Below are 461,373 nucleotides of genomic sequence, written 5' to 3'. Positions count from 1 at the left end.
ACGCTCAGGGCATTTGTAGAGGCGGCGCAGGCTGCGGGCCATCTGGCGGTTGGTGTAGCGGGAGCCGGGCAGGTTGCAGGCCACCTTTTTGCCCTGCGCTTTCTTGCTGGCTTTGGGGCGCTTCTTCTCCAACAGGCGCAGCTTGCGGGTGAGGCTGTCAAGGTCGGCGCGGCTGGTGGCGGCGGTGGCGTGCGGGGCCACGTACACCACAAACCCGTGGAAAAACGGCTGGCACTCACTGGGGCTGTTGCAGCCCGTCTGCTCCACCAGCGTCCACGTCACCGACTCGTCCTGCAGCAGCCCCGGCACGGCGGCGGCCAGGTTTCGGATGCGGCTGAGGTTGAGTTGGCGCTGGTTGAAGGTGGGGTTGAGCCGGAAGGCCGTGTATACCAAATCAATGCGCACAATGTGGCGGTCCTGCAACCGCAAGGCCTTCAGCTCGGCCCCCGAAAATGTGGACGGTAGCTGCAGGGCCTGCAGATCGGGCAAGGGCTGGTAGCGGGCCGTGCGGTAGGCGTTCAGCTGGTCGTAGAAAGCGGTCAGCTCCGGATCGGGCGGGACCGTCTGGGCCGTGGCAATGCCGGAGAGCAAGAGAAACAGGAGGCCACAAAGGGAAGCCCGAAGAAGTACGGAACGCATAGAATAAAACAATAAACTCAATGGAGCGCAAAATACGGGTTTACCGGAAAGTGCCCCCCTCGCACTAGTCGCTATTCCCTGCGCTTCTATTCGTAGAGCAGCCTCACAATGCCACCACCAAATTCAGGGAACTGATCTGGGCTACATCCCGCCCTGGGTTATCAAAATTAAAGTTGCCAATGACTAGCATATCGGTGGACCTGGGCTGGGCACAGCTACTTATTCTCAACAGGCACCCGCCCACAAAAAAACGCCAGCTACTGCGAGAGTAGCTGGCGTTTTTGAGCTTGAGAAATGCTGCTGCGAGGCTATACGGCCACGGCCAGCTTTACGCCTACGGCGCTAGGACCTTTCTGGCCCATTTCCACCTCAAAGGTCACTTTGTCGTTTTCCTTGAGCGGAGCCGAAGTCTGCACTTGGTTGACGTGTACGAACACGCTTTCCCCGGTTATCTGGTCCTTGATAAAGCCGTAGCCCTTCGATTCGTTGAAGAACGTAACGGTGCCTTTGCGGATGGGGTCTTCCTGCTCCATGTCCTCCTGACGGATGGCACCGATGCGGATATCCTCCACCGCAATGTCTTTCTTCTTCTTCGGATCGGGCGGAGTAGAGGAGATGTTGCCATTCTCATCCACGTAGGCGAGCATCTCGTCGAGGCCCTGGCCTTTCTTGGCGTTGGCCTGGCGCTCTTCCTTCTTCTCTTCCTTGTCCTGGCGTTTTTTCAGCCGTTTCTTTTCGTTTTCCCTCTTGCCGAAGGTGGCTTGTGATCTACCCATGCGTAGTGTTAAGTCTTATGGTATCGGCCGCTTTGCCAAGCGAGGCCTCAAAGTGTAAAGCAATGTATCTATGCAGTACAATCCGGAACCTAGTAAAGTTCCTATATAAGGAGCTTTGCAGGTGCCGGCCCGGCAAGCGCCCCGCAATGACCCGTCGTTCCGGAAATGGAAAGACGGTGAGCCTGGCAGGAAACGCTTGAGAAGCCGGCTGGAAACATGAGCGCCGCTGCTGCCGCCGACGGAAAACGGGGGCTGCGGGTGCATGGTGTAGCTGCGAGGTAAAGTTACCCTTTAATTCCTGCAATTCAGCATAAACTCCCGGCAACCCGCCCAGGTTGGTGCGGACAGCGGTATTTACCGGCTGGCGCGGGCCATTTTGCCGACGAGCAGGTTATAAGGATCTTCCTGGGAGCAATACTCAGGAAGATCCTTTGTTGTCGTCTGCTGCCTAAAAGGCCCGTACTTGCCCGTATGCTTTCCGAACCAACCTACCTGGCCGCGCGCATGGTAGCGCCCATGATTGAAGCGCACTTTGCCCGACACCGCGCCGCCGCGTTGCCCGAACACGTTAGCCAACTTGCTCCTGCTCCGGTTGCCAGTCTGGTTGAAGTCGTTATTGATGCCGCCTTCTGGGCCAGTTTGCGCCGGGAGGAAGGCCATCCGCCCCGCATTTCGCTGGCCCTGCTGGAGCCCGCTCAGGCCGAGCAGCCAGTGGTATTCGGGCACCGCCGCCGCCTGATGCCCTACAACCTGCTGAAGCTGGCGCCGGCCGTGGAGCAGCCGGGTATTCATCTGGGGGTGTGGTTTGATGAGCAGGGGCTGTACGTATGGGGAACGGCCACTGGTATTCCGCCGCTGTGCTTTGTGCTGGAAGTGGTGGAGCCCGGCCTGCTGGTAGCCAAACACCGCCGGGCCGATGGGTTTGGCAAATTTGTAAACGTGGCCATTCTGCGCGGCGACCAACTGCAGCTGGTGGATGCCGAAAACCTGGCTGTGTCCGACTGCTCGGCGTTACAGGCGTTTCTGCCGGGCCGGGGGCTGCCCGCTGCCACCACCGGCGAAACCGACAACGTACTGGTGGAGCTGGCTGCTGCCATGCGGGCCCACGGCCGGGGCGGGCTGGTGCTGGTGGTGCCGCCCGATTCGGAGGCGTGGCAGGCGTCCATCGTGCAGCCCATGACGTACCCCGTGCAGCCCGCCTACACCGGCATTGCCGAGGTGCGGCAGCACGCCCAGGCCCGGTGGCAGTGGCAGGAGGAAATTCAGCGGGCCATTGGGCTGGTGGGCGGCTTTACGGCCGTGGATGGGGCCACCGTCATCAACCGCGACTATCACCTGCTGGCCTTCGGGGCCAAGGTGGCCCGGGCCGAAACCAGCGTGCCCGTAGACCGCATGGTGGTAACCGAACCGGTGGTGGACAGCACGGCCCGCTATTTACATCCGGCTCAGAACGGCGGCACGCGCCACCTGGCCGCCGCCCAATTCGTGCACGACCAGCGCGACTCCCTGGCCCTGGTAGCTTCCCAGGATGGCTTTTTCACCGTCTTCGCCTGGTCAGAAACCCTGCAGATGGTTCACGCCCACCGTATTGATGTGCTGTTGCTATGAGTGGTTGAATGGGTGGATTGTTGAATAGGTGGACGGTTGGATGGGACTGTCCACCTATTCAACCATTCACTCACCAACTGCTGCCGGCCCCGCCGCCGCCGGAGGAGCCGCCGCTGCTGCTGGAGCTGGAACTGCTGGACGACGACGAGCCGGAACTACTGGATGAGCTGCCGGAGGAGGTGGAAATACGGGCAATAGTGTACTTCTCCTTCTGCTCATGGTTGCAGAAATAGCAGCGGTGAATATGCCAGCCCCAACCCTCCGAAGACGTAGTGGCGGAGCGCATCACCCGGTCAGGCTGGGGCTGAAAGGTGTGGTGGTGGCACTCGGGGCAGGACAGTACGTCGGTGCTGAGATTCTGGTAGTTGAGCGTGAAGGTGTGCTGACACTGGAGGCACTGCCACACGTCATAGTCCACGGCTTTTACGTGTTCCTCGGCTACCTGATGCAGTTCCAGCTGCTCGTCATCGGCCTGTTCATCGAGGCGGCGCATGGCGGCGGCGCAGGTAGGGCAGGCGTACGGGGCTTCGCGCAGCTCGCGGAGCCGCTGGCGGTAGCGGGGCCAGTAGAAGGCCAGCCCCAGCGGAAACAGCCAGGCCGTGAAGCCCAGATTATGGTGGGCCTTAGCCAGAAAAACGTACTGCTTGTGCCGGGTTCTGGCGGCATATTTAGTGCGCAGCTGCCGATTGACGCGCCACAGATACGCATGGGCATATAGCAGCGGCAATCCGTAGCAGATCAGAATAACCACACCCGCCGCCACTGCGCCATCTGACAGGACGGCTGCTCCAAACACTACCACCGGCAACGCAATGGCCAAGCCCAATAACACCCGGTAGCGGCTGCCACTGGAGGTGGTGGTAAACCACAGGCCCAGATACAGCGGGATAGATAAGATGCCAAATCCGATAATGGCTCCCCAGTACCATGCCGATTCACCAGTGGCCGCTGGACCTTCGCTCAGACTCTGGCCTGTTTCCGGTGAAATGCCGGAATAGGTGTCGTCGAAGGCCTGGGCAGTGGAATCAGCCGGGAGGACGAAAGAGCCGCTGCTGAGCTGGCGGATGAGGGCGGCCACGCCCTGACGCACGGCTTCATCGTAACGCTCCTCGCGCAGCAGGGGCACCATGTACTGCTGCTGAATGCGGAAGCAGGTTACGTCGGGCAGGTCGGCTTCGAGGCCGTAGCCGGTTTCCATTTCTACCCGCCTTTGGTCGAGCACCAGCAGTAGGAGCAAGCCGTTGTTCTGGTCCTTGTCGCCAATTTTCCAGCGGTTGAATAGGGCCGTGACGGCGGTTTTAGGGACTTCCTCACCGATGCTGCGCACCGCTACCACGTCAATATGCGCCCGGCCGCTTTGGTCGAGAGCCTGCAGAGTAGCGTTCAGGTCCTGCTCGGTGGCGGGGGCCAGCAGGCTGTCGGGGTTGCTGACGTACGCTTCGCCGAGGGTCTTGGGGTCGGGAATGCGGGTGAGGTAATCGGCGGCGGGCGGGGCCTCGGGGGCGGAGCAAGCAGCAAGTAACAGAAGGCCGCAGGTCAGCCAGAGCAACAGGAGGCGGAGGGGCATAGGTGCAGGAAAGGGTTGGCTGCGACGAATGTAGCAGCTCCGCCGGGTTTTTAGTGGCTGCCGCCGCGGGGCCTATTCGCCCGCGTCCGTCCCGGACTCGGCCGCTTCGTCGGGAGCTGTCAGCTCGGGTACCTCCCGTACTTCTCCAGGCTGCATATCGGTCAGCCAGATGCTGCCCACACGCACCCGCACCAGCCGCAAGGTAGGGTAGCCCGCGGCGGCTGTCATTTTGCGTACCTGCCGGAACTTGCCCTCCGTCACGATGATGCTCACCCAGCTGGTGGGGCCGTGCCGCTCGTCGCGAATTTTCTGGCCCCGGGCCGGCAGGTTCGGGTCGGCGTCGAGGCGGCGCACCCGGGCCGGCAGCGTCTGGTACAGCACGCTGCGGTGCGCAATTTCGATGCCCTCCTGGAGCTGGATAATGGCCTCGTCGGTGGGCAGGCCGTCTACCTGGGCGTAGTACTCTTTCTCCACATCCTTGCGGCGGATTCGCTCACTTACCCGGCCGTCGGTGGTGAGCAGCAGCAGGCCTTCACTGTGCTCATCGAGGCGGCCCACGGCCATGGTTTCGGCCGGGAAATCGTGCAAATCACCCAGGAACTTCTTTTTGCGGGCCTCCCGGGCGTTGTTGCTCATGAACTGGCTGAGGTAGCCGTAGGGTTTGTACAGTAGAAAGTGGCGGTGCTCGGTCATAGGCGCGCAAAGGTACGGGTGCCGTGCGCTGGTAGCTGCAGTTCGGTACAACGCAATAGAACGGTCATGCTGAGCATGTGGCGTACCAAGCCAGGGACCGAAGCATCTCTGCCGCTGACTATCCTTATTGAACGATGTAGCGGGAGACGCGACACTTCGCGTCTCCCGCCAGAACGAATCGGCCGCCCCAACGTCAGTAACGGGGAGACGCGAAGTGTCGCGTCTCTACAATCGACTAACGAAGCAGTGGAGATGCTTCGGCAAGCTCAGCATGACTGTTCTGTGATACTGTACGCTTTAGCTCCGCTTGCTACCGTCCGGCGTTGAGGGCGTAGATGTTGCCCAGAACGCGGTAGAAGTGGCCGTGGGCGGCGGGTTCCAGCTGCTCGGCGAGGTAGCGCTGGCCTTCCCGGCGCAGGTTTTTGGGGAACTGCACGTTCCAGTCGGCGTGGTAGCCGGTGGTTTCCACCTTCACGCGCAGCTTGCCGCTTTCCTTCACGCAGCGCAACACTACGCCCTGAGCCGCGGCGGGGGCGGCTTCCAGCACGTCGCTCTGCACCACGGCCACGGCCTCGGTGGGGGCTTTGATGCTGCGGGCGGCCTGCACCACGCCCTGCTGGGCCTGGGCAATGGCGGCCTCGCTCACGTCGAGGCAGGCCAGGGAGCCATCGGTAGTGACGAGGTAAAGGCGCTCCTGGAAATACTGCATGGAGCAGGCCGAGCCGCAGCCGGTGGCCAGCTTCCAGAGGCGCTGCCCGCTCTCATCGAAGCAGTACACCGAGGAGCTGTTGTCGCCGGCAAACACGTGGCGGCCGCCGGGCGAGGTGGCGCAGGAAAACACGGCGCTGTCGGCCTGGAAGGTTTGCACCGGCTGGCCTTCGCGGGTGAATTTGTGGACTTTGCCCCGGGCCGTGCCGGCGTACACGTGGTCGGCATCGAGCCAGCCGAAGAGCACCTCGGCGGTGGGTTGCTGCCACACCCGCGTGCCCTGCTCCCAGCCGTAGTAGCAGCTCACGCCGGCACTGTCGCCGTAGAAGATGCGGCCGGCGGCGTCGCAGCGGGCCATCCAGGCCTGGCTGCCGGCGGTTTTCACGGCCCACTGTTCCTCGTCCTCGTAGTTGACGGTAGTGAGGTTGCCGCCCGCGTCGGACACGGCCAGCAGGCCGTTGCGGATGTCGAGCCAGTAGATGTCGATGGCGGGGTTGATTTCGTAGGCCAGGCGTGGGGTCTTGCCGGCCAGGTCGTACACGTTGCCGTCGTCGCAGCCCACGTACACCCACGAGCCATCCGATACGATGCACTTCACGCCTTCGCTGAGCTGGTACTGGAGCTGCACCTCGGCCTCGTGGCTGAGCTTGAACACGCGGCCTTCCTGGTTGCCAATCCAGCAGCCTTTTTCATCCACGAAAATCCCGAAGGCAATGGAACTGGTGCGGAAGCGCCACAGCACCGGGGCCGTATTCTTGGAGGTGGATGGCCGGCTTTCGATGACGCGGCGGGTGATGGTGCGCTTCTGGCGCACGCCCTTGGTGGCTTCCTCGTAGCCTTTACGCTTCTTCTCGGCTACTTTTTTGAGGGCGAGCTTGGTGGCGGCTTCCTCGGAGGCGCACACCTGGCTGGTGCTGGTGCCGGCCGTGCCGATGCGCCCGTAGCTGAGCGTGAGCAGGGTGCCATCCACCACGGCTTCGTAGAACTTGTGGGAGCTGCCGGAGGCTTCTTCTTCGGAGAATTCGAGGTAATACGTTTGCATTCAGCGGAAGGAAAGAAAGGAGAGAACAGGAGCGGAGCTGCCCGCCAGTAGCGGCCAGACCGTGCGAATATAGAAATCCGGCGGAATTTGTCGACCAGCCGTCGGGCCGGGCGCGGGCCGGCAACGTTGCCGGCAACGTTTGCGCAAATAAACTGCTCCGCGCGACGCTGGATAGGCGCTGTAAGTCAGTAGAATACAAGCCTGAACGCGCTTTTGCCGGTTCGTCGGCCCGTGGGCCGGCGCCGGTTTCTACCCAATTCCCACCTTTCCTGTATGCTACTACCTCTACCCCAGCGTTGGCCGGGGCATTCTGCGTTGCGGGCCCTGCTGGCGGCCGGCCTGCTTGTGGCGGCCGTACTACCGGCCCTGGCCCAGCTGCCCACGTTTCCGGGGGCCGAAGGGGCCGGCCGCTTCACCAGCGGTGGCCGGGGCACGCCTACCACGGCCACCACGGTGTTCGAAGTCACCAACCTCAACGACGACCTCAACCCCGGCAGCCTGCGCTACGCCCTCACCCAGCCCGCTACCTACCGCACGGTGGTGTTCCGGGTGTCGGGCACCATTCATCTGCTCACGCCTCTGAAGGTGCAGCAGCCCAACACCACCCTGGCGGGCCAGACGGCCCCCGGCGACGGAATCTGCCTGGCCGACCAGCCGTTTTCGGTGGCGGCTGACAACGTGGTGGTGCGCTTTCTGCGCTTCCGGCTGGGCGACAAGTTCCAGAACCTGGGCATGGTGAACGGCAGCGGCGACGGGGATGCCTTCAACGGCGTGGGCCGCCGCAAGCTGATGATTGACCACTGCTCCATGAGCTGGTCGGCGGATGAAGCCTGCTCCCTGTACGCCGGCGACAGTATCACGCTGCAGTGGAATCTCATCAGCGAGCCGCTGGACTACTCCTACCACTTCGAAACCGGGGATACCGACTTCGAGCGGCACGCCTACGGGGGCATCTGGGGCGGGCGGCATGCCTCGTTTCACCACAACCTGCTGGCCCACTGCCGGGGCCGGCTGCCGCGGTTTGATGGCAGCCGCAACCTCTCGCCCAACACGCCCGGCCAGGAAAACGCCGAGTTCGTGAACAACGTGCTTTATAACTGGGCCAGCTACACCACCAACGGGGGCGAGGGCGGCAACTATAACATCATCGGCAACTACTACAAGGCCGGGCCTTCCACGGCCACAGGCTCCTCGGTGGGCGTGCCCGTGCGCTACCAGATTATCAACCCCTACAAGAGCAGCAGCCTGCCCTACGGCCGCTACTTCCTGAGCGGGAATTACGTGGAGGGCTCGGCCAGCATTACGGCCCGCAACTGGCGTGGGGCCTCCATGAACGGCGGCGTCCAGGCCGATACCGCACAGGCGCAGGCGGCCGGACCGTTTGCCGGCCTGGTGACGGCCCAGCCCGCCCAGCAGGCCTACGAGGCGGTGCTGACCGGAGCCGGGGCCGTGCTACCCGTCCGCGACGCCCATGACCAGCGCATTGTGCAGGATGTGCGCAACCGCACCGGCAGCCTGATTGACGTGCAGGGCGGCTTCCCGCACGGCACGCCCTACGCCCAGACCACCGGGGCCTGGCCCGCGCTCAACTCCCAGCCCGCCCCGCCCGACGCCGACCACGACGGCATGCCCGACGCCTGGGAAACGGCCCGGGGTCTGAACCCCGCCAACCCCGCCGACCGCAACACCCGCACCGCCAGCGGCTACACCCAGCTCGAAAACTACCTCAACGGCCTCACCGGCGTGGTACTGGCCGCCCCGGCTGCTAAAACGTCCGGTACCGGTCTGCAGCTGTACCCCAATCCGGTGCAAACCGGGCCGTTGCGGGTGGCGCACCCGGCCGCCGGCCCCGGTGCCCGCCTGATAGTGTACAACGCGTTGGGCCAGCAGGTAGCCACCGCTCCGGTAGCGCCCAACGCCCGCGAAACTCGTCTGCCGCTGCCGCCGCTTGGGGCCGGGACCTACCTGCTGCGCTTCCTTGATGGCTCCCGGCAGCTGCTCACCCGCTTCGCGCAGGAGTAGCTGCTGCCCGCTTCCCGCTCTGCTTTCCACCAACCAAATTCCCCCATTCGTATGCCCAACACCTCTACCTATCGGTACTGGCTGGTCACCAGCTTGCTTTTGCTGCTGACCACGCTGTTCAGCGTCCGCGCCCAGACCACCACTTATAATGCCGTAGTGGCCCAGGATGGCAGCGGCAACTTTCGCACGGTGCAGGCCGCCATCAACGCCGCCCCGGATAACGGCACCACGCTCTACACCATCTTCATCAAGCAGGGCCGCTACCGCGAGAAAATTACGGTGCCCGCCACCAAGCCGTTTCTGCAGCTGGTGGGCGAAAGTGTGGCCAACACCGTGCTGACCTACAACGACGGGGCCAGCACGCCGCTGCCCGGGGGCGGCACCGTCGGCACCCAGAACTCGGCCAGCTTCACGGTGAATGCCAACGACTTCAGTGCCCTCAACCTCACGTTCGAGAATTCCTACGGCGACGGGACCCAGGCCGTGGCCGTGCTGGTGAATGCCGACCGCGCCGCCTTCCGCAACTGCCGCTTCCTGGGCAACCAGGATACGCTTTACACCAAGGGCAACGGCACGCCCCGCCACTACTTCCGCGACTGTTACGTGGATGGCAACGTGGATTTCATCTTCGGCAGCTCCATTGGCGTGTTTGACAACTGCGTGGTGTACGCCAAGTCGCGCACCACGGTGGGCAGCTCGTTTATTACGGCGGCCAACACTCCGGCGGGGCAGGCGGCGGGCTACGTGTTCCGCAAAACCCGCTTCCCGGCCAATACCGGGGCCACGCAGTACGCCCTGGGCCGGCCCTGGCAGAACTCCACCGGCAGCAGCCCGCTGGCCAACAACAAAACGGTGCTCATCAACAGCCGCCTCAGTGCCAGCATCCGGCCCGAGGGCTGGGTAACCTGGGACGCGGGTACCGATGTGAGCCTGATTACCTACGGCGAGTTCCGCAGCCGCTACTTCGGGGGCCAACTGGTGCCCGTGGCCCAGCGCGTGGCCTGGTCGAAGCAGCTAGCCGTGGCCGATACCGCCGCCTACCTCACCAGCACCCTGTTCGGTACCTGGAACCCGGCTGCCATTGCCGGCTTCGGCACCGCTACCGCCCAGCCCGCTATTGCCGTGGCCAATCTGAAAGTCGAGAAGGGAGCCACTACGTCCACCATCAGCTGGAATACCAGCTGGCCCCAGGCCCAGATTACCTACGAGCTGTTCCGCTCAGTGGACCGCGCCGCCGCCACTAAGGTGGGCGAGCTGACGGCCGCCACCGACACCACCGTGAATTTCCAGCTCACGGATGCCGTGCCGCCCTTGGGCAGTGCGTACTACTACTTTGTGCGAGCCGCCAAAACCGGCCAGACTGCGCACGTCACCGACTCGGTGCGGGTATCGAGCGTGCCTACGCTGACTGTTACAGGTAGCCTGGGCACATTTACGCAGTATGCGGGCGGGCCTTCGGCGGCGCAGTCGTACACGTTGGCGGGTGAGAACCTGACCGCGCCGGTAATCATCACGCCCCCGGCCGGCTACGAGGTATCGGCTAACGGCACTACCTGGAGCACCAGCGCCAGCCCCCTGAGCCTAGCTCCCACGGCGGGCGTGCTGGCCGCCACGCCGGTTAGCGTGCGGCTGAACGCGGCGGCGGTGGGCAGCTACGTGGGCAGCATCAGCCACGCCAGCACCGGCGCGGCGGCCGTTACGGCGGCTGTTACCGGCATCGCCACCAACCAGCAGCAGTTGGTATCGGTGGTGTTGCAGCAATGGCCTCTTACAACTTCTGCCGCCGATGACGCCGCCGTGCGCAGCGTGGCCGTTACGGCCAGCACGCCCACGCTCAAGCGTCTGTTCGTGTCCAACGGGACGACCGTGGCCACGGTGCCGGCGTATTCGGCGGCCTTCGGGCAGGCGCTGGGCGTCACCAGCAACGGCGACGGTTCCTGGGGCACGGCCTCGGGCGGACCGGGTGGTAACCTCAACCGCCGCTTCTACGAGCAGTTTACCGTGACGGCCGCCGCCGGCCAAGCCGTGCGCCTCGATTCGCTGCTGCTCACGGCGGGCTTCTACAACACCTCCAGCAACACCAAGCTGGCCGTGGTGTACTCGCGCAGCAACTTCACGGCCGACTCCGTGGACGTAACTGGCGGCACCGGGCCGGGCGGCGCGCTGGCAGCTTCCGCCAACGGCGCCTTCGCCACGCCCATTGCGCTGGCCAACCAGTTCAATGGCCTCACCAACCGCTACCACCTGGCCCTCAACGGCGGCACCGGCCTCAACCTCACGGCTGGCCAGACGCTCACGGTGCGCCTGTACTTCAGCTGCGGCAGCTCCAGCCCCGGCCGCTACTCGCTGCTCCAGAACGTAGCCGTGAAAGGCAACCGCACCACCACTACTGGCACGCTCGCGGCCCGGCAGCTCGTCCTGGCCGCCTTCCCGAATCCGACCACCGGCCAACTCACGCTCAGCCATCCGGCCGCTCCGGCCGGGGCCACGGTTTCCATTTTCGCCTTTGATGGCCGCCGGGTGGCCCGGTTCCTGAGTAAGCCCGGCACTACGGCTACGCTGCTGAACGTGGCCGGGCTGACGGCGGGCCACTACCTGGTGCGCTACGCCGCCGGCACCGAGCACGGTACTTCGGTTATCGTGAAGGAGTAACAGAAATCGGCAATAGCCAGTCAAAAAAACGGCCCCGCAACCTGTGTTGCGGGGCCGTTTTGGTAGTTCGGAATGGATGAGCCGTTAGCGGCTCACACGGGGTTTGCCCCGATAATGCACGTCGCTGGAGCCGGAGGTGTGGCTTTGCAGCTCGTCGGCCACAGCCACGTAGGCATCGGAAGCACCGCTGGCGTGGATGTCGGCGGCACGGCTTTGCAGGTCGTAGCCTTTATAGTCGCTGCTGCCGCTGAGGTGGATTTTCTGGCGGTCGGCGCGGCCGGTCAGGCGCAGGTCGCTGGCCCCGGAGGCCGAGGCGGAGAGGGTTTTTACGTCCAGGTTCAGCGTCACGTCGGAAGCGCCGCTGGCCTGAATGGTGAAGCTGTCGGCAGTGAAGGTCGTGGTACTTTTTACATCGGACGCCCCGCTGACCGTGACGGCCGTGAGCCGGGGGCAGGTGATGTACACGGTGACCTTCTTGTTGGACAGCATTGAAAGCAGGCCCTGCTCGCGGAACAGCACCAGGGTGTTGCCCTGCACCTCGGTTTTCACGCTGGCCAGTACATCGGAGTCGGCATCCACTTTCACCGTAGTGGCGCTGCCCTGGGTGAGCACCACATCAATGGCGCCGCTGGCTTTCACTTGCTCGAAGCCGCTCACGGAGCGGGTTTGCTGGGCGGCGGCGGTCAGGGTGATAGCGCCGCTGAGCAAAGCCGTGGCGGCGAGGGAGGCGAGTAAGAAGTTCGTTTTCATCTGAGCAGGATAAAGCGTGGAAGATGGACCAGGAATTGATACTGAGCCAGATGGTTACCCGGCCCGAACCGTTGCCCGGCGGGTCGGCTTTTTCTACTGGTGGTCGGCAACCCGTGTTCAGGCCCTGCCGTATCAGCCCCCACAGCATAGACTCGGCCCTATATGCCGGCGCTGTGTTTTTCACTTTTCGATAGTTCGCATGAATAAGTCCCTGCTTTTCCTCTCCGCCGCTGCCACGCTGGCAATGGCTTCCTGCAACCAGGACAAACCCGCTGTCGTGGACGCGGCCACTACTCCCTCAGCCGATACGGCCGTGGTAGTGAATGACGGTGCCATGACCACCGATACGGCTGCTTATCGCACCGAAGCCGACCGGCTGGCTTCCCGCATTGCCGATGACCTGAAGCTGACGGATACCGTGGTAGTAACGCAGGTGACCAACACCTACTACACCCGGGGCCGCCGCCTGAACGAGGTAAATACCCGCTACACCACCGATACCACCGGCCGCTACGCCGCCCTGCGCCAGGTGAACGATGAAACCGACCAGCAGGTGAAAACCTACGTATCGGAGCCACAATACAACACCTACGCCTCCAACCGGGGCAGCTACTACGAGGGCACGCCGTACACCACCACGGTAGTTACGACCCGCGAAACCACCGCGCCCGCCCGTCGTAGCGGCCCCAGCATTGTGAAGTACGACAAGAAGAAAAACGGTGAAACCAAAATCGTGTACTCCAACGGCAAAACCGTGAAAGTGGACAAGGACGGCGACACGAAGGTGGAGTACAGCAACGGCACCAAAGTAAAGCGCGACGCCGACGACGGACAGGTGAAAGTGAAAAACTAGCCTGCCGGCCATCCGCCCCGCATAAAAACGGCCCCCGTTCGGAATTTTCCGAACGGGGGCCGTTTGGCGTAAGATATAGGCAGACGTTACTCGCGGGTGAACAGGATATTGTTGGCGCCCTGGCGTAGCGTGAACGTGTGGGCCGCCGGGTCGAAATCCATGGTGAGGCCGGCGGCGGCGTACGTAAATTGTGTTTTGGAAACCGGCGTGAGCGGGAAGGCACTCTGGCCCGTGGCCTGTGCCAGAAGCGTGGTGCCCGAAGCCGTAACGGTAATTTTGAGCGGCATCTGGGTGCTGGCATACGTGCCAAAGTAGGTGCTCAGCTCAGCTTCGGTAAGCGTGGGCCCATTGAAGTTGGGTAACCGGTAGGGCTTGTTGAAGTAGATGGCCAGGGTGCCAAGCATTAGGTCGTTAACCGTGTAGCCGCTACTGATGCCGTTGCCGCAATACGCCACGGTCAGCTTATCGGCGGGGAAGTACGTGAGGGCTGAGCGGTACCCATCGATAACGCCGAAGTGGCCGTAGCCCTGTTTGTCGCTGAACGGAATAGGCATGAGGCCCGCGCCGTAGTTGTCCTGCATGTTCAGCATCTGCTGCAGGGTGGCCGGCTTCACCAGCTTGCCCGCAAACAGGCCCTCCACGAAGCGCGTCAGGTCGGCGGGGGTGGAGGTGATGGCACCCGCGCCGCCGGGTACGCTCATGTCGGTTTCCGGCTGGATGCTCCAGGTTTTGCCGTCCCAGCTGAACGAAGCCGCTTCGTGCTTCTGCGCGTCGAGGCGGCCGCCATAATAGGTTTCCTTCAGGGCCAGCTTACCCGTAATGCGCTTTTGAAGAGCCTGGGCGTAAGGCTGTTTCGTGAGCTTTTCCACCAGGTAGCCCAGCACCAGATAGTTGGAATTGTTGTAGTCATATTTCGCGCCCGGCTCAAAATCCACGGGCCGCGCCTGGATGATGGCCAGCAGCTCGGCCTGGGTTTTAGGCTGACTCATGAACTGCCCGTAAGCCGGGTCCCGCGTAAAATCGCCCAGGCCGCTACGGTGGTGCAGCAGCTGATCCACGGTGATTTTGCCGGCGTTGGGCAGCGTCGGAAACCACGTGATGATAGGTGCGTCCAGCTTCAGCTTGCCTTCTTCCACCAACTGCATGATCAGGGTAGCCGTGAACAGCTTAGTCACGCTGCCGATGCGGTAGCGGGTGGCGGTGGTAGCCGGTACGCCCGGCTGCTCCTGCCCGATGGCGCGGCGGTACACCACCTTGCCATTTTGGGTGAGTTGGAGGCTGCCGGCCAGCTTGTGGTTGGCATCCAGGGCTGTGAGCAGGCTGTCGAGCCGGGGCTGGTTGAAGGCCGTGGGGGCCGTTTGGGCCAGGGCAGTGCCGGCCCATAGCAGCGGCAGCACAAGCAGGGAAAGGGATTTGCGGAGCATACAGCGAGGGAATAAGGAGGAAAGAGAAAATAGCAGCAGAGGTTATTTCCGGAAATAGGCCAGCAGTTCACTACGGTAGGAGTTGCCGATGGGAATGAGCGTGTTATCCAGCAGCAGCACGTTATCGGGCTGCAGCATCCGGATGTGGGCCGCCGCCACGATAAACGAGCGGTGTACCCGCAGAAAAGCCGCGCCCAGCACTTCCACCATGTCCTTCATGGTCTGATGCAGCAGGTAGGTTTTGGTGGCCGTCGTGATTTTTACGTAGTCCTTGCAGCCCTCCACGTACACAATGTCGCGGTGTGGGACTTTCAGCAGGCCCTGGCGCTCCTTCACCAGCAGGTATTTCTCGGTGGTAGCATCGGCGGGCGGCACGGGCTGGGTGGCGGGCAGGCGGGCCACGGCTTTCATAAACCGCTCGTAGCTGAAGGGCTTGAGCAGATAATCCAGTACGTCCAGCTCGTAGCCCTCGTAGGCATACTCGCGGTAGGCGGTGGTCAGCACGGTTTTGGGCGGGTGCGTGAGGCTCTTGAGGAAGTTCAGGCCCGTCACCAGGGGCATCTCAATATCCAGAAACAGCAGGTCTACGGGGTGCTGGGCCAGGTGCTCGTAGGCTTCCATGGCGTTGCGGCACTTGCCCGTGAGCGTGAGGCCGGGCGTCTGGCCGATGAACTGGGTGAGCACCTGGTGAGCCAGCGGCTCATCATCCACAATCAGGCAACGAACGGGGGCAGATGTAGTGGTCATAGCAGTGAACAGTGCGTAAGAAATAAGGAGGCAGGTATTGACGGCTACACCCGCAGTGTCAGCTCGGCACGGTAGCGGCCGTTCTGTTCGGTGAGGTGGAGCTCATGGGCATTCGGGTAGTAGAGGTGGAGGCGCTGGCGGATATTCTGGAGGCCAATGCCGCCGCTGCGTTTGGGCGAGGCGGCCGGCACTTCGGGCAGCATGTCGTTTTCGATGAGGAAGTGCAGGCGGCCGGGCGTGGTTGTGAGCGTTGCCTCTACGGTAGCGTCATCGGAGAAATGGTGGCGGCCGTGCTTGAAACTGTTTTCTACCAGCGGCAGCAGCAGCAGCGGCGGCACCTGCATAGCAGCGGCCTCCGGGGCACCCACCGCCCGAAACTCCACCCGCGCCCCGGCATACTTGCGCTGCTCCAGCTCAAAGTAATTCTCCAGAAACGACACCTCCTCGGGCAATGCAATCCGGGCTTTGCCGCTGTCATACAGCACGTAACGCATCAGTTCCGAGAGCAGCAGAATAAAGCGCGGCGTTTCGGGCGAGCCGGTCAGGCTCAGGCCGTAAATGCTGTTGAGGGTGTTGAAAAGGAAATGTGGTTGCAGCTGGGCTTTCAGTTGCTCCATCTGCAGGGCCAAGTGGTCTTTTTCCAGGTGGCGGCGGCGGTATTCGTGCTCAAAGGCCACGCGCATAAAGGCTACGCAGCTGAAGGTCAATAAATCAGTAAACAGCAAGCTGATATACGGTTGAGTCCGGGTAAGCAATTGACCAGCTGCCGTCACGTAGCCCGCGTGGTAGTATTCCGCCAGCAGCGGCGGGCGCGCTACGTGCTGAAAGGCACCGTGGGCCAGCAGCATGTTCAGCTTGATGCCCCACCACAGGTACACCACCGAGCCTATACCCAGCAGTAAGTAGCGCCGCCGGCGCAGCAGGGCCGGCACCAGCCCCCGGTAGTAGGGAATGATGTAAAGAGTGGCCGCTACGGCAAACAGCATGAGCTGCGGATAAGGAAAGTTGGCGCGGTCAGTGGGCCGGTGGGCAACGGCCTCCATGAACCCATTGTACTTATACATGCCCACGTACAGCACCCACACCAGCCCCTCAAACACGAGCGGGAAGCGGCTGGGCCGGTCGGGGAGCAGGGTGGGGGAGGGCGTTTGCATGGGGCCAAGTTGGTGGTTTTTCCGGCCGCCTGCCGCATGTCTGACGCCGGTTTTCGACTAATGGGGGTGTTTTTTTCGACCAAAAAGCCGGGCCGTTTGCTTCGTCGCCTCGCGGCCTGCCCTGGTCTAATAAAGCTTCTTTTCGCCTGCCAGGGGCTATTCCTTTGTGTCGTTGCCAGTCGCTGAACGGCTGGCCTTTCTCTCCCGACACCTTATTCGCTACCTCGTTATGAAAACCTTCTTCCGCTCCCTGCTCGCCGCCACGCTGCTCACCGCTCCTGTTGCCGCCGCCTCGGCCCAGACGGCTCCAGTTGCGTCGGCCGCCGCTTCCGATACTGCCCGCATCATCCTCGATGCCTCGGTAGTGAATGCCGTGAATACCCAGAGCTACTTCCTGTTCCGCCAGGCAGTGCAGCCGCTCATCAAGCAAATGCGCGGCAAAAAAGTAGTGGCCCTGGGCGAAGGCACCCATGGCACGGCCGAATTTTACAAGCTGCGCTTCTGGCTCACGCGCGTTCTGATGGAGGATGAGGGGTTCAACCAAGTGGCGCTTGAAAACACCTATGCTGACTGCTACCGCCTCAACCAGGCCATGCACTCCGCCACCATCGACGACTTGAAGCCGCTGATGAAAAAGCACCTGCTCAGCATCTGGCAAAACCGCGAAACCGAGGAAATGCTGAACTGGATGCACACCTATAACACGTCCCACCTGCGGAAAGTGGAGCTGACCGGTATCGACGGCATGTTTGGCACCACGGCCGCCGAGGTGCTGCGCGAACAGCTGGCCACCGCCACGCCCGAGGTGAAGGCCCTCACCGAGCAGCTGGTGCAGCGCACCCAGTACCAGGACAAAGTATGGGTTGACCTCAACGACCGGAGCATCCCGTTCAAGCGGCCCGAGATGCTGGCCAACGGCTGGGCCGGCTACGAAGCCACCGAGCAGCTGGAAAAAGCCCTGACCAATGTGAAGCTGACGCAGCGGCAGCGCCCGGTAGTGGCCGGGGCGCTTAAAAATCTGCACCACTACTTCGATACCTTCTACCAGCCCAAGGTGAACAAGCAGGAGTCGTCGCGCGACAGCCTGATGGCCGAAATGACTCGGTTTCTGGTGCGGGATAAAGGCAGCAAAGTCATTGTTTGGGCGCACGATGCGCACGTATCGCGCCGCCTGGCCGTACCCGGCGACAACAACGGTGGCGGTACCGGGAAGTTTCTGGAGCGCATGTTCCCCGGCCAGTACTTTGTGCTGGGTACCACTACGGCCACGGGCACAGTAGCAGCCACCAAGCACCGCTTTATCTCCGCCGCTAGTCCTATGGCTGCTTACCCCCTCGAAGCGCCCGTGGCGGGCTCCTGGGAGGCCAGCCTACAGGCCCTCACGCCCCCAGTATTCTATCTGAATACCAGCCAGCTGCAGGCGCAGGACGTGCGCCGGGGGCACCGCTTGGTAGGCTACAGCCCCGAAAGTGGTAAGAATTCCTATTTCCCCTTCAAGCTCTCCGAAGCCTACGATGTCATGCTGTTTGTGCGCACCACTACGGCCGCTACGCCACTGTAATGCTATACTATTAAGGTGTTCCTATTCGTCTATCCTACATGTATCTAAAAAGCCTCCGGTGTGTTATACACCGGGGGCTTTTTGCCTTTCATGCCAGCCTGGAATTACGGACTGATGCCATAGCCCCGCAGCTCCGCCTCGATGCGGCGGTTCCAGCGGTCCTGGGCCGCCAGGTTGAGGCCTCCCTGCGTTTCCTGGTCGTATTGGTCCTGCAGGTGGTTCATTTCGGTGAAGGATTTCAGGTATTGCCAGCCCAGAATGCTCTGATAGTCCCGCACCGTGAGGCTATCGGGTGTGGCTTTGCGCCGAAACCGCTCCGCCACCAGCCGTACAATGTCGAAGTGCCGCTGCTCGTGGTTGAGGTTAGTGGGATTCTGCTGTCCGGGCGCGACCCATGAAGAGCTGCGCACCACGAATATCTGCAGGCGTACATCCAACACTACCACGCCGTTTACCACCTGCGGACGACCCTGGTAGGCAAACCCCGGAAACACGGCTGCCGCGTACCGGCCTTTCGGGCGCGGCTGGCCCGTGAAGTCATTCCAGGTGAGCGGCCGGGCCGGGTCGTAGAACAGCGTATCGGGCTCCGTCCGGCGGGTTTCGTACCGGAAAACAGGTTGCACAGCCGTAGCCAGCCGTACATCGTGCGGCAGGGCTTGCGTGAGCCACTGGTTGAAATAGGTGAAGCCGCTCAGCAATGCCTGCCGCAGCGTTGACTCCACTACTGCCCGGCTGGTGAGGGGCCGCAGGTACCGCGCCCCGCCCCGATACTCGGTCAGCGTAATCGTCTGGCCTTCCGGGTTACGCCAGTCAAACGCCAGCCGCACCGTAACCTGCCCGGCCGCCTGCCGGCTGACCCCCGGCGTTTCCTGCACCCGGCATTCCAGCACCCGCACCGTCACGGCGTAGCGGGCTGCCTGCCGGGGCAAACTACGCGCTACAAACTGCTGCAGGGCCGCTTCGGTGCCACCCTGCAGCTCCAGCGGCTGGGCCAGTGTGCCGGCCGTGGCAGTTGCGGGTAGGAGCCACGCCACCGCCGGCCGGCCCGGCCGCGCATCACGCAGGCTGGTTACGGTGAAAAGCACCGGGGAAAAGGCCAGCGCGCCCGGTTGCAGCACCAGCGGCTTCTCGGTAGGCGGCCCGGAAACCAGTCCGGCCTCAGCCAGCAGCAACCAGTGCTGATTCCAGTGAAAAAGAAGGGAAAGAAGAAGAGCAAGCATCTACCGGGTAGACACTTGCCGTAGGCTGCTTGTTCCCTTGTTTTAGGGTAGGAGGGTGAGAGGGTGTGGGGTAGGAGTCGTGATAACTCCTACCCCACACCCTCTCACCCTCCTACCCTAAATCTTACTTGCCCATGCGCTGGCGGCGGTACTCGGTGGGGCTCTGGCCGGTGAACTTGCGGAATGTTTTGTTGAAGTGCGAGAGGTTATTGAAGCCGCAGGCGTAACACACTTCGGTCACGGCCAGGTCATCATCCAGCAGCAGGCGGCAGGCCTGGCCCACGCGGTATTCCTGCAGGAAATCGGTGAGCGTGTGACGCGTCATCTTCTTGAAGTAGCGGCAGAACGCCGGTACCGAGAGGTAGGCCACGTCGGCTACTTCCTGTACCGAGAGGGTGGCGCGCTGGTAATTCTGCTCCACAAACTGGTACACCCGGCTCAGGCGCTGCTGTTCCTTGCCGCTCAGGCCCTGGCCGCCGGTGCCCGCGTGCAGGGGCTGAATATCGGTGGTAGGGGCCTGCGCCAGCTCCTGCAATACCTGCAGCAGCAGCAGCAGGCGCATAAACGGCGGGGCCGAAAGCAGCTGCCGCAACGCCGGTCCTACTGCGTTGCGGGTAGTGCCCCCGAAGGAAAGCCCCTCATGGGAGCGGGCCAGCAGCTGCCGGATGGCCGCCATTTCGGGCCGGTCCCAGAAGTCGGTGCCTAGAAAGTCGCCGCGCAGCTGCACCACAATTTCCTCGAAGGGTGTGCCCACCGGCTGGCCGTAGCTGAAGGTCAGATGGGGCAGGTCGGGGCCAATGAGCACCAGCTCACCTTCCTCGAAGCGGGAAATATGCTGGCCGATGTGCCGCCGGCCGTGGCCCTGCGGAATGTACACCAGCTCGTACTCAGGGTGATAGTGCCAGAGCAGTTCAGCTTTGCTGACTTCGGTGTAGTGCAGGAGCGTAAACGAGCTGTCAACAGTGGGATGAATGGGCTCAAATTGTAATTTCACGGCGCGGTAATGCCTCAGTGGCGTGAGTGGGAGCGTGAAGTTAATACATTTGGTCAATAAGGCACCAAAAATGGCGAACCGAGCGGTAGTATTCTGCGTATCGTATCCTGACCTTTGACATATTAAACGTGCTGCCCCAATGAAAATGCTCCCTACCTACCTGCTGGCCCTGACGTTGTTAGCCCTGCTGGTGGTTGGCTCACACTTCGCGCAGGCCCGCCCAACTGTGGCGGAGCCCGAATCGGTGACGCTGCGCAGCACCCGGCTGGCCCGCTACCTGGCCGCTTCGCTGGAGCTCTCCGGCAAGCAGCAAAAGGCTGTGGCGCGTAGCACCCGGCAGTACTTTCAGCAGCTGGCCACGTTGGGCGAAACCACGGAGCGCCCCGGCCTAGTAGCCTCGGCAACCGAAGGCCGCCTGCTGCCGAGCCCAGCGGCTCTGAAAGCCGCTACCATGTACGAACAAGAGCTGGCCCGCATCTTCACGCCGGGACAGTATAACGCATATAGCTGGCTTACCCGCCAGCCCGAAACCGGCCGCTAGGCCCGTTTTTCGGAACAGACATCCAGCGGCTTTGGGTGGGAATTTTAGCCGCTGGCCGTTTCCCGGGCGCTTTTGGTGCCTGGTAAACGCAAAAGAGGTTGAGGCTGTGGGAGCTTCAGCCTCTTTTTTTTGTTCCGGCACGTATGATAGGGCCCGTCTCCCGCCCATTTCCTCTATACTAGGGGTTCCAAGTTGTACTCTATGCGCCTTTTTCTGCTTGGTTGCCTGCTGCTGTTTGCCCTTGGGGCACAGGCTCAGCAACCCGACACGGCCCGTGCGGCCCGCCAGATTGACCTTTCCAACGTTGATGTAGCCCCGGCCGCCGTGGATATATCGGGCTGGTTGCTTCTGGATAAGGACATTCAGACGGAGCTGGAAGGCGCGGTGAACAACATCTACAACTTCAAGCACGATAAGGCCGAGCGGCAGTTCCGCAGCCTGCGCCGCCGCTACCCCAGCCACCCCATGCCCTACTTCCTGCTGGGCCTGACGACGTGGTGGAAAATCATGCCCAGCAACATCACCAACGAGCAGTACGACAAGGTGTTTCTGGCCTACATGGATACGGCCATTACCAAGGGCGAACGGCTCTATAAGGCTGATAATAAGAATTATGAAGCCTGCTTTTTTCTGTCGGCGGCCTATGGGTTTTCGGCCCGCCTGAATGCCGAGCGGCACAACTGGCGCAAGGCCACTTTCGCCAGCAAAAACGCGCTGGAGTATCTGGAGAAGAGCAAGGAAGCCAACGGCCTCAGTCCGGAATTCCTGTTCGGACAGGCCCTGATTAATTACTATTCGCCCTGGATTTCGGAAAACTACCCGCTGCTGAAACCGGTGCTACTGTTCTTTCCGCGTGGCAACAAGCAACTGGGGTTAAATCAGTTGCGGGGCGTATCGGCCAACGGTTTTTATACCGGGACGGAGGCGAAGGTGTTCCTAATGAAAATTCTGCAGAACCAGGAAAACAAGCCCACCGAAGCGCTGCCGCTGGCCCAGGCCATGGCCACTACCTACCCCGATAACGGCTATTTCCAGCGCTTCTATGCCCTCATGAGCTATCAGGTGGGCGACCTGCGCGAGTGTGAGCGGGTGAGCCGGGATATTCTGGATAAGATTAACCGGGGCCTGCCGGGCTACGAGGCCATCAGCGGCCGGTACGCCACATTCTTCCTGGGTAGCCTGATGCAGAACCAGTACAAGGACCTGGACAAGGCCCGCGAGTATTACCAGCGGTGCGTGGTATTTGCCGAAACTACCAACGATACCAAACAGGGTTTCTACCTCTACGCCCTGCTCAACATGGGGCGCATTGCCGACAAGCAGAAGCGGCCAGCCGATGCTGTGCGCTATTATAAGGAAGTGCAGGACAAGGCCGAGCGCAAATCGGAGGCCTACAATGAGGCCCGGGCGTACCTGAAAAAGCAGAAAAAATAGTCCCAAATCCGGAGGAGCCCAAAATTGGCAGGGGAAAACCCGGAGTTGGTAGTAGCAAAGGTTTGGTTTCGTCGGAAATACGCCGGTAAGGCGGTTTGCAGGTAATCGACGGCGGCTGATTACCTCGTATCTTAAGGTACAACTGCTGCCCTCTGATTTTCACACACCTCCGGCCATGGACCATTCTGCTACCCCTCGGCTTATTATCCGCTACAATTACCGCCTGAGCCTGCTGCGCCTGTGGCGGCGCGAAATGCGGGACGCGGTACACCTGCCTGCTGTGCTGGAGGTGATGCTGACGGCCGTGGCCCGCTATAAGGCCCGGCAGCTGGTGCTGAATCTGCAGAAGCTGCCGCCGTTCAGCCTGAAGATGCAGGAATGGCTGCAAACCAGTTGGTTGCCCCGGCTGCGCGTATCCGGTATCCGGCGGCTGGCGGTGCTGCTACCCGCCGATGTGTACAATATGATGGTGGTGGAAGGCCTGCTCTGGACCTCTACCCGCTACGCTTTGCCCTACGAGGTGCAGTACTTCACGGAAACCGCCGCCGCCCTCGACTGGCTTTGCGACGCCGAGGTACCCTCCTCGGAACGTGACTGGCTGCGGTGCGGGCGGGCGCCCCGCTTGCTGCGGGCGCGCCGCAAACGGCCGCTGCTGCGCCACAAAAACTCCGTTGCCTCCTGACAAAAGCGGCCCGCTACCATCAGTGCGGGCCGCTGTACGGGTAGGCCAGAGGGCTATTGCTGCTCGTTGAAGACGGTGTCAATTGCCAGCCCGGCCGCGAGGAGCAGGGCACTAGAAGCCGGCTGCTGCTCGGCCATGTCGTGGATGGAAATCAGGTAGTTATCGGCCGTGGTGAACAGCTCTCGGCCCAGGCCCGCCCATTTTTTGGTGACTACGCCCAGCTCCTGCCCTGAGGCACTGACGAAGGAAAAGTCCCAGCTTTTCCAGCTGCCTTTCACTTCGGCAATCTGCTCATTCTGCATATTGAACACGTAGAAACCACCATTGAAGGTGAAGAGCTTGCTTTTGAAATAGCCAATACGCTGCTCCTGAGCATCTACCACATACACGGTGGCGCGCAGAAACGTCCAGCCCCGCTCAATCCGGAACAACGGGGCCGACTCGGGCTGCTCCCGCACGGCAATGGTTACGGGCAGGTTCCGCTTCTTCACCAGTAGCCGCAGCCACACGGCCCAGGAGGGTGTCGCCTCGGTGGCGTACCCAATCTGCTCCTGGGTTTCGGGGTCGAGAATGTCGTACGTGTCTTTGAGTTTGAACACGCCCGCGTGTTCCCGAATAAAATACGTGCGCCGGTTAAGCATAAAGCAGCAAGGGAAAGGAGTGAAGAAGGGCGCAAGCTAGCTTTTTACCCGCAAGCGGCCGGCTTCATTATCGTCTTTTCTGCATATAGCTATGGCCGGCCATTGAGGGCCGTCTGGGGCTTGCGTCGGGCGGCTTCGCGCAGTAAGGTTTGGGTATGGGCCAGCAGCGTAATATCGCCCACTGAGCCGTGGGCGGGCACTACCACCCGGGCTTTGTGGTAGCGGGCGGCCAGCATGCGCAACGTGGCGGGCCACTGCCGCAGGTCGGTTTCAGTAGCGGGCATGAGGGCAGCGGTCTGCTGCGCGCGTACCAGCTCGCCCCCGAATAGCACCTTGCGGCGCGGCAGCCAGGCCACCACGTTATCGGGCGCGAAGCCGGCTCCCGGAAAAAACAGCTCCAGCCGCGTGCGTCCCGCCCGGATAACCGTGTAGGGCTTCAGGGCTGCCGTGGGACCCGCTGCCTGGGCATGGCGCAGCTGCCACCGCCGGCTGGTGAGCTGGCTGCTGTACACGCGGATGCGGTTTTCGCGCAACACGACCAGTCCGGCGGGTGAGGCCGCTTCGGCGTGTGTTACAATGGCCAGCCGCACCCGCTGGTGCAGACTATCGGCCACCCAGCGCAGAAGCTGCCGGGTCTGCTCGGGGTTCCAGGCCGTATCAATCAGCAGGATGCCTTGGGTGGTGCGCACCACGAGGCCGTTGGTGGCGGAAGTCGCACGGCCCGTCCGGTCGTACACGGTGGGTACAAATACATCGGGGGCCACGGGCCGCACGCGTAGCAGGGACGGCGGGGAAGAAGTGGCGGCACTGGTGAGCGGGGCCAGCAGGCTACCCACAATCAACGACAGGAAAATGGCCACGCGGGGCCGGAATGCGGCAAACGGTACTCGGAACATCGAAAAAGAAAAAGACAAGCTCCCCTAACGTCGGGCTTGTCTCAAAAAGTGCCCCGCTCAGCGCGGCGTCCGGTCCAGGATCTGCTGCACATGATGTTCCAGGTGCATGGCGTAATCCTCAATCAGCCAGCCCAGCGTAACGGAATAGCCGTTTTCAAACTCGCAGCGGTACGTGTGGGCGGTTGATGGTACTTGCCCGATCAGGCGAATCAGTTGGCGGTTGTACGTAGTCCAGAGGTTCAGCAGGTCGGGGGTGGGCGAGAGGTGGTAGCCACTGCACCGCACCCAGTCGTTCTGGTCGTAGGGAACGATAAGCAGTGGTTCGGGCCTAGTGAGGGCCAGCACGAAGCGCCGATGGTTGTTGGCGGCCGAATCGATGAGATGGCCCAGAATTTCCTTGCGCGACCATTTGCCTGGGGCCGGTGACACGCTCAGCTCCGAGGCCGAAAACGTGGGCAGCTCCTGGTTCAGCAGTTCCAGTAGCTCGTGCAAACGACGACAGATTTGTTGCATAGCAAATAGCGGAGAAGGGCAGCGGGTAGTCCGTTCGGCTGGTGCACCTGCGTTGCCGGGCCGAACAATTGCGCAAATATGCTGGTATGCAGTTGTAACTCTGTGAGAGTTCGTTGAATTTTATTCCTCTTTTCTGCTCTGGCTCCGGCCGCTGTTCCTATGGCTTCTCCTGATATTACCAGTGCCCCGGTTCCTGCCACTCAGGCAGATGTAACCCGGTTGTTCGCCCGTCAGCAGGCCCGCGCCGAAGCGCTACGCCGCGAAGCCGTGGATTCTCGCGCGGTGCGGCTGCGCAAGCTCAGCGCCTGGATTGCCGATAACCGCGCCGCCATACAGCAGGCGCTGTACGCCGATTTTCGCAAGCCCGCCGCCGAAACCGACGTCACCGAAATCTGGTCCTCCCAAACCGAGCTCAAGCACACGCTACGCCACCTGAAGGAGTGGGCGGCCCCGCGCAAAGTGGGTACGCCGCTGGCCCTGGTGGGTACGCGCGGCTGGGTGCAAACCGAGCCGAAAGGCGTCTGCCTGATCATTGCGCCCTGGAATTACCCGTTCTACCTGGCCATTGATCCGCTGATTTCGGCGCTGGCGGCCGGCAACTGCGCCATCATCAAGCCCTCAGAGATGACGCCCACCGTGGCCGCGCTGCTCAGCCGCATGTGCCGCGAAATCTTCGACCCCGCCGAGGTAACGGTGGTGGAGGGCGACAAGGACGTGGCCACCGAGCTGCTGGCGTTGCCCTTCGACCATATTTTCTTTACCGGCAGTCCGCAGGTGGGCAAAGTGGTAATGCGAGCCGCCGCCGAGCACCTCACCAGCGTGACGCTGGAGCTGGGCGGTAAAAGCCCCGTGGTGGTCGATGACACCGCCGACCTGCGCGACGCGGCCGAGAAAATCGTGTGGGGCAAGGGCATCAACGCCGGCCAGACCTGCGTGGCCCCCGATTACGTGCTGGTGCATGAGCGGGTGCGCGACGAGCTGGTGGAGGAAATCCGGCAGGTTATCGGCCGGTTCTACGCCCCCGACGGGCAGCCGGTAGCCGCGTCCGCCTCCTTCGCCCGCATCGTGAATGACCACCACTTCCAGCGCCTGGACGCCCTGCTGACCGATGCCCGCCAGCACGGCGCCACCGTGGCTGTGGGTGGTGCCACCGAGGCGGCCCAGCGCTTTCTGGAGCCTACTGTGCTGCTCAACGCACCTGCGGAAAGCCGGGTGATGCAGGAGGAAATCTTCGGGCCGCTGCTGCCCATTCGCACCTTCCGTAACCTCATGGAGGCCGCCGACGAGGTGAACTCCCGCCCCCGGCCGCTGGCCCTGTACGTGTTCAGCCAGAGCGCGGAAAACCAGCGCTACCTGCTCCAGAACATTCCGGCCGGCGGGGCCTGCGTCAACGAAACCATCCTGCACCTGGGCCACCCCGACCTGCCCTTCGGCGGCTTCGGCAACAGCGGCCTGGGCCGGGCCCACGGCCATGCGGGCTTCCTAGCCTTCAGCAACGAAAAATCGGTACTCAAGCAGCGTGTCGGCCGTACCGCCCTCAAACCCATCTACCCGCCCTACACGCCCCAGGTGAAGAAAATGGTAAACTGGCTGGTGAAGTGGCTGTGAGGTGAAATGGTGAGATGGTGAGTTTGACGTTCTGCTGGCTTTTACTGCGCAAGTAGCGCCGTCGGAACGTCAAACTCACCATCTCACCAGTTCACCATCTCGCCTTTTCGTATGCATGCCGAGTATGTCGGGGAAAATGCCGAACTTTTAGGGCCGGCTTTCCCACCGCCGGTTTCGTTCCTGATTCCCGCCCGGTTATGCAGTTCACCGAAGCCCAGCGCGTTACCCTGCGCGCCCTCGCCGATACGTTTGTACCCTCCCTCGCGCCCCCTGAACCGGCGGCCAACCCAGCCTACTGGGGCCGGTCCGGCTCCGAGGGTATCGACCTGGACAAGCTGGCCGAGGCCCTGGCGGCCCAGCCGGCCGGGGCGCAGCAGGAGTTCCGGCAGCTGCTTAAGCTCCTCGACTCGCCCGCGCTGGGTCTGACGTGGCTGGGGCCGTTGCGGCCGTTTGCGCGTCTGGAACCGGCGCAGCGCGAGAAACTGCTGCAAAGCTGGGCCGCCTCGGCGGTACCGCATCTGCGCAAAGGGTTTCAGGCTTTGCGCAAGCTGTGCATGTTTCTGTACTACGGCGGCTCGGTGGCGGGGCAGGAGCAGTTCGTGTGGGAGACCATCGGTTACGCGGGTCCGCAAGCCACCGACGAGCCGGTGACGACTGAAAAGCCGCTGCACGTGCTGCGCCCCACCCAGGATGTGCGCTACGACTGCGACGTGCTGGTGATTGGCAGCGGGGCGGGCGGCGGGGTGGTGGCCGGGGAGATGGCCGCCGCCGGCCACGAGGTGCTGGTGCTGGAAAAAGGCCCGTACTTCCACGGTTCCGACTTTTCGCAGCGGGAAGTGGACATGCTTGGGGCTTTGTACGATGCCCGGGGCACGCTCAGTACCCAGGATGGCGGCGTGGCCCTGCTGGCCGGCTCCTGCTTGGGCGGCGGTACCACCGTTAACTGGGCCGGCGCTTTCCGCACCCCCGATTACGTGCTGCGCGAGTGGGCCGAGGAGCACCAGGTGCCGCACTTCACCTCGGCGGCCTTCCGTGAAAGTCTGGACGCGGTGAGCCGGGTGCTGAACGTGAACATCGACTACGTGCGCCACAACGGCCAGAACCAGGCGCTGCTCGATGGCTCCCGGCGGCTGGGCCAGGAGGTAAAGCTGATTCCGCGCAACGAGCGGCACCACAACGAGTCGGATGAGCAGTTTCAGGGGCTGGGTTACAGCTGTTTCGGCGACCGGCACGGGGTGAAGCAGGGCACGCTCAACACCTACCTGCAAACGGCCTTCGACCACGGCGCGCGCCTGCTCTGCGATACGCGGGTGGAGCGCGTGACCATCGAGCACGGCCGGGCCACCGGGGCCGAAGCCGTGTATACCACGCCCGAGGGCCGCCAAGTGCGCGTGTTGGTGCGGGCACGCCGGGTGGTGGTGGCCGGCGGCTCAGTCCAGACGCCCGCCTTGCTGCTGCGCAGCGGCCTGCGCCACCCGCACCTAGGCCAGCACCTGCATCTGCACCCCACGGTGGTGGTGTCGGGCCTGTACCCGCAGCGCATGGATGCCTGGCACGGGCCGATGATGTCGGTGGTGAATGATGGGTTTACGATGCTCGACGGCACCAACTTCGGGGCCAAGATTGAAACCCCGCCCGCTCACCCTGGCCTGATGAGTATGGTGCTGCCCTGGCGCTCGGGCCGGCAGCACAAGGAGCTGATGGCGCAGGCGGCCCACCTGGGTTCCTTCATCGTGCTGACCCGCGACCGGGACGGCGGGCGCGTGACGGTGGACAAGCACGGCACACCCCTTATCGACTACACATTGAGCGAATTCGACCGCGCCCACCTGCTGGAAGGCGTGCGTGCGGCGGCTACCATTCACGCGGCGGCCGGGGCGCATACCGTGCTGCTGCCCCACGGCACCCTACCCATGCTGCGCGCCGAAAACGGTCGGATACTCAACCCGCAAATACTGGCTGGCCTGCCGCAACTGAGCTGGAAAGCCAACCAGTTCGGCCTCTACAGCGCCCACCAGATGAGTTCCTGCCGTATGGGCGGCAACGCGGCCACGCACCCCACCAGCCCCACCGGCGAGCTGTACGAGGTCAAAAACCTGTTCGTGGCCGATGCCTCGGCGTTTCCGGCGTGCAGCGGCGTGAATCCCATGCTCACCATTATGGCCCTGGCGCATCATACGGCCCAGCATCTGAAACACAGCGTGCCGGCCGGTGCCGGCCTGAGGACGACGGTAAACTAAGCTGGGCCGTGTACCCGTTGGCCGGGTTTTCGCGTAGGGGAGAGGCACACCCCTTTTCCTTTCCGTATGCCTACCTCCCGCTTACCCCTGGCCGTATTGCTGGCCGCCAGTCTGCTGGCCGGTTGCGCCCGTCGCAACAAGGCCGATATTCCCGTGGCTTCCACGCCCGTGGCGCCGGCCCCGGTGGTAGCACCCACTGCCGCCCGCGACCTGACCGACGTGCTGACTGAGGAACTGAACCTCACCACCGACCAGCGCGCCAAAGTCCGGGCCGTATTCACCAGCACCACCGAACAGGCCAACAGTGCCAAGCAACGCCTGGGCAGCAACCGGCCGGCTTTGTTGGCGGAGCTCAAGCGCATTAATGCGTCCTCGGAGCAGGAGTTGAAGGGAATTCTGACGCCGGCCCAGTATCAGCAGCTCAAAACCAAGCAGCGGCAGGTGCAGGCCCAGATGCAGGCCCGCAAAGCCGGCGGCGAAAAGTAGCGGCTGCGGCGCGCGGTCCATTCCCGATGTATCCGTCCTGATTTCTCGTTCTTCCTTCCTTATCTCCCCTCCATGCGTCACCAGGCCTACACGCTCCACTTCAACCCTAAACTTAGTCTCAATGAGGCTGGCAAACACGTCCGCGACGGGCTTTCTACGGTCTTGCGCACTGGCGATAATCTGTGGGTGAGCTGCGACGAGCGGACGTCCATTGAACGGCTGCGCCTCACCGGAGCCCACGAGTTCGGGGAGCATTGCCGCTACCAGCTGGCTGATCTGCTGGACCTCACCAACGAGGCCGAGGACGTGGAAATCGACATTGAAGGACTGGGGGAAGCTGATCACTACCTCTGGGTTATCGGCTCGCACAGCCTCAAGCGCAAGCAGCCCAAACCCGACGACGAGGACGTAGCCAAGCAGATTGCCAAGCTGGCCAAGGTAGCCGAGGAACCCAGCCGCTACCTGCTGGCCCGGGTGCCACTGCTGCTGAACCCCAAAACCGGCGACTACGAGCTGCACAAGGAAGCCCCGCATCCCATCCACGCGGGCCAGACGCTCCGGGCCGCCCAGCTCCGGGGCACCGATACCTCCAATGACCTGCTCGACCTGCTGGCCCAGGACCCGCACCTGAAGCTGTTTATGCAGATTCCGAGCAAGGACAACGGCTTTGACATCGAAGGGCTGGCCGTGGCACCCGATGGCCGGTTGTTCATCGGGCTGCGCGGGCCGGTGTTGCGCGGCTGGGCCGTGGTGCTGGAAATTTTGCCCCGTGAGGACAAGCACGGCCGCCTGCGCCTGGATGAAGTGCCCGGCGCCACCGAGAAATTCTACAAGAAACACTTCCTCGACCTGGGCGGCATGGGCGTGCGGGAGCTGCGCCAACAGGGTGCCGATTTGCTGGTGCTGGCCGGCCCCACCATGGACCTCGACGGCACCATTGCCGTGTACCGCTGGCCCGAGGCCCTGAGCTGCCCCCAGGATAGCCTCATCGGCCCCGATAAGCTCCAGCGGCTGTTCGATGTGCCCCACGGTAGCGGCCCTACCGCCGGCCAGGACAAAGCCGAAGGCATGGCCCTGCTCGATGAAACCCACGTCCTGCTGGTGTTCGACAGCCCGACAGACGGCCGCAAAACGGCCCCGCACCAGGTAACTGCCGATGCCGTACGGCTGCCGGTTCCGGCCGCTGCTTCGGGCCGGTAGGGCTACCTTACGGCCCAGTTTTCATCATTTGCCCGCTTCCACGCCATGGCCGCCCCCCTCGTAAAAACGCCCGAAACTCTGCACCGCGTCCGTTTTCAGGACTGCGACATGTTGGGCCACCTCAACAATGCCCGCTACCTCGACTACTTCCTGAACGCCCGCGAGGAGCACACCATTCAGCATTACGCTCTCAACTTGGGCGAGCTGGCCCGCGAGTCGCGGGCGGCTTGGGTGATTACCAAGCACCAGCTGGCCTACCTGCGGCCCGCCAACCATGCCGAGCAAGTCCGCATCCGCACCCAGCTCATCCATTTCGATAACTCTAACCTAGTGGTGGAAATGCTGATGCTGAGTGAGGATGGGTTGCGGCTGAAGGCTGTGCTGTGGTCGGAAATGGCCTTCGTGAAAGTGCCCGCCGGCACCCGCACCGAACATTCCGACGAACTCATGGATATGCTGGAAAACCTGGATGTGGAGGACGTCAGCTACGACGCCGATGGGTTTGATGAGCGGGTGCGCAGCCTGCGCAAAGCCCTCAAGCGCGACCGGCACGAGCAGGACTAGCAACGTGCTAGCCTAGCCGGAAAGCCAAAATCCTGCTTCAACCGTTCGGCACAATAGCCGTTAAAGCAAAGCCGGCCGCGCTCCGCGTAGCCGGCTTTTTAGCACCTGTTCCTTTCCAAACCAAACACCCGAACCCATGAGCATTTTTGGCAGCGACGCCCTGAAAGGCAAAAAAATAGCCATTGTAGCCACCGACGGCTTCGAACAATCGGAACTCGAAAAACCCAAGAAGTACCTGGAAGGCGAAGGGGCTGAAACTCACGTCATCTCCCTTAAAAGCGGCTCCATTAAGGGCTGGGACGAAAAAGACTGGGGCGACAAAGTGGACGTGGACAAAGTAATCGGCGACGTGAAAGTGGCCGACTATGATGCCCTGGTACTGCCCGGCGGCCAGATGAACCCCGATGTGTTGCGTACTGAGCCCGCCGTGGTCAGCTTCGTAAGCGAGTTTGTGCGCTCCGGCAAGCCCGTAGCCGCCATCTGCCACGGCCCCTGGATTCTGATTGAAGCCGACGTAGTGCGCGGTAAGCAAATCACCAGCTGGCCCAGCTTGAAAACCGACGTGAAAAACGCTGGCGGCCACTGGGTTGATGAAACGGTAGTGGTCAGTGGCAACCTCATTACCAGCCGCAACCCCCAGGATATTCCCAACTTCAATGAGAAGATCAAGGAAGCCCTGACAGGCAAAAAATAAGTCCTCGGCAGCCACTTGGTTGCCACTGGCAGAAACGCCCCACCGACCTTAGTTGTCGGTGGGGCGTTTTTTTTATGGGCGGCCCGGTTAGGTAGTAAGATAGAAGTATTGAGTAGTTGGGTTTTTTCAATTGTATGGTTATCAGGATTTTGAAAGTCCCACTGCCCAATACTTACATCTGATTACTTAAGGAGCCAGTGCCAGCAGCTGGGCCGCGTACTGGTGGTATACAGCGTAAAAGCCCAGATCAAAGAGCAGCAGAAACCCGCCCTGCAACAGCACCGAGCGGCCGTAGCCGGCCATCCGCTCGGGCCGCTCGGCGGTGGCGGCCCGGCCCTGCAACCATCGCCCAATGGCCAGGTAGCCCACATCGAGCCCGGCATTGAGAAGCAGCACATTTTCAAAATGCGTCTGGGCTGCCAGACTTTCCGGCAGCGTGAGACCCGCCACCTGCTGTGGGTGCGCCTGCAGCAGCCCCCACACGGCTATCAGCGTGTTCACCACGTTCCAAGCCACATTCATCAGGTGGAAGTGGTGCGTTGCGGTGCGCACATCGATGCGGGCTACGTGGTAGCCACTCACCACCAGATTCAGCAGGGCCCAAGCACCCAATACGGCCATACCATGCTCCGCCAATAGTTCGCGGGCCTGGTTGATGAGGTCGAGGGCAGGTGCAACAGGCATACGATAGAGTGAGCAAAGCACAAAAAAAGGAAGTCCCGCAGGACTTCCTTTCTCAAACCAAGTGGCGTAAGGTTAGTTGGAAATGCCCAACCCTACATACACCTGGAACATGCCGTTTTTGATGTTGTTGATGGACTGCGCCGCCGTGGTGGAGGGGTCCTTGATGATATCGGCGAAGCCGGCTGTGTAGCGGCCACCCACGCGAGCCGGGCCTACCCGGGCTTCCAGGCCGGCCGCCAGCCCGTAGTCGAGGCTATTGTAGCTGTAGCCGTGGATGTTGTTGTCATCGGCAATTTTCCGCTCCCGGTCGCCCTCTTTCACTTTCGTGAGCAAAGAAACCTGCGGACCTACGTGCAGGCTCACATTATCCAGGAAGTTGTAGACCAGCAACACCGGCACCTGCACGTAATCGAGGCGGGTAGTGTAGGTGCCCTGGGCCGGGTTTACCGTGTTGCTGCCCTTGAAACCCTGACGGCTATACAGCACTTCGGGCTGGAGCGAGAACTTATCATTGAAGCCAAACTGGGCGTACACCCCGGCGTGGAAGGTATTGTAAATGCCTTCGTTGCCGAAATTCTTCTTGTCGTCGCCCCGGAAGTTGGAGGCCGTAAAGCCGCCTTTTACACCGAAGCCGTTGTTACGGGAATCGGAGGTGCCGGGGGAGTAATCAGCGGAAGAGCGGACGCCGCTGGGGCCGTCGGTCTGGGCCATTGCCGTGGCGCTCAGGGCGCAACCGGCCAACAGGAGTGCAAGGTGTTTCATGGGAGTGGTAACGGTAAAATCGGGGAGGAAAAGCCGCCCGCGGAGTGCGTGGAGTGGCCAGTGTAAGCGGCTATACTTACCCGCGCTCAGAAGGTTACAGGGGGCTTTAGGGAAAAGCTGAAATTTTATACGTCGGGTAAAAGGATAATCAATCCCGGAAACTTACCTTTGGCGCTTTACGGCCGCCGCCAGACGGTTTTGTGCAGGGGTGTTAGCTCAGTTGGTTCAGAGCACTACCTCGACAAGGTAGGGGTCATCGGTTCGAGCCCGATACGCCCCACCAGCAAAACCACCCGAATCCGAAGATAACCGCCCGTGTTCCGGCGGTTATTTTTGTGTGTGGCCCACCCCACAAAAGCGGGCTGCGTAGGTTTAGCTCGTATGCTATCCATTGCCTGGGCTCCTTTGTATGCCCACCCACTGCCTGCTGCCCACCGGTTTCCCATGCTCAAGTACGAGCTGCTGCCCGAGCAGCTGCTGCGCGAAGGCGTGGTGCCGGAAAGTGCCTTCTTCCGCCCGGAAACTGCCTCGGATGCCGATATTCTGCGCGTTCATTGCCCAGACTACTACCACCGTTTGCAAACCGGCCAGCTCACCCGCCACGAGGAACGGACCACCGGTTTTCCGTGGAGCCCCGAGCTGATAGCCCGCGAAACGACTATCCTGGGCGGTACGCTGGAGTGCGCCCGCCGGGCCCTCACGGGCGGAGTGGCCCTGAATATTGCGGGCGGCACCCACCACGCCTTCCGCGACCGGGGCGAAGGGTTCTGTCTGCTCAACGACCAGGCCGCCGCCGCCGCCTACCTGCTGGCCCACCCCGAGCTGGGCGTGCGGCGGGTGCTCATCGTGGATCTGGACGTACACCAGGGCAACGGCACGGCCGCTATTTTCGAGCACGAGCCGCGCGTATTCACTTTCAGCATGCACGGGGCGCGCAACTATCCGCACCGCAAGGAGCAATCGGACCTTGACCTAGCCCTGCCCGACGGCACCGATGACGCGGCGTATCTGACGCTGCTGCGCAACACGCTGCCCCGCCTACTGGACGAGCACCAGCCCGACTTCGTGTTCTACCTGAGTGGAGTGGACGTACTGGCTACCGACAAGCTGGGCCACCTTAGCCTCAGCCGGGAGGGTTGCCGCCAGCGCGACGCCTACGTGTTGGGTCTTTGCCATCAGCACCGTTTGCCGGTGGTGGTGTGTATGGGCGGCGGCTATTCCCCGCGTATCGCCGACATCGTGGACGCCCACGCCAACACGTTCCGGATTGCGGCCGACTTATGGTGATTTAGTGAGGTGGTGATTTAGTGAGTTTGATGTTCTGCTTGCGCCATTAGGGAAAACTGAACATCAAACTCACCACTTCACCGTCACCAGCTGCCAGCGGAAGGCCCAGCGCCAGCGCAGCTTGTAGTTCCGGATACCGGCGTGGTGTAAAAGCTGCTGCCAGTCGGGGCGCGTGAAGGCTCGGGCTACCGAGAGGGGTGCATCGTGGCGCACGAGGCGGGAGCCGCCCAGCAGCCGCGTCAGCCACCGGATGCTGTAGTAAGCGAGCGGGTGGCGGTGCAAGTCGTTCACGATGACGGCCAGGCGGGCCTGCTGGTGCCACTGGGCCAGCAGGCCCGCCAGTTGCGCATCCGGAAAATGATGGCAAAACAGGCTGGCCGTCAGAATGTCGAATGACTGCCGCTGAAATTCTGGGGAGAAAATATCAACCTGCTGAAAGCTGATTTCGGGGTATTCCCGGCATTTTGTTCGGGCATAATCCAGCATGAACGCATTGGCATCAACGCCTACCAGCTCCACCGCCACCCCGTGCCGCCGGGCCCAGTGCGCAATCTGGCGCAGCGTGTCGCCGCCGCCGCTGCCTACGTCGGCGAGGCGGAGCGGGCGGCTGGCTGGGAACTGCGGCCGGAGACGTGCCAAGGCATTCAGCACCGGGGCATAGCCGCCCAGCCAGGTATTAATGGTTTCCAGCTCGTCCAGATTCTGTCGCAACTCTTCCGAAGCCAGCGTCAGGTCATCCATTAACTCCTCCTGCGTAGAACGGATGCGGAAGTCAGGCATGAGGAAAATGTGAGAAATGTGGTGGGAATGTGCAGAATGTGGGAAATATTGCGACGCTACCGTCCTCTATCTACCATCCTGAGCATGTCGCGCATCAAGTGAGGCGTGACATGCTCAGGATGACAGGGCCGCCACATTCACCACATCTTCCACATTCTGCACATTTTCTTCGTACGCCACCGTCAGCAGCATGGATTCCAGCGTGAGGCCGGGGCCGAAGGCGAAGCTGAGCACTGGTGCGCCCGCATCGGCCGGGGTGAGGGTCCGCAGCAGCTCCCGCAGCACAAACAACACCGTGGCCGACGACATATTGCCGTAGTCGCGCAGTACTTGGTAGGCGAAGCGGTTGTCGTAGGCAGTTAGCCCCAGGGCCTGTTCAATGGATTCCAGGATTTTCCGGCCCCCGGGATGAATGGCAAACGCGTGGATATCCGCCAGCTGAACCGGCAAATCGGCCAGCAGGCGTTGCGTAAGCTGCCCGATGCCCTGCTGAATCATGCGCGGCACGTAGGAGGAAAGCGTCATCTCAAACCCAAAGTCATTGATGTGCCAGGCCATATCGGCATGCCCATCGGGCTCCAGGTCGCAGTGGAAAGCCGTGAGGGCCAGGCTCGGGCCATTAGCTGCCGGCCGGCCTTGCACCAGCACAGCTGCCGAGCCATCCCCGAACAAGGCGTTGGAAATCAGGTGGTCGTCTTCGGGGCTTTTTTGGAAATGCAGGGTACACAGCTCGGTGCACACTACCAGTACCCGGGCTCCGGGAGTTGCCCGGCAGAACGCATCGGCCAGCTTCAGGCCATTGAGGGCAGCATAGCAACCCATGAAGTTCACGCAGGTGCGCTGTACATGACTTGGCAGCCCCAGGGCCGCTACCAGCTCAAGATCCAGGCCCGGGGCGTACATCCCGGTGCAACTGACGGTAATCAGGTGGGTGATGGAGCTTACCTCTATCTCGGGCAACTGCTCCAGACAGGCGCGTACGGCCTGCACCGACAACGGCAGCGCGTGTCGGCGGTACTCGGCCATGCGCTGCCCCACCGACGGAAATGGCTCCAGACCTGGGGTATTCGGGAAAAACTCAAACTCGCCGTTAGCCCGGGCGTAATCGGGCAGGACGGTGTGGCGATGCGCAATACCCGACACCCGGTATAAAGCGCGGAGCTTGCGGGTGCCACCTTCATCCAGTTCCAGGGCATTGGCCATGAAATCGGCAATCTGCAGCTGCGGAATACGGAGGGGCGGGTTGGCCGTGCCAATGGCACACAGGTAACTACTCATCAGCGCAGTTTACGTAAAAAAGGGAGGGGAGGGGTTACAGCTTTTCGGGGGTGTTCGGGGTGAAAATTCGGGCCTTCCGGCGCCGGTAGCTAAAACTCCGCACCATGCGTCTGCCGCATAAGGCGGCGCACAGCTGCCGGCCACAGGCGCAACCCGTTCACGGCCAGTTCACTCAGCAGCGGCTGCCCGAACAGTTGCTGCACCGCCCGCCCCACTTGCAAACGTCGCCCAAAGTGCTGGTGCCAATCGGTGGTGTAAGCTGCTTCCAAATCTGGGCGGGTTATGTTGCCCTGCAAATACTGATGGATGCGGCCGGCCGCCAGACTGGCCGCGTGTATAGCCATGGCCATGCCGTTGCCACATAGCGGCGTGATAAGGCCGGCGGCATCCCCACCCAGCAGCATATGCTGTTCCACGCAGGATTTGGGCGCAAAGGAAATTTCATTGATGACTTCCGGCTGCGGGTACAATACTTCGGCCGTGGTCAGGATGTGCTGCAGCCGGGGGTTGCGGGCCAGCACCGCCGTTTCCAGCTGCGGAATGCTGCCGTGAGCCTTCAGATTCTGGCGGGTGGTGAGGTAGCAAAAACAGTACTTGTCCTCCTCAATGGCCGAAATGCCCGCGTAGCCATCGGCAAAGTTGTGCAATGCAATGAGGTTGCGCGGCATATCGGGGTAACGCACATGGTACTTCACCCCGATGTAAGGCGACCTTCGGGTGAAAAACGGCCGTTTCAGCTGCCGGTCCAGGGAACTACGCTTACCGTAGGTGCCCAGCACCACGCGGGCTGGCAAGGTACGGCCGTCGGCCAGCACTACTTGGTGCCGGTTGGTAGCTGCCTCGAACTGCACATCGGTAGCGGTAGTTTGTTGCAACACCGTCACGCCCGCTTGCTGGGCCAGCTGGCACAGAAAGTCATCGAGCTGGTAGCGGCTTACGCCAAATCCGCCCAGATCAAGCGGCGCGTTGAGCAGCCGGCCGGCCGGGGAGCTCACCTGGAACTCCGTAATACGTGCCGGCTGCAGCGCGGCCGGATCGGCCCCTAGGCGGCGCAGGTAGGGCAGTACCTCGTTGGAAACATACTCGCCGCATACCCGATGGAACGGGTAGCGTTGCCGCTCCACCAGCGTAACAGCGTGGCCGCGCCGGCGCAAATCCAGGGCCGCGCACAATCCGCCCAACCCTCCGCCAATAATGACAACGTCCAACTTATTTTAACGGCTAAAAAGGTGAGTGAGAAGAGAAAGTAAGTTCTTTTATCGAAGTTCTGTTATATTCTGATGGTCAAGCCAAAAGCAATAGTATTTTTGCAAACCTAAATGTCTGTCCGACGTTACTGAATATTCCGCCCGGACACATTGCCCCAACTCAATTTATACTATGATGCAACGCTTACGCATTTTCTCTTTATTGGTATTGCTGGCGGCCGGGCTGCGTAGCAGCATGTCGCCGGCCGAGGCGCAGCCGATGGCTGTCCGGCCGGTTACCGCTCCTCGCCCCGCCGGGGAGGAAAAAGCCCTGCTGGTGTATCCCAATCCCAGTACGGGCATTGTGCATATCGCCATCAACGGGTTTGAGGGCCGCAAGCTGGAACTGCGGGTGCTGAACGTCATCGGGACGGTTATGTACCGCGAAACGCTGACGGAACTCAACGACCGGTACACCCGGACGCTGGATCTAAGCAAATTTGCCAACGGGCTCTATTACATCAAACTGGAATCAGATACCTCAAGTGAGATGCGCAAACTGGTTATTCGGTAACCAGTAGCCTTTGTACTTTCGATAAAAAGAGCCGCCCGTAAGCGGCTCTTTTTTTACGCCCCAACTAAGCCGTGCAGTAGCTTTATATAGCGTTTTGCATGGTATACCATAAGCTTGATGGTTTCCGGTAGAAATACGAAAAGTGCTTTTGCGAGTGGCAAAAGCACTTTTCGTACGTGGAGCAGAAAGAATATTAGCGGTTGTTGCGGGCGCGTACCGGAATCGGCTGGAGGGCCGATTTCAGGTTGCTTACCGTATCGAGAGCCAGCAGAGCAGTAGCCAGGGCAATTCCGAAGAAAATCAGCAGGGTCATACAAAAACAATTAAAAAGAGAAGCTGCCTCACAACGATACCATCCGTCAAGGTAGTATCTGCCGGGGCAGCTGTACTTCTCTATAACCGCATGAAGCCCGCCGAAGTTGCAGCATAATTATGTGCTTTTACATAAGTTCCCTACCACGTAGGCCGCATCGGCTGCTGCTCCGCCCATAAGTGCCGAGCGACGGTTGTGCAGCCACGGCAACCCCAGGAACGCCAGACCGGCTACCGGGCTGAGGCCTCGCTCGTGTAGTGGCTCACCGGCGGCGGAAAGTGCCCCGGGTACCTGCAGCCACTCATATGCCGGCCCGAAACCCGTGGCCCACACCACGGCCTCCAGTGGGGGCGTAGCTGCGCGCTTGCCCTGTAGACCTGCAGTCGGTGTTACAGCTAGTGCCCGGCCAATAAACTGCACGTTCGGAAACTGCTGCAGCCGGTGCAGGTCGCCGCTCACCACGGGCTCGGGTTGCCGGCGCATATAACGTCCCAGCCAGGTGTTGCGGCCTGCTTCCAGCATACCGGTAGCCAGCAGAAAAAGCCACATGGCCACGTTATTAGGGGCTGTCGGCGTTTTATCATCGAAAGCCACCAGCACTGGCCGGCCGGTAGCGGCAAGGTCGGCGGCAATCTGCAGGGCCGAGTTGCCGCTGCCGGTCACGGCTACCGGTCCGGTTCCGGGGAGCTGGGCCGGCCGTTGGTACTGGCTGCTGTGCAGTTGCACAACCGCTGCCGGCAGCTGCGTTGCAAAAGCCGGAACGCGGGGGGCCGTGTACGGCCCGGTGCAGACGATAACCCGACGGGCGGTGTACTGCCGACCCGTTGCCGTGCAAACCAGGTAGCCGCTGGGGGCGGGTTGTACCAGGGTTACGCACTGGCCGGTTTCAATGGGTAAGGCGAAGTGCTGCGCGTAGTGTTGCAGGTAGGTCGCCGCTTCGTTTTTGGTTGGATAACGGCTGGCCGACCCGGGCCAGGGCAGGCCCGGCAGGGCGCTGGCCCAGGTAGGCGAAAACAACCGCAGTGAATCGTAGCGCATGGCCCAGACGTGGCCCACGGCCGGGTGGGCCTCCAACACTACAAAGGAAGTACCGCGTTGCCGCAGGTAATAGGCCGCCGCCAACCCGGCCTGCCCGGCCCCGATGATGAGCGTATCAACGGTAAGCAGGGAGCTGGCAGAAGCAGGGAAGTTGGTAGCAAACATGATGCACTGGTACGCGCCGCCTCACAAATCAGGCTGGAAATTCTACCCGCAGCTGCCGGATTACTTCGTCCACAGTCAGGCGAACCTGCCGCACAAGCTGGCCGAGGCTGCTCCAATCAGCTGTTTCGGGGGCATAGGCGGCAGCTTCCAGGTCGCGCAGTACGGTGCGCAGCTGCTTTACCTGAAGGCCATCAATGGAGCTTTTCAAATGATGCGCGGCCGCCCCCAACGGGTCCAGCTGCTGGTTAGCCAGGTACTGCTCCAGCTCGGCAACCACAGGCGGAGTAGTGTCAATGAACAGTGTAGTAAGGCGGCGGATGAAGGTTTCGTCGTTATTCGTGAGCTGCCGCAGACCACTCAGGTCATACAGCGGCTCCTGGGTGGTAAGGGCGGGCATGGGTGGCGGGGGCGTAGGTAGTGGCGTGGTGGCCGCATCCAAGTGCAGCAGGTCATTAATCACCCGAAACAGGTTTTCTTCCCGGAATGGTTTGGAGAGATACGCATCCAAACCGGCCGCCCGATACCGCTCGGCTTCGCCCTGCATGGCGTGGGCCGTGAGAGCTACCACGGACGTAGCGGCCCGGGCCGCGTCGGGGTGTTCCCGCAGCAGCTGGGTGGTGGCCACGCCATCCATGCCGGGCATCTGAATATCCATCAAGACCACATCGTAGCGGTGCTGACGGAACAGGGCCAAGGCTTCTTGCCCGGACGACGCCGTATCTACCTCCATTCCCCAGCCTTTCAGCATTACCTGTACCAGCAACTGATTTACGGCGTTATCCTCGGTGAGCAGCACGCGACGGCCACTCAGCCCCCGGTAGTTGGGGGCCGGCCTAGTCGCTGCCAGGGTGGGAGGCTGCGCCGCAGTGAAGTGCAGCGCGAAGCGGAAGGTGCTGCCGTGGTGCAGGCGGCTTTCGGCCGTCAGCTCACCGCCCAGCAGCTCTACCAACCCCCGGGAAATACTTAGCCCCAAGCCCGAGCCTCCATACTCGCGGGCAGTGCTGGCCGAAGCTTGGGTGAAGGGCTCGAACAACTGCTGCAACTGCCCGGACGATATGCCAATGCCCGTATCCAGTACGGAAAAAAGAAACTGGGACGGCTCATGGGAGGTGCTGAGCTGCTTGCACACCAGTAACACCTGGCCCTTTTCAGTGAACTTAATGGCGTTGCTGAGCAGGTTGAGCAGAATCTGCCGCAGGCGGTACGGGTCGCCCAATACCCAGATGGGGCCGGGCTCCGGGGGAAGTTGCAGGCGCAGGCTGATGCCTTTTTCGGTAGCCCGGGGCATAAGGGCCTGACAGCTGGCCTTCAGCACTTCCTGCAGCTCAAACGGCACCGTTTCCAGCTTCACCCGCCCGGCGCCCAGTTGCGCCATGTCCAGAATATCGTTGATAACGACGAGTAGGTTTTCGGCCGAGTGACGGATGTGGTGCAGGTAGTGCCGCTGGTCGGTGGTCAGGTCCGTTTTCGAGAGCAACTCCGCCAGGCCCATGATGCCATTCATGGGCGTCCGGATTTCGTGGCTCATGTTGGTGAGGAAGGTCTGGCGGGCCTGGGCATTCTGTTCGGCTACCTCTTTGGCCTGCTGCAACGCCTGTTCCGTCTGCTTCAGCTCCGTAATATCATTATCCACGCCCAGTACCTGCACGGTACCATTGGCCAGCACAAAGGGGCGTTTCACCGTCCGGAACCACCGTAGCCGGCCCTGCGCATCAGCAAAGGTATCTTCCGTATCCAGCTCCTGCCGCGTACGTAGTACTTCCTCATCCTGCACCTGGTGGCGCTGCAGGTCCGGGAAGCTTTTGAGCAGATCAACGGCCGGGGTCTGGAGCAGGGCTTCGTTAGAGAGGCTGTAGAGCTGGGCCGTAGCCTGGTTGGCCAGAATGTAGTTGCCGCTGCTGTCCTTGAGGTAAATCAGGTTAGGCACGGTATCAATTACCTGCCGGAACAGGCGGTTCTGCTCGGCCAGGCGGCGGTTGGCCGAGCGGCGCTGCTCGTCGGCAATCTTCCAGCGGGTAATATCTTCCGCCGAGCCCACAATCTGCGTCACGTGGCCCTGCTCGTCGCGGGCAAAGGCCGTATTGCTGATGCGCAGCCAGCGGATGGAACCGTTGCGGTGATGCAGGAAATACTCCAGGTGCAGAATCTCACCATCCGGGCAGGTTGCTACTTCTGCAAAGTGCTGCCGTATTCGCTGGGCTTCGGATTCCGGCATAAGGCTGGGAATCATGCGGTTGCCCATAGCCTTCAGTTCTTCCTCTGTATAGCCTAAGGTGATTTCTACAAAGCGGTTACAGTAGATGTACGACTCGGTAAGAACGTCGTAGATGTAAATTAGATTGGGCGTGGTATTGGTGACACGCTCCACAAACAGCCGGCTCTGCCGGAGCTGCTCTTCCGTTTCCCGCCGTTCCGTTACATCAGCGGCCGACCCGACCAACTGCCACACAAACCCGTTAGGATGGCGGGTGAAGCAGGTACTTTTCAGGTTAAGCCACCGCCATGAGCCGTTGCGGTGCCGGAAGCGGTACTCCGAGCTCATCACTTCTCCGTCCTGCATCAGGTGGCGTCGGCGGCCCTTAGCCTGCGAAATCAATACATCATCGGGGTGAACCAGCAGCTCCCCCATAGCTGAGCCCATCGCCAGAATCTCCTCGGCAGTGTACCCCAGAATTACTTCTACCTGTTTGTTACAGTACTGAATGCTGTGGGTTGGCAGGTCGTAGATGAAAACGATATTGGGTACTGTATCATTGATGCGGGCCGTAAACAGCTGGTTGCGCAGCAAATCGGCCTCCGCCCGGCGGCGCTCGGTAATGGTAGTCAGGTACAGATTCACTTCCTGCTCTTCAGGCAGCGGTGCAATAGTCCAGAGGTAGAATTCCTCGCCCAGTGGGTGCTCTACCGCCCGGGGCTGCCCGGCTGCCAGGGTCTGGCTGATTTCCTGCTGCAGCCAGTTCCGGCAGGCAGCTTCCGTGGGTTGCGCCAGGGCCGCCAGCACAGGAGCCGCCGCCGGGTTGGAGTACAGGGCCTGGCCGAGCCGGCTGAAACGCATGATAGGCTGGGGGCTTTGCGCCGCCAGCTGGCTCAGCTCCTGCACCCGCCGTTGGGCCAGTTGCTGCTGGGTTACATCCTCATAGCTCCAGATATGGAGCACCGTTACGCCGTTCTGGATTACCGGCAGATAGTCCTGCTGCATAATACGGCCGTCGCGTAGCTTCACCAGCACGCCGCTGCTGCGCTCCTGGGCCACTACTAACTGCTGGTTATGCGCCAGAATGGCCTCCGCATCAACTAGCTGCCCACACTCACGCACGAGCTGGCCGGCGGGCCGGCCAGTATAATAAGCAGCCGCGTGCGGTAGGTGAAACAGGTCGCACATCCGCTGATTGATGAGCGTGATGAGGTGGTCCTGACTTTCCGCCAGAATAGCCGTGGTCATCGTCTGGAGCAGGGCGGCGGCCTGGGCCGCCGAAGCCTGGGAGCGGGCCCGCAGCTCCGTTAGTTGCTGATTGGCTTCGGTACAGGCCGTACGGGCGGTAAGCGCGGCGCGTTGGGCATGGCGTAGCTGCCTGCCCCAATGCCGATGACTGGTTGAACTCATAGCCTATGGAAAAGAACCTGAATCAACGAATCCGGACTTCGTTGTTCTGAACCATACGGTAAATAGTTGACTTCCCGATTTGCAGTTTGGCGGCTACCTGCAGAATATTTCCGTTGTGAGCATCCAGATAGCGCTGCACAATGGTGGACATCTGGGTGCGCAACGACTCATTGCCCACCACGGCAGTATCCGGCTGCGTGCCCTGCGGGTGGCGCAACGGCAGGTCTTGGGGCTGAATCTGGTCGTTTTCGGCCAGCACGGCGGCCAGCTCCACCACGGCTTTCAGCTCCCGCACGTTGCCGGGAAAGGCGTAGTGCAGTAGCTTCTGCCGGGCCGCGTCGGAGAGGGCACATGTCACCATGCTGTTCTGGGTGCAGAACTCCTGCAGAAATGCGTCGGCCAGCAGCAGCACGTCTTGGCCCCGCTCACGCAGGGGGGGCAGCAAAATGGGCAGCCCCAGCAGACGGTAGTACAAATCTTCCCGGAATCGGCCTTCTTTGACTTCCTGGCCCAGGTCGCGGTGCGTGGCAACCATCAGGCGGGCATCAAACGGAATACGGGTGTTGCCGCCCACGCGGGTCACCTCCCGTTCCTGCAGCACCCGCAGCAGTTTGGCCTGCAACGCCAGGTCCAGCTCCGAAATTTCGTCCAGAAACAGCGTGCCCTTGTGCGCTTCCTCAAAGCGGCCGATCCGGCGGCCCACAGCCCCCGTAAAAGAGCCTTTCTCATGGCCGAACAGCTCGCTCTCAATCAGCTCCCGCGGAATAGCCGCCACGTTTACGGCTACAAAGGCAGCCTCACGGCGCTCTGAGCGGAAATGAATGGCTTTAGCTACTAGTTCTTTGCCCGTGCCGGTTTCGCCGCTGATGGAAACCGTTATGTTAGTGCGGGCTGCTTTATCAATGAGGGTGTACAGCTGCTGAATCTGGATGCTGTTGCCCAGAATGGCGCGCTGGGGGTCGTATTTCTGCCCGATCTGCTCCTTTAACCGGGTGTTCTCCTGGCGCAGAGCCAGTTGCTTACGAATGTTGCCAACTGTATTCCAGAGGCGGTCAGCAGTTTCTTCATCTTTCACCAGATAGTCGAAAGCCCCCTGACGAAGCAGGCCGATAGCCGTGCGCACATCCTCCTGTCCCGAAATGACAATAACGGCTACCTCCGGCAGGCGCTCCTGAATCTGGAGGAGCACCTGGTCGCCTTTGCCGTCGGGCAGGGAGTAATCCAGGGTGATAATGTCGGGCTTCTCGTGCAGGTGCTGCAGGCAGGATTGGGCAGTAGTGAAGCGACGAATGGTATAATCGGGGTTCTGGGCAAGTTTATATTCCAGTAGTTCGCCATACCAAGCGTTATCTTCCACGATGAAGATGGTAATGGGTAATGCAATGCTCATAGCTCAGCAAAGAGAAAAGGAAAGGACGGGTATACACTACAACGGGCTACCAGTTGACGGTAAAACTGCCCGGTAGTTTTTGTTTTTGGGAAAGTGGGCGAATCTGCGAGTATAGGAGGGTTTTTTCTGGGATACTAACGTTTCTCTATTTAGGAATAATTGTTCCGAATTGAAACTATATATGACAATCTAATATTATTTAATTTATTGATAATCAAATAGTTAAAGTGAGAACTGAAAATTGGTAGCCTTCTTGCCAATTACTCTGCTGGCTGTCAGGTATTTGACGCCGCATCCTCCTCCAAATTTTCACTTGTATATGGTTCAGTTCTACACAACCGCCACCCGGCGCTGGATTTCCACCTTTTGCGCAAGCTTGTTTGCCCTGAGTCAGGCGTCCGGGCAGGGAACCACCCCACCTATTTATTCTAATTCCGGGAATGCAGGTGCTACTCCCATCATCGACTGCAACACGATTCTGAATATTACCACCTGCTTTGGGTCGGTAAGCAACCCTGGGTATGCCACCGATGCCGATTTCACGACGGCTGCTACCATGCATGTGCCGCTGAGTGTGCTGGTGACTAAAACCCTGAAGCTGCGCATGGATATGGATGGTTTGGTGCCAGCCGGGCACCGGGCCGGTATTATGGTAGAGCGTGATGGCGGCTTGTTGAATCTGCTGGGTGTTAATGCCGCTTCCCTCATCAGAATCCGCACGTACCTGAGCAGCAACGGTGGCAGTTCCCAGCTCCAGGAAACCAAAACTGTGGATGCGAATCTGGCGGCGGTGCTGTTGGGTTCCTCCACCGGGCCTACTCCGTTGGAATTCACAGCGGCCTTACCCTTCGATCAGATCGAAATTGAAGCGGCCTCGCTGGTTTCGTTGGGCTATAAGCTGAAGGTATATTACGCCTACGGTATCGGTTCCAACCAGATTACTACGGCCAAAGGCTACGTGTCGCGTTTTGCAACGCCTGCGGTTGCCAACTACAGCACTCAGGCAGTGGATAACGGAATTACCGTCTGCGTAAATTCCAACGTGAACAACCCGGTTAATGCTGTGGACACGGACCTGACCAATTACGCCACCATGGGGGCGCTGTTGGATCTGAGCTGCCCCACCACGCTGCAAACGCAGCTGGAAGGCACAGCCCCGGCCGGCTACTACGCCGGTTTCGTGCTGGGCAGCGGCGGCCTGCTCGATGCCAGCGTGTTGTCGGGTCTGCGCCTGACTACCTATTTGGGCAATACCGTGCAGGAAACCGGTACGGGTGCCGGCCTGCTGAGCCTGAGTGTGCTGCCTGGGGGCAAATACCATATCCGAATGGCGACAACCAAGCCGTTCGACCGTGTTGAAATCCGGCGCGTGAGCTTGCTGGGAGTCTTGGACAACCTGCGGGTGTACTACGGTTTCGGCCTGGAGCCCCGCGTATTCCGCGACCAGGCCGCGCGTATTTCCAGCTTTGCTGCTCCTACGAACCGCCATCAGGTAAATGGTAGCCTGCTGTGTGCCAACTGTGGTATCTCCAATCCGGAGCTCGCTGCCGATGAGGACCTCACGAACAATTACGCTTCATATAATGCCACGCTGGCCGTGGGAGGAAACACGCGGCTGAAACTACAGCTGAACGGCCCGGCCAAAGCCGGCAACCGCGCCGGGGTAGTACTGGGTCTGGGAACCGGCCTAGTTGACGCTCAACTACTGTCCCGCATTCAGGTGAGAACCTACACGGGGGTTGCAAATGGCACCGGTACCGATGGCTCGCAGCTGGTAGAAACCATTGCTGATCCGTCGTTAGTTACCTTGGAGTTGCTGGCAAACGGCAAGCAGGAGTTGTCGTTCCGGACTACGCGTGACTTTGATTGGGTGGAAGTAGTGCTGACCAACGGTATTGCTGCACTGGCCGATACGCGTATCTACTATGCCTTTGCCGAGGATACCCCTTCGGGCTTCCCTTCTTCCATTACACCACCGGTAACTTCTCCGGTGACTCTCACTGCATTTAGAGCAGTAAGCAGCGACGGTGCCATTGACGTAAGCTGGCAGACCAGCGCGGAAGCCAATAGCAGCCACTTCATTGTGGAGCGCTCTTTGTCGGCCAGCGGAAATTTCCAGGACCTGGGCCGGGTGAATGCTGCCGGTAACTCCACGACTACCCGCCAGTACCTGTTCCGCGACTATGATGGCATTTCGCTGAACGCCCCGAATCTGTACTACCGTCTGCGGCAGGTGGATCTGAACGGTCAGGAAACCTATTCGAACGTTATTTCAGTGTCGTTGCGGCCCCCAGTGGTTGTGTTCGAACTGTATCCGAACCCCGCTTCCAGCACGGAGCAGGTGCGCATGAAAGTGCCTGGCCAGGTTGGGGCTAAATACCAGGTTGCTGTCTACAATCAACTGGGCAAGGAAGTAAGCCGGCAAACGGTAAGTGGTGCCCGGGCTTCTATGTCGGCCGGTAGCCTTGCGCCTGGCTTGTACCAGGTAAATCTGTTAGACAAAGCCGGTCAGCGCATTGGTACGCAACGGCTGGTGGTCCAGCAATAACCGCTAAGCCCTTTATCTATACGTATCTACCCTACTATCACGTATTGTTTGTTGTACAAAAATCCCCGCTGTTGCAGGTCAGCGGGGATTTTTATGTTTAAGAGGTACGCAAAATCAGAGCAGATAAAATGGGTGCCTGGGCCTGTTATCTGGCCTGGATAGGAAGAGCAGAGCGCCCTGAAGCACGGGTGCAGGCTTCTGCACAGGCGTTGCGGCAAGCAAGGGCAAAGGAGCAGGTAGCGGACGTTAGAACCCAGCTATAGAATTATGGCATTTTCAGAAGAAGCTGGTGCAATACTTTCAGGAAACTCGCATTTTGTCAGGACTTTCCCACTTCGGAAAATGATAATCTTCCGGTAACGTACAGCCCGGATTGAAACCCCATTTTTGCGGCTGGAAAGCGGCCTGTTTCTGTATTCGCACCTTCTCTAACCAACCAAACACACCTTCTTCTACATGCAACGTACCATCATCCGTTTCCTCAGCCTGGCCCTGCTTACCAGCGTCGCCGTTTCCTGTTCCAAAGATGCTGTAGTGCCCACTGGCAGCCCCAGTGCTTCCTCGCAAAGTGCCGATGCTACTGCCACGCGCGACAGTAACCTTGCAATGGGCAACCCCAGCGGGGCTACTACCAGCACCAGCAATTACACCAACTACCTGATGAGCAAAACCCAGTTTGCCATGTCGTATCACCGCGACCGGGGCATTCCGAACTGGGTTAGCTGGCACCTGAGCAGCGCCTGGCTAGGCAGCACCGCCCGTCAGGATAATTTTGCCGCCGATGCCGCGTTGCCTTCGGGATGGTACCGTGCGGGTAGCAGCAGCTACAGCGGTTCCGGCTTCGACCGGGGCCACAACTGCCCTTCTGCCGACCGTACGGGCTCGGTAGCTGACAATTCAGCTACTTTTCTGATGACCAATATGATGCCTCAGGCGCCCAACAACAACCAGCGCACCTGGGCCAACCTGGAAAACTACTGCCGTACGCTCGTGAATGCGGGTAATGAGCTGTATGTTATCTGCGGCAGCTATGGCAAAGGAGGCACCGGTTCCAATGGATACGCCGCCACCATTGATGCCGGCCGCATTACGGTGCCGGCCCGCTGCTGGAAGGTAATTGTGGTGCTGCCCGTGGGTACCGGCGACGCGGCCCGGGTAACCACCAGCACCCGCGTTATTGCCATCGATACACCCAATGACAACTCCCTGAGCACTACCTGGGGTACGTACCGGACTACGGTAAATGCCATTGAGGCCGCTACGGGCTACGACCTCCTGTCAGCTGTATCATCAACCGTGCAGACTACGGTTGAAGCACGGGTTGATAACGGCCCAACCAGCTGATTAATCCTGTTATGGTCTTCAACGAGCCCGGCCGTAGGCGGCCGGGCTCGTTACGTTTCTGAGAGGGGATGCTGACCTCCGCAGGGCGGGTATTTCCTTTCGCCGATATAAATGCGTCGCTCATCTTTATTTTTCTGTTACTTAGTCTAATAGCGGTAGCCCTGCCCGATAAAACCCCGTAGTTTTGCAGTGAGTGAAGTGAGAAAGGAAGCTATGTGCTGAGGACCCAGAGAAGCCGCGCTGCAACGCGGCTTCTTGCGTTATTGCCCATTGGTAATAGTTTCATAATCGGCCCGTAACCCGGTGCTAATCTGGATTTAGGAATTTGGTATCGGAGAGGCGGCCCCTGTTGGGCCGGCCGCGGCTGATGTCTATGGATTTGCTATCTGATTCGCATTCGGTATTTGCTGGTGACTTCGGGCGCCGTTCCGCCGATTTGCTGCGGCCGTTGTGGCAGCGGCTGGCCCAGCTGCGGGAGTTGCAGCACCTATATGAACGGAATCGGCACCTGACGGGCCGGGAGTTCATCGGACAACTGCTGCACGACTTGCGCATTACGATAGACTACGACCCTGCTGAACTGCGCCGGATACCAGTTCAGGGTGCCTTCGTGGCCGTAGCTAATCATCCCTGTGGCATGCTGGATGGCCTGGTGCTGCTGTACGTGCTGGGAGAGGTTCGCCCCGATTTTGTGGCGGTAGCCAACGATGTGCTGGCCCCGCTGCTGGCTAACCTGCCCAACCAGCTGGCCCTCGTCAGTCCCGAAAAAAACCAGGCCCGCCGGAATGTGCCCGGAGTGCGCCGGTTGTTGCGCCACCTGCACAACGATGTGCCGCTGGGCCTGTTTCCGGCGGGAGAAGTAGCCCATCGGTCGGCCCCTTTCCGGCCCGCGCTGGATCCTGACTGGAATCCTACGGCCGGCCGCCTGCTGGAAGTGGCCCGGGTACCGGCCCTGCCGGTCTGGCTAAGCGGCCAGAACAGTGCTTCGTTCAACTTGCTAGGGCTGGTACACCCGCTGTTGCGAACGGCACGCCTGCCGGCTGAACTGCTCAATAAGCGTGGCCATACCGTGCGCGTCCGGATTGGAAAGCCCGTGGCCGCTGCCGAGCTGGGCCGCCTGCCGGCTGCTGACCGGCTGGCCTATCTGCGGGCCCGGGTATATGCGCTGGGCTCTCCGTGGGAAGTGGCGGCCAGCACCTTGTTCCCGGCCTTGCCACCTGCCGCTATAGTTCCTGAGCTGTCGGCGGAACTGCTGGAAGCCGATATTGACGGGCTCCGCCCCAGCCGCTGCCTGCTGCGGTGCCGCAACTGGGAGGTGTACGTGGCGAAAAAGGCCGAAATACCGCATGTGATGCAGGAAATTGGTCGGCTTCGGGAACTCACGTTTCGGCGCGAAGGAGAAGGGACCGGGCGGGCCTCCGACCTGGATCAGTATGATGAATACTACCGCCACCTGTTTCTGTATGATCGGGCCACCAGGCAGCTGGTGGGGGCGTACCGGGTGGGGCGGGGCCGCAGCATCCTGCGCGAATTCGGCAAGCGGGGCTTCTATCTGCACTCCTTGTTCCGCATCAGAAAAGAGCTGGCTCCACTGCTGCGCGAGTCGCTTGAGCTAGGGCGTTCCTTTATCCGGGCCGAGTACCAGAAGCAGCCGCAGCCGCTGGCCCTGCTCTGGAAAGGCATTGCCGAGTACATTGCCCGCCACCCCGAGTACCGTTACCTTATCGGCCCGGTAAGCATCAGCAACCGGTTTTCATCTGCTTCCAAAGCGGTGATGGTAGCCTACCTGCGGGCCCATTTCTCCGATGCGGCACTGGCACCCCTGGTAAGTCCTCGTAAGCAGTTTCGCTACCGTCCGCTTGATCACCCAACCCAAGCCAACGTACTCCAGGCGGGCCTCCACGACCTGCAGGATTTGCAGAAGCTGATTGCCGGGCTGGAGCCGGGCGGGAGCGGGGTGCCCGTGCTGCTGCGGCAATATCTGAAGCAGAATGCCCGTATTATCGGCTTCAACCTCGACCCCCGATTCAGCAACTGCCTCGATGGCTTTATGGTGCTGGACGCGCGCGAATTGCCGGCGCGTACCCATAACCTGCTAAGCCGCTACCCCGATGAACCGCTGCCGACGGCATAAAAAACGTCCCGACTGGCGCGCATATGCGGCCGGTCGGGACGAAAAGCAGGGGCTAGGCGGATGAATGCTAGTTTTCTCCGCCGGCTATACCAACGTTGCCCTCCGCTGGCTGGCTGTTCATGTAAGAGCGAAACGACATAGCGGCCTCGCTGGCCATGGAGTTGGCCTGGGCTGTAACCCGGCGGTCATTATGGCTTTTCTCGTTGTTCCGCTCCGCCTGCAGCTGCAGGCGGTACTCGTCAAAGGCTACCAACTGGTCGGGTTGCTTAGGATCAGGAGCCACCTGGAATGAGCCTACGGTGTAGTTGTAGCCATTGTCGTTGGCCTGGAATACGAAATCAAAACGCACGGTCACCGGCTGGTCTTTGCCTTTTGCATCAAGCTGCTTCAGGGTGCCGGTGCCCGTAATACGGATAGAGCCGGCGGATTCTACCGCTTTCAAACCTGATTTAGGCGCGTAAGAAAACTTGTTCTGTGCCCAGTCTAGTGCCCGATTGTAGAGGGCCAGCTTCCCGGAGCCTTCCGCCGGCACCCGCTCACTGTATTCCACCGGAGCGGGTGTATTCGTTTGAGCCATAGCAGTTGGCGCAAGTGCCAGAATCCCTCCTAACAACAAACCCAGTAGCACTTTTTTCATGATGTTATGTGGAAAAGAAGAAAAGCCAGCGGCAAAACGATTGAACAACAAAAGTAAGCGACTTAAGTAGGCTTGGATAAAAGGCAGGGCATTATGAATATGTTAAGATAAGTAAAAGCCAGAGTATCTGCAAAGAACAACAGTAAGTGACAGTAGTCGATGTTGCGAAATCATGAATTCTATCCCTTCTGTCCGGTCTGCGCTGGTTATATAATGTACGCTTGGTATAAAATGCTGGCTCGTTATTGTATTATTCTTATTTGACTAACTGTTATGGAATGGTTAAGCCCGGAAGTCAGCAAAAGCAAAAAGTAAAGATAAGCAGCAATTCAGTAACACGTCGGATATAACTTGATGATTAAAGGTATCTGAAATACAGACATATACCCGTTATGTTTTCTGCTTGTTCTATGGGGTTTTCTATAGGTGGGTAATATTTTGGTAACATTAAATTAAATCGAATTGTCTTGGTGAAGTAGATAGGAGTAGTACTTTTGCGACGTGCTTCACCTCAATCAATATACGCTGATGAAGCGCGGGACCTTTCACGAAAGCGTCCTGCGAGATGACCGGAAGGTCATTTTGCCCGTTGATTCTTTTGTTTTTATTGGTTTTGCGGCTTTTACCGCTTCGGTTTTCGAAGCGGTTTTTTTGTGCCCCACCGGCTCGGTTGGTGTAGCCGAAGTGCGCCTTCTTCCTCCCCATACGGGTACCCACCATGAACGACACCACCACCCTGGCCCAGCAGATGGTAGCCGCCGCTCAGGCCACCCCCCGCACCACGAACCTGAGCACGGACCTTAGATGGATAGCTGTAATCAGAGTACGGCCCGCCATGTTTCGCAGTGTTCGGAAGCATGTAAAATCGGAAGGCTTCTAACGGAAAGCGGACAGTCAACAGTGAAAAATGAAACTCTGAAAACCCGTTTTCCACCCAGCGGTGGCAACGGGGCGGGGTGGTCAAAGGAGCGGGGTGATAGAAATCAGGGGGGATTCTGACATATATGTCGGTCCGCGAATTGGCTACCCCGCGTTTCGGGTGTTTTGATAATTTGTCAGTTGGCTGCCTCGGCCCGGGCCGTAGGTAGGCAGCGCACTCATCTGATTTTTTGTTGGTGGCCAGCTTCGCTAGAAGGCTGGTCGCCGGCGAAATCACAGTTTTTTTAAGACCTATGCAACTCGGACAACTCACGCTGCGCAACCCCGTGTGCCTCGCGGCGGCCTCTTGGCAGCTGGATGGAACGGGCTACGAGCAGCTGGGCGCCATCTTCACCCGCACCGTCACGATGGAGCCGCAGCCCGGCCTGTACGAGGAGGGTATCTGGCAGGTGAACGAGCAGACCCTGCTCAACGCCACCCACATGCGCACTGAAAGCGCCGAAATTCTGGTGCAGGAGCACTTGCCCAACCTGCGCCGCTACGGCGTGCCGGTGTTCGTGAGCATCACGGCCCCCGGCATTCCCGGCTTCCGCAAAATTGCCCGCTTCCTGGCCCGCGAAACCGCCGGCCTGATTGCCGGCGTGGAAGTATACATTGCCCAGCCTGACGCCGGGAAAGGGGAGGAGCTGACCGCGCAGTTTGTGCGCGACGCCACTCAGGCCGTGCGCAATGAGCTGCCGCCCGAAGCGGCTGTGGTGGTGAAGCTGCCGCCCTGGCCCGAGCACATCCGGGGTTTGGCGCTGGGCGCGCAGGAAGGCGGAGCCGATGCCCTTGCGGCCACCAACCTGCTCAAAGCCTTGCACCTGCCCGAGGATGCTACCGCCGCGCCGATGGTCGGGGGGCTCTCGGGCGAAGCATTGCGGCCCGTGGCGCTGCGGTGCGTGTGGGAACTGGCCCATGATGAGCGGATTACGCTGCCCATCTTCGGGACGGGCGGCGTGTTTACGGCCAGCCACGTGTCGGACTACCTGCGCTGCGGGGCCTCGGCCGTGCAGATTGCCAGTGGTGAGTGGCTGGAGCCCGGCCTCTCGGCCCGCCTGGCCGCCGAGTGCGGTCATTTGGTTCCGGCCAGCCTGTAGTGCGAAGTTTTCATTCGCAAATCGTCTGCGCTGCTGGATTGAAATAGGTGATTTCTACCCTCGTTTAATGCCTCGCGAAGTGAAACTTCGCGCTACACCTTCCCACCCCATGCAAACCCTCCTGAACCGAGTACAAGCCGCCCACACGTTGCTCTGCGTGGGGCTCGACCCCGTGGGCGACGATGCCCAGGTAGCCCGCCGCCTGGCCGAGGTAATTGACCAGACCAGCGAATACGCCGCCGCCTTCAAACCCAACCTGGCCTTCTTCCTGAGCCGCGAAAACGGGGTGCAGCTGCTGCGCGAAACCGTGCAGCGCGTGCCGGACGGTATTCCGGTAATCCTGGACGGGAAGTTCGGCGACATTGCCAACACCGCCGACCACTACGCCCGCTTCGCCTACGACATCATCGGAGCCGACGGCGTGACGGTGAACCCCTACATGGGCGACGACGCCATTGTGCCCTTCGCCCGGCCCGGCAAGCTGGTGTTTGCGCTGGCCAAAACTTCCAACAAACCCACCCACTCTTTGCAGGATGTGGCCCTCACCCGCGGCGGCTCCCTGGCTGACTGCGCCGCCCGCGTGGCCCGGCAGCTCGATGAGCAGCACGGCGGCATCGGGCTGGTGGTAGGCGCTACCAACCCCGAAGCCGTGGCCCGCCTGCGCGCCCTCTGCCCCGACCAGTGGTTCCTGGTGCCCGGCGTAGGCGCCCAGGGCGGCGACCTAGCCGCCACGCTACGCGCCGGCCTGCGCCCCGATGGCACTGGCCTGCTCATCAACACCTCCCGCGCCCTCTGGCAGGCCACGGATACCGCCGCCGCCGCCCGGGAACTAGTGGAGCAGATGAACCAGCTGCGGCCGGTAGTGGTGTAAATCAATATGGCAGGTACTTTTAAGCTAGGTGATATTTTGGAAATGGATGGTTTGCCCTGCGTAGTCGTCGGACTAAGTGGTCAAACTCTTTATGAAATAGATGGAGAGTCGGTGTCGGTCCCAGAGGATCATATTGTCGTATGGTTTGGTGCCGATGGTGCCAAGAGGAGGTCCGAAGGAGGACCGGTGGTAATAGTAACTGATGTGTGGAATGTACCCGAGGACTACTTTGGGAAAGGACCACAACTACAAATAAGACATTGAAGCTGTATGCAAAGCTTCAGGAACGTCATGCTGAGTTTGTCGAAGCATCTCGCGTGCTGACGTTGCAACGGTAATCAGACATCAGCACGCGAGATGCTTCGACAAGCTCAGCATGACGTTCATCATTTCATCCGATAACAACTCACCTCCCTTGACTTCCCCCCACACCACCGAATTCACCCCCAAAACTCTGGAGCAGCAGCTGTTGCAGGAAGATGCGCTGCTGCGCGGGCACTTCCGGCTGTCCTCGGGCCTGCACTCTGATACTTACGTGCAGTGCGCCCGGTTTCTGCGCCGCCCCGATCTGGCCGCGCCGGCCGCGGCTGAGCTGGCCCGCCGGATTCAGGAGGCTGGTTTGCAGCCCGATGTGGTGGTAGGCCCGGCTATGGGCGGCGTGGTGATTGGCTACGAGCTGGCCCGACAGCTGGGCGTGCCCGGCATTTTCACGGAGCGCGACGAAACCGGCCAGATGACGCTGCGGCGCGGCTTTACCATCGAGCCCGGCCAGAAAATCATCATTGCCGAAGACGTGGTGACTACCGGCAAGAGCACCAACGAAGTAGCGCGGGTGCTGGAAGGGCTGGGGGCAAAAGTTTTGGCCGTGGCCAGTTTAATTGACCGCACCAGTGGGAAAGCTGACCTTTCTTTTCCGAACTTTGCCCTGCTGCCGGTCACGGCGGCTACCTACGCACCCGAAGAGTGCCCGCTGTGCCGGGCAAACATTCCGGTGGTGAAACCGGGCAGTCGGCCCGATAAAGCGTTTTCTTAAACCTACCGACGGCGGCAACCGGCTCCGCGGCAAGGCATTTTCGGCGTACCCCGGGCGGGTATGCTTCCTCACGATGGCAATTTCGCCAGGCGTGGGAAACCCGAAAAATAGACAAACCTCCCTCTTTTGGAATCTCCCCAAAGAACCATACAGCTGCTGCTTAAGCCCGGCCAACACGACGGCGAGGGCCAGCGCGTGGCCGAAGCGGCCCACCGCCACCTCGGCCTGCACACCGGCCGCGTGCAAAGCACCGCCCTCTACACGGTGCGCTACCCCCTCTCGGACCAGCAGCTGCGCGACTTCGCCACCCACTGCCTCCAGGACCCGGTGCTGCACGACGTGGCCTTCGACGAGTTCCGTCACGACGCACTGTATAAGAGCTGTATTCTCGTGGCCAAGCTGCCCGGCGTCACCGACGACGAAGGTATTTCGGCCCAGAATGCCCTCGGCGACTTCCTCAACGAGCCGCTCGACACCCATACCCAGCACATTTTCTCGAAACGGCTTTATTTCCTCGAAGAAGCCCTGCCCGAAAGTAGTCTGCGCCAATTGGCGCAGGAGCTGCTGGGCAACAAGATGATCAACCGTTTCGAAACCGGCCCCATCACCGATATCCGCGACTACACGCCGCGGCCCGGTGGCGGGGCCGAATCCGTTACGGACCTGGTGCCGCTGGTGGGCCTCACGGACGAGGAGCTGCTGAAGCTCTCCAAAGACAACCTCTACGCCCTGAACCTGGAGGAAATGCGCGCCGTGCGCGACCATTACACCAGCATCCGGGAAGAGCGCCAGGCCGCCGGCCTGCCCCAGGACCCGACGGATTGCGAGCTGGAAATCATTGCCCAGACGTGGTCGGAGCACTGCAAGCACAAGGAGTTTTCGGCCCTGATTAAGTATAAGGATGCCGATACCGGCGAGGAGTTCGAAGTCGATTCCCTGTTCAAAACATACATCAAGGACGCTACTTCGGAAGTGGACCGCCAGCTGCGGGCTAACGGCAACGACTGGCTGATTAAGGTGTTCAGCGACAACGCAGGGGCCGTGCGCATCAACCCCGAGTCGCTGTTCGTGTGGAAGGTGGAAACCCACAACTCGCCCTCAGCCATTGACCCCTACGGCGGGGCCATCACCGGTATTCTGGGCAACAACCGCGACCCGCTGGCTACCGGCATTGGGGGGGCGCGGCTGCTGTTCAATACCAACGTGCTGTGCTTCGGCAACCCCGAGTTTTCAGGAACGTTGCTGAGCAACCAGTTGCACCCGCGCCGCATTTTTGAGGGCGTGCGCAAGGGCATCGAGGACGGCGGCAACAAGTCGGGCGTGCCCACCGTGAACGGCAGCATCGTGTTTGATGACCGCTACGCCGGTAAGCCGCTGGTGTACTGCGGCACCGGCGCGGTAATGCCCATGCAGCTGGCTGGCCTCGACTCCTGGGAAAAGCACATCGACGCCCAGGACCGCATCATCATGGCCGGTGGCCGGGTGGGCAAAGACGGCATCCACGGTGCTACCTTCAGCAGCATTGAGCTGGACGAAACCTCGCCCGCCACGGCCGTACAGATTGGCTCGCCCATCACCCAGAAGCTGGCCATGGATTTCCTGATCCTGGCCACGCGGCGCGGCCTCATCAAGTGCAGTACCGACAACGGCGCGGGCGGCCTGTCTTCCAGCATCGGGGAGCTGGCTACGATTAGCGGTGGCGCGGTGGTGGAGCTGGAGAAGGTGCCGCTGAAATATCCTGGTCTGCGGCCCTGGGAAATCTTTGTTTCGGAGTCGCAGGAGCGGTTTTCGCTGGCTGTGGAGCCCGCCAAGCTGGATGAGCTGCTGGCGTTGGGCCAGGAAATGGAAGTGGAGCTGACCGACATCGGCTACTTCACTTCGGATGGCAGCCTCGACGTGCGCTTCGATGGTGAATCGGTAGCGCGCCTCGATATGGAATTCCTACACAACGGCGTACCGCGCAAAGTGCTGGAAGCGGAGTGGAGCAAGCCGCAAGCGCAGGAACCCGCGCTGGCTCCTGCCACCGACTACACCGACGCCCTTGCCCGCCTGCTGGGCAGCCTCAACATCTGCTCCCGCGAGTCGGTGATTCGGCAGTACGACCACGAGGTGAAGGGCCGCACCATCATCAAGCCCCTGATGGGCGCTACCGGCCAGGCCCCGCAGGATGCGGCGGTGGTGCGCTTCAATTTCGAGAGCTGGGAAGGCGTGGCCGTGAGCAACGGCATTCTGCCCCGCTTCGGTGATTTGGACGCCTACCACATGTCGGCCGGCGCGTTTGACGAGGCCGTGCGCCAGATTGTGGCCGTGGGCGGCAAGCTGCCCAACCTGAGCTACGGCGACGGCAACTTCTGGTCGGTGAACGACAACTTCTGCGTGCCCGATTCGGTGTACGACCCCGTGGGCAACCCCGACGGCAAGCACAAGCTGGCCAAGCTGGTGCGCATGTGCCAGGCCCTGCGCGACGCCACGGCGGCCTACTGCATTCCGCTCACCTCGGGCAAGGACTCAATGAAAAACGACTTCAAAGCCGACGGCGTGAAGATTTCGGTACCGCCCACGGTGCTGTACTCCATGACGGCCAAGCTGGACGACGTGCGCCGCACCATTACCTCCGACTTCAAGCAAGCCGATGACGTGGTGTACCTGCTGGGCGAAACCTACGACGAGCTGGGCGGCTCGGAGTTCTACCAGCTCTTCGGCGAACTGGGCGCCAATGTTCCCAAAGTGCGTTTCGAGCAGGCCAAAGCCTTGTATATCCTCATGGGCGAGGCCAACGAGCAAAGCCTGATTCAGAGCTGCCACGACCTGTCAGATGGCGGCTTGGCTGTAGCGCTGGCGGAAGCTACGTTCGGCCACGGCTTCGGGGCTGAGGTGGAACTGCCGGCAGGTCTGCCGGTGCATGTACAGCTGTTTTCGGAGTCGCACTCCCGGTTTGTGGCCACAGTGGCCCCCGAGGATGTGGTGGCCTTCGAGCAGCACTTTGGCGGCCGCGCCACGCGCCTCGGCCGCGTCACGCCCGACAGCCAGTTGATGGTGCGGCAGGCGGGTAAAACCGTTATTTCGGCCAGCACGGCGGCTTTGCGCCACGAGTGGACCAACGGTCCGGTTAACCGCATTATCGGCTTCGGCCACCACGAAGCCGCGCACTAAGTATGGAACAGACTCCCCAACTGCCGGACCAGCACACGCCCCCGCGCCCCCAGCACGACGACCCCGGCCACGAAATCGTGAACCGCGAGGGCCAGATTGTGCTGCCCGGCTTCAAGAGCGTTGACCCCGGCCACGAATCCAATGAACCGTTGAAAAAGGCGGAAGCGGCCCAACAACTAACAACTAACAACCAACAACCAGTAAAGGCGCTTATCCTGACTGGTTTCGGTATCAACTGCGAGGAAGAGTTTGCTGCCGCCTACCGGCTGGTCGGGGCCGAAGCCACCATCGTACACCTCAACCAAGTGCTGCACGGCCACGTGAGCATTCACGACTTTGACATCCTGAACTTTCCCGGCGGCTTCTCATTCGGCGACGACCTGGGCTCGGGCGTGGTACTGGCCAACAAGCTGCGCTACCGCCGCAACGCCGAGGGCCGCACGCTGCTCGATGACATCCGGGAGTTCGTGGCGCGCGGCAAGTACGTTCTGGGCATCTGCAACGGCTTCCAGGTGCTGGTAAAGCTGGGCCTGCTGCCCGACCTGAGCGGCACCGTCACGCCCGAAGTAACCCTGACGCATAATGCCTCAGGAAGGTACGAGGACCGCTGGGTGAAGCTTAAAGTCAACCCCACGGCCAATACGCCTTTCCTGAAAGGGCTTGATGCGCTGGAAGTGCCCGTGCGCCACGGCGAAGGCCGCCTCATCATCCAGGATGCCGCCACGCGGGCCGCCATCGAAGCTGGCGGCCTGAACTGCCTCAGCTACACCGATTTCGACGGCTCGCCCACCGACGTGTACCCCTTCAACCCCAACGGCGCCGACCTGAACTGCGCCGGCCTGACGGATACCACCGGCCGCGTGTTCGGCCTGATGCCCCACCCCGAGGCGTTCCTCTCCCTCTATAACCACCCGGACTGGGCCCGGCGCAAGCGGCAGAACCCAGCCATTTCGGAAGAAGGGGACGGGTTGTGGTTGTTCCGGAATATTGTGGAGCACGTGGCGTCGTTGCCTCACCCCCCGGCCCTCTCTCCAGGGGGAGAGGGGGAGCCTGACGTTGCGCAAGTGGGGAAAGATGAGCCCCAGGAAGTTGGGAGCCGGCCGCGACTGACGGCGGATAAGGCCCTGTGGTACGAACGCCTGAAACCGTTTAGCGGGCAGATGCGCCGTGAGCCTACTCCGGCGGAAGATGTTTTATGGCAGGCTTTGCGTAACCGACAGCTGGACGATGCTAAGTTTCGTCGGCAGCATGCCATCGGTAAATTCATTGTGGACTTCATCTGCACCCAGCACAATCTGATTGTGGAAGTGGATGGTGAGGTGCATGATGAAGCAGGACAAGCCGAGTATGACTCGGGCCGCACGTATGAGTTGGAAGGCGTAGGCTACCACGTACTCCGCTTCACCAACGGGCAGGTGCTCCACCAATTGCCTACCGTGCTCCAGAAAATAAGCGCTGCCCTGCTCCAACATTCCATAAAGAATTAAGCACGTCTGGCACCCCCTCTCCCCTTGGAGAGGGGGCCGGGGGGTGAGGCACTTCACCCGCACGACTTGACACCCTCTCATATGAATACCCTCAACCACTTCGATACCCCCCAGCTCGAACTCCTGCACCGTGGCAAAGTCCGCGACTCGTTCCGCGCCCCGTCGGGTGAGCGGCTGATTGTGGTTACGGACCGCCTGTCGGCCTTCGACTCGGTGCTGGAAACGCCCGTGGCCCACAAAGGCGCGGTGCTCAACAGACTGGCGGCTTTCTGGTTCGATAAAACCCGGCACATCATCCCCAACCACGTTATCAGCCTGCCCGACCCCAACGTGACGCTGGCCCGGGAGGCCGAGCCCATCCGGGTGGAAATGGTGGTGCGCCACTACCTCACCGGCTCCATGTGGCGCGGCTACCAGCAGGGGCAGCGCAGCTTCTCGGGCGTGACGGTGCCCGACGGCCTGACCAAGCACCAGCAGTTCCCCGAGCCCATCGTGACGCCCACTACCAAGGAGGAATCGGACCGGGAGATTACGCCCGAGAACCTGGTGGCCGAAGGCTGGGTGACGGCCGAGCTGTACGAGCAGATGCGGGTGAAGGCGCTGGAGCTGTTCAATTTTGCCTCCCAATGGATGGCCGAGCGGGGCATCATCCTGGTGGATACCAAGTATGAGTTCGGGCTTTATGAGGGGCAGCTGATGCTGATTGACGAAATCCACACGCCCGACTCGTCGCGCTTCTGGAGCGCCGACGACTACGCCCGCCACCCCGAGGCCGCTGAGCAGATGGACAAGGAGTACGTGCGCCAGTGGCTGATTGCCCACAAGCAGGACGGCCAGTACCCCCGCGCCCTCACCCCCGAAGTTTCGGCCGAAGCCACCCGCCGCTACCTCGATATCTACGAGCGCATCACGGGTGCCCCGTTGCCCATCGGTAACGACGACGTGCAGGCCCGCATCGTGGGTAATCTGGTGCGCGCCGGTATCATGAAAGACGCCGACGTTAAGGCTAAGACGTTGTAATCATGGAGAAGCTTCTGGCCGGATATGTTCTAAACGACGGGGAAATTTATTCTCTGGAACTAGGAGCGCAATACGGTTCAGCTAGTGGCTCTCCGCGTCGACAAGCTTCTGTTGCTCTACTGGTTCGCAAGAAAACAGTGGACGGAAAGCTTGAGACTTGTCTATTGCAAATCCATCTAACCGGAGTTCAGAAAATCGTTCTTAACGAAGAATTTGGCTCCTGCTATTATTCCGATGTCGTCTTCAAAAGAGTGGAAGGTCTATGGTATCTTTCATTAGACCCTTACGGAAACTCAGGCGAGCTTCATGAACAAGACAACTGGGTAATAGTGGCCGAAGCAGTAGCAATAGAAGAAGGAGTAATTCCGAATAGAGTTTAAGTACGAATGACCTTGAGCACCTCCAATAAAACTATAGTACTCCTCGGCGGCGGGGCCCGTGAACACGCCATGGCGTGGAAGCTGACCCGCGACGGTGCCACCGTGCACGTGCTGCCCGGTAACGCCGGCATTCCGAACAGTCACCCCAACATCAGCGCCACCGACTTCCCCACCATCCAAGCCTTCTGCCAGGAGTATGGCGTGAAGCTAATTGTGGTAGGCCCCGAGGCCCCGCTGGCGGCGGGCGTTACTGATTTCTTCCAGGGCTCCGATATCCGGGTGTTTGGGCCGGGCCGGGCGGGCGCTACACTGGAAAGCTCAAAGGTGTGGAGCAAAGACTTCATGCGCCGCCATGGCGTGGCTACGGCCCTGTCGTGGCAGTTTCGCAGCGATAAAATGGACGCCGCCCGCGCCAAAGCCGCCGAGCTGAATGGCGACGTGGTGGTGAAATTCGACGGGCTGGCGGCCGGCAAGGGCGTGTACGTGTGCTCCTCAGTAGCGGAAGCCCACGCTGCCCTCGACGACCTGGCCCGCCTGCACAGTGGCTGGTTCAGCTTCCTTCTCGAGGAAAAGCTCACCGGCCCCGAAATCAGCATCATCGGCATCACCGACGGCAACCGCATCCGGCTGCTCAGTCCCTCGCAGGACCACAAGCAGCTGCTGGCCGGCGACCAGGGCCCCAACACCGGTGGTATGGGCGCGTACTGCCCCGTCCCGTTCTGCGACGACAACGTGCTGGCCGCCATTCGCACCGACATTGTGGACCCCACGCTGCGCGGCCTACAAAACGAGCAGTTCGAGTTCAACGGCTTCCTGTACTTCGGCATCATGCTCACGCCCCAGGGCCCGAAGCTGCTGGAGTACAACACCCGCCTCGGCGACCCCGAAGCCGAAGTGCTGCTGCCCGCTTTGGAAAGCAGCCTGCTGGAACTGATCGAAGCCACTCTCGACGGCCAGCTCCAGCAAACCGTGGTGCGCCAGCGGCGCGGCTACTACGTGGGCGTAGTGCTGGCCTCGGGCGGCTACCCCGCCGCCAGCTTCCCCACCGGCTTCCCCATCACTGGCCTCGACCAGCTGCATCCCAGCATCCTGGCCTTCCACGGTGCCACCAAGCGCACCGAAACCGGCGAGCTGGTCACCAACGGCGGCCGGGTACTGGTACTGGTCGGCCACGGCGAGGAGCTGGAAGACGCCGTGGCGCACGTGTACCGTGAAGTAGAACGAGTTAACTTCCAGGATGCCTACATCCGCACTGACATCGGCCAGCGGCCGGAACCGACCCTTGCCGGCAACTGGTAACCATAGCATCCGGAAAGCGCGCCTGGCCATCTTGCTGTCGGGCCGGGGCTCCAATATGGTGGCCCTGGTAAACGCCGTGCAACATGGCGTGCTACAGGAACTGGGCGAAGTAGTCGTGGTCTTCAGTAACAAGCCCGACGCGCCCGGTCTGGAAACGGCCGCCGCTCTGGGTTGCCCCACGGCCAGCCTCAGCAGCCAGGGCCGCAAGCGGGCCGAGTTTGATGCCGACGTGGTGGAAGTGCTGCACCGCTACCAGCCCGATTATGTGGTGCTGGCCGGCTACATGCGCATTCTGTCGCCCACATTTATTCGCGCCTTTGCCGGCCGGATCCTCAACATTCACCCCGCCGACACCCACCAGCACCAGGGTCTGCACGCCTACGAGTGGGCCTTTGAAAACCGCCTGCCCGAAACCAAAATCACGGTGCATCTGGTAGATGAGGGCCTCGACACCGGACCTATTCTGGCCCAGCACGCTGTTGACTTACGCGGGGCCGACACCCTAGCCGAAGTAGAGCGCCGCGGCTTGGCCGTGGAGCACCGCGTGTACGCCGAAACGTTGGCTGAACTCATCAAAAAAGAACGTCATGCTGAGCCTGCCGAAGCATCTCGCGTGGCATCACCTGACTAGTAACCCAACGTCAGCACGCGAGATGCTTCGGTAAGCTCAGTGTGACGTTCTTGAATTTTACCCTGTAACCACCCGATTGCCATGTGCGGAATAGTAGGTTTTTACGGTCCTGATGACGTTGCGCACGATATCGTGTTCGGCCTCACCGCGCTCCAGCACCGCGGCCAGGACGCGGCCGGCATTGCCACCTTCGACGAGAACTTCCACCTCTGCAAGGGCAACGGCCTCATCTCCGATGTGTTCAAGCCCAAACAGCTCAAGAAGCTGAAGGGCAACATCGGCATTGGCCACGCGCGCTATACCACGCAGGGCTCCAGCGACGCCGAGCTGGCCCAGCCGTTCACCACCAGCTACCCGTTCGGCCTCTCGATGGTGCATAACGGCAACGTCATCAACTTCCGCTCGGCGGCCAAGCGTCTGCACGAGAAGTACCACGTGCTGCCCAAAACCAGCAACGACCTGGAGCTGATCATGTACACCTTCGCCTCGGAGCTGCGCCTGAAAAACCTCGATGCGCTGTCGGTAGTGGATATTTTTGATGCCGTGGAAACGACGCAGGAGCTAGTGAAGGGCGCCTACGCCACTATCACCATCATTGCCGGCCACGGCCTGCTGGCCTTTAACGACCCGCTGGGTATCCGGCCGCTGGTGCTGGGCCGCCGCGAAACGGAGCGCGGCCCCGTCTTCGCTTTCGCCTCGGAAAGCACCTGCTTCGATTATCTGGGGTTTGAGTTCGTGGAAAACGTGGGCCCCGGCCAGGCGGTGTTCATCGACAAGGATTTCAAAGTACACCACAAAAACCAGCAGGAGCAGCCCAAAAACTTCTGCGTGTTCGAGCACATCTACTTCGCCCGCGAAGACTCCACCATTCACGGCCGCCTGGTGGCCCGCGAGCGGGTACGCCTGGGCAAGCTGCTGGCCCGCAAGGTCATCGAGTCGGGGATTCAGCCGGATATGGTGATTGATGTGCCGTCGTCGGGCTACTTCTCGGCCTCCGGGCTGGCCGAAGCTATTGGCGTGCCCTACCGCCGGGCGCTGGTGAAAAACAACCACATGGGCCGCTCGTTCATCGTGAGCAGCCAGGCCGGCCGCGAGGACATCGTCAAGAAAAAGCTCAACCCCATCCGCGAGTTTGTGGAGGGCAAGAAGATTGCCGTGGTCGATGACAGCATCGTGCGCGGCACCACCTCGCGGCGCATCGTGCGCATTCTGCGCGAGGCCGGCGCGGCGGAGGTCTACTTCATCAGCAGCGCCCCGCCCATCATTGCGCCCTGCATCTACGGCATCGATATGGCCATGAGCACCGAGCTGATTGCGGCCAACTACACCGAGGAGGAAATCTGCCGCTACATTGAGGCCGACAAGGTGATTTACCAGTCGATAGAAGACCTGCAGGAGCTGTTTGCCGAGGACAAGGGCCACGGCGGCTCGTGCTTCGCCTGCTTCACCGGCAACTACCCTACCGGCGACGTGACCAAGTACCTGCGCCACATCCAGGAGGAACGCCAGAGCCACCGCTCCGACAAAGACAAAAAAGGCTCCGACGTCATTCCCTCCGTGAGTGCAAAGGCGCCCGAGCCGACCGAGCATTAGTAGCCTGCAGAATCGGTTGCACGATGTGGAGACGCAATATTTTGCGTCTCATCGTTGAACGACCGGCACCGCGCAGATCAAACAACATCAGCAACGATGAGACGCAAAGTATTGCGTCTCTACTTCCTCGCTTCATGAGCCAGACCTCCGCCGATACCAACCTCAAAGCCACCGCCGGCTACTCCATCGAAGAAGGCAACGCCGCCTCCAAAAACGCCTACCACTGGGCGCAGAAAACCTTCAGCACCCGCGCGGGCAAGCCCGGCGAGCCGGCTCAGGACCTGGCGGGCGGCTTCTCCAACGAAATCCGCTTCGGCGCCGAGCGGTTGGGTATCGGCTCCGACGGCATTGGGACCAAGATTGAGGTGGCCGAACGTCTGGACCGCTACGATACGCTGGGCTACGACCTGATTGCCATGGTGGCCGACGACCTCATTGTGGCCGGCTTCGTGCCCACCAATCTCTCCAACATCATCGACGTTAACACCCTCAACTACGAGGTGGTGGATGAGCTCATGCGCGGCCTGCACGACGCGGCCCAGTTCAGCCAGATTGCCGTAACGGGCGGCGAAATTGCCGAGTTGGGGAACCGTATCGGCGGCTACCCCGGCGCGAAAATGAACTTCAACTGGTGCTCTACCGCCGTGGGCGTGCTACACCCAAGTCTGGAGCGCCCCTTGAGCGGGGCCAACGTGCGCGCCGGTCAGGCCGTAGTGGCGCTTCGCTCGCCTTCGTTCCGCTCCAACGGCTACTCGCTGGCCCGCCGCGCCCTTACCAAAGCCTTCGGCGAGAAATGGCACGAACAGCCATACAACGAAGCTGCCGGCACGCAAGCGGCAGGTGAAGCAACAAGCAACCAACAACTGACAACTGAAAACGCCACCACCTGGGGTGAGGTCATGCTGGCACCTTCGCTTATCTTCTCGCCCGGTGTGGCGGCGGTGCTCGATGCGGGCCTGCCTTTGCACGCGGCGGCGCACATCACCGGCGGCGGCATTGCCGATAACTTCCGGCGCGTGCTCAAGAACGGCGTAGGGGCGGAGCTGGATAACCTGTTTGCGCCCCTGCCCGCCATGCAGCAGCTGGCCGAGCTGGCCGGCATCACGCCCCAGGAAGCCTACCTTTACTGGAACATGGGCAACGGCATGCTCCTCGTAACGGAGCCCGAGCAGGCCGAAGCCGTAGCCGAAACCCTGCGCGCCCACGGCTATCAGGCCCAGGTGGCCGGCCGCATCACTCCAGAAACCGACGTGGTGCTGCGCGTAGGTGCCGGCGAGTTGCGCTACGAGGCGTAGAGTTCACCCTAGAGCAAAAAAAGAACGTCATGCTGAGCTTGTCGAAGCATCTCTACCGCAGTGCTATCCTAATTGATTAGCTCCAGTAGAGATGCTTCGGCAAGCTCAGCATGACGTTCTAGAAGGGGAATATCCCGCCTACTACGCCGCTGCTGGCTCGATATCAAACCCGGCCTGGGCCACGGCTTTCATTACCTGCTCGGGAATAACGTTCGGGCCTTCCACGGTCAGGATTTTGGCGGGGTTTTCGGTGTCCACGCTCCACTTCTCCACCGTAGGCTCGGCGTCGAGGAAAGGTGTGACGGCGCGCAGGCAGTTGGCGCAGTTGATGCTGGTTTTGAACTGGAGAGTAGGCATGCAATAGGGAGTTTTTAACTGGTGTAGCGGCTGCGCAAGCGCATCCAGCAACCATGAATGAGCTGCCATAACAACGCAGCAGCAGTAAAAGTAGCTGCCACCCACGGTTGCGCAAGTACAGGCTGTGGCTGGTGAAGTATAGCATTTTGCCGTATTTCGCGGCGCAGGCTACACATTTCGGCATTATGGATAAGAAAGAATTCTGGCAACTAATAGAGGAAGCCAAAACGGCCGCCTACGGCGACCAGCAGCAACAGGAAGCCTCCCTCATCAGCCACTTGGCGCAACTGGAACCGGAGCAGATTATCGGGTTTGAATGCCGCCTGCGCGAATATCTGCTGGAGGCCGACCACTTCAACATCATAGCCGCCCAGAAAATCATCGACGGCTACGTTTCCGACGACCCCTACCTGTATTTCCGCTGCTGGCTGATCGGGCAGGGCGAAACCGTCTTCACCAACGCGCTGCAGAATGCCGACTCCCTGGCCAGCGTCATGGACGAAGGATACCAGGATTTCGAGGAGCTGCTGTACGTCGCCACCGAAGCCTTCAAGCAGCGCACTGGCAAAACCAACGAAGACGACACCTTCCCCCGAGGCGTCGCCAGTGCGCAGGGACTGAGCTATGACTCCGACTCCGAGACCAAAGGCGAGGACTGGACCGAAAACCAACTGCCCAAGCTGCTGCCTAAGCTGTGGAAGAAGTTTGGCATGGCGTAATATGTCAGCCGCTTATCAACTGGAAAAATGGATCTGGACCGAGGCTGATTTTGAGCAGATGAGCTGGCATGATGCGCGCATTTATGCCATGCAGTTTGGCGGAAATATCAGTCTGGACATCGACTATATTTTTCAATGGGTGCAAGCGGACAAAGATGACTTCTTCTCTTTCTGGGTAGCGCCCGCCACGCTGGTATTTCCTGAAGCCGCCCACGTTGCCTTGACTGTGGATTTTCGGCCGAATCAAGAACTGGAAATAGAAGACATTCGCCGTGAATCTTCTGCAGCTGGTGTTACAGAGTGGCACCTTGAAACTCATCAAGGTGATATAATAATTACGACCGAAAGCTTCCGGCAGGTTATCCGGCGTCCACCAACGCTTCAGGTTGGCCAGCAGATTCCTCCCGAACAACGTGGAGCTTGTAGTTTCGACCTAACGCCGGATATAGGCTTTACAGAATCGGAGGAAGTCAGGAAGCTGAAACAGGCTGATTTTGATCTGCGTCAAAAGGCAACGGATGTACGGCGCCTGCGCCGTCAATTGGATACTTTATTAGAGCAACGAAGCGCTGGTGTGCTGGCAGTAAAGCAGTATCTGCAGGAAAAGCGCAGGTTGGAAGAAAAGATCAAACAGCTACGGAACGAGCTGGATTCTACGGACTGGGATGGACTCTATAACAAGAAGAAGCCCCGGCTACTGCAGTAGCCGGGGCTTCTTCTTGTTACTTAGACTACGCCGGCCGCACCGGCCGCTTTTCCAGAATCAGCTTCGTGCGGAACGTGTTGAGCGACTCTTCCAGGCCCACGGGGTAGGTGTGGGGGTTGAGGAAGCGGCGGATGCTGGGGTCGAGGCTCAGCACTTCGCGGTGGGCGCGGGCGCGGCTTTCCGGCAGCGTGGGCAGCGTGTGGACAAGCTCGCCCCGGCGGAAGATAGGCTCCAGCAGCTCCCGATACGGGGCCTCGGGGCGCACGGCGCGGCGGCGGGTGGCATCCAGCGGATCCACGAGGGTCAGGGTTTCGGGCAGGGGCTCGGCCACGTTGTAGAGCATATCGGCGCGGGGCTGGCCTTTGTCGGTTTCGTAGCGGCGCACCTGCAGGATGCCGGGGATGCTGGTTTTGGCCAACTGCTCGGAGAGCTTGATGGTGAAGTCCCAGCCCGAATCGTCGGGTTTGCGCAAAGCGGCCAGCTTGTATACGCCCCCCAGCGCCGGCTGGTCGTAGGCCGTTACCAGCTGCGTGCCGATGCCCCAGGTGTCGATTTTGGCGCCCTGCTGCTTGAGGCTGGTGATGAGGTTTTCCTCCAGGTCGTTGCTGGCCACGATGCGCACGTTCTCAAACCCGGCCTCATTGAGCAGGGCGCGGGCCTCGCGGCTGAGGTAGGCCAGGTCACCGGAATCTAGCCGGATGCCGCCCAGCTCGTGGCCGTTGGCGCGCATCTCGCGGGCCACTTTGATGGCGTGGCGCACGCCTTCCAGCGTATCATAGGTGTCCACCAGAAATACCGAGTCGTCCGGAAACGCCTGGGCGTAGGCCGTGAAGGCCGTTTCCTCGTCCCCAAAGGCCATAACCCAGCTGTGGGCGTGGGTGCCCTTCACCGGAATGCCAAACCGCTGCCCGGCCAGCACGTTGCTGGTCGCATCGGCCCCACCCAGGTAAGCGGCGCGACTGGCGCCCAGCCCGCCATCGGGGCCCTGGGCCCGGCGCAACCCGAACTCCAGCACGGTATCGGAGCCGGCCGCCTCGCGGATACGGGACGCCTTGGTGGCAATCAGCGTCTGGAAGTTGACGAGCGTGAGCAACGCCGTTTCTACCAATTGCGCCTGCAGCAGCGGCCCCTGCACCCGAATCAGCGGCTCGTTGCCGAATACCACGGTGCCCTCGGCAATGGCGTCCACATCACAGGTGAACTTCAGCTCGCGCAGGTACTGCAGAAATTCCGCCGGGAACATGGCCGCTCCCTTGCTGCTTTTCAGGCTGCCCAGGTAGGCCAGATCATCCTCCGAAAACTGCAGGTTCTGCAGGTAATCGACGGCGTAGGCCAGGCCCGCCGCCACGGCGTAGCCGCCCTGGAACGGGGCCTTGCGGAAATACAGGTGAAACACGGCCTCCCGGTCCTGCAGGCCCTGCTGCCAGTAGCCGTAGGCCATGGTAACCTGGTAGAGGTCGGTGAGAAGGCTGAGGGAGGGCGCGTACAGGCCGGAAAGCGGGGCTGAGTTCATGCAAAGCAACGGTTGAGATGCCGTAGCTTACGCAGAATATTTTATTCAGACCATACTATGGTTCAATCTGCGTCTTCGCCCGGTGGCTCCCTGTTGCACCAGCTGGTTGTGCTGGCGGCCTGGAAACGCCTGACCATCGGGCTGTTGCCGGCCACATTGCTGGCCCTGTTCACGCCGGCCGGCTGGCCCCTGCTAATGCGCCTGCTGGCGGCCTGGGACGGGTTTGCGCTCTGCACGCTGCTGGTAACCTGGGGCATTATTCTGGTGGCTGATGTGGGCCACATCCGCCAAGTGGCCACCCGCGAAGATCCGGGCCGGGGGCTGTCGTTTGGGGTAGTGCTGCTGGCCGCGCTGGCGAGCCTGCTGGGGGTGGTGCTGCTGCTCTCCTCCGTTCGTGCAGCCCCCGATCCGTTGCTGCCGGCCCATGTAGCCATTGCCACAGTGGGCGTGCTCACGGCGTGGCTGCTGGTGCACACCCTGTTCACGCTGCGCTACGCCCACCTGTACTACGACAGCACCGGGGGGCGGGCGGAAGGCGGGCTGTTGTTCCCGGGTGATGAAAAGGAGCCCGATTACCTGGACTTCGCCTACTTCGCCTTCGTGATAGGCATGACGGCCCAGACGGCCGACGTGAGTATCTCGGACCGGGCCCTGCGGCGCTTGGCGCTGCTGCACGGGTTGCTCTCGTTCGGGTTTAACACGGCCGTGGTGGCCTTGGTCATTAATGGGTTGGCGGGGCTGCTATGAAGCCACCCGGTGGGGGACGGCAAGAGGATGCGAGTGCTGGCAATACCGCTCGGCGTCCAGCAGGGACGGCACCACGGGCGGGCACGAGGCCGTGGGCAGCTTGGCCAGCAGCTGATGGGCGGCCTCGCCGAGGTGACACAGCACCAGCGGCACCTGCCGCGCCCGCAGCCGGCGGTAGTAGCGCAGTAGCACCCGCAGCGAGGAAAGCGGCAGGTGGTGCAGGTGGCTGCAGTCGACCCAGATGCTGGGCTTGCCGCTCCGGCTGGCGAGGCGCAGGGCCGAGGAAAGCTGTGCCTCCGCCGTCGGAGCCTCGTCGTCGGCCAGAATTAGCAGGTAGCTGTTGGGCAGGATTTCACGATATACTTCCATTGGGTGGGAGATAAAAGAAATGAAACGGAGCTGCGTTACGCTGGTGGCCGCCGCCGCCGACACCCGAATATACGGCGCGGATGAAATTTAGATAACGCGTAAAATACTGATTTATAGATAAATGATTCTACGACCGGGCCTCCGGGCTGCAGGGCAGGGAAATGCAAACCAGGGTGCCCCGGCCGGGGGCGGAGTCAACCGTGAGGGTGCCCAGCAGCAGCTCTACGCGGTGCCGGATGCTGGTCAGGCCCAGGCCCCGGGGCGGCGCGGTGGTCGGCAAGGCAGCCTCGAACCCAATGCCGTTATCCTCGGCGGAAAGCTCCAGGGTGGTTGGCCGGTAGCGCACGAGCAGGGTAGCTTCGGAGGCGCGGGCGTGCTTGAGGATGTTGTTCAGCAATTCCTGCATAATGCGGTACGCGGCCATTTCCACGGCGGCCGGCAGCCGCTCCGGCAGGTGCTGCACGCGTAGCTGCACGCGCAGGTGGTGGTGCGGAACACGTTTGAACAGCTCTTCGAGGGCGGTTTTCAGGCCAAAGTCGGCCAGTACGCCGGGCGTCAGCTCAAAGGAAATGGTGCGGGTGGCCCGGATGGCCTCTTCCAGTAGGTTCCGGGTTTCGTGCACCTCCCCGGTGGGCGGCAGACTGAGCTTGGCCGCGTACAGTAGCTGGCCCACGCCGTTGTGCAGGCCCTCGGCAATGCGGCGGCGCTCCGTTTCCTGGGCTTCCAGCACGGCGGCCATAATTTCGTGCTGCCGCCGCTGCTGCTGCCGGCTGGCTTCGGCGGTCAGCTGGTTGCGCTGCGTCACGTCCCGGATAACAATCAGCACTCCGCACTCATTGCCTTCCGGCAGCGGCAGCAGGCTGGCCTCGCAGTCCTGATCGTGGCAGTGGAAGGGCACGTTGTAGTGGGGCGTGAGCTGGCCGGCCAGCATGCTGTGCAGGGCCGCGCCCTGCCGGGTATCGGGGCGGAAAACGGAAAACTCCGGGAGTGGCTGCCCCAGCATGGTGGCGGCCGGCAAGCCGGACAGCTGCTCCATTACGCGGTTCCAGGCCGTGATGTGGCCCTGCGGGTCGCAGGCGACAATGGCATCGGCACTGTGGTTGAGCAGGCGTTCCGTAAACTCCTTCTCGGTTCGCAGCCGCTCTTTACTCAGCTCCGACTCGGTAACGTTGATGGAGAACATTACGCCACACTGCTGGCTTTCATCGAAGAAGCCGAAGCAGTGCAGAAAGACCGGCTCCCCCTGCACCTGGCCGCGCGCCACAAAGCGCACCGTCTGGCCGGCCAGCACCTGCGTAATGTGCTCCTGCATACCAGGCATCAGGTACCCCGCCGGCTGGCCCACACCCTCATTATCGGTCACGTGCAGGTGGCGCAGTCCGGCACCCGTCAGTTCCAGCAGGCGGCCCTGCCGGTCGAAGCGGCCCAGAATGAGCGGCAGATTCTGCAGCATGCGTTCCAGCAGCTGGTTTTTCAGCGTCAGCTCGTGGCGGGTGCGGTGGCGGTCCGTCACGTCGCGCAGCAGGCCAGTAAGGCGCAGCGGCTGGTGCTGGCCATCAAGCTGCACCTGCCCCATGGCCAGCAGGTGGCGGGTGCCCTCGGTGGGGTGTAGCAGCCGGAACTCAACATCGAAGGGCTGCTGCTCGCGCACGGAGCGGTGGAACGCGGCCTGCAGTGGGGCCACGTCCGCGGGGTACACCAGGGGCTGCAGTTCTTCCCAGGAGCTGATGGCCTCCGTAATGCCCAGAATCTGCCGGGTCCGCTGGTCGCAGTACAGCTTGTGGGTGGGCAGGTGGCTGATCCAGACGCCCGAAGCGGTGGCCACCAGGGCCAGCTGCAGGCGGTTTTCGCTTTCGTGGCTGCTGCCGGGCCGGGGGCGCCGGCTGGCGGTATCTTCCCAGATGACGTGGTATAGCAGCTCGCCTTCCAGCCAGATGGCCGTAATCAGGAACTCCTCCCAGAACTCCTCGCCGCTGGGGCGTTTGCCCAGCCAGGAAAAGCGTGCCCAGCCCAGGCGGTGGGCCTGCTCCAGCATATCGGTCAGGCGGGCGGCGGCGGGGCGGCCATCGGGTTGGGTGGGGGCCGAAAAGGAGCCGATGGGCCGGCCCAGCAGCTCGTCGCGGTGGCGCAGTCCCAACAGGTGCAGGGCCATGGGGTTGCAGTCGGCATACAGGCCGTTGCGCACGATAACCACCGCTTTGCGGGGCTGCTCGAACAGCTGCTGATAGTAGGTGGCGCGGGTTTCGGCCTGCACCTGAGCCGCGCGGGCCAGGGCCAGCTCGGCCCGCAGGCGTACCAGTTCGGTAGCGGTGGTATCGGCGGTGGGGGCGGGGTCGGGCATTACGCAGGAGCTTACGGCGAAATATAACCCCGGGGCCGGTAATTGCGCAGCCTGCGGCCGGCTTCTTACGTACTAGGGGGCCAGGTGGAAGCCGCCGGCGGAGGCCTCCGGCCCGGCAGAAGCTTCCTATCTGGCTACTGCCATGATTCGTATCGTACTGACCGATGACCACGCCATTCTGCGCGACGGAATTCGGGCCCTGCTGGCGCGGGAGCCCGATATGCAGGTGGTGGGAGAGGCCGCTGACGGCCAGGCTCTGCTGGATGTGCTGGCCCACACCGCCGCCGATGTGGTGCTGATGGACATTAACATGCCCGGGCTGGATGGGTTTGCCACCATGCCCTTGCTGCGCGAAAAATTCCCCGGGGTGCGGGTGCTGGTGCTGTCCATGCTCGACCACGAAAACTACGTGTACCGCATGATGCAGGCCGGGGCGCTGGGCTACGTGCTCAAAAACGCCGACATCACCGAAATTACCCACGCCATCCGGACGGTGGCCGACGGCCGGCAGTTTCTGTGCACCGAAATCGGGCTGGCCCTGCTGCACCGGACCATCGGCCGGCCCACGCCTCCCGTACCGGACGGGCCGGCCCCTGCGGTGGCAACGCGGCTTGCCGGCGCGGCCGAGCTGTCGGGGCGGGAGCTGGAGGTGCTCCGGCTGATTGCCGAGGGCCTCACCAACCAGGAAATTGCCGATACGCTCTTTACCAGCAAGCGCACCATCGAAACCCACCGCCAGAACATCATCGAGAAAACCCAGGCCAAAAACACGGCCGCCCTCATCCGCTACGCCATGAGCCAGGGCCTGATTGCGTAGCGGACCTCATCGCTTACCATCTGGCTTAGCGGCCAGCGTATCCAATATCAGAATGACATTTCGGTCTTTGTTCGCCATATAGGCAATACGAACGTGCAGACCTGCTCTTATCGCGCCGCCGTGAGAGGATGCATTATTGTAACCGTAGTCCTTCACCTCAAAATTGGAGAAGGCAAACGGCACTCCAGCTACGGTAAAAGTCTCGTATTTGTGGCCGCCCTCTGGCATGGGGTTGAAGTCAGTTACGACACCTGTTACGGCTTGATACTGCTTCTGCTTGTAAACGCCTCTGGTGTGTACGTACTCCACGATTGAGCCAGGCAGAAGAATAAATATCCAAATACCTGCAAAGCACATTATGATGACGCTTAACATTCTGCTGGGAGGACGCGCATCCACGTCAGAAAACGGTGTCGTTTCCTCTTCTGTCGAATGCTTGACGGAGAGATGCCGCCAGATGATAAATAGAAGAGTCAAAGGAAGAAGCACAAATAGTACATGGGCCAAGACGGGGGCGTCGTCAGCAAAATCATAGACATTGTGCCAGTGTTGCATAGTAGTTCCGTTGCTGCAGATGTATAACAAGGCGCTTATCGGTCACTCCACCCCCGGTTACATCATCACTTGACGTGCGTTTTCCCCGCCAAATAACGGCATAGCTGCCTATCTTCCCCGCCCTTTCGCTACTCTAGCCTTATCCGCTTTGACTTACCCCGACTTTGAAGCCCGCTGGAAAAACTCCGGCGGCGCCGAGCGCGCCAACTACGGCCTGTTCCTGCAGGACCTCTGCGACCTGCTGGAAGTACCCCGCCCCGACCCTACCACCGACGACCCCACCCAGGACCAGTACGTGCTGGAACGGGCCGTGCAGTTCAACGACGGCCCAAAAAAGAGCACCGGCCGCATCGACCTCTACAAGCGCGGCTGCTTCGTGCTGGAAACCAAGCAGGGCACCGACACCGCCGACCAGCAGAAAAAGCAGGAACGCGCCGAGCTGGGCTTGGAGCCGAGCAAGCGGCGCAAGGGCCATGCCGTGCGCGGCTCCGCCAAGTGGGCCGAAATGATGCAGGCCGCCCGCCAGCAGGCCCTGGGCTACGTGCGCGCCCTCCCGCCCGACGAACCCCGCCCGCTGTTCGTGCTGGTGGCCGACGTGGGCTTTTGTATCGACGTATATAGCAACTTTGCCGGCGTTGGGGATTCGTTTGTGCCCTTCCCCGACCAGACCCGGTTCCGGTTGCCGCTGGCCGCGCTGGCCGATGACAAGACGCGGGCCATGCTCCGCCAGATCTTCCTCGACCCGAAAGAGCTGGACCCCAGCCGCCGCGCCGCCCGCGTGACGCGGGAGTTGGCCGCCCGCCTCGCCAAGCTCTCGGAGCAGCTGGAACGGGCCGGGCACGCGCCCGACGTGGTGGCCCAGTTCCTGATGCGCTGCCTGTTTACCATGTTTTCGGAAGATGTGGGCCTGATTCCGAAGGCCAGCTTTACCGGGATGCTGAGCCAGTACGGCACGCCCGAGCTGCTGGAGTTTCTGCCCGATGCCCTCACCAACCTCTGGCGCACCATGGACACCGGCGGCTTCTCGTCGGACCTGAAAGCCCGGCTGCGCCGCTTCAACGGCAAGCTGTTCCATGATGCCACCGCTTTGCCCCTGAACGCCGGCCAAGCGGAGCTGCTGCTGCAGTCGGCGAAGGCGGACTGGACGGAGGTGGAGCCGGCCATTTTCGGGACGCTGCTGGAACGCGCCCTCGACCCCCGGGAGCGGCACAGCCTGGGCGCCCACTACACCCCGCGCCGCTACGTGGAGCGGCTGGTGCTGCCTACCGTGCTGGAACCGCTGCGCCGGGAGTGGGCCGCCGCGCAGGCCGCCGCCGCCCGCCGCCTCGACGAAGGCCAGCCCCGCGACGCCCGCGCCGAGCTGGTGCGCTTCCTGACGCGCCTCACTAGCCTCAAAATCCTGGACCCCGCCTGCGGCTCCGGCAACTTCCTGTACGTGACGCTGGAACACCTCAAGCGGCTGGAAGGCGAAGTGCTGGCCGCCATCAACAGCTACGGCCAGACCGGCCTGCTGGAACTGGGCGGCGGCACCACCGTGAGCCCGCACCAGCTGCTGGGTTTGGAGCTGAACCCGCGCGCGGCGGCCATTGCCGACGTGGTGCTGCGCATCGGCTACCTGCAGTGGCACCTGCGCACCTACGGCCCCTCCGAGCTGCGCGAGCCGCTGCTGGATGAGTACCAGAACATCCGCCAGCAGGATGCGGCTTTGCAGCACGGCCCGCCCGTGCCCCGCCTCGATGCCCACGGCCAGCCCGTGACGCGCTGGGACGGCACCACCCGGCTGCACCCCGCCACCGGCCAGCCCGTGCCCGACGAAACCGCCCGCACGCCCGTCCTCGACTACCCCAACCCCCGCCCCGCCGAGTGGCCCCAGGCCGATTTCATTGTGGGCAACCCGCCGTTTGTGGGGCCGGCCCGGATGCGCGACGCCCTCGGCGACGGGTACACCGAAGCCCTGCGCAAAGCCTACAAAGGCAAGGTGCCCGATTCGGCCGACCTCGTAATGTACTGGTGGCACAACGCCGCCGCCGCCGTGCAGCGCGGGGCGTCGGAGCGGTTCGGCTTCATCACCACCAACAGCCTCAAGCAGACCTTCAACCGCCGGGTAATGCAGCCCTTTCTGGAAGGCGACCCGGCCCCGCTCACCCTCACCTTCGCCGTGCCCGACCACCCCTGGGTAGATGCCGGGGACGGAGCCGCCGTACGTATTGCCATGACCGTAGCCGAACGCACCCCGACTGTGCCGATAGCAGGTCAGTTGTTGATGTTGAAAACTGAATCTGCGGCGGAAGGCGACGATGCTGCTGACGTGACGTTTATTGAGCAGCAGGGCCAGATTCTTTCTGACTTGACAATAGGAGCCGCACTAGATTCTACCAATTCTCTAAGAGCAAATGACCAAATCGGAAACCGAGGCTTAGAGCCAGGCGGAGCTGGCTTTATTGTAACTCAGGAAGAGGCGCAAAGTATCGGTTTAGGTTCAATTGAAGGATTGCAACGCCATATTAAACCTTATAGGAATGGGCGCGACCTCACAGATAGGCCCAGAGGCGTTTACATCATTGATATGTTTGGGTTGAATGAAGCACAGGTTCTAACCTCCTTTCCGACAGTTTATCAATGGCTTTCAGAAAGGGTGAAACCTGAACGGGAGCAAAACCGTGACCCAAAGCTCAAAGCTCAGTGGTGGCTTCATAGAAGAAGCCGTGCAGATTTCAGGGCTGCAATTGAAGGATTGACGCGTTATGTTTCAACCCCAAGAGTTTCCAAACATAGCTTCTTTACCTTCTTTGACGGCGAAGTGCTGCCTGACGATAAGGTGGTTGTTTTCGCTTCCGATGATGCCTACCATCTTGGCGTATTGTCAAGCAGAACCCATGTGGTTTGGGCATTAGCCACAGGTGGCAGATTGGGTGCAGGTAACGACCCTGTATATGATAAAACACGTTGTTTCGACCCGTTCCCCTTCCCGGCGGCCACGGCGGAGCAGCAGGCGCGCATCCGGGAGCTGGCCGAACAGCTCGACGCCCACCGCAAGCGCCAGCAAGCCCAGCACCCCACCCTCACCCTCACCGACCTCTACAACGTGGTGGAAAAGCTGCGCGCCGGCCAGCCCCTCACCACGGCCAAAGAGCAAACCATCAACCAGCAGGGCCTCGCCTCCGTGGTCCTGAGCCTGCACCAGCAGCTCGATACGGCCGTAGCCGCCGCCTACGGCTGGCCCGCCGACCTTCCCGACGCCGAAATTCTCACACGTCTGGTGCGCCTTAACCACGAGCGCGCCCAAGAGGAACAGGCCGGCCACGTTCGGTACCTCCGCCCCGCCTACCAAGCCCCAGAGCTGCAGCAGTCGGCGCTGGCCCTACCCGCCGCCGCCGCCAAGGTGGCCGCTGCCGCGGAAGCCACCGGCCCCCAGCCCTGGCCCACGGAGCTGGCCCAGCAGATGCAGGCCGTGCGCGACGCCGTGCAGCAGGCCGGCCAGTCGGTAAGCGCCGCCCAAGTAGCCGCCCGCTTCAAGCGCACCAAGCCGGAGCGCGTTCAGCCCCTACTGGACACCCTCACCGCGCTAAGCCTGCTCCGCCAAACAGAGGAAGGGGCCTACGCGGCGTAGTTTTATTCGCCCATCTCATGAAAAGTAGGGACCTTTGATTAGGCGCGGCTGAGTAGTTACGATTGCCCGTACCATTTAACTTTCTCAACAACTTTCAACTCCAACTTCTGCTATGATTCAAACCTTTATCCGCTTTAGACTAGGCTGCGCTTTTTGCGCATTTGCCATTTTACTTCTAAGCAGTAGTAGTTGGGCTCAAACTGCTCCCGCTTGGTCAAGCACTCGTGCTATAGGGCATGGCTCTGTTTTTGGGGCGCATGTAGCAATTGATGCCTCTGGTAATACATATGAAGCAGGAACTTTTAACGCTACTACCTCCATCGGTGGAACTACGCTCAGAAGCGTAGGTGACACTGATGCGTACGTCGCAAAATATACTCCAGCAGGTGTGTTAGCTTGGGTACGCCAGATAGGCTCCACTGGCTCCGAGGGTATTGGGGACATCACAGTGGATGCAGCGGGTAACGCTTATATAACCGGTTATTTTGCCGCTTCTATTACGCTTGGTGATAATTTAACTTTAGTCGGTGGTAATGCTATCATACCTAAGATTATGGTGATAAGGTATTCACCACAGGGTACCCCTGAGTGGGTGCAGCAGAATAGAAGCACCCCACCTAACGACACTGCAATCGGTAGCGGTATTAGGGTCGATGCTTCCGGGATTTTATATCTGACTGGTAGCTTCGACAATCCACTTACAATAGAATCGACTACGATTACTGTTCCTAACGTCAAGGGGGCCTATTTGGCGCGCTTATCGGCAGCAACTGGTGCTTTACAGTCCTTAGCCCCTATTTACCAATATGGTCCTCTTACTGGTAATTCTGCTTCGTGGACTTCCCCAAAGTTGGCTATATCCTCCACTGGTGAAGCTTATATCCTGAACTCCTTTAACCAACCTGTTATTATCGGAACCACTACGCTTACCAGTCGCGGTAATGAGGACGTGCTAATAGCAAAATATAATGCGCAGGGTACCTTTGAATGGGCAAAGCAGTTCGGCGGTTCGGGTGATGATATAATCAGTCAGGGTATAGTCGATGCCACTGGTAGCTTGTACATAATAGCTGATTTCACTGGTCCAGCTACGCTTGAGAACACGACACTGCAAGGTGCCGGAAGTATGGATGGCAGTCTCATAAAGTACTCGCCTGATGGTACAGTGCAGTGGGCTCAAACTCTTGGCAGTTCTGGTGCGGATGCATGGTATGGCCTGAGCTTAGATGCAGTAGGTAACCCCTACATAACTGGTGATTTTAGTAATGGTGCTCGGCTTGGTGCTATTACTCTCACCAGCGCAGGCAAACAAGATATAGTAGTGGCATCTTACACCCCTCAAGGACAGGTGCGTTGGGTGCAGCAAGCTGGTGGCCCAGAAGTAGACTATGGCCTTCACGTTGGCCTCGACGCCCTCGGTAATACTTTTGTAGTTGGGCGATTCTCAAACTCCTGCTCTTTTGGCCCGCTATCACTAAGTAGTGCTATTAACCGAGAAGCTTTCATTGCCCGCTTAGGCACTACCGTGCTAGCGACTCAGCTTAGTAGTTCAACATCCACTCTAAGCTTATATCCGAATCCGGCAACTGACGCTGTAATGTTATCAGGTGTACCTGTCGGCAGCCACGTGCAACTATTTGATGCTTTGGGCCGGGAGGTGCGTACTGCACTTGTAATGTCTAATGCCACAGTATCGGTGCGAGGCCTCATTCCTGGCCTCTACACTCTAAGGGCCGTCACTGTTGAGGGGCGCTTGTACGTGGGCAAACTTATGATAGAACAATAGTTTATCGAAAAGCCAGCCCGAGACTAGATTAATGGTGGGGGTAACTGTAAGAACTGGCCCGCTGCTTACGTTCCATACCAATGTGTAATGGTTGATGCAGGTTGGGAGTATAGTCTTGTCACTACTTAGCTTTAAACGTAAGCCTTTTACTACTCATAGCTAATTCAGCTTGGTATGAGTAGAGGCGCTCCTTTTTTCAAAGGGTATACCGATTCGGTATACCCTTTGTCATTTTTAGTCCGTGGGCAGAAAGCAAATCTGCTTTCATACAGGTTATCCGGATATAGCAGGGAAACTATGCTTCGCCAGTTTCATGAAACCGGGAATACCCGTGTTTACGAAACGACGCTATTTACTGAACTGACAGTATAAATAAGCCAGAGCCTTAATCCGTAAATTTTACGGAGCATACACCTGGTGTCTTAGAGCCGCTAGGGGAGGGGTAGGGTAGTTCCTTCACCGTGGCCGCCGACCCACCGCAGAGTACCCCCGCCGCCGTGCGCGTGCAAAACTCAACCCCAAAAGTCCGGCCCCGGCCGTGGGCTATGGGCCCGCCGCCGCTGGCCGTATCTTGCTGTAAACAACAGGCGATAACAGGCGTAACCGTTTCGGATACCCCTTGCCAGCCCCAGCAGGTATGCAGTACGAGAAAGGAACCAGCGGCAACCCCTCCGGCCGCCCAAAAGGAAGCGCCAATAAGGCCACCGCCCACACCCGGGAGCTTATCGGCGCGGCCCTCGCCGGCCTCGACGCCGATACGTTACGGGGCCACCTGCTCACGCTAAACGGCAAGGACTTTATAGACGCCTATGTAAAGCTGGCCGAGTTTGTAGCCCCCAAGCTGCAACGCACCGCCCTGGCTGTTAATGATGAGCAGAAAGGCCGGGTGAAAGTGACGCTGCATATCGGCGGTACCCCGGAGCAGCGGGAAGCTAACGACCGCGCCGCCCGGCGGCTGCTTCGGAAGTAGCGGGCAATAAGGTGGGTACCTCCCACCTTTTCCTGTCCGGCTTTCTCAACTGTGAGCCAAAGGGGCTGCTCACTTAGGAAGTAGCAGGCTGTCCGGTTTGCTGGACACCCTCCGCAAAAGAGAAGGGCCGCCGTGTCGATTGACGCGGCGGCCCTTGCCCACCATGGGTAGGAGCTGGCAACTACTTACCCGGCGGGCAAAACAAAGATAATCCGCCGCCGCAAAAATGCGTCGGCCCTGGGTGGGCAATTGTCCTCCCAAATATTAAGTCGCCTCTGTTTGTCCCCCAAACCGTCCCCCGATAAAGCAAAAAGCGCGTTTCTGAGTCAGAAACGCGCTTTAAAGTGGCCGCGGCGGGAATCGAACCCACATCTAAAGTTTAGGAAACCCTCATTCTATCCGTTGAACTACGCAGCCGGCTGGTTACCCGGCCGCAAAGCTACGCCGAAAGCCCCGGCCGCCCAAACCAGGCAGTACGGGTAGGGCGCTTCCAGCCGTATCTTCGCGCACTGCTTCCACCGTTTTTCCTATTTTTTCCGGCTGTATGGGTGTTTTGGATGAATTACGGGCCCAGCGCCGCGCGGCCGGTACCGCGTCCGGCTCGGCCGCCGATGGCCAGCAGCCGGCCCTGCTGCTCATTCCCGACATCAGTGGCTTCACCCGCTTCATCGAGGAATCGGGCAACCCCCAGGCGCCGTTTCTGGTGGCGGATCTGCTGGAAATCCTCATCGAGGCCAACACGCTGGAGCTGGAAGTCAACGAAATTCAGGGCGACGCGGTGCTGTTTTATCGGCTGGGCCCGCCCCCCACGGCCGAGGAACTGGTGCGCCAGTGTCGCCGCATCTACCTTGACTTTCAGAACTACCTGCGCCTGGTGGAGCGCGACACCGGCTCGGCCCTGGCCGCCTCCCTGCAGGAGCTGGCCCTCACGCTCAAAATTGTGGTGCACTACGGCCGCGTGAGCGTGGCCCGCATCCGGGAGCACACCAAGCTCATGGGCCGCGACGTAATTGTGGTGCACCGGCTGCTCAAGAACAACATTGCCGGCTCCGAGTACATCCTGCTGTCGGAGGGGTACACCGCCACCCAGCCCCCGGCCGAGCTGGCCCGCACCTTTGCCTGGACGCGCCTGCTGCCCGGCTCCACCTACTACGAGCACCTCGGCGAAACACCCTACCACTACGCCCACCTCTCTCCCCTGCGCCTGCTCCTGCACGCTCCCGACGTGGACGACGACGTGCCCACCGGCCGGGGCTGCGTGCTGAAAGTGCGCCGCGCCCTGCGCGTGCCCGCGCCCTACGCGCTGCGGGTGCTCAGCAACTTCCGCCTGCGCCCGCGCTGGATGGAAGGCGCCACCGCCGTGCACTACGATGTAACCAAGGCCGGCCGCCTGGGCACCAGCTACAAAGTAGACGTGTTCAGCGGCCAGATCGACTTCCAGACGGTGCAGTGCCTGGAGGACGAGGACGGCCGCCTGACCTACGTGGAAAAGATTTCGCACTTCCGCCTGTTCCCCAACGCCCTGCTGTTCTGCTGCGTGGAAGCCGTGGATTTTGATAGCTGCCTGCTGACGCTGGAGCTGCGCTACGGCCACGTGGCCAGCAGCCACCGCCTCGTTCGCTTCGGCCAGCTGCGCCGCCTCTACCGCTTCCTGGGCCGCTCCCTGGCCCGGTTCGCGCAGCTGGTGGAGCGGTGAGGTGGTAGTTTGTTGGATACCGTCATTGCGAGGCGGAGCCGCAGCACCCGAAGGACAGCGCAGCTAATCCGTCCTTCACACGGTTCAAAACCCTGAAATAAGGAAAGCCCCTGACGTTCGTGCTGGCGTCAGGGGCTTTTGCGTAGGTCGAAGCTAGGAGCTAAGAAAAGGACGGATTAGCTGCGCCGTCCTTCGGGTGCTGCGCGCTGCTCTCAAGGACAGAACGGTTCAGCAATTCACCCCTTACATCTTATACAGCAGCGCAATGCCGAACGATAGGGCGGTCAGGATCAGGCCGACCATGAAGATGGTGTAGCTCAGGCGCAGCAGACGGTACTTTTTGGTCAGCACGTCGCCGAGGTAGTAGATGTCCGTCACCATGTTGGTGTACAGGGCGTCCTTTTGCTGCATCAGCTGGGTCATGCCGCTCTGGAAGTCGTCGAGGCTGAGCTTGCTGAAGTTACCGAAGAACAGCAGGTTCACGCGGCGGTTGGTGGCAATCTGGGGGCTGCGCTTGAGCCACTTGAAGCTCGTTACGTCGGGCTGGGCGCACAGAATGGCGGTGATAACCGAGGCCAGGGCCGTGGCCAGCAGAATACCCATTGGCACGGCAATAATGGGGTTGCGGATAACGCCTACGTTGCTCAGGGCCGCCGTTTTGCTGCCCAGCTTCGCCCCGAAGTAGGTAATGATGAGCGACATGAGCACCGCGTTCAGCGAAATCATCATGTTGGCCTTCTTGTCGGCCATGTCCGAAAGCTTCATGTGGTTGCTGTACATGGTCCGGAACATGGTTTCGATGCCGCGCTTGGGCTCGGCAAACGTACCTTCCTCTTCCTCCGTCTTTTTCTTTTTCTTCTTCTCGGTCTTCTTCAACAGCTTGCGCTGCTCCTTGATGTTGTCCTTCAGCTGGTCCTGGTATCGGTCTTTGGCGGCTTTGGTGTAGTACTTGCCGGCCAGCAGAAACGCCAGCTGATTTTCGGCCCACTCGGTATTGGAGTAGGTTTTGCCCAGGCTGGTTTCCCACTCGGCCCGCAGCAGCTCGGCGTTGGCGAAAAAATCGTCCCGGCCCATTCCGCTCATGTCGGCATCTACCAGCAGCTGCTCCAGCTCGGTTTCCCGGGTGGCGTCGCGGTGGGTGGCCTTGATGAGGGTTTGCACGAGGGCCGTGCGCTCGGGCGGATAGCCCTGTTTGGTGAGCCACTCGCCGGCCAGCTCGGCGCTGCGAAACTCGTGGCCGTCGTAGGTATCCAGGTAGCCCGCGTCATGAAACCAGGCGGCCAGCACCAATGCTTCCTGATCGGCCTCATCGAGGCCGGCCGCTTCGGCCAGCGCCCGGGCTTCCTTTACTACCGTGGTAGTATGTTTGGGCGAATGGTACACGAGCTGGGCCGGAAGCTTTTCTTCCAGCAGCGCCAGCACATAGGCCTTCGCACTTTTGACAATTTCGGCCTTGGCCGGTTTCTGAGTAAGAATAGGCTCCATCAGGGGAAGGGGAACTACGAAAATATCACAGCAGGGGCTGTTCGGCTTACAACGCGTTTTAGCAGTTGCCGGTTGTGAGGGGGAAGTTGCGGGCAACTCACTGCAAACCCAACCGTAGTCGGGCGAATTGCGTAGGGCAGCGCACCACCCGTACGATAGTCACGCGTACTTCAGTCGTTACCGGTAAGTTTACCGTATTTCCTGATCATTCGCCCCGTCGCCCCGGCGCGCCGCTGGGTTCTTGCTTTCGCGCTACTTCTTTCATTATATGAGCAGACATTTCCTGTCCAGTTGCCTGCTGCTGGCATTGGCCGGAGCGGCGGCCCCCGCTGCCCTGGCCCAACAGAAAACCCAGACGGCGCACCCCACGCGGCCCAACTACCGCGCAGGCGGCGTGAATTGGGAGTCGAAAACCCCGCCGGATAGCTCCCGCATCCGCTATAGCGTGTTCCTGATTGGCGACGTGGGCAAGCCTGCCACCGAAGCCGAAGGCGGCGAGCCGTCGCTGAACTACCTGCGCAAGCAGATTCTGGCGGCCGGCTCCAAAAGCACTACCATCTACCTCGGCGACAACATCTACGAGTACGGGATGCCCGAGGCCAAAGCCGCCGACCGCAAGGAATCGGAGCGGCGCATGGTGGACCAGCTCAAGATTCTGCGCGACTACCAGGGCGAGAAATACATGATTCCGGGCAACCACGACTGGAAACAGGGCCAGCGCGGCGCCGTGGATCAGGTGAACCGGGAGCAGTTCTTCGTGGAAAACTACCTGCAGAGCGACTCGGCCGCCTTTCCCTACACCGGCGACTTTTTTCTGCCCCGCGACGCCTGTCCCGGGCCGGTAGAAATTCGGTTGCAGGATGACGTGGTGCTGATTGCCATCAACTCGCAGTGGTTTCTGCAAACCTCCGGCGAGCGGCCCTACGGTGCCAACAGCGGCTGCGGCGTAGCCAACGAAACCGACTTCTTCACTCAGGTGGAGGACATCATTCAGCGCAACGCGGGCAAGAACATTATGGTGGTGGCCCACCACCCGCTGTTTTCCGACGGTATTCACGGCGGCTACTTCACCCTGGGCGACCATTTCTTCCCGCTCAGCATCGTGTACAAGTACGCCTTCGTGCCGCTGCCGGTCATTGGCTCCATCTACCCGTTTGCCCGCAAATACGGCGGGGTGAGCCAGGATATTGCTCACCCACTGTACCAAGCCTACAAGAAGGGGCTGCTGGAGATTTTCCAGAAGTACCCCAACGTGGTGTACGCCGCCGGCCACGAGCACAACCTGCAGTTCTTCAAGGAAGGCAACCTCAACCACATCGTCAGCGGCTCGGGCTGCAAAACCCAACACGTAAAGCCTGGCTCCGGCGGCGACGCTTTGTTCTCCGACAAGGAGAAGGGCTTCTCGCGGGTGAACTACTACGACAACGGGGAGGTCTGGACGGAGTTCTACGTGCCGGAAGGCGTGGGCGAAAACGGCCGTTTGGTGTTCCGTACGCCCATGTACGCCCAGCAGGCGGTGGTGGCCGAAGGCCCGAGCAATGCCGCCGGCCCCCGTCCCAACTTCCGCGACTCTACCGTGACGGTGGCCGTCAACCCCGGCTACGACGACCGGGGCAAGTTCCATAAGTTCCTGTTCGGGGAGCATTACCGTAAGGAGTGGGCCACGCCCGTGAAGTTCCCGGTGCTGGACATGGCTACCGAGAAAGGCGGCCTCACGCCCTACAAAATCGGGGGCGGCAAGCAGACGGCCTCGCTGAAAGTGCGCAACGAGGAAGGCCGCAACTTCACCATCCGCAGCCTCAACAAGGACCCCTCGGCGGTATTGCCCGAAGCTTTGCGCACCGGCGCGGCGGCCGATATTCTGCAGGACCAGATTTCGGCCCAGCACCCCTTCAACTCCATTGTCATTCCGCCCCTGGCCGATGCCGCCGGCATCCTGCACACCAACCCCGAGCTGCGTTACATTCCCCAGGACCCCTTGCTGGGCCAGTACCTGGAGCGGTTCGGCAATACGCCGGGCGCCATTGAGGAAGATGCCAAGGACGACCAGAGCAACGTGGAAAGCCTCGGCAACGCCAAAAACCTGGTGGGCACCGATAAGGTGTTCGAGCGCATCACCGACGACAACGACAACCGCGTCAACGAAAAAGCCTTTGCCCGCTCCCGCCTCTTCGATATGTGGATTGGCGACTGGGACCGGCACGAGGACCAGTGGCGCTGGGCCGAGAAAAAGGACAAGGACGGGGACCGGAAATTCACGGCCGTGCCCGAGGACCGCGACATTGCCTTCTTCAAGGGCGACGGACTGTTTCCGTACCTGGCCTCGCGCAAGTGGGCCATCCGCAACTTCCAGAACTTCGGCAAGGATTACGCCGACTGGAAGGGCCTGAACCTGACCGCCCTCAGCAACGACCGGGTGTACCTGGCTTCCGTGAGCAAGGAGGAGTGGGTAAAGCAGGCCGAGGAAATGAAGGCCGGCCTCACCGATGAGGTAATTGAGAAAGCCTTCAAGGAGCGGTGGCCCGAGCAGATTTATGCGCTGCACGGCCCCGAAATTATTGCCAAGCTGAAAAGCCGCCGCGAGCTGCTGCCCGAGGTAGCGGCCGACTACTACGAGGTGCTGAGCAAGGTAACGGAGGTGAAAGGCTCCAAGAAGCGCGAGAAATTTGTGGTGGAGCGCCTGCCCGGTGATAAGACGCACGTAACGGTGCAGAAAATCAACAAGGAGGGCGAGCTGACCAAAATGCTCTTCGACCGCACCTTCGACAACAAGGTGACCAAGGAGCTGCGCCTCTACGGCTTCGCCGACCGGGACCTGTACGAGGTGAAAGGCGACGTGAAAAACGGCCCGCTGGTGCGCATCATCGGCGGCCTGGATCGGGACTCCATCGTGGACCGCTCGAACGTGGCCGGTTTCCGCCACAAGCTGCACGTGTACGATGCCGACTCAGGCAACGTCATCGTGCCCGGTAAGGACACCCGCCTGCGCCTGGAGCCCGGCATCGACGTGAGCCGCTACGACGTGCATAACCGCACCGACCGCAAGGATTATACCCTCAACTACTTCGGCCCCACAGCCTATTTCGGGTATAATATTGATGACCGCCTGTTCGTGGGCGGCGGCGCGGTATACCGGACCTACGGTTTCCGCAAGGCACCTTACGCCACCGAGCAGAGCCTCGCGGCCAACTACTCGCCTTCCCAGAGTGCCTACAACGTGCGCTACCTGGGGCATTTTGTGGACGTGTTCGGCAAGACCGACCTGCGCCTCACGGCCCAGCTCTACGGCCCGCAGCTGCTCTACAACTTCTTCGGCCTCGGCAACGACACCCGGAATACACTGGCTGATGGAGACGGCCAGGCCCGCAACCGGGACATCAACGACACTTACCGCATCCGCTTCTCGCGCCTGACGGTGGCCCCCATGCTGGAGAAGGACGTGTTCAGCTTCCTCAAATTTGGTATCGGGCCGCAGTACGACCAGTTCCGGATTGACCGGGCGCAGATTGGCCGGGAGATTGAGCAGGGCCTCGACGCAGCCGGCAACGGCCAGGTCGGCACCGCCGCTGCCGGTATCCGGGCCTCCGACTTTGGCCTGAACCGCTACGTGGGTGGTAAAGCTTACCTGAACCTGGATGCGGCCAGCTCACCCAAGAACCCGCGCATCGGGCTGCGCTGGTACAACTCGGTGGAGTACAACCACCAGCTCAACGGCGAGAAACTCGATTACGCGCGTCTGGCCACGGAGTTCCGGGCCTACCTCTCGCCTAACTTCCCCTTCCAGCTCACCTGGGCCGGCCGCATCGGGGCCAACCGCAACCTCGGCGACTACCGCTTCTATCAGGCCAACACCTTGGGCGGTACCACCAACCTGCGCGGCTACCGCCGCACCCGCTACGCCGGCCGCTCGTCGGTGTACGGCAACGCGGAGGTGCGCATTCAACTGTTCTCCTTCAACGCCTACGTGGTGCCCGGCAAGTTCGGTATCCTGGGGCTGGCCGACGCCGCCCGCGTGTACACCTCCCGCGACACCGAAACCGGCCTCAAATCCCTGCACACCGCCGTGGGCGGCGGTGTCTGGGTGGATATCCTCAAGCAGGCCGTGGTGAATGCCACCTATTCGGTGGGCGAGGAAAACCTGGTCTTCGTGGGCTTCGACTTCCTGTTCTAGTGGTGAAATTGTGAAGTGGTGAAATGGTGAGTTTGTTGTTCGGCTTGCGCCATGTGCGCGGAATTGAACAACAACTCACCATTTCACCACTTCACAATTTCACCGTCCCCCCGCTTATCCTTTTTCGCGAAAAGACGTTAAGGCTAGCCTGACGTCTTTTCGGCGTTTTTCCGCTCTCCTCTCATCCTTCCGTATGCCCCTATTTTCGACGCTGATTGGGCGTGTTGCTCGCCCGCTTGCCGCTGCCGTGTGCGTGCTGGCCGCCGGTGCGGCCCAGGCCCAGGTAACGCCCGCCACGCCGCCCGTGTACCCGCCGCCCGCCCCGCCCGCTTCCGATACCACCGCCGCCGACCAGGTAGGCCGCGACCAGGAGTTTGCCACCCCCTCGGTGGTGGGCATGGGGCCCAGCAAAGGCCTGATCTTCCACTACGAGCGGATGCCGCGCTTCAACGTGGCCTCCGACGGGCAGGCCGTGGGTTTGCAGGATTACAAGTCGCAGGCCGAGAAAAACGCCCGGCTGGTGATTAAGGGCTACATCCCGTTCTGGAACAAGCCCCACCTGAAAATGCTGCTCGGCATCAACTACGAGCGGGAGGAGTTCAAATTCCGCCAGTATCCCACCGGCTACGAGCTCTACGACAACATCGAAGACAAGGGCCTCAAAACCCTGGGCGCCCAGCTGGCCATTATCCGGCCGGTGAATGCCGTGAACTGGTACATCTTCCGGCTGAAAGGGGAGCTGAGCGGCGACTATACCGCCCAGGGCGTAAACGTGAGCGACTACCTGCGGGTGTCCTCCGAGTTCCTGTACGGCTGGAAGCGCAGCCCCACCTTTTCCTGGGGCGTGGGCGTGCAGCTGGGCTACACCTTCGGGCGGCAGAGCATTTACCCGGCCGTGCTGTATAACCGCACCTTCAATAACCGCTGGGGCGTGGAGGCCATCTTCCCGGCCCGCGTAACGGCCCGCTACAATGCCTCGCCCAAGTCGCTGTTCTTTGCCGGCTACTCCGTGGATGGCTTCAACTACATCGTTAAGCTGCGGCAGCCTTTGCGCCGCGCCGACAACATTGCGCTGCGCACGTTGGAGCTGCGCGAAACCGAGGTGAAATTCCGGGGCCGCTGGGAGCGGGAAATCTATGATTTCCTCTGGTTCGGGCTGGAAGGCGGCTACCGCTACAACTACGCCTTCGATGCCTTCGACCGCACCAATAATGACCGCACTAAAATCATCGACTCCAAGCTGGCCGGGGCTCCCTACGCCTCGGTGGAGCTGTTCATTGTGCCGCCCCGCAAGTTCCTGAAGAAGACGCTGAACAAATAAGCGGCCCCAGGCACGCGGCGCTACTGCCAGAAAAGCCCGGCTCCCAGGTACAATCCTGAGAGCCGGGCTTTTTTGGCAGTAGTAGTGCTGGTAGCGTGCAGGCTCTGCTTAGCGCCTCAAGGTGGGAGTGGAGGCCACTACCGGGGCTGGGCATCGAGCCATATCAGGGCCTCGGCTTCGGTCAGGAACACGGCCGTGTGGTAGGGCTGCTCGGGGGCCAGGGCCCGGGCTACGGCCGGAGCCACAGCACCATCGGCGTGGGACTGCTGGAGGCGGGCCGGGGAGCTGAGGGCCGCCATGCACAGCCGGTGCGGGGCCAGGGTACGCACGGCCTCCGGGAAAAAATACCCACTCAGCCAGTGGGTAATATCCGCGTTAATCGGTCCGTCGCGGCGGCCATCCAGCAGCCAGCGGGCGCAGGCGTGTTCCCGGGCCTGAACCAGCAAGTGGCCGTACGATTCCTGAATTTCCGCCAGCGTCTGAGGCCGCAGCCACCGCAGAATAAGTGCGTGCAGATCAGGGCGGTACTGCGTAGAATACGCCTCGTTAGCGGTGGTTGGGAAGGGGAGCATAAGGAGCAAACGCGCGGCCTGGTATTTTGTTTGGCCGGGCCGGGGGGCACGGGACTTGCGCGGCTTGGCCTAATTCCACATCTTATCCTCCCGATCCGCTACTACCTGAAACGCATCTATTGCCGCGCGTTTCCTTTTACCCCTTTATCCCATTCCATCATGCCCAACCAGTTCTCGGTCGACATTCCGGCCCAAACCATCCAGGAGGTGCAGCAGCACCTCACCGCCATCAAAATAGCCCTGGCCCCCTACCTCGTCTCGCTCACGCCGGAGGAGCGAAAAACCATGCTCCGCATGGCCGACAAAACCGTGGCCTTCGTGCAGAAAACCGCCGATTACGCCACCAACACCCCCGCCTTCGTGCCCCCGTTCGTGGATTTCAGCGAGATGCAGCAGGATGTGGCCGCCCTCACCGCCCTTACGCCGTTGCACCAGCAGCTGGAGCAGCTGGCCCTGGACATGGACAGCACCATGATGACGGCCGGTTCCGAGGCCTACGGCCACTCGCTCACCATCTACAACAACATTAAGTTTCTGGCCAAGAACAAGCAGCCCGGCGCGCAGGCTGCCTTCGATGACCTGAGCCAGCGGTTTGCCGGCCAGGGCAGCCGGAAGGCCGAAGCGGCCAAAAAGTAGGCCGCGCCGGCTTTCTGGTTCCCTAAAAAGACGAACGAGTTCGGGTCCGACCCGAACTCGTTCGTCTTTTTGGCTTTCTGGTTGGCAAGAATAGCCTACTGGTTGGCCGGCGGCGGGAACGAGTTGCCCGAAACGACGAACGAGTTCGGGTCGGACCCGAACTCGTTCGTCGTTTTGGCTATCTGGTTAGCTGGCGGAGCCTACCAGTTGGCCGGGGTGGGCTACTGGGTGGGGGCTAGGCGGCGGGCTTGCGCGGGCGTTTGGGCTTGGCGGGCGGGGGCAGCAGGGGCGCTTGCAGCTGCCGGTACTGCTCGAAGAGGAACTCCAGGCGGCTTAGCTCGGTGGGGAAGGCGGCCGGGCGGTAGCACAGATCCACGGCCCTATCCAGGGTTTGGTGGGCCTTCACGAGGGCGGGGGGCATGGTGAGCGGGTCGTAGAGGGTGGCCAGGCTTTCCTCGGGGAACTGCGCCCGGGCCGCCAGCACCTGCTGCGCCGCTGCTTCCACCGCCGCCACCTGCTTCGCGCTGGGCGTGGCCGGGAAGGGGAAGTTGTTATAGACTAAATCCTTTGAGTAACGATAACGGCTTTCCAATCTTCCGCAGACCTGCCGCATCCAAGCCATGTGCATGTGTGAAGTCAGCACTCCAAACAGATAAGATGTAGCGTCTGGAATCGTAAATACCAGATTGCTGGGCACCACTTCATCCGTAAGAAACCCGATTGGAATGTAGCGGCGCGCCTCCGATGAAACGCTGGGTACAATCAGGTAAGCAGTGGGCAGTTTTCGGTCACGAAACAGGGTAGGAGTAGCGGCGAACTTCTGAGTAGAAGCCGCCACGCTTGCTGCCCGAAACTGGCGCACACCTTCTACGCGCTTCATTACTTCGGGCAGCTTCTTTAGCTCCGATGGTGACGCATCTACCAGCCACAAACACCACCGCTTCTCGTTGCGAATAAACTCCTGCGCGCCCATAAACTGCTTGATGAATGGGGCCGCGCCGGGTTCTTTCGCTAGTAATTCGTGCTTGTCCTCATCAGACAACAAGAGGTTCCCACCATCAAGCGGCATGTTTCCAAAGTTGATGCCGGGCACCGGGCTAATAGGCATCTGCCGCCGTCCTACCAGAATATCCGGCCCATCTACCAGATATGGGTTGATGTTTTTGACCTGCAACTCCTGCGGGGCACTTTTGGGCGTGGCGTAATCAAACAAGCGGCGGGTGGGTAGCGCCTGCGCCCCAAACCCCACAATCACGCAGAACACATTGGCATTGCCCCGCGCCTCATTGCTCCACTTGAACGTGCGATGCGCAAACTGAACGTGCATCTTGTAGTGATTGAGCATCTCGCCCCACAAGATACTTACCTGCTCACCCTGCGTGATGCTGTTGGTACTTACCAGCGCCACCCTAATAGCGGTGTTCTGCGCATATTGGGCAGCTTTGAGGTACCACGCGGCTACGTAATCGAGCACGCCTGCGCCTTGCAGCTTCGGCCCGGCCACGGCTAGCAGCTCTTTGCGCTGGCCTTCGGTCATGAGCTTGGAGCCGATGAATGGCGGGTTGCCGAGGATGTAGCTGAGCTGGTCTTTGGGGGCGACGGTTTCCCAGTCGGTGGTGAGGGCGTTGCCGTGCACGATGCGGGCGGTGCGGGTGAGGGGCAGGCGCAGGTAGAGGTTGCCGAAGGCTTCGGAGAGGCGCAGGTTGAGCTGGTGATCCATGAGCCACATGGCCACCTCGGCAATGCGGGCCGGGAATTCCTCCACCTCAATGCCGTAGGCCTGGTCTACCTGCACGCGGGCGTAGAGGGCTAGGTCCACGGTCTGGCCGGTGGCGCGGCGGTCGGCAAACAACCGCTCCAGAATTTCCTGCTCCAGCAGGCGCAGCTCCCGGTACGTGACCACCAGAAAGTTGCCGCAGCCGCAGCTGGGGTCCAGAAACCGCAGCTGCTCCAGGCGCAGGTGCAGGGCGTTGAGGCGGGGCCGGTTCTGGCCGGCCTGGGCCAGCTCCTGGCGCAGCTCATCCAGAAACAGCCCCTGAATGACTTTGAGAATGTTGGCCTCGGAGGTGTAGTGCGCCCCCAGGTTGCGCCGCTTCACCGGGTCCGTCACCGACTGAAACAACGACCCAAAGATGGCCGGCGAAATCCGCGACCAATCAAAGTAGGTGCAGCGCACCAGCTGTTCGCGCAGGGCCTCATCGAAGGCCGGAAACGGGAAGAACTCCGTGAACAGCGAGCCATTGACGTAGGGCAGCTGCTGCAAGTGGGCCGGCAGCTGGCGCTGGCGCTCGGCGTGGGGCTGGTCCAGCACGGAAAAGAACTGGGCCAGCTGGGCGCCCACGTCGGAGCCATCGGGGCGGGTGTGGGCCTCCAGGAACTCGCGGAAGGCGTCCTTCTCGAAGATGGCCGTATCCTCGGCGAAGAGGCAGAACAGGATGCGCACCAGCAACACTTCCAGCTTGTGGCCGTGGTAGCCGCCGCGCAGCAGCGCATCGTGCAGCTCGCCCATCAGCTCGGCCGCCCGAATGTTGGCGGGGTCCTCGGCCTGGTACTGGCGCTTCTGGTAGCCGGTCAGGAACGAGAACAAATGCAGGTGCTGGTGCAGCTCCTCCAGCCCGAAATCGAAGCTGGTGCCCTCGTCGAGGTCGTAGAGGCGGAAGCGGGCGAAGTCGGAGACGAGGATGTACTTGGGCAGCTCGTGGTCTTTGAGGCCGGGGAAGTAGTCTTTGGCCTGCTGCACGGCCTTGTCGAGGTCCTTGCCCCGGCTTTTGTGCTCTACCAGCAGGGTGCCCTTCCAGAGCAGATCAATAAAGCCCTGCTGGCCCGAGAGCTTCTTCACGGGCTCCTCGAAGGTGGCCACCCGGCGGCGGTTCACGCCGAACACGTTGAAAAAATCACCCCAGAAAGCCTTGGCTTCGGCGTGTTCCCGGGTTTCGCCCTGCCACTCCTGGGCAAAACGGATGGCGCGGTCTTTTACTTCGGATAAGGAAAGCGGCATAAAATACAGTAAGTGGGGGCGGAAGATAATCGTTCGGGACCATCCGCCCCGATCTGGTGGGCGGTAGTGTTCCGGTCCGGCGGGCGCAAGCCCGTCGGGCCGGTCGTCGTCCGGGCCATTCGCGCCGCGCGGCTCCGTTCGGGTGCCAACTGACGTCAACCGGCCCGACGGGTTGCGCCCGCCGGACCGGACCGTTTACTGGCCCGGCTTCCAGACCAGTTACCGGGTACAAAAATGCCCCGGCCGGGCAGGCAGGGGCAGAAAAGAACCAGAAAGCGGGGGCAGCTACCAGAGGCGGGTGTCGTGCACGCCGGCGGGCAGAGGCGGATGCTCGGAAAAGCCCAGCACGCACCAGCCGGCCTCAATACCGAAGGAGCCACCCGGCAGCAGGTAGCTTATCCACCGCTCGGTGGTGCGGCCGGTGAGCTGCTCACTCTCGGGCTCGTACTCGCAGAGCAGCACGGCGTCGCCCACCCGGAAGTCCCGGTCGTTCAGGCGCACATCGAAGGGCTTGGTACCGGCTTCGAAGGCCGCAAAGCAGCCGGGCCAGACTTTCAGCTCGTGGTAATCGGGGAGAGTAGGGGTATAAGGCAGGGCAAGCGTGCCGAAAGAGCTATGTTGCATGGAGTTGTAGTCAAGGAGGTGAAAAGAAGACAGCAGAGAAAATCATGCCGTATTATCCTGAATGTACGAGGATAAAGTTCATAACAGGCAATACAGGCGGATCGTTCGGCCGTTGCGGCATCCGGGGCAAAGGTACCGCACGCGTGTTAAGGCCCCGTTAGCCAGCCATGACCCCTGGTTTACCTTCCCGGGCTTAATGCAACGGGGAGGTGCTGCCGGTAATCATTTCATCATGATTTGATAACCCGCGCCCGGGCAGGCTTGCCGCTACTTTTGTAGCGGCAAGCCGGTATTTTCGGCTCCCGTCACTGCTGCCTATGAAACCTGCCAAAAAACTCCTGCTGGAAGAGCTTACTGCTACCCTCACGCCGCACATCGGGCTAGCCCCCGGCGCAAAACTGCCCAAGGGTATCAGCAAAACCGTGAAGCATCTCACCGACCAGATTCTGCGGCAGCGGGCCAAGCGGGCGCAGCGCGCCGGAGCACCCGCCAAGGCCGCCGGCCAGCTCTTCCCCGAGCAACTGGCCGGCCTGCTGGATGCCCACCTGTACGACTCGCCGGAGCAGGAGCGGGAAGAGCCGGTTACAAAAGCCAGCCGCAAAACGGCCGGGCAGCTGGCCGAAAAGGTGACTAAGCGCCGGAAGCTGCCGGCCCCGGCTGAGGCGGAAGTTCCTGCCGAAACCAAAGCCCGTCGCCCCCGGGCCGCGCGTACCGCCACCAAAAACCCGGCCTAACCCGGCCATGCGCGCCCGCTACATTCTGCTGGCTGGCAGCCTGCTGGCGGCCACCACCGCTTCGGCCCAGACGCGGCCCGATTCGGTGGTGTGTACAGGCCGGGTGCTGAATCCGGCATCAGTACCGCTGGCGGGGGCGTCGGTGCTGCTGAAGGGTACCGTTGTGGCCACCAGTACCAATGCCGATGGCGTGTTCCACCTCATGGTGCCGGCCGGGCCGCAGGTGCTGGTGGTTAGCTACCCCCGCCACCTCGCCGTGCAGTACCCCATTCCCTCTCCCGATTCCCTGGTAGTCATTACGCTGCACGCTACTCAGCCCCGCGTTACGCCTCCGCGCCCCCGCCGGCAGTAGCCGTTGCGCCGCCCGGCACCGTTGCCGGGCTGACATTTCCACGGCTTTGGGCAGCGTGGCGGGCCCGAACGACAACCGGTCCGACGGCTTGCAGCCGCCGGACCGGCGTGGTAAGAAGTAATACGGATTCTGGTTAGCCCTTAGGCGCCGCCGGCTTGCGGGGGCGGGCGGCTGGTTTTTTGTTCAGGCTTTTGAGGTACGCGTAGGTATCGAACTGGGAACGGACGCGGCCTTTTTCGGCGGCCTCCTCCTGCCCCAGGAAGTTGTTCTGCCAGTCGCGGGCCTTCACGTTGTCTTGGCGCTGCAGGTCCAGCAGGTGCCGGACTTCGGCGCGCAAATCGGGCTGCAGAATTGGGAAGGCCACCTCCACCCGACGGTCCAGGTTGCGGGCCATCCAGTCAGAAGAAGCCACGTACACTTTCTCGTCGCCGCCGTTGCCAAACACGTACACCCGGGCGTGTTCCAGGAACCGGTCGACCATGCCGCGCTGCGAGATGTTGCGGCTCTGCCCGTCCAGGTCCGGAATCAGGCAGGAGATACCCCGGATGAGCAATTCCACCCGCACGCCCGCTTCACTGGCCTCGTAGAGCTTGAGAATCATCCGGTCATCCTGCAGCGCATTCAGCTTCAGAATGATGTAGGCATCCTCCCCGCGTCGGGCCCGCTCAATCTCGGCGTCTATCAGTGCCACCAATTTTTCGCGCAGCTCAAACGGAGCTACCAGCAGGTGCTGGAACGCCCCGGTTTTGTCCTGCCGGTCGTGGAAGTAGCGGAATACCTCGGCTACTTCCCGCGTAATTTCCGGGTTGCTGGTAAACACGCCGTGGTCGGCGTACAGCTCACTGGTTTTCTCGTTGAAGTTACCCGTGCTCAGGTATGCGTACAGCCGGTTGTGGCCTTCCTCGGCCCGCGTGATGAGCAGCAGCTTGCTGTGGACCTTGAGGTCGGAAATCCCGAAGATGACGTTGGCCCCGGCCTTCTGGAGCTTCTCGGCCCAGAACATGTTGCTTTCCTCATCGAAGCGGGCTTTCAGCTCTACCACCACTGTCACCTGCTTGCCGTTTTTCACGGCTTTCAGCAGCGCTTTGGCCACTTCGCTCTTGCCGGCTACCCGGTAAAGCGTCATGCTGATGCCACTTACCTGCGGGTCTTTGGCGGCTTCGGTCAGCAGGCGCGTTACGTAGTCGAAGGACTGGTAGGGCGGGTGCAGCAGGTGGTCGCGCTGGGCAATGGCGGGCAGCATGGCTCCCGTGCGGGGCAGGGTAGGGTGGGGCAGCGGCGGCATGGGCTCGTACTGCAGGTGGGCCAGCCCAAAATCAGGAAAGCCGAAAAAGTCGCGGAAGTTGTGGTAGCGGCTGCCTTCCACCAGTTCATCTTTGCCAATGCCGGTTTTCTGCATGATGGCCCGCAATACCTCCTTCGGCATGGCGGGGTCATAGAGCAGGCGGGCCGGAAAGCCGGTTTCGCGCTTCTGCAGGCTGCTCTTGATTTTGGCCAGCAGGTTGTCCGATACTTCTTCCTGAATATCCAGCTCGGCGTCGCGGGAGAGTTTGATGGCGTGTACCTGTACTTTCTGGTACTTCGGAAACAGCTCCTGGGCACAGCAGCGAATCACGTCGTCGAGGAACATCACGTACCGCTCCTGGCCCACGTCGGGCAGGCGCACGAAGCGGCCGCCGTGGCGCTTGGCGGGCAGCTCCATCGTCACCACCCGCTCGCCGTCGTGCTTTTTACGGTTCTCGGGCTGCGTGAGCAGGAACGTGAGGTATACGCTCTGGTCGCGCAGAAACAGGTGATGCAGATTCTCATCCAGAATAATGGGCGAGAGCAAGTCCTGCACATTAGTCCGGAAATACTCCTGCACCCAGGCGCGCTGCTCGTCGCTCAGGTCATGCTCCGAAATCAGGTGGATATGCTCCGCGCGCAGCCCTGGCAGAATCTGGTTGCGGAATGTGTCGCCAAACTCCTGCTGCTGGCGGCCCACCTCCTGCAGCAGGTCGTGGAGCTGCTCGGCGGGGTCGTCGCCCAGCTTGGCGCGGGTTTTCTTCTTGAGCTTCACCAAGCGGCGCAGGGTGGCCACGCGCACCTTAAAGTACTCGTCCAAGTTGCTGCTGAAAATGGCCAGAAACTTAATGCGCTCCAGCAGCGGCACCTCGGGGTTCTGGGCTTCCTGGAGCACGCGGCGGTTAAAGGTCAGCCAGCTTAGCTCGCGGTTCAGCAGCCGGGGCTGCGCCTGTTTGGGTTCGGACATAGGTGAGGAGTTGCCGGTTGTTGGCTTTTAGTTGTGATTTATTGGCTGCGGGTTTTGAGTGTCAGAACTAAGCGCTAAAACCGGCAACTGACAACCAGCAACTAAAAGCTATCAACCAAAAACCAGCAATTGGCTATTGGTTTTTCGGTTTGTCGAAGAAGTAGTACTCCGCGTTGGCGCGGTCCACCCGGGCCCACTGGTCGGTGCTGAACTTGAGGCACACGATGGCTGCGGTAGGCATTTCGGGGATTTCGCTGGGGGAAAGCAGGTTGGCGAAATCGGTGAGGGTGTTGTTGTGGCCCACCAGCAGCACAGAGTCGGCCGTATCGGGTAGTTGGCGCACAACGGCCAGCAAATCGGGCACGGTAGCTTCGTAAATGGCCTCTACCACCTCAATTTTATCGGCCGGATATTCCAGCTCGTGGGCTACCAGCGCGGCCGTGCTCAGGGCGCGCACGGCGGGGGAGCTTACCAACAGATCCAGCTTCGTGTTGCGCTTAGTCAGGGCCTGGCCCATGAGGGGGGCATCATCGCGGCCCCGGTCGTTGAGGGGGCGCTGCTGGTCGCTCAAATCGTCAAAGCTCCAGCTCGATTTGGCGTGGCGCATCAGGTACAAGGTCTTCATACGGGTCGGGAGCAGAACAATGGGCAGGCTTCTTTACTGAGGCAGTACTAAAAGGTTTTGAGCAAGGTACAATTCGGGCGGCAGGTGACAATTACCGGGCCGGAGCGAGGCGGAAGCCGGGTCGTCGGCCCAATCCGGTTTGCCTGGATGCTCCCGCCGTCGCCGATCCAATTTGGCATCATGTATTTTGTTATTCAGATACTTAGGAGAATATCTGCTAAACTTGTGTGTCGTTTCGAGACGTGTTCTTCCCGTAATGACACGACTTCTGCTTGTTTACCTGTCCTTTCTCTGTTCCATTATTTCCATTTATGACCCTACATTTTCCCGTCTGGCTGCGCCGTAGTGCGCGTCCCTTCCTACTCCTGGCGGCCCTGGCGGCAATAGCGCCGGAGGCCCGCGCCGAGGGATCCAAAAACCTCACGCCCGGTACCGGTACCCGGGGCACGGCCACCGGCGCCAACAACTTCGTGGGCTACCTCCAGCACAACGACGGGGACGTAGCCAGTGCCACCTCCAACTCTCGATATTTTTTGAAGGAAGGCGCCCCCGCCGACCAACGCCTGTACGTACGGATGAACGGTGGCGAAACCCTGTACTTCGGGGTGCGCCGCATCCGCAGCAACGATGCCGCCGCCGTCAACAACGGCCGTCTGCGGTTGCAGGTGAAGTATCTGGATGGCAATAACGCGGAGCAGGTAGCCTCCACCCACTACCTGGAGCCCCAGACGACCAGCACCGAAGGAGCCGTGAACCTGGCCCCCAGCCAGCCCGGCTACATCGCCACGCCCGAGGAAGCGGCGGCCGGCCCTCGCTACCTGGCCGGTAATACCAGCCCGGCGGCCGGCTATAACCCGTTCGTGTACGCTCCGGTCGCCTCGGCCCCGGCCCGCGACTACTGGGTGGAGTTTATGGAGGTAGATGCGGCCGGCAGCGCCGTAGGCGTGGCCCAGAACAAATCCTGGTACGACCTGTGGGACTTCACGGTGCGCGACGCCACCAGCGAGAAGCCGGGCCGGCTGTACTCGCAGCACTGGTCGTTCACGGCCGCCGGCGGGACCAACGCGCTGTCCTCGTCGTTTGTGCTCTACCCGCTGATTCCGAACCTGAACTTCAACAACCAGAGCTTCTTCGTGAAGCGGGTCAGCTACGCCGGTATCCAGCCCTTCGGCGTGATTCTGGTGGCCAACAGCCAGGGCACCAACGTGGCGGGCAACTTCAAGGACAAGCGCAAAAGCCAGAACAGCAACGCCGGCTACCCCGAGTACAAGCTGTTCGTGAACAACCCCGACCCGGTCATTTACCCCACCTCACCCCGGCCCAACAACCCTACGGTAACCACCAGCTGCAGCGGTGGCGTCACCACCTTCACGCTGCGCGTAGATCAGGCCGGTTTTGGGGTAGTGTTCATTGATGGCGACCGGAACAACCTCTACGACCGCACCCAGGACCGGGTGCTGGAGAAACCCACCGTCATCGGGGATAATACGTTCGTGTGGGATGGTAAAACCGACGCCGGTACCACCATGAACCAGACCAATCTGAGCGTGACTTTTTCGAGCGGCGTGGGCCCGGTGAACTTCCCCATCTGGGACTGCGAGCAGGCTCCCGATACAGGTATTTCGGTGCAGGATGTGCGCCCCGGCAACGACGGCGCGGCCGACTACATCTTCTGGAACGACTCATTGCTGGGCCCCAGCTTCTCGAACCCCTACATCAACCCTATTGGGGGGAACACCACGGCTACCAGCCACCGCTGGGCCTCCAATGCCGGCAACGAGAAGCTGGTGAACTCCTACGCCGTGGGGCTGCTGGCCCGGGGCAACGCCATCCAGATTGTGTACGACCCTGTCAGTGCCTGCGCCACCACGCCGCCGGTAGTGCTGCAGCCGCTGCCGGTGCAGCTGGTGGCCTTTACGGCCCGAGCGCAGCGCAACGGCGTGGCTTTGCAGTGGCGCACGGCTTCTGAAACCCACAGTGCGTACTTTGAAGTGGAGCGTAGCGTGGATGGGCGGCAGTTCGCGCCGGTGGGCCGTGTGGCGGCCCAGGGCACCAGCACCACGCTGCAACAGTACGCCTTCATCGATGTCACGCCGCCCGCCGGTCCGCTCTACTACCGCCTGCACCAGCTTGATGTGGATGGTACCGGCCAGCACAGTAGCGTGGAAGTGGTAACCGGCTCCCCGGCCGAAGGCTTCACGCTCTATCCCAATCCTGCCACTGCCACGCTGCACGTCCAGCTCCGCAACGCGCTGACCGGCCCCGTTACCCTCCGCATCCTGGATGCTACCGGCCGCGTGGTGTGGCAGGAGCAGCGCACATTGCCGGCCTCGCAGCGGGTGCTGGACGTGTCGGTGACCAACCTGCCCACCGGCCGCAGCTATCTGCTGCAGGTGCAAACCGCCACCGGCTCGGTAGTGCAGCGCTTCGTGAAGTAGCCAGCGTATCTGCCAGACGCAAAAAGCCCCTTCTCCGATGTGGAGAAGGGGCTTTTTGCATTTAACGAAGCCGAAGCCGGTTCGTTATTCCTTAATGAAGCGCTGGTGCGTTACCTGCTGCCCATCGGCAATGCGCAGGGTGTACACGCCTTTGGCCAGGCCGCCCACGTTCAGCAGGTTGCCGTCAAAGCTTACCTGCTTCATCTGGGCACCGCGTACATCGTACACCGTCACCGTTACGGCTTTGTTGTCGATGGAAGCGGGTACCTCGATGTTGAGCACATCGGTAGCCGGGTTCGGGAAGATGCGGTAGCCCACCGATTCGGCCGTAGCACCCGACTGACGCGCCGTGCCGCCCGAAATAGTAATGCTGTAATCTTCGGTTTCGCCGTAGCTGTAGCTGTTGCAGCTGGTGGTGGCCGAGGCGTCGCTCATCACGATGCGCAGGCGGGTTTTGCCGCTCTTGGCCGTGGCGGGCACCGTGAAGGTGCTGGTGAGGGTGCTGGCCGAAGCGCTGCTGCGGCTGGCTACCAGTTCGCCCGAATCGGAGAAGTCACCGTCCTGGTTGTAGTCAACATATACTTTCCAGTACTCGGTGTACGCCGTAGAAGCATAGCCGGCCGAGTAGCTGATGGTCTGCGAAGACCCGGCCGTTACCGTGGTGCCCAGGGCCGTACCGTCGTAGTAGCCGGCGTTGGCCCCCGAGGTGCGGCTGATGGAGCCGAGCTGCACGAAGTCAACCCACTCATACGATACGTTGCCGCCTTTGCTCGCGCAATAGGTAGGAGTAGTAGGGGTACCGCCGCCGCCGGGAGCCGTGCCGCCGGTAGAAGTCAGCAAGCCAGCGCGGGCGCCACCCGTAGCGAACAGCGCATTCATGCGCGAGGACTGACCGTTGGAGAACATGTACATGCAGGCGTCGTCGGTGTAGTCCATGTAGTTCATGAACATGTCGCCGTTGGGGCCGTTGGAGCAGGTCACTTTCGGGAAGGAAGGGCAGCCGCCGTTGCTGGTCTGCTGGGTGGGCGTGTCGCTCACCAGGTCATTGCCGCAGCTGGCATCGCCCCAGATGTGGCGCAGGTTCAGCCAGTGGCCTACTTCGTGGGTAGCCGTGCGGCCCAGGTTGAACGGAGCTGCGGCCGAACCATTCCGGCCGAAGCCCGAGCTCAGGATAACCACGCCGTCGGTAGCGGCTGCGCCGCCGGGAAACTGAGCGTAACCCAGCACACCACCCGAGAGGTTGCAAACCCACAGGTTCAGGTACTTGGCCGAGTTCCAGGCGTCGAGGCCGCCGGTGCTCACCTTTTTCATGGCGTCATCGGTGCCCCAGCTGGTACGGGTCGTCGATTTGCGCTCGATGCCGGTGGTAGCGGCTCCGGTTGGGGTTTGCTTAGCCAGTACGAACTGAATGCCCACGTTGGCCGCCAGCCCAGCAAAGGCCGAGGGCGTCTTGCTCACGTCGGCGTTCAGCTTGTTGAAGTCCTCGTTCAGCACGGCAATCTGCGACTGAATCTGGGCATCCGACACGTTCTGGGCAGTAGTGTTATACAGTACGTGCACTACTACCGGGATAGTCACTACGGCCGAAGTACGTAGCGCAAGCGGATTGTCAACGAACGAGTTCGTCTGATTCTCAATAGCTGCCAGACGCTGGGCCATGGCCGGATCGGCCGCGAGCTGGGTCGCCAGATTTTCCATAGTGGAGCACTGGCGCGTCTGGGCCTCAGCCGAGAGAGAAGCTCCCAGACCCAAGAAGGCCAGAGCGAGCGAGTAAATGGTTTTCTTCATACGGAACGTGTAAATGGTTGTGGTGAGAAATGAGAACGAGTATTACGCAACTAGGTGTGGTGGTTGTGAGAAAGGGGAACAGGAGGGCAAATTATTGAAAATATTTAAATAAATCACGTTTATGTTGCTTGTAATTGCAAATTGAAGTGGTTTTTGCCTTGATTCTGCTAATTGTACATATCTGCAATAAATACAATGCCTGCCCGGAGCTACTTCCGGGCAGGCATTCAGTATCAGGCGTACGGGTACGAATCTATTCTTTGCGGAAACGCTGGTGCTGGGTGTTGATACCATCCGTCAGAACGAGGTGGTAGAAACCGGCCGGCAGGGCCGATACATCCAGCGTGCCTTCGGCAGAAGTGCGCGTCTGCTTCATTTCAAAACCGCTCAGATCATATACTTTCGCCTGCCAGTTGCTGGCGGGCGTGTTCAGCGCCGTACGAATGGAAAGCTGGTCGGTGGCGGGGTTCGGAAATACCTGTAGCTGCTCGGCCGGAGCGGAGGTAGCTACCAGTGGGGCGGTGCCGCCGTTGGAAGTGGCAAGGCCTACGCGGGCTCCACCGGAAGCAAACAGCGCGTTCATGCGCGTCGACTGGCCGCTGGAGAACATGTACATGCAGGCGTCGTCGGTGTAGTCCATGTAGTTCATGAACATGTCGCCGTTGGGGCCGTTGGAGCAGGTTACTTTCGGGAAGGAGGGGCAGCCGTAGTTGCTGGTCTGCTGGGTGGGCGTGTCGCTCACCAGGTCATTGCCGCAGCTGGCATCGCCCCAGATGTGGCGCAGGTTCAGATAGTGGCCTACTTCGTGGGTAGCCGTGCGGCCTTTGTTATACGGAGCCGCCGAGCCACCAGGCAGCGAGGAATACAGCACTACCACGCCGTCGGTGCTGGTTGAGCCGCCGGGAAACTGCGCGTAGCCTAACAGGCCCTGGCCCAGGTTGCACACCCAGATGTTGAGGTATTTGGTTGCGTCCCACGGTGCATCGCCGCCGCGCTTGGAATTCTTTACCGCGTCGTTAGAGCTCCAGGAAGTGGTTTTGGTGTATTTGTGGATGATGCCGTTGGTAGCAGTGCCGGTGGGCGTCCGCTTGGCCAGGGTGAACTGCACGTTCGTGTTGGCGGCCAGGCCGGCGAAAGCAGCCGGAATCAGGGACGCATCGGCGTTGGCTTTGGCGAAATCCTGATTGAGAACATCAATCTGCGCCTGCACCTGGGCATCCGACACATTCTGAACGGTGGTATTATAGAGCACGTGTACAACTACCGGAATGGTAACGGCGGCGGCAGTACGGCGCACGTCCGGATTGGCAGCGAAGCGGTTGGTTTGTGCCTCAACGGCGGCCATCCGCTGGGCCATCTGCGGGTCGGCGGCGAGCTGAGCGTTCAGTACTTCCATCGTAGCGCACTGGCGACCCACCGACTGAGTTGACTGCTGACCAAAGGCCAGGATGTTGGCACGTACGCTATGCTGAGCCAGTGCCGAAAACGACGTAAGACATGCCAGACCGAGCGAGAGAGAGTAAAAGGTTTTTTTCATGCGCGTGGTTGTGGGAATTAAGGTGTTTTGATTTAAATGTACATTTTTTTGATAAATCCGCAAAAGAATGGATGGATGGATACGGAATGTTTATCATATGGTTGGATTTAGAGGTAGAAACAAATAAAAAAAGCCCAGCGTACGGCCGGGCTTCTCTTCAGGGGAAGTAATCAGTGCAGGATAATCAGGTAGTTAGCTCTGCCACTCCCCATTATCGGGGCTAATGGGCTGCACCGAGGGGTACCGCTCGGCATGAATAGCTGCCACGCGCCGCGTGAGCATGGCGCGCAACTCATCTATGTTCTCTCGTTCCTGCGCCGAGATGAAAATAACCGGGTCGTGGAGTTTGGCCATGTAGGTGGCCTTGAGCTGTTCCAGCGTGGGGCGGGGCGTTTCCTCTTCTTCCTCGTTCATGCCTTCAAAACCGCCGTGGTGCTCTGCCGTCACCTCGGCGTTGTACAGGTCAATTTTGTTGAAGATGAGTAGCATCGGCTTGTCGGCCGCGTTGATGTCCTTGAGTGTGTCGTTCACCACCGCAATGTGCTCCTCAAAGGAAGGGTGCGAAATGTCCACCACGTGAAGCAGCAGGTCGGCCTCCCGGATTTCATCCAGCGTGCTTTTGAAGCTCTCGATGAGGCGGGTGGGCAGCTTGCGAATGAAACCTACGGTATCGGAGAGCAGGAAGGGCACGGTTTCAAGCACCACCTTGCGCACCGTGGAGTCGACGGTGGCGAAGAGCTTGTTTTCGGCAAACACATCGGCCCGGCTCAGCAGGTTCATAATGGTGCTTTTGCCCACATTGGTGTAGCCCACTAAGGCCACCCGCACCATACCCGTGCGCGACTTGCGCTGGGTCTGGCTCTGCTTGTCCAGCTCCTTGAGGCGCTCCTTCAGGAAGTCGATTCGCTCCCGCACTACGCGGCGGTCCGTTTCGATTTCGGTTTCCCCCGGGCCCCGCTGGCTGACGCCGCCGCCGCGCTGCTTGTCCAGGTGAGTCCAGAGGCCGGTGAGGCGGGGCAGCAGGTACTGGTACTGGGCAAGCTCCACCTGCGTGCGGGCCGTGGCCGACTTGGCCCGGCTGGCGAAAATATCGATAATGAGCAGGGAGCGGTCCACGATTTTCACCTGGAGCTCGGCCTCCAGGTTGCGGAGTTGGGACGGCGAAAGGTCGTCGTCGAAGATAACCATGCTGGCCCCGCTGTGGTCCACGTAGGCCTTGATTTCGGCCAGCTTGCCCTCGCCCACAAACGTGCGGATATCGGGTTTATCGAGGCGTTGCACGAAGCGTTTGGTGACGATGGCCCCGGCTGTTTCCGCCAGAAAGGCCAGCTCGTCGAGGTATTCCTGGGTACGGGCGTCGGCCTGGCGCTTGTCGGGCACGGCCACCAGAATGGCGGTTTCGGCTTCCGGCGCGGTTTCGTAGGTATCGTGTTTGGAGGCCTTAGCCAGAATACGGCCGGCCCGGCCCTTCACGTTGTCGGTGGCGCCGGGGTGGCGGGTGCTGTTCTCGCGGCGTTTAGATTCTTTGGCCATAATCGGAAGTTCAGAAAGGAAAACGAAAGCTCGCCAGGTGGCAGGCTCCCGTACGGTTCTACGGTAAAGGTAGGACTTGGGGTGTTTCGGCTTCGCCTCGTACTGACAGACTATTTCGCTTTGGTGGAGCGGGCAACAACGCCGGTTTTCGGCCGGTGTACTGCTGCGGTAACGGTTGGTGGGGCGTTACCGCAGCGTCAGGGAATATTCCACCACCTGCCGGATTTCTTCCTCGGTGAGCTTGTCCTGGAAAGCTGGCATCTTTTTGCTGATGCTGCCATTGGCCACCTGATACATGCGGCCGGCAGCGTTGAGGTTACTCTGGGTCAGGTCGCGGGCCCCGTTGAGGCCCAGCTTGCCATCAGAGCCATGACAAACGACGCAGTTTTGCGTATACAGAACCTTTCCTACCTCCAACACGGGCGGGGCGGTGGCCTCCGTCTGCACCGAGTTGAGCAGGGCTTGGTCGGTGGCGGAAATAGCGAGGGTATCCACAGGAGCCGCCGCATCGGGTGTGGCAGTAGCTTCGGCCTGGCCAGAGGCTGAAGGCGCCGTGGTTTCCGGCTGCCGGAGCTGGTTGGGGAGTACGTTAGGGAGCGTCAGGTAAAGGGTGGAGATGTAGAGTACCACGGCACCCAATAAGTTCCCGAAGGCCAGGTACCCACTTTCCCTGCGTAGCATCCAGACGCAAGCCAGCAGTAGCACCACCACGCCCACCAGCAAGGCCAGGAACCCCGGCCCAAGAGCAGTGGTAGTGGCCCACACACTGGCCCCGCTCAGCAGCGTAGTTCCTAGCAGCACGCTGTCGGCCCAGCGGGTGCGGGCGCGTAGTTGGCGCAGCGGCTCCTGGCGGCCTGTCAGCAGCAGCCAAACCTTATAGCCAAAGAACAGGAACGCCGCGCATACAAGCAGCACATGCAGGCTTAGCAGCAGAACGGGAGCAGACAAACGAGCGGAAGATTAAGGTGAAGCGGGAAGGCGCAAAAGTACGGCATGGCTGCCGCCCGCTCACCGAAAACCGCGCCGTTGCGTATAGGGCCGCCGGGAGGCCCGTATCTTTGCCCGCCCGCCCGGCTGGTTTTCCTCTTTTTATACTTCCCTGCTACCCCTTCCGCATGCGCGTTGCCATTGTCATCAATACCAGCTGGAACATCTGGAATTTTCGTCGGAGCCTAGTAAAGGCACTGCAAGCCGCCGGGCACGAGGTGCTGGCCATTGCCCCGCCCGACGCCTATTCCGAGCGGCTGGAAACCGAGCTGGGCTGCCGCTTCGTGCCCATCCCGATGGAAAACAAAGGCACCAATCCGGTAAAGGACGCCGCCCTCACCCGCCGCTTCTACCGCATCTACCGCCGCGAGCGGCCCGATGTGGTGCTGCATTACACCATCAAGCCCAATATTTATGGTACGCTGGCCGCGCGTCTGGCCGGTATTCCGAGCGTGAACAACGTGTCGGGGCTGGGTACGGTGTTCATCGTGAAGAACCTGGTGAGCAAGGTGGCCCTGGGGCTGTACCGCTTCGCGTTTCAGTTTCCGAAACGCGTGTTTTTCCAGAACGGTGATGACCGGCAGCTCTTCCTCGAAAACGGCCTAGTAGACCAGCGCATTACCGACCTGCTGCCCGGCTCCGGCGTCGATACCGACCGGTTCCGGCCCGATCCGGCTTATCAGCGGCAGGAGCCGTTCGTGTTTTTGATGATTGCCCGGGTGCTCTACGAGAAAGGAGTGGAGGAATACTTTGAGGCGGCCCGCCTGGTGCGGGAGGCCGCTCCCGGCACGCGGGTGCAACTGCTGGGCGGCATTGATGAAAGCGGGGGCGTGGGCGTGAAGCGCGCCCTGTTTGAGGAGTGGCTGCAGGCAGGCAACGTGGAGTACCTGGGGACTTCCGATAACGTGGCCGACCTGATCCGGCAGGCCGACTGCGTGGTGCTGCCGTCTTACCGCGAAGGCACGCCCAAAACCCTGCTCGAAGCCGCCGCCATGGGCAAACCCATTGTGACTACCGACGTGCCCGGCTGCCGCGAAACCGTGGTGGATGGCCTCAACGGTCTGCTCTGCGAAGTGCGCAATGCTCCGGACCTGGCCGCCAAAATGCTGCGGGTGCTGCGTTTGCCCGCCGCCGAGCTGGAGCAGATGGGCCGCGCCGGCCGCCAGCTGGCCGAAACCAAGTTCGATGAGCAACTGGTCCTCAATAAATACCTGGAGGTGGTGCGCGAAGTAACTGCCGGGCACTCCGGCCGCCGCTAAATCTGCCTAACTTGCCGCCTGATTCGCTGCCCAGTCCTCAATAGTTGCTACATGGAATTTAAATACTTCGATATCCCGGGAGTGGTAGAAATTCTGCCGCGTGTGTTTGGCGACGTCCGGGGAGCCTTCTTTGAGTCATTCAGCACCCAGAAAATGGAAGCGGCCGGCGTTATCGGCAACTGGGTGCAGGATAACCAGTCGCGCTCCGACCGGGGCGTGGTGCGGGGGCTGCACTTTCAGAAGCCGCCTTATACCCAGGCCAAGCTGGTGCGCGTAGCCGCCGGCCGTGCACTGGATGTCATTGTGGATATCCGCCGCGACTCGCCCACGTACGGCCGCCACATATCGGTGGTGCTGGACTCGGAGCGGTTCAATATGCTGTACGTGCCCGAGGGCTTTGCCCACGGCTTTACGGCGCTGGAAGACAACACGCTCTTCCTCTACAAATGCACCAACTACTACGCCCCGCAGGCGGAAGGTGGCCTGCTCTGGAACGACCCCGCCCTGGCCATCGACTGGGGAGTGCAAACGCCTACCATTTCTGCCAAAGACCAGATCCTGCCCACGCTGGCTGAGCTGGAAAGCCCGTTTTAAGGCAAATCAGCACCTAAAGAAGCCGCCGGGCTTCCGTCGTCCGAATGGGCGACGGAAGCCCGGCGGCTTTTCTTTTCAGGTGCTAGAGCAGTTCCAGCAACGTTTCCAGCCCCATGCCCCGGGAGCCTTTAATCAGAATCTGGCGGCCCTGAAGCGGCTGGCTTTGGAGCCAGGTTACGGCCTCTGGCTTGGTAAGAAAGTGCCGGGCCGCACTGTTGGCGGCGGCGGCCTGCTGCATTTCCTTGCCAATGACCACCACGGTACCCAGAGGCAGTTCGGCCAGCAGATGCCCCAGTGCCGCGTGCTCTTGCTTGCTTTCAGTGCCCAGCTCAAACATGTCGCCGAGGATGACCACTTTATCCTCGGGGCGGCCGGGGCGGGTGGCAAAGCTGTGCAGCGCGGCGGCCATGCTGCTGGGGTTGGCGTTATAGGCATCCAGCAGCACCTCGTTGCAGGCCGTGCGGACCAGCTGGGAGCGGTTGTTGACAGGCGCGTAGGCAGCCAGCGCTTCCCCAATATCGGTAGCTGCAACCTCAAAATATGCCCCCACGGCAGCGGCGGCGGCCAAGTTAGGAAAGTTGTAGCCGCCCGTAATCTGCGCTTCCACTGTATCCCCGTTGAACAGGCGCACTATAACCTGAGGCGCGTCACTGACGAGTTCCGCCGGGTACGTATCGGCCGGGGCCGGATAGGTAATCTGCTCCGATACGGTGGCCGCTAGGTCGGGCAGACGGGCATCCAGGGTGTTCACGAAGGCGGTGCCGCCTACCTGCTCCAGAAACCGGAACAGCTCCCCCTTGCCTTTTACAATGCCCTCTACGCCGCCAAAACCTTCCAGGTGAGCTTTCCCGATGTTGGTAATGAGGCCGTGGGTGGGCTCCGCCAGCCGGCACAACAGCTCGATTTCGCCCTGGTGGTTGGCCCCCATCTCCACAATGGCCAGCTCATGCTCGCCGGGCCGAATGCTGAGCAGGGTCAGCGGCACGCCAATGTGGTTGTTAAGGTTGCCCCGCGTGTACTGCACCTGGTAGCGGCGACTTAATACCGCGTGTACCAGCTCCTTGGTAGTGGTTTTGCCGTTAGAGCCCGTAATGGCTAATACCGGCATAATCAGCTGTCGGCGGTGGTGCTGGGCCAGTTCCTGCAGGGCCACCAGCGGGTCGGGAACATACGTGTAGCGTTCCGGGTTGGTATTGGCCAGAGCCTCATCATCTACCACGGCGTAGCGGGCCCCTTGAGCTAAGGCCTGCGCGGCAAAGTCGCGGCCCCGGAAAGTGGGGCCGTTCAGGGCGAAGAAAAGAGTGCCCTCCTGGGGTTGGCGCGAGTCGGTGCTGACGGCCGAAGATTCCCGGAAACGAGCGTAAAGCGCCGTGAGGTCTGCCATGCGGTTTTGTGCGTAACTTTAGAAGCGAGAGAAAATAACCAGTTGCTACCAACGCCGTTGTCGATGCGTCACTACATGATTCGGGGAGTACTGAGCGCCTTAGCCGGTGGGGTCTTTTTTTCGGCGCAGGCCCAGAGTGGAACCTCGTTCGGCTTTGAATTCAAGGCTCTGGCAAAAGTAGTACAAGGTACCGACACGCTGCGCAATGCCTGGGCCGGGGGGCTGAATTCGCCCCAGTTTTCCAACATCGACCTGAACGCTGACCAGCAGCCCGATTTGTTTGTGTTCGACAGAGCCGCCAACCGGGTATTTCCATTCCTGAGCGTAGCGGCCGGCACGGGCCGGGCCTGGCAGTTTGCCCCCGAGTACGCGGCCCTGTTTCCGCCGGATCTGACGGGCTGGGCATTGCTGCGGGACTACGACTGCGACGGGCGCCCCGACCTGTTCACGGCCGATGCTTCCGGCAGCAGCATCCGGGTATTTCGCCAGGTACCTGATGCTCAAGGCCGCCCCGGTTTTCAGCTGATTACCTCCCGGCTCACGTACTTCGATGCCAACCTGAACCTCAACATCAACATTGCCACCGGCGGCTACAACATGCCGGCCATTGAAGATGTGGACAACGACGGCCGACTGGATGTGCTGACGTTTGATTTCTCGGCCACTTCGCCTGCTATTTACTACTACCGCAATACCACCACGGCCGGCTGCGGCGGCCTCACGCTCCGGGAGGAATCCAATTACTGGGGTGGGCTTACGGCCTGTCTGTCGGGCTGCAATGGCTTTTCATTTGCGCCGGATTTCTGCCGGCCGCTCCCGCGCCCTACGCATACCGGCGGCTACAATATTGGCCTGTTTGACCTGGACGGCGACGGGGATAAGGAGCTGCTGACCGGGCGCGACAACTGCCCGGAGCTGACCGCCATTCGCAACGATGGGACGGCGGCGGTAGCCCGCTTCACCAGTGCCGGCCTGAACGCTAATCCACCATTCAGCACCACGGCCGCGCTGGTACCCAATTTCCCGGCTGCTTACCCCGTGGATGTAACGTTTGATGGCCGCCCGGACGTGGTAGTAGCTGCTAACCTCTACGATAACACTGATACCGTAGACCTGCGGCAGACGGCCCTGCTGTACCGCAGCACCGGTACGGGCGCAGTGCCCGCCCTGGTGCGGGAGCGGCCCGATTTCCTGCAGCACGATATGCTGGAAGTGAGCGAGCTGGCCGCGCCCACTTTCGGCGACCTGGACGGCGACGGACTGGTGGATATGCTGGTGGGCGGCGTGAGCCGTAACAACCCCGGCCGTTTTTACCGGGCCAGCCTGAGCTTCTACCGCAACGCGGGGACGCGTACGGCCCCCGTTTTCCAGCTCGTTACTTCCGATTATCTGGGCCTGACCAGCCGTAAGCTGGCCTTTATCAAGCCGGTATTGGTAGATCTAAACCAGGATGGCACTCTGGATCTGGTGTATTCGGCCCATGCAAAAGGCTCCGGTAATAACCCTATTGCATTCCTGCTGAATACGGCTGGGGCCGGGCGGGCGGCGGTGTTCAACCCCAGCGCCGTGAGCTACTTCGCCAACATGCCGCAGCAAGTGTTTGATATGCCCTGCTTCGCGGATGTGGATGGCGACGGCCGCCTGGATATGCTGCTGGGCACTAGCTCCAGCTCCGCAGTGTATCCGGGAGAGGCCCTGCGCTACTACCGCAATACCGGCGCGGCTAACCTAAGCCAGACGTTCACGCTTCAGGATAACGACTTCGGCCGCATTCGGACCAGCAACGGAGGCCGCCCCAGCTACCTCAGCCCTGTTGTAGCCGATTTCGACGGCGACGGCCGCCCGGATCTGCTTACGGCTGATACCAGCGGCGACATCCGCTTCTTCCCCGATTTCCGGGCGCAGACCGGAGCCTTCCTGGGCCGCACCGATTTGTTTTATAACCCGCTTACCGCTCAGTTTCAGCCCGGGCAGTGGGGGCGGGCCAACAAGTTCCGGTATGCCCCGGCCGCTGCCGATGTAAATGCTGATGGTGCCCCGGAGCTGTTTCTGGGCCTGGAGGGCGGCGGCATCACCAGCTTTATTCCGCGCAACCGCGTTGTTACGGCTACTCAGCCGGCTGCCGCTACGTTGCTGTTGCAGCTCTACCCTAATCCGGCCAGCAGTACGGTTACGGTGGAGGCGGCCCGGCCTATGCGCCTCACGCTGCTCGATCTGACGGGGCGCGTAATCCGACCGGCCACGGCGGCGGCCCGTATCCAGCAGTTGGATGTGACGCAGTTGCCCGCCGGAATTTACCTCGTACGCTGCCAGGCCCTGACCGGCGAAACCACCGTGCGGCGGCTGGAAGTTCGAGGCCACTAAAAACCCGCCCTGCTACCTGAGTAGCAGGGCGGGTTTTACTTTATGAGCCGGGCCGGAATTACTTCAGGACCAGACTGCGGAGTTCAAATTCGTCGCCATCATTGAGGGCAGGAAACCGTTCCCGGAAAGCCGTCAGCTCGGCCCGGCGCAGGGTGCGGGTAATGCTGGTTTCCTGATTGCCCACTTCCACCAGATACTCGCCCCGCATGTCCAGCAGAGCCGAGTCGCCGGTGTAGGCGAGGCTGTTGCCATCCATTCCCACGCAGTTCACGCCCATTGTATACGCCAGGTTCTCAATGGCCCGGGCACGCAGTAACGTCATCCAGGCAGTTCGGCGGATGGCGGGCCAGTTGGCCACGTATAGCAGCAGGTCGTAGGGGTTGTCGAGCGGGTTGCGGCTCCACACGGGAAAGCGCAGATCATAGCACACCAGCGGACAGATGCGCCAGCCGCGCCATTCCTCAATCAGCCGCTCCGCGCCGGGCGTGTACACATGGTGCTCGTTGGCCATGGTAAACAGGTGGCGCTTGTTGTAATGGCTCACCGAGCCATCGGGCCGGACCCAGAGCAGGCGGTTGTAGTAGCGGCCTTTCTCCTGCACAATAATGGTGCCCGTCACCACGGCGTCGCGGGCGTCGGCTACTAGGCGCATCCACTCCAAAGTGGGGCCATCCATCGGCTCGGCCAGCGCGGCAGCTTCCATACTGAAGCCGGTGGTAAACATTTCGGGGAGTACAATGAGGTCCGTGGCAATGGAAATCTCATCAATGTGGCGGCTCATCTCCCGATGATTGGCAGCAGGATCATGCCAATGCAGGGCGGCCTGCACGAAGGAAACAGTGAGGTCAGACACGGCAACAGGTATTTAGCGTACAGATCAGTCTTGAAGTTTACAAAAAAGATGCTACGCTACAAAGAAATATTTCTATTGTTGAATCCGGCCGCCGCCCGGCTGCCGCTGCCGTAGCCGCTCGGCAGCAGCGTGCAGGGTAGCGTCCTGTTTGGCAAAGCAAAACCGGATCAGACTCTGGTCGTGGCGGTTGTGGTAGAAGGCGGAAAGCGGCACCACGGCCACGCCGGTTTCGGTGGTAAGGCGGCGGGCAAAGTCCTCATCCGATACGCCGGGGGCCAGCGCGCTGAAATCGGCCACCTGAAAGTAGCCGCCCTGTACCGGCAGCAGCCGAAACCCGGCCGGTGCCAGCAACTCCCGGAACAGGTCGCGCTTTTGCTGATAGAAAGCGGGCAGCATATCGTAGAGCGTGGTGTCGGGCAGCACTTCGGCCAGGGCATACTGGGTGGGCGTGCTCACGCTGAACGTCACAAACTGGTGGACGCGGCGCAGCTCGGCCGAGAGCCGGGCCGGGGCGATGCAGTAGCCCACCTTCCAGCCGGTAGCATGGTAGGTTTTGCCGAACGATGACAGCACAAAGGCCCGTTCCCGCAGCTCCGGATGGCCCGTGACGCTGGCGTGAGCAGCCCCATCGAACACCATGTGCTCATATACTTCGTCGCTGAGCAGCAGGGTATCGGTGTTGCGCAGCAAGGCCGCCAGGGTATCAAGGTCGGCAGGAGTGAGAATGGCCCCGGTAGGGTTGTGGGGGGTATTAATCATTACCAAGCGCGTGCGCGGAGTAAGAGCCGCCACCACTTGGTCCCAATCGGGGCGGAAGTCGGGAAACTGGAGTGGCACGTACACCGGTATGCCGCCCTGGAGCCGCACGGCCGGCCCGTACAGGTCGTAGGCCGGCTCCAGAATCAGCACCTCATCCCCCGGGCGTACCACGGCGGCCAGCACGGCGTACAGGGCTTCCGTGGCGCCGCTGGTTACGGTGATGTCGGTGGCGGGGTCGGGCTGGTGGCCGTAGAGGCGGGCGGTTTTGGCCGCAATGGCCTCGCGCAGGCTGGGTAGGCCGGGCATGGGCGCGTACTGCTGATGGCCGGGCGTGAGCACCTGGCGGGCCAGCGCCTCCAGCAGCGGGCGGGGCGGGTCATAATCAGGGAAGCCCTGGGCCAAGTTGATGGCCCCGTTTTCCTGGGCCAGCTGGGTCATCACCGAAAAAATACTGGTACCCACATCGGGCAGTTTGGAGAGCAGGGCAGGTTGAGCCATAAAAAGCAGCGGAGTACATATAAAGAAGGCGCTGAAGATAGTCAGCGCCTTTTCGGAACAATAAGGCAGCAATGCAGCGCAGCCGGCAACCGCGTACAAATAACGAGCCCCTGCCGTCATTGTAGGCGGTAGGGGCTCGTTGGAGTAGGAGCAATTCAGCAGACCGCCTTGTGCGGCACGTTAGGCTCCGCGTTATCAGCGGAACTTCTGGTCGGCAACTACAGCGGGCTCTTCAGCAGCTGCGGAAACTTGTGGCGAAACTTCTCCACTTTGGGCGTCGAGACGTTCTGCACGTAGCCCTCGGCCGGGTGCAGGCGGTAGTAGCCCTGGTGGTAGCCCTCGGCCGGCCAGAACTTCTGAAACGGCACCACCTGCGTCACGATGGGGCTGCCGTATTGCTTGCTGGCATTCACCCGGGCAATGGCGTCGTCGATGATTTTCTTTTCGGCCGGAGTACGGTAGAAGGCTACTGAGCGGTACTGCCGGCCGGCGTCGGGGCCCTGGCGGTTGAGGGTGGTGGGGTCGTGGGCCGCCCGGAAAAATACGTCCACCAGCGTGGCGTAGCTGATCTGCTTGGGGTCGTAGTAGATTTCAATAGACTCGGCGTGGCTGGTCTGGCCGCTGCCCACTTCCTCATACGTGGGGTTGTTTTCCTTGCCGCCGCTGTAGCCCGATACTACGGCCTGCACGCCTTTCAGCTCCTCGAATATTTCCTCGGTGCACCAGAAACAGCCCCCGGCAAAAGTAGCCGTAGCCAGGCCAGCCATATTGGCGGGAGCCGGGCCTGTAGTGGAGCGCGTAAGCGGACCGGTTTTAGTCTGGGCCTCGGCCGGGCGGCGCTCCGAGCAGGAGGCCAGCAACAGAATCAGCAGGGCCGCGAGGCCATTTTTAAGCAGGGTCATCAGCGGGAGAAATAAGTGGGGTTCGAAACAGAAACAGCGTATCTACGCAACTGTTGCCGCCCCGGACGTGGGGCCGGGCCGCAGGCGTTTGCTTTCGGGTTGGCGGGGTGGTTTCTTCGGGGATGCTAACCTTGCTTTTCGGCGTGAAAGTTCCTGCGCGTACCCCGTGGCCGAGCCTGCGGCCGAACCTCTGGCCGGCCCTGGGCCTGACCCTGCTGCCCGGGCTGCTGTCGGCCCAAAACCTGTTGCCCATCGAAGCGCAGGTACCCGCCTCGGTGCGCTGGTACGAGGTGCGCACGCCCCACTTCCGGGTGCTGTACCCGGCCGGCTTCGAGGAGCGCGCCCGCCGCACTGCCCACCGCTTGGAGCAGGTACATGAGCCCGGCGGCGCGTCGCTGGGCCTGAGCGGGCGGCCGGTTTCGGTGGTGCTGCAAACCCGCACTACCATCGGCAACGGCTTCGTGTCGCTGCTGCCCCGTCGCTCCGAGTTCTACACCACCTTCCCCCAGGACCCGTTCCTGAGCGGCACCCTCGACTGGCTGGATGAGCTCACGGTGCACGAATACCGCCATGTGGTGCAGTTTGATAAAGCCCACCAGGGCCTGGGGCAGCTGGGCTACCTGCTGGGCGGCTACGGTGGCCTGGGCCTCACCACCCTGGGCGTGCCCGATTGGTTTGCCGAAGGCGACGCCGTGGGCACCGAAACGGCCCTCACCCGCAGCGGCCGGGGCCGCATCCCCAACTTCGACGCCTACTTCCGGGCCAACCTGCTGGCCGGGCGGCGCTACTCCTACGCCAAGGCCGTGGCCGGCTCCTTCCGCGACAACGTGCCCAACCATTACGTGCTGGGTTACTTCCTCACCACCCGCCTCAAGCGCACTGCCCCCGACGCAGGCATCTGGGGGACGGTGCTGAACCGCTACTACCGCTTCCCGGTGTACCCGCTGTCTTTCTCGGATAAGCTGCGCCGCACCACCGGCCTGCGCACCGACGACCTGTACGCCACCACCGTGCGGGAGCTGGACAGCCTCTGGCGCGCCGAGGCCGCCGCCCGCCCCCTCACCCCCGCCACCGAGTTGCCCGTGGCCGCCACCGAAAAGGTATTCACCGAGTACCAGTATCCGCAGTACACTACTGGCGGCGCGGTGCTGGCCCTGAAAAGCGGCCTGGGCCACACGCCCCGGCTGGTGGAGCTGCAGCCCGGCCGCCCCGAGCGGGAGCTGTGGGTGCTGGGCCTGCACCACAACGCCGAGCAGCTCTCGGCGGGCGGCATGCGGGTGGCCTGGCTGGAGTTCCGCTACGACCCGCGCTGGCAGCAGCAGGTGTACTCCGAGGTGCGGGTACTGGACCGCAGAAGCAGTCTGACCCACTTGCTCCGGCCCGGCCGCCGCACCCGCTACACCGCCGCTGTCCTCTCCCCCGATGGGCAGCATCTGTTGGCCGTTAGCACCGATTCCAGCTACCAGCACCGGCTGCACCTGCTGGATGCCAGCTCCGGCGCGGTGCTGCGCACGTTCGACAACCCTGATAATCAGCCCTACCTGCACCCGCGCTTCGGGGCCGAGGGGCGCACGGCGGCCGTGGTGCGGCTGGAAGCGGCCGGCAAGCGGCTGGAGCTGCTGGACCTGACCACCGGCCAGGCCCGGGTGCTGCTGCCCGCCGCCAACGACAACATCGCCCAGCCCCAGCCCTGGCAGGAGTACGTGCTGTTCAGCTCGCCCCGCTCGGGCCAGGAGGAAATCTACGCCGTGCACACCACCACCGGCGAGGTACGCCAGGTAACCAGTCGGCCCGTGGGCAGCTACCACCCCACCGTAAGCCCCGACGGGCAACGGCTGGCCTTCCACGAAATTCGGGCCCAGGGCAGCCGGGTGGTGGAAATGCCGCTGAATCCGACCGCCTGGCTTCCGGCCCCACCCGCCGCCCCGGCGCCTAACCGCTACGCCGATGAGCTGGCAGCCCGGGAGCCCGGCACCCGCACCATCGGCCCTGTGCTCCCCACCGATTCGGTGGCGGGTGCAGCGCTGGTGGCCCGCCGCTACCGCCGCCTGCCCCACGCGCCTAACCTGTACGGCTGGGGTCTGGTGCAAAGTCCCTCGGGCAACGGCCTCAACCTGGGCCTACGCGCCCAGGACGTGCTCAGCACCACCCAGGCCGTGGCGGGCGTGGGCTTTGATGGGGTGGAGCGTACCGGCCGCGTGTTTGCCGACGTGAGCTACCAAGGCCTATGGCCGGTGCTGGATGCGGGGGTGGAATACGGTGGCCGCCGGGCCATCGGGCCGGTGCCGGGCGGCGTGCGTGAGGATCAGTGGCAGTACACCCGCCTGAGCCTGGGCAGCCGTCTGCCGCTGGTATTTACTCAGTCGCGTATGCTCACCTCGCTCAGCGTGGGCGCGTATTATCAGCTGGAGAAAACCCAGGGCTACGATTTTACCCGGCGGTTTATCAACGAGGTGGGCAGCCGGCCGCTGCACGCGCTGCTGGGCAGCGTCAGCTTTGCCCGCACCCTGCGCCAGAGCTACCGCGACGTGGCGCCGCGCTGGGGCCAGAGCCTGAGCCTCACGGCCCGGGGCACGCCGTTCGGGGCGGGACTGGCGGCCCGGCAGCTGGCGGCCCAGGGTAGTCTGTTTCTGCCGGGGCTGGGCTGGCACCACGCCGTGCGCCTGCGGGCTGGCTATCAGCACCAGCAGCAGGACGAATATCGGTTCGGGGCGGCCATTTTCTACCCGCGTAACCTGCCCTATCTCAGCGGGAATCAGCTTACCTCCTTCAGCGGCGAGTACCGCCTGCCTTTGGCTGATGTACACTGGGAGCTGGGCCGGGTGCTCTACGTCCAGCGCCTCAAGGCCAACGTGTTTACCGACGGCGTGCGGGTGGTATCCGACAACTTCCGCAACACCTACTACTCCGCTGGCTTCGACGTCTCGGCCGTATTCAACCCGCTACGCCTGCGTACGCCGCTTGAAGTGGGCCTGCGCACCGTCTATGACTCCTATTATCAACGCTGGCAAGTCCAGCCCCTGGTGCTGAACGTAGGCTTCTGAAGCCGCAAGGGTGAAGCTGTGAAAGGTGAAATGGTGAAAGCGCAGCCACCTGGCAAATGACGCCCTGATGAACGGCCACAAATTCGGCTCACACCAAAACAGCCCCGGCGGCGCGACAAGTTGATGTCGCGCCGCCGGGGCTGTTGGTTGTTCGGGTTGTATGCTCGCAGGTTACTTCATCATTTCACAACTCCACCGCTTATTCGGCCTTAAACACCAACAACGGCTCGGCGTGCTGCGCGTCGTAGAGGGAGAGGCGGCGGTGGCTGATGACGTAGCGGGCTACCATCGGCAGCAGCGTGAGGTAGCGGTTTTCCGCGTCCTGGCCGGCGCAGGTGGCGTACGTGCTGGCCTGGGTGGAAAAGCTCAGCTGGGGTGAGCCGGCCCTAAGGGTGTACTTGCCGCCATACTGGTTGCAGAACGCGCGGCCGTTGTTGGTACTGCCCACCGAGTTCAGCAGCAGGTCAGGAACAGTACTGCTGGGCTGAGCTACGGGGGGCTGCCCCTCCAATTCCGTCAGAACCCAGCGCTGGTCGAGCAGGTACACGGGGGCCGGTACCGGCTCATCATCTTTGGCACAGCTGCCGAGGAGGAGGAGGGCCGGCAGCAACAGAAAGGAGCGCAAAGTAGACATCGGCAAAAAGAAATATAACAGTGTAATAAGACAGCGGGAAGAGCCCCCAAACGGCGCAATGGTTGCACCCGCGGGGCCGGTAACTGGGCCCAGATTACTATCCGGCGGGCCTTGCCGGCTGCCGTTGGCCGCCAGGCAGGAAACGGTGTCGTTATTTTCTCAAACTGAAACGAAAATAGAAATAGGGATTTGTATATTTCGCCTTAAATCAGGTTGATAGACCGCTCATATTTTGGTGCATACCTTTTCTCCGCAGGGCAATAAGAAGATGGTTGCCGTCGGTTGTTAGAAGTAAACTTGCCTCACCAGTTCTTGTGACCCACTCCTCAGTGAACGAACATCCCGCCTCCGTCCGGACCACCCTGTTTGAGCGGCCTTTTCTGACGCTGACGTATGATGAGGACAACCGCTGGCTGCACGCCCAGTGGCGCGGCCACCTCACGCTGGAGGCTGTCCGGGAGGGCTCGGAGGAGGTTTTGGCCCTGGTGCGCACCCACCGTTACCAGCGGCTCCTCAACGATAATACCCGCGTAACGGAGCTGGGCCTCAGCGAGGAGCAGCAGGCCGGCTACCAGATTATGCACCTGCTCTTTGAGGCGGGCCTGCACTACCTGGCCTGGATTTATGCGCCGGTGCCCCAGGGCCGCTCCTACGCCGAAAACTCAGTGGCCGTGGCTGGCTGGCCATTGATTCTGACGTTTGAGGAATACGAAACCGCCGCCGAGTGGCTCCGGCAGGCTCCCTGAAAATGGCTGAGCGAGTAAGCAGCGGGGTTGGCCGGTAGCTCTGCCACGTTGGCCGAAGGTGCCGGGCCGCGTGCCGGCGGCGTCCGTAAAATTGTTCGGGTTGGCTACTGGAGCTGGCCGGTTACGAATAATGCCCACGGGCCACTGATCCATGGCTGAACTACGGCTCCATACCGAACCTTGCGGTGAGCTGCTTTTATTACCCCACGTCCCGTGTCTGATGGTGCGCTGGAATGGCTTCGCCAACAGCCAGAACCTTCGTTTTCTGCTTAATAAAGGCCTGGAGTTGTACCAGCACTACGCCCCGCAGTATCCGGGGCTGGGCTGGGTAACGGACGCCCGCCGCTTCGGGGCCATGCTGCCCGCCGACCAACAATGGGCCGTTGCCGACTGGAACCACCGCGCCTGCGCGGCCGGGATTCGGCGGCTGGTATTCCTGACTCCCGAGAATATCTTTGGCCAGATTGCCATTCAGCAGTACGCTCAGAACACGGCCCATGCCACGGGGCTGCGCGTTAGCTGCGTTTCGTCGGTAGAGGCGGCGGTGCGGGAACTGGCTGGTTAAGTGCAGTTGTGTAGCCGGGTATTGCGGCGGGCGAATGTTTTTTAAGTAGCGTGTGTTGGCCTGGCATTGTCCTATTGCCTATCTTCTGCCATGCGAGTACTCCACCACCTCTGCCTGACATCCGGCTGCGCCCTGGGACTATTAGTTCCGACCAGCGCCCCGGCGGCCGGCTCCACTTCCGTTACCGTCGTTATTTCGTCGCTGGCCTCTACTACATCGTCGGTTAAACTCTATTTTTATAATGTGCGGGAGCGGTTTCTGACCAAAGGCGGCTACGCGTTTATGCGCGTGGTGAAGCCCGGCGGCCAGCATCAGGTAAGCCTGCCCGTAGACCTGCCGCCCGGCGACTGGGCCGTGGCCATTACCCAGGATGTGAACAATAACGACAAGCTGGATAAGAATATGATGGGTATTCCGACCGAGCCCTTCGCCTTCTCCAACAACGTGCGCCCCCGCTTTTCGCCCCCCGCCTTCGATGACTGCAAGTTCACGGTGGGCGGGCCCGCTAAGGTGGTCAGCATCGTCCTGACCAAGTAGCTTGCTTACTCCTTCCGAAACGGATGAGCCCCCCGCGCCAGTCGTTCGGTCATTTCCACCGCTCGGCGGGCGCGGGTTTCCGCCTGTTTTGCCGAGCTGATGTGCTGGGCCACTGCCCGCCGCATACTGCCCGAAAGATGCGCGAATTGTTCCGCTGCCTCGGGCCAGGCCTCGAAGGCTTCGGCCAGTTCCGATGGTAAATCCACGTGGTCGGGCTCGGGGTCGGGGGCCAGCTCCAGATAGACGCGCTGGCCCAACCGGATACCAATAGTGCGGCAGAGGTCCTTATTAATCATCAGGTAGCGGCCCCCACCGGGTAACGGCAGCAGGCCCAGGCGCACCGGGTGGCCATTGAGCGTGCCCATAATCCGGCGGGTGCTCTTGCCCAGGGCCAGCAGGGCCAGCGGCGGCACCACCACTATCTGAGTGGGCATAAAGCTGGGGCCGCCACGCTCCAGGGTAGTTTCGAAAGTAGCAGTCGGGAGCAAGGGAGTAGGATGAAATAGGTCTGTGAGCCTGCTTAACGGGAAGCCGGGACGGCTGGAAACCTTTTGGGGGTTCTTGGGCTTATACTCGCTTCAAATCGATTCGTATTCGCCATGAAAATAGAAATCTGGTCCGACATCCTCTGCCCCTTCTGCTACATCGGGAAGCGGCGCCTCGAAAAAGCCCTGGCCACCTTTGAGCACGCCGCCGAAGTGGACATCCAATGGCGCAGCTTCGAACTGGACCCCAATGCAAACCCTACGCCCGGTGAAAGCCAGTATGCCCTCCTGGCCCGGAAATACGGCAACACCGAAGCCTGGGCCCGCCAGATGAGTGCCAACATGGCCCAGTCGGCCGCCGAGGAAGGGCTGGCCTTCGACTTTGACCGGGTGGTACCGGCCAACTCCCTGCATGCCCACCGCCTGGTGCACCTGGCCGCCCAGCACGGCCGGCAGGACGCGGCCAAGGAGCGGCTGTTCAAAGCCTATCTGGAAGAAGGCCTTAACATCAACGACGAAGCTACCCTCACGCGCCTCGCTGCCGAGCTGCAGCTGCCTGCTGAGGAAGTGACCGAGCTGCTGACCTCCGATAAGTTTGCGCAGCAGGTCCGCTACGATGAATACCAGGCGCAGCAGCTCAACATCCGGGGCGTACCCTATTTCGTGTTCGACGATAAGTACGCCGTATCGGGGGCGCAGCCGACGGAGCTGTTCCAGGAGGTGCTGGCCAAAGTGTGGGATGAAGCCCGCCCCCAGCCGGTGCAGCTGGCCGGCTCCGATGGGGCCGCCTGCGGCCTTGATGGCAGTGCCTGCTAGCAGCACGGTACCGTTCGACTCATTAAGAAAAAGGCCACCTCAACAGAGGTGGCCTTTTTCATGTGGTGTACCCGAAAGCTACTCAGCCGCCGTGAAAAGCAGGAGTGGTTTAGTGGAGTTGGTGGCATCATAGAGGCGCAGCTCCCGGCCGCTGATTTCGTAGCGTACGGTTTTGGGTAAGGCTGCGAGGTAGTTGTCCTCAATGGTTTGTGCCGGGCAGGTAGTGCGCGTGGAACCCTGCTGGCTGATGGTCAGCTGGCCGGCAGTAGCCCCCTGCGTAAAGGTGCCGCTGAAGGAATTGCACGGGGCCAGGCCGGCAGTAGCGCGGCTACCAGCGTCGAACTGGATGTAGGAGCGGTAGGTGTCGGAGTAGCTTGACAGGCTGATGGGAACTGCCTCTACTTCGGTCAGCATCCAGCGGGTGGCGGATAGCTCGGTAGAAGCCGGTTTGGGAGTGTCCTGCTGGCAGCTGCTCACCAGACAGGTGCTCATAAGACTCACGCAAAGAGTAAGGATACGCATACTACACAGGGTAAAATGAACGGATACCAGCGGGAGTCCGGTGAGGGAGTGAAGGTTGCACGGGCAAGCCGCGGCCGGGCACGATGGAGGCCCGCCTGGCCTCGGCCGGCATAGCTGAACCATAACTAGTGCGCTGTCAGGGGAGTATAGTAGCGTAGCATCAGTGCTCATACTTTGTTACTTCGTCATGAAAACGACCCTCTCCATTTTCCTGCTTCTGTTGGTTGGCCTGCTGGCCGGTTGCTCTGCGCCGGTAGCAGTGCAGCAAAAACCCGGTACCGACTTCAGCCAGTACCGCACCTACGACTGGGCCACTACCGAGGTGAAGTCTGCCGATTCCCAGAACCCTATTTACCGGAGTGCCCTCAACGACCAGCAGATTCAGCAGTCCATCAGCAGTGAGCTGGCCAAGCGCGGCATCCGGCCGGCTACCGGCTCGGCCAAACCCGATTTCTACCTTACCTATCACCTCTACATTGAGGAAGCGGAGCGTACGGTAGCCAATCCGCCCGCCCCAGGCTATGCCTTCCCCTATTCCGTTTCGTACCGGGGCGGCTACCTGCCCATCAACTACGGCTACTGGTACACCACGCCCTACTACAACACTGGTTACCGCACTGAGACGTTCACCGAGGGTACCATGATTCTCGACTTCATTGATGCGCGCAGCAACAACCTGGTCTGGCGCGGCTCCGTGGCCGATGCCGTGAACAACCCGGCCCGGCTGGGCGAGGAGTTCGGGAAATCGGCCAAGGATATTCTGGACGAATTCCCGGTTGAGAAGCTGTAGAATCCTTCGGCAATCCGGCTCCGGCAGATGGCCCGGGGCCGGAAAAGGCCGGAGCCTCAAACCGCTTCAATAGCCTGAATGCGGGCTTCAAACTCCTCATTGGGCAGTGTGGAGCGATTTTTTACCCGGGTTTTGTAGGTATAAATGGTATTGATGGAATAGCCCAGCATGCGGCTGATCTGCTCGCTGTCCGCAATGCCCAGCCGGATGAGGGCGAAAATCCGCAGCTCGGTGGTCATGAGCTGGTCTTCGGGCGGCTGAATCCGGTCTTCCTCTTTGAACAGGGCGTTGAACTGGTCGATAAAGTGCGGGAACAGCCGTAGGAACACCGTGTCGAAGCCTTTGAACAGCTCGTTGCGCTCCTTTTTGATGTTGATGCCATCGGCCAGCTTTTGCACCGTGGCGTACTGCTTGTTGCCCAGCAGCGTATCGAGCGACTTTTTCAGGGCCTCGATCTTATCGATGTACTGCGAGTTGTTGTGGAAGTAGTACCCAATGTATTCCTCCTTGATCTTGTTGGCCTCGTTCAGCCCCATGTTCAGCTGGCGCAGGTCGCGGTTCCGTTCCCGCAGCTCCCGGTTGGTTACGTCGATGAGCTTGCCTGCTTTCTGCAGCTTGCGGAGCTGCTTGAGGATGATGAAGACAAACCCCGCCACGAAAAGGGCCAGCAGCGTGATGATGATGGAGTACGTTTTCAGCGACTTGCGCTGGCTCTCAATGATGTTGATTTTCTGCCCCTCAATGAGGGAGAAAACGTGGCTGATTTCAATCTGGCGCTGGCGGGCCTTGTAGAAAGCCGCTTCTTCCCGGGCCTCCTTGATGAAGGTGTAGGCGTTTTCCAGGTCGCCGCGCCGGTAGCAGTAGTCGGATAGCCGGAAGATGGCCACGGTTTCCTTGGTGGCCGTTTTTACATCGGCCGTGGCCGACACCAGCAGCAGCTCGAAGGCCTTGTCTTCCTGGCCCAGCAGCCCGTAGATGTAGGCCGTGGCACTGGCACTTACCGCCAGCTGATGCAGGGTGATGCGGGGCAGCCGGCGAATCTGGTTGTAGATAGCCACCCCACCCCGCAGATTACCGGTTTTAATGGCCCGAAACTCCTGAATGGACAGATAGTCGTAGGAGCCGGGGCGGGTGAAGCGCAGCGCGGTATCGGCGTAGGCCAGGGCTTTGGCGTAGTAGGCGGGCCGGTATACCTGGTCCTGGTTGTAGTCGCCCAGGTCGTTGTAGGCGCGGGCTTTCAGGAAGTAGAACTCCAGCTTATCGGCTTCCGTCAGGCCGTCGGGGCGGACGCTGTCGAGCGTTTCGAACGTTTCCTTGAACATGCCCGAGGAAAGCAGAATGAAGGCCAGCTTGAGCTTGGCCACCTCCGTTTTCCGGGGGCTGTTGAGCTGCTCGGCAATGCGGATAATCTTCTGCGAGTACACAAAAGCCGAATCGTACTTGAAGGCCTTGTACTCCTCGTAAATACGCAGACCCAGGTCGAACCTGGCGTCGTCGTCGCGCTTGTTGGACGCGAAAGCGGCCGTCAGGATGGCAATCCGGTGCCACCGCTGCGCATCGTATTGCTGCCTGCGCGCCAGAGTTTGGTTGAGCTCGGCCAGCAGCTTGCTGGCGGCATCCGCTTTGGCGAAGCAGGGCAACAAACAAACCAACAGGCCACAAAACAGGAGTACGCGCTTCACTAGGCAGGATTGCTAATCACCTGATACGGTGGCGGCCAAAAGTAGGAAATAGTTGGGGGAAGCCCCCTGGTTGAGCCTGCGCCGCCGGAGCCGCCGGAACAAGGGCGCCGGTGCCGGAGGGGCGAAAAAAAGCCGCTACCGGCCGTGCCGCCGCAGTTGCTCGTTGGCGGGGGACATTGTTGGAGGAGCGCATACCCGGCAGGTGCAGCGGGAAAGTGGGGTTGGCAGCGGGCGGAGTGGAACCCGCGCGGGGGCAGAAAGCTATGTATGGCGGTCTGGGGAGGGCCTGGAGTGGCCGCAAAAACGGCCGCCCCTGAGCAGGAACGGCCGTGGCAGGAACACCATGCTGACTACGGTTGGATAGGTAGCGGCAACCGGGCAGCGGTGGCCTAGCTGGGCGTGGGCACTGGCTGGGGGAGGGGGAAGGGGGCCGGCTTCTCGGGGCGGGCGGCGGTGTTGATGGTTTGGCGGGCCGACTGGTAGGCGGTGAAGAAGCGGGGCTCGGGGCGCTGGTAGCGCACGAGGTACTTATCGAGGCGGTTGCGGAGCAGGGCCACGGCGGCGCGCAGGTTGGTGGTGAGGGCCTGGGTGTGGGCTTTGCCGTCGGCGGAGGCGAGGCGGGGGGCGGTTTGCTCCTGCTGGAAGGCGGTGAGGGCGGCGGCCAAGTCGGTAAGCTCCTGCTGGGTAACGCCCTGGTCCTGGAGGGCGGTGAGGTGGGCGGTGGCCTGGGTGTGGATGTTTTTGCTGATGCGGGCCAGGTCGTTGTCGGGGGCGCGGCGGAGCTGGCGCTCGGTGTAGTCGGCGTCGGTGTGGAGGCGGATGTCCTGCTGCTCGTCGGCGTAGGCGAGCAGGGCGGCGGCTACTTCGGCGGCGCGCTGGGCCAGGTGGAGCTTGGTGGCCTTCTTCACGGCCCCGGCGCTGCGGGGGGCGGCGGCCCCCTGCTGGGTTTCGGCGGTGGGGTCCAGGTCCTGGACCAGAGCGGCCAGCTCGGCGCGGGCGGTGCTGAGGGCCTTGTTGGTGGCATAGACCCCGGCGTACTGGTCGAGGACGGCGAGGGTGGCCTGCATCATGGTGAGGCGGGCGCGTTGCTTATCGGTCATAATAGGGTAAGGGTTAAGTACCTGCGGAAGGTAGGCGGTGGCGGCAGCATCTGCTAAGCTGGGCGGTAACTTTTTTTTGCCGGGGTGGCAACGGGCGCTACCCTAGTGGCAATGGGCGCTGACCACGTGGCAAGGCCCTCGGACCTAGTGGCAACGCCTGCTGACCTAGTGGCAAAGTCCTCGGACCTGGTGGCAACGCCTGCTAACCTAGCGGCAACGCCTGCTGACCTAGTGACAAGAGCATCTGACCTGGTGACAACGCCTGCTGACCTAGTGGCAAGAGCATCTGACCCGGTGACAACGGTCAGTGGTGGTCTGACAAGCCGTGCTAACCAGGTGGCAAGACGTAGTAACGGGGGCGCAACGTCCTCAGCCCGCCGCTGCAGAGGCTGCAGCAGCGGCGGGAGTAATTGGATTAATTATTCAGTTCCGCTCCGATACCGGACGCCGCCAGGTAAGTAGGAACGGCAAGCACCCCAGGATCAACAGCCCAGAGCCGACAATACCTAAACACGTAGCCAGCGGCCACGCTTCAAATGGCCACTGCAGGTATGCCAACCCACTTTTGACGGCTTCGCTTTTATAGTAATGCGTCCAGGAAGTGACTATGGCGAACATGAACAACGCAATGGGAAGTAGCTTGCTTTCCCGCCTATGCCACACCACCAGTGCCGAAAAAACGCAACTGACCAGAATAGCCAGAAGCACTGCATATAAAGGGTCTAGAATCAATCCGGCTAGGTCCTCTGACTTCAATCCTCGAGGAGAGTCAATGACTGCTTGCATCCCTTCCTGCTCATACAATTCCAGTATTTCGGCATAGGGAATCAGTGCTAATTGTCGCGCACTAAGGATGAGCAAGGGTACGGATAGAAAATGCAGAAGAAGTAAACGCCAGTTGATGCGGCTGAGGCGGAAAGTCATACTCACGAGGCTGGTACCGTTACGGAAGGCGTCTGTTCGAGACGTGATTGTAGCTCCTGTATTCGGTCTGCTGCTTGAAGATTCGAGCCGGTATCTATGGCATTCTGTAGCTGCTTGTACGCAGCCTGGAGAAAGACTTTAGCCTGAATCGTGTTTCCTTCGGCCCACAACACAGCTGCTTGGGCAAAAAGCCCTTCCTGCGCCGTGAAAGGCTTTACCTGTTTGGCGCGGTTCAGCCAATGGCGCGCGTGCTCTACATTGTGGGTGCGCAGAGCTGCTATGTATGCTGCTTCGCAGCACAGGTACTGTTGCACCTCGGCTGAGGCAAGGTGCTTCCGATCCAGCGCCTCATTCAGGTGCCGCCGGGCGCTGTCCAAGTCTTGGCAGTCATCGAAGTAGATATAAGCCCAAGAATGAGCGTAGCAGTCCAGTACATTCTCGCCGGTGGCTTCGCTGCTATACGCTAGAAGGCCATGTACCCATTCAGTATTCCACAGGCGCGGTCGAGTACCCTGGTAAGAAGACCCCGAGAGTTTCAGCAGAAACAACTGCTGAAACATGGCCTTATCCCGTCGGAGCATATGTGACAGCATGAGGCTATCCTGAACATAGCCGGTAGTAGTTCCTACAGGCACGAACCCCAGTACTCCTTGCACGATGGATATCCAACCGAAGATAAAAAGGAACGTGGAGAACAGATACTCGGGTAAGCTATTCTCTGGGGTGCTGCCAAAAGACTCAGGCAAAGCTGTTATGAGTAGGAAGGCCAAACCACCACTGAGCAGGTTAGCTGTCGGACCAGCGGCTACTACCAGCATATATCGGCGGCGTAGGTGGTCGTAGTTGGTGGTATACACCCGGACCATACCGCCCACTTTAGCCACAAGCTTCTGCAAGCGAGCTTGCCAGCCGGCAGCCTTTCGTTCCAGATGTAAAGGCCCAACAGTAAAGGATACTACTGTAAAGCTTGCTGATAGTGCTCCTACTACATGGCCTAGCTCATGGATAATGACATCTAAGAAATTGGCAAACACGACTGTGAGTAGCCAAAGCAACAGCAAAACGGGCCAGGGCAAGTGCAAGGCCTCGGCTCGGGAGGAGATGTTGGTAAGCCAATCATCGCCTTTTATCCACAGCAACAGGCCCAGCAAAAAGGCCAAATTGAGTACTCCTTGCCTTCTCTTCTTTTGCTTCAATTGCTCAGGGGTGAGGGAAGCGTCTGGCGTATCGGGCTTAGAAAGATCCAGCATAGGTTCAACAGAAAGATATAGTGCCCAGGCATAGGTTAACTGGCAATAAAAATAGGCGCTGTTCCCGAAGAAACAGCGCCTATCCACACTAACCTCTTTTACACCTCATCGTTTCCTCACTCACCAACTCGCTCAGAATCCTCTTGGCGGCCTGGACGCGTTGAACGTCCTCGAAGGAGATGATGAGCTGTTCTTTGCGCTCCTTTGAGCAGGTTCTTCCGGCGCGGGAGCTTCTCGAAGCCGGTCTGGCCGGGGCCAGCCAGCGCCGGCGCACGCTAATGGGGAGGGGAAAGAGGGGGGAGGGTAGCCCCTGCGTACGCACATTCCGGGTGAACCCGCGTACTTTGTAGCAACTACTCCCGTGGACTATGCCCGACCCCGCCGCCGCTGCCGGTTTCCCCCGCCTCACCTACCTGCGCATCAAAAACTACCGCGCCCTGCGCGATGTGGAGCTGCGCGACCTGACGCCGCTGACGGTGCTCATCGGCCCCAACGGCAGCGGCAAATCCACGGTGCTGGATGCGCTGGCGTTTCTGGCCGAAGCGGTGAGCGGCAACCTGCAACAAGCCTGGGAAAAGCGCAACCGGTTTGCGGGGATGCGCACGCGCGGGCAGGACGGGCCGATTGAGTTTGAGGTGGGAATTGCTCTTGATTCCGGAGAAGTTCTGACTTATGTACTTCAAATAGATGAAGGAGATGGCCTAGTCTGGGTTACGGACGAAATGCTGCATGTTGGCGTACATGATCAAGGAGTTAAATTATTCTATCTCGATGAATCAGCCTTTTCAAGAACAGTTCTTGGAAAGTCAAACATTTATAGAAGCGAAAAACTCTCTGATATAGGTATCACCAAAACATCCGCTCTCGAATCTTTGGTCCCATTTCGGAGTCGCACAGGAGAATACTACCAAGTGGCACATCAACTTGGTTTAGAGCCATCTTTTGAAGTCATACTCTCAGAGGCTCTCACCTCCTACCGCTACATCCACCTCACCGACGACCACCTGAAGGGCTACTCCGATGCGGGGCCGCGGGAGAAGATGTCGGCGAATGGGGACAACCTGCCCAACGTGCTGTACTACCTGCACACCCGGCACCCGGAGGCGCTGGCCCGCATCAGCGAGCAGCTGCGGCGCTGGGTGCCGGGGCTGGCGGAGGTGGTGATGGAAAGCACCTCCGATGAGCGGCTGCTGCTGCGCTTCCGGGATGCGCCGTTTGAGAAGCCGCTGCCGGCGCAGTATATGTCGGATGGCACGATGCGGCTGGCGGCTTTGCTGACGCTGCTGTATGAGCCCAACGCCACCGGGCTGCTGGGGATTGAGGAGCCGGAAAACGAGCTGCACCCGCGTCTGCTGCCGCGTTTGGCCGAGGAGCTGAGCAAAGCCACCGAAACGCGGCAGCTGCTGGTGGCTACCCACTCGCCCTTCCTGCTGGATGCGCTGGAGCCGGAGCAGGTCTGGATTCTGCACCGGGGCGCGGATGGCTACACCCAGGCCACGCGCACGGCGGATATTCCGCAGGTGAAGGAGCTGGTGGAGGATGGCTCGCCGCTGGGCTACCTCTGGACCAGCAACTTCTTCCGCCTCGGCGACCCGCTGGCTCCCCGCACCTCAGCCGCGCAGTAACATGCACATTGAATTTCTGCTGGAAGAACCGTCGTCGGAGGCCGCGCTGAATATTCTGCTGCCCAAACTGTTGCCGGCTGGGGCTACCTTTCACTGCCACCCGCACCGGGGCAAAACCGATTTATTCCAGCGCCTGCCGGGCCGGTTGAAAAACTACGCCCGGCGGCTGGCACAGGAGCCGGAGCTGCGCGTCGTGATTCTGATGGACGCCGATACGGATTGCCGCCGGCGGAAAGCGGAACTGGAACAGGTAGTAGCCAAGGCGGGCCTGCTGACCAAAACCACGGCGACCGGGCAGCCTTTCCGCATTCTTACCCGGTTGGCGGTGCAGGAGCTGGAAGCCTGGTTCCTGGGTGACCGGGAGGCCATCCAGGCGGCGTATCCCCGCGTCCGGCCGCAGCATTTCGGGGGCTTACCCCACGACCCCGACACCATTGTGGACACCTGGGAAACGTTGTGGCGCGTGTTGCGGGAAGGCAAGTATTATCTGGCGGGTAAAGCCAAAATAGAGTGGGCCGAAACCATTGCCCCGCATCTGGAGCCGGACCGGAATCAGTCGGCCAGCTTTCAGTATTTCCGGCAGGGGTTGGCGCTCCTTTTAAACGATTGAGGCAAGGATTAGCTCTTGCCCTATACTTGCAGAGTAGATGTCTTACATTTCATTTGTCCCATGCGCAACGCTTATTCACGGCCTTTAGTGGCCCTATTGACTATTCTCCCTCTCGTGAGCTTCGGGCAGGAAACCAAAAAGGTGAACCTCAAATTTCAGAACCCGTGGTACCGGGAAGAGTACTCGGTATTGAAATCTGACCTCAAAACCAAGCAGGGCTTATACCGCAAATACGTGGGTGGAGCCCGCGAAAATCTTGTGGAGGAGGGCTATTTCACCAACGGCCAGAAGGACAGCTTATGGACCGAATACAGCCGATGGGAGCGGAATGCTCTGCGGGCCAAAGGGCGCTACCGGCAGGATCAGAAAGCAGGGATTTGGGAATACTACACGTATAAGCTTGAACTGGAGCAGCGCTATGATCATACCAGGCACCAGCTATTGTTTCAAAAGCCACGGGAGGCAGACTCGAAGCTCACATTTAAGCCAGTAGGCCCTGCGGCCACTTTCGAAACCGAGCCAGTGTATATAGGCGGCTTCACCAGTATGCTTACGTTTATTGGCGAGAATGTGAAGTACCCGGTGGCAGCTTTACGCAATCAAGTATCAGGGACGGTGCGCATAGCCTTTACCATTGCCCCCGACGGTACGGTTTCTAACTACCGCATTGCCCACTCGGTCGCTACCAGCCTAGACGAAGAATCTTTGCGTGTAGTAAAGTTTCTGCCCGTAACATGGATTCCGGCGCAGGCATCAGGTAAGCCAGTAGCCGCTGAATGCGAAGTGCCGGTTTCCTTTGATATGAGATAGATAACAGAAGAGCCTGCTCTATTCCATAGCAGGCTCTTCTGTTATCTATACTCTACACCCCCACCGTCTCCTCACTCACCAACTCGTTCAGAATCCGCTTGGCGGCCTGGACGCTTTTCACGTCCTCGAAGGAGATGATGAGCTGTTCTTTGCGCTCCTTCATGGAAGCGGAGCGCGGGTGGGTCTGCACGTAGCTGAGGATGTTGCCGAAGGTGGCGCCCTGGAAGTAGGGCTCGTTGTTGGTGGCCGGGATGAAGCCTTTGAGCAGGTTCTTCTTGAGCGTGAGCTTCTCGAACCCGGTCTGGCAGGCCAGCCAGCGCAGGCGCACGATGTCGGCGAGCTGCTCTACTTCCTCGGGCAGCGGCCCGAAGCGGTCCACGATGCCGGTGAGCAGCTTGCGCAGCTCCTCGGCGTTTTTGGCCCGGTCGAGCTTGCTGTATAGCTGCAGGCGCTCCGAGACGCTGCTCACGTAGCGGTCCGGAATGAGCACCTGCAGGTCGGTTTCGATGTTACACTCCTTGGGGCCGCTGGTGCCGGCGGCCTGCTGGAGGCGCTGGGTGGGGTCGCCGAGGAACAGGTCGCGGAACTCGGTTTCCTTGAGCTCCTGCACCGCCTCGTCGAGAATCTGGTGGTAGGTTTCGAAGCCCAGGTCGTTGATGAAGCCCGACTGCTCGCCGCCCAGCAGGTTGCCCGCGCCCCGGATGTCGAGGTCGCGCATGGCCACGTTGAAGCCCGCGCCCAGGTCCGAAAATTCTTCGAGGGTGCTCAGGCGCTTGCGGGCATCGGAGGGCAGGCCGGCCACCGGGGGCGTGAGCAGGTAGCAGTAGGCCTTTTTGTTGGAGCGGCCCACCCGGCCCCGCATCTGGTGCAGGTCGGAGAGGCCGTGCATGTGGGCGCGGTTGATGAGGATGGTGTTGGCGTTGGCAATGTCGAGGCCCGACTCGATGAGGGTGGTGGCCACCAGCACGTCGTAGTCGCCGTCCACAAACTTCATCATGCGCTTTTCCAGCAGGTCGCCGTCCATCTGGCCGTGCACGTAGGTCACGCGGGCATCGGGCACGAGGCGCAGAATCATGCTGGCCTGCTCCTCGATGTCCTTGACGCGGTTGTGCACGAAAAACACCTGCCCGCCCCGTTTCAACTCGCGGGAAATGGCGTCGCGGATCAGCAGCTCGTCGTAGACGTGCAGCTCGGTTTGCACCGGCTGGCGGTTGGGCGGGGGCGTGGCAATCACGCTCAGGTCGCGGGCGCCCATCAGCGAGAAGTGCAAAGTGCGCGGAATGGGCGTGGCCGACAGCGTGAGCGTGTCCACGTTCACCTTGATTTCCTTGAGCTTGTCCTTGGTTTTCACCCCGAACTTCTGCTCCTCGTCAATCACCAGGAGGCCCAGGTCCTTGAACTGCACGTCCTTGTTGGTGAGGCGGTGGGTGCCGATGAGGATGTCGGTTTTGCCCTCGGCCACCCGGCCCAGCGTCTCCTTGATTTGCTTGGTGCTCTTGAAGCGGTTGACGTACTCCACCGTGACGGGCAGGTTGCCGAGCCGCTCCCGGAACGTTTTGTAGTGCTGCATGGCCAAAATGGTGGTGGGCACCAGAATGGCCACCTGCTTGCCATCGGCCACCGACTTGAAGGCGGCCCGGATGGCAACTTCGGTCTTGCCGAAGCCCACGTCGCCGCACACGAGGCGGTCCATCGGGTGGGGCAGCTCCATGTCGCGCTTCACGTCCTCGGTGGCTTTGGCCTGGTCGGGGGTGTCCTCGTAGATGAACGACGATTCCAGCTCGGCCTGCATAAAGGAGTCGTGGGCGAAGGCGTGGCCGGGCGCGGTTTTGCGCTTGGCGTAGAGCCGGATCAGCTCGGCCGCAATGTCCTTGACCTTCTTCTTGACGGACTTCTTCTTGTTTTCCCACTCCGGCGAGCCCAGCTTGCTCATGGTGGGCGGCGTGCCCTCGGCCCCGCTGTACTTAGCAATCTTGTGCAGGGCGTGGATGCTGACGGTCAGCACGTCGTCGTCGCGGTACACCAGCCGGATGGCCTCCTGCAGCCGGTCGTTGATGTCGACCTGCGTGAGGCCGGCGAAGCGGGCAATGCCGTAGTCCTGATGCACCACGTAGTCGCCAGGAACAAGCGTCCTCAATTCCTTCAGGGTGAGGGCCTTTTTCTTGCTGAACTTCCGGGTTTCCTGGGCCCGGTAGAACCGCTCGAACAGTTGGTGGTCGGTGTAGACGATGAGCTTGAGCGTCTCGTCGATGAACCCCTCGCGCAGCCCCAGCAGCAGGTGCTGAAACTGCACGTTGTTGTCCAGCTCATCGAAGATGGTGCGCAGGCGGTCGGCCTGGCGCACCTGCTCGGCGGCAATGATGTTGGTGTAGCCCTTCTTCTGGTTGTCGTGCAGGTTCTTCACGATGCGGTTGAAGTCCTTGCCGAAGCTGGGCTGGGGCTTGGCGCTGAACTGGAACTCCTCGGCCCCGGTCTTGAAGTGGAACCGTTTGCCGAACTCCACCACCGCAAACCCTTCCAGCAGCTTGCGCAGCGTCTTGGCCGACTCAAACAACTCGGCCGGCTTGCTCACCACCTGCGTGCCGCCCGAAACCGCCAGCAGCTCCTGGAAGCCCGCCTCGGCCTTGTCGAAGTATTCGTCCACCACGTCCAGCGTCTGGCGCACGTCCTTGGCCCACACGGCGGTATTCTTCGGGATGAACTCCAGAAATGCCTCCCGCGTCTCCTGCAGCAGCTTGGTCTGCACGTTCGGGATGATGCTCACCTGCTGCCGCTTCTCCACCGACAGCTGCGTTTCGGGGTCAAACGTCCGAATCGTCTCCACCTCGTCCCCGAACAGCTCGATGCGGTACGGCAACTCGTTAGCGTACGAGAAGATGTCCACGATGCCGCCGCGCACGGCAAACTGACCGGCCTCGTACACAAAGTCGCTCCGCTCGAAGTCGTACTCCGCCAGCATCTCGCTCACGAAGTTCACGTCCAGCTTGTCGCCCACCTTGATGAGGAAGGTATTGGCCACCAGGCTTTTCTTGTTGATGACCTTCTCAAACAGGGCCTCGGGATAGGTGACGATGAGCACGCCGGCCGTTTCCTTGGCGGTGGGTTTGCTGACCTTGCGAGTTGCCTCACCCCCTAGCCCCCTCTCCGGGAGAGAGGGGGGACTAGTTTTAGTATTACTAGAATTCGTGTCTTTTTCTAGAGTTAGTCCCCCCTCTCTCCCGGAGAGGGGGCTAGGGGGTGAGGCACTCGTTGAGCGGTGATTACTCAACCGATTCAACACCTCGGCCCGCATCAGCACGTTGGCGTTTTCCGTCTCGTCGAAGCTGTAGGGCCGCTTGTAGGATGTGGGGAACAGGAGAGGCTCTTCCTCGGGTACCAGGTGCTGTAAATCGGCCAGGAAGTAGGCCGCCTCGTCCCGGTCGTGCAGAATGAACAGGTGGTGCTGGTCGGGGTACTCCTGGTGCAGTGAGGCGGCCAGCATGGCGTCCTGCGAGCCTACCAGGCCGCGCAGGTGCAGGCGCACCGGGGCTTCGGCCGTGGCGGCGGGCCGCAAGGAGTGGCGGGTGGCGGCGGGGTTCAGGCGCGCGCCAATCGTCATGCCGGTGGGGTCGAGGGCGTAGAGCTTCAGTAAATCGGTGACCTTCAAAACGAGTATCGGCTAGGAGAGGAGGCAAAGGTAGAAGCCCGGCCGAAGTCAACTCCGGTCGGGCAAAACTGAATCACAGATGGTGCAGAGGAAGCCGCAGATGCCGCAGATTCGTTCTGGCAAGAGGATGAAAAGGATGAAAGAAAACGGCAGAATGGGTAGTTGGCAGAACCAAATGGCATTACCAATCATCAGCCGTCATCTGCATCCAGCACGAATCTGCGTTATCCGCAGCTTCCTCTGCACCATCTGTGATTCAATACCACGGCCGCGCCCCGAAAGTTTCCGAACCAGTATGGGCTATTGGTTGTACCTTCCCAACCCCCACCCGCGCTAGTCTTTGTTTTTCCCGGCCTTTCGCCTACCTCATGACTACCCCCGCGACCAACCAGCCCGCCGACGAGTGGGATTCTATCCTGAATCACCTGCGCCAGATCCGGGAGCAGGTGCAGCAAAATGGCCCGTTACCCGAACAGGAGCGGGCCGAAGTGGAAGATGCGTTCCGGCAGGGCCTGGCCCACCTGGAAAACGAGGTGCAGGGCATCCGTACCACGCTCAGGGGCAGCTCCGGTAAGTGGTAACGGCGCAGGATCAATAAATTCGGCCGGGGCCGCGGGCCGAGTGGTATCTTTGCCACCCGTTTTATTTTGTATCCCGATTCTGCGTGCGCGGTTCTTCTCACCTGGCCATTGGCCTCATTACCGGTGTAGCCGTGGCCGCGCTGGTACCGGGCATCCCGTTTTCGCCGGCGGGCATTGCGCTGGCCGGCTTTTCCTCCCTCGCCCCCGACCTCGACCACCCCGGCTCCCGCCTGAGTAAGCGCTTGGGCTTCGCGCAGAATTACGTGCGCTGGGCCTTTGTAGTGGTAGCTGCTGGCCTGGCTCTGTACACGCATTTTATGCTTCCGCTGGGTCCCGACCGGCGCATGGGTTTCACGGCGGCGCTGGCGTTTGGTCTTATCGGGGCGGCTATGCAGGGGGATTCTACCCGCAAGCTGGCCCTACTCTTCACGGGGCTCTGTACGGTGGTGGCGGGCTTTTACACGGGATTTGTGTGGCTGAGCATGCTGGGCTGTTTTGTATCGGTGGCACCCTTCACTTCCCACCGCTCCTGGACGCATACCCTCTGGGCCGCCGGCCTCTGGACGTATATTGGGCACTTAGCCAACCAAAGCCTGGGCTGGCACGGCGTGGCCCTGTTTGCCGGCGGTGGTTACGTGTCGCACCTTTTGGCCGATACGCTCACTAAAGCCGGCATCAAGTGGTTTATGCCGATTACGGACCTGTGCCTGAAGATTCCGCTCATCCGGACGGGCTCTAAAAGCGGCAACTTTCTGGAAGTGGCCATCTGCGCGGGATATGCCCTGCTGGTTCTGGGATTGATTATCGGACGGATGAGATTTTAGAAACATTCTAAAATAAGTTGATAAACTGTAGCTTTGTCCTGCAATCCAACAGACGTTTTTTTGTCTATTGATCTGTGATTGTGCTAGGTTGGACTACCAATTAGCTATATCGGCCGAATTCCTGCCCCGGGTTTACGGCTGACTCGTACTTTCACTGCAGTACTGCGCGCTTCGTTCCACCAAATGTTGGACTTAAGAGTGAAGCAGCATTCTGTTGGCCGCCCGATGCGCTGACGCGAGAGGCAAGCGTTGGTTAGATTAATCTCATGGCATTTGTACTCTTTAAATTCGTATAAAACATATATATGATTTAATATTGTAAGGCGCTAACAGTTCAGGTTCCGTGCGGGAAAAGAAGGCACAGTGCTCATTTTGAGCCGTAAGCCAGCCGCATTCATTTTCCTTTCATCTTAGCGGGGGTTCTTGTCGGTAGCAAACCTCTCTCGGCCGTTCCTGTTTCCAGTCCTACTCACATGATTATGTGGTAAAATCACCCCGCCTATGGATTATTACAATACTGTAAGTTTGCCAACTTGTATATTTGACCGGGCCTACGTGTATACCAGCCCGCACCGAACCAAACTACCCGCTCTTACTCACACACACCTTTTTGCGCTCAAACCGTTTCTTGTATGAACCAGATGAATAGCCCCCTGATCAGGATCGGCGTCTTCTATGACGGCAATTATTTCCTGAAAATCAGTGATTACTACTACTTCCAGCATGACCGTAAGGCCCGTATTAGCCTGGAAGGTCTCCATGAATTTATCCGCCACCAGGTAGCTGAGGAAGAGGACGTAGATGTACGTCTGAGTCAGATTATTGACGCTCACTTCTTCCGCGGCCGTCTCTCGGCTACCGAAGCCCGCGATAAGGACCGTCTGTTTCATGACCGGCTGCTCGACGATATCCTGATGAACATGGGCATCAGCACCCACTACATGCCCCTGAAAACGCGCGATGGCCGTTTGCAGGAGAAGGGTATTGATGTGTGGCTGTCGCTGGAAGCTCTGGAACTGGCCATCCACAAGAGCTTCGACGTGGTAGTACTCATTGCCGGCGACTCCGACTACGCTCCACTCATTAAGAAGCTGAACACAGTAGGCACGCGCGTGATGCTGCTGAACTGGGACTTTAAATACACTGATTTCAAGGGCGAAAACCGCGTTACCCGCGCTTCGCAGCAGCTGCTGGATCAGGCTACCTATCCGGTACAGATGCACGAAATCATCGACCAGGGCCTAAGTACCGGTGATGAGCTGGTGGAAGCCATGTTCGTGAACACGCCTGAGCCGGCGGCTTACCCGACCGTGAAGCCGGTGCGGCCTACCGGCCCTACGGCTGCCGGCCCCGTTGGCACGGTAGGTATCAGCACCATCAAGAACCTGAAAAATGGGTTCGGATTTGTGGTAATGCCGCCCAACAACTTGTTCTTCAGCTACGCCGATATGGCGGAAGGCGACTTTAACGAGCTGCGCGAGGGCGACTGGGTGGAGTTCACCGTGGGCCGCAACCACCGCGACGAGGACTGCGCCCGCAACGTACGCAAAGTGGAAGCCCCGGAAATGGACGAAAACGATGAGTACGACCCCCAGGATGAGCACGAACACGAGTCGGCTGATTCGCCTGAACGCCTGTAACCCGCTTCTTTTCGGTTCGGTAGTTTGAAAAGCCGCCGGGCACCCATGTCACATGGGTGTCCGGCGGCTTTTTTATGCCCTGAGCCTAATTGGTATCTGGCGGAAACAGCAACTCGTGGAAGTCGCGCTTGGTGGCGGGGTAGCGGTTGAAGGTACCCAGGCCGCGCGCTACCACCAGATTGTCGCGGGTAGGGCAGGTAATCAGGGCGCTGCTGACCACCAGGGTTTTGCCGCTGTGCTCCACGATGCCGTGCGCTACCAAATGGTCGTGCAGCCGCACCGGGTGCAGGTAGTTGATTTTGAATTCCACGGTGGATACCAGCTCACCGGCCGTGAAAGCCAGTGAAAGTGCCGCCGCACCCAGGGTGGCATCCATCAGGCCGGCCAGTACGCCCCCGTGGCAGGTGCCGGGAGAGGAGAGGTGCTCGTCGCGGATGGTCATGGTATAGCGCACATTGCCGGGCTCCTGTACCAGCAGCTCCATTCCGTTTACCCGGCCGTAGGTATTGATTTGGTTGTAGATGGCGACGAGCGTCGCTACGTCGGGTAGTTGTTCCATGGGGAAAGGGTAAGAGAATCAGAAAAGGCTGGAAGAGTTGTCGTTTTCAGGCAGAGTTGCATAGTTAGTCTAGCTGCCGCTGCATCAGAAAATGCGGGATGCTACCGAACAACGTGTGCGATGGGGCAACCACCGCGTAACCCAGCCGCGCATAAAACGGAACGGCCATTTGCCGGGCATGCAGCACCAGTTCCGTAAAACCCTGCCGGCGGCCCATTTCCTCCAGATATTCCAGAATCTGCCGGCCTGCTCCCTGGCCCTGCCAAGCCGGGTGAACGGCCATGAAGCGCACCTGCCCCTGACCCGGCCCGGCTGGACTCAGGCGGCCTACGGCGGCGGCGTGGCCTTCCGGAGTTAGGAGCAGCGCGTGCGTGGTAGTAGCCGCGTCATCATCGTCGGCGCGCTCCGAGCCTTCGGGTTGGTGCCAGGGCTGGCGTAGCACCTCGTAACGCAGACGGTAGTAGGCGGTCCACTGGGCGGGAGAACGGGGAGCAATAACGGACATAGGGGCACGGGCAGCAGGCGGAAAGCCGAAGTAACGGACTATTTCGCTTGGTTGGGCGGCTGCATTTCCGCACCTCACTATCTTTGGCCGCCCGACTGGTTTCGGTTGGTTTCTCTTTTCTTTTTCCCCATCCTATGGCATCCTTCGATATCGTCAGCAAAGTTGATCCGCAAACCCTCGAAAACGCGGTGAATACGGCCAAAAAAGAGCTTCAGACCCGCTACGACCTGCGCGACACGAAAGGCGGTATCGAGCTGGACAAGAAAAATAACACCATTACGCTCACCTCCGAAAACTCGATGCGGGTGCAGGCGCTGGAAAATATCCTGCTCACGCGCATCGTAAAACAAGGTATCGACGGGACGGCCCTGGACTTCTCGGAGGAGGAGCAGCCCACCGGAGCCATGGTGAAAAAGGTAGTGAAAGTGCGCGCCGGGGTGGATAAGGAAGTTGGCCGCAAGGTTATCAAAGCCATCAAGGATGCCAAGGTGAAGGTGGAAGCCCAGATGCAGGACGACCAGATCCGCGTAACCGGCAAGAAGCTCGATGAGCTGCAGGCCGCCATTGCGGCCGTGCGGCAGGCCGCCATTGGGCAGCCGCTCCAGTTCGTGAACATGAAAAGCTAGCTGCATATGTGGGGAAATGGACAGATTATGACAGATGTGCTCCGGGACTACGGGTTCACTTTGTCGTTCTGCCTGTAATACATTGCACCCATTTTCCACATTCCTCTCATTCTCCCCATTTCTCACATTCTTGCCGAATGCACTTCGACTTTTCCGTTTTCTCCAACCCGCAAACCTGGGTAAGCCTGCTGACGCTTACGTTCATGGAAATTGTGTTGGGTATTGACAACATCATCTTCATTTCCATCATTGTCAACCGCCTGCCCCGGGAGTTGCAGAAGCGGGGCCGTAGCATTGGGTTGGTGCTGGCGCTGCTGTGCCGCATCGGGCTGCTGCTGAGCATCAGCTGGATTGTGGGGCTGAAGGCGGCCCTGTTCACGGTGAATCTGCCCTGGATGACGGAGCCTTTCGGGGTAACGGGCCGCGACCTTATTCTACTGGCCGGGGGCTTGTTCCTGATTGGCAAAAGCACCACCGAAATTCATACCAAGCTGCAGGGCGAGGAGGAGCACGAAGAAGGTGGCAAAGGCGGTGCCTCATTCGGCGGCATCATCTTCCAGATCATTCTCATCGACATCGTGTTCAGCTTCGACTCCATCCTGACGGCTGTGGGCTTGGTGGATAACGTGCTGATTATGATTCTGGCCGTGGTGCTGTCGATGGGCGTGATGCTGGCCTTCTCGGGCGTCGTAGCCGACTTCGTGAACAAGAACCCTACCATCAAGATGCTGGCCTTGTCCTTCCTGATTATGATTGGGGTAATGCTGGTGATGGAGGCTTTCCACAAGGAAATTGAGAAAGGCTACATCTACTTTGCCATGTTCTTCTCCCTGATTGTGGAAGTGCTGAATATGCGCTTGCGCAAGAAGGCAACACCCGTACACCTGCGCGACTCGCAGTACGACTAAACACCATATCATCGGAACAGAAAAGGGCCCGCAGCAGAAGCTGCGGGCCCTTTTCTGTTCTTGTATTCCTACGCCAGGCTCAACTCTGCCACGGTGGTAGCCTGGTCCTGCACGCGCCGGGTAGCCAGCTCCAGCAGCCGGCGGTTCAGCTCGGGGCGGTGTTGGTGGTACGTAGCCAGTTCCTCCGTAGTAAACAGCCCCGTGATAAGACCCACAACCGTGTAGCGCAGCTTGATATTGCGCGTAAGCAGCTCGGCGAGCAGACGCTGCTGGTCAGTTGCTGCCGCAGTAGCCAATGGCACACGGTGGTCCCGCACAAAGTCGGCTACAACGACCAGGAGCAGTTCGTTCTGCAGCTTGAGCACGGGCCGGAGCGTATGGTGCAGAAAATAGCCGGGCGTGCCCGGGGCATCAGCTACCGAAGTATCGGTGGCAATAACAGGCCGTAGGGCCAGCAGCATAGCATTGGGGCGGGAAACAGACATCAGCAACAGAAAGGGCGTATAGCAAAACAACCGCCCGGCGCAGGGCCGGGCGGTTGTTAACAATGGAACGGACGTAAAAGTCGGCGGCTTAGTGCTGAACCACTACTTTTTTGGTGATGATGCCTTCCGACGTGGTCAGACGCACCATGTACACGCCAGCGGCGAGCTTAGCGGTGTTCAGCGTTACGCCTTCCTGCTGCAGCCGGGCGGCCGAAGCCGTCTGCACGCTCACGCGCTGGCCCAGCAACGACACCATTTCCACCTGTACCGGGGCGGTGCTGCTCACCTGTGTGCGGACCAGTACCTGGCCGTTGGCGGGGTTGGGGTACACTTCCAGCAGTTTCTCGTTGAGCTGCTTGCTGCTGCTCAGGATGGCCGGCAGGTCGTAGGCGGCAACCTGGTCGGTGAGGACGCTGCTGCTGCCCTGTACGGCGCTGAAGCCCATGCCCCGACGGGCAAACACGCGCCAGATCAGACCGGAGTTAGCACCTTTGTTGTTGATGGAGTCGGCCTTCAGGATGGCATTGCGGCCATCGAGGAAACCGGGGTTGCAGGGCTGCAGCTTGCAGCCATCCAGCACGAGGCGCAGGGCCACGTTGTTGCCGCCGGTGTTGGCTTTCAGGTCGGCGTTGTAGCCGTATTTGTCAATCAGGGCCCAGTTCAAATCCCACAGCGTGGTAGCCCAGATGTAGCCGATGTTGTGGACCTGGTTGCGGGTAACACCAGCGGCGTCAACATACGTGTTGTAGATGCCGGTGCCTACCAACGCGTACGTGGCCGGGTTGAGCTTCATGTCGGTGCTGTAGCGGGTGGGGCGGATACCGCCGCCCGTAACGGGCTCGAAGGAAGCGTACGTGCCGATACCGCGGCCCGTGGTGCTCACGTCGCCGGGCTTGGTAGTCATCCAGAGGGCGAAGAAGTCGCTCCAGCCTTCTCCCATCTGCTCAGCACTGCCTAGGCAGCTGGAGTTACCGGGGCCGCCGGTGAGGCGGGTAGAAATGCCGTGGCCGTACTCATGGGCAACGATGCCGTTGTCGAAGTCACCGTCGCGCATGTAGTAGTTACCCGCAGCGGTGATGGAAACCGTCTGGCCAGCCTGCAAAGCTGCTTTGATCCGGTCACCGTCAACTTTTAGGATGGCAATTGAAGGAATCCGCACCCCTACCGTATCGGCGGAGCCGCCCATGGAAACGGGAACGGTACCACCCACGGCGTTGTCAATGACCACCACCATGCGGGCACCGGCCAGCTGGGCGTTTTTCACCTTGAGGCCAAAGTTGCAGGTGCCTCGTTCAACGAGGGCAATGTTGCCGCTTACGTCGGCCGCGTTGGCGTAGGTGGTGTTGCAGCCGAGGCTGGGCGTGGTGGTGCCGTCGTTCACCAGCACCAGATTGCCAGTGATAGGGCCTACGCGGTTGAGCTTACGGCCAATGGAACCTTCCGTAGCCACCAGTGAGCCAGCCAGCGTGCTGGGAGCCGTGATGTTAATAGCCAGCTCCGACTTGTCCCATAGGTACATCTGCATGCGGGGACGGGAGCCATCTACCGGGGTCGAGAAGTTGGCGTTGTTCAGGCTGACGGTAGTTGCCGTGGAGGCATCCTGGGCTTCGGCCCGCACGTCGTCGTTGCCGAGGCCGGTGCCGCCGTAGTTCTTTACCTGGAAGTTGCCGCTCACTTCGTCGAAGCCCTTATAGGCCATCACGTCGTGCATCATGTTGTTCCAGTAGAACAGGTTGACTATGGCCGCGTTCAGGTTAGAAACGGCCGGAGCGGTCAGGGCATCATTGAAGGGAAAGTCAAACTCCAGGTTTGCGCCGCCATCGGGGCTGAGGGTAGTGCCGGCCGTGTACACGTTCCGGTTCGAGCGGTCATCGTAGGCGTGCACGTTGTTACCGCGCGTGATGGTGTGCTCGGCACCGGCCACGCCATCCACATCGTGCCAGCCGAAGGGGGAGAAGGTCGCATCAGCGGGGTTGGCTACCAGCTGGCGAGTGCCGTGCGAGGGGCTTTCCACCGTGAGGGGCCACACGTTATACGTGTTGGCGGCCGTGGGCTTGCCAGCCGTGGTACCCGGAACAGACGCCGGCTGAGCTGCTGCGGAAGCCGCCTGAGCTATCGGACGGATGAGGGAGGAGACGCTGAAGCTCTCAGAAATAGTATAGTCGGTTTTGTCGAGCAGCTCACCGGTGGCGGCATCTACGCGGGCATTCCAGTAATGCTCACCGTTGAGAGGAGCCAGCGTAACGTCCCACACCAGGCGCAGGGAGCCATCGGCCAGCGGCAGGTACATCAGCTTTACCGGAATCTTATCCAGCGAAATTCCCCCGTCATTAAACTCCATGCCTTCCGTGGCCGAACCAGCCTTCCGGATATCCAGATTGCGCGGAGCGGGCATCCCCAGCGCTTTGGCGGCGGCGGCTACTGCCTGCCCTGCCGTGAGCGAAGGAGTAGCGTTCCGGGCCTGGGCCGTAGCGTTGGTCAGGAAGCTGCTGTGCAGGCCGGCTATTTTGCCCGCCTGGGTGAGGTGCACATCGGCTACGGCGCCGTATATTTCCACGCCCTGCACACGCTGGCGCAGGTACACATGGCTGATACCGTTACTCTTATCAGTATACTGGCTGGTTACGGCGGCATCGGCTATATCCACCGAAAGTAGTCCCAGGCTGGACTGGCGGGCTTTCAGGGCGCCGAGAGCCTGTTCAGAAGGTGCGTTTTGGGCGGCTGCCAGACCCGGTACGGCCAGCAGGGCCGCCACGGCTAAAGCACGGGCCATCGGAATAGTAAAGGTTGATTTCATTAACTTCGGGTAGAGGTGTGAAACGGAGGTGCTCTAAGTCAAAACGGGCCGCCTTGTGGGGCGGCCCGTTTCAAATTTACGCAACAAAGGCTGTATTCCTTGCGAAGTATGCGACTAAAAACGCGAAATAATTATCGACTTTCCAGAAGTGATAAGATTAGAGCGTTGTACCTGCACTCATCCGGCTAATAAACTCCCACAGCACCACCCCGGCCGCCACGCTCACGTTCAGGCTGTGCTTGGTGCCGAATTGCGGAATCTCCACGGCGGCGTCGCACAGGGCCAGCACTTCATCGTCCACCCCAAACACCTCGTTGCCCATGATGAGCGCATAAGGTTGGTTGGCTTGCACCTGAAACTTGGGCAATGGTACGCTCCCAGTGGTCTGCTCCACGGCAATGAGTTGGTAGCCGGCAGCCTTGAGCTGCTGCAGCGCCTCCAGCGTGGTAGGGGCGTATTCCCAGGCCACGGACTCGGTGGAACCCAGGGCCGTTTTGGTGATTTCGCGCTGGGGTGGGCGGCCCGTAATGCCGCACAGCCAGATTTTTTCCACCGCAAAGGCATCGGCCGTGCGGAAGGCCGCGCCCACGTTATGGAGGCTGCGCACGTTGTCGAGCACTAGGGTGAGGGGGAATTTTCGCGTATTTTTGAAGTCTGCCACCGTCAGCCGGTTCAGCTCTTCCATTGAGAGTTTGCGCATGCCGGCAAAGGTAGGAACGCCCGGCCGGGTGGCGGCTGTTAGGGCTGAGTCGCGTGGTCTCGTTGCCGAAAAGGAACGTCATGCTGAGCTTGCCGAAGCATCTCGCGTGCTGACGTTGAATTACCGTTGCAACGTCAGCACGCGAGATGCTTCGACTGCGCCTCCGGCTTCGCTCAGCATGACGTGCTGTTAGCCCCAACCGCTCCGCCCTCGCCCCCATATTTCTGAATCCCCGTTTTTCTGTGAGAACCAAAACCGCCGACTCTAATAAAAAGCCCATCCGCACGCACGGCACGCTGGGGCCCGCCCCCGTGGTGGACACGCCTCTGATGCGCCAGTATTACGAGCTCAAGCAGGCCCACCCCGGCGCCGTGCTGCTGTTCCGGGTGGGCGACTTCTATGAAACCTTCGGCGAGGATGCCGTCACGGCGTCGCGCATCCTCGATATCACGCTCACCAAGCGCGGGGCGGGCACGGCCTCCGAAACCCCGCTGGCCGGCTTCCCCCACCACTCCCTCGATACCTACCTGCCCAAGCTGGTGCGCGCCGGCCAGCGCGTAGCCATCTGCGACCAGCTCGAAGACCCCAAGCAGGCCAAGGGCCTCGTCAAGCGCGGCGTGACGGAGCTCGTCACGCCCGGCGTGAGCCTGCACGACAACGTGCTGGAGCGCCGCGCCAACAACTACCTCTGCGCCGTGCACTTCGGCAAGCACGAGGCCGGCGTGAGCTTTCTGGATATCAGCACCGGTGAGTTTCTGGTGGCCCAGGGCACTATTGATTACCTGGGCAAGCTGCTCCAGAACTTCCAGCCCGCCGAGGTGCTGTTCTGCAAGAAAAGCCGCCGCGAGTTCGAGGAGCACTTCGGGTCCGACTACTGCCACTTTGCGCTGGAAGAATGGGTGTTCGGCTTCGATTACGGCCACGATTTGCTCACCCGCCACTTCAACACCACCTCCCTCAAGGGTTTCGGCATTGATGGGCTGCGGGAGGGCATCACGGCGGCCGGCTGCGTGCTGCACTACCTGGCCGAAACCAAGCACACCGACGTGGGCCACATCGGCAGCATCGGGCGGCTGGAGGAGGACAAGTACGTGTGGCTCGACCGGTTTACGGTGCGCAACCTGGAGCTGGTGCAGGCCCAGCACCCCGGCGGCGTGCCCCTCATCGACATCCTCGACCAGACCGTGACGCCCATGGGCGCGCGCCTGCTGCGCAAGTGGGTGGTGCTGCCCCTGAAGGAGCCCGCCCAGATTCAGCGCCGCCTCGATACGGTGGAGGCCCTGCTCCAGACGCCCGAGCTGCTGGAAAACCTGCTGCAGCACCTGCGCCAGATCAACGACCTGGAGCGGCTGATTTCCAAGGTGGCCGTGCGCCGCATCAACCCGCGCGAGCTGCTGCAGCTGGCCCGCGCCCTGGAAGCCATCAGCCCGATCCGGGAGCAGCTGGCCGCCTCCGGCATCCGGGCGCTGCAGAAGCTCTCCGACCAGCTCAACCCCTGCACCGCCCTGCGCGAGGAAATCCGGCTGAAAATCCGGGAAGACGCACCCATCCTCACCAACCAGGGTGGCGTGCTCAACGACAAGGTAGATGCCGAGCTGGACGAGCTGCGGGCCATGGCCTTTACGGGCAAGGACTACCTGTTTCAGCTGCAGCAGCGCGCAATTCAGGAAACCGGAATTTCGTCCTTGAAAGTGGCCTACAACAAGGTATTTGGCTACTACCTCGAAGTCACGAACTCGCACAAGGACAAGGTGCCGACCACCTGGATCCGGAAGCAGACGCTGGTGAATGCCGAGCGCTACATCACGGAGGAGCTGAAAACCTACGAGGAGAAGATTCTGCACGCCGAGGAGCGGCTGTTCGTGATTGAGCAGCGCATCTACAACGAGCTGGTGCTCACGGCCGCCGAGTACGTGGCCCAGGTGCAGCAGAACGCCCGCGCCATCGGCGTGGCCGACTGCTTGGCCTCCTTCGCCGCCACCGCCCGCCAGCACCGCTACGTGAAGCCGGTGGTAGACGACAGCACGCTGCTCGACATCAAGGCCGGCCGCCACCCCGTGATTGAGCGCCAGTTGCCGCCCGGCGAGCAGTACATCCCCAATGACATCTGCCTCAACCAGGACGACCAGCAGATTGTGGTGATAACCGGCCCCAACATGGCCGGTAAATCGGCCCTACTGCGCCAGACGGCCTTGATTGTGCTGCTAGCCCAGATCGGCTCCTTCGTGCCCGCTGATGCCGCGCACGTCGGCGTCATCGACAAGATCTTCACCCGCGTAGGCGCTTCCGACAACCTGAGCAAGGGCGAAAGCACCTTCATGGTGGAGATGACCGAAACGGCCAGCATCCTCAACAACCTCTCCGACCGCAGCCTGGTGCTGATGGACGAAATCGGGCGCGGCACCAGCACCTACGACGGCATCAGCATTGCCTGGGCCATTGTGGAGCACCTGCACAACAACCCGCGGTTCACGGCCAAAACCCTGTTCGCCACCCACTACCACGAGCTCAACCAGCTCGCCGACGACTGCCCGCGGGTGCGTAACTACAACGTGGCCGTGAAGGAAGCCGACGGCCGCATCCTGTTCCTGCGCAAGCTGCGCGAAGGCGGCTCCGAGCACAGCTTCGGCATCCACGTGGCCCGCATGGCCGGCATGCCCGCCTCGGTGGTACTGCGTGCCAACGAAATCATGCACCATCTGGAGCAGGAGCGTGCTTCCACCGGTGTGGATGCCGACGCCGCCACTGAGTTCGATGACGTGCTGGATGGCCTGGAAAGCGAGCCGACCGGCGGCAAAGTGGTGCCTTTGAACGGGGCCGTGCCGGCTGCCAGCGCGCCCGAGTCAGCCCGCCGGGGCCCGAAAGCCCAGCCCGCCGCCGCCGTGCATAACGCCCCGCGCCCCAGCCTTCAGCTGAGCATGTTCGAGCCCGCCGACCCGGCCCTGGAGAAAGTCCGGGAGCTGCTGGAGCGCCTCGACGTGAATACGCTCACACCCATCGAAGCCCTGCTGAAGCTGAACGAGCTGAAGCTGGCCGTTGGCGGGAAATAGGTTTCTGCGGCGGCGCACTCGTTTTTTCGCCCCGCCTGCGCCGGTTTCTCTCTGTTTGCAGGGAAGCACATCGGAATCAGGCGGGGCGAAATGCGTCTAACAGCGCTCCGCATGCCTGTCACGGCTGGTTTTGAGTGAAATTTTTCTCCCTGAAAATCAGCCGACAAAGCCTTTTTCAGGTGCGAGTAGCCACTTTTTTTAGGGGGTGTGCTTGACTTCAGGGATTCTTCTTCTACCTTTGTCACATCAAAACGCCACTACGGCGCCAAGATCAAAAGCGAGAGTAGCTCAGTTGGTAGAGCGCGACCTTGCCAAGGTCGAGGTCGCGAGTTCGAACCTCGTCTCCCGCTCAAAAAGGATGTTTCTTCGGAAGCATCCTTTTTTTGTTTTATGCCGGTATGGCTGCCGCCTGAAAAGACTGGGTTCGTATCTTCAGTAGCTAAATGCTATCCGGATATGAAGTCCAGAGTTACTGATGAAGTATTTGCCGCAATTGTCACCGAGTGCCTGTCTGTGGTGCAGGTGCTGGGGCGGCTGGGACTGGTACCGGCTGGTGGTAATTACAAAACGGTGCATGAACGCATCAGGCGTTTGACTTTAAGTACGGAGCATTTCACGGGTAAAGCCTGGAATCAAGGGGAGCGGTACCGGAATTTTGGTCGGCAGTACAGCATGGAGGAAATACTGGTGCAGAATTCTCCGTATGCTTTCACCCATGGCTTGCGCGGACGTTTGTTGAAAGAAGGCTATAAAGTGCATCAGTGTGAGCAGTGTGGTTTAACGGAATGGCTGAATAAGCCTATTCCGTTGGAATTGCATCACCTCAATGGTGTCCACAATGACCATCGATTGGAAAATTTGCAGTTACTTTGTCCCAATTGTCACGCCCAGACAGGCAGCTATCGGGGCAAAAACCAAATAAGGCATTCAGCCAGAGTGGTGTAATGGTAGCCACGAGGGACTTAAAATCCCTTGTCTTCACGGACGTACGGGTTCGAGTCCCGTCTCTGGTACAATTAAAAGCCACCTCTACACATAGTAGAGGTGGCTTTTTAGTTTAATGATCTAGCGCACCTCTACGCCCCGCGTGTAAAATGTTCCGTTGGCCGTGGCCAGATAGAGTACGTACAGACCGGTAGGTAATGCGGAGCAGTCGAAAACGGCTTGGGATTGGGTGGCACTGGTGGCGAGTAGCGGCCGGGCCGCAACGGGACAGCCCATAGCATTGGTGAGCAGCGCTTTGCCGGTTACCAGCAGTCCGGCCTTATCCCAGGTAAGGCTGGTTACCAGCCGGCCGCGCACGGGGTTGGGGAATACTTCCACCGTAGGCTTGCCTCCACCATTGTTGCCCGATTGCGGAACCCGAATGCGGAGCCGCCCGACAAACCCATCGGTGCGGGTGGCGGTTTGCAGCGTGGTAGAGCCGAAAGAGGCCGTGCCACTCAGATTTCCAGTCACGTACAGCAGGCCGTTGGCATCCTGCGCCACGCTGGTACCGGTGCAACTGCCACTGGTGCCAATGACATCGGAGTAATACAGGTCGCCGTTGGGCTGGAAGCTGTGGAGCAGCAGTTGCGGCTCGTAGCTGGCATTCAGGCGGCGACCAACCAGCGTGCAGTAGCCATCGGCATCAGTTACCAGCTGGGTGCTGTATTCTGTGGTGCTGGTGCCGGTGGTTTTGGCCCATTGCACCGTGCCGACGGGGGAGTAGCGGGCCAGGAAGATATCTGGCTGCTCGGGGCCGGTACCGGCCAGCGGCTGGCCGCCTACGGAAGTAGTCCCGGAAAAGTCGCCCGCCACGTATATGTTGCCTTGTCGGTCAGTGTCTAGGGTACTGATGTGGACGTTATTGTTGGCATTCGGTGTGCCGGAGCCTCCGCCTTTCTTCAGCCACTGCAGGCTGCCCGAGGCTGCCACAAAACGGGCCAGATAGGAGTCGGCCCCAACAGTGGTAAGGGCGGTGCCATCGAGCGTCATATCGTTATTGAAGAAGCCGCCTACGTAGCAGTTACCGCGCTTATCCAGCGCAATGTCATTGCCGCTGGCTCCGAAGGAGGAAAAGTTGGTGGAGGATTTTGCCCACGCAACGGTGCCGGAGGTGGTATAGCGGGCCACAAACATAACGCGCCGGCTGCCCGTCGTCACGATATTATCAAACTGAATCTGGCCGTAGTCAGACTGGCCGGTAACGTAGCTGTTACCGGCCGCATCGGTAGCCAGGGCGTAGGCGTAGCAGCTGTATTGGCCGATGCCGAACCGCTTGGCCCATTGTACCTGGCCCCGGGCATTCACTTTCGCAATGAAGGCCGTTTGGAAACCTTCACTGAAGCTGGGTAGCGTCCGGCCGTTGCCGTAGGCCAGGTTACCGGTAAAATTGCCGACCAGATACACGTTGCCGGCTCCATCCAGGGCCACATCATTGCTATTGGCCGAGGGAGGGTAATACGCATTGCCCACGGCAGGGTCGCCCCCAAGCTGCACGGCCCACATGGCCCGCCCGCCCGGATTGTACTTTACCAGAAATATATCGGTCTGCCCCCGGCTGATGAGCGTGGTGCTGCCAAAGATGGCCCGGCCGGCAAAGGAACCCGTGACGTAGCTGTTGCCGGCTGCATCGGTCGTGATACTGCGGGCCGATACGGCGGCTCCGGAACTGGTGAGCTGATTCACCCATTGCCAGTTGGCTTGGGCGGAAGCGCTGTAGCTGCTGAGTAGCAGCAGGAATAGAAAAAGTGTTTTCATTGCTGGGAAGTAGGAATGGAAAGTGGGTAGAGCGGTAAAAGGCGTAATCATCCGGAAACCGGAACCGAGGCTCAATACTGGCAAGAGGGACGGGGCTGCTCAGGCAGCAGGTAGAATAGCCGGAAGGGCTAACAGCACAGGAATATCAGCAGCAGCAGTAAGCCGAAGATATGAAACCATTGTTGTTTATGTTATAAATAATAATAATTTTTTTATAAAAAATGCAAATCGACAGTATGGAACCGAGCTACTGTGGAGGTAGCATTGCCGCCGGGTATACAAGTAGGGTGGTAGGGTAGTGGCCTTGTTTCTCTACCTTGTAAGCGTATTAGACCTGTTTTGCTTCCGTATGACGCCTCCGCAGTTTGGGTCGGCTCCCGACTACCAGCAGAAAATCAAGCAAGTGTTTGCCGAAGTGGGCAAGGTGGTAGTGGGGCAGCACTACATGGTCAACCGACTTCTGATTGGGCTGTTTACCGGCGGCCATATTTTGCTGGAAGGCGTGCCGGGCCTGGCTAAAACACTTACGGTGAGTACCTTGTCGAAGGTGCTGCATCTGCACTTTCAGCGCGTGCAGTTCACCCCCGATCTGCTGCCGTCGGACCTAGTGGGCACCATGATTTACAATCAGGGGCAGTCGGTATTTGAAGTAAAGAAGGGCCCGATCTTCTCCAACCTGGTGCTGGCCGACGAAATCAACCGTTCCCCGGCCAAGGTGCAGAGCGCGCTGTTGGAGGCCATGCAGGAAAAGCAGGTGACCATCGGGGAAACTACGTATCCGCTGGATTTGCCGTTTCTGGTGCTGGCTACCCAGAACCCGGTGGAGCAGGAGGGTACTTACCCGCTGCCTGAGGCCCAGGTAGACCGCTTCATGATGAAAGTGTACGTGGACTACCTCAAGAAAGCCGACGAGCTGGAGGTGATGCGCCGCATGGCCAATATGAGCTACGTGGGTGAGGTAAACCCGGTGCTGACCAAAGAAGACATCTTCGGCATCCGGCACCAGATCAACCAGGTGCAGATTTCGGAAACGCTGGAGAAGTACATCATTGAGTTGGTATTTGCCACCCGCAAGCCCGCCGAGTACGATTTGCCCGAGTTTCAGCAGTACGTGCAGTTTGGGGTGAGCCCCCGGGCCAGCATTGCCCTGCACCGCGCCGCCAAGGCCGTGGCCTACCTCGACGAGCGGGACTACGTGCTGCCCGAAGACATCAAGGAAGTAGCCGCTGACGTGCTCAACCACCGCATCCTGCTCAATTACGAAGCTGAAGCCGACGGCATCCGCACGCAGGATATGATTGAGGCCATCCTGCGTAAAGTGCCCATCAGCTGAGTTATGAGGGCTGAATCAGGCGTGGTGCATTGGGCTCAGCAACCGATAGTCTGCTGCCTGAAAGACATCCTTTCGAACTGCCAGCAACAGCCATTCTCCATCTTACAACTCAATATTCATTCAAAAAAGTGAAGCAGTTGTTGTGCCGTGTGCTGGGACTTCGGCCGGAGATGCCGCTGAGCTTTTATGCGCTGGATGTGCTGTTTCGGCGGGTGCTGCGCCAGAACGCAGGGGTGCGGTGGGCGGTGCATCATACCAGCACCATCCGCAGCCCCGAGCGGCTCCGGGCTGGTCAGGGCTCTTTCCCCGGCGACTCCCCCGGCGTATACATCAACGCCGATAACGGCGTGCTGGTAGGTGACTTCACCAACCTGGGGCCGCAGGTCGGGCTGATATCGGCCAACCATGATGCCGTGAATAACACGGCGGCCGTAGCCGCGCCGCCACTACGCATCGGGAGTTTCTGCTGGCTGGGTATGGGGGCCGTGGTGCTGCCGGGCGTCCAGTTGGGCGATTTTACTGTTGTGGGGGCCGGGGCCGTGGTAACGCACAGCTTCCCACAAGGCTACTGCGTACTGGCCGGCAACCCTGCCCGAATTATTAAACCTCTTAATCCAGCCGATTGTGATGCGCAAGCCCGAAGTACCTACGCGCGGCACGCTGCTGGGAACTAGCGCGTACATCTTCCTGATTCGGTTTTTTCCGACGTTGGCCAGCGTGGCGGCTCTGATCTGGCTTTCCCGGTACATGCCTCCGGCCTGGTACGGCCGCTACCAAAGCTTCTGGGTGCAGTGGCAGGTACTGCACGTACTGGCCACTCTGGGACTGCCTACGCTGGTGCTTACCTATCCGGCGGCAACGGTAAACGGGTTGATACGCGGAGCAAGCCGGTGGCAGCTGAGTGGGCTGGCGGCCTGGGTGCTGCTGCTGAGCGGGGGCCTATGGGGCATGCAGTGGGTTCTGGGTTCCCCGTTTGCTGCCTGGCAGGCGGCCCTGTTTCTGGTATTGGGCGTGCCGGTAGCCGTGCTGGAGTCGTATGCGCTGCTGGGCCGACAGTTTCGGGACGTAGCGTTGGTCAGTATCGGATATGCCGGACTGTTCGGGCTGGCGCACGCGCTGTTGGTAGGCCAGGTGCTGAGCAGCGAGCATCTGATGAATGGTTTACTGCTGGGCAACGTGTTGCGGCTGGTGTTTCTGGCTCGGCTGGGGTATCGGCAATACCGGCAGCAACCTGCCGAGGTGGTAGCCTGGGCGGCGGTCCGGAGCCTGTGGGCGCACACGGCCCTCAATGAGGTAGTGCAGATTCTGTTCCGGTGGATAGATAAGCTACTGCTCAACTTTCTGCTGCCGACCGCGCTGTTTGCGCTCTACTTTAATGGCACTCTCGACGTGCCATTTCTGCCGCTACTGCTGGGGGCGGCGGGTAGTGCACTGCTGCTGCATTTCGGGGAGCCTGAGCTGTCTGATGCCGAGCGAATCCGGACGTTGCGCCGGGCCGCCGCAGTGCTGGGGCGTATTGTATTTCCCCTGTTCGTTTTCCTGCTGTTCTTTCGGGCCGAGCTGTTCGGCGTTGTGTTCCGGCACCGCTACGATGCGGCGGTACCGCTGTTTTTGCTGTCCTCGCTGGTTATTCCGTTGCGCGCTTACAACTTCACGGCGTTACTGCAACACAAAGGCCGGGGGCGCACCATCTCTACCGGGGCCGTGCTCGATTTGCTGCTGGCCCTGGCCCTCATGTATCCGCTGTACCGGTGGCTTGGGCTGGGCGGGGTAGCGTTGGCTTTCGTTATCAGCACGTATGGCCAGGCCGCTTACTATCTCTGGCATACTGCCCGGTTGCTGAACGTAGGTTGGCCGGAGTTACTCCCCTGGAAAACCTGGCTGGTTCAGCTGGCTGGCTTCGGACTTGCTGGTTTCCTGCTGCATTGGGTGCTGGCGCAGTATCTGTCGGAAACTGGTACGCTCTGGACCGGGGCCGGAGTGGTCGTCGGGCTATTGGCAGTGCAGCTGTGGCAGGTCCGGCGGCAGCAGATGTAGCCAGAAGAGTGTTAGGTTTCCGTCGGCTTGCCGGCAGTCAGTATACCTCATTAAACGCACAAAGCGTGCTGCTCCAATGGAGCAGCACGCTTTGCTGGTAGAAGGCCGAAGCCGAAACGACTACTTCGCCACCACGAAGCGTACCGACTGGCTGGTTTCGTTGGTAGTCACCTGCGCCATGTATACGCCGGCTTTCAGGGTGGTGGGCAGAGCTATTTGCTGCACCCCGGCGGCTAGTTTGCCGTCCGTCAGCACGGTGGCTACGGTGCGGCCGGTTACGTCCAGCACGCGCACCGAAGCAGTACCGCTGCGCTTCAGCTCAAAGTTCAGCAAAGCCTCACCGACCGAAGGGTTCGGCGAAACCGTCAGCTGCTGGAGCTGGTCGGAAGCAGGCTTGGCAGCCAGCGTGGTGCCGGGGCGGTTGTAGCAGGTGGTCTGGGGGTTGAAGTTAGTCCAGCCGGCTACCCAGTTCACCGTGCCAAAAGCGCCGCGGAACGTGCCGGTCTTGTCAAAGAAGCTGTCAGCCAGCTTGGCGTCGGTGAAAGCCGCGCCGGTGCGTAGGGGTGAGGTAGACGTAGGCAGAAAATCCTGAATCACGTCGGCATCAGGTGTGAAATTACCGGCGTTCAGGCCTAGGTCCGCTGCGGTAGAGTAGACGGTATTGCTGTTAGTGGCCGCATTCCAGAAGCCGGCTACATCGTACGTGGTAACCCCGGCCGCCTCGAAGTTGCGGGTGGTCATGTTGGCCAGCACGTTGTTCTTCAGTACCAGGCCGCCGTTGGTGGCGTTGGCCTGCGCCGCCGCGCCGTCCAGCGTGAGGCCGGTTGGCCAGCCGCTCAGTACCGTGTTAAAGATGGAAATGGAGGTGTTCCGGCGCAGGTGCATGGCGCGGGTAAAGTTGGCCGCCGCTCCAATAGGCGTGCGCAGCAGCGCCGTTACATTCGAGAAAATGGGGGCCGTCTGGGGCGTATTAGCGGAGCCGCCCGCGTCATTATCCGATTCAAACGCCGTAGAGCCCGATACGTCGGCCGTATTCTGCTCGCGCACAATCAGGCCGTACTGCACTTTGCCCTGGAAGCCGTTGTCAGTGTCGAAGTCGTCGTCGGTGGCGGCCACGGCCACCAGGTGCTTGGCATTCACGGTACCGCCAAACCACTCAAACGAGTCGTCGCCGGAGCCATATACCTGCACGTAATCAATCTGAGTGCCCGCGCCTACACCGGCCAGTGTCAGGCCGTTGATTTCGGAGTTCGGCTGAAAGGCAATACCAGGGAATTCGATACGCACGTATTTCAGGCTGCCTGAGTTGTCGTTGGCATCAGTACCGCCGTAGGTGGAGCCCACGCCGCCTTCCACTACCGGAGTGCCGGCCAGGTTCACGGGTGCCCGGCCGCAGATGATGATGCCGCCCCAGTCGCCGCGGGCACGGGAGCCGGCCGGCTCATTGGAGGTGAATACGATGGGCTGGCTGACCGTACCCTCGGCAATCAGGCGGGCACCCTGCTCCACAATTAAAGAGCCTTTGGTGGCCTTATCGCCCTTAATAATGGTACCGGCCGGAATAGTCAGCGTCGCACCGGCCTTCACGTACACAAAGCCCGAAAGCAGATACACGTTTGCGCTGGACCAGGTAGTGTTCTGGGTGATGTTGCCGGAAACCACCGTAGCCGTGGGGGCCGCCGGACAAACCGTTTGGGCCCGCGCCTGGGACACCGGGGCGGCGGTAGCTACTGCGCAAGCCAGCAATGCAGGAAGTAGAATCTTTTTCATGGTAGTGCGGGTGTACTGAAAGGAAGGATACAAGGGTGAGGCAAAGGTCCTAAAGCAAAACGCCCACCGGTACCGATGGGCGTTATGCTTTCGTTGCGCGTATGTTATCGTATTGTTTAGAAGTTGTAGGTCAGGCCCAGGGTGGAGTAGTTGCCGCGGCGGTACTCGCCAAATGCGCCTTGCTCGTTGCGCCCGATTTTGCCGTTGCGGTCAAAGTCGTAGAGCTGCCGCACCTTCTGGTTGAGTAGGTCCTGAATGCCGGCTTTCACCTGTAAGTGCTTGCCAATTCCCTTGGTTACGGCCAGATCAATTACGTTGCGAGGCATCTCAATCACGGAGTAGTTAAACTGCTTGTCGCCCACGAACTGGATGCGCTGGCCCACCACGTTGTACTGGGCCGATACCTGCCACTTGCGCTCATCATCCTGGTAAAACAGGCCGGCATTCACTACGTAAGGCGACTGGCCCTGTAACGCCCGGTCGGTGAGGGCAAAGTTATTGTTAGTGGCGTTGTCGGCCAGCTTCACCCGGCTCTTGATGAGCGAGGCATTCAGCACCAGCGAGAAGCGCTGCAATACCGGGTTCTGGGTCAGTTCCAGCAACGATTTGCGGGCTTCCAGCTCCACCCCTACGTCATAGGCGTGGTCGGCGTTCTGGTAGGTCAGGTACATCTGCTCCGTCGAAACCGACTGCGTAGTCTGCTCGATGGCGTCCTTAAAGTATTTGTAAAACACGCCCACCGACAGCATTTCGGAACGGGTTGGGTAGAATTCGTAGCGCAGGTCGGCGTTATAGATGGTAGCTGTCTTCAGGTTCTTGTTGCCCGTAATGATGGCGTTGCTGTTGTAGTCGAAATACGGATAGTTGGCTACTTCCCGGAACTCGGGGCGGTTAACCGTCACGCTGCTGCCCAGGCGCAGCAAGGAGCGCTGGTTGAAGTTGAACGTGGCGTTCAGGGAGGGCATTGGAATTACGCGCCGCTCCAGGTAGGCTGTGTCCTGCGGGTCGCCGTTCTGCAGGTACTTGCGGTTGTACTCCACGCGCACCCCACCCGACAGGCTAAGGCGGTCCGAAAGCGGTGCCACACCGCCCAGGTAGCCGGCTACCAACGTGTTTTCAGCTGAGTACCGATCCTTGGGCGAAGTGCCTTCATCCAGCACGAAACCGGTTCGGGGGTCGAGGTTCTCGGGAGCGAAAATCTGGTTGATGGGTAGCGTCAGCAGACGGTTGGCGCGGGCCTGGTCGCGGTAGAACGTGCTGGGGTTGCCAATTACGTAAGAGAAGTAGCGGTTCTGAAAGTCACGCTCCTTTTGCTCGGTATAGAAGCCGGCCCGCAGCTTAAAGGCGTTTTCCTTGGTCGTGTCGCGGCCGGCGAAGCGTCGTTCCCACTGGCCGCTGGCCATGTAGGTATTTTCCTTGAGGTTGGAGAAGAAGCGGCTGGCGTCGTAGGGGTTGCCATCCGGGGGCACTACCACCAGAAACGGACGGGGCGTTTCGCCGGGCAGGGCCGTAATACGCTGGCTGCGGTAGCGGCTGTAGTCGGGCTCGTCCTTGTACACGTAGTTATAGCCAGCGGCCCAGGTGACGTTGGTATGCTCCCCGGCCCCCAGATCGTGGGAGCCCTGCAACTGCCCCGAGTAAATGGTGCGGCTCTGGTAATGCAGCGCGTAATCGTCGCGGTCAAAGCCCTGGTCCAGCGTCTGGCCGGTACGGTGCGTCACCTCGTCGGTACCGTACTGGTTCAAAAAGTTGCGGAATTCCAGGCGGTTCCGGTCGTTGAGACGGGCCTGCCAGTTATGAATGATGCCCAGGCGGGTACCTGTCAATGAGCGTTCATCGTTGTAGGCATACTGTTGCACGGGCAGGTTGGTGGCCGGGTCCCGCTCAATCAGGTAGCGGTTGCGGGTGATGTTGTTCTGCTCGTGGGTGTTGGAATAGGAAACAGAGGTGACATTGCTCAGGTACACCTTCCCGATTTCAAACTTGCGGCTCAGACCCAGCGACACGCGCAAATCGGGCCGGGCCGTAATGCGCTGCGGCAGCCACTCGTTACGAAAGGTGGGTTGGTCAGCGGTGCTGACCTGCGCAGGCGTCCCTTCGGGTAGCTGGCGGGTGCCGCCGTCGTAGCCCAGCCAGTCGGAGCCGCGGCCGGGGCTTACCTGGTAGTTGTTCTGAAAGGTAGTACTGCTACGGGCCCAGCCCGAAACGCTCAGGCTGGTAGCATTTTCCAGCACCGAGTTCTTGGTGAATACCTTTACCACGCCGCCGCCCATTTCCCCGGGCAGTTCCGGCGAGCCGGATTTGAAGATCAGCACCCGGTCAATCACCGAGCTGGGCAGAATATCGAAGGAAAATGAGCGGGTATCCACCTCTGCCGAGGGTGTAAGCGCGTCGTTGAGCATCACGGTGTTATACCGCTCCGCCAAGCCTCGAATCACGATAAAGTTGTTGCTCTGCACCGTTACGCCCGGAATGCGCTTGACCACTTCGGCCGCGTCCCGATCCAGGGTTTTTACAATCTGGTCGTTGCTCATCCCGCTCACCACCACCTCGGCCTTCTTCAGGTCCTGAATCATGGCTACCTCCGTACCGGTCTGTTTCTGGCCGGTTACTACCACTTCGTTCAGGGCCTGGGCGTTTTCCTCCAGCGTGCCGTTCAGGGTCGTTTTCTGATCGGCCTGCACGCTGATGCCCGAGAAAGTGAGCGGCTTGTAGCCGATGGACTGGATGGTGATATTATAGGTGCCGGCGGCCAGCTTGAGGGCATAGGTGCCGTCGATTTCTACGGGAGCGGCTTGGGTGGTGCCAGTAACCAGTACCGTGGCTCCGATGGCGCCTTCGCCAGTTTTTTTATCCGTTACCTTTCCGATCAGCGTACCTTGCTGAGCCAGCAACAAATGGCTGATTGTCAGGAGAAAAAATAGTAGAAAAGAACGCCGCATACGAGGGTCTTGAAAAGGTTTCACAAAGCTAGACCGGCCCTGTTATGCTAATATTGCGGCCACGTTATGCTTGTGTTACCGCCCAGCTAAGCGGTTCATTTTCTGAGTGAAACCTGTACTTTTGCGCCCACTTTGCCCATTTCTGCCCATGCTCCAGTCCATGACCGGCTACGGTATCGCCACCCGCGAAACCGATTCCTACGCCGCTACCGTCGAAATCAAGTCCCTGAACTCCAAAACCCTCGATCTGACGCTGCGCCTGCCGCGCTTCCTGCAGGACCGGGAGCTGGAAATCCGCAATCTGGTTACCAAAAGCCTGCAACGCGGCAAGGTGAACCTGAACCTGGACTTTACGCGCCCGCGTGCAATGAGCGCGCAGGGTTCCGTAGTCAATCAGGCCGCCGTGACCATTGCCTGCCAAGAGTTGCTGCAGGTAAGCCTGGCCACCGGCCTGAGTATGGAGCAGGTAACGGCCGTAGCCCACGCCCTGCCCGGCGCGCTGCGCATCCCCTCCGATGCCACGGCCGCTACTGAGGAAGAGGAAGAAACACCCTGGGAAGAGCTGCTGCCCCTGTTGCAGCAGGCCCTGGACCGCGTCAACCAATTCCGCCGCGACGAAGGCCAGGCCCTGACCACCGAAATCCTGGGCTACGTGGACCGCATCCGCATTCTATTGGCCGAGGTGGAGCGCCACGATCCTACCCGCATCGAGCAGGTCCGGCAGCGGCTGGAAAGCCATTTGGCCGATATTTCCGGCAACGAACATTTCAACCCGATCCGCTTTGAGCAGGAGGTGTTGCACTACATCGAGAAGCTGGACATCGCCGAGGAAAAGGTGCGGTTAATCAATCATTTACACTACTTCACCGAAACGGCTGGTCTGCCTGAGCCCACCGGAAAGAAATTAGCGTTTATTTCGCAGGAAATTGGTCGGGAAATCAATACTATTGGTTCCAAAGCCAACGACTCTACCATCCAGCATCTGGTGGTCAGCATGAAGGAAGAACTCGAAAAAATCAAAGAACAGGTCAACAACATTCTCTAAGTGGCAACAGCTTGTGGCCCTTGAAGAAACCCGGATAATAGAACTTTACGAGTAACAAGCCGTATAGGCTATTCTCAATATACTATTGGGATTTTTCGGGGTTGCCTGTTTTGGTAGTCTTGAAGATCAAAATAGGAAAAGCATGCTTCAGATGGCTGAAACAGGTTTTTTGGTAATGTATCGCACGAAATTCAAGTCTGTTTTCAGATTAATTTTTTGTAAAATACTTGCAGCTTAAATTTTTCTACGTAAATTGTGTTATCCAAACAGAGCGGCTTTTTGCTTTGCTGGATTACAAACCGCTTTTGACCCTCATCTTTTTTCAGCCTACGACTATGAAAAAAGTCTTACTATCTGCCCAAGTTTTCTGCCTGATGCTGTTGCTGATGGCTGCCCGTCCTTTCGCCGAAGTAGAGCTGATCAAAAAGCGTGTACTGAGCGAGCGGGTAGAAATCCTCATCCCTAAAGGATTCGAGGTGATGAGCGAGCAACAAATGGACTTTAACTACGCGAAAGCCCAGAGCCGCCCCAGCGTTATTTACACCAACAGCAAGGAAGCCAGCATTGCCTTCTCGTACACCGATAACACGGCCGATCAGGACATGATCGACATGTATTCGGACAACTTCTACAAGATCTACGCAAAGCAGTTCAAGGAAGCGAAGTGGTTCAACCACGGCGTGAAAGAAGTGAACGGCCGCAAAGTAGGTTACATGGAACTCATGAAGCCGGAACTGGGCCACGAAGTGTACCAGCTGATTTTCTTCACGGATGTGGAAGGTAAATTGCTGATGTGCACCTTCACCTGCGCCGACCGTCAGAAGCCGGAGTGGGAGAACGTAGCCAAGCAGATCATGGGCTCGTTCAAAGCCAACAGCTAAGTTTCGGCATCAAGCCAAACAATTCTTATTCAAAAGCCCCAACCTGTCTGGTACAGGTTGGGGCTTTTTGTTCTATGGCTCTTTACAGCTTTCCATTGACACCAGTAAAGGCCATGCTTAAATCCGGTAACGCGGCTGTTGTTCGCAGCTATCTGGCACTACTGCCTTGCATATTCAAAAAGTCGCGCAGCAGACAGAACGTATTGGTAAATGCCGTCAGAGGTAATGTGGCAGCGCGGTCCTGGATGTCGTGGTAGGCAGCTATGCCACCCCGGGTATACAGGAAGAAGGCCGGCACGCCGCGCTCAGAAAAGTAGTAATGGTCGGAGTTGGCGCCTTTGCCCCGGGCGGCCAGGGAGGGTAGGTAGTGATTGGCCGTATTGAGGTTCTGTAGCTGCTGAAACTGACGCGCGAATACGCGGCCATTCACCACGGTGGCGCCCTCATTACCGGTTCCCAGCAGGTCAAGGTTCAGTAGAAAACGAATCCGGTCTAATGGTACTAGTGGGTGCTCCGTAAAGTATTTGGAACCCAGCAGGCCCGCTTCCTCCGCCCCGAAGCTGATGAAGACTACAGAATACGCAAGGCGATTTTCGGGGCGGGCATAATGTGCCGCCAGCTCCAGCAGCATAGCAGTGCCGCTGGCATTATCATTGGCTCCCGGAAAGTAGGTGTGTTTTCCTAACTGGCCTAGATGATCGTAATGAGCTGTCACCACCACGAAGGAGTCCGGCTGGGCCAGACCAGGCAAATAGCCGATGATATTCTGGGTTTGATAGGCCGGTTGCAGGCGCGCATCAAGCTGTAGCTGGACTGACTGAACATGCTGGGGCCAGACAGTAGCTAATACTTCCAGCCGCGGCTGCGGTAATTGCTGGCCCGCCAGCGTAGCGGTGAGTTTGGGAACAAGCGTAATGCGGGACGCTGCAGTAGCTAAGTGGCTTTGAACGGGCTCCGGTAGGGCTGAAAGCTTATGATTATCACGCTGGCGCAGCACCAGCACTGTTTGCCGGAGGTCAGTGGCCAGGAAGGTAGTCTGCGCAGCTGATTGAGAGAAAATCAACGTGTCGAGCTCGTATACGGAGCCGTGTAAATTGCCGGAGCCGGAAGCTGCCTCGGCAATGAAATCGAAGCCGGGACGTAGGGCTTTGCCATCAGCCTGTAACGCAGCGCGACCGGGAAAGGTGTTGATGGGAAGAGTAAACGGCTGGCAGAAATCGGGGCTTAGGGGCTGCAGACCCGATTGTCGGAAACGCCGCTGCAGATACTGCGCCGCTTTCTGTTCGCCCCCACTCACGTAACCCCGGCCGTGGAAGGCGGGCGAAGCCAGCGTTGCAATGGTCTGCCGGACCCGGGGCATATTCTGCGCCTGCAAGGAAGCCGGCATCAGCATACCCCAACCCAGGCCACCCACCGTCAGGGACAGAAGTAGGTGACGGCGTATCATTGCCAGAACCTACGGGTGGCCCACATCAGGCCCAGGCCAATCACCACGCCTAGGGCGTCACTCAGCATATCCGACCATTCGCCGTTGCGACCCAGGTTCATACGCATCTGCAGAACTTCGATGAGGGCACCCATGCCAACTGTGCCGAAGAACACGGTGCGGAAGGCCTGTGCCCGTAGCCTAGGAAACCACCGCTGCCGCCGCGCCGAGAAAACAGCCAGCACTGCCTGCATCCAGAATACAAAGGCATGCGCAGCAGTGTCGAAGGACAACAGTTGCCAGTGCGGAGTTTCGGGCATGGCGCGTGCCGGCGTGAGGGTGCTAACCAGCACAAACGCCGCCCACGCCAGCGGCAGGACCACAAGGGCCCGGCGGCGTGGCAGGGGCGGCGCAGGAGCTAACATGGCCAGCTATATAAACGGAAGCAGTAGAGGCTAGGCGCCTACCAGCTCACCATAAGCTTCGGAAGCCAGGAGGCCTTCGAGCTCAGCCGGGTTGCTGATCGACATTTTCACCATCCAGCCGTCACCGTAGGGGTCGGAGTTCACCAACTCGGGGCTGCCGTCAAGCTTCTCGTTGATTTCGAGTACGGTGCCGGTGATGGGGCTGAACAGGTCAGAAACTGTTTTTACGGCCTCAACTGTGCCGAATACATCGTTCTGAGCTACTTCTTTGTCGAGCGTGTCAATGTCCACATACACGATGTCGCCGAGTTCTTTCTGGGCGTGGTCGGTGATGCCGATGAAGGCAACGTCACCTTCCACACGAATCCATTCGTGCTCTTTCGTGTACTTCAGGCTGGCGGGCAAATTCATGGGAGCGTACTTGAGAGTGAGGTGAAAAAGGCTGGAACGCGGTGGCGTACCGGCTCAAAAGTACGAGTTGCAGGGCAGTTTACGAGCGCGCCCCCACATGAAGATTCGGGGAGTTGCGGCAGATGGCAGGAGGGGCGAAAAGCAGATGGGCCGGTTATGTCCCCTACGGAACATAACCGGCCCATCTGCGCTGTGCTGGCTAAGGCTACTGCGACAAGCTGTAGCGGAGCTGAATGCCGCCTTCGGTGGCCGTGTTGCGGAAGGCGTTTTCTACCCGGGGCTCCGTGATGTTCTGGGTGAAGAAGAACTGCAGGTTCAGACGCTGGTTGAGCACGTAGTCGACGGTGGGCCGCAGCTGAATCTGGCGGGTGCCGCTGGTGACGATGCTGGAGGCGCGGCCTTTGCTGCCGGTAGAGCCATTCAGTGGGTCCACCACGTCCAGAATAGCCCGCTGCACGGCGTAGTTGTCGCTGATGCTCATGTCGAGGCGGACGTTGATTTCGTTGCGCAGAATCCGCTGCTCACCGCCTACCCGGAAGGGCAGCTTGAGGCGGTTGGTCACGAAGCCCACGCCAATAACCATATCGGTGCGGTGCAGCTCGGTTACCTGGGCATTGGTGGTGTTCAGGCCGATGGTGCGGTCGATGCGGTATTCCAGACGGCCCGTCAATTTGCCGGTGGTCTGGAAATTCACGCCCAACAGCGGAGCCAGCCGCTCGGCAATGCTTACCTGCCCCAGAATGTAATACGGCACAAACTGATTGGCCGAGTTGAGCACTTCCGACAAGCCTTCCGGCTCGCGCTGGTAATTAGCCGAGGTGGTGTAGTTAGCAATGTTGTAGGCCGAGGAATACGCGTGGTTCAGGGTGAACGAGCGGAAGTAGCGCTGAATGAAGGGCAATTCCGCCAGCCCGTTGTACTGGATTGTCCAGTTGGGTACGGGCAGCAGGGAGAAGGGGTTGAACTTCTTGGACTTGTAGCTATCCGACGACTTGCCCCGGTACGCATCCAGGAAAGCCGGGAGCAACACATCCTGTGAGTTGAAACCGTAATTACCAGCCTGGTTCAGCCGGTCCTGCTGCAGCCGCTGCTGCACTGCCACCCGGTTATCCACGAAGCGCTGGAATGCTTCCGATTTTTCGCCCCCGCTGCTCAGGTCGCCAAACAGCGTCTGGATGGAGATGAAGGAGGTAGTGAAGGTTCCCGACCCTAGCGCATTGCTGGCTGTAGGAAGAGGGCCAATCGGCAGCAGAGTAGTCGTATCGACTGAGGTGCGGTAGAATACTTCCCGGTTGCGCACCAGGTTGCGGCGGGCATCCAGCTGAATATTAAAGTCGCGGAAGGGCTCCAGGGTGGTGCGCAACGTCAGGGCCTCGGTCAGCAGGGAACTGAGCGGCGTATTCAGGTACTGGCTTTCGGAAGTGTACCATCCGTTGGTGTAGGCGCGTCGGAACAGGCCATCCAGGTCTTCCTGCCGGCCCAGCAGGAAGGGTACGCCCGGCGCATCGAAACCATTGTCCAGCCCGAAGAAGCGGGTGCGGGGCAGATAGCCGGGCAGCAGGGTGCCGTTGGAGCGGGAGTAGGTAAAGTTGAGGGAGCGGGCCGTCATCAGGGAGCGAAGAACGGCTTTGAGGAACCGCAGCTCCGGGCCTTTGCTGGAATCAGCGGCGGCGGATTGGTCCTGAGCGTCCGTGGGCTGGCCTTTCCGGGCCAAAGCAGCGCGTGGGTCCAGCTTGGCGGCATCCTTCTCACGGGGGCGGGGCGCGGGTGGCGGAGCGTTGTTGATGATGTTGAGGAAGCGCACCTTGTTGTAGAGCTTCACTAGGTCAATCTTACCGTTAGCGCTCAACTCCCCGTTGTTCTGAATGGTGTTGCCTAGGTTCAACTCACGTGTTTGGGTACTGTCGGGGAAGGCCGGGTACACCGGGGCCGTAAGCGCCGTGGAGGCGGCCTGCCAGGTATAGTTGGCCGCGTAGCGGGCATCGGCCGAGAGCCAGTCCGTCAGCGGGAACTTGTCGAGGGGCAGGCGGTAGGTAAGGGCAACGGTCTGGTTGAAGTTGGTGGTCCGGCCGCCGTTGCGGAACAGGTTCTGCCGGATCTGGTCCCGGTTGCGCTGGGCTTCGTCGGAGCTGCCGATGGCCCGGCCCACGCCCTCATCCACAATGGCGCGGTTGTTTGCCGTGTAGTCCAGGGCCAGGCCCTTGGTGAGGTCCCAGCGCAGGTCGTAGATGCGGTTAAAGTAAAACGACTTCTGGAACACACCTGGAATACCATCCGTCACGGGCACTTGGCCGGGTTCCAGCGTGCGTTGCAGGAACCGCTCATTATAGCGACGGTCTAGGTCGGCGCGGAAGGAGAAGCGCGAGGGCAGGGGCGTGAAGTTGACTTCCTTGAGGAACGCCAGGTAAGGCGAGTCGAGGGCCTTGAGCTTGGCCAGCGGTGTGTAGTTCTTGGGCGTAGCCTGGTACACGTAGGCCAGGGCCCCGGTGTAGGTGCGCGTGTAGTCCCGGTCGGTGCGGATATCGGTGTGCAGCCGCTCCGTCAGGGAGTAGCTCACGGCGAAGTTCTCAATATCGTAGGGCTGCACCTTGCGCTCCACGTTGGTGCGCTCCTTGCGCACGTTCAGCAGCGAAATACTCCGCTGGCTGGTCTGGTCGATAACCTCCTTGCGGTAAGCGGCCTTCTCCTCCGAGGTTTTGAACTTCTCCAGCGACTGTTCCAGCTTGGTATCGGGGTCGAGGGGGTCGTACTTGGGCGAGCGGGTTTCGATGCCGGCCTGCACCAGTACCGGCACCCGCAGGCCCAGCTTCTCCGGGAAGAATTTCTCTACCGCCACAGTAGCATTCACGTCGCCCCGCGTGATGTTGTCGGTAGAGCGTTGCTGGGCTTTGTCCTGCAGCCCGCCAAAGCCGGTGCTGATGAAGCTGCCGGTGGCCGTGATGTTGGCCACATCGGCCAGCTTGGTGTTGAAGCGGGCGGTGGCGGCCCAGCCGCTTTCGTTATCGAAATCCAGTACCCGCAGCTCATTGGCCCACAGTGTTACCGAGCGGTTAATTCCGTCATCCTTGGGGTTCAGGATGCCAATCATGGCGCCCTGTACCGCCGACAGATCGGGGTTGCCGACTACCGTGATGGTAGAGCCGTCGGGCAGGGCAACCACGAAGGGCTTGGTGTAGTCGATGCCGGAAGAAGCCTGCTTGTTCCGGGCCGATTTGGCATCAATGAACGCCTGGAAAGGCAGGTCGATGCGGTTTTCCAGGGGCCATACCTCATCCACCAGCTTCTGGCCGGGCCGGGTCATCACCAGTGGCCGCGAGTACTCGTAGTAATTCTGAATGTAGTCGGTGCCCAGGCGCACAAAGCCGCGCACCTTGCCATCCATGTTGTTTTGCTCACTCTCGGCGTGCATAAACATCCGCAGGCGCTTGTAGCGGAGCATGTTTAGGCTGATGTTTTTGTAGGCCGCCTTGGCAAACCCATCCCGCAGGCCGTCTACCACCAGGCGCAGGCTCTGCTCGTTCTGCTGACGGTTGACGGTGCTGGAGCCGTATTCCCGGTCGCGGCGGATGTTAGGCGGCAATACGTACGGAATAGCATCGGCCGCCGTAGTCGAAATACCGTTTTCCTCAATGCTCACCGTCGAAATGCTGAACGCATCCGCGTCCGTATCGGGGTTGACGATGGTCTGGCCGGGCTCCGCCAGCTTGTTGAGGTAGCGGCGCCACTGGTTGGCCACAAACTGCGGCTGCACCATGCGCAGCACTACCGGCTGCTGCCAGCGGGTAAGGTACATGCGCAGAAACCGGATGGATTTAAAGCCGAAATCCTGGCCGGCCGGCACGCCCACGGCGCGGTCGGGCTGGCGCACCGGAATGCGGAACTGGTACCACGTCACGGGCTCACCGTTGGTATCGGTGTTGTTGTTCGTGATTTTATCCACGATGAAGTTCTGCCCAACTTCCAGCTGGCCCGGCCGCAGCTGCAGGCGGTACTCGTAGTACCGCTCCGTATCCGACAGCACATTGTCGCGGTTCAGGTCTTCCTTATCGGGGAAGGCGGTAGAGCTAAGCTGGCTGCCCTCGGGCGAGTTGCCCTCCATGCCGTTGAAGTCCTTGTAGCGGGCCAGTACTTTGGCGTTGGCCTGGTCGTAGCTGGCATCAAGGTGGTGGCGGAAGTTATCGGCGGCGGGGTCCGCAATACCCTGGTAAGCGGGTACTTTGGCCTGCTCGTCGCCGTCGTTCACGCCGTCCAGGCCAACGTCCTGGCGGGCGCGGGCGCCGGGCGAGGCACTGAACGCATCCGTCAGGAACGGCTGCCGGGACACGCGGCCCCAGATAGTTTCCACCGTTTCAACACCCAGGTTGGCGGGGTCGGCCGGAATACCGTTCTCGAACTCGTACTGATTGTTATCCGTCAGCACATCCTCCGATACCGAGCCCAGGTTGATGTACACGTCGCCGCCGGTGTTGTTGTTGCTGTCGTGGCCGTCGGAGTCCGTCACCTTGCCGTTGTCACCGGTCAGGAACGGGTCCATCATCCAGAACTCCAGGAACTCCACGTTGGCGTTGTCGAAGTCGGTATCGAAGGTGATTTCGCGGGAAATACCACCGTAGCGGGCCAGGTTGGCCGCCGGCGTGGTAGCCGAGAAGAACGTCGGCCGGGCCGGATTAAACTGCGGCGTGTAGTTGTACTGGCCGCGCTGGTCGGGGAAGTAGGCCAGGTCCAGCGTTGTTTCGAAGGAGTTGCCGGTGGTGCCCACGTCGCGGTTCGGGAACACCTCCGTGCGCTTGATGCCGCGCACGTAATGGTTCTTCAGGTCGCCGACGCCGATGTTGTTGGGCTTGCTCTGGCCGTTGGTGTAGTAGGTCTGGTCGATGGTGTACCAGGCCAGCTTGGCGCGGTTGTAGGCCACGGCCAGCCCCTGGGCCGAGCCAACCAGCGGCTGCGGCGTAGAAGCCAGCCGCCAGGTAGTAGCCGAGTTGACGCCGCCTAACGTGTAGGGCGTGCGGGCATTTTCGAAGTCATCGAGGTAGGAAACGCCGTTTTCGCCGCCACTGTCGCCGGAGCCCAGCTTGCTCTGACCCGGCAGTAGCTGGGCAAACTCGCCACTGAACGAAACCGTCGAAATTTCCTTGGTCGAGAGGAACGGCAGCGCATCCAGGTACTTGGTGAGGGCCCGCGACTCGCGCCGCACGTTCACGTCGAAGCCGTAGATGGTGTTGTTGCCCGGCTCGTCGCCTATGTTCACCCGGTTGATGCCGGGGGCCTGGTTTTCGCGCAGATGCAGAATTGTGGCCCCGAAGTTCATGTCGGGCGACACGCGGTAATCGAAACGAGCCCCGAGCAGCTTGCGCGGCTGTACCTGTACCAGGGCGTTTTTCTCGAACTCCACCCGCAGCTCATTCGCTGAGTTGAGGTAGCTCGGGTTCAGAATTTTAACCTTGGCCTGGTCGTAGAATACTTGGTAGTCGGTGCCCTCCTGCAGCAGGGTGCTGCCGGCAAACACCCGCACCGAGCCTTCGGCAATACCGATGCCGGGCAGGCTGATTTCGTCGGTGGAAGTAGCCTGGTAGCGGCCCCGCAGGTAGAACTTGTCCTTTTCCTGCCGTTGCTGGGCGTCGCTCTGCACCTGGTTGTACAGCTCGCGGTACACGTATTTGCGGGCCAGCTCCAACTCCGAGGCGGAAGCCGTGGTGTCAAACTGCGCCGCCAGGTAGCTGCCAAACGGCTGCACCTCCGGGAAAATAATGCGCCCCAGTTCGGTATCGATGGTGATGCCGGGGAAGAAATCGAAGTTGCCGTCGGGGTTCCGGTCGTTGTTGGGGTTTACGTTGTCGAGGTTGAGTACCTCAATCAGGGGCTTGTTGGCAATGCGCTGGCCTTCCTTCAGCGAAATCAAATCCACGCCCGTTATGTCATCCTTGTAGATGAGCTGAAGCTGGAAATTGTCGCGGTTGAGTTGGTTGGCATTCAGAGGATAGATGTTTTTCATCATCAAATCCCAGGTCGGCAGGTTGCGGGTGAGCAACTGCGGGTTCTGCGGGTTCTGCGTGGGGTCGGCCAGCCCCACGCCGGGGTTGGTCGCCTTCAGCATCTTCAGGAAGATGACTTCATCCTGCCCCACCTGCGTGTAGTTGCTCTGCACTTCCCCAACGGTGTAGGTTTTGCCGTTGTAGATGTACTGGTACGAAACGCCCAGCACCTGCTCAGGCAGCAGCTGGGTGTTCAGAGAAAGGTAGCCCAGCTGCGCGTTGTAGGTGTACTCGCGCGGGTCGAGCTTGCGGGCCCGGACATGCTCGAAATCCTTGTTCTTTTCTAGGCCCAGACCCGGGCCGGCCAGAACATTATCTGCCGTGAGGTTGCCCCGGTAGCCGGCACTGTTCTGAATCTGGCTGAGCAGCGTATTGGCGTTGTTCTCGGCCAAGGCGTTCGGGCCGGCCGGCTTCAGGAAGTCGTCGCGGTAGAGGCGGCGCGGTTCGGCCACGTCCATGAGCGTCACCACGTTGCGCAGGTTGTCGCTCTGGCGGTTGTCGTTGGTTACCCACACTTCCAAGTAGGTGATTTCCACCCCGCTCTGCACCGTGGGCAGGTTGCGCAGGCTGGCATCGTACCGGTCCCGGAAGGCTTGGCTTAGGAAGAAGTGCCGGTCCCGCTCGTACTGGCTGGCCTTGATTTCGAAAGCCCGGCTTTGGCCCCCGTTCTGAATGCGCACCTCGTCGGCCTGGCCGCGCAGGGTACTGGCCAGTGTGGTTACGCCCAGGCGGCCGAACTGGAACTGCGCCTTCACCCCAAACAGGTTCTGGCCGCCCGTAATCAGCGAGTTGTTTAGGGGCAGACTCACGTTGCCCAGCTCAATCTTGCGGATGATATCAGTTTCGTAGCCCGTGTAATCGAGCTTCATGTTGTTCTCGAAATCGAAGGCTGCGCGGGTGTCGTAGTTGAAGGTGAGCTTGAGCTTTTCGCCAATCTGGCCGCTCAGGTTCAGGTTCAGGTTCTGGTCGTACTGGAAGTCACCCACCCGTTGCTGACGCAGCGTGAGGGTCGGGTTTTCGTTTCGGTTGCCCCGGTAGCCCATGCGTAGCGTCACGGCGCCCTGGGGCCGGATGTCCACGTAGCTGCCCCCAAAAATCCGGTCGGCCATTGGCCCCAGATAGATTTTTGGAATCAGCCGCCGGTTGTCGGCCTGGTTCTGGTCGCCGGCCACGCCCCCGTTGGAGCGTTGGCGGAAATAGTCGCGTACGGCCTGCTGCTGCTGCCAGCGCGAATACTCCTCAAACGTCATCCGGCTGGGGTCCCGGAAATTGAATTCCGGGCCTATTTTTTCCTGGATGTCGAAATTTTGCAGGCTATCGTCGGCCTGAACGTCGAGTTGTACGTTAGAAGGCAACGGCAACACCAACGGGGAGCGTCGGCGCTGGGGCGAAAACGGCGTACCTATCCGGTCGGCCGGAGCCACGCGGGGCCGCGTACTAGGCCGGTAGCGGGTGGTATCGGTGCGGGGCGTATCGGGCGAAAACCCAGCGGCCGGTCGGGGCATGCGGGCTACTCCTGGTAACCAGTCCGACCAGAGCTGGCGCATGGCGAAAGGCGCGGCCATACCACCTAAAGGCTTCGCCTGCGACCACCAGGCCACCAACGACACAACTGCCACCATAGAGGCAGCCAGAGACTTCTTACCGGTATTCAAGCGTCAATAACCGTCGGGCGAAAGGAGAGGAATGCGTTTTTCGTGGCTCGTGTGTGGTCTTTGTTAAGCTGCAAGCTCCATAAGTAGTCAGCCTACTTCCGGTGGAAAGCAGCCAAAAACGGATAACGGGCGACGAAAAACGAAATAGGCCTAATGAGACTTAAGAGCGAATTTAATCAATTCCTCCACGCTCAGGTCGTTGCCGTGCTTGCGCTGGATCTGGTCGAGGGTTTTCTCGGCGGCAGTCCGAACGAAGCCCAGCGTTACCAAAGCCGCTAACGCTTCGGTGCGGCTGGTATTGTGTGCTTTAGCCAGCGGCACCGTATCAATGCCGGCTTTGGCCAGCAGCTCATCCTTACGGAGCTTGTCTTTCAGCTCCAGCACCACGCGCTGGGCCGTTTTAGGGCCTACTCCTTTAATACTCTGAATAGCGCGCACATCCTCGCTGACAATGGCGTGCCGAATCTCGCCAACCGACATCGACGAAACCATCACGATACCCGTGCCCGGCCCAATACCCGATACGGAGATGAGCTGCATGAACAGGGCTTTCTCATTCGGATCGAGAAAGCCGTATAGCGCCTGGCCGTCTTCCTTGATGTGCTGGTAGGTGTAAAGCTTGACCTTTTCGCCTTCGCCCGGCAGCTTGGAATAGGTAGCCAGGGAAATCCGGATTTCGTAGCCAATCCCATTCACGTCGAGAATGGCCTGGGTGGGGTCTTTATGGACTAGTTTGCCGTCAACGTAAGCAATCATGCGGGGTGGTTGTGATGGAGAGTATCGGTGCTACCGGAACACGCTGGTGGCGGTATTTGTGCCAGTTGCGCCAGAAGTTCTGACCGGGGTAGTCGGCGGGGTGAACCGAATAGGTAGTCGAGCAAGTTGGGGCGAATTTGGCCGGAATCAAAGCCGAGAAACCAAAGGCCATGAAAGCATAAAGCCTCGCTCCGGGGCAGAGCGAGGCTTTGGAAAGCAGGAAAGCAACAAGCGGTTAGAGTCCTTTGCCTTCAGGGTGCTGCGCATCCACCACCGCAATGGCGGCCATGTTCACAATTTCCCGTACCGAGGCTCCCAACTGCAGAATGTGCACCGGCTTACGCATGCCCATCAGCACCGGCCCGATTACTTCGGCACCGCCAATTTCCTGGAGCACTTTGTAGGCAATGTTGCCGCTGATTACGTTCGGGAAGATGAGCGTATTAGCGCCGCCTTTGTCAGCCAGCGGCGAGAAAGGATATTGCTCGCGCAGCAACTCGGGGTTGAGGGCCGTGTTAGCCTGCATTTCACCGTCCAGGATCAACTCGGGGTAGCGGGCTTTGGCCAGCTCGGTGGCGCGGCGGGCCTTGTCGGGCAGCTCACCGGGGTTGGAGCCGAAGTTGGAGTAGCTGATGACGGCCACGCGCGGCTCGGTGTCGAAAAACTTCACAGCCTGGGCCGAGAGGCCGATGATACCCACCATTTCCTCGGCCGTGGGGTCGATGTTTACGGTGGTATCGGCGAAGAAGAACGGGCCCTTCTTGTGCTGAATAATGTACATGGAAGCCACCCGCTTCACGCCTTCGGCCACGCCAATGACCTGCAGGGAGGGCACGATGCTCTTACCGTAGTCCTTGCTGAGGCCGGTGATGAAGGCGTCGGCCTCGCCGGTTTCCAGCATCATCGAGCCAAAGTAATTCCTCTCCCGTAGCAGGCGGCGGCCCTCGTAGAGCGTGATGCCCCGGCGCTGCCGCTTCTGGTAGAACAGCTCGGCATATTCCTCGCGTTTGGCTTCCTCGTGCAGAATATCGATGATCTGACAGCCTTCCAGGTCCAGGGAGTTTTCCTGGGCAATACGGGCAATCTTCTCGCGGTTACCCAGCAGAATCGGTTTGGCGATGCCCTCATCATGCAGAATTTGGGCGGCCTTGAGGATTTTGTAGGTGTCGCCCTCGGCAAATACCACGCGCTTGGGGTTGCTGCGAGCGGCCTGCGTGATACGGTTCATCAGCTTCTGGTTCACCCCCAGACGGGCCCGCAGCTCGTCTTCGTAAGCAAACCAGTTGTCGATGTGCACCCGGGCCACGCCGCTGTCAATAGCTGCTTTGGCCACTGCCGGACTCACGGCCGTAATCAGGCGCGGGTCAAGCGGTTTGGGAATGAGGTAGGTGCGGCCGAACGACAATGTATTGTCGCCGTAAGCCTTGTTCACCATCTCCGGTACGGGCTCCTTGGCTAAGTCCGACAGCGCCTTTACGGCGGCCAGCTTCATGGCCTCGTTGATTTCCGTGGCCCGTACATCCAGTGCCCCCCGGAAAATGTAGGGAAAGCCCAGCACGTTGTTTACCTGGTTGGGATGGTCGGAGCGGCCGGTGGCCATGATGATGTCCGGCCGGGTAGCCATAGCCACTTCGTAGGCAATTTCCGGGTCGGGGTTAGCCAGCGCAAACACGATGGGGTCAGCAGCCATCTTCAGCAGCAACTCAGCCGGCAGCACGTTGGCCGCCGAGAGGCCCAGGAATACATCAGCACCTTCCATGGCCTCCGCCAGGGTGCTGATGGAACGCTCGGTGGCGAAGAACAGCTGCATATCGGCCAGGTCGGTGCGCTGCGGCGTGATGAGGCCGTCCTTGTCGAATACCACCACGTTTTCGCGCTTCAGCCCCAGCTCCAGATACAGGCGCAGGCAGCTGATGGCAGCAGCGCCGGCCCCACTGACTACCAGCTTGATTTCGCCAATCTTCTTGCCCACGACTTCCAGCCCGTTGAGCAACGCCGCCGAGGAGATGATGGCCGTGCCGTGCTGATCGTCGTGCATCAACGGAATGTTCATCTGCTCGCGCAGGGCCGTTTCAATGCGAAAGCACTCGGGGGCTTTGATGTCCTCCAGGTTAATGCCCCCAAACGTCGGCTCCAGCGACTTGACGATGCGAATGAATTCATCGGGGTCGGTGGCGTCAATTTCAATATCGAAGCAGTCGATGCCGGCAAACTTCTTGAACAGGACGCCTTTGCCTTCCATCACCGGCTTGCTGGCATCAGGACCGATGTTGCCCAGACCCAGCACCGCCGTACCGTTGCTGATAACGCCCACCAAGTTGCCCTTGGCGGTGTATTTGTACACGTCATCCTTGTTAGCGGCAATGGCTTTGCAGGGCTCGGCCACGCCGGGCGAGTACGCCAGCGCGAGGTCGAGCTGCGTGCTCATGGGCTTGGTGGGAATCACCTCAATCTTACCGGCCGGACTCTGAGCGTGGTAATTGAGGGCGTCCTGTTTGTTGATTTTCAGCATATGAGGTAGCGGTGGGTAGACTTCCGAAGAAAGCACAAGGAAGCAAGATGGGGCAAAATCAACCCGCGTCAAAGGTACGTCCCGCCGCCCGGATAGAAAAAGCGCCCCAGAACCATACGGACCCGGGGCGCTTGTACTGGCAGATTAGCAGCTGGAGAAACAGGTGAAATTCAGCTCCGCACAATCAACTTCTGGCCGGGCTTCACCTCGTCCGACTGCAAGTGGTTCAGCTCGCGCAGCTTTTCTACGGTGAGGCCCTGGTAACGGCGGGAAATATTGTACAGCGTATCGCCCGGCTCCACCAGATGTACTTCCGGCAGCGGGGGCACTAGCAACGCCGGCCGTGCTTTTGGGGCGGCCGGCGCAGTAGCGGCTACTTCACGCGTAGCAGCTGTCAGGTCAGCAATGGTTTCGGTGGTGGCTTTCAGGTTGAGCTTCTGGCCCGGAACCAGCGTTTCGCCCTTCAAGCGGTTCCAGGCCTTGAGTTGCGCAATAGTCAGACCGTGGGTACGGGCCACTTTCTCCAGAAAATCACCCTGCCGGACCACATACGTAGCGGGTACGCTGTCATCGGCCTCTGCTACCGATGGAACCGACACTTGCTGTGCAACTGTACGAGTGCGAACCGGGCGCTGAACCGATGCGGCAGCAGTAACGGCACGCGGTGCATCGGCGCTATCTTCTGCTTCGGGAGCTGTCTTTGCTGCTGCCGGACGTACCGTAGCGGGTGCTATCCGCCGGTTCGGGGCTGCTGCCGCAAGCTCGGTACTGGCTGGCGGCGGGGTTGCGGGAGGTAAAGGCAGAAAGACGATCAGCTGACGGCGGGAGCCCAGGGACGAGCTCTTGCCCAGCTCATTCCAGCGGCGTACTTGGGCGGGGCTTACGTCATACCGTTCCGCCACAGAAGCCACCGTTTCGCCGCGCTTTACCGTGTGGCGCACCCGCCGGAAGCGAGGCGCTTCGCGGGTAGCCGGATGGGCCGCGCCTTCTGCCAGGCGGCGGGTTGGGAAAGGCTCCACGCCGGCTAGTAGCACTGAGCGGAGCGGAAGCGGAGCCGGCAATTCAGCAGGGGGGCGACAGTAATCGAACAGCGTTTCGCGGTCAACTACGGTCAGCATTGGCCGGGCTGCCGCCGGAAACTGAACGGTGTAAGAGCGGTAGCCTGTTGGCAGCCAGGGTTTGCGTAGCTCCGGGTTCATGCGTAGCAGAGCCAACGAATCGGAGTAGCCGCAGGCGCGGGCCAGCCGTTTGAAGTCGAAGGCACGGCCCCCGAGCTGGAGCGTATCCATTGGCTCGGCGTACTGGTAATTCAGTGCAGGATCGTGCAGCTGGTGCTCTTTGGCGTACTTCATGGCGTACATGATGGCCGTGAAAGTAGGTACGTAGTTGCGGGTTTCGGCTGGCAGATTGGGATGCACTTCCCAGTAGGTTTTCTTGCCGGTGCGCCGCACTACCTTCTGCATATTGCCCGCGCCCCAGTTATAGGCTGCCAGCACCATTTCCCAGTCGTGAAATACCCCGTAAAGGTAGCGCAAGTGCTTACAGGCGGCTTCCGTGGCCTTTTCGGGGTCCATGCGCTCATCCACCCAATCGTCGCGACGCAGGCGCAGGTCGTTGGCAGTAGGCCCCATGAACTGCCAGAGGCCCGTAGCACCCACCCGCGACTTAGCCGTGGGAATCAGGGCAGACTCCACTACGGCTAGGTACTTGAGGTCGGTGGGTAGGTTATACTTGGCGAGGTACTTCTCAAACAGCGGAAAGTACAGGTTTTCGCGCTCCAGTACGCGCTGCGTGTAGCCCCGCTGCCTTTCCGTAAACAGGCGCACGAAGGCCAGGACGTGGTTGTTGAAGACGTGCGGTACGTTGGTTTCCAGGCACCCGATTCGGTCACCAACCAAGTCGCGCAGTTCTGGAGGAGTCCGCAACCATACCAGCCGGGAAGAATCGATGGGAGCTACGACCAGTGAATCAGGCAACAACTCCAGGTTGACGTGCAGAGAGTCATCGGTAGCGCCAGGCTGGACCGTAGCCGGTAACTCGGGCCGCACCTGGCCTGCCATAGGACGGGCCAGGGCCGTGGCCAGCAAAACGGGAACAGCAGCACGCAGCAACAACTTCTTCATCAGCTTACATAAGAACCTGGGGCAGAGCAGCCAGAGATACAAAACGCTGAGCCTCAACCCAGCGTAGTTTCAAAAATAGTGCAGAATCCGGAAGAATCCAGGGCTGAGCCGATTAGATGGAACATCGGCTCAGCCAAAGGGAGGAGGCCAGGGTAACTACCGATGAGTTTACCCGGCCTCCTCCCTGCACTTGGTTGGAATATTACGTTGAGCGGCTAGGCCAATTCCGGCGTCAGCGTTGTGGTAATCGAGCCGGCAAATGCCAGCAGATGCTCCTCCCGGAACGCGCCACTCAGAATCTGCAATCCAATGGGGAGCCCCTGCGAATCGGTGCCGTTGGGCACCGAAATGGCGGGTACGCCGGCCAATGAAGCCTGCACTGTGAAAATATCGGCCAAGTACATAGCCAACGTGTCCTTATTCACGTCGCCGATACGGAAGGCCGTAGTAGGCGTGGTGGGTAGTACCAGGAAATCATATTCGCGCAGCAACTCGTCGGTTTTCTCCTTAATGAGGCGACGCACGCGCTGAGCTTTGGTATAGTACGCATCGTAGTAGCTGGCGCTCAACACAAACGTGCCCAGCAGAATCCGGCGCTGTACTTCCGGGCCGAAACCCTGCGCGCGCGTCTTCTTGTAAAGCGACTCCAGGTCAGTCGCATCAGGGGCGCGGTAGCCGAACTTCACCCCGTCGTAGCGGCTCAGGTTGGAGCTGGCTTCGGCGGTAGTCAGAATGTAGTACGTCGGCACAATGAAGTCGAGGTACGGGAAATCCACGGCCTCCACCACATGGCCTTGGCCACGCAGCTGCTCCAGCGCCTGTTCCGTGGCGGCCTTAATTTCAGGGTCCAGGCCCGGCCGCTCTAGGCAGTCCTTAATGTACCCCACACGGTAATGCGGGGCAGGCGTCAGTTGCTGGCTGTACACCGGAACTTCGCGCTGGCTCACGGTGCTGTCAAATGAGTCAGCCCCGGCCATTACTTCCAACAGCAAAGCCGCGTCTTCCACCGAGCGGGTCAGCGTCCCAATCTGGTCGAAGGACGAAGCGTAGGCAATGAGCCCATAGCGGGAAATGCGCGAATACGTAGGCTTGAACCCTACAATACCACAGAAAGCCGCTGGTTGCCGCACCGAGCCACCCGTATCGGAGCCGATAGATGCCAGACACATATCAGCCTGCACAGCTACTGCTGAGCCGCCTGACGAGCCACCAGGCACACGGTCAGTATCAATTTCGTTGCGGGCCGGGCCGAAGTAGGATGTCTCATTGGACGCTCCCATAGCAAATTCGTCGCAGTTCTGGCGCCCGATAACAATGGCATCCTCATCCAGTAAGCGCTGCACGGCCGTACCAGTAAACAACGATTTGAACCCGTCCAGGATGTGGCTGCTGCTTTGCAGGGCGTGGCCTTCGTATGCCAACACATCCTTGAGGCCGATTACCATACCGGCCAGCTTGCCAGCGGTACCGGCCGCCAGTTTGGCGTCTACGGCCTCGGCCTGGGCCCGGGCCTCCTCGGGCCAGACTTCCAGAAAGGCGTTCAGATGTTCTTTGCGGCGGATATTATCCAGATAATACTCCACGAGCTGACGGCAGGACGTAGTGCCTGCCGTCAGCTCGTGGCGAACTTCCGTGAGGGAGTTGAAGCGTCTCAAGACGAAAAGGGTTAGGTCAGTTGATCGAGGCGGGGGCGCTCTTCAGCAGCCGGTTTTACAGGAGGCGTAATGCCACCATCCATGGGCGGAGCTATCGGCGCGGTTACCGGAACATCGGTAACCGGAACGTCGGCCACCGGGGGCTGATAGGCAGGTTGCTGGTACGGCTGCTGGTTAAACTGCTGCTGGTACGGCTGCTGGGGCTGGCCGGTATTCTCAATTTCGCTGCGAATCTCGCGCGAGGCATCCTTAAACTCCCGGATGCCTTTGCCCAGGCCGCGTGCCAGCTCCGGAATCTTATTGGCTCCGAAGAATATCAGAATCACGACCATGATGAGCATTAGCTCACCACCACCCAAGTCACCCAGAAAGAGGAAAAAAGGAGTATTCATGGCTACAGAGCGTTACAGACGGGGAGCAGTCGGGTCATTCGGGTTCACGGGACGGTCCCGGAATTCCGGCTTCTCTTCCTTAGAAGCATCCTTGAATTCCCGGATGCCCTGGCCCATGCCCCGGAACAGTTCCGGAATGCGCTTGGCACCAAACAACAGGATAATAGCAAGACCGATAAGCAGAAGCTCGGTGCCTCCGAAGTTACCGATTCCTAGCAGGAGTGTGGCAAAGTTCATATGGGGAAGACCAACAGGTCAGGTTATTGGGGTGGCAAAGCTACGTATACGCAGCCTTGTACGCTTCAGGATTGATAAAGGTACCGCATAATTTCAAAATCAGTTCCTGTTGCGTAGTTCCGGCCGGCTGCGTCACGCAGTTTACGACTTGGTAGCCGGGGCGTGGCCACTGCGGCCCGCACTAGCCAGAAAAGGATTTCATTAAGCGGGTAATTGCCCGTATTCAACGTTTTGGCCAGCTGAGTGTGCGGGCTTATAAGCTATTTTGGGAAAATTTACTGCTTATATCTACTAGGTGCTACCACCTTCTTTGCTTGTACCCAATGGCCACCAAACAGTCTGCTCCCGTGCGAAAGACCAAAGCCTCATCAGCGCGTGCGGATGAGGCAAAACGCTTGGAAGTATTACATGCCTATCAAATTCTGGACACGCCACCCGAATCGGTGTTTGATGACCTGGTCCGGCTGGCGGCATTTATCTGCGATACGCCTATTTCGTTCGTTTCCCTTATCGATGAGCAACGGCAGTGGCTGAAGGCGAAGGTGGGCTTGCCGGGCATTTATAGTGCCCCCCGCGACCTGACCTTCTGCCAGTACACGATTCAGTCAAACGAATTATATGAGGTAGAGGATGCCTCCGTTGACCCGCTGTTCCGGGAGCACGCCATGGTGACGGGCGACCCTAAAATTCGCTTCTATGCCGGCTACCCGCTCATTACCGCCGAAGGGCAGGCTGTGGGTACCATCTGCGCTATTGATGTAGTCCCCCGCCAGCTAAGCGCGGCACAACGGGAAGCATTGCGCATTCTGGGCCGGGAAGTAGTAGCGCATCTGGAGTTGCGCCGGGCACGCATTCAGCTAGAAGAAGAAAAAACGAAGTTGGAAGGATTATTACGCATGGCCAATGACGCTGCCGAGTCGCTGTATTTGAACGGTGGCCAGAACGAAATTTTCATCAAGCAGGACCATAAACTGGTGCGGGTGAAAACAACGGATATCCGGTATGTGGAAGCCTTAGGCGACTACGTGAACATTTACTCGGGTCGGGAGCGGTACACGGTATACAGCACCATGAAAGAACTGGAGGCCAAGTTGCCGGCCCGGGAATTTGCCCGGGTACACCGCAAATACATTGTGCGCCTCGACCGAATTATTGCCATCGAAAGCGACGCGGTAATTGTGGAGGCCGGGCGTAGTGCCGAGCTGGCCACCAGCCTGCTTCCAGTGCCTATTGGCAACTCTTACAAGTCGGCCCTGCTGAGCCGGCTGAATCTCATCTAAAAGACCGTAAGAAAAGGCTGCATCTGAATTTTTGTGCTTCACCGAGGGAAAAAAGCTATTCGGCGAATTTGCCGGCCTAAATACTAGGCCCTCCCGTATATTTCGAATGGTTATCGGGGATTGACTCCACTGTTGGCACCTGCCTTAGGTAGTCTGCTGCTTTGGGGGAGGGATTCTGGTAGCTAAGTTTGTTTTCATAGCTCAGAAAGACACCGCGCACTGCGCGGTGTTTTTTTTATGCTCTGAAACCGTTCCATAAGAACGAACCTCCCGCCCTTACTTGCGGCCAAGCCAATTCTCGGGATTCAGGTTAGAGCTGTTGTGCCAAACCTGAAACTGCACCTCTGAAGTGCCCTCTGCATCCGTGGAAACCGTACCGATGGTCTGGCGCGCCTGCACGGTCTGGCCTTCGCTCACGCTTACGCTGCGCAACTTGGCATATACCGTGAAGTAGTCGCCGTGCTGCACCATCACGATGGTGTTCATACCGGGCACGCTGGCCACCGTGAGCACCTTGCCACTGAAAACGGCCCGTACCGGCTCGCCGGCACTCGTCTGAATATCCACGCCCCGGTTTTCTACCACCACATTCTTCAGTACTGGGTGGTTGTGCCGGCCGAAGCGTTGGCTAATGAAGCCTTTACCTACCGGCCAGGGCAAACTGCCTCGGTTCTCATTGAAGGAAGCCGCCAGTTCGGCCGTTTCAGGCGTCAGAGTTACCCGGTCTACTCGCTCGGCGGCGGCTTCCGCTGCTGCTTCGGCCGCGGCCGTGCCAGGCGTGCGCGAGGTAGCGGCCGGACTGCGGCCAGGAGCAGCGGCCGTAGTCCGCGCCGCTGCTGCGGCTGCTGCTCGGCGGGCGGCGGCGCGGGCTGCCCGCGCAATTTCCTCACGCACGCGTAGCGCAATCAGGTTATCGAGGCGGCCAATAGCCTGCTGCTTGGCTGCCAGTTCTTTACGCAAGCCTTCTTCCTGCTGGGTAAGCTTGGTAACTACCTGATCCTGCTGGGTTTTGAGGGTGAGCAGGGTTTTCTTCTCTGAAATCTGGTTGTTGAGCAAGCTGCCTTTTTCTTCCTGTTTTTCCTTCAGGCCGACCAGCTGCGTACTCAGGCGTTGCTGGGTGTGGGTAATCTGGGCAGCCTGGGCTTGGCGTACTTCCGTGTACTGGCGGATGTAGCGCAGGCGCAGCATGAACTGGTTGAAGGATGCGGAGGCAAACAGAAACATAAGCCGGTTGTAGCCGTTGGCCGTTTTGGAGCCGGCATAAATCAGGCGGGCGTACTCGGCTTTCAGCTGCTCCAGGTTCTGGCGCGTTTTCTGGACCTGGGTTTCGGTTTGCCGCACGTCGGTTTCGATGTAGCGCAACTCACTACTGATATCCTTAATGACGCTTTGCTGCACCGTCAGCTTCTCCTTAAGGGCGTTCAGCTGGCCTACGGAGGCTTGTTTCTGCTGCTGCGTCTGGGCCAGGATGCGGCTGGTTTCTTTGATGCGGCGCAACGTTGTCTGCCGCTCCCGTTCCAGCTGGGCCTTGGTTTTGCGCGTGCTGCCGCGCTGCGACCAAGCCGGTTCGGCGGCGGCCAGCAATAGCAGCAACCACAGCAGCCAGCTTTTACTTTTTGCGCGCATAGCCTTTCGGAACCGAGAAGGGGAATTGGAGCCGCTCTTTATCCACATCTACTGACCGGTAGGTGAGCGTAACCGTAGTTGCTGGCGCAGTACCCTCTTTCACCTGCACCTGGGTGTTATAGGCAAATTGTTGCGGGTTGCGCTCCAGCGCCCGGAAATCGGAGTAGTCCACCGTCAGCTGATTCTGGTTGGTTGGGGCCTGCACCTGCAGCTGTTGAATTCGGCCGCCTTCCAGGTTCACGAGCTGCTGCACCAACAGGCCGGCCTGTTCATAATTCACGCGCTGCGTGGGGCCTTCGGTTGTTACGGTAGGCTGGGTGGCGGCACTCAGCGGCGGCAAATAGTTGCCTAGCAGCAACGCCTGCAGCATATCGAAGTTCACGGGCACGTTCAGCCGCTGGCTCAGGTAGGCGAAGTCGCCGGCGTAGTATTCCCGATGCAACTTATCCAGCACCTGTACCGAGTCGCGGGTGATATAAATCCGCCCGCCCTCAATTCCGATAAGAGAAGCCGAAATCCAGATAACGCTGTCCTTGCGGATGCGCACGTTGATGTTGCCGCTCTGGTCGCCGAATTGGGCTTTGCCTTTCGCGGCTAGAAAGCGGAAATCCACGTTGGCGGCGCGCACGGCCTCGGGCATGGGCACGGAGGCGGCGGGCTTGCGACCGGGGAGCAGTTGGCGGGTACAGCTGCCCAGCAGCATTACGGCGCTCAGCAGCACCAGCACAAGGCGGTTACTCATATAGTTTTTTGTCTTTGATCTTGCGGTCAATGAGCGAGGATGCCCCACCCAACTTTTTGGCACGCTGCCATTCGGTCAAGGCTTTATCCGCTTCGCCCATCTGGAACAGCACGTCGCCGTAGTGTTCCACCACGGTGGCATCGGTGGTGGTTTTGAGAGCTTTTTCGAACTGCTGACGAGCCCCGGCGTAATCCTTCAGCCGGTACAGCACCCAGCCGTACGTGTCGAGGTAGGTGTCGTTATCCGGGTTCTGCTTTACCAGCTTGCCAGCCATTTCGCGGGCTTTGTCGAGCTTTTCGCCGCGCAAAGAAAGGTAATAGCTGTAGTTGTTGAGGGCCTGGGCATTGTTGGCATCAAACGTCAGGGCCGCTTCGTATGCCGCGTCGGACTTGGCAAAGTCCTTCAGCTCATGGTAGGTATCACCCAGTTGGGTATCAAACTGCGCCAGTAATTCCGGGTTGTCGGTGGCGAGTTTGCGGCCGTATTCCAGCGCCTTGATGGCCTTGGTCGGCTGCTTTTTGAGCTGGTAGCCCAAGCCATTATAAAACCACAGGGGGGCCTGGTTCGGAAACAGTTCCAAAGCCTGCCCGGTATGTGTCAGCAGTGAATCTACCTGATTCAACTCGGCATCAATGAGCACCACCTGCTGCCAGATCTGGTAGCGCGAGTTGTCGAGCCGAATGGCCTGCAGGTAGTTGGTGCGGGCCGCCGCGCGGTTGCCGGTCACCGTCTGAATGTCGCCGGCAATGGAAAAAGCCTTGGCTTCTTTCGGGTGCACGCGGGTGGTAATGGCGGCCAGGTCCTGCGCTGTTTGGTTAAGGGCGGGGTTGGGCAGCTGCTTGATGTAGTCGACCAGAATACGGACTTTGTTGTCAATATCCAGCGTGGTGCTCTCAAACGCCAGCTTCAGCTGCCGCTCCGATTCCGGGGCGTTGCTTTGCTGCCGGTACACGTCGGCCAGAATCATGCGGGCGCGCGGGTTATCGGGGTCCTGCTTGAGGGCTTTCTCCGCTACCCGGATGGCATCGGGCAGGCGGTTGTTGGTAGCGTAGAGCTGCGCCTGGGCCAGCACGTAGCGCACTTCATCGGGGTTGGCAGTTATCAGGGCTTCGCCTTCCTGCAGGGCCTTATCCAGGTTGTTCTGCTTGAGGTAAATCTGTTGTTTCTTGAACGACACCTCATCCAGCGGTCCGAACTTTTGCTCCGCCTGCTCAAATGCCGCCAGTGCTTCGTTCAGCTTGCCCTGGGCCATGTACAGATCAGCCAGGTTGAAGAGGTAGTAGTTGGAGTTCGGAACGGCCTTGATGAGGGTGGTGTACACCTGAGCCGCCTCGTCGTACTGCTTCTGCGAGGCGTAAATCTGAGCCAGCAGCAGATAGTAGTAGGCGTTCTGCGGGTCGAGCTTCACGGCTACCTGCCCGAAATTGGTAGCATCTTTGAGGTTGCCGCTCAGCAGGTTGGTTTCGGCAATCTTGTAGTTGACGGCCGCGTTGGTGGGGTTGAGGGCATAGGCCTTGAGCAACCGCTCCAGGGCTTTATTGTAGTCTTCCAGCAGCAGAAACCGCACGCCATCCACGAAATACGACTCGCTCAGCTCCCGGTCTTTTTCCGAAAGGTTGGGCCGCTGCCGGGCGGCGGCGTCCACGGCGGTGCGGCGGGCCAGCTCCTTACGCTCCTTACGGGTGAGCTTGCGCGGCTTGGCCGCCTTGACTGGTTTGGGCGTTTCCGTGGCGGGCTGGGCCGGTTGCTGGGCATACCCGGGCCCGGCCAGCAGCAGGCCCAGCAACAAAAGGAAAAACGCACGTAATCGACGCATTGAAAACAATAGCGCGGACCTTGCGGCCCGCGGATGGGAAACCAGGAAACCTAACCCCCAACACGCCGGAATCCGGTTAAGGTCCGCGCTACTGAAACGTCAGGCGACGCAAAAATATCACACGCGCAGCGTGTTGTAGTCGCCCACGCTCAAATCATTGGGTTGGCTGGTTACGGTGGCGTGGCTGCCGACCATCGAGTTGCTGATGTTGGCGTAGGCCACCGAGGCCGACTGCTGCACGATGGAGTTGGAAACGACGGAATGGCGTACGTTGGTATGGTCGCCCAAGGAAACGTGCGGCCCCACCACCGAATCGGTAATGATAACGCCTTCCCCGATGTACACCGGCGGAATGAGTACGGAATTCGTGACTTTGGCGGATTCGGCCACTAAGGTTTCGCCGCGCTCATGCAGGTACTCCAGGTAGCGTTGGTTGGTGAAGACGGTGGCATCCTTGTTGCCGCAGTCGAGCCACTCGGTTACGCGGCCGGGCACGAAGCTAGTGCCCTTGTTCTTCATGTTTTCGAGGGCATTGGTGAGCTGGTACTCTCCTTTGTCCTTAATGTCGTTATCGAGCAGGTACTGCAACTCGCTCCGCAGGTACTCGCCGTCTTTGAAGTAGTAGATGCCAATAATGGCCAGGTCCGACACAAACTCCTGGGGCTTCTCTACGAAGTCGGTAATCTGGCCCTGCTCGTTGAGCTTCACCACGCCGAAGGGCTTGGGGTCGTCCACGCGCTGCACCCAGATGGTGCCCTCGGCCGAGGAATCCAGGATGAAATCAGCTTTGAACAGAGTATCAGCAAAGGCCACGACAACCGGACCATCCAGGGCCGACTGCGCGCACAAAATGGCGTGGGCCGTACCCAGCGGCTCGTCCTGGTAGTGAATGGTGCCTTTGGCGCCCACCGACTCGGCAATGGCAATGAGGCTTTTCTCTACTTCACTGCCGAAACGCCCGATGATGAAGGCCACTTCCTCCACCGGCTCGCCGCATACTTTGGCAATATCCTCTACCAAGCGGCGTACAATGGGCTTACCAGCAATAGGAATAAGGGGCTTGGGAACGGTGAGCGTGTGGGGGCGCATGCGCTTACCCATGCCGGCCATCGGAACGATAATCTTCATGTGAGGAAGGAATTAGGAAGTAAGAGTTCGGAGTTAAAAAGTAAGAATTATGAATTGTGAATCAGCAAGTGAGCAGAACAACTGCCGAAAGCAGTGCCAAATTCACCATTCATACTTCAAACGGTGCCAGTGCTACCGTAGCCACCGGTGCCGCGCTGGGTGTCGGAGAGGGCTTCGACGGGCTGCCAGGCAACGGTTTCGTGGCGGGCTACCACCAGCTGCGCAATTCGCTCCCCATCCTGTACCACAAACTCCTGATCCGAGAGATTCACGAGTAGCACCTTCAACTCCCCCCGGTAATCGGCATCGATGGTGCCGGGGCTGTTGACGAGGCCGATACCGTGCTTGTAGGCCAGGCCGCTACGGGGCCGTACCTGCATTTCGTAACCGACTGGAATTTCCAGAAACAGGCCCGTGGGAATGAGGGCGCGTTGCAGAGGCTTCAACGTAACCGGCTCGGGGAGGTTGGCGCGTACGTCCATTCCGGCCGCGTGGGCCGTCTGGTATTCCGGCAGCGGATGCCGGGAGTGGTTGATGATGGGAATCAGCATGAGAGAAAGGGCCACAGGCAGTTGCCGCTGGCAAAGGTAAAAAGTTGCGCTTTCGGCAACAGATGAATTTGCGGTTTGACGAGGAAAAAATGGATGATTCCGCTGAGCAAACTGCCCTAAAAACGGCTCAAGCTAGCTGAATTTTGCGGTTTAACCCGCAAGTAGCGCAAATCAGATAGAGCGCAGACGGCGGCCTTCCACGGCGGCTACCAGGCCCACAAAGCCCAGCGTGAGTAGGGCATGGAAACCGTAACGAAGCCAGCCTTCGGCTACGGGCACCCACCAGCTTAGGGCTACGGTGCCCACGGCCACGGCCAGCCATAGCAGCAGCCGCACCACCGGGTAAGGAACCGGGTAGTGCCGTTCGCCCAGCCACCAGCACAGGGCCGCCATCATAAAGTAGCAGGCTAGGGTGGCAATTGCCGAGCCCATATAGCCCAGCACCGGAATCAGCAGGAAGTTGAGGGCCACGGTTAGTACTGCGCCGGCAAAGCCTAGGTAGGTGCCGTAATAAGTTTTGTCGGTGAGCTTAAACCACACCGAGAGGTTCCAGTACACGCCCAGAAACAGGTTGGCCAGCAGCAGCACCGGCACCACGCTCAAGCCCTGCAGATACTCGGGCCGCCGCAGAAATACCTGCGCCACCAGCTCCACATTCACGCTCACACTCACGAACAGCATAGCGCAGCACAGCGTGAACCACTTGAGGACCAAGGCGAATGTGCGGGGCGAATTTTTGTCGGTGCTCTGGGCGAAGAAGAACGGTTCGGCAGCGTACTTAAAGGCCTGAATCACGAGGCTCATCAGAATGCTGATTTTGTAACACGCGCCGTATACGCCCACCGCCGCCAGATTGCTCTGGCCGGGGTAGAACCCTTCGGGTAGCCAGCGGGGCAGCAGAATCCGGTCCAGCGTTTCGTTTACCATGCCGGCCAGGCCCATGAGCATGATGGGGTAGGCATATTTCAGCAGGGGCCGCAGCGGCTCTAGGCTCAGGCGGAAGCGGATGTCCAGCAGTTCCCGGCCCAGCAGCAGCAGCGTAAAGGCCGAGGCCGCCAGATTCGACAGGAACACGTAGCCCACGCCCACGGTGGGGTCGTACATCGTTTCTGCCAACGGCCGCAGCGCAGACAGGTATTTGCCGGCTAGTACATCGGGGCAGAGGACGATGAAAAACAGGTTCAGCCCTACATTCAACAGGATATTGGCCAACCGGATAGTGGCAAACTTGCGGGCTTTGTTTTCCAGCCGCAGCCGGGCAAACGGAATGGCGGCCAGCGCATCCAGCCCCAGAATGGCCGCAATCCAGACGGCATACCGCTCGTGGCCGGGGGGCAAACTCAGCAAACTCATCAGGGGCCGGGCCAGCAGCATCAGCCCCAAAGTAAGCAGCACGCTGGAGATGAGCAGCAGCGTCATTACCCGGTCGTACAGCTCTCTGCGGTCGGTATCGGGACGGTTGGCGAAGCGGAAAAAGGTAGTCTCCATGCCGTAGGTGAACAGCACGTTCAGAAACGACACGTAGGCGTACAGCCCCGTCACAATGCCGTACTCGGCCGCCGCAAACCGGCCCGTGTACACCGGTACCAGCAGCGTATTCAGCACCCGGCCCACAATGCTGCTCACGCCATAAATAGCCGTTTGTGAAGCCAGCCGTTTGGCAATACTCATGTAGAAAGAGGTAAAAAGTAAAAGAGAGTGAGCAAAGGCAGGCAGAAAAGAAAAAGCGCCCCTGGTCAGCCGCTCAAAGTCGGGCTGAATGGAACGCTTTGACTTTTTATCCTTTCCCTTTTACTTTCCCTGGAACGTAGCCGGGCGCTTTTCCAGGAAAGCGGTGGTGCCTTCCGTAAAGTCCTCGGAGGCAAAGCAGCGGGCGAAGGCGTCGGCCTCGGCCTGGTAGCCGTTCCGGTCTTTATCAAAGTAGGCGTCCACGGCATCCAGGCACAGGCCCACGGCAATGGGGGCTTTAGTGAGGATGCGCAGCAGCAACTGACGCGTAAAAGTGAGCAGCTCGGCCTGAGGCACAACATGGTTCACGAGACCCAGGCGCAACGCTTCGTCGGCCTTGATCATATCGGCAGTCAGCAGCAGCTCAATGGCTTTGCCTTTGCCGATGAGCTGGGTGAGGCGCTGGGTGCCGCCGTAGCCGGGTACCAGGCCCAGGTTCACCTCGGGCTGGCCGAAGCGGGCATTTTCGGCGGCAATGCGCATGTGGCAGGCCATAGCCAGCTCGCAACCCCCGCCCAGCGCGAAGCCATTCACGGCCGCTAGTATCGGCTTGGGGCTGCGCTCAATCAGCCGGAACGCCTCCTGGCCCTGCAAGGCAGCCCGCCGGCCCGATACGTCGTCCAGCTTCGTCAGCTCGGCAATATCGGCCCCGGCCACAAACGACTTCTCGCCGCTGCCCGTCAGGATCATGCCGCGTACGGTGGCATCGTCGAGGCCCAGTTGCACGGCGGCCCGGATTTCCTCAATCGTAGCCGCGTTTAGGGCGTTGAGCTTGTCGGGGCGGTTGACGGTGAGAACCAGAATGCCGGTTTCGGGCTCCGGCTGATAGAGTAGGTTGGTGAAGGACGTCATGGTTGGGAGAGGTGGCGTGGGCAAGTAATGGCGGCAAAGATAGAATGAATTGGCACCCGGGGCCGGCCCATGCGCTCCGGTGGATCCGGCCGCAATTTAACGGGCAACGGGGCCGGTTAAGCGAAAACCGGGAGTAGTCACCGGCCGGGAACCGCACTTTTGCTACGGTTAGCAAAACACTGGCACCAGATGCGGAAATTTCTATATTTACCCGTCTGTCTCTTACTGTCTCACTTCCAAATACTTCCAAAACATGGGCTTTGTCTCCGAATTCAAAGAGTTTATCTCCAAGGGCAACGTGCTCGATCTGGCAGTGGGTGTTATCATCGGCGGAGCCTTTGGTAAAATTGTGACGTCGCTCACGGATGATATCCTGATGCCGGTGCTCACGCTGCTGACCGGTGGCCTGGACTTCAAGGAATGGTATTTGGCCCTCGATGGTAATACGTATAACTCCTTAAAAGCTGCCCAGGATGCCAAAGCCGCCACCATTAATTACGGCTTATTCCTGAATGCCGTAATTACCTTCCTGCTGATGGCCTTTGCTATTTTCTGGATTGTGAAGCTGGCCAACCGCTTCAAAAAGCCCCAGGAAGTCGTCGTGACCGAGCCCGGTCCAACCAAAGATCAGGCGCTGCTTATGGAAATCCGCGACGCGCTGCGCAACCGCGCGTAGTTGCCGCCCGCGTAATTTTGGCCGGCTTTTGTTCAGCGCGCTGGATGGGAGCCGGCCTTGCTATGTAACTCTCTCTGCCCATGCTTTCTTCCCCTCTGTCCCGCCTCAGCGCGCTGCTGCTGGCCCTGCCGTTTACATCCGCTCAGGCCCAGACCGACGTGCCCAATCGCGCGCCGGCCCCGTTACCGGCCTACAAAATATCGGCTGAGGTAGATACCGTGCGCGGCTGGCGGCGCGGGGGCGCGGGCACGCTCAACTTCAGTCAGGTGAGCCTGCGCAACTGGGCACCCGGCGGCCAAAGCTCGTTGTCGTTGCTGGCCTCGGGCAACACGTTTTTGCACTACCGGGGCCCCGAGCATACGTTTGATCTGGCCGGCAACTTCGTATATGGCCTGCTTAAGGCGGGCAAAAGCCGCCTGCGCAAGAACGACGACCGGCTGGAGCTCAATGGCCGCTACGCCCGGCAGTTTACCACCACGCTTTCATACGCAGCCCAGGTGAACCTCAAAACCCAGCTCACGCCCACCAATTCCTTCGACAAGCCCGACTCGCTGCTGTCGAAGTTCTTTGCGCCGGCCTACATTCTGGCTTCGTTGGGCGTCGAATACCGACCCAACACCGATTTCTCGCTGCTGCTGTCTCCCGCAACCGGTAAGTTTACTGTGGTAGCCGATCAGGGCCTGGCCGACGCCGGTTCCTTCGGGGTGCGCGGAGCCCGGCTCGGGGCCGATGGTGTGCTGCTGCCGGGCACCGGGGAACGGCTGCGGGAGGAAATGGGGGCCTACCTCAATGCCCGCTACCGCCATGTACTCGGGCCCAACATCACCTACACCACCCGGCTGGAACTGTTCAGCAACTACTTTCACAACCCCCAGAATATTGATGTGAACTGGGAGAACCTGATTGATTTCAAAGTGAATAGATTCGTGAGTGCCAGCGTTACCACGTTACTGGTGTACGACGATGACATTCTGGTTCCGTTGGACCGCAATGAAGATGGAATTCCCGACGACCGGGGCCGTCGCATTCAGTTCAAGGAAACCCTGGGTATCGGGCTGACTTACAAGTTTTAGCCGGATTTGAACTACCTTTAACAGTCACTCGTTCACCCCACCAAACAGCCGCCGCGTTGGATAGTACGTAGGAGGGAGCGGCTCCCGGTTTTTGCCTTTTTTCCTGATATGAAGAAGTTGCTTTCTGCTTTGGTGGTTACCGCCGCTGGCCTGCTGCTGGCCCCTGTTGCCCACGCCCAGAACACGGCTACCGCCCGCGCCACCAGCCCCGTACAGACGGAGCGGGCCAACGCGGAAGGCCTGCGCAAAAACCGGAAAGCCTCAGCTACGGATATCACCCGCATGCAGCGCCGCATGAGCATGAACCCCGACGAGGTAAAGCGCGACCAGCAGATGGAAGTGCTGGAAGCGCGTTCCGGAATGGGTACGGCGAACACCAGTTTTGGTCGTTCGGCCGGTCCGGCCCGGCAGTTTGAAAAGGGCGCCGGTGGTTTCGCGGTCCGCAAGTTCAAGGATAATCGCATCGGCACGGCCCGACAGAAACGGGGCCAGACGCGGGCGGCTGGTTTTGTGGACCCCAAAGGCAAGCCATTGAGCCACAAGAAGAAAAAGCATTTCCTGTTCTTCTAAGCTCAGAAAAGTCTCGGATATTTAGGTATAGAAAAAGCCCCGGCGCAACGCCCCGGGGCTTTTTGTTTCCTCGGCGGTACCAGGGCCACCGTTCGCCCCCAGCGGAGCCGAAGAAAGAATAAAGAAGAACGTTAGTGACGAGGACGGGCCAGAGAGGGCCAACTGGTCTGAGGGGAGTGCAGATTAACGGCCGCTGCTTTGCGGAATGTGTCGGGCCGGAGAGCAATAGGAGCGACTGGTAGCGGCCGGAACGAATCTGCCACCATGCTTCGCCGCATAGGTCCAGCCTCCGGATACTCGTAGCGTGCAATAGTAGACTCGGGCAGATGCGTGCAGCTTACAAGTTCCGGCAGCAGCAGGCTTAGCAGGCAGATGCGGGTGTGCATAAGCAGAAAAGAAAAAGTGCGAAACAGTTACCTGGGTAGCCTGATTGTCGTCCGGATACAAGGCAGATGAGTATCTGTCCCCAGTTGTTTCCCTGTTTGTGTCCAGAATAGGCAACGAACTATCGGGCTTGGTTTCGGATACAATAAATTCCTGAACCGATTCAAAATTACGTTTCTCACCAACTACCGGCAATAACATAATGATGTGAATATAGTAAACAGATGATACTTAAATAAAACGGGCCCCGACCAGTGTTGGTCGGGGCCCGTGTAGAAGGTCCGGAAGGTTCTGACCGCTTACAGCGTCCGTTTCACTTCCTGCTCTTCGAAGCCTTCGATATTGTCGTTCTCCTGGAGGTCATCGAAGTTCTTAAGCGAAATACCGCACTCGTAGCCCTGGCGCACTTCCGACACGTCGTCTTTGTAACGCTTGAGGTCTTTGATTTCGCCCGAGTACACCACAATACCGTTGCGCACGAGCCGCACCTTGGTTTTGCGGGTGAAGGTGCCATCCGTCACCATGCAGCCACCAATGGCGCCCACTTTGGTGATGTTGAACACCTGACGAATCTCGGCGTTGGCTACTACCACTTCCTTCACCGTCGGGGCTAGCATGCCTTCCATGGCATCCTTCACCTCGTTGATGGCGTTGTAGATAATCGAGTAGAGGCGGATGTCGATCTGCTCCTGTTCGGCCAGCTTGCGGGCACTCTGCGAAGGCCGCACCTGGAAGCCGATGATGATGGCGTCGGAAGCCGAGGCCAGCAACACGTCGGTTTCCGAAATGGCACCCACGCCTTTGCTGAGGATGTTCACGGCTACTTCCGGCGTGCTCAGTTTCAGCAGGGAGTCGGCCAGTGCTTCCACCGAGCCATCCACGTCGCCTTTCACAATGACGTTGAGCTCCTTGAACGAGCCGATAGCCAGACGGCGACCAATTTCATCGAGGGTGATGTGCTTCTTGGTGCGCATGCTCTGCTCACGGGCCAGCTGCTGACGCTGCGTAGCCAGTTCACGAGCTTCGCGCTCCGTTTCCATCACCTGAATCTTGTCACCGGCCTGGGGAGCACCCGTCAGACCCAGTACCTGCACCGGAGTTGCCGGGCCGGCCTGTTTCATCTTTTTACCCCGATGGTCGGTCATGGCCTTCACGCGGCCGAAGTGCGGCCCCGCCAATACCATGTCGCCCACTTTCATAGTGCCGGTCTGTACCAGAATGGTAGTTACGTAACCGCGGCCTTTATCAAGCGAGGCTTCGATAACCGTACCTACCGCGTTGCGGTCGGGGTTGGCTTTCAGTTCCAGAATCTCGGCTTCCAGCAGAACTTTCTCCAGCAGGTCGTCGATACCAATACCGGTTTTGGCCGATACTTCCTGGCTCTGGTACTTACCACCCCATTCTTCTACCAGCACGTTCACAACCGACAGCTCCTCGCGCACCTTATCGGGGTTTGCACCGGGCTTGTCAATTTTGTTGAGCGCAATGATGATGGGCACCCCAGCCGCCTGGGCGTGGTTGATGGCTTCCTTCGTCTGCGGCATTACCGAGTCGTCGGCCGCTACCACAATGATGGCAATGTCCGTCACCTTGGCACCCCGGGCACGCATGGCGGTAAACGCTTCGTGACCCGGTGTATCGAGGAATGTTACGCGCTTGCCCGATTTGGTCATCACGTCGTAGGCCCCGATGTGCTGGGTGATACCGCCGGCTTCGCCTTTGGCTACGCTGGCGCTCCGGATGTAGTCAAGCAAAGAGGTCTTACCGTGGTCGACGTGACCCATGATGGTCACGATGGGAGCCCGTGGCTGCAGATCCTCTTCGTTGTCTTCGATTTCGATGGTCGTGTCCTCTTCCTCAGCGGACAGGAACTCCACATCGTAACCGAATTCGTCGGCAATAACCGTAATAGCTTCGGCGTCGAGGCGCTGGTTGATAGATACGAACATGCCCATGTTGAGGCACACCTTAATCACATCATTCACCGAAACATCCATGAACGACGCCAGGTCGTTGGCCGAAATGAACTCGGTTACTTTCAGCGTTTTGGCATCCAGCTCGTTCTGGGCGCGCAGGGCCTCGCGGTCCTCAGCGGCCATGTTGCGCTTGTCGCGACGATACTTGGCGCGGTTCTGCTGCTGGCCACCCCGGCCGCCGCTGAGCTTGGCCAGCGTGGCCTTGATCTGCTCCTGAATCTGCTTGTCGTTCTGTTCGGGCGTGAGGGCCGGAGCGGGCTGACGGTTGCCACCACCCTGCTGACCGGGGCGGTTCCCGCCGGGACCACCCGGACGGTTTCCGCCGGGACCACCGGGCCGGTTGTTACCCATCGGGCCGGTGCCGGTGGGGCGGTTGCCGCCACCCTGCTGACCGGGAGCACTCGTGCCACCGCCCTGCTGACCGGGACCCGACATGGGGATACGCTGACGCTTCTTCTTATCGGCACCAGCACCGCCACCACCAAGACCACTCTTGCGCACGTCGGAGGATGCTACGGGACGAGCCCCGCGACCTCCACTGCCCCGCCGCGACGAATCGAGGGGCAGTTCAATTTTACCGAGTACCGTGAGGCCTTTCAACTGATCGGCTTTGGCTACAATGGTGCCTTCTTCCGTCGTCTCCGTGGCTGCTGGGGCAGCAGCGTGCGGAGTTTCAGTCGGAACGGCTGCTTTCGGAGCCTCGGCTACCGGTGCAGCGGTTGGCTTAGGAGCTGCCGGAGCTTTGGGCGTTTCGGGAGCAGCCGCAACCGGCTCAGCAGGAGCCTTGGGAGCTTCCGGTGCTTTGGCTGGTTCAGGCGCTTTAGGGGCTTCCGCAACGGGTGCAGTAGGAGCCTTAGGTGCTTCTGCTGCTTTAACGGGCTCGGGCGCTTTAGGGGCTTCCGCAACCGGCGCTGACTTGGGAGCCTCGGCGGCTGGGGCAGGCTGAGGAGCGGCAGGGCGCACGGGGCGGCCTTTCGAGTCCAGTTCGATTTTACCCAGCACTTTCAGGCCCGGAACGCGGGCTGGCTCCTCAACCGGCGCGGGGGCCGTCGTAGGAGCAGAGACGGGTTTGGGAGCCTCGGCGGCCGGGGCCGGCTGAGGCGCGGGAGCTGCAACCGGCGCAACCGGTTTAGCCGCCGGGGCAGCGGGTGCCGGGGCGGGTTTGGGGGCGGCGGGTTCAGCCGCGCGGGCCTGGGCCGACTGCGCCGCAGCGGCTTCCAGCTCGCTCTGGCGCTTGGCCTGGCTCACTTTGGCAGCCTCCATCTTATCCTGCGCCGACGACGCAAAAGCCTTCTCCAGCAGGGAAACCTGCTCGGACGACAGCTTTGTCGTGGGTTTGTTTTCGATGGAATGCCCTTTTCCCGCCAGAAAATCCACGATTGTGGACAAGCCAACGTTCAGGTCTTTGGCCGCCTGATTCAGCCGTTTGGTTGCTGCTTCCGCCATTCTATGCTCGCGAACGATACTCTTATCTTGGTGCAAAGGTACTAACTTAAATCTTGCCGGGCGACGTTGAAATCAGGCCACCCGGCTCAATCTCAACGCCCTTGCCGTACCGGCCGCCGCGCACTCATTGCGCGGCGCCGGAATTTGGTGCTTCTTCTTCCTGCTCTTCGTCGGCGCTGTCCTCGAATTCCTGGCGGATGACACGGAAGAGTTCTTCCACGGTTTCCTCCTCCAACTCGGTGCGGCGCACGATGTCTTCTTTGCTCACTGCCAGTACGGAGCGGCCGGTGTCGAGGCCGATTTTCTTCAGCTCCTCCAGAATCCAGCCTTCAATTTCGTCCTGGAACTCGTCCAGGGCAATATCTTCCTCAAAGTCACCGGCGTCACGGAAGACGTCGATTTCCATGCCTACCAACCGCGAGGCCAGCTTGATGTTGGCACCACCCCGGCCAATGGCCAACGATACCTGATCGGGCTTCAAGAACACCGAAACCCGGCCGGTTTGTTCGTTGATTTTCATCGACGTGAGCTTGGCCGGCGATAAAGCCCGGGCGATGTACAGCTCCAGGTTATCGGTATAGTTGATGATGTCGATGTTCTCGTTTTCCAGTTCCCGCACCACGGCGTGAATCCGGGAGCCCTTCATGCCTACGCAGGCACCCACGGGGTCGATGCGCTCATCGAAGCTTTCTACGGCCACTTTGGCCCGCTCGCCGGGCTCACGCACGATGTTCTTGATGCTGATGAGGCCGTCAAAAATTTCGGGTACTTCCTGCTCCATCAGGCGCTCCAGGAAAGCGGGAGCAGCGCGGGAGAGGATAATTTTGGGCGTACCATTGAGCACATCCACGCGGTGAACCACGGCCCGGATGGTGTCGCCCTTGCGGTAGCGGTCCTTCGGGATCTGCTCGCCTTTGGGCAGTACCAGCTCGTTTTCGTCCTTATCAAGGATGAGGGCTTCGCGGCCCCATACCTGGTACACTTCGCCCACTACTACTTCACCTACCTGATCTTTGTAGGCTTGGTAGAGATTGTCGCGCTCTAAGTCTTTCACGCGCTGAATCAGCGTCTGGCGGGCCATAAGCACGGCGCGGCGGCCGAAATCTTCCAGCTTCACCTCCTCGGCTACCTGCTCACCAATTTCGAAGTCGGGCTCAATCTTCTGGGCTTCGGCCAGCGGAATCTTGTCGAAATCCCAGATGTCTTCCGAGTTATCGTCCACGATTTCGCGGTTACGCCAGATTTCCAGGTCGCCTTTGTCCACGTTCAGAATCACGTCGAAGTTGGAGTCATCGTCGTACTTCTTACGGATCATCGTGCGGAACACTTCCTCCAGAATGCTCATCATCGTGGGCCGGTCAATATTCTTGGATCGGGCGAATTCGGCAAACGATTCAATCAGGACGTTGCTGTTCATATAAACGCTGATTTAAACTGATTTTTTGGGTTTCACGGCTTTCCGCAGAGGCTTTTCGATGAGTTGTCAGTTTTTCACTAGCTGAGGCAGCCGGAACAGGAGAACAACGGATCTGGAAAATCAATGCAGACAGGTGATACTTATTTAAACGAAATGACCACTTTGGCTTCGTTGATATCGGTGAAGGGGACCAGCACGGGGGGCAGGATCTTCTTCTTGCTTTTTTCTTTAACTACCTCCGCCAGCTGAATACCGGTGGCTTCGGTGGCTTCCAGGGTGCCGGTTTTCTCGGTGCCATCCTGCAGCTTAAGAGCCAGGGTGCGGCCGATGTGGCGGGTGTACTGGCGCGGGTCGCGCAGGGGCAGGTCGGCCCCGGGTGACGTGACTTCCAGCGTGTAGCTCAGTTCCTCCCCATACTCCTCCTCGATGCGGCGGGCCAGCCGGCGGCTTACCTGCGCGCACTCGTCGATGCCCAAACCCTGCTCCCCGTCGAGTGTGACGGTGACTTTAGGGCGAATGGCATCCGACACGGCCAAATCCACGACAAACAGGTTGCCGTCGATGGGCAGGCTGCTCTCAAGGAATTCGGAAAGGCGGGCACGGTCAAGTTTCATAGGCGAGGCAACGGGTGGTAAAAGAAAGAGGGGACTATCCGTCCCCTCTGTTCGTGTTGTAGCTTGCTGGTGCAAATATACGAGAAGAAACCGCCGAAAGCAAGCCCAGGCCCTTAGCGCTGGATGGTAACCCAGCCTTTGCTGGCATGGCCATCGGGGGTACGTAGCAGGTAGTAATACACGCCATCGGGCAGGCCGGCTCCGTCCCAGTCGTTGCGGTAACGGGCGGCCTCAAATACCTTGTTGCCCCACCTGGAAAACACCTGCAACTGCCCCGGGCAGGCCGTGCGAACAATGAAGAACTGGTTCTTGTCGTCGTGATTGGGGGTGATGATGTTGGGTGGCAATTCAGGGGCAATTACTTCCACTACGGGCAGACTGGCTGTTTCAGCGCAGCGGCCGGCATTGAAGGACGTAATGACTCGCGGCTGGTAGGTGCCGGCCTGGGTGTACGTGTGCGTGATGGTACTGCCGGTAGCGGCGGGGGTACCATCACCAAACTCCCAACGGGAGGTTGTGGCACCGCCACTGAAGGTGAGTGTAAGCGGACTCAAGCGGTTTTCGGAGCAGCCAGCGGGCGCCCAGACGGGGGCAGTGGCCAGGGGAACGGCTACGCTCACACGCCGGGTGCCGGTATTCAGGCAGACGCCCGCAACGGTGTAGGTTAGCGTGAGGCTTCCGTTGAAACCGGCGGAAGGCGTGAAAATGCCATCGGAGGTGATACCGGAGCCACTCCAGGTTCCACCGGCCGGGGTGCCGCGCAGCCGGAACGGGCGGGTGGTGCCGGGGCAGAGCAGGGTATCGGGGCCGGCGTTTACGGTGATGGGGGCGCTGACGGTAACGGTGATGGTCCCGGTGTAGTCACAGAGGCCGCCGCCGGTACGGTACAGGAGCGTGTGCGTGCCAGCTCCGGCTAACGAAGGGCGGAATGTGAAGCCCGTATTGCCTGGTCCCTGCACGCCGGGGCCACCCCAATAAGCTACACTCGGTAGCGGTATGGGGGTTGTGTTGGTGGTGCAATAGGCCGGCAGCACGGGTGGGGTAAAGGTTGGTACTGGTAGCACATTGGCCTGCATCGTGCTGCTGCTGGTGCAGCCACCGGGCGCGGTAACGGTGTACGTGAGAGTCTGAATACCTAACAAGCTCACCGTTGGGGTGAAGGTAAAGCCCCCGGTCACCGACCCTGAAATACCGGAACCCGTCCAGATACCACCGGCGGGAATACCCGCAAGCACCTGCGGCCCGGCTCCGGCGCAGACGTTAAGGCCGGTTCCGGCAACGGCCTGGGTTACCGTGACGCTTCGGGTCGTTTGCAGCTGGCAGCCATTGGCATTGACGGTGTATACCAGCGTGTGCGTTCCAGGGCCGGCCAGTGAGGCAATGAACAGGTTGCCGCTAACGCCCGGTCCGGAAAAAGTGCCGCCCGCTGGCGTGGCGCTCAGCGTCACCGGGGCCGGGTTGGTCGGGCCCAGGCAAAAGCTGGTCTGGGCCGGCGCCGTAAACGCAATGGGGGGGGAGGGAACCACCGTGAGCCGAAGCGCCGAAACCCCGCCGCACGGGCCCACGCCGGTGACGGTGTAGGTAAGCGTTTGGGAGCCCAGCAACGCCTGGGTAGGCGTAAACACGAAGCCCGCCGCTACGGACCCCGACACGCCCGGCCCGGTCCAGATGCCACCGGCCGGACTGCCTTGCAATGGGACCGGTGCGGAGGCTACGCACACGGTCTGGTCGGTGCCGGCTACTACATCAACGGTTTCAAAATTAAACTTAAAAGCGGCGTTATTACAGTTGAGGCTGGCGTTGAAGGTGGAGTAGTAGCCTGCGCCAGGCGGAATGGGCCAGCTGCTGGAGCCGCCGCACCCCCCACACACGGCCTGGTACACCACCCCGCGCGGGTCGAAACGGGAAGTGCCGCCATCTACGTGGTCCTGGCTGGTGCCCCCGAAAAAGGTAGCGTAATCGAGGTTGCGGGCCCCGGCGGAGAGCTGTAGCAGGTAAAAGTCGCTGCCATCGGTGGTGCGCTGGGTGGCGGTAGTGGTGGTAGGCATGCCTAGCACGCTGCCGTTGCCATAGCCCACATTGTTGCCCCCACCCCAGCCGCTCACGTAAATCCGCTCACACTGGTCTACTAAGAAGGCCGTAGGCGAAAGGTCGATGGTGGCCCGGCCGCTGCCGAAGGTGGTCGCAAACTCGGTAGCAGTCAGGTCGGCGTTGAACTTGTGGATAAACTGGCGGCTGTTGGCCACGCCGTAGCGGTTGCCCACGGTCGGATAAGTGCCCATCGTCTGGCCCAGTAAGTACACGCCGCCGCTTTGGTCAAGCTGCACAAAATAGGCCTGATCATACGCCGACGTGCCCACCACCGTGGCCTTTTCCAGTACCGAGCCGGAACTGCTGATGCGGGCTACAAACCCATCGGCGTCGCCCCGCTGGGCGGGCTGCACGGTGCCGGGCGTTACCGGGAAGTTGGGGCTGGTAGTACCCCCGGCTACGTACAGCCGGCCGGCCGCATCAAGCTGCAAGGAGTACGCGGCATCGGGTTGATTGCCGCCCAGCTGGCTACTCCATAGTACTTGGTCGAGGCCGGGCGTAAGCTTGGAGACTACTGCGTTGAGGCCTGGCGTATAGGGTTGGAAGTTGTTGCGCGCCGGGAAATCCGAGGAAGAGGTATTCGAGGCCAGGTACACGTTGTTCTGCGCATCCACCAGAATATCCCCCCGAAACTGGTCGCCGTAGTTACGCAGCAGGTTGAAGCCGAAGCCGGTATTGGGCAGCACGCCTTCGTTGCCGGCCCCGCCCAAGTACGTGGACGCTACCAGCCGGGAGCCATCGGCACTAAGCCGGACCACCGCCAGGTCGGACCCATTGGGCATATTGGAGGGCGCGTAGCCGGAAAACGGGTTGATAGCGGAGCCGCCATTAAAGGTGCGGTCAAGCGCGCTGGCGGTGACAGGAAAGTTAGGGGAACCGGTAGCCGCCAGCACCAGCAGTTCGCCCAGACTATTGACCACCAGACTTTGCGGAAAATCGGCCCCACTCCCGCCCAGATAGGTGGCCCACACGCGGGCGGCCGGGCCGCGGGCGGTGGTGTTGTACTTGATGAGGGCAATATCGGTGGCCCCGGCGAACTGCGTGCTGTACGCACCCGGGCTGGCAGGATACCCCAGCGCAAAAACGATGCCGCCGGAGTAGAGGTTACCCTGCTGGTCGTAGGTAGCCGTGAAGCCCCAGTTATCGGCGGCCGAGCCGGTGAACGTGGAAAACACCACCGTCGGGTCGATAATCAGCGGCCGGTTTGAGTCGTATTTGCCCAGGCGGAAGCTGATTTCCTGGTTGTGCAGCACGTAAGCGCAGGCCACGGCCTGGCGCTGGCCGCTGGCATTCAGTTGCCACGCAGTAGGGGCCAGCTCCCGCAGCGTGCCGGCCGAAGTCAGGATTTCCAGGTGTCCTTCGGGGGTTAGGCGCAGCGCATCGGCTCCGTGGTAGCGCAGCCGGATGGCAGCCGGCCGCGCCTGGGGAGCCAGCTCAAAGTCGTATTCCAGGTGTTGCTGCTGGTTTTCATAAAACTGCACATCAACGCCGGGCCACACGCGGCGGTAGTGCAAGCGGCGGAAGCCGGCTACGTGCGTGGCCCACTGGGCCGGGTCGGAGCCGCGCAGGTAGTTGCGCACTTCCCCGGTAGCTTCTGTGGGCAGCACCACGGGCTGCGCGGCCTGTACGAACTCCACCCGTATGGCATGGGCGCGGAAGGTTTCAGGAACACTCCCTGTGCGGGGAACGGCCGTATGCGGGTGCGGGAAACCGGTAGTGAGGGCGTAGGTAAGGCCGCCGGGCTCCAGGAAAAGCCGTCCGCCCGGTACATCCGCGGCGTACAGGACGGGGGCCGGCCACTGGCCCTTATTCTCAATAAACTCCAGGTGCTGATTAGGAGCGGGGGCGCCGGCCCGGGCCAGCAGATTAGGCAGCCATAACAGGCAAACAAATAGATACAATTGCTTCATACACGCAGCAAGCCGGATAACGTTAAATAGCGGCAAAGCTACACGTTATCCGGCTTGAGTTTACCTGTTTTTCGGGCTATTGCGCGAGTGTTTATCGTTGCACCGTTACCCAGCCCTTCACGGTGCGGCCCTCGGCATCTTTGAGGTGATAGTAGTACAGGCCATCGGCCAGCGCATCCGCCCGCCAGTCGTTGCGGTAGTTATCGGTTTCGTACACCTTATTGCCCCAGCGTGTGAACACCCGCAGCGTAGCGGGCCGGCAGCTGAAGCGCGGAATGAAGGTTTCGTTTTTGTCGTCGTGGTTGGGTGTAATGATGTTGGGCACGAATACTTCGCCCACTATCACCGGCACAAAGCTGGTTTCCACGGTGCAGTTGGCGTAGCGGGCCGTGAGCTTCACGGAATACGTACCGGGGTTCTCAAACATATGCACCGGCTTTTCCTCGTTCGAGGTAGGGCTGCCGTCACCAAACTCCCACACGTAGGTGCCCCCCGTCAGCACGGGCTCAAAGGCGCAGTTGAAGGGAGCCAGGCCGGTATACTGCGGAAAGCTGGTGCACTCGGGCACACTAAGCGGGAAGTTGACGGCGGGGGAAGGGGCCAGCAGCACCTGCCGGGTATCGGTAACGGTGCAGCCGTTTTCCGTGACGGAGTAAGAAAGCGTGAAAATGCCGCCGCGCAGGTTGGTATTGGGCGGAGTGAACAGCCCGCCCGGCGTGACGCCGGAGCCGCTCCAGGTACCCCCGGCTGGAGAGGCTCCGGTAAGCTGCACGGGCTGCGTTTCATACGCGCAGAAGGTGAGGTCGGGGCCGGCCTCGGGCCGGGGAAGCGGATTCACTACCACGGTACGGGTGGCAGTGCCGCACCCGAGCGTATCGGAGTAGGAGTAGGTGAGGGTATAGGTGCCGGCCCCGGCCTGTTGCGGATTGAATACGTTGCCGGTCAGTCCTTTCGTGGTACTCCAGGTGCCGCCGGCGGGCGTGGCCTGCAGGGTTACGGGCGCGCCATTGGCGCACTGTAGCGGCACCGGACTGATGTTCACGGTCAGCTCCGGCGTCACAATTATGCGCAGGGGCCGGGTGCTCCGGCAGATACCGGTCGTTTGGACGGAATATTGGAGGATGTTACGCCCCACCAGGGCCGCAGTGGGCTGAAACTGGTAGGTGCCGTTGCTGAGCTGCGTAACGCCGGGGCCGGTCCAGGTGCCGCCGCTGGGCTGCCCACCCAGCACTACCGGGGCAGTGCCTACGCACACGTAGCGGGTAGGGCCCGGGTCGGCTACCACCAGGCCGAAGCTTATGGCGAAGGCGGCATTGTTGCAGTTAGTACTGGCGTTGGTGGTCGTATAATAATTGGCACCGGGTGGGCGCGGGAAACCCTGGGTACCGGTACAGCCGCCGCACACGGCTTGGTACACCACCCCTTTCTTGTCAAAGCGCGAAGTGCCGCCATCCACATGCTCGCCCCGCCCGCCGTTTTCCCCGAAGAACGTGGCGTACTCCAGTCCAGTCATGCCCGCCCGAAACTGAGCTAGGTAGAAGTCACTGCCGTCGGTATTCGACTGCACGGCATCAGAAGTGACCGGTAGGTTGCGGGTGGAGCCGCCGCCGAAACCGGCATTATTCACACCGCCCCAGCCGCACACGTACACCCGCTCACAATCATCGACCAGAAAAGCCGTGGGCGAAATATCGTATCCCGACAGAGCCGAGCCGAAAGTGGTGCTGTATTCAGTAGCACTAAGGGTTGCATTGAGCTTATGAATAAACTGGTGCGCTCCTCGGACACTATACCGGCCGGTGGTAACGGGGTAGGCGTTGGAACTGGTCTGGCCCAGCACGTACACGTCGCCGCCGGCGTCCAGCTGCAGAAAGAAGGCCAGGTCGGCGGCGGCGGTGCCCAGGTACGTAGCATAGCGCAGCGTGGTGCCGGCCGGATTCAGGCAGACCACAAAACCGTCCCGTCCGCCCGCCGGCTGAGGCTGCAACGCCGCCGCCACGGTAGGAAAATTGGGGCTGTCGGTGGTGCCGGCCACGTAGAGGTGCCGGTCGGGCGTGAGTTGAACGGAGAAGGCTGCGTCGGCCCCGTTTCCGCCCAGGTAAGTACTCCAGAGCAACTGATTGAGCAGCCGCGGCAACTTGCACACCACCGCATCGGAAGTGCCCTGGCGAGTGGCCTGCACGGGTTGCGCCGTTGGGAAGTTGCTGCTCTGCGTGACGGAAGCCAGGTACACGTTGTTGTCGCCATCGGTGAGAATATCCCCCCGAAATGGGTCGCCGTAGTTATTGACCAGGTTGAGGTTCAATCCGTCGTTGCTGGTGCCGCCCAGGTACGTGGACGCTACCAGCCGGGAGCCGTCGGCACTGAGGGTGGTCACAAACAGGTCGGAGCCGTTGCTGTAGCCCATTGGAGTCGTGAGCCCGCCGCCCAGCGGATTGACGCCGGAACCGCCCTGGAAGGTGCGTTGCGCGGCCCCGGCCGACACCGGAAAATTGCCCGAGCCGGTAGTGCCCAGAATCACCAGCTCCCCCAGGCCGTTTACCACCAGGCTGTGCGGCGCATCGGTATTGCTGCCGCCCAGGTAGGTGGCGTAGAGGCGTGCGGCGGGTCCTGAGGTGGTCATGCGGTACTTGATGATGGCCACGTCGCCGGCCCCGGCAAAGGAAGTCTGGAAAGCACCCGGTGAGGTGGGGTAGCCTACCCCGAAGGCCACGCCGCCCGAGTACATATTGCCCTGCGCGTCATAGGTGGCCGTGAAGCCCCAGTTATCGGCGGTAGAGCCGGTAAACGAAGAGAATAGCACGGTAGGGTCGATGGTAAGCGGCAGCTTGCTGTTATAGGCTCCCAGCACGAACTGCACCGTCTGGGCCCGCAGCTCAAACCGGCAGCTTACCATTTTCCGCTCGCCCGACGGCAGTATTTGCCAGGCTTTGGGCGCCTGCTCCGTCACGTTGCCCACGGAGGTCTGAATCAGTAGGTGGCCTTCGGGAGTAAGGCGCATGGCTTCGGGGCCGGTGTACCGCAGCCGGATATGGTCGGGACGGGCACCGGGGGCCAGCAGAAAGTCGTACTCCAGGTGCTGCTCCTGATTTTCGTACACCTGCACATCGATACCGGGGTACACTTTAGCGTACTGCACCTGTCGGAAGCCGCGTACCTCGCTGGCCCACTGCTGCGGGTTGCTGCCCTGGAAGTAGTTGCGGGTGCCGGCCGTAGGCTGCTGCGCCTGCATTGTGGCCTGCGCGTTGCCGCCTTCAAACGAAACCGTGTAGGCGTGGCCGCGCAACGGCGCGGCCGGTTCCGGCTGGCGCGGAGCCGCCGGGCTGGCTTCGTGCTGATGGGAATTGGCCGCTAAAGCTGCCGGATCCAGGAAGGAATACGTAAAGCCGCCGGGCGTAAGGTAGAGCCGGCCGCCGGGCAGCTCGGCCTGGTAGCGGACCGGCCGGGGCCACTGGCCTTTGTTCTCCACAAATTCCAGGCTTTTGTCTGGTTCCGGGGCCCTTGCCGGGCGCGGCGCGGCCTGCAGCAAAGCCGGGTATAAGAACAATAAAATCAGGGTAGAGAGTCGGGACATACACGCAATGAATAATGGAAAATAAAGGTACGCAACGCAGCGCGCAAAACTCAGGCCACTTACCGGGGCGGCGGGCTGCGGCGGAACGGCTACCTTTGCCAGCCTGATCAACTCTGCCTCTGAAAGGTTGCCTGTGCGTCGTTCGTTTGCCTTTAAAAGTACCGTGTTGGTGATGGGGTGGGTGCTGGCGGCTATTGCCTGTGCCCAGATTCCGGCCTACACCTTCTGGCCTGCTATTTTCGGGGCTCTCACGCTGCCGGTAGCCCTGGCCCTGAACCTGCTGCTGATAGGCTACTGGCTGCTGCGCCGCTGGCCGGTCGCCCTCCTGCCGCTGGCGCTGGCGGTGCTTACTTGGCCCCATTTTCAGCGCGGGCTGGCACTGCACCCGTTGCGGGTGGCACCGCAGGCTGCGGGCGGGGCGGGTGGTCCCATTGTAAAGGTGCTGTCGGCGAATGTGCGCATCTTCAACGTGTATCCGCAGCTGCGCAATGAGGGGCTGGCCTCATCGAAGGCAATGGTGCGCTGGCTGCAGGAAAACCCAGCCGATATTCTGTGCCTGCAGGAGTTTTACAACGAGCCCGCCGGGACCAAAACCCGCGACGGAGGCGTGTTCCGGACCATAGACAAAATCGGGCGCGACGCTGGGCGGGAGGCGTTCTTTTCCAAAACCCTTACCAACAGTGCCGGGGCCGAGTTTGGCATGGCTCTGTTCTCACGTTTCCCTATCGTTAATAAAGGCACCATTCACTTTGGCAAGCTGACGCAGAACCACGCCATGTGGGCCGACGTGCAGCTGCCCTCCCACGACACCATTCGGGTGTATAGCTTCCATCTGCAGAGCATGAGCATGGATGAGAAGGACATTGTGGATAGCTACTCCAGCAAAGCCGGCCTCAGGCAGAAAGGCGCGGGGTTGCTGCGCCGCTTTAAGCGCGGGGCCATTGCGCGGCACTGGCAGGTGGACACGCTGGTGCGCCGCTTCGAGCGGTGCCGTTACCCCATTCTGCTCTGCGCCGACCTCAACGATGTGCCCTACAGCTACAGCTACGACCAGCTGGCCGACCGTTTTCAGAATGCCTGGGCCACTGTGGGCAACGGCGTGGGCAGCACCTACAACGGCCGCCTGCCTTTCGTGCGCATCGATAACCAGTTTGCCGGTCCCCGCTTCGCCGTCAACGACTTCTGGGTCCACTACGAAATTCCCTACTCCGACCACTTCCCCACCACGGCCACGTACCAACTGCAGAAGGCGGCTATCAGACGTTAAAAACCTCAATTATATGCCGATTGGCTGAATCGACATACTGCCAGCTGAACTTTATAGACTGCACGCAAAATGGTTTGTACCGCTTATGCCGGGTTTAAAACTTTGTTGCCTGTTTTTTAGCAGTTCCTGTCGCCATTTTGCCCCCAGCGCGGTTATGCAAGGCCGATGCCGCGCTGGCTGCCGGCTCGGGTTATAAAATCTGTGCCCTCCACCCATTCTGCAAAAACTGCGGTTACTTTTGCACCCTATGCAGCACACACTCTCGCTCTACAATACCCTCACCCGCCGCAAAGCCGCCTTCGAGCCCCTCAATGCGCCCTTCGTGGGCGTGTACCTGTGCGGCCCCACGGTGTACAACGAGGCCCACGTAGGCAACGCCCGCGGACCAGTGGTGTTTGATGTGCTGACGCGCTACCTGCGCCACCTCGGCTACACGGTGCGCTACGTGCGCAATATCACCGATGTGGGCCACCTGGAAGGCGACGCCGACGAAGGCGAAGACAAAATCGGGAAGATTGCCCGGGCCCAACAGGTAGAGCCGATGCAAGTGGCCGAGGGCTACACCAACCTCTACCAGAACCATATGGAGGTGCTGGGCTGCCTGCCGCCCGATATTACGCCCCGGGCCAGCGGCCACATCATCGAGCAGATTCAGATGGTGGAGGAAATTATTGCAAATGGGTTTGCCTACGAGTCCAACGGCTCGGTGTATTTCGATGTGCCCGCCTACAACGCGGCCGGCCGGGGCTACGGCAAGCTTTCCAACCGCGTGGTGGAAGAACTGCTGGCCGGCTCCCGCGACAACCTGGCGGGGCAGGAGGAAAAGCGCAGCCCACTGGATTTCGCCCTCTGGAAACGAGCCGATGAGCGCCACCTCATGCGCTGGCCCTCGCCCTGGAGCGACGGATTTCCCGGCTGGCATCTGGAGTGCTCGGCTATGAGCCGCAAGTACCTCGGGGCCGAGTTCGATATTCACGGCGGCGGGCTGGACCTCATGTTCCCCCACCACGAGTGCGAAATTGCCCAGAGCCAGGCTTGCAACCACCCTACCAACGAGGCTCAGGTGTGGATGCACAACAACATGATTACGGTAAACGGAGCCAAGATGAGCAAGAGCCTCGGCAACTTCATCACCATCAGCCAGCTCTTCGACGGCAGCAACGCCACGCTGGCGCAGGCCTACTCGCCCATGACGGCCCGCTTCTTCCTGATGCAGGCCCACTACCGTAGCACCGTGGATATTACCGACGAAGGCTTACAGGCGGCCCGCAAAGGCTACCGCAAGCTCATGAACGGTCTGCGGCTGCTGGACAAGCTGCGTGACTTCAGCCTCTCGCCCGACGTTATCAAGGCCCGCACGGTAGCACCCGTAGCCGAAGGAAAAGCCCCTGATACTGCTGCCGCCGACGCGGAGCTGCAGAAGCTGGTGCAGGACTGCTACACCGGCCTCAACGACGACCTGAACACGGCCCGCGCCATTGCCAGCCTGTTCAATCTGTTGCGCAAGCTCAATGGTTTTGCCGCCAACCCGGCCACGCTGGCGACGGTGAGTGCTGCCGCCGTACAAACTGCCACCGATGCCTACCAGACGTTAGTGCAGGACGTGCTGGGCCTGGTAGATGAGCCCCGCGCCAGTGCCGAAGACCTGCTGCGCCTCACCCTGGAGTTCTATCAGGAAGCCAAATCCACCAAAGCCTACGATAAAGTAGACCAGATCCGGGCCGCGCTCAAAGAGCAGGGTATTGTGGTGAAGGACACCAAAGCCGGCGTCGACTGGGCGTATAGCGAGGAGTAAAAAGGTGCGTCTGAACGTTATGCAGCGGCGCTGCCGCAGCATCTCGCTCGTGCATAATCGTATATAATTGCCATTGCAACATTAGCACGCGTGATGCTCCGGCGCCGCCGCTGCACGACATTTTTTCTTCACTGGTATGAACCTCTTTCGCCTTGCCCCGGCTGCCCTGGCCAGTCTGCTACTGCTCACGGCGTGTCCCGCTAAAAAAGACACCGCCGAAACTACCGATGCCGCTACTGCCGCCGTACCCAAGGCTCCGGATTTCAATGCCGACTCGGCCTACTCGTTTACGGCCCGGCAGGTAGCTTTTGGGCCGCGGGTACCCAACACCCCGGCCCACGTCCAAACCGGCGACTGGATTATCCGCAAATTCAAGGAAGCCGGCCTGACGGTGAAGGAGCAGCCGTTTGAGGCTATGGCGTTTGATGGCAAAATGCTCAAGTCGCGCAACATCATTGCCCAGTACATGCCCCAGGCTCCGCGCCGGGTGGCCATTTTCGCCCACTGGGACACGCGCCCCTTCGCCGATAAGGATAAGGACAAGAAAAACGCGCCCCTCGACGGGGCCTGCGATGGGGCCAGCGGCGTGGCCGTGGCCCTGGAAATGGCCCGGGTGCTGGGCGCGCAACAGGATAGCCTGGCCCCCGGCGTCGGGGTCGATTTTATCCTGTTCGACTCGGAGGATTACGGCTACGACGGCAGCACGCAGGGCGAGAAGAAAAACCTGCTCGGCAGCCAGGAATCCTGGTGCCTAGGCTCCCAGTACTGGGCCAAAAACCTGCTGCCAGCCAACTACAAGCCCAATTATGGCATTCTGCTGGATATGGTAGGAGCCAAGGGCGGTAAGTTCAGCCGGGAAGAGCTGTCCCGCCAAAAGGCCCGCGACGTGGTGGACAAAGTGTGGAATACGGCGGCTGAGCTGGGATTCTCCGATAATTTCCTGTTTGCCGATGGCTACGGCATCACCGATGACCACGTGTTTACCAACCAGGCCGGTATCCGCACCATCGACATCATCGACTTCCTGCCCAACGGCGAGTTTCAGCCCTACCACCACACCACTCAGGACAACATGAGCATCATTGACCGGCGCACCCTTAAAGCGGTAGGCCAAACGTTGCTCACGGTGCTGTACAGCGAGTAGGATCGAATACGGTTTCGGTAAAAAAGCCTCCGCATCAGCTTGCGGAGGCTTTTTTGTGTCTGTTATGTGCTTGGTAAAATCGTTATTCCAGCAGCTTGTAATACACCACCGTAGCCGCCAGTTCCCCGCCGGGCACGCGGGCAAAAGCCGGAATGGCGCCGGCTGCGGTATACCCCAGGCGTTGGTAGAGTTGCTCCGAGCCGGCACCCTGCAGCGTATCCAGTACCACGGTGGAGCGGCCGTGCTGCCGGGCCAGTTCCTCCACCGCCAGCATGAGCTGGCGGCCGATGCCGCGCCGCTGGGCCCGGGAGTGAACCAGCAGCTTGGATATTTCGGCGCGGTGCAGGCCGTTGGGTTTGGTGGCCAGCACCAGCTGTACGGTGCCGGTCAGCTGCCCGGCTTCTTCCGCAACGAGGAGCAGCGTGGTTTCGGCCGCAACGGCTGCCTCCACGCCTTCCCAGAAGGCCTGCCCTTCGGCCGCGGCCAGCGGGGGCAGAAAGCCTACGGATGCCTCCGCATCCACCGCGTCGCGGAGCAGTTCAAGCAGAGCGCTTATGTGCTGCCGAAACTCCGGGGCAGCTACGCAACGAATGATGACGGACATATTACTTGCAGGTTGCAGGGTGTTAGCTATACGCCAGACGGGAGCCTTCGGCAGTTACGGTGAGGCGTGCCTCCCGCCCTACGATCAAGGCTTGGTTGTCGGCCTCATGGCCCACCGGAAAGCCGTGGGCCACCGGAAAGCCATAGCGCGTGGCGTAATGGTTGATGATTTCGCCCGGACTCTGGCCGTAGGGCACGGTATTGTCCTGAGGATTGGTAAAGTGGCCGACGAGCAGTCCGGCCAGTCCGGCCAGCTTGCCCGTACGGTCCAGGTGCACCAGCATCCGGTCAATGGCATACAGATATTCATCAATATCCTCCAGAAACAGGATGCGGCCGGCCGTGGGCACCTCCGACTGCGTGCCGGTGAGGGTTTGCAGAATGCTGAGGTTGCCGCCTACCAGCTCACCGGTGGCCGTGCCGAACTGATTGAGCGGGTGCGCCGGGGCCACGTAGCTGATTTCCTCCCCGAACAAAGCCCGGCGCAGGCTTTCCAACGAAGCGGAGCCGCCCTCCAGATGAAACAGCAGCGGCATCACGCCGTGGATGCTTTGGTGGCCACGCCGCAGCAGGTGGCAGTTGAGGGTGGTAATGTCGGAGAAGCCGGCAATCCATTTCGGCTCCTGAGCAAACCGGCTGAAGTCGATACCGTCGATGATGCGGGTGGTTCCGTAACCACCCCGGGCGCACAGAATAGCGCGGATTTCGGGGTTGTCAAGCTGCTGCTGGAAATCCTGGCGGCGCACTTCGTCGTCTCCCCCGAACTGGTGATGCGCCACGTTGGTACTGCTTCCCAACACCACGCGCAGGTTCCAGCTTTCGAGGGTGGCTACGGCCGCCGCCAATTCCTCGTGCGAGGCTTTGCGGGCAGGACACACAATGGCAACCTGGTCGCCGGGCTGGAGTGGAGGAGGAGTGGTAGGCATAAAACGTAGCAGCTGAGTCCGTAAACCTACTCAACCGCGCCGCGTATTGCTTCAGAATGCGACTATAAGTGTAGAAAAAGGAAATTGCTTTCTGAAATAATTATATTAAATAGTATCTAAGTCAAATTGTCCCGTCAGATGAAAAACTTCTCCTTGCCATCGTACTTCTCTGGCTGTGGAACCCGGGAACGGGAACCGCCCAAACCCGGATTGATACCACCGGCGGTCGTTATTACCGGCCCATCTTTGCCACGGTCACCCGTACGCAGGATGTAACGTACGGCGCGGCCCCCGACTTCCTGGGCAACAACCAGAATCTGCGGCTGGACGTGTACCAGCCCGTGGGTGATACGGTGCGCCGCCGGCCGCTGCTGGTGTTTGCGCACGGCGGCGGGTTTGTGTCGGGCAACAGGACTGATGCCGAAATAGTGGAGCTCTGTACCCGCTTTGCGCGCATGGGCTACGTTACAGCCAGCATTGATTACCGTCTGCTGTTTCTGCCCTTCGACACCGTGAATATTGGCCGGGCTGCTATTCGGGCCACGCAGGATATGCGCGCCGCCGTCCGCTTTTTCCGTCGGGACGCGGCTACCACCAAAGCCTACCGTATTCACCCCGGCTTTATTTACGCCGGCGGCTCTTCGGCAGGAGCATTCATGGCTCTGCAAACCGGGTATCTGGATAAGGAGTCGGAAGTGCCTGCTTACCTCGGACTGGCTGCTCTGGGCGGTCTGGAAGGTAGCAGCGGCAACCCCGGTTACGCCAGCAACGTGCAGGGCGTTATCAATTTGTGCGGGGCCCTGGGCCGTCCGTGGTGGATTGAGGCCGGAAATGTGCCATTCGTGAGCCTGCACGGTACCGCCGACGCGGTGGTGCCTTATGGTGCCGGCACCGTGGGAAGTGGCCTGCCTCCCCAGAAAGTGTACGGCAGCGCCGTGCTGAAAGTGCGGGCCACGGCGGTAGGAGTAGCCAATCCGTTATACACCTTCAAAGGGGCCGGCCATGTACCCTACAGCGGCAGTAGTGCTGCGGCTGCGGCGTATCTGGATACTACCACGCGCTTCGTGCGCGACTTTCTGCGGCCCTTGCTGCGGCAACCGGCTACCGTTACGGCGGTAAAAACCAGTGCTGCCACGGCCCCGCAGGTATTTCCGGTGCCCGCTACCGACGCCATCCGGGTGCAGTGGCCCGCCGCGCAGCTGTTTCGGCGTCAATCGGCGGAACTGCTGGATGCTACTGGCCGCATAGTACGCCGCCTCCGGTGGGAGCAGCCTGAACTGTTGGTGCCGCGCGAAAACCTGCCCGCTGGTACCTATCTGTTGCGCACCGAAGGGTTGGCTTCGCGTCGGGTGGTATTTGACTAAGGTCAGGCCCGAAGTTTCTGCCGCTGGGTAGCGACGCCGTATCTTTGGGCCGGCCTGATCTGGATGGGCTGTTACGGATGAAATATTACCTGCTGGTACTGCTGGCACTCTGTCTGCTTCCCCTGACTACCCGGGCCCAGAAAGCCCCCATCGACACCACCCGGGGCCGCTACTATCGGCCGGTTTTCCGGCAGGTGCAGGTACGCCACGATGTGGAATTTGCCCACGTCACCACCATACTCGGCTTGCCTCAGACGCTGTACATGGACGTGTATGAGCCCGTGGGCGACACGGTACGGCGCCGGCCGCTGGTGGTGCTGGCCCACGAGGGCGGCTTCCTCACCGGCACCCGCGACGATGCCGTGATGACCGCTCTCTGCACCCGGCTGGCCCGCCTCGGCTACGTCACGGCCACTATTGATTACCGGCTCTATTTCTTTCCGTTTGATACCGTAGGCATCGGGCGGGCAGCTATCCGGGCTACGCAGGACATGCGGGCAGCCGTACGTTTCTTCCGCCACGACGCGGCTACGGCTAGGCGGTTTCGGGTACATCCGCAGTACGTGTTTGTGGGCGGCTCCTCGGCCGGTGGGTTCATGGCCCTGCAAACCGGCTACCTCAACAAGCTTTCGGAAGTACCCGCTTATCTCGATATTGCCGCGCTGGGCGGTCTGGAAGGCAACGGCGGCAACGCGGGCTACAGTAGCCGCCCGCGTGGAGTGGTAAACCTGTGCGGCGCCCTGGCCCGGGCCAGCTGGCTGGAAGCCGGCGACCCGCCCCTTTGCAGCGTGCACGGCACCCGCGACGGACTGGTGCCCTACGCGAAAGGTACCATCGGGGCGCAGCTGCCGGCCCAGTTAGTGTACGGCAGCGGGGCATTGCGCTTGCGTGCTAACGCGGTGGGCGTGCCCAACGTACTGCGTAGGTTGCGCGGGGCCGGCCACGTTCCATACTCCTTCGAGCCCACGTATATTGACTCCGCTTTCTTCGCCGTGCGCGACTTCCTGCGGCCATTGCTCGGCCCTGGCGCGCCTGGGCCTCTACTGGCGGCGGCCCTTACCCCCCGCCGCGAAGCGCAGGTAACCGCCCTGCTGCTGCCGCGCCGCATCGGGCTGCAAGTGCCGCCCGCGCCGGTCCTGGTCTGGCAACCTAATCTGCTGAAAGCCGCCCCCGATTCGGTGCGGCAGCCGGCCCCGGTTGCTCCGGAGGCCACTGGTGCCGCCGCGCCGCCAAAATAGCGGGGAGTCTTTGCTTTGCGTATCGTTGGGGCTATTGAGCTGACATCGTTCGGCACCGCGCGAAGTAGGGGCTTCCCGCTACAAACTGGCTGACCCATGCAAAGCCCCTGACGTCGGAGCGACATCAAGGGCTTTTGCATAGGTTAGGGGCAAGAGTTGCGGGCAGGGTAGGTTAGCGGTGCGGCCCTTCGGTCACTAGGCCGAAACCTCGGCCACCAGCTCGTCGGTACTGACGGGGCGGAGGCGGCCGGTGCGTACGATGAACGCGCCGTATTTGCGCAGCGTGTCGCGGTGCCGAATGAGGTGGGCCAGGGCCACGTAGCCTACTACGTACTCGTCCTCATCGGCTTCCTCGGAAATTTCACTGAAATCGAGTAGGTCGATGATACGGTCCTCGTCGGTGCGCAGGTAGATTTCCACTTCCAGGTCGGAGGCGTACTCCGGTGCTTCGACAGCTTTAGGATACTGGTAGGCAAATCCCTGGCGCAAAGCGGCCAGGTCAGCCAGCACGGCCGAGCCGGTGGGGTGCCCGCCGGCTCCCCGGCCCCGCAGAAACTGCTCGCCGGCAAAATCGGCCTCAATCACCACGCCGTTGAATTCATGATCCACGGTGTACAGCGGCGACTCGGGGCCGACCAGCTGCGGGGTCACCAGCACCGTCACGCGGCCGTCGGGCAGTCGTTGGAGGCCAGCCACCACCTTGATTTTCTGGCCCTGACTGGCGGCAAAGGCAATATCCACTGCACTGATGCCCTCAATGCCCAGGTTCAGCACTTGCTCAGGATCGAGGAAAGCCCCGTAGGCGTGGGCCGCCAGTAGTACCGCTTTGGAGCGCGGGTCGAAAGCCCCCATATCCAGGCTGGGGTCGGTTTCGGCGAAGCCCAGCTGCTGGGCTTCCACCAGGGCCGGGGCGTAGTCGGAGCCCTCTTCACCCATGCGGGTCAGCACGTAGTTGGACGAGCCGTTGAGAATGCCGGTCAGGCGGCGCAGCGGCTCGGCTCCGAAGTAGGCATCGAGGGTACGAATAACCGGAATACTGCCGCACACGGCCGCTTCATATAATAAGGTGCCCTGGCCTTCGCGCTGAAGCTGTACCAGCGCGGGCAGATGGCGGGCCAGCATGGCCTTGTTGGCCGTGACCACCCGGCGGCCCCGGCGTAGCGCCTCGCTCACCAGCCGGAACGCAGTATCTGCGTCGTCAATTACTTCTACCAGCACATCCAGCGAGTCATCGGCCAGCAACGCATCGGCATCGAACTCAAACCGCTTAGCGGGCAGGCTGCGTGCTTTGCCCGGTGTCTTGACTACAATGCGGCCGACGGTGAAACCGGCTTCGGGGTGCTGCTGCAGGATATCGTACAGGCCCTGGCCCACGCAGCCGAAGCCGATCAGGCCCACGCGCCACGGCTGGGCCGCCGAAACGGAAACGGGAGATACAGGAGCAGCGTCAGTGTTAGTGGACATACGTCTGGACGTAGAATCGTTCGAGGAAGTGGGTGATTTGGGCGGTTTCAATCAGAAACCCATCGTGGCCGTACTGGGAGTCCATTTCGGCGTACATGGCCCCCCGGATGTAGCGGGCCAGCAGTTGCTGTTCGGAAGGTGGAAACAGCACATCAGAGGTAATGCCGAGCACCAGCGTGCGGGCCTGAATGCGGCCCAGGGCCGCCTGCACGCCGCCCCGGCCCCGCCCTACGTGGTGCGTATCCATCGCCCGGCTCAAGGCCACGTAGCTGTAAGCATCGAAGCGGGCCACCAACTTGTCGCCCTGATAACGCTGGTAGGAGCTGGCCAGGAAATCGTCGAGCTTTTCGTCGTCGGCGTCAGTCTGGGTCTGGCCGTAGGCACTGTGGCTACGGTAGCTGAGCAAAGCTACCGCCCGGGCCGCCCGGAGGCCGGCCGCCCCGCCGTCAGGCGTGGCTTCATGGTAAGTAGCATCGGCGAAAATGGCCAGCCGCTGGGCTTCGTTGAAAGCAATTCCCCACGCCGAGTGCCGGGTACTGGTGGCCAGCAGCACCAGATTATCAAATAGTTCCGGCCGCTGTACGGCCCATTCCACGGCCTGCTGTCCGCCCAGCGAACCGCCCAACAGCGTATGCACCCGGCCCAGGGCCAGATGTTCCCGCAGGGCCTCGTGGACCGCCACCATATCCCGAATGGTCACCAACGGGAAATGCTGAAAAGGCGCTTTACCCGTTGCCGGGTCAGGCGTAAGCGGGCCGGTGGTCCCGTAGCAGGAGCCCAACACATTGGCACATACAATAAACCAGTCCTGCGGATCGAAGTGGCAGCCGGCTCCTACCAGCCCGGGCCACCAGTCCAGCACGTCGGAGTTGGCGGTGAGGGCGTGGCACACCCACACCACATTGTCGCGCGTGGCGTTGAGGCGGCCGTAGGTGTGGTAGCTTACCTCCACATGCGGCAGCACGGCCCCGTTTTCCAGCCGTAAGGCTCGGGGCAGTCGAAACACATGGGCGTCTTCGGAAGGCATTTGGGGAAGTTCTGAGTGGTGGATTGTAAGAGGCGAATGATGGGCTATGCATCGGAAGACTGGCTCCTTCGGGCTGACTCCTCATGCTATTCCCTTCATTCAGCGCTCTAAAAAATAACTGGCCCGCAGGCGGAGCCGGATATTATCCGGCTCCGCCCCGGCCAGGTGCGGGCGTCGTAATTCCAAAGCCTCCTCTCTCACGAAAAGCTCCGGCGTACGCCCGCCGCTACCTGCTGGAAGGTGGTAGTCCGGCCGCTCTCTCACCTGCGGCCGGACGGTAACCCCTCTCAAGTTTTACACTTCCAGCGGGGTAGCGTGTTCAGTTTCGGGCTCGGGCAACAGAGTGCCTTCGGCCGTATCGGGGGTGGCGGCGTTGCGCACGGCGTCGAAGGCCTGCTGCAAGTCGGCCCGGATGTCGTCGAAATGCTCAATGCCTACTGACAGGCGCAGCAGCGTGGGCGTTACGCCGGCTGCCCGCTGCTCTTTGTCGGAAAGCTGCTGGTGGGTAGTGGCCGAGGGCTGGATGATGAGCGTTTTGGCGTCGCCCACGTTGGCCAGGTGGCTCACCAGCTTCAGGTTATCGATGAACTGGGTGGCGGTTTCCTTGCTGCCTTTGATGGCGAAGGTGAGCACGCCGCCGTAGCCGCGCTTCAGGTATTTCTGGGCCAGCGTATGGTAAGGGCTGCTTTTCAGGCCCGGATAATTTACCGCTTCCACCTGCGGATGCTGCTCCAGCCAGGTAGCCACGCGCAGGGCGTTTTCCACGGTGCGCTCCACCCGTAGGCTCAGCGTTTCGAGACCCTGCAGCAGCAAAAAGGAGTTGAACGGACTCTGCGACGGGCCGAAGTCGCGCAGGCCTTCCACCCGGGCCCGGATGATGAAGGCAATGTTGCCGAACGGGCCGTTTTTGCCGAATACGTCGTTGAACACCAGCCCGTGGTAGCCGTCGGATGGCTCCGTGAACTGCGGGAACTTGCCGTTGCCGAAGTCGTAGGTGCCGCCATCCACAATCACGCCGCCCACGCTGGTGCCGTGGCCGCCAATCCACTTCGTGGCCGATTCTACCACAATGTGCGCGCCGTGTTCCAGGGGGCGGAACAGGTAGCCGCCCGCCCCGAACGTGTTGTCCACCACCAACGGCAGATCATGCTTGCGGGCAATGGCGGCAATGGCCTCAAAGTCCGGAATGCTGAAGCTGGGGTTGCCGATGGTTTCCAGGTAAATAGCCTTGGTTTTCTCGTCAATCAGCTCCTCAAACGTAGTCGGCTGGTCACCGTCGGCGAAGCGCACCTCAATGCCCAACCGCTTGAAGGCCACCTTGAACTGGTTGTAGGTGCCGCCGTACAGGTGCTTGGTGCTCACGAAGTTGTCGCCGGACTGCAGGATATTATTGAGGGCAATGAACTGGGCCGCCTGCCCCGATGACACTGCCAACGCCGCCACGCCGCCTTCCAGGGCTGCTACGCGCTGCTCGAACACGTCGGTGGTGGGGTTCATCAGACGGGTGTAGATGTTGCCGAACTCCTTCAGAGCAAACAGGTTAGCCCCGTGCTCGGCGTTCTTGAACACGTAGCTGGTGGTCTGGTGAATGGGCACGGCGCGCGAACCAGTGACGGGGTCAGGCTGCTGGCCGGCGTGGAGTTGGAGGGTCTCGAAGTGGAAGTTCGGCGTGGACATGACGGGGCTGATTTAGAAGGCGTTGGGTATGGAAACAGGGAGCGTAAACCGCTGGAAAACTGTCCGTCTGGGCGGAGCAGGAGCCGCATCAGTTGCCTCGGAACCAGCAGGGTTGCCAAAAGGCCCGACGATGCGGGAGGGCGGCCGGGTGCCGTGGTAGGCACCACCGGTCAGCGCCGGAACCGGAGTAGGGGGAGGGGGGCTGCGTAGCCGGACTCTAGGCTAGCAACAGCAACAACACGCGCCGCAACAGCCGCGCATTCGGTGGGTGGCCGGAGCGGCAACCGAAGCAACATGGAAACCCCACGGCAAAGCGGCAGACCCGAAGGTGGCCGGAGCGGTGGGGGCAGACTGGGCGAAAGTGGGGGTGTTGTGCATGGTACTCCTGGGTTATATGCCCCGCCGCCGGATGGCTGGTCGGGTAGGAATTGGCACCTTTCGCGCGGTCGAAGGTTGCCAGTGGGTCAGGGAGCCTATTCTCTCGCCACTTCTGTATAAATCCTATGAAAACTTCCTCGTCGCTAACGAAGGAGTACCGAGTTGGTGTTGCAAAGGTAGCAGCGCATTTTTGACATATGCAATACCTTGTGAAAATATTTATTGATCTTTCGCTTTAGTGGAAACGGTATAATATGTAATTGCATTGAGCTGATGAACAGATGATTAAAGATGTGTCTGGCGTGCGGTTTCATTGATGCTACTCATGCAGGAATCGGCTTCGCGAACTGCCGGGAGTACGTTATCGGTGCGCTGGGTTACGCCGTATCGACTGCTTTCAGCCCTGCATAAGACCCAAAAAAAGCCGCCCTTTAGAGGCGGCTTTTTGTATATTAACAAGAAGTTGGGCAGACTTACAGCTTGGGCAGCGTGAGTACCTGGCCTATTTCGATTTTGTCGGGGTCAGCGCCGATGATGGCTTTGTTGGCTTCGTAGATCTGATTCCATTTAGTGCCGTCGCCGTAGTGGTTGCGGGCAATTTTGGAGAGGGAATCACCACTTACTACCGTGTAGGTATCACCAGCGGCGGCCGGCTTATCAGCATTGCCGAAGAAGTCGGTAGCCCCACCAGCGGCGGGTTTAACGGGTTCAACCGGTTTTTTTTCGCCTTCGTTGGAGAGGAAATCGAACAGTCCCATAAGAGTAGATGCGTTAAGAGGAAGGAGGGGAAAAGGCAGGACGAGGCCGCGAAGCCCAGCCGTCAGGCCCTCTTACGCCATGGTTGATAATAAGTTGTGTCCTGTTCAAACGCGGATATAGTGGAGCTTGCCGCGCCCGAACATCTTGGCCCAGGCTGCCGTAAGAGGCGCAGTATCGGCGCAAAAACAACGCCTTTCTTCCCTGCCACATCTTTCACCCTATTCCTCTTTTTCATGAAAAATCTGACCTCCCCTCTTCGCCTCATGGCCAGCCTCTTGGTGCTACTGGTGCTCTTCACGGCTGCCTCCTGCGGTAGCAAAGAAGGTAAAGTAGAAGGCGTAAATATGCTCTACGGTGCCACCAGCAAAGTGTGGAAAACCGATAAGGAGCTGGACGCCACCGGCGACAAAGTGAAGCAGACCGACGCCCAGGAAGATGAGCGCATCACGTTCTTCGCCAACGGCCAGTACAACATGACCTCGCCCGCCGGTGCCGTAAACGGTAAGTACGATTTCGACCAGGCCGGCAAGAAAATCACGATGACTCCCGACGGTGCTGCCCAGAGCAACAGCTTCGATGTGGTGACTCTCACCGACGATAAGCTGACGCTGAAAAGCGCTGCCGGTGCCGAGTTGCGTCTCGAGAAAGAGTAACCCCGCCGCTAGGTTTATCTAGCCGTCCGAAAAAACGCAGAAAAGCCCTTTTGCCTCGTGCGAAAGGGCTTTTCTGCGTTTATAGTAGATCGTGTCAGGACTGCCTTTCGGTACAGCCACCTGCACAACGGCAGGTAAGAAGTCGGTGACAGGACGTATCTGAAATGGCTTGTGTAGTTTGGCGGTAGAATTACTACTTCTGAATTACCTGATTTCTATGCGTGTGAATTTTAGGTTGCTGGCCGCTTGCTGCCTGCTTACCACTGCTACGGCTCCCGCCCTGGCCCAGACTACTACCACCACGACGGCTTCGGTAACTGCACAATTGCCCACCCACCCGATCCGCAGCATCAGCCCCGCCGACACCGACTTCGCGGATCTGGAGTTTCTGCGCCAGGAAATTGGCGGTGCGCGGGTGGTGATGCTGGGCGAGCCCACCCACGGCGTAGGCACGGCCACGGATGCCCGTATCCGGCTGCTGCGGTTTTTGAAGGAACGGATGGGTTTTACCACGGTGGCCTTCGAAAGTGGCTTTTACGCGCTGGACCGCGCCGAGCGGGAAATCCAGCGGGGCGCGCCGGTGCCGGCCGCCATTGCGGCCTCGGTATACCCGGTCTGGACCGAGACGCAGGAGTTTCAGGCGATGCTGCCGCTGCTGGGCAAAGGCGGCCTGCGCGTGGCGGGTTTCGACTCGCAGGTGAGCTGGAACGACGACGAGATGCTGGAGGAGTTGGAAGCTTTCCTCAAACCCGAAAAAGGTGCCGATGGCATTGCCTACGACTACCTCGACGAGTGCGTCAGCACAATGGGCGAGCATAATATCTTCCCGCCCTCGCACCAGATTCTGCTGTTTGATATGCAGCTTGGCAAAGCCCGCAAGCTGCTGACCAAAGTAGCGGCCGGCCCCGACGGCAAGCGGCGGGAGCGGGCCACCTTCTGGCTGCAGCAGGTGCGCAGCCTGCAGGCTCTGGCTCATGATTATACCACCAACGACCCGGCCGTGAAGGACTCCGCCGAGTTCAAGGCCAAAGACAGCAACGCCCGCGACGCCCAGATGGCCGACAACCTGCTGTGGTATCTGCGCCAGCACCCGCAGGAAAAGGTGGTCTGCTGGGGCGCCATCGGGCACCTGACCGGTAAGGTAAGCGGGCTGGAAAGCGAGGAGCTACGGGAGTTCAGGCCGATGGGCCAGACCGTGAAGGCGGCCCTGGGCTCCGACGCGGTGTACGTGCTCAGCACGCTGGCCGGCGGCGGCACCCACGGCTTCGGCTACTGGGGCAAGCACCAGCCGGTGCCGCCGCCCGCGCCCGGTTCTCTGGAGGCCGACCTGCTGGCCCGGGGCCAGGACTACAGTTTTATCAGCCTGAAGCACGCTGCGCCGGGCCGCCGCCTGACCACGTATGCTTTCGAGTTTCTGCCGATTTCTGGGCGCTGGAGCGAGGCCGTAGATGGGTTTCTATTTCTGAAAGCTATCGAGCCGCCGCATGCCGCTGCGAGTATAGCGGCGGCCCTACAGCCAGCAGCTATAGAAGCTGCCACCGGCTTGCCGCCGACCAAGCTGGGCCAGCGAAATCCGGCCACTGTACGGCCTGCAGCCACAACCGGGGGCGCGACCCTCACGCTCAGTGGCTTGGTGCTCGACCGCAAAACGGGTCAGCCGGTACCCTTCGCCACGGTGGCCGTGCCCGCCCGTAGCGCCGGCACCGTGACGGATGCCCAGGGCCGGTTCCGGCTGGAAGCGCGCCAGGGCGAGCTGGTGCAGGTGAGCAGCATCGGCTATGAACCGGCTACGCTGACCGCCGCTGGTGCCGCGCTGAGCGTGCGCCTCGCGCCAGCAGCTTTTGCCCTGGCTGATGTGCGCGTCAGTGCTCAGTCGCAGGACCCGAAGCGGATCATGAAAAAGGTGATTAAGGCCGCCGAAACCAACTATGATCGGCAGGACTATACCCAGCAGATGTACACGCACCGGCGCATTATGGGATATGATACCCTGCGCCATGAAACGGAATATGTCGGCCAGGAATGGACACCCGCCGGCTACCAGCACTGGGCAGGTGGCTTTCTGAGTCTGGAAAAACAACCAGTAGCACGCGTACAGGAAAAGCGGCTGATAACCGGGAAAGAGGACGGTCGTATCTACCTTGAGCCAGGCTACGGTTTTTCGGGCGGATTTGATCCGGTGCGCGTTTCTCCCCTGTTCAAGACGGCCACATTGGGTAAGTTTCTGCTGCGGTTGGACAGCATAGAGCAGCGCGGTGGGGAAACCTACTATGTATTGCGTTTCGCGGCTAAGCGGGCGAACCAGCGGGCTACCGGCCATGGATTCGTGAGCGGCTATTCGGGAAAAATATACGTGCGCCAGCAGGACTACGCGGTGATGCGCTACGAAAGCCTCTGGCAGCACGATACAGCCGAAGTAAACTCCATAGCACACAAATATTACGGCACTAGGAGTAGCATTCGTAACTACTTTCCTGCCGTATATCAGGACCACCGCACCACGCACGTTGTCACGTACCAGAAAGACACATCTGGCCGCTACTACGCGGCTACCAGTGTAGCGCAGTCGGTGGAAGTCGGGCACGTATTGGGCCGCAAGCCCTTCTACAACCAGAAAACCTGCGACGTATACTACACGCCGCCCACGGTGGTGCCAGCTACTGAAATCCCCGACGTTAAGGCCCAACCAGAGCTGCACGGCACCGGTATCTGGCAGCTCGCCAAAGTGCCCTACCGCCCCGAGTTCTGGCAAACCTACCAGCGCCCCGTGCCCGCCGAGCCGGCCCCGACATTGGAAGCGGGCAAGTAAACAGCAGACCGCAAATAGGTTGCCGTGCAGCAGTATAGTGCCGGGTGTCAGCAATCCATTCCACCAACTTCACTGCTCACAATGGCTTTCTCCCTCGGTAACGCGTTTCAAGTGGCCGCTACATCAGCCGAATTGGCTCACTTTCGGCAGGCGGCGTGGCGGCTGTACCAGCCGGCCGCGCCGGTGGCCCTTCAGGCGTTTGGGCAGGCGTGGCAGCTACGGCCGGGCCTCACGTTCACGCCGTTTGCCAACGCGGTGCGCTGCAACGCACATTGTGCTTTCTGCTCGGAAGAGCTGCAACGTGCCGCCGACCACCAGCTGACAGCCAAACGCCTCATCGACGATTATCCGGCGTACTTTGCCCGCCTCGCTCAGGTGCTGCGGCCCTTTCGAGGCTTTCCGCTGGGCCTGAGTCTGTCGGGGCTGGAAGCTACGGCCGAGCCGCGCTGGCTGCGCGACCTGCTGGCCTGCCTGCGCGGGCTGGAGCAGGAGGGGGTGGTATTCGACGAAAAGGTGCTTTACACCAACGGCAGCGGCCTGGCCACCAGTCCGGACCTGGGGCTGGCCTTGCATGATTTCGGGCTGACCCGACTAGAACTCTCCCGCTGCCACCCCGACGAAGCAGTGAACCAAGGCATCATGCGCTTCAACCGCAACCAGCCCATCCGGCACAACGCCGTGTACGAGGCCACCGTGCGCTGGCTGCACGGGCATTTGGCCATCAAGAACTCGTGTATTCTCACCCGGGTGGGCGTGGCTACGTTGCCCGATGTCGAGCAGTATCTGGCTTGGGCGGCTGGGCTGGGCGTGCGGCAGGTGGTGTTTCGGGAGCTGAGCCGGCTGGAGGGAAGCTACCTGCCCAACGTGTTTACCGACTGGATTGAAGCCCAGCGGGTGCCCATCGAGCCCCTGCTGGCGGCCGTGGTACCCTCGCTGGAAAACCCACGGGCCGGCTGGCACTATGCCGGCAGCACCTTCGGCTACTATTACTACAACGAGCATTACCGCTACCAGGGCCTCGACGTCATCTTTGAAACCTCCAGCTACCCCGCCCTGCAGGCCGCTACCGCCACGGAGGTCGTGCAAAAGCTGATCCTGCACTCTGACGGCACTCTTTCCGGCGACTGGGACCCGCAAAGTCGGGTGCTGAGCTGCCTGCCCGCTCCGCAGGGCGTGTAGCTGAGGCTGAGGAAAAAATACCGGGCCGCGGCAGCGCGGCAAATAACAACTGACCGCCAACTGATACCGGCCCACGGCGGCGCATCCAGCTTTTCCGCCTCACGAATGACGGCCTCTCACGAACGACTCTACCTGCGCACGTTGCACGAGCTGGTGGCCGCCGGTGTCGTGTTTGGGGTGCTGGGCACGTTTGCGCTACGCTGCCAAGTGCCTGCGCTGCCGCGCCGCCTGGTCGCCGACTGCGACATTCTGCTGCCTTTCGAGGTCGATAACCTGACCAAACTGGTGAGCTGCCTGCAAGCGGCAGGCTGGGGCGTGAGCGTCTGGGGCGAGCCGGTGGCTGTGCCGTTGCAGGCCGGGCAGTTGGCGGGCAAGTACTACCTGCGCGCCCAGCAAGCCGGGGCCGTGCTCGACTGCGCCTACGAAAATGAATTTCTCGGCTGGCCGGACTTCTGGGCGTGCTGCCATTGGCAGCAGGGGCTGCCGCTTCTTGGGCTGGAAGCCGTGCTGCTGCAAAAAGCGCAGGCCAACCGCCCCACCGACCAGCGGCTACTGCACTGGATATAGCAAGCTCAACGTTCAGCGGAATGAATGCCGGCTACGAATGCATCACCTGCTCAATCTTGCGCTTGCCGTAGATGCGGGCCACCCAGCGGGGGAGGAATACGGCGCCCAGCACTAGGTAGAGGTAATACGTGACGACGCGGTAGATGAGCACCATGAAGTTGGTCATGGTGGCCGTGCCGATGAACTTGCCGAAGAACGTGGGAAACGCGCCCTCGGCAATGCCTGCGCCGCCGGGCGTAATGGCAATCAGCAGAATGACTTTGTAGGTGAGGTTGCGGCCGAAAATCAGCCAGAACTCCGGCCAGCTCACGTCGATAAAGGCCGCAATCAGGCAGCCGATAACCAGGTAGCGGGCCGTCCAGACGAAGGCCGTGCTGAGGGCTGCCCGCAGCCAGTAGGCGCGGCCGTTGTTGCGCAACTCCCCCGAGGCCAGCACCAGCTCGTTGCCCATCTTATAGGCCTTGTTGCGCCAGCGGCGCAGGCCGCGCACCGTAAACAGCCGCACCAGCAGCCGCTTCACCGACTGCGGATTGATGAAAATGGCGTACAGCATCAGCAGCGCGTACACCGTCACGAACACGTAGCTCAAAATAAACCCGATGCGCAGCGTGGCCACCAGCCCGCCCTGCAGCGCCTCGTGCGGATACAGCGCATCACCCCCGATGAGCACCACCAGCGGCACGGCCAGCACATAGTACAGGTTGTCGAGCATGGCCGTGGCCATGATGTAGGCCACTGATTTGCCCAGCGGAATGCCCTCCTTGTGCAGCAGCACCGGCGCCACCGCCGTACCGCCCACCGCCGAGGGCAGCACGCACGAGGAGAATTCCCACAGCATAATCACATCAAGAGCAGCCCGCCAGCTCAGCACTTTCTGGGTGAGGTAGCGGATGCGGTACACGTAGCCGGCGTCGCGGGCCACCAGTACCACCAGCATCAGCAGCAGCCAGAGGGGTTTGGCGTTGGCCAGCGGAGCTAGGTCGCCGGGCTGGTAGCTGCGCCAGAACATGAAGCCCACCACGCTCAGGCCGATGAGTACCGGCAGCACAATCCGCGAGGGGCGGAGCTTGTCGAGCAGCTGCTGGTCTTCGGACTGGGTTTCGGTTAGCTGGGGCATCGGAAACGGAAAACGGGTGGTCGGGTAAAGGTACGGATTTGGGTAGGGGAGAGGTGGAGAGAGGCAAGGGTGCGGGGAAAGAAAGAACGTCATTCCGAGCGGAGCGAGGAATCTCGCGTGCTGATGTTGGATTACCACTGCAACGTCAGCAGGCGAGATTCCTCGCTCCGCTCGGAATGACGTGCCGGAGGGCCATCGACCCAGCTTCACTACGCCCACCTTCCCGCCGCATCAACCGCCCGAACGGAAAACCCGTAACTTTGTCTGCGGCACTACTAAGCGGTGAGCAGAAATCGATAACCTTCTGCTTCAACTATCTGTTGCCACGCTACTAATATCCCCTTCCTACCCCCGAAGCATGATTGTCGAACCTGGTGCCCTGCTGGCGGAAATCAATTCGCCCGACGACCTGAAAAAGCTCAGCCCCGACCAATTGGTGCAGGTGAGCCAGGAACTGCGGCAATTTATTGTAGATACCGTCTCGATTTACGGCGGCCACTTCGGTGCTTCGCTCGGGGTGGTGGAGCTGTCGGTGGCGCTGCATTACGTATTCAACACACCCTACGACCAGCTGGTGTGGGACGTCGGCCATCAGGCCTACGGCCACAAAATCCTCACCGGCCGCCGTGACCGGTTCCCCACGAACCGCCGCTACCACGGCATGTCGGGCTTCCCCAAGCGCAGCGAAAGTCCGTACGATGCCTTCGGGGTGGGCCACAGCAGCACCAGCATCGGGGCGGCGCTGGGCATGGCCGTGGCTTCCGACTATAAAAAGGAGTTCGACCGCCAGCACATTGCCGTGATTGGTGATGGCGCCATGACGGCCGGTATGGCTTTCGAGGCCCTCAACCACGCCGGCGTGGCCAACTCCAACCTGCTGGTTATCCTCAACGACAACTGCATGAGCATCGACCCCAACGTGGGCGCGCTCAAGGAGTACCTCACCGACATCACCACCTCCCGCACCTACAACAAGGTGCGCGACGAGTTGTGGAACGTGCTCGGCAAGCTCAGCAAGTTCGGCCCCAACCCCCAGCAGATTGCCCGCAAAGTGGAGGCGGCTATGAAAGCTACCCTGCTCAAGCAAAGCAACCTGTTTGAGGCCCTGAACTTCCGCTACTTCGGCCCCGTGGATGGCCACGATGTGCAGCATCTGACCACTATCCTCACCGACCTCAAGAGCATTCCGGGCCCCAAAATCCTGCACTGCGTGACGGTGAAGGGCAAAGGCTACGCCCTGGCCGAGAAGGACCAGACGCTGTGGCATGCCCCCGGCCTGTTCGATAAGGTGACGGGCGAAATCCACACCAAGACCTACGAGAAGCCCCAGCCGCCCAAGTACCAGGACGTGTTCGGGCACACCATTGTGGAGCTGGCCGAGCAGAACGACAAGATCATGGGCGTGACGCCGGCCATGCCTTCGGGCTGCTCGCTGAACATCATGATGAAGGCCATGCCCGACCGCGCATTCGACGTGGGCATTGCCGAGCAGCACGCCGTGACGTTCTCGGCCGGCCTCGCCACCCAGGGCTTGGTGCCGTTCTGCAACATCTACAGCTCCTTCATGCAGCGCGCCTACGACCAGGTGCTGCACGACGTGGCCCTGCAGAACCTGCACGTAGTGTTCTGCCTCGACCGCGCCGGTTTCGCCGGCGCCGACGGCCCCACCCACCACGGCTGCTACGACCTGGCCTACATGCGCTGCATCCCGAATATGGTGGTTTCGGCCCCCATGAATGAAGAGGAGTTGCGCAACCTGATGTACACGGCTACCCTGCCCGAAAACGCCGGCCCGTTCAGCATCCGCTACCCCCGCGGCGAAGGCGTGATGCCGGAGTGGCGCAAGCCCCTGAAAAAAATTACCGTGGGCACGGGCCGCGTGGTGCGCGAGGGCGAAGGAGTGGCGGTGCTCAGCATTGGCCACATCGGCAACTACGCCGTGAAAGCCACCCAGCAGCTCGCCGCTGAAGGCCTCAACCCCGGCCACTACGACATGCGCTTCTGCAAGCCGCTGGACGAGGAAATGCTGCACCACATCTGCCGCCAGTACAAAGCCCTGGTGACGGTGGAGGATGGCTGCCTGCCCGGCGGCTTCGGCACTGCCGTGCTGGAGTTTATGGCCGACCACGGCTACAGCCTGCCTCTCAAGCGTCTCGGCATCCCAGACCGTATCGTGGAGCACGGCACCCAGGATGAGTTGTACAAAGAGTGCGGCTTCGACGCCGCCGGCATTGCCGCCGCTTTGCGCGAGTTGAGCGGGAAGGCGGTAACTGCCAAGTCGGTGCTGGTGTAACTTGAACGAACTGAAATAGAAAAACCCCGCTGGATTCGTCCGGCGGGGCTTTTTTATATCGATAGAGTATTGCTGATAATCAACCGGGGCCGAATGGGAATGCCTTCAAACCTTTCTCGAAACGATGCGCTGAGCTTTAAAAAATCCGCTCCAGGATACGGTGTTTGCTGTGTTCGGCCAACGCAAGCATATGCAATGACGAGAGAACCTGGCGGAATAGCGCCCTTTTCAAAAAATGCTTTGATACTTGCTTCAAGCTGGCGCATACAGTCACTGGCCCGAGCATAGCGTTCATTGCCAGCAGATGTAGCATCGGTGTCAGTCATCTTAAACTCCACGAAGTACGCTTGGTCGCTAGCGAGAAGGGCACAATCGCAGCGGGCAGAGTCACCAGCTGCATACAGGCACTTATCTATTTTGACCAGATGAATTAAGCGGCTATTCTGATTTAATACCTGTAAATCAAATCTTGAGCGAACAGGAGGCAGGTAGTGGAAACAAGGCTCTTCACTGGGACTGGGTGGATCTTGTATAAAAAACTCAGCATCAGTTAGGGCACCCTGGCAGGCACTACCGCGCATTAGGTCGCGGAATGCTTCACGTACTCCGTTTATCATAATCTAGAATCCGCTATTGATATCGAGTAATTGATCAAATATGTCAGCTTGAATGCCAGAAACTGTGTCTAAGCCGTTTTGTGAAATCAATTTGGTTTCATTATCAACTAGAGAGCGTACGCCATTTTTGCCTTCTGGCCCATTGACGTAATAAGCCGCAAACTCGTCTGGGTCTATCCAGCTTTCCCGCGGTACAAGCTTCGCTACATCATCCGCCCGGTCAGGATGCTTTTCAGCTACTTGATAAGCGTAGAGTAGAAGGTTGAGGTGGGAGAGAATATAGGGGCTATGCGTGGTAATCGTTAGGTCGTTTTCGCCGGTTGTACATTTTTCAACAAGCCAGTTTAGTAGTCCTTGTTGCGCGGTAGGATAGAGGTTAAGTTCAGGTTCCTCTATAATGAAGCTCTGTGCTTGTTCTTTCTGTTGTGTTAGGTGTTCTATTAGTATCATAAGTGGAGTAACAGATTGAATTCCACTAGCAGCTTCAAATAAACGCAAACTAGTTTTTGTGTCTTGCAAACTTATGTAGTCTTTCTCTTTTCTCTGTATATATGTAATATTTAAAAAATCTATTTTCAATTTCTTTACTTCTTTACGAGCTATGTTTAATTCATTTAGATAATTTAAGAATAGTTTGGGTAGCCCAATATTGTTGATGAGAATACCGGCTAAGGAATACTCAATTGTGGAAGAAAAGATTCTTTCAGCAGGTATATACGTTGGTTTTAGTGGATCTGGTATATTATCAATTAAATCATTTAATTGTTTTAATAAATTGCCAGCGGCTTTATTGGATTTTATAGAGTTGGCATATTTTTCAGATATTCTTTGAAATTTTAATCTCTTCTCAGTATTTTTGAATAAAATATCTATTTTTGCTGTAGGTTTTGTATTTACTAATTTGTTATTTATATTTTTTGTTAACAAATTAATATCCGTAAAAAAGGACCCGTCATTATCGGTCCAGGTAAACTTAGAATCCTTTGAAAAAAATGTGTTGATAGAACTGCTCTTAAATAATTCTTCCCTTGTGCTTGGTGTTATAGAATAAAATTTGTCATTCCTAAAAATAGCCGCCAGCTTCGCCAGCGTGCTTTTTCCTCCACCCGTCGGCCCGATGAACACCGTCACTTTCTTGAAGTCCACGGTGGCGTCTTTGATGGGGCCGAAGTTTTTGACAATCAGTTGCTCGTTCATGGCTGTGCGGAATCTGGCCGCCGGAGCGGCGGGAAACAAAGGTAACTTTCTACGCTATCCGGCCGGCTGGCGGCCGGTGGTGCGGCTGAGGTAGTCGCAAAATGGCAACGAAAAAATAAAATGATGTACCTACATCATTTGTGAAAGAAGTATGTACATTTGTCCCGATGACGGCGGCCGGGTTCCGGGGCCGGACTCGTTTCGTGTTTCACTTCATCCTTCTAACCGCGTACCAATATGGCAACTACCAAGTGGGTTCTGGACCCGATGCACTCCGAAGTACAGTTCAAGATCAAGCACCTCGTGATTTCGACGGTTACCGGCGCGTTCAAGCAGTTTGAAGGCTCGGCCGAAACCGAAGGCGACGCCTTCGACAACGCCCAGGTACGCATGACCCTTGATGTGAACAGCATCGACACGAACCAGGAGCAGCGCGACCAGCACCTGAAGGCCGACGACTTCTTTGCCGTATCGGCTTACCCCAACATTACCTTCGAATCGACGGGCCTGACCAAATCCGGCTCCGACTATAAGCTCACCGGCAACCTCACCATCAAGGACGTAACCAAGCCCGTTACCCTCGATGTGGAGTACGGTGGCACCGCTACCGACTTTTACGGCAACACCAAAGCCGGCTTTGAAGTGAGTGGCAAAATCAACCGCAAAGACTTCGGCCTGACCTGGGAAGGCATCACCGAGGCCGGCTCCATCGTGGTAGGCGAAGACGTGAAGCTGATTGCCAGCGTGCAGTTCGCCAAGCAAGCCGAGTAACCTCCGTACCTCGCGCGCCGGGCCGCACACCTGGGGCCCGTTCAATCGGGCCGCCCGCCGCGCCGAGGACTTTGCAAAACGCCCGTTTCCTGAGCTGGAAACGGGCGTTTTGCGTGGTGGCTGGTTTCGGGCTCGGTTGGGCGCGCAGAAGGTGCTATTGGCTGAATTGGGCAAATGCGCGTACCTATGCGTATTCATCACCGAGCAACGCTTCCGTTCATGCCCACGGCTCACCCTACCTTTTTATTCCTCCACGGCTTTGCCGAGTCCCGCGAAGTGTGGACGGAGTTCACCCGCGAGTTTCCCGCTGAGTACCGGCTGCTGACGCTGAACCTGCCCGGTCACGGCACCAACGTGCAGGATATCCGCGACTATTCCATGGAGGCCCAGGCCCGGTACGTGGCCGAGCAGCTGCGCCAGAAAAACGTGGAGCGGGCCCTGTTGGTGTGCCATAGTATGGGTGGCTACGTGGCCCTGGCCTTCGCCGAGCGGTACCCCGAGATGGTGGCCGGCCTCGTGCTTTTCCACAGCACCGCCTTGCCCGATACCGAGGAGAAAAAGGCCAACCGCACCAAGAACATGGATTTCGTGCGCCGCCACGGCGTCGAGAAGTTTATGGAGTCGTTTATCCGGCCGCTGTTTGCGCCGGCCAACCGGGAAAGCATGCTGGAGCAGCGAGAATTCCTGGAGGAAATCGGCAAAACCACGCCCGAAGCCACCGTGCTGGGCGCGCTGGAAGCCATGAAAAACCGCCCCGACCGCACCAGAGTATTGCGCGAAGCCCGCTTCCCGGTGCTGTTCATTGCCGGCAAAGACGACGTAGCGGTGCCCACCGAAAGCCTGCTGCCTCAACTGGCCCTGCCCGCCCAAAGCCACGCCCTGCTCCTGAGCGACGTCGGGCACCTGGGCTACTTCGAGGAGCCCGAGCTGACGCGCCGCGCCGTGGTGGATTTTGCGGGAACGGTGTTTATATAGAGCGTGTGTACCTTAAAAAAGCAACGCCCCGTCGGTAACACCGACGGGGCGTTGCTTTTTTAACAATAGAATTACGCCGTCAGCAGGCCCATTTTCAGCATGGCCTCGGCAATCTGCACGGCGTTGGTAGCGGCGCCTTTGCGGAGGTTATCGGCCACCACCCACAGGTTGAGGGTGCGGGGCTGGGTTTCGTCGCGGCGGAGGCGGCCGACTAATACGGCGTCGCGGCCGTGGGCGTCCTTGGGCATGGGGTAGACGTTGTTTTTTACATCGTCTACCAGCTCCACGCCTTCTGTCCGGCGCAGGATGGCGCGCACTTCATCGAGGTCGAATTCCTCGGCAAACTCCACGTTTACGGCTTCGGAGTGGCCACCCATGACGGGGATGCGCACGGTGGTGGCCGTGACGCGAATCTGGTCGTCGCCGAAGATTTTCTTCGTCTCGTTCACCATTTTCATTTCCTCCTTGGTGTAGCCGTTGTCCTCGAATACATCAATGTGCGGCAGCACGTTCAGGTCGATGCGGTGGGGGTAGGCGGGGTTGGCAGGCGTCTGGCCGGCACGCTCTTCCAGCAGCTGGTCCACGGCCTGCTTGCCGGTGCCGGTTACGCTCTGGTAGGTGCTCACCACGATGCGCTGGGCCTTGTAGCGCTTGTGCAGCTCGTTGAGGGCCACCACCATCTGAATAGTGGAGCAATTGGGGTTAGCAATGATTTTATCGTTGGCGGTCAGCTCCTGAGCGTTGATTTCGGGTACCACCAGCTTCTTGCTGGGATCCATGCGCCAGGCCGAGGAGTTGTCGATTACCACGGTGCCTACCTCGGCGAAACGGGGAGCATCCTGCTTGCTGATGGAGCCGCCGGCCGAGAAGATGGCCACCGCCGGCCGCGCCGCAATGGCGTCGTCCATGCTCACCACTTTGTATTTCTTGCCCTGAAATTCGATTTCCTGGCCCACTGACCGGGCGGAGGCCACGGGCAGCAGTTCGGTGACCGGGAAGTTGCGCTCGGCCAATACTTTCAGCATCTCGGTGCCCACCAGACCGGTGGCACCCACTACGGCTACTTTCATGAAGCTACGGGTTTGAAGAAGGCGTAAATGTACGGTGGCGCGGGCATTGATTTCTGGGTATATTTCCCGCAGTAATAAACGGCGCAGCCTAAGCAAATACTGCTTCCGGCGGCTCCGATAACCGCTATTCAACGTGAAAAAACTACTGCTACCCTTCCTGGCGCTATTGTCTGCGCACACGGCTACTGCCCAGCTTACGGATACCTTTGCCGACGGCAACTTCACCCAGAATCCCGCCTGGACCGGCGACGTGGCCTCATTCCAGGTAAACGCGGCATTGCAGCTGCAAACCAACGGCCCCGCCACCACCGGCACCGAGCTGCAGCTGGTGACGTCCTGCGCCGCTACCACCGGTACCACCTGGGAATTCTGGGCCAACCTGAAACTGGCCACCAGTTCTGGCAACTTCGCCGATGTGTGGCTCATGGCCGACCAGCCCGACCTGAAAGCCAGTGGCACCAAAGGCTACTTCGTGCGCCTCGGTGGCACTCCCGATGAGGTGGCCCTGTTCCGCAAGGATGCCACCGGCAGCCCGGTGTACGTGGTGAATGGTCAGGATGCCACTCTTAGCTCCACGAACAACAACCTGGTGCGGGTGCGCGTGACGCGCAGCCCTGCCAACGTCTGGACGCTGGAGCGCGACCTGGCGGGCGGTACCATCTACGTGCGGGAGGGCACGGCTACCGATGCCACGCACCAGCGCAGCGCCTATTTCGGGGTGTACTGCACGTATTCCTCCACCAACAACCGGGCGTTTTACTTCGATGATTTCCGGGTAACGGACGCCACCGCGCCGCTGCTGGTGCAGGCCGCCGCCCCGGCCCCGCGCCAGCTCGATCTTTCCTTCAACGAGGCCGTGGCCACCGCGCAGTCGGCCGCCAGCTATCGGCTGAGTACCGGCAGCCCGGCCGTTACGGCCGCCGTGCGGGATGCGCAGGACCCAACTGTGGTGCATCTGACGCTGGCCGCCGATTTGCCGCTGGGCAGCCTCACCGTGGAGGCCCGCAACGTGGCCGATGCGTTTGGGAACGTGGCCGCCGGGCCGCTCACGGTTACTTTCCAGAACAACGGCTTTGCGGTGCCGCCGGGGCTGAATCAGTTACTCATTACCGAAATTATGGCCGACGAAACGCCGGTGGTGGGGCTGCCGGCTTCGGAGTTCGTGGAGATTCACAATCCATCGGCTACGACGGTGGTGGACCTGGGCGGCGTGCGCCTGCTGAAACCAGGCAATACCGGCAATCCAGCGGTGTTTCCGGTGGGGGCGGTGCTGCTGCCGGGCGAGTACGCGGTGGTGTGCGGCAGTACCCGCACGGCGCAGTTTGCGGCTTTCGGCAAAGTATTCGGCCTGACCAATTTTCCCAGCCTCAGCAATGCCGCCGACCAGCTGGTACTGCGCGGCCGGGATGGCCGCACGCTGTTTGAGGTCAGTTATGCCGATACCTGGTACCGTGACAACCGCAAGAAAGACGGTGGCTGGACGCTGGAAATACGGGATACCACCAACCCCTGCGCCGGGGCCGACAACTGGCGCGCCAGCGAAGATGCCAGCGGCGGCACGCCCGGCCGTGCCAACTCGGTGCGCGCTACTAACCCCGACCGCACGGCCCCGGTGCTACTCCGCGCCCTTGCCTTGAACCCCACCACCGTGCGGCTCTATTTTGGTGAAAAGCTGGATAGCGCGGCTGCGGCCACCGTAGTCCTGTACACGCTCACGCCCGCTGCTACCGTGCTGAGGGCCGCGCCCCTCGGCCCCGATTTCCGGCTCGTGGACCTCACGCTGGCCGCCCCACTAACCGCCAATCAGCCCCTGACTGCCACCGTGCAGCGTGCCCTTGACTGCGTGGGCAATGCCAGCGGCCCGGCCACCTCGGCTCCGCTGGCGCTGCCCGTACCGGTGGTGGCCGGCGACGTGGTTATCAACGAAATCCTGTTCAACCCGCGCACTGGGGGCGTGGATTTCGTGGAAATTGTGAACCGCTCCGGTAAGTTTCTGGATGTGCAGGGCTGGCAGCTGGGTAACCAGAAACCTGATAATTCGGTGGATGCCGAGCCCGTAAGCAGCGGCCCGGTGCTGCTGCTGCCCGGTGGCCTGCTGGCCCTCACCACCCGCCCCGACATTGTGCAGCAGCAGTATCCCACCAGTTCTGACGCCGCCCATCTGCTGCCACTCCCGGCCCTGCCCACCTTCCCCGATGATGCCGGAACCGTAGTGCTGTTCGACAGTCAGGGCCGCATTCTGGACCGTTTTGCCTATTCCGATGAGCAGCACCTGAAGCTGCTGGATAACGTGGAGGGCGTGTCGTTGGAGCGGATTCGGGCCGCCGGGCCGAGCGAGGCCGGTAACTTCCACTCGGCGGCGGGCAGCGTGGGCTACGCCACGCCCGGCCGTCCCAACTCCCAGCAGCAGCCCGATGTGGCCGGCACCGGCATCCTCACCCTGGAGCCGGAAATCTTCACCCCCGACGACGACGGCCAGCAGGATTTCACCAGCTTGGCTTACCGCCTCGATGCCCCGGGCTACGCCGGCTCCGTCACCATTTACGACGCCCAGGGTCGCCTCGCCCGCCGCCTGGTGCGCAACGAAACCCTGCCCACCCAAGGCACCTGGCAGTGGGACGGCCTCACCGACCGGGGCCAGAAAGCCAGCGTGGGCTACTACATTCTGCACATCGAGCTGTTCCGCCCCAGCGGCGGCCAGAAACAGGAGTACCGTAAGACGGTGGTAGTAGGGGCAAGGCAATAAGAAGCTGTCATTGCGAGCGAAGCAATCCTTTCCTTGCTCTAAGTTCTGAGAAGCAAAAGGTCCTTTTCGTTTATCGTGTAATCAGGGGCTTTGGAGTAGACCGGCGGTATGCTCCCTGAAAAGGAAGGAGTGCTTCGCTCTGCTCGCAATGACAAGTGCGTATCAGCTTTGGTTAAACCCACCCGTCGTTCTGGCGTCCAAGCTGCATGATGACGACGCAACAGCAACTGCAGCACTTGTACTGGCGGGCGGGTTTCGGGCCGCGGCCCGAGGACGTGGCGGCCGGCCTCCCGCCCCGCAAGGCGCTGCGGCAGCTACTCCAGGCTTCGGCCCGGGTGGAGCTGCTGGATAGCCCGCAAATGCGCTACACCGAGCCGCTGGCCCAGTTTCGGCCCGTAACGCCGGGCAATGGCACGCCCCAGAATAGCATGGTTACAACCCCCGACCAGACGATGGCCGCCGGCGGCACGCCCGCCCCGGTGGCCGCCGTGCCGGCGCGTTCCGCGCTGCCCAACGGCCGGACCCAGCCGCCCCTGCTGCGCCGTAAGGAAATGACGCCCCAGGAGCGTAAAATGCAGAATCAGAGCATCCGCGACGCATTTTATGCCATGAATACCGGCTGGCTGCAACGGATGGCTACTTCGCCGGCGCAACTGCGCGAGAAGCTGACGCTGTTCTGGCACGGGCACTTCGCCTGCCGCGTGCGCCGCCCCGATGCGGCTTTGCACCTGAACAATACCATCCGGCAGCTGGCCCTGGGCAAGTTTGGGGATTTGCTGCTGGCCGTGAGCAAGGAGCCGGCCATGCTCCAGTTCCTCAACAACCAACAAAACCGCAAGCAGCGCCCCAACGAGAACTTTGCCCGCGAGGTGATGGAGCTGTTTACGCTGGGCCGCGGCCACTACTCGGAAACCGACGTAAAAGAGGCCGCCCGCGCCTTTACCGGTTGGGGCTACGACAACCAGGGGGCCTTCGTGTTCCGCCAGAACCAGCACGACGACGGCCCCAAAACCTTTCTGGGCCGCACCGGCAACTTCGTGGGTGAGGACGTACTTAATATCATTCTGGAGCAGCCTGCTTGCGCTGAGTTCATCACCACCAAGCTCTACCGCTTCTTCGTGAACGACGTGCCCAACCCGGCGCACATCAAGCCGCTGGCGCAGTCGTTTTTCAAGAGCGGCTGCAACATCAGCACGCTGCTGGAGGAGTTGTTTTCGGCCGAGTGGTTTTACGCGCCGGCCAACGTGGGCACCCGCATCAAGTCGCCGGTGGAGCTGCTGGCGGGCATCAAGCGCACGTTGGGTTTGCAGCTGGTGGATGATAAGCCGCTCATCGTGTTTCAGAAGGCGCTGGGCCAGACGCTGTTCGAGCCGCCAAACGTGGCCGGCTGGCCCGGCGGCCGCAACTGGATTGACTCTTCCAGCCTGCTGTACCGGCTGCAATTGCCCTCGGTGCTGCTCAAAAACGCCGAGTTCAACGTGGCCCTCAAGCAGGACGAAAACGACATTGCCCCCAACCTCAGCAAGGCCGACCGCACCTTCCAGCAGCAGGTGAAAACCACCGTGCGCCTGGCCCCGGTACAGGCCCTGCTGGCCAAAACGCCGCCCGCCCAGCAGGCCGCCCAACTCGGTCAGTTCCTGCTGCAGGCCCCGCTCCGCCCCGATAACCTGGCTCTCATCCAGCAAGCCGCCGACAAAGCCCCCGCCGAAGGCCGCCTTCGCACCATGGTCACCAGCCTGCTCAGCCTGCCGGAGTACCAGTTGATGTAATTGAATCAGGACTTAGAAGTCAGGACCCAGAAGTTAGAGCTTAGAACCTAGATGGGTTTGGACAGCTTCTTGCCAAAATCTGGGCCTTGCTTTCTAAGTTCTGAGCTCTACTTTCTAAGCTCTACCTATGTCTTCCCGCCGCGACTTCCTGAAATCTTCCGTATTGGCCAGCAGCCTGCTGTTTGTGCCCAAGTTTCTGCACGCGCTGGATAGCCAGGGCCTGCGCGACCTGCGCGATGCGCGGGGCCGCCGGCTGGTGGTGGTGCAGCTGGGCGGCGGCAACGACGGCCTCAATACCGTTATTCCCTACGAAAACGACCTGTACTACAAGGCCCGCCCCACGCTCGGCATCCGGCCCCAGAGTGGCATCCTGACCCTCGACCAGGGCCTGGGCTTCAACCCGGCCATGACGCGCCTCAAGGGCCTCTACGACCAGGGCCAGCTGGCCGTGCTCAACTCCGTGGGCTACCCGAACCCGGACCGCTCGCACTTCCGCTCGATGGACATCTGGCAGAGCGGCTCGGCTTCGGATCAGTACCTGAGCACCGGCTGGCTCGGCCGTTACCTCGACTCCGACTGCCCCAGTTGCCAGGTGCCCTACAACGGCCTGGAGGTGGACGATACGCTGAGTCTGGCCATGAAGGGCGACCTGCGCAAAGGCCTGGCCCTGAAGAACCCGGAGAAGTTTCACCAGATAACCCAGAACCGTTTTATTGCCCAGGTGAGCGGCGAAAAGCCCCTGGGCGCCTTGTCGGAGCTGGATTACCTGTATAAGACGCTGGCCGAAACCGCCTCGTCCTCGGATTACCTGTACCAGACCAGCAAGGTGTACAAGTCGGCGGTGGCGTACCCGAATACCGAGTTCGGCCGCAACCTCAAAACCACCGCTGAGCTGATCAATTCCGGCGTGGGCTCCCGCGTGTTTTACGTGTCGCTCACCGGTTTCGACACCCACGTGCGGCAGCAGGAGCAGCAGGGTAAGCTGTTGGGCGACTTATCGGAGGGCTTGGGCTCGTTTGCCGAGGACCTGCAGAAAGCCGGCAACTTCGATGATACGCTGGTGATGGTGTTTTCGGAGTTTGGCCGCCGCGTGACCCAGAACGCCAGCAACGGCACCGACCACGGTACGGCCAACAACGTGTTGCTGCTGGGAGGCGGCCTCAAGCAGAAAGGAATCCTCAACGCCGCCCCCGACCTGCAGAACCTCCTCGACGGCGACCTGCGCCACCAGCTCGACTTCCGCAGCCTCTACGCCACCGTACTGCACGATTGGCTCGAAGCCGACGACACGGCTATCCTGGGTAGTCGGTTTGAGCGGCTGAAAGGGTTGGTGTAGGGCGTCCCGGTCCGGCGGCTGGAAGCCGTCGGGCCGGTTAAAGTAAGCTGATGTTGTTGCGTCATCGTGCGTGAGGCCCGAACGACAACCGGCCCGACGGCTTCCAGCCGCCGGACCGGAGCCACTACCGCCGCAGCACCAAACCGGCAAAGTACTCCCGGTCGGCGTTGCGGCTCAGGGCTAGGTGGCGGCCGAAATCGAGCTGTACGTTGCGGCTCACGTGAAAAACCGGCCCCAGATTCAGGGCCGACTGCCAACTGCTGGTGCGCACGTCGTGGCGGCTGGTACCTTCAATGAAGGCGGCCAGCCAGGGCGTGAAGCCGTAGTCGAAGGTGAGGGACGGGGCCAGATCAAGGAAGTGCCGCCCGGCGTCACGGTCGTAGCTCAGGGAGGTTTCCCACTGGGCGCTCAGGTGGGCATCCGGGCTGAAGCTGAACGTAACGGGCAGCAGCACGCCGTACTCGAAACCGCCCGCGCCCTGCTGGCCGCCCACCGGCAGGCGCGTGTACCCGATAACGCCCGCCGCCCATCGGCCCGCGCTGCACGAGTCGTTGCCGAGAAAATTGTGCTTCACCCGCAACGTAATATCCCCGAAACCCCGGCTGCGGGCGGCAGGCTCATCTTGGGTAGCCCACTGCTTTTCCACCACAAACGGGTCCACGAACACCTGCACGTCGGTGCGGTCGGTGAGGCCAGTTTTAAAGGCAAAGGCGTTCAGCCGCAACGCCCGGGTGCGCGGCAGCGAGCCACTTTTGCTGTTGATGAGCCGGGCCAGGTCAGTTTCCAGTTGCCAGTGGCCGGGGTCCACGGTGATGGGGCTTTCCGTCACGCCGGGCCGGTCGGCGCTGAGGGGGCGCAGCAGGCGGTTAGGGGCGCGGTGCAGCAGCGAGTACGGCTGCTCCGGCCGTTTGAGCGTGTCGGGGAAGGCTGTCAGGGTGGCGGCGGCGAGGAGGAAAGGTAGCATCATAGCACGGGAGGGGAGAAAAGCGGAAGCGTGCGGCTTGTACGCGGCCTCTCCAAAAACGGCTAGAACGGCACCACCACTTTCAGGCTGAAGTTGCGGCCCTGGTTGTAGATGCCCCGCCGCCCGTTGGGCGTGGCCGCGTAATACTCGAAGTATTTCAGGCGGTTGAGGTGCGACTGGTACACCGTGTTGAAGGCGTTATCGAGCTGCAGAAAAAGCTGGAGTACTTCGCGCTTATCGGCGCCGCCCAGCAGGCCCGTACCGGCTCCCAGGCCCAGCAGCGCGTAGCCGGCGGTGCGGGTTTCGGTGTCATCGAGAGCGTAAAAACGATTTTGCGGCGCGTTGTAGTCCAGCACCGCCCGAAGGTACGCGTTAGTGAACCGGCCCCGGGGCTGCTGCTGGGTCAGGCGCAGCTCGGTGCGGGTACGCAGCGGCGGAATCAGGGGCAGGTAGCGGGCCGCCGCGCCGTGGGTTTCCACCTGGTCGGCGGCGCGGTTCAGGCCCGTCACGTAGGCCAGACTGTTGCTGAGCGCCCAGGCCGGCGCGGCCTGTGGGTGTAGGTTTATCGTCAGCTCGCCCCCGTACAGCTGCGCCCGGCCCTGCTGGTACTGGTAGGTGGCGTTGCCCGGCACGATGACCACCGGCTGCCCGGCCGCATCGGTGAGGCGGGCCTGGTAGATGTAGTTGTTGATGTGGTTGTTGAACACGCTGGCGCTCAGCTCGGCATCGGGCAAGTAGGCGCTCAGGCCGATATCCTGCTGCAGGCTGAACTCCGGCCCGAAGCTGCGGTTGCCCAGGTACACGATGTGCGCGCCGGGGTCGAGGCCGTTGGAGCCGACTTCCGTGATGTTGGGCGCCCGGTAGCCCCGCGCCACGTTGGCCCGCAACACCAGCCGCTCGGAGAAGCTGTACGTGGCCCCCAGACTCGCCGAAAGCCCCCCATACCGCGTGCGGAACGCCGCAAACTGCGGGGCCCGCCCACCAGCGGCAGCGGCCGACAGCTGCCCGTCGAAGCCGGTGGCGGGGTTCGGGCCCACGTAAAAATCGGCCCAGCGCAGCAAACGGGTATCGTAGCGCAGGCCCCCGGAGAGGTCGAGCAGGCCGAAGGTTTTTTTGAGGTAGCCGAAGCCGCCCACGTCGGTCAGCTGGTAGTCGGGAATGGGAAAATCGGTGGCGTTCTGGTTCTGGTTGCGCTGGTGCATGCCGTTCAGCCCGACGGTGGCTTCCAGGCCGTGCCAGGCGGGGGCGGCGTAGCGCAGGTCGTAGTTGTAGGTGTTCAGGGCCACGGCCAGGCCGGCCTGGTTGGGCGCGGTGGGGTGGTTATACTCGCGGCGTACGTTCTGCTGCGCCCCCAGCAGTGCGTGCAATTCTCCTGTTCCCAGCCGCAGCCGGGTGCGGCTCAGCAGGCGGTAGTGCTGGATGCGCTGGTGCAGCGGGTTAATGCGGTAGGTGCTCAGGTCTACTGTTGGGACCAGCGGCCGGTTCTTGATGTCGTCCTGCTCGCTCTCGAACACCTGCCGGGTAAAGCGCCGGCTCAGGGAGTCGCGGCTGCCGTCCGGAATTTCCTGGAAGTTGTCGTAGAGCGTGGCCGTGAGGTGGGTGCTGCCCCAGGTTTTCTCCACGCCCGCCAGCCCGGTCAGGTTCAACTCCCGGAACGCGGTGCCGTACACCCGGCCTTCCAGGGCGTTGCGGTAGGCCTGCGCCAGCCGGTAAGAGCCCCGCGCCGCGTACTGCCAGCCGCGCTGGTTGTAGTGCAGACCCAATGAGGTGCCGATGAGGTTATTGTTGGTCTGGTACTCCGAAAGGGCCTCGCCGTGCAGCCGCCCGGCCGACCCATTGGGCAGCCTCGGCAGCATATTGATAACGCCGGCCACGGCATCGGAACCGTAAATCAGACTGGCCGGGCCTTTTACCACCTCAATCCGGTCAATGTCGTACTGGTCGATTTCGATACCGTGCTCGTCGCCCCACTGCTGGCCTTCCTGGCGCAGGCCATTGTAGAGCGTGAGCACCCGGTTGTAGCCCAGCCCCCGGATAAACGGCTTGCTGATGTTGGGGCCGGTGGTCACGGCACTCAGGCCCGGCACGCCCTTCACGGCCGCGTCGATGAGGTTGCCGTTGCTGTTCAGGTTCACTTCCCGCTTGCTCAGCACCGCCACCGGCACCGGACTTTTCCGTAGCTCCGTAGCCCGGCTCACGCCCGTCACCACCACCTCGGCTAAAGCCGCCGGCACCGCGCTCAGCCGCAGATTCACGGTAGTCGTCTGGCCTGCCACAACGGTCAGCGGGCGTTCCAGGGGCTGAAACCCAACGGCACTTACCACCAGCCGGTACGGCCCGGCTGGCAGGTTTGATAGCGCAAAGCGGCCCGCTTCATCGGCCGTTACACCCTGGCCGCTGCCTCTCAGACCCACGCTGGCAAACGGCACCGGCTGCCCGCCCGCCTGCACCGTGCCCTGAACTGCTCCGGTGGTTTGGGCTTGGCCGGATAGCGTCAGCAGGAGAAAGAAGAACAGAAGAAGTGCTTTCATTTTAGAAAGGTCAGTTGAATTTATTTAGATATGTCTAAATCTGCAGACCGGAAAAAAGCGCGGTATATCCGCGCCTTTTGTCATTCTGACGAAGGAGGAATCTGGGACAAGTCGTTGTGCCTCTTAATCCAGATTCCTCCTTCGTCGGAACGACAGTTGTTTTATAAACGCAGTGTTGCTTAGCCAAAGAACGTCTGGTAGAGGAGGTACAGGTTCAGCACGATGATGATGCCGGACACTGCCCAGGCCACCGCTTGCAGCCAGGGTTTGTTCACGAAAATGCCCATTTTGGCCTTGCTGCCGGTGAATACCACCAGCGGCACCACCGCAAAGCTGAGTTGCAACGACAGCACCACCTGGCTGAACACCAGCAGCTCGCCGGTGCCTTTCTCGCCGTACAATAGCGCCACGATGAAGGCCGGCACCACCGCAATACCGCGCGTGATGAGGCGGCGCAGCCAGGGTTTCAGCCGTAGGTTCAGGAAGCCTTCCATCACAATCTGGCCGGCCAGGGTGCCGGTGAGGGTCGAGTTCTGGCCCGAAGCCAGCAGGGCCACCGCAAACACCACTGAGGCCGCGCCCGCACCCAGCACCGGGGCCAGCAGCTTGTGCGCGTCGTGGATGTCGGCCACGTCCTGGAGGCCGTTTTTGTGGAAGGCGGCGGCGGCGGTAATCAGAATGGCCGCATTCACGAAGAAGGCCAGAAACAGGGCCATCGTGCTATCGATGGTGGCAAACTTGATGGCCATGCGCTTACCGGGCTCATCCTGGTCGAAGGCGCGGGTTTGCACGATGCTGGAGTGCAGGTACAGGTTGTGGGGCATCACGGTGGCGCCCAGAATGCCGATGGCAATGTAGAGCATGCGCGGCGTGGTCACCACTTCCGGCTGCGGCACCAGCCCGCCCAGAATGCCAAACCAATCGGGCTGCGACACAATGATTTCGTACAGGAAACAGCCGAAAATTACCACAATCAGGCCCGCCACAATGCTTTCCAGCACCCGGAAGCCCTTGTTCTGGAACATGAGTACCACCAGCACATCCAGAATGGTCAACACCACGCCCCAGGTCAGCGGCAGCCCGAACAGCAGGTTGAGCGCAATGGCCGAGCCGATGACTTCGGCCAGGTCACAGGCGGCAATGGCTACTTCGCAAAGCACCCACAGCACCCGCGCCACGGGCTTGCTGTAATGGTCGCGGCAGGCCTGGGCCAAGTCGCGGCCCGTCACGATGCCCAGCTTGGCGGCCAGGTGCTGCAGCAGCATGGCAAACAGGTTAGAAATTAGAATCACCGAGAGCAGCGTGTAGCCGAAGCGGGAGCCGCCCTCCAGGTCGGTGGCCCAGTTGCCGGGGTCCATGTAGCCCACGGCCACCATCAGGCCCGGCCCCCAAAAGGCCAGCAGCTTGCGCCAGAACGAGGCGTCGTGGGCCGGCACCCGCACCGAAGCGTACACTTCCTGCAACGACGGGGCCGTGCGGGCTTGCCGCCAGCCGGTTTCCGGCGGCGCAGTTTCGGGTGTGGGTGGTGGTAACACTGTGGGCATATGATCCGGTGAAGGTGTTGGCCTGGGAGCTGACGTATTGATAGTCACAAAGAAACGAAATTTTTAGGCTTGTCTAAATTTAAATTTAAGACAGTCTGCTTACTGCTTTTGCTCGGAAAAGTTACGTACACCCCCAAAAGCCCGATTTTTACCCGGAATTTTGCGCCCCCTTTCGCCGTTAGCTGCCCATGTTCTCGCTTCCCCTCAAGACCCGTTTCGCCCTGCTTTCCCTGGTGGTAAGCGTGCTGCTCATCGGCATCAAGTTCTACGCTTGGCTGCTGACCCGCTCCCAGGCCGTGCTGACGGATGCGTTGGAGTCTATTATTAACGTGGTGGCCAGCGCGTTTGCGCTCTACAGCATCTACCTGGCTAGCCTGCCCAAGGACGAAAACCACCCCTACGGGCACGGCAAAATCGAGTACCTGTCGGTGGGGTTTGAGGGCGGGTTGATTCTGATGGCGGGCGTGTACATCTTCTACTCGGCGCTACAATCGTTGCTGCACCCGCACGCCATTGCGCGGCCCGACTGGGGTATGGCGCTGCTGTTCATTACGGCTCTGGTGAACCTGGCTACCGGCTTCGCATTGATTCGTGCCGGCCGGGAGCATCATTCGCCCACGCTCATTGGCGATGGGCAGCACCTGTACCTGGATGCCGTGAGTACGCTGGTTTCGTGTGTGGCCTTGCTGCTGGTGGTGTTCACCGGCAATGTGCTCTACGACTCCTTGGCGGCGCTGGGGCTGGGCGTGTTCATCGTGGTGAACGGCTACCGTATGGTGCGCCGCTCGGTTTCGGGGCTGATGGATGAGGCCGACACGGCCACCGTGCAACACGTGGTGGCCGAGCTACAGGAGCACCGCGAACCGGCCTGGATTGACGTGCATAACCTGCGCGTGGTGCGCTACGGGGCCAATATGCACATCGACTGCCACGTGACCATGCCCTATTATTTCAGCCTGGAGCAAACCCACGACCAGGTCCACCGCATCGAGCAGCTGGTGGATCAGGAGTTCGACGTGCAAGTGGAAATGTTCGTGCACGCCGACCCCTGCAACTTTTCCGCCTGCTCCCACTGCCACATGCCCGATTGCCCCGTGCGCCAACACGCCTTCAGCCAGGAAATCCCCTGGACGCTGGTCAACGTGGTAAAAAACGAGCGGCACCAGTTGGTAGGGTAGGAGGGTATGGGGGTAAGAGGGCGTAAGGGAATACGATAGAACGTCATTCCGAGCCTGCGAGGAATCTCGTGTGCTGACGTTGAGGTGGTAATCAAATTGAAGCGGGAGAGATGCTTCAATAAGCGGACGCCGGATAAAGCGCGACACTCACTTGGGCAACGTCAGCACGCGAGATTCCTCGCAGGCTCGGAATGATGTCCTTCTTTTTTCAACTCCTACCCCTAAACACTCCTACACCCAAACCTTAATCAACCCTACTCCACCACAAACCGCTGCACGCTGTTCTGGCTGCGGATGGAGTACAGGCCGGGTTTCAGGCCTTCCAGTGGCACTTGTACCGTGCGCTGGCCGGCGCTGAAGCGGGCCGTGCGCACTATCCGGCCCAGAGCATCGTGCACCTCGGCGGGCGTGTTTTGGCTGACGGCGGTGGTCAGTTGGAGGGTGAGGGAGGTGCGGGCCGGGTTAGGCCACACGCTCAACTGGCCGGCCTGGCTCCGGGCGGTGCTAGTGAACAGCCGGTTTTCGAGCACCAGAATCTGGTCGTCGTTGGTGCCGGGAGTAGCGCGGCCGTCGCGGTTACTAGTGCCCACATATACTTTGCCCTGCGGCGACACGCAGATGGAGCGCAGCCGCCCGAAAGTAGTCAGCACCGTGGCTTCGGCGCCGGCCGTGGCACCGGCCGCGTCCAGCGGAATCTGGGTGATTCGGTTGCCGCGCAGAACGGCCGCCAACAGGCTGTTGCGCCAGCCCGGAATGGCGGGGTGGTCGTAGTAGGTGAGGCCGGCTACGCCCACGGTGGGAGCCCAGGTGAAAATCGGTTCCCGCACGTTGTTGGGCGCGCAGAATGCCTGTTCGGCCGCCAGATTGCAGAGGCCCTCCACGGTGGGCCAGCCGTAGTTGCGGTTCGGTTCGATGATGTTCACTTCGTCCTCCGCGTTTTCGCCGTGCTCCGAGCTGTAAATACGGCCGTTGCCGGCGCGCACCAGGCCCTGCGGGTTGCGGTGCCCAAAGCTATACACCGCGCTGCCCGCCACTGGGTTGTCGGCCGGAATGGTACCGTCGAGGTTCAGGCGCAGGATTTTGCCGTTAAGTGAGGCGCGGTCCTGGGCGGCAGGGCGGTTCTGGGCGTCGCCGGTGGTCATGAGCAGCGTGCGGTCGGGCAGAATGGTGAGGCGGGAACCGCTGTGGGTGCTCACCGCGTCAATATCGCCCAGCAGCACCAGCGGGCTGCCGAGTGCGCCGTTGGCATAGGTGAGGCGCACGAGCTTCACCCGGTATTGGCCGGCGGCGTTGTTGTAGTTGTACACCACGTACACGTAGGGCGAAGTCGTGAGCAGATCGGGATGCAGCGCCATACCCAGCAGACCGCCTTCCGAGGACGTGACTACATCGGTAAGCGTGACGAGTGGCGTTACCTGCCCGCCGGCCGGGTTCACACGACTGATCCGGCCGCCGCGCTCGGTCATCCAAATGAAGTTATCGGGTCCCCATACCAGTTCCCACGGCACTTGCAGGCCGGTAGTCAAGGCCGAAACCGTGACGGTGGTGCTGCCTACCGGAAACGTGGTGAGGACCGGCGCGGTCTGAGCTTGCACAAGAACGGGGGCCGCCAGAAAAAAAGCGCCGGCCAGCAAGGAGTGAAGGTGTTTCATAGTCAGGCGGTTGGTGAAGTGGAAGTGTCTAAAGTTAACGTAGCCCCGCCGATTTTGGATTAGAAACCATGCGGGTTTGCGGCGGCTTTTCGTTCTTGGTCGTCGCCACCCGCCTTCCCGCCCATGTTCACTGTCAGCACTGACCCCACCCGCCTCGATATTGCGCTGATCCACCGCTACCTGGCCCACGACTCCTACTGGGCCCTTAACATCCCGCTCGAAACCGTGCAGCGGGCCATTGCAAACTCCCTCAACTTCGGCCTTTACGCCCCCGATGGCCGCCAGGCCGGCTTTGCCCGCGTCGTGACGGATAAGGCTACCTTTGCCTGGCTCTGCGACGTATTTGTGCTGCCCGAGTTTCGGAGCCGGGGCCTGAGCAAACAGCTGATGCAGGAAGTCTGGGACCATCCGGAACTACAAGGGTTGCGCCGTCAGTTGCTGGCCACTTTGGATGCCCACGGCCTGTACCGGCAGTTCGGTTTTCAGGAGCTGGCCGCACCCGAGCGGTACCTGGAGGTGCGCCGCCCCAACCCTTACGGCGCGCCTACGGCCAACTAAGCCGTTATCCGGCCACAAATACCGGCCGTGGCTGCAACCTTTTGCCGGTTTGCGGCCTTACCAAATTAAGTCTGCCCAGCTGCTTGCGCCGGCTGTCCCGCCGTCAATTAGTTGAGTGTAATTGCCTGATCTGTTTTCCGCCCGATGGTTACGACTACTACCTTAGCTGCCCGCTGGCAGCGCCTCACTACGCCTTTAGTTTCCGATAAAGCGTTGCAGTCGGCCACCTACAAGCAGCTGGAAGCGGCCTACGGCGGCTCCGACCGCCACTATCACGCGCTGCCCCACATCCGGGCGCTGCTGGACGCGGTGGACCGCCACGGCGCGCTGGTGCAGGACCGCGAGGTGGTGGAGCTGGCCATCTGGTTTCACGATGTGGTGTATAGCCCCCGCCGCTCCGATAACGAAACCCGCAGCGCGGCCCAGGCCCTGGAGTTTTTGCAGCACACCAGCCTCTCGGCGGCGCGGCAGCAGCGCGTGGCCTTCCTCATCGAGCGCACCCAGGACCACACCCAGCCCCAGCCCGAAGACGCAGACCTACACTTCTTCCTCGACGCCGACCTGCAGATTCTGGGTGCTACCGAGTCGGATTACTGGCAGTACGCCCGGCAGGTGCGCCAGGAGTACCGCCTGATTCCGGATTTCCTCTACCGCCGGGGCCGCCGCCAGGTGCTCGAAAAGCTGCTCAACACCCCGCTACTCTACCACACCGCCGCCTTCCGTGACCGGCTCGACGCCCCCGCCCGCCGCAACCTCCAGGCCGAGCTGAAGGCGTGGGATAATGGGGGCGTGTGAGAGCTAAACCAGTAATTATATGACGCAGGCCGAAGCAAAGCAGTACTACAAGTTCTTCGGATACACGCTGGTGAAATGGACAGGCATCTACGCCTTCCTTTTCCGGGGCCGCCGTATGGATTGGGAGGCCTTACTGGTGCCCAGAAACCTGTTTGCATCTTTGGTAATGTTCCTGCTGATACCAGCCCTGGAAATGGTGCTGTTATATCCTGTTTTTAAGTGTGCTATCAGAAAACATGGAGAAGCACGGGTGCTGTTATTGATGGCCGCCTTCAGCGGTGAAGTATTGTTGGTTTGCGGGCTGACGGCAAACACTCCTTCCGTGTGGGCGCTCGGTCTGGCGGGGTATAGTGTAGGCTTGTATCTGCTTTTCTATCGTCGGGTGTTGTGCCCGCTGCACTAGCAGCACGTATGCAGAGGCTTACGGGAGTGTTAGTGAGAGGACGTTAAGGCAACATTTTTGCGGTAGCACAATGCATTACGCGCCGCGTTGTAAGTTGCAGGACTGCAACCACCCTGCCGCTATGCTCAAACCCGTACACCTATTGTTGCCCGTAGGCGCGTTCCTGCTGGCTTTTTCCGCTCCGGCCCAGCAGCTCGGCCCGCTTACCGTTGAGAAAATCATGCGCGACCCGGCCCAGTGGCTGGGCAGCTCGCCCGGCAACGTGCAGTGGGCCGAGGACGGCAAGACCATCTACTTCAACTGGAACCCCGAAAAAGCCCGCCGCGACTCGCTGTACCGCCTCGCGCCCCAGGGCGGCACCCCGCGCAAAGTAAGCCTGCGGGAGCAGCAGACACTGCCCGCCACCAGCGGCGAGTACGACCAGCGCTACACCCGCAAAGTGTACGAGAAGGACGGCGACATCTACCTGCTCGACCTCAAAACCCAGCGCGTGCGCCGCGTCACGAATACCGCCGAGCGGGAAACTGACCCCGGTTTTGCCCTGCAGGAACGCGCCCTGAGTTACTCGCGCGGCGGCAACCTGTTCACCTGGGACCCCGCCACCGGCGAAACCGTGCAGCGCACCGATTTCCGCCGTGGCCCGCGTCCGGCTTCGGCTGAACCCACCGACAAAGGCGAAAAGTACCTGAAAGCCCAGCAGCTGGCCTTGTTTGAGGTGCTGCGCGGCAAGGAGCAGGACGCCAAGGCCCGCCAGCGCCAGCAGAAAGCGTTAGCCCGGCTGCGGCCCAAGGCCATTTACCTGGGCCAGCAAACCGTGCGCAACCTGCGCCTCTCGCCCGATGGCCGCTACGTGACCTACACGCTCACCCAGGAGCCCGCCAGCGAGAAAACGGCCCTCGTGCCCAACTTCGTGACGGCCTCCGGTTTCACCGAGGACATCAACACCCGCACTAAGGTAGGCGCCGCCCAAACGGCCTACCAGTTGGGCCTCTATGACGTGGGTCGTGACACCACCTTCGTACTGGGCTACAAAGACCTGAAGGGCCTCGATGAGCAGCCCGCCTACCGCAAGGAATACCAGCTGCAGGCCAAGGCCCCCGTGCCGGCCGATACCAGCAAAGCCGCCAGAAAGGAGAAGCCAGCCACCGAGCTGCGCCGCGTGGTGCCCTACGGACCGTTCTGGTCCGATAACGGCCAGCAGGCCTTCCTCGTCATCCGCAGCGCCGACAACAAGGACCGGTGGATTGTGGCCCTCGACCCCGCCACCCAGCAAATCAAGCTCCTGGACCGCCAGCACGACGACGCCTGGATCAATGGCCCCGGCATCGGCTACGACGAGGGCAACGTGGGCTGGCTGCCCGATTCGCGCCGCATCTGGTTCCAGAGCGAGGAAAGCGGCTACTCCCACCTGTACACCGTGGATGTATCATCGGGCCAGAAGAAGGCCCTGACCAGCGGCAAGTTTGAGGTGCAGAAAGCGCAGCTGAGTCGGGACCGGAAAACCTGGTACCTCACGGCCAACAAAACCCACCCCGGCGAGCAACACTTCTACCGCATGCCCGCCGAGGGCGGCCCGCTCACCCAGATTACCACCCAGCCCGGCGGCTACGAGGTCAGTGTCTCTCCCGATGAAAAGACCCTGGCTGTGCGCTACAGCACCAGCAACCAGCCCTGGGAGCTGTACGTGATGGAAAACAAGCCCGGGGCCAAGATGCGCCGCCTCACCCACAGCACCACCCCGGAGTTCGAAAGCTACCCCTGGCGCGCTCCCGAGGTCATCAGCTACAAGGCTCAGGATGGGGCCGACGTATACGCCCGCCTCTACCGCCCGGCCATCGGGCAGCCTCAGGGGCCGGCCGTGATATTCGTGCACGGCGCCGGCTACTTGCAGAATGCACACAAGTGGTGGAGCACCTACTTCCGCGAGTACATGTTTCATAACCTGCTGGCCGATAAGGGCTACACGGTGCTTGATATCGACTACCGCGGCTCCAGCGGCTACGGTCGCGACGTGCGCACCGGCATCTACCGCTATATGGGCGGCAAGGACCTTCAGGATCAGGTAGACGGGGCCAAGCTGCTCACCGAAAAATACGACGTGAGCCCCCAGCGCATTGGCATTTACGGGGGCAGCTACGGCGGATTCATCACCCTGATGGCCATGTTCACGCAGCCGGAAACCTTCAAAGCCGGAGCTGCGCTGCGCTCCGTAACGGACTGGGCGCACTACAACCACGGCTACACCGACAACATCCTCAACGAGCCTTACAACGACAGCATGGCCTACGCCCGTTCCTCGCCCATCAACTATGCCAGCGGCCTGAAGGGCGCGCTGCTCATGTGCCACGGCATGGTGGATACCAACGTGCATTTCCAGGACATCGTGCGCCTTTCGCAGCGGCTTATTGAGCTGAAAAAGGAGAACTGGGAGTTGGCCGTGTACCCGGTGGAAGACCACGGCTTCGTGGAGCCCAGCTCCTGGACCGACGAGTACCGCCGCATCCTGAAGCTGTTCGAAACCAATCTGCGCAACGTGCCGCCCACCGGCCGCGCCGCCGGTAGCAGTGGCAACTAAGGCTGCGGGCGGAAACTGGCCAAGCTGGCTGCGCCGGATAGCGGCCTATACGCTGCTTATTCTGGTGGCTACGGGCTCGTTCTGGTTTTCGCCCGCCCCTCTCACCGAGGACGAGTACTGCGGCACCTACCTGCACCTTGGCCCGCACGCCGGCTTCACGGCCAACTGCGACGGGTTTGTATACATGGATAATGCCCGCCAGCCGGCCCGTTTGCTGGAGCCGCGGGCCGTGCGCCAGTCGCGGCCGTTGTTTATTCTGCTGGGTACGGCGGTGGGCTACCCGGTTACCTGGGCGGTGCAGGGGCTGCAAAGCAGCGGGTTATTGCCGGCCCAAGTGGTGCAGAAGCTACCCGCTAAATACCAGCCGTTGCTGGGATTCTACATCGGGTACGTGCTGCTGAACTACGCGGTGCTGCTGGCGGCGCTGCTGCTGTTCCGACACCTATACTACCGCCTCACGGCCGGGCAGGGGAGCCGCTTGGTGCTGGCGGTCCTGTTGATTTTCCTGGTGTCGAATCAGATTACCAAAGCTTTTTTCTGGACGGTACATCAGCAGATGTTCACCTTCCTGGTGCCGCTGCTGCTGCTCTACGTGGCGTTACAGCTGCGCGAATCGGGGCGGTGGCGGGCGCAGCTGCCGGGCTTGGCCGCGCTGGGTGGCTTGCTGGCACTGGTGTACGGGAGCTTCGTGCTGGGGCTGCCGGTGCTGCTGTACGGTGCCTGGCTGCAACGGGAGAAGCAGACAACGGTCGGGTTGCTGTTGCGGCTGATGCTACTGGTTGGGTTGTTTCTGCTGCCTACCCTGGGTTGGATTGCTCTTCTCAAGCTACGCGGCGTAACCTACTACAACCACGAGGCCGAAGCCTACGGGCAGCTGGTGTGGCTGCACGCCGTCTGGCAGCAACCCCTGCCCGATTTTCTGCAGCTGGCGGGTCGTAATCTGCTTCGGTTTCTGGCTACGCTGCCCGCCATTGGGCCGTTTGTGGCGGTAGCAGCCGGGCTGTTGCTGTGGCCCCGGCGGCCGGAACGGACTCGGTTCTCAAGCCGATGCATAGGCGCGCTGCTACTACTGCAAACCGGGTTTCTGGTGGCGCTGGGATACTATAAAGACCGCCTCACCTTCATGCTGGTGCCGTTGCTGCTGCTGCTCGTGGCAGGAGTACTGCTACGATTACCCGGCCGCTGGGTCGGTATCGGACTGCTGGCCGCAGCCCTGGGCTGGCATGCGTGGCAGGTGCTGCGCTACGGGCCTTTTTCCTGAATAGAATAGTTGCTAATTGATTGCGTAGCACGGGCTAAACGCCTAGGTTTGGGCAGTTGTATCCTTTTTCTGAATCTTCGATGACAAACCTGTACTATCAGCCATCCGGGCGTTTCACGGTAAGCGGAATTTTAGGCCTGCTGGGAGCCGGCGCAGTAGTTGCGGTGCCGCTGGCCTTGCTGTACGTGTATGCCGTGTGGTATATCCCGTTCATCTACATCAATTTCGCCGTTACGCTGGGCTTCGGCTTTGGCCTGGGGTGGGCGTTGAAGAAAATGGTGCGGGTGGGCAAGCTGCGTAACCCTAAGCTCGTAGGCTGGCTGAGTGTGGCCATTGGCGTATGGGCCTGGTACGTGCAGTGGTGCGTGTACATCGCCCTGCTGGCTGGCGCTGGCGAAACGGAAAGCATGGGCAGCCGGGCTTCCTTTACCCATACCACTTTTCAGGAAGACGTGTTTCTGGGCTCCCTGCTCAATCCGGCTGCTGTATTCAGCGTGCTGCCCAACTTGGCCGAAGATGGTACCTGGAGTATTTTCAGCGTTACCGTTAGTGGCGTGTTTCTCTACCTGATCTGGCTGGCCGAGTTCCTGGTGATTGTCGGGCTGGCCTGGATGCTGCCCCACACGGAGGCCGGCGTGCCTTTCTCAGAACTGGCCGACGAATGGGCCGAGAAAACTACTCTCCCCCAGCGGTCCATCCATTTCCTTGATACGGCCGCTACCAAAGCTGCCCTGGAAGCCGCCGACTGGAACCATCTGCAACCCTACCAGTCGGAGGAAGCCACGACGCTGGCACCGTTTGGTCGCCTGCACTTTTACCGCGCCCCCTCCGACCCCGAATGCTGCTACCTCTCCCTCGAAAACGTGACGATTGAGCTGGATAAAAACGGCAAGTCGTCCGAGAAAACTGCTGATGTAGTGGAGTACCTGCGCGTGCCGCCCCGCGTCTGTACAGAATTGCACACCCGGTTTGGGACTGAGGCGAAGGTACAGGCGTAACACTTTTCACTGCGTCACTAGCCGTATGGAAACTGCTCACTTGGCTTACCGTTGAGGTAACCTGAGTGGGCAGTTTACCTGAGTACTACTGAGAAGAAAAGTATGGTACTATAGCTGCTTCGTCAACGATAAGCCACTGTAGGCATAACCGTTCACGTTCACGCCCTGTACTGGCAATACGCTCAGCCCATTGGACTTTTTATGCAGCTGGGGAACCAGAATACCGGCCGTAGCGCCCACTGCGTAGCCCACAATGTTATCGGATAGAAAATGCTTGCCGGCCTTGATGCGAGTGTAGCCCTCAGCGGCCGGAACCAGTGCTGCCGCCGTCCAGACGAAGGGCTGCAGCTTGGAATCGGGGTGGAAGTCGTGGTACACCTTAGCCGCGAAGAAGGTGGCCGCTGCCGTATGTGCCGTGTGCCCGGCAAAAAATGAGTTAGTGGAAATCTTACTGTTCCGGTCGCCGCCGCCCTGCGTCCCGTACAGGAAGGGCCGGTAGCGGGTGATGTTGCCCACGCTCATGGTGAAGGTAGCGTCGGCGGCCAGCATCGTTTGCAGATACAGCCCCAGCACTTGCCCGTAGCGCCCGCGCACGTCAGCATCCAGGGCCAGCAGTGCCGGCATTACTACCAACGACGGATACACAATCAGGTCGCCGGCCGTCTGGGCCTTGTCACTGTAATAGCCCGCCGAGAACCGGTCGAACTTGGGAATGTCGTTTTTGTTGAGGGCGGCCAGTTGGGCATCGGTCAGCCCGTCTTTCTGCTGCACCAGCAATAGCCCCGTAATGCTAAGTGCCCCCAGGCCGGCCGTAACTGGGGCATCAACGGCGAAGCGGGTTTTGTAGGGCGAGCGGGCCTTTTGCGCCTGCCCGGGCAAGCTAGCGGCAAGGCAAAGTCCGAGGCTAAGGAGGAACGGTTTTTTCATGCGGGGTCTGGCAAAAGCAAAGGGTAGAGGATGCTGCCCTAAACGCAGCGTGCTGGTGCGGGTTGAACTCAGCTGCGAATTCCCCCGCTGGCAAGTGGGAATCAGCACGTAGTAACCGCCGGAAAACTTGTAGCTTTGCGGCCCTGCCCACGCTAGCTGTTGGGGCAGGGCAGGGGCTGCCGGCCCCTCGCGTACTCCTACATTTTCAAGCTGATGCCCTACCTGTTCACCTCCGAATCTGTTTCGGAAGGCCACCCTGATAAAGTAGCCGACCAGATTTCCGACGCCATCCTCGACGAATATCTGCGTCAGGACCCCACCGCCAAGGTGGCCTGCGAAACGTTGGTTACCACCGACTTCGCGCTGGTAGCCGGGGAAATCAAATCGACGGCGCACGTAGATGCCGAGCCCATCATCCGGGAGGTGATTCGCCGCATCGGTTACAACAAGCCGGAGTACCTGTTCAACGCCGATACCTGTGAGGTAATGAACCGCCTGCACGAGCAGTCGGCCGATATTAACCAAGGTGTAGAGCGCGCTACGGCTGAAGAGCAGGGAGCCGGCGACCAAGGCATGATGTTCGGGTACGCCACCAAGGAAACCGACAACTACATGCCCCTGGCCCTCGACCTCTCGCACCGTTTGCTACGCGAGCTGTCGGCCATCCGTAAGGCCGGTCAGGAAATGACCTATCTGCGTCCCGATGCCAAAAGCCAGGTAACCATCCGCTACGCCGACGACAACACGCCCGAGGCCATTGAAACCATCGTGGTCAGCACCCAGCACGACGACTTCGATGCCAATGAGGACGTGATGCTGGCCCAGATCAAGGAGGACATCATCAACATCCTGATTCCGCGCGTGAAGGCCCAGCTGGGTCCCGAGGTGCAGCAGCTGTTCACCGCCGATATCAAGCACCACATCAACCCCACCGGCAAGTTCGTTATCGGTGGCCCCCACGGCGACTCCGGCCTCACTGGTCGCAAAATCATCGTGGATACCTACGGCGGTAAGGGAGCCCACGGCGGCGGCGCTTTCTCCGGTAAGGACTCCTCCAAAGTTGACCGTTCGGCCGCCTATGCCGCTCGTCACATCGCCAAAAACCTAGTAGCCGCCGGCGTGGCCGACCAGGTGCTGGTGCAGGTGGCCTACGCCATTGGCGTGGCCCAGCCTGTGGGCGTGTTCGTGACCACTTACGGTACCACCAACGCCGTGGGCAGCACTGGCGAGAAGCTCACCGACGGCCAGATTGCCGAGAAGGTGCAGCGTCTCTTCGACCTGCGTCCTTATGCCATCGTGCAGCGTCTGGGCCTGCAGAACCCCATCTTCGCCGAGTCGGCCGCGTATGGTCACATGGGTCGCGAAGCCGGTACCAAGCAGGTGCAGGATGCCCAGGGCAATACCCGCACGGTGGAAACCTTCACCTGGGAAAAGCTCGACTACGTTGAGAAAATCAAAGCCGAATTCGGTCTGTAAACCGTAGTCACTGCCATAAGAAAGCCCCGCCTGATTTTTTCAGGCGGGGCTTTCTTATGGGTTATTACCAACTCAGTGGCTCACCAGCTTCTCTTTGTGCTTAGTAATTTGGCGCTTCAGGCTTTCAGCGGCTTCGTCGGCAGCAGCTTCGAAGGAGGCCGCATCTTCCTGGGCAAATAGCGTGGTGCCGGGGACGTGCACCTTAATTTCCACCGTTTTATTGTCGATACCGTCCTTGTTATTGAGGCGCATAATCACTTCGCCTTCAGTTACACGGTCGTAGAAGGTTTCGAGCTTGTCGAGACGCTTCTGGATGAAGTCGAGCAGTTTCTGGTCGGCATCAAAATGCACCGATTGCATCTGTACTTTCATCGGGTCGAGGGGTTAAGGGTAAAAGAAGAAACAAATCAGGCCTTTGGGTGGGCCTTTTCAAATACGGATTTCAACTTGTCAATACTCAGGTGCGTGTACACCTGCGTGGCCGCCAGGTTAGCGTGCCCAAGCAGCTCCTTAATGGCGTTCAGATCAGCTCCTTTGTTCAGCAGATGCGTGGCAAAGGAGTGGCGCAGCACGTGCGGGTGCTGCTGTCCCGTGGCGGTAGTTATCTGGCTCAGATAGTGCTTTACCGTGCGGTACACGAACTTTTCATAGAGCGGCTCTCCCTTATCCGTAACGAGGAGCACCCGCCGGGCGTTGCTTTCAGCGGCAATTTCCCGTTGCTGATGCGCTATATAGCGTTCCAGCACTACCAGCAGCGTGGGGTTGAGCGGCACCACCCGTTGCTTGTTGCCCTTGCCCGTCACCCGCACCGTCCGGCCCGGCAGACTCAGGTCGTCGTACCCGATACCAATCAGCTCCGAAAGCCGGATGCCGGTGCCGTAGAGTAACTCCAGAATCAACTGGTCACGCGCGCCGGCAAAGGTGTCAGGAAAGTCAAAGGAGTTGAGCAGGCCATTGAGCGAATCCTCCGGCACAAAGTCGGGCAGCTTCTTGGCTACTTTGGGCGAGGTGATGCGCAGCATCGGGTTCTTAGTGATGATACCTGTGCGCAGCAAGTAATTGTAGTAAGAACGTAAGCAGGCAATTTTGCGGTTTACGGTGCGCGGGTCGCGGTGCTGCTGCATCAGCTCCACCACCCAAGAGCGGATGAGCGTGTGGTCGGCCTGAGCGGGCTCGGTGAGTTCATACGTCGCTTTCAGATAAGCTGAAAACTGCCGCAGATCAGTCTGGTAAGAAACCACGGTGTGAGGGCTGTAGCGCCGTTCAAACCGCAGGTAATCAAAAAACAATTCCATACACGCAAGGTCCGGTAAACTGGCACCGAATACCCAATGTATGGAATTCAGAGGAAGAAAAAAACTGAGCTGTATGAACGCGAAAAAACCGGCTGATTCGCGCCAGAGGGGCAAATCAGCCGGTTTTTTCGTCCGTACTGGCTAGAAAGCGAGTAGGTTACGCCTCAACGGCGTCAGGGCCATACGTTGCCAGCTTGTAGATAGCTTTCTGCTTCTGCTTGCGGTTCGTAATGGAAGGCTTCTGGAAGAACGTGCGACGACGCAGCTCTTTCAGAACGCCCGTGCGCTCGAATTTCTTCTTGAAGCGCTTCAGCGCACGGTCAACCGACTCGTTTTCTTTGATTTGGACGATGATCATATCTTCAGTGAACTAGGAACCCCAATCTGGATGGGCCGCAAAGATAATCAGAGAATTTGCAGATTCAAAAATTTGATTCTACTGATTATCAAGCCAACCTCTTTTTGGCTACTCGCGGAAAGCAGCGGTAACGCCGCAAAATCTGCGGGAGCTGCGCGCCTTATTTGAGAATGGTGCGGGCAATAACGAGCTTCTGAATCTCGGAAGTGCCTTCCCCAATGGTGCACAGCTTGGCATCACGGTAGAATTTTTCGGCCGGATAATCCTTCGTGTAGCCGTAGCCCCCGAAGATTTGTACGCCCTCATTGGCCACCCGCACCGATACTTCCGAAGCGTACAGCTTGGCCATGGCCGACTCGCGGTTCACATTCAGGCCCCGGTCTTTCATATCGGCCGCGCGGTAAGTCAACAACGACGCTGCCTCAATTTCCGTGGCCATATCGGCCAGCTTAAAGCTGATGCCTTGGAAGTTGCTGATAGGCTGGTTGAACTGGTACCGTTCCTTGGAGTACTGCAAGGCCGCCTCGTACGCGCCCTGCGCAATGCCCAAGCTCAGAGCCGCAATGCTGATGCGGCCCCCGTCGAGCACCTTCAACGACTGCACAAAGCCGTCGCCAACCTTGCCAATTACGTTTTCCTTGGGAATGCGGCAATCCGTGAAAATCAACTCGGTGGTTTCCGAAGCGCGCATCCCCAGCTTGTTTTCCTTACGACCAGCTTCGAAGCCCGGCGTGCCGCGCTCCACAATGAAGGCCGTCATGCCGTGGGAGTCGCCCACTTCGCCGGTGCGGGCAATAACTACAGCTACGTTGCCGGTTTTGCCGTGGGTGATAAAGTTTTTGGCTCCATTGAGCACGTAATGGTCGCCGTCGAGCACGGCAACCGTGCGCATGTTGCCGGCGTCGGAACCGGTATTCGGCTCCGTCAGGCCCCAGGCCCCAATCCATTCGCCGGAGGCCAGCTTGGGTAGGTACTTGTGCTTCTGCTCCTCGGAGGCGTGCTGCAAAATGTGACCGGTGCAGAGCGAGTTGTGCGCGGCCATACTCAGGCCAATGCTGCCGTCAATCTTGGCCAACTCAGCAATGGCCGTCACATACTCTACGTACCCGAAGCCTGCGCCGCCGTATTCCTGGGGAACGAGTACGCCCATCAGGCCCAACTCGCCGAGTTTATGGAATACATCTTTGGGAAACTCCTGAGTTTCATCCCACTCCATCATGTGGGGTTTGATGTGCTGCGCACCGAAGTCGCGCACCATCTGAGCAATCATTGTCTGGTTTTCAGTGGCTACCAGTTCCATAACGGGTGGGGTGGGAAGGTGGGAAGTGAATATCAAGCAGGTGCATACTATACCTGTCGAGGTCAGATTTGGGTCCGCGAAAGTACGATTTTACGGCGGCACAAGCCAGTACAGGATTAGGGCTTACAGCCTGCCGATTTTGATAGGGCCGGCTAATTCGGTTTCTTTGATAGTTTTTAGGCAAAAACTGCTCATTAAAGAGGAGAATTTCGCCGTTGCTTCTGAATCTGACCCCGGTACAAGCCGGTTTGCATGCAAAAATTACTTCTTCACCGTTTTATGAGCCTGTGGCTGCTATGTGCGCCACTTGCTTTGTTCCTGGGCTCCTGCAGCGCGAGCCGGATTCAGCAGCAGAATATTCTGTTCCGGACCGATGGCGCGGGTCGCATTGATACGGCCAAGCTGCGTGACGTAGTGAACCGGGCTGAGCGCAATTACCTGATTCAGCCCAACGACTACCTGGAAGTTCATGTGTATACCAACAACGGAGAACGAATCCTGGACCCTAACGGGGAGTTATTGTTCGGAACGCCAAGCGGCATGACTGGTGGTGCCAGCGGAATTAACCGCCAGTCAACGGGCAGCACGGGCCGCAGCAGCGCCGTGGGTTCCGGGGCCCGTGGCGGTAGTGGACAAAGTTCAGAGTTCTTAGTGCAGCACGATGGCGTGGTGAAGCTGCCACTGGTTAACTACCAGCGCGTAGCTGGTCTGACGCTGTTGCAAGCAGATAGTCTGCTGCAGGTGAAATACACCGAGTTTTATAAGGATGTATTCGTGACGACGCGGGTATCCAACAACCGCATTATTGTGATGGGCGCTACGGCTGGTGGGGCCGGGCAGGTAATTCCAATGACCAACGACAATATGAACCTGCTGGAAGTGCTGGCTGCCGCGGGTGGTATTGATGGGGCTGCAGCTGGAACCAGTGGCCAGAGCCGGGTAGGCCGCGCCGACAACATCCGCTTGATTCGGGGCAGCCTGAAGAATCCGCAGGTTCAGATTATCGACCTCACAACTATTGATGGAATGCGTCGAGCGAATCTGCAGGTGGAACCTAATGATATCGTTTATGTTGAGCCCATCCGACGGCCTTTCTACGAGAACCTGCAGGAAATCACGCCGCTGTTCACGCTGATTGGTACACTGTCGGCCTTGGCCAGCACGGTGTTTATCATCTCCCAGATTAGGTAAGCTGCGTAGGTTACTTCATTGAATTTTTGACATTAACCAGCGCTACATGGCGGCGAAAGAAGACGCTGAATTAGAAGAACTCATCCGTAACGCAGGAGCCGAACCGGAGGAAGAGGAAGAAGGCGGCGGGCTCGATCTGACCACGCTCCTGATGGTAGCGCGCAAGAGCCTGCCGTGGATGCTGCTGCTGATTGCGCTGGGAGTCACTGCCTCGTGGTTGTTCCTGCGCTATACCCCCCCTTTGTACAAAGCTTCCTCCACCCTGAAAATCGATGAAAAGTCGGAAGCAGGGGTGTTGCTGGGCGACATTGGGCAGGCGGCTGAGCAGAAACAAACCCTTAATAAGCTGTCCGGCGAAATTGAACTCATCAAATCCGATATCATCTATCGGCGCCTGAAAGACTCATTAGCACTGGATGTAAACTACTATGTACAGGGTACAGTACTGGAGTCGGAACTGTACAACCTTTCGCCAGTACGCGTGGAATACAAGGCCGGGAAGGGTGCCATGTTCAACCAGAAAATAGGCTTTCAACTATTGGAAAACGACCGTTTCAGGTTGCAGTTACCTGGCGGCGCAGCGGAAACCGGTGAGTTGAGTTATGGTCAGCCGATAGAAGCAGCGGGTTTTACCCTACAGGTGTATAAGACCCCGCAACATGCCAGTGCTGATCCGGACGCCAATTATTCATTCGTTATCAACGACGATGGCACAGTGAATGGCTATCTGAACCAAAACCTGGCGGTGGAAATCGTAAATCCGGATGCCAGTACCATCAGTATTGCTTTCACCGACCACAACTCGGTAAAGGCTCGTGATATTGTAAACAAGATTGACTCAGTATATCTGGTAGAAAAGCTGTTGCGGAAGCAGGAAACAATGGCCCGCGCTACCAATTATATTGATAAGCAGATTGACATTAACGATAATAAGTTGGGCCAGGCAGAATCCAATATGCAGGATTTTGTGAAGCGTAGCCGGGTGTTTGATGTAAAGTCAGAAGCTAATTTAGTTACCAATCAGCTTACAGCGCAGGAACTGGAGCAGGAGCAGTTGCAGGAGCAGGCAGATATGTTGGCTGAGTTGGCGCGCCTGATAGAGCAGGAGAGGCTGACAGACCGTGAGGACGGCGACGTATTTCAAACCATTCCGGCGCTGTCTACAATAAAGGATGGTCAACTGACTCAGCGAATTATTGAACTGAGTGATTTGCAACTGGATCTGAGTCAGCTGCTGAAATCCTATCAGGAAACAACTACCGCAGTAAAGCTGCGACGTTCGGAAATTGCCAACGTCAAGTCAATTATTCGAGAGTTGTTGCGTAAAAACCAGCAGTTAGTTCGGCGCCAGTTAGCCAAAATGACGCAGAAAAAGACTGATTTAGAAGCCAAATTGGGTGGTTTGCCGGAGAAGCAAACGGAGCAGGCACGCCTTGCTCGGCCTTTGGGATTGTACGAAAAGTACAATATGCTGATGATGGATAAAAAGATTGAATATGGTATTTCGATGGCTGGCATAACGGCGGATTTCCAGATTCTATCCCCGGCGACTGTGCCGACAGTACCTGTTTCACCGGTTAAGCTGATGGTGTATGCCATCGGCCTGGCGGCCGGTATTGTGCTGGGCCTGGGCCTGATTGCGGTGCGGTATCTGATGCACAATACCGTGACCAACATCCGGGAACTGGAGCGCAACACCAGTGCCTCCGTGCTGGGCGTGATTCCGACCTACGACAAGGAAAAAATGGCGGTGTCGAAGCTGGTGGTGGACCGCAACCCCAAATCGGCCATTTCGGAGTCCATCCGCTCTATCCGCACAAATCTGGAGTTCATTTCCACTTCTAAAAAGAAGCGGTTGATTTCCATTACTTCTACTATCAGTGGGGAAGGAAAAACCTTTGTTACCGTAAACCTGGCCGGCATCATTGCGGCGTCAGATCAGCGGGTGGTTATTCTGGATCTGGATATGCGGAAGCCTAAGGTGAACCTGGCGTTCGACGCAGAAAACGTGAAAGGCGTAAGTACCATTCTGATTGAGAAGCATACTTGGCAGGAATGCATTCAGCACACCAGCATTCCAACGCTCGACTTCATCTCGGCCGGCCCCACGCCTCCCAACCCCTCTGAGCTTATCCTGAGTACCCGCTTTGATGAGCTGATTAAGAGTCTGCATGAGCAGTACGATGTAGTTATGATTGACACGCCACCGGTAGGTCTGGTGACGGATGGCATTCTGATTATGCGAAAAGCCGACGTGCCGATTTACATTGTGCGGGCCAACTATTCCAAAAAGTCGTTCCTGAAAAACATCAATAAGCTGATTCGGGCTAACGGCTTCACCAAGCTGACCACCATTCTGAACGACGCCCAGACCACCGGTGGGTATGGTTATGGCTACGGCTACGGCTATGGCTACGGCTATGGCCAGGGTTACTACGAAGACTCCGGAGCGGCACCCAAAGGCTTCCTGAGCCGGCTGCGTAAGCGGTTCTCCTAAGCGGCGGTAACGGTACGTATGTCCTTTCTGCAGAAATTGTTTGGTCGGGCTTCGGCTCCGGAAACGTCGTCGTTGGCGGTGCTGGGCGTGGATATGCACTCCCATTTGCTGCCCGGGCTGGATGATGGGGCCGAAACGCTGGAACAGTCGCTGGAGCTGCTGCGCGGGCTGCGGGAACTGGGCTACCACAAGCTGGTAATGACTCCCCATGTGATGGGCGACTTTTACCGCAATACGCCCGACGATATCCGGAGTGCGCTGGCCGTGCTACGGCAGGCCGCTGCCCAGGCCGGCCTCGGCGACGTGCAGCTGGAATGTGCCGCCGAATACTATCTGGATGAGAGCTTCGCGGCCCGTTTGGAGCGCAATGAGGAGCTATTAAGCTTCGGCGGGGCGCAACGGCTGGTGCTGGTAGAAACATCGTACATCAACGAACCTTTCAACCTCACCGAAACCGTATTCAAGCTGAAGGCGGCCGGTTACCAGCCCGTGCTGGCTCATCCGGAGCGGTATACTTACCTCTACGGCCGCTTCGAGGACCTGGTGAAAATCCGGGAGGAAGGTGTGCTGCTGCAGGTAAATCTGAACTCCCTGATTGGCTACTACTCGGCCGGGGCCAAGCGGGTAGCGGAAAAGCTGATTGACGCCGGTCTGGTTGATCTGCTGGGTACCGATGCCCACAACCTCAAACATCTGGAAAATATCCGGACGAAAGTGCTGGTGAGCAGCTACCTGCCCAAAGCCCTGGCGCTGCCGCTTCTGAATACTAGTCTGTAACGCCGGCCGCAAGCCGCAACTCCCTACCCGTATGATTTTTGTTACCGGCGGCAGCGGTTTGGTGGGGAGCTTTCTGCTGGCTGCGCTGGTAGCCCGGGGGCTGCCGGTCCGAGCGTTATATCGGCAGCAGATTCCCCAAATTCCGGCGGCCGAAGCAGTGGAGTGGGTGCAGGGTGATATCCGGGATGCGCTGGGCCTGCGGGACGCGCTGGAAGGGGTAACGCACGTATTCCACTGCGCCGGACTGGTTTCCTATGCGCCTCAGGATGAAGAGGAGTTGCTGCGGGTAAACGTGGAAGGCGTAGCCAATCTGGTGGATGCCTGCCTGGAACGGCCGGGGATTCGGCTGGGCTTTGTGTCCTCGGTAGCCGCCTTGGGGAGTGGGCCGGCTCCCACTGTAACGGAACTACCGGCTACCGGCCCGTTGCTGATAGATGAGCAGGCCAAATGGGACTTAGGGGCTGCCCACAATGCGTATGCTACCTCCAAATACCTGGGCGAGCTGGAAGTATGGCGCGGGGTTTCGGAAGGCCTGCAGGCCGTGATGGTCAATCCTTCCGTCATTCTGGGGCCGGCCGACTGGGACCGGAGCAGTACGCGCCTGTTTCGGTATGCGTACGATGAGCACTGGTTCTACACGCCAGGACGCATCAATGTGGTAGATGTGCGGGATGTGGTGGCAATGCTCATTCGGCTCACCCTGGATACCGGCCGCACCGGGGAGCGGTATGTGCTGAACGCGGGCAGCTTGCCGCTGCGGGAGTTTCTGGCGCAGGCGGCCACCTGTTTCGGCAAGCGCCCGCCCACCACGGCCGTGCCCGACTGGGCCGCCGAAACTATCTGGCGCCTAGAGCATGTTCGCTCTTTGCTGACGGGAGCCCGTCCGCTCATCACCAAGGACACCGCCCGCGCCGGCCGCCGCGCCACCGAGTATCAGGCCGACAAAATTCGGCGGGAGTTGGGCTGGGAGTTCCGACCTTTGCCGGAAACTATCCGGTGGTGTTGTCAGGAATTGGTGAAATAGTGAGCTGGAGAACTGGTGAGTTGGCTGTTTAGCCGGCGCAACTAGTACAGGCAGAGAGGTAAACTCACCAGTTCCCCGTCTCACTATTTCACCAACTCACCGCTTCCACGTCCGGTGTGGTTGTTGTATATTAAGGGCAGGGCCGCTTTCCAGGGGGAAATTGGTCTGCTCACTCACGGACCCTGCCGTTTTGGCGGATTCGTGCCGATTGTAGCCGCATGAGAATGAACGAGAATTTTGACGACCGGGACGAAGTGCTGGCAACCGTGCGCCGGTTTGAGGACATGGTAGCCCACAACGAGCCCGTGTTTTTTGATCTGGCCGATTTTGAAAATATCATCGACCATTATACGTCCAACACCCAGTACGATAAAGCCCTGCAAGCCTGCGAGGCGGCCATTGCCCAGTATCCCTTCAGCACGGAGCTGCTCATTGACCGCTCTCAGGTACTGGCCATGAAGGGCGAATACGCTGCCGCCAGCACCCAGATTGAGGACGTGGCTCACCTCGACCCCGACAACCCGGATGTGGCCGTGACGCGCGGCATCATTGCCACGCAGAAGGGCGAGTTTGCCGAGGCGGTGGCCTATTTCCAGCAGGCGGCCGAGCGCACCGAGGACCGGGATGATATCTTTTTCAACCTGGGGCTGGCCTACCAGAGCTGGCAGAAGTTCAAGAGTGCGGCCAAGTATTACAAGCAAAGCCTGCGCCTGAATCCCGACAACGATATTGCCGTGCAGGAGCTGCTGTACTGCTTGGAGGTGAGCGAACGACTGGAAAAAAATCTGGAGTTCTTCCGCCGCTTCACCGATGAGGACCCGTATTCGGCCGTGGCCTGGTACAACCTCGGGCAGGCCTATTTCCGCGCCAACCAGCTCGATGATGCCGTTAGTGCCTTCGACTACGCCCTGCTGATTGATAGCAAGCTCTACGAAGCGCACGGCTACCTGGCCAGCACCTACGTGAGCATGGAGCGGTACCGGGCCGCCATTGCGGAGTTCGAGCTGAGCCACCCGGAAGGTGAGCCTTCTGCCGAAGCCCTGTGCAACATTGGCGAGTGCCACGAGAAACTGGCCGAATGGGACTTGGCCCGCCGGTTCTACCAGCGCGCCATCGACCTGAATCCGGAGATGGATGAAGCGTGGTTCGGCATCGGTATCGTGATGAATGCGCAGGAGAAGTACTTTGAAGCCATTCACTTCTTCCGCAAGGCCGTGGGCCTGTACGCAGAAAGCGTGGAATACTGGCTTGCTTTGGCGGCGGCCGAGTTTCAGATTGGCAACGTGGTATCGGCCATTGAGGCCTACGAAAAGGCCTCTGAGGTCGGCCCCGAGAATAAAGACGTGTGGCTGAACTGGAGCATTCTGCTCTATGAGCAGGGAAATTTTGACGGCGCCATCGACCTGATGCGCAATGCCGTGGAAATTCAGCCTATGGAAGCCGAACTGCACTACCGCCTGTGCGCCTACCTGCTGGCGGCCGGCCGCTACCGCGAAGCCTACCAGTGCCTGGAAAACGCGCTGGTGCTGGATTTCGATAAGCACCGGCTGCTGTTCGATTACTTCCCGGAGCTGGAGTCGCAGAAGGCCTTGGCCCGCCTGATTGACCAGTATCGGAAGTGATAAGTAAAAGGTCAAAGATAAAAAGTCAGAGTGCCGGTGTGAGCTAGCCAAATGGTCCACACCGGCGCTTTGACTTTTTATCGGTCACCTTTGACTTCTTTCATGGCTTACAGAATTCGGGCGTACTTTTACGCCCGTTGTCATTTTTCGGGGGAGGAGGCTGGGCTTAAACCCAGTTCCTGAGTCCCCAAGTCCCCAAGAACCTACCTGATGAATTACACCCTCAATCAACTGCCCGAGCGCACGGAGAAACCACGGGAGCAAGGCTTTACCATGGTCATGGACAAAGGCCTGAGTGTCCGCGAAGTGGAGGACTTCCTGGAAGTCGGGGCGGCCTACACCGATATTGTGAAGCTGGGCTGGGCCACCTCGTACGTGAACCCAAACCTGAAGCGCAAGTTGGCCGTGTACAAAGAGGCGGGCATTCCGGTGTACTTCGGCGGAACGTTGTTTGAGGCCTTCATCATCCGCAACCAATTCGATGACTACCGCCGGCTGCTCGACCAGTTCGGGATGGAGTACGTGGAAGTATCGGACGGCTCCTTGGACCTGAACCACGATAAAAAGCTGGAATTCATCCGCACGTTGTCGCAGGATGTGAAGGTGCTCAGCGAAGTGGGCTCGAAGGACGCGGAGAAGATTATTCCGCCCTACAAGTGGATTTCGCAGATGAAAACCGAGCTGGAAGCCGGCGCCGTGAAGGTGATTGGCGAAGCCCGGGAGGCCGGCAACGTGGGCCTGTTCCGCAGCACCGGCGAGGTGCGCTCGGGCCTGGTGGAAGAAATTCTGACCCAGATTCCGTTCGAGAAAATCATCTGGGAAGCCCCGCAGAAGGCGCAGCAGGTGTGGTTTATTAAGCTGCTGGGCCCGAATGTAAACTTGGGCAATATTGCGCCCAACGAAATCATCAGCCTCGAAACTATCCGGCTGGGCCTGCGCGGCGACACGTTCCTGGACTTCCTGGACCTCGAGAACGTGGACGAGATGTTCAAGCCCGAGCCCAAAGCCGCCGGCCGTCCCGGTACCTCCATGCCGCGCGGGTAGTAATTCGCCACCGGAGTAATGTGCCGCTAACCTCAACGGCCGGAAAACAGTAGAAGAGAAGCCCGGGCCAGTGCATGGCTCGGGCTTCTTTTGTCTGATACCGTTTTCTACCCGATGAACCGAAATACTTTTGTGCCGGCTTTGGCCGGTCTGGCCCTGCTGGGGGCCTGTAGTGGCCCCAGCCAACAGGAAAAAGCCGAAGCCGCCGCTACCACGCCCGCCGATACGGTCGCTACAGCCGCTAACCCGGTGGCGCTGCCCGAACCCTACGCCACCAAATCAACCACCAAGCGCAGCAAGGTAATTGGCTGGCCCGCCGGCAAAATGCCGGCCGCGCCGGCCGGCTTTGTGGTTACCAAGTACGCCACCGATCTGGTGAGCCCGCGCAACACCTACGTGCTGCCCAACGGCGACGTGCTGGTGGCCGAGGCCAACACCGTACCCACCGATACCAAGGAAAAAGTAGTGGCACAACTGGAGCTGGACCCCTCCAAATCGATGCGGGCCAAGAGTGCCAACCGCATCACGCTGCTGCGCGACGCCGACAAGAACGGGACGCCCGAAACCCGCACCACGTTCCTGGCCGGTCTGAACCAGCCTTTCGGTATGCTGGTGCTCGATAACCATTTCTACGTAGCCAATACCGATGGCGTGTGGCGCTACGCCTACAAATCGGGGGAAACTAAAATTGAAGGGAAAGGCGAGAAAATCATGACGCTGCCGGCCGGGGGCTACAACAACCACTGGACCCGCAACCTGCTGGCCGGCCCCGATGGTAAGAAAATCTACGTATCGGTAGGTTCGGCCTCCAACGTGGCCGAGCACGGCATGAAAGAGGAAGAGCGCCGCGCCAACGTACTTGAAATTAACCCCGACGGCAGTGGGGAGCGGGTGTACGCCGCCGGCCTGCGCAACCCCGTGGGCCTCGACTGGGCTCCCGGTACCCAGATCCTGTGGTCGGCCGTGAACGAGCGGGACGAGCTGGGCGACGAGCTGGTACCGGATTACCTGACCAGCGTGCAGCCCGGTAAGTTTTACGGCTGGCCCTACGCCTATTTCGGCCAGAAAGAGGATCCGCGCCGCAAAGGCGAGCGGCCCGACCTGGTGAAGCAGACGGTGGTACCCGAGGTGGCCCTGGGGCCGCATACCGCCTCGCTGGGCCTGGCCTTCTACAAAGCCGAGAAGTTTCCAGCTAAGTACCGCAACGGGGCGTTTATTGGGCAGCACGGTTCCTGGAACCGCTCCGAGTTTTCGGGCTACAAAGTGGTGTTCGTACCCTTCCAGAACGGCAGGCCCAGCGGCCCAATGGAAGATTTTCTGACGGGGTTCATCGCCAATGCGGCGGATAAGGAAGTATACGGCCGCCCCGTGGGCATCACCGCGCTGCCCGACGGCTCTTTGCTGGTAGCCGACGACGCGGCCGACACGCTCTGGCGCGTAGCCGCCCGGTAGGTTTTCTCAGTCGATAAAAACAGGACGTCCCGGTCCGGCAGGCGCAGCCTGTTGGGCCGGTGGTCGTTTGGTCCGTTTGCGCCGCGTGAAGTCGTGTGGGCGTCAGCGTACTTAAACCGGTCCGACAGGCTGCGCCTGCTGGACCGGGACGTTCTACCTTTGTTCGTATGAACAAGCTGCTTGAACTGCTGCGCCACGGGCTGAGCTACGTGGTGCCGCTCACGCGCCGTCTGCCATCGGAGCACAGCGGCTGGCTGGAAGTCACGCTGCACCGGGGCCATAAGGAGTTGAATACGGCGGAGGCCAACTACAGCTACGGCTCTCTGGAGCGGGTGCTGCGCTATGGCTTGCTGTTCGCTCCTATCGGGGCGCAGGAGCCGGCCCTGGTGCTCGGGCTGGGTGGGGGCTCGGTAATCAAGCTGTTGCGGCAGGAGCGCGGCCTCACGGCGCCCATCACGGCCCTGGAGTTGGACGCGGCCGTTATTGAGGTAGCCGCCACGGAATTCGGGGTGCGGCCCGATGCGCAGCTGCGCATCATCTGCGCCGATGCACTGGCGTGGGTAGCGCAGGCCCCGGCGGCAGCTTTCGGGCTGGTGGTGGTGGACCTGTTTCTGGGGCTGGAATTGCCGGCGGGGCTGCACGAGGCCGGCTTCTGGCGGCACCTGCACCGCGTGCTGCGGCCCGGCGGTTACGTGGTGTTCAACCTGCTGATGACCACCGAGCTGTGGCCCGACGGCCAGGAGCTGCCGGAGTTTCTGGCCGGGCTGGGCTTCGAGGTGAAAGACCTGGAAGTGGAAACCTACAACCGCCTGCTGGTGCTGCGCAAACCCAGTGTGTAAGGCCGGCAAGCGGGCCGTTTGCCGGGCATGTGCTTTCTTTGCAGACTCAACCCCATCCTATGGAAATCCTGAAGCATCTGCTCGACTTTGTTCTCCACCTCGATAAGCACCTGGCCGAGATTATTCAGGACTACGGAACCTGGACCTATGCCATTCTTTTCCTGATCATCTTCGTGGAAACCGGAGTGGTGGTACTGCCATTCCTACCCGGCGACTCGCTGCTGTTTGCAGCCGGGGCGCTGGCTGCCAATCCAGCTAATGGCTTGAATGTGGGCATAGTAATAGTACTCTTGATTGTAGCAGCCGTATTGGGTGATACGCTCAATTACCACATTGGCGACTATCTGGGGCCGCGCGTTTTTCGGGAAAATTCACGTTGGCTGAAGCGGGAGCATCTGGAACGCACGCAGGGATTTTACCAGAAGCACGGTGCCAAAACGATTATCATCGCCCGTTTTATTCCCATCATTCGCACGTTTGCTCCCTTCGTGGCAGGTATTGGTACGATGAGCTACTCACGCTTCCTGTCCTATAACCTGATTGGGGCCGTGTTGTGGGTGGTGCTCCTGACGGGCGCTGGCTACCTGTTGGGTGGGCTCGAAATCATTCGGAACAATTTCGGTCTGCTTACGCTCCTGATCATCTTCGTGTCGGTGCTGCCAGCGGTATGGGAGTTTTTCAAGGCGCGCAAAGAGAGCAAGCAGCCGGTAGCGTAAGCGGAACGCGTTGGATTTTAAGAGGAAACCGCCCCGGCTGCTTTGGCCGGGGCGGTTTTTTTTGTTGCTTACCGTCCCTAAAGCTCTTCTGTATTATGCCCGAATTCGGATTGTTAGGCCGCTCCCTTAAGCACTCATTTTCCCAGACCTACTTCACCCAGAAATTCCACAACCTCGACCTATCGGATTATCAGTACGAGCTGTTTGAGCTGGCCACGATGGATGAGCTGCCGGCCCTGCTGGCTGGCCGGCCCGGGCTGCGCGGCCTCAACGTGACCATTCCGTACAAGGAGCAGGTGTGGCCCTACCTGAACGAAGTGGCCCCGTCGGCGGCGCGGGTGGGGGCCGTGAATGTGGTGGAGTTTCGCCCCGATGGCCGCCTGATCGGGCACAACACGGACTACATTGGCTTCCGCGACTCGTTGCGCGGCTTTGTGCCAGCCGCCGAGCTGCCGCAGCTGCGCGCTTTGGTGCTGGGCAGCGGCGGAGCCTCCAAGGCGGTGGAAGTGGCCCTCAAAGACCTGGGTATCGGCTACTGGGTGGTGTCGCGCAACCCGCTGGGCGCGGGCCTGACTTACGACGAACTGACGCCGCGCCTGCTGCAGGAGCACCGGCTCATCATCAATACCACGCCGCTGGGCACCTTCCCGGCCGTGGAGGAGTGCCCACCCATTCCCTACGAGGCCCTCACCAGCCAGCACTACCTCTACGACCTCATCTACAACCCACGCGAAACCGAGTTCATGCAGCGCGGCCAGGCCCGCGGCGCCCACACCAAGAACGGCTTCGAAATGCTCTGCCTCCAGGCCGAAGCCGCCTGGAAAATCTGGAATGGGTGAGGATGAAAGTTTAAATAAGAACGTCATTCCTCGCACGCTCGGAATGACGTTCTTTATTACCTCCTACGCTCAACAGGTCAACCCTATCCGCCTTGCTGGCCGCCGCCGCTGCCGCCTTTGGAATCGTCGTTGCGGATACTTTTGCGCTGGCGCTGGCCGCCTTCCAGCTTACCGAAGCGGTAGTTGAAGGAAAGGCGGGCGTTGCGCTGGTAGGAGTAAAAAATACCCTGGTTGACGAAGTCCGGCGTGGTGGTAGTGCTGCGGAACTCGCGGCCGGGGGCCAGGAAGTTGTTGGCGCCCAGCGTGAGGTCGGCCTTCTCCTTGAGTAGCGTTTTCTTCAGGCTCAGGCCGTAGTACACGCCGCCCGAGTAGCGCGTCTGCAGCTCCACGCCACCGGTCCAGAAGCCGCCGTAGCCCTGCGCCACGTAGGTTTTGCCCAGCTTCACGGAGGAGTTGAGGTTCATGTAGGCGGAGGCCCGGCGGCTGACGCGGTTGAGCTGGCGGCTGCGCAGATTGGTGTAGTCGCCGCTGATGTTGCTGCTCAGGTCCCAGCCCGTAACTGGTTTCCAAGAGCCGTACAGGTTCAGGCCGTAGTTGGTGTTGGTAGCCAGGTTGCCGTAGGTGGTTTCGTTGCGGGCACGTTCCTGGTTATAGATGCTCACGCGCTCAATGGAATTGCCCACGCGCCGCATAAACCCGGAGGCGTTCAGGGAGAATTTCTCCCCGAACGTACCGTACGTCAGCTCCAGCAGCTGGGCCAGCTCGGGGCGCAACTCGGGGTTGCCGAAGTTCACCGAGTTGGGCGTCACCTGGTTTACGTAGGGGTTCAGGTAGTAGATGTGGGGCCGCTGAATGCGCCGCGAATAGCTCAGACGCAGCGTTTCGCCGTCTTTGCGGAGGGTGCGGGTGGCGTTCAGGTTGGGCAATACATTCAGGTAGTTATTCTGAAAGCGGCCGGCCTCGTTCTGGAACTCGCCCGCAATGCCCGTGCGCTCCAGGCGCGTGCCCAGGCTGAACGCGTACTTCTTCAGCGAAAAATTATAGGTGCCGTAAGCCGCCAGTACGTTCTGGTCGTAATCGAACTGATTGGAGCGGAGCGCACTGCGCACAAAGCCGGACTGCTGGCCGGTCAGCAGGGTGTCCAGCACATAATCACTGCTGACTTGGCGACGGATGTGCTTGGCCCCGACTTCCAGCGTGTTTTTCTCCCCGAAAGGCTGGGTGTAATCTGTCTGGAAGGTGGTTTCGAGGTTGCGGGCCAGATTAAGGCTGGCTTCCTGGTATTCCAGCGGCCCCCGGCGCACCTCCGGGCTGCCGTATTGGTCGAGGCGGTACTGCTCGCGGTTACGGTTGTTGGTGTGTTGGGCCAGTACGCTCCACTCGCGGCGCGGCTGCTTGTCGCCGAAGGTGCGGGTGTAGCCCGCGTTCAGGTCGAAGCTGCGGTTCTGGTCCTGGCGGTTGATGTCGCGGGTGTAGAGTGTATCCAGCGCGGGCTGGCCCTGGTACTGGTTGAACAGCTCTTGGGGCGCATCATTGGCGTAAAGGTTGCCGTTGCCGCTGATGGTGAAGCTGTGTAGCGGTGAGGGGTCATACGTTAGCTCCACCTGGCCGTAGCCACCCTGGCCCTGGTTGCGCGAGGTGGTGCGCTCAGTCAGCCGGCCAGTGGTGCCGTCGGGCAGAAAGCTGGTACGCTCGGTGCTGCTCCTGAACGGGTACAGGTTTCGAAAGCCGCTGAGCTTGGTATTCACCCCGAATACGCCCCGCTTGGCGTTTAGGCTGCCGTTGAGACTCTGGTTACGGTTGCCGCCACTGGCTCCCACGCTGCCGCTGGTGCCCTGCAAGCTGCTTTTCTTGAGCACGATGTTGATAACCCCACCGGAACCCTCGGCATCATACTTCGCCGACGGCGACGTGATGACTTCAATGGCCTTTACCTGGTCGGCCGGAATCTGCTTCAACGCTTCCGCCAAGTTACCCGCCAGCAAAGCGGAAGGCTTGTTGTTGATGAGAATCCGCACGTTGCTGGTGCCCCGCAGCTGCACGTTGCCTTCCCCATCGAGGTTCACCAGCGGGGTTTTGCGCAGAATGTCGGCCACGGTGCCGCCAGTGTTGCTGGCGTCCTGGTCGGCGTTGTACACGAGGCGGTCGGGCTTGGTTTCCACCACTGGCCGCTCCCCGGTCACCGTCACGCCGCCCAGGTTCTGCGCCGAGGCCGTGAGGGCCAGAGTACCCAGCGCCTGAGGCTCAGCGGTGATAGTCACGTTTTCCAGGCGGCTGCCGTAGCCCACAAAGCTGATTTGCAGTCGAAACGCGCCGACGGGTAGGTCGCGCAGTTCAAACTTGCCGTCGGCGTCGCAGGTGCCGCCCAGTAGCGGTGTGGCACCGGTAGCGGGCAGCAGGGCCACGGTGGCATATTCCACGGGCTTCTGGGTGGCGGCATCTACCACGCGCCCACTGAGGCGGCCGGGGCCTTTGGCAGCCGGTACGGCCACCGCTGAGAGAGAAGTCTGGGCGTGCACAGTGGGGGAGGCCACGGTGGCCAGCAGGAGCAGGGGGAATAGCTGCTTCATAGAGAATGATACAAGAGAATAGCGAAGCCCGACAGCATCGGAGCGAAAAGAATCAGCAACGAAACGATGTAAACGTAGCGGGTATTTCAGGCGTAGAGCCAAGTAATTCAACCAACGTTGCGTGTACTCTCAACCAAATTGGTTTTTCCTTCACTTAACCATCGGGGCGGCAGGTTCCGCTCATGCGCAGAACGGCTTGTAGGGTCTTACTGCCGGGTTGGTTGAAGAGCGCGCCGAAAGTTGTTGAAAAGCTGCCCGACAAGGCGCGTCTATTTGGTACTTTGAGCTGCCGGCCGGTAGTTGCCGGTCGTTTTGTTCTGTATGCCCGCGCCTTTCTTCGTGCCGCGCCGCCCCCGGCCGGCTTTTCAGCTTCCTTCTTTTCTTAGGGGTCTGCCCTGGCCGCATATGGCCTGGGTAGGGCTGCTGTTGTATTTCGATGTGCAGGGGTGGCTGCTGCACCAGGGGGTGCTGGTGCCGCCGCTCAAGGACAACTTCTGGCCGCTGGCCATCACCACCGATATTCTCGATTCGGGCCTGTTTTATCTGAACTGGCTGCTGATGCCCCAGCTGTTTGCCCGGCGGCAGCTGGGCCTGTACCTGCTGGTATTGGTAGCCGGGCTGGCCGCCTTCTGTGGCCTGCGCATCGGGGTCAGCTACTATTTTGACGAGGTAAAAGTGCAGGGCGTATCGCAGCCGTTGGCGTACTATGTGCAGGTGCTGCAGTCCTATTACTTTCTGCTGGGCGGGCTGATTTTGCTGCTGAGCTTTTTCGTGCGGCTGGCTGGCGACTACCTGCAGGAGCGTGATAACCGGCAGGAGCTGGAAAAGCAACATCTGCGGACGGAGCTGGAGCTGCTCAAGACCCAGCTGCATCCGCACTTCCTATTCAACACGCTCAACAACATATACTCGCTCACGCTCAATGGCTCTCCGCAGGCTCCGGAAGCGGTACTGCGTCTGGCCGAACTGATGCGCTACCAGCTCTATGACAGCGCCGACGACTTGGTGCCGCTGGCCCGGGAAATCGGGCATCTGCAGAGCTTCCTGACCCTGCAACATCTACGCCTGCCCACCGATGACGCCGATGAGGCCATTCAATTTACGGTGCTACTGCCGCCCGGAGCCGAGCATGTGTGCCGCCTGCCGCCCATGCTGCTGCTGCCGCTGGTGGAAAACGCCTTCAAGCACGGCGACCTCACGGCCCGGCCCCACGTAGTGCGCCTCTCCCTGCGGCTCACCGAGGACGGGCAGCTACATTTTCTGGTGCGCAACCGGGTGGCGCCGGAAGCCGCCGACCCGGGCGGCGTGGGACTGGTCAACCTGCGTCGCCGTCTGGCCCTGTTGTACCCTGGCCGCCATACACTGGCCATTACCGCCAACGCTGAAGAATACGCCGCCCGGCTTTCTTTGCAGATAGCGGGCGGGTAAGGCTAGCGCCGGAGATGATGACCACCGAGATTCAGTTGCCAAGCCAGATTGTTACATCTGCGGATTGATAGGGTATCAGACTTCTTTGCGCGTAAGCTTTTCTGGCGGATCTGACGTAACCGTTGCAGCTATCTGACCACTGTATCTCTTTCCTTTTTTTCTTAAATCTCCTTGCCTGATGGAACCACCCGTTACGCGTCGTCCGCTAAGCTGCGTGGTGGTAGATGATGAGCCGCTGGCGCTGAAAGTGCTGGTCGATTACTGCGCGCAGGTGCCGTTTCTGGAGTTGCTGGGGCAGTTTCATGATGCCCTGACGGCCGTGGCGTTTCTGCAGGATACTCCCGTAGACGTGGTGTTTCTGGATATTCAGATGCCCCGGCTCACCGGCCTGCAGCTGGCGCAGCTGCTGCCGGCCCCGGGCCCCCGCATCATCTTCACCACCGCTCACCCCGATTACGCCGTGCAGAGCTACGAGCTGCCCGCCCTCGATTATCTGCTCAAACCCATTTCCTTCGAGCGGTTTGTGCAGGCGGCGCACCGCGCCCGGGCCGCGCTGCACCAGCCCGCTCCAGCTACTGCTCCCGCTGAAACGCCGGACCCGGCTGCTACTGCCGATGAAGCCCTATTTGTGCGCCACGATAACCGCCTGCGCCGGGTGTTGGTAGATGATATGTACTACGTGGAAGGCCAGAAGGAATACCTGATGTACTACACCGCCACCGGCAAAATCCTCACGCTACAGTCATTCCGCAAGCTGGAGGAAATGCTGCCCACCGGCCGCTTCGTGCGCATCCACAAATCCTACCTTATCAACCTGCGCCACCTGGAATTTGTGGAGCGCCACCGCGTGCAGGTGCACGGCGCCAGCCTGCCCATCGGGGAAACCTACCGGGAGGCGTTCCTGGAGTTGCTGCGCTACCACGGAAAACTGTAGCTGTTATTGCGAAGACGAAGGACGAAGCAATCCGTCCTTTGCTAAGCACTGATAAGCAGAAAGCCCCTGACGTTATCAACGTCAGGGGCTTTTAACTGAGTACGAAGTCGGGAGCAGGAAAAACGACGTATTACTGCTCGCTGCTTGCAATGACAGTTACTGCTGGCTCTGTCCGTCGCTGCCTTGCTTCACGTCGTCGTTCTGGATGCTGCGGCGGCGTTTGGGGGCCTGCTGGGTTACTTTCCCGAAGCGGTAGTTGAAGGCCAGGCGCACCCCGCGCAGGTAGATGTAGTTGTTGCTTTCCTGCCGGAACTGGTCGGTATCGAGGGTGGAGCGTAGGTTACGGGTGGCCGAGAGGAAGTTATCGGCGTTCAGGGTCAGGTCGGCTTTGTCCTTGAGCAGGTTTTTGCGCAGACCCAGCGAGTAGAACGTCCAGGCCGCCTGCTTGCCCTGCAGCTGCACGCGCGGCGAGTTCAACCCCCCGAAAAACTGCAGGCTCAGGCCCTTCTCAAATTTGTAGCTGGAGTTCAGGTTCAGATTGTACATCACCCCGCTGTTGGAATACGCGGCCGTGTTGATGGCTCCGTCCTCGAAGCTCAGGGCCGGGCTTTTCAGCGACACGTAGTACACGTTCAGGTTGCCGCTCACGTCCCACTTCGGCATGGGTTTTACCGAGGTAAACAGGCTCGTGCCAAACGTGGCATTGCGGCCGATGTTGCTGAATGTCTGCACGTTTACGCCGTTGCGGTCAATGTAGCGCACGGCCTCAATGGCATTGCCGGTGCGGCGGGCGTAGGCACTCAGGTTCAGCACTGAGCCTTTGATAAAGGTGGTGTAGTTGATTTCGTAGCTGTTGGTCAGCTCGGGCTCCAGTTCCGGATTACCAAAGCTCACGTTCAGCGAGTCGGAGGAGTTCCGGAAGGGGTTCAGGTAAAAAATCTGGGGCCGTTGAATGCGCTTTGAATAGGCTATGCGTAGTGTCTGGCCAGGTTTCTTGGGGTTCTGAGGCTGGTAGCTCAGACTCAGGTTCGGCAGTACGCTCAGGTAGTTCTGCTTCACGCTGGAGTTGTCGCTCTGCTGCTGCTGGAAGCTGCCGGTGATGCGCGTATTTTCCGCTCGGGCCCCCAGCTTGAAACTTACTTTTTTCGAGGCCGAGAAGCCGTAGGTGCCGTAGGCCGCCAGTACATCCTGGTTGTAGTCGAAGAGGTTGGAGCGGTTGGCGTTGAACACCGGGTCGATGTTACTGCCGGTGAGGGGGCTCGTGAATACATCGTAGTCGCTGCTCACGCGGCGCAGAATGGCCTTGGCGCCGGTTTCGAGCAACGCGGTTTCCGAGAACGGATGGGCATAATCGGTCTGGAGCGTGGTTTCGAGGTTGCGCGAGAGGTTGTCAGATTCTTCCCGGTAGTCCTTGGCGGCATTTTCGGTGGTGCGGCCCGCAAACTGGTCGAGGTAATAGGCCTGCACGTTGCGGTTGCGGGTGTGCTGGGCCAGCACGCTCCACTCGCGGCGCTTCTGCTCAAAGGTGCGGGTGTAGGAGCCGTTCACGTCGTAGCTCTGGGTGCGGAAGCGCCGGTCCGTGTCACGGGTAAACTCATCGGCCACGGGCAGCAGCAGGTTGTTAAACTGCCCGTAGTTGCCGCTGTTGCGGAACAGGTTGCCCTGCACGTTAAGCGTGAGGTTGTGGTACTGGGCCGGGTCGTAGTCCAGCCCCAGCCGCCCGAAGCCGCCGCCGCCCAGCGTGTTACCGTCGCCCTGCTGCTCCAGGGCCAGCCGCTCGTTGCCGCTGCCGTCTTTGAGGTAGCGCGTGAGGTCGTTGCGGTTGGGGCTGTAGAAGCCAAATCCGCTCAGGGAGCTGCTCAGGCCCACTTTACCTTTGCGGTAATTCAGGGAAGCGTTGCCGTTGGAGCTACGCGTACCAGCTGCCAGCCCCACCGAGCCATTTATGCCCTCCAGGTTATTCTTCTTGAGAATGATGTTGATGATACCGCCCGTGCCCTCGCCGTCGTACTTGGCCGAGGGCGTGGTAATCACCTCCACGCTCTTGATCTGGTCGGCGGGAATCTGCTTCATGGCATCGGCCACCGAGGAGGCCACCACGCCCGAGGGCTTGTTGTTGATGAGTACCCGCACGTTGCTGGTGCCGCGCAATTCCACGTTGCCTTCGGGGTCCACGTTCACCAGGGGCACTTTGCGCAGCACATCGGCCGCCGTGCCGCCGCTGTTGGTGATGTCCTTCTCGGCATTGTACACAATGCGGTCCGGCTTGGTCTCAATCACGTCCCGCTCGCCGGTTACCGTCACTTCCCCCAGTTTCTGGGCCGATGATTCCAGGCTCACGGCGGGCACGGTGGTCAGGCCCGCGCCAATGGTCACGTTGCGCGTCTGGGTGGCGTACCCGATAAAGCTGATTTGTAGCCGAAACTCGCCGGCGGCCAGCCCCTGTAGCTTAAAGCGGCCCCGCTCATCGCACACGCCGCCATCCAGCGGGGTGTTGCCGCTCAGAGGCAGCAGCGTGATAGTAGCAAACTCCACGGGCTTCTTGGTAGCCGCGTCGAGCACGGTGCCTTCGAGGCGGCCGGAGCCTTTGGCAGTATTCGACAGAATTGGTTTGGCCGTTGCGGCGGGCTGGGCCGGCATGCCAGCCGGCCGCTGCCCTGCTGCCGGAGCTCCGGCAGGCGGTGTGGTTTGAGCCAGAACCGGAGCTGTCAGCAAGCCAGTTAGCAGCAAAGGGAGGGTAGCGTGTTTCATCAGATATAACAGGAGAGGAGTTGCAAAGAGAGGAAAAGGGGAGCGGAGCGAAAAGCGAAGGTTGCCGAAAGGCTGAAAAGGATGCCTGAACCGTTGCAGAAGGCCGGTGAGCCGATACTTTAGTTGGTGACGTTGCGGCGGTACAGCACCAGGTAGCCCAGCAGCAGCGCGCCGGCAAACCAGCCCAGCGAATACCATTCGTGCTTTGCCAGCTCATGCGCGGTTTCCAGCACGCCGGCCTTAGTCATTTTCAGCGAAGCCGACGTGCCCAGCGGCGCGGCGTACGGAATCTTGTCTATATGCTCCCAGCTCAGCAGCGCAATAGTGGCCACCACCGCGCCCATGCCCACGCCCACCGGCACCACGAAGGAGCGCCACAGCAAACTTACAATGTACTGCACCGCCAACAGTCCCAAAGTGGCCACGTAGGTGCGGCCCAGCATCCAGAGCACCGGGGTAAGCGGCACCGCGTGCAGCTGAAAACCCAGCTTCGGCCGCACTGCGGCCAGCAGGAATCCGGCGCCCAGCAGCAGGGCCACGAACAGTAGCAGGGCCACGGCGTTCAGGGCCAGAATCAGCAGCAGCTTGGAGCCAAATACCGCGCCCCGGCCTACCGGCTGCGCATACAGGTGCTTCCAGGCGGTGGCCTTGGTTTCCACGTTCACCACCAGGCTCGTGAGCAGCACCACAAACAGCGGCAGCAGCAGCGTACCAGCCGTTTGCCAGGCTGCCATAATGAAGCGGGGCCACGGGCTGCCGCCGGCCTTCATGATAATGTCGCCCTTGAAAAAGAAGATCAGGAAGGCAATGAGTACGGGGAACAGGCCGCTGAGCAGCGTCAGGCGCAGGGCGGCGGTGCGGCGCAGCTTCAGCGCATCGGCCGAAAGGGTGCGGCGCAGTTGGGTGAGTGGCGCGGGCGCGGCGGGCAGCGTCAGGAAATCGGGCGTAAGGGCAGCTTCCATAGCACAGAATAAAAGGAGAATGGACGATAGAAAAGGAGGCAGCAGGGATGATTACACCAGCTCTTTCACTTCGGTGAGATGGAGGAAGGTGTCTTCCAGACTGGGCTGCTCCAGCCGCAGGCCGTAAAGTGGCTGTCCGGCCGCTATCAGGGCTGCCGCAACTTCAGCCGAATGCTCTTTGTTCAGCCAGGGCAGCCAGAGCGTACCGGCCGCAGGTACGGTTGCCCCTGCCAGCAGGCGCGGCAGCAGGTTGCGGCACCGGTCGGCATCTTCGGTTTCCAGCACCAGCCGGGCGCGGCCGGTTTGCAGCCGCTGCAAATCGGGCAGGCTGCCCTGAAACACCAGTCGCCCCTGCTGAATCACGCCGACGTGGGTAGCTACTTTCTCGATTTCATTGATGAGATGACTGCTGACCACGATGGTTTTACCGTGCTCTTGGCGCAGGCGCGTCAGTAGCTCGCGCATCTCAATGATGCCGCTCGGGTCGAGGCCGTTAGTGGGCTCATCCAGCAGCAGCAGGTCGGGGTCGGAGAGGAGGGCAATGGCCAGCCCCAGCCGCTGCCGCATGCCCAGAGAATACTCGCGGGCCGCGCGGTGGGCATTATCGGTCAGGCCGACCAGTGCCAGTACCTCGGCGGTACGGTGGGCTGGTACGCCCCACAGGCGGCGGGTGGCTTCCACGTTTTCCCGGCCGCTGAGATGGTCATAGAGCGACGGATTCTCGATGAGCGCGCCCACCCGGTTCAGCAACGCTACCCGGTGCCGGGCCATATCGTGCCCGAACAGGTGGATGGAGCCGGCCGCCGGCCGGAGCAGGCCCAGCAGCAGCCGCATGGTGGTGCTTTTGCCGGCCCCGTTCGGTCCCAGAAAGCCGTAAATACTGCCCGGCTCCACCCGCAGGTTTACTTCGTGCAGAATGGGGCGGGAGCCGAAGCGGAAATCGAGGCCCCGGGTTTCCAGGAGGGGGAGGGATGCTGAGTTCATAGCGCAGAAAGACAGTGAGGACGGCAGCAAACGTAGCAACCCACTTTCCGGCAGCCAGCCCAATTCAACCAACCCGTATGCCCCACCCCGAAACGACGGTTTTCTCCGCGCAAACCCGTTTTTCGGACACTGTATTCGCGTTCTGCGCGTTAACCCGGCCGGTCGGGGCGTTGGCGGTGCCCGCATCGGTGTTCATTGAAAAAAGTCCGGTTTTGGGCCGGCGGCGTACTATTTTCGAGGATGGAAGTTTTGTCCGAGCCCTTGGTTGCGCCCGTCGTGCAAGAGTCTGCCGTTACCTCCCGGCGTGGCTGGCGGGCTCGCCTGCGGCCGCTGCTGCGGCCCACCACGTGGTCGGCGGCGGCCGAGGTGACGCCGGTGCCACGCTGGGTGCATGTGCTGCTGGGGCTGTGGCTGCTGGGGCTGGACGCGCTGAAGGTGGGCAACGTCATTTCCCTGCTGCCCCGCTTTCCCGCCACCCTGTCCGAGTGGCAGCCGTTGCTACCGCTGCTGGGCCGGTTGCTGCTGGAAGATGCCTGCGCTGCCGCGTTGTTTTACCTCACTTGGGGCTGGCTGATTCCGCGCACCCTGGGCCGGGCGCGGGTGATGCAATACGTACTGCTGGCAGCGGTGCTGGTGCTGCCCTATGCTATGCTCATCGGCTGGGTAACCACCCAAACCTCCCGCAAGGGCGTGCAGATTTCGGCCTACCGCGTCACCACCCCCCGACCGGGCCAGAAGTCGGTTACCACGGTGGTGAGCGGCAGAAAAACCGGACCCGACGCGCCGGAACTGTGGATGCGCATCCTTAGCTCGGGTATTGTGGGCGTGTTCATCATCGGCAGCAGCTCGGCCCTGCGCGTTACCGGCGACTATGTTCGGGGCCAACGCAAACGCCGTGAGATGGAGCGGCAGCAATTGCTCACGGAGCTGGCCATGCTCAAAACCCAGATCAACCCGCACTTCCTGTTTAATACGCTCAATAACATCTACTCGCTTACCAGCCGAAAGTCCGATAAAGCCCCGGAAGCAGTGCTGCGGCTGGCGGAAATCATGCGCTACCTGCTCTACGAAAGCAGCACCGACACCGTGCCGCTGAGCCGGGAAGTAGCCCATTTGAGCAGCTTTCTGGATTTGCAGCGGCTGCGGCTGTCGGCTTCTGCGCAGGAGGCTATCCGGTTTGAGGTAGAAGGTACCTCACCCGATTGCGCCCACCCTATAGCCCCGCTGCTGCTGCTGCCGCTGGTAGAAAACGCCTTCAAGCACGGCGACCTCACGGCCCGGCCGGTAGCCGTGCATATTTCCCTGCTGCTGGCTTCCGATGGCCTGCTGCGCTTCTCAGTGCTCAATCATGTGGCTCCTGCCGATGCCGAGCGGGAGCTGCCTAAACAGCCCGGCGGCGTGGGCCTAGTCAATCTGCACCGCCGTCTGGAGTTGCTGTATCCCGGTCGGTATGCCCTCGATGTGCAAACGCCGCCCGGCCAGCACCTGGTCACGCTGGTCCTGCTGCAGTAGCGCAAGAGTCTATAAGTTAACTTGCTTCTCGCAACCCTGCCTCGTCAACTCACTATTTCACTACCTCACTATTTCACTGATGACCTGTGCTATCCTCGATGATGAACCCCTGGCTCTCGACCTGTTGGCTGACTATTGTGCCCAGGTGCCGGGGCTGGAGTTGAAAGGGCAGTTTGATGACGCGCTGGTGGGGCTGGCGTTCCTGCAGGATAACCCCGTTGACGTGGTATTTCTGGACATCCATATGCCCCGGCTCACTGGCCTCCAGTTGGCCCAATTGCTGCCGCAGCCCGGCCCGCGCATCATCTTCACTACCGCCTACGACCAGTACGCCGTACGCAGCTACGAGCTCAACGCCTCCGATTATCTGCTCAAGCCCATTGCTTTTGAGCGGTTCGTGCAGGCTGTGCAGAAGGTGCGCCAGCAGCTCCAGCCTGCTTCCACAACGGCGGCTCCGGTTTCTGTTGCCCCCGCAGATGTCACGCCCACGGCTCCGGATGCCATGTTCGTGAAAAACGACCACCGCCTCCAGCGCGTGGCTTTCGACGATATCCTGTACATCGAGGGGATGAAGGAATATCTGATGATTTATACCGCTACTGGCAAGGTGCTCACGCTACAGTCGTTCCGGCGGGTGGAGGAAGTGCTGCCGCCGGATCGGTTTGCCCGCATTCATAAGTCCTTTCTGGTAGCCCTGAGCCGCATTGAGCATGTAGAGCGCGGCAAAGTGCAGGTCGCCGGCCGTCTCCTGCCCATCGGTGACACTTACCGCGACTCATTCAACTCCCTCATCAAAGCATATAACCTGCTCTGAGATAAGTCAAGGAGAGTAAGGGTAAAAAGGCAAAGCACAGATAAACCCGCTATGGATTTGTCTGTGCTTTGCTCTTTTTACCCTTATTCTCTTTGACCTGCCGCTTACTTTGCCAGTTTCTTGGCAATTTCGGCTGTGTGGCGTCCTTGGAATATGGCTCCCTCCAACTCATTGGAGCTGGGCTGCCGTTCTCCCTGGCCGCCGGCCACGGTGCTGGCACCGTAAGGGGTGCCGCCCGTCACTTCATGGTGGCCCATCTGACCCTGCCAAGCGTAGGGCAGACCGACTAGCACAAAGCCGTGGTGCAGCAGCATGGTATGCACCGCCCGGATGGTGGTTTCCTGACCGCCATGTTGCGTGGCCGTGCTGACAAAAGCGCCGCCAACTTTGCCTACCAGCGCCCCCTGGCTCCACAGTCCACCGGTGCTGTCCCAGAAAGCTTGCATCTGGCCGCACATGTTGCCGTAGCGCGTGGGCACGCCTACCACAATGGCATCGTATTCCTTCAGTTCATCCACCGTTACCACCGGAACGTGGCCGAATGCCTTCTGCGCTTCCGTGGCTCCTATCTGGTCGAGCAACTCTTTGGGCAGGGTTTCGGGCACACGCTTCACAAATACTTCGTTGTCGGCTACCTGGCGGGCACCTTCGGCTACGGCTTCCGCCAGCTTGTAGGCATGGCCGTAAGTGGAGTAAAACAGCACAAGAGTTTTCATCGGAATGTGGGGTTAGGTAGGAAGATAGTTGACTCATGTATCTACATGCCGGAGGTAGTGTGGGTTGCGAAAGTCGGAATGTTATATTCCGAAGAAACTGTTGCTGAAAGGATTATCTTGCTGCTCATGAAAAACGCCCGGGCCTATGCAACCTCCGGCAACCCGGCGGCACTCTTATCGGCGTTGCCCTCCTTTATTCCTGCCGGGGCGCACATACCTCCGTTATTGACTTCGCAGCATATGCAGCATTCTTACTTGCGCGGAAGCCTCCTCCTGCCAGAGGAAACCGCTGGTGAGCGTCTTACAGCCGGACCCCGCCAGGGCCGGAATGCCCGATGAGCGCCCTTTCGGCTACGTTGGGTGGCGGTGGGCTGCGTAGCCTGCTGCCCAACGGCGCGGCTGCGCGCCCGGAGTCCTTATCCTCGTCGTTATCCGCTCCTGTGCGCACCCTCACCCCGCCTTCCCAGCTTTCCGACCTGGAGCTGATTGACGGTTGCCTTGCTGGTAGCCGCCTGATGCAGAAGTACCTCTACGAACGATTTGCCGGCCGCATGATGGCCGTGTGCCTGCGCTACGCCCAAACCACTTTCGAGGCGGAGGATGTGCTGCAGGAAGGGTTTCTGACGGTATTCAAGAACCTGAGCAGCTTCCGGCGGGAGTGCCCGCTGGAATTCTGGATTCGCCGTATCATGGTGAATGCCGCCCTGCGCCAGCACCGCCGCAACGCCCCACTGGTAGCCGTAAGCGACGGAGGCGAATACCCGGAGGACCTGATGGGCGAAGAGTTTACGCTCTCCAACTACAACTTCGAGGAGCTGCTGAACCTGATTCAGGAACTGGCCCCGCGCTACCGCATGGTGTTCAACCTGTTTGCCATTGAAGGCTACGGCCACAAAGAAATCGGCGACATGCTGGGCATCTCCGAAGGCACCAGCAAGTCGCAGTACTCCCGCGCCCGGGCCATTTTGAAAAGTAAAATCGAACGTCTCGACGCTCACCGCTCCCATGGCAGCTTCCGCTCCTAATACACCTGATTCTCCCACCCCGCGCCCTACCGGCGACCTGGAGCACCTGTTTCAGCAGAAATTTGCTGAAGCTGAGGTGACGCCGCGCGCCAGCCTCTGGGACCAGCTCGACCATGAGCTGGTGGTGCAGCAGCACGAACAGATAGTCCAGGAAAATACTACGTACCGCCGCCGCCTGGTAGTACACCGCTGGGTGGCTGCCGCGTGTCTGCTGCTGGCCCTGGGGTTCGGTAGCTGGGCTTTCCTGGGCAATAGTGGCCTGAACTATTCTCCGGAGCTGGCGGCTGCACTGCCCGGCTCCGGCACTTCGGCTGAAAATGGTGCCGGTTTCCGCCTGGGCGAGGATGCAGCCACTGGGGCAACGGTAGCTTCCGGGGCATCTTCGGGCGGTGCTGCGGCGGCCGGTAGCTTAGCTTCTGTTACCGAAAACGGCATGGGCAGCCAGCAAGCCTCGGAAGGTGCTACTGCACCGGCTGGCCAGCGTTCCGGCCTTGGGCAAATGCTGGCCGGGCTTTACGAATCGATAACCGGTGGGCGTAGCGGCTATGATGCCGGGCAACTATCTGACGAGGAGAGGGGCAGTCGGCAGTACGCTGCCGGAACCGCCAGCCTGTTTGCCAGTCATTCGCCCGCCGCAGAAAATGCCTTTTTCGCAGGCTTCAGCCTGATGGAGCCCCGGGCGGCCTACCTGCGCAACAACCTGGGGTTGCGTCGCCCTGATACGCTGAAGCCGGCTCTGTTGGCTGTACCGCAGGCCCCGGCCCAAATGCAGGAGCTGGCCGCCGTGGAGTCTGAGCAGAAAGAAACCCCCAAGCTATGGAAGCGCCTGCGCCTGGGCGGTAGCCTGGCTGCCGGTTCCTTCAGCCCTAATATCAACTTCTCGCATACAGACGGCCGCGTGAAGGCCGACCCCGTTACGACGGCTCTGCGCAGCTATTACCAGGATGAAGCCGAGAATGAATATCGCCGCAATCTGCGGGCCGGCCTCAGCCAACGCGTAGCCCTCACGGCCTCCTACGCCCTCAACAAGCACTGGACGCTGACCGGCGGGGCTGAAGTGGCGGAGCAGCGGGCTACCTCGGCTACTACCTATGGCTTTATTGACGGCAAGCAGCTAGGCCGGGAAGCCGCCGATATTTTCAGCCGGCCCGCTGCCTACAACGCCGCCCCGGCCCAGCCCCGCACTACCTCCTACCATTACCGCACGGCTGCCGTGCCGGTGGGGGTGCGCTACGGCTCTAACAAAGCTGGTCTGTCGCTCTATGCCAAAGTGGGCGCGGCAGTGAGTGTATTGCTGAGCAGCCGCTCGGAGTTGGAAGGCTCGCCGGAAGCTACCCGGACGTACAGCGCAAAATCAACCGACTCCCCGTACCGGCAGGTTCTGACTTCCCTGCGCGGGGGAGCGGGGGTGCGCTACCAGCCAGCAACGGCCAGCTGGAGCCTAGCCGTAGGCCCCGCAGCCGAAACGTACCTGACAACCCTCAACGCCAACCCCAGCCAGCGCGTGGTCAACCAAAGCCGGCCGTACAGCGTGGGCCTGGAAGCCAGTGTAGAGTTTGGAACTCCCAAACCTATGTCGGGTGTACAATAGTCGTGGCTCACTTGCCGCCAGTCTCATGAACCGCTTTTCTATTTGTCTGTTGTCGTGGCTCCTTCTGCTGGGGGGAGCTACTTCCTGCTCCAGCTACCTGGAAGATGCTGCCCCAACTTGCCCCGGCGGCTTTTCGGCTACGCTCACCGAGCAGCTCCGGCAGAAGCCCAAGCAAACGCCGGCCGCTGAAATAACCCAGTACACCTACCAGAACCGAACGGTGTACCTGGTTACCGGCGGCCCCGCTACCAACTACAGCTATCTGTTTGATACCTGTGGCAACGTAATCTGCGCGGCAGCCGGCGGCCCCGCCAACAACGGGGACGGCCGCTGCGCCGATTTTACCGCCACGGCCACTAACCCGGTTCTTATCTGGCGCGACCCCCGGTAGAGGTAGGAAACCTCACAGAAAAAGCCCGTCTCCAGTCACTGAAGGCGGGCTTTCGCATAACTGCTGAACCTGTTGCAATGGGCGTCTGCCTCGTTTTATTCGTGTACTATCCGTAGAACCGCTTGTTGGGCTCCTTGCTGCAAACGAAGTAGATACAATCCAGAAGGCAAAGCACCAGCCTGGGGTATCGTCAGGGTAGAGCCAGCAGATACATATAGTGTCTGCTGCCACAGCACGCGGCCGGTAGCATTCAGCAGGCTGATGATGGCCGGGCCACGCTGCCAAGGCCGAAGGTGTACCTGCACACCGGTGCTACCAAACGGCACTGGCCACGCGGTGAGTGGGGCTTCGGGGGCCGGGGCGGCAGCAACTGCCGACGGGGTGGCCGTTAGCACTTGGTTGCCCAGTGTGAGCATTAGGGGGACTGTGCCTAGCGGGCTCTGGCCAAGCTGGCCAACCTGGTTGTTGCCCCAGGCCCAGAGCGTACCGTCTGCACGGATGACCAGGGCATGGCTGCTGCCGGCCGCGTAGCTGACCCAGTTAGTTGGGGAGGAAAGTTGCACTGGTGCCGGCCGGTCAGTAGCGGTGCCATCCCCCAATTGGTGAATTCCATTGAGGCCCCAGGCCCAGCTTGTACCATCCTGGCGTACTGCCAGGGTGTACCCGCGGCCGGTCACCACGCTTCGCCAAGTAGTGCCCGGTGCAATTTGTACGGGTACGATAGAGTATTTCTGAGCACCAGTGCCCAGCAGGTCGAAGTAGACGCTGCCCCAGGCCCAGAGCGTGCCATCTTCCCGAATGGCCGTTGTATGTACTGTGCCAGCACTAACACTTTTCCACTTTGAGCCCGGTGCTACCTGCACGGGTCCATACTGGTATAGGTCAAGAACACCATTGCCCAAGAGGCCATGCTGGTTTTCGCCCCAGGTCCAGAGCGTACCATCTTCCCGAATGGCGGCCGTATGCTCATGGCCGGCACTCACACTTTTCCACTTGCTGCCCGGCATTACGGGAACCGGGGAGAACAGCGCCCAGGCGGCTCCTGGTAGAACATTGCCGCTAAAGGAATTGTAGCCCCAACCCCACAGGGAGCCGTCGCGCCGGATGGCCATCGTATATCTATAGCCGGTGCTTACACTTCGCCAGGTGGTGTCGGCACTGACGAGTGCGGGAACCACGCGGGGCTGATGGTTGAAGTCGATATAGGCCAGCCCCCAACCCCACAGGGTACCATCTTGGCGGATTGCGGCTATGTGGTCCCAGCCGCAGCCCATGGTTTTCCATTTGCTGCCCGGCGCTACCTGGGTGGGAGAGGAGTGGCCAATGGTTGTGCTGTTTCCAAGTTGCCCATTGTCGTTGCTCCCCCAGGTCCATAGGCTGCCATCGGACTGCAAGCCGGCTGAGAAAGAGTAGCCGGCGCTGACCTGTTGCCAGGTAGGCTGGACAATGGAGCGGGGAGCAAGCTGACTGGTCGTACTGCCGTTACCCAACTGCCCATGTGTGTTGCTCCCCCAGGTCCAGAGGCTACCATTCTGCTGGATACCGACCGAGGAAGCGTTAGTGGTCAGGGTTTGCCATCGGCCAGCCCCAGGTACCCGCGTGGGCTGTAGCAGCGGATCTGTGTTGCCCATGCCGAGCTGGCCGTTGGTGTTGTTACCCCAGGTCCAGAGGCTGCCATCCTGCTGTAGCGCCGCCGAGTGAGTAGGGCCGGCCGCCAAGGTTTGCCAGGTGGTGGCCGTGCCAATCTGAACGGGAATAAGGGAGTTGCCTGTAGAACCAGTGCCTAGCTGCCCGGCTGCGTTGCTGCCCCAGGTCCAGAGGCTGCCATCCTTGCTGATGCCAATAGTGTGTTGGTTGCCGGCTTTTACTTCTCTCCACGCATTTGGAGTTCCTTGCGGAGGGTAGAGCCGGCTGAGCGTAAGCCAGGGGGTAGTAGAGTTATTGCCGAACTGCCCTGAGGAATTCAGGCCACACCCGAACAAAGTGCCGTCTTGCGCTAGTGCCACCGTATAGCCTTGTCCTGAGGAAGCCTGCAGGATGCCATTGCCCAGATGAACAGGCACTAGTCGTCGAATTTTGTCGCCGGTACCCAGCTGGCTTTGGTCGTTATTCCCCCAGGCCCATAATCTGCCGCCTTCTTCAATGGCTACTACGTGACTGGCGCCAGCATTTACGCTCCACCACCTGCGCCCTTGGGCCAGCGAATCAATTTGCCGGGGCCGGTAGTGCTCCACAGTAGTTCCATCCCCAAGCTGTCCGAACTCATTGCCGCCCCAGCTCCACAATGTGCCGTCCTGGCGGATAGCTACGGTATAGCCAGGGCCCGCGCTGGCGCTAAGCCAGGATGTAAGCGTGCCGAGCTGTGTGGGCGCGGTTCGGGCAATGGTAGTGCCATTCCCAAGCTGTCCACGCTGGTTGTTGCCCCAGGTCCACAGTGTCCCGTCCTGTCGCACGGCTACTGTGTGGGTGCTGCTGGTGCTAACGCTGCGCCAGGTAGAATTAAGTACTTGGCCAGCAGTGCTGAGTGCAACGGGAAACAGCGTTGCACTACCTATCTGCCCGGCAGTATTGGTGCCCCAGCTCCAGAGTGAGCCATCTTGGCGCACGGCTAGCGTGTGGCGTCCAATGGCTACCGTGTACTGCCAACTGGAGCCCGGGTGTATCTGGTAGCTGTTTTCCCGAATGTAGCTGCTGTGGTTACCAAGCATGAAAGTAGTGCCGTTGCCAAGCTGCCCAGACGTATTGTCACCCCAGGTCCACAGTGCTCCACTTTCTTGCACGGCAGCTACATGGTACTCGCCCGCACTGGCCTGCAACCATTTGGTATTGGGTTGTATTTCGTAGGGGTTAGCATTTCCATAGTAGCCACTCGGCGAGGTGCTGCCCCAGTGCCAAAGGCTCCCGTTCTGCTGAATGCCGATGGATTGACTACCCCCGGCATCAATGCTTTTCCAGACGGTGCCGGGCTTTACCTGCACGGGTTCCGCCGAGCTAAGCATCGTATCGTTGCCTAGTTGGCGGCAGACGTTGCTGCCCCAGGCCCAGAGCGTGCCGCTCTGCTGCAATGCTAGGTAGTGTTGGTACCCGGCACTTACCGTTTGCCAGGTATTCAGCGTACCGAACCGCTGAGGGATAAGCTGGTTGTTGCCCCATATCCATAGGGTGCCATCTTGGCGCACGGCCACAGTGGTAGCGGCAGAGGTTGCTACACTCAGCCATTTCGTGCCCGGTGCTACCTCAACAGGCACTACTTTATCCGTTTTGGTGCCCGTGCCCAGTTGTCCGGTTCCATTACTTCCCCAGGTCCAGAGGGTACCATCCAGCCGAATGGCAGCGGAGTGATTAGCTCCTATGCTCACCGTTTTCCACTGGGTGCCAGTAAGAATTGGTACGGGCGCGGGCCGGTTGCTGGTGGTACCATCTCCAAGCTGCCCGTATCTGTTGTCGCCCCAGGCCCAGAGGCTGCCATTGGGATGGATGAACAGGGTGTGCGACTGGGCCGTGGCGGGCATACACCACGCGCTGCTCAACCACACCAATAATGCCAGCCAGAAGCCGGGTAAAAGTCGAATCATACAAATTGGTATCCTGTTAGTAAAAAGAGGGGGCAAGATACTGGGCGAAGCGGTGCCTCAGGACAGGCAGCGGAAAATACTATGAAAGAACTGCCCCATCAGGCAGGCTCTATCCGCAACGCCCCGAACCATCTGCCCCGGATTACAGTTATCATAGGCTACCCTTTTCAAGCCCTATCTTGCCGCTGCATGAAGTATCAACTGACCTCGGAATTCCAACCCACCGGCGACCAGCCGAAGGCCATCCGGCAACTGGTGGAGGGCGTGAACAACGGCGAGCCGGCCCAGGTGCTGCTCGGGGCTACCGGCACCGGCAAAACCTTCACCATGGCCAACGTCATTGCCGAAACCGGCAAGCCAGCCCTGGTGCTGTGCCATAACAAAACTCTGGCTGCGCAGCTTTACGGCGAGTTCAAGCAGTTCTTCCCCAACAACGCCGTCGAGTACTACATCAGCTACTACGACTACTACCAGCCTGAAGCCTACATTGCCAGCTCCGATGTATTCATCGAGAAGGATCTGGCCATTAACCAGGAGATTGAGAAGCTGCGGCTGCACACCACGTCCACGCTGCTCTCGGGCCGGCGCGACGTGATTGTTATTGCCTCGGTATCGTGCATCTACGGTATCGGCAACCCCGAGGAGTTCAGCAAAAACGTGATTTACATGGCCCCCGGGCTGCGGTATTCGCGCAATAATTTGCTCTACCAGTTCGTCCAGATTCTGTATTCGCGCACCGAAATGGAGTTCACGCGCGGCACATTCCGGGTGAAGGGCGACACCGTGGACGTATTTCCGGCTTACGCCGACTACGCCTACCGGCTGTTCTTCTTCGGTGACGAAATTGAGGCTATCCACCGCATCGACCCCCAAAGCGGCAAGAAGCTGGCCGACGAAAAATCGGTGACGCTGTACCCGGCCCAGCTGTTCGTGACCGGCAAGGACACGCTCAACCAGGCCATCAAGGAAATCCAGTTTGATTTGGTGCAGCAGCACGCCTACTTCGAGAAGGAGGGCCGCGACTCCGAGGCCAAGCGCATTATGGAGCGCACCGAGTTCGACCTGGAGATGATCCGGGAACTGGGCTACTGCTCGGGCATCGAGAACTACTCGCGCTACTTCGACGGCCGCCAGCCCGGCACCCGGCCCTTCTGCCTGCTCGACTACTTCCCCGACGACTACCTGCTGGTGGTGGACGAAAGCCACGCCACCATGCCCCAGATCCGGGCCATGTGGGGCGGCGACCGGAGCCGCAAAACGGCCCTCATCGAGTACGGCTTCCGTTTGCCCTCGGCCTTCGACAACCGCCCGCTCACGTTCAACGAATTCGAAAGCATGTACCGGCAGGCTGTGTTCGTGAGTGCCACGCCCGCTGACTACGAACTGACGCAGGCTAACGGCATCATCGTGGAGCAGATCATCCGGCCCACCGGCCTGCTTGATCCCGAAATCGACCTGCGGCCCAGCTCCAACCAGATTGACGATCTGCTGGACGAAGTGGACAACCGCGTAAAAATGGGCGACCGGGTGCTCGTCACTACGCTCACCAAGCGTATGGCCGAGGAGTTGCAGAAGTACATGGAACGCCTGGGTATCAAGTCCAGCTACGTGCACTCCGATGTGAAAACCCTGGACCGGGTGGAAATCCTGCGCCAGCTGCGCCTCGGCGAAATCGACGTGCTGATTGGCGTAAACCTGCTCCGCGAGGGCCTCGACCTGCCGGAAGTGAGCCTCGTGGCTATTCTCGATGCCGACAAGGAAGGCTTCCTGCGCGACCAGCGCAGCCTGATTCAGACGATGGGCCGCGCCGCCCGTAACGACCGGGGCAAGGTGATTATGTACGCCGACCGCATGACCGGCTCCATGCAGCGCGCCATCGACGAAACCAACCGCCGCCGCGCCACCCAGCTGGCTTACAACCAGGAACACGGTATCACGCCGCGCACCGTGCGCAAGAGCCACGCCGAAATTATGGGCCAGACCTCCCTTTCGGACTACCGCATCCAGGACAGCACGGTGTACGCCGGTCCTGATACCGATTCGGGCCTGGCCATTGCGGCCGAGCCAGTGGTATCGATGATGAACAAGGTGGACCTGGAAAAGCTAATCAAGCAAACCGAAAAGCAGATGGAAGCTGCCGCCAAGGACCTCGACTTCCTGACTGCCGCCAAGCTCCGCGACGAGCTGGCCGCTCTTAAGCAAATGCTCAAAACCAAGCGGGACTAAACCGTTTTGCTTGCTGCAAGGCCTGAAACCGTCCCTTTTCCGCGTCCAGCGGAAGCGGGGCGGTTTTTTTATGGTGCTGGTTTTGGGTACAGTAGTGAAATATCATCCTGAGCTTGCGCAGGACCGTGTCTTACCTGAACGAACCGTCTGGTCCGGCGAGAATCCTGGCAAGATGAGGTTCTGCGTAAGCTCATAATGAGATGCCCGCAGAAAAAGCAGCCTTTCTGAACCGCTTCGTTATTTTGCCGAAAAATTCTGGACACGTAAAAACCAGCCTGCCATGACGACGCCCACGCTTGCCGCTGATGTTACCGAGCTACTAACGCTGCTGACGACCGGTACGCTGGAGCCGGAAGAGCTGGAGGCAGCAACGGAAGCTGTGGTACTGGCTGTGCAGGACCCCGACGCCTACTTCGAGCAGTACCTGAACGAGGAGGAGCACGGCTGGCTGCGCGACTGTGGCGCCTCCATGACGGAAGTTGCCCTGACGGAAGCCATCCAGCAGGAGCTGTGCCGCTCCGATAAGGCCGATGAGCTGTACGAGCAGATAAGTGAGCAGTTCAGTGACCCGTTGCCCGCCGCCCCCGCGTCCTGCCGCTACCTGCATGAATACCTGCGCCTGCTGGACGATGCGCTGCAGCAGCGCGGCCCGCAGCCTGGGGGCTACGAGCTGCTGGAGTTCGGGGATTCTTACAGCGACGAGCTGCAGGTGCTGCTGGTTTTTCGGAAGGATACGGCCCGACTACTGGAGCTGGGCCAGCAGTTTGGCATCCATGTAGTTCGCCCGCTACTGAGCTAAAAAGCGCCCCCATGCTGCGCGGTGCGCCTGTTACGAATTGTACAGCAGATTTAGCGCAACTCCCGTAGCCACTCCGGTACCTCCAGCAGCGAGGTGGCCTCATGGAAAACCACTCCAGCCCGTTCGTGCTCGGCCACCCGTTCCATTACCCAGGTGGTGTGGTAGGGCACGTAGGCCGCGTGCCCGCCCAGCCGCGCCACCGGCAGCACATCCGACTTGAGCGAGTTGCCCACCATCACAAACTCGGCGGGGGCTACGCCGTAGCGCGCGAGCAGGCGCTGGTAGGTGGCTTCGTTTTTCTCGCTCACAATTTCTACGTGGTCGAACAGGTCGCCGAGGCCGGAGCGGGCCAGCTTGCTTTCCTGGTCGAACAGGTCGCCCTTGGTGAGCAGCATCAACGGCGCGCCCAGCTGCTTGGCCGCCGCCAGCACCTCGGGCACGTGCGGTAGCAGTTCGATGGGGTAATCCAGCAGCCGCTTGCCGCAGTTGAGGATATGCTGAATCTCAGTGCCCGTCACGCGTCCATCCGTTAGTTGAATGACGGTTTCAATCATGGACAGCATGAAGGATTTAGCCCCGTAACCAAACAAATCCATGTTCTGGTGCTGCACTTCGAAAAACCGCTGGCTCAGTTCATCCGGCGTACCGTAGTGGCTGAGCAGTTCGTACAACTGCGCCTCCGCTTGGTCGAAATGCGGCTGATTAGGCCATAGAGTATCGTCGGCATCGAAAGCAATGAGGCGGGGCGTGGGCATGGCGAAGGTGAAAGAGACGGGCAAAGTTACCGAACTTGCGGCCCATGAAACAGTTGATTGACCAAGCTTCCTGGAACCGGCGGGAGCATTTTTCGTTCTTCTCTGCCTTCGACGAACCGTTTTTTGGCGTAGTGGCCGAGGTAGATGCTGCTCCGGCCCTGGCCCGTGCCCGTGCTTTGGGACTCTCGTTTTTTCAGGTGTATCTGCACGCAACGCTTACGGCCGTAAACCAAGTGGAAAACCTGCGCTACCGGGTGGAAAACGGCCAGGTGTATTGCTACGACCAGATCCATATTTCGCCGACTTTAGGCCGGGCCGACCATACTTTCGGCTTCGGCTTTGTGCCGTATCACCCCGATTTGTGGACGTTTGGTGCAAGCCTAGCCGCCGAGGCCGAAGCCGTGCGCCAGAGCACCGGCCTGCGCCTCGGCCCCGAAACCGCCCGCCTTGATGTAATTCACTTCTCGGCTATGCCCTGGGTGCAGTTCACCGGCCTCACCCACGCCCGCAGCTTCTCGCACCCCGACAGCATCCCCAAAATTTCCGTGGGCCAGCTCCGGCCTGATGGTAACCGCCAGCTGATGCCCGTAGCCGTCAATGTGCATCATGGCCTGGCTGATGGATATCATGTCGGCCTGTTTCTGGAAGCTTTTCAGCAGGAGTTAAATGGCAGGCAGTAGCCCCCAACGTAGAGCCCAAAAACAAATCAGCCACCCAGACATGTGTCTAAGTGGCTGATTTGCAATGAGCGAGAAACGAGGTTCGAACTCGCGACCCTCAGCTTGGGAAGCTATGGGAAGGTTGTTCTCGCGTAAGGTTGAAAGCCGCTGATAGTGCTGTCAATCGGTTTTTTAGGAGGTTTTTTATATCATTTTATGTTGTGGCTACCGTGTTTTCTACTACGTTTGTGTAAACCGCCGTGTAAACCAGTGGGCGGTTTACGCAACCTATGGCACGTACCACCACCGACCATAAAGAAGGCAAGGCCACCGTTCGGGCTGTGTACTACACCAGCAAGGTACTGGCCGATGGTTCGCACCCATTCCTGCTGTGCATTACCAAAGACCGGAAGCGCAAGTATCTGGCGACAGGGGAGAAGCTGCACCCCCGCTACTGGAACGCCGAGAAAGGCGGCGACTACCGCAAGTCTATCCGCAAGAGTTACCCAGACCCCCAGCGCAACGACCTGATAAACTCGCTGGAACGCTGGGAGAAGAAGTACGAAACGGCCGCAGGTGATATTGCCTCCAATGACGAGCAGCACACCGCCGCCGACGTGGCCCGTAAAGCCGCTGAGGAACGCAAGGCAGCCCGCCGGGTAAAGCTGCTAGCCTACGTGGAAGAAATAGCCGCCGGGATGGTGAAGCGGGGCCAGATTGGCAATGCAGGTGTTTACCGCGACTTGGGAAACCAGTTGGCAAAGTTTATCGGAGCGGAAGCGGGAGCCCCCGAGCCGCCGTTAGGCCGTGGCCGGGAGCAGGAGCGGGCCGAGTGGGTACGGGCGCACGACATTCCGTTTGATCGGGTAAACGTGGCTTTCTGCAACGAGTGGGAGGCCACGCTACGCGCTACCGGAGCCGAGGAAATTACCCTGTCCCTACGCTTTCGTACCCTTCGCGCCGTGCTGAATAAGGCTATCGGCGAAGGAGTAGCCAAACGGGAGAAGTATCCCTTTGCCAGCAACGCCGAGGAACGCCACAAGTTTCAGGTCGGTAAGTTTGACACCACCACCAGCAAACGGGCTATCAGCCGGGCTGAGCTGGAACGCCTGAAAGCCCTGACCCCGGCCAACGAGCGGCAGCAATTGGCAAAGGAGGTATTCTTGTTCAGCTACTACGCCGGCGGTATCAACTTCGTGGATTTAGCTCAGCTCCGCTGGCGCGACTTGTCCCAGACTGAGGACGCGGGCCTACGCCTACACTATGTGCGGCAAAAGACCGGCGGCAAGTTCTCCTTACGTCTGCTGGCCCCCGCTGAGGCAATCATAGAGCGACACCGACCCTTCACCCATGCCGGGCCGGATGCGTACATTTTCCCCATCCTGAACGCCGACAAGCACCGCACCGCCTTGCAGGTAAAGAACCGGAGCCACAAGGTACTAGGGCAGGTAAATCAGGACTTGAAAACACTAGCCGCCGCCGCTGCTATTGATACGCCCCTGACCACGTATGTAGCCCGGCACACTATGGCGACCATACTAAAGCGGGCAGGAGTATCTACGGCCGTGATTAGTGAATCAATGGGGCATTCCAGCGAAGCGGTTACGGCCGTGTACCTTGACTCTTTCGCGTCCGACGTGGTAGATTCCGCTTTTGAAAACCTGCTATAACAGGAATTAAGAAAGGCACTATTATGAATAGACTACAGCGCGAATCATATGCGGAAGCTCATACGCAAATGATGATAGATAAATATCGAGCAGATGATTTTATACGAAGGGAAAAGGGGCGCAATATTGATTTGTGGTTCGGTAAGCGAAAGGCAGATGGAACACGCGAACAAGATGCGCCTATGCCTTATTGCAGGCAATATTACCTGTGCTACTTTGTAGCAAACGTGTTTATCAACCAGTTAGGCAAGGATGCGGTAGGGCTATTCCCGCCGTTAGTTGGTGATGTGATTCCTTTTCTAGAAAAGCAATTTCCCCAACTCGACGCAATTGATACAGAATACCTTGAAGAATTGCTGTTGCAAATACAGGAGTTAGGCATGTTTGATAGCAGTACGTTTTTATATGTAAGAGGCACAGGACAATGGGGCCGGGTGAATGTTAGCGACGTTTTGGCTCAAGGTGAAGGCTACGCTACAGGCAAATCTATCGCGTCCCCGTTTTCCTTGGGAGAGTCTTATATAGGGGGAGTGCAGCAGCAAGAAAGAGCGAACCTCGTACGCCGCTGGATTGCCAATAAAGGGAATGGACAACCAGCAACTAATGAGAAAACCCCGTCTTTAACGTACAAACAAGTAGCTCTATTGACCTTCTTTCTTGAAAAGAAAATAACTAAAAACAACGCCGCTGACGTCGCCAAGGGCTATGAATTGAACTCCGAAACTGGTGGTGTAGCAACGCTACTCAGATATTGGAACGCATGGAATTCAGACGATAAGATAAAGGTCACACACCCAAACAGAGTAGCGAGCAGGCTGGTAGCTGACATTGAAGCCATATTACCGAGTTTAAAAACAGAGGAGCAGAAGATAAAAGCGCAAAAAGCTATAGCATACATCAATAACAAATGCTCATCAGATTAGAAAACTAGTTTAAACCAGTTACGCCGCGTAGCACCGGCAACCTTTGACCCGTCACCAACAAAAACAGGCAACGAAGCCTGTTGTAAAACGGTGGCGGCTTATGCAGAACCCCTTTGCCACACTGGAAGATTGGTTGCGCCGGATTGAGGCTAACCAGAACGAGTTGCTACAACGCCTCAACGCTCCGGCCGCTGCCGGCCCCGAGGTAGGCGGCATTGAGCTGGCCTGTGAGGTGCTACGCCTGAGTAAGGCACGCTGCTATACACTTGTCTCGCAGCGGCAGATTCCGCACATGAAGCGGGGCGGCCGGTTGACATTTTCTCGTACAGAGTTGCTGGACTACCTGAAAGCTGGAAGCCGGAGAGGGGAGTAGGGCCGATGTACGACAACCTCAACGCCCGTTCCTCACTGCCTGATGAGGAGGCGGAAAAAGCCCTAGCCCGTTCCCCAGCCTTCGCGGGCCACGATGGGGAGCCCAACGCCAAAGGCTGGCTTACAACAGAGTACCGAGGGTTGCGGATTGGCTACAGGCGGGAAAACCGAAAGGTTCGAATCCGTGGTTCTCTGCATACTTTCCACCACGGCCATAACATGGGCCAGTTCTCGGCTGAGCAGGTACGGCAAGCCTGCACCGAACTAGCCGCCGCCGTAGGCCAGCCCGCCGAGGCCCTGCAAATAGTGAGTCTGGAAGCCGGGGTAAACCTGCCCTCTGCCGTTTCCCCGAGGCCGTTTCTGGAAAACCTAGCCAGTCACAAACGCTCCCCCTTCACTGCGACCAAGCCCCCGAGGGGAGCCACACGGCCGCTGGAATACGGAGCCTTTCACGGCGACTACTGGGTAAAGGCATATGACAAAGGCAAGTACAGCCAGATACAAGGTCGCCCGCTGCCTGCTACGGCCCCGCCGCACCTGTTACGCTTCGAGGTAGTGTACACCCGCGCCCGGCCGCTGCTGAGCCTGACAAAGCTACCCGTCCTGACTCTGGCTGACTTGGCCCGGCCCGAAGTGATGGACGCTATCAGGGAGAATATCCTTACCCATTGGAACGCCACCGAACACCACCACCTGATGCAAGACTCCGATTTCACCGGCCTGAGCCTCTCAGATGCGGCACTACTGGCACTCGCTGATAACACGTCCTTCTGGGAAGCGATGAAGAAGGAGCAGCCTGAAAGTACCTACAAGCGTAACCGGCGACGGGCAAAGGTCCTGCTAGAGCAACGGGCACCGGCCAATCCCTACAGCGATACGCTACACCAGGAACTGGCCGGTATGGCACCTAGCCCCGAGGCTCATATCTGACCCCTGTTTCCACGCATGTAATCATCTGGAATCCCTCACCCCTCGTCACCCCAGCTAAGCCCCTCCCACAGCAAGGAGAATGGGCCACCCGCAGCGAAGCGAGGACGTGGCAAAAGCACAGCGCAGCGTAACGGTCTGCTGACTCTGCTGACGTTGTGTAGTCCGCACCCGTAGCCCACGCGCTACCACACCCCAACCCCTGATTTATTGTCCACCCGCCGGAGCCCCAAAACGGGCACCCTGGCCCAACCATGCCTTTATGTTCGTACTCCCCAAAGTCCCTACCGCCTACTACGAGGGCCGCACCTTCTATCAAATAGGCGAGGCCCAAAGCTACTATGTCAGCCCATGCGGGGCGGTGTATTCAACTCTTTCTGACCGTTGTTTGACCATTGCGGACAATGGTATTGGGTATCGGCAAGTCTTTTTAAAGTTGGATAATGGCCTAGATAAATGGCGTAAGCTGCATCGACTGGTTGCACAACGTTTTATACCCAATCCGGAGGGCAAGCCCGACGTGAACCACAAAAACGGAGATAAGGCTCAGAATGACGTTGGCAATTTGGAATGGGTGACGAAAAAGGAGAATACCCGCCACGCCTACGCCACCGGCCTGATGAAAGCAAAGAAGGGCCGCGACCATCACCGCTACGGCAAGCAGCTCAGCGCAGAAACCAAAGCCAAGATGTCAGATCAGAAGCAGGGCGAGAACCACCCCAAGTTTATGGGCTGGTATGTAGTACCGGCCGGGACCTTCCCATCTGCACCAGCCGCCGCCCAGGCAATGAGCACTTACGCCAAGCAGATTATCCGCTGGTGCAAGAGCGGTAAGAAGCGGGCCGAGGGCTACGACTTCATTCCCGCCACCTCAGTGGGCCAGCAGTCAGCCCTAGCCGCCTGAGTATGGGAACCGCTCAGCTCTTGCCCTGCCCGTTCTGTGGTGGCCCGGCCGCCGAGGATAACAACCTGCACCCACTCACTTTCCCCAGAGTGCCCGCCGAGTACTTTATCATATGCACTAACGCTGGCCGCACCTGCCCCGCCGCCATTCTCTTTGTCGGCCCTTGCACCACGTTTGCGGAAGCCGCCCGCCGCTGGAATACTCGCGCTAAGCCGCCCGACTAGGAGGACAGCCCAAAAGTGTTGCGTCTAAAAATGGTGGCCCAAGATAGAGCCGCGAAAATTTCAGCGAACGATCCCCACACGGGCAATAGGAGATAACGCCCCAAATACCCCATCCCTAACCGCCACGCTCTGAGGCTTATGCCAATCACAACCACATGAAAACCAATCGACTTGACCTAGCTGCCGCCGTACTGATGGGTCCGGGCAGACTGAAAGAAGTAGCCGTAGAAATCGGCCTGACAGCCGGACAGGTGCGGGTGCTGGTAGGGGTTGTTTGCCTACTTAAGTCTTACTCCACCTGGATAGAGGTAACGGAGCTACGGGCCGCCCGCCTATTGGCCCCGACGCGCCTACGGGCAGCTACTAGTGCGCTGGAAGCGGCCGGTTACCTGAGACGCCGCCGTGGCAAACATAGGCAACACCTGTTGGCCCTCACCACAACGGGCCGGGAACTAGCTGATACGGCTATTCGCGCTATCCAACGCGCGGCCAAAGGCTTTCTGCTGGGTTAAGGCAAGCGGGCTACACAGTGGCATGTCACCACCAGTTACCACCCCCTGCCTGCTTCAACCCGAAACCGAATCTATAGACCGGGTACCCACGAAATGAGACCCCACCCCCTAAGCCCTACAGAATTACGTCAGCCTTGCTAGTCGTTGGTACCGGGCAGCGCAATCTTCAAGCGCCGCGCCTCATCGAACGCCAGCATCCGCACAAGGCTTGAAACGGTCACGCCGCGCGCTTTGGCTACGTCCTCCACCAACTTCTTCTCAGCAGCTTCTAGGGCGATATTCAACTGAGGCTTACGGCTCTTTCCGGTCGTATCTGGTGCTTTCATGCGTCGAAGATAAAGCAATGTACTATGCTGGCACTAGAAATGCGCAAGAAAAATACAGTATTGTCTGTTGCTTTCTAGAAAAATACTTGCTTATTTGATACGGCACAAACGCAAGGAGCCACCCCCGGCAAGGAGTGGCCCCGAGTGTAAACCGGGCCGGCAAGCCCAAGTCTTTCATCAACAAACCAAAGGTAATGGAAACCACCCCATCCCCCGCAGCAGTAACACAGCCCGGCACCTATACTGGCGAGCTACTGACCACACCAGCAACGTACAATGGTGCCCCCGCCGTGGGCCTGTTGACACCCGAAGAAGCAGCTAGCGGCTGCCGACTCTATGTCACCCGTAACAATGCCCACGCGCCTGCTATGCAGATGGGAGACTACCTAGTGGCCCGCCCGTTGGCCCCCGAGCAATGGGCTGAAATATCAGATGATTCCTACTGTGTGCTGCTGCGGCAATATCCGGCTGATGAGGAGGACGGCAGCGAAGCGTTTCAGGCCCACCACATAGCGCGAATCGTAGGCAACGGGTTCCGCTACGGCGGGCTGCTGCTGAGCTTCTACGACGACACCGACAGTGTACAGGAAGCGACTGAAACCGAAGCCGTCGACCTGTTGGAAGTATGGCACATCACCCGCTCATTTCGTCCTCTTTAGCCTACCTCCCATCTTTCAAACAAAGGGCTCCCTATGATTAGGGAGCCCTTTGTTTACACTGTATTTGCCCGCAGGGATCTATCGCTTGCTTAAGCCCGCAATGTAGCCGGTCCAGTAATCGTAGTCAGCCTGGCTTTGTGGGTTCTGCTGATAGATGTATGCCCCATCTATCTCTTCATCAATAGCAGTCAGAAACGCATAGTTATGTGGGTTTCCACCGTAATCGAACAGCAACGAGGCCCGCACAGATTGGCCGGCCTCAAAGCCTTCCTGGTAGTCTACAGAAGACATTGCTACCGAGGCGGTAGCCAACGGGAGAGCAGTAGCCACAGTGGTATTGGCAAGTAGCGCAACAGCCGCGAAGGCAAGGGAAAGCAATTTCGTTTTCATAGGACAGAAAGAACTAGGATGGATGTTTAAGCAATTATAGGGTGGATAAGGAGCGGCAGCAAGGCAGTTTAGGCAAGTATTGTGACATTGCATAATGCCCCATTAGCAGCCGTCTACCTCCCGCTAATGGGCATAGAGTAACAAAAAGCCCCGTCAGATTTGACAGGGCTTTTTGTTGCAGGGAAGAGAAATGAGCTAATTACTTCGACATCAACTCCACTGCATCCCAGAGGAAGTTGCCAGATTTGCGGCGAACCTCCACAGTATGCAGGCCCTCGGGAATGCTGATGCGCGGGCTCGGCGTAAGACCAGCGGTTTGTCCTGGCACATCGCCCACATCGGCTTTGTACACGCCATCTACATACACCTCTCCAATGCCAAAAGAGCCCGTATTGTAGCTGAACCAGCGAATGTCTCCACCGTAATACTGAAAGGTGCCCGAGAACACGTCGTTCTTGAAGCGGGCACTACCGCCGTGGTAAGAGCTGCCGGTATCCGTGTTGGGGTTGTTCGTGAAAGCAACAGCAGCATTGTCGTCTTCCACAAACTGCAAAATCCGTGGGTCGCCGGGAAGGGCGTAGCCGGGGGCCACAATCCCCGTGAAATCGCCAGGCGCACCGCCATCAATAATGCCCAGCAGCTTGTTGTAGAATTTGGTGCCAGCCGTCTGGTGGCCTGCCGTATTCATGTGTACCGTATCATGGTAGTCAGCCGTGGTAACAAGCTGCTGCCCCTCAATCAATTTCAGCCACGTATTTGCATCAGCAAAGTTCCGGATGCTTTGCCGCACTGTTTCTAGGGTGCTTTCAAAGCTGTCGGTGCGGGTGAACGGCGTTTGTACCCAAAGTTGAATTTCAGGACGGGTGCCCCGGAAGTCCAATAGAAGGGTTTGTAAATTAGCCCATGCCTGTGCGGCATTAAGGTTGCGTACGCCAACGTCATTGGTCCCAATTTCAATAACTAAGCTGTTAGTGCTGGTGCCGTTGAGTTGGTAGAGGAGTTTGTTTCGGAATGTCTCCCGCTCCTGCGTGGACATGGTGGACGTGTAATAGTCCGACAACGCCCGGCTGCCCGCCCCATGCAATGAAAGACGGGCTCCAGGGGCCAGCTTCTTCCGCGCAATCATCGTGTAGGCATTCACGGCGGGCTCCGTAGCGTGGTCGCCTACGCCGATGCTGTCTACCAGCACAAGGTATTTATTTGCGGGGGCCGTGGGGGCAATCTTATTGAATGTGCCCGTGGTCTTAATGCCTTGTACCCAAGTGCCCTTGTCACTGCCGCCCGTATAGGCTTGAGCGGAGTTTACCAGCGTAATCGTTTTCAGTCCCGATGGCATGGTGGGCACGGCAATGTAGTGCCCGGCCCCGGCCTGGGTAGGGAATACTTCTGCGTGTAGTGTGTCTCCAATAAACACGGCTACCCCACTCAGGTAATCAAAATTCGGGTACAGCGTGGAGTACAGCAGTATCGTCATGGTGGTGGCATCCGTCTCAAACTTGACGTTGGAGAGCGGGCTCAGGTACACGTACCCATCAGCCGTAATTGGCGCACCGGAGTCGGAGAAGTCTGCCGGGGCGAAGGAGTATGCCGTGCCGGTGCCGGTGGCGGCATTCACCGTAAACGTGCCGCCAGTGGCGGTTCCAGCGGAGTTGGTAACGGACAACGCACCGGTAGTAGAGCCAGCCGGGACCACAAACAGCAATTGCGAGCTAGACGCTGACACGGGAGCAATGGGTGCGCCCCCGTTCAGCTTTACCGTAGCAGTAGAGAGGTTGGTGCCCGTAACAGATACGGTAATGCCTGGTTCAGCCGAGCTGGGCGAGAAGCCAGTGATAGTGGGCGGCAGGATTTGAGCAACGGGGGTTGTCGTGGCTACAAGGCTCGGCGGCCCATAGCCTATGGAGTTCATGGCCGATACGCGAAAGTCGTACGCAGTCCCATTGACCAGGCCCGTCACACTAAGCGAAAGGCCGGCAGTAGTGCCAAATATCGTCCAGCCCAAGTCGGTGCCAGCTTTGTATTCTACTTTGTATTGCGTGATAGCGGCTCCGCCATCGGCGGGGGCTGCCCACTGAACGCCTGCCAGCGTGTTGCCGGGCGTGAGAATAGGCTGAGAAACGGCGGCTGGCACCGTAGCAGCGGCCTGTACTGTAAAGGTGCTGCCGGTTGCCACGCCACCCGACGTAAATACCTTCACAGAGCCGCTGGTCGCAATGGCGGGCACCGTGGCCGTAATGGAGGTAGCCGAATTGACCGTGAATGCGGCGGCTACCACATTGTTGAATACCACGGCATACGCCCCCGTGAAGTTGGTGCCCGTCAGCGTTACGGTAGTGCCCGTCGCCCCGCTGGTGGGCGTGAAGCTGGCAATCGTTGGGGCGGGTGGTGCAACCGTACCTTCCGATAGCACGGAAAGCAGTGTGGCGTTGGGCAGCGTCCAGCCATTGAACGCGCCCGAGTTCATCTCGTAGTCGCCGTTCTGCACCAGCTGCGAGAGGGCACCGCCCGGGGTGGCCCCGCCGAAGCTGCCCTTGTATTGCAGCCGGCCGTTCACTCCGCTCCCATTGGGAACGGAGTGGCCGACCAGTAAAATAGCGTTGCTCAGCCACGGCGCATTTGTCGCATTCAGGGTAGTGGTCGGCCCCGTCCAGCGGAAGCGAATGTACTTGGAGGTTACGGAGAAAGCCATTAGCAGGTGATGGAGGCGTCAGATTGAGGGAAGGAGCCATAGTAAGTGGTCCCGTTGGCGCGCACAAAGGCAATGCCGTCGCCTTTGTAATCGTCGTTGAGGGAGAGGTAGGAGGTGCTGCCATCCGACGTATCCACAAACTCCACGTTGAATGTTGATCCCGAGGCCCCGGTAGCAGTGCGGCCGTTGAATTTCAGCTGCTGCGAGGAGGCCGGGGCGAAGTAGGCACCATCCGTCTGCACGTTACTTGCGTCGAGTGTGGTGTTATACACGGGCGGAGCAGGTAACGTAATACCTGAACCAGTATTAAAAGTGACGGAGCCCGACCAAGTGCCGAACAATAAAATCCGGACTGTACTGGGAGGAGTTATCGTATCTGCCCCAGGAACTGTAAGCGTGATTTCGACGCTGGCCGCGCTGGTGGATGGGGGCGCACAAGCTGTTTCTCTCTGTTGGATGGCAGCCGCAAAATGGATGCCTTGATAATTTGTATTTTGGGTAGTTGACATTGAAGGATTGGAGGCCACGTTACCCCCATTAGTACCCTGCAAATTTACGTATACCCAATGGCATCTCACGAGATTAGCGGCTACGCACAACTTTCACATAAGCATATAATAATCAAATACTTGTAGTTATAAAAGAAGGATTATCAACTACTTCTTTGGCAGCTTTGCACCCGCTGGCAAACGGTTGCCAGATTAAGCACTCAGACGCAATGCCAGAGATGTACACAAAGCAAGAAGTAGACGACGCGATACTAGCCGCAGTTGGCCCCCTGAGGACAGAAATCAAGGAGCTGAAAGGCGAGGTCGGCACCGTCTGGATAGACCAGGAGGATGCACAGAAACTGACTGGCCGTAGTTACTCATGGTTCTACCAGAACCGTACGGCAGGTACCTTGCCCGTTGCCCAGATGCCGCGCACCCACGGCAGCCGCCGCGTGAAATACAGCCGGGCTGATTGCCTCAAATACGGCCGGCAGCATGGACACCTTCCCCCAGATGGTGTTTAACTATCTGTTGCTACTATCGCTGAACAGCAATCATAGTTCTAATCGCAAGAGCCCTGGGTAACTGCCCTATTGGCTTATCCTTACCCAAAAATTAAACGCCCTTCCGGCCATGTGGCCGGAAGGGCGTTCTTGCGCAGTTTTTCTACCCAAGTTCTTTCCGCTTCGTACTTATCATCATTCACCTACCGGAACTTGTTATGTGCGGCCGCTACACATTCACCGCCCCTCGCGATCTTGTGAAGGAGCGATTTGGGGTTTCTTTGCCCAACGACTTATTCGCCACCTACAATGCGGCACCCTCGCAGCTATTGCCTGTCATCACCAACACGACACCGGATACTGTACAACTCTTTCAGTGGGGCCTGCTGCCCGCTTGGGTGAAAGACCTCAAAACAGCTATCAAGCCCATCAATGCCCGTGCAGAAACACTAGCCGAGAAGCCGTCCTTTCGCCAGTTGCTACAGCGTCGGCGGTGCTTGGTGCTAGCCGATAGCTTCTACGAATGGCAGGCACCGAGTGCAGGTAGCAAAGGACCTAAAAAGCCGTATCGGATACTACTCCAAAATGAGGAGCCGTTTGCTTTTGCTGGCCTGTGGGACCAGTGGGTAAACCGCGATACTGGCGAAGTGCACCCTACCTTTACAATTATTACGACTGCCCCTAACAGCCTCATGCAGCCTATCCATGCTCGGATGCCTGTCATTCTCCCCACGCGTGAAGCGGAGCATATGTGGCTGAATGATACAGCCTCCGATCAGGATTATCAGGGCCTATTGCAGCCGTATGTAGCCGAACAAATGCAGGCGTATACCGTGAGCACAGAAGTAAACTCGCCGGGCAACAATTCGGCGGCGTGTGCTGCCCCCTTCATCTGGGGGTAAGCCACGCGAAGTAACGGCTGTTGATCTGCCAGGATACGACATATCTAAAAGCCCTTTTCACTGTATAGCGACGAGGGCTTTTAGATATGTAGGGAAGAGCAGAAGCAATCGGCCGAATGCTCGGCGGCTAATGGGCTACCAGCAGCTTTCGCGTCGTGATAAGGCCATCATACTGCACGCGCACCCAGTACACGCCCTCCTGTAGCTGTCTGATGGGTAAGACCTGCGTAATGCGGGCCAGCGCCCCCCCCCCTGATTTTCACGCCTGCTTATATATCCGCTTGGTGCTTATTTGAGAATGCGTACGGGCCGTACAGCAAGGATACTATCTTGAAAATAGATGGATGATAACATCAGTGCTTCACTTCGTCCAGGTGTTTTTGCGGCTTTACGACCTTGAGGAGCCGGCTGCACGCCTTCTGCGCTGAGTCCAGCTTTTAAGGCTTTATTCTTTTCCTTATCAAATCCCGTCGATGACTCTGATGTTTCTCCTATGCCGAATGATAAATCTCCCTCTGCCTTCGATTCAGCCTTCCCTCCTTTTATTCCAATCTCCTTGGACTTTGCCAGCCATCCAGGGGCATGCACTTCAAGAAGATAGGGACTTTCTATTGTAAGATATGTAAGGGAGTAGTTGAAGTAGCTCGCCCAAGGCTGTCCTGTATCTCCTAATAAAATACCGGGCGGATTTAACCATGTCATTGCCTCCTGTTTAGTCATGGCCCGATAAAAATATTCCTGACTATCCATATCTACCGCCGGCCTAGTTACATGATGAGGTTGCAGTATATATCCGTTAGGTGCTCCCGTACCTGGATGTAGGTATTCGTCCATATGGTATCTATCCACTATATCATCATCAGATTGCGATGCTCTATCCTGCTCTAGCGTTGCTACGCGGGCAGTGGCAGAATCTACCACGTCCTGTATCGAATCAAAATCGATGGTATCCTGACTCAGTATGTACCCTTTAATTACACTTCTTATCATGCCCGCATTACCAAATGGAGTGAGTGCCGCGCCCATTACCTCCCTGAGTTGTCCCATATTCGCAATGGTCTTGGGTGGGTCTTGTATGCGAACGATTCTTTGGGCAACAGCCTGCGTTGACAGCATTCCGTTGTTGCCTGTTGGAGCTTGCTGTTTATCCGCTGCCTTCTTTTCATAGAAGGATTGTGTCGCCTTCATGCCCATTACATCGGCTTCCTGTTCCAATCCCGCATCATCATTCACTCCGACGCCCTTCAACTGCCGGGTAGCGCGCACCCGTCCCTGCTTCTGCTGTACCACGTGCCAGGCCTCGTGCGGCAGGTGCTGCTCCTGCCCAGGGGCCACGTGAATGTCGGTGCCCTGGGCATAGGCATGGGCTTGCAGTTGAGCTGGCTGGGCAGAGTTATAATGCACCCGTACATCATCCAGTGAGTAGCCTGATAGGTTCTCTACCCCCATTTTCAACGCATCAGGTAGTCCAGTACGGTTACGGGCGGGCATGCTGGCGGGCACTGACTGGCTCTGCTGCTTGGGACTCGTATCAATGGCCGCCTGCTGTTGTCTTTGGGCAACCAGGTGCGGGCTGTTGTTGATGGCCGCTTGCAGAGGGGAATAGGCCATTGTACCGAACGCTCCCACGGTCTCGCCGGCCGATTGTTTCTCCGTTTGGGTAGAGGTGTATTGCATGTCACTATACATCTGTATATCAGCAAACAAGCTATGCAAAAAGCCCCGGCCTGCAACAGGTCGGGGCTTTTTAAATATTGACGGATACCTTATGGCTGCACCAGTAGACGCTGCACGCTTAGAGTGCCAGCCTGTCGAAGTCTCACTACATACACACCGGCCGGCAGGGAGTGGGTCGGCACTGAGAGCGTGTGCGGGCCCGCACTTTGCCACTGCGCCGAGCGAAGCACTGCCACTGTTCGACCAGCCAAGTCCAACACATCGGCTTCCACTGTTGAGGCAACGGGTAGATAGTAAGACAAGATAGCGGAGGTAGAGGCCGGGTTGGGGAACAGCTCCAGAGCTAATTCCGGCTGGGCCGCCTTGGTAGGCGTGGCGGTGGTCAGCGTATACCAGATGGGCGAGGTCACTATGCGGTCCCCGTCCTGCTGAACAATCACGGCGTAGTAGTAGGCAGTAGCGCCCACGGTCAACGCCGCGTCGCTGTAGCTCAAGGCCGTGGGGCCTGTAACGGTTGCTACCGCTTGCGCGGCTTGCCCACTGCCGGGCGTGCCCTTGAGCAGGGTGATGGAGCGAATGGCTTCCCCGTCCAGGTCGTTGACGGAAAGCGTCAGGGCCGGGGCAGTGCCGCCCGTGAAGATGCTGCCCATTGGCTGCCCGTTCAGGGAGAAGGTTACTTCCGCGTTCCAGTCGTCGGAGGCGTAGAAGCTGCGCTGCCGCAGGGCAGCGAGTAAATCCGCCTTGGTCAGGCTAGGGGCCACGACGACCAAGCGGCCATCGGTCGTGCGGTTGAAAGTCGTGTTGTGGTTGTCGTGGTCGTAGCTGATACCCACGTGGTAGCCCTTCGCCAGCAAGGTCGTATAGGTGCTCTCGTAGCTACTGGTCGAGGGATTACTGTAGGTGGTATTGGTCGAAGTGGCCGGGCCGGAGCGCAGTACCGTACCCACCACGGCCGAGTCGGCCCGGGCGTTGAAGGCGGCGGTGGTTAAGTTGTTGTAGTCCCCGCTGGAAGGGTGGGCCAGCGTAGCAAACGCGCCGGGCCGCTTATTGATCTGCCGGAACAGGGCCTGGTAGTCGCTGCGGGGTACGTACACGTCGTAGTTGCCCGTCTCCCAGCCCAGCAGCTCATTGACCCCGTACACCAGTACGTGGCCCCCGCCGCTTATTACGCCCCACTCCATGCCGTAGAGGGCTACGAACTGGCTGTTGGTGGCCTGGTCGGCCTGTTGCAGGCCCCGCGCGTAGTTAGGCAGGCTCATGCCGGCCTGAGAGTGGTTGTGATCCGAGATGCCCAGAAAGTCCGAGTGCAGGGAGGCATCGGCAAAGGTGAAGTCCTGCAAAGGCGTCGAGGCCCCCGAGGTGCCTGCGTCCTGGTTGCCGTCCGAGTAGGCCGAGTGCCCGTGCAGGTTGCCGAAGTAGAAGTTGCGCGTACCAGGTGGTGGGGTCGGGACGACCAGTTGAGCCGTGGCCGGGACCGCCAGTTGGTAGGCTGTGGCGCAGCCCGTGCCATTGTATTCGTACACGGCCGCGTAGACGGTTTGCCCGCTGGGCAGGCCCGAGACGGTGACGCTGTTACCCGTGCCGGCATACACCACGTACTCCCCGGCGGCCAGGATTGCCCCACCGCCGAAGGAAGTCGTGGCGGGGTAAGTCGTGCCATTGGCTGGCACACCGGTTGGCGCTTGTCCGGCGCGCAGCACGACCAGTCGGCCGCTCCCGTTGCCGGGTTGCCAGGTGAGCACGGCTCCGTTCGTGCCGCTCAGCGTGGCCGTGGCGCCGGTCGCGGCCACCGTGGGTGCGGGCTCCAACTGACAGGCGGGCGTGGTAAAGGTGAAGCTGGCCGGATTGCTTTGCAGATAGTTCGTGGTACAGCCGCTGCCCAGGGCCTCGTAAATCTGCACCGAGTAGGTGGTATTCGGGCGCAGGCCCTGCACGCCCATGCTCGTGCCCACGCCGGAAAAGACGCTGAACGCCCCCGTGCCCAGACTGGCTCCCGTGCCGAAAACGCCCCCGTCCGGATACAACGTGCCATCGACAGGCGCGGAGGTACTCGCGCCGGGCTGGCGTACCACGACCAAGTTACTGGTGCCGTTGCCCGGCTGCCAGGCCAGCGTGACGGAGGAACTGGTAAGCCCCGTGACGGGGAGGGCCGTGGGGCCTTGCGTGGGCTCCGGTCCCGTAACGCAGGGCGAGGAAGCATAGATATTATCAAATACGGCGTACTCGGTTTCCGTCGTGACGTGGTTCCATAGCCCGCCTAGGTACGGCAGGGACGTGCGGGTGTAAACGGAGTCCGAGCGGCTGCCCACCCGCACGAAGCTAGCGGTGGCCGGGTCCTCGAAGGTCATGTTGTTAGCGGCCTGTTCCAGCGTCCAGGTACTTTCCTCCGGCGAGTAGGTGACCCGTACCGTGAAATACGGCCCCGTCGTGGGCAAGGCTGGTACGGCCACGGCCGCTAGGGTCTTCAGCACGGTCGTGGCCGAAAGGCCGTTGGTGTAGCGCACTAGGCGCAAACTGTCGCTAGCTCCACTGTTGCCATAGACCACGGCGTAGCCGGAACCCGTCAGCAGGTCGGCGGAGCTGCCGGCCACCACGAAGCCTACGGCGTAGTTGTTGTTGAGAAAGCCCGAGGGGTTGGGCCGTGACTGTTGCATGTTCCACGACCAGCTCAACGAGCCCGGGTTGGTTTGCAGCGCCACGTTGTAGCGGCCGCTCATGTCGCGCACAGCAAAGTCCCGGCCCAGAAAGCGGCTGCTGAGTCGGAGCTGATTGCTGGCCACGGAGACGCTGCCGGGGGCAGCCGTTTCCGTTTCCGCCCACCCGTTGCCCACGCTTGGGTTGTCGGCCCGGTTGAAGTCATCGAGCAGCGTGGGCGTCTGGGCCAGGGCCACGGTGGAAGTGAGTAGCCCTCCCAGCACCAGCGGGCCGAGGCGGGAAAGAGTAGAAAAAGCCATACGCCAAGGGGGGATAGTGTTGGAGTAAAGATACGCCCGAGCTACCCTGCTTGCTAGTGTGCCAGATCACCAGTACATTATATCCCCGAACTCCTATGCCTCGCGTTTCCCTATGCTACTCGGTCATTTACAATTCCGCGCCCTTCCCTACGAACAGCAAGGCAGCTATATCATCGAACACGGCCGGTATCTGGCCCACCGCTGGCACGAGAACTACGGCGTCAACCTGTACTGGGTCGGCTCCTTCTTCTGTGAAATCTGGCTGGAACAGGACTGTTTGGAAATGGAGCAGTTTCGCTCGTTTACGAGCTTCGAGTGTCTGGACGCGTACCTACCCTTTCTGCACCTGCCCGAGTATTAAGCGCGCCCGATAGAGTGAAAGAACATGCAAGGGATAAATCTTTTACATCCCTGTTTTTCAACTCGGTGAATAGTTTGTGCGCTTGCTCCCACCGACCCATATTGCCGGCTCATTCTATCCTATCAGACAATGAAGAAATTACTAAGCGGCTTCGCGCTGCTGCTGGCCCTGACTTCGGCCGCTCCCATCTCTACCATCACGCCCACGGTAGTATCAGCCACTGTGGCAGAATCGGCCGTCTATGTGTGCATGAGCAAGGGTAGTGTGGCCTACCACATTTCAGACCGTTGCTCTGGGCTCAACCGCTGCACGCATACGGTCAAGGCTATGAGTGTGAGTGATGCCTAAGAGTTGGGCAAACGGGCCTGTCAGAAGTGCTATTAGATAGTGATTGTATGCCTTGTCGAACGGCTAAAAGTTGAGCGGCATCTATATGGGCTACACTATTCCCCATAATCTTTACTAAACAGCATTGTCACCATCTTCAGTAAATTGCCCCATATCTAGAAGTATTCTGTTTGGAAGATTATAATGTTGGCTCCTCTTTTCCAAAGCCGTGTTCGCGTCATTCAAGATGTTTTGCCCACAGCTCACGAGCCGCTGCTAGTGTTGACGGAAGAGTATGAGAGTTATTATCTGAAGTATCATAAGGCATCTTACAACGCTCATGAAATGCAAGCTGAGTGGTTGTGTGCGGCGCTTTTGCGAGAATGGGGCATTCCAACACCTGATGTCGCAGTACTCACCATAGGAGAGGCTGTAATATCAAATTTGCCAAGCAATGCCAAGCGGGCAGCGTCATATTTGAAAAAGCCTTGTTTTGGCTCAAAGGCAATTCTGGGAGCGCAAGACTCTGTCGAACTGTTGAATGGGCAGATTGAGTTGGAAAAACTTAGCAATGCAGAAGATTTGGTATGGCTTGCACTGTATGATGCTTGGATTGCCAATGATGACCGGAGGGCATCCCATCATAATACACTGCTTGCTCCTGATGATAGCGGAAAGAAGTATATTATATGGGCTATAGACCATGCATATGCCTTTAGTAGAATAGACCTTTGCTATTTGGACCCGCAGTATCTGTATTGTGATTTTAAGAAGAACTTAATTAGCGCAACCGCGACCAAAGCACACCTCAGAAGGTGGCGTCAACATCAACCTCTATGGATAGAGGAGGAGTTAAGATCAGGTTTCTATCTTCGCGTAGAAAATTGCCAGAAACGCTTCCTCGACATATGCGAGTGGCTGCCTCCTTCGTATAAATTAAGTGAGAGGTCGCAAACTGCTTTGTTCAACTTTTTGTTTTCTGAATCACGGCAGGAGCTATTACTGAGCCGGTTTTTTGAATGCTTACCATGAAAACAACTCCTTTCCATACACTGATTCGCATAGCGCCTAATCCGGCGTCGGGCGAAGCTGTAGTCGTAGGGATCGTTTTCTTTGATGGTATGCGTCACTGGCTACGGATATCTCAGCGCAAAGTGCGTTTGGCGGGTTTGTTAGCTCCGAATCTTAAAGGTGTGATTCGTGATGCTATTTCTAATGTAGAGAGAAGAGTGGCGCTCGATACCCAAGAACGTCAGTCTGCTTTTGCAGCTTCTGTAAAGCCTTCAGGTAATGACCTGTTAAAGCCCTCTGACTGGGATTATCTTAGTCGGTACTCTAACGGTATTATGAGAGTCAGTCCACGTAGTGCGGTGGCAATATTTGAAGATGAAAGCCCCGAAAACGTCTTTGAACAATTGTACATTCAATTAGTGGACGGAAACAACGTTCAAGAGAAGGTTGACAAAGCAATAAATACCCCTCTAGTACAAGAGACTGTCATACAACTGATGGAACGGGTAAAGCCAGTTGTACACACTAATTTGAAGATAACAGATCGTCAATTACCTGAGCTCTTCTTTGAGTTTAGAATGGAGTGCATTGGTCTGAATGGGTCATTCACTGCTGCTCATGCCTTACCCTTGGAGTCTTATGGTATGGATACACTTCAGCAGCACGTTTTTGAATATGATACTGTGGCGCGCAGCCTTCTACGTAAATTTAAGAGAGACCCTAGCAAAAGTGCATTTTACCTCTTATGCGACGAGCCCAACGAAGAGTCTGACCCTGATAAACACAAGTTTTGGCGTGCTGTAAAGGAAAACCCACTGCTTACAGTGATTCCATCTGATGAAGCAGATATGGTAGCGGAACGTATAGAGAAAACAGGAGCAAGAAGGTTTTTGAAACCTGAATCGCAGCAACAGCAGGCCGCGTAGGCAACCAGATTGATGTTACAAATAACGGAGCCCGTGTTACTGTGAAGTAATGCGGGCTTCGCTATTTATAGTGATATATGCGAGAGGAACGACCCTATAGTGTAAACCACTGTGTAAACCAAAACCAAATCAGCCACCCAGACTCGCGTCTAAGTGGCTGATTAACAGTGAGCGAGAAACGAGGTTCGAACTCGCGACCCTCAGCTTGGGAAGCTGATGCTCTACCAACTGAGCTACTCTCGCTTAATGTAGGTTGGTACGGCAAAAGTACGCGGCAGAAATCAATTTACAATCCGTTGCGTATCGGATAGCATGCTTAATTTGCCCGATCATCAGTACTGATAGGCTGCATAAGTGCGAGAAACCATGCTGGGGTACGGCGGTAGCTGGTTGAGTGTTTATTTTTTGTTTCAATGTTTGTTCTATGGCCTGGCCTTTGCCTCCCGCTACCCGCCGACTGGTAGGGTTACTGTTTCTGACTGCCGGCTTTATGCTGCTGATGGGCGTGGGCCTGCGGCTTTATGTCGTGTACGATACTTATCAGCGTCTGGGAACCGACGCGCTGGCCGCGCAGCAACTGGTATTGTACATGATCATGCTGGTAGCGGCCCTGATGATGCTGCGCTACGGCTGGCGTGAGCGACGCGGCAACGACACGGTAGACTAAGCCCGTTACCTTTGTGGCCCATTGCCCATCTGCGCTTCTTCTGCCATGACTACTCCGCTTCGCATCTTTGTTGCCAAACGCAACCCGGCCACTGCCACCCAGCTTGCTGAAATGGGCCGCCGCATGTTCCACGACACGTATGCTGCTCAGAACCGGCCCGAGGATATGGCAGCGTACGAAGAAGCTACTTTCAGTCCTGATAAGCAATTGGCTGAGCTGCAGGATCCTGATACCGTGTTTCTGCTGGCGCAGATGGTACAGGAAGTAGTAGGCTATGCCAAGCTCAAGCTCCATTCTACTCTGGGCCTCGACCCGGAGAAAACGCCCGAAGACCGGCTGGAGATTGAGCGGCTGTACGTGGCCGAGGACTGGATTGGCACGGGTCTGGGAGCCTCGCTTATGCGTCGGGCCATTGAGGAAGCGCGTGAGCAGGGCTGCCGGGCCATTGTGCTGGGAGTGTGGGAAAAGAACGAGCGCGCCCGGGAATTCTACCAGCGGTTTGGCTTCAGGCGCATTGGTGAGCATACTTTCACTATCGGCTCCGATGTGCAGAACGACCTGATTCTGCGCAAGGGCCTGTAAGGCCAGGGTTGATTACTGAGCCCGTGCCAAGGATTTGCCCTTTATTTTCTTTTAACTACCTGCCGCCCTTGGATACTCTTCGGTCTGTGTGCTTTGCAGTTTGCCACCCGATGGGAGTTGCGGCCCTGTTCCTGCTGGCTGGCTGCTCCGGCAATACGGGTTCAGAAGCGGCTGCCACGGTGCCACTGCCTACGGGCCACTACGAAGGGCCCATCAGCTACCAGGGTGCAGAGTTGCGGGTAGCATTGGAGCTGCGCGAAATCAGTCCGGGAAAGCTGCAGGCGGAAGTAAGTTTTCCTCAGCTGCCCGGACTTGAGTTTGAAGCCGCCCGCGCCAGTTATCAGGCCCCGCAACTGCGGCTGGAGCAGCTGGCGGCTCAGCAAGGAGGCATTACGGTGCAGGCAGTCCGGGAAGGAAACTTTCTGCGGGGGGTATTGCGCTGGGATAGTCTGCCGGCTGATTTTGTGTGGGTACGTCGGGGCGAAGCCGCCGCGCGGGGTTTTCGGGAGCAGGCCTTGGCCGTTCCCCGCACCGGCTTCCGCCGGTTGCGCCTGCTACTACCCGATGATACGCTGGCTCAGCACCCGGCCCTAGTGCTGCTCGCTACACCAGCAACTGCTGCCGCGGCTGGTAATCGGGCAGTGTATCTGGCCCGTCGGGGCTTCGTTACGGCGGTTGTGCCCGTAGCGGTAACGTCCGACTCCACAACTGCCCAGACTACAGCGGCCGTGCTGGCTACTGTGCGCCGGCAAGTAGGCGTTGATTCCAGCCGGGTCGGCTACTGGGGGCGCGGCCCGGCCACTGTGCTGGTGGCTGCTGCGGCCGGGCAGTTGCCGCGTCCCGGTTTTGTGGTGTTGGAAGGCGCCTCAGCCGCCACGCGGGCCGAAGCTCAGCCGTATCAAGTGCTGAGTCAGCAGCGCATTCCTACGCTGTGCCTGTATGCCAGCCTCGATACGACTGTGCAGGTGCAGGCCAGTGCGCGTCGGCTGCGTACGGCGCTGGGGTACCGCAAAGGCACGCAGGTACGCCTTATTCCACAAGCCTCTGCCGATTTTGTTCAACCCGGCCGCTTCCTTTCTGATGGCCAATGGCAATGGCCCCAACCGGCGGCTGGCTATTGGAATGGCCTTACCGAATGGCTTGGGCAGCGGTAAGCCGATTTTATAAAATCAGCAGACCCTTTTCGCGTAACAGCTGCCAGGCCGGGCTCAGCAGAAACTGCTCCCAGGTCTGCCCGGTGGTGGGGTAAGTGGCAGCCGCTTCTTTCAATAAGACTTTAGTATCGTACTCGGTGCTGAGACGGGTGAGTAATTCGTGCAGCCAAGAGCCAAGAACGGCCGGTACGCTTACCTCAAAATCCTCCGCCTGCTCGTAAAACGTGAGCACGGCCCGGCCCTTTTTACCGGGTTCCTGGCGCAGTTCGGGCGCGTTGCCCAGCCAGAACAGGCGGTTGTTGGGCCGGCTGGCATCGGGTTTGGCGGGTTCCTGCAACGCCTGGCTGATGAGGTGGCGCGGGACGGTGGTTTTGGGTACCCGGAAATCAAACCAGAAGCTCAGGGGCTCCTGCAGCGCTACGCTATGCAGGTAGTTGTACAGGGCTTTGGCCAGGCCCGGGCCAAACTTTTCATGATTGGTACCAGTGGGGTCATCGTGCCACAGGTCGTTCCAGGCGAAAGGGCCGGGCTCGGGGCCGGTGGGGACTACCTGGTACTTCGCCGGGTTCTTGCCCACCGGCGAGTGCGCCGTCATGGAAAACCGGTGCCAGTAGCCGCTCTGTACAATGCCGGCCTGAAACAGCTGCCGCACTATTTCCAGCGAGTCCACGGTTTCCTGGGCGGTTTCAGTGGGGAAACCGTACATCAGGTAGGCGTGGACCATGATGCCGGCCTGGGTGAAGCCATCCGTCACGCGGGCGACCTGGGCAATGGTTACGCCTTTCTCCATGAGGGCCAGCAGGCGGTCTGAAGCCACTTCCAGGCCGCCACTGACGGCAATGCAGCCCGAGGCTGCCAGCAGCCGGCACAGGTCGGGGGTGAAGGTTTTCTCGAAGCGGATGTTGCCCCACCACGTAATGCTCACCCGGCGCTTCAGCAGCTCCACGGCCAAATCGCGCAGGGCCAGGGGCGGGGCGGCCTCATCTACGAAGTGGAACCCCGTCTGGCCAGTCTGGGCAATGATCTGCTCGATTCGGTCCACCAGCAGGGCGGCCGGGGCGGTTTCGTAGCGCGAAATGTAGTCCAGCGTCACGTCGCAGAACGAGCAGCGTTTCCAGTAGCAGCCGTGGGCAATGGTGAGCTTGTTCCAGCGCCCGTCGCTCCAGAGCCGGTGCATGGGGTTCAGCACCTCAATCACCGATAAATACTCCGTCAGCGGCAGATCAGCATAGTCCGGCGTGCCGACCTCGGGGTGCGGAACATCGGGAGCCGGATGGTTGATATATTCCACCTCACCGGCCGCGTTGCGCAGGAAAGTGCGTTGGAGTTGGTGAGTAGGTATTGATTGGAGAGAAACGTCATGTTGAGCCTGTCGAAGCATCTCTACCGCTTCGTTGCCTTGGAATTGATTAGTCAGCGGTAGAGATGCTTCGGCAAGCTCAGCATGACGTTCTGTATGGCCGCTAATAGCTTCCAAAAGCCGCAGCCACGGGCCTTCGCCGTCGTCCAGGGTCAAGAAGTCGATGTACTCGAAGAAGCGGGGTTCCCGGATGGTGCGCAGCTCGGTATTGGGGTAGCCGCCGCCCATGCTGGTATAGGTGCCCGGGCGGGTCTGCTTCACGCGGGCCGCCAGTCGCAACGCCCCGTACAGATTGCCAGGAAACGGCACCGTGAAGCCCACAATATCGGGTTGGGCGCGTTCCAGCAGCGTATCCAGCAGCTCCAGCAGCATCCGGTCAAGCAGGTTGGGCTCAGTCTGCAGGGCGTCGTGGAGCGCGTCGAAAGTGGTGGCCGACATGCCCAGCTTCTCGGCGTAGCGCGAAAAGCCAAACTGCGGACCCACAGTCTCCTTGATCAGGTCGCCCAGGTCTTCGAGGTAGAGCGTGGCGAGGTGGCGGGCCTGGTCGGTGAGGCCCATCGTGCCGAAAGCCGCTTCCAGGTCGGCCACGTTATCAAAACGGCTGGCTTCGGGCAGAAACCGACTGTGGCAGATACGCGGGGCCAGCGTGTTGTCCTTGTTCTGCAGAAACCGGATAACCGGCTCTACGGTGCTCAGGTAGCTGTTTTTGAGGCGCAGCATCCGGCGCGCATTATCGCTCAGGGCAAAGCTGCCGGCTTCAATTTCGGCAAAAACCCGCTGCAACCCCGCCCGCGAAAACAGCTGCAACACCAGCTCCAGCCCCAGATCAGCCTGGGTTACCGCGTAGTCGCGCCCGCCCAGAAACCCCTTGAGGTAGGCCGTAGCCGGATACGGTGTATTTAGCTGCGTAAGCGGCGGCGTAATAAGCAGGATGCGGGGCTGGGCAGTAGACGGCACGGGACAACAACCGCCAACCGGCGGAAAAGGTGTCGGCAAAGGTACGGCCCGAGAGGTTGCCATATCTTCGTTGCTCTTCTATCTGCATCTGACTCGCGCCTGCATCACAACCTGATCTGTCTATGCCACTAACTTCTCCTACTATGCTTCCTGCAATTTCTGGTGACGATGCCATCCGTCTGCTTCAGGCTGGGAAACCGGTGCAGGGTTATCGGATTGTAGGAGTGCTGGCGTCCTATACAAACGGCCATCTTGACTATGCCGTCAGGATAGAAAACTGTTGGGTTGAGGAGTTACGGGGTGCTGCCGAAGAATACCAACGGCCCGTTCAACTGATAAACTCACATTTCGTACAGTGTGACTTCGCTTTTGCTCATTTCCCGCAGGGCCTGACGATAGTTGGCTGCACGTTTGAGAACTATCTGGAATTCCAGGCGGGTGGTCATAACCAACCCGGTTTTCCTGTACAACTGCAAAATAACATCTTCAAAGGCTTCGTCAATTTCTTTGATTGCTGGTACAAAGCCGAGGTGCTAGTTGAGGGCAACATATTTCATCAAGGCACTAACCTGTTAGGAGCTCCTCAAGGCTATTCCGTGCAATTCGATGCTCCGTCTACCATTCAACACAACGTTGGAAACCTGGAGCGCAATGATGAAGGAGGACGCTGAACTACTACCGGCCCATCTTCATCAGCGACGGGCTCAGCCGTAGATACACCTGCCCCGATACGGGCGTGGAGCCGTAGAGGGGTTTCAGGTCCTGATCGGGGCGGTACACGGTGGCCTGAGCGCCCAGCACGAGGTCGGTTTTGGCTACCTGGGCCACGCGGTAGTTGGCGCCCAGCGTGAGGGCGTGGATGGTGTAGTTGCGGTGAACTTCCTCATCGGCGGGGCCAAACAGCGGAATCCGCAGCTCTTCGTTGGATTTCTGCACGAACTCGTAGCGGCCGTACACGGCCGGTTTGCCCAGCTGCACGCTGGTTTCGGCCAGCACCGAGTGGGCGGCCGGGTCGGTGTGGCCGTTTTCTACGTGCTGGTTCATGCCCCACACCAAAGCCGAGGTAATGTAACGTCCCTCGCCCCACTGGCTGCTCTGGATGATGGAGGCCGTGGTGCGCTTCACGTCTTCCTCTGGATGCAGTTCCTCCGGCCGTTTGATGGTAGCGCGGCTCACTTGCAACGCCAGCGCGGCAGTGGGATTCCAACTCAGGCGGCCGGCCCAGGAGTCGGCCCGGGGCCGGTCGAAGCCGTAGCGGTGCTCATCCGGCTCCCGACCCGTGAAGTTGGAGCCTTCCAGCCGGAACTGCTTGTAGCGCAGTCCCAACGTAGCCACCCCGAAGGTGATGTGCGTAGCATCCTGCCAATGGTGACCCAGGGCCGCGTCGGGGTTAGGCATGGCTGAAATTCGGTGCATAAAAGCCACCGGCCCGATGGCCGGCTCGCCGGGGTAGCCTACGTAGGCCGTCAGGTCTACATCCGGCGAAAAGGCGTGCGTATAGCCGATACTCAGGGCCGAGAACAGGTCATGGGGGTGCTGGCGGTCCACCAGGGGCTGGCCTTGGTACGCTTCGCCGCTCTGGAACAGCAGCGGGTAGCCGTTGCCACCTTCCGTAAGCGGATCCAGCGAAATCATGGCTGTCAGGTTCAGCAGACCTTTCTGGCCGATGGGGCGCTGGGCCATCGTCATAAACCAGTTGGGCGCGTCGAAGGTGCTGCCGCCGCGCTGGCCACTACTGCGGCCCAGATTCTGGCGGGTGTAGCGCAGGTACACGGCCCCGTGGTTCATCACCATCCACTTGCCGTGGTGGCTCATCCACATGTACATGGGCGTGTTGTCGGGGTTCCAGGCGGTGCCCGAGCCGTTGCGGTTCATGGGCAGGCTACGAGAGTAGGCGTGGCTCATCGGCATATCGCCGTGGTCCATTCCGCCCATATCGTGGCCGGCGTGCTGGCCTCCGGGCATGGCGTGGCGGCTGGTATCGGCAGGGGCCGGGCTGCCGGGCATGACGTGGCCAGCATGCGGATTGGCCGGGGCCGCCCGTCGGGCAGTATCGGCGGTGGTGGAGTGCTGATGTTGGCCCAGAACCGGAAAGGTTAGCAACAGGCTCAGCACTAGGGTAGTAGAGAAAGCGGAACGCATAAGAAAACAGCTGAGGTACTTGTGCAAATAACTCTGCAATAGTACCCCGGTCTGGTCCCGAAGGTTGTACACAAGCCGGGCGCGTTGCGTGCGAGGTTTGGGCCGAAAAAGCCGAAGCAAGCAGGCCCTAACGCAAAACTCCTGACAGAACCCAAAAACCGGGACTATCAGGAGCTATGCATAAGTACTTGTTCTCGGCTTAGAAGCCTGCGGTTACGCCAGCTGATCCAGCGAGAGGCGGCGCGGCATCAGGTCGCGGCGGAATTCGCTGACCGAGCGGCCGGTTACCTGCCGGAACTGGTTGCTCAGGTGCTGGCCGGAACTGTAGCGCATGTGCTCGGCAATTTCACTAAGCGTCATGTCATTGTAGCTCAGCATCTCCTTCACGCGCTCAATTTTGAGGCGGATCAGGTATTTCTCGATGGTGAGGTTAGCCGTGCGGGAAAATACCTTGCTCAGGTGTGAGTAGGTGGCCGCAAACCGGTCGGTAAGGAAGGCCGAAGTAGTCAGGGGCATCCGCGCCGTGCGCAAGTGCTCCAGGTATTCCACCAAGGCGGTTTTGATTTGTTCTGTAAGCTGATCGGCCCGGCCCATAATTACGTCGAAGCCGGCTTCGCGCAGCATGGGTGCCAGGGAAGCGGGGTCGGCGGGAGTACTTTGGTCCAGTTGGGCCTGGCCCAGCTGCACGTCGGTGGGGCGGTATCCCGCTTGCTCAAGGAGGCTGCGCACGGCATCAATGCAGCGCGGGCAAACCATGTTCTTAATGTGGAGGAGCGTAGTTTTCACGGTTGTTGAGTTGGGTTCAGCCGCGTTGCGGTACGCGTGGGTTTACGAATGGTGGGCGGGGTAGGGTTGGCTTTGGCGCGACGGACCGGTTCCGGTGCCGGCTCGGCCCACATCTTCCCGAACCAGTTGGCCGCTGCCCAATTTACAAAGGGAACTACCCCGAGAAAAGTTACGGCCAGCAGCCAGAAAAATACGAAAAAAGCCCCGAAAACCCGACCGAAGAACTGATCCTGCACACCGTACAGATAGGTGATGAGGGCCAGGGCCAGAGAAAGGCTTATTCCGGCCAGAATTCCCACGCGCCGTAACAGTGGCCGGAAAGGAAATGGACGGGCGGAGGGTCGGTTCATAGCAGCAGATACGGGCCGGCAAAGATAAACGTCTCCCTCATACAAGTTCATGCTGCGTGGGGGACTACAGATCAGGGGAATAGGTGTGGCATGGAAGGACCGATAAAAACAGTAGTGAAATGGTTGTGGTAGAAGAACGGAAATCAGTATACGCAAAAACCAGTGGCGTGGCCAGCCGTACAGATCAAATAGTTGTTCTCATTGCTCTTCCCAATCCAGCCCTTATGAAACTCCCCGTCTTCCTTCGTCCGCTGGTTGCGGCTGCGCTGCTTACCAGCCTTGTCTCGGCCTGTAATACCGGCACCGAAACCGGTGCTACCAACGTAGAGCGCGGTGCCGAGAAAAGTCTCGATCCGGCTGCGTATCAAAATGCCACGCTGGCCGCCGACTCCGCTACCTCCGGCCTGAGCCGGGACACTACCGGCGGCCCCACCGGCCGTCAGCAATACGAGCAGGCCGGCGAAACCACCGACCGTAACCACGACGGTCTGGCCGACTAGCTTTCTTCAGCGCCTTGAAATGCAACGAGCCCGCAACCGTAGTTGCGGGCTCGTTGGTTGTACATCGGGGCGCATCAGCCTGGGGCCAATGGCAGAAGGGAGCTAAGTTGTTTTCGGAAAGGGGCAGTTACTGTCAGCGGGTATCGGGCTCGATTAATAGAATACGAAGCCGTTCGGGCCGATGCCCACCGTAAAGGAGTCGATGGCCACGCCGGTGCTGCGGTAGCGGATGACCTTATCAGCTGCCGTAAACGAGCCGATACCGCCGTAAATCGTTCCATCCTGCGGGTCAACCCCCAGACCGTAGAAGCTGCGCCGGATGAGGGGCGTGGTGGGCAGTGTTGCATCACCGATGCCCAGCGTGTACACGCCCCGACGGTACGAGTAGTAAAGCTGATTTTTGGCGCCGTTGATGGTGAGTTTGCTAGGAGAGCTGGTGTTGGAATCAACCTCGCGTTGCGTGGCTGTGAGCTGACCGGGCGTAATAACCGCCAGGCTGCCTTTGGTAGTGCGGGAGTAGTCCACGGAGTAGTCGGCGTTGTAAGCTACTTTGCCGCCGCTCAGCACCCACACTTTGCCGTCGCGGTCCAGGACTAGGCTGTTTGGCGAGTCACCTACGGTAATAGTGCCTTCCACGGCATCGGTGGCGGTGTTAATGACCGTTACGGTGTTGCCGCCGCTGTTGGTCACGTACAGCCGCGAGCCAGCTACCAGCAATTTTTCGGGCTGCACACCTACTTCAATAGATTTGCTGATGGTGTTCGTCTTCAGGTCCAGCACCGAAACCCGGCCGTTGCTGCCGCTGTACGATACGGTTTCGGTTACGTAGCCTTTGGCTGAAGAAGCAGCGGCAAAGTAGCGCGGCAGTTTCAGGCCGGTAATGGTGGCCTTGGAGCGGAATTTCGCCAAGGATACCACTTCCAGCTTATTGCTGTTGTTCACTACAATGTAACCCAGGCTATCCTGCACGGCCATGCTCTGGGCCACGTCGCCCAACGTCCGGCCGTTGGCGGAGTTGAACAAGGCTTTGCTGGTAACTGAGCTACTAGCTTTGCTGAACAAGCTGATATCGGCGTTGGAGCGCAGGAAGTTGCCTTCGTTCACTACGAACACCGTGCTGGTAACAATGGGCTGTTCGGTAGGCGCTGGCTCATTGTCGGGGTCACAGGCCAGCAGGCCGAGTGTGGCGGCACTGCCCAGGAGCAAACGGCTGGTGAGGCCCGTGAAGGCGGAAAATGGTTTCATGCGGATAAAAAAGGGTTAGGAAAAGAAGTTGTGAATCAGCGCCAGAGCACGCGCAGGCTCAAGCTGCCGTGGCGCAGCGGCATGGCGCGGTTCTGGTAGCTCTGGTAGTCGAGGTTGAGCAGGTTGTAGCCCTGGGCCAGTGCCAGCAGCTTCCAGCCGGGCCGCACGGCCAGTGTGCGGCCCACGGAAGCATTCAGGAGCGGGAAGGAAGGCAGGAACTCCGAGGCCGAGGCATCGGTGTAGCGGTAACCAGTGTAGGTGAAGGCCGTGCTCAGCTGCCAGCCGCGCCAACTGTGGTCGGTGCTGAGGACGGCCGTGTGCAAGGGTACGAAGGGCAACTGCCGGCCCACGGGGTCAGCATCATCAGTAGCTCCTTTGGTTTTGCGCGACTGAGTGAAGGCGTAGCTGCCGCGCACCGTGAGCCGGTACGCGCCGGGCTGCCACGTCAGCTGGCTGCTGGCTTCCAGACCCTGCGCCCGCACCTGCCGCAGGTTGCGCGGCGACCAATAGGAAGCTCCCGGCGTCCACTGCACCCAATTATCTACCAGTTGATGATAAGCCGTCAGCTCGGTTTGCAAGCGCAGGTGGGCCGGTGCAAGGTCGAGCACATGCACCGCGCCGCCCTCGTACCCGAAGCTTTCCTCCGGCAGCAAATTGGGGTTGCCGCCGGGCCGCCAGTACCGCTCGTTGAGAGTGGGGGCGCGGTAGCTGCGTGAGGCGTTGGCCTTCAGCCTGACGGTGTGGGCACCCGCCTGCCAGGCCAGCCACTCGGCCCCGGCAGTAGGGGTCAGGGGCGGTTTGCGGCCCGGCAGCAACGCCTGCCGCAGGTTCAGGGAGAGTTGCAGGCGCGGCCGTGGGTCGTAGCGAAACAGGGTAAAGCCGGAATACCGGTTTTCGGTGCGCGGCGCAGCGCCGTAGCCATCTACTTGCGCCTCAAAGTGCTGGGCCTCGCCTCCCAGCCGCACCGAGGCATTGGACGCAAACCGCCAGGTATGCTCGGCCTGGGCCTGACTGGTGCGCACCCGGGACTCGCTCAGGCCGCTCACGTCGTCGCGGTAGTTGAGGATATCCTCGAACCAGGCGGCCCGGGCGGCCCATTCGTGGCGGGTGCTCACGTAGCGGTAGCCGGCCGTGAGGCGGCGGCTCTGGTCCCGCTCCTGGGCGTTCGTATTGTTGGTGCCGATGCCGGGCTGAATCTGCCGGTCGGCGTCCGTCAGCCAGACCGCCGCCGAAACTTCGCTGTGCTGGCCCAATCGGAGGGTAACATCCTGAGTGAAGCTGGCCTGCTGCAACGCGGCATTTTCCTGCCGCACGCGCACCCGGCCCCGGGCTTCCTGGCTATAATACGTAAAGTCGTTGTCAGCCTGCCGGTACAGCAGGCTGGTGCGGACTGCTACTTTCTGGTTGCTGAACCCGGCTTCCAGCGTACCTGCCCGCAACCCAAAGCTGCCGTAGTCGGCCTGGGCCGCGCCGCGCCAGCCGCGCCCCCACGGCGTTTCGGTTGATAGCAGTACCGTGCCCCCAATAGCCCCATTGCCGTAGGTGCCGCCCGCCGGGCCGGGCTGGATATCGACCTGGGTAGCGCCGCTGACCGGCAGCAGCGAAAAATCGGCCTCGCCCAACGAGGGCAGGTTGATGTTGAAGCCCTGCCAGAGTACGGCCGTATGCCGGGCCGAGGTGCCGCGCAGCGTGATGGAGGCCAGTTGGCCCGGGCCGTAGTTCTTCAGGTAGATAGCCGTGCGGGCACTCAGCGCGTCGGTCAGGGTGCCAATGCGGTAGTTGGCCAGCGCCAGCGTATCGAGCGAGAGGCGGCGGCTGCCCACGGCAAACCGCTCGGACCGCAGGCCAGCCACCCGCACAGTGGGCAGGCGCAGCGTATCGGGAGGGGAAAGGCTCTGGGCCGCTCCGGCCTGGGTGCTCAGCACGGCAAAGCCCGCCAGCCACCACCGGGGCCGGGCGTTCCATACGTGGGGTAAGCGCATCTTGAGAACCAAATTTTCGCAATCGAAAAATTCAGTTCAAAACTTCATCGTTCAGTTGCACAAAGCACCTGAACCCCGAAGCCGAGGCCGAAAACAGACGGGTATTCTGCCCGACCGAAGCCGGGCTACTGGTTTCATTCTCCGCCTTTCCTCCGAAAGCGCTGAACATGGGGAAACGCAAAGGCAGGTCTCCTGGCTTGCTCCGGGCGCGTCGCCTTCCCATTTCGTGGGCTTCCTGTCAGGAAGCCGAAACAGTGGCCGGTGATGACGCGCCGACTCATGAAGCGTACAGTTGCGGGGACAGCTCCGGATTTGAACCGGATTCCCTTTTCAGCCTCGCCCCGCAATCGGGGTCCGGCCACCTTTACAATGGCAAAGATAGGCAATGGCTCGTATAGAACCGTAGCCGCCCGGCAAACTACCGGCTTTGCTCCGTCTGACTTCGTCTCCTGCCCCCTGCAGCATGCCTGTTTTACCACCCGATTTCTACCGCCGACCCAACCCCGTGCAGATTGCCCGCGACCTGCTGGGCAAGCACGTTTACTCTTGCCTCGATGGTCAGCTGACTGGAGGTCGAATTGTAGAAACGGAGGCGTATTCGCACGAGGGTGACGACTCCATGCAGCTACACCTGAAGCGGCGCGGCACCCACGGCCGCGCCTTGCACGAGCCCGGCGGCCGGGTCTACCTCTACCAGGTGTACAACCGCCACACGCTGTTCAATATCAGCACCAACGCCGCCGATAAACCCGATACGGTGCTCATCAGGGCCATCGAACCGCTGGTAGGCCTGGATATCATGGCGGCGCGGCGCGGCGGCATCCCGCCCGATTCGCCCCGCCTGACGGCTGGCCCCGGCCTGCTTACCCAAGCCCTGGGCATCACGCCCGCCCTCAGCGCTACCGATCTGCAGGGTGCCGTACTTTGGCTGGAAGACACGGGCGAAACCATTGCCGAACCTGACGTGCTTGCCAGTCCTCGCGTAGGTCTGGCCTACGCCGGCGAAACCGCCGCCACGCTGCCTTGGCGTTTCCGCCTCAAGGACAGCAAATGGACCAGCCCAGCGAAGTGATTTAGCGAGGTGGTGATCTAGTGAGTCTGACGTTCAATTTGCGCAAGTAGCGCCGATAGAACGCCAGACTCACTAAATCACCACCTCGCTAAATCACAGTTTGTCGCACACCAGGGCCATGAGCTTGCCTTCGAGGTTGGTAGTGGCGAAGATGTACAGCTCGCCACCCTCCCGGATGCCGGTGCGGTGGCGAAATTCGGCCACCGAATCGGGGAAGTTGCGGGTGGTAACGTGGGCGCGGACTTCCGGTCCCAAATGGGCCCTCAGCGCCGCCCCATCGTATTTCTCCACCGCCCGAATTCGGAAAGTCCTGCCGGGGAAATCGGGGCGCAACGTGTCGGAGGTATAGAGGTGGCTGTGTTGGTGCAGCTTCAGCAGTTCGAAGGCCGTGCCGATGCTCTTGAATGCCCCGGCCTTGAGCACGGCCACGTTGGGCTCGTAGAGGTACTGCTGGGGCTCGGCGTAGCGGGCAACGGCCCGGCCCTCGCGCGCCCGGTTCAGCCGGAACTCCTGCTGCTGGCCGGTTCGGAGCAGGTTCACGGTGTACCGCTCGGGGTCCACCGCCGGCTCGGGTCCCAACTCGTACAGCACCTCCTTGCACTCGTTATCCACCGCCACTACCCACAGCCGGCGTACCTGCCGAAGCTCCTGAATGGCCAACTCAATATCGAGCATGGGAGACGTTTTGAGTAGCACACTGCGACTTTTATGCAGCAGCAGCGGCAACAGGCGTAGTATGTCGGGCTCACAGTCCTGCAGGCGGAATATCTTTTTAGCGGCTGTGTCGCGTCGGGCCGGGTCGAGGTAGAGCCAGTCGAACGTGTCGGGGGTGCTGCGCAGAAACTGCACGGCGTCGCCGGTGTGGCACTGCACGTTCCGGATGTTGAGCTGGTTCAGGTTATAGCGGACCACCTCGGCCAGGGCCGCGTTGCGCTCCACGTAGTGAACCTCGGCCACGGCGGCGGCAAAATGCGCAACGTCAACCCCGAAGCCGCCCGTAAGGTCGGCTAGGCGCTGGCCTTGCACCAAAGTGGCCTTAAACGCCGCCGTGCGGGCCGAGGAAGCCTGCTCCACAGACAGCGTCGGCGGAAATACGAGGTCGGGGTTTTCCGCCCAGGCCGGAATCTTGGCGCGGGCCTTCTGGCGCGCCTGAATCTGGCGGATAAGCTCGGGGACAGGTAAGTGGGGGTGGCGGCGCGCTTGCAGCGCCAGGGTGGCAGGGTCGTCGTGCAGGTGCTCGGCAACGTATTGCCGGGCCGCCGTCGGCAGCGGGTATTCCATGTAGGTTTCCTACGAAAACAGGTCGGCCCCGAACGTAAATCCGAAGCCGGCCAGGGCGAAAGACGTCATCAAACGTAAGCAGGAATCCGACAATTGTCAGCTCCCTGGCAGCACGTTGCAGCCTGAGCAGGCTAAAAAGAACATTCCGGGCGAAGGCTCCGAAGTCGCCATCTTATTACAGATGGCTAACTCCCAAGTCCGCCCGGAATGACCCGAAAACAGGAAAGATGCTAGCGTAGGTTCCAGCGCAGGGCCAGCATCGGCTGCCCGGTACGGCTGGCGGCAACGCCCACCGCGCTGGGGCGCAACTGGTACAGCGCACCCGTGCGGGCGGCCGGCATCCCGGCGTTGTGCGCTTCTACCGCCCGCTGAAAATGCGAGTTTGTGTTGCGGGAGATGAAGATATTGCTCAGCAGGCTAACCGCTGCCACCCCGATGGCAACCTGCTGGGTATTATTAAAATATTGCTCTTTCTCATTGAGCGCCAGCACCTGCTGCCCGTACACGCCCACCGCACCTATAAAGGTGAGCCGCTCGGCCACGAACAGCCATTTCTGCCGCCGGTAGCTGTTCAGGTTATCCAAGGCTTCTTGGTTGCCGGCCAGGTATGGCCGCAGGCGCTGGCCGAAGAAGCCGGCGCTCTGGTATTCGCCCTCCGTGGTGCCCGCGCCGGTAGTGAAGTAAAAGTTCTTCTGGACGCCGTTCAACCCCCGCTCTTTATCTTCCGGAGCCAGCCGGATGACGGTAGTAGCCTGCTGAGCTTGGGCTGAAAGAGAGAGGCCAAGAACACAGCCTGCAACAGCAACTGAACGGCGTAAAATGCTGGAAGTGTGGTTCAAAAGTAGTTGGGGCATAAGGACAAATCTACTGCACAAATATTCAGCCTGCTAAGTGTTTGGACGAGAAAAAAGTGCAATTCATCGAGGAAAAGTTTTAGTGCTCATCCAACAAAACAGCAACTGCCTTCGTTGAGGCACTCAGTTCACCTACTTTCCTGCTTATGAAAACCCTGACTTCGCTTTTCCGTCCGGCTGTTTTGTTGGCCGCCCTGCCGGCTGTTCTGGCTTTCTCGGCTTGCTCCAACAACGACGACGACAATACCACGCCCACGCCCGATCAGGGTAAAGTGCTGATTTCGCACGCGGCCGCCTCCGCTAATATTCCGGTAAAGGCCTTGGTGAATGACACGGAAGTTGGTCAGCTTACCTACGGCCAGACAACCAGTGGGTACCTGAATGTAAACGCTGGTTCTCCTACCCTGAAAATTAATAACAGCGCAAACCAGACGGCTGCTACTCAGCAGGTGACTATTGCGAAAGACCAGAATTATTCGGTTTTCGCTTATGCGCCCACCGCCACCACGGTAGGGTTGGTGTCTTTCACGGATGATTTAACGGCTCCAGCCAGTGGGCAGGCCAAAGTGCGAATCGTACATCTGGCCCTGAATGCCCCCACTCCGGTAAAGCTCTCCCAAGTGACGGTGGCCGGGGCTACTGATGTACCAGGGGCCAGTGCCGCCTTCGGGGCCGCTTCGGGTTTCGTTTCCATTCCGGCAGCCTCTTATAACCTGCTTGTGACTACCGGCAGTGCCTCTACGCCAGTCGTTATAGTAGGTGATGGCACAGGAAACAGCTCCACAACGGCATCGAAAAACTACGAATCGGGTAAGATCTATACGGTAGTAGTGCGGGGCATCACGAGTAACCTGGATCCGGCTTTGCAGCCTAAAGCCGTTGTGATTCAGCACAATTAACTGCGCTAACTCATGTGGTACATAAGAAAGTCCGCCCGACAATATTGGGCGGGTTTTTTTGTGTGTAAAGTGTTGAAAGTCAGTATAGGATGAAAAAGCGTAACAAATTGAATATCTTTGCGGTTGAAACGCAACACGCATTCCAGCTACCAACACTATGGTTGATACCAAGACCACGGCCTACGTTCCGTACAAAGTAAAAGACATGAGCCTCGCTGAGTGGGGCCGCAAGGAAATCCGTCTGGCCGAGGCCGAGATGCCCGGTCTCATGTCGCTGCGGGCCGAATATGGCGACAGCAAGCCGCTGAAAGGCGCACGCATTGCCGGCTGCCTGCACATGACCATCCAGACTGCTGTGCTCATTGAGACGCTGCAGGCCCTAGGCGCTGATGTTACGTGGTCGTCGTGCAACATCTTCTCTACCCAGGACCACGCTGCCGCCGCTATTGCTGCTGCTGGCATCCCGGTATATGCCTGGAAGGGCCTGAATGAGGAGGAGTTCAACTGGTGCATCGAGCAGACGCTGTTCTTCGGTGAAGACCGCCAGCCTCTGAACATGATTCTCGACGACGGCGGCGACCTGACCAACATGGTACTGAATCAGTACCCTGAGCTGGCTGCCGGCATCAAAGGCATTTCGGAAGAAACCACTACAGGGGTGTTGCGCCTGCTGGAGCGCGTGAAAGCCGGGACCCTGCTCATGCCCGCTTTCAACATCAACGACTCGGTAACCAAGTCGAAATTCGATAACAAATACGGCTGCAAAGAGTCGGCCGTAGATGCTATCCGCCGCGCCACCGACACGATGATGGCCGGTAAAGTAGCGGTAGTAGCCGGCTACGGCGACGTAGGAAAAGGCACGGCTGCCTCGCTGGCTGGTGCCGGTGCCCGCGTTATCGTCACCGAAATCGACCCCATCTGCGCCCTGCAGGCGGCCATGGACGGCTTCGAGGTGAAGAAAATGGAAAACGCCATTCCGCGCGCCGACATCGTCATTACCACCACCGGCAACTGCGACATCATCCGCGAGGAGCATTTCCGTGCTCTGCGCGACAAAGCCATTGTCTGCAACATCGGTCACTTCGACGATGAAATCGACATGGCTTGGCTGAACAAAAACTACGGCCACACCAAGGACACGGTGAAGCCGCAGGTTGACATTTACACCATCGAAGGCAAAGAGGTGATTATCCTCGCCGAAGGCCGCCTCGTAAACCTGGGCTGCGCCACTGGCCACCCTTCGTTCGTGATGTCGAACTCGTTCACCAACCAAACGCTGGCCCAGCTGGAGTTGTGGCAGAACGCCGATCAGTACGAAAACCAAGTGTACACCCTGCCCAAGCACCTCGACGAGAAGGTTGCCCGTCTGCACCTCGCCAAAATCGGTGTGGAACTGGACGAGTTGACGCCTAAGCAGGCCGATTACATCAAGGTGCCCGTAGAAGGCCCGTTCAAATCGGACCTGTACCGCTACTAAGCGGCTACGCCATCTGACCTATAATAAAAACCCCGCCCGGCACTGCGCCGGGCGGGGTTTTTACGTTTCATATTCTGTTGAACTGAAGTGCTATTCCGCAAAAAACGGCTGCCCCACCAGCTGCTCCGACTGTTGCCAGAGCTGCTGCACGTTTGCCTCGGTATTGAATTCTGACTTCACCGGCTCAGGCTTTTTCTTGGCAAAGTAGCCGCCGCTGATGTCGGCCACTTCCGGCGAGGTGGCGAGGTAGATACTGGTTTGGGCACCGTCTTCGGAAGTGGTCATGAACGGTGCGGCTGCCTTGTAGAAGGCCCGCGTGAACCACGTGGAGTTGCTGCCGAAGTTGCTGGCTACTACGCCTGGGTGCAGGCTGTTGGTGGTGATGTTGGAAATGCTGCGCTGCCGTAGCTGCCGGGCCAATTCCTGGGTGAACAGGATATTGAACAGCTTGGAGTTGGCGTAGGCCCGCATAGGCGAGTAGCTGCGGGTAGCGTTTAGATCAGCTAAATCGGGCTTGGCGAACTTGTGGGCCATGGAAGCCACGTTGATGATGCGGGCCGCCGAACTCTGGCGCAGCTTCTCCAGCAGCAGGCTGGTGAGCAGAAACGGCCCCAGATGGTTGGTGGCTAGTGTCATTTCGTGGCCGTTGACGGAGGTTTCCCGCTCGGCTCCGAATACCAGTCCGGCGTTGTTTACCAACACATCCAGGCGGGCGTAACGCTGGTTGAACTCCTCGGCCGCCCGCCGCACCTGGCTCAGATCCGACAGGTCGCAGAGCAGCACATCGACACGGGTGCCGGGCTGGGCCAGTTTCTGCAGTTGCTGGCGGGTACGAGCGGCTTTGGTAGCGTTGCGGGCCAGTAGCACCACATGGTAGCCCTGCTGGACCAATTCGCGGGCGGTAACTTCACCGATGCCCGATGTGGCACCCGTGACAAGGGCAATAAGCTGCGGTACTTCGCTCATATGAAATGGGGCTGAATGGCTGAGCGGCTATACGTAGGGCGGGGAACGAAGTTGAAACCGTTAGTTCAATGCGCTACTGCCAGACGTAGCGTGGCTGTTGAGCTCTTTCCAGCTGATAGAATACGTATCAGATAGGCTCCCGCAGGCAGGTTGGCTACCGGGAAGGTAAGCTGGTTTGTGGCTGTCGGGTAAGATTGCACCAGCCGGCCTCGCTCGTCATATAACTGCACCTGGCGGGCGGCGGTATCCTGGAAAAGTACTGTGGCGGCAGTACCGGCCGGGTTTGGGTAGACGCTCATCGGTTGGGGAGCACGGAGGGCTAGGCCGAGAGTCACTGCTTGATCCCCCGGTGTGGCGGCCAGCCGGTAAGTGTCGAAGTGGGCAACTTCGTCGGTATAGAATGGCCGGAGTTGCTGCCGGTTGAAGCGCAGCCGCATACTGTCACCATCCGTAAGCAGGTGGGGCCAGCGGCCCTGCCAGGCCGCTTGGCTCAGGGCCAGCATCTGACGGTAGCCGGTGCCCAGACCCTGCACACACCCGCGCCGGATGCGCACGGCATGCACCCGGTACCGGGCGTCCTCTCGTTCCTCCACCAGATAATACAGCCCCCGAAACCGGAACGCCCGGGCCGTGAACCAGTCTTCCAGAACTGAGTCGCCGGCTACGGCGAAGTTGGTGAGGCCGGTGGCGGCATCGAAGTGCAGGCGTAGTGCCAGCGTATCCTGGGGGCCCAGCAGGAGCGGCGCCGGCCCTAATACGCGGGCCATATTCACGGCGCGGGGCAGCGGGAAGGCCTCGAACGTGGCCGTGGGCTCCTCGCAGCTGGTCAGCAGCGCGAGTAACAGCAGCAGAGGTAACAGACGCATAACGGTCTGACAGATAGAGGAACGAATATTGTCTATACCGTGGCCTGACCCCAGGTAACCCGCCCTGATGGCCGCCTCGGCAAAACCCCGATATTTGCCGCTACTATGCCCGCTGTTCCGCTGTCCGTCGTCATCATTACCTTCAACGAAGAGGCTAATATTGCCCGCTGCCTCGAAGCCGCCCGTGCCGTGGCCGACGAACTGCTGGTAGTGGACAGCTTCTCCACCGACCGCACCGTGGAAATATGCCGGGAACTGGGCGCGCGCGTGGTCCAGCACGCCTTTGCGGGCTACGTGGAGCAGAAGAACTACGCCACCAGCCAAGCCCGCCATGAGCACGTATTGCAACTGGATGCCGATGAAGTACTTACCGAGGACCTGCGCCACAGCATTCGGCACGCCAAAAACAACTGGCAGGGAGCTGGCTACACCCTGGCCCGGCTGACTAACTACTGCGGCAGCTGGGTGTGCCACGGCGGCTGGTATCCCGACCGCAAGCTGCGCCTCTACGACCGGCGTCTGGGCCGCTGGGAGGGCCTGTTGCTGCACGAGCGGTACGAGCTGGCGGCCGGGCAGCCTATACCGTTGCCGCTGGCCGGCGACGCGCTGCACTACTCCTACCATTCGGTTGAGCAGCACGTGCAGCAGCTCAACCGCTTCACCAGCATTGCCGCCGAGGAGCTGTGGCTGCGTGGTCGGCGCAACGTATCAGTGTTTCATCTGCTGATTAAGCCCTGGTGGAAATTCGTACACGGTTACATTTTTCGGCTTGGCTTTCTTGATGGGTTTGCCGGCCTGAGCATTGCCGTAATTTCCGCCTGGGGCGTATTCCTCAAGTTTGCCAAGCTCAAAACCAAAGCCTCCGCATGAGCCGCACGTTTCTCATCAGTCGCACCGATGCTATCGGCGACGTGGTGCTCACGCTGCCCGTAGCCGGCCGCCTGAAACAGCTGTTTCCAGGTTGCCGGGTGCTGCTGCTGGGCCGCACCTACACCAAGGCCGTAGCCGATGCCTGCCCCTGGATAGATGCGTTTCTTAACTTCGATGAGTTGCAGCAGTTGCCTGAGGCGGCCCAGGTAACGGCACTCCGGGCCACCCAGGCCGATACTATCCTGCACGTTTTTCCAAACCGGCACTTAGCCTGGCTGGCCCGCAAAGCCGGTATCCGCCACCGCATCGGTACCCGCAACCGATGGTTTCACTGGCTCACCTGCACGAAGCTGGTTTCGTTAAGCCGCCGCAATTCGTCTTTGCACGAGGCGCAGCTGAACCTGCAGTTGTTGCAAGGGCATGACACGCTTGGCGTCATGCCCTTGCCGGAAGTAGCCAGCCTTGTAAAGCTGGATCCGATAACTCCGCTTCGCCCTGAACTACGGGAGTTGTTGGCGGCCCGGTCGAATGCCCAACTTAACGTGATTCTACACCCGCGCAGCCGGGGCAGTGCCCGGGAGTGGGGCCTGGGACACTTTGGTACGCTGGCCCAACTGCTGCACCAGGCCGGCCACCGCGTATTCATTACCGGTACGGCTGCCGAAGGGGAGGAATTACGCGAATGGCTGCAGGAACATCAGCCTTTCCTCACTGCCGACCTGACCGGTCAACTGAATCTGCCTGAGTTCATTGCTTTCATTGCCGCCGCTGATGGGCTGATTGCCGGCAGTACCGGACCACTGCACTTGGCGGCGGCCCTAGGCCGGCACGCGCTGGGCCTGTATCCGCCCATTCGGCCCATGCACCCCGGCCGCTGGGCGCCGCTGGGCCCGCAGGCCGACTACGTGGTGTTCGATAAGCCCAATTGCCAGGACTGTCGGGCCCAGCTTGCATCCTGTACCTGCATTAAAGCCTTAGAACCCCTGCAGATAGTGGCCCGCGTGTTGCAGTGGCACTTGCTGCCGGCAACCAACAACTAAATGCTTGCCCACTGATGACAAGTAGGTTACAGGCGAAAAGGGAAGCAGCTACGTTCCTGATGGCGGCTGTTTAAGCCCCAAATGCAACCCGCCGCGCCGCCTGCTGCGTACTTGTATCGGTTTCCGCTAATACTACAGCCCTGGCTTCTAGTAAATTCCTGGCCCGAAGGCGTTGGCTACTCGTCGCTCTTTTGCCGTGCGCCGGCAGCCTGCGGATGAGCCTTACCAGTTTGTACTGCTCCGGTCGAAAAACCTTCTTTTCATCGGGCGGTATAAGCAGTACATTTGTCAAACAGCGGTATTTTTTCAATATTCAGCCGCAATTTTTAGCGTTCATGAGCGATTCTCCCGAACGGGTCCCCAAACTGAGCAAAGAGGAAAAAGACCGGCGCTTTCAGGCCGAACTGATGCCCGTGCTCGACCCTCTGTACAACTTTGCCTTCCGCCTCACCCTCGACGAAGATGATGCAAATGACTTGGTACAGGAAACTTATCTGAAAGCATATCGCTTCTTTGAGTACTTCGAACCGGGAACAAACGCCAAAGCGTGGCTGTTTCGCATCCTGAAAAATTCGTTCATCAACGATTTCCGCAAAAAGAGTAAACAACCTGCGAAGGTCGATTACAGCGAAATCGAAGGATACTACAACTCGGAAGATGTGGAGGCCGACAGCGACGCCGGCACCGCCTCCTCCGACATGCGGCAGCAGGCCGTGCGCGACCTGATCGGTGATGAGGTGGCCCGGGCCCTGAACTCGCTACCTGTGGATTTTCGCACGGTCATCATCCTCTGCGACCTGGAAGGGTTCACCTACGAGGAAATGGCAAAAGTGCTGGATATCCCTATCGGTACGGTGCGTTCCCGCTTGCACCGGGCACGGAACTTCCTCAAAGAAAAACTTGAAAAGTACGCCAAGTCAATGGGTTATGGCTCTAATGCTGATAACTCCGACGAAGACGACTACACTTCCTCTACCGATTCGGAATAAATCCCCTCATGCCAAGCCTGCGCTATGGAAACGACTTCTACTAAACAAACCAACCAGAGCGGTGCCCCTGTTACCAGCGACGCCGACTGTGAACGAGTGAATACAATTCTTGATCAAATCATTGTGGGCCAGGAACCCACGGCAGAGGATACGGAATACTTTATCCACAACGCCGAAGACTGCTCTCCCTGCTTCGACAGCATTGAGAAGCAGCAGATTTTCATCGACTTTCTGGGGCAGCACCTTGGCCGCCGAAAGGCACCAGTTACCCTTTCCAATTCAATTCTTGCGAAACTTCAGGTAGAAATGGCCTAATTTTGCCCGATGCAGGGTAAAATCATCGCCTTTTCGGCTCCTTCCGGTGCCGGCAAGACCACCATCGTACATAGGCTGCTGGAACGAATTCCGGAGCTAAGCTTCTCTATTTCAGCGTGTACGCGCGACAAACGCGGCCGCACCGAAGCCAACGGCAAGGACTACTACTTTATCTCCGTACAGGAGTTTCAGGAGAAGATCCGGCAAGATGACTTCGTGGAGTGGGAAGAAGTCTACGAAGGAGCCTTCTACGGTACGCTTAAATCGGAAGTGGAACGCATCTGGGACAACGGCCATCATGCTGTGCTGGATGTGGACGTGAAGGGCGGCCTCAGCATCAAGGAGTTTTACAAAGACCGTGCCTTGGCCGTATTTGTGAAGCCTCCGTCTCTGGAAGTGCTGGAACAACGTCTGCGCAACCGCGCCACCGACTCGGAGGCCAGCATTTCAGCTCGTATCTACAAGGCCAACTTTGAACTGACTTTTGAGGACCGGTTCGATGTGGTGATTGTGAACGACGACCTGGAGCGCGCCCTCGACGAAGCCGAAAAGCTGGTCCGTTCATTCATTACCGCTGAATCAGCCATTCTGTGAGCAGCCCTACTTCCGTCGCCCCCATGGGCCGGAAAGTGGGGCTGCTTTTTGGTTCGTTCAATCCCATTCATACCGGGCACCTCATTCTGGCCAACTTCATGGCCACCCACACCGACCTCGATGAGGTGTGGCTGATTGTGTCGCCGCAGAGCCCGTTCAAAGTAGGGCAGGAGCTATTGGGCGAAAACGAGCGGCTGGATTTGGTGCAGCGTGCCATTTCCGGCAACAACCGGCTGCGGGTACTGGATGTGGAGTTCACCATGCCCAAGCCTAGCTTCACCATCGATACGCTGGATGAGCTGCGTCGTCGGCATCCCGGTTACCGCTTTGTACTGCTGATGGGCGAGGATAACCTGCCGGGTCTGCCCCACTGGAAGGGAGCTGAACGCATCCTGACGGAAAACGAAATTTACGTGTACCCGCGGTCTGGGGTAGACGCGTCTGAAGTAAGCACACGGCCCGGCGTGCGGGTGGTAGAAGCGCCGTTACTAGACATTTCAGCCACTTTCGTGCGGGAATGTGTGCGAACTGGTAAGTCAATACGCTACCTAGTGCCGGAAGTTGTGGAACAGCAGATTCTGGCGGTCGGCTACTGGAAGGTCTAAGCTACCATTGGGAGCAGTAGAAGCAACAAGCAAAAGCCCCCGATGTCGGTACCGACATCGGGGGCTTTTGCTTGTGAAGGCCCATACGGTGCGAAAGCGCAAACGTAGCGGCGCTTTCGTAACAAGGCAAATCGTCAGGCTGGCACAGAAATCAGATAGTCATGATTTCCGATTCCTTCTTACCAAGGAACTCGTCTACTTTGCTGATATACGTGTCGGTGAACTTCTGCACTTTGGCTTCGGCATCCTTCACGGAGTCTTCCGAAGCCCCGTCTTTCTGGAGCTTGCGCAACGCCTCGTTCACGTCCTTGCGGATGGCCCGGATGCGCACTTTACCGCTTTCCGATTCATTTTTGGCCTGCTTTACTAAGTCGCGGCGGCGCTCCTCCGTCATGGGCGGAATGTTCAGGCGTACACCCTCGGCATCCGACTGGGGGTTGAGGCCCAGGTCGCTATTTTTGATGGCCTTGGCAATTTCGCTGATCATATTTTTCTCCCAGGGCTTGATGAACAGCGTGCGGGCATCGGGAGCCGCTACGTTGGCCACGTTGGCAATGGGCGTGGGGGTGCCGTAGTAATCTACCCGAATGGAATCGAGCATGGCGGGAGAGGCTTTGCCGGCCCGGATGCGGGCAAACTCCACTTGCGTGTGTTGCAGGGCCTTGCCCATCGACTCTTCGGCGTCGTCCAGGTAAAACTTGATTTCTTCGTCCACTTCTGAAAAGTTAAGTGTTGAAAGGTGAGTGTTGAGTAGGTAGTTAGTGAGCCAGCTCAGCGCGGAGCCGGCCGTTTGTGCCTGCTTTAGGCCTGTTCTTCTGAGCCTTCTCCTGCGGCGGGCTGTAAACTGCCGTGGTTAGCGTCAGCCGCAACGGTTTTGCTGCCGTGCATGCTCACCAGTGTGCCCACGCTTTCCCCGTCAAGCAGGCGCTGGAGGTTACCGCCTTTGTTCATGTCGAACACAATGATAGGCAGGTTATTCTCCTTGCACAGCGTGAAGGCGGTCATGTCCATCACGTTGAGGTTCTTTTCCATCACCTCATCAAAGGTGATTTCGGGGAAGCGCACCGCCGAAGGGTCTTTCTCGGGGTCGGCCGTGTAGATGCCATCCACGCGGGTACCCTTCAGTACCACGTCGGCCTCAATTTCAATGGCCCGCAGCGAGGCAGCCGAGTCGGTGGTAAAATACGGTGAGCCAATACCGGCCCCGAAAATGACCACGCGGCCTTTCTCTAGGTGGCGCATGGCGCGGCGGCGAATGTAGGGCTCACACACTCGCTGAATGGTAACGCCCGAGAGCAGACGGGTATTGACACCAAGCTTCTCCAGCGCGCTCTGCAGGGCCATGGAGTTGATAACGGTGGCCAGCATGCCCATGTAGTCGCCCTGTACCCGGTCGAGGCCGAAAGCTTCGGCCTGCACGCCCCGGAAGATGTTACCGCCCCCGATAACCACGGCCACCTGCGTGCCGGTTGCGGCAGCTGCCTTGATTTCCTCGGCGTACTGCATGAGCCGGGCGGCATCAATGCCGTACTGTTGCTGGCCCATCAGGGCCTCGCCGCTTAGTTTCAGCAGGATTCGGTTGTACTTCAAAACGAGAGATATTAAGCGTGGAACGCGAGTGTACGTGAGAAGGCCGTAAGCGGGTACCAGCGGGAGAGGCCGCGTGGTATCCGCTTACGGCCCGAAGCGAAACAGCGAAACGGCCCTAGCTGAACTGAATCAGCACCTGACCCTTCGTTACGTTGTCGCGCAGATTGACTTTTATGGCCGCCACGGTGCCTTCGCCGGGAGCCTTGAGAATGTTCTCCATCTTCATGGCCTCCAGCACCAGCAGCGCGTCGCCCTTCTGCACCGTCTGGCCGGGTGTCACCCGGATATCGACAATCAGGCCCGGCATGGGGGCTTTCAGCTCGTTTACTTTGCTGGCGGCGGCGTTGCTCATCCCCAGCTTGTCCAGTAGCAAATCGAACCGGTCTTTGGCCTGCAGCTCCAACCGTTGGCCGTTGAGCTTCAGCACCAGCGTTTTAGTGACATAGTCGGCTGAAACCAACTCAGCGGTGTAAGACCGATTTTCATACAGCAGGTGATACCGGCCGTTGCCCAGCGGCGTAAGGTCCCAGGCAAAGGGCTGGCCATTCACCATAATAGGCCCGTTGGGCTGATAGTCAACCTCCCAGATTTGCTGGGGGGCGGCGTCGGTACGTACCTGTAGCATGCGAAGAAGGCAGGGGTGGGGCGGAAAAGGGCTTAAAGATAGGCCAATTCTGAAATAAATTCGGAACTTGACCCTCCATTATACCAGTGTCTTTCCGCATGAAATACCCGGTCTTCGGTGCCCTTGCCCTGGCGCTGATGAGTCAGTTGATGGCTTCCGCTCAGACAATTAAGTCAAGCCGTCCGGCCTCGTCGGTAAGCCATCCTACGCGCAAAAAAGCACCCGAAACACCGGCCGCTCCGGTAGCGGCCCTGGTGGTTTCTCCTGTGCCTAACTGGCTGCCTTCCACGAATCCGCAGCAGCCTGCCGCTACCACGCTACACGACCTGACCGATACCAAGCTCGACGTTCGCTTCGATTGGGCCAAGCAGTGGTTGTTTGGGACGGCCACCCTCACGCTACGGCCCCACTTCTACCCGCAAAGCCAGCTGGTGCTGGATGCCAAAGGCTTCGACGTGAAAAGCGTGGAGTTGATGAATGGCTCCCGAAAGGGCAAGGACCTTAAATACAGTTACGATAAAAAGAAGCTCACTATCAGCCTTGACCGGCTCTACCAGCGCACTGAGCAGTACCAGTTGCGGATTCAGTACGTCGCCAAACCCAACGAGCTACCCAAAGGCGGTAGCGAGGCCATTACCGACGACAAGGGACTCTACTTTATCAACCCACTGGGTACCGATAAAACCAAGCCCCGTCAGGTCTGGACTCAGGGCGAGACGGAAGGTAGCTCCTGCTGGTTTCCGACTATTGACCGGCCCAACCAGCGCATGACGCAGGAAATCAGCCTGACGGTGGAAAGCGGCCAGAAAACCCTGTCCAACGGGTTGCTTACGGCCTCGCGCCGCAACCCTGATGGTACCCGTACCGATACGTGGAAGCTAAACCAGCCGCACGCTCCCTACCTGGCTATGCTGGCCGTTGGCGACTTTGCCGTGGTATCGGATACGTGGCGCGGTAAGCCCGTGGATTACTATGTGGACCCCGCATACCAATACACGGCTAAGCAGGTGTTCGGCAACACGCCGGCTATGCTGGAGTTCTTCTCCAAAAAGCTAGGCGTTGATTACCCGTGGGATAAGTACGCGCAGGTTGCTGTGCATGATTTCGTGTCGGGGGCTATGGAAAATACCACGGCTTCCACGTTTCAGCAGCAGCTAGTGCAGTTCACGCCCCGGGAGTTGCCCGATGTGTCGTATGCAGCTTCCGAGTCGGTTATTGCCCATGAGCTGTTTCACCAGTGGTTCGGCGACTACGTCACGACGGAATCCTGGAGCAATCTGCCGCTTAATGAGTCCTTTGCCGACTACTCGGAACTGCTCTGGGCCGAGCATAAGTACGGGGCCGACGCGGCTGCTTATGTGCAGCAGACCAAGCTGCGCAACTATCTGGAAGAAGCCCAGACGAAGCGCGAGCCACTTATCCGCTACCAGTATACCAACCGTGAGGATATGTTTGACCGACACTCTTACGACAAAGGAGGGCGGGTACTGCACATGCTGCACGAATACGTGGGGGATGACGCCTTCTTCACGGCTCTTAACCGCTACCTCACCGCCAATAAGTTTTCCAGCACCGAAATAGCCAAGCTGCGTCTCGCCTTTGAGGAAACCACGGGAGAAGACCTCATGTGGTTTTTCGACCAGTGGTTTATGCAGCGCGGCCATCCCGAACTGCGCGTCACGCATACCTATGAGAACAGCCAGGTAGTGCTACGGGTGCAGCAGGTGCAGGACACGCTCTACCAGCCCGTCTACCGGCTGCCCGTGACGGTAGCTACTTGGAATGGCAATCAGGCAACGGAACACCGTATCCTCATCACAAAAGCCGATCAGAAATTCCGGCTTCAGGTAAACCAGCGTCCTAATCTGGTAAAGTTCGATGATGATGGCACCTTGTTGGCGGATATCGATGAAACCCAGAGCCAGGAAGAACTGCTGTTTCAGTTGAATCACGCGCGCGGTTACCTGCAGAAGTATCAGGCCATCCAAGGGTTACGTAGTAAATCTGCTGATTTACTGGTCAGCTCTGCCTTTCGTAGTGCCCTGAATGATCCGTTCTGGGCCACCCGGGTAGCGGCCCTGGACGGCTTGCGACGGTACCGTGGAGCTGAAGGCAATGCTGTGCGAAAAGATTTACAACGCACAGCCCTCAACGAAAAGAATGGAACTGTACGCGCCACGGCCATTAGCGTATTGGCGTCATTTCCCAATGAGGATTTCAGTGAAGTATATAACACGGCCCTGAAGGACAGCTCCTACGTTGTCGTAGGGGCAGCCGTAGAGGCTTTAGCAAAAGCTCCCACGGCCAACACCCGCGCTCAAATAGCCGCACTCCAGAGCACAGCTAATCCGGCGCTACTAGTTGCACTGTCCAAATACTATGGTCTCAACGGTACGCTCGATGACTACCAGTGGTTTCTGCAGCGTAGTAAAGATGCCCCGGCCGAAGTCCTGTATGTCATGCTCGAAAACTTTGGTACCCTGATGCAGCGCATCCCACCAATTGAGCGGGAGAAAGGAATCCAACGGCTCGAAGCAATGGCCCGCACGCATCCGCAGATGTACGTTCGCTTGGGAGCGTACAAGGGCTTGCACGAATTAGTAGCGAGTATGCCTACCCTGAAACCCACGCTGCAGGATATCCGCAGCAAGGAAAAGGACGACAATCTGAAGTCGATGTACAGCCTGATTCAATAAAAATCAATTTTTTTTCAGTCAATCAGGAAGGAGTAACGGGTAATGCTTGTGCTAGGTAATCAATTAATTATCCTCCGCAGAAGACGAATTAGGCAGCAGTAGGCCACAAAAAACAAAAACCTTTTTTTGCTCAGGGCTTGACTTACGTCAGAAACCCTCTAATTTTGCAACTCCAATCGACACAGTAACCACTTCGGTCACGAAAGCGAAAGGAAAGTTTCTCGCAGGCGGCGAGAAGTGAAAAACAAACCGGGGGGGTTCCAGAGCGGCCAAATGGGACAGACTGTAACTCTGTTAGCGTAAGCTTTCGAAGGTTCGAATCCTTCTCCCCCCACGGTCAGGTTGTAAGCGGCGAGCTATAAGTGTATGGTTCGCCGCTTACTAACTTTCTCACACGCGGGAGTAGCTCAGCTGGTAGAGCGGCAGCCTTCCAAGCTGCAGGTCGCGGGTTCGAACCTCGTCTCCCGCTCATTGCCTGGAACAGGCAGGATGAAACGCATCAGTTTTGACACTGGTAATTGTTCTTGTCCAGTCGTATCTTTGCAAAAATTAAAACACCAGCCGTTTTAGCTCAGTGGTAGAGCACTTCCTTGGTAAGGAAGAGGTCATGGGTTCAAATCCCATAAATGGCTCAGAATTACGAGTACCAACGGAGTAGCGTGACTGCACCGTTTGGAACTGTCAGCAAGTAAAGCGACGTGCAGTCCCGACTAAGCGGAGCTGTGTTTCGCTTTCTTACTGTATAGGCTAGTCGCGTTTCCCTCTCATCACCTCAAAATTCCTCTTAATCTCTTTACAATGGCTAAAGAAAATTTTGACCGGTCCAAGCCGCACGTAAACATCGGCACGATTGGTCACGTGGACCACGGCAAGACTACCCTCACCGCCGCCATTACCATGGTTTTGGCTAACAAGGGTCTGGCTGCCAAGCGCGACTTCTCTTCGATCGACAATGCTCCCGAAGAGAAAGAGCGTGGTATCACGATCAACACTTCGCACGTAGAATACGCTACCGAAAATCGTCACTACGCTCACGTTGACTGCCCCGGTCACGCTGACTACGTGAAGAACATGGTAACGGGTGCTGCCCAGATGGACGGTGCTATCCTCGTGGTAGCTGCTACCGACGGCCCAATGCCCCAGACGCGTGAGCACATCCTGCTCGCTCGCCAGGTAGGTGTTCCTCAGTTGGTAGTGTTCATGAACAAAGTAGACATGGTGGATGACCCCGAGCTCCTCGAGCTGGTGGAAATGGAAATCCGTGAGCTGCTCTCGTTCTATGACTTCGATGGCGACAACATTCCGGTAATTCAGGGCTCGGCTCTGGGTGGCTTGAACGGCGACGCTGCTTGGGTTCCCAAGATCGAAGAACTGATGGCTGCTGTTGATAGCTACATTCCGATTCCTGCTCGTCTGACCGACCTGCCCTTCCTGATGCCCGTAGAGGATGTGTTCTCTATCACCGGTCGTGGAACGGTTGCTACCGGCCGTATCGAGCGTGGTATCATCAACTCGGGTGAGCAAGTAGAAATCCTCGGTATGGGTGCTGAGAACCTCAAGTCGACCGTAACGGGCGTTGAGATGTTCCGCAAAATCCTGGACCGTGGTGAAGCTGGCGACAACGTAGGTCTGCTGCTCCGCGGTATTGAAAAAGAAGCCATCCGTCGCGGTATGGTTATCTGCAAACCCGGTTCAGTTAAGCCCCACACCAAGTTCAAAGCTGAGGTGTATGTTCTGTCGAAAGAAGAAGGTGGCCGTCACACGCCGTTCTTCAACAACTACCGTCCTCAGTTCTATTTCCGCACCACCGACGTAACCGGCATCATCACGCTGGGCGAAGGCGTGGAAATGGTAATGCCTGGCGACAACGTAACTATCTCGGTTGAGCTGATCAACTCGGTAGCTATGGAGAAAGGCCTGCGTTTCGCTATCCGTGAGGGTGGTCGTACGGTAGGTGCTGGTCAGGTAACTGAAATCACCGAGTAGTTTTAACTACCTGCACGTGAAATAATACAGATCCGCTCTCGATTTTTTCGGGAGCGGATTTGTTTTGTTTAAAGAGTTCCATACATTTGCAGTCCCAATCCAGCACCTTGATGGGTAGGGGCGTACACACGGGCGTAGTTCAAGGGTAGAATAGAGGTCTCCAAAACCTTTGATGGGAGTTCGAATCTCTCCGCCCGTGCAACACAGAACTACGGCTGCTTCGGCAGCCGTAGTTTTAAAACACCAATCGGTGCCACTATCATGAGCAAGCTAACGAACTACTTCCGGGAAACTTCCGAAGAGATGCGCTACAAGGTGACGTGGCCTTCGCTGGAAGAATTGCAGAAAAGTGCTGGTCTCGTATTGATCGGGTCGTTGCTCTTCGCAGTAGTGGTTGGTTTGCTGGATGTGGTTTTCAAAGAAAGCCTGGAAGCATTTTATAACTCAGTCCGTTAATCGGTAGAACATACGACGACAATGGGCGAGTTGAAATGGTACGTGGTCCGTTCGGTTAGCGGACAAGAAAAGAAGGCCAAGACCTATCTGGAAACTGAAATCGGCCGTCATGGCCTCTCTGAATTGGTACCCCAGGTGCTGATTCCGGTAGAAAAGGTATTCGAGATGCGCAACGGCAAGAAGCGCGTGCGTGAGCGGAACCTATACCCCGGCTATATCATCATTCATGCTGACCTTACCCACGGCGAGGTAGACCACATCATCACCAGCACGCCTGGCGTAATTGGTTTCCTGAGCGATAAGGAGGGTAAGGCGGCTAACCAGAATACCAAGCCCGTTCCCCTGCACATTTCCGAAGTAAACCGCATTCTTGGGATTGTGGATGAAGTGGAAGAGCAGGCTGCTTCGCTGGAAACTCCTTTCGTAGTAGGCGAACTGGTGAAGATTGTGGACGGTGGCTTTGCCGGTATGTCGGGTAACGTATCTGAGGTTTTCGAGGAGCGTAAGCGTCTGAACGTCATCGTAAAAATATTCGGCCGTAGCCAGCCCATGGAGTTGAGCTACACGCAGGTTGAAAAGGAAGTTTGATTTAGCAATGAAACTAGCCGGTGCGAGAATGGCTTGCCATCTTCTCATCAGGTAGTTTCAGGTAGATAAAACGTCATCGGTTATCCGCTCCGGACCGGTGGTGCTTCCACTCAGGAGCAATCAAAAAACTGAGGATGCTGCGTGTTACGATGCCGCATCCGAAGCCTTACAAACCAAATGGCCAAGGAAATTAGAGGTTATCTGAAGCTTCAGATAAAGGGAGGCGCCGCGAACCCCGCGCCGCCGGTTGGACCTGCACTTGGTAGCAAAGGCCTTAACATCATGGAGTTCTGCAAGCAGTTCAATGCTCGCACCCAGGATAAGGCCGGCCAAGTTTGTCCTGTACTCATCACCATGTACACCGATAAGTCGTTCGACTTCGTGGTGAAAACGCCTCCGGTGCCGGTTCTGCTCATGGAAGCAGCCAAGCTCCAGAGCGGCTCGAAAGAGCCGAACCGTAACAAGGTTGGGTCGGTATCGTGGGACCAAGTACGCACCATCGCCGAGACGAAAATGCCCGACCTCAATGCCTTCAAGGTTGAGTCGGCAATGAAGCAGGTAGCTGGTACGGCTCGTAGCATGGGCATCACCGTGTCGGGTACTTCTCCTTTCGCTGAATAATTTAACGACGGAGTAGACATGGCAATTAGCAAAAAGCGCAAGGAAGCCCTTGCCAAACATGACCTGACCGAAGTTCGGAGCCTGGTTGAAGCTGCCAAAGTGGTAAAGGATATCACCTATACCAAGTTTGACGCCTCAGTTGACATCGACGTGCGTCTGGGCGTGGACCCCCGCAAAGCCGACCAGATGGTACGTGGCGTAGCTACGCTGCCCCACGGTACCGGCAAAACCGTTCGTGTTCTGGCTCTGGTTACCGCTGACAAAGAAGCCGAAGCTACTGCAGCTGGTGCCGATTTCGTTGGTCTGGACGACTACATCGCCAAAATCGAGAAAGGCTGGACTGATATCGACGTAATCATCACGATGCCGTCGGTAATGGCCAAGGTTGGCCGTCTGGGCCGCGTATTGGGTCCCCGTGGCCTGATGCCGAACCCAAAGTCGGGCACGGTAACGACGGACGTAGCCAAAGCGGTACAGGAAGTGAAAGCTGGTAAAATCGACTTCAAAGTTGACAAAACCGGTATCATTCACTGCTCGGTTGGTAAAGTGTCGTTCGATGACCAGAAGCTGGCTGAAAACGCCATTGAAGTAATTCAGACGCTGCTGCGTTTGAAGCCTTCTTCGGCTAAGGGCACGTACATCAAGAGCATCACGCTCTCGAGCACGATGTCGCCTGCTGTTCCGGTTGACACGTCGGTAACTTCCGCATAATTTAAATCAACACGACGATATGATCCGGGAAGACAAACAAGCCCTCGTCGACGAGTTGAGCGAGAAGTTTCAATCGCACAACGCGTTCTACATTGCCGATGCTTCGGGAATGTCGGTGGCGAAAATCAACGAATTCCGTCGCCTGTGCTTCAACCGCGGCATGGAGTTCAAAGTCTACAAGAACACGTTCATCCGTAAGGCTCTCGATACTCTCGGTGGCGATACCTCGGAGATGGATGCGGCACTGGTAGGCCAGTCGGGTATCCTGTTCTCGAAAGAGTCAGGCAACGCACCGGCCAAGCTGTTGCAGGACTTCTACAAGTCGCAGAACTACAGCAAAACGGCTGTAATTCGCCCTGCTTTCAAAGGTGCTTACGTTGACTCCGGCGTGTACGTGGGAGCCGATCTGTTGAGCACTCTCAGCACCCTGAAAGGTAAAAACGAGCTTATCGGTGACGTTATCGGTCTGCTCCAGTCGCCCGCCAAAAATGTTATCTCGGCTCTTACGAGCGGTGGCAACAAGCTGGCTGGTATCCTCAAAACGCTTGCCGAAAAAGAAGAGGTTGCAGGCTAACCGCTGCTCATCTTTTTCACCCTCAATTTCCTTCAACAACCCCCTTTTTAACAATCTACAGAAATGGCAGATTTGAAAGCATTCGCCGAGCAGCTCGTTAGCCTGACGGTAAAAGAAGTAAACGAACTGGCTACCATCCTGAAAGACGAGTATGGCATTGAGCCTGCTGCTGCTGCTCCGGTAATGATGGCTGGCGGTGGCGCTGCCGCTGCTGACGCTCCTGAGGAGAAGACCACGTTCGACGTGATCCTGAAGTCGGCTGGTTCGGCTAAACTGGCCGTTGTGAAACTGGTGAAAGACCTGACCGGTCTGGGCCTGAAAGAAGCCAAAGAACTGGTTGACGGTGCCCCTAAGGCCCTGAAAGAAGGTGTTTCTAAAGACGAGGCTGAAGGCCTGAAGAAGCAACTGGAAGAAGCTGGCGCTGAAGTAGAAGTTAAGTAATTTCTGCTGCCTGCTCTTAAAACCAGCAAATAAGGGAGAGGCCTGGCAACTAAGCCAGGTCTTTTCCTGTTTGTAGGCAACAAACTACCCGGAAGTTCGTTTGCACGCCGCTTTGCGGCTTTTTGTGCCTACGGACGCCAGAAGCGCAAGGTTCTGCTTTGCGCTTTCGTGCGCCCGCTGCTTCCGTACCATCTCTCAAGGTAGTGGCTTTGCCGCTACCCTGTTCTGGATTCTCCCAGTGTCCATTTCCTAACCCCACATACATTGGCTACACCGAAAGCACAGTCAGGTCTGCAAAAGCTGCAAGCTGCTGACGAGCGGATCAACTTCGCCAAGATTAAAAAGGTTATTGAGTATCCGGATTTCCTGGACGTGCAGGTTCGCTCGTTCATGGATTTCTTCCAGTTGGAAACGGCTGCCGAGAACCGTACCGATGAGGGCCTGTTCAAAGTATTCGCCGAGAACTTTCCGATTTCGGACTCGCGCGAAAACTTCGTGCTGACCTTCCTCGATTACCACGTTGACCCGCCTAAGTACTCGGTTGACGAGTGCATCGACCGCGGCCTCACGTACTCGGTTCCGCTGAAAGCCAAGTTGCGCCTGGTCTGCAATGACTCGGACAACGAAGATTTCGAAACGATTGAGCAGGAAGTGTTCCTCGGGAATATTCCCTACATGACCGAAAAGGGCTCGTTCGTTATCAACGGCGCTGAGCGCGTTATCGTATCGCAGCTGCACCGTTCGCCGGGCGTATTCTTCGCCCAGAGCAAGCACACGAACGGTACCAAGCTGTACTCGGCCCGGATCATCCCGTTCAAAGGCTCGTGGATTGAGTTTGCCACGGACGTGAACAACGTGATGTACGCGTACATCGACCGGAAGAAAAAGTTTCCGGTTACTACGCTGCTACGCGCCATCGGCTACGGCACCGACAAAGACATCCTCGACCTGTTCGGGCTGTCGGAGGAAGTGAAGGCCGATAAAAAGAACCTCAAGAAAGCCGTCGGCCGCAAGCTGGCCGCCCGGGTGCTGCGCACCTGGACGGAAGACTTCGTGGACGAGGACACCGGGGAAGTGGTTTCCATTGACCGGAACGAGGTACTGCTGGAGCGCGATTCTACCATCGAGGAGGAGGACATCGACACGATCCTGAACGCCGGGGCCAAGTCGGTGATTCTGCACCGCGAGAACGTAAACATTGCTGACTACGCAATCATTTACAACACGCTGCAGAAGGACAACTCCAACTCGGAGAAAGAAGCCGTGGAGCAAATCTATCGTCAGCTCCGGAACACGGAGGCTCCCGACGAAGAGACGGCCCGCGACATCATCCAAAAGCTATTCTTCTCGGACAAGCGCTACGACCTCGGGGACGTAGGCCGCTACCGTATTAATAAGAAACTGGGTATTGACACTGGTTGGGACGCCCGCGTACTGACCAATGAGGACATCGTTCTCATCGTGAAATACCTGATCGGTCTGATCAACTCGAAGGCCATTGTCGATGACATTGACCATTTGAGCAACCGTCGCGTGCGCACCGTAGGCGAGCAGCTTTACGCCCAGTTCGGCGTGGGCCTGGCCCGGATGGCGCGTACCATTAAGGAGCGCATGAACGTGCGTGACAACGAGGACTTCAAGCCGGTTGATCTGATCAACGCTCGGACGCTGTCGTCGGTTATCAACTCGTTCTTCGGCACCAACCAGTTGTCGCAGTTCATGGACCAGACCAACCCGCTGGCCGAGGTGACGCATAAGCGTCGCGTATCGGCACTGGGGCCGGGAGGTCTGTCGCGCGAGCGGGCTGGTTTCGAAGTACGTGACGTTCACTACACCCACTACGGCCGCCTCTGCACCATCGAAACGCCGGAAGGACCGAACATCGGTCTGATTTCGTCGCTGTGCGTGCACGCCCGGGTTAACTCGATGGGCTTCATTGAGACGCCTTACCGTACGGTAGAGAACGGCAAGGTGGATACCACCGAGCACGTGAAGTACCTGACCGCCGAGGAAGAAGATACTCACCACATCGCGCAGGCCAACGCCCGGATTGACGATGAAGGCAACTTCATCAACGATTTGGTAAAAGGCCGTTTCGAGGGTGACTTCCCGGTAGTTGGTCCGGACGAGTACAGCTACATGGACGTAGCCCCGAACCAGATTGTATCGGTGGCTGCTTCGCTGATTCCGTTCCTGGAGCACGATGATGCTAACCGGGCACTGATGGGCTCGAACATGCAGCGCCAGGCAGTTCCGCTCCTGAAAGCCGAGGCTCCGATTGTGGGCACCGGTCTGGAAGGCCGCGTAGCTACCGACTCGCGCACCTTGGTCGTAGCTGAAGGCAACGGCGTAATCGACTACGTGGACGCCAACCGCATCGTCGTGAAATACGACCTGACGGATGACGATATCCTCGTAAGCTTCGACGCTGAGAAGATTTCCTACGACCTGATCAAATTCCGTCGTACCAACCAGGATACCTGCATCAACCTGACGCCGCTCGTGAAGAATGGCGAGCGGGTGGTGAAGGGCCAAGTTCTGTGCGAAGGCTACGGCACCAACAAAGGTGAGCTGGCCCTGGGCCGGAACATGCAGGTGGCGTTCATGCCGTGGCAGGGCTACAACTTCGAGGATGCCATTGTCATCTCGGAGAAAGTAGTGCGTGACGACATCTTCACCTCAATTCACATCGAGGAGTTTGAGCTGGAAGTGCGCGAAACTAAGCGCGGCGAAGAAGAGCTGACCTCGGAAATTCCGAACGTGAGCGAAGAAGCCGTGCGTAACCTCGACGACAACGGTATCATCCGTCTGGGCGCCGAGGTGAAGGAAGGTGACATCCTGATCGGTAAGATTACGCCGAAGGGCGAAACCGACCCGACCCCGGAAGAGAAGCTGCTCCGCGCTATCTTCGGCGACAAAGCCGGCGACGTGAAGGATGCCTCCCTTAAGGCGCCACCGTCCCTACAGGGTGTTGTTATCGGCACCAAGCTGTTCTCGCGTCCGAAGAAAGACAAAAACCTGCGGGCCAAGTCGAAGAAGGAAGTGGAAGAGCTGAAGGACTCGTACGGCAAAGAGCTGCGCGGCATCAAGTCCATTATGGTTGAGAAGCTGATTCAGCTCCTGGAAGGCAAAACCTCCCAAGGTATCAAGCATAAGTTCGGCGACGAAATCCTGACCAAGGGCGTGAAATTCGGGAAGAAGAACATCACGGAAGCGTTGTTCCCCGAGAAGAACCCTTATAAGGATGAGAGCAACTACGCCGTGCCCGAGGAGGTGAACATCTTCAAGGATCTGGTGCTGGAAGGCTGGACCGCCGATGCCCGCGTGAACGGTATGGTGCTGCAGCTGGTGAAAAACTACGCCAAGCGCCGCAACACCATCACGGCCCGCTTCAAGCGTGACCGGTTTACGCTGGAGGTTGGCGACGAGCTGCCCGCCGGTATCGTACAACTGGCCAAAGTCTACATCGCCAAGAAGCGCAAGCTGAAGGTGGGTGACAAGATGGCTGGTCGTCACGGTAACAAAGGGGTAGTGGCCCGCATCGTGCGCGATGAGGACATGCCTTTCCTGCCCGACGGCACGCCAATGGACATCGTGCTCAACCCGCTGGGTGTACCGAGCCGGATGAACATCGGTCAGATTTACGAGACGGTACTGGGCTGGGCCGGCCTCAAGCTGGGCCGCACCTACGCTACCCCGATTTTCGACGGTGCTACCGAAGCGGAAGTATCAGCCGAGCTGACGGAAGCCGGGCTGCCGACCTTCGGCCGCGCATACCTGCACGACGGCCTCACCGGCCAGCGTTTCGACCAGCCGGTAACGGTGGGTGTTATCTACATGCTGAAACTGGGTCACCTGGTGGATGACAAGATGCACGCCCGTTCCATCGGGCCGTACTCGCTCATCACGCAGCAGCCGCTGGGTGGTAAAGCGCAGTTCGGTGGTCAGCGCTTCGGTGAGATGGAAGTGTGGGCACTGGAGGCCTTCGGTGCTTCCAACGTGCTGCAGGAAATCCTGACGGTGAAGTCGGATGACGTGGTAGGCCGTGCTAAAGCGTACGAAGCCATTGTAAAAGGCGACGTTCTGCCCAAGCCGAATATCCCCGAGTCGTTCAACGTACTCATCCATGAGCTACGTGGTCTAGCCCTGGAAATCACGCTTGACTAAGGGTTGAAAGTAGTGGCTGCTGATGCGTAAGTATCGGCAGCCACTTTTCAAGTCCTGCTTATCATAGAGTATCCACAGTTCGGGGAACCGATAACACCTGCTGCCGGCGTCGTTCCGAGATAAGGTCAGAACGACAGCACACACCGGGAGCGGATGGCTGCAAGTTGATTCAGTAAGCTGAATCACCCGAGTACCAGACCTGGCGAAGAACTACTGCGCGGCGTACCTATCCGACCCACAGAGCACTTTTCGCAGAGTCGAACTGTTACGTTCTTTCCGACCATTCTTAAGACTGGCGGAACCAACGGACAGAAAACAAGCCACCAGCTAACAACAGCTACCCTACATGGCGTTTGCAAAAAACAAGAAACTGGTACAGGACTTCTCGAAAGTCACCATTTCGCTGGCCTCGCCCGAATCCATTCTGGAGCGGTCGAACGGTGAGGTTGTGAAGCCCGAGACGATCAACTACCGGACGTACAAGCCCGAGATGGGCGGCCTGTTTTGCGAGCGGATTTTCGGTCCCGTAAAGGACTGGGAATGCCACTGCGGCAAATACAAGCGGATTCGCTACAAAGGCATCATCTGCGACCGTTGCGGCGTGGAGGTGACCGAGAAGAAAGTACGCCGGGAGCGGATGGGCCACATCGAACTGGTGGTGCCCGTTGCGCACATCTGGTACTTCAAGTCCCTGCCCAATAAAATCGGCTACCTGCTGGGCCTGCCCACCAAGAAGCTCGACCAGATTATCTATTACGAGCGGTACGTAGTTGTACAGCCCGGCGTATTGGGCGACGAAGGCGTGCAGCAGCTCGACTTCCTCACTGAAGACGAATACCTCGACATCATCGATAAGCTCCCTCGGGAGAACCAGATGCTGCCGAACGAGGACCCCAACAAGTTCATCGCCCGCATGGGTGCCGATGCCCTGCAACTCCTGTTGGAGCGCATCAACCTGGACGAGTTGAGCTACTCGCTGCGTGACTCTGCCGCCCACGAAACTTCGCAGCAGCGTAAGGCTGAAGCGTTGAAGCGTCTGCGCGTAGTGGAAGCGTTCCGCGACGCCTCGACCCGCGTGGAAAACAAGCCTGAGTGGATGGTAATCCGCATGGTGCCCGTTATTCCACCGGAGCTACGCCCACTCGTTCCGCTCGACGGTGGCCGTTTCGCCACCTCCGACCTGAACGACCTGTACCGTCGCGTAATCATCCGCAACAACCGCCTCAAACGCCTGATCGAAATCAAGGCTCCCGAGGTGATTCTGCGGAACGAGAAGCGCATGTTGCAGGAAGCCGTGGATTCGCTGTTCGACAACTCGCGTAAGGTGAATGCCGTGCGCGCCGAAGGCAACCGCGCCCTGAAGTCGCTGTCCGATATGCTGAAAGGCAAGCAGGGCCGCTTCCGTCAGAACCTGCTCGGTAAGCGTGTCGATTACTCGGGTCGTTCGGTAATTGTGGTAGGTCCTGAGCTGAAACTGCACGAGTGCGGTCTGCCCAAGAACATGGCCGCCGAGCTGTTCAAGCCGTTCATTATCCGCAAGCTCATCGAGCGCGGCATCGTGAAAACGGTGAAGTCGGCTAAGAAAATTGTGGACCGCAAGGACGCCGTCGTTTGGGATATCCTGGAGAACGTGCTGAAAGGCCATCCAGTATTGCTCAACCGGGCTCCTACGCTTCACCGTCTGGGTATCCAGGCGTTCCAGCCGCGCCTCATCGAGGGCAAGGCTATCCAGCTGCACCCGCTCGTTTGTACGGCCTTCAACGCTGACTTTGACGGTGACCAGATGGCTGTGCACGTTCCCCTGGGACCGGCCGCTATCTTGGAAGCCTCCATGCTCATGCTGGCGTCGCACAACATCCTGAACCCTGCCAACGGCGCGCCCATCGCGGTACCATCGCAGGACATGGTTCTGGGCTTGTACTACGTAACCAAAGGCAAGCGCACGACGCCCGAGGAGAAAATCGACGGCGAAGGCATGATGTTCTACTCCGATGAGGAAGTAGTTATTGCCATCAACGAAGGCATTCTGTCGAAGCACGCCTACATCAAGGTTCGGACCCTGGTGCGGGATGAAAACGACGACTTGGTGACCAAAATCATCGAGACGGTAGCTGGTCGTGTGCTGTTCAACCAGATGGTGCCGACGGAAGTGGGCTTCGTGGATGAGTTGCTGACCAAGAAAAAGCTCCAGCAGATCATTTCGATGGTGTTCAAGCGGACCGGTATGGCCCGCACCGCACAGTTCCTCGACGACATCAAGACGCTGGGCTTCCAGTCGGCTTACAAAGGTGGTCTGTCGATGGGTCTGGGCGATATCCAGATTCCGAAAGAAAAAGACGTTCTCGTAGCGCAGGCGCAAGCCGACGTGAAAGCCGTAACCCAGAACTACCAGATGGGTCTGATTACGGACAACGAGCGGTACAACCAGGTTATCGACATCTGGACGCGCATCAACAACCAAATCACTGAAACCCTCATGGGTCGCCTCGAAAAGGAGAACCAGGGCTTCAACTCGATTTACATGATGATGCACTCCGGTGCTCGTGGTTCGCGCGAGCAGATTCGTCAGCTCGGCGGTATGCGGGGTCTGATGGCCAAGCCGCAGAAGTCGCTCCAGGGTTCGGTAGGCGAGATTATCGAAAACCCGATTCTATCGAACTTCAAAGAAGGCCTCGATGTAATCGAGTATTTCATCTCGACTCACGGTGCTCGTAAAGGTCTTGCCGATACCGCTCTGAAAACGGCCGACGCCGGCTACCTGACCCGTCGTCTGGTAGACGTATCGCAGGACGTAATCGTGAACGAGGTAGACTGCGGTACCCTGCGGGGCATCGAAACCTTCGCGTTGAAAGACAACGAGGATATCGTAGAGCCGCTGTCGGAGCGTATCCTGGGCCGCGTAGCGGTGCACGATATCATCGATCCGCTGACGGACGAAGTGATTCTGCCGGCTGGTCTGGAAATCACCGAGGAAATCACGCGCCGCATCGACAACACCAGCATCGAATCGGTGGAAATCCGTTCGGTACTGACCTGCGAATCGAAGCGCGGTATCTGTGGCAAGTGCTACGGCCGTAACCTGTCGTCGGGCCGCATGGTCCAGAAGGGCGAGGCTGTGGGCGTAATTGCTGCCCAGTCCATCGGGGAACCCGGTACCCAGCTCACGCTGCGTACCTTCCACGTAGGTGGTACGGCATCCAACATTGCCGTAGAAGCCAGCCTGAAAGCCAAGTTCGCCGGTGTGGTGGAGTTCGAAGATATCCGGACCGTGGAAACCGCTGGCCCTGATGGCGAGCCGGTGAAAGTGGTAATGGGTCGCTCGGGCGAAATCCGCATCGTGGAGAAAGGCACCGGCAAAGTGTTCATCTCGAACCACGTGCCGTACGGCTCGTTCCTGCTGGTGGAAGAAGGCCAGGAGGTAGAGAAGGGCGCGGAGCTCAACAACTGGGACCCTTACAACGCCGTTATTCTGGCCGAGTTTGATGGTGTGGTTCAGTACGACGCCATTACGGAAGGCATCACCTACCGTGAGGAATCGGATGAGCAGACCGGTCACCGCGAGAAAGTAATTATCGAATCGAAGGCGAAGGATCAAAACCCCGCCATCATCGTGCGCCCCGGCAAAAAGGGCGACATGGAAGGTTCGAAAGGCTACTCCATCCCGGTAGGCTCCCACTTGAACGTGGAGAACGGCGAGAAAATCAAGGCTGGTCAGATTCTGGCCAAGATTCCGCGTGCCGTGGGCAAAACCCGCGACATTACCGGTGGTCTGCCCCGCGTTACGGAGCTCTTCGAAGCCCGTAACCCGTCGAACCCGGCCGTAGTAGCCGAAATCGATGGTGTGGTAACCTACGGTACGGTGAAGCGTGGTAACCGTGAAATCTTCGTGGAGTCGAAAGACGGCGTCAAGAAGAAGTACATGGTGCCGCTGTCCAAGCACATTCTGGTGCAGGACAACGACTTCATCCGCGCAGGTGCGCCGCTTTCTGATGGTGCCATCACGCCTTCGGACATCCTGAGCATTCAGGGCCCCGGTGCCGTGCAGGAGTACCTCGTGAACGAGATTCAGGAAGTATACCGCCTGCAGGGTGTGAAAATCAACGATAAGCACATCGAGGTGGTCGTTCGCCAGATGATGCAGAAAGTAGTGATTCTCGACGCCGGCGACACGACCTTCCTGGAGCATCAGGTAATCGACAAGATTATCTTCATGGAGGAAAACGATACCATCATCGACATGAAGGTGGTAACGAATGCCGGCGACTCGTCGAACCTGAAGCCCGGCCAGATTGTCACGGCTCGTCGCCTGCGCGACGAGAACAGCAGCCTGCGCCGCCGCGACCTGCAACTGGTGGAAGTACGCGACGCGCAACCGTCCGTATCCCGTCCTACTCTGCAGGGTATCACCCAGGCTTCGTTGGGTACCCAGTCGTTCATCTCGGCCGCTTCCTTCCAGGAGACGACCAAGGTGCTGTCGGAAGCTGCCATCCGTGGCAAGGCCGACGAACTGCTGGGCCTGAAGGAGAACGTAATCGTAGGTCACCTCATTCCGGCCGGTACCGGTCTGCGCGAGTACACGCGTCAGATTGTTGGCTCGAAAGAGGAACTGGAAGCCGCTCAGGCCGCCAAGACCGAGGAAGCCGCCGCTCCGGCCAAACGCCCCGCCCGCGCTTCGCGCCGCGAGTCCGTTTCGGAGTAAGCAGTTAAGCAACGTATAGAAAAAGCCGGCCGGAGCAATCTGGCCGGCTTTTTCTTTGCGGATACCCTTACCTTGTGGGCGAGGTTAACCTCTCGTTCCTTTCTGCGTTTCCTATTAACATGAGCCAACCAACCCAACCCGAAGCCGACGCGCCTCAACCGCAGGATCCGACTGCCATCAACATTGAACTGTCGGAAGAAATAGCCGAAGGTGAGTACGCCAACCTCGCTATGATTGCCCACAGTAACAGTGAATTCGTCATTGACTTTATCCGGCTGATGCCTGGTCTGTCCAAAGCCAAAGTGAAGTCGCGCATTATCCTCACGCCCGAGCACGCCAAGCGGCTGGTAGCAGCCCTCACGGAAAACATTGAGCGGTTCGAGCAGGCTAACGGCCCAATCAAGGCGCAACCCAACGATTCGCCGAGGTACCCGATGGGCTTCGGAGGTAAAATGGGAGAAGCCTAGGACCTCGGAATAATACAGCACCTGAAGCGGCTTTTATCGGGCAGATAGAAGCCGCTTCTGCGTTGAGTGCTATTCAACTGGTAGCTTTGCCACATGAATTATCTAATCTACCTGGCGTACGGGCTAGTCGATATCCGCAGCGAAGCTATCTACAGCATCCTGAGCTATGAGGCAGTGCGAAATCCGGATTCAGCCACGCGCATTCTGGTGTACACCGATGACGCTACGGCTTTTCAACAAATACTAGGGACACGCGCAGATATACTCTACCCGACAATAACGGCCGAGCAGTGGCAAGCATGGCGCGGCGCGGCCAACAAGGTGTATCTACTGAAAGTAGGTGTGCTGGAACATGCTGCGGCGAATTACCCAGGTAACCTATTGTTTTTAGATACGGATACCATCTGGCGGCAAGATCCGGCACCTTTATTCAAGCGCATTGAAAAGGGCCACTTCTTCATGCACCAGAACGAAGGCCGTTTGATTGTAGGTAATACGCTCAGTCGAAAAGTATATCGGCATCTGCAAGGGCAGGAGTGGGAGTCGGGTGGCCATACACTGCGCATAACCCCTGAAACAGAGCTATTCAATTCTGGCGTGCTGGCTTTCCGTAGCGACAAAGCATACCTGTTGCGGGAAGTAATGGCTTTAGCCGAACAGCTATATGCCGCCTACAACAAACACATGATGGAGCAACTGGCCTTCAGCCTGCGGCTGGCCGCCGAAGGACCCATTGCTGATGTGCCGGAGTATCTGTGGCACTATTGGAACCTGAAAGAAGCTCGCCCGGCCATTACGCGCGTTGTGAATATCTACGCCCAGCAGTCACTCGATGCCTTGCTATTGCACTTGCAGCAACTGGAATTGCCTTCACTCCACCAGCAGGAGCTTGCCTACCGAAACCTTCCCAGTTGGCAGCGTACTTGGCGTAAGCTAACGGGCCGCCGCTGGACGATGCCCGCATTGGCTCCCTAGCTCCAGTGAGCGGAATCCCGACTAAAAACGGAGTTGAAGCAGCATACGGCTACGCTAAAATTAACTAGTTCAACCCGTTTGCTATTTGCCGGCAACTTTTCTACCTTTGCAAGCCTAATTTTTGGGAGAGAACCCTCCTTGACAAAACCTACCGTAGATGCCTACCATCAACCAGTTAGTACGAAAAGGCCGCGAGAAGCTGACGACGAAGTCGAAGTCGCCCGCCCTTGACTCGTGCCCGCAACGCCGTGGCGTTTGCACCCGTGTATACACCACTACGCCTAAGAAGCCGAACTCGGCTATGCGTAAAGTAGCCCGTGTGCGCCTGACCAACGGCAAAGAAGTGAACGCCTACATCCCGGGTGAAGGCCACAACCTGCAGGAGCACAGCATCGTGCTGATTCGTGGTGGTCGTGTAAAAGACCTTCCCGGCGTACGTTACCACATCATCCGTGGTGCCCTTGATACTGCCGGTGTAAACGGCCGTACCCAGCGTCGCTCGAAATACGGTGCCAAGCGTCCGAAGCCCGGCCAAGCTGCTCCAGCTGGCAAAGGTGCTCCCGCTAAGAAGAAAAAGTAATTGAAACCGAGTGAGGTAGCGCGCAGTGCTGGATAGCACATGGTTCTTATCCCACTTGCCCGTTGCCCACACTCATTTCTATACCCATGAGAAAGTCAAAACCGAAGAAGCGCATCCTCCTGCCCGACCCCAAGTTCAAGGAGACGCTGGTTACCCGTTTCGTAAACTACATGATGTACGACGGGAAGAAAAACCTGGCCTACACCATTTTCTATGATGCCTGCGAGCTTGTTGAGCAGCGTACCAAAGAAAGCGGCGTTGAGATGTGGCGCAAAGCCCTCAACAACGTAATGCCGACCGTAGAAGTAAAAAGCCGCCGCGTAGGTGGTGCTACCTTCCAGGTGCCAACCGAAGTTCGCCCTGATCGTCGCATTGCCGTAGGTTCGAAGTGGTTGATCCAGTACGCTCGTCGTCGTGGTGAGAAAACCATGAAAGACAAGTTGGCCGGCGAAATCATTGCCGCTGCCAAAGGCGAAGGTGCTGCCGTGAAGAAAAAGGACGACACGCACCGGATGGCAGAAGCCAACAAGGCCTTCTCGCACTTCCGCTTCTAAAAAATGAGTGAAGGAAGGAATGAGTGACCGAGCGAAATGGTTAAGGCCATACGCTCAACAAGTCCTCATTCATTCACTCACCCATTCACTCATTCTCAAAGAGACATGGCTGTTAATAAAGATCTGCAATACCTCCGGAACATCGGGATTATGGCGCACATCGACGCCGGTAAGACCACCACGTCGGAGCGCATTCTCTACTACACCGGTAAGACCCACAAAATCGGGGAAGTGCACGAAGGTGCCGCCACGATGGACTGGATGGAGCAGGAGCAGGAGCGTGGTATCACCATCACGTCGGCTGCTACTACCACCTTCTGGAATTATCCGACCGACGCCCAGGGCGACCCGACTGCGGATACCAAGCAGTACAAAATCAACCTGATTGACACTCCCGGCCACGTTGACTTCACCGTAGAAGTTGAACGTTCGTTGCGTGTACTTGACGGTGCGGTGGCTTTGTTCTGCGCCGTGTCGGGCGTAGAGCCGCAGTCGGAGACCGTATGGCGTCAGGCTGACAAGTACAAGGTGCCCCGCATCTGCTTCGTCAACAAGATGGACCGTGCCGGTGCTGACTTCTTCAAAGCCGTTAACGAGATTAAGGACAAGCTGGGTGCTAACCCCGTGCCCCTGCAAATCCCGATTGGTGCTGAAGATACCTTCAAAGGTGTAGTTGACCTGCTGACTGGCAAAGCCATCGTATGGGATGACGCTACCCAAGGCAAATCGTACCACGAAATCCCGGTTCCCGAGGATCTGGTGGAAACCGTAGCCGAGTGGCGTCAGAAGCTCATCGAGAGCGTAGCCGAGTATGATGACCGTCTGTTGGAGAAATTCTTCGAAGACCCGGAAAGCATCACGAAAGAGGAAATGATGGTTGTTATCCGCCAGGCGGTTATCGACATGAAATTCTCGCCCGTAATGTGCGGCTCGGCCTTCAAGAATAAAGGTGTACAGTCGATGCTGGACGGCGTGATGGCCTACCTGCCGTCGCCGCTGGATATGCCCGCTATTATCGGTACCAACCCCGATACTGGCGAGGAAATCGAGCGTCACCCCGATAACTCGGAGCCCTTCACCGCTTTGGCGTTCAAGATTGCCACCGACCCCTTCGTAGGCCGTCTGTGCTTCTTCCGCTGCTATAGCGGCGTGCTGGATGCTGGTTCGTACGTGCATAACAACCGCACGAACAAGAAGGAGCGTATCTCGCGTCTGATGCAGATGCACTCCAACAAGCAGAACCCCATCGATAAAATCCAGGCTGGTGACATTGCTGCCGGCGTAGGTTTCAAAGACATCAAAACCGGCGACACGCTGACCGACGAAAAGTCGCGCATCGTACTGGAATCGATGTCGTTCCCTGAGCCCGTAATCGGCTACGCCATTGAGCCCAAAACTCAGGCTGACGTTGATAAAATGGGTATGGCTATTGCCAAGCTCGTAGAGGAAGACCCCACGCTAGTGGTACAGACTGACCCCGAGACGGGCCAGACCGTACTGAAAGGTATGGGCGAACTTCACCTTGAAATCATCATCGACCGTATGCGTCGGGAGTTCAAGGTAGAAATCAACCAGGGCGCTCCGATGGTAGCGTACAAGGAGATTCTGACGAAGTCGGTAGAGCACCGCGAAACCTACAAGAAGCAGACGGGTGGTCGTGGTAAATTCGGCGACATCGTATTCGAACTCGGTCCGAAACTGACCGATCCGGAGAAACCAGGTCTGGAGTTCGTGAACGATATCACCGGTGGTGTTATCCCCCGCGAATTCATCGCACCAGTTCAGAAAGGCTTCGAAGAAGCTATGAAGAACGGTCCGTTGGCTGGCTTCCCCATCGAAGGCATGCGTGTACGTCTGTACTACGGTTCCTACCACGATGTTGACTCGGACGCTCTGTCGTTCGAACTCGCTGCTCGTGGTGGTTTCCGTGAAGCCGGCAAACAAGCCGGTCCGAAACTGCTCGAGCCAATTATGGCGGTAGAAGTTGTTTCGCCCGATGAGTATACGGGTTCGGTAACCGGTGACCTGAACCGTCGCCGGGGCATCATGAAAGGCATGGACACCAAAGGCGGTGCCAACGTGATTAAGGCTGACGTTCCGCTGTCGGAGCTGTTCGGTTACGTAACCACGCTGCGTACCATCTCGTCGGGCCGGGCTTCGGCTTCGCTGACGTTCTCGCACTACGACCAGGTGCCCAATAACCTTGCTGAGGCTATCATCGCCAAGCAAAAGGGTAACGCCATTCGCTAATACCGCTTTCATTCAACAGACATGAACCAGAAGATTCGCATCAAACTCAAATCCTACGACCACAACCTGGTGGACAAATCGTCGGAGAAGATTGTGAAGGCGGTGAAGGCTACGGGCGCTATCGTAAGCGGCCCCATCCCATTGCCGACCGACAAGGAGAAGTTTACCGTACTTCGTTCCCCCCACGTGAACAAGAAGTCGCGTGAGCAATTCCAGCTCTGCACCTACAAGCGCCTCGTGGATATCTATTCTACTTCGTCGAAGACGGTAGATGCCCTGATGAAGCTGGAACTGCCCAGCGGCGTTGACGTTGAAATCAAAGTCTGAGGACTAGCTTTTTCAACTGTATAAGATGAACGCCCCACTGGCTCTGCGGAGTTGGTGGGGCGTTTTCTGTTTTTATTGATGCAACTTGGGCTTTAAGTAAAGGCTCGTTGTACCGTGGAGCTTTGCGGCAACGGGCACCGTCTGCTCTACCGTAGGGGCTCCTTACTTCTATTCATGGCGTCTTCTTTAGGAACCATCCTGACCATTTCCCGGCTGTTGGTCGCAGCTACATTTTTTTGCGTCTGCATTCTGATGGGGTTGTTTACCAGCAGCTTTTTCCGGGTGCTACCCAGCATTGGTATGATGGGTATGGCAGCTACGGGGCTTGTCTGCTTCCTGCTGCACGGCCGCCACTACCAGCGCACTTCCCAAAGCAACTACCTGCCTTTTCTGCTGATTTTCCTAGTCCACGCAAGCTCTGGACTACTCACCTCAGCCGCCAGAATAGGGGAGTATACCCGCGACGTAGTGCTTCAGTTGCCATTCCTCGTTCTGCCCTTGGCATTCTGGCTGCTACCGCCACTACCATCCCGTAACCTGCGGTTGCTGTGGCTTCTGCTAATTGGTACAACGGGGCTGGCGGCTTTGTTGAGTACCGGCAACTACCTGCTGCACTTCGACCAGATCAACGAGATGTATCTGCGTTCCAAGGTTATGCCCACAGAGCCCGATCATATTCGGTTTAGTCTGTTAGTTACACTTTCGGTATCTGTCGGCGTCTGCCTGCTGGCCCACCGGAGCGTAGTAGGAAAAGGTGCTAATATATTGTGGGGAGTAGTTATTTGTCTGGCCTTCTACCAGCATCTACTGGCCGTGCGCAGTGGCTTGGTCGCGCTGTACGTTATGGCTATTATAGCACTGCTATGGCTGATCTTCCGGACGCGGCAGTATCAGCAGGCGCTGCTGCTGGCGGCGGCTCTGGTCCTGGTTCCTGCCATAAGCTACTCGTTGTTCCCGACGTTGCAGAACAAGTCGGCCAATACTCGTGAGGATGTGGGCCAAGTAGAGAATACAGCTTCGGCTAACAATTACTCCTTGGTCGGTAGAGTGTACTCCTACAAAGTAGCACTGGAAGTTGTCAAAGACAACCCATGGTTTGGCGTAGGCCGCGCCGATATTGAACCGGAAATGGCAGTGCGGTATCAGCGCAGTTACCCGAATATTCGTCCGGAATTCTATATCCAGCCGCACAACCAGTTTCTGTTTTCGGCAGTAGCTTTCGGGCTTGTTGGCCTGCTACTGTTTATTGTCGGCTTTTACTATGCTGGTTTAAGCATATGGCCCAATTACGCACCGCTACTCTTGGCGCAGTACGTTATAGTTACCTTGTCCTTTCTGGTAGAATACACGCTGGAAACGCAAATAGGATTGGGATACGTCCTGTTTTTTATTCTCCTAGCTCTGGAGGGGCAGAAGCCGGTTCCTGCTCCGGAAGGGCAATGGCGACCAGTGTGAGCCATTAAAAAGCTACCAGCTTAAGCAGCCCATTGTCAAGTGGGCTGATAGTGGCGTATTTGACTGCCCGTGAGTGAGTACAGGACCACTGTTGCACCGCAACACGAAATACGAACGGGGCTAACTGCTTAACTCTTAAAATATTTCGGAACACAGTTAGATTATAACACAACAATTTCCTAGCTTTGCACTCCATTTCCGAAAACGCCACTTGGGCGTTTTCAAGTGTGTCTTTTTCTAAAACCCCAATCGAATGCCTGGCATCATCGGTAAAAAAATCGGTATGACAAGCCTCTTCACTCCGGACGGGAAGAACATTCCCTGCACGCTCATTGAGGCGGGTCCGTGCGTAGTGACGCAGGTTAAGACCATCGAAACGGACGGCTACACGGCCATCCAGCTCGGCTACGGCGAGAAAAAAGCGAAGAACACCACCAAAGCATTGGCTGGTCACTTCGCGAAAGCCGGAACCACCCCCAAGCGCAAACTCGTTGAGTTTCGCACTAACGAAGCTGGCAACTATGCCGCCGGCTCTACCATCGACGCTACCCTCTTCGAAGAAGGTGAATTCGTTGACGTAGTAGGTACCTCTAAAGGTAAAGGCTTCCAGGGCGTTGTAAAGCGCTACAACTTCGCTGGTGTTGGTGGCCAGACCCACGGTCAGCATAACCGCGGCCGTCACCCCGGTTCTATCGGTGCCTGCTCTTGGCCTTCGCGCGTATTCAAAGGAATGCGCATGGGTGGCCGCATGGGCAACGACCGTGTGAAAGTGCAGAACCTGAAGGTGATGCGCATTGTAGCCGACAAAAACCTCATCGTGGTTAGCGGCTCGATTCCCGGTGCCAAGAACTCTTTCGTGGTCCTGGAAAAATAAGCTAGTAAGATGGAACTGTCAGTAATCAACATCAAAGGTGAGGACACCGGCCGCAAGGTTACCCTGTCCGACGCCATCTTCGGCCTAGAGCCGAATGAGCACGTGATGTACCTCGACGTAAAGCAGTACTTGGCCAATCAGCGCCAGGGCACGCACAAGTCGAAGCAGCGCAACGAAGTACACGGCACTACCAAGAAGCTGAAGAAGCAGAAAGGTACTGGCGGAGCCCGCGCAGGTAGCATGAAGTCGGGTGTATTCGTAGGTGGTGGCCGGATTTTCGGTCCTCAGCCCCGCGACTATGGCTTCAAGCTCAACAAGAAAACCAAGCGTCTCGCTCGTCTGTCGGCCCTCTCGGTGCTGGCGAAAGACGGCAAGGTATCGGTAGTGGAAAATATTTCCCTCTCGACTCCCAAGACGAAAGAGTTTGCCGCCATTCTGGCTGGTCTGAAGCTGGACAATGGCCGCAAGACTCTGCTGGTAACCGGCTCGGTTGATAAGAACGTCGTTCTGTCGGCCCGTAACATTCAGCGCGTGAGCGTAGCTACCCCTGTAGCTCTGAACACCCACGACCTGCTGAACACTGATACCCTGCTGCTGTCAGAAGATGGGTTGAGCGCACTGGAACAACTCTATACCACTGCTGAGTAATGAGCATCCTGAAAAAACCCATCGTAACTGAAAAGGCTACGGGTCTGAACGAGAAAGGACAATACGCTTTCGAAGTGGCTATCGATGCCAACAAAGTTCAGATCAAGAAAGAGATTGAGCAGCTGTACGGCGTGACGGTTCTGGGCATCAGCACCATCCGCACCATCGGCAAAGTGAAATCGAAGTTCACGAAAGGCGGTGCCGTTTCCGGCCGTCGCCCACATGGCAAAAAAGCCATCGTGACCGTAAAAGAGGGCGATATCATCGACTTCTATAACGGCCTGTAAGCCTACTTTCCCGCCAAGAGATTTTTTCCTAAGCAAGAGTAATGGCACTCAAAAAACTAAGACCAACATCACCGGGTCAGCGCTTCCGCATCGCCCCGGCCTTCGACGAGATTACTGCGTCGACGCCGGAGAAGTCGCTGTTGGCACCCCTCAAAAACTCCGGTGGCCGTAACAATTCGGGCAAAATGTCCAACCGCTACATCGGCGGTGGTCATAAAGCCAAGTACCGTATCATCGACTTCAAGCGTGACAAAGCCGGCGTTCCGGCCACGGTGAAGACGATTGAGTACGATCCTAACCGCACTGCCCGTATTGCTTTGCTGCAATACGCTGATGGTGAGAAACGCTACATCATTGCTCCTGCCGGTGTTACCGTAGGTGCCAGTGTTGTATCGGGTTCGGGCGCTGCTCCGGAAGTTGGTAATGCCCTGCCCCTGCGCGAGATTCCGCTGGGTACCATTGTACACAATATCGAGCTGATGCCCGGTAATGGTGCTGCAATGGCCCGCTCGGCTGGTACTTACGCTCAGCTGGTAGCTCGCGAAGACAAGTACGCCACCCTGAAATTGCCCTCCGGCGAAATGCGCATGGTACTCGTTACCTGCATGGCTACGGTCGGTACTGTTTCCAATGGCGACCACATGAACGTTCGTCTGGGCAAAGCCGGCCGCAACCGCTGGTTGGGTCGTCGTCCGCGCGTTCGTGGTGTTGCTATGAACCCTGTCGATCACCCCATGGGTGGTGGTGAAGGTAAGTCGTCGGGTGGTCACCCACGCAGCCGTAACGGTATCTTCTCGAAAGGTCAGAAGACCCGGAACAAGAACAAGTACTCCGAGCAGCTCATCGTTAACCGCAAAGGCAAGAAGTAAGCAATGGCACGTTCACTAAAAAAAGGGCCGTACATTGACTTCCGGCTCGAGAAGAAAGTAACGGCAATGGATGAGTCCGGCAAAAAGTCGGTGGTGAAGACTTGGTCGCGCCGCTCGATGATTTCGCCCGATTTCGTTGGCCACACCTTCGCCGTTCACAACGGCAATAAGTTCATCCCGGTGTATGTAACGGAGAACATGGTAGGACATAAACTCGGTGAGTTTGCTCCGACCCGTAACTTCCGCGGCCATATCGCCAAGAAAGATAAAGGCAAGCGCTAATATGGAAGCAGTAGCTAAACTCCGGAACGTGCCTACCTCGCCGCGCAAGATGCGCTTGGTAGCCAACCTGGTACGCGGTCAGAAAGTGACTCGTGCTCTGGGCCTGCTGAAATTTGAGGCCAATTCGGGCGCTCCTAAAATCGAAAAACTGCTCCTGTCGGCTCTGGCCAACTGGCAGCAGAAAAATGAAGACGAGCGCATCGAAGACGCAAACCTCTACATCAAAGAGATTTTCGTGGACGAAGGTCGTATGCTGAAGCGTTTGCGCCCCGCACCCCAGGGCCGTGGTCACCGCATCCGCAAGCGTAGCAACCACGTGACGCTGATCATCGACTCGAAAGTAGAACCGCTCGGTAGCAAAGCTGCTGCCCAGCAGGCTGCTGAGACGAAAGGCACTGAGGCCACGGCCGAAGCCAAGCCTAAGACTCGTCGTAGCTCGGCTAAGAAATCCACTGAAACCAAGGCAGAAGCCACCGCATAAGCACTATGGGACAGAAAGTAAATCCGGTTGGCTTCCGTCTGGGCGTCATTAAAGGATGGGACTCGAACTGGTACGGCGGCAAGGACTTTGCCGACAAACTGGTGGAGGACGAGAAAATCCGCAAATACATCATGGCTCGTATCCCGAAAGGTGGCATTAGCCGCATCGTGATTGAGCGTACGCTGAAGCGCGTCACCATTACCATCAACACGGCTCGTCCGGGTGTGGTAATCGGTAAAGGCGGTGCTGAAGTGGATAAGATCAAAGACGAACTAAAGCAGATTACCGGCAAAGACGTTCAGATCAATATTTTCGAGATCAAGCGTCCGGAACTCGACGCCAAACTGGTAGGTGAGAGCATTGCTCAGCAGCTCCAGGCTCGTATCTCGTTCCGTCGCGCCATGAAAATGGCTATCCAGGCTGCTATCCGCGTTGGTGCCGAAGGCATCAAGATTCAGTGCGGTGGCCGTTTGGGCGGTGCTGAAATTGCTCGTTCCGAGCAATACAAAGAAGGCCGTACCCCCCTGCACACGCTGCGTGCTGACATCGATTATGCGTTGTCGGAAGCTCAGACTGTGTATGGCAAAATCGGTATCAAAGTGTGGGTAATGCGCGGTGAAGTGTTCGGCAAGCCCGACCTCTCGCCGAACCAGCAGCCTGCTGGTGGTCAGGGTGGCGACAGCCGCAACGACCGTGGCCCACGTGGCGACCGGAATGACCGTGGTGGTGACCGTGGCCCGCGTCGTGACCGTGGTGGCGAAGGCCGCGGCGGTGACAACCGTGGTGGTCAAGGTGCCGGCGGTGGTCAGGGTGCTGGTGGCCAGCGTCGTGGTGGTGGCCCAGGTGGTCAGAACCGCGGTGGCCAGGGCGGTGGCGCTCCCCGTCGCTAGCCCATTTCTTTCTCTCGAATTTTAATTCAAGATAACTCATGTTACAACCGAAAAGGACCAAGTATCGCAAGATGCAAAAGGGTCGCGTGCACGGTTTAGCGCATCGCGGCAGCTCCATTGACTTCGGTTCATTCGCCATCAAGTCACTGGAACAGGCTTGGATTACGGCTCGCCAGATTGAGGCTGCTCGTATCGCCATGACCCGCGCCATGAAACGTGAAGGTCAGGTGTGGATCCGTATCTTCCCCGACAAGCCGATTACGAAGAAGCCCGCTGAAGTGCGGATGGGTAAGGGTAAAGGTTCGCCCGAGTATTGGGTAGCCTGTGTGAAGCCTGGCACCATCATGTTCGAATCCGACGGGGTTACGCTGGAAGTAGCGCAGGAGTCGCTGCGTCTGGCTGCGCAAAAACTGCCGGTTCGGACCACTTTTGTTGTTCGTCGCGACTACGTAGAAAGCAAGTAAGATGAAGAACGCCGATATCCGTGCCCTCTCCATTGAGGACCTCAAAACCCAGATCAAAACCGAGCAGACCAGTGGTCAGACCATGCGCTTCGCGCACGCCATCTCACCCTTGGAAAACCCGATTCGTCTGAAGCAAGCCCGCAAAAATGTCGCCCGTCTGCTGACCGAGTTGAAGCGTCGCGAGAACGAGCAGGCTACTAACTCTGCTAACTAACGATGGCAATCAACGAAGAACAGCAGGCTGCTGCCGCCACTGAGCGGAACCTGCGCAAAGAAATCATTGGCCGCGTTTCCTCCGCCAAGATGGATAAGTCCATCACGGTGATTGTGGAAAGCAAGATGAAGCACCCCATCTACGGCAAATTCGTTACCAAGTCGACCAAATTCATGGCTCACGACGAGAACAACGAGTGTGGCGAAGGTGATACGGTTCGCATCATGGGTACGCGCCCACTGAGCAAGAACAAACGCTGGAGACTGGTAGAAATCGTAGAACGCGCCAAGTAAGATGATACAGCAAGAATCCCGTCTGACCGTCGCTGATAACAGCGGCGCCAAAGAAGTTCTTTGCATTCGTGTCCTCGGTGGCACGGGCAAGAAATACGCCAGCGTAGGCGACAAGATTGTAGTTGCAATCAAGTCGGCTATTCCCTCCGGCAATGCCAAAAAAGGCACTGTTTCAAAAGCAGTAGTGGTTCGCACGAAGAAAGAAGTACGCCGCAAAGACGGTTCGTACATTCGCTTCGACGATAATGCTGCCGTACTGCTCAACAATAACGACGAGCCCCGCGGTACCCGCATCTTCGGCCCAGTTGCCCGTGAACTGCGTGAAAAGCAATTCATGAAGATCGTTTCGCTGGCTCCTGAAGTTCTCTAAGCAATGGCAACGAAACTGAAAGCTGCACCCGCGAAGCTGCACGTAAAAACCGGTGACACCGTATTGGTGATTTCCGGTGATGAGAAAGGTAAAACCGGCACCATTAAGTCGGTTAACCGTTCGACGCAGCGTGTTATCGTGGAAGGCCTGAACCTGGCAACTAAGCACAACAAACCCAGTGCGAAGAACCCCCAGGGCGGCATCACCAAGATCGAGGCACCGATTCACGTGAGCAACGTGAAGCGCGTAGACTCGGCCAACGCCTAATCCGCTCTACGACCATGGCACGACTGAAAGAAAAATATCAGAAAGAAGTAGTACCAGCGCTCCAGGAGAAATTCCAGTTCAAGAGCATCATGCAGGTACCGCGCATCACCAAAATCTGCATTAACCGCGGTATTGGTGCTGCTGTAGCTGACAAGAAGCTGGTAGACAACGGGGTGGATGAGTTGACCATCATCACCGGCCAGAAAGCTGTTCCAACCATTGCCAAGCGTTCGGTTTCGAACTTCAAGCTGCGGGAAGGAATGCCAATCGGTGCTCGCGTAACCTTGCGTGGTGAGCAGATGTACGAATTCCTGGACCGTCTGCTGACCGTGGCTCTGCCCCGTGTTCGTGACTTCAAAGGCATCAACGACAAAGGCTTTGACGGCCGGGGTAACTATACCTTGGGCGTGAAAGAGCAAATCATCTTCCCGGAAATTTCGATTGACAAAATCAAATCGATTTCCGGTATGGATATTACCTTCGTAACGACGGCCGAAAATGATGAGCAAAGCTACGAGCTGCTCAAAGCTTTCGGAATGCCGTTCGCTAACGCCAAGAAACAGAACAATGGCTAAGGAATCAATGAAAGCACGGGAGCGGAAGCGTATCGCTACCGTAGCCCGTTACGCCGAGAAGCGCAAGGCTCTGAAAGAGGCTGGTGATTTCGAAGGTCTGGACAAACTGCCGCGTAACGCGTCGCCCGTGCGTCTGCACAACCGCGACAAAATCGACGGCCGTCCCCGTGGTTACATGCGCAAATTCGGCATTAGCCGCGTGCGTTTCCGCGAAATGGCTCTCGCCGGCAAAATCCCCGGTGTAACCAAGTCCAGCTGGTAAAACCACTGGTTGTTGCCTAGGCAGTTCCGCTGCGTAAAGCAATGCTATTTGGCAGGTTGCCGAAAGAAACCATCAGCCGAGCCCTCAGAAGCCGAGTTGAGTAGTCTTAATCGAAAATTTCGTCGCCTCTTTCCGTGGCGGCGAAATTTTCATATCTTTGCGGCTCCCTAAAAAACGGGCGCTTCATTTTTACAATCGAATGAACACAGATCCAATTGCCGACTACCTGACCCGGGTACGCAATGCCATCAAGGCAAACCACCGGGTAGTGGAAATCCCGGCCAGCAACATCAAAAAGGAGATTACGAAGGTGCTCTACAAGAAGGGCTACATTCAGAGCTACCGGTTTGATGATGCTGCTGTACAAGGCACGATTAAAATCGCCCTGAAGTACAATCCGGCTACCAAAAAGCCCGCCATTACCAAGCTGGAGCGCATCAGCTCGCCTGGTTTGCGCACGTATGCTCACGTGGAGAACCTGCCCCGCGTATTGAGCGGTCTGGGTATTGCAATTCTGTCGACGTCGAAGGGCGTAATGACGGAGAAAGAGGCGAAAGCCGAGAACGTGGGCGGCGAAGTGCTGTGCTACGTCTACTAATCTGAAAGGAAACAGAGACTATGTCACGCATTGGTAAACTGCCCATCAGCCTGCCCGATAACGTGCAGATTGAAGTGAGCAACGAAAACACGGTAACCGTGAAAGGCCCTAAAGGCACTTTGGTGGTTCCAGTTGACCGCGACATTACCGTAGCTACCGAAGACGGCCAGCTGGTAGTAACGCGCCCCACCGAGCAGAAGCGTCATAAAGCTATGCACGGCCTCTATCGTTCGTTGCTGAACAACGCTGTTAGCGGTGTGAGCAACGGATTGGAAGAGAAGTTGGAGCTGGTAGGTGTAGGTTACAAAGCCGCTATGGCTGGTACTACCTTGGAGCTTTCGCTGGGCTACTCGCACAACATCTTCCTGGCACTGCCGAAAGAGGTGACTGCTACGGCTGTAACGGAAAAGGGTAAAAACCCTATCGTTACCCTGACCAGCATTGATAAGCAGTTGCTGGGCCAAGTGGCCGCTAAAATTCGCTCGTTGCGCAAAGTTGAGCCCTACAAAGGCAAAGGCGTGCGCTTCGTGGGTGAGCAAATTCGTCGTAAGGCTGGTAAAACAGCTTCGAAATAACATCACACCATGGCTTTCGATAAAGCAACTAGAAGAAAACGGATCCAGCGCATCATCCGCACTAAGGTGGCTGGCACGTCCGAGCGTCCGCGTTTGTCGGTGTTCCGCAGCAATACGGGCATTTATGCTCAGATTATTGATGACACGACCGGTCACACGTTGGCGTCTGCTTCCTCGAAGCACGTTTCGGTGGAAGGGGGCAACGGAGTCGCCCTCGCCGCCGCAGTCGGCAAAGAACTTGCCGCCCGTGCTACTGGAAAAGGAATTTCGAAAGTGGTATTTGACCGTTCCGGTTACCTCTACCACGGCCGCGTAAAATCATTGGCAGAAGGAGCCCGCGAAGGCGGCCTCAATTTCTAAATCATCATGGCAGAATTTAACAACGGCCCTCGTGGTGGTAGCGGCGACAACCGTGGCGGTGGTAATGACCGTCGTGGTGGTGGCAATGACCGTCGCGGCAATGACCGGAAGGAAGAGTCGCGCACTGGCGACTCCGATCTGAAAGAAAAAGTAGTTGCTATCAACCGCGTAGCCAAAGTAGTAAAAGGCGGTCGTCGCTTTAGCTTCTCGGCCATCGTGGTAGTGGGTGACGGCAACGGCACCGTAGGTTACGGCCTAGGCAAAGCCAACGAAGTAACCGACGCCATTGCTAAAGGCATTGACGACGCGAAGAAAAACTTGGTTAAGGTTCCGCTGTACAAGCACACGGTACCCCACATCATGGAAGGCAAATACTCGGGCGGCTTCGTGCTGGTTCAGCCAGCTGCTGCTGGTACCGGTGTAATTGCTGGAGGTGCTATGCGTGCCGTTTTCGAAAGCGCTGGTATCAAAGATGTACTTGCCAAGTCAAAAGGTTCTTCGAACCCCCACAACGTGGTAAAAGCTACCTTCGATGCCCTGCTGAAAATGCGTGACCCCATGCAAATCGCACAGGCTCGCGGCATTACTCTCTCCCAAGTTTTTAACGGTTAAGAGCAGATGGCGCAGATCCAAATCAAACTCGTAAAAAGCGTTATTGACCGCCCCGAGCGTCAGAAGCGTACTGTGCAGGCCCTCGGCCTCGGCAAAATGGGTAGCACCAAAAGCGTAGAAAATACGCCTCAGGTTGCTGGCATGATCAACGCCGTAAAGCACCTGTTGGAAGTAACCGAACTCTAGGAATCTCCCGAAAATGAATCTCAGCAATCTCCAACCCGCCACTGGTGCTACGCGCAATGAAAAGCGTATTGGCCGTGGTACGGGTTCCGGCCGTGGCGGCACATCGACGCGCGGTCACAAAGGTGCCAAGTCCCGTTCGGGTTACTCCAAGAAATCGGGCTTTGAAGGTGGCCAGATGCCTCTGCAGCGTCGGGTACCTAAGTTTGGCTTCAAGAACATCAACCGTGTAGAGTACAAAGCCATCAATCTGGATGTGCTGGCTGCTCTGACCGAGAGCGGCACCACTTTGCTGGATGCTTCGTTCTTTGTAACGGCTGGTCTGGCTTCGAAGAACGCCAAAATCAAAGTACTGGGTCGTGGCGAAGTAACCAAGGCTCTGGAAGTGCATGCTCACGCCTTTTCGAAATCGGCCGTTGAAGCCATCGAAAAAGCAGGTGGCAAGGCTGTGACGCTGTAAGCTTACTTGGCAATGAACAAGTTCATCACCACGATTAAGAACATTTTTGCGATTGAAGATCTGCGTATGCGGATCTTCAATACGCTTTTTTTCATTGCCATTTACCGGCTGGGTTCTTACGTGGTGCTGCCTGGCGTCGATCCGACACGGCTAAAACAAGGAGGCGCCACTGGGGTATTGGGTATCTTGGATACTCTCCTCGGCGGGGCCTTCAGCCATGCTTCGATTTTTGCGCTGGGTATCATGCCTTACATCTCGGCGTCTATCGTGCTGCAACTGCTCACGATTGCCGTGCCTTACTTCCAGAAACTCCAGAAGGAAGGTGAGTCAGGACGTAAGAAGATCAACCAGTACACGCGTGTTCTGACCATCCCAATTGTTGCTCTGCAGTCAGTCGGCTTCATTGCAACGATTAACGCAGATGCAATTCTAAATCCGGGCGTCTTCTTCACTATATCTACTGCCATGATTGTAACAGCTGGTACGCTGTTCTGTATGTGGTTGGGTGAGAAGATTACGGACAAAGGTATTGGCAACGGTATTTCGATGATCATTATGATCGGCATTGTATCCCGTTTGCCCGGTGCCTTAATCGGGGAAGCCCAAGCCCGCACCATGCGTGGCTCACTAGTTTTCCTGATTGAACTGGTTGTGCTGTTCTTGGTAGTAATGGCGGTGATCATTCTTACGCAAGCCGTACGTCAGATTCCGGTACAGTATGCAAAGCAAATCGGTGGTGCAGCTTCGCTTAGCTCGCAACGCCAGTATATTCCAATGAAAGTGAATGCGGCCGGCGTTATGCCGATTATCTTCGCTCAGTCATTGATGTTTGTACCTGCTATTGCTGCTTCTGCTTGGAATAAGGATAGCGAAACTGCTGGTCTTATCGGTACGTGGTTTCAGCCCAATCACTGGGTGTACAACGTTGTGTTTGGCTTACTTATTATCATCTTCACGTATTTCTATACTGCTATCAGTGTCAACCCCAATCAGATTGCGGATGACCTTAAACGCAGTGGTGGTTTCATTCCCGGCGTAAAGCCTGGTCGTGATACTTCAGAGTACATTGATGAGGTGCTGACCCGAATTACGTTGCCTGGTGCGGTGGCATTGGCTGTTATTGCCATTCTTCCTTCATTGGCTACTGTGGCCGGCGTAACCCGCCCTTTCGCTCAATTCTTTGGTGGTACATCACTTATCATCATGGTAGGTGTGGTACTGGATACCATGAACCAAGTGAAAAGCTATTTGCTCATGCGTCATTATGATGGCATGATGAAAACTGGCAAGGAGCGTGGCCGCTCGCGCAATATTGCCCTCGCTTCGTAGATAAGATGATTGTTTACAAAACTGAGGAAGAAATTGAATTCATGCGGGCTAGTGCGAAAGTACTGGCGCAGGCCCACGGCGAAGTAGCAAAGCTGATTCGGGAAGGAATTACAACGCGAGAGCTGGATCAGCGTGCGGAAGAATTCATCCGGGATAATGGCGGTCAGCCTTCGTTCAAAGGCTATAATGGATTTGAGTATAGCCTTTGCATCTCACCAAATTCGGTGGTGGTGCACGGTTTTCCGGGCGACTATACGCTGAAAAGTGGTGACGTCGTATCGATAGACTGCGGGGTTCTACTCAATGGATACCACGCGGACAGTGCTTATACCTACCCAGTAGGAGAGGTGACTCCCGAGGTGACCAAGTTGCTGGAGGAAACCAAGAAGTCGCTGTATCTCGGTATTGAGCAGGCAGTGGCAGGTAACCGGATGGGCGATGTCAGCTTTGCTATTCAGAACCACGTTGAGAAACAAGGATACGGAGTAGTACGGGAGCTAGTCGGTCACGGCATTGGCAAAAAGTTGCACGAACGGCCTGATGTACCGAACTACGGTAAGCGTGGATCAGGCTTGAAACTGCAGACGGGGTTAACCCTAGCCATTGAACCCATGGTGAATCTGGGCACGAAGAGCGTGATTCAGGAAAAGGATGGCTGGACTATCCGGACCAAGGATCTGAAGCCTTCGGCGCACTTTGAGCACACGGTAGTTGTTCGTAAAGACAAGGCGGAAATACTCACCTCCTTCGAATACATAGAAAAAGCCTTACAGTAGCCTTATGGCCAAACAAACTTCCATTGAGCAGGACGGTGTTATCCTGGAAGCCTTATCCAACGCCATGTTCCGCGTGGAACTGGAGAACGGTCACCAGTTGATTGCCCATATCTCGGGCAAGATGCGGATGCACTACATCAAGATTCTGCCGGGAGATAAGGTAAAACTCGAAATGTCGCCCTACGATTTGTCGAAGGGACGCATTGTGTACCGTTACAAATAACCCGACGACATGAAAGTCAAAACCTCCGTAAAGAAGCGTAGCGTTGATTGCAAAATCATCCGCCGCAAGGGCAAGCTCTACGTTATCAACAAAAAGAACCCACGCTATAAGCAGCGTCAAGGGTAGTCAACTGGAAGTTGGGGACTTCGGGTCCTGAGGGCTTGGTTTTTGAAGGAAAACTGTCCTAACCGAAACTAGGTCCCCAAGACCCTAACTCGCCAAAAACCCAAACTCAACACATGGCTCGTATTGCAGGGGTAGATATCCCAGACAACAAGCGCGGTGAAATCGCGCTGACCTACATTTTCGGCATCGGTCGTGCTTCGGCCCAGCAAATCCTTACCAAAGCAGGCGTTGACCTGAACAAGAAGGTGAAAGACTGGACGGAAGCCGAAGCTGGCGAAATCCGCGGCGTAATTGCTGCTGAATACAAGACCGAAGGTGTTCTGCGCTCGGAAGTGCAGCTGAACATCAAGCGCCTGATGGACATTGGTTGCTACCGCGGCCTGCGTCACCGTAAAGGTCTGCCGGTTCGTGGTCAGCGTACCAAGAACAACTCGCGTACCCGCAAGGGCAAGCGGAAGACCGTTGCTGGCAAGAAAAAGGCTACTAAATAATCTGTAGCGGGAATCGAAGCCCAGTCTCTGTAGAAGGGGCGGGCTTCAACACCTTCCGCAGTTTTTTGCGATAACCAAATGGCACAAAAAAGAAAAGACAAAGCCAAGAAGCGCGTTGTCGTTGTTGAACCAGTAGGTCAGGTACACATCAAAGCCTCCTTCAACAACATCATCATCTCCATCACCAACAACAACGGCCAGGTAATTTCGTGGGCGTCGGCTGGTAAGATGGGATTCCGTGGCTCGAAGAAGAACACGCCCTACGCCGCTCAAATGGCTATGACGGATTGCGGTAAAGTTGCTCATGACCTGGGCATGCGCAAAGCCGAAGTATTCGTGAAGGGTCCGGGCGCTGGCCGTGAGTCGGCCATCCGTACGCTGGGTAACGTGGGTATTGAGGTAACGACCATTAAGGACGTGACGCCGCTGCCCCACAATGGCTGCCGTCCTCCCAAACGTCGTCGCGTTTAGTTACGTGACTCGAACTATCGGTCCAGAATACTGGTTAAAGCTGCCTTTGGGTGGCCATATCGGATTCTGAACTTACGCCGAACAGTTCACCCCCCTCAACACTCAACAACTCCGAAATGGCACGTTATACTGGTCCCAAAACCAAGATTGCCCGTCGCTTCAATGAGCCGATCTTCGGCCCGAGCAAGGCACTCACCAAGAAAGCATACCCCCCCGGCCAGCATGGTCGTGGTCGTCGTAAGAAGCAGAGCGAGTACGCTGTCCAGCTGATGGAAAAGCAGAAAGTGAAGTACATGTACGGCGTACTGGAAAAGCAGTTCGAAAACCTGTTCCACAAAGCGGCTGCGCTGCCCGGCATCACCGGTGACAACCTGCTGGCTTTGCTGGAGTCGCGTTTGGACAACACGGTTTACCGTTTGGGTATTGCCCCTACGCGTCGCGCCGCTCGTCAGCTCGTTCTGCACAAGCACATCACCGTAAACGGTGAGATTGTGAACATTGCTTCGTACAAACTCCGCGCTGGTGACGTTGTTGCCGTGCGTGAAAAGTCGAAGTCGCTGGAAGCCATCACTACGAGCCTGAGCGCCCGCAACGCGCGTGCTTTCTCGTGGCTGGAGTGGGACGGCAAAGACATGGTGGGCAAGTTCATTAGTGCCCCCTCGCGTGAGTTGATTCCGGAGAAAATCACGGAGCAGCTGATCGTCGAGCTGTACTCGAAGTAACTAGTGGAACGGCCCGGCAGTCCGGGCCGTTTCTCTGCTTCGACTTTTTTACATGGATTCAGGTATTGGGTATTGGGTATCGGGACATTTTGTCTAACTACCTGATACCTTTTACTCAATACTAACAAACCGCCCCACTTATGTCAATCTTAGCTTTTCAAATGCCGGAGAAGGTTGTGATGGAGAAATCCGACGACTTCTACGGAACGTTTGAATTCAAACCGCTGGAGAAAGGCTACGGCGTCACGATCGGCAACGCTCTGCGCCGCATCCTGCTGTCGTCGCTGGAGGGCTATGCCATCACGTCGGTTCGCACGAATAGCGTACTGCACGAGTTCATGACCATTGAAGGGGTGATTGAGGACATGTCCGAAATCATCCTGAACCTGAAACAGGTTCGCTTCAAGAAAGTGAGCGACGCCATCGAAGACAAAATCACGGTGCGCGTAAAAGGTCAGGACACGTTCTCGGCCGGTGACATCAACAAGTTCACCAACGGTTTCCAGGTATTGAACCCTGACTTGGTTATCTGCAACGTAGACCCCAACACCGAGTTGGAGTTCGAGTTTACGATTCAGAAAGGACGTGGCTACGTTCCCGCTGAGGAGAATAAGCCCGCTGACCAAGTTTTCGGTCAAATTGCCATTGATGCTATCTTCACGCCTATCAAGAACGTGAAGTACAGCATCGAAAACACTCGGGTAGAGCAAAAAACCGACTATGAGAAGCTCGTTATTGAGATTCACACGGACGGCTCGATTCACCCGGAGGACGCGCTGAAAGGTGCGGCCAACATCCTGATCCAACACTTCATGCTGTTCTCCGACAGCACCATGACTTTCGAAACGGTGAAAGCCGAAGAGGAAGAAACGGTGGACGAGGAGACGCTGCACATGCGCAAAGTTCTGAAGACGCCGCTGGCGGATATGGACCTGAGCGTGCGCGCCTACAACTGCCTCAAGGCTGCCGACATCAAAACCCTCGGCGACCTGGTGCAGCTTGATATGGCCGACATGATGAAGTTCCGCAACTTCGGTAAGAAGTCGTTGACGGAATTGGAAAACCTCGTAGAGGAAAAAGGTCTGACCTTCGGGATGGACTTGGGCAAATACAAGCTCGACGAAGAATAGGCTTCCCGTAAGCTGAAAGTGTGCTGACTGTGAGGCGTGTGTGTCAAACACATTTTCACAGCAGCACACTTTTTTTGTCCGGGTATTTCCTACCTTTGCACCCCATTCACACTTTTAACTTAGTGAGCCCCGAGGGGCAGCGGTTCTAATGTGAGAGTAACCCGTGCACACGGGCTATTTTCCGCCGTGGTCGTTGCCCGCAAGCTCACGCTTTTTCTTTTTTATGCGTCACGGTAAAACCATCAACCACCTCGGCCGGACGGCCTCGCACCGCAATGCCATGCTCTCGAACATGGCTTCGTCGCTGATTCAGCACAAGCGCATCACCACCACAGTTGCGAAAGCCAAGGCCCTGCGTAAGTTCGTAGAGCCTCTGCTCACCAAATCCAAGAGCGACACTACGCACTCGCGTCGTCTGGTTTTCTCGGTTCTTAACAACAAAGAAACCCTGAAGGAGCTGTTCGGTACGGTATCGGCTAAAATTGCTACCCGTCCCGGCGGTTACACCCGTATCATCAAGCTGAGCGCTACCCGTCTGGGTGACAACGCGGAGATGTGCATCATTGAGTTGGTTGACTTCAACGAAACCATGCTGGAAGCTACTACCGCTGCTGAAGCTAAGACGACTACTCGTCGTTCGCGCGGCAAGAAAAAGGCTACGGCTGAAGGCGAATCGTCGGCTGAAGTAGTAGCCGAGGAGAAGCCAGCTAAAAAAGCCAAGGCTGCTACCACGGAAGTTTCGGCTCCCGAGGATACTGCTACCGAAACGCTGAAAGACGGCGAAACCCGCGAGGAGAAAGCTGCTGAGTAGTTAGTTTAGTAAGCGCCACGCTTATGAATTGAAAAGGGATGTACCGCGAGGTACATCCCTTTTTTCATGTTTGACGGACCGGTATAGCCTGATGACTTGTTGCGCTACTGGCTTTTTGCGGTGCTGCTTTTGCAATAGAGGCCAGGATGCTGGGCAAAAACGACCAATTGAGTACCTTGCCCTCGCAACGCGGTACCTCAGCCCGGTGGGCGCAGGTGCAGCGGCGCACGGCGTTGTATTCCTTACTCAACCAACTTTTCTCTCATGAGCATCATCACCGAAATTCACGCTCGTCAAATTTTCGATTCGCGCGGTAACCCGACCATTGAGGTGGACGTGACCACCGAAAGCGGCACCGTGGGCCGCGCGGCCGTGCCTTCGGGTGCTAGCACCGGTAAGCACGAAGCCGTGGAACTGCGCGACGACGACCAGTCGAAGTACATGGGCAAAGGCGTGCTGAAGGCGGTGGAAAACGTAAACACCAAAATTGCCGAAGAGCTGGTGGGTTTCTCGGTGTTCGAACAGGGGCTACTCGACAAGATCATGCTGGAGCTGGACGGCACGCCCAATAAAGCCAACCTGGGTGCCAATGCCATTTTGGGTGCTTCGCTGGCTATTGCCCGTGCTGCAGCTGCCGAGGCCGGCATGCCGCTGTACCGCTACGTGGGCGGCGTAAACGCTACCACGCTGCCCGTGCCCATGATGAACATCCTCAACGGGGGCTCGCACGCCGATAACAGCATCGACTTCCAGGAATTTATGATTATGCCCGTGGGTGCTTCTTCGTTCTCGGAAGCGCTGCGCTGGGGTACGGAAATCTTCCACCACCTCAAAAACGTGCTTAAGAAGCAAGGCTTCAGCACGAACGTGGGCGACGAGGGTGGTTTTGCTCCGAATATCAAATCCAACGAAGACGCCATCAAGATTGTACTGCAGGCCATTGAAACGGCTGGCTACAAACCCGGCGACGACGTGATGATTGCCATGGATGCGGCTGCTTCTGAGTTCTACTCCGATGGTCATTACCACTTCAAGAAGAGCACCGGCGACAAGCTGACTTCGTCGGAAATGGTATCGTACTGGACCGACTGGACCAAGAAATATCCCATCATCAGCATTGAGGATGGCATGGACGAAGACGATTGGAGCGGCTGGAAGGCTCTCACCGACAGCATTGGATCAACTACCCAGTTGGTGGGCGATGACCTGTTCGTGACCAACGTGAACCGCTTGCAGCGCGGCATTGACGAGAAGATTGCCAATTCTATTCTCATCAAGGTAAACCAGATCGGTACGCTGTCGGAAACGATTGATGCTATCAACCTGGGCCGCCGCAATGGCTACAAGAGCATCATGAGCCACCGCTCGGGTGAGACGGAGGACAACACCATTGCCGACTTGGCCGTGGCCCTGAACACCGGCCAGATCAAAACGGGCTCGGCTTCGCGCTCCGACCGGATGGCCAAGTACAACCAACTGCTTCGCATTGAAGAGGAACTGGGCGAAGTGGCGTACTTCCCCGGCCGTAAAATGTAATTAGCGGCTTCTGCCGGATTTTCCGGAATACCCGGATTTCTGTTGAGCGGCACCGTTGCCTGTGGGCGGCGGTGCCGTTTTTTGTAGTGGAAGGTGCCCGAAACCAGATGAAGCCGGACTGGGGAAAATGCCGGATATTTGCTTAGGCCGGCCCTGAGAATCAGGGAGGGACCCTACAAGATGTACGCTTTACCTGTACTGTGATGAGTGCTTTGGAAATATTTGAACGGGTTCCGCGCTTTCTGCGCAGCTTCTACTTCCTGGCCGGAGTGGCGTTTATGGCTTGGATGTTCCTGTTTGATGCTAACGATTTTGTGAAGCAGTACGATATGTATGCCAAGTGGCAGGAGCTGCAAACCGACAAGCAATACTATCTGCGCGAAATTGACAAGGTAAAAAGTGACCGGGCCGAGCTGCTCAGCAGTCCGGAGCTGCTGGAGAAATTTGCCCGCGAGAAATACATTATGAAGCGGCCCGGCGAAGATGTGTTTCTGCTGGTGCCGGCAGAAAAGAAGTAGTCCTCTCCGAGCCATTTACTGACGCAGCGTATGATGAAAACACTACTTCTATTGGCTTTTTGGGCAGTCTTGAGCGGCCTTTCAGTATCCGCACAAGGCCAGAACCAACCCGATCTGGTAGTGGTGGGCCCGTTTGCTACTCCCGCTTCGGCGCTGGCCGGAGGGTCTGTCTACATGTCGGCCAATATAAAAAATCAGGGGACAAACGGCTCCCAGTTCAACTGCATCGGCTACTATTTGTCGGCTGATGCTACGTGGGATGCTACCGACACCTTTCTGGGGACAACGTGCCAGTCGCTGCTGTTTCCGGGGCAGTCGGGAACCTGCGCGGTTACGGCCCGCTTTCCGCTGGTGCCAGCCGGTTCTTACCAGTTGGTGTTGGTGGCCGATCCGTTGAATGCCGAGCGGGAGTCGGATGAGACGAACAATGTGGTAACCATTCCGCTCTCGATTACTACTGGCACCGTGGCATTGCCGGACCTGGAGTTGTGGCGGCCTTCGCTGTCGTTTGGGACGCTGCCGGCCGGTGGTAGCACAGGGGTTTTTTCCTTTATCTACAACCGGGGCCCTGTGGGCGCTGCCGCCCATGAAATCGGCTTTTATCTGTCGGTTGATACCGTGTTTTCAGCGGCCAGCGACGTGCTGCTGGGCACCATAACCAACGGCAGTATAGCCGGGGCAATCGGGGGAAGTACGGGTGTCGGAACTGTTTTCTCGGCCCCCGTGCTTACTGTGCCGGCCTCTACCGCTCCCGGCAACTATTATCTGGTAGTCATGATTGACCCCCGGAACATGCTTGTTGAGTCGAATGAGAACAACAACTCCCGGGCATTGGCTCTGCGGGTGACGGGGAGTATAACCGCCACTGGCCTGGCCGCTTCCGATGCCAGCCTTGAGGTACAGCCGAATCCTGTGGAGCGGGGAGCCCCTATACTGGTGAAACTGAGCAGCCCCAACGCTACCCAACCGCTGACCTCCATACTGACGGACGCTTTGGGAAGGCCGGTAGCCGGTACCTCGGTACTGGTGGGCACTACGTGGGCCCGGATTGAAACGACGCAGCTGCCCGCCGGATTATACCTGCTGCACGTAGCAGGAACAGGACAGCAGATGGTCCGGCGGATAGTAGTGCAGTAACCGAGCCTTTTGCGCCTGACTACGCCGCAACTCACCTTTCTTAACCGGCCCACCTCAGCCTTCGGAATATGAAACGCAGTTATTCGATTCGGGGCTTTTACATCAGTATACTGGCGGGGCTGCTGACGTGCGCAGTGCCCGCACAGGCGCAGCAGACCCGTTCTTCGCAGGTGCAGGTAGCGCGGCAGTTTCTGCTGGCACTGCTGGCGGGCAACTGGGATACGGCCTATGAGCACCTCAGTCCCGATGCCCAACGGCAACTGCCACTGGCGGCATTCCGAATGGCTACGTTGCCCATCATCGAGCAGGCCCGCACGTACGGGCCGGTTATTGATTTGTACAAACTGGGGTACCGGCTGCGGGAAGAAGAGCACGTTCAACCCTTCGTGGCTTTCAGCTACCGGGCCGATAGTCTGCGTCCTGGCCCTCACTTCCAGCTTGACGTGACGTTTCAGGATTCCACGGCCCGCCAGATTCAGGGGTTTGGATTAATCAGGCTGCGGCCGTAGCCGCTGGTTATCCGGGTAAGGAAATTTTGCCCATACTCACGGCCGGTACCCGTTGCCGCCCGGCCCCGATACTGACCGGCTGTCCGGCTACGGCCTCATTGGCCAGCACCGCAAACAGAATAGCCTCCTTGGCATCCGGCGCTATGCCCAACGCGGCGGTAGTAGCAAATGAACAGGCCGGTAGCTGCCGTTGCAGGGCCGCCATGAGAGCAGGATTATGAGCCCCGCCGCCGCTGACATATACCGCCAAAGCGGGTTGTGGGCCGAAAGCCAGCCGGGCCGCCCGCGCTACACCAAGGGCGCTGAATTCTACCAAGGTGGCCAGCAAATCCTCCAGGCGCAGGTTCATGGTACCCGTACGGTGCCGGGCCGCCTGCACGTAAGCCGGACTGAACAACTCAGGGCCAGTTGTTTTGGGCAGCGGTGCGTCAAAGAAGGAAGCGCGCAGCAAATCATCGAGCAAATCGTGGTGAACTTGTCCGGCGGCGGCTAAGCGCCCATCAGTATCATAGCTCAGGGTCGGATGGTGCGCCCGGATGGCCGCATCGAGCAGGGTGTTGCCGGGGCCAGTATCGGTGCTGAAAGCGTGGGTCGTATCAGCCCCAGTTTGTGGCAGGTACGTGAAGTTGGCAATACCGCCCAGGTTAAGCAGCAGCCGTTCCTCAGTAGCACTGCTCAACAGTAAGTAGTCGCCGTACGCAGCCAGGGGCGCCCCTTCGCCGCCGGCCGCTATGTGCTTCTGCCGAAAGTCGCTGAACGTAATAATACCGGTTGCCACGGCCAGATGGTCGGCGTCGCCGAGTTGCAGCGTGGCGTTCAAACCGGGGAAATCGGGCAGCTGGTGCTGGTGGGCAGGAGCATGATACACCGTTTGGCCATGGCTGGCTATCAGGTCGATTTCGGTGGGAGCTACCTGCCATTGCCGCAGGCAGGCGAGCACCATATCGGCGTGCAGCCGGCCCAGCCACGCATGCAGCAGCGTTACATACTCCAGACTAACCTGTTCCCGCGCAAATACCTGCCGCACGCGGTGGCGCACTTCCTCAGTATACGGCACCGTGGCAAACTGCTCCAGTTCCAGCCGCGTAGCAATGCCCTGCCCGTGCAGCCGACATAAGGCCACATCCAGTCCATCCAGAGAAGTACCCGACATCAGCCCGATGATGCGGCGGCTGGGTTGCTGGGCTATGTCGCAGAGGCGAGCAAGGTGTGGGTTCATAGGAACTTCTTATACTGTTTACTGCCGCTTATGGAACCTCATCTGGCCTGCAAACAGCATTTGTGCTCTTTAGTACTTCTCAGGCGGGAGCTGTAAAGCTGCAAACAGAAAATGAAAAGCCCCACCATCAGTACTGACAGTGGGGCTTGACCAATGGTTTGGGTGAGTCAAGTGGTACTATCAGCCAATCTTCTTGCCGGCCATGGCTTGGCTGATGCTGATGTTCATCACGCGCTCCGCAAAGGGGCGGGTGAGTTCTTCCAACTCGTCCACAGCTTTCAGGATAATGTCCTTCTCCTTGGTTTCGAGGGCGGCGCGCAGCGTGGTTACACCGGCCTGGGTCTGGGTGGTTTCTTCGGGGGTGAGATGCTGGCCGTTTTTGGCCACGAACCGCTCCACCTGATACAGCATCTGCTCAGCTACGGTGCGGGCCTCAATGACCATGCGGGCCGCCACATCCTCGCGGGCATGGGTGAGCGAGTCCATCAGCATCTGCTCCACCTGGTCGTCGGTGAGGCCGTACTGGGGCTTAATTTCCACGGCCTGCCGGGTGTTGGAACGCAGCTCAATGGCTTCCACCTGTAAAATGCCATCGGCGTTGAGCAGGAAGTTCACGTCCACTTTGGGCAGACCGGCGGGCATGGCCGGAATGCCGCGCAGGTCGAACTCGGCCAGCTTGCGGTTTTCCTGCACCAAATCCCGCTCGCCCTGGTACACCGAAATCTTCAGGTTCACCTGCCCATCCACGGAGGTAGTGTACTGGCGGCCGGCCTTGGTCGGAATTTTGGAGTTGCGCGGGATAATAGGGTCCATGAGCCCGCCCAGGGTTTCGATACCCAGCGTGAGGGGCGTTACGTCCAGCAGCAGCACGTCGCGCCGGTTGCCGGCCAGAATATCGGCCTGAATGGCGGCACCCAGGGCTACCACTTCGTCGGGATTGAGTGAGTTGTTGGCCGGCTGCCCGAAAAACTGCGACACGGCGTCGTACACCAGTGGCACGCGCGTCGAGCCGCCCACCAGCAGCACGGCATCGAGCTTATCGGGTGTCATGCCGGCATCAGTAAGGGCCTGCCGGCAGGAGGTGATGGTGCGGTCCACTAAGGGCTGCACCAGCGCGTTGAACTCGGTTTTGCTGAGCCGCACCACCACGTCGTCGCCGAGGTTGCCGGCGAAGTCGTCGTGCTGGCTCAGGTACCGCTTGGCCGACTCGGCCAGCAGCCGCAGTTCCTGCTGCAGCGGGCCGTTGTCCCGCAGACGGTCGGCGAGGTCGTAGGTGGCAGTCCAGTGGTCGGAAATGGCCCGGTCCAGGTCGTCGCCGCCCAGGTAGGTGTCGCCATTGGTGCTCAGTACCTCAAAAATACCTTGATGCAGGTGCAGCACGCTCACATCGAAGGTGCCGCCGCCCAAATCGTACACGGCCACGGTTTTTTCCTCGTCGGGGTGCAGGCCGATGCCGTAGGCCAGGGCCGCCGCCGTGGGCTCGTTCACGATGCGCAGCACCTCCAGGCCCGCCAGCCGGCCGGCGTCGCGGGTGGCCTGGCGCTGGGAGTCGTTGAAGTAGGCCGGAACGGTAATAACGGCCTTATTGACGGGCGTTTTGAGGGCGTGCTCGGCTCGGGCGCGCAACTCCTTCAGAATCTCGGCCGACAACTCAATGGGCGAGTAGAACCGGTCGCCCACCCGAATTTTGACCAGCCCTTCCGAGTTGTCGTCAATCACCTTGTAGCCTAGCTCCCGGGCGTGTTGGCCCAGGTCTTTGTAGCTTTTGCCCAGCAGCCGCTTCACCGAATAAATGGTGTTCTGCGGGTCAGTGAGTAGAAAATCCTTGGCCTCGGTTCCTACGATGGGAGTGTCGCCACCGGCCGGAAAATGCACTACCGAAGGTACGATGGTGCCCCGGCCCTGGTCGTTGATGGCCAGCGGCTGGCGGCCGTCGGGGTGGATGTAGGCCACCAGGGAGTTGGTCGTGCCCAAGTCAATGCCGACAATGATTTCTTCCTGTTGAATGCTCCCGGTAGAGAGGTTAATTGCGACTTTGGCCATATAGGAGGAAAGCGCGCCACGGCACGCTAAAGAAAAAAGCGAAAAAAGGGAGGAAGCGCTATAACCGGCCTGCACCCTGAATGGCACAAAAATACGCAACAAAAGCCCGGTAACCGGAGGCTTGCTTCGGTGGACCGACTCGCTCCCCGCATCTGCCCATAAACCCCTGAAAACGTGGTTTAATGCAAGCCAGCCGGAATAGTTCCGGGGCGGGTGAAAATAGGTGTATAAGATTCCGGCTATTTAAATCCATCGGCTCCGGCTGCGCCGTACTCTTCTCACTTATCCGCGCTATCCATCCGCTGCTTTTGCCTCTTGGCGAAAGCAGCAGCCTCAGCGGTCCGGTATTTACCTGCCCGGCCGTTTTGCACACCGTTTTCTTCCGGCTTTTCCCGGCTGCCGTTTTGGTGGCCGTTTGTGCAGCTGTCTGATTCCAGGCAGTATTTCTCACCCATTCCCAACCTATCCTTATTATGAAGAAAACGCTTACGCGTCCGATTCTCCACCTGTCTCTGGCCGCTACTGCGGTGGCCGGCCTGCTGGCCTGGAGTGGACAACACAGCCCCTTGGAAGCTTCCAGCCACCGCGAAGCCCCCCTCATTGCCGACGACCCGTTGGCCGACAACACCGACCTGTATGCGTTCCGCGACCCCAACAACGCGGAGATGATTAACATCATTGCCAACTACATTCCGTTGGAGCTGCCCCAGGGCGGCCCGAACTACAATACGTTCGGTGAAAATATACGCTACGAGATTCACGTTAAGAATAGTGGCGCCAACGCTAACCAGGACGATATTACCTACCGCTTTACGTTTCGGCGGGTAAATGAAGATGCTACCACGTTTTTCAACATCCGGCTGGGCAAGCAGAACCTGAAGGCTACCTATACGCTGGAAGTAAGCCGTAATGGCGGAGCCTTCGCGGCTATTGTGAACGGAGGGGTAGTGCCGCCGCCCAACATCGGGCCGCGCTCCATTCAGGGAGCCGCCGGTCTGGGTGCGCCGAGCTACGAAAGCCTGATGACGGGGGCCATCCAGACGGTAGGCAACGTCAAGGTGTTCTGCGGCCCGGTAGATGACCCGTTCTTTACTGATCTGGGCGGTATTTTCGACCTGGGCGGCATCCGGACGGCTGCGGCCCGCGACGGTCTGGCCAAGAAAAACACCCACACTATTGCGCTGCAAATCCCCATTTCGGAACTGCAGAAAGACGGTAAAACCGGCGCGCAGGCCGCCAATATTCTGGATTCGGACTACGTAATCGGAGTGTGGGCTTCCGCCAGCCGCCCCGCTATGCGTACCCTAAACACCGATGGTACCCAGACCCACAGCGGTAACTGGGTGCAGGTGTCGCGCATCGGCATGCCGCTCACCAACGAGGTTATCCAGCCCATTGGGGCCAAAGATGCCTGGAACGCGGCCACGCCATACACCGAAGCTGCTACCACCGAGGACTACATGTCGAACCCCGAGCTGGGCCTGTATATGGCCGAGGGAGCGGGCTACTTCGGCACGGCGGTACCCGGCCTGGGGCAGCTGCGGATTCAGCGCAACTCGCTGGGCGCATTTGATTTCGCCAACGGGAAAGACGGCGTTTCAGCGCTGTTGAACGCGCCGGCTGCTGATGTAGCCGGTACGGCCTTCGCCAAAATTGCTGCTGGTGGCTACGCCGAATACCTGCTGCGTCCTGCCAAGCCTCGCTCGGTGGATATTCTGCCGATTTTCCATACCGGGGTTCCCAACGTACGGCCGTACCAGCTGGCTACCGGCAAACCCGCCGGCAACCCGCTGGCCGCTGGCAAGCCCTTCATCAACAATTTCCTGCCCCTCATTGACAACCCGGCCGCCGCAGCCGGTGTGGGTGGCGACATGCTGCGCCTGAACATGGCCGTGCCTACCACGCCCCGTAATTCGGCTGATTTCAGCTCCGAGGGCCTGCTGTACGCCGCCGTGCTCGGCCTCACCGATGCCCGCTTCAATACCACCACCACACTGCAGGCTATTCCAAACATGGATGGCTTCCCCAATGGCCGTCGTCTGGAAGATGACGTGACCCGCATTGAGCTGCAAGCCGTGGGTGGCGTAGTACTGGCCGCCATTGGTCTGCCCTACGAAACCACTAACGGCCTGACTAACGTGCTGGCCTTCCGCACGGGCATCGAAGCCAACGATACCACGTTCCGCTCTACGTTCCCGTACGCCCAGACGCCCTGGAGCGGCACGAAGGCGCAGAGCACCATTACCTCGCAGCGCGGAGCCTACGGTCTGGGCCTGAAGCCTTCTATTGTAGCGGTAGCGCAGAACTACCCGAACCCCTTCGCTGAGAGCACCAACCTGCACTATGAAGTGGCCGAAAAGAGCATGCTGACGATGTACGTGAGCGACCTGACCGGCCGGCGGGTAGCTACCCTGATGAACAGCAAAAACCACAAGCCCGGCGCTTACGACCTGTCGTGGAAAGCGGGGCCTGAGCTGGCAGACGGCACGTACGTGCTGACTATTGCTTCCGGCCGCACGGTGTTGCAGTCCATTAAGCTGGTACACACCCGCTAAAGCCCGTAGAATACCGACCGGCCCGTTCGCCCATGGCGGGGCGGCCGGTTGCTACGGGTAGGTAGCCGAGCCCTGGGTGAGTTCGGCTATCTTTTCACCACCCCGAAGGGAACCAGTCGTCAGGCTGGTTCCCTTCCTTGGTGATTGGTTTGAGACTTTATGCGGCCGGCTGGTATTTTCCTGCCTGAGTTGCGTAGCAACTGTTCCTCTGAGAACCGCACCAACCACTGCGTATCACCATCGTCAACCAGTCTGGAACCTATGCGAAAATACCTTTACCCTATCTTGATTACAGTGTTTCTGGTGGCTGGGGCGCTTATTTTCCTGACCCAGAAGCCTGACCCCGTACCCACGCTCAAGGAACGCCGCGGCGACCTGGCCGCAGGGGGCGAGTGGCTCAATACCAAAGCGGCAATCAGCGGGCTCCTGGCCCGGCTGCGCTCCAAACCCGACGATAATCAGGCCCGCGTGTTGCTGGCCGAAGCCTATATGCAGGAAGCCCGCGTGACGGGCGACCATCCGTACTACGATACGGCTGCCATGAAACTGCTGGACGAAGCCCTGCGCCAGGAGCCCGAGAACTTCGAGGCTCTCTGCTGTAAAGCGTCGTTGAGCCTGACCCAGCACCATTTCTCGGAAGGACTGGCCGTGGCCGAAAAAGCCGTGGCCATCAATCCCAACAACGCCTTCGTGTACGGACTGCTCTGCGACGCCAACGTAGAGCTGGGCCGCTACCCCGAAGCTGTGCGCATGGCCGACAAAATGAACCAAGTGCGCCCCGATTTGCGCTCCTACTCCCGCGTATCGTACCTGCGCGAAATTCACGGGGATTTGCCAGGAGCCATTGAAGCCATGCAGATGGCCGTGCAGGCCGGCTACTCCGGCCTGGAGCAGACGGAATGGGCCCGCGTAACGCTGGGCCACCTCTTTGAAACCACCGGCGACCTGCCTCAGGCCGAACAGCAGTTTCAGTTGGCGCTGGCGGCGCGTCCGCACTACGCGTACGCGCTGGCGGGGCTGGGCCGGGTAGCGCAGGCCCGGCAACAGTACCCGGCTGCTATTGTACATCTGGAGGAGGCGCGCAACATCGTGAAGGATTACGCTTTTGCTGATGAGCTGGCCGACTTATATCAGCAGAATAACCAGCCTGCCGAGGCCCGCAAAATGGCGCAGGAAGCTATTGCCATGCTGGCCGATGCCGCCAACGAAGCCGATGAAAACGAAGAAATGGGCCACTACGCCGATCGGGAGCTGGCCTATGCCTACGTGAAAACCGGCGAGTTGGACAAGGCCCTGAAACACGCCAAAATCGAGTACGACCGGCGGCCTGATAACATTGACGTGTGCGAAACCATGGCCTGGGTGTACTACAAGCGCGGCGAGTATAAGGAAGCGGAGCAGTATATGAAAACCGCCCGCCGCACCAACTCCCGCAACCCCACGCTGTTGTGCCGGGCTGGCCTGATTGCCACTAAAAACGGCCGCACCGCCGAAGGACAGGCCCTGATCAAACAAGCCCTGACCACCAATCCTTACCTCACGTTCGACCTCGCCGACGAAGGCCGCAAGCTGCTGGCCTTGCGGTAATCTTTAAGTAGCTCAACTTCCCGCTTTTCTGATGCCTTCCGTGCGCTTCATCCGGTACGTACTGCCCGTTGCCTTGCTGCTACTGCCGGGGCTGGCCGTTGCGCATGTGCTGGATACGGATCTGAGTAAACTCTCCCGCACCGACGTATTCTTCACCTACCTCAAGCTCGGCTACACCCACATTCTGCCGTTGGGCATCGACCACGTATTGTTTGTGTTGAGTCTGTACCTGCTTGAGCCGCGCCTGAAGCCAGTGCTGTGGCAGGCTACAGCTTTCACGGTGGCTCATTCCATCACACTGGGGCTGGCTATGTACGGGGTGGTGTCGCCGCCGGCTAGTTTGGTGGAGCCGCTTATTGCGCTGTCCATTCTGTTCGTGGCCATCGAAAACATCGTGGTGGCGCGGCTGAACCCGTGGCGCATTGTGGTGGTGTTCGGGTTTGGGCTGCTGCACGGCTTAGGATTTGCGGGGGCGCTAACCGGCCTGGGGCTGCCGCAGAGTATGTTTCTGGAGTCGTTGGTGGCTTTCAACGTGGGCGTGGAACTGGGGCAGGTATCCGTGATTCTACTGGCCTGGCTGCTGATTGGCCGCTGGGCCGCCAACAAACCCTGGTACAAGCGCCGGGTGCTGATACCTGCTTCCGTCGCCATCGGCCTCATGGCCGCCTACTGGACAATTGAGCGGCTGAGTTGATAGAGAGGATTTGCTAGTCGTCAGGTTGGAATGACTCTTAGATTACGTTCTGACCACTAGTAATTAACAACCGGCAGCTATTAATCAACAACCGGCAGCTATTAATCAACAACTGACAACCACCAACTAAAAACCAATCCGATGCTCCGCCACTGTCTTATCCTGCTGCTGTTGCTGCCCTACCTGGTGGGGTTGGGCGCGGGCGTAGTGGGGCGGCCGGAGCCGGTGGGGCCAACGGCCGCGCACCCGTACGTGCACAGCACCGAGTGTCAGCACCGCAACTACCTGCGTCTCGACTGCTTCGATACCTGCAACGGCGACCAGCAGGCCGTGCAGGCGCAGCACAAGGCCGAAAAATCGGCTCAGCTACTGGCGGCCGGCAAAAGCATCGACCTGCATTGCCTGACCGAAACGCCGCGCATTTGCTGCGTGCGGATTACTCCCATCTTCGCCTACCAGCGCCCATCTGAGCCCGGGCTGCTGGTTGGCATTCCGGCCGGTATCGACCAGCCGCCCCGGCAAGGATAAGTGACTTAGCCGCCCGGAAAACGGGTGGCCTGCCGGCTTGGCGCTTTGTGCCCACCGGCTTCCTCTTATCTTCTGACCCGACGCGCTGCTGCATCCGGCTTCTGAGCCGTTGACTGGCGCGTCGTATTTCGGCTGTATGCGCCTTTACTTTTATGGGATTTTACCCGTCGGCCTGGGGCTGGCGGCTTCATTGTGCGCGGCTGATGCCCAGGCGCAAACCACGGCCACCCTGCGCGGTACTGTGGCCGATTCGGCTTCCGGCCGGCCGCTGAACGGGGTGAGCGTGCAGGTGCTCGGCCGCCCTGGGGGCACCGCCGCCGATGCGCTGGGCACCTTCCGGCTGGGCGGGCTACCGGCCGGCACCTACACCGTGCAGGCCAGTGGGCTGGGTTTCGCGCCCCGCACCCAAACACTGACGCTGGCGGCCGGCGCAACCGGCACCGTAACGCTGCGGCTGCCGGCCACCTCGCTCACGCTGGCCGAGGTAACGGTGGCCCAGCCCCGCGACCCGAACCAGAGTCTGGCCGCCATTTCCAACATCGATAAGCTGCTGCGGCCCGTGAATTCGGCTCAGGACCTGCTGCCGCTGGTGCCGGGCCTCGTCATTGCCCAGCACGCGGGCGGGGGCAAGGCCGAGCAGATTTTCATCCGGGGCTTCGATGTGGACCACGGCACCGATTTCAACGTGAGCATTGACGGGCTGCCGGTGAACATGGTCAGCCACGCCCACGGCCAGGGCTACGCCGATTTTCACTTCGTGATTCCCGAAACCGTGGACCAGCTGCGGGTGTACAAAGGCCCGTACACAGCTCGATTCGGGGATTTCGCTACGGCCGGAGCCGGCGAGTTTACCACCAAAACCCGCCTCGACCAAAGCCAGGTAAAAGTGGAACTGGGTCAGTTCGACACCCGCCGGGCCGTGGCCCTGGTGAACCTGCTGCCCCTGAACGGCCACCTGCTGGGCAAAGGCCCCGAAAACGCCTACGTCGCCGCCGAGTACAACTTCACCAACTCCTACTTCGACGCCAAACAGCACTTCAACCGGTTCAACGGACTGGCCAAATACACCGGCCAGCTCTCCGACCGCACCTCGCTGATGCTGCTGGCTTCGCGGTTCAGCTCCCGCTGGGACGCCTCGGGCCAGATTCCGGAGCGGGGCATTCGGGAGGGCGTGATTTCGCGCTTCGGCAGCATCGACCCCACTGAAGGCGGCTCCACCAGTCGCACCAATGCCTCGGCGGTGCTCACTACCGAGCTGCCCCACGAGGCCGTGCTGCGCCAGCAGGTGTACTACTCCCGCTACGATTTCAACCTGTATTCCAACTTCACCTTCTTCCTGAACAACCCGGTAGACGGCGACCAGATCCGGCAGACCGACGGCCGCAACATCTGGGGCTACACCGGCACCTACGAGCGGAATTTCCAGCTCGGCAGCCGCAGCCTGCGCACCACCGCCGGCCTGGGCACCCGCCTCGACGATATTGATCTGGCCCTGCGCAACTCGGTTCGGCGCACCGTCACGGATACCATCGTGACGGGCCGGGTGTACGAGCAGAACCTGAACGGCTACCTCGACGCCACGCTCAACCTCACCGACCGGCTCACGCTCAACGCCGCTTTGCGCGCCGATTACTTCCGCTTCCGGTTCCGCGAAGACCGGGCTGATTCGCTTTCGGGCCGGGCCGGGAAGGCGCGGGTAAGCCCCAAGCTGAACCTGTATTACGACGTGACGCCGGCTGTGCAGCTGTTCGTACGCTCGGGTTTCGGGTTCCACTCCAACGATGCCCGCGCCGTGGTAACCAACCCGGCCGGCAACGTGCTGCCCCGGGCCATCGGCTACGAGGCCGGCAGCACGTTCAAGCCCGTCCCCACGCTGGTCGTGAATACGGCCTTATGGGCCTTGCATTTGCAGGATGAGTTGGTGTATGTGGGCGACGAAGGCGTGGTGGAAAGTGCCGGCCGTACCCGCCGCTACGGCGTGGATGTGGCGGCCCGCTACCAGCTCACCCGCAGCCTGTTTGCCGATGTGGACCTGAATTTCAACCAGGGCCGTTTGGTGGGCGAGCCAAGCTCGGCCAACCGGATTCCGCTGGCCCCCACGTTTACCAGCGTGGGCGGCCTCACGCTGCGGCGGCCCGGCGGCTTCAGCGCCAGCCTGCGCTACCGCCACATCGATTCCCGCCCCGCCAACGAGGACAACTCGGTGCGGGCCAAGGGCTACTTCCTGTTCGATGCCGTGGCCACCTACACCAAGCGCCGTTTTCAGGTGGGCGCCACCGTGGAAAACCTGCTGAACGTGGAGTGGAACCAGGCCCAGTTTGATACCACTACCCGCCTGCGCAACGAGGCCGCGCCGGTATCGGAGCTGCATTTTACGCCCGGTACGCCGTTCTTCGCCAAGCTCAACGCCAGCGTGCTGTTTTAGCGTTCCGGTCCGTCGGGCCAATCCAAGGGCCCCGGTCCGGCGGCTGGAAGCCGTCGGGCCGGTTGTCGTAAGCTGATGTTGTTACGACGTTGTGCCACCGAACCAGGCACAACTGGCCGTGCGCTGATGCTGTTTCAAAGTCGTTCACAGTCAGCATAGGATAACCGGCCCGACGGTTGGAAAAAGCCGCCGGACTGGAACCGACCATCTTTTCTCCCTTTCTAACCTTCTTCCTCATGTCCATTTTCTCGAATTCTTCTCTTTCCGTTGGTCTGATTTCCTCGCCGCTGAACCTGTCAACCCTAGCGGTGCCGGTTGGGCCGCCGCCGGTACCGCTGCCCACCCGGCAGCGGCTGACGGAGCAGCAGGCGGCGGCGCGTTGCCGGAGTCACGCCCGTTCCGCGCCGTATTATTCCGGTAAGCGCTGGTAATGCAAAAGCCTCTTTTCGTGACAGAAAAGAGTCTTTTTACTTGTTTCGGGCGTGCGCCGTCAACGGGGGCAATTCCTGCGGCTTGGATGCAGGCTGCCGAATGCGGATTTTCGGGGCGTATTCATTCTGCTGCTATGGTGCCTGTTCTTCCTTTCTGTTCGTTTTTTCGCCGCTGGCAGTTCGCAGCAGGCCTGCTGCTGGCGGCGGTAGGGCTGGCCGGTTGCCAATCCTCGGCGGGCGAGGCAGTAGTGGCCCGCGTAGCCGTAGCCGCCGCCCCGACTCCCGATTCCGTCGCCGCGCCCGCCCTGCCCGATTCGCTGCGTCTGACGCCGCTGGAGCCGCTGGCCGCCGTGCCCGATTCGCTGCGCCAGGCCGTGCGGCAGTTGCGCGCCAGTCTGGGCCCCGAGGCAGAAATGCTGCGCCCGGAAGTGCTGGAGCGGGCCTGCGTGGGCTACCTCACGCTGCGCCAAGCCGGCAAAATCAGTCAGCCGGGTATTCTGGCTGTGGCCGACATGGATCTGCCTTCCTCCGAGCATCGGCTGTGGGTGCTGGATTTGGGCAAGGCCCAGGTGCTACACCGCAGCCACGTGGCGCACGGCCGGGGCTCGGGCCACCTGCGCGCCCGGCGCTTCTCCAACGTCATGAAATCGGCCTGCACTGCCCTAGGTTTCTACCGTACCCAGGATACCTACGGCGGCAAGCACGGCCTCTCGCGCCGCCTGCGTGGCCTCGACGCGGGCCAGAACGACAACGCCCTGCGCCGCTACGTGGTCCTCCACGCCGCCGACTACGTGAGCCAGCAGCACCTGCAGCGCCACGGCCAGTCCGGCAACAGCCGCGGCTGCCCCGCCCTGCCCCCGGATCAGTACCGCGCCATCATCCGCACGGTAGGGGAGGGCGGCTGCCTCTACCTCAGCGGCCCCGGCCTGGAATCGAAGTGGCTGAATGGTGCCGCCGCCGCCCGGCAGCTGGCGGCGCGGGGGTGGCGGTAGAGGAGAGAATGATTCAACAGCTGCATAACAGACGACCTTGATAAAATATGCGTGGTAAAATTCAAGTCGCAGTTGGATTAGTGCTGATGACAGGTTTTTTTGTTCTGTACATCTTCACGGGTAGGCAAAGAGTTGATCTGTTGAATAATGGAGTGTGCGTTAGCGGTATTGTCAAGAGGTCACACTACCTGAAAAGTACATGGCAAACGAAAGTGCAGTTTCTGTATAGGGGGCGTATGTATGAGAATGATGGGGTCACCTCGCAGGAATGTCAGATTGGAGATTCTGTCCAAGTGAAAATTCTGCCGAATGATCCAAAAGGACCAATGCTGATATCAGATAAGGGGGATGTTATCTGTAGGTAGGACATGATTGGCAATACACAAAAAAGCCCCGCCGGAACAGTCCGACGGGGCTTTTCTATTAAATAGAGTCAGCAGTTACTTCACTACCACCTTCCGGCTCAGGTTCAGCTCAGGTACGCTCAGCAGGTACACGCCGGCGGGCAGGCTCCGCGTTACGCGTAGGCGCTGCTCGGTGGAGCCGGGGTACAGGCGCACCGATTGCTCGTGTACCGGGCGGCCCAACAGGTCCGTCAGCCGCAGCGTGGCTGTCACATCTTTCGGCGACTGTACTACCACGTCGATGCGGTCAGCAGCGGTGGGGTTGGGGTACACGGCCAGGTCGGCACCTCTGACGGTGGCTTCCTTGGTGGCCGTGATGGTGGCTTCGCGCAAAGCGGTGGTGGTGAGGACGGCCGGGGCGGTGTAGGTGGCCTTGATGAAGGCACGCTGGGCCGGGTTGGTGGCCACGGCGTTTTTGGCGCGCAGCGTCAGCCAGCCGGTGGCCGTGGGCGTGTAGGTGCCCACCAGGTTGCCGGTACCGGTTTTGCTGCTCACGATGGTGCTCGTGCCGCTCACCAGCTCCACGGCCAAACTACGCGTAGCATCCGTGGGGAACAAAGTATAGGTGACGGCTTTGCCCGATTGCACGTAGATGCGGCCCGCCGTGCGGTAGGCCGTGGACGAGGCCGGCAGCTGCCCGCCCTGTTTCAAGGACGAGGCGTGCGAGTCACCCAGGTCATCGGCCAGCTCCCATTCCTGCGTAGTGGCCATGGCGGCGCGCACGTAGTTGGTGCCGATGCCCACCGGGGCCCACACCGAGTAGCCGCGCCGGCCGCCGGTGGCTGTGCCGTTGCAGGGCGGCGTGTTGATGCTCACGGTCTGGGAGCCGCTTACTGTGACGGTAGCGGTACCGTTGGCGCCGGAATAGTCCTTGAGCACGGTGCCGGGCGCGAAATCACACGAAACCGTGCTGTTCTGCCAGGTTGAGAAGTTGTCGTTGATGCCGATGAGGGCCTTGGTGCTCCGCTCGATTACGAGGTGGTCGGCAGCCTGCCAGCGCACTTTGTAAGCGCCATCTTTGAAGCGCAGGTTTTGGTGGCACCAGATCAGGTTCTCGATGTCGGAACGCTGGGGCAGGTCCACGGTGCTGGTGGGCTGGTGCGAGTAGCGCTTGCCCGTGTTGCCGATGTTGAACAGGTCCTCGAAGAAAATCTGGGGCGAGCCATCCACGGCCAGCGCGGCGGCATACGCAGCCGAGAGGCGCGGGTCGAACGGGTCGATGTGGGGGGCCAGCTCCGAGCCGGAGTTCCAGCCGGTGTAGTTACCAGTGGCACTCACCTGCGGCCGGAAGGTGTCGTGGTTGTTCACAAACGGCACCGTGCGGTGCACGAACTGCCCGTTGATCTGCACCACCCGCGTGCCCTGCTGGTAAGTTGGCAATGAGCCGATATCGAAGTTGCCGCCCCCGCTCACGATGCTGTACAGCGCATTGCGCAGCGAGAAGTCGAAGGTGCCGGCGCGGTTCTGCACGCCCGCTACCCAGCTGTCCATCTGGCCGCTGCCGCCTACCCATTCGCCCACGGCGTACATGGTAGCGCCGCCGTTGGCCCAGCCGGCGTTGCTTTGCATGTTGTAGAGGAAATCCTCCATGGCAAACTCCGGAAAGTGCTTCACGGCGTCCAGACGCACGCCATCAAAGCCTTCCTGCTTCTTGTACCACACCAGCCAGTTGCGCTGGTTGTTGCGCATGTAGTCGGCTCCCTGCGTCGGGTTGAACGTGGCGTTGGAGCTTTGGCCGTAGGAGCCGTTGTAGTAGCTGATGTCGGGCCCGAACAGAATCTGGTTCTGGTCGCCGGAGGTGGAGTTGTTGCCGGGGTTGGGGTTGAAGTTCTGCCAGTTCTTGGGGAATCGGCCGTTGCGTGCCAGGTAGTTGGCGGCCGTTTCGTCGGTGGCGGGCTTGCTGTAGCTCACGTACCGGAAGTTCTTGTATTTGCTGGTCGAGCCATCTTCCCAGGCAGCCGGATCCTGGCCGCCGCCGCCGGTCTGGGAGCCGGCCCCGTCGTTGTGGTTGAGCACGATATCCTGTACCACCTCAATGCCGTTGGCGTGCAGCACGGCCACGGCGCGCAGCAGCTCGTCCTTGTTACCCATGCGGGTAGCGGTGAAGCCTTTTTGGTACTTATCCCCCAGGTCGTAGTTATCGAAAGGCGAGTAGCCGTTGCCCTGGTTGCCGTTTTTGATGGTAGGCGGCAGCCATACGGCATCAATGCCCATGGCTTTCAGGCGCGGGGCCAGCAGGGCAATGTAGTTGGCCCAGCCGTTGGGGTAGTTGGTGTTCCAGTAGTCCCACCAGTAGCCTTGCAGGACTACTTTTTGGGCTTTGGCGGGCTGGCCGCCCAGAACTAAAAGGGCAGCCGAAGCCAGGGTGAGCTTGCGCCACCAGGAGTTTGTACCGTTGTACATGCGTGGGAATTGTGGGAATTGGTTGGAAAAAGCGGCGGCGAGGGAAGCGCCGGAAGGAGCGAGTTTGGGGTTTCTAAATTCAGGAAATAAATAGTAAAATACCGATGTTCTGTTGCTGGATAATGATACTCTTTTTGCCAATTCAATTCGGGTGGGGAATTAATATATCGGAATCTGCATTATGGCCTTTCCCGTTGTCGGCTACCGCGCCGGCATCCGGAATGCGTAAGTTCTCGTAGAACCCTGCGTGAACGGCCGCTTGCCCGAGGGGCCGTTGTAACCTGAAACCGAAACTGAACTGTGTCGATGGAAAATCAGAGTGTAGTGCGTCGTCAGCGTCTGAAGCGCCGGGCCCGCCGGATGGCGCGTCGGGTATTGCCGTTTGTGGCTTCCCTGTTCCTAGCTACGCCGCTGGCCGCGCCCATGCGCACTAAGGCCGCCCCAACGCCGGGGGCTGAGCTGCGCCTGCCGGCCGTCACGAAAACCACGCTGTTCAACCAGCATCTGCACGACATCTACCGCGACCTGCAGGTAGAACAGCAGGGCCTGCGTTTCGAGGTGTTCGAGAAAGCCATGACCGGTTACCTCAACCTCGAGAAGTCGGGTAAGCTGGGCGAAAAGCAATTGCTGACGGTAGTGGACTTCGGCCTGCCTTCCACCGAAAAGCGCCTGTGGGTGCTGGATCTGGAAGCCAAGCAGGTGAAGTTCCACACGCTGGTAGCCCACGGCCACAACTCCGGCGAGAACATGGCCACAAACTTCTCCAACGAGAATGAGTCGAACATGAGCAGCCTGGGCTTTTACGTGACCGAGGGCGAGTACATTGGCAAGCACGGCCGCAGCCTCAAGCTGCAGGGCCTCGATGAAGGCTACAACACCAACGCCCTGCTTCGTTCCGTAGTAATGCACGGGGCCGACTATGTGAGTGAAGATTTCATCCGTCAGAACGGCCGCCTGGGCCGTAGCCTGGGCTGCCCCGCGTTGCCCATGGACCAGAAGGATGCCATCATCGAAGCTGTTGGCGGCCAGACCTGCCTGTTCCTGAACGGCCCGGATGAATCCTACTCCTCGAAGTACCTGAACCAGGACGTGGCCATGAGCACCCTGCTGGACCGCGACAACCAGATGATCTAAATCACAGATGGGGCAGATGAAGCCGCAGATACCGCAGATTCGTTCTGCTGGTTGATGAAGGCTGATACAGCAGCAAGTTGATACAACGACAGCAACAAAAAGGGCACTCTTAAGCAGGAGTGCCCTTTTTGTTTTTATTAGCTGGCAGAACGAATCTGCGCTATCTATATCATCTGTGATTCAGAAAAGATCTGTGACATTCGCGGCTTCATCTGCACCATCTGTGATTTAGAGACGCACTCCAAACTTGCCGCCTACGGTTTCCAAATCTTTTAGCACCGGCTCCAGCAAAGAAATGCCGTCGATGAGCCGTTTGGAGGAGGTTTCGCGTTCCGGGTCGCCGGGGATGAGGACGGATTTGCCTTCCACGGCCTGCGCTTTCCGGAAGGTGGTAATCCAGTTGTCCATGTGGGCCTTGAACTCGTCGGCGGGGCGGAAGGCATCTACGCGCATGGCCCCGAAGAAGTGGCCCAAGCCCTGGCCCACGGGGTTTGCGGAAGGCTGCAGGAACGCCACGAAGGGCGGCACCCACGGCCCGTAGTTGGCTCCGCTCAGCACCGCCGAGAAAATATCGACCACCGCGCCCAGCCCGTAGCCTTTGTGCGAGCCGGTGGCCCCGCCCAGGGGCAGCAGTGCCCCGCCGTTTTTCACGGCGTTGGCGTCCGTCGAGCCGGTTCCGGTGGCGTCCTGCGCCCAGCCTTCGGGAATGGGCAGGTTTTTGCGCTGGGCAATTTCGAGCTTGCCGTTGGCGGCGGTGGTGGTGGCCATGTCCAGCACAAAATCGGGCTGCTCGCCGGCGGGCACGGCTACCGCAATGGGGTTGGTGCCCAGCAGCCGCTCCAGCGAGTATGTGGGCGCCACCAACGGCGAGGCATTGGTCATGGCAATGCCAATCATGTCGTGGGCCAGCGCCTGCATGGCGTGGTAACCGGCAATGCCGAAGTGGTTGGAGTTCTTCACCGATACCCAGCCAGTGCCCACCTGTCGGGCCTTTTCCAGGGCCACTCGCATGGCTTTCGGGCCGACCACCAGCCCCAGGCCCCCGTCGCCATCCACTACGGCGGTGCTGGGCGTTTCGTAGGTGACGCCCACGCGTGGCGTGGCGTTGATGCGGCCGGCTTCCCAGAGGCGCACGTAGCCAATCAGCCGGGCCACGCCGTGCGAATCCACCCCGCGCAAATCGGCCGACAGCAGGGTTTCGGTGGCGAGGGTGGCGTCCTCATCGGAGCAGCCCATTCCACTGAAAACGGCCTCAGTGAAGGTGAACAGCTGGTTGTAGGAGAAAATGGTAGAGGTCATGTTCGGGATGCAGCCCGCAGCCAGCGCCCCAGGGCTGGGGCTCTGGGCTACTGAGCGAAACAGAAAGACGGTGGATGGAAAGAAGGAAGAAGAGCGGATTCAGCCTCACTAGCCCAGGGCTTCAGCTCTGGGACGCATGGAGCGTCTGGAACGACTTGGGCTACGAATCCAGCATTTCGGCCAGCAGGCCTTCCTTGAGCGCGTAGGCCGAGGTGCGCAGGTGGGTGATGCCGGTCAGCGTGAGCACATAGTCGATGAGCACAGAGGCCACTACTAGCATATCGGCGCGCATGGGCAGGATGCCAGGCAGGGCGGCCCGCTCATCGTGGGGCAGCGTGAGCAGCTGCGCGTAGCTGCGCCGGAAGCTGTCCAAGGCCAGCTCGGTGCTGGGGGGCAGTTCGGCCTCGGTGCGCAACCGGCCCAGCTGCATATCGGCCAGACTATCAAACGAGCCCGACGCGCCCACCAGCCCCACCGGCTGGTGCTCCTGCACGGCGGCAGCCAGCGGGGCCAGCACCTGCTGCAGGTATGCCTGCTCAGCGGCCACGGCCTCGGGCAGGAAAACGCCGCTGGGGTCGGGGAAGAACTGGTCCAACAGCCGCTGGGCCCCAATTTCGAAGCTCTGCTTCCAGAAAATGGTCTGCTCGTTGGCAATGATGAACTCCACCGAGCCGCCGCCGATGTCGATAATCAGGTGCTTTTCCGGCCCAAGTGCCACCGCTCGGCGCACCCCGGCGCAGATCAGCTCAGCCTCCCGGTCGCCGGCAATGACTTCCACCTGAATTCCGGTCTGCTCGAAGATGTCCTTTACCAGTTCCCGGCCGTTGCTGGTCACGCGCATGGCGCTGGTAGCGGTGGCGCGCACGTCCGTCACCTGGTGCAGCTCCATTTCCTCCTTGAAGCCGGCCAGCGTGTGCAGTGCGCGGGCGTAGGGCTCCGGCGCAATCTGGCCCTTGCTGATGCCGCCCTCACCCAGCCGCACGCCCACTTTGGTGCGCAGCAGCGTGACGGGCTGGGCATGGCGCGGCTCGGGCAGCTCCACAATCAGCAAATGAAACGTGTTGGTGCCCATATCAATCAGGGCCAGGCGACGGTGGAGCGGATGATGCACGTTGGAAGAGGGTAGGAGGGTGAAGGGGTAGGAGGGTAAGAGGGTAAGCTTCTCGGAGGAAAGATATTCTCAACTGTTTAACTCCTGAACGCTTACCCTCTTACCCTCCTACCCTAATTGCCGAACCGGCAGAACGTGCCCAGCGGCAGCTTACGGTCGGCCCGGTCGTGCAGGTAAATTTCCCCGATTTCGCGGTTCTGGCGGGCCTGGGGGAATATTTCGTGCACCAGGTTCTCCAAAATCAGGGCCGAGAAGCCCAGGGAGTACAGGTTCACCAGAAAAAAGTGGTCTTCGGGGTCGAGCAGTTCTTTGCAGAGCTTGAGCATCTCGTTCAGCTCGTCTTCCAGCTGCCACTTCTCGCCGTTGGGGCCGCGGCCGTAGGCGGGCGGGTCGAGGATGAGGCCCTGGTACTTGCTGCCGCGCTTTACTTCGCGCTTCACGTACTTCATGGCATCTTCCACCAGCCAGCGCACTCCGTCCAGGTTGGAGGCTTCCATGTTGTCGCGGGCCCAGAAGTTTACCTGCTTCACCGAGTCCAGGTGCGTGACGTCGGCGCCGGCGGCGCGGGCGGCCAGGGTGGCGGCCCCGGTGTAGGCAAACAGGTTGAGCACGCGCGGGGTAGCGGCCCGGCGCTTGCGCGTCTGGTTATAGATGAACTGCCAGTTGGGGTCCTGTTCCGGGAACAGGCCCACGTGCTTGAACGACGACATGCCCAGTCGGAACCGCAGCTTCAGGCCGTCGGGCCGCTCGTAGCCGATAATCCACTGCTCGGGCGTGCCGGGCTTGATTTTCCACTGTCCGCGTTCCTGACTGCCTTTCTCGCGGGTGAAAATGGCGTTGGCGCGCTGCCACTCCGAAGCGGGCAGGTGCGGGTCCCAGATGGCCTGGGGCTCGGGCCGGGCCAGAATGTGCTGGCCGAAGCGCTCTAGCTTTTCAAAGTTACCGGCGTCTAGCAGCTCGTAATCGGCCCAGGGGCTGGTGGTCAGAAACGTGTACATGCCGTAAAGGTAATGAGGGGATGGGGGGAATTATGATAAGATGAATCGTGATGAGGGCATGGGATGAATTGTGATGGAGTAAAGAAAGAACGTCATTCCGAGATTCTTCGCAAGCTCGGAATGACGTTCTTATGTTATCACCTGCCACCTCATCACCCCCATCATTACCTTTGCACCCATGAGCACCACGCTGCACTTCCACAAATACCAGGGCACCGGCAACGACTTCGTGATGATGGACGACCGGGACCAGCTGTTCAATGAGCATAACTACCAGCTGGTACGTCACCTCTGTGACCGGCGCCGCGGCATCGGTGCCGATGGGCTGGTGCTGTTGCGCCCGCACGCGCAACTGGATTTCGAGATGGTGTACTTCAATGCCGATGGTTACCTGGGCTCGATGTGCGGCAACGGCGGGCGGTGTACGGTGGCGTTTGCCCGCCAGTTGGGTGTCATCGAAAACAGTACCCGGTTCATGGCGGCCGACGGTGCGCACGAGGCGCGCGTGGACGCCGACGGTACCGTACACCTGCGCATGCAGGATGTGTTGGGCCAGCAGGAAGTGGAGGAATACGGCATTTTCCTAGATACTGGCTCGCCCCATCTGGTGCGCTTCCAGCCCGCCAGCACTTTGGCCGAGTTGAACGTGTTTGCCGAGGGCCGCGCCATTCGCTACAACGAGCGGTTTCGTGAGAAAGGGACCAATGTAAACTTCGTGGAGGGCCCCGCCTCGCCCGAGCAACCCTGGCAAGTACGCACTTACGAGCGAGGCGTGGAGGATGAAACCCTGAGTTGCGGCACGGGAGTAACAGCCGTGGCCCTGGCCGCCTCCAAGCGCGGGGCCAGCAGCCCTGTGCATCTGCGCACCCCCGGCGGCGACCTACGCGTGGCCTTCGACGCAAAGCCTGACGGTTCCTTCACCAATATCTTCCTCAGCGGCCCCGCTACCCACGTTTTCAGCGGCACCATCACGCTGTAGCGTAGTCCCGCGCCGCGCCGTAGCGCGAAGCAAAGGCTTCATGCTACGGCGCGGCCGTCTTTTTTACTCCCTCTATGCCCGATGCCAACGAATTTCTGACCGTCAGCCACCTGAGTCTGGCCGAGCGCGGGGCTACGGCGCTGCAGGACGTGAGTTTCCGGCTGCCAGCCGGGCGGCGACTGGCGCTGGCGGGGGAGTCGGGGGCCGGCAAGAGTACGTTGCTGCAATGCGTGGCCGGTTTGGTGCAGCCCACGGGCGGCGAAATCCGGTTTGCGGGGCGGCGCGTGAAAGGCCCGCAGGAAGTGCTGGTGCCGGGTCACGAGGGTATCGTGTATCTATCGCAGAAGTCTGATCTGCCCCACTCGCTGCGGGTGGAGCAGGTGCTGCGCTACGCCAACAAACGCCCCGCCGCCGAAGCCGCCGCTGTGTACGAGGTCTGCCGCATCGCGCACCTGCTGCCCCGCCGCACCGACCAGCTTTCGGGCGGCGAGCAGCAGCGGGTGGCACTGGCGCGGCTGCTGCTCTCGGGGCCGCGCCTGCTGCTGCTGGATGAGCCCTTCTCCAACCTCGACCGGGTACACAAGCAGCAGTTGCAAACTATCCTGCGGGAAGTAAGCGAGCAGCTCAGTATCACCTGCCTGCTCGTTTCCCACGACCCCACTGATACGCTGCCCTGGGCTGAGGAAATGCTGGTGCTGCAGCAGGGCCGGCTGGTGCAGCAAGGGCCGCCCGAGCAGGTGTACCGTCAGCCCGTGAACGAATACACCGCCGCCCTGTTCGGCGACTACAACAGCCTCCACGGTCCCGACCTGCGCGCTTTGCTGGCCGCGCCGCGCCGCCGCCTGCCCGCGCCAGTGCTGCTGCTGCGCCCCGAAAGCCTTGTGCTGCATGCCGCCGGGGCCGTCGGCGTGCCGGTCCACGTCCGGGCCGTGCGGTTTCTGGGCAGCTACTACGAGGTGGAGGTGGAACTGCCCGCCGGCACCCGCCTCCGCGCCCGCATTACGGCCAACCCACCCGCCGTGGGCGAGGCCGTGGCCGTGGCCCCAGCCCCCGGTGCGGCCCTTGCTTTTGTGCAGGAATAGGGGGGAAGAGAAGAAGCAGTTGTGTGGAATAGTATCGTAAATAAGAATACGTGCATAATCTCTAATCCGCGTAGCTACTCACTACTCACTACTCACTACTCACTACTCACTACTCACTACTCACCGTCATGCTCCGCTCCGACCTGATTTTCCTGCGCCCCCTGGAAGCCGATGACCTGGAGTTCCTGTACGCGCTGGAAAACGACCCGGCGGTGTGGGGCGTGTCGGACACGCTGGCACCCGTGTCGCGGCACGTGCTGCGGCAGTATCTGGACAGCGCAGCGGCTGATTTTTTTGAGGTGCGGCAGTTGCGCCTGGTTATCGTTGCCGCTGCTACCGGTGTGGCTGTGGGTACACTGGATGTATTTGGGTTCGAGCCGCTGCACCAGCGGGCGGGCGTGGGCATCACCATTCTGGCCGCGCACCGGCAACAGGGCTACGCCCGCGCCGCACTGGCCCTGCTGTTGCCCTACGCCCAGCAGGTGCTGCGCCTGCACCAGCTACACTGCACTATTGCCGCCGATAATACGACCAGTTTGCAGCTGTTTGCAGCGGCCGGGTTCCGGGAAGTAGGGGTGCGCCAAGAGTGGCTGCGCACGGCCGAAGGCTGGCAGGATGCGGTAGAAATGCAGCGGCTGTTGGGGAAGTAACCGAAGTGGAACAAGGGACGGCCCGGCGCGTAAAAAACCGTCCGACGGAACCATACCTCGAGAGCAGGAGTTGGGCTAACAATCTTAGTGAGTAGAAGCCAATTATTTTAGCGGAGCTCCTCAATACCCTTTTTCAGCTGCTGGCGTATAGTTCAGGGCCGTTTGGTAGGTGGTTTTGTGGCGCTTCCAGACTGGCATCTGCACCTTTCAATTCTTCCCTCTATGCCGCTGCCCTCGCCAGTGGAGTCACCCGTGCGTGCCTCCGCCGACCCGCAACCTGAAGCCGTTGTCGCCCCTGTTTCCGTTGCCTATTCGTTGCCCGATATCATCTGTTTTGCCCACCTGCATTGGGATTTTGTGTGGCAGCGGCCTCAGCACCTGATGTCGCGCTTTGCGCAGCAGGGCCGGGTGTTCTACGTGGAAGACGCCTTTTTCCACGCCGATGATTTGGTGGAGCCCCACTTGGAAATTAAGGAGCGGCAGCATGGTCTGAAGGTGCTGGTAGTGCATCTGCCTAACCACCTGCGTGGCCCCGAGCAGGAAGCCGCCGCCGACCAGGCCCAGTTTGAGGTGTTGAGCCATTACTTCGCCGAGCAGGGCATCAGCAATTACCTGTTCTGGTACTACACGCCCATGGCCCTGGGCAAGTCGCGCTTCTTCAAGCCGGCCCTCACCGTGTACGACTGCATGGATGAGCTGGCGGCCTTCAAGTTTGCGCCGCCCACGCTGCGCGAGCGGGAGCAGGAACTGTTCGAGAAGGCCGATCTGGTCTTCACCGGTGGCCACACGCTCTACGAAGCCAAGCGCCAGCAGCACCCCGACGCCCACCCGTTTCCCAGCAGCATCGACAAGGCTCACTTTGGGCAGGCCCGGCAGGAAATGCCTGAGCCGCAGGATCAGGCCGGTATTGTGCATCCGCGCATCGGGTTTTTTGGGGTGATAGATGAGCGGCTGGACATTGAGCTGCTCCGCCAACTGGCCGACGCGCACTCCGAGTGGCAGTTCGTCATTATCGGACCGGTGGTGAAGATTGACCCCGCCACGCTGCCCCGCCAGCAGAACGTGCATTACCTGGGCGGCAAAGATTACCAGGAACTACCCGCTTACCTGAGGGGTTGGGACGTAGCCACGCTGCTCTTCGCCGACAACGAAAGCACCAAGTTTATTTCGCCCACCAAAACTCCGGAATACCTGGCGGCGGGCCGCCCCGTAGTCAGCACGCCCATCCGCGACGTGGTGCGACCCTACGGCGACCTGAACCTCGTGCAGATTGCCAGCACCGCCGATGAGTTTGGCCGCGCCATCGAAAAGGCCCTGACCCAGACCCAGGATGCCGACTGGCGCCAGCGCACCGACGGCTACCTCGCCACCATCAGCTGGGACCAGACCTGGGACCAGATGGTAGCCCTCATGACCCACAAGCTCACGCCCGTCGCCGCTCCAGTTGTCGGTCGATAAGCCTCGTTACCTCGCCCTGTTTATCTACGACCCGCCCCGCTTCCCCATTCTTTCATCTCCCCCAAACACCGCTAGCTATGTTCGATTATCTCATCGTAGGGGCCGGTTTCGCCGGTAGCGTGCTAGCCGAGCGGCTGGCTACGCGTTCCAACAAAAAAGTGCTCATCGTGGACAAGCGCAGCCACATTGCCGGCAATGCTTTCGACCACTACAACGAGGATGGTATTCTGGTCCACAAATACGGCCCGCATATCTTCCATACCAACTCCAAGGAAGTATTCGAGTACCTCTCCAACTTCACCGAATGGCGCCCGTACGAGCACCGCGTTCTAGCCTCCGTGGATGGCCAGCTGGTGCCCATGCCTATCAACCTGGATACTATCAACAAGCTTTACGGCCTCTCGCTGAACAGTTTTGAGGTGGAGCAGTTCTTTGAGTCGCAGGCTGAGGATGTGTCCGTAATCCGCACCTCCGAGGATGTGGTGGTGAGCAAAGTGGGCCGCCAGCTGTACGAGAAGTTCTTCAAAAACTACACCCGCAAGCAGTGGGGCCTCGACCCCTCGGAGCTGGACAAATCGGTGACGAGCCGCGTGCCTACCCGCACCAACCGCGACGACCGGTATTTCACCGATACCTACCAGGCCATGCCGTTGCACGGCTACACCCGCATGTTCGAGCGTCTGCTGGACCACCCCAACATTAAGGTGATGCTCAACACCGACTACCACGATATCATCGACTTCATTCCCTTTAAGGAAATGATTTTCACCGGTCCAGTAGATGAATATTTCGACTTCCGCTACGGCAAGCTGCCCTACCGCTCCCTCGAGTTCAAGCACGAAACCCTGAACGTAGAGCAGCACTTGGCCGCGCCGGTGGTGAACTTCCCCAACGACAACCTCTACACCCGCATCACCGAGTTTAAGGCCCTCACCGGCCAGAAACATCCCAAAACGGCGCTGGTGTACGAATACCCGAAAGCCGAGGGCGACCCATACTACCCCGTGCCCCGCCTGGAAAACGCCGAGCTGTACAACCAGTACAAGAAGCTGGCCGACGAGACGCCCAACGTGCACTTTGTGGGCCGCCTGGCTACCTACAAGTACTACAACATGGACCAGGTAGTGGCCCAGGCCCTTACGCTCTACAAAAAGCTCACGGAGAAGGAGGAAAGCCTCAAGCCCAAAAAGCCCATTATTGTCGGCTCCACGTCCATCATGGATAAGTTGGTGCCCCGCGACCCGGCCAAGGAGTAATTGAGCAGCGGAGTAGTTTTTCCACCGACATACAACTGGCAAAGGAATGGCGCAGCCATTCCTTTCGCGTGCATCCTGAGCCCGCTTCCTGATATGGAGCGGGCTCTTTTCTGTTGAGCTGGCAAAGTAGAAATATCTGTTGGGTAAAAATTTGTTATATAAGCTTTTAAGTTGGTTTGGTGTGTTGCTGAAAAGTCGGATGTTACCAGCTTGTAGTTGGGAGAGAGGTGGAAGAAAAGCGTGATTTGCTACCGTATTAAACCTCTAGATTCTTATGAAGAATTTCCGTGCCCTTTGCGCCATCGTAGCCCTGAGCGGCGTAGCAGGTGCCTGTCAGAAATCTGAAGAAGGCCTGACGCTGGTGGAAGGCCAAGTCATCGAAATGCTAACCAACAAGCCGGTGCCTTTCGCTCAGATAGAAGTGAACGGCCAGGGCGGTAGTGGCCTGCACTCGGGATATAAGCCCGTAGCCGGTCCACAGCTGGCCGATGCCAATGGCCGTTTTAGTTTCCAGTTCGATGCGGCGGCTGGCACGTCCTACGTGCTGAAAGCCTACTCCAAGGCCGGACATGGCTCGCACTGGGGCGAAGAACCGAATGTGGAAGAAGGCCGAAAAAACCGTAACCTGGTAATTCCGGTAGCTGCGCCAGCTTGGCTGAAAATCCGCGTGGAGCCGAAGACTGGCCCCGTTCCCGACCAGATTTCGGTGTGGGGTCCTTGGTATGATCAGGGATACATATCAACCCTTGACCTGCGCCCCAAGGACTACGGCACCGTAAGTTACCACGTCGTGGATTCTACGTTGCCCAGCACAACTACCGTGAATTGGGAAGTGAATTTCGGCGGCAAACTCACCCGTTACCACCAGCCCTTCACGCTGCAGCCCTTCGATACCACGGAAGTGGTAGTACGCTACTAACGGTTACCGCATAAAGCCCCACTGCTCACCTGACAAGAAAGCCGAAACGGCAAACCCCGCACACTCTTTGAGGTGCGGGGTTTGTCGTTTCGGGGGCCGGGGCGACGTATTTGCGGCAAAAGCCCCGGGACATTCCCGAAAAACGCCGTAAATTTGAGTTGCGCCCCGGCGTTTCAATTAAGGTAAACCAGCATGTTTGATTTTCTAGGGAAAACCGTCGCCAAAATTTTCGGCTCCAAATCGGACCGTGATTTGAAGGAGATTGTACCGTATGTGGCGCTTGTAAACGCCGAATATGCCAAACTGGCACAACTCAGCGACGATGAGCTGCGCGCCCGCACCGATGAAGTACGGGCTCGTATCAACGCTCACCTGAAAGCCATCGACGACCAGATTGCCAACCTGCACAATCGCGTGAACGAGGACGTTTCGCTCGATGCCGTGCAGAAAGAGGAGCTGTTCGAGCAGATTGACGTGCTGGAAAAGCAGCGCAACAAGGAGCTGGAAGTGGTGCTGCTGGAAGTGCTGCCCGTGGGCTTCGCCATCTGCAAGGAAACCGCCCGCCGCTACACCCAGAACGGCCAGCTGACGGTTACCGCCACCGACTACGACCGGGAGTACGCCAGCCGCAAGCCCAACGTGCGCATCGAGGGCGATAAAGCCATCTGGAGCAACAAGTGGCTAGCCGCCGGGGCCGAGGTCACCTGGGACATGATTCACTACGACGTGCAGATTATCGGCGGCGTGGTGCTGCACCAGGGCAAGATTTCGGAAATGGCCACGGGCGAGGGCAAAACCCTGGTTTCGACCCTGCCGGCTTTCCTGAACTCGCTGGCCAAGCGCGGCGTACATCTGGTAACGGTGAACGACTACCTGGCCAAGCGTGACTCGGAGTGGAATGCGCCGCTGTTCGAGTTCCACGGTATTACCGTGGACTGCATCGACAAACACCAGCCCAACACCGACGCCCGCCGCAAGGCCTACCTGTCGGACATTACGTACGGCACCAACAACGAATTCGGCTTCGACTACCTGCGCGACAACATGGCGCGCGACCCCGAGGAGCTGGTGCAGCGCAAGCACCACTACGCCATGGTCGACGAAGTGGACTCCGTGCTGATTGACGATGCCCGGACGCCGCTCATCATCTCGGGCCCCGTGCCGCGCGGTGATGTGCACGAGTTCTACCAGCTCAAGCCCCGCATTCAGAAGCTGGTGGAAGCCCAGAAAAAGCAGGTGCAGAACTACTTGGTGGAGGCCCGCAAGCTCATCAAGGAAGGCAAAGACGGTCCCAAGGAAGGGGAAGGCGGCCTGATGCTGTTCCGCGCCCACCGCGGCCTGCCCAAGAGCAAACCGCTCATCAAGTTTCTCTCGGAAACCGGCATGCGCGCCGTGCTCCAGAAAACCGAGAACTACTACCTCCAGGACAACCAGCGCCAGATGCCCAAGGCCGATGAGCCGCTGTTCTTCACCATCGACGAGAAAAATAACCAAATTGAGCTGACCGAGAAAGGCGTTGATCTGATTACCGGCGAGGGCGAAGACCACAGCTTCTTCATCATGCCCGATATCGGCTCGGAGCTGGCCAACATCGAGAAGAACGAGGCGCTGACCGGCGAGGAAAAGCTGCACACCAAGGAAAAGGTGATGGACGACTTCCAGGTGAAGTCGGAGCGCATCCACACCATCAACCAGCTGCTGAAAGCCTACACCCTGTTCGAGAAAGATGACCAGTACATCCTCACCGACGACGGCAAGGTGAAAATTGTGGATGAGCAGACCGGCCGCGTAATGGAAGGTCGGCGCTACTCCGATGGCCTGCACCAGGCCATTGAGGCCAAGGAAAACGTGCGCGTGGAAGACGCCACGCAGACCTACGCCACCGTGACGCTGCAGAACTACTTCCGCATGTACCACAAGCTGGGCGGCATGACGGGTACGGCCGAAACTGAGGCCGGCGAGTTCTGGGAAATCTATAAGCTCGACGTGGTGGTAATTCCCACCAACCGCGGCATTGCCCGCAAAGACGAGCACGACAAAGTCTACAAGACGGTACGCGAGAAGTATAACGCCGTAGCCGACGAAATTCAGACTTTGGTGCAGGCCGGCCGCCCCGTGCTGGTAGGTACTACCTCAGTGGAAATTTCGGAGCTGGTAAGCCGGATGCTCAAGTTCAAAGGCATTCCGCACCAGGTGCTCAACGCCAAGCAGAACCAGCGCGAAGCCGAAATTGTGGCCGCCGCCGGCTACCCCGGCACCGTGACCATTGCCACCAACATGGCCGGCCGTGGTACCGACATCAAGCTGAAGGAAACCTCCAAGGAATCGGGCGGCCTGGCCATCATCGGCACCGAGCGGCACGAGTCGCGCCGGGTTGACCGCCAGCTGCGGGGCCGCGCCGGCCGCCAGGGCGACCCGGGCTCTTCGCAGTTCTTCGTGAGCCTGGAAGATAACCTGATGCGCCTGTTCGGCTCCGACCGCATTGCCAAACTCATGGACCGCATGGGTCTGGAGGAAGGCGAGGTGATTCAACACTCCATGATTACGTCCTCGATTGAGCGCGCTCAGAAGAAGGTGGAGGAAAACAACTTCGGCATCCGCAAGCGCCTGCTGGAGTACGATGACGTGATGAACGCTCAGCGCGAAGTGGTGTACAAGCGTCGCCGTAACGCTTTGCACGGCGAGCGGCTGGAGCTGGACATCTGGAACATGATCTACGACGTTTGTGAGGACATCGTGGTGGGCCACAAAGGCAACAACGACTTCGAGGATTTCAAGCTGGCCATCATCCGCGTGTTCGGCTACGATACGCACCTGACGGCCCAGGATCTGGCCGGTATGGCCGCCGGGCCGCTCACCCAGAAGCTCTACGACGAGACGCTGGGCTACTACCAGAGCAAGAACGAGTTCATCGGCAGCAACGCCATGCCGCTCATCACCGACCTGCTTAGCCAGAACGCGCCCTACGAGAACATTGCCATTCCGTTCACCGACGGCCGTAAGCAGATTCAGGCCGTGGCCAACCTGCGCCGCTCCCAGGCCACGCAGGGCCAGGAAATCATCCGGGGCATGGAAAAGGTAGTCGTGCTGTCGGTTATCGACGAGGCCTGGACCAAGCACCTGCGCGCCATGGACGACCTGAAGCAGGTGGTGCAGAACGCCGTGTACGAGCAGAAAGACCCGCTGCTGGTGTATAAGTTCGAGTCGTTCGAACTGTTCAAGCAGATGATCAGCAAGGTGAATGAGGACACCATCCAGTTCCTGTTCCGCGCCGACGTGCCCATGCAGGCCAGCCAGGACGGCAGCTACGACGAGCCCGAGTACTTCACCGAGGATGAGCTGCCCGTAGCCCCGCCCCAGCCCCGCCTGAAAGCCGAGAAGGAGGTTTCCTCCGTGTCTCTGGGGGCCGGCCCCGAGGACCTGGAGCAGGACGGCGCCATGACGGACGTGCTGGAAAAGCAGCAGCCCGCCAAGTCGCAGAAAGTAGCCAACCGCAACGATAAGGTGAGCGTTCAGTACATGGACGGCCGCATCGTGCGCGACGTGAAATTCAAATCGGTGGAAGACGACCTGCTCAACGACCGGGCCGTGCTAATCGACTAAGACCACTGATTACACGGATTTTTCGTAGATTTTTCAGATTTTGTAGACTACCTGTCCAACCGCCCCGGCCGCAACGCCGGGGCGGTTTTTTGTAGCGCGCAGCTCCGCTTCGCGCACGAGCGAAGCGAGTTCCTACGCGTGTGAGCCATACGCCCGTTACTCGCTTCGCTCGTGCGCGAAGCAGAGCTGCGCGCTACTCGTACCTTTGTGCCTGTGAACCTCGCCTCCTACATCGACCATACCCTGCTGAAGCCGGACGCCACGCCGGAGCAGATTGCCCGCCTCTGCCAGGAAGCGGCTCAGTACCGCTTTGCCAGCGTGTGCGTGCCGCCCTGCTACGTGCGCCAGGCCACGGAAGAGCTACACGGTACCGGCGTACCGGTGTGCACCGTCATCGGGTTTCCGCTGGGGTATGCGCTGGCCAAAGTGAAGTTCTTTGAAGCTCATCAGGCCCTGACCGATGGCGCGACGGAGTTGGATATGGTTATTAACGTGGGTGCTTTGAAAGCGGGCCGGCTGGAGGAAGTAGAAGAGGAAATCGGGCAGCTGGCCGAGCTGTGCCACCTGCGTGGGGCTTTGCTCAAGGTTATCATTGAAACCGCGCTGCTGACGGAGGCCGAAATCGTGACGGTTTGCCGGCTGTGCGAGGAGGCCGGGGCCGACTTCGTGAAGACGTCCACTGGGTTTGCCAGCCGGGGCGCGTCGGTAGCTGATATTGCCCTGATGCGCCGGTCGTTGCCGGAGCACATTCGTATTAAGGCTTCGGGCGGTATCCGGGAGCGGGCGTTTGCGCTGGCTTTGGTACAGGCCGGGGCCGACCGGCTGGGCTCCTCCAACAGTCTGACTTTGCTGCAAGAATCTACCCATGAAACATCTGCTACGTAACGTGCTGCTGCTGTCTGCTCTGTTTTCGCTCGGTGCCTGCGCCTCATCGGGCCCGGCCACGCCGGCCGCTTCCACCGCTCCTGATACTACCCGTAAAGCGGCCGTGACGGTGCCGGCCGAGGATCTGAGCCGCTACCGGCCTGCGTTTTCGGCCCCGAAAACTCCCGTAGCGCCGGTTACCCCGGCCCGCGTGGTTCCGCCTACTAACCACGTCAACGCCCAGGTAGAGCAGCGCCTCCGCGACCAGGCCTACACCAACCAGAACGTGAAGTATGCCCAGGGCTACCGGATTCTGGCTTACGTGGGCCTGGAAAAGGAGCAGGCCATGGCTATTCGTCGGTCCGTTATCAGCCGCTACCCCGAGGAAACCGACTACCTGACCTTCAAGCAGCCCATCTTCCGCCTCTGGGTGGGCGACTACCTCACGCGCCTCGACGCCGAACAGGCCCTGCTGCGGATTCGGGCCCTGGCCCCCAAGGCCGAACTGGAATCGGCCCAGGTAGTTATCAACAAAGCTGCTTATTGAGTAGTAAGATGTGCATACTGAATAGTGAGTTGTTCATCAGTCGTTTGAGGACTAAAAAACTGCCAAACAGCTCACTACTCACTACGCGTATCTCACTACTAAGAGGGCAACTGTCGGTACGCGCAGTGTTGCGGGTATCTCGGCCTGATTGACTGCCAATTGACTGCCGGCAATTGCTAACCGGCCCAAACCGTTTGCCTTTCCGCATATGCTGCATCTGATACCGCGCATCAAAACCCTGGCCGCCGAGGCCGCCGCCGATACTGTAGCCCTGCGCCAGCACCTGCACGCCCACCCGGAGTTGTCGTTTCAGGAGCACAACACGGCCGCTTTCGTCACGGAGCAGCTGCAGAAGCTGGGTCTCACGCCCCAGTCCATTGCTGGCACCGGCGTGGTGGCCCTCGTTGAAGGCCGCAACCCCGACCGGCGCACCGTGGCCCTGCGTGCCGACATGGACGCGCTGCCCATTACGGAGCAGAATGAGGTGGCCTATAAATCCACGAACCCCGGTGTGATGCATGCCTGCGGCCATGACGTTCATACGTCCAGCCTGTTGGGCGTGGCCCGCATTCTGGTGGCCTTGAAGGACGAGTTTGAGGGCTCGGTGAAGCTCATGTTTCAGCCTGGCGAGGAGCTACTGCCCGGCGGCGCTTCGCTGATGATACAGGAAGGCGTACTCGAAAATCCCAAGCCCGCCAGTGTACTGGGCCAGCACGTATTCCCACGCCTGCCCGCCGGCAAGGTGGGCCTGCGCGCCGGCCGCTACATGGCCAGCACCGACGAGCTGTACCTGACGGTGCGTGGCAAGGGCGGCCACGGCGCCATGCCCGAGCAGAACATCGACCCCGTGCTGGTGGCCGCCCACATCATTGTGGCGGCTCAGCAGATTGTGAGTCGTCGCGCCAACCCCAAGCTGCCGTCGGTGCTGTCGTTCGGGAAGGTCATTGCCCAGGGTGCCACCAACGTCATTCCGAACGAGGTGTACCTGGAAGGTACTTTTCGGACGCTGAACGAGGAATGGCGCAACGAGGCCCACGAGCACCTGCGCCGCCTCTGCGAGGGGCTGGCCGAGAGCATGGGCGCTACCTGCGAGCTGGAAATCCGGCGCGGCTATCCGTACCTGGAAAACGAGCCCGCTCTCACGGCCCGCACCGAGCAGGCCGCCGTGGAGTACTTGGGCCGCGACAACGTGGTGGAGCTGGACCAATGGATGGCCGCCGAGGACTTCGCCTACTTCAGCCAGGCCGCCAGCGCCTGCTTCTACCGCCTGGGCACCGCCGCCGCCGATGGCAGCGGCCGGTTCACCTCCAGCGTCCACACGCCTACCTTCGACATCGACGCCCAAGCCCTGGAAACCGGACCCGGCCTGATGGCTTGGCTGGCGTTGCGGGAGTTGAGGGAGGACACCGCCGCATCCTAACTATACTCATGCTGCGGCTCCGGTGGAGCGTCCCAGCTACCGGTTTCCTTTTTTTACCTGCGTACTGTCAGGCTCATCATTCCGCTATGCGTTCCATCGTTCTTTCGTTATCCGCGCTACTGGTCGTTACGGCCTGCTTTTCTGCTCAGGCCCAGCGCCGCACAAAGGGCGCTAGTGTGTTGCAGCCCCAGGCGCAGGTAGAGTTGCCGCTCAGTGGCAACGACTACCTATTTGGGGCTGTAAACTTGCAGCATTTCGATACTGATCTGGAAGGAACGCCTCTCTTTTCCGGCCAAGGGCTGCGCCTGGGCTACGAGCACTTTTTTAATGAGCAATGGAGCTGGGGAGCCGTGATAAACGGTCAGCGCGTGCAGAGCAATTCCCTGTATGCCGCCAGCAGCTACACGCATGTTTTATTGCCGGAAGTATTCGGGCGGCACTGGAACACGTTCGGTAGCGTCAATTTCCGGCAGCGCTTGGCTGTGGGCTACAACTGGCCGCTGGACGTAACCAACGCCGGTCGGTTCCTGGCCAGCCTCCGCCTCGATGTGGACCGGGTGTTTCCGCTGGGTAGTACGGGCTTTGCGCTGCGGCCCCGGGTAGCCTTCGAGCCGGTGGCGTACCTGCGCTTTCAGCGGGATGAGTTTGAAGCCAAGGAGCCGTTTCTTGATTTTTCGGAGCTGCGCGGGGAAGTGGGCGTACGCCTCTCGTCCCGCTTCGATTTCACCCCGTGGTTTGCCTGGCAGAATGCTTACAATATTGCCCTGCCCCAATACAACGCCGATGGCACGGTGAAAATACCGGGCGGTAACGTCCGCTTCGTACAGCCAACCCTGGGTCTGGATTTGCGTCTGACGTTGGGTAAGTCGGCTGGTTCGGCTGAACGTCGGCAGCTGCCGACGCAGTACTAATGTCATATTGTCGTGAAGCGATGGTGTTGTTAAAATGCGTTTAGGGATGTTTAAGCTAGTTTTGAAAGGTGTGAAGTGAAAAAACAGCACGGTCAAGTCACTGTTTAATGTCAATATGGCATCATAAGTTGATTGGTACAGAGTTTATAGAAGAAGGGTGTCACCACATGGTTGGTGATGATTATTCAACGCTAACTTCTCTTACAACCATGGCAACTCTGCTGTATAACAACCGTCCCGCCCGCGCCTTTAACTCAGTTCTCAATGAAATGCTGCGCGACACGCTGCCGACTCTCAACGAGCCCGTGAAAACCTTCGTGCCCCAGGCCGATGTGCTGGAAGGCCCCGCCGGATTCGAGCTGCACCTGCTGCTGCCCGGCGTGGCGAAGGAAGACGTGAAAATTGACTTTCAGGACAGCCAGCTTACCATTAGCGGCGAGCGGAAAGCCCCGGAAGCCGCCGACGAGCAGGCCCCGAAATTCCGCCGCGTGGAGTCGGGCTACGGCAGCTTCTCCCGCAGTTTCCGCCTCCCCGATACGGTGGACGTCACGGCCATTGAGGCCGAATTAACCAACGGTATCCTGCGCCTGCAACTGCCCTTCGACAGCAAAAAAGTAACGAAGCATCAGATTGAGGTGCGCTAAACCACAAAAAAGGGCACCCCACTGGGTGCCCTTTTTTGTGGTTTGCTTGTTGCTTACAGCAGGCATTGGCAGCGGAGAACCGGAATAATCTACCAACCGGCCGTTTTCCTCCTTCAACGGCCATGCAACCGGACACCAATCACCCGGTATCTGGCGTTAGGAGAACGTGAAACAGCTGTTTCGAACTCGCCAAGGCCATTAAACCTATTTGTCCGTTCACGTTTCCGTTGTATTTTCAACTCGACATCTTTCCATTTCACCTTCTTCTTACCCATGCAAGCAAAACAAATGATGCTCGGCCTGTTCGGTTCCGCCATTCTCGGTGGTGGCGTGGCGGTAGGTGGGTACAAGCTGCTGGAGCCCGAGCGCGCCCTGTCGCCCCAGGCTATTGCCGCTGACCCCAACGTTCGGTACACCAGTGAGCTGCGCAGCAGTACCTACACCGTGCCCGAAGGCCTCAACTTTACGGCCGCCGCGGCATCCGTAACGCCGGCCGTGGTGCACGTTATGACGGAATACGCCCCCAAGGCCAGCCAGAACGACGCGGCCCGGATGGACCCGTTTCTGCGCCAGTTCTTTGGCGATGAGCTGGAGCAGTACCAGGGCCGGGGCCGGCAGCAGGGGCCGCAGCAGGGCTCGGGCTCGGGGGTTATCATTGCCGCCAACGGCTACATCGTGACCAACAACCACGTTGTCGAGAAGGCCGATAAGATTGAGGTAGTGATGGACGATAAGCGCAAGTACAAAGCCACCCTCGTTGGTACGGACCCCAATACCGACCTGGCCCTGCTGAAAGTGGAGGCCGATAACCTGCCCTTCATCCGCTACGGCAACTCCGACCAGGTGAAGGTAGGCGAGTGGGTACTGGCCGTGGGCAACCCCTTCAACCTGAACTCCACCGTAACGGCCGGTATCATCTCGGCCAAGGGTCGCAACATTAATATCCTACGCCGCGAGGACGGGATGGGCGTGGAGTCGTTCCTGCAGACGGATGCCGTGGTGAACCCCGGTAACTCGGGGGGCGCGCTGGTGAACCTGAACGGTGATTTGATCGGTATCAACTCGGCCATTGCCTCGCAAACCGGCTCGTTTGTGGGCTATTCGTTTGCCGTGCCTAGCTCCATTGTGAGCAAGGTGATTGACGATCTGCTCAAGTACAAAGTGGTGCAGCGGGCCTTGTTGGGCGTGCAGATCCGGGAAGTGGATGCCCAGCTGGCTTCCGAGAAGAAGCTCAAAACCCTGAACGGCGTGTACGTAATGGGCGCAGACAAAAGTAAATCCGCCGCTCAGGCCGGCATTGAGGAAGGCGACATCATCACCGAAATCAACGGGGTGAAGGTGAACACCTCCTCGCAGCTGCAGGAGCAGGTGGCCCGCTTCCGTCCCGGCGACAAAATAAAGGTAACCTACCTGCGCGACGAGAAGGAGCGCACGACCACCGCCACCCTGCGCAACTCCACCGGTACCACCGATATCATCCGCGAGGAAGTGGCTTCTGTGGTGAAGTACGAGGGTGCTTCGCTGGCTCCCGTGAGCAAGCAGGAGCAGAGCAAGCTGGATATTGAAGGCGGCGCGAAAATCACCGGCATCCGCAACTCCAACTTCCGCGAAACTGGTATTGCCGACGGCTTCATCATCACCCGCATTGATAAAAACAAGGTGACTAAGCCCCAGGACGTGCAACGCTACCTTGAAGCCGCCAAGGAAACCGAAGGCGCGCTGGTAGAAGGCGTGTACCCCGACGGCCGCAAGGCGTATTACCCCATCGGGCAGGCTCAGTAAGCAGCCCTGATCCAGTAAAAATAAAGGCCCCCGCTGTTAAGCGGAGGGCCTTTTTTGCTGCTTACCACTCGCCACTCGCCACTCACCACTCACGCAAGCAGCCAATCCATGGCCGGGCCTTCTTCGATGAAAAGGCGGAGCTCGTATTCCCGGTCCTCCGCCAGGCCGTATGCCAGGTATTGCTGCTGCGTTGGGTTATCCTGGTAGACTGCCAGCCGACCGGGTGAGCAATGCACCGCAATGCGCAGCGGTTGGGGAAGTAGTTGCGCGGCAGCCAGCGGGTAGAAAACGTGCGTGGTCCACTGGCCCAGTTCGGGGTTCAACTGGTCGCGGCGGCGTACATCGAGTAGCCAGCGGCTGAGGCCGTGCTGCCGGGCCAGGGCGAGTAGCTCGGCATAATCAGCCTGGAGCAGGGGAGTGGGGGCGTCATCGGCCCAGCGGGCCACCAGAATACCTAAATCGGGGCGGGGAGTGAGGGTGAGCAGAGAGCTGGGCATGCACCAAGGTAACGGATTGGCGCCGGGAAATTAGCCGCAGAGTATGGCTGGATAGGGCAAAAAGCGCGTCCTCCGAAACCGGATATTCTTGCTGTTTCGCCTGCAAAGCAGCTGTTGAGTTAGCGGACTGAGGGCCGATGGGGGCAGCCGTGAACAGTCGCGAGCCGCCAGTGTGCGGGCCGGCTGTTGGCCGAGGCAGGCTGGTGTTAGTTTTTATAGTTTGCTTTGTAGCCGGCGCGCCCGCCCCCGCGGTCTGCAAGCCACCAGACGCTACACTTCCCACCCAACTTCTACTTTTCCAGTTCCCATGAAACAAGCCCTCGAAGAAGCCGCCGCCACCGGCACCGACGTGCAGGACCACGACCATCACGGCATCAAGCAGGTATTGCACGACCTGGGCATACAGGCCCACAATGCTGCCTGGAGCACCGGCCTGACCTGGGGCGGCCAGCAGAACAGCAACACCCGCACCATCACCTCCACCGCCGACGGCCGTACCATTGGCACCGTGGCCCTGGCCACCGCCGACGACTACGAGCAGGTAGTACAGAAAGCGCAGGAAGCCTTCAAAACTTGGCGGCTAGTGCCGGCCCCCAAGCGCGGCGAAATTGTGCGCCAGATCGGCAACAAGCTCCGCGAGTACAAGGACTCGCTGGGTAAGCTGGTGAGCTACGAAATGGGCAAAATCCTGCAGGAAGGCCTCGGCGAAGTGCAGGAAATGATTGATATCTGCGACTTTGCGGTGGGCCTTTCGCGGCAGCTGCACGGCTTCACTATGCACTCGGAGCGGCCCGCGCACCGCATGTATGAGCAGTACCACCCGCTGGGCGTGGTCGGCATCATTTCGGCCTTCAACTTCCCGGTGGCCGTGTGGAGCTGGAACGCCATGCTGGCCGCCGTCTGCGGTGACACCTGCATCTGGAAGCCCTCCGAGAAAACGCCCCTCACGGCTGTGGCCGTGCAACACATCATCCGGGACGTGCTGCGCGAAAATGAGCTGCCCGAAGGCATCTTTAACCTGATCATCGGCGACGCGGAAATTGGGGCGAAAATGGCCGCTGATACGCGCGTGCCGCTGGTATCGGCCACGGGCAGCACCCGCATGGGCAAGAAGGTGGGCGAAGTGGTGGGCGCCCGTCTGGGCCGCGCTTTGCTGGAGCTGGGCGGCAACAACGCCATCATTCTCACCGAGCACGCCGATTTGGGCATTGCCATTCCGGGCATCGTGTTCGGGGCGGTGGGTACGGCCGGGCAGCGCTGCACCACCACGCGCCGCCTCATTATCCACGAGTCGATTTTTGAGGACGTGAAGGCTCGTCTGCTCAAAATCTACCCCAACCTGCCCATCGGCCACCCCTTGCAGGATGGTACGCTGGTTGGCCCGCTGATTGATAAGGATGCGGTGCAGAGCTTCACGAAAGCCCTGGAAGCCGTGCAGGCCGAAGGTGGTAAGCTGCTGATTGGCGGTGAACTACTGAGCGGCGCTGGCTACGAAACCGGTACCTACGTGAAGCCCGCCATTGTGGAAGCCCGTAACGAATACCACACGGTGCAGGAAGAAACCTTCGCACCCATCTTGTATCTGATCAAATACAGCGGCGGCGTGGAAAACGCCATCGACACGCAGAACGGCGTGCGCCAGGGTCTATCGTCGAGCATCTTCACGGTGAACATGCGCGAGGCCGAAGCCTTCCTCAGTCACGCCGGCTCCGACTGCGGCATTGCCAACGTGAACATCGGCACCAGCGGCGCTGAAATCGGGGGCGCATTTGGTGGCGAGAAGGAAACCGGCGGTGGCCGCGAGTCCGGCTCCGATGCCTGGCGCGTGTACATGCGCCGCCAGACCAATACCATCAACTACAGCACCCAGCTCCCGCTGGCCCAGGGTATCAAGTTCGACGTGTAACGCCGCCTTATGTTGAAATAAAACGGCCCGCTCGGTTTATCCGGGCGGGCCGTTTTTGTGCGCGGGCATTCACTCCATTTAGCCTCCAAACGCAATGTCACCGTGACCTTTTAGGTATAAGTTTGCCTGCGTGGGGCTGTAAATGACGTAGTACACGCGGTACGTTGTATTAGGTTTGAACTTGTCGGCAGGAAACTCGAAATGAAATAAAATATCAGAAACGCTGAAGGGGCCATATTCCAGCTCATTAGCCACCCGATAGTTTTTGTCGACAAAGACCAGCTTCAACATCGCCCCGCTTGGAATGCCGTAGAAACCAAAGTTTCCACCACCCTGGATAGTCGCCGGGTTGGGATAAAAATTACGCGGCTGCACCGTCACAGCCGGAGTAACGTTCAGATACAATGGCAGCTTAAATAGTCCAAGTTCCTGCTCATTCCAGGTTTCGTCGCGGGCCCAGTCGGTAGGGTCGGTGGGGCCGATGGATCGGTTGCTGGCATCGCGCTCCGTGATGCCTCTTTCCGGCCCAAAGTCGATAGCAGGTGACGTTTCCTTTTTGGAACACGCCGTGAGAGAGGCTAGAAGCCCTGCGCCGAACAGGATTTTTTTCATGGAATAAGTACAGACAAGTGAAACAGGTAACGCAACATACATTGCGTTGCGAGATATGGGTGTTGGCGGTATTCCCGGCAACCGATAGGAATAACGTTGGGACATAGCCGGAAGCAGACGAATAAAGCTATTGAACAATTCTGAATGAGCCACTGTCTTTTCCACGCAGTGCAACCCCACCCGGCGGCCCGCTGTCTTTCACTTGCTTACCTGAAGAGCACGAGCCGTTTTAGCCCGGAAAAGTTGGATATTTACGATTCACCCGTTTCCGAACATCCGCTTACTGAGCACCCTATGGAGGCATTTGCGTACACCGACATCAACGCCCCGCTGGTCGAGCGGTGCCGCCTAGGCGACCGGCGCGCCCAGGCCGAAATCTACAAGCGCTACTCCAAGGCCATGTTCAACGCCTCGTTGCGCATCACCGGCGACTATGCCGAGGCGGAGGACGTATTACAGGAGTCGTTTCTGAGCGCCTTCCGCGAGCTGCACAGCTACAAGGGCGACTCGTCGTTCGGCTCCTGGCTCAAGCGCATCGTCATCAACAAAAGCATCAACTGCCTGCGCAACCGGCGTCTGCAGCTGGTGCCCCTGGCCGAACAGCACGACGGGGCCGCCGCCGACTACGAGGATGACCACGGTGGTCTGAACTCGGAGGAACTGGGCTGGCGGGCCGATGTGGTGCGCCGCTGCGTGCAGGAGCTACCCGACGGCTACCGCGTGGTACTCACCCTCTACCTGCTGGAAGGCTACGACCACGCCGAAATTGCCGGTATTCTCAACATCACCGAATCCACTTCGAAGTCGCAGTACAGCCGGGCCAGGAAGAAGCTTCTGGAACTGGCCCGCCAGCACGGCCTGTAAGTCTGCCACCTGATTTTACCCTCTGACCTTAGGCGTTAAGTGCCGGCCCGGCCGCTTTTTCACTGGCCCACCCAACCACACCTGACCAGCTTGCCCCCGGCCCGCCGCCTCCCATTACCACCTGCCATGAACGAGAAGAAAACCGGACTGGAAGCCTTCGTGGAACACCACCGCGCTGACTTCGACGTGTTCGAGCCCCGGCCGAACCTCTGGGACGATATTGCTTCGGAGCTGGATACGGCTCCGGAAGAAGATACCACTGCTGCTCCGTTGCGGATAGTTCCCCTGTTTCCGGTGGCTGAAAACCTGCCCCTGACGCCGGCCGCTGCCGCCGATACGGCTGCCGTGCGCTCGGCCCGCCCCTATGGCGTGGCCGCCGCCGTAGCTACTCTGCTGATGCTGGGTACCTGGTTCTGGCAGCACCGCACCGAAGCCACCATCTGGACGCGCACCGGCCAGCCCGCTACGGCCCAGAGCAGTCCGGCCCCGGCCCTGTATCCCGGCCTGACGGCTACGGCCGCCACCGATGGCCCCGAGCAACGCTTGGCTAGTGCTGTGCAGCGCATGGAATCTTATTACGCCGCCCAGATTACGGAGCGGCAGCAAGAATTGCGCGAAGTAGACGCGGAAGCCACGGAAACCATGCCCCGCGCCGACTGGCAGCGGGAACTGCTTGATCTGGACTCCACCTATCAGCAACTGAAAACTGAGCTTTACCGCAACCCCGAGCCCGATGTGGTGCTGGAAGCCATGAACCGCAACATGCAGATCCGCTTGGATTTGCTGACGCAGCAGTTGCGCACCCGGGAGCGAATCCGGGATTATCACAGCCAACCTTACATGGTGGCCGATAGCCGCCGGATTCCGTAACTCATGCGCCCTACTTCATCGTTTTTTCGTCGGGCCGGACGGTTGGTATTCCTGGCTGGCTTGCTGAGTGTGGCCGGACAGACGGGCCATGCCCAGATGGCCACAGTCCGTTCGGAAGCAGCTACTGCCTATTTTCGGGAGCCGGAGGCATTACCGGCGCAATTCACTGAGCAGGGGACGCCCGATGCCCGGCAAGGTGCAGGCCAGGGCCCTGCCCAAGGACCACAGGAAGAAGCGCAGCCTACGCCGGCCGTTGAGAAAGTCCGGAAGCTCAGCCGCACGTTTCCCGCCAGTGCCACCAAGCTTTATACCCTGGATACGCGCTACGGCCGTGTGCAGGTGAACGTGTGGAACCGGCCCGAAATTCGGACCGACGTGGACATCATTACCCGCGCCGAAACTGAGGAAAAAGCCCAGCAGCTCCAAGAGATGATTCAGGTGCAACTGCAGGATAAGGACCCTGCCACCGGTGGTATTGTGGCCCGCTCGCGCTTCGGGGCCATGCCCCGGGAATGCTGGAGCCGCACCAAGCTCTATGAGGTGAATTACACAGTGTGGGTGCCCAAAAACACCCCGATGGCCGTGCACAACACCTTTGGCGAAATCAGTGTAACCGGCGACCTGACCGGGGCTACGGAGCTGGCCATTGAGTATGGCAGCCTACGCACGGCCCGGCTGGATGGCCCGCGCAATACCGTGCGGGTATGCAACGCGCAGTGCGCCGTGCCCTACGCTCGGCGGGCTACCATTGAGGCCTCGTACTCCAAGCTACGTCTGACGGAAGGCGGGATTGTAGAGCTGCGCAACAACAGCTCGGATATCGATATCAGTACGGTGCAGGACCTGACGGTACATAGCAAGTACGGCGACGTAGCGCTGGGCACGGTACGCAACCTGCGCGGCTCCTCCGGTTACTCCAAATTCAGTATCGATAAAATCAGTAATCAGCTGGATATGAAGTTGCAGTACTGCCCTAATTTTGAAGTGCGCAGTACGGGAAAAAATTTCCGGCAGATCAACGTTGACGGGGGCTATAGCACCATCCTGCTGAACTTCCCCGACGGGGCGGCTTTCGATTTTGATGTGAATACCGACCACGGTCGACTGCTGGTGGATAAGCGGCTGGTGAAAGTGGATTCGGAAGAAAGCAATGCTTCCTCCAGTGATACGCAGGGTAGTTTCGGGGCGGTTCAGACGCGTAATGCCGGCAACGTAAACATCAAAGTGCGCTACGGCAACGTGAGCTTTAACCGATAGGAACGGCTAAAACGGCAAAAGCAGAAGACCAAAAGTAAAAGCGCGGCTGCTCCGATAAAACGTGGCGCCGCGCTTACTTTTGGCCTTCTGCTTTTGACCTTCTCCATGCGTAATTCTCTGCTGATCGGGCTGCTGGGCCTGGGTATCTTCCCGGCTGCCGTTGCCCAAACTGCTCCTGCTGCTATGCCTGCTTCGTCTGCCGTTGCCTCTTCGCCGCTCCGTACGTACGCCCTGCGCCTGCGGCCCGGCCAGGATTTGCGGCAGGAGTTGCTGGCGTTTGTAACCCGGCACCAGTTGCGGGCGGCCTGCGTGCTGACGGGCGTAGGCAGCCTGACCACAGCCACGCTGCGGCTGGCCAACCAGGAAGGCCCTACGGTGTACCACGGGCATTTTGAAATCGTCTCATTGGTTGGTACCCTATCCGTGAACGGGAGCCATCTGCACCTCTCGGTAGCCGACTCCACGGGGCGCACCATCGGCGGGCATCTGCTCGATGGGAATCTGATTTATACCACCGCCGAATTGGTAATTGGGGAACTGCCGGAACTGGATTTCCGGCGCGAAACAGACGCCACGTTCGGCTATAAGGAGCTGGCCGTGTACCCGGCCGCGCCCGGCGTGGCAGCTCCCGCTCCTGCCCGGAAAGAACCCCGGCCGAAACCGAAAAAATAGGACGTTAGAAACGCTGGCGGGTCTTTTTCAAGCCACGCAAAACAGGTATACTTGTGGAACTATCAACGGGCTGCCGCAAGGGCGGCAGGGCCGATGAGGTGTTCTATACAGTTTAGTTTACGTTAATGCGAGTTTTTACGTACGGTACGCTCCTGAGCCTGTGGGCCGGAGTTGCCGCCACGGCGTACGGCCAACAGCAGCCGGCCACCGTTCCCACCGCCTCCCGGGCTTTGCAGGAGGGCATTGCCCTGCATGATAAAGGCGACTTTGCCGGGGCCATTCGGCAGTATCTGCTGGTCCCTTCCTCTGATTCCGGCTACGTAGGGATTCAGGGGGAGCTGGCCCTTTCCTATCTGCAGAACAAGCAGTACAAAGAGGCCGCCGAAGCCAGCCGCCGGGCCATTGCGCTGCACATGCACGATGCCCAACCGTACTACGTGCTGGCCGAAGCCGAAGAGAACCTGAAGCATGAGCCCGAAACCTTCCGGGCCTACGCCGACGGGCTGAAGCTCATGCCCTATAACCAGTTGCTGTGGTTCAACCAGGGGGTAAGCTACGATGCGCTGAAAAAGCGGCCGGCCGCGTTGGCCAGCTGGCAGCGGAGTCTGGAGCTGGCCCCTATGCACCCGGGCACGCACTACCAGCTGGCGTGGCTGGCACTGGAGCAGGGCCAGACGGCCCGGGCTCTTATCAGCCTGCTCACCTTTCTGGCCATTCAGCCCGATTCGGAGAATAGTCAGCAAGCCCTGATTCTGGCCGAGAATATTGCTGCTAACACGCAGGAAGTAGAGGAAAAGGAACGGGAGAAACCTTTTGTGCCCAACGACGCCTTCCAGGACCTGGATCTGCTGCTGACCTCCAAAGTGGCCCTGCGCAAAGACTACACCACCAAAGTGAAGTTCGATGCCAATATTGTGAAGCAGACGCAGCTGCTCATAGAGAAATTTCCGGCGGGCGGCTCTTCCGAAACCGACCTCTGGCTCCGGGCGTACGGCCCCCTGGTGGAAGCCCTGCGCCGCGACGATAACCTGACGGCCTTCACCTACCTGATTCTGTACTCCGCCGATGATAAGCGGGCCAGCCAGTGGGTGAAATCCAACAAGAGCAAAGTGGAGCGCATGAGCCAGGCAGTTGCCCAGGCGCTGCTGAGTCTGCGGGTGCAGCAGCCCGTATCTGGTCAGCCCGAAGGAACGCGCCGTGCTGCCTGGTTTCACGAGAACAAGCTGCAGGGTATCGGCGAAGGCACCACCAAAAACGGCGACCTGGAAAGCCTGCGCGGCCCCTGGCTCTTTCTGGATAAAGCCGGGGCTGTCAGCAAGGAGGGCTCCTTCACGGCGGATAGCAAACGCACCGGCCGCTGGCGCGAATACCACGACAACGGCCAGCTGGCCAAGGAACTGAACTACGATGCGCAGGGGCTGCTGGACGGCCGCTACGCAGAGTATCATGATAATGGCGCGCTGTCGGTGGAGGGTACTTACCAAGCCGGTAAACTTGTGGGTACGGCCAAGCTGTATCACTATTGCGGCGAAGTGCGGGAGGCCCGCAAGTACGAGAATGGCGACGCTACCGGCGAGGCCCTGTTCTATTACCCTACCGGCAAGCTGCAGCGCCGCGCCAACTACCGCGCCGATAAGCTGGAAGGAGCTTCCGCCAATTTCTACCCCGATGGCACTCCTGAAGCCACCTACACCTACGTGGCCGACAAGCGGCAGGGATCCTTCGAGGTTTTCTACCCAGGCAAGCAGCTGGAACGCCAGGGCGCGTACGAACAGGGCGAGCTGCACGGCGACTACAAAGACTATTTCCCGAACGGGCAGCTGGCCAGTGCCGGCCGCTACGACCACGGTAAGCAGGTCGGCCGCTGGCAGACGTTTTACGCCTCCGGGAAGCCCAGCGACGAGAAGACGTTTGACCCGGCTACCGGGGAGCTGCACGGGACACTAAAGGATTACGACAAGGATGGTCGGCTGCTTAGTGAGCTGGAGTACGTGCAGGGACGCGTAACCAAGCTCACGTACTTCGATGCGGCCGGCAAGCCAATAAGCCAGACGGCCATTGCCAAAAAGGGACGTACTGAAGTGAAAGGCGTGCGTCCCGACGGAGCTATCCGGTTCACGGGCGCTTACACCGATGGCCGCATGAGCGGGGAGTGGCGCTGGTTTCGGCGCAACGGCAGCCTGGCCACGGTGCGCAACTACCTCAATGGCAAGCAGCAGGGGGCAGAGGAATTCTACGCCAGCAACGGCCGCGTCAGTCAGCGCAACCAGTATCAGGATGACCAGCTGGATGGTTTCTCGCAAACCTACTACCAGCACGGCCAGCTGCAGCGGGCGGGCTACTACACCGCCGGGGAGCAGCAGGGGACCTGGAAGCAGTACTACCCCACCGGTCAGCTCAGTGAGGAGTATAACCTGCAAAGCGGCGCCCTGCATGGTCAGACGCGCAGCTACACGCCCGGCGGCAAGCTCACGCAGGAGCGGTGGCTGGAGTACGACCGGCCCCTCACCATTACTTCCTTTGACTCCGTCGGGGCAGTAGTAGACCGTCTGGTGGTGCAGCCCACCACCAAAGCCTTCACTATGCACTACCCCAATGGCAAGCCCCGCGTTGAAAGCGGCTGGCTCTGCTATGACTATCAGGGCAGTGAAAAATGGCTGTTTCCCAACGGCAAAACCGAAACTACCAGTGAAATGGATCGGGGCAACCGCCAGGGCGCTTACCGCTCCTACCATCCGTTCACGGGTAAGCTGGTGGAGGAAGGTACCTACCGCGACGGCAAGCGGGAAGGCGAGTGGAAGTACTACTACGCTTCGGGAGCCTTGCACAGCAAAGGCACGTACCAGCGCGGCGAGTCGGAAGGGGAATGGGTCAGCTACTTCGAGAACGGACAGCTGGAAAAGGTGTCTACCTACGCCGCCGACGACCTGAACGGGCCCCTGCGCACCTACAACATGCAGGGCGAGCTGCTGCTGGAAAAGCTGTACGCCGATGGGGAGCTGCTGGGCTTCCGCAGCCCCGGCCCCGATGGTAAAGCCACCGGCGACCTGAAACCCGCCGGTACCATCAACACCACTTTCACCAACGGCAAACCCGCCGCCACCGAAACGTACCAGAAAGGCAGTCTCAGCGGCTCCCGTACCTACTACTACAGCACCGGCCAAGTGTATCGGCGGGCCCAGAACTCGCCTGATGGGCAGCTGACGGGCACGCTCACCACCTATTATCCCAACGGCAAAGTGCAGGAGGAAGAGGCTTACGCGTTTGATGAACTGCACGGCCGCAGCCGCTACTACCGCCCCGATGGGACGCTGGAACGCGAAGAAACCTTCCGCTGCGGTGAAAAAGCCGGCCCTACGGTGTATTATGATGCGCAGGGCAAACCCTTACGAACCGATTTTTACTGGAACACCCATGTCTACGAAACGCGTTAATTCGGGGCAGTGGGCCCTGGGGCTGTGGTTACTGCTGGTGGGAATAAGCCAGCAGGCCCGCGCGCAGCAGCCGGTGCAGCAGTTCATGCAGCTCAAGCAGCAGTACCCCGCCGAAAAGGCCGTGTATCTCGATTACCGCCAGGAGCTGACGGTAGAGCTGAAGGGCGACTCGGTGCAGGTGCTGGCCCGCCACCATTACGATATGCTGCACTTGGCCGGGCAGTCGGACATGTATGCCCCGGACCAGGTGTACAGCTCCCACTTCAGTCGCCTCCAGAAAATTGAGGCCCGTACCTTGTTACCCGCCACCAACGACTACAAAGCGCTGAAGGTGACGGAATTCAAGGATAAGTTTGAAATCCGGCCGGGTATTTTCTTCGATGATGCCCGGGTCGTGAGCTTCTCCTACCCGGCCGTAGCGCCCGGCGTACGTACCGTGTGCGACTACACCGTGCGCCACCCCGATGCCCGCTTTCTAAACCCGTTTTACTTCGCCAGCTACGTGCCCGTGCAACACGCCGAGCTGGTCATAACGGCCCCGCGCACGGTGCGCCTCAATACCAAGCAGTTCAATATTCCGGCCGGCAAAGTCACGTACACCCGCCAGGAAAAAGGCAACAACGTCATCTACCGCTGGGTGGCCGATAACCTGTCCGCTGCCAAGCGCGAAACCGATGCGCCGGAAGCGAGCTACTACGTGCCGCACCTGGTGTTTTTCGTGGAAGAAGCCCAGATAAACGGCCAGACGCGGAAGCTGCTGGGTGGAGTATCGGAGCTCTACAGCCTGTACTCAGGCTTTGTGACTGGCCTCGATAAGCAGGAAAGCCCTGCCTTGCGCCGGGTAGTAGATTCGCTGACGGTAAGTGCCCGCACCGAGCCCGAGAAGGTGGCCCGCATTTACTACTGGGTGCAGGACCACGTCCGGTACATTGCTTTCGAAAACGGTCTGCGCGGCTTTATCCCGCACGATGCCGGCCGCGTGTACGCCAGCCGCTACGGCGACTGTAAGGACATGGCCAACCTGCTGCACGAAATGCTGCGTATGGCCGGCGTGAAATCGTACCGCACCTGGATTGGCACGCGGGACCTGCCCTACCATTACGCCGACCTGGCCACGCCCGGCGTCGATAACCACATGATTACCACGTATGAGCCCCGTCCCGGTGAGTACGTGTTTCTGGATGCTACCAGCAAATACACGCCCTACGGCATGCCTTCCTGGATGATTCAGGGCAAGGACGCGCTGCTGGCACTGGATGGCAAGAACTGCAAAGTGGTGAGCGTGCCCGTCATGGAGCGCCAGCGCAGCCGCACCGTTGATAGCTCGGTGGTGGTGCTTGATGGTACCACCGGGTTGCGCGGCACGGGCCGCCTGGCCCTCAATGGCTACGCCAAAGTGCGCCAGTCCTACGCCCTCGATGGCCTCAACCCCACCGATGAAGCCAAGCTGGTAAAAAGCCTGGTGGAGCGCGGCAATAATAAATTCTTCGTGGACAAGTACGCGGTCCACGACCTGGATACCCGCGACCAGCCCCTGGTAGTAGACTATGAGTACCGTTTGCAGGATTACGTGCAGCGTCTCGACGACGAAGTATACGTGAACCTCAACCTCGACCAGCGGTACGCCGCTGACCGCCTCGACCCCGCCAAGCGCACCCTGGCCCGCACCAACGACTACTTCCATACCACCCGCACCCGCACCGAGTTTGAGGTACCGGCCGGCTATGAGGTTACCTATCTGCCCGCCAACACCACCGGCCAGGACCAGATGCTGGGTTTTTCCATTCGCTATGAGCGCAAAGGCACTAAAATCATCCAGGAAAAGGAGGTATTCGTGAACTACCTGATGCTGGAGCCCGCGCAGTTCGGCCAGTGGAATACGGTGGTCGATAAGCTCAACACGGCCTACCGCGACGCCATTATTCTCAAGCGCAAAAAAGCGTAGCCTATATATTACCGGACACGGAGTTGTAGTTCCTGCGTCGCGCTGTTTCGTCCGGTTTTCCTTCTGACCGTATTCCTTTTTCTTCGTGATAACGCTGTTCAAACGCTACACCCCGCTGCTGCTGGCCGGGCTGCTCCTGTGGCTGCCCGCCGCTGTGCAGGCCCAAACTGCCCCGGCGGCCATTACCTACGCCGCCTACACTTGGGAGGCCAAACGCAAACCTCTTACCATTACCGCCACCGAGGCCAAGCAACCGGCCGTGGTACTGCGTGATTTTCGGGCGGAAGAATTTGCCGTGGATGCGCGCCGGGAGCTGAAGCTGTACTCCGTAGACCACCGCATTGTGCGCGTGAATACGTCCGATGGCATTGAGCGCTTCAACAAAATTTACCTGCCCGTGCAGGATGGCGGCCGCATCCTGTCGTTGAAAGCCCGCACGATTAGCCCCCGCGGGGAAATTGTGGACGTGGCGGAAGGCAACATGAAGGAGCTGAAAGACGAGGATGGCAGCCGGGGCTACAAGGTGTTTGCCGTGGAAGGCGTGGAGAAAGGCAGTGAGATTGAATACCTCTTCACCCGGGAGCGGGCTCCCAGCTACTTCGGCCGCATCTACCTGCAAAGCGAAGTCCTCACCCGCGAAATTCAGGTGGAGTTGATTACACCCGAAGCCCTCACGTTTGAAGTGCGCCGCTACCCCGGCGGCCTGCTGCGCGACACAGTGCTGAACGAGAAGCGCGTCAGCCGCATTGTGCTGCGCGATGTGCCGGCCCTGCGGGAAGAAGGTTTTGCCAATGCCCAGGCCCAGCGTCAGCGGCTGGAATATAAGTTTGCCTACAGCTCCGCCCGGGGCCGCACCCGGCTGTTCACCTGGGCCGATGCCAGCCAGTTCCTGTACAACCGCGTGTACAACTGGAATAAGGACGAGTTGAAAGCAGTGGACAAGCTGCTCAAGCAGATGAACCTGCCTGCCACGCAGCCGTTGCCGGCGCTGGAAAACTACCTCAAAACCAATTTCCGGCTGATCGAAGACGGCAGCGAGGCAAACCTTACGCGCGTGGTGGCCGACCGTTCTGCCTCCGAAACGGGGTTTGCCCGTTTGTTTGCCGCCCTCATGAACCGGCTCAATATTGCCCACGAGCTGGTGCTGACCAACGACCGGAGCGAAGCACCCTTCGACGATACCTTCGACACCTGGAACTACCTCGACCACCCGGTTTTCTACTTTCCGAGCACTAAGCAGTGGCTGGCTCCCGGCCGCCCCGACTACCGCCTGCCCCTGATTCCGGCTGAGTGGACGGCGAACAAGGGCCTGTTTGTGCGCCGCGTGCAGCTGGGCAGTACGGAAACGGCCGTGGGCAAAATCGGCGAAATCCCGACTCTCGCCGCCGACCAAAGCCCTAGCGACCTGAACATAGCCGTGCAGTTTGCGCCCAACCTCGATAAAAGCACCGTGACCATCCGGGAAACGCTGGGCGGCTACCATGCCCAGCAGATTCAGCCCTTTTTCGCGCAAATTCCCGAAGACAAGCGCCCCGAGGTCTTGCAGGGCGTCATCAAGAGCAACGTGCCCGATGCCGCTTTTCAGAAACTGGAAGCCACCAACGGCGAAACCGGCCTGAACCCGCTGGAAAAGCCTTTCCTGATAGATGCCACCGTCGAATCGGTGGCGCTGCTGGACCGGGCAGGGCCGAAGTATCTGTTCAAAGTAGGTACGTTGTTGGGGCCACAGTCGGAGCTGTACCAGGCCGAGGACCGGCAGTTCGATGTGGAAAATGACTTCAACCGCCGCTACAACCGCACCATCACCTTCGAGGTACCGGCCGGTTACCAGGTGCGCAATCTGCAGGATCTGAACTTCGATGTGCAGGCCGGCCCCACAGCCGCCGGCCCGGAGTACCTGTTCAAATCCAGCTACGAGCAGCAGGGCCAGAAAGTCACGGTTACCATCCGGGAGTACTACCGCCAGATTCGCTGGCCCAAAGCCGATTTTGAAGCTTTCCGGGGAGTGGTAAACGCCGCCGCCAACTTCAATAAAGTAGTACTGGTGCTGGAAAAGAAAGGGTAGCCACGTACCCTGAACGGAACAAGAGGCCCCATTCCTGGCGCAGGATGGGGCCTTTCCTGTTTTCGCAAAGCAGCTCAAGTCAGAAGGAAATACTCAGCATGCCGAGTATTTTTTGTTCATTGCAACCGCCCAACCCACGTTGCCATGACCAGTACATCCGATAACGCCCGCCTGGAGAAATTCCGCCGTGACATCAGCAATCCGCTCAAGCTGAAGCTGTTTATGCTCCGGCGGCTGCCCATGGCCTATCTGGCCGGGCTACGCGTGGCGGAGCTGACGGCGGAGCGGGCCACCGTGACGGTACCGTACAAGTACCTCACCCAGAACCCATTTCGCAGCATCTATTTTGCCTGCCTGAGCATGGCGGCCGAACTGGCCAGCGGCCTGCTGAGCATGATGCACGTGCAGGCCGGCCCACCGGTATCTATGCTGGTAGTAGGGCTGGAAGCTGATTTCTCGAAGAAAGCCGTGGGCCTTATCCGCTTCACCAGCACCGATGGAGCTGCCATCGGCCAGGCCATTGCCGAAAGCCGCGCCACCGGGGAAGGCCGCACCGTCGTGTGCACCAGCACCGGCCTGGATGCCGCTGGTGACGTAGTGGCCGTGTTCCGGATTACGTGGTCGTTCCGGGCGAAGAAGTAAGCGGCAATTGTAGAACGCCAGAAGAATGACCTGTTACTCTGGGAAAATCGGGAGTTGCACCCGACGCTTTTGTTTGACAGAAAAAATAGAGGCCATTCGTTATGGAATATGAGTGGGCCTGGCATCTGTCAGGAAGAACCTTCTTCCTACTCTGTATGAAATCTGCCCTTCTGATTGCCCTGCTCTTGTTTGTCCACTCATCCGTAGCACTGGCCTGCTCCTGCGTTAGTGGCAGCGGCTCCGAGAAACAACAGATTGCAACTGCTTACCAGCGTGATGCGCTGGTATTTGTGGGACGGGTGGTTGCCGTAGAAACCGTGGTAACCACCGATACCCTCCAGGTTTCAGATACAGGGCCGCTGGCGGAGCGCACCCAACTGGTGCGGCAGGAGTCGTTTCGCTACACGTTTGCCGTATCGCGCAAGTATAAAGGGCTGACTACCGAGGACACGGTGCGGGTGTCGTCGGCAATGCAGAGTGCCTCGTGTGGCCGGGAGTTTAGGGTAGGTTCGGCGTACCTGTTGTACGGTTTTCAGATCAGTGAGAAGGCCTCCCCGTACGGTAGTCCGGCTACGTCCATCACACCCTATTTTGCCACCAGCCTTTGCAACCGGGGGCAGGAGCTGAAGGACGTGAAACGAGCGGAGCTGAAACAGTTGAAAAAACTGGCCAAGGTGGGCTAACCGCCGCCTAGTTTTCCTCCCGCAGGCTTTCTTTGGTAATGACGTCCACCAGCCCGTCTTCACTGACTACAATGGCCAGGCAGGGGTAGGGCGAACTATCCACGTAGCGAATGGCGGAGTTGTAGCGGGCGCCGCGGGTGCTGGTGCCGTGGCCGGAAGCTTTACCGTCCAGAATGACCCCGATAGAGTAGCAGTAGCTTTCCGGGTCGAGGAGCACGGCGCCATCAATGGCGGTGACGAGGCGGGTGATAAGCGGGGTGAGCGGTACGGGCTCGATGAGCGTGCATTGCAGCTTGAGGCGGTCGGCTTCGGCCAGGGCTTCGGTGGTGATGACCAGCAGGGTGCCGTGCTTCTGGCGGCTGGCTTCCACCACCACATCCCAGAGCCGCTCAATTTTGGCGCTGTCGGTGAGCTGAAAAGTCTGCTTCAGGTCGCGGCGGAACCGGGCGCGGTTGAGGCGGGTGCGGGGCAGGCTGGGCAGCCCGTAGTGGGCGCGCATGAGCACCTGCCCGCCGTGCTGGAACTCCCAGGCATAGTGCGTCACGAAGCTGATGACGAACAGATCTTCCCGCGCAGCATCATACTGGCCCACTTGGCGGCCCAGGGCATACACGTTTTCGCCGTCGGCCAGCAGGCTCACGTCGTGGGTCGTCATTTCCAGCAGCTTGCGCACGGCCCGGTAATCGGTGAGCGGGGTGGGGCAGGTGAGGGCAAATACCTCCGCCAGATTGGGGTGGCCGCGCCGGGCCAGCAGCAGCTTGCCTACGCCCTCAGCACCCTCGTAGCGCAAAGAGGAAATGGTGTTGCAGGTGGCAAACAGTTTGGTGGCCGAGGGATTCATGCCTAGGTCCTGGGCGGGCGTATCCATAAACAGCTTGCCGGCGGAGCGGATGATTTCGTCGGTGTCACGGGGGCGCACCAGCAGGCCCGAGCCCGGCTCCGGCTCTGTGAGCGACTTAAAGCATTCCTCGTGAAACCGCAGCACCGCCGACATCAGCAGGGAGTGCGACAATAGGCGGCCATCGGTGTAGTAGCGGTTTTTCTGGAGGGTGGGGTAGGCCTGCACCACCTTGCGGTTGAGGCGCAGCACCGGCACCACAAAGTGCGCCTGAATAAGCACCGGCGCACCAGCGTAATATTGATACTTATTGCTGCCGGCAAGGTCTTCCAGCACTTCCTGCACGGCCTGGCGCAGGCCCAGGGCCACGCGCTTGCGCTGCACCATTTCCTCCGGCATGAGCTCCCCTTCCGGGGCATTCCAGGGGTGCAGATATTGGTAGTAGCGGCCCCGGGCGCGGGCTTCGAGGAAGGCCAGGGCTTCAAGGCCGCAGTCGGCGGGCTCCAGGCAAATGGGGGTAGGAGCCTCATCGAAGTTGCCCTGGTTGGTGTCGTCGGCGGGCAAGGCCAGCAGCAGCACGTACGGGTTCAGATCCTCATCCAACACCTCGAAAATGCCGTTGGCAATGGCCTGGGCCGCCTGCCGGAAACGCGTCTGGTAAGGCCAAATGGAAAAGCTGGCGGGCAACGGCAGCGGAGTGCCGAAGGCAACGGGAGGAGCGGCAAGGAGGGGCAGAGGCGACAACATAGCGGAGCAGCAAGCGGGTACAGCAACAGTGCGGACCCGGAAAAATCAGCCCATACTTCTCAGGCTGACGAAAAAGGCGGAATAATACTTTACGGTGACCCGGCGAAGTCACCTGCTATTTACAGCGTAAACAGAACCGGCAGCACCATCTTTTGCTTCATCGGCTGGCCCTGGTACGTGGCCGGCTGCCACTTGGGCGCGGCCTTGATTAGCCGGATGGCTTCCTCATCGAGGCCGGAGCCGAGGCGCTGCACGGGTTTGATATCGGTGAGGGTGCCATCTTTCTGAATGACAAATTCCATCAGCACCTTGCCCTGCACCTTACGCTGGAGGGCCAGGGTCGGGTACTTCTGGTTCTGCTGAATCCAGGCAAAAAACGTCTCGGTGCCGCCCACCGGCCGGGCCGGCTGGTCGGGCTTAACCACCTGGGTAGTCGGGCCTTCGGCAGAAGTGCCGGCGGGTGTGGCGGCGGCGGCGGTGCCGGTTTCCGCCGGAATTTCAAAACTGATGGGCACCGTGGTCCGCTGCCGTACTACGCCGCCCCGGTGCTGGGCCGGCGTCCAGCGCGGGCCACCTTTGATGAGCCGGATGGCCTCGGCATCCAGGGCCGGATTCACGGGCTGCGTAACTGCTACGTTGGAAATGGCCCCGGTTTTCTCCACCACGAACGTCACCGTCACGGTGCCCTGCGCGCCGGCTTGCAAAGCGGCGGTGGGGTACTGCTGCTTATCGGCCAGATACTGCGCGTAGGCTTCCACGCCACCCACCGGCACGGCCGGCTTTTCCACCGCGTCGTAGATTTCGGATGCGGCCGGGGCTTTGGGGTACTTAAGCTTCTGGGCCACGGCGGGAGCCAGTGCGGCCGTGCTCAGTAAGGCCGCCAGGGGCAGCAGACGAAAAGTATGTTTCATAACGGACGGGAGCAGAGAGGGGCGGACTGGCCGGTTGGCACAACAACCGCACCAGCCCCGGCCACAGTTTCCGGATGATACGAAAAGAACCGCTTTTCGGTAGATTTGACGCTATGCAACCTGACGTAACTTCCGCCGCCCACCACTCCGGCCGCGCCCCCGAGCCGGTGGGCCTGTATCCGCACGCCCGCCGCGTGGGCAACCTGCTGTTTCTCTCGGGCGTGGGGCCGCGCCAGAGGGGCCAGCAGCAGGTACCCGGTGTGGAGCTGGACGAGCAGGGCAGCATTGTGCGCTACGACTTCGAAAGCCAGTGCCACGCCGTGTTCCAGAACGTGCGCTACATTCTGGAAGACGCGGGCGCCCGTTGGGAGGATCTGGTGGACGTGACGGTGTTCCTGACCAACATGCAGGACGATTTCGCCACCTACAACCGCCTCTACGCCCAGTATTTCCAGACCAATCAGCCCTGCCGTACCACCGTCGAAATCAACCGCCTGCCCACGCCCATTGCCATTGAGCTGAAGTGCGTGGCGGCCCTGCAGGGGTAGCCGGTTATAAGTCAGTTATTAGGAATCAGCCAGAGCTATGCATATCTATACATCGGTGGGCCTGCTGCTGCTGGCGACGCTGGGCTGCGGCCTAACCGCGCAGGCGCAGGATACCGACCAGAATACTACCTGGGCCGACCTCCGGGCTGAGCAGGTAGCGCGGCTGCAGGCCTTAGCGGGCGCGTACGAAGGCCAGATTGGGGGCAAATACGCCATCCGGCTGCAGCTCAGCCCGGGCGAAGCCGATACGCTGCTGACGGGCACGTACTATTATGTATCCAAGGGGCAGCCATTGGAGATGAAGGGCTTTACCCGGCCCAGCGTTCCGACTCAGGCCCTGGAGCTGCGCGAAAATACCTCGGCCGCTGCGGAAGCTACCGGCTGGTTCACCATCAGCTTAGGCCAAGCCAATGAGCCGGAGGTGCAGGGCCAGTGGTTTAATGCCTCCGGTACCACGCTGCTGCCCGTGAAGCTCTGGCGCGTGGGCGGGGCCGCCCGCCCGCCGGGCCTGGTGGCGCACGTAACGCCCAAAACCCACTTGCAGGCGTTCCGGGTACCGGTGGTAACGGTGCCCGACGCGGGCGTGACCCGGCTGCTGGCCTACTGGTTTTCGCTGGAAAACCTGACCAACGACGACATAGCCAGCCTCCGGCAGCAACTGGCAGAGCACGGCGGCACGCAAAGCGCCGACTACTCCGTCAACTACAACGCCCGGGGGCTGCTGAGCCTCACCACCGAAATCGAAGGCCGGGGTGCCAGTGTGTGGTACGAGCGTAAAACCTACAACCTGGACCTGGTAACGGGTTTCTCCATCCGGCTGGCCGATGAGCTAAAGCCGGAACTGCTGCCGCAGTTTCTGGCCCTGGGGCAGCGGAAACTGGCGGTAAAAGCCAGGGAATGCGTGGTCGGGCAGGATGATTTTCTGTCAGCTGAGGACCAGGCCGGGGTGCTGGGCCAGGAGTTTTTCCTGGGCAGCACCGAGGAATACACTATTGGTGCAAATGGCCTCGTGTTCGACCACCCGGTTTCGTATGATGGCCTGTCAAATTTCGTGTGGAAAGTGTTGCAGGGCAGCTTCCCGTTGACGTTTACCCATGCGGAGCTCAAGCCTTTTCTTAAGCCCGACAGCCCATTGCGCCGGTTACTCTAATGCTTATTTTTGTGCGAATACTACTGAGTGCAGCGGCAGGACTGATCCTGCTGGGAAGCTGTGAGCCGAAGAATACTGCCAAAAACGCCCTGCCCTCAAAGGCTCCGGTAGCGGCAACCGACAGCAAACCGGCAACCACGGCCCTGGGCGACTACGAAGGCACGCTGGGCGGCAAATACCCCTTCCGGCTGGCCATTAACTTTCAGAATGATAAGGCTGAGCTGACGGGCATTTACTACTACCTAAGCCAGCAGAAACCCATTCGGCTGTGGGGCTTCCGGGCGCCGGACGGGGAAATCTGGCTGCGGGAAATGGACCCGGAGCACCCCGACACGGTAGCTGCCGGCTGGGGGCAACGCGGGAAAGCTATGCAGCCCTTCGCCTACTTCCGGCTGCGACCCGGCGGGCAGGGTGGTTTGATGGGCAGTTGGCAAGCCGCCAAGTCGGGCCGCCAGCTGCCGGCCCAGCTACGACCGTACCAGAACCGCACGCCGGTGCAAAAGGCGAACGTGAGCGAGCAAACGTACTTCGGCGAGTTTACCGCGCCGCAGTTCACGGTGCCGGATATGAAAGTGACCCAGGACTTGTACTGGCTGTCTGACATCGAAACCCTGTCGGAGCAAAGCCTGGAAGAGCTGGAGGAGGAGCATCGGAACCACGCGGCTGGCAGCTACCAGGGGTATGGCGGCATTGACTCCCGGGTAACCTATAACAACCGGGGCCTGCTAAGCGTGGCCCTGCGCGATGAGTACACGGCCGCCAATGTGAACAGCCGCTTCTGGTCGGTGGTAGTGGATTTGCGCACCGGCGAAACGCTGGAGACTGATGAAATTGACCCGGCCCGGAAAGCCGCCTTCCTAGCCGCCTGCAACGCGAAGCTGCAGCAGCAGATAACCGCCTACCTCGACCCCACTACCTCGGACAACGAAGAGCAGGATTCAGTGGATGTAGCGGGTCTGCAAAGCCAGCGCATTGGCCCCGATAATCCGCCGGATGACATGTTGATTGAGGACGGTAAAATCTCCTTTAACCATGACGTGCAGTACGATGATATGTCGAATTTCACGCGCAAAATCTACGCCCAGCAGTTTCGGGTGGAGTTCACCTTCGCGGAAATGGCCCGTTTTCTGAAACCTCGAAGCCCGTTGCGCCGCCTGCTGTAAGCGGCGCTCCGGTGCGCCCTGGTCTTTGGGAGGAAAGCACCGCCCAGGCCGTACCTTCGCCGCTTCACCTGTTTCTGCTGCCGTGCCCGTTTCCGCCGAATTCCGCAAGCTTGCCGTTGCTCCCGCCGAGCTGTTCCAGGAAAACCTGACCCACCACACCGAGCGGGAAACGTACTTTGCCGGCCGGCACCGGCTGGTGGCGCTGGTGCGGCTGCTGGTGTTTGCCGGGGCGGTTGCGGGCGTTTGGGTGCTGTTCAGCGCCGATGAAATCCTGGCGGGTTTTGGGGTGATTGGGGCCGCGTACCTGGCGTTTCTGGGGCTGGTGCAGTGGCACGGCAAGGTAGGGTACCAGCGCGAGCACCACCGCCTGCTGGCCCAGCTCAACCAGCAGGAGCTGGCCCGGCTGGAAGGCAAGCTCAGCGGCTTCGACCCCGGCCTGCGCTATCTGGATGCCCAGCACCCCTACGCCGCCGACCTCGACGTATTCGGGCCGCATTCGGTGTTTCAGTTGCTGAACCGCAGCACCTCCCGACTGGGGCAGGACTGGCTGGCCGGCTGGCTGCTGGCCCCGGCCGCGCCGGCGGCCGTGCGCGAGCGGCAGGTGGCCGCCGCCGAGCTGGCTCCCGATGTGGCCTGGCAGCAGGAGTGGCAGGCCCGCGCCCGGCACTATCCGCGCCAGGAGCAGGACCCCCGGGAGTTTGCCGGCTGGCTGCGTACCCCCGATTTCTTTGCCTCCCGAAGCTGGCTGCTGCCGTTGCTGGTGCTGCTGCCCGTGCTGGCGGTAGGGGCGGTGCTGGCGGCTCTGAATGGGTACAGCATGGCCATGGTGCTGCTGCTGCCCGCCGTGCTGCTGAACAGCCGCTTTGCCGCCATCCGGGCCGAGTATTACCAGCAGGCCACCGCCATGCGCGACGCTCTGCGCGCGGCCCACGACCAGCTGGCCCTGTTTGAAGCCGGCGAGTGGCAAAGCCCCGCGCTGCGCCGCCTGCACCGCACCCTGCACAATACCGGCGGCACGGCGGCGGCCCGTCTGCTGAAGCAGTTGGCGGCCGTGGCCGGCTGGTTTTCGGCCCGCCAGAACCCAGCCGTGGCGGGCGTGCTGAATACGTTGTTGCTATGGGATTTGTGGGGAATGTGGCAGCTGGAGCGCTGGAAGCGTCGGTTGCAGGGCGGCCTGGAGCCGCTGCTGGAAGCCGCTGCTGAGCTGGATGCCCTGGTGAGCCTAGCCGCGTTCCGGGCCGCCAACCCCGCCTTTGCCGAGCCCGACGTAACTGCCCCTGCCCTCACCTTGGAGGCTACGCAGTTGGGCCACCCGCTGCTGTTCGGGGGCGAAGGCGTGCGCAACGATTTTACTACTACCGGGTCCGGGCAGACGGTCGTGGTGACGGGCTCCAACATGGCCGGCAAAAGTACGTTTCTGCGCACGGTGGGCCTGAACCTGGTGCTGGCCCAGGCCGGGGCGGTGGTGCCGGCGGCGGCTTTGCGCTGCGGTCCGGCCCAGGTGTTCACGGCCATGCGGACCAACGATAATCTGGCCGAAAGCACCTCTTCCTTCTACGCCGAGCTGAAACGCCTGCGCCTGCTGCTGGACCTGACGGAAGATCAGAAAATTCAAAATTCAAAAGTAAAAGTTGATGGTGGAGTAGAACATTCATCTGCCTTCCCCGAAAACCCAGCAACGAACGACGAACAACCAAAAACCACCAACCAAAAACCAATAACCAATAACCAACTCCCGGTTTTCTACCTGCTCGATGAGATTCTGAAGGGTACCAACTCCGAGGACCGCCACCGGGGCGCGCGGGCTTTGGTGTACCAGCTGCGCCAGCGCCCTGCCAGCGGCCTCATCAGTACCCACGACCTGGAGCTGGCCGCCCTGGAAACCGACCTGCCGGCCCACGTACGCAACGTGAGCTTCAACAGCTACCTCAATCCCGACGGTACCCTGCGCTTCGATTATCACCTCACGCCCGGCATGTGCCGCTCCTTTAATGCCAGCCAGCTCATGCGCCTGATGGGCATTGTGGTGGACGTTGATGCCTGAGCCGGTGCGCCTACGGTTGAGCAACTTGCACCGGGGGAAATTACGTAAGCACATACAGAATTACCGGGTTTAATAGGAGGTTAATGTTAGCCCTCTACCTTGCCGGCTTATCCTGCTTCCCTCACGCTTACCCCTCGCTCTGTGTACATTCGCGAAAATCTCCGTTGGCATATTATCTGGAAACTGGGCTGGAAATCCGTGGCTGTCTTCACGGTGTACAGCGCCCTGATTTGCTTGGTTTACGGTCCGCTGAATTTTCACTCGGTGGCCATTCCGTGGCAGCCGGTGGCTACGCTGGGTACGGCCGTGGCCTTCTACATCGGCTTTAAGAACAACGGCTCCTACGACCGTTTCTGGGAGGGTCGCAAGTTGTGGGGCGGCATTGTGAACAGCAGCCGAATGGTGGCCGTGCAGGTGCTGGAGTTCATCACCTCAGTAGTGGATGCGCCCGGCGTGGAAGCTGCCGCTGCCTCAGCGGAGGAACTCTCGGTGCGGCACCGCCGCATGGTGTACCGCCAGATTGCCTGGTGCAATGCGCTGCGCATTCACCTGCGCCGCCAGCCCGAGCAGTGGGATGCGGCAGTAGCCCCCTTTCTGGACGAGGAGGAATCGGAAAAGCTGCGAGTCCTGGCCAACCCGCCCGCCCAGCTCATCCGCCAGCAGGCGGCTGCCCTGCGCGTGCTGCGCGAGGAGCGCGGCCTACTCAACGACTTCCAGCACGTGACGATGATGAACACGCTGGAAACCCTATACGACCTGCAGGGTGGCTGCGAGCGAATCAAAAACACACCTTTTCCGCGTCAGTACGCCTTTTTCAGCATGCTGTTCGTTTACCTGTTTACGGCCATCATGCCGCTGGGTCTGGTGACGGAATTTGCCAAAATGGGCCCCGACCACATCTGGCTGACGGTACCGTTTTCGGTGCTGGTATCCTGGGTGTTTGCTACCATCGAGAAAGTGGGGCACAGCAGCGAGAATCCGTTCGAAAACAACATGAACGACGTTTCGATGACGGCCATCTGCCGCTCCATCGAAATCGACCTGCGCCAGATGCTGGGCGAAACCGACGTGCCCCCGAAGCTGGACCCGGTGGAAGATATTCTGTACTAAAGCGGGTGTGTGCGGGCAACCGCTGAACGTCATGCTGAGCTTGCCGAAGCATCTCTACCTCAGACTACCTCAGTCATGAGAGTAAATCGGGAGAGATGCTTCGACAAGCTCAACATGATGGTCTGCTTTGCCTGATTCCCTCGTATAATCATACGAAAGCACCTTCCACAACGGCGCGGCACATCTTGCCGCGCCGTTCTGCGTTAGAATGCCGAAAATATTCGGCTAGTTAGAACTCCGGTTCTGCTGCTGTTGCCTGCCGTCTGTTGTGCCCCGCATGTCCGCTTTCGATACCCGACCCCTCCGCTACTTCTTCTCCAGCCAGGAATTTTCCGACGGCGTCCGCATCACGCTGTCTATTCTGCTGCCGGGGCTGCTGCTGGGCTGGCGCGGCGACCTGACCACGGGCCTGACCGTGTCGCTGGGGGCCGTGTGCGTGAGCCTGACCGATATTCCGGGGCCGCCGGCCCATAAGCGCAACGGCATGTTGGCCGCCACCGCCCTCACCGGCCTGATGGCGCTGATTACTGGCCTGATACTACCTTACGCGTGGTTGCTGGGGCTGATGGTGGTGGCGGTGAGCTTTGCCTTTACCATGCTGCTGGCCTACGGCAACCGAGCCGGGGCAGTAGGCACGGCGGGCTTGCTGATTATGATTCTGATGCTGGACCGGCCGCTGGCCCTGGCCGAGGTGCTGCCCCACGCCGGGCTGGTGGTGATGGGTGGCCTGTGGTACGCCGGCATTGCGGGCCTGCTCAACCAGATCCGGCCCTACCGCGTGGCCCAGCAGGCTCTTGGGGATGCCATCCGGTCGGTGGCGGATTTTCTGCGCCTCAAGGCCGAGTTCTACCGCACCGGCACCAACCTGGAGGCCGACTACCGCCGCCTGATGACCCAGCAGGTAACCGTGAGCGAGAAGCAGGACGCCGTGCGCGAAATCCTGTTCAAAACCCGCCAGCTCATCAAGGAATCCACCGGCACGGGGCGGCGGCTGGTGCTCACCTTCGTGGATCTGGTGGACCTCTACGAGCAGATTACCATTACCTACTACGACTACGCCGACCTGCACCGCCGCTTTGAGCCCACCGGCGTGCTCGATGCCATTGCAACCGAAATAGAGCAGCTGGCCGCCGAGCTGGAAAGCATTGGCTTCGCCATTCAGGCCAACCACGGCTATACCGCCCGCCGCGACCTGCTGGCCGGCCTGGACCGCCTCAAAAGCCAGGTAGACGCGCTGGAAGATTCCGCCCGGCCCGGCCACACGCTGATGCTCAAGAAGATTCTGGTGAACCTACGCAACCTCGTGCTGCGCCTGCAGGATATCTTGGCCTACTTCGATGCCAACGCGCCGGTGGCTTCAGGCCGGGAGCTGGAGTTTGGCCGGTTCGTGGCCCACCAGAGCTTCGACCTCAAGCAGCTGCGCGACCACCTGACGCTGCATTCGGGCATTTTTCGCCACTCCGTGCGGATGCTGGTGGCCTGCCTGATCGGGTTTCTGATTACCAAAGTGCTGCCCGGCCACCACAGCTACTGGGTGCTCATGACGATTACCTACATGCTCAAGCCGGCCTTCAGCCTCACCAAGCAGCGCAACGTGCAGCGGGTGCTGGGTACGCTGGCGGGCGGGGTGCTGGGGGCCGCCATCCTGTGGCTGATTCCCGACCGCACGGCGCTGATTGTACTGATGGTGGTGTTTATGGTGGTGTCGTACAGCTTCGTGCGCATCAACTACCTAGTTACCGTCACGTTCATGACGCCGTTCATTCTCATCCTGTTCAGCTTTCTGGGGCTGGGCTACGTGCAGGTGGTGGAGGAGCGGGTGTTCGATACCGTTCTGGGCTGCCTGATTGCGTTTTCGGCGGGCTACCTGCTGTTTCCGCGCTGGGAATCCGACCAACTGCAGGACTACCTGAAGGCCGTGCTGCGGGCCAATCTGCAGTACCTGCGCACCTTGCAGGAAGCCCTCATCGGCTCCCCGGTGGCGTTGGTTGATTATAAGCTGGCCCGCAAGGAGGTGTATGTGTCATCGGCCAACCTGGGCGCGGCGTTTCAACGGATGATGTCGGAGCCCCGGGGCAAGCAGCACCGGCCCACGGAGGTACACGAGTTTGTGGTGCTCAACCACATTCTGTCATCCAATGTGGCCTCTATTACCACCTCTTTGCTCAATGGCGAAACCCGACCTACTTTGGCGGCGGGCAGCCTCAAAAGCCTGCGTCACGCGCAGCAGTCATTGCACCGCAGCCTGCACCGCCTCGACCCGCAGGAACCCGAAAGCCTGCCCGCCGACCCTCTCCCCGCCACTGCCACCACCGCCCCCGACGTTCAGCTGGGCGAGCAACTGGAGTTCATTCAGAAAGTCAGCAGCGACATCAACAAAGTCACGGAAACCGTGTTGAAGTAGGAGGCTTTCGGGAGACGGGAAATATTGTATTTGAGGGAATGAGCCAACAATTCTGCCTGCCCTTAAGCTGAATTCGAACTACGTTGCCTGCCAACTGATTTATGCAGAAAAGAAAGGCTTAGTTATAACGTCGCTTGTATTGTTGATACAGTGTTACAGCGGAATCTGTGGGCATGGTAGCCAATAAGGTGGCGAATCTTTGCGGTTGCAGCAACCGAAGCGCCTGAAGGCACTGAAACCGGAGTTCCGGATCTTGGTCAGGGGAGTGTATGATGGCCTCTAAGACCGGAACAGCAGACTGTATCCCTGCCTGTCTGAGCGCGAATACCAGCTTGGTCCGTACACGGAAGGATTCAGCTGGATTCTGCACGTCTTGCAGTAACAAAGGGATTAAATATGCTGCGTGGAGCGGCTGATAGTCAAGCTTCTCGACCACTTGGTATTTCCAAATAGTATAGTACTCCACCGCAAAGTACTGTCGGAACCCGCGCTCGGTTAGCCACCATCCAGCGCCCAGGATTACCATGCCGCCCAGCAATACTCGTCTGCTTGGTGAAAGCCATACCAATCCTAGGCCCACGAAGCTGACTACGAGATACAACAAGAGGTGAGCATTCCGCACCGTGCATAAGGCCGGCGTAATGAGGGGTAGCAAGTCTGCGCGGTTGAGCACATACGTGCTGGGGGTATACTCGTGCCAAAAGATGGGGCCTAGTACTAGCCAAGACGCCAAAAGGCCACCGTGCGTGCGGAAAAATAGTGCAAGAGACCGTTTCATGATTGAAAGATAACCGAGCCTTTCTGGGCCATTCTTCCGCTGAGGGGTATTCATAAAGTTAGCCTGACCAGTTGCGTGCTAATAGCTGATAATATTACAAAGCCCCATGTCAATGCAGCACAATAGTCGATTCCTTAACGCAACCTATACAGTTATACAGCGCGCAGATTACCGTTCCAGCTTGAAGCCGGGTTCCCGGGCGGGTGGAGCGGGGCGGTTGGCTACGGCCCAGCCGGTGAGGTACATCCACTGCGTCATGCGCAGGAGTTTGGGGTAATTGATGCGGCTGGCTTCGTCCTTGGGCGTGTGGTAATCGGGGTGGAGCCAGGAGGTGTACATCACGGCCGGAATGCCCAAGCGGGCGTAGGGCAGGTGGTCGGAGCGGAAGTACCAGCCCTCGGGGTGGGTGGCCTTGTCCCACTCGGTATCCAGCTTGAACTTCGGGCCCTGCTGGTTGGCGGCCAGGGCCAGGTTCACGAGGTCGGAAGAGTTGCGGTGCGGGGCCACCGAGCCCAGCAAAGCGGCCGAGTCGGCGGCGTTGCGGCCCATCATTTCGGCGTTCAGCACTGCTACGATGCTTTGCTGGGGTACAGTGGGCTTGGCTGAGTAGTAGCGGGAGCCCAGCAGGCCCCGTTCCTCGGCCCCGTGAAACACGAACAGCGCCGAGCGGCGGGCGGGTTGCTGCTTGTAGGCCCGCATAATGGCCAGCAAAGCCGCGCAGCCTGTGGCGTTGTCGTCGGCCCCGTTCCAGATGGAGTCGCCCTGCACGGCCTCACGCACGCCGTCGTGGTCCTGGTGGGTGCTGAACAGCACGTACTCGTTTTTCAGTTGCGCATCGGTGCCGGGTACTTTGGCCACGATGTTTACGGAAGGGTATAGGTATGATTCGGTGCGCAAATCGGCCGTGAATTGCTGGCCAGCCTGCTGCACCCAGCTCAGGGCGCTGCTGGGCAGCAGCAGGGTAGGGGCGGTGGTTACGGCCGCCACGTTGGCGTCGCCGGGCAGGCCGTAGCGGCCCCGCTCGTAGGTGTGGCCCCAGTGCTCGTAAATGTTCTGGGCCCGGTCGTCGGCTACGAATACCACGGCCACTGCCCCGGCCTTCAGCAGTTCCGCCGATTTATCGCGCAGCACCTGGCTGAGGTAGCGCCGGAAGCTCATATCGGCCGGGGGCTGGCCCGAGAACAGCAGGGCCACGGCCTTGCCCTTGATGTCGGTTTTGGCCAGCTCGGCGGCCGTGCCGGTGCCTACGTACACCAGCGGGGCCTGCACGGTGTAGGTGGTGGGCGCAAACACCAGGGCATCGTGGTTGGGCCGTAGCGGGTGGGTACCGATGCTCAGGCGGCTGCTTTTGGTGAGGCGGGTGCGTTGCAGGTTGAAGAACTGGAAGAAGGTGCCGTCGTCGCCGGCGGGCTGCAGGCCCAGGGCGCGCATCTTCTCGGCCAGCCACATACTGGCCCGCAGCTCATCGAGGGTGCCACCCTCTCGGCCCCGGTACTTGTCGTCGGCCAAGGCAAACAGGTCAGCTTTGATATCAGCTTCCTTGATGGCGGCCAGCGCGTTGGCAGCTTGCGGGGCTTTGGCGGGCTTTTTCTGGGCGCTGGCCGCCAGGGGCATAGTGCAGGTGAAACCGGCCAGCAGCAGGAAAAAAGCAAACTTGTTCATGGAATATATAGTGTTGCGTTGGTGTCTTCACCCCAAGGCACGGGATGAATTAATACCTGATTTCGGGAAGCTACACGAAAAAGCCCCGCTCAGCAACGGCCGAGCGGGGCTTCTCTAAAATCAACTGCTTATTTCGTGGCTTCGGGCTTGAGCGTGCGGCCCAGCCAGTCGAAGAACACCCGGTTCCAGAGCACCGAGTTCTGGGGCTTGCCGATCCAGTGGCCTTCGTTAGGGAAGTATAGGAAGCGGCTCGGAATGCCTTGTAGCTGCGCCGTGCCGAAGGCCTCCATGCCCTGGCCCTCGGGCACCCGAAAATCCTTGCCGCCGTGAATCACCAGCAGGGGCGTATCCCAGTTTTTGGCGAACTGCTGGGGGTTGAAATCGGTGTAGCTCTTGTGCAGCGGCGTTTCCCAGGGCGCGGCCCCGATGTCGTGCTTGGCGAAGAACATTTCCTCGGTGCTGGGGTACCAGCTGGTGAGGTTGTAGAGGCCGCAGTGGGCAATAAACGTCTTGAAGCGGCCCTCGTGCTTGCCGGCCAGCAGGTACACCGAGTAGCCTCCATAGGAAGCGCCCACGCAGCCCAGCCGGGCCTTGTTCACGTAGGGCTCGGCACTCACGGCATCAATGGCCGAGAGGTAATCCTGGATGGGTTGGCCGCCCCAGTCGCCCGAGATGCTGTTGTTCCACTCGGTGCCGAAGCCGGGCAGGCCGCGGCGGTTGGGCGCTACCACAATGTAGCCTTGGGCCGCCAGCAGCTGGAAGTTCCAGCGGTAGGAGAAGCTCTGCGTAATGGGGCTCTGCGGGCCGCCCTGGCAGTAGAGCAGCGCCGGGTACTTCTTGGCGGGGTCGAAATCAGGCGGGTAGATGACGTACACCTGCATCTGCTTGCCGTCGGTGGTGCGTACCATGCGGGCTTCGGTTTTGCCGGTTTTCACGCCGGCCAGCTCCTGCGCGTTGATGGTGGTGAGGGCGGTTTCGCGGCCGGTTTTCAGGTCCACGCGCACCAGGTCGGCGGGGCTGGCCTGGGTGGTTTTGCTGACGATGGCCACGCCGGGGCCGGCCAGCTCGAAGCTGTTGTAGTTGAACGCGCCCTTGCTGAGTTGCTGCACCTTGCCGCCCTTGGCCGGTACGCTGAACAGCTGCTCGGTGCCTTCCAGCGGGCTCACGAAGTACAGCGTCTTGCTATCGGGGCTCCAACGCAGGTTGGCGGCGCTCTGCTCCGAGCCTTTGGTCACGTCCTCGCGCTTTTTGGTCTTGAAATCGTACACCACGATGCCGTTGCGGTCCGACTCAAAGCCGGGCGTGGCCATGCTCAGCCAGGCCACCTTCGAACCGTCGGGCGAAAACACCGGCTCGGTGTCGTAGCCACCCAGGCCTTCGCTCAGGTTCTGGGTCTGGGCGGTGCGCACGTCGTAGAGGTAGATGTCGGAGTTGGTGCTTTCGGCCTCGGCCTTGCCCGTGAGCTTGCGCGAGGTGTAAGCCAGCCGGTAGCCGTCGGGCGCGAAGTTGAGCTGCTCGGAGCCGCCCAGCGGCTGCAGCGGCGCGTCGAACTTCTCCCCGACCATCACGTCCTTGCCATAGCCGGTAGGCTTGCCATCGGCCCCCACGGGCTGGAAGAATACGTGCGAGGCTTTGTAGTCGTCCCACACGTTCCAGTGGCGGTAGTTCAGGTCGTCGATAATTTTGGCATCGGCCTTGGGTAGGTCGGGGTACCAGTCCTGCACCGATTTGCCGGTTTTCACGTCCTGGGTATACAGCACGAAGTTGGCTTTGGGGGCCAGCTTCAGGTTGCTCAGGCCTTCGTCGGGGAACTGGCTCAGCAGCTGCCTACCCGAGCCGTCGGGGCTTATCACGTAGAGCTGGTCGGCGCCGCTTTCCCCGCTCAGGAAGGTCAGCTTGCCATCGGGCCGCCAGTTCAGGGTGTTTTCCGATACGGCAGGCGTGTTGGTGAGCTGCCGGGCAGCACCGCCGGCCACGGGCACCAGCCAGATGTCGGACTGGCCTTTATTATCGGCCAGGTTGTAGCGCGTGACGGTGTAGGCCACGGTTTTCTTGTCCGGCGATACCTGCATTTCGCCCAGGCGGCCCAGTTTCCAGAGCAGCTCGGGGGTGTAGACGCTGCTGGTTTGGGCAGCGGCGGCCAGCGGCAGCAGCGCCAGCGCGGTGAGAAGGTTACGTTTCATAGGCTAAATTTAGGCGGTGTTGCAGAAAGCGCGGCACTATTCTCCTGGCTTCTCCTTTCCCGCCGGCCTGCTTATGCCCGATTTTCGTTTGCGCGTGTTCCAGTCGGTGGCCCGGCACCTGAGCTTCACCAAGGCGGCCCAGGAACTATTCATCACCCAGCCGGCCATTACCAAGCACATCCGGGAGCTGGAGCGCACCTACGGGCAGCGGCTGTTCGAGCGCCGCGGCAACCGCGTCAGCCTCACCGAAGCCGGGGGGCTGCTGCTCACCCACGCCGACGAAGTGGAGCAGCTGCATCAGAACCTTACCGAAAAGCTGCACGATTTACACGGCGAAGCTGCCGGCCGTCTGCGCCTGGGGGCCAGCACCACGCTCAGCCAGTACGTGCTGCCGGCGTTGCTGCCTGGGTTCCAGCAGCGGTACCCGCAGGTACAGCTCACCCTGCTCAACGGCAACTCCGAGCAGATTGCCGAGGCTATTCTGGCCGGGCAGCTGGATCTGGGCTTCGTGGAAGGCCGCGCCAAGAGCCGGGATTTGCACTACGAGCCTTTGCTGGATGATGAGCTGGTGGCCGTGCGCCGCGCCACGGCGGCCGGGCCGCCCGTGCAGCCGCTGGTTCTGGCCGAGGCTCTTGCCCACCCGCTGGTGCTGCGGGAGCGGGGTTCGGGTACGCTGGAAGTGCTGGAATTCGCGTTGCGGGAGCGGGGCATCAAGCTGGCCAGCCTGCAGGTCGTGTTCTATTTCGACAACACCGAAGCCATCAAAACCTACCTGGAAGCCGCGCCCGAGGCGCTGGGTTTCGTATCGGGGCGGGCCCTCACGCGGGAGCTGGCGGCGGGCCTGCTGGAGGAAGTGCCCATCGAAGGCCTGCAACTGCGGCGGCAGTTTGAAGGCTTGTGGGTACAGGGTCAGCCCCTGACCCGACCCGCCGAGCGGTTTCTGCGGTATGTGCAGGGTATTATAACTTCAGGTAATAGCGTATAACTATTCGGGATTATTGAGCGGGGAGCAGCGGCCGTACTTTTGCGCCGAAGCACCCACTTCCGATTCCCCTCCGTGAAAGCCACCCTCCCGCATCCCACCCCCACCGCCTCCCTCGGGCAAAGCCACCTCCCCACCGACGGCTCCCAGCGCCGCCTGCTTTTGTCCCGGCTGGGCTTCGGGCTGGTGCTGGTATTTTGTCTTACCCCCTGGGCCTCGCCGCCGGTAGCACTGGCATTGGGGTTAGGGCTGGCCCAAACCCTTGGCAACCCATTTCCGGCTTTCACCAAAAAGTACACGGCCAAACTGCTGCAATACTCCGTCATCGGGCTGGGCTTCGGCATGAATGCCCACTCGGCGGTGCAGGCCGGGCGGCAGGGCATTCTGTTCACTATCTGCTCCATTGTCGGTACGCTGGTGCTGGGCTACGCGGCTGGCCGCTGGCTGAAGCTGGGCCGCCACGTAACGCACCTCATTTCCTGCGGCACCGCGATTTGCGGGGGCTCGGCCATTGCGGCCGTGGGCCCGGTGCTGCGCGCCAAAGACGAAGAAATGTCGGTGGCACTGGCCACGGTGTTCGTGCTCAATGCCATTGCCCTGTTTGCGTTTCCGGCCATCGGGCACTCGCTCAACCTTAGCCAGCAGCAGTTCGGCCTTTGGTGCGCTATTGCCATCCACGATACGTCCTCGGTGGTAGGAGCCGCCGCCGCTTACGGCAAAGAGGCCCTGGAGGTAGCTACCACCATCAAGCTGGCCCGCGCCCTCTGGATTATTCCGGTGGCCCTGGGTACGGCCATGGTGTTCAAGCAGCAGGGTGTGAAAGTGAAGCTGCCCTGGTTTATTCTGGGCTTCGTCGGGGCTATGTTGCTCAATACTTACGTGCCCGCCACGCACGCAGTAGGGCCCTGGCTGGTGCAGGCCGCCCGGATGGGCCTCACGGTGACGCTGTTTTTTATCGGGGCCGGCTTGTCCTTGCAAGCTATTCGTTCGGTGGGACCGAAGCCGTTTGCGCTGGGCGTGTTGCTGTGGGTGGTGATTTCCTCGGCCTCCCTCTACGTTATCCTGCACACCTGAGAAGAGAAAGTCAGAGGGAGAAAGTCAACGCCCGGCTGTCATCCTGAGTGCAGCGAAGGACCTTTTACAGTAGAACGACGCCCGTACAACGGCTCGTGCTGACGTGATAAGGTTCTTCGCTGCACTCAGGATGACAGCCGGGCGTTGACTTCTGACTTTATCCCTGTGAGTTATCTGGCCTGCCGGTTGGGGTTGCTACGGCCTGCGTATCTTCGCCCCGTTAAACTGCCTCCGTCCTTTGTTATGCGTCAGCTCGCCATTATTCCGCATGCGGAAGCCAAAATCACCCTGTTCAGCTGGAACGGCAAGTACCTGATCAAGCTGGAAAAAGGCCCTTTCGAGCAAACGTATAAAGTAAGCGAGCTGGACCTGACCAGCGAAGCCGACGTACACCTGCTGCTCGACGACGAGTTTGTGCAGGCGGCCGTGCAGCGGTTCAAAGGCATGCAGCAGGATTTGCAGGCCGCTTTCGACCGGCACGGCATTTGAAGCGCGGCTATTAGTCGTATTTCTCTTTTCTTTCTCCCCCAATCTATGTTCCGACTTTCTGCCTTTCTATTTCTGCTGGCGGCTTTTGTGGCTCCGCTGGCCGCCAGTGCCCAGCTGTATGATGCACGCACCAGCACCGTGAACTTTGATAAGCGCGAGCGGGAAGCCTTCAAGGTGCAGATTGACGGCACCGCCCAGTGGACGCGCGACTTCTGGCAGAGCTGGCTCAAGGATACCTACAACATCAAGCTGAAGGGCGACGGAGTGTTTGGCGTGGGCAAAAAGGACATCTTGGCGGCCAAGCAGGTGCCCATGTCCAGCGTCACGGGCAAGCTCATCGACCTGTACTCCACCGTCACGGCGCCTTCCGATTCGGTGGCGGAGCTGTCGGTGTGGGCCGCCACCGGCCCCGAGTCGTTCCTCTCGGCCACGGGTACTCCCTCGGAGTTTAGTGCCCTGCGTAACATCGTGCAGAGCTTTGCCGCTGCCGCCCGCCTGAAAGCTTACCGGGAGCAGATTGCCGACGCCGAGAAGCAGCTGAACGCCGCCGAAAAGGAGAAGGAGAAGCTGGAGAAGGAGCGGGTGAGTCTGGCCAGTAATACCACCAACAACCTCGAGAAAATCGAGCAGCTCAAAAAGCAGAACATCGATAACAAGCTCAAATCGGCTGAGGATTCGGTGAAGCTCATTGACAACGCCCGCCTGATGGAAGTGCGTAAGCAGCAGCTGGAGCGTCGCCGCGCCCGCCTCACCAACCTCGACCGGAAATAACTGCTTTGGCGCCCTTGCGCCCGCCTCTCCCAACTCATGGAAAAAGACCCTTCTCCCCTCGATACCCTGCGCCAGCTTAAGGAATGGCTGGATGCGGGCACCATCACCCAGCAGGAATTTGATATGCTGAAGCAGAAGCTGGTTTTCAATGCTGCGCCCGGCGCGTCACCCGCGCCGCCCACCGATTTGCCGGTTTCCTTGGCCCCGCCCATCGGCGCGCTGCCACTCGATTACCCGGTTGCCTCAGAGCCTACCACAACCATTGCGCCCATTGAGGACCCGTTGCTGCCGCCCGTGACCACCGAGCCGGTTGGGGGCCCGCGCACGGCCGTGCCGCCCACGCCGCCCGTAGCCACGCCCGGCTTCTCGCATCCGCTGGAAGCCGGCCGGCCCGGAGCCTCGCCCAGCCAGGACGATGCTTTTGTAACGCCGGCCGTCCCTGATTCGGCGGAGTACGTGGAGGAAACCGCCTACGCGGCCCCGGCTAAAAGCCCGCTCAGTACCATCCTCATCATTGGCGGCATTATACTGTTGCTGAGTCTGGTGGCCTACCTGATGCTGGGCAACCGCGACTCCGAGCGCCTGTCCAGCACTAACCTCACCGCCGCCGATTCCCTGGCCACGCGTCCTGAAGAAGGCCCGCAGTCGGAGCAGATTGACCTGCCGCCCGCCGCCGCCCCCGAAACCATCCGCGTTGCTCCAGTTATACCCGTTACGCCTGCCCCCGCCCCCGATTCCGTAGCTGCACCCGTAACGGCTCCGGCCGAGGATGCGCCGGCCGCGCCGGCAGTAGCTGATGAAAGTGCTGCCCAGGCCCGAATTGAAGGGGTTTTGCAGAACTATTATTCCGATCTGCAGGCCGCCCCTTTTTCGGCCTCGGCGTATTTTGCTCCCAAAGTAGAGCGGTTCTATTTGCAGCAGAATACCACGCCGGCCGCTATTACCGCCGAGCTGGATAGGTCGCATTTTCCTGAATTTCTGGAGGCGCAGAGTACTATCGAGCCTGGCACGCTGAAGGTGAGCCCGCCCGTGGCCGATGGCTCCCGGGTAGTCACCTTCGTGGAGAAAAGCAGCGCGTTGCGGCAGTCATTGCAGAAGCACCAGCAGACCGCCGCCCAGGTGCGGGTACGCTTCGATAAGAACTTTAAAATCGTGTATCTGCGCCAGGAAAAACTACTTGAAAACAACTTCACTGACTAACTAGCCAGCTTTTTAGTGGCCTCAACGCACGCTGCCTGCAACCGGCAGTGTGCGTTGGCGTTTTTATAGCCCGCCGATTCTTGTTTTTCTGATGTCCCGCCGTTTCTTCTATCTGCTTATCCTGGGAGTTTTGCCGCTGAGTGCCTGCCTGAAAGTGCTCAAGCCAGCGCAGGACTTTGCTGTTACCCCGGTTCCCGAGGCGCCCGACTACCGTATGGAGGACAACTGGGCCGCTCTGCCTGACCGGCGCGACTCGGCCGATGTGGTGCCGCGCAATACGCTGCTGCGTGACAACCAGCGCAACGCCCCGGCCGATGTCTTCTTTATTCATCCTACCACCTATTATTGGCGCAAGCAGTGGAATGCCAGCCTGGCCAACGAGCGGCTTAACCGTTTCACCGATGAAAGTGTCATCCGGGGGCAGGCTTCGGCTTTCAACAATACGGCCCGGGTATATGCGCCGCGCTACCGACAGGCTACGTTATTTTCCTTCTTTGATGAGAAGGATGCCAGTGGCAAGGCGGCCCTGGATCTGGCCTACATGGACGTAAAAGCCGCTTTTCAGTACTACCTCGACAACTTCAACCACGGCCGCCCCATCATCATTGCCAGCCACAGCCAAGGCACCGTGCACGCCACCCAGCTGTTACAGGATTTCTTTGATACTAGTCCTGCGCTACGCCGACAGCTGGTAGCGGCCTACCTCATCGGCTTCAACGTAAAGGCCGACGACTTTCAGCACCTTCGTCCCTGCGAAGACTCCACCCAGACCGGGTGTTACGTTGCCTGGAACACGGTGGCCTGGGGCACTGCATCCAAACCCTTTGAAAAAGCGGTAGCCGTCAATCCGCTTACCTGGACGCGCGACACCATCACGGCTCCGGCCCGCCTCAACCTAGGCGGCGTCCCACACGAGTTCAACCGGCTGGACAAGCGCGTGGTAGATGCCAAAGTGGCTAACGGCCTCGTGTGGGTGCATCCGCCCCAACCCAAAGGCTACCCCCGCTTCCTGCTGCCCGGCCACCCGGAACTGCGCAACTCCTTCCACATTGCCGATTACGCCTTGTTCTACGGCAACATCCGCCAGAATGCCGCCGCCCGCGTGCGTGCCTACCGCATGCTGCTGAACGGGCAGTAAACGAATACTTTAGAGCTACATTCAGGTCGTACATCTTCTTCAACTATGAAATCAACGCTCATATTTCTGTTGGCAATGAGTTTTGCCGGGCAGGCATCGGCACAAAGCGGCCCTGTGCTATACCCCAAACTCAGCAAAATGCTGGATAGTCTGGCGTATGTAGACCAGTGGCCTATGCAGCAGATGTTCAAGCAACTGCCCGATAGTGCCGGGCGCAATCTGGAGGATGTAGAGAAAGAAAATTATGCTCGTCACCAGCCTGTGCTGGAAAAAATTGTGCGGCAGGTTGGCTACCCCGGCTTTCGTCAGGTAGGTGCAAAAAGCTCCGGCAACTTCTGGCTACTGGTGCAGCATGCCGATGCGCATCCCGACTTCCAGCGCCAGATACTCAAGCTAATGCTGCCTGAGGTAAAACGTAAAAATGCCAGCCCCGTCAATTACGCTTACCTTACCGACCGTGTAGCCATCAACGCAGGTCAACCTGAAGAATATGGTACTCAGGTAACGTATGAAGGGGCAGGCACACCAGCCGTTAAAGCGGTATCCAGGTCCCTGCGCGACCCCGCGCACGTTAACCAACGCCGCGCCGCCATCGGCATGGAGCCGTTGGAAAACTACCTGGATATGATGACGAAAATGCATATTGAAATGAATAAGCCGAAGCCGGTAGTGCAATAGTATTACCACACAAAAAAGCCCCGCCGGCAGCTGCCAGCGGGGCTTTTTTACGTCTGAAACTTCCAGGGAAGCTTAGCCTACGATGGCTACGCGCTTGAAGTCGGAGATGGTCAGACCTTTCTGCGTCTTGTCGAGCAGTTGGGCGATGGTCACCGAGTTGTCCTTCACGAACTCCTGGTTGAGCAGGGTATTCTCTTTGTAGAACTTGTTCAGCTTGCCTTGGGCAATTTTCTCCAGCATCGCCTCGGGCTTGCCTTCGGAACGAGCCTGCTCTTTGCCGATTTCGATTTCGCGCTCCACGGTAGCCGAGTCAACGCCGTCTTTGTCGAGGGCAACGGGCTTCATGGCTACGATTTGCATGGCTACGTCGCGGCCAACGGTTGTTACGTCGGCACCGCCTACGTTCTTCATGGCCACGAGTACACCCTTCTTGTTGTCGGAGTGAATGTAGGAAGCTACCTTCTCAGCCGTGATGTTCTCGTAGGCCGTTACGACCAGCTTCTCGCCGATTTTGCCCATCAGGTCGGTGATGTGCTCTTGCAGGGAGCGGCCGTCTTCCTGCGAAGCAGCCAGCAGATCTTCCTTGGTAGCGGCGTTGCTTTTTACAGCCGTGTCCAGCACGCGCTGGGCCAGATCCTTGAAATCGGGAACCTTGGAAACAGGCTCGGTTTCGCAGGCCAGCGACACCAGCTTGCCGTTGGTGCCATCCTCGCTGACGGCGGCCAGTACCACGCCTTCCGACGTTTCGTTGTCCGAACGCTTGTCGGCAATTTTCTGACCCTGCTTGCGGAGCAGGTCACGGGCTGCTTCGAAGTCGCCATCGGCTTCCACCAGGGCTTTCTTGCAATCCATCATGCCCGCACCCGTCATGGTGCGCAGTTTGTTTACGTCTGCGGCGGTAATTGCTGCCATTTCTTTGGGAGTTAGTAGCGAAAAGCTAGTAGTTAGAATGAAATGAGAGGAGGGAAGCAGTACAGAAAGAAGCTAGGAGCTAAAAGTCAGAACTGAATGGGCGAGTGGCCGACATCACAGATTCTAACTCCTAGCTCCTAGCTTCCAGCTGCTTCAAGACTATTCGTCAGCGTTCTGCTTCTCCTGAATGCCTTCTTCTTCGGCTTGCTTCTTGTCGGCGTCTTCTTTGTCGACTTTGCGCTCCGACAGACCATCTTCCATGGCCTTACCAATCACGCTCACGATGAGCTGGATCGACTTGGACGCATCGTCGTTGGCGGGAATCGGGAATTGTACCAGCTCGGGGTTCGAGTTGGTGTCGCACATGGCGAATACCGGAATACCCAGCTTTTGGGCTTCTTTCACGGCAATGTGCTCACGCTTCACGTCGATTACGAACAGGGCAGCGGGCAGGCGGCTCAGGTCGGCAATGCCGCCCAGTACGCGCTCCAGCTTCTCCCGCTCGCGCGACATCATCAGTTTCTCGCGCTTGGCGAGGGCGGCGTAAGCCGTGTTTTCCTTCACCATCTTGTCGATGGTGCTCATTTTCTTCAGCGACTTGCGTACGGTAGCGAAGTTGGTGAGCATGCCACCCAACCAGCGGTCCGTTACGAAAGGCATTTTCAGGCGCTTGGCTTCTTCCGTTACGATTTCCTGCGCTTGCTTCTTGGTAGCCACGAACAGCACCTTGCGGCCGCTCTTGGCGATGTTGCGGATAGCCGCAGCAGCGTGGTCGAGCGAAACGAGGGTTTTGTTCAGGTCAATGATATGGATGCCGTTCTTCTCCATGAAGATGTACGGCGCCATTTTAGGATCCCACTTGCGCGTGAGGTGACCAAAGTGGGCACCGGCATCAAGCAGTTCTTTATACGTGGTGGTCTGAGCCATGATAGAGTTCCTCTGGAAGATTAGCGTTTCGAGAACTGGAACGAACGACGAGCTTTGCGCTTACCGAATTTCTTACGTTCCACCATGCGCGGGTCACGGGTCAGGAAGCCTTCTTTCTTCAGGGCGGGACGAACTTCTTCGTTGTCGCCGACGAGGGCTTTCGAGATGGCCAGACGGATGGCCTCAGCCTGAGCCGAGATGCCACCACCGCGCACGTTTACCTTAATGTCGTACTGGCCGACTTGCTCGACCGTCGCCAAAGGCTGGTTCACGATGTTTTCCAGGAGCTCATTGCTGAAGTAAGCCTTGATGTCCCGGCCGTTGATAGTGATATTCCCTTGCCCGGCCTGCATATAGATGCGGGCCACCGAGGTTTTTCTTCTACCAGAGGTATTGGAGATTTCCATTAAGTGAAGAAGTTAAAGAGAGGCCGAATTCGGCTTAGAGATTCGTGAAAGAAACAGCCTTGGGCTGCTGAGCTTCGTGCGGGTGTGCAACGCCGGCATACACATACAGGTTGCGGAACTGCTCCGCGCCCAGCTTGTTGCCTTGCAGCATGCCCCGTACGGCGTGCTCAATCACGCGCGTCGAGTCCTTGGCTTTCTTGTCGCGCAGGTTAATGCGCTTCTGTCCGCCGGGGTAGCCCGAGTGGGTGATGTAGATTTTGTCGGTCATCTTTTTGCCAGTCACGCGGAGGTTGTCGGCGTTGATGACGATGACGTTGTCGCCACAATCCGAGTTGGGCGTAAAGGAGGGCTTGTGCTTGCCACGCAACATGTTGGCAATTTGGCTGGCCAGACGACCCAGGGTAGCGTCGGCGGCGTCAACCACAACCCAGCCCTTGTTGGCGTTGGCTTTGTTGACGGATACCGTCTTGAAGCTCAGATGATCCATTGGGGAGGAGGATAAGCGTTTGAAAATGAAGAAGAAGCCGAACACAGTTCGGGGAAAACGGACACAAAGTTACCGTCTTTCCGCCAAAAAGCAAGCCGGGGGCTAATTATTGTGTGTTAAAGGGTTGCGTACAGGTACTGCGGGCTCATGTCGTATTTTCGCCGCCGATATGCTGCCTTCCTTATCTAATCTTCCGGCCTCAGCGCCACTATCAGCCGACCGGCGTGCATACGGTTTGCTGGCAGTCTTACTGGTTGTTTCAATCAGCATGGTATTCGTCACACAGAATACCTATGATTCCAGTGACAGTATTATGCACTATCTGTTTGCGCACTATGCCTTCCAGCATCCGATCAACTTTCTGGAGTCTTGGTCCAAGCCGCTGGTAGTTCAACTGATGGCCGGGCCGGCGCAGTTGGGCTTGCGGGGGGTAATGGTGCTACAATGCCTGATGGTAGCTTGCGCGGCCGGACTGGCATACGATGCCGCCCGCCAGTTGCGGATGCCTTGGCCCTGGCTGGCTATTGTTTCCTGTTACGCTTCGGCCGACTATTTCCGCATTCAGTTCTCCGGCCTGACCGAGCCTACCTTTAGTGTGGTGCTGATGGCCGCCGTAGCACTGGCGTTGCGGGGGCGGGTGGCGTGGGGTGCGGCCGTTTTGTCGTTTCTGCCCTTTGCCCGTTCCGAAGGATTCTTGCTGATTGTGGTGTATGGTTTTTATCTGTTGGTTATGCGCCAGTGGCGGATACTACCGTGGCTGGGTTTGGGGTTCCTGATATATGGAGTAGCCGGTTTGTTTGTCTATCAGGATTTCTTGTGGGTATTCACCCGCAATGCGTATCCGGTGCATAATACTAGCTATGCTTTTGCAACGGGTCATGTAAGGCACTTTATTCTGGGGGTAGCCGACACCATCGGCTGGGTACAGTACGGCCTGTTTTGGCTTGGGGGAGCCGGCATGATTTGGACGTGGTTACAACCCAGTGTGAGGCTCCGCAAATCACTTTTCACTACCGAATTACTGCTGGTATACGGCTGCATTAGTGTGTTTCTGGTAGCTCACACCGTATTCTGGATGTTGGGTATTTTCGGCTCGTTGGGGCTGATACGGGTGATTTGTAGCATAGTACCCCTGTTGAGCTTGGTTGTATTGCGGGGCGTGTGGCTTGTAAGTATGGCAGGGCGTACTTCCGGCACCCAAACGATAATTCGGGTGGTGCTGATGGTAGCCGTCATCGGGTTCCTATTCTCAGGTTCGCGTATTGCCTTCCGATGGCAGCGGGATTTCGGGCGGGCCTCCGACCAAGTACTATTAGACTCTGCTGGCCGTTGGGCTGCCCGTAAGTATAATAGTGCTCAAATAGTATACTGGCATCCGTATGTAGCTATGGCCACGCAGCTGGATCCGTTTGGTCCGCGCCACCGGCCAGCCTCTGTGCTGCAGGATACAGAATGGCCATTGCCTGCAGGCAGCCTGGTGTTCTGGGATGAATGGTACGCCGTTGTCGAGGGAGGTACGCCATTCGAAAAGCTGCATGCTGACGCATCTCTGCGGTTACGGTGGCTAGGAGTTATGGCCCGTAACCGCCAAAAAAATAACAATGACTCTGTGCGGGTTGCCGTATTTGAAAAAATGTAGGCCACAATAACAAGGGCGGCGCTACATAGCGTCGCCCTTGTTATTGTGTTATCTAAATAGATTACTGGTACTGCTGCAAATTCTCCACCAGCACCCGGAAATCCTTGGGGTAGGGGGCTTCAATGGTTACCGACTCGCCATCCATTTTGGCGAAGGTCAGCTGGCGGGCGTGCAAAGCAAACCGCTTGATGAAGGGCTGTTCTTCCTCGCCCTGCTTCACATTGAACTTCTTCTTGAGCGAGGACAGAAAGAAGTCGTCGCCGCCGTACATACCGTCGCCCACGATGGGGGCCTGCAGGTAGGCCAGGTGCAAGCGGATCTGGTGCATGCGGCCGGTAATGGGCTGGCACTCCAATAGGGTATGGCGGGTATAGGCCTCCAGCGTGCGTACCAGCGTTACGGCGGGTTTGCCCTTATAGGCCAGGCGGGCCTTACCCTTGGTGGTGGTTTCAATGCTGCGGTCCACGCGCAGGCCGTCGTAGTGGTGCACGCCCCACGCCACGGCGTGGTATACCTTTTTCACCTGCCGATCCTCGAACTGCATGGCCAGATGGCGGTAGGCGGCCGGGTTTTTGGCCAGGGCCAGCGCGCCGCTGGTTTCCTTATCAAGGCGGTGGCAGGCCTGGATGTCGTCGTATTTCTCGCGGGCCAAGCGCAGGATGTTGGGCGCTCCGCCAAACCGCTCATCGAGCGTGGCCAGGAACGGGGGCTTGTTGATGATGACGAAATCGTCGTCTTCAAACAGAATCAGGTCGTTGAAATTGGGCAGCTTCATATAGAACTGCAAAGGTACGGGGCTATGGTGAAGTCGAGGAGAAAAAGTGAAAAGCCAAAACTTCGGACTTACCGTTCGGGCTTTGATTTCCCCCCCCCTCCTTGACTTCGATTCAAATCGTTTCCTCGGGGGCTCGGCGGGGGCGGGGGAGCTTGAATTCCAGGGTAGTTCCCTGGCCTACCTCGCTGCGCACCCGGATGGTGGAGCGGTGCGCTTCCACGATGTGCTTGCTGATGGCGAGCCCCAGACCCGAGCCGCCCGCGTCGCGCGACTCCCGGGTACGGCTTTTGTCAATGCGGTAGAAACGCTCAAAAATGCGGTTCTGATGCTGTTTCGGGATGCCTTCGCCGTCGTCCTGCACGCTGATACGGATGCCTTTGCCGATTTCCTGCAGACTTACCCGGACGTGGCCGTTTTCACGTCCGTACTTGATGGCGTTATCAATGAGGTTGATGAGTACCTGCCGGATGCGGTTACGGTCGGCCAGTACGCGGAGCGTGCTGGCGGGAATGGTGGTAGGTGTGGTCAGTTCCAGCGTAACGCCCCGACGGGCCGCTTTCAACTCCAGCTGCTCGAAGATATCCAGCACCAGCTGGCCAAGGTCGAAGCTCTGGCGGCGCATGCGTACGACACCTTTTTCCAATTGAGAAATCGTGACGAGGTCCTGCACCAGGGCATCCAGCGCATCAAGGCTGGTGGCGGCTTTCTGGAGGAACTTCTTGCGTGTGAACTCGTCTACGTCATCATCATCCAGAATCGTATGCACGAACCCCTGAGCGGCAAAAATGGGTGTTTTCAGCTCGTGCGATACATCGGCCAGAAACTCGCGGCGCAGATCCTGCAGGCGCTTGAGTTCATCAATTTCCTGCTGCTTGCGCTGGGCCATGTCCAGAATCTCGTCGCGCATGCGCTTGAGCGGCTCGGGTCGGAACAGAAACTTGTTCGACATGCGCCGAAATTCCTTGCGCTTGATATGTTCCAGCCCCTCGTAAAGGTTGTTGATTTCCCGAAAAATGAGGGCCTCAAACATTAGGTATAGCAGCAGAAAGCAGGCTGCTACAGTAATGCCAGCCGCCAGGACACCCTGCTCAAACGGCAGGGTAGGGGCCAGCCACGCCAGCGTCGTCAGTACCGCCGCCACCAGCAACGACAGGATAATGGCAATGGTGCGGGAGGAAACAGAGAAGCGCATAAGGAAATGGTGAAGTGGTGAGCTGGTAAATGGGTGAGTTGCTGTTCTGCGGGCACCACTTGTGCGGACAGGACAGCAACTCACCCATTCACCAGCTCATCACTTCACTTAGTTGTCGGTATTGAACTTGTAGCCGACGCCCTTGATAGTCTGGATGTGGTGGTCGCCTACCTTTTCGCGCACTTTGCGGATATGCACGTCCACAGTGCGGGCCAGCACAAATACGTCGTTGCCCCAGATGTTCTGCAGCAGCTCGTCGCGGCCGAATACTTTGTGCGGCGAGGCAGCCAGGAAAGCCAGCAACTCAAACTCCTTCTTGGGTAGCGAAATTTTGCGGCCCTCCTGGTACACGGCAAAGCCGGTACGGTCAATCTTGAGGCCGTTTATTTCAATGGTTTCTGATACCTGCTGCGGGTCTTTGTCGCGGCGCACGAAGGCGGCCAGACGGCTGAGCAAAGCGCGGGGCTTGATGGGCTTGGCTATGAAGTCGTCGGCCCCAGCGTCGAAAGCGGCTACTTCCGAGAATTCCTCGGCTCGGGCCGTCAGGAAGATGATATACGTGTCCTTAAACTTCGGCTGCTCGCGCAGTTGGCGGCAGGCGGCAATGCCGTCGAGGTGGGGCATCATCACGTCGAGCAGGATGATGTCGGGGGCAAACTGGGGGGCAATTTCGAGGGCTTTGCGGCCGTCGGGGGCACTGGCTACCTCGTAGCCTTCCTTGCGTAGGTTATACTCCAGCAGCTCCACGATGTCGGGGTCGTCGTCCACTACCAGAATCTTGTAGGCGTTGGGGTTGGCGGTTGGTTGCACGGAGCGAGGAGGTTTAGGGTAAAAGAGAATGCGCGAGGACAAAAGTACCGCCGGCCGACGCGCGCGGCGTGTTACGTTTTCGTTACCCGCTGCCAGTAGCCGGAACCGGCCCTGGACAGGCTCCTTTCGGGGGGCGGGGTTCGGAATAGGCCACACAAAATCAGCTACGGCCGGGGGGGCTTTCACCGGGATCTGCACTGCCACACGGCTGGGCTGAAGAACCATGCGGCGGCGGGTGGCGAGTGTAGTCGGCATCAGACAAGGAACGGGGGTATACCGGGATGGAAAAAAGAAAAGCGGCCCCCAACGGGAGCCGCTTCACACAGAATCATTTTTGCGCCACCAGATTTAACCGGTTTCGTAGCCCTTTGTACTTGTAGAGGTCCACTTTCACGGCCCCTACAAACATTTCGGCCTGAATTAGAACCGGAACCTTGTTCCGGTCGTCGGAGAGGTACACCGACACGGCGTTTTCTCCTTTAAAAATCTTGTTGCTGGGCATCTTGGGCACCAGCCGGATGACGCGAATAGTGCCGGCCTTGGTTTCTACCACTTCGCGGCCCTTGTACACCACATCCATGTTGAATACGTCCTCGTCGAAGAACCCCTGCACCTTAATTACTTCGCCTACTTTGCGCTGGTCGTAATTCAGGGTCCGCAGGAAATAAAAGCCGCTGACGATGTCCTGCACGTTGTTGGGGATTTTGAACGTCCCCTTTTTCACGTTGTTCTTGTCGCGCTTGTGGCTTTCCACTTCCGCCACGTCCCGGAGGTGGTCGAACTCCACGGTTTCGTGCTTGCGGTAGTTATTCTCCTCAATATTGCGGAAAAACCGCTGCGGCAGAATGCTAGTGGTATCGATGTAAGAGCGCCAGGTATCTCGGATGCGCAGGAAAAAATCGAAGGAGCCGGTGGTGCGGCCCGTCACGGTGGCCTTGTAGCAGGGCCGCTCGTTTACCCGATGCACGGCGTCATCGACCTCAATAGTGGCCTCCGCCGCGTTAATGAGGCCGTAATGCACCTTGTATTGCAGGGTTTCGCCCCGCTCGAAGCTATGGTTGGTAACGGTGCGGGTGGCCTCGGAGGCCGGGCCAAACGCCGTGAGTGCGGCAGCCAGCGGCAGGGTCAGCGCAGAAAACAGAAGCCAGCGGCGGTTCATGGACAAGCGGCGAAATAGAGTGTAGCCGGGACCTTCTCAAATGCGGTGCCAGCAAAGATACTCGGATTCTGACAGGGCCAAAAAGCAGCGTTTAAATGAGCCGGTATCCACCCCTGAATCGACTTTCCGCCAGATGGTAGCCGGCCGGCGTTGGTGGCGCGCAGGAACCGGGAAACCGCATAAAAAAAGCGCCGCCGGATAACCGGTGGCGCTTTTTTTATGCTCGTTGGTGCCGAATGGCTTACAGGTCGTCGGTGTCGTCGGCCTCGTCCTCGTCGGTGGTGCGGTCCTCGGGAATGGCGGCCAGTGCCTCCTCGGGGGCTCCCTTCACCTTGGCCCGGATCTGGGCTTCGATTTTATCGGCCAGCTCGGGATTGTCGAGCAGGACGGTTTTCACGCCTTCGCGGCCCTGGCCCAGGCGGTTGCCTTCGTAGCTGAACCAGGAGCCCGATTTGGCAATAATGCCCATATCCACGCCCAGGTCCAGAATCTCGCCCACTTTGGAAATACCTTCGCCGTACAGGATGTCAAATTCAATGACTTTGAAGGGCGGGGCTACCTTGTTCTTCACCACTTTCACCTTGGTGCGGTTGCCGGTGAT

General features: G+C 59.5%; 382 protein-coding genes, 9 tRNA genes, 1 pseudogene and 2 riboswitches (2 of these 394 running past the window's edge). Of the genes and pseudogenes, 244 read left to right on the top strand and 148 right to left on the bottom strand.

The window, feature by feature from the left end; genetic code table 11:
* Together EI293_RS03915 and EI293_RS03910 are read right to left on the bottom strand one after the other, a co-directional pair.
* Positions 1-639 carry the 5' end (the start) of a hypothetical protein gene (locus EI293_RS03915; RefSeq protein WP_125435830.1) on the bottom strand. Its footprint begins 1,038 nt before the window's first position, so the window shows 639 of its 1,677 coding nt (coding positions 1-639); its start codon is at positions 637-639; the stop codon falls past the left edge of the window.
* 308 nt (positions 640-947) lie between these two features.
* A complete protein-coding gene (locus tag EI293_RS03910; RefSeq protein WP_125435829.1) occupies positions 948-1,415 on the bottom strand; it encodes a cold-shock protein in 468 nt (155 codons plus the stop codon).
* A 471-nt stretch (positions 1,416-1,886) separates the two neighbouring features.
* Here EI293_RS03910 and EI293_RS03905 point away from each other — a divergent pair, with 471 nt between their 5' ends.
* Complete coding sequence (locus EI293_RS03905; protein ID WP_125435828.1) at positions 1,887-3,023, top strand: putative sensor domain DACNV-containing protein; 1,137 nt, start codon at positions 1,887-1,889, stop codon at positions 3,021-3,023.
* A gap of 70 nt (positions 3,024-3,093) precedes the next feature.
* Here EI293_RS03905 and EI293_RS03900 read toward each other — a convergent pair whose 3' ends face one another.
* From EI293_RS03900 to EI293_RS03890, 3 genes are all read right to left on the bottom strand, one after another.
* The gene (locus EI293_RS03900) at positions 3,094-4,590 is read right to left on the bottom strand and encodes a TPM domain-containing protein (RefSeq protein ID WP_125435827.1); all 1,497 of its coding nucleotides are present in this window, start codon (positions 4,588-4,590) and stop codon (positions 3,094-3,096) included.
* A 72-nt stretch (positions 4,591-4,662) separates the two neighbouring features.
* A complete protein-coding gene (locus EI293_RS03895; RefSeq protein WP_125435826.1) occupies positions 4,663-5,283 on the bottom strand; it encodes a pseudouridine synthase in 621 nt (206 codons plus the stop codon).
* A 310-nt stretch (positions 5,284-5,593) separates the two neighbouring features.
* Complete coding sequence (locus tag EI293_RS03890; protein ID WP_125435825.1) at positions 5,594-7,033, bottom strand: WGR domain-containing protein; 1,440 nt, start codon at positions 7,031-7,033, stop codon at positions 5,594-5,596.
* A 273-nt stretch (positions 7,034-7,306) separates the two neighbouring features.
* Between EI293_RS03890 and EI293_RS03885 the strand changes: the two genes are divergently transcribed.
* Positions 7,307-9,055 (top strand): T9SS type A sorting domain-containing protein, encoded by a 1,749-nt coding sequence (locus tag EI293_RS03885; protein WP_125435824.1) that lies wholly within the window; start codon positions 7,307-7,309, stop codon positions 9,053-9,055.
* A gap of 51 nt (positions 9,056-9,106) precedes the next feature.
* On the top strand, positions 9,107-11,707 hold the full coding sequence (locus tag EI293_RS03880) for a pectinesterase family protein (protein ID WP_125435823.1): 2,601 nt from the start codon (positions 9,107-9,109) through the stop codon (positions 11,705-11,707).
* 84 nt (positions 11,708-11,791) lie between these two features.
* Here the strand turns inward: EI293_RS03880 and EI293_RS03875 are convergent, their stop codons facing one another.
* A complete protein-coding gene (locus EI293_RS03875; RefSeq protein WP_125435822.1) occupies positions 11,792-12,457 on the bottom strand; it encodes a head GIN domain-containing protein in 666 nt (221 codons plus the stop codon).
* Positions 12,458-12,656: 199 nt separating this feature from the next.
* Here EI293_RS03875 and EI293_RS03870 point away from each other — a divergent pair, with 199 nt between their 5' ends.
* Complete coding sequence (locus EI293_RS03870) at positions 12,657-13,310, top strand: T-complex 10 C-terminal domain-containing protein (protein WP_125435821.1); 654 nt, start codon at positions 12,657-12,659, stop codon at positions 13,308-13,310.
* A gap of 86 nt (positions 13,311-13,396) precedes the next feature.
* Here the strand turns inward: EI293_RS03870 and EI293_RS03865 are convergent, their stop codons facing one another.
* The 3 genes from EI293_RS03865 to EI293_RS03855 are packed head-to-tail and all read right to left on the bottom strand — an operon-like array spanning position 13,397 to position 16,635.
* Positions 13,397-14,734: a serine hydrolase domain-containing protein gene (locus EI293_RS03865; RefSeq protein ID WP_125435820.1), complete on the bottom strand. Its 1,338-nt coding sequence runs from the start codon at positions 14,732-14,734 to the stop codon at positions 13,397-13,399.
* Between the two features lie 42 nt (positions 14,735-14,776).
* Positions 14,777-15,481: a LytR/AlgR family response regulator transcription factor gene (locus tag EI293_RS03860; RefSeq protein WP_044003492.1), complete on the bottom strand. Its 705-nt coding sequence runs from the start codon at positions 15,479-15,481 to the stop codon at positions 14,777-14,779.
* Between the two features lie 44 nt (positions 15,482-15,525).
* Complete coding sequence (locus tag EI293_RS03855; RefSeq protein WP_125435819.1) at positions 15,526-16,635, bottom strand: sensor histidine kinase; 1,110 nt, start codon at positions 16,633-16,635, stop codon at positions 15,526-15,528.
* 229 nt (positions 16,636-16,864) lie between these two features.
* Between EI293_RS03855 and EI293_RS03850 the strand changes: the two genes are divergently transcribed.
* Entirely contained in the window at positions 16,865-18,196 is a 1,332-nt protein-coding gene (locus tag EI293_RS03850; RefSeq protein ID WP_125435818.1) for an erythromycin esterase family protein, read from the top strand.
* 104 nt (positions 18,197-18,300) lie between these two features.
* On the opposite strand, the gene EI293_RS03845 is transcribed toward EI293_RS03850, so the two are convergent.
* Both EI293_RS03845 and EI293_RS03840 read right to left on the bottom strand, forming a co-directional pair.
* A complete protein-coding gene (locus EI293_RS03845; RefSeq protein ID WP_125435817.1) occupies positions 18,301-19,416 on the bottom strand; it encodes a hypothetical protein in 1,116 nt (371 codons plus the stop codon).
* A 124-nt stretch (positions 19,417-19,540) separates the two neighbouring features.
* On the bottom strand, positions 19,541-20,410 hold the full coding sequence (locus EI293_RS03840) for an AraC family transcriptional regulator (RefSeq protein WP_125435816.1): 870 nt from the start codon (positions 20,408-20,410) through the stop codon (positions 19,541-19,543).
* 145 nt (positions 20,411-20,555) lie between these two features.
* Between EI293_RS03840 and EI293_RS03835 the strand changes: the two genes are divergently transcribed.
* The 3 genes from EI293_RS03835 (at position 20,556) to EI293_RS03825 (ending at position 23,067) form a co-directional block, all read left to right on the top strand.
* Positions 20,556-20,951: a hypothetical protein gene (locus EI293_RS03835; protein ID WP_125435815.1), complete on the top strand. Its 396-nt coding sequence runs from the start codon at positions 20,556-20,558 to the stop codon at positions 20,949-20,951.
* A gap of 201 nt (positions 20,952-21,152) precedes the next feature.
* On the top strand, positions 21,153-22,385 hold the full coding sequence (locus tag EI293_RS03830; RefSeq protein WP_125435814.1) for a tetratricopeptide repeat protein: 1,233 nt from the start codon (positions 21,153-21,155) through the stop codon (positions 22,383-22,385).
* Between the two features lie 175 nt (positions 22,386-22,560).
* On the top strand, positions 22,561-23,067 hold the full coding sequence (locus tag EI293_RS03825) for a hypothetical protein (RefSeq protein ID WP_125435813.1): 507 nt from the start codon (positions 22,561-22,563) through the stop codon (positions 23,065-23,067).
* A 53-nt stretch (positions 23,068-23,120) separates the two neighbouring features.
* Here the strand turns inward: EI293_RS03825 and EI293_RS03820 are convergent, their stop codons facing one another.
* The 3 genes from EI293_RS03820 to EI293_RS03810 all read right to left on the bottom strand — a co-directional run bounded on the left by EI293_RS03820 (position 23,121) and on the right by EI293_RS03810 (position 25,117).
* Positions 23,121-23,708, bottom strand: coding sequence for a phospholipid scramblase-related protein (locus EI293_RS03820; protein WP_125435812.1), 588 nt, complete (start codon positions 23,706-23,708; stop codon positions 23,121-23,123).
* A gap of 89 nt (positions 23,709-23,797) precedes the next feature.
* Complete coding sequence (locus EI293_RS03815) at positions 23,798-24,604, bottom strand: MBL fold metallo-hydrolase (RefSeq protein WP_125435811.1); 807 nt, start codon at positions 24,602-24,604, stop codon at positions 23,798-23,800.
* 57 nt (positions 24,605-24,661) lie between these two features.
* Positions 24,662-25,117: a DinB family protein gene (locus EI293_RS03810; protein ID WP_125435810.1), complete on the bottom strand. Its 456-nt coding sequence runs from the start codon at positions 25,115-25,117 to the stop codon at positions 24,662-24,664.
* Between the two features lie 159 nt (positions 25,118-25,276).
* Here EI293_RS03810 and EI293_RS03805 point away from each other — a divergent pair, with 159 nt between their 5' ends.
* From EI293_RS03805 to EI293_RS03780, 6 genes are all read left to right on the top strand, one after another.
* Positions 25,277-26,725 (top strand): aldehyde dehydrogenase family protein, encoded by a 1,449-nt coding sequence (locus tag EI293_RS03805; RefSeq protein WP_125435809.1) that lies wholly within the window; start codon positions 25,277-25,279, stop codon positions 26,723-26,725.
* A 197-nt stretch (positions 26,726-26,922) separates the two neighbouring features.
* Positions 26,923-28,965 (top strand): FAD-dependent oxidoreductase, encoded by a 2,043-nt coding sequence (locus tag EI293_RS03800; protein WP_125435808.1) that lies wholly within the window; start codon positions 26,923-26,925, stop codon positions 28,963-28,965.
* 66 nt (positions 28,966-29,031) lie between these two features.
* A complete protein-coding gene (locus tag EI293_RS03795) occupies positions 29,032-29,451 on the top strand; it encodes a hypothetical protein (RefSeq protein WP_125435807.1) in 420 nt (139 codons plus the stop codon).
* 72 nt (positions 29,452-29,523) lie between these two features.
* Complete coding sequence (locus EI293_RS03790; protein ID WP_125435806.1) at positions 29,524-30,651, top strand: DUF3616 domain-containing protein; 1,128 nt, start codon at positions 29,524-29,526, stop codon at positions 30,649-30,651.
* A 45-nt stretch (positions 30,652-30,696) separates the two neighbouring features.
* Complete coding sequence (locus EI293_RS03785) at positions 30,697-31,215, top strand: acyl-CoA thioesterase (protein WP_125435805.1); 519 nt, start codon at positions 30,697-30,699, stop codon at positions 31,213-31,215.
* Between the two features lie 136 nt (positions 31,216-31,351).
* Positions 31,352-31,909 (top strand): type 1 glutamine amidotransferase domain-containing protein, encoded by a 558-nt coding sequence (locus EI293_RS03780; RefSeq protein WP_125435804.1) that lies wholly within the window; start codon positions 31,352-31,354, stop codon positions 31,907-31,909.
* A gap of 186 nt (positions 31,910-32,095) precedes the next feature.
* Here EI293_RS03780 and EI293_RS03775 read toward each other — a convergent pair whose 3' ends face one another.
* Together EI293_RS03775 and EI293_RS03770 are read right to left on the bottom strand one after the other, a co-directional pair.
* Entirely contained in the window at positions 32,096-32,593 is a 498-nt protein-coding gene (locus tag EI293_RS03775; protein WP_125435803.1) for a DUF6992 family protein, read from the bottom strand.
* 72 nt (positions 32,594-32,665) lie between these two features.
* On the bottom strand, positions 32,666-33,355 hold the full coding sequence (locus EI293_RS03770; protein WP_125435802.1) for a porin family protein: 690 nt from the start codon (positions 33,353-33,355) through the stop codon (positions 32,666-32,668).
* Between the two features lie 205 nt (positions 33,356-33,560).
* On the opposite strand from EI293_RS03770, the gene EI293_RS03765 reads away from it, so the two are divergent.
* Both EI293_RS03765 and EI293_RS03760 read left to right on the top strand, forming a co-directional pair.
* A tRNA-Val gene (locus tag EI293_RS03765) sits at positions 33,561-33,638 on the top strand.
* 98 nt (positions 33,639-33,736) lie between these two features.
* Complete coding sequence (locus EI293_RS03760; RefSeq protein WP_125435801.1) at positions 33,737-34,642, top strand: histone deacetylase family protein; 906 nt, start codon at positions 33,737-33,739, stop codon at positions 34,640-34,642.
* Positions 34,643-34,711: 69 nt separating this feature from the next.
* Here EI293_RS03760 and EI293_RS03755 read toward each other — a convergent pair whose 3' ends face one another.
* From EI293_RS03755 to EI293_RS03745, 3 genes are all read right to left on the bottom strand, one after another.
* The gene (locus EI293_RS03755) at positions 34,712-35,422 is read right to left on the bottom strand and encodes a methyltransferase domain-containing protein (protein WP_125435800.1); all 711 of its coding nucleotides are present in this window, start codon (positions 35,420-35,422) and stop codon (positions 34,712-34,714) included.
* Between the two features lie 114 nt (positions 35,423-35,536).
* On the bottom strand, positions 35,537-36,700 hold the full coding sequence (locus EI293_RS03750; RefSeq protein ID WP_125435799.1) for a type III polyketide synthase: 1,164 nt from the start codon (positions 36,698-36,700) through the stop codon (positions 35,537-35,539).
* A gap of 89 nt (positions 36,701-36,789) precedes the next feature.
* Positions 36,790-37,908 carry an NAD(P)/FAD-dependent oxidoreductase gene (locus EI293_RS03745; protein ID WP_125435798.1) on the bottom strand — a complete coding sequence of 373 codons (1,119 nt, stop codon included), beginning with the start codon at positions 37,906-37,908 and terminating at the stop codon, positions 36,790-36,792.
* 172 nt (positions 37,909-38,080) lie between these two features.
* Here EI293_RS03745 and EI293_RS03740 point away from each other — a divergent pair, with 172 nt between their 5' ends.
* A complete protein-coding gene (locus EI293_RS03740) occupies positions 38,081-38,461 on the top strand; it encodes a T9SS type A sorting domain-containing protein (RefSeq protein ID WP_081768518.1) in 381 nt (126 codons plus the stop codon).
* A gap of 430 nt (positions 38,462-38,891) precedes the next feature.
* Here EI293_RS03740 and EI293_RS03735 read toward each other — a convergent pair whose 3' ends face one another.
* Genes EI293_RS03735 through EI293_RS03725 form a run of 3 tightly spaced genes read right to left on the bottom strand, consistent with a single transcriptional unit; the run spans position 38,892 to position 44,971 of the window.
* On the bottom strand, positions 38,892-39,977 hold the full coding sequence (locus tag EI293_RS03735) for a flavin-containing monooxygenase (protein WP_125435797.1): 1,086 nt from the start codon (positions 39,975-39,977) through the stop codon (positions 38,892-38,894).
* A 28-nt stretch (positions 39,978-40,005) separates the two neighbouring features.
* Positions 40,006-43,581, bottom strand: coding sequence for a PAS domain S-box protein (locus EI293_RS03730; RefSeq protein ID WP_125435796.1), 3,576 nt, complete (start codon positions 43,579-43,581; stop codon positions 40,006-40,008).
* A gap of 22 nt (positions 43,582-43,603) precedes the next feature.
* A complete protein-coding gene (locus EI293_RS03725; RefSeq protein ID WP_125435795.1) occupies positions 43,604-44,971 on the bottom strand; it encodes a sigma-54-dependent transcriptional regulator in 1,368 nt (455 codons plus the stop codon).
* A 319-nt stretch (positions 44,972-45,290) separates the two neighbouring features.
* On the opposite strand from EI293_RS03725, the gene EI293_RS03720 reads away from it, so the two are divergent.
* From EI293_RS03720 to EI293_RS03710, 3 genes are all read left to right on the top strand, one after another.
* The gene (locus EI293_RS03720) at positions 45,291-47,519 is read left to right on the top strand and encodes a T9SS type A sorting domain-containing protein (protein ID WP_125435794.1); all 2,229 of its coding nucleotides are present in this window, start codon (positions 45,291-45,293) and stop codon (positions 47,517-47,519) included.
* 456 nt (positions 47,520-47,975) lie between these two features.
* On the top strand, positions 47,976-48,863 hold the full coding sequence (locus EI293_RS03715; protein WP_125435793.1) for a DNA/RNA non-specific endonuclease: 888 nt from the start codon (positions 47,976-47,978) through the stop codon (positions 48,861-48,863).
* 373 nt (positions 48,864-49,236) lie between these two features.
* Positions 49,237-50,997: a lysophospholipid acyltransferase family protein gene (locus EI293_RS03710; protein ID WP_170170228.1), complete on the top strand. Its 1,761-nt coding sequence runs from the start codon at positions 49,237-49,239 to the stop codon at positions 50,995-50,997.
* A gap of 67 nt (positions 50,998-51,064) precedes the next feature.
* Here EI293_RS03710 and EI293_RS03705 read toward each other — a convergent pair whose 3' ends face one another.
* On the bottom strand, positions 51,065-51,634 hold the full coding sequence (locus tag EI293_RS03705; RefSeq protein WP_125435791.1) for a DUF4468 domain-containing protein: 570 nt from the start codon (positions 51,632-51,634) through the stop codon (positions 51,065-51,067).
* A gap of 718 nt (positions 51,635-52,352) precedes the next feature.
* Here EI293_RS03705 and EI293_RS22025 point away from each other — a divergent pair.
* The 12 genes from EI293_RS22025 (at position 52,353) to EI293_RS03650 (ending at position 66,414) form a co-directional block, all read left to right on the top strand.
* Positions 52,353-52,514 (top strand): hypothetical protein, encoded by a 162-nt coding sequence (locus EI293_RS22025; RefSeq protein ID WP_170170227.1) that lies wholly within the window; start codon positions 52,353-52,355, stop codon positions 52,512-52,514.
* A 292-nt stretch (positions 52,515-52,806) separates the two neighbouring features.
* A complete protein-coding gene (locus EI293_RS03700) occupies positions 52,807-53,652 on the top strand; it encodes a dihydroorotate dehydrogenase (RefSeq protein ID WP_125435790.1) in 846 nt (281 codons plus the stop codon).
* Positions 53,653-53,761: 109 nt separating this feature from the next.
* The gene (gene pyrF / locus EI293_RS03695; protein WP_170170226.1) at positions 53,762-54,523 is read left to right on the top strand and encodes an orotidine-5'-phosphate decarboxylase; all 762 of its coding nucleotides are present in this window, start codon (positions 53,762-53,764) and stop codon (positions 54,521-54,523) included.
* Positions 54,524-54,938: 415 nt separating this feature from the next.
* The gene (gene pyrE, locus EI293_RS03690) at positions 54,939-55,556 is read left to right on the top strand and encodes an orotate phosphoribosyltransferase (protein WP_246010518.1); all 618 of its coding nucleotides are present in this window, start codon (positions 54,939-54,941) and stop codon (positions 55,554-55,556) included.
* Between the two features lie 126 nt (positions 55,557-55,682).
* Positions 55,683-58,709 carry a phosphoribosylformylglycinamidine synthase subunit PurL gene (locus EI293_RS03685; RefSeq protein ID WP_125435787.1) on the top strand — a complete coding sequence of 1,009 codons (3,027 nt, stop codon included), beginning with the start codon at positions 55,683-55,685 and terminating at the stop codon, positions 58,707-58,709.
* Positions 58,710-58,711: 2 nt separating this feature from the next.
* Positions 58,712-60,196, top strand: a complete 1,485-nt coding sequence (locus tag EI293_RS03680) for a phosphoribosylformylglycinamidine synthase subunit PurQ (protein WP_125435785.1) — start codon at positions 58,712-58,714, stop codon at positions 60,194-60,196.
* Positions 60,197-60,277: 81 nt separating this feature from the next.
* Positions 60,278-61,216 carry a phosphoribosylaminoimidazolesuccinocarboxamide synthase gene (locus EI293_RS03675; RefSeq protein WP_125435783.1) on the top strand — a complete coding sequence of 313 codons (939 nt, stop codon included), beginning with the start codon at positions 60,278-60,280 and terminating at the stop codon, positions 61,214-61,216.
* Positions 61,217-61,218: 2 nt separating this feature from the next.
* A complete protein-coding gene (locus tag EI293_RS03670; RefSeq protein WP_125435781.1) occupies positions 61,219-61,596 on the top strand; it encodes a hypothetical protein in 378 nt (125 codons plus the stop codon).
* Positions 61,597-61,602: 6 nt separating this feature from the next.
* Positions 61,603-62,895, top strand: a complete 1,293-nt coding sequence (gene purD / locus EI293_RS03665; protein ID WP_125435779.1) for a phosphoribosylamine--glycine ligase — start codon at positions 61,603-61,605, stop codon at positions 62,893-62,895.
* On the top strand, positions 62,834-63,526 hold the full coding sequence (purN, locus tag EI293_RS03660; protein WP_125435777.1) for a phosphoribosylglycinamide formyltransferase: 693 nt from the start codon (positions 62,834-62,836) through the stop codon (positions 63,524-63,526). The genes purD and purN overlap by 62 nt, the downstream gene beginning before the upstream one ends.
* A gap of 81 nt (positions 63,527-63,607) precedes the next feature.
* Entirely contained in the window at positions 63,608-65,119 is a 1,512-nt protein-coding gene (purF, locus tag EI293_RS03655) for an amidophosphoribosyltransferase (protein WP_125435775.1), read from the top strand.
* A 134-nt stretch (positions 65,120-65,253) separates the two neighbouring features.
* Positions 65,254-66,414 (top strand): AIR synthase-related protein, encoded by a 1,161-nt coding sequence (locus EI293_RS03650; RefSeq protein ID WP_170170225.1) that lies wholly within the window; start codon positions 65,254-65,256, stop codon positions 66,412-66,414.
* A gap of 141 nt (positions 66,415-66,555) precedes the next feature.
* Here EI293_RS03650 and EI293_RS03645 read toward each other — a convergent pair whose 3' ends face one another.
* Positions 66,556-66,771 (bottom strand): heavy-metal-associated domain-containing protein, encoded by a 216-nt coding sequence (locus tag EI293_RS03645; RefSeq protein WP_125435771.1) that lies wholly within the window; start codon positions 66,769-66,771, stop codon positions 66,556-66,558.
* Positions 66,772-66,956: 185 nt separating this feature from the next.
* Here EI293_RS03645 and EI293_RS03640 point away from each other — a divergent pair, with 185 nt between their 5' ends.
* Both EI293_RS03640 and EI293_RS03635 read left to right on the top strand, forming a co-directional pair.
* Positions 66,957-67,490 (top strand): DUF4240 domain-containing protein, encoded by a 534-nt coding sequence (locus tag EI293_RS03640; RefSeq protein WP_125435769.1) that lies wholly within the window; start codon positions 66,957-66,959, stop codon positions 67,488-67,490.
* 1 nt (position 67,491) lies between these two features.
* Complete coding sequence (locus EI293_RS03635) at positions 67,492-68,196, top strand: hypothetical protein (RefSeq protein ID WP_125435767.1); 705 nt, start codon at positions 67,492-67,494, stop codon at positions 68,194-68,196.
* Positions 68,197-68,221: 25 nt separating this feature from the next.
* On the opposite strand, the gene EI293_RS03630 is transcribed toward EI293_RS03635, so the two are convergent.
* Positions 68,222-69,709: a nicotinate phosphoribosyltransferase gene (locus EI293_RS03630; RefSeq protein ID WP_125435765.1), complete on the bottom strand. Its 1,488-nt coding sequence runs from the start codon at positions 69,707-69,709 to the stop codon at positions 68,222-68,224.
* 57 nt (positions 69,710-69,766) lie between these two features.
* On the opposite strand from EI293_RS03630, the gene EI293_RS03625 reads away from it, so the two are divergent.
* Positions 69,767-70,456, top strand: coding sequence for a DUF1345 domain-containing protein (locus EI293_RS03625; RefSeq protein ID WP_125435763.1), 690 nt, complete (start codon positions 69,767-69,769; stop codon positions 70,454-70,456).
* Here EI293_RS03625 and EI293_RS03620 read toward each other — a convergent pair.
* Together EI293_RS03620 and EI293_RS03615 are read right to left on the bottom strand one after the other, a co-directional pair.
* Positions 70,451-70,825, bottom strand: a complete 375-nt coding sequence (locus tag EI293_RS03620) for an STAS domain-containing protein (protein ID WP_125435761.1) — start codon at positions 70,823-70,825, stop codon at positions 70,451-70,453. The genes EI293_RS03625 and EI293_RS03620 overlap by 6 nt on opposite strands.
* Before the next feature lie 127 nt (positions 70,826-70,952).
* Entirely contained in the window at positions 70,953-73,166 is a 2,214-nt protein-coding gene (locus EI293_RS03615) for a PAS domain-containing sensor histidine kinase (protein WP_125435759.1), read from the bottom strand.
* Between the two features lie 142 nt (positions 73,167-73,308).
* On the opposite strand from EI293_RS03615, the gene EI293_RS03610 reads away from it, so the two are divergent.
* Entirely contained in the window at positions 73,309-73,983 is a 675-nt protein-coding gene (locus tag EI293_RS03610; protein WP_125435757.1) for a response regulator, read from the top strand.
* A 6-nt stretch (positions 73,984-73,989) separates the two neighbouring features.
* Here the strand turns inward: EI293_RS03610 and EI293_RS03605 are convergent, their stop codons facing one another.
* Entirely contained in the window at positions 73,990-74,538 is a 549-nt protein-coding gene (locus EI293_RS03605; protein WP_125435755.1) for a hypothetical protein, read from the bottom strand.
* Positions 74,539-74,686: 148 nt separating this feature from the next.
* Here EI293_RS03605 and EI293_RS03600 point away from each other — a divergent pair, with 148 nt between their 5' ends.
* The 3 genes from EI293_RS03600 to EI293_RS03590 all read left to right on the top strand — a co-directional run bounded on the left by EI293_RS03600 (position 74,687) and on the right by EI293_RS03590 (position 80,904).
* Positions 74,687-78,148, top strand: a complete 3,462-nt coding sequence (locus EI293_RS03600) for a class I SAM-dependent DNA methyltransferase (RefSeq protein WP_125435753.1) — start codon at positions 74,687-74,689, stop codon at positions 78,146-78,148.
* Between the two features lie 112 nt (positions 78,149-78,260).
* A complete protein-coding gene (locus EI293_RS03595) occupies positions 78,261-79,934 on the top strand; it encodes a T9SS type A sorting domain-containing protein (protein WP_125435751.1) in 1,674 nt (557 codons plus the stop codon).
* 637 nt (positions 79,935-80,571) lie between these two features.
* Positions 80,572-80,904, top strand: coding sequence for a DUF5681 domain-containing protein (locus tag EI293_RS03590; protein ID WP_125435749.1), 333 nt, complete (start codon positions 80,572-80,574; stop codon positions 80,902-80,904).
* A gap of 345 nt (positions 80,905-81,249) precedes the next feature.
* Here the strand turns inward: EI293_RS03590 and EI293_RS03585 are convergent.
* A tRNA-Arg gene (locus EI293_RS03585) sits at positions 81,250-81,321 on the bottom strand.
* Between the two features lie 127 nt (positions 81,322-81,448).
* On the opposite strand from EI293_RS03585, the gene EI293_RS03580 reads away from it, so the two are divergent.
* Positions 81,449-82,600: a DUF2652 domain-containing protein gene (locus EI293_RS03580; protein ID WP_125435747.1), complete on the top strand. Its 1,152-nt coding sequence runs from the start codon at positions 81,449-81,451 to the stop codon at positions 82,598-82,600.
* Between the two features lie 243 nt (positions 82,601-82,843).
* Here EI293_RS03580 and EI293_RS03575 read toward each other — a convergent pair whose 3' ends face one another.
* Complete coding sequence (locus EI293_RS03575) at positions 82,844-84,085, bottom strand: Pycsar system effector family protein (RefSeq protein WP_125435745.1); 1,242 nt, start codon at positions 84,083-84,085, stop codon at positions 82,844-82,846.
* Between the two features lie 268 nt (positions 84,086-84,353).
* Between EI293_RS03575 and EI293_RS03570 the strand changes: the two genes are divergently transcribed.
* Positions 84,354-88,256 (top strand): BamA/TamA family outer membrane protein, encoded by a 3,903-nt coding sequence (locus EI293_RS03570; protein ID WP_246010517.1) that lies wholly within the window; start codon positions 84,354-84,356, stop codon positions 88,254-88,256.
* A 193-nt stretch (positions 88,257-88,449) separates the two neighbouring features.
* Positions 88,450-89,577: a DUF6268 family outer membrane beta-barrel protein gene (locus tag EI293_RS03565; RefSeq protein WP_125435743.1), complete on the top strand. Its 1,128-nt coding sequence runs from the start codon at positions 88,450-88,452 to the stop codon at positions 89,575-89,577.
* A gap of 137 nt (positions 89,578-89,714) precedes the next feature.
* Here EI293_RS03565 and EI293_RS03560 read toward each other — a convergent pair whose 3' ends face one another.
* Complete coding sequence (locus EI293_RS03560) at positions 89,715-90,149, bottom strand: hypothetical protein (RefSeq protein ID WP_125435741.1); 435 nt, start codon at positions 90,147-90,149, stop codon at positions 89,715-89,717.
* A gap of 159 nt (positions 90,150-90,308) precedes the next feature.
* On the opposite strand from EI293_RS03560, the gene EI293_RS03555 reads away from it, so the two are divergent.
* Complete coding sequence (locus EI293_RS03555; protein ID WP_125435739.1) at positions 90,309-90,785, top strand: hypothetical protein; 477 nt, start codon at positions 90,309-90,311, stop codon at positions 90,783-90,785.
* Positions 90,786-91,020: 235 nt separating this feature from the next.
* On the opposite strand, the gene EI293_RS22325 is transcribed toward EI293_RS03555, so the two are convergent.
* Positions 91,021-93,783 (bottom strand): class I SAM-dependent DNA methyltransferase, encoded by a 2,763-nt coding sequence (locus EI293_RS22325; protein WP_125435737.1) that lies wholly within the window; start codon positions 93,781-93,783, stop codon positions 91,021-91,023.
* Positions 93,784-94,068: 285 nt separating this feature from the next.
* Positions 94,069-94,407 (bottom strand): ASCH/PUA domain-containing protein, encoded by a 339-nt coding sequence (locus EI293_RS03545; protein ID WP_125435735.1) that lies wholly within the window; start codon positions 94,405-94,407, stop codon positions 94,069-94,071.
* Positions 94,408-94,724: 317 nt separating this feature from the next.
* Between EI293_RS03545 and EI293_RS03540 the strand changes: the two genes are divergently transcribed.
* The gene (locus tag EI293_RS03540) at positions 94,725-95,141 is read left to right on the top strand and encodes a hypothetical protein (RefSeq protein WP_125435733.1); all 417 of its coding nucleotides are present in this window, start codon (positions 94,725-94,727) and stop codon (positions 95,139-95,141) included.
* A 7-nt stretch (positions 95,142-95,148) separates the two neighbouring features.
* Positions 95,149-95,493 carry a carboxypeptidase regulatory-like domain-containing protein gene (locus tag EI293_RS03535; RefSeq protein ID WP_125435731.1) on the top strand — a complete coding sequence of 115 codons (345 nt, stop codon included), beginning with the start codon at positions 95,149-95,151 and terminating at the stop codon, positions 95,491-95,493.
* Positions 95,494-95,626: 133 nt separating this feature from the next.
* Here EI293_RS03535 and ppk1 read toward each other — a convergent pair whose 3' ends face one another.
* Both ppk1 and EI293_RS03525 read right to left on the bottom strand, forming a co-directional pair.
* Positions 95,627-97,744 (bottom strand): polyphosphate kinase 1, encoded by a 2,118-nt coding sequence (gene ppk1 / locus EI293_RS03530; RefSeq protein WP_125435729.1) that lies wholly within the window; start codon positions 97,742-97,744, stop codon positions 95,627-95,629.
* A 133-nt stretch (positions 97,745-97,877) separates the two neighbouring features.
* Entirely contained in the window at positions 97,878-98,369 is a 492-nt protein-coding gene (locus EI293_RS03525) for a SixA phosphatase family protein (protein WP_125435727.1), read from the bottom strand.
* 311 nt (positions 98,370-98,680) lie between these two features.
* On the opposite strand from EI293_RS03525, the gene EI293_RS03520 reads away from it, so the two are divergent.
* Entirely contained in the window at positions 98,681-100,807 is a 2,127-nt protein-coding gene (locus EI293_RS03520; RefSeq protein ID WP_125435725.1) for a T9SS type A sorting domain-containing protein, read from the top strand.
* Positions 100,808-100,891: 84 nt separating this feature from the next.
* On the opposite strand, the gene EI293_RS22015 is transcribed toward EI293_RS03520, so the two are convergent.
* The 4 genes from EI293_RS22015 to EI293_RS03500 form a co-directional block, all read right to left on the bottom strand.
* Complete coding sequence (locus tag EI293_RS22015; RefSeq protein ID WP_170170224.1) at positions 100,892-102,595, bottom strand: GEVED domain-containing protein; 1,704 nt, start codon at positions 102,593-102,595, stop codon at positions 100,892-100,894.
* A 253-nt stretch (positions 102,596-102,848) separates the two neighbouring features.
* Positions 102,849-104,132, bottom strand: a complete 1,284-nt coding sequence (locus tag EI293_RS03510) for a M43 family zinc metalloprotease (protein ID WP_170170223.1) — start codon at positions 104,130-104,132, stop codon at positions 102,849-102,851.
* A 192-nt stretch (positions 104,133-104,324) separates the two neighbouring features.
* Entirely contained in the window at positions 104,325-105,665 is a 1,341-nt protein-coding gene (gene hflX, locus EI293_RS03505) for a GTPase HflX (RefSeq protein ID WP_125435723.1), read from the bottom strand.
* Between the two features lie 186 nt (positions 105,666-105,851).
* Positions 105,852-106,613, bottom strand: coding sequence for a c-type cytochrome (locus EI293_RS03500; protein WP_125435721.1), 762 nt, complete (start codon positions 106,611-106,613; stop codon positions 105,852-105,854).
* 167 nt (positions 106,614-106,780) lie between these two features.
* Here EI293_RS03500 and EI293_RS03495 point away from each other — a divergent pair, with 167 nt between their 5' ends.
* Positions 106,781-107,911 (top strand): glycosyltransferase family 4 protein, encoded by a 1,131-nt coding sequence (locus EI293_RS03495; protein ID WP_125435719.1) that lies wholly within the window; start codon positions 106,781-106,783, stop codon positions 107,909-107,911.
* A gap of 51 nt (positions 107,912-107,962) precedes the next feature.
* Positions 107,963-108,505 (top strand): dTDP-4-dehydrorhamnose 3,5-epimerase, encoded by a 543-nt coding sequence (gene rfbC / locus EI293_RS03490; RefSeq protein ID WP_125435717.1) that lies wholly within the window; start codon positions 107,963-107,965, stop codon positions 108,503-108,505.
* 82 nt (positions 108,506-108,587) lie between these two features.
* On the opposite strand, the gene EI293_RS03485 is transcribed toward rfbC, so the two are convergent.
* Positions 108,588-109,889, bottom strand: coding sequence for a UDP-N-acetylmuramoyl-tripeptide--D-alanyl-D-alanine ligase (locus EI293_RS03485; RefSeq protein ID WP_125435714.1), 1,302 nt, complete (start codon positions 109,887-109,889; stop codon positions 108,588-108,590).
* 63 nt (positions 109,890-109,952) lie between these two features.
* Here EI293_RS03485 and EI293_RS03480 point away from each other — a divergent pair, with 63 nt between their 5' ends.
* Positions 109,953-112,253, top strand: coding sequence for an FG-GAP-like repeat-containing protein (locus EI293_RS03480; protein WP_125435712.1), 2,301 nt, complete (start codon positions 109,953-109,955; stop codon positions 112,251-112,253).
* A 58-nt stretch (positions 112,254-112,311) separates the two neighbouring features.
* Here the strand turns inward: EI293_RS03480 and EI293_RS03475 are convergent, their stop codons facing one another.
* From EI293_RS03475 to msrA, 3 genes are all read right to left on the bottom strand, one after another.
* Complete coding sequence (locus EI293_RS03475) at positions 112,312-113,106, bottom strand: amidohydrolase (protein ID WP_125435710.1); 795 nt, start codon at positions 113,104-113,106, stop codon at positions 112,312-112,314.
* Between the two features lie 72 nt (positions 113,107-113,178).
* Positions 113,179-114,363: a methionine aminotransferase gene (locus EI293_RS03470; protein WP_125435708.1), complete on the bottom strand. Its 1,185-nt coding sequence runs from the start codon at positions 114,361-114,363 to the stop codon at positions 113,179-113,181.
* 218 nt (positions 114,364-114,581) lie between these two features.
* On the bottom strand, positions 114,582-115,265 hold the full coding sequence (msrA, locus tag EI293_RS03465; RefSeq protein ID WP_125435706.1) for a peptide-methionine (S)-S-oxide reductase MsrA: 684 nt from the start codon (positions 115,263-115,265) through the stop codon (positions 114,582-114,584).
* A 122-nt stretch (positions 115,266-115,387) separates the two neighbouring features.
* On the opposite strand from msrA, the gene EI293_RS03460 reads away from it, so the two are divergent.
* Positions 115,388-118,309, top strand: a complete 2,922-nt coding sequence (locus tag EI293_RS03460; RefSeq protein ID WP_125435704.1) for a BamA/TamA family outer membrane protein — start codon at positions 115,388-115,390, stop codon at positions 118,307-118,309.
* Positions 118,310-118,508: 199 nt separating this feature from the next.
* On the opposite strand, the gene EI293_RS03455 is transcribed toward EI293_RS03460, so the two are convergent.
* Entirely contained in the window at positions 118,509-118,943 is a 435-nt protein-coding gene (locus tag EI293_RS03455; RefSeq protein WP_125435702.1) for an META domain-containing protein, read from the bottom strand.
* Between the two features lie 314 nt (positions 118,944-119,257).
* Here EI293_RS03455 and EI293_RS03450 point away from each other — a divergent pair, with 314 nt between their 5' ends.
* The 3 genes from EI293_RS03450 to EI293_RS03440 all read left to right on the top strand — a co-directional run bounded on the left by EI293_RS03450 (position 119,258) and on the right by EI293_RS03440 (position 120,791).
* A complete protein-coding gene (locus EI293_RS03450; protein WP_125435700.1) occupies positions 119,258-119,689 on the top strand; it encodes a hypothetical protein in 432 nt (143 codons plus the stop codon).
* A 220-nt stretch (positions 119,690-119,909) separates the two neighbouring features.
* Entirely contained in the window at positions 119,910-120,254 is a 345-nt protein-coding gene (locus EI293_RS03445) for a hypothetical protein (RefSeq protein ID WP_125435698.1), read from the top strand.
* 90 nt (positions 120,255-120,344) lie between these two features.
* Complete coding sequence (locus tag EI293_RS03440; protein ID WP_125435696.1) at positions 120,345-120,791, top strand: DUF2141 domain-containing protein; 447 nt, start codon at positions 120,345-120,347, stop codon at positions 120,789-120,791.
* A 5-nt stretch (positions 120,792-120,796) separates the two neighbouring features.
* On the opposite strand, the gene EI293_RS03435 is transcribed toward EI293_RS03440, so the two are convergent.
* A complete protein-coding gene (locus EI293_RS03435; RefSeq protein WP_125435694.1) occupies positions 120,797-121,279 on the bottom strand; it encodes a YdeI/OmpD-associated family protein in 483 nt (160 codons plus the stop codon).
* Positions 121,280-121,390: 111 nt separating this feature from the next.
* Between EI293_RS03435 and EI293_RS03430 the strand changes: the two genes are divergently transcribed.
* Positions 121,391-122,092: a DsbA family oxidoreductase gene (locus EI293_RS03430; protein ID WP_125435692.1), complete on the top strand. Its 702-nt coding sequence runs from the start codon at positions 121,391-121,393 to the stop codon at positions 122,090-122,092.
* 78 nt (positions 122,093-122,170) lie between these two features.
* On the opposite strand, the gene EI293_RS03425 is transcribed toward EI293_RS03430, so the two are convergent.
* Positions 122,171-122,614, bottom strand: a complete 444-nt coding sequence (locus tag EI293_RS03425; RefSeq protein WP_170170222.1) for an META domain-containing protein — start codon at positions 122,612-122,614, stop codon at positions 122,171-122,173.
* Positions 122,615-122,801: 187 nt separating this feature from the next.
* Between EI293_RS03425 and EI293_RS03420 the strand changes: the two genes are divergently transcribed.
* Positions 122,802-123,404 (top strand): DUF4136 domain-containing protein, encoded by a 603-nt coding sequence (locus tag EI293_RS03420; RefSeq protein WP_125435688.1) that lies wholly within the window; start codon positions 122,802-122,804, stop codon positions 123,402-123,404.
* A 56-nt stretch (positions 123,405-123,460) separates the two neighbouring features.
* On the opposite strand, the gene EI293_RS03415 is transcribed toward EI293_RS03420, so the two are convergent.
* The 4 genes from EI293_RS03415 to EI293_RS03400 all read right to left on the bottom strand — a co-directional run bounded on the left by EI293_RS03415 (position 123,461) and on the right by EI293_RS03400 (position 128,360).
* The gene (locus EI293_RS03415; protein ID WP_125435686.1) at positions 123,461-125,047 is read right to left on the bottom strand and encodes a DUF6377 domain-containing protein; all 1,587 of its coding nucleotides are present in this window, start codon (positions 125,045-125,047) and stop codon (positions 123,461-123,463) included.
* Positions 125,048-125,475: 428 nt separating this feature from the next.
* Positions 125,476-126,186: a hypothetical protein gene (locus EI293_RS03410; protein WP_125435684.1), complete on the bottom strand. Its 711-nt coding sequence runs from the start codon at positions 126,184-126,186 to the stop codon at positions 125,476-125,478.
* Positions 126,187-126,609: 423 nt separating this feature from the next.
* Positions 126,610-127,110 carry a hypothetical protein gene (locus EI293_RS03405; RefSeq protein ID WP_125435682.1) on the bottom strand — a complete coding sequence of 167 codons (501 nt, stop codon included), beginning with the start codon at positions 127,108-127,110 and terminating at the stop codon, positions 126,610-126,612.
* Positions 127,111-127,112: 2 nt separating this feature from the next.
* A complete protein-coding gene (locus tag EI293_RS03400; RefSeq protein WP_125435680.1) occupies positions 127,113-128,360 on the bottom strand; it encodes a M50 family metallopeptidase in 1,248 nt (415 codons plus the stop codon).
* 368 nt (positions 128,361-128,728) lie between these two features.
* On the opposite strand from EI293_RS03400, the gene EI293_RS03395 reads away from it, so the two are divergent.
* From EI293_RS03395 to EI293_RS03385, 3 genes are read left to right on the top strand one after another with little or no spacing between them, the layout of a single operon-like run.
* Entirely contained in the window at positions 128,729-129,985 is a 1,257-nt protein-coding gene (locus tag EI293_RS03395) for an AAA family ATPase (RefSeq protein ID WP_125435678.1), read from the top strand.
* Between the two features lies 1 nt (position 129,986).
* Complete coding sequence (locus tag EI293_RS03390) at positions 129,987-130,595, top strand: DUF4276 family protein (protein ID WP_125435676.1); 609 nt, start codon at positions 129,987-129,989, stop codon at positions 130,593-130,595.
* 60 nt (positions 130,596-130,655) lie between these two features.
* The gene (locus EI293_RS03385) at positions 130,656-131,405 is read left to right on the top strand and encodes an energy transducer TonB (protein ID WP_125435674.1); all 750 of its coding nucleotides are present in this window, start codon (positions 130,656-130,658) and stop codon (positions 131,403-131,405) included.
* A 52-nt stretch (positions 131,406-131,457) separates the two neighbouring features.
* On the opposite strand, the gene mfd is transcribed toward EI293_RS03385, so the two are convergent.
* Positions 131,458-134,886: a transcription-repair coupling factor gene (gene mfd, locus EI293_RS03380; protein ID WP_449404887.1), complete on the bottom strand. Its 3,429-nt coding sequence runs from the start codon at positions 134,884-134,886 to the stop codon at positions 131,458-131,460.
* A 533-nt stretch (positions 134,887-135,419) separates the two neighbouring features.
* Here mfd and EI293_RS03375 point away from each other — a divergent pair.
* The 3 genes from EI293_RS03375 (at position 135,420) to EI293_RS03365 (ending at position 138,096) form a co-directional block, all read left to right on the top strand.
* Positions 135,420-135,632: a hypothetical protein gene (locus tag EI293_RS03375; RefSeq protein WP_125435670.1), complete on the top strand. Its 213-nt coding sequence runs from the start codon at positions 135,420-135,422 to the stop codon at positions 135,630-135,632.
* 83 nt (positions 135,633-135,715) lie between these two features.
* Positions 135,716-136,456: a metal-dependent hydrolase gene (locus tag EI293_RS03370; RefSeq protein ID WP_170170221.1), complete on the top strand. Its 741-nt coding sequence runs from the start codon at positions 135,716-135,718 to the stop codon at positions 136,454-136,456.
* A 641-nt stretch (positions 136,457-137,097) separates the two neighbouring features.
* A complete protein-coding gene (locus EI293_RS03365) occupies positions 137,098-138,096 on the top strand; it encodes an NYN domain-containing protein (RefSeq protein ID WP_317127198.1) in 999 nt (332 codons plus the stop codon).
* Positions 138,097-138,181: 85 nt separating this feature from the next.
* Here EI293_RS03365 and EI293_RS03360 read toward each other — a convergent pair whose 3' ends face one another.
* The gene (locus EI293_RS03360; RefSeq protein ID WP_125435664.1) at positions 138,182-138,655 is read right to left on the bottom strand and encodes a PaaI family thioesterase; all 474 of its coding nucleotides are present in this window, start codon (positions 138,653-138,655) and stop codon (positions 138,182-138,184) included.
* A gap of 64 nt (positions 138,656-138,719) precedes the next feature.
* A complete protein-coding gene (locus EI293_RS03355; RefSeq protein ID WP_125435662.1) occupies positions 138,720-139,160 on the bottom strand; it encodes a GNAT family N-acetyltransferase in 441 nt (146 codons plus the stop codon).
* Between the two features lie 134 nt (positions 139,161-139,294).
* Here EI293_RS03355 and EI293_RS03350 point away from each other — a divergent pair, with 134 nt between their 5' ends.
* Positions 139,295-139,786 (top strand): YajQ family cyclic di-GMP-binding protein, encoded by a 492-nt coding sequence (locus EI293_RS03350; protein WP_044003396.1) that lies wholly within the window; start codon positions 139,295-139,297, stop codon positions 139,784-139,786.
* Between the two features lie 137 nt (positions 139,787-139,923).
* Positions 139,924-140,694 carry a TerC family protein gene (locus EI293_RS03345; RefSeq protein WP_044003395.1) on the top strand — a complete coding sequence of 257 codons (771 nt, stop codon included), beginning with the start codon at positions 139,924-139,926 and terminating at the stop codon, positions 140,692-140,694.
* Positions 140,695-140,762: 68 nt separating this feature from the next.
* Here the strand turns inward: EI293_RS03345 and EI293_RS03340 are convergent, their stop codons facing one another.
* From EI293_RS03340 to EI293_RS03330, 3 genes are all read right to left on the bottom strand, one after another.
* On the bottom strand, positions 140,763-141,179 hold the full coding sequence (locus EI293_RS03340) for a hypothetical protein (protein WP_125435660.1): 417 nt from the start codon (positions 141,177-141,179) through the stop codon (positions 140,763-140,765).
* Positions 141,180-141,267: 88 nt separating this feature from the next.
* On the bottom strand, positions 141,268-143,976 hold the full coding sequence (locus EI293_RS03335; RefSeq protein ID WP_125435658.1) for a T9SS-dependent M36 family metallopeptidase: 2,709 nt from the start codon (positions 143,974-143,976) through the stop codon (positions 141,268-141,270).
* A gap of 157 nt (positions 143,977-144,133) precedes the next feature.
* Positions 144,134-144,676, bottom strand: coding sequence for an RNA methyltransferase (locus tag EI293_RS03330; RefSeq protein WP_125435656.1), 543 nt, complete (start codon positions 144,674-144,676; stop codon positions 144,134-144,136).
* 329 nt (positions 144,677-145,005) lie between these two features.
* Between EI293_RS03330 and mutS the strand changes: the two genes are divergently transcribed.
* The 4 genes from mutS to EI293_RS03310 all read left to right on the top strand — a co-directional run bounded on the left by mutS (position 145,006) and on the right by EI293_RS03310 (position 148,739).
* Entirely contained in the window at positions 145,006-147,726 is a 2,721-nt protein-coding gene (mutS, locus tag EI293_RS03325; protein WP_125436249.1) for a DNA mismatch repair protein MutS, read from the top strand.
* 277 nt (positions 147,727-148,003) lie between these two features.
* Positions 148,004-148,076 (top strand) — tRNA-Gly (locus EI293_RS03320).
* 40 nt (positions 148,077-148,116) lie between these two features.
* The gene (locus tag EI293_RS03315; RefSeq protein WP_125435654.1) at positions 148,117-148,671 is read left to right on the top strand and encodes an HNH endonuclease; all 555 of its coding nucleotides are present in this window, start codon (positions 148,117-148,119) and stop codon (positions 148,669-148,671) included.
* Positions 148,657-148,739, top strand: a tRNA-Leu gene (locus tag EI293_RS03310). The genes EI293_RS03315 and EI293_RS03310 overlap by 15 nt, the downstream gene beginning before the upstream one ends.
* Positions 148,740-148,791: 52 nt before the next feature.
* Here EI293_RS03310 and EI293_RS03305 read toward each other — a convergent pair.
* Positions 148,792-150,468: an SBBP repeat-containing protein gene (locus EI293_RS03305; RefSeq protein WP_170170220.1), complete on the bottom strand. Its 1,677-nt coding sequence runs from the start codon at positions 150,466-150,468 to the stop codon at positions 148,792-148,794.
* Positions 150,469-150,817: 349 nt separating this feature from the next.
* Between EI293_RS03305 and EI293_RS03300 the strand changes: the two genes are divergently transcribed.
* The 3 genes from EI293_RS03300 (at position 150,818) to EI293_RS03290 (ending at position 153,838) form a co-directional block, all read left to right on the top strand.
* Positions 150,818-151,801 (top strand): AAA family ATPase, encoded by a 984-nt coding sequence (locus EI293_RS03300; RefSeq protein WP_125435650.1) that lies wholly within the window; start codon positions 150,818-150,820, stop codon positions 151,799-151,801.
* 149 nt (positions 151,802-151,950) lie between these two features.
* A complete protein-coding gene (locus EI293_RS03295; protein ID WP_246010516.1) occupies positions 151,951-152,475 on the top strand; it encodes an acyltransferase in 525 nt (174 codons plus the stop codon).
* Complete coding sequence (locus tag EI293_RS03290; protein WP_125435648.1) at positions 152,429-153,838, top strand: lipopolysaccharide biosynthesis protein; 1,410 nt, start codon at positions 152,429-152,431, stop codon at positions 153,836-153,838. Before EI293_RS03295 ends, EI293_RS03290 begins: the two co-directional genes overlap by 47 nt.
* A 120-nt stretch (positions 153,839-153,958) precedes the next feature.
* Here the strand turns inward: EI293_RS03290 and EI293_RS03285 are convergent, their stop codons facing one another.
* Entirely contained in the window at positions 153,959-155,608 is a 1,650-nt protein-coding gene (locus EI293_RS03285; protein ID WP_125435646.1) for a T9SS type A sorting domain-containing protein, read from the bottom strand.
* A gap of 116 nt (positions 155,609-155,724) precedes the next feature.
* Positions 155,725-158,550 carry a TonB-dependent receptor gene (locus tag EI293_RS03280; RefSeq protein ID WP_125435644.1) on the bottom strand — a complete coding sequence of 942 codons (2,826 nt, stop codon included), beginning with the start codon at positions 158,548-158,550 and terminating at the stop codon, positions 155,725-155,727.
* Between the two features lie 148 nt (positions 158,551-158,698).
* Here EI293_RS03280 and EI293_RS03275 point away from each other — a divergent pair, with 148 nt between their 5' ends.
* The gene (locus EI293_RS03275) at positions 158,699-159,595 is read left to right on the top strand and encodes a YicC/YloC family endoribonuclease (protein ID WP_125435642.1); all 897 of its coding nucleotides are present in this window, start codon (positions 158,699-158,701) and stop codon (positions 159,593-159,595) included.
* Between the two features lie 335 nt (positions 159,596-159,930).
* Positions 159,931-160,476 (top strand): hypothetical protein, encoded by a 546-nt coding sequence (locus tag EI293_RS03270; protein WP_052346646.1) that lies wholly within the window; start codon positions 159,931-159,933, stop codon positions 160,474-160,476.
* Positions 160,477-160,624: 148 nt separating this feature from the next.
* On the opposite strand, the gene EI293_RS03265 is transcribed toward EI293_RS03270, so the two are convergent.
* From EI293_RS03265 to EI293_RS03220, 10 genes are all read right to left on the bottom strand, one after another.
* Entirely contained in the window at positions 160,625-161,923 is a 1,299-nt protein-coding gene (locus EI293_RS03265) for a M28 family metallopeptidase (RefSeq protein WP_125435640.1), read from the bottom strand.
* Positions 161,920-162,327, bottom strand: a complete 408-nt coding sequence (locus tag EI293_RS03260; RefSeq protein ID WP_125435637.1) for a VanZ family protein — start codon at positions 162,325-162,327, stop codon at positions 161,920-161,922. Before EI293_RS03260 ends, EI293_RS03265 begins: the two co-directional genes overlap by 4 nt.
* A 30-nt stretch (positions 162,328-162,357) precedes the next feature.
* On the bottom strand, positions 162,358-162,738 hold the full coding sequence (gene gcvH / locus EI293_RS03255; protein ID WP_044003382.1) for a glycine cleavage system protein GcvH: 381 nt from the start codon (positions 162,736-162,738) through the stop codon (positions 162,358-162,360).
* Positions 162,739-162,943: 205 nt separating this feature from the next.
* Positions 162,944-170,392, bottom strand: a complete 7,449-nt coding sequence (gene sov / locus EI293_RS03250) for a T9SS outer membrane translocon Sov/SprA (protein WP_246010515.1) — start codon at positions 170,390-170,392, stop codon at positions 162,944-162,946.
* Between the two features lie 183 nt (positions 170,393-170,575).
* Positions 170,576-171,181 (bottom strand): Holliday junction branch migration protein RuvA, encoded by a 606-nt coding sequence (gene ruvA, locus EI293_RS03245; RefSeq protein ID WP_125435635.1) that lies wholly within the window; start codon positions 171,179-171,181, stop codon positions 170,576-170,578.
* Positions 171,182-171,416: 235 nt separating this feature from the next.
* Complete coding sequence (locus EI293_RS03240) at positions 171,417-173,693, bottom strand: NADP-dependent malic enzyme (protein WP_211339464.1); 2,277 nt, start codon at positions 173,691-173,693, stop codon at positions 171,417-171,419.
* Between the two features lie 170 nt (positions 173,694-173,863).
* Positions 173,864-175,816 carry a LysM peptidoglycan-binding domain-containing protein gene (locus EI293_RS03235; RefSeq protein WP_125435633.1) on the bottom strand — a complete coding sequence of 651 codons (1,953 nt, stop codon included), beginning with the start codon at positions 175,814-175,816 and terminating at the stop codon, positions 173,864-173,866.
* A 215-nt stretch (positions 175,817-176,031) separates the two neighbouring features.
* Positions 176,032-177,471 carry an Asp-tRNA(Asn)/Glu-tRNA(Gln) amidotransferase subunit GatA gene (gatA, locus tag EI293_RS03230; RefSeq protein WP_125435631.1) on the bottom strand — a complete coding sequence of 480 codons (1,440 nt, stop codon included), beginning with the start codon at positions 177,469-177,471 and terminating at the stop codon, positions 176,032-176,034.
* An 11-nt stretch (positions 177,472-177,482) separates the two neighbouring features.
* The gene (locus EI293_RS22550; protein ID WP_125435629.1) at positions 177,483-177,863 is read right to left on the bottom strand and encodes a Sec-independent protein translocase subunit TatA/TatB; all 381 of its coding nucleotides are present in this window, start codon (positions 177,861-177,863) and stop codon (positions 177,483-177,485) included.
* Positions 177,864-177,875: 12 nt separating this feature from the next.
* Complete coding sequence (locus tag EI293_RS03220; protein WP_125435627.1) at positions 177,876-178,100, bottom strand: Sec-independent protein translocase subunit TatA/TatB; 225 nt, start codon at positions 178,098-178,100, stop codon at positions 177,876-177,878.
* 395 nt (positions 178,101-178,495) lie between these two features.
* On the opposite strand from EI293_RS03220, the gene EI293_RS03215 reads away from it, so the two are divergent.
* Positions 178,496-179,380 carry a GAF domain-containing DNA-binding protein gene (locus EI293_RS03215; RefSeq protein WP_170170219.1) on the top strand — a complete coding sequence of 295 codons (885 nt, stop codon included), beginning with the start codon at positions 178,496-178,498 and terminating at the stop codon, positions 179,378-179,380.
* Positions 179,381-179,656: 276 nt separating this feature from the next.
* Here EI293_RS03215 and EI293_RS03210 read toward each other — a convergent pair whose 3' ends face one another.
* The 7 genes from EI293_RS03210 to EI293_RS03180 form a co-directional block, all read right to left on the bottom strand.
* A complete protein-coding gene (locus EI293_RS03210; RefSeq protein ID WP_125435623.1) occupies positions 179,657-181,006 on the bottom strand; it encodes a murein hydrolase activator EnvC family protein in 1,350 nt (449 codons plus the stop codon).
* Positions 180,990-181,748, bottom strand: a complete 759-nt coding sequence (locus EI293_RS03205; protein WP_125435621.1) for a DUF4292 domain-containing protein — start codon at positions 181,746-181,748, stop codon at positions 180,990-180,992. Before EI293_RS03205 ends, EI293_RS03210 begins: the two co-directional genes overlap by 17 nt.
* On the bottom strand, positions 181,741-183,564 hold the full coding sequence (locus tag EI293_RS03200) for a tetratricopeptide repeat protein (protein WP_125435619.1): 1,824 nt from the start codon (positions 183,562-183,564) through the stop codon (positions 181,741-181,743). The genes EI293_RS03205 and EI293_RS03200 overlap by 8 nt, the downstream gene beginning before the upstream one ends.
* Positions 183,565-183,681: 117 nt before the next feature.
* Positions 183,682-184,692: a sugar phosphate nucleotidyltransferase gene (locus EI293_RS03195; RefSeq protein WP_125435617.1), complete on the bottom strand. Its 1,011-nt coding sequence runs from the start codon at positions 184,690-184,692 to the stop codon at positions 183,682-183,684.
* Positions 184,693-184,808: 116 nt separating this feature from the next.
* Positions 184,809-185,243, bottom strand: coding sequence for a dUTP diphosphatase (dut, locus tag EI293_RS03190; protein WP_125435615.1), 435 nt, complete (start codon positions 185,241-185,243; stop codon positions 184,809-184,811).
* A 171-nt stretch (positions 185,244-185,414) separates the two neighbouring features.
* On the bottom strand, positions 185,415-186,914 hold the full coding sequence (locus EI293_RS03185; RefSeq protein WP_125435613.1) for an oligosaccharide flippase family protein: 1,500 nt from the start codon (positions 186,912-186,914) through the stop codon (positions 185,415-185,417).
* 120 nt (positions 186,915-187,034) lie between these two features.
* Positions 187,035-187,823, bottom strand: a complete 789-nt coding sequence (locus EI293_RS03180; RefSeq protein WP_125435611.1) for an enoyl-CoA hydratase-related protein — start codon at positions 187,821-187,823, stop codon at positions 187,035-187,037.
* Between the two features lie 253 nt (positions 187,824-188,076).
* Here EI293_RS03180 and mscL point away from each other — a divergent pair, with 253 nt between their 5' ends.
* The 3 genes from mscL to EI293_RS03165 all read left to right on the top strand — a co-directional run bounded on the left by mscL (position 188,077) and on the right by EI293_RS03165 (position 190,142).
* Positions 188,077-188,499, top strand: coding sequence for a large conductance mechanosensitive channel protein MscL (mscL, locus tag EI293_RS03175; protein WP_125435609.1), 423 nt, complete (start codon positions 188,077-188,079; stop codon positions 188,497-188,499).
* 80 nt (positions 188,500-188,579) lie between these two features.
* Complete coding sequence (locus EI293_RS03170; RefSeq protein ID WP_125435607.1) at positions 188,580-189,572, top strand: DUF3078 domain-containing protein; 993 nt, start codon at positions 188,580-188,582, stop codon at positions 189,570-189,572.
* A gap of 108 nt (positions 189,573-189,680) precedes the next feature.
* Positions 189,681-190,142: a hypothetical protein gene (locus tag EI293_RS03165; RefSeq protein WP_125435605.1), complete on the top strand. Its 462-nt coding sequence runs from the start codon at positions 189,681-189,683 to the stop codon at positions 190,140-190,142.
* Between the two features lie 683 nt (positions 190,143-190,825).
* On the opposite strand, the gene infB is transcribed toward EI293_RS03165, so the two are convergent.
* The 5 genes from infB to EI293_RS03140 all read right to left on the bottom strand — a co-directional run bounded on the left by infB (position 190,826) and on the right by EI293_RS03140 (position 203,554).
* Positions 190,826-193,948 carry a translation initiation factor IF-2 gene (infB, locus tag EI293_RS03160; RefSeq protein WP_125435603.1) on the bottom strand — a complete coding sequence of 1,041 codons (3,123 nt, stop codon included), beginning with the start codon at positions 193,946-193,948 and terminating at the stop codon, positions 190,826-190,828.
* Positions 193,949-194,072: 124 nt separating this feature from the next.
* The gene (nusA, locus tag EI293_RS03155) at positions 194,073-195,365 is read right to left on the bottom strand and encodes a transcription termination factor NusA (protein ID WP_125435601.1); all 1,293 of its coding nucleotides are present in this window, start codon (positions 195,363-195,365) and stop codon (positions 194,073-194,075) included.
* A 140-nt stretch (positions 195,366-195,505) separates the two neighbouring features.
* Positions 195,506-195,979 carry a ribosome maturation factor RimP gene (locus tag EI293_RS03150; RefSeq protein ID WP_125435599.1) on the bottom strand — a complete coding sequence of 158 codons (474 nt, stop codon included), beginning with the start codon at positions 195,977-195,979 and terminating at the stop codon, positions 195,506-195,508.
* A 113-nt stretch (positions 195,980-196,092) separates the two neighbouring features.
* Positions 196,093-199,980 carry a DUF7948 domain-containing protein gene (locus tag EI293_RS03145; protein WP_125435597.1) on the bottom strand — a complete coding sequence of 1,296 codons (3,888 nt, stop codon included), beginning with the start codon at positions 199,978-199,980 and terminating at the stop codon, positions 196,093-196,095.
* 91 nt (positions 199,981-200,071) lie between these two features.
* Positions 200,072-203,554 (bottom strand): DUF7948 domain-containing protein, encoded by a 3,483-nt coding sequence (locus tag EI293_RS03140; RefSeq protein WP_125435595.1) that lies wholly within the window; start codon positions 203,552-203,554, stop codon positions 200,072-200,074.
* 133 nt (positions 203,555-203,687) lie between these two features.
* On the opposite strand from EI293_RS03140, the gene EI293_RS03135 reads away from it, so the two are divergent.
* From EI293_RS03135 to EI293_RS03125, 3 genes are all read left to right on the top strand, one after another.
* Entirely contained in the window at positions 203,688-204,821 is a 1,134-nt protein-coding gene (locus EI293_RS03135; RefSeq protein ID WP_125435593.1) for an endonuclease/exonuclease/phosphatase family protein, read from the top strand.
* A 247-nt stretch (positions 204,822-205,068) separates the two neighbouring features.
* Positions 205,069-206,616, top strand: coding sequence for a cysteine--tRNA ligase (gene cysS / locus EI293_RS03130; protein WP_125435591.1), 1,548 nt, complete (start codon positions 205,069-205,071; stop codon positions 206,614-206,616).
* A 136-nt stretch (positions 206,617-206,752) separates the two neighbouring features.
* Positions 206,753-207,760, top strand: a complete 1,008-nt coding sequence (locus EI293_RS03125; protein WP_125435589.1) for a M28 family peptidase — start codon at positions 206,753-206,755, stop codon at positions 207,758-207,760.
* A gap of 82 nt (positions 207,761-207,842) precedes the next feature.
* Here EI293_RS03125 and EI293_RS03120 read toward each other — a convergent pair whose 3' ends face one another.
* Together EI293_RS03120 and EI293_RS03115 are read right to left on the bottom strand one after the other, a co-directional pair.
* Entirely contained in the window at positions 207,843-208,364 is a 522-nt protein-coding gene (locus EI293_RS03120) for a GNAT family N-acetyltransferase (protein WP_125435586.1), read from the bottom strand.
* Between the two features lie 22 nt (positions 208,365-208,386).
* Entirely contained in the window at positions 208,387-209,289 is a 903-nt protein-coding gene (locus tag EI293_RS03115; RefSeq protein WP_125435583.1) for a S66 peptidase family protein, read from the bottom strand.
* A gap of 125 nt (positions 209,290-209,414) precedes the next feature.
* Between EI293_RS03115 and EI293_RS03110 the strand changes: the two genes are divergently transcribed.
* Both EI293_RS03110 and EI293_RS03105 read left to right on the top strand, forming a co-directional pair.
* Positions 209,415-210,653 carry an alpha/beta hydrolase gene (locus tag EI293_RS03110; RefSeq protein ID WP_125435581.1) on the top strand — a complete coding sequence of 413 codons (1,239 nt, stop codon included), beginning with the start codon at positions 209,415-209,417 and terminating at the stop codon, positions 210,651-210,653.
* Between the two features lie 77 nt (positions 210,654-210,730).
* Positions 210,731-211,891: an alpha/beta hydrolase gene (locus EI293_RS03105; RefSeq protein WP_125435579.1), complete on the top strand. Its 1,161-nt coding sequence runs from the start codon at positions 210,731-210,733 to the stop codon at positions 211,889-211,891.
* 195 nt (positions 211,892-212,086) lie between these two features.
* On the opposite strand, the gene EI293_RS03100 is transcribed toward EI293_RS03105, so the two are convergent.
* The 4 genes from EI293_RS03100 to EI293_RS03085 form a co-directional block, all read right to left on the bottom strand.
* Entirely contained in the window at positions 212,087-213,355 is a 1,269-nt protein-coding gene (locus tag EI293_RS03100; RefSeq protein WP_125435577.1) for a homoserine dehydrogenase, read from the bottom strand.
* The gene (metX, locus tag EI293_RS03095; RefSeq protein WP_125435575.1) at positions 213,345-214,382 is read right to left on the bottom strand and encodes a homoserine O-acetyltransferase MetX; all 1,038 of its coding nucleotides are present in this window, start codon (positions 214,380-214,382) and stop codon (positions 213,345-213,347) included. The genes EI293_RS03100 and metX overlap by 11 nt, the downstream gene beginning before the upstream one ends.
* A 294-nt stretch (positions 214,383-214,676) precedes the next feature.
* Positions 214,677-216,059, bottom strand: a complete 1,383-nt coding sequence (locus tag EI293_RS03090) for an O-acetylhomoserine aminocarboxypropyltransferase/cysteine synthase family protein (protein WP_125435573.1) — start codon at positions 216,057-216,059, stop codon at positions 214,677-214,679.
* A gap of 387 nt (positions 216,060-216,446) precedes the next feature.
* Positions 216,447-216,560: riboswitch (SAM riboswitch) on the bottom strand.
* 350 nt (positions 216,561-216,910) lie between these two features.
* Complete coding sequence (locus EI293_RS03085) at positions 216,911-217,195, bottom strand: LysM peptidoglycan-binding domain-containing protein (RefSeq protein WP_125435571.1); 285 nt, start codon at positions 217,193-217,195, stop codon at positions 216,911-216,913.
* A 234-nt stretch (positions 217,196-217,429) separates the two neighbouring features.
* Between EI293_RS03085 and EI293_RS03080 the strand changes: the two genes are divergently transcribed.
* The 4 genes from EI293_RS03080 to EI293_RS03065 all read left to right on the top strand — a co-directional run bounded on the left by EI293_RS03080 (position 217,430) and on the right by EI293_RS03065 (position 222,404).
* The gene (locus EI293_RS03080; protein WP_125435569.1) at positions 217,430-217,849 is read left to right on the top strand and encodes a lipocalin family protein; all 420 of its coding nucleotides are present in this window, start codon (positions 217,430-217,432) and stop codon (positions 217,847-217,849) included.
* Positions 217,850-218,066: 217 nt separating this feature from the next.
* Positions 218,067-220,658: an erythromycin esterase family protein gene (locus EI293_RS03075; RefSeq protein WP_125435567.1), complete on the top strand. Its 2,592-nt coding sequence runs from the start codon at positions 218,067-218,069 to the stop codon at positions 220,656-220,658.
* An 81-nt stretch (positions 220,659-220,739) separates the two neighbouring features.
* Positions 220,740-221,837 carry a radical SAM protein gene (locus tag EI293_RS03070; protein WP_125435565.1) on the top strand — a complete coding sequence of 366 codons (1,098 nt, stop codon included), beginning with the start codon at positions 220,740-220,742 and terminating at the stop codon, positions 221,835-221,837.
* A 105-nt stretch (positions 221,838-221,942) separates the two neighbouring features.
* On the top strand, positions 221,943-222,404 hold the full coding sequence (locus EI293_RS03065) for a hypothetical protein (protein ID WP_125435563.1): 462 nt from the start codon (positions 221,943-221,945) through the stop codon (positions 222,402-222,404).
* 31 nt (positions 222,405-222,435) lie between these two features.
* On the opposite strand, the gene EI293_RS03060 is transcribed toward EI293_RS03065, so the two are convergent.
* Positions 222,436-223,521: a lysylphosphatidylglycerol synthase transmembrane domain-containing protein gene (locus tag EI293_RS03060; RefSeq protein ID WP_125435561.1), complete on the bottom strand. Its 1,086-nt coding sequence runs from the start codon at positions 223,519-223,521 to the stop codon at positions 222,436-222,438.
* A gap of 358 nt (positions 223,522-223,879) precedes the next feature.
* On the opposite strand from EI293_RS03060, the gene dxs reads away from it, so the two are divergent.
* Complete coding sequence (gene dxs, locus EI293_RS03055; protein WP_125435559.1) at positions 223,880-225,814, top strand: 1-deoxy-D-xylulose-5-phosphate synthase; 1,935 nt, start codon at positions 223,880-223,882, stop codon at positions 225,812-225,814.
* A gap of 53 nt (positions 225,815-225,867) precedes the next feature.
* Here the strand turns inward: dxs and EI293_RS22010 are convergent, their stop codons facing one another.
* Both EI293_RS22010 and EI293_RS03045 read right to left on the bottom strand, forming a co-directional pair.
* Positions 225,868-226,431, bottom strand: a complete 564-nt coding sequence (locus EI293_RS22010; RefSeq protein WP_170170217.1) for a hypothetical protein — start codon at positions 226,429-226,431, stop codon at positions 225,868-225,870.
* 3 nt (positions 226,432-226,434) lie between these two features.
* Positions 226,435-227,628 (bottom strand): AAA family ATPase, encoded by a 1,194-nt coding sequence (locus EI293_RS03045; protein WP_125435555.1) that lies wholly within the window; start codon positions 227,626-227,628, stop codon positions 226,435-226,437.
* Positions 227,629-227,865: 237 nt separating this feature from the next.
* Here EI293_RS03045 and EI293_RS03040 point away from each other — a divergent pair, with 237 nt between their 5' ends.
* Together EI293_RS03040 and EI293_RS03035 are read left to right on the top strand one after the other, a co-directional pair.
* Positions 227,866-228,399 (top strand): YceI family protein, encoded by a 534-nt coding sequence (locus tag EI293_RS03040; RefSeq protein ID WP_125435553.1) that lies wholly within the window; start codon positions 227,866-227,868, stop codon positions 228,397-228,399.
* Between the two features lie 219 nt (positions 228,400-228,618).
* Entirely contained in the window at positions 228,619-229,374 is a 756-nt protein-coding gene (locus tag EI293_RS03035) for an alpha/beta fold hydrolase (protein WP_125435551.1), read from the top strand.
* A gap of 71 nt (positions 229,375-229,445) precedes the next feature.
* On the opposite strand, the gene EI293_RS03030 is transcribed toward EI293_RS03035, so the two are convergent.
* On the bottom strand, positions 229,446-230,444 hold the full coding sequence (locus tag EI293_RS03030) for an aspartate-semialdehyde dehydrogenase (protein WP_125435549.1): 999 nt from the start codon (positions 230,442-230,444) through the stop codon (positions 229,446-229,448).
* 133 nt (positions 230,445-230,577) lie between these two features.
* Here EI293_RS03030 and EI293_RS03025 point away from each other — a divergent pair, with 133 nt between their 5' ends.
* The 3 genes from EI293_RS03025 to EI293_RS03015 all read left to right on the top strand — a co-directional run bounded on the left by EI293_RS03025 (position 230,578) and on the right by EI293_RS03015 (position 236,295).
* Positions 230,578-233,190, top strand: a complete 2,613-nt coding sequence (locus EI293_RS03025; RefSeq protein ID WP_125435547.1) for a lamin tail domain-containing protein — start codon at positions 230,578-230,580, stop codon at positions 233,188-233,190.
* A 206-nt stretch (positions 233,191-233,396) separates the two neighbouring features.
* Positions 233,397-234,959 carry a DUF1800 domain-containing protein gene (locus tag EI293_RS03020; protein ID WP_246010514.1) on the top strand — a complete coding sequence of 521 codons (1,563 nt, stop codon included), beginning with the start codon at positions 233,397-233,399 and terminating at the stop codon, positions 234,957-234,959.
* Positions 234,960-235,086: 127 nt separating this feature from the next.
* Positions 235,087-236,295: a DUF1501 domain-containing protein gene (locus EI293_RS03015; RefSeq protein ID WP_125435545.1), complete on the top strand. Its 1,209-nt coding sequence runs from the start codon at positions 235,087-235,089 to the stop codon at positions 236,293-236,295.
* Positions 236,296-236,419: 124 nt separating this feature from the next.
* On the opposite strand, the gene EI293_RS03010 is transcribed toward EI293_RS03015, so the two are convergent.
* The 3 genes from EI293_RS03010 to EI293_RS03000 all read right to left on the bottom strand — a co-directional run bounded on the left by EI293_RS03010 (position 236,420) and on the right by EI293_RS03000 (position 241,334).
* Positions 236,420-237,262, bottom strand: coding sequence for a transporter (locus EI293_RS03010; RefSeq protein ID WP_125435543.1), 843 nt, complete (start codon positions 237,260-237,262; stop codon positions 236,420-236,422).
* Positions 237,263-237,321: 59 nt separating this feature from the next.
* Positions 237,322-239,790 carry a TonB-dependent receptor gene (locus EI293_RS03005; protein WP_125435541.1) on the bottom strand — a complete coding sequence of 823 codons (2,469 nt, stop codon included), beginning with the start codon at positions 239,788-239,790 and terminating at the stop codon, positions 237,322-237,324.
* A 179-nt stretch (positions 239,791-239,969) separates the two neighbouring features.
* Complete coding sequence (locus tag EI293_RS03000; protein WP_125435539.1) at positions 239,970-241,334, bottom strand: Nramp family divalent metal transporter; 1,365 nt, start codon at positions 241,332-241,334, stop codon at positions 239,970-239,972.
* A 188-nt stretch (positions 241,335-241,522) separates the two neighbouring features.
* Here EI293_RS03000 and EI293_RS02995 point away from each other — a divergent pair, with 188 nt between their 5' ends.
* The gene (locus EI293_RS02995) at positions 241,523-242,512 is read left to right on the top strand and encodes a cation diffusion facilitator family transporter (protein ID WP_125435537.1); all 990 of its coding nucleotides are present in this window, start codon (positions 241,523-241,525) and stop codon (positions 242,510-242,512) included.
* 254 nt (positions 242,513-242,766) lie between these two features.
* Here EI293_RS02995 and EI293_RS02990 read toward each other — a convergent pair whose 3' ends face one another.
* On the bottom strand, positions 242,767-244,164 hold the full coding sequence (locus EI293_RS02990) for a PQQ-dependent sugar dehydrogenase (RefSeq protein WP_125435535.1): 1,398 nt from the start codon (positions 244,162-244,164) through the stop codon (positions 242,767-242,769).
* 123 nt (positions 244,165-244,287) lie between these two features.
* Between EI293_RS02990 and EI293_RS02985 the strand changes: the two genes are divergently transcribed.
* The 6 genes from EI293_RS02985 to EI293_RS02960 all read left to right on the top strand — a co-directional run bounded on the left by EI293_RS02985 (position 244,288) and on the right by EI293_RS02960 (position 250,754).
* Positions 244,288-244,722 (top strand): GNAT family N-acetyltransferase, encoded by a 435-nt coding sequence (locus tag EI293_RS02985; protein WP_125435533.1) that lies wholly within the window; start codon positions 244,288-244,290, stop codon positions 244,720-244,722.
* A gap of 144 nt (positions 244,723-244,866) precedes the next feature.
* Positions 244,867-245,517 (top strand): HD domain-containing protein, encoded by a 651-nt coding sequence (locus EI293_RS02980; protein WP_125435531.1) that lies wholly within the window; start codon positions 244,867-244,869, stop codon positions 245,515-245,517.
* Positions 245,518-245,536: 19 nt separating this feature from the next.
* Complete coding sequence (locus EI293_RS02975) at positions 245,537-245,920, top strand: hypothetical protein (RefSeq protein WP_125435529.1); 384 nt, start codon at positions 245,537-245,539, stop codon at positions 245,918-245,920.
* A gap of 121 nt (positions 245,921-246,041) precedes the next feature.
* A complete protein-coding gene (locus EI293_RS02970; protein WP_125435527.1) occupies positions 246,042-248,495 on the top strand; it encodes a S9 family peptidase in 2,454 nt (817 codons plus the stop codon).
* Complete coding sequence (locus tag EI293_RS02965) at positions 248,485-249,756, top strand: hypothetical protein (RefSeq protein ID WP_125435525.1); 1,272 nt, start codon at positions 248,485-248,487, stop codon at positions 249,754-249,756. Before EI293_RS02970 ends, EI293_RS02965 begins: the two co-directional genes overlap by 11 nt.
* A gap of 80 nt (positions 249,757-249,836) precedes the next feature.
* On the top strand, positions 249,837-250,754 hold the full coding sequence (locus EI293_RS02960) for a hypothetical protein (RefSeq protein ID WP_125435523.1): 918 nt from the start codon (positions 249,837-249,839) through the stop codon (positions 250,752-250,754).
* 108 nt (positions 250,755-250,862) lie between these two features.
* On the opposite strand, the gene EI293_RS02955 is transcribed toward EI293_RS02960, so the two are convergent.
* Positions 250,863-251,681 carry a phosphatase PAP2 family protein gene (locus tag EI293_RS02955; protein ID WP_125435521.1) on the bottom strand — a complete coding sequence of 273 codons (819 nt, stop codon included), beginning with the start codon at positions 251,679-251,681 and terminating at the stop codon, positions 250,863-250,865.
* 213 nt (positions 251,682-251,894) lie between these two features.
* Here EI293_RS02955 and metK point away from each other — a divergent pair, with 213 nt between their 5' ends.
* Positions 251,895-253,157 (top strand): methionine adenosyltransferase, encoded by a 1,263-nt coding sequence (gene metK, locus EI293_RS02950; protein ID WP_125435519.1) that lies wholly within the window; start codon positions 251,895-251,897, stop codon positions 253,155-253,157.
* A gap of 72 nt (positions 253,158-253,229) precedes the next feature.
* Here metK and hpf read toward each other — a convergent pair whose 3' ends face one another.
* The 4 genes from hpf to EI293_RS02930 form a co-directional block, all read right to left on the bottom strand.
* Positions 253,230-253,529: a ribosome hibernation-promoting factor, HPF/YfiA family gene (hpf, locus tag EI293_RS02945; RefSeq protein WP_125435517.1), complete on the bottom strand. Its 300-nt coding sequence runs from the start codon at positions 253,527-253,529 to the stop codon at positions 253,230-253,232.
* 35 nt (positions 253,530-253,564) lie between these two features.
* Positions 253,565-254,452: a tyrosine-type recombinase/integrase gene (locus tag EI293_RS02940; RefSeq protein ID WP_125435515.1), complete on the bottom strand. Its 888-nt coding sequence runs from the start codon at positions 254,450-254,452 to the stop codon at positions 253,565-253,567.
* Between the two features lie 157 nt (positions 254,453-254,609).
* A complete protein-coding gene (rpsU, locus tag EI293_RS02935; protein WP_044003323.1) occupies positions 254,610-254,810 on the bottom strand; it encodes a 30S ribosomal protein S21 in 201 nt (66 codons plus the stop codon).
* A 160-nt stretch (positions 254,811-254,970) separates the two neighbouring features.
* Entirely contained in the window at positions 254,971-256,110 is a 1,140-nt protein-coding gene (locus tag EI293_RS02930; protein ID WP_044003322.1) for an acyl-CoA dehydrogenase, read from the bottom strand.
* 279 nt (positions 256,111-256,389) lie between these two features.
* Here EI293_RS02930 and EI293_RS02925 point away from each other — a divergent pair, with 279 nt between their 5' ends.
* From EI293_RS02925 to EI293_RS02880, 10 genes are all read left to right on the top strand, one after another.
* Entirely contained in the window at positions 256,390-257,301 is a 912-nt protein-coding gene (locus EI293_RS02925) for a polysaccharide biosynthesis/export family protein (RefSeq protein ID WP_170170216.1), read from the top strand.
* A 46-nt stretch (positions 257,302-257,347) separates the two neighbouring features.
* A complete protein-coding gene (locus tag EI293_RS02920; RefSeq protein WP_125435511.1) occupies positions 257,348-259,798 on the top strand; it encodes a polysaccharide biosynthesis tyrosine autokinase in 2,451 nt (816 codons plus the stop codon).
* 18 nt (positions 259,799-259,816) lie between these two features.
* Complete coding sequence (locus EI293_RS02915) at positions 259,817-260,575, top strand: tyrosine-protein phosphatase (RefSeq protein WP_125435509.1); 759 nt, start codon at positions 259,817-259,819, stop codon at positions 260,573-260,575.
* Between the two features lie 31 nt (positions 260,576-260,606).
* The gene (locus EI293_RS02910) at positions 260,607-261,599 is read left to right on the top strand and encodes an NAD-dependent epimerase/dehydratase family protein (protein WP_125435507.1); all 993 of its coding nucleotides are present in this window, start codon (positions 260,607-260,609) and stop codon (positions 261,597-261,599) included.
* Positions 261,600-261,823: 224 nt separating this feature from the next.
* The gene (locus tag EI293_RS02905) at positions 261,824-263,221 is read left to right on the top strand and encodes a tetratricopeptide repeat protein (RefSeq protein ID WP_125435505.1); all 1,398 of its coding nucleotides are present in this window, start codon (positions 261,824-261,826) and stop codon (positions 263,219-263,221) included.
* Between the two features lie 210 nt (positions 263,222-263,431).
* Positions 263,432-264,265, top strand: a complete 834-nt coding sequence (locus EI293_RS02900) for a phosphosulfolactate synthase (protein ID WP_125435503.1) — start codon at positions 263,432-263,434, stop codon at positions 264,263-264,265.
* A gap of 114 nt (positions 264,266-264,379) precedes the next feature.
* A complete protein-coding gene (locus tag EI293_RS02895) occupies positions 264,380-265,717 on the top strand; it encodes a PQQ-dependent sugar dehydrogenase (protein WP_125435501.1) in 1,338 nt (445 codons plus the stop codon).
* Positions 265,718-265,884: 167 nt separating this feature from the next.
* On the top strand, positions 265,885-266,556 hold the full coding sequence (locus EI293_RS02890; RefSeq protein WP_125435499.1) for a spermidine synthase: 672 nt from the start codon (positions 265,885-265,887) through the stop codon (positions 266,554-266,556).
* 59 nt (positions 266,557-266,615) lie between these two features.
* Entirely contained in the window at positions 266,616-267,272 is a 657-nt protein-coding gene (locus tag EI293_RS02885; RefSeq protein ID WP_125435497.1) for a DedA family protein, read from the top strand.
* 95 nt (positions 267,273-267,367) lie between these two features.
* Complete coding sequence (locus tag EI293_RS02880; RefSeq protein WP_125435495.1) at positions 267,368-268,111, top strand: shikimate dehydrogenase family protein; 744 nt, start codon at positions 267,368-267,370, stop codon at positions 268,109-268,111.
* An 83-nt stretch (positions 268,112-268,194) separates the two neighbouring features.
* Here EI293_RS02880 and EI293_RS02875 read toward each other — a convergent pair whose 3' ends face one another.
* A complete protein-coding gene (locus EI293_RS02875; protein WP_125435493.1) occupies positions 268,195-270,681 on the bottom strand; it encodes a TonB-dependent receptor domain-containing protein in 2,487 nt (828 codons plus the stop codon).
* A 405-nt stretch (positions 270,682-271,086) separates the two neighbouring features.
* On the opposite strand from EI293_RS02875, the gene EI293_RS02870 reads away from it, so the two are divergent.
* Together EI293_RS02870 and EI293_RS02865 are read left to right on the top strand one after the other, a co-directional pair.
* Positions 271,087-272,109, top strand: a complete 1,023-nt coding sequence (locus tag EI293_RS02870) for a sensor histidine kinase (RefSeq protein WP_170170215.1) — start codon at positions 271,087-271,089, stop codon at positions 272,107-272,109.
* Between the two features lie 178 nt (positions 272,110-272,287).
* Positions 272,288-273,043, top strand: coding sequence for a LytR/AlgR family response regulator transcription factor (locus tag EI293_RS02865; protein ID WP_125435489.1), 756 nt, complete (start codon positions 272,288-272,290; stop codon positions 273,041-273,043).
* Between the two features lie 156 nt (positions 273,044-273,199).
* Here EI293_RS02865 and EI293_RS02860 read toward each other — a convergent pair whose 3' ends face one another.
* The 3 genes from EI293_RS02860 to EI293_RS02850 all read right to left on the bottom strand — a co-directional run bounded on the left by EI293_RS02860 (position 273,200) and on the right by EI293_RS02850 (position 277,740).
* Entirely contained in the window at positions 273,200-275,794 is a 2,595-nt protein-coding gene (locus tag EI293_RS02860) for a TonB-dependent receptor domain-containing protein (RefSeq protein ID WP_170170214.1), read from the bottom strand.
* A 119-nt stretch (positions 275,795-275,913) separates the two neighbouring features.
* Complete coding sequence (locus tag EI293_RS02855; protein ID WP_125435486.1) at positions 275,914-276,756, bottom strand: ABC transporter permease; 843 nt, start codon at positions 276,754-276,756, stop codon at positions 275,914-275,916.
* Positions 276,757-276,807: 51 nt separating this feature from the next.
* The gene (locus EI293_RS02850) at positions 276,808-277,740 is read right to left on the bottom strand and encodes an ABC transporter ATP-binding protein (RefSeq protein ID WP_125435484.1); all 933 of its coding nucleotides are present in this window, start codon (positions 277,738-277,740) and stop codon (positions 276,808-276,810) included.
* Between the two features lie 240 nt (positions 277,741-277,980).
* On the opposite strand from EI293_RS02850, the gene EI293_RS02845 reads away from it, so the two are divergent.
* Together EI293_RS02845 and EI293_RS02840 are read left to right on the top strand one after the other, a co-directional pair.
* Positions 277,981-279,252: a sensor histidine kinase gene (locus EI293_RS02845; protein ID WP_125435482.1), complete on the top strand. Its 1,272-nt coding sequence runs from the start codon at positions 277,981-277,983 to the stop codon at positions 279,250-279,252.
* Between the two features lie 79 nt (positions 279,253-279,331).
* On the top strand, positions 279,332-280,066 hold the full coding sequence (locus EI293_RS02840; RefSeq protein WP_125435480.1) for a LytR/AlgR family response regulator transcription factor: 735 nt from the start codon (positions 279,332-279,334) through the stop codon (positions 280,064-280,066).
* 104 nt (positions 280,067-280,170) lie between these two features.
* Here the strand turns inward: EI293_RS02840 and wrbA are convergent, their stop codons facing one another.
* Positions 280,171-280,782, bottom strand: coding sequence for an NAD(P)H:quinone oxidoreductase (gene wrbA / locus EI293_RS02835; protein WP_125435478.1), 612 nt, complete (start codon positions 280,780-280,782; stop codon positions 280,171-280,173).
* Between the two features lie 335 nt (positions 280,783-281,117).
* Here wrbA and EI293_RS02830 point away from each other — a divergent pair, with 335 nt between their 5' ends.
* Genes EI293_RS02830 through EI293_RS02820 form a run of 3 tightly spaced genes read left to right on the top strand, consistent with a single transcriptional unit; the run spans position 281,118 to position 283,789 of the window.
* Positions 281,118-281,807, top strand: coding sequence for an RNA polymerase sigma factor (locus EI293_RS02830; protein ID WP_125435476.1), 690 nt, complete (start codon positions 281,118-281,120; stop codon positions 281,805-281,807).
* The gene (locus EI293_RS02825) at positions 281,788-283,398 is read left to right on the top strand and encodes an outer membrane beta-barrel protein (RefSeq protein WP_125435474.1); all 1,611 of its coding nucleotides are present in this window, start codon (positions 281,788-281,790) and stop codon (positions 283,396-283,398) included. The genes EI293_RS02830 and EI293_RS02825 overlap by 20 nt, the downstream gene beginning before the upstream one ends.
* 49 nt (positions 283,399-283,447) lie before the next feature.
* The gene (locus tag EI293_RS02820) at positions 283,448-283,789 is read left to right on the top strand and encodes a DUF6970 domain-containing protein (RefSeq protein ID WP_125435472.1); all 342 of its coding nucleotides are present in this window, start codon (positions 283,448-283,450) and stop codon (positions 283,787-283,789) included.
* A gap of 95 nt (positions 283,790-283,884) precedes the next feature.
* Here the strand turns inward: EI293_RS02820 and EI293_RS02815 are convergent, their stop codons facing one another.
* Positions 283,885-287,364 (bottom strand): RCC1 domain-containing protein, encoded by a 3,480-nt coding sequence (locus EI293_RS02815; RefSeq protein ID WP_125435470.1) that lies wholly within the window; start codon positions 287,362-287,364, stop codon positions 283,885-283,887.
* Positions 287,365-287,553: 189 nt separating this feature from the next.
* Between EI293_RS02815 and uvrB the strand changes: the two genes are divergently transcribed.
* Both uvrB and EI293_RS02805 read left to right on the top strand, forming a co-directional pair.
* Entirely contained in the window at positions 287,554-289,590 is a 2,037-nt protein-coding gene (uvrB, locus tag EI293_RS02810) for an excinuclease ABC subunit UvrB (protein ID WP_125435468.1), read from the top strand.
* A gap of 280 nt (positions 289,591-289,870) precedes the next feature.
* On the top strand, positions 289,871-290,389 hold the full coding sequence (locus EI293_RS02805; RefSeq protein WP_125435466.1) for a DUF6630 family protein: 519 nt from the start codon (positions 289,871-289,873) through the stop codon (positions 290,387-290,389).
* Positions 290,390-290,439: 50 nt separating this feature from the next.
* Here the strand turns inward: EI293_RS02805 and EI293_RS02800 are convergent, their stop codons facing one another.
* Positions 290,440-291,168 carry an HAD family hydrolase gene (locus EI293_RS02800; protein ID WP_246010513.1) on the bottom strand — a complete coding sequence of 243 codons (729 nt, stop codon included), beginning with the start codon at positions 291,166-291,168 and terminating at the stop codon, positions 290,440-290,442.
* Positions 291,169-291,188: 20 nt separating this feature from the next.
* Between EI293_RS02800 and EI293_RS02795 the strand changes: the two genes are divergently transcribed.
* The 7 genes from EI293_RS02795 (at position 291,189) to EI293_RS02765 (ending at position 297,335) form a co-directional block, all read left to right on the top strand.
* Positions 291,189-291,824 carry a chloramphenicol acetyltransferase gene (locus EI293_RS02795; protein ID WP_125435464.1) on the top strand — a complete coding sequence of 212 codons (636 nt, stop codon included), beginning with the start codon at positions 291,189-291,191 and terminating at the stop codon, positions 291,822-291,824.
* 269 nt (positions 291,825-292,093) lie between these two features.
* Positions 292,094-293,473, top strand: a complete 1,380-nt coding sequence (locus tag EI293_RS02790; RefSeq protein ID WP_125435462.1) for a site-specific integrase — start codon at positions 292,094-292,096, stop codon at positions 293,471-293,473.
* Between the two features lie 23 nt (positions 293,474-293,496).
* Positions 293,497-294,396, top strand: coding sequence for a hypothetical protein (locus EI293_RS02785; protein WP_125435460.1), 900 nt, complete (start codon positions 293,497-293,499; stop codon positions 294,394-294,396).
* A 100-nt stretch (positions 294,397-294,496) separates the two neighbouring features.
* Positions 294,497-294,769, top strand: a complete 273-nt coding sequence (locus tag EI293_RS02780; protein WP_125435458.1) for a helix-turn-helix domain-containing protein — start codon at positions 294,497-294,499, stop codon at positions 294,767-294,769.
* 218 nt (positions 294,770-294,987) lie between these two features.
* On the top strand, positions 294,988-295,698 hold the full coding sequence (locus EI293_RS02775; protein WP_125435456.1) for a hypothetical protein: 711 nt from the start codon (positions 294,988-294,990) through the stop codon (positions 295,696-295,698).
* Between the two features lie 259 nt (positions 295,699-295,957).
* On the top strand, positions 295,958-296,599 hold the full coding sequence (locus tag EI293_RS02770; protein WP_125435454.1) for an NUMOD3 domain-containing DNA-binding protein: 642 nt from the start codon (positions 295,958-295,960) through the stop codon (positions 296,597-296,599).
* A 379-nt stretch (positions 296,600-296,978) separates the two neighbouring features.
* On the top strand, positions 296,979-297,335 hold the full coding sequence (locus EI293_RS02765) for a MarR family winged helix-turn-helix transcriptional regulator (RefSeq protein WP_125435452.1): 357 nt from the start codon (positions 296,979-296,981) through the stop codon (positions 297,333-297,335).
* A gap of 137 nt (positions 297,336-297,472) precedes the next feature.
* On the opposite strand, the gene EI293_RS02760 is transcribed toward EI293_RS02765, so the two are convergent.
* Positions 297,473-297,661 carry a hypothetical protein gene (locus EI293_RS02760; RefSeq protein ID WP_125435450.1) on the bottom strand — a complete coding sequence of 63 codons (189 nt, stop codon included), beginning with the start codon at positions 297,659-297,661 and terminating at the stop codon, positions 297,473-297,475.
* A gap of 194 nt (positions 297,662-297,855) precedes the next feature.
* Here EI293_RS02760 and EI293_RS02755 point away from each other — a divergent pair, with 194 nt between their 5' ends.
* Entirely contained in the window at positions 297,856-298,320 is a 465-nt protein-coding gene (locus tag EI293_RS02755; protein ID WP_125435448.1) for a hypothetical protein, read from the top strand.
* 78 nt (positions 298,321-298,398) lie between these two features.
* Here EI293_RS02755 and EI293_RS02750 read toward each other — a convergent pair whose 3' ends face one another.
* From EI293_RS02750 to EI293_RS02740, 3 genes are all read right to left on the bottom strand, one after another.
* On the bottom strand, positions 298,399-298,710 hold the full coding sequence (locus EI293_RS02750) for a hypothetical protein (RefSeq protein ID WP_125435446.1): 312 nt from the start codon (positions 298,708-298,710) through the stop codon (positions 298,399-298,401).
* A gap of 199 nt (positions 298,711-298,909) precedes the next feature.
* Positions 298,910-301,399, bottom strand: a complete 2,490-nt coding sequence (locus EI293_RS02745) for an IPT/TIG domain-containing protein (RefSeq protein ID WP_125435444.1) — start codon at positions 301,397-301,399, stop codon at positions 298,910-298,912.
* Positions 301,399-301,671, bottom strand: a complete 273-nt coding sequence (locus EI293_RS02740) for a hypothetical protein (protein WP_125435442.1) — start codon at positions 301,669-301,671, stop codon at positions 301,399-301,401. Before EI293_RS02740 ends, EI293_RS02745 begins: the two co-directional genes overlap by 1 nt.
* 940 nt (positions 301,672-302,611) lie before the next feature.
* Here EI293_RS02740 and EI293_RS02735 point away from each other — a divergent pair.
* On the top strand, positions 302,612-303,295 hold the full coding sequence (locus EI293_RS02735) for an SOS response-associated peptidase (RefSeq protein WP_125435440.1): 684 nt from the start codon (positions 302,612-302,614) through the stop codon (positions 303,293-303,295).
* 288 nt (positions 303,296-303,583) lie between these two features.
* On the opposite strand, the gene EI293_RS22215 is transcribed toward EI293_RS02735, so the two are convergent.
* Both EI293_RS22215 and EI293_RS02725 read right to left on the bottom strand, forming a co-directional pair.
* Positions 303,584-304,972, bottom strand: coding sequence for an eCIS core domain-containing protein (locus EI293_RS22215; protein WP_211339462.1), 1,389 nt, complete (start codon positions 304,970-304,972; stop codon positions 303,584-303,586).
* 89 nt (positions 304,973-305,061) lie between these two features.
* A complete protein-coding gene (locus EI293_RS02725; RefSeq protein WP_125435438.1) occupies positions 305,062-307,926 on the bottom strand; it encodes a CehA/McbA family metallohydrolase in 2,865 nt (954 codons plus the stop codon).
* 112 nt (positions 307,927-308,038) lie between these two features.
* On the opposite strand from EI293_RS02725, the gene EI293_RS02720 reads away from it, so the two are divergent.
* The 4 genes from EI293_RS02720 to EI293_RS02705 all read left to right on the top strand — a co-directional run bounded on the left by EI293_RS02720 (position 308,039) and on the right by EI293_RS02705 (position 310,551).
* Positions 308,039-308,287, top strand: a complete 249-nt coding sequence (locus EI293_RS02720; RefSeq protein WP_125435436.1) for a hypothetical protein — start codon at positions 308,039-308,041, stop codon at positions 308,285-308,287.
* Positions 308,288-308,416: 129 nt separating this feature from the next.
* Positions 308,417-308,635, top strand: a complete 219-nt coding sequence (locus EI293_RS02715; protein ID WP_125435434.1) for a hypothetical protein — start codon at positions 308,417-308,419, stop codon at positions 308,633-308,635.
* Positions 308,636-308,818: 183 nt separating this feature from the next.
* Positions 308,819-309,646, top strand: a complete 828-nt coding sequence (locus tag EI293_RS02710; protein WP_125435432.1) for a HipA family kinase — start codon at positions 308,819-308,821, stop codon at positions 309,644-309,646.
* Positions 309,643-310,551, top strand: a complete 909-nt coding sequence (locus EI293_RS02705; RefSeq protein WP_125435430.1) for a hypothetical protein — start codon at positions 309,643-309,645, stop codon at positions 310,549-310,551. The genes EI293_RS02710 and EI293_RS02705 overlap by 4 nt, the downstream gene beginning before the upstream one ends.
* Before the next feature lie 170 nt (positions 310,552-310,721).
* On the opposite strand, the gene EI293_RS02700 is transcribed toward EI293_RS02705, so the two are convergent.
* Positions 310,722-310,794: transfer RNA gene (locus EI293_RS02700), tRNA-Gly, on the bottom strand.
* Between the two features lie 181 nt (positions 310,795-310,975).
* Here EI293_RS02700 and EI293_RS02695 point away from each other — a divergent pair.
* From EI293_RS02695 to EI293_RS02685, 3 genes are all read left to right on the top strand, one after another.
* Positions 310,976-311,218: a hypothetical protein gene (locus EI293_RS02695; protein ID WP_125435428.1), complete on the top strand. Its 243-nt coding sequence runs from the start codon at positions 310,976-310,978 to the stop codon at positions 311,216-311,218.
* 45 nt (positions 311,219-311,263) lie between these two features.
* A complete protein-coding gene (locus EI293_RS02690; protein WP_125435426.1) occupies positions 311,264-311,800 on the top strand; it encodes a GNAT family N-acetyltransferase in 537 nt (178 codons plus the stop codon).
* Positions 311,801-311,886: 86 nt separating this feature from the next.
* Entirely contained in the window at positions 311,887-312,954 is a 1,068-nt protein-coding gene (locus EI293_RS02685) for an alpha/beta hydrolase family protein (protein WP_125435424.1), read from the top strand.
* A 7-nt stretch (positions 312,955-312,961) separates the two neighbouring features.
* Here the strand turns inward: EI293_RS02685 and EI293_RS02680 are convergent, their stop codons facing one another.
* Positions 312,962-315,271, bottom strand: a complete 2,310-nt coding sequence (locus EI293_RS02680; protein WP_246010512.1) for a B12-binding domain-containing radical SAM protein — start codon at positions 315,269-315,271, stop codon at positions 312,962-312,964.
* 143 nt (positions 315,272-315,414) lie between these two features.
* On the opposite strand from EI293_RS02680, the gene EI293_RS02675 reads away from it, so the two are divergent.
* Positions 315,415-315,942 (top strand): hypothetical protein, encoded by a 528-nt coding sequence (locus tag EI293_RS02675; protein WP_125435420.1) that lies wholly within the window; start codon positions 315,415-315,417, stop codon positions 315,940-315,942.
* Positions 315,943-315,946: 4 nt separating this feature from the next.
* Here EI293_RS02675 and EI293_RS02670 read toward each other — a convergent pair whose 3' ends face one another.
* The 3 genes from EI293_RS02670 to EI293_RS02660 all read right to left on the bottom strand — a co-directional run bounded on the left by EI293_RS02670 (position 315,947) and on the right by EI293_RS02660 (position 318,549).
* Complete coding sequence (locus tag EI293_RS02670) at positions 315,947-317,413, bottom strand: hypothetical protein (RefSeq protein WP_125435418.1); 1,467 nt, start codon at positions 317,411-317,413, stop codon at positions 315,947-315,949.
* 213 nt (positions 317,414-317,626) lie between these two features.
* Positions 317,627-318,199 carry a helix-turn-helix domain-containing protein gene (locus EI293_RS02665; RefSeq protein ID WP_125435416.1) on the bottom strand — a complete coding sequence of 191 codons (573 nt, stop codon included), beginning with the start codon at positions 318,197-318,199 and terminating at the stop codon, positions 317,627-317,629.
* Entirely contained in the window at positions 318,196-318,549 is a 354-nt protein-coding gene (locus EI293_RS02660; RefSeq protein ID WP_125435414.1) for a hypothetical protein, read from the bottom strand. Before EI293_RS02660 ends, EI293_RS02665 begins: the two co-directional genes overlap by 4 nt.
* Before the next feature lie 224 nt (positions 318,550-318,773).
* Between EI293_RS02660 and EI293_RS02655 the strand changes: the two genes are divergently transcribed.
* Entirely contained in the window at positions 318,774-319,049 is a 276-nt protein-coding gene (locus EI293_RS02655; protein ID WP_125435412.1) for a hypothetical protein, read from the top strand.
* A gap of 153 nt (positions 319,050-319,202) precedes the next feature.
* On the opposite strand, the gene EI293_RS02650 is transcribed toward EI293_RS02655, so the two are convergent.
* Positions 319,203-320,294 (bottom strand): DUF5074 domain-containing protein, encoded by a 1,092-nt coding sequence (locus EI293_RS02650; RefSeq protein ID WP_125435410.1) that lies wholly within the window; start codon positions 320,292-320,294, stop codon positions 319,203-319,205.
* 35 nt (positions 320,295-320,329) lie between these two features.
* On the bottom strand, positions 320,330-322,276 hold the full coding sequence (locus EI293_RS02645; protein WP_125435408.1) for a TonB-dependent receptor: 1,947 nt from the start codon (positions 322,274-322,276) through the stop codon (positions 320,330-320,332).
* Positions 322,277-322,441: 165 nt separating this feature from the next.
* Positions 322,442-322,657: riboswitch (cobalamin riboswitch) on the bottom strand.
* An 82-nt stretch (positions 322,658-322,739) separates the two neighbouring features.
* Between EI293_RS02645 and EI293_RS02640 the strand changes: the two genes are divergently transcribed.
* The gene (locus EI293_RS02640; RefSeq protein ID WP_125435406.1) at positions 322,740-323,348 is read left to right on the top strand and encodes a DNA-3-methyladenine glycosylase; all 609 of its coding nucleotides are present in this window, start codon (positions 322,740-322,742) and stop codon (positions 323,346-323,348) included.
* Between the two features lie 93 nt (positions 323,349-323,441).
* Here EI293_RS02640 and EI293_RS02635 read toward each other — a convergent pair whose 3' ends face one another.
* Both EI293_RS02635 and EI293_RS02630 read right to left on the bottom strand, forming a co-directional pair.
* Complete coding sequence (locus tag EI293_RS02635) at positions 323,442-324,629, bottom strand: THUMP-like domain-containing protein (RefSeq protein WP_125435404.1); 1,188 nt, start codon at positions 324,627-324,629, stop codon at positions 323,442-323,444.
* A 230-nt stretch (positions 324,630-324,859) separates the two neighbouring features.
* A complete protein-coding gene (locus EI293_RS02630) occupies positions 324,860-325,483 on the bottom strand; it encodes a hypothetical protein (RefSeq protein ID WP_125435402.1) in 624 nt (207 codons plus the stop codon).
* 146 nt (positions 325,484-325,629) lie between these two features.
* Here EI293_RS02630 and EI293_RS02625 point away from each other — a divergent pair, with 146 nt between their 5' ends.
* Entirely contained in the window at positions 325,630-326,382 is a 753-nt protein-coding gene (locus tag EI293_RS02625) for a DUF4397 domain-containing protein (protein WP_125435400.1), read from the top strand.
* A 157-nt stretch (positions 326,383-326,539) separates the two neighbouring features.
* Complete coding sequence (gene ahcY / locus EI293_RS02620) at positions 326,540-327,859, top strand: adenosylhomocysteinase (RefSeq protein WP_125435398.1); 1,320 nt, start codon at positions 326,540-326,542, stop codon at positions 327,857-327,859.
* Between the two features lie 90 nt (positions 327,860-327,949).
* Here ahcY and EI293_RS02615 read toward each other — a convergent pair whose 3' ends face one another.
* Complete coding sequence (locus tag EI293_RS02615) at positions 327,950-328,825, bottom strand: SDR family oxidoreductase (protein WP_125435396.1); 876 nt, start codon at positions 328,823-328,825, stop codon at positions 327,950-327,952.
* A gap of 65 nt (positions 328,826-328,890) precedes the next feature.
* Positions 328,891-329,691 (bottom strand): T9SS type A sorting domain-containing protein, encoded by an 801-nt coding sequence (locus EI293_RS02610; protein ID WP_125435394.1) that lies wholly within the window; start codon positions 329,689-329,691, stop codon positions 328,891-328,893.
* Between the two features lie 105 nt (positions 329,692-329,796).
* Between EI293_RS02610 and EI293_RS02605 the strand changes: the two genes are divergently transcribed.
* The 6 genes from EI293_RS02605 to nadD all read left to right on the top strand — a co-directional run bounded on the left by EI293_RS02605 (position 329,797) and on the right by nadD (position 334,104).
* Positions 329,797-330,561, top strand: coding sequence for a glycosyltransferase family 2 protein (locus tag EI293_RS02605; RefSeq protein ID WP_125435392.1), 765 nt, complete (start codon positions 329,797-329,799; stop codon positions 330,559-330,561).
* On the top strand, positions 330,558-331,601 hold the full coding sequence (locus tag EI293_RS02600) for a glycosyltransferase family 9 protein (RefSeq protein ID WP_125435390.1): 1,044 nt from the start codon (positions 330,558-330,560) through the stop codon (positions 331,599-331,601). Before EI293_RS02605 ends, EI293_RS02600 begins: the two co-directional genes overlap by 4 nt.
* Before the next feature lie 335 nt (positions 331,602-331,936).
* Complete coding sequence (locus EI293_RS02595) at positions 331,937-332,590, top strand: sigma-70 family RNA polymerase sigma factor (RefSeq protein WP_125435388.1); 654 nt, start codon at positions 331,937-331,939, stop codon at positions 332,588-332,590.
* 24 nt (positions 332,591-332,614) lie between these two features.
* Entirely contained in the window at positions 332,615-332,905 is a 291-nt protein-coding gene (locus tag EI293_RS02590; protein ID WP_125435386.1) for a hypothetical protein, read from the top strand.
* A gap of 9 nt (positions 332,906-332,914) precedes the next feature.
* Complete coding sequence (gmk, locus tag EI293_RS02585; RefSeq protein WP_044003274.1) at positions 332,915-333,499, top strand: guanylate kinase; 585 nt, start codon at positions 332,915-332,917, stop codon at positions 333,497-333,499.
* A gap of 23 nt (positions 333,500-333,522) precedes the next feature.
* Entirely contained in the window at positions 333,523-334,104 is a 582-nt protein-coding gene (gene nadD, locus EI293_RS02580) for a nicotinate (nicotinamide) nucleotide adenylyltransferase (protein WP_125436243.1), read from the top strand.
* 151 nt (positions 334,105-334,255) lie between these two features.
* Here the strand turns inward: nadD and frr are convergent, their stop codons facing one another.
* The 3 genes from frr to EI293_RS02565 form a co-directional block, all read right to left on the bottom strand.
* Positions 334,256-334,819, bottom strand: a complete 564-nt coding sequence (frr, locus tag EI293_RS02575; protein WP_125435384.1) for a ribosome recycling factor — start codon at positions 334,817-334,819, stop codon at positions 334,256-334,258.
* 86 nt (positions 334,820-334,905) lie between these two features.
* Positions 334,906-335,694, bottom strand: coding sequence for a UMP kinase (gene pyrH / locus EI293_RS02570; protein WP_246010511.1), 789 nt, complete (start codon positions 335,692-335,694; stop codon positions 334,906-334,908).
* 115 nt (positions 335,695-335,809) lie between these two features.
* Positions 335,810-336,319, bottom strand: a complete 510-nt coding sequence (locus EI293_RS02565; RefSeq protein ID WP_125435382.1) for a biotin/lipoyl-containing protein — start codon at positions 336,317-336,319, stop codon at positions 335,810-335,812.
* Between the two features lie 98 nt (positions 336,320-336,417).
* Here EI293_RS02565 and EI293_RS02560 point away from each other — a divergent pair, with 98 nt between their 5' ends.
* The 54 genes and pseudogenes from EI293_RS02560 to EI293_RS02295 all read left to right on the top strand — a co-directional run bounded on the left by EI293_RS02560 (position 336,418) and on the right by EI293_RS02295 (position 379,209).
* Positions 336,418-339,015, top strand: a complete 2,598-nt coding sequence (locus EI293_RS02560; protein WP_125435379.1) for a M1 family metallopeptidase — start codon at positions 336,418-336,420, stop codon at positions 339,013-339,015.
* 251 nt (positions 339,016-339,266) lie between these two features.
* Positions 339,267-339,349 (top strand) — tRNA-Tyr (locus tag EI293_RS02555).
* Between the two features lie 62 nt (positions 339,350-339,411).
* Positions 339,412-339,484, top strand: a tRNA-Gly gene (locus EI293_RS02550).
* A gap of 91 nt (positions 339,485-339,575) precedes the next feature.
* Positions 339,576-339,647: transfer RNA gene (locus EI293_RS02545), tRNA-Thr, on the top strand.
* A 166-nt stretch (positions 339,648-339,813) separates the two neighbouring features.
* Positions 339,814-341,001, top strand: a complete 1,188-nt coding sequence (gene tuf, locus EI293_RS02540) for an elongation factor Tu (RefSeq protein ID WP_125435376.1) — start codon at positions 339,814-339,816, stop codon at positions 340,999-341,001.
* A 128-nt stretch (positions 341,002-341,129) separates the two neighbouring features.
* Positions 341,130-341,200: transfer RNA gene (locus EI293_RS02535), tRNA-Trp, on the top strand.
* Positions 341,201-341,262: 62 nt separating this feature from the next.
* Positions 341,263-341,457, top strand: a complete 195-nt coding sequence (secE, locus tag EI293_RS02530) for a preprotein translocase subunit SecE (RefSeq protein ID WP_125435374.1) — start codon at positions 341,263-341,265, stop codon at positions 341,455-341,457.
* Between the two features lie 21 nt (positions 341,458-341,478).
* The gene (gene nusG / locus EI293_RS02525) at positions 341,479-342,045 is read left to right on the top strand and encodes a transcription termination/antitermination protein NusG (RefSeq protein ID WP_125435372.1); all 567 of its coding nucleotides are present in this window, start codon (positions 341,479-341,481) and stop codon (positions 342,043-342,045) included.
* Positions 342,046-342,222: 177 nt separating this feature from the next.
* Complete coding sequence (rplK, locus tag EI293_RS02520) at positions 342,223-342,666, top strand: 50S ribosomal protein L11 (RefSeq protein WP_044003266.1); 444 nt, start codon at positions 342,223-342,225, stop codon at positions 342,664-342,666.
* 18 nt (positions 342,667-342,684) lie between these two features.
* Positions 342,685-343,377 (top strand): 50S ribosomal protein L1, encoded by a 693-nt coding sequence (gene rplA / locus EI293_RS02515; protein WP_044003265.1) that lies wholly within the window; start codon positions 342,685-342,687, stop codon positions 343,375-343,377.
* A gap of 19 nt (positions 343,378-343,396) precedes the next feature.
* Entirely contained in the window at positions 343,397-343,951 is a 555-nt protein-coding gene (gene rplJ, locus EI293_RS02510; protein WP_125435370.1) for a 50S ribosomal protein L10, read from the top strand.
* A 63-nt stretch (positions 343,952-344,014) separates the two neighbouring features.
* Positions 344,015-344,392 carry a 50S ribosomal protein L7/L12 gene (gene rplL / locus EI293_RS02505; protein WP_125435367.1) on the top strand — a complete coding sequence of 126 codons (378 nt, stop codon included), beginning with the start codon at positions 344,015-344,017 and terminating at the stop codon, positions 344,390-344,392.
* 291 nt (positions 344,393-344,683) lie between these two features.
* Complete coding sequence (gene rpoB, locus EI293_RS02500; protein WP_211339487.1) at positions 344,684-348,559, top strand: DNA-directed RNA polymerase subunit beta; 3,876 nt, start codon at positions 344,684-344,686, stop codon at positions 348,557-348,559.
* A gap of 346 nt (positions 348,560-348,905) precedes the next feature.
* Positions 348,906-353,258, top strand: coding sequence for a DNA-directed RNA polymerase subunit beta' (gene rpoC, locus EI293_RS02495; protein WP_125435364.1), 4,353 nt, complete (start codon positions 348,906-348,908; stop codon positions 353,256-353,258).
* Between the two features lie 119 nt (positions 353,259-353,377).
* The gene (locus EI293_RS02490) at positions 353,378-353,725 is read left to right on the top strand and encodes a DUF3467 domain-containing protein (protein WP_125435362.1); all 348 of its coding nucleotides are present in this window, start codon (positions 353,378-353,380) and stop codon (positions 353,723-353,725) included.
* A 93-nt stretch (positions 353,726-353,818) separates the two neighbouring features.
* Positions 353,819-354,700 (top strand): putative nucleotide-diphospho-sugar transferase, encoded by an 882-nt coding sequence (locus EI293_RS02485; protein ID WP_125435360.1) that lies wholly within the window; start codon positions 353,819-353,821, stop codon positions 354,698-354,700.
* Positions 354,701-354,857: 157 nt separating this feature from the next.
* Positions 354,858-355,280: a 30S ribosomal protein S12 gene (gene rpsL, locus EI293_RS02480; RefSeq protein ID WP_044003259.1), complete on the top strand. Its 423-nt coding sequence runs from the start codon at positions 354,858-354,860 to the stop codon at positions 355,278-355,280.
* A gap of 86 nt (positions 355,281-355,366) precedes the next feature.
* Entirely contained in the window at positions 355,367-355,834 is a 468-nt protein-coding gene (gene rpsG / locus EI293_RS02475; protein WP_044003258.1) for a 30S ribosomal protein S7, read from the top strand.
* Positions 355,835-355,939: 105 nt separating this feature from the next.
* Positions 355,940-358,084, top strand: coding sequence for an elongation factor G (fusA, locus tag EI293_RS02470; RefSeq protein ID WP_125435358.1), 2,145 nt, complete (start codon positions 355,940-355,942; stop codon positions 358,082-358,084).
* Positions 358,085-358,105: 21 nt separating this feature from the next.
* Complete coding sequence (gene rpsJ / locus EI293_RS02465; RefSeq protein ID WP_022822123.1) at positions 358,106-358,411, top strand: 30S ribosomal protein S10; 306 nt, start codon at positions 358,106-358,108, stop codon at positions 358,409-358,411.
* A gap of 174 nt (positions 358,412-358,585) precedes the next feature.
* Positions 358,586-359,866, top strand: coding sequence for an O-antigen ligase family protein (locus EI293_RS02460; RefSeq protein WP_125435356.1), 1,281 nt, complete (start codon positions 358,586-358,588; stop codon positions 359,864-359,866).
* A gap of 253 nt (positions 359,867-360,119) precedes the next feature.
* A complete protein-coding gene (rplC, locus tag EI293_RS02455) occupies positions 360,120-360,740 on the top strand; it encodes a 50S ribosomal protein L3 (RefSeq protein ID WP_125435354.1) in 621 nt (206 codons plus the stop codon).
* Positions 360,741-360,749: 9 nt separating this feature from the next.
* Complete coding sequence (rplD, locus tag EI293_RS02450; RefSeq protein ID WP_125435352.1) at positions 360,750-361,388, top strand: 50S ribosomal protein L4; 639 nt, start codon at positions 360,750-360,752, stop codon at positions 361,386-361,388.
* Positions 361,388-361,675: a 50S ribosomal protein L23 gene (gene rplW, locus EI293_RS02445; protein WP_125435350.1), complete on the top strand. Its 288-nt coding sequence runs from the start codon at positions 361,388-361,390 to the stop codon at positions 361,673-361,675. The genes rplD and rplW overlap by 1 nt, the downstream gene beginning before the upstream one ends.
* A 41-nt stretch (positions 361,676-361,716) precedes the next feature.
* The gene (gene rplB, locus EI293_RS02440) at positions 361,717-362,544 is read left to right on the top strand and encodes a 50S ribosomal protein L2 (RefSeq protein WP_044003252.1); all 828 of its coding nucleotides are present in this window, start codon (positions 361,717-361,719) and stop codon (positions 362,542-362,544) included.
* Between the two features lie 3 nt (positions 362,545-362,547).
* Positions 362,548-362,826, top strand: a complete 279-nt coding sequence (gene rpsS, locus EI293_RS02435; protein ID WP_044003251.1) for a 30S ribosomal protein S19 — start codon at positions 362,548-362,550, stop codon at positions 362,824-362,826.
* A 1-nt stretch (position 362,827) separates the two neighbouring features.
* A complete protein-coding gene (gene rplV / locus EI293_RS02430; protein ID WP_125435348.1) occupies positions 362,828-363,307 on the top strand; it encodes a 50S ribosomal protein L22 in 480 nt (159 codons plus the stop codon).
* A 5-nt stretch (positions 363,308-363,312) separates the two neighbouring features.
* The gene (gene rpsC / locus EI293_RS02425; protein WP_044003248.1) at positions 363,313-364,197 is read left to right on the top strand and encodes a 30S ribosomal protein S3; all 885 of its coding nucleotides are present in this window, start codon (positions 363,313-363,315) and stop codon (positions 364,195-364,197) included.
* Between the two features lie 38 nt (positions 364,198-364,235).
* Positions 364,236-364,661, top strand: coding sequence for a 50S ribosomal protein L16 (gene rplP / locus EI293_RS02420; RefSeq protein ID WP_044003247.1), 426 nt, complete (start codon positions 364,236-364,238; stop codon positions 364,659-364,661).
* A 1-nt stretch (position 364,662) separates the two neighbouring features.
* Entirely contained in the window at positions 364,663-364,875 is a 213-nt protein-coding gene (gene rpmC, locus EI293_RS02415) for a 50S ribosomal protein L29 (protein ID WP_044003246.1), read from the top strand.
* 2 nt (positions 364,876-364,877) lie between these two features.
* Positions 364,878-365,168, top strand: coding sequence for a 30S ribosomal protein S17 (gene rpsQ / locus EI293_RS02410; protein ID WP_052346614.1), 291 nt, complete (start codon positions 364,878-364,880; stop codon positions 365,166-365,168).
* Position 365,169: 1 nt separating this feature from the next.
* Positions 365,170-365,538 carry a 50S ribosomal protein L14 gene (gene rplN, locus EI293_RS02405; RefSeq protein ID WP_044003245.1) on the top strand — a complete coding sequence of 123 codons (369 nt, stop codon included), beginning with the start codon at positions 365,170-365,172 and terminating at the stop codon, positions 365,536-365,538.
* A gap of 3 nt (positions 365,539-365,541) precedes the next feature.
* Positions 365,542-365,790 (top strand): annotated as a pseudogene (rplX, locus tag EI293_RS02400) (50S ribosomal protein L24); the annotation flags it as partial.
* A gap of 29 nt (positions 365,791-365,819) precedes the next feature.
* Entirely contained in the window at positions 365,820-366,380 is a 561-nt protein-coding gene (rplE, locus tag EI293_RS02395; RefSeq protein ID WP_044003243.1) for a 50S ribosomal protein L5, read from the top strand.
* The gene (gene rpsN, locus EI293_RS02390) at positions 366,373-366,642 is read left to right on the top strand and encodes a 30S ribosomal protein S14 (protein ID WP_044003242.1); all 270 of its coding nucleotides are present in this window, start codon (positions 366,373-366,375) and stop codon (positions 366,640-366,642) included. The genes rplE and rpsN overlap by 8 nt, the downstream gene beginning before the upstream one ends.
* A 199-nt stretch (positions 366,643-366,841) precedes the next feature.
* On the top strand, positions 366,842-367,240 hold the full coding sequence (rpsH, locus tag EI293_RS02385) for a 30S ribosomal protein S8 (protein WP_044003241.1): 399 nt from the start codon (positions 366,842-366,844) through the stop codon (positions 367,238-367,240).
* A 20-nt stretch (positions 367,241-367,260) separates the two neighbouring features.
* The gene (gene rplF, locus EI293_RS02380; RefSeq protein ID WP_044003240.1) at positions 367,261-367,815 is read left to right on the top strand and encodes a 50S ribosomal protein L6; all 555 of its coding nucleotides are present in this window, start codon (positions 367,261-367,263) and stop codon (positions 367,813-367,815) included.
* A gap of 9 nt (positions 367,816-367,824) precedes the next feature.
* Complete coding sequence (rplR, locus tag EI293_RS02375; RefSeq protein ID WP_044003239.1) at positions 367,825-368,175, top strand: 50S ribosomal protein L18; 351 nt, start codon at positions 367,825-367,827, stop codon at positions 368,173-368,175.
* 6 nt (positions 368,176-368,181) lie between these two features.
* Positions 368,182-368,787, top strand: a complete 606-nt coding sequence (gene rpsE / locus EI293_RS02370) for a 30S ribosomal protein S5 (RefSeq protein ID WP_044003238.1) — start codon at positions 368,182-368,184, stop codon at positions 368,785-368,787.
* A gap of 6 nt (positions 368,788-368,793) precedes the next feature.
* Positions 368,794-368,973, top strand: a complete 180-nt coding sequence (gene rpmD, locus EI293_RS02365; RefSeq protein ID WP_044003237.1) for a 50S ribosomal protein L30 — start codon at positions 368,794-368,796, stop codon at positions 368,971-368,973.
* A 13-nt stretch (positions 368,974-368,986) separates the two neighbouring features.
* Positions 368,987-369,430, top strand: a complete 444-nt coding sequence (gene rplO / locus EI293_RS02360) for a 50S ribosomal protein L15 (RefSeq protein WP_125435346.1) — start codon at positions 368,987-368,989, stop codon at positions 369,428-369,430.
* 12 nt (positions 369,431-369,442) lie between these two features.
* Positions 369,443-370,759 (top strand): preprotein translocase subunit SecY, encoded by a 1,317-nt coding sequence (secY, locus tag EI293_RS02355; RefSeq protein ID WP_044003235.1) that lies wholly within the window; start codon positions 369,443-369,445, stop codon positions 370,757-370,759.
* A 5-nt stretch (positions 370,760-370,764) separates the two neighbouring features.
* Entirely contained in the window at positions 370,765-371,535 is a 771-nt protein-coding gene (gene map, locus EI293_RS02350; RefSeq protein ID WP_125435344.1) for a type I methionyl aminopeptidase, read from the top strand.
* A 4-nt stretch (positions 371,536-371,539) separates the two neighbouring features.
* Entirely contained in the window at positions 371,540-371,758 is a 219-nt protein-coding gene (infA, locus tag EI293_RS02345) for a translation initiation factor IF-1 (RefSeq protein WP_022822146.1), read from the top strand.
* Between the two features lie 9 nt (positions 371,759-371,767).
* A complete protein-coding gene (gene rpmJ, locus EI293_RS02340; protein ID WP_044003233.1) occupies positions 371,768-371,884 on the top strand; it encodes a 50S ribosomal protein L36 in 117 nt (38 codons plus the stop codon).
* A gap of 113 nt (positions 371,885-371,997) precedes the next feature.
* Positions 371,998-372,375 (top strand): 30S ribosomal protein S13, encoded by a 378-nt coding sequence (rpsM, locus tag EI293_RS02335; protein WP_044003232.1) that lies wholly within the window; start codon positions 371,998-372,000, stop codon positions 372,373-372,375.
* A gap of 78 nt (positions 372,376-372,453) precedes the next feature.
* On the top strand, positions 372,454-372,846 hold the full coding sequence (rpsK, locus tag EI293_RS02330; RefSeq protein WP_044003231.1) for a 30S ribosomal protein S11: 393 nt from the start codon (positions 372,454-372,456) through the stop codon (positions 372,844-372,846).
* Between the two features lie 116 nt (positions 372,847-372,962).
* Complete coding sequence (gene rpsD / locus EI293_RS02325; protein ID WP_044003230.1) at positions 372,963-373,568, top strand: 30S ribosomal protein S4; 606 nt, start codon at positions 372,963-372,965, stop codon at positions 373,566-373,568.
* A gap of 140 nt (positions 373,569-373,708) precedes the next feature.
* Positions 373,709-374,698, top strand: coding sequence for a DNA-directed RNA polymerase subunit alpha (locus EI293_RS02320; protein ID WP_044003229.1), 990 nt, complete (start codon positions 373,709-373,711; stop codon positions 374,696-374,698).
* A gap of 223 nt (positions 374,699-374,921) precedes the next feature.
* The gene (gene rplQ, locus EI293_RS02315; protein ID WP_125435342.1) at positions 374,922-375,509 is read left to right on the top strand and encodes a 50S ribosomal protein L17; all 588 of its coding nucleotides are present in this window, start codon (positions 374,922-374,924) and stop codon (positions 375,507-375,509) included.
* Between the two features lie 264 nt (positions 375,510-375,773).
* Positions 375,774-377,045 (top strand): phosphopyruvate hydratase, encoded by a 1,272-nt coding sequence (gene eno, locus EI293_RS02310; RefSeq protein WP_125435340.1) that lies wholly within the window; start codon positions 375,774-375,776, stop codon positions 377,043-377,045.
* 203 nt (positions 377,046-377,248) lie between these two features.
* A complete protein-coding gene (locus tag EI293_RS02305; RefSeq protein WP_125435338.1) occupies positions 377,249-377,563 on the top strand; it encodes an FtsB family cell division protein in 315 nt (104 codons plus the stop codon).
* A gap of 69 nt (positions 377,564-377,632) precedes the next feature.
* Positions 377,633-378,700 carry a CARDB domain-containing protein gene (locus tag EI293_RS02300; protein WP_170170213.1) on the top strand — a complete coding sequence of 356 codons (1,068 nt, stop codon included), beginning with the start codon at positions 377,633-377,635 and terminating at the stop codon, positions 378,698-378,700.
* Positions 378,701-378,768: 68 nt separating this feature from the next.
* Positions 378,769-379,209 carry a hypothetical protein gene (locus tag EI293_RS02295; protein ID WP_125435334.1) on the top strand — a complete coding sequence of 147 codons (441 nt, stop codon included), beginning with the start codon at positions 378,769-378,771 and terminating at the stop codon, positions 379,207-379,209.
* 7 nt (positions 379,210-379,216) lie between these two features.
* On the opposite strand, the gene EI293_RS02290 is transcribed toward EI293_RS02295, so the two are convergent.
* Both EI293_RS02290 and hscA read right to left on the bottom strand, forming a co-directional pair.
* Positions 379,217-380,428 (bottom strand): anhydro-N-acetylmuramic acid kinase, encoded by a 1,212-nt coding sequence (locus EI293_RS02290; RefSeq protein WP_125435332.1) that lies wholly within the window; start codon positions 380,426-380,428, stop codon positions 379,217-379,219.
* 180 nt (positions 380,429-380,608) lie between these two features.
* The gene (gene hscA / locus EI293_RS02285; protein ID WP_125435330.1) at positions 380,609-382,471 is read right to left on the bottom strand and encodes a Fe-S protein assembly chaperone HscA; all 1,863 of its coding nucleotides are present in this window, start codon (positions 382,469-382,471) and stop codon (positions 380,609-380,611) included.
* A 473-nt stretch (positions 382,472-382,944) separates the two neighbouring features.
* Here hscA and EI293_RS02280 point away from each other — a divergent pair, with 473 nt between their 5' ends.
* The 7 genes from EI293_RS02280 to EI293_RS02250 all read left to right on the top strand — a co-directional run bounded on the left by EI293_RS02280 (position 382,945) and on the right by EI293_RS02250 (position 391,683).
* Entirely contained in the window at positions 382,945-385,026 is a 2,082-nt protein-coding gene (locus EI293_RS02280) for a DUF4331 family protein (RefSeq protein WP_125435328.1), read from the top strand.
* A 261-nt stretch (positions 385,027-385,287) separates the two neighbouring features.
* Positions 385,288-386,613, top strand: a complete 1,326-nt coding sequence (locus tag EI293_RS02275) for a tetratricopeptide repeat protein (RefSeq protein WP_170170212.1) — start codon at positions 385,288-385,290, stop codon at positions 386,611-386,613.
* A 31-nt stretch (positions 386,614-386,644) separates the two neighbouring features.
* The gene (locus EI293_RS02270) at positions 386,645-387,307 is read left to right on the top strand and encodes a HupE/UreJ family protein (protein WP_246010510.1); all 663 of its coding nucleotides are present in this window, start codon (positions 386,645-386,647) and stop codon (positions 387,305-387,307) included.
* A gap of 141 nt (positions 387,308-387,448) precedes the next feature.
* The gene (locus EI293_RS02265) at positions 387,449-387,835 is read left to right on the top strand and encodes a hypothetical protein (protein ID WP_125435324.1); all 387 of its coding nucleotides are present in this window, start codon (positions 387,449-387,451) and stop codon (positions 387,833-387,835) included.
* 136 nt (positions 387,836-387,971) lie between these two features.
* Entirely contained in the window at positions 387,972-390,260 is a 2,289-nt protein-coding gene (locus tag EI293_RS02260; RefSeq protein WP_125435322.1) for a TonB-dependent receptor, read from the top strand.
* 236 nt (positions 390,261-390,496) lie between these two features.
* Positions 390,497-390,691 carry a hypothetical protein gene (locus EI293_RS02255; protein WP_125435320.1) on the top strand — a complete coding sequence of 65 codons (195 nt, stop codon included), beginning with the start codon at positions 390,497-390,499 and terminating at the stop codon, positions 390,689-390,691.
* Positions 390,692-390,825: 134 nt separating this feature from the next.
* Entirely contained in the window at positions 390,826-391,683 is an 858-nt protein-coding gene (locus EI293_RS02250) for a murein L,D-transpeptidase catalytic domain family protein (protein WP_170170211.1), read from the top strand.
* A 440-nt stretch (positions 391,684-392,123) separates the two neighbouring features.
* On the opposite strand, the gene EI293_RS22460 is transcribed toward EI293_RS02250, so the two are convergent.
* Positions 392,124-394,490 (bottom strand): alpha-amylase family glycosyl hydrolase, encoded by a 2,367-nt coding sequence (locus tag EI293_RS22460; RefSeq protein WP_125435316.1) that lies wholly within the window; start codon positions 394,488-394,490, stop codon positions 392,124-392,126.
* Between the two features lie 306 nt (positions 394,491-394,796).
* On the opposite strand from EI293_RS22460, the gene EI293_RS02240 reads away from it, so the two are divergent.
* A complete protein-coding gene (locus EI293_RS02240) occupies positions 394,797-395,624 on the top strand; it encodes a murein L,D-transpeptidase catalytic domain family protein (RefSeq protein ID WP_125435314.1) in 828 nt (275 codons plus the stop codon).
* 228 nt (positions 395,625-395,852) lie between these two features.
* Here the strand turns inward: EI293_RS02240 and EI293_RS02235 are convergent, their stop codons facing one another.
* From EI293_RS02235 to EI293_RS02225, 3 genes are all read right to left on the bottom strand, one after another.
* Entirely contained in the window at positions 395,853-396,923 is a 1,071-nt protein-coding gene (locus EI293_RS02235; protein WP_125435312.1) for an Ldh family oxidoreductase, read from the bottom strand.
* Positions 396,924-397,083: 160 nt separating this feature from the next.
* A complete protein-coding gene (locus EI293_RS02230) occupies positions 397,084-398,034 on the bottom strand; it encodes a Ppx/GppA phosphatase family protein (RefSeq protein ID WP_246010509.1) in 951 nt (316 codons plus the stop codon).
* Positions 398,035-398,147: 113 nt separating this feature from the next.
* Positions 398,148-399,032 carry a class I SAM-dependent methyltransferase gene (locus EI293_RS02225; RefSeq protein ID WP_125435310.1) on the bottom strand — a complete coding sequence of 295 codons (885 nt, stop codon included), beginning with the start codon at positions 399,030-399,032 and terminating at the stop codon, positions 398,148-398,150.
* A gap of 178 nt (positions 399,033-399,210) precedes the next feature.
* Here EI293_RS02225 and dapF point away from each other — a divergent pair, with 178 nt between their 5' ends.
* The 13 genes from dapF to EI293_RS02160 all read left to right on the top strand — a co-directional run bounded on the left by dapF (position 399,211) and on the right by EI293_RS02160 (position 415,147).
* On the top strand, positions 399,211-400,011 hold the full coding sequence (gene dapF, locus EI293_RS02220) for a diaminopimelate epimerase (protein WP_125435308.1): 801 nt from the start codon (positions 399,211-399,213) through the stop codon (positions 400,009-400,011).
* 74 nt (positions 400,012-400,085) lie between these two features.
* Positions 400,086-401,093: an ABC transporter ATP-binding protein gene (locus EI293_RS02215; protein ID WP_125435306.1), complete on the top strand. Its 1,008-nt coding sequence runs from the start codon at positions 400,086-400,088 to the stop codon at positions 401,091-401,093.
* 128 nt (positions 401,094-401,221) lie between these two features.
* A complete protein-coding gene (locus EI293_RS02210) occupies positions 401,222-401,743 on the top strand; it encodes a GNAT family N-acetyltransferase (RefSeq protein ID WP_125435304.1) in 522 nt (173 codons plus the stop codon).
* 222 nt (positions 401,744-401,965) lie between these two features.
* On the top strand, positions 401,966-403,201 hold the full coding sequence (locus tag EI293_RS02205; protein WP_125435302.1) for a glycosyltransferase family 1 protein: 1,236 nt from the start codon (positions 401,966-401,968) through the stop codon (positions 403,199-403,201).
* Between the two features lie 77 nt (positions 403,202-403,278).
* Positions 403,279-404,457, top strand: a complete 1,179-nt coding sequence (gene glf / locus EI293_RS02200) for a UDP-galactopyranose mutase (protein ID WP_125435300.1) — start codon at positions 403,279-403,281, stop codon at positions 404,455-404,457.
* Positions 404,458-404,731: 274 nt separating this feature from the next.
* Positions 404,732-405,376 carry a hypothetical protein gene (locus EI293_RS02195; protein WP_125435298.1) on the top strand — a complete coding sequence of 215 codons (645 nt, stop codon included), beginning with the start codon at positions 404,732-404,734 and terminating at the stop codon, positions 405,374-405,376.
* Between the two features lie 192 nt (positions 405,377-405,568).
* The gene (secA, locus tag EI293_RS02190; RefSeq protein WP_125435296.1) at positions 405,569-408,979 is read left to right on the top strand and encodes a preprotein translocase subunit SecA; all 3,411 of its coding nucleotides are present in this window, start codon (positions 405,569-405,571) and stop codon (positions 408,977-408,979) included.
* Between the two features lie 171 nt (positions 408,980-409,150).
* The gene (gene deoC / locus EI293_RS02185) at positions 409,151-409,864 is read left to right on the top strand and encodes a deoxyribose-phosphate aldolase (RefSeq protein ID WP_246010508.1); all 714 of its coding nucleotides are present in this window, start codon (positions 409,151-409,153) and stop codon (positions 409,862-409,864) included.
* Entirely contained in the window at positions 409,845-410,390 is a 546-nt protein-coding gene (locus EI293_RS02180) for a lipoprotein (RefSeq protein WP_125435292.1), read from the top strand. The genes deoC and EI293_RS02180 overlap by 20 nt, the downstream gene beginning before the upstream one ends.
* A 208-nt stretch (positions 410,391-410,598) precedes the next feature.
* Positions 410,599-411,810 carry a M20 metallopeptidase family protein gene (locus EI293_RS02175; RefSeq protein WP_170170210.1) on the top strand — a complete coding sequence of 404 codons (1,212 nt, stop codon included), beginning with the start codon at positions 410,599-410,601 and terminating at the stop codon, positions 411,808-411,810.
* A gap of 86 nt (positions 411,811-411,896) precedes the next feature.
* Positions 411,897-412,721, top strand: a complete 825-nt coding sequence (locus EI293_RS02170; RefSeq protein ID WP_125435290.1) for a hypothetical protein — start codon at positions 411,897-411,899, stop codon at positions 412,719-412,721.
* A 209-nt stretch (positions 412,722-412,930) separates the two neighbouring features.
* Complete coding sequence (locus EI293_RS02165) at positions 412,931-413,365, top strand: Hsp20/alpha crystallin family protein (RefSeq protein WP_170170209.1); 435 nt, start codon at positions 412,931-412,933, stop codon at positions 413,363-413,365.
* Positions 413,366-413,638: 273 nt separating this feature from the next.
* Positions 413,639-415,147 carry a Do family serine endopeptidase gene (locus tag EI293_RS02160; protein ID WP_246010507.1) on the top strand — a complete coding sequence of 503 codons (1,509 nt, stop codon included), beginning with the start codon at positions 413,639-413,641 and terminating at the stop codon, positions 415,145-415,147.
* Positions 415,148-415,236: 89 nt separating this feature from the next.
* Here the strand turns inward: EI293_RS02160 and EI293_RS02155 are convergent, their stop codons facing one another.
* A complete protein-coding gene (locus EI293_RS02155; protein WP_125435286.1) occupies positions 415,237-415,644 on the bottom strand; it encodes a hypothetical protein in 408 nt (135 codons plus the stop codon).
* A gap of 307 nt (positions 415,645-415,951) precedes the next feature.
* Between EI293_RS02155 and amaB the strand changes: the two genes are divergently transcribed.
* Positions 415,952-417,550 (top strand): L-piperidine-6-carboxylate dehydrogenase, encoded by a 1,599-nt coding sequence (gene amaB / locus EI293_RS02150; protein ID WP_125435284.1) that lies wholly within the window; start codon positions 415,952-415,954, stop codon positions 417,548-417,550.
* Between the two features lie 78 nt (positions 417,551-417,628).
* Here the strand turns inward: amaB and EI293_RS02145 are convergent, their stop codons facing one another.
* A complete protein-coding gene (locus EI293_RS02145; protein ID WP_125435282.1) occupies positions 417,629-418,162 on the bottom strand; it encodes a membrane lipoprotein lipid attachment site-containing protein in 534 nt (177 codons plus the stop codon).
* 294 nt (positions 418,163-418,456) lie between these two features.
* On the opposite strand from EI293_RS02145, the gene EI293_RS02140 reads away from it, so the two are divergent.
* The 9 genes from EI293_RS02140 to EI293_RS02100 all read left to right on the top strand — a co-directional run bounded on the left by EI293_RS02140 (position 418,457) and on the right by EI293_RS02100 (position 430,594).
* Positions 418,457-419,026 (top strand): RNA polymerase sigma factor, encoded by a 570-nt coding sequence (locus EI293_RS02140; protein ID WP_125435280.1) that lies wholly within the window; start codon positions 418,457-418,459, stop codon positions 419,024-419,026.
* 126 nt (positions 419,027-419,152) lie between these two features.
* A complete protein-coding gene (locus EI293_RS02135; RefSeq protein ID WP_125435278.1) occupies positions 419,153-419,896 on the top strand; it encodes a hypothetical protein in 744 nt (247 codons plus the stop codon).
* Between the two features lie 3 nt (positions 419,897-419,899).
* Complete coding sequence (locus tag EI293_RS02130) at positions 419,900-421,153, top strand: DUF4097 family beta strand repeat-containing protein (protein ID WP_125435276.1); 1,254 nt, start codon at positions 419,900-419,902, stop codon at positions 421,151-421,153.
* 105 nt (positions 421,154-421,258) lie between these two features.
* The gene (locus EI293_RS02125; RefSeq protein ID WP_125435274.1) at positions 421,259-421,825 is read left to right on the top strand and encodes a PPC domain-containing DNA-binding protein; all 567 of its coding nucleotides are present in this window, start codon (positions 421,259-421,261) and stop codon (positions 421,823-421,825) included.
* Between the two features lie 125 nt (positions 421,826-421,950).
* Positions 421,951-425,259, top strand: coding sequence for a toxin-antitoxin system YwqK family antitoxin (locus EI293_RS02120; RefSeq protein WP_125435272.1), 3,309 nt, complete (start codon positions 421,951-421,953; stop codon positions 425,257-425,259).
* Positions 425,240-427,204: a DUF3857 domain-containing protein gene (locus tag EI293_RS02115; RefSeq protein ID WP_170170208.1), complete on the top strand. Its 1,965-nt coding sequence runs from the start codon at positions 425,240-425,242 to the stop codon at positions 427,202-427,204. Before EI293_RS02120 ends, EI293_RS02115 begins: the two co-directional genes overlap by 20 nt.
* A gap of 85 nt (positions 427,205-427,289) precedes the next feature.
* Positions 427,290-429,269 (top strand): DUF3857 domain-containing protein, encoded by a 1,980-nt coding sequence (locus EI293_RS02110; protein WP_125435268.1) that lies wholly within the window; start codon positions 427,290-427,292, stop codon positions 429,267-429,269.
* A gap of 144 nt (positions 429,270-429,413) precedes the next feature.
* On the top strand, positions 429,414-429,911 hold the full coding sequence (locus EI293_RS02105; RefSeq protein ID WP_125435266.1) for a PaaI family thioesterase: 498 nt from the start codon (positions 429,414-429,416) through the stop codon (positions 429,909-429,911).
* Positions 429,912-430,066: 155 nt separating this feature from the next.
* Complete coding sequence (locus EI293_RS02100) at positions 430,067-430,594, top strand: hypothetical protein (protein WP_125435264.1); 528 nt, start codon at positions 430,067-430,069, stop codon at positions 430,592-430,594.
* Between the two features lie 7 nt (positions 430,595-430,601).
* Here EI293_RS02100 and EI293_RS02095 read toward each other — a convergent pair whose 3' ends face one another.
* Positions 430,602-432,179, bottom strand: a complete 1,578-nt coding sequence (locus EI293_RS02095) for a DNA integrity scanning protein DisA nucleotide-binding domain protein (RefSeq protein WP_125435262.1) — start codon at positions 432,177-432,179, stop codon at positions 430,602-430,604.
* 119 nt (positions 432,180-432,298) lie between these two features.
* On the bottom strand, positions 432,299-433,090 hold the full coding sequence (locus EI293_RS02090; protein ID WP_125435261.1) for an energy transducer TonB: 792 nt from the start codon (positions 433,088-433,090) through the stop codon (positions 432,299-432,301).
* Between the two features lie 113 nt (positions 433,091-433,203).
* Between EI293_RS02090 and EI293_RS02085 the strand changes: the two genes are divergently transcribed.
* From EI293_RS02085 to EI293_RS02060, 6 genes are all read left to right on the top strand, one after another.
* On the top strand, positions 433,204-433,638 hold the full coding sequence (locus EI293_RS02085) for a RidA family protein (protein ID WP_125435259.1): 435 nt from the start codon (positions 433,204-433,206) through the stop codon (positions 433,636-433,638).
* Between the two features lie 37 nt (positions 433,639-433,675).
* Complete coding sequence (locus EI293_RS02080; protein ID WP_125435257.1) at positions 433,676-434,788, top strand: hypothetical protein; 1,113 nt, start codon at positions 433,676-433,678, stop codon at positions 434,786-434,788.
* Positions 434,789-434,799: 11 nt separating this feature from the next.
* On the top strand, positions 434,800-435,951 hold the full coding sequence (locus EI293_RS02075) for a hypothetical protein (RefSeq protein ID WP_125435255.1): 1,152 nt from the start codon (positions 434,800-434,802) through the stop codon (positions 435,949-435,951).
* 82 nt (positions 435,952-436,033) lie between these two features.
* Positions 436,034-437,995, top strand: coding sequence for a MutS-related protein (locus tag EI293_RS02070; protein WP_125435253.1), 1,962 nt, complete (start codon positions 436,034-436,036; stop codon positions 437,993-437,995).
* A gap of 198 nt (positions 437,996-438,193) precedes the next feature.
* A complete protein-coding gene (locus EI293_RS02065; RefSeq protein WP_170170207.1) occupies positions 438,194-439,105 on the top strand; it encodes a bestrophin family protein in 912 nt (303 codons plus the stop codon).
* A 277-nt stretch (positions 439,106-439,382) separates the two neighbouring features.
* Positions 439,383-441,509 carry an FUSC family protein gene (locus EI293_RS02060; protein WP_125435249.1) on the top strand — a complete coding sequence of 709 codons (2,127 nt, stop codon included), beginning with the start codon at positions 439,383-439,385 and terminating at the stop codon, positions 441,507-441,509.
* A gap of 946 nt (positions 441,510-442,455) precedes the next feature.
* Here EI293_RS02060 and EI293_RS02055 read toward each other — a convergent pair.
* A complete protein-coding gene (locus EI293_RS02055) occupies positions 442,456-443,949 on the bottom strand; it encodes a M28 family metallopeptidase (protein WP_125435247.1) in 1,494 nt (497 codons plus the stop codon).
* 128 nt (positions 443,950-444,077) lie between these two features.
* The gene (locus EI293_RS02050) at positions 444,078-446,132 is read right to left on the bottom strand and encodes a S9 family peptidase (protein WP_125435245.1); all 2,055 of its coding nucleotides are present in this window, start codon (positions 446,130-446,132) and stop codon (positions 444,078-444,080) included.
* Between the two features lie 73 nt (positions 446,133-446,205).
* Here EI293_RS02050 and EI293_RS02045 point away from each other — a divergent pair, with 73 nt between their 5' ends.
* From EI293_RS02045 to EI293_RS02015, 7 genes are all read left to right on the top strand, one after another.
* The gene (locus EI293_RS02045; protein ID WP_125435237.1) at positions 446,206-447,117 is read left to right on the top strand and encodes a LysR substrate-binding domain-containing protein; all 912 of its coding nucleotides are present in this window, start codon (positions 446,206-446,208) and stop codon (positions 447,115-447,117) included.
* Positions 447,118-447,189: 72 nt separating this feature from the next.
* Entirely contained in the window at positions 447,190-448,188 is a 999-nt protein-coding gene (locus tag EI293_RS02040; RefSeq protein WP_246010506.1) for a YeiH family protein, read from the top strand.
* Positions 448,189-448,431: 243 nt separating this feature from the next.
* A complete protein-coding gene (locus tag EI293_RS02035; RefSeq protein ID WP_125435235.1) occupies positions 448,432-448,677 on the top strand; it encodes a hypothetical protein in 246 nt (81 codons plus the stop codon).
* A 45-nt stretch (positions 448,678-448,722) separates the two neighbouring features.
* Positions 448,723-449,448, top strand: a complete 726-nt coding sequence (locus tag EI293_RS02030) for a hypothetical protein (protein WP_125435233.1) — start codon at positions 448,723-448,725, stop codon at positions 449,446-449,448.
* A gap of 36 nt (positions 449,449-449,484) precedes the next feature.
* On the top strand, positions 449,485-450,648 hold the full coding sequence (locus tag EI293_RS02025; RefSeq protein WP_125435231.1) for an SHOCT domain-containing protein: 1,164 nt from the start codon (positions 449,485-449,487) through the stop codon (positions 450,646-450,648).
* A 91-nt stretch (positions 450,649-450,739) separates the two neighbouring features.
* Positions 450,740-451,786, top strand: coding sequence for a DUF3089 domain-containing protein (locus tag EI293_RS02020; protein WP_125435229.1), 1,047 nt, complete (start codon positions 450,740-450,742; stop codon positions 451,784-451,786).
* A gap of 45 nt (positions 451,787-451,831) precedes the next feature.
* A complete protein-coding gene (locus tag EI293_RS02015; RefSeq protein WP_125435227.1) occupies positions 451,832-452,464 on the top strand; it encodes a DUF6624 domain-containing protein in 633 nt (210 codons plus the stop codon).
* A 72-nt stretch (positions 452,465-452,536) separates the two neighbouring features.
* Here the strand turns inward: EI293_RS02015 and tsf are convergent, their stop codons facing one another.
* From tsf to rplM, 4 genes are all read right to left on the bottom strand, one after another.
* Entirely contained in the window at positions 452,537-453,376 is an 840-nt protein-coding gene (tsf, locus tag EI293_RS02010) for a translation elongation factor Ts (protein WP_125435225.1), read from the bottom strand.
* Positions 453,377-453,535: 159 nt separating this feature from the next.
* Positions 453,536-454,303 (bottom strand): 30S ribosomal protein S2, encoded by a 768-nt coding sequence (gene rpsB, locus EI293_RS02005; RefSeq protein WP_044003176.1) that lies wholly within the window; start codon positions 454,301-454,303, stop codon positions 453,536-453,538.
* Between the two features lie 20 nt (positions 454,304-454,323).
* On the bottom strand, positions 454,324-454,710 hold the full coding sequence (gene rpsI, locus EI293_RS02000) for a 30S ribosomal protein S9 (protein WP_044003175.1): 387 nt from the start codon (positions 454,708-454,710) through the stop codon (positions 454,324-454,326).
* Between the two features lie 34 nt (positions 454,711-454,744).
* Positions 454,745-455,197 carry a 50S ribosomal protein L13 gene (rplM, locus tag EI293_RS01995; RefSeq protein WP_044003174.1) on the bottom strand — a complete coding sequence of 151 codons (453 nt, stop codon included), beginning with the start codon at positions 455,195-455,197 and terminating at the stop codon, positions 454,745-454,747.
* Between the two features lie 169 nt (positions 455,198-455,366).
* Here rplM and EI293_RS01990 point away from each other — a divergent pair, with 169 nt between their 5' ends.
* Positions 455,367-456,836, top strand: coding sequence for a phage portal protein (locus EI293_RS01990; RefSeq protein WP_125435223.1), 1,470 nt, complete (start codon positions 455,367-455,369; stop codon positions 456,834-456,836).
* A 61-nt stretch (positions 456,837-456,897) separates the two neighbouring features.
* Here EI293_RS01990 and EI293_RS01985 read toward each other — a convergent pair whose 3' ends face one another.
* From EI293_RS01985 to recA, 5 genes are all read right to left on the bottom strand, one after another.
* On the bottom strand, positions 456,898-457,611 hold the full coding sequence (locus EI293_RS01985) for an RluA family pseudouridine synthase (protein WP_170170206.1): 714 nt from the start codon (positions 457,609-457,611) through the stop codon (positions 456,898-456,900).
* 112 nt (positions 457,612-457,723) lie between these two features.
* On the bottom strand, positions 457,724-458,803 hold the full coding sequence (locus EI293_RS01980) for a sensor histidine kinase (RefSeq protein WP_125435220.1): 1,080 nt from the start codon (positions 458,801-458,803) through the stop codon (positions 457,724-457,726).
* A 108-nt stretch (positions 458,804-458,911) separates the two neighbouring features.
* Positions 458,912-459,613: a response regulator transcription factor gene (locus EI293_RS01975; RefSeq protein WP_246010505.1), complete on the bottom strand. Its 702-nt coding sequence runs from the start codon at positions 459,611-459,613 to the stop codon at positions 458,912-458,914.
* Between the two features lie 328 nt (positions 459,614-459,941).
* Entirely contained in the window at positions 459,942-460,772 is an 831-nt protein-coding gene (locus tag EI293_RS01970) for a DUF3108 domain-containing protein (RefSeq protein ID WP_125435218.1), read from the bottom strand.
* Between the two features lie 241 nt (positions 460,773-461,013).
* Positions 461,014-461,373 carry the final stretch of a recombinase RecA gene (gene recA / locus EI293_RS01965; protein ID WP_125435216.1) on the bottom strand. It continues 759 nt past the right edge of the window, so 360 of the gene's 1,119 nt are visible here — the last part of the coding sequence; the start codon falls outside the window, past its right edge; its stop codon occupies positions 461,014-461,016.

This window comes from Hymenobacter perfusus (genome assembly GCF_003944765.1).
In the GTDB taxonomy this organism is placed as follows: domain Bacteria; phylum Bacteroidota; class Bacteroidia; order Cytophagales; family Hymenobacteraceae; genus Hymenobacter; species Hymenobacter perfusus.
This window is presented reverse-complemented; position numbering and strand designations above follow the sequence as displayed.

What these genes read in the sequence shown, in the direction of transcription:
- EI293_RS03910 (WP_125435829.1), bottom strand. Translation starts at nt 1,415, where the DNA reads ATGGGTAGATCACAAGCCACCTTCGGCAAGAGGGAAAACGAAAAGAAA.
- EI293_RS03905 (WP_125435828.1), top strand. Translation starts at nt 1,887, where the DNA reads ATGCTTTCCGAACCAACCTACCTGGCCGCGCGCATGGTAGCGCCCATG.
- EI293_RS03900 (WP_125435827.1), bottom strand. Translation starts at nt 4,590, where the DNA reads ATGCCCCTCCGCCTCCTGTTGCTCTGGCTGACCTGCGGCCTTCTGTTA.
- EI293_RS03895 (WP_125435826.1), bottom strand. Translation starts at nt 5,283, where the DNA reads ATGACCGAGCACCGCCACTTTCTACTGTACAAACCCTACGGCTACCTC.
- EI293_RS03890 (WP_125435825.1), bottom strand. Translation starts at nt 7,033, where the DNA reads ATGCAAACGTATTACCTCGAATTCTCCGAAGAAGAAGCCTCCGGCAGC.
- EI293_RS03885 (WP_125435824.1), top strand. Translation starts at nt 7,307, where the DNA reads ATGCTACTACCTCTACCCCAGCGTTGGCCGGGGCATTCTGCGTTGCGG.
- EI293_RS03880 (WP_125435823.1), top strand. Translation starts at nt 9,107, where the DNA reads ATGCCCAACACCTCTACCTATCGGTACTGGCTGGTCACCAGCTTGCTT.
- EI293_RS03875 (WP_125435822.1), bottom strand. Translation starts at nt 12,457, where the DNA reads ATGAAAACGAACTTCTTACTCGCCTCCCTCGCCGCCACGGCTTTGCTC.
- EI293_RS03870 (WP_125435821.1), top strand. Translation starts at nt 12,657, where the DNA reads ATGAATAAGTCCCTGCTTTTCCTCTCCGCCGCTGCCACGCTGGCAATG.
- EI293_RS03865 (WP_125435820.1), bottom strand. Translation starts at nt 14,734, where the DNA reads ATGCTCCGCAAATCCCTTTCCCTGCTTGTGCTGCCGCTGCTATGGGCC.
- EI293_RS03860 (WP_044003492.1), bottom strand. Translation starts at nt 15,481, where the DNA reads ATGACCACTACATCTGCCCCCGTTCGTTGCCTGATTGTGGATGATGAG.
- EI293_RS03855 (WP_125435819.1), bottom strand. Translation starts at nt 16,635, where the DNA reads ATGCAAACGCCCTCCCCCACCCTGCTCCCCGACCGGCCCAGCCGCTTC.
- EI293_RS03850 (WP_125435818.1), top strand. Translation starts at nt 16,865, where the DNA reads ATGAAAACCTTCTTCCGCTCCCTGCTCGCCGCCACGCTGCTCACCGCT.
- EI293_RS03845 (WP_125435817.1), bottom strand. Translation starts at nt 19,416, where the DNA reads ATGCTTGCTCTTCTTCTTTCCCTTCTTTTTCACTGGAATCAGCACTGG.
- EI293_RS03835 (WP_125435815.1), top strand. Translation starts at nt 20,556, where the DNA reads ATGCTCCCTACCTACCTGCTGGCCCTGACGTTGTTAGCCCTGCTGGTG.
- EI293_RS03830 (WP_125435814.1), top strand. Translation starts at nt 21,153, where the DNA reads ATGCGCCTTTTTCTGCTTGGTTGCCTGCTGCTGTTTGCCCTTGGGGCA.
- EI293_RS03825 (WP_125435813.1), top strand. Translation starts at nt 22,561, where the DNA reads ATGGACCATTCTGCTACCCCTCGGCTTATTATCCGCTACAATTACCGC.
- EI293_RS03820 (WP_125435812.1), bottom strand. Translation starts at nt 23,708, where the DNA reads ATGCTTAACCGGCGCACGTATTTTATTCGGGAACACGCGGGCGTGTTC.
- EI293_RS03815 (WP_125435811.1), bottom strand. Translation starts at nt 24,604, where the DNA reads ATGTTCCGAGTACCGTTTGCCGCATTCCGGCCCCGCGTGGCCATTTTC.
- EI293_RS03810 (WP_125435810.1), bottom strand. Translation starts at nt 25,117, where the DNA reads ATGCAACAAATCTGTCGTCGTTTGCACGAGCTACTGGAACTGCTGAAC.
- EI293_RS03805 (WP_125435809.1), top strand. Translation starts at nt 25,277, where the DNA reads ATGGCTTCTCCTGATATTACCAGTGCCCCGGTTCCTGCCACTCAGGCA.
- EI293_RS03800 (WP_125435808.1), top strand. Translation starts at nt 26,923, where the DNA reads ATGCAGTTCACCGAAGCCCAGCGCGTTACCCTGCGCGCCCTCGCCGAT.
- EI293_RS03795 (WP_125435807.1), top strand. Translation starts at nt 29,032, where the DNA reads ATGCCTACCTCCCGCTTACCCCTGGCCGTATTGCTGGCCGCCAGTCTG.
- EI293_RS03790 (WP_125435806.1), top strand. Translation starts at nt 29,524, where the DNA reads ATGCGTCACCAGGCCTACACGCTCCACTTCAACCCTAAACTTAGTCTC.
- EI293_RS03785 (WP_125435805.1), top strand. Translation starts at nt 30,697, where the DNA reads ATGGCCGCCCCCCTCGTAAAAACGCCCGAAACTCTGCACCGCGTCCGT.
- EI293_RS03780 (WP_125435804.1), top strand. Translation starts at nt 31,352, where the DNA reads ATGAGCATTTTTGGCAGCGACGCCCTGAAAGGCAAAAAAATAGCCATT.
- EI293_RS03775 (WP_125435803.1), bottom strand. Translation starts at nt 32,593, where the DNA reads ATGCCTGTTGCACCTGCCCTCGACCTCATCAACCAGGCCCGCGAACTA.
- EI293_RS03770 (WP_125435802.1), bottom strand. Translation starts at nt 33,355, where the DNA reads ATGAAACACCTTGCACTCCTGTTGGCCGGTTGCGCCCTGAGCGCCACG.
- EI293_RS03760 (WP_125435801.1), top strand. Translation starts at nt 33,737, where the DNA reads ATGCTATCCATTGCCTGGGCTCCTTTGTATGCCCACCCACTGCCTGCT.
- EI293_RS03755 (WP_125435800.1), bottom strand. Translation starts at nt 35,422, where the DNA reads ATGCCTGACTTCCGCATCCGTTCTACGCAGGAGGAGTTAATGGATGAC.
- EI293_RS03750 (WP_125435799.1), bottom strand. Translation starts at nt 36,700, where the DNA reads ATGAGTAGTTACCTGTGTGCCATTGGCACGGCCAACCCGCCCCTCCGT.
- EI293_RS03740 (WP_081768518.1), top strand. Translation starts at nt 38,081, where the DNA reads ATGATGCAACGCTTACGCATTTTCTCTTTATTGGTATTGCTGGCGGCC.
- EI293_RS03735 (WP_125435797.1), bottom strand. Translation starts at nt 39,977, where the DNA reads ATGTTTGCTACCAACTTCCCTGCTTCTGCCAGCTCCCTGCTTACCGTT.
- EI293_RS03730 (WP_125435796.1), bottom strand. Translation starts at nt 43,581, where the DNA reads ATGAGTTCAACCAGTCATCGGCATTGGGGCAGGCAGCTACGCCATGCC.
- EI293_RS03725 (WP_125435795.1), bottom strand. Translation starts at nt 44,971, where the DNA reads ATGAGCATTGCATTACCCATTACCATCTTCATCGTGGAAGATAACGCT.
- EI293_RS03720 (WP_125435794.1), top strand. Translation starts at nt 45,291, where the DNA reads ATGGTTCAGTTCTACACAACCGCCACCCGGCGCTGGATTTCCACCTTT.
- EI293_RS03715 (WP_125435793.1), top strand. Translation starts at nt 47,976, where the DNA reads ATGCAACGTACCATCATCCGTTTCCTCAGCCTGGCCCTGCTTACCAGC.
- EI293_RS03710 (WP_170170228.1), top strand. Translation starts at nt 49,237, where the DNA reads ATGGATTTGCTATCTGATTCGCATTCGGTATTTGCTGGTGACTTCGGG.
- EI293_RS03705 (WP_125435791.1), bottom strand. Translation starts at nt 51,634, where the DNA reads ATGAAAAAAGTGCTACTGGGTTTGTTGTTAGGAGGGATTCTGGCACTT.
- EI293_RS22025 (WP_170170227.1), top strand. Translation starts at nt 52,353, where the DNA reads ATGAACGACACCACCACCCTGGCCCAGCAGATGGTAGCCGCCGCTCAG.
- EI293_RS03700 (WP_125435790.1), top strand. Translation starts at nt 52,807, where the DNA reads ATGCAACTCGGACAACTCACGCTGCGCAACCCCGTGTGCCTCGCGGCG.
- pyrF (WP_170170226.1), top strand. Translation starts at nt 53,762, where the DNA reads ATGCAAACCCTCCTGAACCGAGTACAAGCCGCCCACACGTTGCTCTGC.
- EI293_RS03680 (WP_125435785.1), top strand. Translation starts at nt 58,712, where the DNA reads ATGGAACAGACTCCCCAACTGCCGGACCAGCACACGCCCCCGCGCCCC.
- EI293_RS03675 (WP_125435783.1), top strand. Translation starts at nt 60,278, where the DNA reads ATGAATACCCTCAACCACTTCGATACCCCCCAGCTCGAACTCCTGCAC.
- EI293_RS03670 (WP_125435781.1), top strand. Translation starts at nt 61,219, where the DNA reads ATGGAGAAGCTTCTGGCCGGATATGTTCTAAACGACGGGGAAATTTAT.
- purD (WP_125435779.1), top strand. Translation starts at nt 61,603, where the DNA reads ATGACCTTGAGCACCTCCAATAAAACTATAGTACTCCTCGGCGGCGGG.
- purN (WP_125435777.1), top strand. Translation starts at nt 62,834, where the DNA reads ATGCCTACATCCGCACTGACATCGGCCAGCGGCCGGAACCGACCCTTG.
- purF (WP_125435775.1), top strand. Translation starts at nt 63,608, where the DNA reads ATGTGCGGAATAGTAGGTTTTTACGGTCCTGATGACGTTGCGCACGAT.
- EI293_RS03650 (WP_170170225.1), top strand. Translation starts at nt 65,254, where the DNA reads ATGAGCCAGACCTCCGCCGATACCAACCTCAAAGCCACCGCCGGCTAC.
- EI293_RS03645 (WP_125435771.1), bottom strand. Translation starts at nt 66,771, where the DNA reads ATGCCTACTCTCCAGTTCAAAACCAGCATCAACTGCGCCAACTGCCTG.
- EI293_RS03640 (WP_125435769.1), top strand. Translation starts at nt 66,957, where the DNA reads ATGGATAAGAAAGAATTCTGGCAACTAATAGAGGAAGCCAAAACGGCC.
- EI293_RS03635 (WP_125435767.1), top strand. Translation starts at nt 67,492, where the DNA reads ATGTCAGCCGCTTATCAACTGGAAAAATGGATCTGGACCGAGGCTGAT.
- EI293_RS03630 (WP_125435765.1), bottom strand. Translation starts at nt 69,709, where the DNA reads ATGAACTCAGCCCCGCTTTCCGGCCTGTACGCGCCCTCCCTCAGCCTT.
- EI293_RS03625 (WP_125435763.1), top strand. Translation starts at nt 69,767, where the DNA reads ATGGTTCAATCTGCGTCTTCGCCCGGTGGCTCCCTGTTGCACCAGCTG.
- EI293_RS03620 (WP_125435761.1), bottom strand. Translation starts at nt 70,825, where the DNA reads ATGGAAGTATATCGTGAAATCCTGCCCAACAGCTACCTGCTAATTCTG.
- EI293_RS03615 (WP_125435759.1), bottom strand. Translation starts at nt 73,166, where the DNA reads ATGCCCGACCCCGCCCCCACCGCCGATACCACCGCTACCGAACTGGTA.
- EI293_RS03610 (WP_125435757.1), top strand. Translation starts at nt 73,309, where the DNA reads ATGATTCGTATCGTACTGACCGATGACCACGCCATTCTGCGCGACGGA.
- EI293_RS03605 (WP_125435755.1), bottom strand. Translation starts at nt 74,538, where the DNA reads ATGCAACACTGGCACAATGTCTATGATTTTGCTGACGACGCCCCCGTC.
- EI293_RS03595 (WP_125435751.1), top strand. Translation starts at nt 78,261, where the DNA reads ATGATTCAAACCTTTATCCGCTTTAGACTAGGCTGCGCTTTTTGCGCA.
- EI293_RS03590 (WP_125435749.1), top strand. Translation starts at nt 80,572, where the DNA reads ATGCAGTACGAGAAAGGAACCAGCGGCAACCCCTCCGGCCGCCCAAAA.
- EI293_RS03580 (WP_125435747.1), top strand. Translation starts at nt 81,449, where the DNA reads ATGGGTGTTTTGGATGAATTACGGGCCCAGCGCCGCGCGGCCGGTACC.
- EI293_RS03575 (WP_125435745.1), bottom strand. Translation starts at nt 84,085, where the DNA reads ATGGAGCCTATTCTTACTCAGAAACCGGCCAAGGCCGAAATTGTCAAA.
- EI293_RS03570 (WP_246010517.1), top strand. Translation starts at nt 84,354, where the DNA reads ATGAGCAGACATTTCCTGTCCAGTTGCCTGCTGCTGGCATTGGCCGGA.
- EI293_RS03565 (WP_125435743.1), top strand. Translation starts at nt 88,450, where the DNA reads ATGCCCCTATTTTCGACGCTGATTGGGCGTGTTGCTCGCCCGCTTGCC.
- EI293_RS03560 (WP_125435741.1), bottom strand. Translation starts at nt 90,149, where the DNA reads ATGCTCCCCTTCCCAACCACCGCTAACGAGGCGTATTCTACGCAGTAC.
- EI293_RS03555 (WP_125435739.1), top strand. Translation starts at nt 90,309, where the DNA reads ATGCCCAACCAGTTCTCGGTCGACATTCCGGCCCAAACCATCCAGGAG.
- EI293_RS22325 (WP_125435737.1), bottom strand. Translation starts at nt 93,783, where the DNA reads ATGCCGCTTTCCTTATCCGAAGTAAAAGACCGCGCCATCCGTTTTGCC.
- EI293_RS03545 (WP_125435735.1), bottom strand. Translation starts at nt 94,407, where the DNA reads ATGCAACATAGCTCTTTCGGCACGCTTGCCCTGCCTTATACCCCTACT.
- EI293_RS03540 (WP_125435733.1), top strand. Translation starts at nt 94,725, where the DNA reads ATGAAACCTGCCAAAAAACTCCTGCTGGAAGAGCTTACTGCTACCCTC.
- EI293_RS03535 (WP_125435731.1), top strand. Translation starts at nt 95,149, where the DNA reads ATGCGCGCCCGCTACATTCTGCTGGCTGGCAGCCTGCTGGCGGCCACC.
- ppk1 (WP_125435729.1), bottom strand. Translation starts at nt 97,744, where the DNA reads ATGTCCGAACCCAAACAGGCGCAGCCCCGGCTGCTGAACCGCGAGCTA.
- EI293_RS03525 (WP_125435727.1), bottom strand. Translation starts at nt 98,369, where the DNA reads ATGAAGACCTTGTACCTGATGCGCCACGCCAAATCGAGCTGGAGCTTT.
- EI293_RS03520 (WP_125435725.1), top strand. Translation starts at nt 98,681, where the DNA reads ATGACCCTACATTTTCCCGTCTGGCTGCGCCGTAGTGCGCGTCCCTTC.
- EI293_RS22015 (WP_170170224.1), bottom strand. Translation starts at nt 102,595, where the DNA reads ATGAAGAAAACCATTTACTCGCTCGCTCTGGCCTTCTTGGGTCTGGGA.
- EI293_RS03510 (WP_170170223.1), bottom strand. Translation starts at nt 104,132, where the DNA reads ATGAAAAAAACCTTTTACTCTCTCTCGCTCGGTCTGGCATGTCTTACG.
- hflX (WP_125435723.1), bottom strand. Translation starts at nt 105,665, where the DNA reads ATGGCCAAAGAATCTAAACGCCGCGAGAACAGCACCCGCCACCCCGGC.
- EI293_RS03495 (WP_125435719.1), top strand. Translation starts at nt 106,781, where the DNA reads ATGCGCGTTGCCATTGTCATCAATACCAGCTGGAACATCTGGAATTTT.
- rfbC (WP_125435717.1), top strand. Translation starts at nt 107,963, where the DNA reads ATGGAATTTAAATACTTCGATATCCCGGGAGTGGTAGAAATTCTGCCG.
- EI293_RS03485 (WP_125435714.1), bottom strand. Translation starts at nt 109,889, where the DNA reads ATGGCAGACCTCACGGCGCTTTACGCTCGTTTCCGGGAATCTTCGGCC.
- EI293_RS03480 (WP_125435712.1), top strand. Translation starts at nt 109,953, where the DNA reads ATGCGTCACTACATGATTCGGGGAGTACTGAGCGCCTTAGCCGGTGGG.
- EI293_RS03470 (WP_125435708.1), bottom strand. Translation starts at nt 114,363, where the DNA reads ATGGCTCAACCTGCCCTGCTCTCCAAACTGCCCGATGTGGGTACCAGT.
- msrA (WP_125435706.1), bottom strand. Translation starts at nt 115,265, where the DNA reads ATGACCCTGCTTAAAAATGGCCTCGCGGCCCTGCTGATTCTGTTGCTG.
- EI293_RS03460 (WP_125435704.1), top strand. Translation starts at nt 115,388, where the DNA reads ATGCTAACCTTGCTTTTCGGCGTGAAAGTTCCTGCGCGTACCCCGTGG.
- EI293_RS03455 (WP_125435702.1), bottom strand. Translation starts at nt 118,943, where the DNA reads ATGTCTACTTTGCGCTCCTTTCTGTTGCTGCCGGCCCTCCTCCTCCTC.
- EI293_RS03445 (WP_125435698.1), top strand. Translation starts at nt 119,910, where the DNA reads ATGGTGCGCTGGAATGGCTTCGCCAACAGCCAGAACCTTCGTTTTCTG.
- EI293_RS03440 (WP_125435696.1), top strand. Translation starts at nt 120,345, where the DNA reads ATGCGAGTACTCCACCACCTCTGCCTGACATCCGGCTGCGCCCTGGGA.
- EI293_RS03430 (WP_125435692.1), top strand. Translation starts at nt 121,391, where the DNA reads ATGAAAATAGAAATCTGGTCCGACATCCTCTGCCCCTTCTGCTACATC.
- EI293_RS03425 (WP_170170222.1), bottom strand. Translation starts at nt 122,614, where the DNA reads ATGCGTATCCTTACTCTTTGCGTGAGTCTTATGAGCACCTGTCTGGTG.
- EI293_RS03420 (WP_125435688.1), top strand. Translation starts at nt 122,802, where the DNA reads ATGAAAACGACCCTCTCCATTTTCCTGCTTCTGTTGGTTGGCCTGCTG.
- EI293_RS03410 (WP_125435684.1), bottom strand. Translation starts at nt 126,186, where the DNA reads ATGACCGATAAGCAACGCGCCCGCCTCACCATGATGCAGGCCACCCTC.
- EI293_RS03405 (WP_125435682.1), bottom strand. Translation starts at nt 127,110, where the DNA reads ATGACTTTCCGCCTCAGCCGCATCAACTGGCGTTTACTTCTTCTGCAT.
- EI293_RS03400 (WP_125435680.1), bottom strand. Translation starts at nt 128,360, where the DNA reads ATGCTGGATCTTTCTAAGCCCGATACGCCAGACGCTTCCCTCACCCCT.
- EI293_RS03395 (WP_125435678.1), top strand. Translation starts at nt 128,729, where the DNA reads ATGCCCGACCCCGCCGCCGCTGCCGGTTTCCCCCGCCTCACCTACCTG.
- EI293_RS03390 (WP_125435676.1), top strand. Translation starts at nt 129,987, where the DNA reads ATGCACATTGAATTTCTGCTGGAAGAACCGTCGTCGGAGGCCGCGCTG.
- EI293_RS03385 (WP_125435674.1), top strand. Translation starts at nt 130,656, where the DNA reads ATGCGCAACGCTTATTCACGGCCTTTAGTGGCCCTATTGACTATTCTC.
- mfd (WP_449404887.1), bottom strand. Translation starts at nt 134,886, where the DNA reads ATGCTGGCCGCCTCACTGCACCAGGAGTACCCCGACCAGCACCACCTG.
- EI293_RS03375 (WP_125435670.1), top strand. Translation starts at nt 135,420, where the DNA reads ATGACTACCCCCGCGACCAACCAGCCCGCCGACGAGTGGGATTCTATC.
- EI293_RS03365 (WP_317127198.1), top strand. Translation starts at nt 137,098, where the DNA reads ATGAATAGCCCCCTGATCAGGATCGGCGTCTTCTATGACGGCAATTAT.
- EI293_RS03360 (WP_125435664.1), bottom strand. Translation starts at nt 138,655, where the DNA reads ATGGAACAACTACCCGACGTAGCGACGCTCGTCGCCATCTACAACCAA.
- EI293_RS03355 (WP_125435662.1), bottom strand. Translation starts at nt 139,160, where the DNA reads ATGTCCGTTATTGCTCCCCGTTCTCCCGCCCAGTGGACCGCCTACTAC.
- EI293_RS03350 (WP_044003396.1), top strand. Translation starts at nt 139,295, where the DNA reads ATGGCATCCTTCGATATCGTCAGCAAAGTTGATCCGCAAACCCTCGAA.
- EI293_RS03345 (WP_044003395.1), top strand. Translation starts at nt 139,924, where the DNA reads ATGCACTTCGACTTTTCCGTTTTCTCCAACCCGCAAACCTGGGTAAGC.
- EI293_RS03340 (WP_125435660.1), bottom strand. Translation starts at nt 141,179, where the DNA reads ATGTCTGTTTCCCGCCCCAATGCTATGCTGCTGGCCCTACGGCCTGTT.
- EI293_RS03335 (WP_125435658.1), bottom strand. Translation starts at nt 143,976, where the DNA reads ATGAAATCAACCTTTACTATTCCGATGGCCCGTGCTTTAGCCGTGGCG.
- EI293_RS03330 (WP_125435656.1), bottom strand. Translation starts at nt 144,676, where the DNA reads ATGCGCAAACTCTCAATGGAAGAGCTGAACCGGCTGACGGTGGCAGAC.
- mutS (WP_125436249.1), top strand. Translation starts at nt 145,006, where the DNA reads ATGCGCCAGTATTACGAGCTCAAGCAGGCCCACCCCGGCGCCGTGCTG.
- EI293_RS03315 (WP_125435654.1), top strand. Translation starts at nt 148,117, where the DNA reads ATGCCGGTATGGCTGCCGCCTGAAAAGACTGGGTTCGTATCTTCAGTA.
- EI293_RS03305 (WP_170170220.1), bottom strand. Translation starts at nt 150,468, where the DNA reads ATGAAAACACTTTTTCTATTCCTGCTGCTACTCAGCAGCTACAGCGCT.
- EI293_RS03300 (WP_125435650.1), top strand. Translation starts at nt 150,818, where the DNA reads ATGACGCCTCCGCAGTTTGGGTCGGCTCCCGACTACCAGCAGAAAATC.
- EI293_RS03290 (WP_125435648.1), top strand. Translation starts at nt 152,429, where the DNA reads ATGCGCAAGCCCGAAGTACCTACGCGCGGCACGCTGCTGGGAACTAGC.
- EI293_RS03285 (WP_125435646.1), bottom strand. Translation starts at nt 155,608, where the DNA reads ATGAAAAAGATTCTACTTCCTGCATTGCTGGCTTGCGCAGTAGCTACC.
- EI293_RS03280 (WP_125435644.1), bottom strand. Translation starts at nt 158,550, where the DNA reads ATGCGGCGTTCTTTTCTACTATTTTTTCTCCTGACAATCAGCCATTTG.
- EI293_RS03275 (WP_125435642.1), top strand. Translation starts at nt 158,699, where the DNA reads ATGCTCCAGTCCATGACCGGCTACGGTATCGCCACCCGCGAAACCGAT.
- EI293_RS03270 (WP_052346646.1), top strand. Translation starts at nt 159,931, where the DNA reads ATGAAAAAAGTCTTACTATCTGCCCAAGTTTTCTGCCTGATGCTGTTG.
- EI293_RS03265 (WP_125435640.1), bottom strand. Translation starts at nt 161,923, where the DNA reads ATGATACGCCGTCACCTACTTCTGTCCCTGACGGTGGGTGGCCTGGGT.
- EI293_RS03260 (WP_125435637.1), bottom strand. Translation starts at nt 162,327, where the DNA reads ATGTTAGCTCCTGCGCCGCCCCTGCCACGCCGCCGGGCCCTTGTGGTC.
- gcvH (WP_044003382.1), bottom strand. Translation starts at nt 162,738, where the DNA reads ATGAATTTGCCCGCCAGCCTGAAGTACACGAAAGAGCACGAATGGATT.
- sov (WP_246010515.1), bottom strand. Translation starts at nt 170,392, where the DNA reads ATGGTGGCAGTTGTGTCGTTGGTGGCCTGGTGGTCGCAGGCGAAGCCT.
- ruvA (WP_125435635.1), bottom strand. Translation starts at nt 171,181, where the DNA reads ATGATTGCTTACGTTGACGGCAAACTAGTCCATAAAGACCCCACCCAG.
- EI293_RS03240 (WP_211339464.1), bottom strand. Translation starts at nt 173,693, where the DNA reads ATGCTGAAAATCAACAAACAGGACGCCCTCAATTACCACGCTCAGAGT.
- EI293_RS03235 (WP_125435633.1), bottom strand. Translation starts at nt 175,816, where the DNA reads ATGAAGAAGTTGTTGCTGCGTGCTGCTGTTCCCGTTTTGCTGGCCACG.
- EI293_RS22550 (WP_125435629.1), bottom strand. Translation starts at nt 177,863, where the DNA reads ATGAATACTCCTTTTTTCCTCTTTCTGGGTGACTTGGGTGGTGGTGAG.
- EI293_RS03220 (WP_125435627.1), bottom strand. Translation starts at nt 178,100, where the DNA reads ATGAACTTTGCCACACTCCTGCTAGGAATCGGTAACTTCGGAGGCACC.
- EI293_RS03210 (WP_125435623.1), bottom strand. Translation starts at nt 181,006, where the DNA reads ATGCGCGCAAAAAGTAAAAGCTGGCTGCTGTGGTTGCTGCTATTGCTG.
- EI293_RS03205 (WP_125435621.1), bottom strand. Translation starts at nt 181,748, where the DNA reads ATGAGTAACCGCCTTGTGCTGGTGCTGCTGAGCGCCGTAATGCTGCTG.
- EI293_RS03200 (WP_125435619.1), bottom strand. Translation starts at nt 183,564, where the DNA reads ATGCGTCGATTACGTGCGTTTTTCCTTTTGTTGCTGGGCCTGCTGCTG.
- EI293_RS03195 (WP_125435617.1), bottom strand. Translation starts at nt 184,692, where the DNA reads ATGAAGATTATCGTTCCGATGGCCGGCATGGGTAAGCGCATGCGCCCC.
- dut (WP_125435615.1), bottom strand. Translation starts at nt 185,243, where the DNA reads ATGCTGATTCCCATCATCAACCACTCCCGGCATCCGCTGCCGGAATAC.
- EI293_RS03185 (WP_125435613.1), bottom strand. Translation starts at nt 186,914, where the DNA reads ATGAGTATTGCCAAACGGCTGGCTTCACAAACGGCTATTTATGGCGTG.
- EI293_RS03180 (WP_125435611.1), bottom strand. Translation starts at nt 187,823, where the DNA reads ATGACGTCCTTCACCAACCTACTCTATCAGCCGGAGCCCGAAACCGGC.
- mscL (WP_125435609.1), top strand. Translation starts at nt 188,077, where the DNA reads ATGGGCTTTGTCTCCGAATTCAAAGAGTTTATCTCCAAGGGCAACGTG.
- EI293_RS03170 (WP_125435607.1), top strand. Translation starts at nt 188,580, where the DNA reads ATGCTTTCTTCCCCTCTGTCCCGCCTCAGCGCGCTGCTGCTGGCCCTG.
- EI293_RS03165 (WP_125435605.1), top strand. Translation starts at nt 189,681, where the DNA reads ATGAAGAAGTTGCTTTCTGCTTTGGTGGTTACCGCCGCTGGCCTGCTG.
- infB (WP_125435603.1), bottom strand. Translation starts at nt 193,948, where the DNA reads ATGGCGGAAGCAGCAACCAAACGGCTGAATCAGGCGGCCAAAGACCTG.
- nusA (WP_125435601.1), bottom strand. Translation starts at nt 195,365, where the DNA reads ATGAACAGCAACGTCCTGATTGAATCGTTTGCCGAATTCGCCCGATCC.
- EI293_RS03150 (WP_125435599.1), bottom strand. Translation starts at nt 195,979, where the DNA reads ATGAAACTTGACCGTGCCCGCCTTTCCGAATTCCTTGAGAGCAGCCTG.
- EI293_RS03145 (WP_125435597.1), bottom strand. Translation starts at nt 199,980, where the DNA reads ATGAAGCAATTGTATCTATTTGTTTGCCTGTTATGGCTGCCTAATCTG.
- EI293_RS03140 (WP_125435595.1), bottom strand. Translation starts at nt 203,554, where the DNA reads ATGTCCCGACTCTCTACCCTGATTTTATTGTTCTTATACCCGGCTTTG.
- cysS (WP_125435591.1), top strand. Translation starts at nt 205,069, where the DNA reads ATGCAGCACACACTCTCGCTCTACAATACCCTCACCCGCCGCAAAGCC.
- EI293_RS03125 (WP_125435589.1), top strand. Translation starts at nt 206,753, where the DNA reads ATGAACCTCTTTCGCCTTGCCCCGGCTGCCCTGGCCAGTCTGCTACTG.
- EI293_RS03120 (WP_125435586.1), bottom strand. Translation starts at nt 208,364, where the DNA reads ATGTCCGTCATCATTCGTTGCGTAGCTGCCCCGGAGTTTCGGCAGCAC.
- EI293_RS03115 (WP_125435583.1), bottom strand. Translation starts at nt 209,289, where the DNA reads ATGCCTACCACTCCTCCTCCACTCCAGCCCGGCGACCAGGTTGCCATT.
- EI293_RS03105 (WP_125435579.1), top strand. Translation starts at nt 210,731, where the DNA reads ATGAAATATTACCTGCTGGTACTGCTGGCACTCTGTCTGCTTCCCCTG.
- EI293_RS03100 (WP_125435577.1), bottom strand. Translation starts at nt 213,355, where the DNA reads ATGTCCACTAACACTGACGCTGCTCCTGTATCTCCCGTTTCCGTTTCG.
- metX (WP_125435575.1), bottom strand. Translation starts at nt 214,382, where the DNA reads ATGCCTTCCGAAGACGCCCATGTGTTTCGACTGCCCCGAGCCTTACGG.
- EI293_RS03090 (WP_125435573.1), bottom strand. Translation starts at nt 216,059, where the DNA reads ATGTCCACGCCGAACTTCCACTTCGAGACCCTCCAACTCCACGCCGGC.
- EI293_RS03085 (WP_125435571.1), bottom strand. Translation starts at nt 217,195, where the DNA reads ATGGGACTGTTCGATTTCCTCTCCAACGAAGGCGAAAAAAAACCGGTT.
- EI293_RS03080 (WP_125435569.1), top strand. Translation starts at nt 217,430, where the DNA reads ATGAAAAATCTGACCTCCCCTCTTCGCCTCATGGCCAGCCTCTTGGTG.
- EI293_RS03075 (WP_125435567.1), top strand. Translation starts at nt 218,067, where the DNA reads ATGCGTGTGAATTTTAGGTTGCTGGCCGCTTGCTGCCTGCTTACCACT.
- EI293_RS03070 (WP_125435565.1), top strand. Translation starts at nt 220,740, where the DNA reads ATGGCTTTCTCCCTCGGTAACGCGTTTCAAGTGGCCGCTACATCAGCC.
- EI293_RS03065 (WP_125435563.1), top strand. Translation starts at nt 221,943, where the DNA reads ATGACGGCCTCTCACGAACGACTCTACCTGCGCACGTTGCACGAGCTG.
- EI293_RS03060 (WP_125435561.1), bottom strand. Translation starts at nt 223,521, where the DNA reads ATGCCCCAGCTAACCGAAACCCAGTCCGAAGACCAGCAGCTGCTCGAC.
- dxs (WP_125435559.1), top strand. Translation starts at nt 223,880, where the DNA reads ATGATTGTCGAACCTGGTGCCCTGCTGGCGGAAATCAATTCGCCCGAC.
- EI293_RS22010 (WP_170170217.1), bottom strand. Translation starts at nt 226,431, where the DNA reads ATGATAAACGGAGTACGTGAAGCATTCCGCGACCTAATGCGCGGTAGT.
- EI293_RS03045 (WP_125435555.1), bottom strand. Translation starts at nt 227,628, where the DNA reads ATGAACGAGCAACTGATTGTCAAAAACTTCGGCCCCATCAAAGACGCC.
- EI293_RS03040 (WP_125435553.1), top strand. Translation starts at nt 227,866, where the DNA reads ATGGCAACTACCAAGTGGGTTCTGGACCCGATGCACTCCGAAGTACAG.
- EI293_RS03035 (WP_125435551.1), top strand. Translation starts at nt 228,619, where the DNA reads ATGCCCACGGCTCACCCTACCTTTTTATTCCTCCACGGCTTTGCCGAG.
- EI293_RS03030 (WP_125435549.1), bottom strand. Translation starts at nt 230,444, where the DNA reads ATGAAAGTAGCCGTAGTGGGTGCCACCGGTCTGGTGGGCACCGAGATG.
- EI293_RS03020 (WP_246010514.1), top strand. Translation starts at nt 233,397, where the DNA reads ATGATGACGACGCAACAGCAACTGCAGCACTTGTACTGGCGGGCGGGT.
- EI293_RS03015 (WP_125435545.1), top strand. Translation starts at nt 235,087, where the DNA reads ATGTCTTCCCGCCGCGACTTCCTGAAATCTTCCGTATTGGCCAGCAGC.
- EI293_RS03010 (WP_125435543.1), bottom strand. Translation starts at nt 237,262, where the DNA reads ATGATGCTACCTTTCCTCCTCGCCGCCGCCACCCTGACAGCCTTCCCC.
- EI293_RS03005 (WP_125435541.1), bottom strand. Translation starts at nt 239,790, where the DNA reads ATGAAAGCACTTCTTCTGTTCTTCTTTCTCCTGCTGACGCTATCCGGC.
- EI293_RS03000 (WP_125435539.1), bottom strand. Translation starts at nt 241,334, where the DNA reads ATGCCCACAGTGTTACCACCACCCACACCCGAAACTGCGCCGCCGGAA.
- EI293_RS02995 (WP_125435537.1), top strand. Translation starts at nt 241,523, where the DNA reads ATGTTCTCGCTTCCCCTCAAGACCCGTTTCGCCCTGCTTTCCCTGGTG.
- EI293_RS02990 (WP_125435535.1), bottom strand. Translation starts at nt 244,164, where the DNA reads ATGAAACACCTTCACTCCTTGCTGGCCGGCGCTTTTTTTCTGGCGGCC.
- EI293_RS02985 (WP_125435533.1), top strand. Translation starts at nt 244,288, where the DNA reads ATGTTCACTGTCAGCACTGACCCCACCCGCCTCGATATTGCGCTGATC.
- EI293_RS02980 (WP_125435531.1), top strand. Translation starts at nt 244,867, where the DNA reads ATGGTTACGACTACTACCTTAGCTGCCCGCTGGCAGCGCCTCACTACG.
- EI293_RS02975 (WP_125435529.1), top strand. Translation starts at nt 245,537, where the DNA reads ATGACGCAGGCCGAAGCAAAGCAGTACTACAAGTTCTTCGGATACACG.
- EI293_RS02970 (WP_125435527.1), top strand. Translation starts at nt 246,042, where the DNA reads ATGCTCAAACCCGTACACCTATTGTTGCCCGTAGGCGCGTTCCTGCTG.
- EI293_RS02960 (WP_125435523.1), top strand. Translation starts at nt 249,837, where the DNA reads ATGACAAACCTGTACTATCAGCCATCCGGGCGTTTCACGGTAAGCGGA.
- EI293_RS02955 (WP_125435521.1), bottom strand. Translation starts at nt 251,681, where the DNA reads ATGAAAAAACCGTTCCTCCTTAGCCTCGGACTTTGCCTTGCCGCTAGC.
- metK (WP_125435519.1), top strand. Translation starts at nt 251,895, where the DNA reads ATGCCCTACCTGTTCACCTCCGAATCTGTTTCGGAAGGCCACCCTGAT.
- hpf (WP_125435517.1), bottom strand. Translation starts at nt 253,529, where the DNA reads ATGAAAGTACAGATGCAATCGGTGCATTTTGATGCCGACCAGAAACTG.
- EI293_RS02940 (WP_125435515.1), bottom strand. Translation starts at nt 254,452, where the DNA reads ATGGAATTGTTTTTTGATTACCTGCGGTTTGAACGGCGCTACAGCCCT.
- rpsU (WP_044003323.1), bottom strand. Translation starts at nt 254,810, where the DNA reads ATGATCATCGTCCAAATCAAAGAAAACGAGTCGGTTGACCGTGCGCTG.
- EI293_RS02930 (WP_044003322.1), bottom strand. Translation starts at nt 256,110, where the DNA reads ATGGAACTGGTAGCCACTGAAAACCAGACAATGATTGCTCAGATGGTG.
- EI293_RS02925 (WP_170170216.1), top strand. Translation starts at nt 256,390, where the DNA reads ATGAGCCTGTGGCTGCTATGTGCGCCACTTGCTTTGTTCCTGGGCTCC.
- EI293_RS02920 (WP_125435511.1), top strand. Translation starts at nt 257,348, where the DNA reads ATGGCGGCGAAAGAAGACGCTGAATTAGAAGAACTCATCCGTAACGCA.
- EI293_RS02915 (WP_125435509.1), top strand. Translation starts at nt 259,817, where the DNA reads ATGTCCTTTCTGCAGAAATTGTTTGGTCGGGCTTCGGCTCCGGAAACG.
- EI293_RS02910 (WP_125435507.1), top strand. Translation starts at nt 260,607, where the DNA reads ATGATTTTTGTTACCGGCGGCAGCGGTTTGGTGGGGAGCTTTCTGCTG.
- EI293_RS02905 (WP_125435505.1), top strand. Translation starts at nt 261,824, where the DNA reads ATGAACGAGAATTTTGACGACCGGGACGAAGTGCTGGCAACCGTGCGC.
- EI293_RS02900 (WP_125435503.1), top strand. Translation starts at nt 263,432, where the DNA reads ATGAATTACACCCTCAATCAACTGCCCGAGCGCACGGAGAAACCACGG.
- EI293_RS02895 (WP_125435501.1), top strand. Translation starts at nt 264,380, where the DNA reads ATGAACCGAAATACTTTTGTGCCGGCTTTGGCCGGTCTGGCCCTGCTG.
- EI293_RS02890 (WP_125435499.1), top strand. Translation starts at nt 265,885, where the DNA reads ATGAACAAGCTGCTTGAACTGCTGCGCCACGGGCTGAGCTACGTGGTG.
- EI293_RS02885 (WP_125435497.1), top strand. Translation starts at nt 266,616, where the DNA reads ATGGAAATCCTGAAGCATCTGCTCGACTTTGTTCTCCACCTCGATAAG.
- EI293_RS02880 (WP_125435495.1), top strand. Translation starts at nt 267,368, where the DNA reads ATGCCCGAATTCGGATTGTTAGGCCGCTCCCTTAAGCACTCATTTTCC.
- EI293_RS02875 (WP_125435493.1), bottom strand. Translation starts at nt 270,681, where the DNA reads ATGAAGCAGCTATTCCCCCTGCTCCTGCTGGCCACCGTGGCCTCCCCC.
- EI293_RS02870 (WP_170170215.1), top strand. Translation starts at nt 271,087, where the DNA reads ATGGCCTGGGTAGGGCTGCTGTTGTATTTCGATGTGCAGGGGTGGCTG.
- EI293_RS02865 (WP_125435489.1), top strand. Translation starts at nt 272,288, where the DNA reads ATGGAACCACCCGTTACGCGTCGTCCGCTAAGCTGCGTGGTGGTAGAT.
- EI293_RS02860 (WP_170170214.1), bottom strand. Translation starts at nt 275,794, where the DNA reads ATGAAACACGCTACCCTCCCTTTGCTGCTAACTGGCTTGCTGACAGCT.
- EI293_RS02855 (WP_125435486.1), bottom strand. Translation starts at nt 276,756, where the DNA reads ATGGAAGCTGCCCTTACGCCCGATTTCCTGACGCTGCCCGCCGCGCCC.
- EI293_RS02850 (WP_125435484.1), bottom strand. Translation starts at nt 277,740, where the DNA reads ATGAACTCAGCATCCCTCCCCCTCCTGGAAACCCGGGGCCTCGATTTC.
- EI293_RS02845 (WP_125435482.1), top strand. Translation starts at nt 277,981, where the DNA reads ATGGAAGTTTTGTCCGAGCCCTTGGTTGCGCCCGTCGTGCAAGAGTCT.
- EI293_RS02840 (WP_125435480.1), top strand. Translation starts at nt 279,332, where the DNA reads ATGACCTGTGCTATCCTCGATGATGAACCCCTGGCTCTCGACCTGTTG.
- wrbA (WP_125435478.1), bottom strand. Translation starts at nt 280,782, where the DNA reads ATGAAAACTCTTGTGCTGTTTTACTCCACTTACGGCCATGCCTACAAG.
- EI293_RS02830 (WP_125435476.1), top strand. Translation starts at nt 281,118, where the DNA reads ATGAGCGCCCTTTCGGCTACGTTGGGTGGCGGTGGGCTGCGTAGCCTG.
- EI293_RS02825 (WP_125435474.1), top strand. Translation starts at nt 281,788, where the DNA reads ATGGCAGCTTCCGCTCCTAATACACCTGATTCTCCCACCCCGCGCCCT.
- EI293_RS02815 (WP_125435470.1), bottom strand. Translation starts at nt 287,364, where the DNA reads ATGATTCGACTTTTACCCGGCTTCTGGCTGGCATTATTGGTGTGGTTG.
- uvrB (WP_125435468.1), top strand. Translation starts at nt 287,554, where the DNA reads ATGAAGTATCAACTGACCTCGGAATTCCAACCCACCGGCGACCAGCCG.
- EI293_RS02805 (WP_125435466.1), top strand. Translation starts at nt 289,871, where the DNA reads ATGACGACGCCCACGCTTGCCGCTGATGTTACCGAGCTACTAACGCTG.
- EI293_RS02795 (WP_125435464.1), top strand. Translation starts at nt 291,189, where the DNA reads ATGAAACAGTTGATTGACCAAGCTTCCTGGAACCGGCGGGAGCATTTT.
- EI293_RS02790 (WP_125435462.1), top strand. Translation starts at nt 292,094, where the DNA reads ATGGCACGTACCACCACCGACCATAAAGAAGGCAAGGCCACCGTTCGG.
- EI293_RS02785 (WP_125435460.1), top strand. Translation starts at nt 293,497, where the DNA reads ATGAATAGACTACAGCGCGAATCATATGCGGAAGCTCATACGCAAATG.
- EI293_RS02780 (WP_125435458.1), top strand. Translation starts at nt 294,497, where the DNA reads ATGCAGAACCCCTTTGCCACACTGGAAGATTGGTTGCGCCGGATTGAG.
- EI293_RS02775 (WP_125435456.1), top strand. Translation starts at nt 294,988, where the DNA reads ATGGGCCAGTTCTCGGCTGAGCAGGTACGGCAAGCCTGCACCGAACTA.
- EI293_RS02770 (WP_125435454.1), top strand. Translation starts at nt 295,958, where the DNA reads ATGTTCGTACTCCCCAAAGTCCCTACCGCCTACTACGAGGGCCGCACC.
- EI293_RS02765 (WP_125435452.1), top strand. Translation starts at nt 296,979, where the DNA reads ATGAAAACCAATCGACTTGACCTAGCTGCCGCCGTACTGATGGGTCCG.
- EI293_RS02760 (WP_125435450.1), bottom strand. Translation starts at nt 297,661, where the DNA reads ATGAAAGCACCAGATACGACCGGAAAGAGCCGTAAGCCTCAGTTGAAT.
- EI293_RS02755 (WP_125435448.1), top strand. Translation starts at nt 297,856, where the DNA reads ATGGAAACCACCCCATCCCCCGCAGCAGTAACACAGCCCGGCACCTAT.
- EI293_RS02750 (WP_125435446.1), bottom strand. Translation starts at nt 298,710, where the DNA reads ATGAAAACGAAATTGCTTTCCCTTGCCTTCGCGGCTGTTGCGCTACTT.
- EI293_RS02745 (WP_125435444.1), bottom strand. Translation starts at nt 301,399, where the DNA reads ATGGCTTTCTCCGTAACCTCCAAGTACATTCGCTTCCGCTGGACGGGG.
- EI293_RS02735 (WP_125435440.1), top strand. Translation starts at nt 302,612, where the DNA reads ATGTGCGGCCGCTACACATTCACCGCCCCTCGCGATCTTGTGAAGGAG.
- EI293_RS22215 (WP_211339462.1), bottom strand. Translation starts at nt 304,972, where the DNA reads ATGCAATACACCTCTACCCAAACGGAGAAACAATCGGCCGGCGAGACC.
- EI293_RS02725 (WP_125435438.1), bottom strand. Translation starts at nt 307,926, where the DNA reads ATGGCTTTTTCTACTCTTTCCCGCCTCGGCCCGCTGGTGCTGGGAGGG.
- EI293_RS02720 (WP_125435436.1), top strand. Translation starts at nt 308,039, where the DNA reads ATGCTACTCGGTCATTTACAATTCCGCGCCCTTCCCTACGAACAGCAA.
- EI293_RS02715 (WP_125435434.1), top strand. Translation starts at nt 308,417, where the DNA reads ATGAAGAAATTACTAAGCGGCTTCGCGCTGCTGCTGGCCCTGACTTCG.
- EI293_RS02710 (WP_125435432.1), top strand. Translation starts at nt 308,819, where the DNA reads ATGTTGGCTCCTCTTTTCCAAAGCCGTGTTCGCGTCATTCAAGATGTT.
- EI293_RS02705 (WP_125435430.1), top strand. Translation starts at nt 309,643, where the DNA reads ATGAAAACAACTCCTTTCCATACACTGATTCGCATAGCGCCTAATCCG.
- EI293_RS02695 (WP_125435428.1), top strand. Translation starts at nt 310,976, where the DNA reads ATGGCCTGGCCTTTGCCTCCCGCTACCCGCCGACTGGTAGGGTTACTG.
- EI293_RS02690 (WP_125435426.1), top strand. Translation starts at nt 311,264, where the DNA reads ATGACTACTCCGCTTCGCATCTTTGTTGCCAAACGCAACCCGGCCACT.
- EI293_RS02675 (WP_125435420.1), top strand. Translation starts at nt 315,415, where the DNA reads ATGCTTCCTGCAATTTCTGGTGACGATGCCATCCGTCTGCTTCAGGCT.
- EI293_RS02670 (WP_125435418.1), bottom strand. Translation starts at nt 317,413, where the DNA reads ATGCGTTCCGCTTTCTCTACTACCCTAGTGCTGAGCCTGTTGCTAACC.
- EI293_RS02660 (WP_125435414.1), bottom strand. Translation starts at nt 318,549, where the DNA reads ATGAACCGACCCTCCGCCCGTCCATTTCCTTTCCGGCCACTGTTACGG.
- EI293_RS02655 (WP_125435412.1), top strand. Translation starts at nt 318,774, where the DNA reads ATGAAACTCCCCGTCTTCCTTCGTCCGCTGGTTGCGGCTGCGCTGCTT.
- EI293_RS02650 (WP_125435410.1), bottom strand. Translation starts at nt 320,294, where the DNA reads ATGAAACCATTTTCCGCCTTCACGGGCCTCACCAGCCGTTTGCTCCTG.
- EI293_RS02645 (WP_125435408.1), bottom strand. Translation starts at nt 322,276, where the DNA reads ATGCGCTTACCCCACGTATGGAACGCCCGGCCCCGGTGGTGGCTGGCG.
- EI293_RS02640 (WP_125435406.1), top strand. Translation starts at nt 322,740, where the DNA reads ATGCCTGTTTTACCACCCGATTTCTACCGCCGACCCAACCCCGTGCAG.
- EI293_RS02635 (WP_125435404.1), bottom strand. Translation starts at nt 324,629, where the DNA reads ATGGAATACCCGCTGCCGACGGCGGCCCGGCAATACGTTGCCGAGCAC.
- EI293_RS02630 (WP_125435402.1), bottom strand. Translation starts at nt 325,483, where the DNA reads ATGCCCCAACTACTTTTGAACCACACTTCCAGCATTTTACGCCGTTCA.
- EI293_RS02625 (WP_125435400.1), top strand. Translation starts at nt 325,630, where the DNA reads ATGAAAACCCTGACTTCGCTTTTCCGTCCGGCTGTTTTGTTGGCCGCC.
- ahcY (WP_125435398.1), top strand. Translation starts at nt 326,540, where the DNA reads ATGGTTGATACCAAGACCACGGCCTACGTTCCGTACAAAGTAAAAGAC.
- EI293_RS02615 (WP_125435396.1), bottom strand. Translation starts at nt 328,825, where the DNA reads ATGAGCGAAGTACCGCAGCTTATTGCCCTTGTCACGGGTGCCACATCG.
- EI293_RS02610 (WP_125435394.1), bottom strand. Translation starts at nt 329,691, where the DNA reads ATGCGTCTGTTACCTCTGCTGCTGTTACTCGCGCTGCTGACCAGCTGC.
- EI293_RS02605 (WP_125435392.1), top strand. Translation starts at nt 329,797, where the DNA reads ATGCCCGCTGTTCCGCTGTCCGTCGTCATCATTACCTTCAACGAAGAG.
- EI293_RS02600 (WP_125435390.1), top strand. Translation starts at nt 330,558, where the DNA reads ATGAGCCGCACGTTTCTCATCAGTCGCACCGATGCTATCGGCGACGTG.
- EI293_RS02595 (WP_125435388.1), top strand. Translation starts at nt 331,937, where the DNA reads ATGAGCGATTCTCCCGAACGGGTCCCCAAACTGAGCAAAGAGGAAAAA.
- EI293_RS02590 (WP_125435386.1), top strand. Translation starts at nt 332,615, where the DNA reads ATGGAAACGACTTCTACTAAACAAACCAACCAGAGCGGTGCCCCTGTT.
- gmk (WP_044003274.1), top strand. Translation starts at nt 332,915, where the DNA reads ATGCAGGGTAAAATCATCGCCTTTTCGGCTCCTTCCGGTGCCGGCAAG.
- nadD (WP_125436243.1), top strand. Translation starts at nt 333,523, where the DNA reads ATGGGCCGGAAAGTGGGGCTGCTTTTTGGTTCGTTCAATCCCATTCAT.
- EI293_RS02565 (WP_125435382.1), bottom strand. Translation starts at nt 336,319, where the DNA reads ATGCTACAGGTACGTACCGACGCCGCCCCCCAGCAAATCTGGGAGGTT.
- EI293_RS02560 (WP_125435379.1), top strand. Translation starts at nt 336,418, where the DNA reads ATGAAATACCCGGTCTTCGGTGCCCTTGCCCTGGCGCTGATGAGTCAG.
- tuf (WP_125435376.1), top strand. Translation starts at nt 339,814, where the DNA reads ATGGCTAAAGAAAATTTTGACCGGTCCAAGCCGCACGTAAACATCGGC.
- secE (WP_125435374.1), top strand. Translation starts at nt 341,263, where the DNA reads ATGAGCAAGCTAACGAACTACTTCCGGGAAACTTCCGAAGAGATGCGC.
- nusG (WP_125435372.1), top strand. Translation starts at nt 341,479, where the DNA reads ATGGGCGAGTTGAAATGGTACGTGGTCCGTTCGGTTAGCGGACAAGAA.
- rplK (WP_044003266.1), top strand. Translation starts at nt 342,223, where the DNA reads ATGGCCAAGGAAATTAGAGGTTATCTGAAGCTTCAGATAAAGGGAGGC.
- rplA (WP_044003265.1), top strand. Translation starts at nt 342,685, where the DNA reads ATGGCAATTAGCAAAAAGCGCAAGGAAGCCCTTGCCAAACATGACCTG.
- rplJ (WP_125435370.1), top strand. Translation starts at nt 343,397, where the DNA reads ATGATCCGGGAAGACAAACAAGCCCTCGTCGACGAGTTGAGCGAGAAG.
- rplL (WP_125435367.1), top strand. Translation starts at nt 344,015, where the DNA reads ATGGCAGATTTGAAAGCATTCGCCGAGCAGCTCGTTAGCCTGACGGTA.
- rpoC (WP_125435364.1), top strand. Translation starts at nt 348,906, where the DNA reads ATGGCGTTTGCAAAAAACAAGAAACTGGTACAGGACTTCTCGAAAGTC.
- EI293_RS02490 (WP_125435362.1), top strand. Translation starts at nt 353,378, where the DNA reads ATGAGCCAACCAACCCAACCCGAAGCCGACGCGCCTCAACCGCAGGAT.
- EI293_RS02485 (WP_125435360.1), top strand. Translation starts at nt 353,819, where the DNA reads ATGAATTATCTAATCTACCTGGCGTACGGGCTAGTCGATATCCGCAGC.
- rpsL (WP_044003259.1), top strand. Translation starts at nt 354,858, where the DNA reads ATGCCTACCATCAACCAGTTAGTACGAAAAGGCCGCGAGAAGCTGACG.
- rpsG (WP_044003258.1), top strand. Translation starts at nt 355,367, where the DNA reads ATGAGAAAGTCAAAACCGAAGAAGCGCATCCTCCTGCCCGACCCCAAG.
- fusA (WP_125435358.1), top strand. Translation starts at nt 355,940, where the DNA reads ATGGCTGTTAATAAAGATCTGCAATACCTCCGGAACATCGGGATTATG.
- rpsJ (WP_022822123.1), top strand. Translation starts at nt 358,106, where the DNA reads ATGAACCAGAAGATTCGCATCAAACTCAAATCCTACGACCACAACCTG.
- EI293_RS02460 (WP_125435356.1), top strand. Translation starts at nt 358,586, where the DNA reads ATGGCGTCTTCTTTAGGAACCATCCTGACCATTTCCCGGCTGTTGGTC.
- rplC (WP_125435354.1), top strand. Translation starts at nt 360,120, where the DNA reads ATGCCTGGCATCATCGGTAAAAAAATCGGTATGACAAGCCTCTTCACT.
- rplD (WP_125435352.1), top strand. Translation starts at nt 360,750, where the DNA reads ATGGAACTGTCAGTAATCAACATCAAAGGTGAGGACACCGGCCGCAAG.
- rplW (WP_125435350.1), top strand. Translation starts at nt 361,388, where the DNA reads ATGAGCATCCTGAAAAAACCCATCGTAACTGAAAAGGCTACGGGTCTG.
- rplB (WP_044003252.1), top strand. Translation starts at nt 361,717, where the DNA reads ATGGCACTCAAAAAACTAAGACCAACATCACCGGGTCAGCGCTTCCGC.
- rpsS (WP_044003251.1), top strand. Translation starts at nt 362,548, where the DNA reads ATGGCACGTTCACTAAAAAAAGGGCCGTACATTGACTTCCGGCTCGAG.
- rplV (WP_125435348.1), top strand. Translation starts at nt 362,828, where the DNA reads ATGGAAGCAGTAGCTAAACTCCGGAACGTGCCTACCTCGCCGCGCAAG.
- rpsC (WP_044003248.1), top strand. Translation starts at nt 363,313, where the DNA reads ATGGGACAGAAAGTAAATCCGGTTGGCTTCCGTCTGGGCGTCATTAAA.
- rplP (WP_044003247.1), top strand. Translation starts at nt 364,236, where the DNA reads ATGTTACAACCGAAAAGGACCAAGTATCGCAAGATGCAAAAGGGTCGC.
- rpmC (WP_044003246.1), top strand. Translation starts at nt 364,663, where the DNA reads ATGAAGAACGCCGATATCCGTGCCCTCTCCATTGAGGACCTCAAAACC.
- rpsQ (WP_052346614.1), top strand. Translation starts at nt 364,878, where the DNA reads ATGGCAATCAACGAAGAACAGCAGGCTGCTGCCGCCACTGAGCGGAAC.
- rplN (WP_044003245.1), top strand. Translation starts at nt 365,170, where the DNA reads ATGATACAGCAAGAATCCCGTCTGACCGTCGCTGATAACAGCGGCGCC.
- rplE (WP_044003243.1), top strand. Translation starts at nt 365,820, where the DNA reads ATGGCACGACTGAAAGAAAAATATCAGAAAGAAGTAGTACCAGCGCTC.
- rpsN (WP_044003242.1), top strand. Translation starts at nt 366,373, where the DNA reads ATGGCTAAGGAATCAATGAAAGCACGGGAGCGGAAGCGTATCGCTACC.
- rpsH (WP_044003241.1), top strand. Translation starts at nt 366,842, where the DNA reads ATGAACACAGATCCAATTGCCGACTACCTGACCCGGGTACGCAATGCC.
- rplF (WP_044003240.1), top strand. Translation starts at nt 367,261, where the DNA reads ATGTCACGCATTGGTAAACTGCCCATCAGCCTGCCCGATAACGTGCAG.
- rplR (WP_044003239.1), top strand. Translation starts at nt 367,825, where the DNA reads ATGGCTTTCGATAAAGCAACTAGAAGAAAACGGATCCAGCGCATCATC.
- rpsE (WP_044003238.1), top strand. Translation starts at nt 368,182, where the DNA reads ATGGCAGAATTTAACAACGGCCCTCGTGGTGGTAGCGGCGACAACCGT.
- rpmD (WP_044003237.1), top strand. Translation starts at nt 368,794, where the DNA reads ATGGCGCAGATCCAAATCAAACTCGTAAAAAGCGTTATTGACCGCCCC.
- rplO (WP_125435346.1), top strand. Translation starts at nt 368,987, where the DNA reads ATGAATCTCAGCAATCTCCAACCCGCCACTGGTGCTACGCGCAATGAA.
- secY (WP_044003235.1), top strand. Translation starts at nt 369,443, where the DNA reads ATGAACAAGTTCATCACCACGATTAAGAACATTTTTGCGATTGAAGAT.
- map (WP_125435344.1), top strand. Translation starts at nt 370,765, where the DNA reads ATGATTGTTTACAAAACTGAGGAAGAAATTGAATTCATGCGGGCTAGT.
- infA (WP_022822146.1), top strand. Translation starts at nt 371,540, where the DNA reads ATGGCCAAACAAACTTCCATTGAGCAGGACGGTGTTATCCTGGAAGCC.
- rpmJ (WP_044003233.1), top strand. Translation starts at nt 371,768, where the DNA reads ATGAAAGTCAAAACCTCCGTAAAGAAGCGTAGCGTTGATTGCAAAATC.
- rpsM (WP_044003232.1), top strand. Translation starts at nt 371,998, where the DNA reads ATGGCTCGTATTGCAGGGGTAGATATCCCAGACAACAAGCGCGGTGAA.
- rpsK (WP_044003231.1), top strand. Translation starts at nt 372,454, where the DNA reads ATGGCACAAAAAAGAAAAGACAAAGCCAAGAAGCGCGTTGTCGTTGTT.
- rpsD (WP_044003230.1), top strand. Translation starts at nt 372,963, where the DNA reads ATGGCACGTTATACTGGTCCCAAAACCAAGATTGCCCGTCGCTTCAAT.
- EI293_RS02320 (WP_044003229.1), top strand. Translation starts at nt 373,709, where the DNA reads ATGTCAATCTTAGCTTTTCAAATGCCGGAGAAGGTTGTGATGGAGAAA.
- rplQ (WP_125435342.1), top strand. Translation starts at nt 374,922, where the DNA reads ATGCGTCACGGTAAAACCATCAACCACCTCGGCCGGACGGCCTCGCAC.
- eno (WP_125435340.1), top strand. Translation starts at nt 375,774, where the DNA reads ATGAGCATCATCACCGAAATTCACGCTCGTCAAATTTTCGATTCGCGC.
- EI293_RS02305 (WP_125435338.1), top strand. Translation starts at nt 377,249, where the DNA reads ATGAGTGCTTTGGAAATATTTGAACGGGTTCCGCGCTTTCTGCGCAGC.
- EI293_RS02295 (WP_125435334.1), top strand. Translation starts at nt 378,769, where the DNA reads ATGAAACGCAGTTATTCGATTCGGGGCTTTTACATCAGTATACTGGCG.
- EI293_RS02290 (WP_125435332.1), bottom strand. Translation starts at nt 380,428, where the DNA reads ATGAACCCACACCTTGCTCGCCTCTGCGACATAGCCCAGCAACCCAGC.
- hscA (WP_125435330.1), bottom strand. Translation starts at nt 382,471, where the DNA reads ATGGCCAAAGTCGCAATTAACCTCTCTACCGGGAGCATTCAACAGGAA.
- EI293_RS02280 (WP_125435328.1), top strand. Translation starts at nt 382,945, where the DNA reads ATGAAGAAAACGCTTACGCGTCCGATTCTCCACCTGTCTCTGGCCGCT.
- EI293_RS02275 (WP_170170212.1), top strand. Translation starts at nt 385,288, where the DNA reads ATGCGAAAATACCTTTACCCTATCTTGATTACAGTGTTTCTGGTGGCT.
- EI293_RS02270 (WP_246010510.1), top strand. Translation starts at nt 386,645, where the DNA reads ATGCCTTCCGTGCGCTTCATCCGGTACGTACTGCCCGTTGCCTTGCTG.
- EI293_RS02265 (WP_125435324.1), top strand. Translation starts at nt 387,449, where the DNA reads ATGCTCCGCCACTGTCTTATCCTGCTGCTGTTGCTGCCCTACCTGGTG.
- EI293_RS02260 (WP_125435322.1), top strand. Translation starts at nt 387,972, where the DNA reads ATGCGCCTTTACTTTTATGGGATTTTACCCGTCGGCCTGGGGCTGGCG.
- EI293_RS02255 (WP_125435320.1), top strand. Translation starts at nt 390,497, where the DNA reads ATGTCCATTTTCTCGAATTCTTCTCTTTCCGTTGGTCTGATTTCCTCG.
- EI293_RS02250 (WP_170170211.1), top strand. Translation starts at nt 390,826, where the DNA reads ATGGTGCCTGTTCTTCCTTTCTGTTCGTTTTTTCGCCGCTGGCAGTTC.
- EI293_RS22460 (WP_125435316.1), bottom strand. Translation starts at nt 394,490, where the DNA reads ATGTACAACGGTACAAACTCCTGGTGGCGCAAGCTCACCCTGGCTTCG.
- EI293_RS02240 (WP_125435314.1), top strand. Translation starts at nt 394,797, where the DNA reads ATGGAAAATCAGAGTGTAGTGCGTCGTCAGCGTCTGAAGCGCCGGGCC.
- EI293_RS02235 (WP_125435312.1), bottom strand. Translation starts at nt 396,923, where the DNA reads ATGACCTCTACCATTTTCTCCTACAACCAGCTGTTCACCTTCACTGAG.
- EI293_RS02225 (WP_125435310.1), bottom strand. Translation starts at nt 399,032, where the DNA reads ATGTACACGTTTCTGACCACCAGCCCCTGGGCCGATTACGAGCTGCTA.
- dapF (WP_125435308.1), top strand. Translation starts at nt 399,211, where the DNA reads ATGAGCACCACGCTGCACTTCCACAAATACCAGGGCACCGGCAACGAC.
- EI293_RS02215 (WP_125435306.1), top strand. Translation starts at nt 400,086, where the DNA reads ATGCCCGATGCCAACGAATTTCTGACCGTCAGCCACCTGAGTCTGGCC.
- EI293_RS02210 (WP_125435304.1), top strand. Translation starts at nt 401,222, where the DNA reads ATGCTCCGCTCCGACCTGATTTTCCTGCGCCCCCTGGAAGCCGATGAC.
- EI293_RS02205 (WP_125435302.1), top strand. Translation starts at nt 401,966, where the DNA reads ATGCCGCTGCCCTCGCCAGTGGAGTCACCCGTGCGTGCCTCCGCCGAC.
- glf (WP_125435300.1), top strand. Translation starts at nt 403,279, where the DNA reads ATGTTCGATTATCTCATCGTAGGGGCCGGTTTCGCCGGTAGCGTGCTA.
- EI293_RS02195 (WP_125435298.1), top strand. Translation starts at nt 404,732, where the DNA reads ATGAAGAATTTCCGTGCCCTTTGCGCCATCGTAGCCCTGAGCGGCGTA.
- secA (WP_125435296.1), top strand. Translation starts at nt 405,569, where the DNA reads ATGTTTGATTTTCTAGGGAAAACCGTCGCCAAAATTTTCGGCTCCAAA.
- EI293_RS02180 (WP_125435292.1), top strand. Translation starts at nt 409,845, where the DNA reads ATGAAACATCTGCTACGTAACGTGCTGCTGCTGTCTGCTCTGTTTTCG.
- EI293_RS02175 (WP_170170210.1), top strand. Translation starts at nt 410,599, where the DNA reads ATGCTGCATCTGATACCGCGCATCAAAACCCTGGCCGCCGAGGCCGCC.
- EI293_RS02170 (WP_125435290.1), top strand. Translation starts at nt 411,897, where the DNA reads ATGCGTTCCATCGTTCTTTCGTTATCCGCGCTACTGGTCGTTACGGCC.
- EI293_RS02165 (WP_170170209.1), top strand. Translation starts at nt 412,931, where the DNA reads ATGGCAACTCTGCTGTATAACAACCGTCCCGCCCGCGCCTTTAACTCA.
- EI293_RS02160 (WP_246010507.1), top strand. Translation starts at nt 413,639, where the DNA reads ATGCAAGCAAAACAAATGATGCTCGGCCTGTTCGGTTCCGCCATTCTC.
- EI293_RS02155 (WP_125435286.1), bottom strand. Translation starts at nt 415,644, where the DNA reads ATGCCCAGCTCTCTGCTCACCCTCACTCCCCGCCCCGATTTAGGTATT.
- amaB (WP_125435284.1), top strand. Translation starts at nt 415,952, where the DNA reads ATGAAACAAGCCCTCGAAGAAGCCGCCGCCACCGGCACCGACGTGCAG.
- EI293_RS02145 (WP_125435282.1), bottom strand. Translation starts at nt 418,162, where the DNA reads ATGAAAAAAATCCTGTTCGGCGCAGGGCTTCTAGCCTCTCTCACGGCG.
- EI293_RS02140 (WP_125435280.1), top strand. Translation starts at nt 418,457, where the DNA reads ATGGAGGCATTTGCGTACACCGACATCAACGCCCCGCTGGTCGAGCGG.
- EI293_RS02135 (WP_125435278.1), top strand. Translation starts at nt 419,153, where the DNA reads ATGAACGAGAAGAAAACCGGACTGGAAGCCTTCGTGGAACACCACCGC.
- EI293_RS02130 (WP_125435276.1), top strand. Translation starts at nt 419,900, where the DNA reads ATGCGCCCTACTTCATCGTTTTTTCGTCGGGCCGGACGGTTGGTATTC.
- EI293_RS02125 (WP_125435274.1), top strand. Translation starts at nt 421,259, where the DNA reads ATGCGTAATTCTCTGCTGATCGGGCTGCTGGGCCTGGGTATCTTCCCG.
- EI293_RS02120 (WP_125435272.1), top strand. Translation starts at nt 421,951, where the DNA reads ATGCGAGTTTTTACGTACGGTACGCTCCTGAGCCTGTGGGCCGGAGTT.
- EI293_RS02115 (WP_170170208.1), top strand. Translation starts at nt 425,240, where the DNA reads ATGTCTACGAAACGCGTTAATTCGGGGCAGTGGGCCCTGGGGCTGTGG.
- EI293_RS02105 (WP_125435266.1), top strand. Translation starts at nt 429,414, where the DNA reads ATGACCAGTACATCCGATAACGCCCGCCTGGAGAAATTCCGCCGTGAC.
- EI293_RS02100 (WP_125435264.1), top strand. Translation starts at nt 430,067, where the DNA reads ATGAAATCTGCCCTTCTGATTGCCCTGCTCTTGTTTGTCCACTCATCC.
- EI293_RS02095 (WP_125435262.1), bottom strand. Translation starts at nt 432,179, where the DNA reads ATGTTGTCGCCTCTGCCCCTCCTTGCCGCTCCTCCCGTTGCCTTCGGC.
- EI293_RS02090 (WP_125435261.1), bottom strand. Translation starts at nt 433,090, where the DNA reads ATGAAACATACTTTTCGTCTGCTGCCCCTGGCGGCCTTACTGAGCACG.
- EI293_RS02085 (WP_125435259.1), top strand. Translation starts at nt 433,204, where the DNA reads ATGCAACCTGACGTAACTTCCGCCGCCCACCACTCCGGCCGCGCCCCC.
- EI293_RS02080 (WP_125435257.1), top strand. Translation starts at nt 433,676, where the DNA reads ATGCATATCTATACATCGGTGGGCCTGCTGCTGCTGGCGACGCTGGGC.
- EI293_RS02060 (WP_125435249.1), top strand. Translation starts at nt 439,383, where the DNA reads ATGTCCGCTTTCGATACCCGACCCCTCCGCTACTTCTTCTCCAGCCAG.
- EI293_RS02055 (WP_125435247.1), bottom strand. Translation starts at nt 443,949, where the DNA reads ATGAACAAGTTTGCTTTTTTCCTGCTGCTGGCCGGTTTCACCTGCACT.
- EI293_RS02050 (WP_125435245.1), bottom strand. Translation starts at nt 446,132, where the DNA reads ATGAAACGTAACCTTCTCACCGCGCTGGCGCTGCTGCCGCTGGCCGCC.
- EI293_RS02045 (WP_125435237.1), top strand. Translation starts at nt 446,206, where the DNA reads ATGCCCGATTTTCGTTTGCGCGTGTTCCAGTCGGTGGCCCGGCACCTG.
- EI293_RS02035 (WP_125435235.1), top strand. Translation starts at nt 448,432, where the DNA reads ATGCGTCAGCTCGCCATTATTCCGCATGCGGAAGCCAAAATCACCCTG.
- EI293_RS02030 (WP_125435233.1), top strand. Translation starts at nt 448,723, where the DNA reads ATGTTCCGACTTTCTGCCTTTCTATTTCTGCTGGCGGCTTTTGTGGCT.
- EI293_RS02025 (WP_125435231.1), top strand. Translation starts at nt 449,485, where the DNA reads ATGGAAAAAGACCCTTCTCCCCTCGATACCCTGCGCCAGCTTAAGGAA.
- EI293_RS02020 (WP_125435229.1), top strand. Translation starts at nt 450,740, where the DNA reads ATGTCCCGCCGTTTCTTCTATCTGCTTATCCTGGGAGTTTTGCCGCTG.
- EI293_RS02015 (WP_125435227.1), top strand. Translation starts at nt 451,832, where the DNA reads ATGAAATCAACGCTCATATTTCTGTTGGCAATGAGTTTTGCCGGGCAG.
- tsf (WP_125435225.1), bottom strand. Translation starts at nt 453,376, where the DNA reads ATGGCAGCAATTACCGCCGCAGACGTAAACAAACTGCGCACCATGACG.
- rpsB (WP_044003176.1), bottom strand. Translation starts at nt 454,303, where the DNA reads ATGGCTCAGACCACCACGTATAAAGAACTGCTTGATGCCGGTGCCCAC.
- rpsI (WP_044003175.1), bottom strand. Translation starts at nt 454,710, where the DNA reads ATGGAAATCTCCAATACCTCTGGTAGAAGAAAAACCTCGGTGGCCCGC.
- rplM (WP_044003174.1), bottom strand. Translation starts at nt 455,197, where the DNA reads ATGGATCATCTGAGCTTCAAGACGGTATCCGTCAACAAAGCCAACGCC.
- EI293_RS01990 (WP_125435223.1), top strand. Translation starts at nt 455,367, where the DNA reads ATGCTGCCTTCCTTATCTAATCTTCCGGCCTCAGCGCCACTATCAGCC.
- EI293_RS01985 (WP_170170206.1), bottom strand. Translation starts at nt 457,611, where the DNA reads ATGAAGCTGCCCAATTTCAACGACCTGATTCTGTTTGAAGACGACGAT.
- EI293_RS01980 (WP_125435220.1), bottom strand. Translation starts at nt 458,803, where the DNA reads ATGCGCTTCTCTGTTTCCTCCCGCACCATTGCCATTATCCTGTCGTTG.
- EI293_RS01970 (WP_125435218.1), bottom strand. Translation starts at nt 460,772, where the DNA reads ATGAACCGCCGCTGGCTTCTGTTTTCTGCGCTGACCCTGCCGCTGGCT.